Origin of the sequence: Bifidobacterium sp. WK012_4_13, from assembly GCF_041080835.1 — a bacterium.
GTDB classification, from domain to species: domain Bacteria; phylum Actinomycetota; class Actinomycetes; order Actinomycetales; family Bifidobacteriaceae; genus Bombiscardovia; species Bombiscardovia fermentum.
Window position 1 is genome coordinate 288,356 of the sequence record NZ_CP129683.1, and the last position, 461,373, is coordinate 749,728.

At 56.7% G+C, this 461,373-nt stretch carries 354 protein-coding genes, 12 tRNA genes, 1 other RNA gene, 4 pseudogenes and 5 riboswitches (2 of these 376 only partly in view); of the genes and pseudogenes, 126 read left to right on the forward strand and 245 right to left on the reverse strand.

Annotated elements, in window-relative coordinates; genetic code table 11:
• Together QN062_RS01145 and acnA are read left to right on the forward strand one after the other, a co-directional pair.
• A protein-coding gene (locus QN062_RS01145) for an HAD-IC family P-type ATPase (RefSeq protein WP_369341809.1) crosses the window boundary here: on the forward strand, positions 1 to 2,469 show its 3' portion. 45 nt of this gene lie to the left of the window's left edge; 2,469 of the gene's 2,514 nt are visible here — the last part of the coding sequence; its start codon lies beyond the left edge, outside the window; it ends in the stop codon at positions 2,467 to 2,469.
• A gap of 209 nt (positions 2,470 to 2,678) precedes the next feature.
• Positions 2,679 to 5,390, forward strand: a complete 2,712-nt coding sequence (gene acnA / locus QN062_RS01150; protein ID WP_369341810.1) for an aconitate hydratase AcnA — start codon at positions 2,679 to 2,681, stop codon at positions 5,388 to 5,390.
• Positions 5,391 to 5,521: 131 nt separating this feature from the next.
• On the opposite strand, the gene QN062_RS01155 is transcribed toward acnA, so the two are convergent.
• Positions 5,522 to 6,367: a Bax inhibitor-1/YccA family protein gene (locus QN062_RS01155; protein WP_369341811.1), complete on the reverse strand. Its 846-nt coding sequence runs from the start codon at positions 6,365 to 6,367 to the stop codon at positions 5,522 to 5,524.
• Positions 6,368 to 6,603: 236 nt separating this feature from the next.
• On the opposite strand from QN062_RS01155, the gene QN062_RS01160 reads away from it, so the two are divergent.
• A complete protein-coding gene (locus tag QN062_RS01160) occupies positions 6,604 to 7,434 on the forward strand; it encodes an aldo/keto reductase (RefSeq protein ID WP_369342490.1) in 831 nt (276 codons plus the stop codon).
• An 87-nt stretch (positions 7,435 to 7,521) separates the two neighbouring features.
• On the opposite strand, the gene QN062_RS01165 is transcribed toward QN062_RS01160, so the two are convergent.
• Positions 7,522 to 8,238, reverse strand: a complete 717-nt coding sequence (locus tag QN062_RS01165; RefSeq protein WP_369342491.1) for a GTP pyrophosphokinase family protein — start codon at positions 8,236 to 8,238, stop codon at positions 7,522 to 7,524.
• 272 nt (positions 8,239 to 8,510) lie between these two features.
• Between QN062_RS01165 and miaA the strand changes: the two genes are divergently transcribed.
• On the forward strand, positions 8,511 to 9,521 hold the full coding sequence (gene miaA, locus QN062_RS01170) for a tRNA (adenosine(37)-N6)-dimethylallyltransferase MiaA (RefSeq protein ID WP_369341812.1): 1,011 nt from the start codon (positions 8,511 to 8,513) through the stop codon (positions 9,519 to 9,521).
• A 95-nt stretch (positions 9,522 to 9,616) separates the two neighbouring features.
• Here the strand turns inward: miaA and QN062_RS01175 are convergent.
• Positions 9,617 to 10,229, reverse strand: a pseudogene (locus QN062_RS01175) (Fic/DOC family protein).
• 378 nt (positions 10,230 to 10,607) lie between these two features.
• On the opposite strand from QN062_RS01175, the gene QN062_RS01180 reads away from it, so the two are divergent.
• From QN062_RS01180 to QN062_RS01215, 8 genes are all read left to right on the forward strand, one after another.
• Positions 10,608 to 13,502, forward strand: a complete 2,895-nt coding sequence (locus QN062_RS01180; protein ID WP_394854672.1) for a DNA translocase FtsK 4TM domain-containing protein — start codon at positions 10,608 to 10,610, stop codon at positions 13,500 to 13,502.
• A 190-nt stretch (positions 13,503 to 13,692) separates the two neighbouring features.
• A complete protein-coding gene (gene pgsA / locus QN062_RS01185; protein ID WP_369342493.1) occupies positions 13,693 to 14,310 on the forward strand; it encodes a CDP-diacylglycerol--glycerol-3-phosphate 3-phosphatidyltransferase in 618 nt (205 codons plus the stop codon).
• 108 nt (positions 14,311 to 14,418) lie between these two features.
• Positions 14,419 to 15,012: a CinA family protein gene (locus QN062_RS01190; protein ID WP_369342494.1), complete on the forward strand. Its 594-nt coding sequence runs from the start codon at positions 14,419 to 14,421 to the stop codon at positions 15,010 to 15,012.
• Positions 15,013 to 15,205: 193 nt separating this feature from the next.
• Positions 15,206 to 15,742, forward strand: coding sequence for a helix-turn-helix domain-containing protein (locus tag QN062_RS01195; RefSeq protein ID WP_369341813.1), 537 nt, complete (start codon positions 15,206 to 15,208; stop codon positions 15,740 to 15,742).
• A gap of 93 nt (positions 15,743 to 15,835) precedes the next feature.
• A complete protein-coding gene (locus QN062_RS01200) occupies positions 15,836 to 16,069 on the forward strand; it encodes a DUF3046 domain-containing protein (RefSeq protein WP_369341814.1) in 234 nt (77 codons plus the stop codon).
• 227 nt (positions 16,070 to 16,296) lie between these two features.
• Positions 16,297 to 17,490: a recombinase RecA gene (gene recA, locus QN062_RS01205; protein WP_369341815.1), complete on the forward strand. Its 1,194-nt coding sequence runs from the start codon at positions 16,297 to 16,299 to the stop codon at positions 17,488 to 17,490.
• Positions 17,491 to 17,523: 33 nt separating this feature from the next.
• Positions 17,524 to 18,246 (forward strand): regulatory protein RecX, encoded by a 723-nt coding sequence (locus QN062_RS01210; RefSeq protein WP_369341816.1) that lies wholly within the window; start codon positions 17,524 to 17,526, stop codon positions 18,244 to 18,246.
• A 48-nt stretch (positions 18,247 to 18,294) separates the two neighbouring features.
• Positions 18,295 to 18,912, forward strand: a complete 618-nt coding sequence (locus QN062_RS01215) for a MarC family protein (RefSeq protein ID WP_369341817.1) — start codon at positions 18,295 to 18,297, stop codon at positions 18,910 to 18,912.
• Between the two features lie 40 nt (positions 18,913 to 18,952).
• Here QN062_RS01215 and QN062_RS01220 read toward each other — a convergent pair whose 3' ends face one another.
• From QN062_RS01220 to rnpB, 10 genes are all read right to left on the reverse strand, one after another.
• Positions 18,953 to 19,933: a carbohydrate kinase family protein gene (locus QN062_RS01220; protein ID WP_369341818.1), complete on the reverse strand. Its 981-nt coding sequence runs from the start codon at positions 19,931 to 19,933 to the stop codon at positions 18,953 to 18,955.
• 63 nt (positions 19,934 to 19,996) lie between these two features.
• Positions 19,997 to 20,680 (reverse strand): class II aldolase/adducin family protein, encoded by a 684-nt coding sequence (locus tag QN062_RS01225; protein WP_369341819.1) that lies wholly within the window; start codon positions 20,678 to 20,680, stop codon positions 19,997 to 19,999.
• Positions 20,681 to 20,755: 75 nt separating this feature from the next.
• Entirely contained in the window at positions 20,756 to 21,817 is a 1,062-nt protein-coding gene (locus QN062_RS01230) for a zinc-binding dehydrogenase (protein ID WP_369341820.1), read from the reverse strand.
• Between the two features lie 6 nt (positions 21,818 to 21,823).
• On the reverse strand, positions 21,824 to 23,251 hold the full coding sequence (locus QN062_RS01235; protein WP_369341821.1) for an FGGY family carbohydrate kinase: 1,428 nt from the start codon (positions 23,249 to 23,251) through the stop codon (positions 21,824 to 21,826).
• 7 nt (positions 23,252 to 23,258) lie between these two features.
• Positions 23,259 to 24,290 carry an ABC transporter permease gene (locus QN062_RS01240; RefSeq protein ID WP_369341822.1) on the reverse strand — a complete coding sequence of 344 codons (1,032 nt, stop codon included), beginning with the start codon at positions 24,288 to 24,290 and terminating at the stop codon, positions 23,259 to 23,261.
• Entirely contained in the window at positions 24,287 to 25,294 is a 1,008-nt protein-coding gene (locus tag QN062_RS01245; protein WP_369341823.1) for an ABC transporter permease, read from the reverse strand. The genes QN062_RS01240 and QN062_RS01245 overlap by 4 nt, the downstream gene beginning before the upstream one ends.
• Positions 25,291 to 26,820 carry a sugar ABC transporter ATP-binding protein gene (locus QN062_RS01250; protein WP_369341824.1) on the reverse strand — a complete coding sequence of 510 codons (1,530 nt, stop codon included), beginning with the start codon at positions 26,818 to 26,820 and terminating at the stop codon, positions 25,291 to 25,293. Before QN062_RS01250 ends, QN062_RS01245 begins: the two co-directional genes overlap by 4 nt.
• Before the next feature lie 105 nt (positions 26,821 to 26,925).
• A complete protein-coding gene (locus QN062_RS01255; protein ID WP_369341825.1) occupies positions 26,926 to 28,008 on the reverse strand; it encodes a substrate-binding domain-containing protein in 1,083 nt (360 codons plus the stop codon).
• The gene (gene msrB, locus QN062_RS01260) at positions 27,992 to 28,546 is read right to left on the reverse strand and encodes a peptide-methionine (R)-S-oxide reductase MsrB (protein WP_369341826.1); all 555 of its coding nucleotides are present in this window, start codon (positions 28,544 to 28,546) and stop codon (positions 27,992 to 27,994) included. Before msrB ends, QN062_RS01255 begins: the two co-directional genes overlap by 17 nt.
• 467 nt (positions 28,547 to 29,013) lie before the next feature.
• Positions 29,014 to 29,376, reverse strand: an RNA gene (rnpB, locus tag QN062_RS01265) — RNase P RNA component class A.
• 432 nt (positions 29,377 to 29,808) lie between these two features.
• Here rnpB and hpf point away from each other — a divergent pair.
• The 3 genes from hpf (at position 29,809) to trpD (ending at position 34,856) form a co-directional block, all read left to right on the forward strand.
• Positions 29,809 to 30,477 carry a ribosome hibernation-promoting factor, HPF/YfiA family gene (hpf, locus tag QN062_RS01270; protein ID WP_369341827.1) on the forward strand — a complete coding sequence of 223 codons (669 nt, stop codon included), beginning with the start codon at positions 29,809 to 29,811 and terminating at the stop codon, positions 30,475 to 30,477.
• Positions 30,478 to 30,718: 241 nt separating this feature from the next.
• Positions 30,719 to 33,679: a preprotein translocase subunit SecA gene (secA, locus tag QN062_RS01275; protein ID WP_369341828.1), complete on the forward strand. Its 2,961-nt coding sequence runs from the start codon at positions 30,719 to 30,721 to the stop codon at positions 33,677 to 33,679.
• A gap of 127 nt (positions 33,680 to 33,806) precedes the next feature.
• Positions 33,807 to 34,856 carry an anthranilate phosphoribosyltransferase gene (gene trpD, locus QN062_RS01280; RefSeq protein WP_369341829.1) on the forward strand — a complete coding sequence of 350 codons (1,050 nt, stop codon included), beginning with the start codon at positions 33,807 to 33,809 and terminating at the stop codon, positions 34,854 to 34,856.
• 97 nt (positions 34,857 to 34,953) lie between these two features.
• Here trpD and QN062_RS01285 read toward each other — a convergent pair whose 3' ends face one another.
• Entirely contained in the window at positions 34,954 to 35,622 is a 669-nt protein-coding gene (locus QN062_RS01285) for a hypothetical protein (protein ID WP_369341830.1), read from the reverse strand.
• Positions 35,623 to 35,670: 48 nt separating this feature from the next.
• Here QN062_RS01285 and QN062_RS01290 point away from each other — a divergent pair, with 48 nt between their 5' ends.
• Complete coding sequence (locus QN062_RS01290; protein WP_369341831.1) at positions 35,671 to 36,399, forward strand: lysophospholipid acyltransferase family protein; 729 nt, start codon at positions 35,671 to 35,673, stop codon at positions 36,397 to 36,399.
• An 82-nt stretch (positions 36,400 to 36,481) separates the two neighbouring features.
• Here QN062_RS01290 and QN062_RS01295 read toward each other — a convergent pair whose 3' ends face one another.
• Together QN062_RS01295 and QN062_RS01300 are read right to left on the reverse strand one after the other, a co-directional pair.
• Complete coding sequence (locus tag QN062_RS01295; protein ID WP_369341832.1) at positions 36,482 to 38,698, reverse strand: protein kinase domain-containing protein; 2,217 nt, start codon at positions 38,696 to 38,698, stop codon at positions 36,482 to 36,484.
• A 100-nt stretch (positions 38,699 to 38,798) separates the two neighbouring features.
• Positions 38,799 to 39,968 (reverse strand): polyprenyl synthetase family protein, encoded by a 1,170-nt coding sequence (locus tag QN062_RS01300; protein WP_369341833.1) that lies wholly within the window; start codon positions 39,966 to 39,968, stop codon positions 38,799 to 38,801.
• 469 nt (positions 39,969 to 40,437) lie between these two features.
• Here QN062_RS01300 and QN062_RS01305 point away from each other — a divergent pair, with 469 nt between their 5' ends.
• From QN062_RS01305 to QN062_RS01315, 3 genes are all read left to right on the forward strand, one after another.
• Entirely contained in the window at positions 40,438 to 41,010 is a 573-nt protein-coding gene (locus QN062_RS01305; protein WP_369341834.1) for a hypothetical protein, read from the forward strand.
• Positions 41,011 to 41,125: 115 nt separating this feature from the next.
• Positions 41,126 to 42,679, forward strand: coding sequence for an RNA polymerase sigma factor (locus QN062_RS01310; RefSeq protein ID WP_394854673.1), 1,554 nt, complete (start codon positions 41,126 to 41,128; stop codon positions 42,677 to 42,679).
• Positions 42,680 to 42,916: 237 nt separating this feature from the next.
• Positions 42,917 to 45,205 (forward strand): DNA gyrase subunit B, encoded by a 2,289-nt coding sequence (locus QN062_RS01315; RefSeq protein WP_369341835.1) that lies wholly within the window; start codon positions 42,917 to 42,919, stop codon positions 45,203 to 45,205.
• Between the two features lie 413 nt (positions 45,206 to 45,618).
• Here QN062_RS01315 and QN062_RS01320 read toward each other — a convergent pair whose 3' ends face one another.
• On the reverse strand, positions 45,619 to 46,149 hold the full coding sequence (locus QN062_RS01320) for a MarR family winged helix-turn-helix transcriptional regulator (protein WP_369341836.1): 531 nt from the start codon (positions 46,147 to 46,149) through the stop codon (positions 45,619 to 45,621).
• Positions 46,150 to 46,343: 194 nt separating this feature from the next.
• Here QN062_RS01320 and QN062_RS01325 point away from each other — a divergent pair, with 194 nt between their 5' ends.
• A complete protein-coding gene (locus tag QN062_RS01325) occupies positions 46,344 to 47,768 on the forward strand; it encodes an MFS transporter (RefSeq protein ID WP_369341837.1) in 1,425 nt (474 codons plus the stop codon).
• 81 nt (positions 47,769 to 47,849) lie between these two features.
• Here the strand turns inward: QN062_RS01325 and QN062_RS01330 are convergent, their stop codons facing one another.
• Positions 47,850 to 50,486, reverse strand: coding sequence for a DNA topoisomerase (ATP-hydrolyzing) subunit A (locus tag QN062_RS01330; RefSeq protein WP_369341838.1), 2,637 nt, complete (start codon positions 50,484 to 50,486; stop codon positions 47,850 to 47,852).
• Positions 50,487 to 50,721: 235 nt separating this feature from the next.
• Between QN062_RS01330 and QN062_RS01335 the strand changes: the two genes are divergently transcribed.
• On the forward strand, positions 50,722 to 51,960 hold the full coding sequence (locus QN062_RS01335; RefSeq protein ID WP_394854674.1) for an alkaline phosphatase family protein: 1,239 nt from the start codon (positions 50,722 to 50,724) through the stop codon (positions 51,958 to 51,960).
• 37 nt (positions 51,961 to 51,997) lie between these two features.
• Here QN062_RS01335 and sepH read toward each other — a convergent pair whose 3' ends face one another.
• Positions 51,998 to 53,383: a septation protein SepH gene (sepH, locus tag QN062_RS01340; protein ID WP_369341840.1), complete on the reverse strand. Its 1,386-nt coding sequence runs from the start codon at positions 53,381 to 53,383 to the stop codon at positions 51,998 to 52,000.
• A gap of 156 nt (positions 53,384 to 53,539) precedes the next feature.
• Here sepH and QN062_RS01345 point away from each other — a divergent pair, with 156 nt between their 5' ends.
• The 7 genes from QN062_RS01345 to QN062_RS01375 all read left to right on the forward strand — a co-directional run bounded on the left by QN062_RS01345 (position 53,540) and on the right by QN062_RS01375 (position 60,298).
• A complete protein-coding gene (locus QN062_RS01345) occupies positions 53,540 to 53,833 on the forward strand; it encodes a DUF4193 domain-containing protein (RefSeq protein WP_369341841.1) in 294 nt (97 codons plus the stop codon).
• Entirely contained in the window at positions 53,833 to 54,306 is a 474-nt protein-coding gene (gene dut / locus QN062_RS01350; protein WP_369342496.1) for a dUTP diphosphatase, read from the forward strand. The genes QN062_RS01345 and dut overlap by 1 nt, the downstream gene beginning before the upstream one ends.
• Positions 54,307 to 54,552: 246 nt before the next feature.
• A complete protein-coding gene (locus tag QN062_RS01355; protein ID WP_369342497.1) occupies positions 54,553 to 56,901 on the forward strand; it encodes a bifunctional (p)ppGpp synthetase/guanosine-3',5'-bis(diphosphate) 3'-pyrophosphohydrolase in 2,349 nt (782 codons plus the stop codon).
• Between the two features lie 85 nt (positions 56,902 to 56,986).
• Positions 56,987 to 57,862 (forward strand): pyridoxal 5'-phosphate synthase lyase subunit PdxS, encoded by an 876-nt coding sequence (gene pdxS / locus QN062_RS01360; protein ID WP_369341842.1) that lies wholly within the window; start codon positions 56,987 to 56,989, stop codon positions 57,860 to 57,862.
• Positions 57,862 to 58,476, forward strand: coding sequence for a pyridoxal 5'-phosphate synthase glutaminase subunit PdxT (gene pdxT / locus QN062_RS01365; protein WP_369341843.1), 615 nt, complete (start codon positions 57,862 to 57,864; stop codon positions 58,474 to 58,476). Before pdxS ends, pdxT begins: the two co-directional genes overlap by 1 nt.
• A 209-nt stretch (positions 58,477 to 58,685) precedes the next feature.
• Positions 58,686 to 59,159: a glutathione peroxidase gene (locus QN062_RS01370; RefSeq protein ID WP_369341844.1), complete on the forward strand. Its 474-nt coding sequence runs from the start codon at positions 58,686 to 58,688 to the stop codon at positions 59,157 to 59,159.
• 104 nt (positions 59,160 to 59,263) lie between these two features.
• The gene (locus tag QN062_RS01375) at positions 59,264 to 60,298 is read left to right on the forward strand and encodes a bile acid:sodium symporter family protein (RefSeq protein ID WP_369341845.1); all 1,035 of its coding nucleotides are present in this window, start codon (positions 59,264 to 59,266) and stop codon (positions 60,296 to 60,298) included.
• A gap of 95 nt (positions 60,299 to 60,393) precedes the next feature.
• Here QN062_RS01375 and QN062_RS01380 read toward each other — a convergent pair whose 3' ends face one another.
• A complete protein-coding gene (locus tag QN062_RS01380; RefSeq protein WP_369341846.1) occupies positions 60,394 to 61,422 on the reverse strand; it encodes a YdcF family protein in 1,029 nt (342 codons plus the stop codon).
• A gap of 351 nt (positions 61,423 to 61,773) precedes the next feature.
• Here QN062_RS01380 and QN062_RS01385 point away from each other — a divergent pair, with 351 nt between their 5' ends.
• Positions 61,774 to 62,952, forward strand: coding sequence for a glycosyltransferase family 4 protein (locus QN062_RS01385; protein ID WP_369341847.1), 1,179 nt, complete (start codon positions 61,774 to 61,776; stop codon positions 62,950 to 62,952).
• 204 nt (positions 62,953 to 63,156) lie between these two features.
• Here the strand turns inward: QN062_RS01385 and QN062_RS01390 are convergent, their stop codons facing one another.
• Positions 63,157 to 64,473, reverse strand: coding sequence for a glycoside hydrolase family 3 N-terminal domain-containing protein (locus QN062_RS01390; RefSeq protein WP_369341848.1), 1,317 nt, complete (start codon positions 64,471 to 64,473; stop codon positions 63,157 to 63,159).
• Between the two features lie 42 nt (positions 64,474 to 64,515).
• Here QN062_RS01390 and QN062_RS01395 point away from each other — a divergent pair, with 42 nt between their 5' ends.
• From QN062_RS01395 to QN062_RS01445, 11 genes are all read left to right on the forward strand, one after another.
• The gene (locus QN062_RS01395) at positions 64,516 to 67,683 is read left to right on the forward strand and encodes a UPF0182 family protein (protein WP_369341849.1); all 3,168 of its coding nucleotides are present in this window, start codon (positions 64,516 to 64,518) and stop codon (positions 67,681 to 67,683) included.
• A gap of 190 nt (positions 67,684 to 67,873) precedes the next feature.
• Positions 67,874 to 68,473 (forward strand): aminoacyl-tRNA hydrolase, encoded by a 600-nt coding sequence (gene pth, locus QN062_RS01400; protein ID WP_369341850.1) that lies wholly within the window; start codon positions 67,874 to 67,876, stop codon positions 68,471 to 68,473.
• Complete coding sequence (gene mfd / locus QN062_RS01405) at positions 68,463 to 72,062, forward strand: transcription-repair coupling factor (protein ID WP_369341851.1); 3,600 nt, start codon at positions 68,463 to 68,465, stop codon at positions 72,060 to 72,062. Before pth ends, mfd begins: the two co-directional genes overlap by 11 nt.
• Before the next feature lie 204 nt (positions 72,063 to 72,266).
• The gene (gene eno, locus QN062_RS01410; RefSeq protein WP_369341852.1) at positions 72,267 to 73,562 is read left to right on the forward strand and encodes a phosphopyruvate hydratase; all 1,296 of its coding nucleotides are present in this window, start codon (positions 72,267 to 72,269) and stop codon (positions 73,560 to 73,562) included.
• A 187-nt stretch (positions 73,563 to 73,749) separates the two neighbouring features.
• A complete protein-coding gene (locus QN062_RS01415; protein WP_369341853.1) occupies positions 73,750 to 74,466 on the forward strand; it encodes a septum formation initiator family protein in 717 nt (238 codons plus the stop codon).
• 203 nt (positions 74,467 to 74,669) lie between these two features.
• Positions 74,670 to 75,227 carry a DUF501 domain-containing protein gene (locus tag QN062_RS01420; RefSeq protein ID WP_369342498.1) on the forward strand — a complete coding sequence of 186 codons (558 nt, stop codon included), beginning with the start codon at positions 74,670 to 74,672 and terminating at the stop codon, positions 75,225 to 75,227.
• 212 nt (positions 75,228 to 75,439) lie between these two features.
• Complete coding sequence (locus QN062_RS01425) at positions 75,440 to 76,471, forward strand: Ppx/GppA family phosphatase (RefSeq protein ID WP_369341854.1); 1,032 nt, start codon at positions 75,440 to 75,442, stop codon at positions 76,469 to 76,471.
• Between the two features lie 72 nt (positions 76,472 to 76,543).
• A tRNA-Leu gene (locus tag QN062_RS01430) sits at positions 76,544 to 76,624 on the forward strand.
• A 71-nt stretch (positions 76,625 to 76,695) separates the two neighbouring features.
• Positions 76,696 to 77,274, forward strand: a complete 579-nt coding sequence (locus QN062_RS01435) for a hypothetical protein (RefSeq protein ID WP_369341855.1) — start codon at positions 76,696 to 76,698, stop codon at positions 77,272 to 77,274.
• A 122-nt stretch (positions 77,275 to 77,396) separates the two neighbouring features.
• Positions 77,397 to 77,804: an FKBP-type peptidyl-prolyl cis-trans isomerase gene (locus QN062_RS01440; RefSeq protein WP_369341856.1), complete on the forward strand. Its 408-nt coding sequence runs from the start codon at positions 77,397 to 77,399 to the stop codon at positions 77,802 to 77,804.
• Between the two features lie 181 nt (positions 77,805 to 77,985).
• Complete coding sequence (locus tag QN062_RS01445; RefSeq protein ID WP_369341857.1) at positions 77,986 to 78,465, forward strand: GreA/GreB family elongation factor; 480 nt, start codon at positions 77,986 to 77,988, stop codon at positions 78,463 to 78,465.
• Between the two features lie 75 nt (positions 78,466 to 78,540).
• Here QN062_RS01445 and QN062_RS01450 read toward each other — a convergent pair.
• Positions 78,541 to 79,206: pseudogene (locus QN062_RS01450) on the reverse strand (hemolysin III family protein); the annotation flags it as partial.
• A 171-nt stretch (positions 79,207 to 79,377) separates the two neighbouring features.
• Here QN062_RS01450 and QN062_RS01455 point away from each other — a divergent pair.
• Positions 79,378 to 80,883, forward strand: a complete 1,506-nt coding sequence (locus tag QN062_RS01455) for a sensor histidine kinase (RefSeq protein WP_369341858.1) — start codon at positions 79,378 to 79,380, stop codon at positions 80,881 to 80,883.
• Positions 80,884 to 81,148: 265 nt separating this feature from the next.
• Here QN062_RS01455 and QN062_RS01460 read toward each other — a convergent pair whose 3' ends face one another.
• From QN062_RS01460 to QN062_RS01475, 4 genes are all read right to left on the reverse strand, one after another.
• On the reverse strand, positions 81,149 to 81,427 hold the full coding sequence (locus QN062_RS01460) for a WhiB family transcriptional regulator (protein WP_094693199.1): 279 nt from the start codon (positions 81,425 to 81,427) through the stop codon (positions 81,149 to 81,151).
• An 83-nt stretch (positions 81,428 to 81,510) separates the two neighbouring features.
• Complete coding sequence (locus QN062_RS01465) at positions 81,511 to 83,433, reverse strand: FtsK/SpoIIIE domain-containing protein (protein WP_369341859.1); 1,923 nt, start codon at positions 83,431 to 83,433, stop codon at positions 81,511 to 81,513.
• A gap of 147 nt (positions 83,434 to 83,580) precedes the next feature.
• Complete coding sequence (locus QN062_RS01470; RefSeq protein WP_369341860.1) at positions 83,581 to 84,954, reverse strand: LCP family protein; 1,374 nt, start codon at positions 84,952 to 84,954, stop codon at positions 83,581 to 83,583.
• 69 nt (positions 84,955 to 85,023) lie between these two features.
• Complete coding sequence (locus tag QN062_RS01475) at positions 85,024 to 86,394, reverse strand: LCP family protein (RefSeq protein WP_369341861.1); 1,371 nt, start codon at positions 86,392 to 86,394, stop codon at positions 85,024 to 85,026.
• Positions 86,395 to 86,747: 353 nt separating this feature from the next.
• Here QN062_RS01475 and QN062_RS01480 point away from each other — a divergent pair, with 353 nt between their 5' ends.
• The 3 genes from QN062_RS01480 (at position 86,748) to QN062_RS01490 (ending at position 91,901) form a co-directional block, all read left to right on the forward strand.
• On the forward strand, positions 86,748 to 87,044 hold the full coding sequence (locus QN062_RS01480) for a WhiB family transcriptional regulator (protein WP_369341862.1): 297 nt from the start codon (positions 86,748 to 86,750) through the stop codon (positions 87,042 to 87,044).
• A 70-nt stretch (positions 87,045 to 87,114) separates the two neighbouring features.
• The gene (locus QN062_RS01485) at positions 87,115 to 90,267 is read left to right on the forward strand and encodes a glycosyltransferase family 2 protein (RefSeq protein ID WP_369341863.1); all 3,153 of its coding nucleotides are present in this window, start codon (positions 87,115 to 87,117) and stop codon (positions 90,265 to 90,267) included.
• 8 nt (positions 90,268 to 90,275) lie between these two features.
• The gene (locus tag QN062_RS01490) at positions 90,276 to 91,901 is read left to right on the forward strand and encodes a DUF5719 family protein (protein WP_369341864.1); all 1,626 of its coding nucleotides are present in this window, start codon (positions 90,276 to 90,278) and stop codon (positions 91,899 to 91,901) included.
• Between the two features lie 151 nt (positions 91,902 to 92,052).
• Here the strand turns inward: QN062_RS01490 and QN062_RS01495 are convergent, their stop codons facing one another.
• Positions 92,053 to 92,490, reverse strand: a complete 438-nt coding sequence (locus QN062_RS01495) for a metallopeptidase family protein (protein ID WP_369341865.1) — start codon at positions 92,488 to 92,490, stop codon at positions 92,053 to 92,055.
• A 111-nt stretch (positions 92,491 to 92,601) separates the two neighbouring features.
• Between QN062_RS01495 and QN062_RS01500 the strand changes: the two genes are divergently transcribed.
• Both QN062_RS01500 and QN062_RS01505 read left to right on the forward strand, forming a co-directional pair.
• Entirely contained in the window at positions 92,602 to 93,438 is an 837-nt protein-coding gene (locus QN062_RS01500; RefSeq protein ID WP_369341866.1) for an HAD-IIB family hydrolase, read from the forward strand.
• Between the two features lie 143 nt (positions 93,439 to 93,581).
• Entirely contained in the window at positions 93,582 to 94,442 is an 861-nt protein-coding gene (locus QN062_RS01505) for a ComF family protein (RefSeq protein WP_369341867.1), read from the forward strand.
• Between the two features lie 23 nt (positions 94,443 to 94,465).
• On the opposite strand, the gene QN062_RS01510 is transcribed toward QN062_RS01505, so the two are convergent.
• The 5 genes and pseudogenes from QN062_RS01510 to glgB all read right to left on the reverse strand — a co-directional run bounded on the left by QN062_RS01510 (position 94,466) and on the right by glgB (position 100,950).
• A complete protein-coding gene (locus QN062_RS01510; RefSeq protein ID WP_369341868.1) occupies positions 94,466 to 95,791 on the reverse strand; it encodes a DUF4113 domain-containing protein in 1,326 nt (441 codons plus the stop codon).
• A gap of 51 nt (positions 95,792 to 95,842) precedes the next feature.
• On the reverse strand, positions 95,843 to 96,529 hold the full coding sequence (locus QN062_RS01515) for a LexA family protein (RefSeq protein ID WP_369341869.1): 687 nt from the start codon (positions 96,527 to 96,529) through the stop codon (positions 95,843 to 95,845).
• 237 nt (positions 96,530 to 96,766) lie between these two features.
• Positions 96,767 to 97,795 (reverse strand): sensor histidine kinase, encoded by a 1,029-nt coding sequence (locus QN062_RS01520; RefSeq protein ID WP_369342499.1) that lies wholly within the window; start codon positions 97,793 to 97,795, stop codon positions 96,767 to 96,769.
• 116 nt (positions 97,796 to 97,911) lie between these two features.
• Positions 97,912 to 98,643: a response regulator transcription factor gene (locus QN062_RS01525; protein ID WP_369341870.1), complete on the reverse strand. Its 732-nt coding sequence runs from the start codon at positions 98,641 to 98,643 to the stop codon at positions 97,912 to 97,914.
• Positions 98,644 to 98,698: 55 nt separating this feature from the next.
• A pseudogene (gene glgB / locus QN062_RS01530) lies at positions 98,699 to 100,950 on the reverse strand (1,4-alpha-glucan branching protein GlgB).
• Between the two features lie 124 nt (positions 100,951 to 101,074).
• Here glgB and QN062_RS01535 point away from each other — a divergent pair.
• On the forward strand, positions 101,075 to 101,674 hold the full coding sequence (locus QN062_RS01535) for a CarD family transcriptional regulator (protein ID WP_369341871.1): 600 nt from the start codon (positions 101,075 to 101,077) through the stop codon (positions 101,672 to 101,674).
• Positions 101,675 to 101,876: 202 nt separating this feature from the next.
• Here QN062_RS01535 and QN062_RS01540 read toward each other — a convergent pair whose 3' ends face one another.
• Entirely contained in the window at positions 101,877 to 102,932 is a 1,056-nt protein-coding gene (locus QN062_RS01540) for a metal ABC transporter solute-binding protein, Zn/Mn family (RefSeq protein ID WP_369341872.1), read from the reverse strand.
• Between the two features lie 159 nt (positions 102,933 to 103,091).
• On the opposite strand from QN062_RS01540, the gene QN062_RS01545 reads away from it, so the two are divergent.
• From QN062_RS01545 to pyk, 6 genes are all read left to right on the forward strand, one after another.
• Positions 103,092 to 103,976, forward strand: coding sequence for a bifunctional methylenetetrahydrofolate dehydrogenase/methenyltetrahydrofolate cyclohydrolase (locus QN062_RS01545; protein ID WP_369341873.1), 885 nt, complete (start codon positions 103,092 to 103,094; stop codon positions 103,974 to 103,976).
• Between the two features lie 107 nt (positions 103,977 to 104,083).
• Positions 104,084 to 105,571 (forward strand): 30S ribosomal protein S1, encoded by a 1,488-nt coding sequence (rpsA, locus tag QN062_RS01550; protein ID WP_369341874.1) that lies wholly within the window; start codon positions 104,084 to 104,086, stop codon positions 105,569 to 105,571.
• A gap of 162 nt (positions 105,572 to 105,733) precedes the next feature.
• The gene (gene coaE, locus QN062_RS01555; RefSeq protein ID WP_369341875.1) at positions 105,734 to 106,366 is read left to right on the forward strand and encodes a dephospho-CoA kinase; all 633 of its coding nucleotides are present in this window, start codon (positions 105,734 to 105,736) and stop codon (positions 106,364 to 106,366) included.
• 111 nt (positions 106,367 to 106,477) lie between these two features.
• On the forward strand, positions 106,478 to 108,589 hold the full coding sequence (gene uvrB / locus QN062_RS01560) for an excinuclease ABC subunit UvrB (RefSeq protein WP_369341876.1): 2,112 nt from the start codon (positions 106,478 to 106,480) through the stop codon (positions 108,587 to 108,589).
• A 78-nt stretch (positions 108,590 to 108,667) separates the two neighbouring features.
• Positions 108,668 to 109,648, forward strand: coding sequence for a TerC family protein (locus tag QN062_RS01565; protein WP_369341877.1), 981 nt, complete (start codon positions 108,668 to 108,670; stop codon positions 109,646 to 109,648).
• Positions 109,649 to 109,810: 162 nt separating this feature from the next.
• A complete protein-coding gene (gene pyk, locus QN062_RS01570; protein ID WP_369341878.1) occupies positions 109,811 to 111,253 on the forward strand; it encodes a pyruvate kinase in 1,443 nt (480 codons plus the stop codon).
• Between the two features lie 433 nt (positions 111,254 to 111,686).
• Here the strand turns inward: pyk and QN062_RS01575 are convergent, their stop codons facing one another.
• Positions 111,687 to 112,283, reverse strand: coding sequence for an NUDIX domain-containing protein (locus QN062_RS01575; RefSeq protein WP_369341879.1), 597 nt, complete (start codon positions 112,281 to 112,283; stop codon positions 111,687 to 111,689).
• A 120-nt stretch (positions 112,284 to 112,403) separates the two neighbouring features.
• Here QN062_RS01575 and QN062_RS01580 point away from each other — a divergent pair.
• The 13 genes from QN062_RS01580 to QN062_RS01640 all read left to right on the forward strand — a co-directional run bounded on the left by QN062_RS01580 (position 112,404) and on the right by QN062_RS01640 (position 128,903).
• Positions 112,404 to 112,477, forward strand: a tRNA-Leu gene (locus QN062_RS01580).
• 82 nt (positions 112,478 to 112,559) lie between these two features.
• On the forward strand, positions 112,560 to 113,174 hold the full coding sequence (locus tag QN062_RS01585; protein ID WP_369341880.1) for an ANTAR domain-containing response regulator: 615 nt from the start codon (positions 112,560 to 112,562) through the stop codon (positions 113,172 to 113,174).
• Positions 113,175 to 113,193: 19 nt separating this feature from the next.
• Positions 113,194 to 116,088: a DNA polymerase I gene (gene polA / locus QN062_RS01590; protein ID WP_369341881.1), complete on the forward strand. Its 2,895-nt coding sequence runs from the start codon at positions 113,194 to 113,196 to the stop codon at positions 116,086 to 116,088.
• Positions 116,089 to 116,267: 179 nt separating this feature from the next.
• Positions 116,268 to 117,230: a Nif3-like dinuclear metal center hexameric protein gene (locus tag QN062_RS01595; RefSeq protein WP_369341882.1), complete on the forward strand. Its 963-nt coding sequence runs from the start codon at positions 116,268 to 116,270 to the stop codon at positions 117,228 to 117,230.
• 234 nt (positions 117,231 to 117,464) lie between these two features.
• Positions 117,465 to 118,100 (forward strand): NUDIX hydrolase, encoded by a 636-nt coding sequence (locus QN062_RS01600; protein WP_369341883.1) that lies wholly within the window; start codon positions 117,465 to 117,467, stop codon positions 118,098 to 118,100.
• Positions 118,101 to 118,166: 66 nt separating this feature from the next.
• Positions 118,167 to 120,305, forward strand: coding sequence for a glycogen debranching protein GlgX (gene glgX / locus QN062_RS01605; protein WP_369341884.1), 2,139 nt, complete (start codon positions 118,167 to 118,169; stop codon positions 120,303 to 120,305).
• A gap of 120 nt (positions 120,306 to 120,425) precedes the next feature.
• A tRNA-Pro gene (locus tag QN062_RS01610) sits at positions 120,426 to 120,499 on the forward strand.
• 224 nt (positions 120,500 to 120,723) lie between these two features.
• On the forward strand, positions 120,724 to 122,172 hold the full coding sequence (locus QN062_RS01615) for a UTP--glucose-1-phosphate uridylyltransferase (protein WP_394854675.1): 1,449 nt from the start codon (positions 120,724 to 120,726) through the stop codon (positions 122,170 to 122,172).
• A 266-nt stretch (positions 122,173 to 122,438) separates the two neighbouring features.
• Positions 122,439 to 124,367 carry a helix-turn-helix transcriptional regulator gene (locus QN062_RS01620; RefSeq protein ID WP_369341886.1) on the forward strand — a complete coding sequence of 643 codons (1,929 nt, stop codon included), beginning with the start codon at positions 122,439 to 122,441 and terminating at the stop codon, positions 124,365 to 124,367.
• Positions 124,368 to 124,377: 10 nt separating this feature from the next.
• Positions 124,378 to 124,689: a hypothetical protein gene (locus QN062_RS01625; protein ID WP_369341887.1), complete on the forward strand. Its 312-nt coding sequence runs from the start codon at positions 124,378 to 124,380 to the stop codon at positions 124,687 to 124,689.
• 30 nt (positions 124,690 to 124,719) lie between these two features.
• The gene (locus QN062_RS01630) at positions 124,720 to 127,407 is read left to right on the forward strand and encodes a DEAD/DEAH box helicase (RefSeq protein WP_369341888.1); all 2,688 of its coding nucleotides are present in this window, start codon (positions 124,720 to 124,722) and stop codon (positions 127,405 to 127,407) included.
• Between the two features lie 224 nt (positions 127,408 to 127,631).
• The gene (locus QN062_RS01635) at positions 127,632 to 127,979 is read left to right on the forward strand and encodes an RNA polymerase-binding protein RbpA (protein WP_369341889.1); all 348 of its coding nucleotides are present in this window, start codon (positions 127,632 to 127,634) and stop codon (positions 127,977 to 127,979) included.
• 144 nt (positions 127,980 to 128,123) lie between these two features.
• Entirely contained in the window at positions 128,124 to 128,903 is a 780-nt protein-coding gene (locus QN062_RS01640; RefSeq protein ID WP_369341890.1) for an HAD hydrolase-like protein, read from the forward strand.
• Between the two features lie 384 nt (positions 128,904 to 129,287).
• Here the strand turns inward: QN062_RS01640 and QN062_RS01645 are convergent, their stop codons facing one another.
• The 24 genes from QN062_RS01645 to QN062_RS01760 all read right to left on the reverse strand — a co-directional run bounded on the left by QN062_RS01645 (position 129,288) and on the right by QN062_RS01760 (position 151,968).
• Positions 129,288 to 129,926: a MerR family transcriptional regulator gene (locus QN062_RS01645; protein WP_369342500.1), complete on the reverse strand. Its 639-nt coding sequence runs from the start codon at positions 129,924 to 129,926 to the stop codon at positions 129,288 to 129,290.
• 132 nt (positions 129,927 to 130,058) lie between these two features.
• Positions 130,059 to 130,499 carry an FHA domain-containing protein gene (locus QN062_RS01650; RefSeq protein WP_369342501.1) on the reverse strand — a complete coding sequence of 147 codons (441 nt, stop codon included), beginning with the start codon at positions 130,497 to 130,499 and terminating at the stop codon, positions 130,059 to 130,061.
• A gap of 5 nt (positions 130,500 to 130,504) precedes the next feature.
• Positions 130,505 to 131,326, reverse strand: coding sequence for a DUF881 domain-containing protein (locus QN062_RS01655; RefSeq protein ID WP_369341891.1), 822 nt, complete (start codon positions 131,324 to 131,326; stop codon positions 130,505 to 130,507).
• A gap of 2 nt (positions 131,327 to 131,328) precedes the next feature.
• Positions 131,329 to 131,661 carry a small basic family protein gene (locus QN062_RS01660; RefSeq protein ID WP_369341892.1) on the reverse strand — a complete coding sequence of 111 codons (333 nt, stop codon included), beginning with the start codon at positions 131,659 to 131,661 and terminating at the stop codon, positions 131,329 to 131,331.
• A 2-nt stretch (positions 131,662 to 131,663) separates the two neighbouring features.
• The gene (locus tag QN062_RS01665) at positions 131,664 to 132,638 is read right to left on the reverse strand and encodes a DUF881 domain-containing protein (RefSeq protein ID WP_369341893.1); all 975 of its coding nucleotides are present in this window, start codon (positions 132,636 to 132,638) and stop codon (positions 131,664 to 131,666) included.
• Positions 132,625 to 133,239 carry a CDP-alcohol phosphatidyltransferase family protein gene (locus tag QN062_RS01670; RefSeq protein WP_369341894.1) on the reverse strand — a complete coding sequence of 205 codons (615 nt, stop codon included), beginning with the start codon at positions 133,237 to 133,239 and terminating at the stop codon, positions 132,625 to 132,627. The genes QN062_RS01665 and QN062_RS01670 overlap by 14 nt, the downstream gene beginning before the upstream one ends.
• A 2-nt stretch (positions 133,240 to 133,241) precedes the next feature.
• A complete protein-coding gene (gene hisG / locus QN062_RS01675) occupies positions 133,242 to 134,093 on the reverse strand; it encodes an ATP phosphoribosyltransferase (RefSeq protein WP_369341895.1) in 852 nt (283 codons plus the stop codon).
• Between the two features lie 106 nt (positions 134,094 to 134,199).
• Entirely contained in the window at positions 134,200 to 134,463 is a 264-nt protein-coding gene (locus tag QN062_RS01680; RefSeq protein ID WP_369341896.1) for a phosphoribosyl-ATP diphosphatase, read from the reverse strand.
• A gap of 67 nt (positions 134,464 to 134,530) precedes the next feature.
• Complete coding sequence (rpe, locus tag QN062_RS01685; protein ID WP_369341897.1) at positions 134,531 to 135,196, reverse strand: ribulose-phosphate 3-epimerase; 666 nt, start codon at positions 135,194 to 135,196, stop codon at positions 134,531 to 134,533.
• A gap of 42 nt (positions 135,197 to 135,238) precedes the next feature.
• Positions 135,239 to 136,288, reverse strand: a complete 1,050-nt coding sequence (lgt, locus tag QN062_RS01690) for a prolipoprotein diacylglyceryl transferase (RefSeq protein WP_369341898.1) — start codon at positions 136,286 to 136,288, stop codon at positions 135,239 to 135,241.
• A 163-nt stretch (positions 136,289 to 136,451) separates the two neighbouring features.
• On the reverse strand, positions 136,452 to 137,357 hold the full coding sequence (gene trpA, locus QN062_RS01695) for a tryptophan synthase subunit alpha (protein WP_369341899.1): 906 nt from the start codon (positions 137,355 to 137,357) through the stop codon (positions 136,452 to 136,454).
• 8 nt (positions 137,358 to 137,365) lie between these two features.
• Positions 137,366 to 139,486, reverse strand: a complete 2,121-nt coding sequence (gene trpB, locus QN062_RS01700) for a tryptophan synthase subunit beta (protein ID WP_369342502.1) — start codon at positions 139,484 to 139,486, stop codon at positions 137,366 to 137,368.
• A gap of 73 nt (positions 139,487 to 139,559) precedes the next feature.
• Positions 139,560 to 141,122 carry a chorismate-binding protein gene (locus tag QN062_RS01705; RefSeq protein WP_369342503.1) on the reverse strand — a complete coding sequence of 521 codons (1,563 nt, stop codon included), beginning with the start codon at positions 141,120 to 141,122 and terminating at the stop codon, positions 139,560 to 139,562.
• Between the two features lie 32 nt (positions 141,123 to 141,154).
• The gene (gene hisI, locus QN062_RS01710) at positions 141,155 to 141,577 is read right to left on the reverse strand and encodes a phosphoribosyl-AMP cyclohydrolase (RefSeq protein ID WP_369341900.1); all 423 of its coding nucleotides are present in this window, start codon (positions 141,575 to 141,577) and stop codon (positions 141,155 to 141,157) included.
• A gap of 100 nt (positions 141,578 to 141,677) precedes the next feature.
• A complete protein-coding gene (hisF, locus tag QN062_RS01715; RefSeq protein WP_369341901.1) occupies positions 141,678 to 142,448 on the reverse strand; it encodes an imidazole glycerol phosphate synthase subunit HisF in 771 nt (256 codons plus the stop codon).
• A gap of 169 nt (positions 142,449 to 142,617) precedes the next feature.
• A complete protein-coding gene (locus QN062_RS01720; RefSeq protein ID WP_369341902.1) occupies positions 142,618 to 143,586 on the reverse strand; it encodes a phosphatidate cytidylyltransferase in 969 nt (322 codons plus the stop codon).
• 58 nt (positions 143,587 to 143,644) lie between these two features.
• Complete coding sequence (gene frr / locus QN062_RS01725; RefSeq protein WP_369341903.1) at positions 143,645 to 144,199, reverse strand: ribosome recycling factor; 555 nt, start codon at positions 144,197 to 144,199, stop codon at positions 143,645 to 143,647.
• A gap of 20 nt (positions 144,200 to 144,219) precedes the next feature.
• A complete protein-coding gene (gene pyrH / locus QN062_RS01730) occupies positions 144,220 to 144,996 on the reverse strand; it encodes a UMP kinase (protein ID WP_369341904.1) in 777 nt (258 codons plus the stop codon).
• A 564-nt stretch (positions 144,997 to 145,560) separates the two neighbouring features.
• Positions 145,561 to 146,412 (reverse strand): translation elongation factor Ts, encoded by an 852-nt coding sequence (tsf, locus tag QN062_RS01735; RefSeq protein WP_369341905.1) that lies wholly within the window; start codon positions 146,410 to 146,412, stop codon positions 145,561 to 145,563.
• Positions 146,413 to 146,490: 78 nt separating this feature from the next.
• Entirely contained in the window at positions 146,491 to 147,357 is an 867-nt protein-coding gene (gene rpsB, locus QN062_RS01740; protein ID WP_369341906.1) for a 30S ribosomal protein S2, read from the reverse strand.
• A gap of 205 nt (positions 147,358 to 147,562) precedes the next feature.
• Positions 147,563 to 148,048, reverse strand: coding sequence for a peptide deformylase (def, locus tag QN062_RS01745; protein ID WP_369341907.1), 486 nt, complete (start codon positions 148,046 to 148,048; stop codon positions 147,563 to 147,565).
• A gap of 15 nt (positions 148,049 to 148,063) precedes the next feature.
• Entirely contained in the window at positions 148,064 to 150,160 is a 2,097-nt protein-coding gene (locus QN062_RS01750) for a long-chain fatty acid--CoA ligase (protein ID WP_369341908.1), read from the reverse strand.
• A 41-nt stretch (positions 150,161 to 150,201) separates the two neighbouring features.
• Entirely contained in the window at positions 150,202 to 150,684 is a 483-nt protein-coding gene (locus tag QN062_RS01755; protein ID WP_369341909.1) for a hypothetical protein, read from the reverse strand.
• Between the two features lie 159 nt (positions 150,685 to 150,843).
• A complete protein-coding gene (locus tag QN062_RS01760) occupies positions 150,844 to 151,968 on the reverse strand; it encodes a GuaB3 family IMP dehydrogenase-related protein (protein ID WP_369341910.1) in 1,125 nt (374 codons plus the stop codon).
• A 130-nt stretch (positions 151,969 to 152,098) separates the two neighbouring features.
• Here QN062_RS01760 and QN062_RS01765 point away from each other — a divergent pair, with 130 nt between their 5' ends.
• Together QN062_RS01765 and QN062_RS01770 are read left to right on the forward strand one after the other, a co-directional pair.
• A complete protein-coding gene (locus QN062_RS01765) occupies positions 152,099 to 153,331 on the forward strand; it encodes an NADP-dependent isocitrate dehydrogenase (protein WP_369341911.1) in 1,233 nt (410 codons plus the stop codon).
• A 323-nt stretch (positions 153,332 to 153,654) separates the two neighbouring features.
• Positions 153,655 to 155,280 (forward strand): hypothetical protein, encoded by a 1,626-nt coding sequence (locus QN062_RS01770; protein WP_369341912.1) that lies wholly within the window; start codon positions 153,655 to 153,657, stop codon positions 155,278 to 155,280.
• A gap of 33 nt (positions 155,281 to 155,313) precedes the next feature.
• On the opposite strand, the gene QN062_RS01775 is transcribed toward QN062_RS01770, so the two are convergent.
• Together QN062_RS01775 and QN062_RS01780 are read right to left on the reverse strand one after the other, a co-directional pair.
• A complete protein-coding gene (locus QN062_RS01775; RefSeq protein WP_369341913.1) occupies positions 155,314 to 157,146 on the reverse strand; it encodes a long-chain fatty acid--CoA ligase in 1,833 nt (610 codons plus the stop codon).
• 119 nt (positions 157,147 to 157,265) lie between these two features.
• Positions 157,266 to 157,832, reverse strand: a complete 567-nt coding sequence (locus QN062_RS01780) for a M23 family metallopeptidase (RefSeq protein ID WP_369341914.1) — start codon at positions 157,830 to 157,832, stop codon at positions 157,266 to 157,268.
• Positions 157,833 to 158,298: 466 nt separating this feature from the next.
• Here QN062_RS01780 and QN062_RS01785 point away from each other — a divergent pair, with 466 nt between their 5' ends.
• The 5 genes from QN062_RS01785 (at position 158,299) to QN062_RS01805 (ending at position 163,987) form a co-directional block, all read left to right on the forward strand.
• Positions 158,299 to 159,672 carry an ABC transporter permease subunit gene (locus tag QN062_RS01785; protein WP_369342504.1) on the forward strand — a complete coding sequence of 458 codons (1,374 nt, stop codon included), beginning with the start codon at positions 158,299 to 158,301 and terminating at the stop codon, positions 159,670 to 159,672.
• 33 nt (positions 159,673 to 159,705) lie between these two features.
• Entirely contained in the window at positions 159,706 to 160,689 is a 984-nt protein-coding gene (locus QN062_RS01790) for a branched-chain amino acid ABC transporter permease (protein ID WP_369341915.1), read from the forward strand.
• A 112-nt stretch (positions 160,690 to 160,801) separates the two neighbouring features.
• Entirely contained in the window at positions 160,802 to 161,857 is a 1,056-nt protein-coding gene (locus tag QN062_RS01795) for an ABC transporter ATP-binding protein (RefSeq protein ID WP_369342505.1), read from the forward strand.
• On the forward strand, positions 161,854 to 162,660 hold the full coding sequence (locus QN062_RS01800; protein WP_369341916.1) for an ABC transporter ATP-binding protein: 807 nt from the start codon (positions 161,854 to 161,856) through the stop codon (positions 162,658 to 162,660). Before QN062_RS01795 ends, QN062_RS01800 begins: the two co-directional genes overlap by 4 nt.
• A 70-nt stretch (positions 162,661 to 162,730) precedes the next feature.
• Positions 162,731 to 163,987: an ABC transporter substrate-binding protein gene (locus QN062_RS01805; protein ID WP_369341917.1), complete on the forward strand. Its 1,257-nt coding sequence runs from the start codon at positions 162,731 to 162,733 to the stop codon at positions 163,985 to 163,987.
• A 138-nt stretch (positions 163,988 to 164,125) separates the two neighbouring features.
• Here QN062_RS01805 and QN062_RS01810 read toward each other — a convergent pair whose 3' ends face one another.
• Together QN062_RS01810 and QN062_RS01815 are read right to left on the reverse strand one after the other, a co-directional pair.
• Positions 164,126 to 165,952 (reverse strand): flavodoxin domain-containing protein, encoded by a 1,827-nt coding sequence (locus QN062_RS01810; RefSeq protein ID WP_369341918.1) that lies wholly within the window; start codon positions 165,950 to 165,952, stop codon positions 164,126 to 164,128.
• A gap of 91 nt (positions 165,953 to 166,043) precedes the next feature.
• Positions 166,044 to 167,012 carry a TMEM175 family protein gene (locus tag QN062_RS01815; protein ID WP_369341919.1) on the reverse strand — a complete coding sequence of 323 codons (969 nt, stop codon included), beginning with the start codon at positions 167,010 to 167,012 and terminating at the stop codon, positions 166,044 to 166,046.
• Between the two features lie 104 nt (positions 167,013 to 167,116).
• A riboswitch (M-box (ykoK) riboswitch) is annotated at positions 167,117 to 167,274 on the forward strand.
• Positions 167,275 to 167,587: 313 nt separating this feature from the next.
• Here QN062_RS01815 and QN062_RS01820 point away from each other — a divergent pair.
• Positions 167,588 to 169,357 (forward strand): ABC transporter permease, encoded by a 1,770-nt coding sequence (locus QN062_RS01820; RefSeq protein WP_369341920.1) that lies wholly within the window; start codon positions 167,588 to 167,590, stop codon positions 169,355 to 169,357.
• Between the two features lie 102 nt (positions 169,358 to 169,459).
• On the forward strand, positions 169,460 to 170,779 hold the full coding sequence (locus QN062_RS01825) for a nitrate/sulfonate/bicarbonate ABC transporter ATP-binding protein (RefSeq protein ID WP_369341921.1): 1,320 nt from the start codon (positions 169,460 to 169,462) through the stop codon (positions 170,777 to 170,779).
• Positions 170,780 to 170,946: 167 nt separating this feature from the next.
• Here QN062_RS01825 and QN062_RS01830 read toward each other — a convergent pair whose 3' ends face one another.
• The 17 genes from QN062_RS01830 to QN062_RS01910 form a co-directional block, all read right to left on the reverse strand.
• Positions 170,947 to 171,735 carry a metal ABC transporter permease gene (locus QN062_RS01830; protein ID WP_369341922.1) on the reverse strand — a complete coding sequence of 263 codons (789 nt, stop codon included), beginning with the start codon at positions 171,733 to 171,735 and terminating at the stop codon, positions 170,947 to 170,949.
• Complete coding sequence (locus QN062_RS01835; RefSeq protein WP_369341923.1) at positions 171,728 to 172,612, reverse strand: metal ABC transporter permease; 885 nt, start codon at positions 172,610 to 172,612, stop codon at positions 171,728 to 171,730. Before QN062_RS01835 ends, QN062_RS01830 begins: the two co-directional genes overlap by 8 nt.
• Before the next feature lie 95 nt (positions 172,613 to 172,707).
• A complete protein-coding gene (locus tag QN062_RS01840) occupies positions 172,708 to 173,601 on the reverse strand; it encodes a metal ABC transporter ATP-binding protein (RefSeq protein ID WP_369341924.1) in 894 nt (297 codons plus the stop codon).
• Between the two features lie 11 nt (positions 173,602 to 173,612).
• A complete protein-coding gene (locus QN062_RS01845; RefSeq protein WP_369341925.1) occupies positions 173,613 to 174,512 on the reverse strand; it encodes a metal ABC transporter solute-binding protein, Zn/Mn family in 900 nt (299 codons plus the stop codon).
• A gap of 443 nt (positions 174,513 to 174,955) precedes the next feature.
• Complete coding sequence (locus QN062_RS01850) at positions 174,956 to 175,465, reverse strand: GNAT family N-acetyltransferase (protein WP_369341926.1); 510 nt, start codon at positions 175,463 to 175,465, stop codon at positions 174,956 to 174,958.
• A 28-nt stretch (positions 175,466 to 175,493) separates the two neighbouring features.
• Positions 175,494 to 176,927, reverse strand: coding sequence for an ATP-dependent Clp protease ATP-binding subunit ClpX (gene clpX / locus QN062_RS01855; protein ID WP_369341927.1), 1,434 nt, complete (start codon positions 176,925 to 176,927; stop codon positions 175,494 to 175,496).
• 422 nt (positions 176,928 to 177,349) lie between these two features.
• Positions 177,350 to 178,027 carry an ATP-dependent Clp protease proteolytic subunit gene (locus tag QN062_RS01860; protein ID WP_369341928.1) on the reverse strand — a complete coding sequence of 226 codons (678 nt, stop codon included), beginning with the start codon at positions 178,025 to 178,027 and terminating at the stop codon, positions 177,350 to 177,352.
• Between the two features lie 2 nt (positions 178,028 to 178,029).
• Positions 178,030 to 178,647 carry an ATP-dependent Clp protease proteolytic subunit gene (locus tag QN062_RS01865; RefSeq protein WP_369341929.1) on the reverse strand — a complete coding sequence of 206 codons (618 nt, stop codon included), beginning with the start codon at positions 178,645 to 178,647 and terminating at the stop codon, positions 178,030 to 178,032.
• Between the two features lie 337 nt (positions 178,648 to 178,984).
• Complete coding sequence (gene tig / locus QN062_RS01870) at positions 178,985 to 180,397, reverse strand: trigger factor (RefSeq protein ID WP_369341930.1); 1,413 nt, start codon at positions 180,395 to 180,397, stop codon at positions 178,985 to 178,987.
• 46 nt (positions 180,398 to 180,443) lie between these two features.
• Positions 180,444 to 181,721: an HRDC domain-containing protein gene (locus tag QN062_RS01875; protein ID WP_369341931.1), complete on the reverse strand. Its 1,278-nt coding sequence runs from the start codon at positions 181,719 to 181,721 to the stop codon at positions 180,444 to 180,446.
• 279 nt (positions 181,722 to 182,000) lie between these two features.
• On the reverse strand, positions 182,001 to 182,738 hold the full coding sequence (locus QN062_RS01880) for a DUF3000 family protein (protein WP_369341932.1): 738 nt from the start codon (positions 182,736 to 182,738) through the stop codon (positions 182,001 to 182,003).
• Between the two features lie 125 nt (positions 182,739 to 182,863).
• Positions 182,864 to 183,772, reverse strand: a complete 909-nt coding sequence (gene pflA / locus QN062_RS01885) for a pyruvate formate-lyase-activating protein (RefSeq protein ID WP_369342506.1) — start codon at positions 183,770 to 183,772, stop codon at positions 182,864 to 182,866.
• Between the two features lie 154 nt (positions 183,773 to 183,926).
• Entirely contained in the window at positions 183,927 to 186,299 is a 2,373-nt protein-coding gene (locus tag QN062_RS01890; RefSeq protein WP_369341933.1) for a formate acetyltransferase, read from the reverse strand.
• A gap of 285 nt (positions 186,300 to 186,584) precedes the next feature.
• The gene (locus QN062_RS01895; RefSeq protein WP_369341934.1) at positions 186,585 to 186,788 is read right to left on the reverse strand and encodes a hypothetical protein; all 204 of its coding nucleotides are present in this window, start codon (positions 186,786 to 186,788) and stop codon (positions 186,585 to 186,587) included.
• An 80-nt stretch (positions 186,789 to 186,868) separates the two neighbouring features.
• Positions 186,869 to 188,518, reverse strand: coding sequence for an NAD+ synthase (locus QN062_RS01900; protein WP_369341935.1), 1,650 nt, complete (start codon positions 188,516 to 188,518; stop codon positions 186,869 to 186,871).
• Positions 188,519 to 188,675: 157 nt separating this feature from the next.
• The gene (locus QN062_RS01905) at positions 188,676 to 190,373 is read right to left on the reverse strand and encodes an oleate hydratase (protein WP_369341936.1); all 1,698 of its coding nucleotides are present in this window, start codon (positions 190,371 to 190,373) and stop codon (positions 188,676 to 188,678) included.
• A gap of 226 nt (positions 190,374 to 190,599) precedes the next feature.
• Positions 190,600 to 192,222, reverse strand: coding sequence for a phosphatase PAP2 family protein (locus QN062_RS01910; protein ID WP_369341937.1), 1,623 nt, complete (start codon positions 192,220 to 192,222; stop codon positions 190,600 to 190,602).
• A 252-nt stretch (positions 192,223 to 192,474) separates the two neighbouring features.
• Between QN062_RS01910 and QN062_RS01915 the strand changes: the two genes are divergently transcribed.
• Together QN062_RS01915 and QN062_RS01920 are read left to right on the forward strand one after the other, a co-directional pair.
• The gene (locus QN062_RS01915) at positions 192,475 to 193,014 is read left to right on the forward strand and encodes a peptidylprolyl isomerase (RefSeq protein ID WP_369341938.1); all 540 of its coding nucleotides are present in this window, start codon (positions 192,475 to 192,477) and stop codon (positions 193,012 to 193,014) included.
• A gap of 114 nt (positions 193,015 to 193,128) precedes the next feature.
• Positions 193,129 to 194,175 carry a Gfo/Idh/MocA family protein gene (locus tag QN062_RS01920; RefSeq protein ID WP_369341939.1) on the forward strand — a complete coding sequence of 349 codons (1,047 nt, stop codon included), beginning with the start codon at positions 193,129 to 193,131 and terminating at the stop codon, positions 194,173 to 194,175.
• A gap of 54 nt (positions 194,176 to 194,229) precedes the next feature.
• Here QN062_RS01920 and QN062_RS01925 read toward each other — a convergent pair whose 3' ends face one another.
• From QN062_RS01925 to QN062_RS01940, 4 genes are all read right to left on the reverse strand, one after another.
• Positions 194,230 to 194,952: an ECF transporter S component gene (locus tag QN062_RS01925; protein ID WP_369341940.1), complete on the reverse strand. Its 723-nt coding sequence runs from the start codon at positions 194,950 to 194,952 to the stop codon at positions 194,230 to 194,232.
• Between the two features lie 85 nt (positions 194,953 to 195,037).
• A riboswitch (TPP riboswitch) is annotated at positions 195,038 to 195,139 on the reverse strand.
• A 2-nt stretch (positions 195,140 to 195,141) separates the two neighbouring features.
• On the reverse strand, positions 195,142 to 196,536 hold the full coding sequence (locus QN062_RS01930; protein ID WP_369341941.1) for a replication-associated recombination protein A: 1,395 nt from the start codon (positions 196,534 to 196,536) through the stop codon (positions 195,142 to 195,144).
• Between the two features lie 130 nt (positions 196,537 to 196,666).
• Complete coding sequence (locus QN062_RS01935) at positions 196,667 to 199,216, reverse strand: DEAD/DEAH box helicase (protein WP_369342507.1); 2,550 nt, start codon at positions 199,214 to 199,216, stop codon at positions 196,667 to 196,669.
• A gap of 187 nt (positions 199,217 to 199,403) precedes the next feature.
• Positions 199,404 to 200,441: a LacI family DNA-binding transcriptional regulator gene (locus QN062_RS01940; RefSeq protein ID WP_369341942.1), complete on the reverse strand. Its 1,038-nt coding sequence runs from the start codon at positions 200,439 to 200,441 to the stop codon at positions 199,404 to 199,406.
• A gap of 364 nt (positions 200,442 to 200,805) precedes the next feature.
• Here QN062_RS01940 and QN062_RS01945 point away from each other — a divergent pair, with 364 nt between their 5' ends.
• Positions 200,806 to 202,701, forward strand: a complete 1,896-nt coding sequence (locus QN062_RS01945) for a glycoside hydrolase family 13 protein (protein WP_404984808.1) — start codon at positions 200,806 to 200,808, stop codon at positions 202,699 to 202,701.
• Between the two features lie 59 nt (positions 202,702 to 202,760).
• Here QN062_RS01945 and QN062_RS01950 read toward each other — a convergent pair whose 3' ends face one another.
• The 3 genes from QN062_RS01950 to hisS form a co-directional block, all read right to left on the reverse strand.
• Positions 202,761 to 203,738 (reverse strand): PPK2 family polyphosphate kinase, encoded by a 978-nt coding sequence (locus QN062_RS01950; RefSeq protein WP_369341944.1) that lies wholly within the window; start codon positions 203,736 to 203,738, stop codon positions 202,761 to 202,763.
• A gap of 131 nt (positions 203,739 to 203,869) precedes the next feature.
• A complete protein-coding gene (gene aspS, locus QN062_RS01955) occupies positions 203,870 to 205,669 on the reverse strand; it encodes an aspartate--tRNA ligase (RefSeq protein ID WP_369341945.1) in 1,800 nt (599 codons plus the stop codon).
• A 153-nt stretch (positions 205,670 to 205,822) separates the two neighbouring features.
• Complete coding sequence (gene hisS, locus QN062_RS01960; protein WP_369341946.1) at positions 205,823 to 207,214, reverse strand: histidine--tRNA ligase; 1,392 nt, start codon at positions 207,212 to 207,214, stop codon at positions 205,823 to 205,825.
• Positions 207,215 to 207,296: 82 nt separating this feature from the next.
• On the opposite strand from hisS, the gene QN062_RS01965 reads away from it, so the two are divergent.
• The 3 genes from QN062_RS01965 (at position 207,297) to QN062_RS01975 (ending at position 209,803) form a co-directional block, all read left to right on the forward strand.
• Entirely contained in the window at positions 207,297 to 208,769 is a 1,473-nt protein-coding gene (locus QN062_RS01965; protein ID WP_369341947.1) for a DUF349 domain-containing protein, read from the forward strand.
• Between the two features lie 246 nt (positions 208,770 to 209,015).
• Entirely contained in the window at positions 209,016 to 209,228 is a 213-nt protein-coding gene (locus QN062_RS01970) for a hypothetical protein (RefSeq protein ID WP_369341948.1), read from the forward strand.
• A 2-nt stretch (positions 209,229 to 209,230) separates the two neighbouring features.
• A complete protein-coding gene (locus tag QN062_RS01975; protein WP_369341949.1) occupies positions 209,231 to 209,803 on the forward strand; it encodes a hypothetical protein in 573 nt (190 codons plus the stop codon).
• Between the two features lie 411 nt (positions 209,804 to 210,214).
• On the opposite strand, the gene QN062_RS01980 is transcribed toward QN062_RS01975, so the two are convergent.
• The 4 genes from QN062_RS01980 to proC all read right to left on the reverse strand — a co-directional run bounded on the left by QN062_RS01980 (position 210,215) and on the right by proC (position 214,294).
• Entirely contained in the window at positions 210,215 to 211,102 is an 888-nt protein-coding gene (locus QN062_RS01980) for an aldo/keto reductase family oxidoreductase (protein ID WP_369341950.1), read from the reverse strand.
• Between the two features lie 360 nt (positions 211,103 to 211,462).
• Positions 211,463 to 211,900 (reverse strand): GNAT family N-acetyltransferase, encoded by a 438-nt coding sequence (locus tag QN062_RS01985; protein ID WP_369341951.1) that lies wholly within the window; start codon positions 211,898 to 211,900, stop codon positions 211,463 to 211,465.
• A gap of 196 nt (positions 211,901 to 212,096) precedes the next feature.
• Entirely contained in the window at positions 212,097 to 213,182 is a 1,086-nt protein-coding gene (gene ychF, locus QN062_RS01990) for a redox-regulated ATPase YchF (RefSeq protein ID WP_369341952.1), read from the reverse strand.
• A gap of 311 nt (positions 213,183 to 213,493) precedes the next feature.
• Positions 213,494 to 214,294, reverse strand: coding sequence for a pyrroline-5-carboxylate reductase (gene proC, locus QN062_RS01995; protein WP_369341953.1), 801 nt, complete (start codon positions 214,292 to 214,294; stop codon positions 213,494 to 213,496).
• Positions 214,295 to 214,523: 229 nt separating this feature from the next.
• Between proC and QN062_RS02000 the strand changes: the two genes are divergently transcribed.
• The gene (locus QN062_RS02000) at positions 214,524 to 217,289 is read left to right on the forward strand and encodes a histidine kinase (RefSeq protein ID WP_369341954.1); all 2,766 of its coding nucleotides are present in this window, start codon (positions 214,524 to 214,526) and stop codon (positions 217,287 to 217,289) included.
• Positions 217,286 to 218,086: a response regulator gene (locus QN062_RS02005; RefSeq protein ID WP_369341955.1), complete on the forward strand. Its 801-nt coding sequence runs from the start codon at positions 217,286 to 217,288 to the stop codon at positions 218,084 to 218,086. Before QN062_RS02000 ends, QN062_RS02005 begins: the two co-directional genes overlap by 4 nt.
• 55 nt (positions 218,087 to 218,141) lie before the next feature.
• On the opposite strand, the gene QN062_RS02010 is transcribed toward QN062_RS02005, so the two are convergent.
• Positions 218,142 to 220,763 carry an ABC transporter permease gene (locus tag QN062_RS02010; protein WP_369341956.1) on the reverse strand — a complete coding sequence of 874 codons (2,622 nt, stop codon included), beginning with the start codon at positions 220,761 to 220,763 and terminating at the stop codon, positions 218,142 to 218,144.
• Positions 220,764 to 220,884: 121 nt separating this feature from the next.
• Positions 220,885 to 221,718, reverse strand: coding sequence for an ABC transporter ATP-binding protein (locus tag QN062_RS02015; protein ID WP_369341957.1), 834 nt, complete (start codon positions 221,716 to 221,718; stop codon positions 220,885 to 220,887).
• Positions 221,719 to 221,943: 225 nt separating this feature from the next.
• Between QN062_RS02015 and QN062_RS02020 the strand changes: the two genes are divergently transcribed.
• Entirely contained in the window at positions 221,944 to 222,903 is a 960-nt protein-coding gene (locus QN062_RS02020) for an aminodeoxychorismate lyase (protein WP_369341958.1), read from the forward strand.
• 211 nt (positions 222,904 to 223,114) lie between these two features.
• Here QN062_RS02020 and QN062_RS02025 read toward each other — a convergent pair whose 3' ends face one another.
• Entirely contained in the window at positions 223,115 to 224,425 is a 1,311-nt protein-coding gene (locus tag QN062_RS02025) for an O-acetylhomoserine aminocarboxypropyltransferase/cysteine synthase family protein (protein WP_369341959.1), read from the reverse strand.
• A gap of 296 nt (positions 224,426 to 224,721) precedes the next feature.
• On the opposite strand from QN062_RS02025, the gene QN062_RS02030 reads away from it, so the two are divergent.
• From QN062_RS02030 to QN062_RS02045, 4 genes are all read left to right on the forward strand, one after another.
• Positions 224,722 to 225,600, forward strand: coding sequence for a pyridoxamine kinase (locus QN062_RS02030; protein ID WP_369341960.1), 879 nt, complete (start codon positions 224,722 to 224,724; stop codon positions 225,598 to 225,600).
• A 151-nt stretch (positions 225,601 to 225,751) separates the two neighbouring features.
• Entirely contained in the window at positions 225,752 to 226,183 is a 432-nt protein-coding gene (locus QN062_RS02035; protein WP_369341961.1) for a YraN family protein, read from the forward strand.
• Positions 226,183 to 227,775 (forward strand): YifB family Mg chelatase-like AAA ATPase, encoded by a 1,593-nt coding sequence (locus tag QN062_RS02040; protein WP_369341962.1) that lies wholly within the window; start codon positions 226,183 to 226,185, stop codon positions 227,773 to 227,775. The genes QN062_RS02035 and QN062_RS02040 overlap by 1 nt, the downstream gene beginning before the upstream one ends.
• Positions 227,772 to 229,274, forward strand: coding sequence for a DNA-processing protein DprA (locus QN062_RS02045; protein WP_369341963.1), 1,503 nt, complete (start codon positions 227,772 to 227,774; stop codon positions 229,272 to 229,274). Before QN062_RS02040 ends, QN062_RS02045 begins: the two co-directional genes overlap by 4 nt.
• A gap of 16 nt (positions 229,275 to 229,290) precedes the next feature.
• On the opposite strand, the gene QN062_RS02050 is transcribed toward QN062_RS02045, so the two are convergent.
• Positions 229,291 to 229,641 (reverse strand): MGMT family protein, encoded by a 351-nt coding sequence (locus QN062_RS02050; RefSeq protein WP_369341964.1) that lies wholly within the window; start codon positions 229,639 to 229,641, stop codon positions 229,291 to 229,293.
• 158 nt (positions 229,642 to 229,799) lie between these two features.
• Here QN062_RS02050 and QN062_RS02055 point away from each other — a divergent pair, with 158 nt between their 5' ends.
• Entirely contained in the window at positions 229,800 to 230,477 is a 678-nt protein-coding gene (locus QN062_RS02055; protein WP_369342508.1) for an O-methyltransferase, read from the forward strand.
• A gap of 279 nt (positions 230,478 to 230,756) precedes the next feature.
• Here the strand turns inward: QN062_RS02055 and QN062_RS02060 are convergent, their stop codons facing one another.
• The 7 genes from QN062_RS02060 to QN062_RS02090 all read right to left on the reverse strand — a co-directional run bounded on the left by QN062_RS02060 (position 230,757) and on the right by QN062_RS02090 (position 239,617).
• Positions 230,757 to 231,704: a TIGR00730 family Rossman fold protein gene (locus QN062_RS02060; RefSeq protein WP_369341965.1), complete on the reverse strand. Its 948-nt coding sequence runs from the start codon at positions 231,702 to 231,704 to the stop codon at positions 230,757 to 230,759.
• Between the two features lie 164 nt (positions 231,705 to 231,868).
• Entirely contained in the window at positions 231,869 to 233,047 is a 1,179-nt protein-coding gene (locus tag QN062_RS02065; protein WP_369341966.1) for a MalY/PatB family protein, read from the reverse strand.
• A 258-nt stretch (positions 233,048 to 233,305) separates the two neighbouring features.
• Positions 233,306 to 233,379 (reverse strand) — tRNA-Arg (locus QN062_RS02070).
• 293 nt (positions 233,380 to 233,672) lie between these two features.
• Complete coding sequence (locus QN062_RS02075; protein WP_369341967.1) at positions 233,673 to 235,112, reverse strand: glycoside-pentoside-hexuronide (GPH):cation symporter; 1,440 nt, start codon at positions 235,110 to 235,112, stop codon at positions 233,673 to 233,675.
• Between the two features lie 66 nt (positions 235,113 to 235,178).
• A complete protein-coding gene (locus tag QN062_RS02080) occupies positions 235,179 to 237,413 on the reverse strand; it encodes an alpha-galactosidase (RefSeq protein ID WP_369341968.1) in 2,235 nt (744 codons plus the stop codon).
• Between the two features lie 319 nt (positions 237,414 to 237,732).
• On the reverse strand, positions 237,733 to 238,878 hold the full coding sequence (locus QN062_RS02085; RefSeq protein WP_369341969.1) for an ROK family protein: 1,146 nt from the start codon (positions 238,876 to 238,878) through the stop codon (positions 237,733 to 237,735).
• A gap of 160 nt (positions 238,879 to 239,038) precedes the next feature.
• A complete protein-coding gene (locus tag QN062_RS02090) occupies positions 239,039 to 239,617 on the reverse strand; it encodes an NADPH-dependent F420 reductase (protein WP_369341970.1) in 579 nt (192 codons plus the stop codon).
• A 110-nt stretch (positions 239,618 to 239,727) separates the two neighbouring features.
• Between QN062_RS02090 and QN062_RS02095 the strand changes: the two genes are divergently transcribed.
• Complete coding sequence (locus QN062_RS02095) at positions 239,728 to 240,099, forward strand: winged helix-turn-helix transcriptional regulator (protein ID WP_369341971.1); 372 nt, start codon at positions 239,728 to 239,730, stop codon at positions 240,097 to 240,099.
• 6 nt (positions 240,100 to 240,105) lie between these two features.
• Here QN062_RS02095 and QN062_RS02100 read toward each other — a convergent pair whose 3' ends face one another.
• Together QN062_RS02100 and QN062_RS02105 are read right to left on the reverse strand one after the other, a co-directional pair.
• Complete coding sequence (locus QN062_RS02100; RefSeq protein ID WP_369341972.1) at positions 240,106 to 241,113, reverse strand: DNA-3-methyladenine glycosylase I; 1,008 nt, start codon at positions 241,111 to 241,113, stop codon at positions 240,106 to 240,108.
• Positions 241,114 to 241,187: 74 nt separating this feature from the next.
• Positions 241,188 to 242,597 (reverse strand): glycoside-pentoside-hexuronide (GPH):cation symporter, encoded by a 1,410-nt coding sequence (locus tag QN062_RS02105; protein ID WP_369341973.1) that lies wholly within the window; start codon positions 242,595 to 242,597, stop codon positions 241,188 to 241,190.
• A 478-nt stretch (positions 242,598 to 243,075) separates the two neighbouring features.
• On the opposite strand from QN062_RS02105, the gene QN062_RS02110 reads away from it, so the two are divergent.
• Together QN062_RS02110 and QN062_RS02115 are read left to right on the forward strand one after the other, a co-directional pair.
• Positions 243,076 to 243,543: a GNAT family N-acetyltransferase gene (locus tag QN062_RS02110; protein ID WP_369341974.1), complete on the forward strand. Its 468-nt coding sequence runs from the start codon at positions 243,076 to 243,078 to the stop codon at positions 243,541 to 243,543.
• Between the two features lie 1,050 nt (positions 243,544 to 244,593).
• Positions 244,594 to 244,776 (forward strand): hypothetical protein, encoded by a 183-nt coding sequence (locus QN062_RS02115; protein WP_369341975.1) that lies wholly within the window; start codon positions 244,594 to 244,596, stop codon positions 244,774 to 244,776.
• Between the two features lie 409 nt (positions 244,777 to 245,185).
• Here QN062_RS02115 and QN062_RS02120 read toward each other — a convergent pair whose 3' ends face one another.
• Entirely contained in the window at positions 245,186 to 246,559 is a 1,374-nt protein-coding gene (locus QN062_RS02120) for a PolC-type DNA polymerase III (RefSeq protein WP_369341976.1), read from the reverse strand.
• Between the two features lie 308 nt (positions 246,560 to 246,867).
• On the opposite strand from QN062_RS02120, the gene QN062_RS02125 reads away from it, so the two are divergent.
• Positions 246,868 to 247,068, forward strand: coding sequence for a hypothetical protein (locus tag QN062_RS02125; protein ID WP_369341977.1), 201 nt, complete (start codon positions 246,868 to 246,870; stop codon positions 247,066 to 247,068).
• Between the two features lie 178 nt (positions 247,069 to 247,246).
• Here QN062_RS02125 and QN062_RS02130 read toward each other — a convergent pair.
• The 22 genes from QN062_RS02130 to QN062_RS02235 all read right to left on the reverse strand — a co-directional run bounded on the left by QN062_RS02130 (position 247,247) and on the right by QN062_RS02235 (position 275,019).
• Positions 247,247 to 247,322, reverse strand: a tRNA-Asn gene (locus QN062_RS02130).
• Positions 247,323 to 247,545: 223 nt separating this feature from the next.
• Entirely contained in the window at positions 247,546 to 248,637 is a 1,092-nt protein-coding gene (gene tsaD / locus QN062_RS02135) for a tRNA (adenosine(37)-N6)-threonylcarbamoyltransferase complex transferase subunit TsaD (protein ID WP_369341978.1), read from the reverse strand.
• Positions 248,637 to 249,143, reverse strand: coding sequence for a ribosomal protein S18-alanine N-acetyltransferase (rimI, locus tag QN062_RS02140; RefSeq protein ID WP_369341979.1), 507 nt, complete (start codon positions 249,141 to 249,143; stop codon positions 248,637 to 248,639). Before rimI ends, tsaD begins: the two co-directional genes overlap by 1 nt.
• Positions 249,140 to 250,042 (reverse strand): tRNA (adenosine(37)-N6)-threonylcarbamoyltransferase complex dimerization subunit type 1 TsaB, encoded by a 903-nt coding sequence (gene tsaB, locus QN062_RS02145; RefSeq protein WP_369341980.1) that lies wholly within the window; start codon positions 250,040 to 250,042, stop codon positions 249,140 to 249,142. Before tsaB ends, rimI begins: the two co-directional genes overlap by 4 nt.
• Before the next feature lie 14 nt (positions 250,043 to 250,056).
• The gene (gene tsaE / locus QN062_RS02150) at positions 250,057 to 250,680 is read right to left on the reverse strand and encodes a tRNA (adenosine(37)-N6)-threonylcarbamoyltransferase complex ATPase subunit type 1 TsaE (RefSeq protein WP_369342509.1); all 624 of its coding nucleotides are present in this window, start codon (positions 250,678 to 250,680) and stop codon (positions 250,057 to 250,059) included.
• A gap of 116 nt (positions 250,681 to 250,796) precedes the next feature.
• A complete protein-coding gene (gene holA, locus QN062_RS02155; RefSeq protein ID WP_369341981.1) occupies positions 250,797 to 251,816 on the reverse strand; it encodes a DNA polymerase III subunit delta in 1,020 nt (339 codons plus the stop codon).
• Positions 251,817 to 251,831: 15 nt separating this feature from the next.
• Positions 251,832 to 253,679 (reverse strand): ComEC/Rec2 family competence protein, encoded by a 1,848-nt coding sequence (locus tag QN062_RS02160; RefSeq protein ID WP_369341982.1) that lies wholly within the window; start codon positions 253,677 to 253,679, stop codon positions 251,832 to 251,834.
• A 134-nt stretch (positions 253,680 to 253,813) separates the two neighbouring features.
• The gene (locus tag QN062_RS02165) at positions 253,814 to 254,725 is read right to left on the reverse strand and encodes a ComEA family DNA-binding protein (RefSeq protein ID WP_369341983.1); all 912 of its coding nucleotides are present in this window, start codon (positions 254,723 to 254,725) and stop codon (positions 253,814 to 253,816) included.
• 247 nt (positions 254,726 to 254,972) lie between these two features.
• Positions 254,973 to 257,954: a leucine--tRNA ligase gene (gene leuS / locus QN062_RS02170; protein WP_369341984.1), complete on the reverse strand. Its 2,982-nt coding sequence runs from the start codon at positions 257,952 to 257,954 to the stop codon at positions 254,973 to 254,975.
• Positions 257,955 to 258,130: 176 nt separating this feature from the next.
• Positions 258,131 to 259,273 carry an amino acid ABC transporter permease gene (locus tag QN062_RS02175; RefSeq protein WP_369341985.1) on the reverse strand — a complete coding sequence of 381 codons (1,143 nt, stop codon included), beginning with the start codon at positions 259,271 to 259,273 and terminating at the stop codon, positions 258,131 to 258,133.
• Between the two features lie 11 nt (positions 259,274 to 259,284).
• A complete protein-coding gene (locus QN062_RS02180; RefSeq protein WP_369341986.1) occupies positions 259,285 to 259,962 on the reverse strand; it encodes an amino acid ABC transporter permease in 678 nt (225 codons plus the stop codon).
• Between the two features lie 244 nt (positions 259,963 to 260,206).
• Positions 260,207 to 261,058: a glutamate ABC transporter substrate-binding protein gene (locus tag QN062_RS02185; RefSeq protein WP_369341987.1), complete on the reverse strand. Its 852-nt coding sequence runs from the start codon at positions 261,056 to 261,058 to the stop codon at positions 260,207 to 260,209.
• 268 nt (positions 261,059 to 261,326) lie between these two features.
• Entirely contained in the window at positions 261,327 to 262,046 is a 720-nt protein-coding gene (locus QN062_RS02190; protein ID WP_369342510.1) for an amino acid ABC transporter ATP-binding protein, read from the reverse strand.
• Positions 262,047 to 262,251: 205 nt separating this feature from the next.
• Positions 262,252 to 263,202, reverse strand: coding sequence for a magnesium transporter CorA family protein (locus QN062_RS02195; protein WP_369341988.1), 951 nt, complete (start codon positions 263,200 to 263,202; stop codon positions 262,252 to 262,254).
• 397 nt (positions 263,203 to 263,599) lie between these two features.
• Complete coding sequence (locus QN062_RS02200) at positions 263,600 to 264,571, reverse strand: D-2-hydroxyacid dehydrogenase (protein WP_369342511.1); 972 nt, start codon at positions 264,569 to 264,571, stop codon at positions 263,600 to 263,602.
• Positions 264,572 to 264,821: 250 nt separating this feature from the next.
• Positions 264,822 to 265,742, reverse strand: coding sequence for a glycosyltransferase family 2 protein (locus QN062_RS02205; RefSeq protein ID WP_369341989.1), 921 nt, complete (start codon positions 265,740 to 265,742; stop codon positions 264,822 to 264,824).
• A 143-nt stretch (positions 265,743 to 265,885) separates the two neighbouring features.
• Positions 265,886 to 266,152 carry a ribbon-helix-helix protein, CopG family gene (locus QN062_RS02210; protein WP_369341990.1) on the reverse strand — a complete coding sequence of 89 codons (267 nt, stop codon included), beginning with the start codon at positions 266,150 to 266,152 and terminating at the stop codon, positions 265,886 to 265,888.
• Positions 266,149 to 266,430: a hypothetical protein gene (locus QN062_RS02215; RefSeq protein ID WP_369341991.1), complete on the reverse strand. Its 282-nt coding sequence runs from the start codon at positions 266,428 to 266,430 to the stop codon at positions 266,149 to 266,151. Before QN062_RS02215 ends, QN062_RS02210 begins: the two co-directional genes overlap by 4 nt.
• A gap of 322 nt (positions 266,431 to 266,752) precedes the next feature.
• A complete protein-coding gene (locus QN062_RS02220; RefSeq protein WP_369341992.1) occupies positions 266,753 to 268,666 on the reverse strand; it encodes a glycine rich domain-containing protein in 1,914 nt (637 codons plus the stop codon).
• A gap of 317 nt (positions 268,667 to 268,983) precedes the next feature.
• Positions 268,984 to 269,943 carry an InlB B-repeat-containing protein gene (locus QN062_RS02225; protein ID WP_369341993.1) on the reverse strand — a complete coding sequence of 320 codons (960 nt, stop codon included), beginning with the start codon at positions 269,941 to 269,943 and terminating at the stop codon, positions 268,984 to 268,986.
• Positions 269,943 to 271,817, reverse strand: a complete 1,875-nt coding sequence (locus tag QN062_RS02230; RefSeq protein ID WP_369341994.1) for a glycine rich domain-containing protein — start codon at positions 271,815 to 271,817, stop codon at positions 269,943 to 269,945. The genes QN062_RS02225 and QN062_RS02230 overlap by 1 nt, the downstream gene beginning before the upstream one ends.
• Positions 271,807 to 275,019, reverse strand: coding sequence for a YfhO family protein (locus QN062_RS02235; RefSeq protein WP_369341995.1), 3,213 nt, complete (start codon positions 275,017 to 275,019; stop codon positions 271,807 to 271,809). The genes QN062_RS02230 and QN062_RS02235 overlap by 11 nt, the downstream gene beginning before the upstream one ends.
• Before the next feature lie 338 nt (positions 275,020 to 275,357).
• Between QN062_RS02235 and QN062_RS02240 the strand changes: the two genes are divergently transcribed.
• The gene (locus QN062_RS02240) at positions 275,358 to 275,501 is read left to right on the forward strand and encodes a hypothetical protein (RefSeq protein ID WP_369341996.1); all 144 of its coding nucleotides are present in this window, start codon (positions 275,358 to 275,360) and stop codon (positions 275,499 to 275,501) included.
• Between the two features lie 130 nt (positions 275,502 to 275,631).
• Here the strand turns inward: QN062_RS02240 and QN062_RS02245 are convergent, their stop codons facing one another.
• The 12 genes from QN062_RS02245 to QN062_RS02300 form a co-directional block, all read right to left on the reverse strand.
• Positions 275,632 to 276,459 (reverse strand): endonuclease domain-containing protein, encoded by an 828-nt coding sequence (locus QN062_RS02245; protein ID WP_369341997.1) that lies wholly within the window; start codon positions 276,457 to 276,459, stop codon positions 275,632 to 275,634.
• Positions 276,460 to 276,783: 324 nt separating this feature from the next.
• Entirely contained in the window at positions 276,784 to 278,508 is a 1,725-nt protein-coding gene (locus QN062_RS02250) for a hypothetical protein (protein ID WP_369341998.1), read from the reverse strand.
• Positions 278,501 to 279,388: a signal peptidase I gene (locus QN062_RS02255; RefSeq protein ID WP_369341999.1), complete on the reverse strand. Its 888-nt coding sequence runs from the start codon at positions 279,386 to 279,388 to the stop codon at positions 278,501 to 278,503. The genes QN062_RS02250 and QN062_RS02255 overlap by 8 nt, the downstream gene beginning before the upstream one ends.
• A complete protein-coding gene (locus QN062_RS02260) occupies positions 279,381 to 280,310 on the reverse strand; it encodes a hypothetical protein (protein WP_369342000.1) in 930 nt (309 codons plus the stop codon). The genes QN062_RS02255 and QN062_RS02260 overlap by 8 nt, the downstream gene beginning before the upstream one ends.
• Before the next feature lie 67 nt (positions 280,311 to 280,377).
• Positions 280,378 to 281,664 (reverse strand): hypothetical protein, encoded by a 1,287-nt coding sequence (locus tag QN062_RS02265; RefSeq protein WP_369342001.1) that lies wholly within the window; start codon positions 281,662 to 281,664, stop codon positions 280,378 to 280,380.
• A gap of 446 nt (positions 281,665 to 282,110) precedes the next feature.
• Positions 282,111 to 282,665: a hypothetical protein gene (locus QN062_RS02270; RefSeq protein ID WP_369342002.1), complete on the reverse strand. Its 555-nt coding sequence runs from the start codon at positions 282,663 to 282,665 to the stop codon at positions 282,111 to 282,113.
• 617 nt (positions 282,666 to 283,282) lie between these two features.
• Positions 283,283 to 283,355 (reverse strand) — tRNA-Ala (locus tag QN062_RS02275).
• A 257-nt stretch (positions 283,356 to 283,612) separates the two neighbouring features.
• Complete coding sequence (locus QN062_RS02280; protein WP_369342003.1) at positions 283,613 to 284,740, reverse strand: branched-chain amino acid aminotransferase; 1,128 nt, start codon at positions 284,738 to 284,740, stop codon at positions 283,613 to 283,615.
• A 348-nt stretch (positions 284,741 to 285,088) separates the two neighbouring features.
• Positions 285,089 to 285,727, reverse strand: coding sequence for a 50S ribosomal protein L25/general stress protein Ctc (locus tag QN062_RS02285; protein WP_369342004.1), 639 nt, complete (start codon positions 285,725 to 285,727; stop codon positions 285,089 to 285,091).
• A gap of 313 nt (positions 285,728 to 286,040) precedes the next feature.
• On the reverse strand, positions 286,041 to 287,447 hold the full coding sequence (locus QN062_RS02290; protein WP_369342005.1) for an NAD(P)(+) transhydrogenase (Re/Si-specific) subunit beta: 1,407 nt from the start codon (positions 287,445 to 287,447) through the stop codon (positions 286,041 to 286,043).
• The gene (locus tag QN062_RS02295) at positions 287,447 to 287,809 is read right to left on the reverse strand and encodes an NAD(P) transhydrogenase subunit alpha (protein WP_369342006.1); all 363 of its coding nucleotides are present in this window, start codon (positions 287,807 to 287,809) and stop codon (positions 287,447 to 287,449) included. The genes QN062_RS02290 and QN062_RS02295 overlap by 1 nt, the downstream gene beginning before the upstream one ends.
• Entirely contained in the window at positions 287,802 to 288,995 is a 1,194-nt protein-coding gene (locus QN062_RS02300; protein ID WP_369342007.1) for an NAD(P) transhydrogenase subunit alpha, read from the reverse strand. Before QN062_RS02300 ends, QN062_RS02295 begins: the two co-directional genes overlap by 8 nt.
• 149 nt (positions 288,996 to 289,144) lie before the next feature.
• Here QN062_RS02300 and QN062_RS02305 point away from each other — a divergent pair, with 149 nt between their 5' ends.
• The gene (locus tag QN062_RS02305) at positions 289,145 to 291,181 is read left to right on the forward strand and encodes an AMP-dependent synthetase/ligase (RefSeq protein ID WP_394854677.1); all 2,037 of its coding nucleotides are present in this window, start codon (positions 289,145 to 289,147) and stop codon (positions 291,179 to 291,181) included.
• A 362-nt stretch (positions 291,182 to 291,543) separates the two neighbouring features.
• On the opposite strand, the gene era is transcribed toward QN062_RS02305, so the two are convergent.
• From era to QN062_RS02335, 6 genes and pseudogenes are all read right to left on the reverse strand, one after another.
• On the reverse strand, positions 291,544 to 292,557 hold the full coding sequence (gene era, locus QN062_RS02310) for a GTPase Era (protein ID WP_369342008.1): 1,014 nt from the start codon (positions 292,555 to 292,557) through the stop codon (positions 291,544 to 291,546).
• Positions 292,535 to 294,040 carry a hemolysin family protein gene (locus tag QN062_RS02315; RefSeq protein ID WP_369342009.1) on the reverse strand — a complete coding sequence of 502 codons (1,506 nt, stop codon included), beginning with the start codon at positions 294,038 to 294,040 and terminating at the stop codon, positions 292,535 to 292,537. Before QN062_RS02315 ends, era begins: the two co-directional genes overlap by 23 nt.
• A gap of 92 nt (positions 294,041 to 294,132) precedes the next feature.
• A pseudogene (gene ybeY / locus QN062_RS02320) lies at positions 294,133 to 294,612 on the reverse strand (rRNA maturation RNase YbeY); the annotation flags it as partial.
• Positions 294,609 to 295,835 (reverse strand): PhoH family protein, encoded by a 1,227-nt coding sequence (locus tag QN062_RS02325; protein WP_369342010.1) that lies wholly within the window; start codon positions 295,833 to 295,835, stop codon positions 294,609 to 294,611. The pseudogene ybeY and the gene QN062_RS02325, both read right to left, overlap by 4 nt.
• A 37-nt stretch (positions 295,836 to 295,872) precedes the next feature.
• Positions 295,873 to 296,211: a histidine triad nucleotide-binding protein gene (locus QN062_RS02330; RefSeq protein ID WP_369342011.1), complete on the reverse strand. Its 339-nt coding sequence runs from the start codon at positions 296,209 to 296,211 to the stop codon at positions 295,873 to 295,875.
• Positions 296,212 to 296,360: 149 nt separating this feature from the next.
• Complete coding sequence (locus tag QN062_RS02335; protein WP_369342012.1) at positions 296,361 to 297,158, reverse strand: 16S rRNA (uracil(1498)-N(3))-methyltransferase; 798 nt, start codon at positions 297,156 to 297,158, stop codon at positions 296,361 to 296,363.
• Between the two features lie 159 nt (positions 297,159 to 297,317).
• Here QN062_RS02335 and QN062_RS02340 point away from each other — a divergent pair.
• Positions 297,318 to 297,405, forward strand: a tRNA-Leu gene (locus tag QN062_RS02340).
• A 263-nt stretch (positions 297,406 to 297,668) separates the two neighbouring features.
• Positions 297,669 to 298,532 (forward strand): TrmH family RNA methyltransferase, encoded by an 864-nt coding sequence (locus QN062_RS02345; RefSeq protein WP_369342013.1) that lies wholly within the window; start codon positions 297,669 to 297,671, stop codon positions 298,530 to 298,532.
• A 300-nt stretch (positions 298,533 to 298,832) separates the two neighbouring features.
• Here QN062_RS02345 and QN062_RS02350 read toward each other — a convergent pair whose 3' ends face one another.
• Positions 298,833 to 300,107 carry a uracil-xanthine permease family protein gene (locus tag QN062_RS02350; protein ID WP_369342014.1) on the reverse strand — a complete coding sequence of 425 codons (1,275 nt, stop codon included), beginning with the start codon at positions 300,105 to 300,107 and terminating at the stop codon, positions 298,833 to 298,835.
• 288 nt (positions 300,108 to 300,395) lie between these two features.
• Between QN062_RS02350 and glgC the strand changes: the two genes are divergently transcribed.
• Positions 300,396 to 301,640, forward strand: a complete 1,245-nt coding sequence (glgC, locus tag QN062_RS02355) for a glucose-1-phosphate adenylyltransferase (RefSeq protein WP_369342015.1) — start codon at positions 300,396 to 300,398, stop codon at positions 301,638 to 301,640.
• A 260-nt stretch (positions 301,641 to 301,900) separates the two neighbouring features.
• On the opposite strand, the gene QN062_RS02360 is transcribed toward glgC, so the two are convergent.
• The 10 genes from QN062_RS02360 to aroC all read right to left on the reverse strand — a co-directional run bounded on the left by QN062_RS02360 (position 301,901) and on the right by aroC (position 313,927).
• The gene (locus QN062_RS02360; RefSeq protein ID WP_369342016.1) at positions 301,901 to 302,464 is read right to left on the reverse strand and encodes a metal-sulfur cluster assembly factor; all 564 of its coding nucleotides are present in this window, start codon (positions 302,462 to 302,464) and stop codon (positions 301,901 to 301,903) included.
• A gap of 1 nt (position 302,465) precedes the next feature.
• Positions 302,466 to 303,098 carry a Fe-S cluster assembly sulfur transfer protein SufU gene (gene sufU / locus QN062_RS02365; RefSeq protein WP_394854678.1) on the reverse strand — a complete coding sequence of 211 codons (633 nt, stop codon included), beginning with the start codon at positions 303,096 to 303,098 and terminating at the stop codon, positions 302,466 to 302,468.
• A 118-nt stretch (positions 303,099 to 303,216) separates the two neighbouring features.
• Positions 303,217 to 304,491: a SufS family cysteine desulfurase gene (locus QN062_RS02370; protein ID WP_369342017.1), complete on the reverse strand. Its 1,275-nt coding sequence runs from the start codon at positions 304,489 to 304,491 to the stop codon at positions 303,217 to 303,219.
• 153 nt (positions 304,492 to 304,644) lie between these two features.
• Positions 304,645 to 305,424, reverse strand: coding sequence for a Fe-S cluster assembly ATPase SufC (gene sufC / locus QN062_RS02375; RefSeq protein WP_369342018.1), 780 nt, complete (start codon positions 305,422 to 305,424; stop codon positions 304,645 to 304,647).
• A gap of 1 nt (position 305,425) precedes the next feature.
• A complete protein-coding gene (gene sufD, locus QN062_RS02380; RefSeq protein WP_369342019.1) occupies positions 305,426 to 306,697 on the reverse strand; it encodes a Fe-S cluster assembly protein SufD in 1,272 nt (423 codons plus the stop codon).
• Positions 306,697 to 308,151 (reverse strand): Fe-S cluster assembly protein SufB, encoded by a 1,455-nt coding sequence (sufB, locus tag QN062_RS02385; RefSeq protein ID WP_369342514.1) that lies wholly within the window; start codon positions 308,149 to 308,151, stop codon positions 306,697 to 306,699. The genes sufD and sufB overlap by 1 nt, the downstream gene beginning before the upstream one ends.
• 366 nt (positions 308,152 to 308,517) lie before the next feature.
• Positions 308,518 to 310,179, reverse strand: coding sequence for a CTP synthase (locus QN062_RS02390; RefSeq protein ID WP_369342020.1), 1,662 nt, complete (start codon positions 310,177 to 310,179; stop codon positions 308,518 to 308,520).
• 195 nt (positions 310,180 to 310,374) lie between these two features.
• Complete coding sequence (gene aroQ, locus QN062_RS02395; protein WP_369342021.1) at positions 310,375 to 310,824, reverse strand: type II 3-dehydroquinate dehydratase; 450 nt, start codon at positions 310,822 to 310,824, stop codon at positions 310,375 to 310,377.
• A 196-nt stretch (positions 310,825 to 311,020) separates the two neighbouring features.
• Complete coding sequence (locus tag QN062_RS02400) at positions 311,021 to 312,649, reverse strand: bifunctional shikimate kinase/3-dehydroquinate synthase (protein WP_369342515.1); 1,629 nt, start codon at positions 312,647 to 312,649, stop codon at positions 311,021 to 311,023.
• Between the two features lie 87 nt (positions 312,650 to 312,736).
• A complete protein-coding gene (aroC, locus tag QN062_RS02405) occupies positions 312,737 to 313,927 on the reverse strand; it encodes a chorismate synthase (RefSeq protein WP_369342022.1) in 1,191 nt (396 codons plus the stop codon).
• 106 nt (positions 313,928 to 314,033) lie between these two features.
• Between aroC and QN062_RS02410 the strand changes: the two genes are divergently transcribed.
• Positions 314,034 to 314,417, forward strand: coding sequence for a hypothetical protein (locus QN062_RS02410; protein ID WP_369342023.1), 384 nt, complete (start codon positions 314,034 to 314,036; stop codon positions 314,415 to 314,417).
• Between the two features lie 111 nt (positions 314,418 to 314,528).
• Here the strand turns inward: QN062_RS02410 and mltG are convergent, their stop codons facing one another.
• The 6 genes from mltG to QN062_RS02440 form a co-directional block, all read right to left on the reverse strand.
• Positions 314,529 to 315,797 (reverse strand): endolytic transglycosylase MltG, encoded by a 1,269-nt coding sequence (gene mltG, locus QN062_RS02415; protein WP_369342024.1) that lies wholly within the window; start codon positions 315,795 to 315,797, stop codon positions 314,529 to 314,531.
• Complete coding sequence (gene ruvX, locus QN062_RS02420) at positions 315,781 to 316,281, reverse strand: Holliday junction resolvase RuvX (RefSeq protein WP_369342025.1); 501 nt, start codon at positions 316,279 to 316,281, stop codon at positions 315,781 to 315,783. The genes mltG and ruvX overlap by 17 nt, the downstream gene beginning before the upstream one ends.
• Before the next feature lie 3 nt (positions 316,282 to 316,284).
• Positions 316,285 to 318,975: an alanine--tRNA ligase gene (gene alaS / locus QN062_RS02425; RefSeq protein WP_369342026.1), complete on the reverse strand. Its 2,691-nt coding sequence runs from the start codon at positions 318,973 to 318,975 to the stop codon at positions 316,285 to 316,287.
• A gap of 89 nt (positions 318,976 to 319,064) precedes the next feature.
• Positions 319,065 to 319,304 (reverse strand): hypothetical protein, encoded by a 240-nt coding sequence (locus QN062_RS02430; protein ID WP_369342027.1) that lies wholly within the window; start codon positions 319,302 to 319,304, stop codon positions 319,065 to 319,067.
• 3 nt (positions 319,305 to 319,307) lie between these two features.
• Entirely contained in the window at positions 319,308 to 319,757 is a 450-nt protein-coding gene (locus QN062_RS02435; protein ID WP_369342028.1) for a DUF948 domain-containing protein, read from the reverse strand.
• A gap of 170 nt (positions 319,758 to 319,927) precedes the next feature.
• Positions 319,928 to 320,599, reverse strand: coding sequence for a histidine phosphatase family protein (locus QN062_RS02440; RefSeq protein WP_369342029.1), 672 nt, complete (start codon positions 320,597 to 320,599; stop codon positions 319,928 to 319,930).
• A 92-nt stretch (positions 320,600 to 320,691) separates the two neighbouring features.
• Here QN062_RS02440 and QN062_RS02445 point away from each other — a divergent pair, with 92 nt between their 5' ends.
• Positions 320,692 to 321,057, forward strand: coding sequence for a phage holin family protein (locus tag QN062_RS02445; RefSeq protein WP_369342030.1), 366 nt, complete (start codon positions 320,692 to 320,694; stop codon positions 321,055 to 321,057).
• A gap of 212 nt (positions 321,058 to 321,269) precedes the next feature.
• On the opposite strand, the gene rpsD is transcribed toward QN062_RS02445, so the two are convergent.
• The 3 genes from rpsD to guaA form a co-directional block, all read right to left on the reverse strand.
• Positions 321,270 to 321,896, reverse strand: a complete 627-nt coding sequence (gene rpsD, locus QN062_RS02450; RefSeq protein ID WP_369342031.1) for a 30S ribosomal protein S4 — start codon at positions 321,894 to 321,896, stop codon at positions 321,270 to 321,272.
• Positions 321,897 to 322,138: 242 nt separating this feature from the next.
• Positions 322,139 to 324,781 (reverse strand): ATP-dependent helicase, encoded by a 2,643-nt coding sequence (locus tag QN062_RS02455; RefSeq protein ID WP_369342032.1) that lies wholly within the window; start codon positions 324,779 to 324,781, stop codon positions 322,139 to 322,141.
• 281 nt (positions 324,782 to 325,062) lie between these two features.
• A complete protein-coding gene (gene guaA, locus QN062_RS02460; protein ID WP_369342033.1) occupies positions 325,063 to 326,625 on the reverse strand; it encodes a glutamine-hydrolyzing GMP synthase in 1,563 nt (520 codons plus the stop codon).
• Between the two features lie 593 nt (positions 326,626 to 327,218).
• Between guaA and QN062_RS02465 the strand changes: the two genes are divergently transcribed.
• From QN062_RS02465 to QN062_RS02475, 3 genes are all read left to right on the forward strand, one after another.
• Entirely contained in the window at positions 327,219 to 329,696 is a 2,478-nt protein-coding gene (locus QN062_RS02465) for a phosphoketolase (RefSeq protein WP_369342034.1), read from the forward strand.
• 261 nt (positions 329,697 to 329,957) lie between these two features.
• On the forward strand, positions 329,958 to 331,634 hold the full coding sequence (pta, locus tag QN062_RS02470) for a phosphate acetyltransferase (RefSeq protein WP_369342035.1): 1,677 nt from the start codon (positions 329,958 to 329,960) through the stop codon (positions 331,632 to 331,634).
• Positions 331,635 to 331,857: 223 nt separating this feature from the next.
• The gene (locus tag QN062_RS02475) at positions 331,858 to 333,084 is read left to right on the forward strand and encodes an acetate/propionate family kinase (RefSeq protein WP_369342036.1); all 1,227 of its coding nucleotides are present in this window, start codon (positions 331,858 to 331,860) and stop codon (positions 333,082 to 333,084) included.
• 180 nt (positions 333,085 to 333,264) lie between these two features.
• Here the strand turns inward: QN062_RS02475 and QN062_RS02480 are convergent, their stop codons facing one another.
• On the reverse strand, positions 333,265 to 334,329 hold the full coding sequence (locus QN062_RS02480; RefSeq protein ID WP_369342037.1) for a TDT family transporter: 1,065 nt from the start codon (positions 334,327 to 334,329) through the stop codon (positions 333,265 to 333,267).
• Between the two features lie 106 nt (positions 334,330 to 334,435).
• Between QN062_RS02480 and QN062_RS02485 the strand changes: the two genes are divergently transcribed.
• Positions 334,436 to 335,323 carry a LysR substrate-binding domain-containing protein gene (locus QN062_RS02485; RefSeq protein WP_369342038.1) on the forward strand — a complete coding sequence of 296 codons (888 nt, stop codon included), beginning with the start codon at positions 334,436 to 334,438 and terminating at the stop codon, positions 335,321 to 335,323.
• An 18-nt stretch (positions 335,324 to 335,341) separates the two neighbouring features.
• On the opposite strand, the gene hisN is transcribed toward QN062_RS02485, so the two are convergent.
• The 3 genes from hisN to QN062_RS02500 all read right to left on the reverse strand — a co-directional run bounded on the left by hisN (position 335,342) and on the right by QN062_RS02500 (position 339,010).
• Positions 335,342 to 336,214, reverse strand: coding sequence for a histidinol-phosphatase (hisN, locus tag QN062_RS02490; protein ID WP_369342039.1), 873 nt, complete (start codon positions 336,212 to 336,214; stop codon positions 335,342 to 335,344).
• A gap of 72 nt (positions 336,215 to 336,286) precedes the next feature.
• Positions 336,287 to 337,711 carry a 3-phosphoshikimate 1-carboxyvinyltransferase gene (gene aroA, locus QN062_RS02495; RefSeq protein ID WP_369342040.1) on the reverse strand — a complete coding sequence of 475 codons (1,425 nt, stop codon included), beginning with the start codon at positions 337,709 to 337,711 and terminating at the stop codon, positions 336,287 to 336,289.
• 117 nt (positions 337,712 to 337,828) lie between these two features.
• On the reverse strand, positions 337,829 to 339,010 hold the full coding sequence (locus QN062_RS02500; RefSeq protein ID WP_369342041.1) for an ABC transporter permease: 1,182 nt from the start codon (positions 339,008 to 339,010) through the stop codon (positions 337,829 to 337,831).
• Between the two features lie 110 nt (positions 339,011 to 339,120).
• Between QN062_RS02500 and QN062_RS02505 the strand changes: the two genes are divergently transcribed.
• Positions 339,121 to 339,194 (forward strand) — tRNA-Pro (locus QN062_RS02505).
• Between the two features lie 258 nt (positions 339,195 to 339,452).
• On the opposite strand, the gene QN062_RS02510 is transcribed toward QN062_RS02505, so the two are convergent.
• From QN062_RS02510 to QN062_RS02525, 4 genes are all read right to left on the reverse strand, one after another.
• A complete protein-coding gene (locus QN062_RS02510) occupies positions 339,453 to 340,316 on the reverse strand; it encodes a YwiC-like family protein (protein WP_369342042.1) in 864 nt (287 codons plus the stop codon).
• A 41-nt stretch (positions 340,317 to 340,357) separates the two neighbouring features.
• Positions 340,358 to 341,686, reverse strand: a complete 1,329-nt coding sequence (locus tag QN062_RS02515) for an MFS transporter (RefSeq protein ID WP_369342043.1) — start codon at positions 341,684 to 341,686, stop codon at positions 340,358 to 340,360.
• A gap of 243 nt (positions 341,687 to 341,929) precedes the next feature.
• Positions 341,930 to 344,056, reverse strand: a complete 2,127-nt coding sequence (der, locus tag QN062_RS02520; protein ID WP_369342044.1) for a bifunctional cytidylate kinase/GTPase Der — start codon at positions 344,054 to 344,056, stop codon at positions 341,930 to 341,932.
• Entirely contained in the window at positions 344,053 to 344,826 is a 774-nt protein-coding gene (locus tag QN062_RS02525; protein ID WP_369342045.1) for a pseudouridine synthase, read from the reverse strand. Before QN062_RS02525 ends, der begins: the two co-directional genes overlap by 4 nt.
• A 141-nt stretch (positions 344,827 to 344,967) precedes the next feature.
• Between QN062_RS02525 and QN062_RS02530 the strand changes: the two genes are divergently transcribed.
• The gene (locus tag QN062_RS02530) at positions 344,968 to 346,035 is read left to right on the forward strand and encodes an MIP/aquaporin family protein (RefSeq protein ID WP_369342046.1); all 1,068 of its coding nucleotides are present in this window, start codon (positions 344,968 to 344,970) and stop codon (positions 346,033 to 346,035) included.
• Here QN062_RS02530 and QN062_RS02535 read toward each other — a convergent pair.
• From QN062_RS02535 to thrS, 17 genes are all read right to left on the reverse strand, one after another.
• Complete coding sequence (locus QN062_RS02535) at positions 345,952 to 346,236, reverse strand: DUF3017 domain-containing protein (protein ID WP_369342516.1); 285 nt, start codon at positions 346,234 to 346,236, stop codon at positions 345,952 to 345,954. The two genes, QN062_RS02530 and QN062_RS02535, sit on opposite strands and share 84 nt — an antisense overlap.
• A 181-nt stretch (positions 346,237 to 346,417) precedes the next feature.
• Positions 346,418 to 346,591 carry a hypothetical protein gene (locus QN062_RS02540; RefSeq protein ID WP_369342047.1) on the reverse strand — a complete coding sequence of 58 codons (174 nt, stop codon included), beginning with the start codon at positions 346,589 to 346,591 and terminating at the stop codon, positions 346,418 to 346,420.
• A gap of 262 nt (positions 346,592 to 346,853) precedes the next feature.
• On the reverse strand, positions 346,854 to 348,473 hold the full coding sequence (gene purH / locus QN062_RS02545; RefSeq protein WP_369342048.1) for a bifunctional phosphoribosylaminoimidazolecarboxamide formyltransferase/IMP cyclohydrolase: 1,620 nt from the start codon (positions 348,471 to 348,473) through the stop codon (positions 346,854 to 346,856).
• Complete coding sequence (locus QN062_RS02550; protein ID WP_369342049.1) at positions 348,473 to 349,912, reverse strand: DUF6350 family protein; 1,440 nt, start codon at positions 349,910 to 349,912, stop codon at positions 348,473 to 348,475. The genes purH and QN062_RS02550 overlap by 1 nt, the downstream gene beginning before the upstream one ends.
• Positions 349,909 to 350,838 (reverse strand): succinate--CoA ligase subunit alpha, encoded by a 930-nt coding sequence (sucD, locus tag QN062_RS02555; RefSeq protein WP_369342050.1) that lies wholly within the window; start codon positions 350,836 to 350,838, stop codon positions 349,909 to 349,911. The genes QN062_RS02550 and sucD overlap by 4 nt, the downstream gene beginning before the upstream one ends.
• Entirely contained in the window at positions 350,838 to 352,055 is a 1,218-nt protein-coding gene (gene sucC, locus QN062_RS02560; RefSeq protein WP_369342051.1) for an ADP-forming succinate--CoA ligase subunit beta, read from the reverse strand. The genes sucD and sucC overlap by 1 nt, the downstream gene beginning before the upstream one ends.
• Positions 352,056 to 352,073: 18 nt before the next feature.
• Positions 352,074 to 352,655: an adenine phosphoribosyltransferase gene (locus QN062_RS02565; RefSeq protein ID WP_369342052.1), complete on the reverse strand. Its 582-nt coding sequence runs from the start codon at positions 352,653 to 352,655 to the stop codon at positions 352,074 to 352,076.
• Between the two features lie 32 nt (positions 352,656 to 352,687).
• Positions 352,688 to 353,170, reverse strand: a complete 483-nt coding sequence (gene yajC, locus QN062_RS02570; protein WP_369342053.1) for a preprotein translocase subunit YajC — start codon at positions 353,168 to 353,170, stop codon at positions 352,688 to 352,690.
• Between the two features lie 70 nt (positions 353,171 to 353,240).
• A complete protein-coding gene (gene ruvB, locus QN062_RS02575) occupies positions 353,241 to 354,311 on the reverse strand; it encodes a Holliday junction branch migration DNA helicase RuvB (RefSeq protein WP_369342517.1) in 1,071 nt (356 codons plus the stop codon).
• A gap of 88 nt (positions 354,312 to 354,399) precedes the next feature.
• Complete coding sequence (ruvA, locus tag QN062_RS02580) at positions 354,400 to 355,011, reverse strand: Holliday junction branch migration protein RuvA (RefSeq protein WP_369342054.1); 612 nt, start codon at positions 355,009 to 355,011, stop codon at positions 354,400 to 354,402.
• A gap of 148 nt (positions 355,012 to 355,159) precedes the next feature.
• Entirely contained in the window at positions 355,160 to 355,741 is a 582-nt protein-coding gene (gene ruvC, locus QN062_RS02585) for a crossover junction endodeoxyribonuclease RuvC (protein ID WP_369342055.1), read from the reverse strand.
• 6 nt (positions 355,742 to 355,747) lie between these two features.
• Positions 355,748 to 356,503, reverse strand: coding sequence for a YebC/PmpR family DNA-binding transcriptional regulator (locus QN062_RS02590; protein ID WP_369342056.1), 756 nt, complete (start codon positions 356,501 to 356,503; stop codon positions 355,748 to 355,750).
• 95 nt (positions 356,504 to 356,598) lie between these two features.
• The gene (locus QN062_RS02595; RefSeq protein WP_369342057.1) at positions 356,599 to 357,804 is read right to left on the reverse strand and encodes a glycosyltransferase family 4 protein; all 1,206 of its coding nucleotides are present in this window, start codon (positions 357,802 to 357,804) and stop codon (positions 356,599 to 356,601) included.
• A 53-nt stretch (positions 357,805 to 357,857) separates the two neighbouring features.
• Positions 357,858 to 358,853, reverse strand: coding sequence for a phosphatidylinositol mannoside acyltransferase (locus QN062_RS02600; protein WP_369342663.1), 996 nt, complete (start codon positions 358,851 to 358,853; stop codon positions 357,858 to 357,860).
• A 10-nt stretch (positions 358,854 to 358,863) separates the two neighbouring features.
• Positions 358,864 to 359,556: a CDP-alcohol phosphatidyltransferase family protein gene (locus tag QN062_RS02605; RefSeq protein ID WP_369342058.1), complete on the reverse strand. Its 693-nt coding sequence runs from the start codon at positions 359,554 to 359,556 to the stop codon at positions 358,864 to 358,866.
• Between the two features lies 1 nt (position 359,557).
• The gene (locus tag QN062_RS02610) at positions 359,558 to 360,211 is read right to left on the reverse strand and encodes an HIT domain-containing protein (RefSeq protein ID WP_369342059.1); all 654 of its coding nucleotides are present in this window, start codon (positions 360,209 to 360,211) and stop codon (positions 359,558 to 359,560) included.
• An 11-nt stretch (positions 360,212 to 360,222) separates the two neighbouring features.
• Positions 360,223 to 362,307, reverse strand: coding sequence for a threonine--tRNA ligase (thrS, locus tag QN062_RS02615; RefSeq protein ID WP_369342060.1), 2,085 nt, complete (start codon positions 362,305 to 362,307; stop codon positions 360,223 to 360,225).
• A gap of 270 nt (positions 362,308 to 362,577) precedes the next feature.
• On the opposite strand from thrS, the gene QN062_RS02620 reads away from it, so the two are divergent.
• The 3 genes from QN062_RS02620 (at position 362,578) to QN062_RS02630 (ending at position 365,550) form a co-directional block, all read left to right on the forward strand.
• Positions 362,578 to 363,594, forward strand: coding sequence for a zinc-binding dehydrogenase (locus QN062_RS02620; RefSeq protein ID WP_369342061.1), 1,017 nt, complete (start codon positions 362,578 to 362,580; stop codon positions 363,592 to 363,594).
• Between the two features lie 78 nt (positions 363,595 to 363,672).
• Positions 363,673 to 363,765, forward strand: a riboswitch (TPP riboswitch).
• Positions 363,766 to 363,888: 123 nt separating this feature from the next.
• A complete protein-coding gene (locus QN062_RS02625) occupies positions 363,889 to 364,533 on the forward strand; it encodes a TenA family protein (protein WP_369342062.1) in 645 nt (214 codons plus the stop codon).
• 198 nt (positions 364,534 to 364,731) lie between these two features.
• Complete coding sequence (locus QN062_RS02630) at positions 364,732 to 365,550, forward strand: M50 family metallopeptidase (protein WP_369342063.1); 819 nt, start codon at positions 364,732 to 364,734, stop codon at positions 365,548 to 365,550.
• 672 nt (positions 365,551 to 366,222) lie between these two features.
• Here the strand turns inward: QN062_RS02630 and QN062_RS02635 are convergent.
• The 4 genes from QN062_RS02635 to QN062_RS02650 all read right to left on the reverse strand — a co-directional run bounded on the left by QN062_RS02635 (position 366,223) and on the right by QN062_RS02650 (position 366,629).
• Positions 366,223 to 366,295: transfer RNA gene (locus QN062_RS02635), tRNA-Val, on the reverse strand.
• 72 nt (positions 366,296 to 366,367) lie between these two features.
• Positions 366,368 to 366,439, reverse strand: a tRNA-Val gene (locus tag QN062_RS02640).
• A gap of 19 nt (positions 366,440 to 366,458) precedes the next feature.
• A tRNA-Cys gene (locus tag QN062_RS02645) sits at positions 366,459 to 366,529 on the reverse strand.
• A gap of 27 nt (positions 366,530 to 366,556) precedes the next feature.
• Positions 366,557 to 366,629 (reverse strand) — tRNA-Gly (locus tag QN062_RS02650).
• 224 nt (positions 366,630 to 366,853) lie between these two features.
• Here QN062_RS02650 and QN062_RS02655 point away from each other — a divergent pair.
• Complete coding sequence (locus QN062_RS02655) at positions 366,854 to 367,756, forward strand: PAC2 family protein (protein WP_369342064.1); 903 nt, start codon at positions 366,854 to 366,856, stop codon at positions 367,754 to 367,756.
• Between the two features lie 133 nt (positions 367,757 to 367,889).
• On the opposite strand, the gene QN062_RS02660 is transcribed toward QN062_RS02655, so the two are convergent.
• From QN062_RS02660 to QN062_RS02750, 20 genes are all read right to left on the reverse strand, one after another.
• Complete coding sequence (locus QN062_RS02660) at positions 367,890 to 369,830, reverse strand: DNA repair protein RecN (protein ID WP_404984809.1); 1,941 nt, start codon at positions 369,828 to 369,830, stop codon at positions 367,890 to 367,892.
• Complete coding sequence (locus QN062_RS02665; RefSeq protein WP_369342066.1) at positions 369,823 to 370,845, reverse strand: NAD kinase; 1,023 nt, start codon at positions 370,843 to 370,845, stop codon at positions 369,823 to 369,825. The genes QN062_RS02660 and QN062_RS02665 overlap by 8 nt, the downstream gene beginning before the upstream one ends.
• A gap of 157 nt (positions 370,846 to 371,002) precedes the next feature.
• Positions 371,003 to 371,779 (reverse strand): TlyA family RNA methyltransferase, encoded by a 777-nt coding sequence (locus QN062_RS02670; protein ID WP_369342519.1) that lies wholly within the window; start codon positions 371,777 to 371,779, stop codon positions 371,003 to 371,005.
• Complete coding sequence (locus QN062_RS02675) at positions 371,766 to 372,011, reverse strand: hypothetical protein (protein ID WP_369342067.1); 246 nt, start codon at positions 372,009 to 372,011, stop codon at positions 371,766 to 371,768. Before QN062_RS02675 ends, QN062_RS02670 begins: the two co-directional genes overlap by 14 nt.
• Positions 372,004 to 373,089 carry an HAD-IIA family hydrolase gene (locus QN062_RS02680; protein ID WP_369342068.1) on the reverse strand — a complete coding sequence of 362 codons (1,086 nt, stop codon included), beginning with the start codon at positions 373,087 to 373,089 and terminating at the stop codon, positions 372,004 to 372,006. Before QN062_RS02680 ends, QN062_RS02675 begins: the two co-directional genes overlap by 8 nt.
• 43 nt (positions 373,090 to 373,132) lie before the next feature.
• Positions 373,133 to 374,212, reverse strand: coding sequence for a hypothetical protein (locus QN062_RS10070; protein WP_404984659.1), 1,080 nt, complete (start codon positions 374,210 to 374,212; stop codon positions 373,133 to 373,135).
• Positions 374,173 to 375,519, reverse strand: a complete 1,347-nt coding sequence (locus tag QN062_RS10075) for a hypothetical protein (RefSeq protein WP_404984661.1) — start codon at positions 375,517 to 375,519, stop codon at positions 374,173 to 374,175. The genes QN062_RS10070 and QN062_RS10075 overlap by 40 nt, the downstream gene beginning before the upstream one ends.
• 170 nt (positions 375,520 to 375,689) lie before the next feature.
• The gene (gene tyrS / locus QN062_RS02690; RefSeq protein ID WP_369342069.1) at positions 375,690 to 377,018 is read right to left on the reverse strand and encodes a tyrosine--tRNA ligase; all 1,329 of its coding nucleotides are present in this window, start codon (positions 377,016 to 377,018) and stop codon (positions 375,690 to 375,692) included.
• A 234-nt stretch (positions 377,019 to 377,252) separates the two neighbouring features.
• Complete coding sequence (argH, locus tag QN062_RS02695; RefSeq protein WP_369342070.1) at positions 377,253 to 378,692, reverse strand: argininosuccinate lyase; 1,440 nt, start codon at positions 378,690 to 378,692, stop codon at positions 377,253 to 377,255.
• 216 nt (positions 378,693 to 378,908) lie between these two features.
• The gene (locus tag QN062_RS02700; RefSeq protein ID WP_369342071.1) at positions 378,909 to 380,147 is read right to left on the reverse strand and encodes an argininosuccinate synthase; all 1,239 of its coding nucleotides are present in this window, start codon (positions 380,145 to 380,147) and stop codon (positions 378,909 to 378,911) included.
• Between the two features lie 90 nt (positions 380,148 to 380,237).
• Positions 380,238 to 380,831, reverse strand: a complete 594-nt coding sequence (locus QN062_RS02705; protein WP_369342072.1) for an arginine repressor — start codon at positions 380,829 to 380,831, stop codon at positions 380,238 to 380,240.
• A gap of 157 nt (positions 380,832 to 380,988) precedes the next feature.
• Complete coding sequence (argF, locus tag QN062_RS02710; protein WP_369342073.1) at positions 380,989 to 381,954, reverse strand: ornithine carbamoyltransferase; 966 nt, start codon at positions 381,952 to 381,954, stop codon at positions 380,989 to 380,991.
• 101 nt (positions 381,955 to 382,055) lie between these two features.
• The gene (locus QN062_RS02715; protein ID WP_369342074.1) at positions 382,056 to 383,345 is read right to left on the reverse strand and encodes an acetylornithine transaminase; all 1,290 of its coding nucleotides are present in this window, start codon (positions 383,343 to 383,345) and stop codon (positions 382,056 to 382,058) included.
• Positions 383,332 to 384,288 carry an acetylglutamate kinase gene (gene argB / locus QN062_RS02720; RefSeq protein WP_369342075.1) on the reverse strand — a complete coding sequence of 319 codons (957 nt, stop codon included), beginning with the start codon at positions 384,286 to 384,288 and terminating at the stop codon, positions 383,332 to 383,334. Before argB ends, QN062_RS02715 begins: the two co-directional genes overlap by 14 nt.
• 79 nt (positions 384,289 to 384,367) lie before the next feature.
• On the reverse strand, positions 384,368 to 385,537 hold the full coding sequence (gene argJ, locus QN062_RS02725; RefSeq protein ID WP_369342076.1) for a bifunctional glutamate N-acetyltransferase/amino-acid acetyltransferase ArgJ: 1,170 nt from the start codon (positions 385,535 to 385,537) through the stop codon (positions 384,368 to 384,370).
• Positions 385,534 to 386,625 (reverse strand): N-acetyl-gamma-glutamyl-phosphate reductase, encoded by a 1,092-nt coding sequence (argC, locus tag QN062_RS02730; protein ID WP_369342077.1) that lies wholly within the window; start codon positions 386,623 to 386,625, stop codon positions 385,534 to 385,536. The genes argJ and argC overlap by 4 nt, the downstream gene beginning before the upstream one ends.
• Positions 386,626 to 386,707: 82 nt before the next feature.
• Complete coding sequence (locus QN062_RS02735) at positions 386,708 to 387,553, reverse strand: DUF4190 domain-containing protein (protein ID WP_369342078.1); 846 nt, start codon at positions 387,551 to 387,553, stop codon at positions 386,708 to 386,710.
• Positions 387,554 to 387,665: 112 nt separating this feature from the next.
• Complete coding sequence (pheT, locus tag QN062_RS02740; RefSeq protein WP_369342079.1) at positions 387,666 to 390,293, reverse strand: phenylalanine--tRNA ligase subunit beta; 2,628 nt, start codon at positions 390,291 to 390,293, stop codon at positions 387,666 to 387,668.
• Between the two features lie 6 nt (positions 390,294 to 390,299).
• Positions 390,300 to 391,367: a phenylalanine--tRNA ligase subunit alpha gene (pheS, locus tag QN062_RS02745; protein ID WP_369342080.1), complete on the reverse strand. Its 1,068-nt coding sequence runs from the start codon at positions 391,365 to 391,367 to the stop codon at positions 390,300 to 390,302.
• A 107-nt stretch (positions 391,368 to 391,474) separates the two neighbouring features.
• Entirely contained in the window at positions 391,475 to 392,359 is an 885-nt protein-coding gene (locus QN062_RS02750; RefSeq protein WP_369342081.1) for a TrmH family RNA methyltransferase, read from the reverse strand.
• Between the two features lie 323 nt (positions 392,360 to 392,682).
• Here QN062_RS02750 and QN062_RS02755 point away from each other — a divergent pair, with 323 nt between their 5' ends.
• The 3 genes from QN062_RS02755 to QN062_RS02765 all read left to right on the forward strand — a co-directional run bounded on the left by QN062_RS02755 (position 392,683) and on the right by QN062_RS02765 (position 396,126).
• Positions 392,683 to 394,335 (forward strand): FtsX-like permease family protein, encoded by a 1,653-nt coding sequence (locus tag QN062_RS02755; protein WP_369342082.1) that lies wholly within the window; start codon positions 392,683 to 392,685, stop codon positions 394,333 to 394,335.
• Positions 394,336 to 394,469: 134 nt separating this feature from the next.
• Entirely contained in the window at positions 394,470 to 395,312 is an 843-nt protein-coding gene (locus QN062_RS02760) for an ABC transporter ATP-binding protein (protein WP_369342083.1), read from the forward strand.
• Between the two features lie 193 nt (positions 395,313 to 395,505).
• Complete coding sequence (locus tag QN062_RS02765) at positions 395,506 to 396,126, forward strand: superoxide dismutase (protein ID WP_369342084.1); 621 nt, start codon at positions 395,506 to 395,508, stop codon at positions 396,124 to 396,126.
• Positions 396,127 to 396,223: 97 nt separating this feature from the next.
• Here QN062_RS02765 and QN062_RS02770 read toward each other — a convergent pair whose 3' ends face one another.
• The 5 genes from QN062_RS02770 to QN062_RS02790 all read right to left on the reverse strand — a co-directional run bounded on the left by QN062_RS02770 (position 396,224) and on the right by QN062_RS02790 (position 405,080).
• Positions 396,224 to 397,282, reverse strand: coding sequence for an NAD(P)-dependent alcohol dehydrogenase (locus QN062_RS02770; RefSeq protein WP_369342085.1), 1,059 nt, complete (start codon positions 397,280 to 397,282; stop codon positions 396,224 to 396,226).
• Between the two features lie 123 nt (positions 397,283 to 397,405).
• Positions 397,406 to 400,288, reverse strand: a complete 2,883-nt coding sequence (locus tag QN062_RS02775; RefSeq protein WP_369342086.1) for an ATP-binding cassette domain-containing protein — start codon at positions 400,286 to 400,288, stop codon at positions 397,406 to 397,408.
• A gap of 57 nt (positions 400,289 to 400,345) precedes the next feature.
• Positions 400,346 to 400,966: an ECF transporter S component gene (locus QN062_RS02780; protein WP_369342087.1), complete on the reverse strand. Its 621-nt coding sequence runs from the start codon at positions 400,964 to 400,966 to the stop codon at positions 400,346 to 400,348.
• A 53-nt stretch (positions 400,967 to 401,019) separates the two neighbouring features.
• A riboswitch (TPP riboswitch) is annotated at positions 401,020 to 401,133 on the reverse strand.
• Positions 401,134 to 401,542: 409 nt separating this feature from the next.
• Positions 401,543 to 403,273 (reverse strand): glycine rich domain-containing protein, encoded by a 1,731-nt coding sequence (locus QN062_RS02785; protein WP_369342088.1) that lies wholly within the window; start codon positions 403,271 to 403,273, stop codon positions 401,543 to 401,545.
• A gap of 439 nt (positions 403,274 to 403,712) precedes the next feature.
• Positions 403,713 to 405,080 carry a dipeptidase gene (locus QN062_RS02790; protein ID WP_369342089.1) on the reverse strand — a complete coding sequence of 456 codons (1,368 nt, stop codon included), beginning with the start codon at positions 405,078 to 405,080 and terminating at the stop codon, positions 403,713 to 403,715.
• A 75-nt stretch (positions 405,081 to 405,155) separates the two neighbouring features.
• On the opposite strand from QN062_RS02790, the gene QN062_RS02795 reads away from it, so the two are divergent.
• The 5 genes from QN062_RS02795 (at position 405,156) to QN062_RS02815 (ending at position 412,266) form a co-directional block, all read left to right on the forward strand.
• Complete coding sequence (locus tag QN062_RS02795; protein ID WP_369342090.1) at positions 405,156 to 405,767, forward strand: DUF3043 domain-containing protein; 612 nt, start codon at positions 405,156 to 405,158, stop codon at positions 405,765 to 405,767.
• Positions 405,768 to 406,042: 275 nt separating this feature from the next.
• Positions 406,043 to 407,542 (forward strand): dihydrolipoyl dehydrogenase, encoded by a 1,500-nt coding sequence (gene lpdA, locus QN062_RS02800; RefSeq protein WP_369342091.1) that lies wholly within the window; start codon positions 406,043 to 406,045, stop codon positions 407,540 to 407,542.
• 203 nt (positions 407,543 to 407,745) lie between these two features.
• Complete coding sequence (locus QN062_RS02805) at positions 407,746 to 408,486, forward strand: DUF4191 domain-containing protein (protein WP_369342092.1); 741 nt, start codon at positions 407,746 to 407,748, stop codon at positions 408,484 to 408,486.
• A 284-nt stretch (positions 408,487 to 408,770) separates the two neighbouring features.
• On the forward strand, positions 408,771 to 410,207 hold the full coding sequence (glnA, locus tag QN062_RS02810) for a type I glutamate--ammonia ligase (RefSeq protein WP_369342093.1): 1,437 nt from the start codon (positions 408,771 to 408,773) through the stop codon (positions 410,205 to 410,207).
• A 391-nt stretch (positions 410,208 to 410,598) separates the two neighbouring features.
• Positions 410,599 to 412,266, forward strand: coding sequence for an ATP-binding cassette domain-containing protein (locus tag QN062_RS02815; RefSeq protein ID WP_369342094.1), 1,668 nt, complete (start codon positions 410,599 to 410,601; stop codon positions 412,264 to 412,266).
• A 128-nt stretch (positions 412,267 to 412,394) separates the two neighbouring features.
• On the opposite strand, the gene ligA is transcribed toward QN062_RS02815, so the two are convergent.
• The 5 genes from ligA to QN062_RS02840 all read right to left on the reverse strand — a co-directional run bounded on the left by ligA (position 412,395) and on the right by QN062_RS02840 (position 422,290).
• Positions 412,395 to 415,034: an NAD-dependent DNA ligase LigA gene (gene ligA, locus QN062_RS02820; protein ID WP_369342095.1), complete on the reverse strand. Its 2,640-nt coding sequence runs from the start codon at positions 415,032 to 415,034 to the stop codon at positions 412,395 to 412,397.
• A 51-nt stretch (positions 415,035 to 415,085) separates the two neighbouring features.
• Positions 415,086 to 418,424 carry a tetratricopeptide repeat protein gene (locus QN062_RS02825; protein WP_394854733.1) on the reverse strand — a complete coding sequence of 1,113 codons (3,339 nt, stop codon included), beginning with the start codon at positions 418,422 to 418,424 and terminating at the stop codon, positions 415,086 to 415,088.
• A 318-nt stretch (positions 418,425 to 418,742) separates the two neighbouring features.
• Complete coding sequence (locus tag QN062_RS02830; RefSeq protein ID WP_369342097.1) at positions 418,743 to 419,867, reverse strand: exo-alpha-sialidase; 1,125 nt, start codon at positions 419,865 to 419,867, stop codon at positions 418,743 to 418,745.
• Positions 419,868 to 419,880: 13 nt separating this feature from the next.
• Positions 419,881 to 421,335: an MFS transporter gene (locus QN062_RS02835; RefSeq protein WP_369342098.1), complete on the reverse strand. Its 1,455-nt coding sequence runs from the start codon at positions 421,333 to 421,335 to the stop codon at positions 419,881 to 419,883.
• Between the two features lie 91 nt (positions 421,336 to 421,426).
• Positions 421,427 to 422,290, reverse strand: a complete 864-nt coding sequence (locus tag QN062_RS02840; protein ID WP_369342099.1) for a dihydrodipicolinate synthase family protein — start codon at positions 422,288 to 422,290, stop codon at positions 421,427 to 421,429.
• 167 nt (positions 422,291 to 422,457) lie between these two features.
• Between QN062_RS02840 and QN062_RS02845 the strand changes: the two genes are divergently transcribed.
• The gene (locus QN062_RS02845; RefSeq protein WP_369342100.1) at positions 422,458 to 423,525 is read left to right on the forward strand and encodes a DUF4862 family protein; all 1,068 of its coding nucleotides are present in this window, start codon (positions 422,458 to 422,460) and stop codon (positions 423,523 to 423,525) included.
• On the opposite strand, the gene QN062_RS02850 is transcribed toward QN062_RS02845, so the two are convergent.
• Entirely contained in the window at positions 423,522 to 424,181 is a 660-nt protein-coding gene (locus tag QN062_RS02850; protein WP_369342101.1) for a GntR family transcriptional regulator, read from the reverse strand. The genes QN062_RS02845 and QN062_RS02850 overlap by 4 nt on opposite strands.
• A 577-nt stretch (positions 424,182 to 424,758) precedes the next feature.
• Here QN062_RS02850 and QN062_RS02855 point away from each other — a divergent pair.
• Positions 424,759 to 427,098: a hypothetical protein gene (locus tag QN062_RS02855; RefSeq protein WP_369342102.1), complete on the forward strand. Its 2,340-nt coding sequence runs from the start codon at positions 424,759 to 424,761 to the stop codon at positions 427,096 to 427,098.
• A 58-nt stretch (positions 427,099 to 427,156) separates the two neighbouring features.
• On the opposite strand, the gene QN062_RS02860 is transcribed toward QN062_RS02855, so the two are convergent.
• From QN062_RS02860 to QN062_RS02915, 12 genes are all read right to left on the reverse strand, one after another.
• Positions 427,157 to 427,783: a sugar O-acetyltransferase gene (locus QN062_RS02860; RefSeq protein WP_369342103.1), complete on the reverse strand. Its 627-nt coding sequence runs from the start codon at positions 427,781 to 427,783 to the stop codon at positions 427,157 to 427,159.
• A gap of 82 nt (positions 427,784 to 427,865) precedes the next feature.
• On the reverse strand, positions 427,866 to 429,131 hold the full coding sequence (locus QN062_RS02865) for a pyridoxal phosphate-dependent aminotransferase (protein WP_369342104.1): 1,266 nt from the start codon (positions 429,129 to 429,131) through the stop codon (positions 427,866 to 427,868).
• Positions 429,132 to 429,342: 211 nt separating this feature from the next.
• The gene (gene ppgK, locus QN062_RS02870; protein ID WP_369342105.1) at positions 429,343 to 430,104 is read right to left on the reverse strand and encodes a polyphosphate--glucose phosphotransferase; all 762 of its coding nucleotides are present in this window, start codon (positions 430,102 to 430,104) and stop codon (positions 429,343 to 429,345) included.
• Between the two features lie 241 nt (positions 430,105 to 430,345).
• The gene (locus QN062_RS02875) at positions 430,346 to 431,329 is read right to left on the reverse strand and encodes a glycosyltransferase (RefSeq protein WP_369342106.1); all 984 of its coding nucleotides are present in this window, start codon (positions 431,327 to 431,329) and stop codon (positions 430,346 to 430,348) included.
• Positions 431,330 to 431,629: 300 nt separating this feature from the next.
• Entirely contained in the window at positions 431,630 to 432,154 is a 525-nt protein-coding gene (locus QN062_RS02880) for an ATP-binding protein (RefSeq protein ID WP_369342107.1), read from the reverse strand.
• 7 nt (positions 432,155 to 432,161) lie between these two features.
• Positions 432,162 to 432,470, reverse strand: a complete 309-nt coding sequence (locus QN062_RS02885; RefSeq protein WP_369342108.1) for an STAS domain-containing protein — start codon at positions 432,468 to 432,470, stop codon at positions 432,162 to 432,164.
• Positions 432,463 to 434,862: a SpoIIE family protein phosphatase gene (locus tag QN062_RS02890; RefSeq protein ID WP_369342109.1), complete on the reverse strand. Its 2,400-nt coding sequence runs from the start codon at positions 434,860 to 434,862 to the stop codon at positions 432,463 to 432,465. Before QN062_RS02890 ends, QN062_RS02885 begins: the two co-directional genes overlap by 8 nt.
• A 53-nt stretch (positions 434,863 to 434,915) precedes the next feature.
• Entirely contained in the window at positions 434,916 to 436,610 is a 1,695-nt protein-coding gene (locus QN062_RS02895) for a GH3 auxin-responsive promoter family protein (protein ID WP_369342110.1), read from the reverse strand.
• A gap of 44 nt (positions 436,611 to 436,654) precedes the next feature.
• Entirely contained in the window at positions 436,655 to 438,415 is a 1,761-nt protein-coding gene (locus QN062_RS02900) for an ABC transporter ATP-binding protein (protein WP_369342111.1), read from the reverse strand.
• Between the two features lies 1 nt (position 438,416).
• Positions 438,417 to 440,228: an ABC transporter ATP-binding protein gene (locus tag QN062_RS02905; RefSeq protein WP_369342112.1), complete on the reverse strand. Its 1,812-nt coding sequence runs from the start codon at positions 440,226 to 440,228 to the stop codon at positions 438,417 to 438,419.
• Positions 440,221 to 441,180 carry a RimK family alpha-L-glutamate ligase gene (locus tag QN062_RS02910; protein ID WP_369342113.1) on the reverse strand — a complete coding sequence of 320 codons (960 nt, stop codon included), beginning with the start codon at positions 441,178 to 441,180 and terminating at the stop codon, positions 440,221 to 440,223. Before QN062_RS02910 ends, QN062_RS02905 begins: the two co-directional genes overlap by 8 nt.
• Before the next feature lie 3 nt (positions 441,181 to 441,183).
• On the reverse strand, positions 441,184 to 442,521 hold the full coding sequence (locus QN062_RS02915) for an ATP-grasp domain-containing protein (protein ID WP_369342114.1): 1,338 nt from the start codon (positions 442,519 to 442,521) through the stop codon (positions 441,184 to 441,186).
• Between the two features lie 223 nt (positions 442,522 to 442,744).
• A riboswitch (FMN riboswitch) is annotated at positions 442,745 to 442,897 on the forward strand.
• Between the two features lie 11 nt (positions 442,898 to 442,908).
• Here QN062_RS02915 and QN062_RS02920 point away from each other — a divergent pair.
• Positions 442,909 to 443,511: an ECF transporter S component gene (locus tag QN062_RS02920; RefSeq protein ID WP_394854734.1), complete on the forward strand. Its 603-nt coding sequence runs from the start codon at positions 442,909 to 442,911 to the stop codon at positions 443,509 to 443,511.
• Between the two features lie 7 nt (positions 443,512 to 443,518).
• Positions 443,519 to 446,014 carry an energy-coupling factor transporter ATPase gene (locus tag QN062_RS02925; RefSeq protein ID WP_369342116.1) on the forward strand — a complete coding sequence of 832 codons (2,496 nt, stop codon included), beginning with the start codon at positions 443,519 to 443,521 and terminating at the stop codon, positions 446,012 to 446,014.
• A gap of 218 nt (positions 446,015 to 446,232) precedes the next feature.
• On the opposite strand, the gene QN062_RS02930 is transcribed toward QN062_RS02925, so the two are convergent.
• Positions 446,233 to 448,818: an ATP-dependent Clp protease ATP-binding subunit gene (locus tag QN062_RS02930; protein WP_369342117.1), complete on the reverse strand. Its 2,586-nt coding sequence runs from the start codon at positions 448,816 to 448,818 to the stop codon at positions 446,233 to 446,235.
• Positions 448,819 to 448,980: 162 nt separating this feature from the next.
• Here QN062_RS02930 and QN062_RS02935 point away from each other — a divergent pair, with 162 nt between their 5' ends.
• The gene (locus QN062_RS02935; RefSeq protein ID WP_369342118.1) at positions 448,981 to 450,096 is read left to right on the forward strand and encodes a universal stress protein; all 1,116 of its coding nucleotides are present in this window, start codon (positions 448,981 to 448,983) and stop codon (positions 450,094 to 450,096) included.
• Between the two features lie 245 nt (positions 450,097 to 450,341).
• Here QN062_RS02935 and QN062_RS02940 read toward each other — a convergent pair whose 3' ends face one another.
• The 5 genes from QN062_RS02940 to QN062_RS02960 form a co-directional block, all read right to left on the reverse strand.
• Positions 450,342 to 451,412: a DUF3027 domain-containing protein gene (locus QN062_RS02940; protein ID WP_369342119.1), complete on the reverse strand. Its 1,071-nt coding sequence runs from the start codon at positions 451,410 to 451,412 to the stop codon at positions 450,342 to 450,344.
• Between the two features lie 48 nt (positions 451,413 to 451,460).
• Entirely contained in the window at positions 451,461 to 451,850 is a 390-nt protein-coding gene (locus tag QN062_RS02945) for a cold-shock protein (protein WP_369342120.1), read from the reverse strand.
• A gap of 137 nt (positions 451,851 to 451,987) precedes the next feature.
• Positions 451,988 to 453,910 (reverse strand): ATP-binding protein, encoded by a 1,923-nt coding sequence (locus QN062_RS02950; protein ID WP_369342520.1) that lies wholly within the window; start codon positions 453,908 to 453,910, stop codon positions 451,988 to 451,990.
• A 134-nt stretch (positions 453,911 to 454,044) separates the two neighbouring features.
• A complete protein-coding gene (locus tag QN062_RS02955) occupies positions 454,045 to 454,788 on the reverse strand; it encodes a response regulator transcription factor (RefSeq protein WP_369342121.1) in 744 nt (247 codons plus the stop codon).
• Between the two features lie 15 nt (positions 454,789 to 454,803).
• Positions 454,804 to 455,742, reverse strand: coding sequence for a TPM domain-containing protein (locus tag QN062_RS02960; protein ID WP_369342122.1), 939 nt, complete (start codon positions 455,740 to 455,742; stop codon positions 454,804 to 454,806).
• An 80-nt stretch (positions 455,743 to 455,822) separates the two neighbouring features.
• Between QN062_RS02960 and QN062_RS02965 the strand changes: the two genes are divergently transcribed.
• Positions 455,823 to 456,110, forward strand: a complete 288-nt coding sequence (locus QN062_RS02965) for a WXG100 family type VII secretion target (protein ID WP_369342123.1) — start codon at positions 455,823 to 455,825, stop codon at positions 456,108 to 456,110.
• A gap of 343 nt (positions 456,111 to 456,453) precedes the next feature.
• Here QN062_RS02965 and groL read toward each other — a convergent pair whose 3' ends face one another.
• The 3 genes from groL to QN062_RS02980 all read right to left on the reverse strand — a co-directional run bounded on the left by groL (position 456,454) and on the right by QN062_RS02980 (position 459,583).
• Positions 456,454 to 458,073, reverse strand: a complete 1,620-nt coding sequence (gene groL, locus QN062_RS02970) for a chaperonin GroEL (protein WP_369342124.1) — start codon at positions 458,071 to 458,073, stop codon at positions 456,454 to 456,456.
• A 420-nt stretch (positions 458,074 to 458,493) separates the two neighbouring features.
• Positions 458,494 to 458,697 (reverse strand): cold-shock protein, encoded by a 204-nt coding sequence (locus QN062_RS02975; protein WP_277011199.1) that lies wholly within the window; start codon positions 458,695 to 458,697, stop codon positions 458,494 to 458,496.
• Between the two features lie 232 nt (positions 458,698 to 458,929).
• A complete protein-coding gene (locus QN062_RS02980) occupies positions 458,930 to 459,583 on the reverse strand; it encodes a LytR C-terminal domain-containing protein (RefSeq protein ID WP_369342125.1) in 654 nt (217 codons plus the stop codon).
• A 152-nt stretch (positions 459,584 to 459,735) separates the two neighbouring features.
• Between QN062_RS02980 and QN062_RS02985 the strand changes: the two genes are divergently transcribed.
• Positions 459,736 to 460,467: a uracil-DNA glycosylase gene (locus tag QN062_RS02985; protein ID WP_369342126.1), complete on the forward strand. Its 732-nt coding sequence runs from the start codon at positions 459,736 to 459,738 to the stop codon at positions 460,465 to 460,467.
• Between the two features lie 184 nt (positions 460,468 to 460,651).
• Positions 460,652 to 461,373, forward strand: partial view of an AAA family ATPase gene (locus tag QN062_RS02990; protein WP_369342127.1) — the 5' portion only. Its footprint extends 292 nt past the window's final position; only the first 722 of its 1,014 coding nucleotides appear in the window; it begins with the start codon at positions 460,652 to 460,654; its stop codon lies off the right edge, out of view.

Genomic DNA, 461,373 nt, shown 5'->3' on the forward strand with positions numbered 1-461,373 from the left:
CTCCGCTTGCAGACGAAGCAGGTGAACCATACGGATACGCACAGTTCACGATCGTTTCTGCAGATTCTCCGTGAGAATGTCTTTACCTTCTTCAACGCTCTGATTCTTGGGGCCATGGTTCTCGTCCTGGCCACGGGGCAATGGAAGGATTCGATATTCGGACTGATCATCATCATCAACACGGGCATCGGCGTGTTCACTGAACTCAGGGCGAAGGCGACGCTTGACCGGCTGTCCATCCTGGTCGCATCGAACTATGTCGTTCGACGATACGGGGAAAACGTCGAGATTCCAAGCGAGAAGATCGTCAAGGATGACATTCTCTGGATTCGCTCAGGAGAGCAGGTTCCGGCTGACTGCGACATACTGCATTCATATGGGCTTGAGCTCGATGAGTCGATGCTGACTGGCGAGTCCAAGACGGTGCGCAAGCAGGACGGCGACCGTGCATTGTCAGGTACGACTGCAGTCTCCGGCCTCGCCTTGGGAAGGGTCAGTGCCGTGGGAGCGGACAGCTATGCAGCCAAGCTGACTGCGAAGGCAAAGGTCTACAGCAAGACCCGATCCGATCTGAACGAGGGAATCACCAAAATACTCAAGGTGATGACTGTCATAGTCATCCCGCTGTGCATACTGCTGATCTGGACCCAGATGCAGACCTTTGGCGGCTTCGGCCAGGCGATCGCCTCGGGCCAATGGCGGCAGGCAATCGTGTCTGCAGTCGCTGGTGTGGTGGGCATGATTCCCGAGGGCCTTGTGCTGCTCACATCGTTGAATTTCGCGCTTGCCTCCATACGCCTTGCGCATAGCAATACCCTGGTGCAGGAGTTGGAGTCGGTCGAGACCCTTGCCCGCGTCGATTCTCTGAACCTTGACAAGACCGGCACCATAACCGATGGCGGCATTGCCTTCGAAAGCGTCATCCCCATTCCCGCCCAAGTCGAGGGAGGAAACGCCGAAGCCATCAGACATGAACTGGAACAGCACGCCTTCGATGTCAGCAGCGAAGAGAATCCCAACAAGACGGCCGAGGCGATTCTCAGGGGACTTTCCTCATATGCGCCGTCAGAGGAGATTGCCAGGCGCCTGCCATTCTCCTCATCGAGGAAATGGAGTGCGATCCGCTATCGCGATGGATCGACATGGTATCTGGGAGCTCCCGAGATACTCATGTCCGAGCAGCACGATGAGAAGCTTTCCCGCCAGGTAGGGGCGCTGGCATCGAATGGATCGCGCGTGCTGCTCCTCGCCGCCGATGCACGGGCGGTCGAGGCAGGCTCAGACGGCCACGATGACGTCCACGATGACGATTCCGTCCAGAATCATCCATCTGGAATGGAGATATCGGACGAACTTCCCGATCGTCTCGAGGCCCATGCGCTCGTTGCCTGTTCGGAACGCATCCGCTCGGACGCCAAGGCGACGCTGGCATGGTTCAGGCAGCAGGGTGTCCGTTGCCGTGTCATCTCAGGGGACAACCCGGCTACGGTCGGGGCGATCGCCGCAAAGGTCGAGCTCACCGGATCCCGCAGCCCGCGCACCATGGATGCCAGGAATCTTCCCGCCGATGTGGGTGAACTGGCGAAGACGCTCGAGGAAGTGGATGTGCTGGGACGTGTGCTTCCCGAACAGAAGAAGGGCATCGTCGAGGCTTTGCATGCGACAGGGCACGTCGTCGCGATGACCGGCGATGGCGTGAACGATTCCCTCGCCCTGAAAGAGGCCGATCTTGGCATAGCAATGGGCAATGCCGCATCGGCGACGAAGGCGGTAGCCCAAGTCGTGCTGGTCGACTCGAAATTCTCCCACCTGCCAGACGTCGTTGCCCGAGGACGTCAGGTCATGGCGAACATGGAGCGCGTTGCATCGCTTTTCGTGGTCAAGACCGTGTATTCGGCATTGATTTCGCTGGGAGTGGTTCTCACGGCGATACCATTCCCATATCTTCCGCGGCACATCACCTACATCGGTGCCCTCACCATCGGAACCCCTGCATTCCTGCTCGCCTTGGCCCCGAACACGCGAAGGTACAGGCCAGGTTTTCTCAGGAGGGTCGTCGCATTCGCGCTTCCCTGTGGATTTGCAATAGGACTTTCCGTATTGCTCGCCGCATGGGCGATACCGGCATTCATGGGCTGGAATCTCAGCGATGCGAAAACCCTCAATGAATGGAGAATGCTGTGCGCAATCGTTCTGTTCGTGATGGGGATCCTGGTGCTTTGCCGTGTCGCGAGGCCCCTGCGCTCCTGGCGAGGCATCCTCGTAGCCCTGTTTGCGGCAGCAGGCGTCATTGGCGTTGCGCTGCCACCTGTCGCCTCGTTCTTTGACCTTGCCATACCATCAGGAAGCCTTATGGTTGTCTCGATAGTGTCGGTCCTGTGCGCAGCTGCGATCTTCGTGTCGATCACATGGATTGCGGATGCCGTGGACCGACATCGCAAAGCTGAGGGCGAATTATCTCAGTCGTAATACAAACACGCTAGAACTATGCTGAGTCAGGTCGATGTTATGGTTATTGAGCATGCGTGAAGGCGTCGTATCCCAACGCTTTGCAGCGCTCAATGCAGATATCGGCAATATGGCCGGTATTTCGGCGTCGCGGCAATGAACATGCCACGACGTTCAGGTGACGTACTTTCGTGTGTCTCTGCACGCGAATGGATGAATTCGGAGGTAGCATGTCTTTGCATCAGGATCAGCAATCTACTTTGCAGGTTGGCAACGAGGTCTTTGATTACTATTCGATAGCCAATCTCCCTGGCATAGATCATCTCCCGTACTCGCTTAAGGTCCTTGTCGAGAATCTCGTTCGAAACATCGACGGTGCCAACATCACCGACGATCATGTCAGGGCCCTCCTCGACTGGGATCCGAAGGCAGATCCGAGCCACGAGATTCAATTTTCGCCGAGCAGGGTGGTGATGCAGGATTTCACCGGGGTTCCCTGCATCGTAGACCTCGCGACAATGCGTGACGCGGTCAAGGATCTTGGGGGCGATCCCGAGGTCATCAATCCTCAGGTTCCCGCGCAGATGGTCATAGACCACTCCGTGCAGATCGACGTGGCCGGCGTGCCGAACGCCATCGAGCGCAACATGGACATCGAATACAAGCGGAACCGCGAGCGTTACCAGTTCCTGCGCTGGGGTCAGCAGGCATTCGACAACTTCCGTGTCGTGCCTCCGGGGACTGGCATCATTCATCAGGTCAACATCGAATACCTGGCAAAGGTCGTCATGGCTGGAAAGTCTGACCTTCATCCCGGTCGCAGGCTCGCATATCTCGACTCATGCGTAGGCACGGACTCCCATACCACGATGGTGAACGGCCTTGGCGTGCTTGGCTGGGGCGTCGGTGGCATCGAGGCAGAGGCCGCGATGCTGGGTCAGCCGATCTCGATGCTCGTGCCACGGGTCGTCGGGTTCAAGCTCACGGGCAGCATCCCTGAGGGCGTCACCGCCACGGATATGGTCCTTACGATCACCGACATGCTTCGCGAGCATGGTGTGGTCGGCAAATTCGTCGAATTCTATGGCGATGGCGTTGCAAACGTACCGCTTGCGAATCGAGCGACGCTCGGCAACATGAGCCCTGAATTCGGTTCGACCTGCGGCATCTTCCCAATCGACGAGGTGACCCTCGACTATCTGCATCTCACCGGTCGTACGGATGAGCAGATCTCCCTCGTGCAGGAGTATGCGAAGGCGAACAGGCTTTGGCACGACACGTCGGCCCCGGATTATGTCGAACCGGAGTACTCCGAATACATGGAACTCGATCTGAGCACCGTAGTGCCGTCAATCGCCGGACCCAAGCGTCCGCAGGACCGCATCATGCTCAAGGATTCCAAGGATGCCTATGAGAAGACGATTCCTTCCTATATCACCGATGCGACGAATACCGATGCGGTTCCCGTCACCACCGAGGCCCACGGCGACTTTGAGCTGCACAACGGCGCCGTTGCGATAGCGTCCATCACCAGCTGCACCAATACATCGAACCCCTCGGTGATGATCGCTGCGGGATTGCTGGCACGCAACGCACACAGGCTGGGGCTGAAGCCGAAGCCATGGGTGAAGACCTCCCTCGCTCCGGGCTCGCAGGTGGTTACGGACTATCTCGACAAGGCGGGGCTGACGACGGACCTGAACGATCTGGGCTATCAACTGGTCGGGTATGGATGCGCGACGTGCATCGGGAACTCAGGACCACTCGATCCGGCGATCTCACAGGCCATCAACGACAATGACCTTTCGGTCACGGCCGTGCTTTCCGGCAATCGAAACTTCGAAGGCCGCATCAGCCCGGACGTGAAGATGAATTACCTTGCATCGCCGCCTCTGGTCATCGCATACGCTCTCGCAGGAACGATGGATTTCGATTTCGACAATCAATCCCTTGGCAGGAATTCGCGCGGCGAAGATGTCTATCTACGCGATCTGTGGCCTTCAAACGACGATATCAAGGAAGTCGTCGATGAGACCGTAAGCAGGGACATGTTCGTCAAGGATTACGCTTCGGTCTTCGAAGGCGACGAGCGCTGGAAGAGTCTGGAGGTTCCCGAGGGGGAGTCCTTCGCCTGGGACGGTTCCTCGACGTATGTGCGCAAGCAGACCTTCTTCGATGGCATGAGCGCCCATCCTGCGCCTGTGTCTGACGTTCATGGAGCCAGGGTCCTTGCACTTCTTGGCGATTCGGTGACCACCGACCACATTTCCCCAGCGGGTGCGATCAAGGCAAGCAGCCCTGCCGGAGTGTACCTGCAGGAGCATGGGATAGAACCAAGAAACTTCAATTCTTATGGTTCACGACGCGGCAACCACGAAATCATGGTGCGTGGCACCTTCGGCAACATCCGCCTACGCAACCAGCTGCTGGCCTCCGTCGGAGAAGAGGTGACTCCGGGAGGATTCACCTATGACTTCCTTGACAGCAGACCCACGACGATCTTTGAAGCCTCGGAGCATTACCGGGCGAATTCCATTCCTCTGGTCGTTCTGGCTGGGAAGGAATACGGAACTGGTTCGTCCCGTGACTGGGCTGCCAAGGGTACGAGCATGCTCGGGGTCAAGGCCGTCATAGCGGAGAGCTTTGAACGCATCCACCGCAGCAACCTGATCGGCATGGGAGTGCTTCCCTTGCAGTTCCCCGATGGGCAGAGTGCGGAGAGTCTCGGCCTTGATGGCACGGAGCACTACGATATCGAGGGAATCACCGAGTTGAACGCCGGAACCACGCCAGCGACGGTTGCCGTCACTGCGACCCGCGACGATGGAACGCAGACCAGCTTCACCGCGGTCGTCAGAATCGATACGCCTGGTGAGGCGGATTACTTCCGCAATGGCGGAATTCTGCAATTCGTTCTGAGAAACCTCATGCAGAACGCCTGATCGGCACATAGAAAACGGGATTCATGACCGCGGCGCACCACTCATTCCAAGGTGCCCATGGGTCATGAATCTCGTTTTTCGAATCCCGGTTTCTATGCGCGAAGCCGCGCCAGGGGATCTGGTTCAGTGATTCAGTTGTTGCTGAAGCCGACGAGTTGCAGCAGATAGAGGAACATGTTCACGAAGTCAAGGTAAAGATTCAGTGCGCAGAGGATGGAAGCCTTCTTGACCATCTCTGGACCCTGATTGGAAACCTGCTGGAAGATCAGGCGTGTGCGCTGGGCATCGTACATCGTCATGCCTGCGAAGAGGACCAGACCGATTGCCGCGACGATTCTCAGCGTCGTCGCGCTTGGCGCCACGAACATCAGCACGAGCTGCGAGACGATGAGCACGACCAGGCCGACCATCAGGATCGGACCCGCCTTGAGCATGTTAAGCCGTGTCGTCATGCCGATCATGGTGAGCGTGAAGAAGAACGCCGCACACAGACCAAGCGTGATGATGATGGAGCTGACGCTGAATGCCCAGAAAATGGAGCTGAGGGTGAAGCCCATCAAGGCTGCATATGCATAGAACACCAGTCTCGCGGTGCTGGAACGCATCTTCATTATTCTTGCGCCGAGGCTTATCGCAAGGCCGACCTGAATGACCGTCAGTGCGATCCAGCCGATGATGCCAGTCGCGCTCATGTATGCCTCGAGCGCACCCGTGGATTGGGCGATGACGGCGACCACGGCAGTGAGTATCAATCCCAGGGTCATTTCGCCATAGGCCCTGGTGACCGAGGCATGGGTCGCCTTCTCCATTCGTTCGTAGGAGTAGATCGCCTGGCTGTCATAGGTCATCTGGGGCTGTGCCCCATAGGCTGTCCCGTACTGTCCGTACGAGGTCTGGCCGTTCGGCGTGCGTGTGCTGTCATGCATCTGCTGACCCTGCGACTGCTGTTCGTCGCGCGGTTGCATTCCATATGTCATCTGCGTTTCTCCTTTTTTACTCTTTGACCTGATAGTAGGTGAGCGACCTTACGAATACCTTAATTTCGCGTTTTCAGCTCCCAGCGACACGAGAACTGTCATGCTTGCTTGCTTGCGTCGTGCTTGCAGATGGCCATCGAATGCGGTCCAGGCAGGTATTGGTGCGGGGCGTAATCGGCATTCTTGTCACAAGCGCATAGCAGGATAAAGCTACAAGGAGGAATCACATGAATGATATCGATGTCAACAATACAGTCGTACTGAACAATGGTGTTTCGATACCTCAACTGGGACTTGGCGTTTTCCAGACCCCGTCCGGCGAGGAAACGGTGAACGCGGTGAAATGGGCATTGCAGGCCGGTTACAGGCATATCGACACGGCGAGGGTCTATGGCAACGAGGAATCAGTGGGCCAGGGGATTCGAGAATCCGGCGTGAATCGCAGGGATGTCTTCCTCACCACCAAGCTGTGGAATGACGATATCCGGGCGGGCAGGACGCGGGATGCGTATGAGGAAAGCCTTGAACGGCTCGGAACGGATTATGTCGATCTGTATCTGATTCACTGGCCCGCCGATGGCTGGCAGAAAGCATGGAAGGACATGCAGGAGCTCTATGTCGAGCGCCGCGTGCGTGCGATAGGGGTGTGCAATTTCGAACAGCATCATCTGGAGGAGCTGCATGCTCTGAGTTCGGTCAGGCCTGCGGTGAATCAGATTGAGTCGTCGCCTCAATTCACGAACCAGAAGCTCATCGACTTCACCAACGGAGAGCAGCGGATCGATGTCGAGGCGTGGAGTCCGCTTGGTGGCACGGGCGGTACGCTCCTGAAGAACCCTGCACTTCAGGCAATCGCCGACCGCTATGGGAAGTCCCCGGCACAGGTGGTCATCCGCTGGCATCTGCAGCGCGGAGTCATCGTCATTCCGAAGTCAACCCATCAGGAACGCATTCAGCAGAACTTCGATGTCTTTGACTTCAGCCTGAGCGACCACGACATGCAGGCTATTTCCGCATTCGATACCGGAAGACGCAACGGCGGGGACCCGGACAACTTTGATTTCTAACAACTGAGCTGTTTAACAACTGAGCAGTTCCCAGTGGCTGAGACTGCTGTCCTGAGCGTTTGGCGTTTTCGTCTCAGAGCGGCAGCCTCAGGATTGTGCAGCCGCCTGAGGGCTTTCCGTCTCCTGAGGCGATCCGCTGATGTCGCGATGAATGGACTGCATCTGGACCTCGACGTTCTGCAGAGACTTCGCACAGTCAAGCAGCGTCTGTGAATGCTCGGAAAGCCGCTCGTCAGGCAGATTCGACTTGTATCTGAGCTGGTGCTCCAGGCTGGCCCAATAGTCCATCGCAATGGTCCTGAATTGTACCTCGACCGGCGTGAAATGCTGCCCGCTTGTCAGGAACACCGGAACCGCATAGATCACATGAAGGCTGCGATACCCGTTCTGCTTGGGGTTGCGGATGTAGTCCTTGACGCGCAGAACCTGAATGTCGGACTGGTCTGAAAGGTATCGAGAGACGGAATAGACGTCATCGCGGTAGTTGCAGACCACCCGTATCCCAGCCACATCGAAGAGATTGTTCTTCACCGCATCCATCGTCACAGGAAGCTTCTTGCGCTGAAGCTTGCCTATGATCGAGGTCATGCTCTTCAGACGCCGTTCCATGTGATGAATGGGGTTATGGCTGAACCGTACCTGGAATTCATCGTCGAGTATCTCCAACTTGGTGCTGATCTCGTGCATGGCACCTTCATAGACCTGCATGAGATCGAGGAAATCGGCTATGTCTCCCTTGGACAGCGAGCTTCCTGGCATCGTTTCGATGGATTGAAGACTTTGCTCCAACTCTGCCGAGTTCATCACGTTCTTGCGATCTAATATCACGGTGTGCCTTCCATAGGAGACCTTTGCCTCGCTTCGGGTTCAACATTCTACATTGCCCTGGCCTGCCTGACAGGGTCTTCCCAAGGAGTTGCCCACTATGTTCACGCTTCATTGACTATGTTCAGGCTTTATCGACCATGTTCACGCTTTATCATGGTAGAGACATCAAGGCAGGCGAAGACATGGTTCGACGCGCGACGCCTTCGACGCATGGCAGACAGAGACAGCGAGTGGAAAGAATTGCAGCAATGCCACATTTGTTCAATCAGCGCGTGATTTCGATCGTTGGCCCGACGGCGACGGGGAAAACGGATCTGGCCATCGCCATGGTTCGCGTTTTCCGTCGTCATGACCTGGAGGCTGAGATAGTGAACGCCGATGCCTATCAGATGTATGAGGGCATGGACATAGGGACGGCAAAGCCATCGGCTGCCCAGCAGTATGAGGTCCGTCATCATCTGCTTGGAATTTCCGATCCGCATGTGCCCATGACGGTCGCACGCTTCCAGAAACTGTCACGGGCATGCATCGATCAGTTGCAGCGAAGGGGCATTCGTCCGATACTTGTCGGCGGCTCCGGTCTCTATTCCCGTGCCGCCATCGACGACATGAGCTTTCCTGGCACGAATCCAGAAATCCGCGAGCATCTGGAGCACAGGGCGGAGCTCGAGGGACCCACGGTGCTCTTTGCGGAGCTTCAGGGGAGGGATCCGATCGCAGCGGCGCGTATGGATCCGCACAATGTCCGTCGAACCATCAGGGCGTTGGAGGTTATCGAGATCACGGGAAGGGCGTATTCCGCCAATCTTCCTCACTACTGCTACAAGATTCCCACCATTCAGATTGGTCTCGACATTGACCGTGATGAGCTTGACAGGAGAATCGATGTCAGGACTGCGTCAATGATTCGAAATGGCTTGCTTGAGGAGGCAAGGGAGATGCGGCCGAAACTAGGATTTACGGCCGCCAAGGCATTGGGATATCAGGAAATGTTCGACGTGCTTGACGGCAGGCTCACGCTCGGCGAGGCAGAGAAGACGATAGCGCAGAAGACGAAGCGTCTGGCCAGAAAGCAGATGGGCTGGTTTGGAAGGGATCCTAGAATCCATTGGATTCAGGCCCTTGACCCCGATCTGGTCGATAAGGCGCTGAAAGTCGTCGCCAGAGCGGACGATGGCGAGTTCGACGGATTCGACGCGGAAGCCGATACCTATGTCTCGCATCATCTTGGCGACATAGGCCGTCGCTGGCGAAGCTGAACTCCGTCGGACACTGATATTTCGATGGGTTGCATGGATCACATGGGTGAAATGACGGCAGCCTTGTGGACCAGGAGCCGCTGCGTTGCCTTCGATCAGTGCGCAGGCCCCTGTTCCCATCCCGCGATGAGGAAGGTGCGTGAGAGGTTGGCAGGACGAACCAGCATGCGGAACATGCTCTCAAGCCCGGCCGTGCTGCCATCATATGCGCCCTGCTTGGCCGCCTTGTATGTCGCTGCGTCGACCTTGCCCCAGTCGAGGTCCCATCCCGCATCGTGAGAGCCGTGATGCGAACATGCGCAGGGTCATCGCGTTGCCACCGATGAATGGATGGAGATATCCCAATTCGTCATATATGTGAGCGAGCTGGGCTATGAAAACGTCACGGTCGAGACTTCTGAGGTTCTGCTTGTCGCTCAGCTCGGTTGCAATGTTCACGGCACCAGTTTCGATGAGGCTGACCGGGAAGAACGCCTCAGGATTCGCAGCGCGGCCCACCTTGCCTCGGGTGTTGCTGGTCCTGACCGTTCCTGCGTCGTCGAATACCCCATCGAAGACGCGCCGGTGGATGGTCTTGAGCTCGTCAAGGTCGCCGGTGGGATTCCATCCCTGCTCGCCGAGCACGATGGTATTGAGGAAGACGGCGTCTGCGACGCCTGGATGGGGAATCGAGACTGACAGGTCCTGAGCCGAAATCTCACCGTCCATATGTCTGCGGGCCAAGGAAAGCGCCTCGTCACTTGGCGTCATGTTCTCAAGTGCGCAGTTCTGTCTGGCAAATGCGACTGCGCTCGCACGTTCTGCATCGGTCGTCATAGTCACGATGGTAGCCTGTATTGAAAGTTTTTGCCGTCTTTGTCGTGTTTCGCCCTTGTCCTGTATGGTCTTTGTGCGAAATTCAGCGAAATCCGGCGCTGATTCCCGGCATTGGCTATTCTGGATTCGGTCATGGTTGCTGCCTGCATGCCATATGCAGGCAGCAACGTTACGGTGCCGATGTCGCCTTGACGGTATCGGCAATACAATGAGCGTAGGGGAGTCTCGGCATATGATCGTATATGTGAGACACAGCACTGAGAGGTCAATGTGAGGTCAAAGCAGCATCAATCATCTGCACCATCGCGTGGGAGCAATGCCGCAACACATTCCCAGTCACACTCCGACGAGCATGAATCCACTGCGAAGAAGATCGCTCTGGCGATTCCGAGAGGGTTCGCATCCATCATTCGCTCGCTGACGGGTGTCGGCGACTATGACCCTGCCGCGCGCAGGGACGGCACATGCTTCATCCTTCTGATATTCGCGGTCTTCTTCTGCGCCAGCGAATGGTTCAACGTCAGCGGTCTGCTTGGACGGGTCCTTCATGCCGCAGCATCGGGGCTGCTGGGCGTGATGAGCGTCATTCTGCCGGTTCTGCTGAGCTACATAGCGATACGGCTCATTCGCCATGTCGGCGATGACGAGAACAATCCGCGCATCGTCAGCGGGTGGGTGCTGATGCTCTGGTCGATCTGCTCCATTCTCGACATCTCACAGACGGCGAGCTCGAGAACCTTCGATTTCGAAGCCATACAGCAGGCGGGTGGTCTCTTTGGCTTCTTCCTCGGCTCTCCGCTCGCATGGGGACTTTCGAACACCTTTGCGATCATCGTGTTCGTCGTCGTCGCATTCTTCTCGATCCTCATGATCGCCGGACTTCATGTCACCGATCTGCCTGACCTCGCTCGCTCATCGTTCGACAGGATTCGCGGGCGCAGGCACGAGGCTGGTTCGGATGCAGACGGAGCCGATCCTGACGGTTCAGGCTTCGCCGCGGGCATGCCGGCTTCGGACGAGACCATGGTGCTTGCCCCTGGCGTGCCCAAGCATGATGGCACGGATGATTCGGAACCGGACGGTGTGAAGCAGTCGTGGCTTGCGCGCCTGTTTCATTTCAAGCGACGCAATGGCGACGATTCGCGCCTCGAAAGGTACGAGGGTGACGATCCGTTCATCCGTGCAGCAAGTCAGCATGGAGACATCGATGAGACAGCGGTGATCGATGGTTCGACAGGTAACGGGAACGACTCGACGCAACTGCTGAACATGCCTGCCCATCACGATGTCGGCGCTGACCTTGCCGGTCAGGGCGAGGCGACGATCGCCTTGCCGGATGGGGCGGATAGGACGGCCTCCGGTGCACGGGGCGCGATTCATGATCTCGATTCCGGAATGAATCAGGCGGGGAACGCCATGGGTTATGGCATGGGTGATGCCATGAATGCCGCTGCGGGGACCTCAATGCATGCTGGCGGCGAGGCGAGACCGGAGGACTCGGGCGTTGTCGCTGACAATGACGGTGGTGCCGCTGACAATGACAGTGAAGGCACTGATGGCAACGGCATTGGCATGGCCGCTGACGGGGACTCAGGCGCGGACTCTGACTCTGGCGCCGACGCATTGGCCCAATATCATCTGCCAACCATGGACTTGCTCGTCAAGGGGAAGCCACACGCGGCGAGGACCCCCGCGAACGACAACGTGATACGGGCATTGCAGTCCACCTTCCAGCAGTTCGACGTCGATGCCAAGGTCGTGGGCTTTCTCCGAGGTCCATCCGTGACCCAGTACGAGGTCGAGCTGGGACCGGGCGTCAAGGTCGAGAAGGTCACGAACCTTCAGCGAAACATCGCATACGCAGTCGCCAGTTCGGATGTCCGCATCCTTTCGCCGATTCCTGGCAAGTCCGCCATAGGAATTGAAATTCCAAACGTCGATCGTGAAATCGTGCATCTGGGCGACGTTCTGCGCTCTGACAAGGCGCAATCGGATCCCAATCCCATGCTTGCCGGTGTCGGCAAGGACGTCGAAGGGCATTTCATAACCGCTGACCTGACGAAGATGCCCCATTTGCTGGTCGCGGGCGCGACCGGTTCAGGCAAGTCCAGCTTCATCAATTCCATGCTGACCTCGGTCATCATGCGGGCGACGCCTGAACAGGTACGGCTCATCATGGTTGATCCCAAGCGCGTCGAACTCAGTGCGTATGCGGGTATCCCTCACTTGCTCACTCCGATCATCACCGATCCCAAAAAGGCTGCTCAGGCGTTGGAATGGGTGGTGAAGGAGATGGATGCTCGCTACGACGACCTTCAATACTTCGGCTTCAGGCATGTCAAGGACTTCAACGAGGCCGTCCGCGCTGGCAAGGTGCATGCTCCAGCGGGGTCGAACCGCAGGATTGCAGCATATCCGTATCTGCTCGTCGTGGTCGACGAGATGGCCGACCTTATGATGGTCGCCAAGAACGACGTCGAGAGCTCCATCCAAAGAATCACGCAGCTTGCGCGTGCAGCGGGCGTCCACCTGGTGCTTGCGACTCAGCGTCCGTCCGTGGATGTCGTCACCGGCCTGATAAAGGCGAACATCCCGTCTCGTCTGGCCTTCGCGACATCGTCGGCGACTGATTCGAGGGTCATCCTCGACACGACTGGCGCCGAGACGCTCATCGGACAGGGTGATGCCCTGTTCCTCCCCATGGGTTCTGCCAAGCCGCTACGCGTTCAAGGTTCCTGGGTCGGCGAGTCAGAGATCAGACGCGCCGTCGAATATGTCAGAACGCAGCGCAAGCCTCACTATCGCGAAGACATCGAGCAGATGGCACAGCAGGCGGAGAATCGCCCAGAGATCGATGAGGAGATCGGTGACGATCTCGACGTCCTGCTTCAGGCCGCGGAGCTTGTCGTCACCACGCAGTTCGGTTCGACCTCGATGCTGCAGCGCAAGCTGCGCGTCGGATTTGCCAAGGCAGGACGCCTGATGGACTTGCTCGAGTCGCACGGTGTCGTTGGCCCGTCCGAAGGCTCCAAGGCAAGGGAGGTACTCGTGCAGCCGCAGGATCTGCAGGCGGTGCTCTCGTTCCTGAAGGGCGAGACGAAGTCGTTGCAGCAGTCACAGCCGACACTGGCCCAGTCCCACGATGATTCGCAGGCACAGGGCTGAATGGGTCCCATTCCATCGTGCTGACGATGCGGGCAGTCCTTTCTCGGGGTAGCATGGTGTGGGTGTAACAGGAAACAGCCGCGATACATGCGTTTTCTTCTCAGGCAGCGACGCAGGCGGCAATCGAGGAGAGGTCATGCAGGAACACCTTGAAACCAAGTCAGATCCAGATTCGACTGAAGATGCACCGATGGAAGGTGGGTCTCAGCGGCATGGAAGTCTTTTCGATGGTTGGAACAGCCCACCGAACATCGTCACATATGTGAGAATAGTGCTCGTTGTGGCGTTCCTTGCGCTGTACGTCGCGTCGGGACGTTTCGGATCCGAAGACCTGTCGCTCCGATGGGCTGCGACAGTGCTGTTCGTCGTCGCTGCCTCCACCGACAAACTCGACGGCTGGATGGCGCGGAAATACGATCAGGTGACCGAACTTGGCAAGCTCCTCGACCCCATCGCCGATAAGCTTCTGATTCTTGCCGCCCTGATCGTCGCCTCCTGCTTCAACGAAATCGCGTGGTGGGTGACTGCACTCTTCCTGATTCGTGAACTTGGCATAACGCTGATGCGTTTTCTGGTCATCGACTCAGGTGGCAGCGTCATCGCCGCATCGAAGGCCGGTAAGTACAAGACCCTGTTCGAATGCTTTGCCATCGCGCTGCTTCTGGCTCCGATTCCGGCACTCGTCGGCCTGGAAACGGGTCCGGCGCACATCTATAGCCTCTTCACCGCTGCGATCGTCTACATCGCACTGATTCTCTGCCTGTATTCAGGCGGCGAATACCTGTATCACACGCTGCTGAAGCGCTGAGATGCCAGGACGCGCTCGGCAGCTTGTCAGTTTGCAGGGAACTGTCGAATACATAGGCGTCAGATGCCGCATCGACGCGGCCGCATGCTCACGGATGGGAATATCAAGATGATCGATCGAAGGTCCAGCAGCGCTGATTCCGAGTTTTCCACGGCCTCCCACCAACGATGCGATGCACTGGCATCTCGCATCATCGAAGCATGCAGGGACCGCGACCTCTTCGTGGCGGCTGCGGAGTCATTGACCGGAGGTCTGCTTGCCGATGCATTCGTGCGGATTCCCGGGGCTTCAGATGTCTTTCTGGGCTCGGCAGTCACCTATGACATCGCGGCCAAGGCTTCGATTCTGAATGTGGACGAAAGGATACTCGACTCCGCGGGTGCCGTCGATGCAAGGGTGGCGGTTCAGATGGCCGAGTCCACCGCCCGCCTGTTCGGACGTGAGGATATTCGTGACCGAGTGTTCGGTCTTTCCACCACGGGTGTCGCAGGCCCCGGGCCAGATGGCGACAAGCCCGCGGGATTGGTCTATGTCGGTCTGCACTCGCCGATCATGGCTTCGCAGTCTCGGGGCGAGTCCGCACGAACCGTCAGCTATCGTCTGCGTCTTCAGGGGTCGCGCGAAGAAGTGCGCCTGCAGACCGTCGAGCATGTTCTGGGATATCTCGAGAGCGAATTGAGGTCCGCGACGACCTCTGTCTGACCTCAGTCTGGCCTCAGTGCCGATCTGGGGCCTTCCCGAGGCAATGACATTCATGCAGCGCTGAACGAAGGGGTCTCAAGGAATGTGAGGTCGCTCACATTTGGCCTGGAATGGCTTCGCTGATGGAATATTACGCCCTGAGCCTTGTTGTATGGATTGAAAGTACAACGATGGTGGCGAAAGGGGATATGCAATGGTTGCTGAAAACACAGTATTGAATCGCACTGAACTGACTCAAAGCGGCGAGTCCTATGAACTCAAGCCGGTATCACTTCCTCAACGTGGCAACGCTCGGGTGCGCAATCTGACCCCAGCACAGAAAAGGGCGGTCATGTTCGCCCAGCAGCAGGTTCTGAGGGCAAGGGCGGCCAAGAAGGCCAAGGATGACCGCCAGGCGGCTCTCAACCGTATGTGGATGCAGGACGAAGATGCACCCGAGGCAAAGCGTTCGACAAAGATCTCCGCCGATGATTCGCAGGATAATGTTCAGAATGTCTCTTTGCGCGAGGCCATCGGTCATGTCCTGCGTGACTTGAGGACCAAGGATCACAAGACGCTGCGCGAGGTAAGCGAGAATGCGGGCGTTTCATTGGGCTATCTTTCCGAAGTCGAAAGAGGCCAGAAAGAGGCAAGTTCCGAACTGCTCAGCTCGATTGCCGAGGCTCTTGGAGTAAGCGTTCCACAGATGCTTCGCATGGTCGCTGACTATCTGGAATCACTCGAGAACTAGGTGCTGTCCCGTCGCTGGGGCAGCATGGATGCGGTGGATTCGGACTGAAGTGGCTTGGGATTCACGATAATTGGGCGATAGATAAGGTCATGAGTGCGAGAAAGAGAATTCTGGCAGTTGCTCGAAGAGGTTTTCGGACGTGTGTATGGGCGTAGTCTTTCACGAGATCAAAGGTTGGCGGCCCTTGACTCGATGACTGTCGTCGAGGCGCTGGACAGGGGCACCGAGCCGAGGGTCGTATGGAATGTGCTGTGCGACCAGATGGAAATTCCGGATTCGAGACGATGGGGCAAGGATCATAATGCGCCGCCGTTGCCGGCGGCATAGTCTGTGTGCGGGTGTTTTTGGTCAGATGTGGCCAGACACACCCGCTTTTATTTTTTCTCACGACTGGCGTTCGAACAAATGTTCGACTATAGTGGTGATTCGGATTCAGTGCGATTCGTCGGAGGATTCCACATTCGACCACATAGGCCATGGAAGCTGTCGGTCGGTGCAGAAATGTCATACGGTAGCGCTGTTGTTTGTATAGAGATTTATTTTAAGGAGAGCCAATGGCACAACACACAGGCGCCCGCGGATCGCGCAAGAGCCCGGAAGACAACGCCAAGCGCAAGGATCAGGCGCTGAACACGGCGCTGGAACAGGTCGAGAAGAGTTTCGGCAAAGGATCTGCGATGCGCCTTGGCGATCGTCCACCGCAGAATGTCGAGGTCATACCCACCGGTTCCCTGGCTCTGGACATGGCGCTGGGCATTGGGGGACTGCCTCGCGGAAGGATCGTCGAGGTCTATGGACCGGAATCATCGGGAAAGACGACGCTTGCACTGCATGCAGTGGCCAATGCACAGAAAAAGGGCGGGGTGGCTGCCTTCATCGATGCAGAGCATGCCCTGGATCCCGAATATGCCCGCAAGCTTGGAGTCGATACGGATTCTCTGATTGTCTCTCAGCCAGATAACGGCGAGCAGGCCTTGGAAATCGCCGACATGCTCATTCGTTCGGGTGCGCTTGACATCATCGTCGTCGATTCCGTGGCTGCACTGGTTCCAAAGGCGGAAATCGAAGGCGAGATGGGAGACAGCCATGTCGGTCTGCAGGCCCGTCTCATGAGTCAGGCGCTGCGCAAGATGACCGGAGCGCTTGCACAGGCCAACACCACCGCCGTATTCATCAACCAGCTTCGTGAGAAGATTGGCGTCTTCTTCGGTAGCCCAGAGACGACCACGGGTGGAAAGGCTCTGAAGTTCTATGCTTCGGTGCGGCTTGACATTCGCAGGATCCAGACCCTGAAGAACGGCGAAGATGCGGTAGGAAACAGAACCAGGGTCAAGGTCGTGAAGAATAAGATGGCCCCGCCGTTCAAATCGGCCGAATTCGATGTTCTCTATGGCGAAGGCATCTCGAAGGAAGGTTCCGTGCTTGACATGGCGTTGCAGACCAACATCGTCAAGAAGTCAGGTTCATGGTTCACCTATGGCGATGACCAGCTTGGACAGGGTCGCGAGAACGTTCGCCAATATTTGAAGGATAATGCTGAACTGACCGAGGAAATCGAGCATAAGGTCAAAATTGCCTTCGGAATGGTTCCTCCTGACGAAGTTCCGGCAGAGGATGCGCAGCATCAGGACGGAACCGATGCCGAAGGAGGGTCGGAAGGCAATGTCTCTTCGAGTTCATCCGGTCGGGCATCGTCAGATGCGACTGCTGATAAGGAATCTTCGGCGAAGGTTCCGGCTAACGCATGATCGCATCGTGCTGAGTGAGTGGAGTCGTGCATCGTGATAACAGTTGAGGGCTTTCTTGCCGGACATGGCATCGTCATGCCTGAATCGCAGCCAGAGAAGAGTCCTAAAGGAGAGCATGCCGGAAGGCCAGCAAGGAAGCCGTCAGGAAACAGTGCTGGCCGTGCCGGTCGCAGGGGGATAGGTGCTGAAAGAGGCGAAGTCACCGGCATCGATGCCCACGACATCAATGCCCACGATGGCGATGCCGGTGCTTCGGTTGCAGATGATTCGCATGCAGCTGCACCTTGCAGCATCGGCGATGATGATATCGATGCGTGTCGCGAGGCTGCGCTCCGTCTTCTCGACGCCGCTCCGCGGTCTTCGGGTGGCTTGAAGCAACGATTGCTGGATAAGGAATTCGAGGAGCCGGTCATCGATGAAGTGATCGGCCGGTTGACCAAGGTGCTGCTGATCAATGATGAGGCCTACGCCGAATCGGCTGTGAGATACTGCCTTTCCAGGAATATGGGAGCGCGGTTCACTCAGCGTGAGCTCTTGAGAAAGGGTGTGGACAGGGAGCTTGCTCAACGTGTGGTGTCTGCGGCTGAGGAAGAGGGCTGTTTCGTCGATGCTGCTTATGAGCTGGGTAGAACGGTGCTGAGAAAGACCAAGGGCCTTGATCCAATCAGAAGGAAGCGTCGGCTGTGGAGCACTGCTGGACGAAAGGGACATTCTCCAGACACCATCCGACAGGTGGCCAACGAATTATTCGACTAGGGTCTGTCATTGGCGCAATCGCCGTGTGGCAGCAGGTACGATACCAGCATGTCCAGTTATCTGACGGTTTTCACCGCATCGCTGCTAGCCCTGTTCCCAATAGTCAATCCTGTGGGAGCTCTTGCTGCCTTTGCCGGATTGACAGGAGACTATGCACCTTCAGAGCTTCGCAGACAGGGCTTGCATACAGGTCTTGATGTCGGCATCATTCTGACGGCATTTGCGATTCTTGGGTCTCTTATCCTCAATGTTTTTGGACTTAACCTTCAGGCAATCCAGATTGCGGGTGGATTTGTCGTCGCCAATTCCGGTCTTGGCATGCTCAATCCAAAGAGTCAGCTCACACAGGAGGAGCACGATCACGCCAAAAGCAAGAGGGATATCTCCTTCACTCCGATGGCGCTTCCGCTTATCGCCGGACCGGGTGCGATCGGTGAGGTGATAGGCCTGTCTGCGCGCTATCCCAGCATCGAAGGTAGAGTCGGAATCATCGCTGCCGTGATTCTGCTCGCAGCCATCATCGCTGCCTTGCTGATGTGGGCAACGCCGGTCGTCGACAGGCTTGGACCGACCGGAATCGGCGCTCTCGTTCGAGTCATCGGCTTTCTGATTCTGTGCATCGGGGTCGAACTCATGATTCATGGCATAACGACGCTCAGACTGTGACGCTTCGGCGCTTCGACCACGTTCATGAGCCTGGGATCCATCAAGCCCTCAACTCGCCCAGATAAGGGGTGTTGGCCATGAATTCCTCCAGTTCCTTCTCATTCTTCACACCTGCGGAAGAACCCAGCCCTTGCGCCGTCGCCGAACCTGCAGCCGTTCCGATCAGTGCGGCATCGACAGGGCTCTTGCCCCGTATGATTCCTGAGATGAAACCTGCCGAGAATGCATCTCCGCATCCGCTGGTATCCACCACATCAACGGCATATGCCGGCACAACCGCCTCTTCCCTGCCTTGCTCGCTTACCGATGCCCCACGTTCACCCAGCGTGATGACTGTCGATCGTACGCCACGGCCGTGGAACCAGCGGATTGCGTCATGAAGCGAAGAGCTGTGCGAAAGCATCAGCGCGTCCTCCTCGTTGGGGAGAAAGTAGTCAATCCATGGATAGACCTGACCGAGCACTCGTTCGAAGTCTGCGTCAGGAACGCCAATGACATCGACGGACGTGGTGGCTCCATGCTCCTTGGCATATTTCAGAATCCTTGCCGTCGGCGTTCCGTCAAGACGTTCAAGAAGAAAGCTTCCGCCGATATGCACGTGCCGAGCCTTTTTGATGACGTCGAAGTCGATGACATGCTCGTCGAGAAGACGGTTGGCTCCGATGCAATGAAGAGCGGGTCTTGATCCGTCAGGGCGAATGGGCAAGATCGTCGCCGATGTGGGCACTCCTGAAGCTGAGTGCAGCCCATGGACGTCAACCCCCTCTTCCTGAAGACGGTTTCTCAGCCACGATCCAAGGTCGTCATTCCCAATCACGCCAAAGGTGGCAGTGGCGACTCCCAATCGGGCAAGCCCATAGGCGGTCGCTGCTGCGGTTCCTGCAGCGCTCATGGCTATCTCGTCGAGCAGGGTCATTCCCTGCCCGGATGGTATTGCCGAGACCGGCCTGCCAAGGATATCGACGATATGAATGCCAATGGTCGCTGCCTGAACATGCAGGTCAGAGGATTTCTCTCTCATGCGGTTCTCCTTTTCGTACTGATGTCTGTGATCCTTCGGCCATCTGCATGTCGTGCACGGTCGTTACTGCACATTCTGTCCATAGTGCTCTTCGTGCCAGTGCAGCTGTCTCTGTGCCTCCCGCTCATCGATGGAGGTTATCGGACCTGCGATCTGAGCCAGTCTTATCGTCTTCGCGGCCTCTTCGAGGTACAGGGTGTACATCAGTGATTCACTTGCGCTGCGTCCCATTGCAAACACGCCATGCCTTCTTGCGAGCGCGACCCATCCCTGCCTGCCAGTGGCCTCCAGAATTGCGACAGCCGTATCCTCGTCGCCAGGCGTTGCGTATCGGGTGCATGGGACCGGACCTCCGATGAGATGCGTGAGGGGAGTGAGCGCTGCCGGTATCGCTTCGCCGCGCAAGGCGAAGCTTGTGGCATATGGCTGGTGCGTATGCGTTATTCCGAAGACGTCAGGTCTGCGACGGTAGAGGTGCAGATGTATTCCAAGATCCACGGATGGCTTCAGCGTGCCTTCCACGACCGTGCCATCGATATCCGTGACGACGAGTGAATCCTCGGTGAGTTCGTTGAACGGCACCCCGCTTGGCTTGATCACGACGTAGCCGGTCTCTGGGTCCCTTCCAGAGACGTTGCCTCCGCTCCACACGACCAGATTGTTCGAAGGCAGTTCGAGATTTCTTTGAAGCACCTCGTGGCGAAGTTGTTCGAGCATGATGATGTTGACTCCTTGGTTGAAATTCATGGATTTCTTGTTGCATGGCTTCTTGGTTGAAGGGGATCGCTGTCCAGCGATGCGCGCATGTCGGTGAGGCTGACGTCACGCTCCTTCATAGAGGTGGTCGGGCCTGAGCACGATCTTCAGGGATCTGTCGGCCGTGGAGAGAAGCCTGAACGCTTCTGCCAGACGAGACAATGGGAAATGATGCGTGATCGCAGGGTTTGGATTCACCCTGCCTGCCTTCAGCCATCGTAGGTATTGATAGACGTCGGTATGATCCGAAGAGTATCGGGAGGTTATGGTCACCTCGCTGAAATACGTCTCTGCGGCATCCTGCGACCATTGCGTATTGGGATGCCCCGGCGCGGCGAGGTGAATGGTTCCGCCAGGTTCGACCAGCCGTCGAGCCTCGCGGAACACTTCGACATTCGGCACTGCCGCAACGACCACGTCTGCCAGCAGACCTTCGTTGAGGGAACGAAGCTGTTCGGCGGCATCCTCCCGCCGAGGATCGATTACGGCATTGGCTCCGATTTCCAGTGCCTTCTGCCGCCTCCAAGGGTTCAGGTCGCTCACGATAACCCGACCGGCGCCGAACAGCGGTGCGATAGCTGCGAATCCCAATCCCATGAAGCCCGCGCCAATGACGAGAACCGTGTCTCCTGGCTGGATTCCACTCACTTTCAGACCGCTTACGACGCATGACCATGGTTCGATGGTCACCGCTTCGTCGTCGCTGATCGTTTCCGGAATGATGAATGTGTCTCCGTGTATCTGCCTCGGACCGATCACGAAATAATCGGCCATCGCACCGGGATTGAAATGCGTCTCACGGTAGTGGGGATCGATGGTGAAATGACCTCGCAAGGCCTGATGCGAAATCAGACGGGGAACGTGATGGTGGGCGAAGATGCGGTCTCCGACATGAAATTCACTGACATGAGACCCTACCTGGGCGATGGTGCCGATCACTTCATGTCCCAATACCTTGCCATGAGGATCCTTATGGTACCAAGGCATTGCCTCGCCTGCGCACAGCGCCGTCGAACTGGTGGCGACAAGTGCCTCATCCTCGCGTATTCTTGGAATTTCGCGTGCTTCGACCCTGATGTCGTCAGGACCGTAGTACACCCCGACATGGTTGATCTGCGAACTTGACACAGTATGTCACTTCCTTTCCTTCCATAAGGGCAGCGATGCCGATATGGACTCCAAATATCTGTTGAACCGTCGCTGGGCGTCTTCACCATCGCCCTGCGGAGTGAAGGTCGTTCGCTCCACACTGCGATGGCTCAGCGCTTCGAACCCAGGAATGAACGATGCGACCCCAATGGTTCCCAATTGCGCATTGGAATCAACCAGGACTGGGCGAGAGAGCGTGTTCGCAATGAGCTGGCAGAAATGCGGGTCCGACGTTCCGCCACCGGTAAGGACGATGTCCGAGATCTGCCCTGATGACTCAAGGCAATGCCGCATCGAGAAGGCGATTCCGTCGGCCACTGCGGCGGCAAGTCTGGGTCGCGTCGTCCGCGAGCTGATTCCCATGAACGTGCCGGTGGCATCGGGAGCCAGAAACGGGGCTCTTTCGCCGAAGAGGAACGGTAGAAACAATTCGTCATGTTCCTTGGCCTCATCGACGTCCTGCCAGAACTGCAGGTAGCGTTGGGGACCGTGATATCCGAATTCCCTGAGGAACCATTCCAGCACCTGCGCTCCCGACGACGAACCCAGCACTCGCAGAAACAGGCCTGGTTCTGGCCATACGATGGTCGCCCCGACGGGCTTGCCCTCAGGAACCGGCTCATGAACCAAGGAAAAGACTGCGCTCGTCGTGCCAAGTGAAGCAACGGTGTCATGCATCGCGTGCGCGCCCGCGCCTCTTGTGCTCGCAACGCAGTCGAGAGAACCAAGATACACAGGTGTGCCCTGGACTATGCCTGAAAGCGCCGATGCCCTCTTATCGACCCTTCCGATCAATGAGCCCGGGCGGCGAGGTTCAGGAATCGCATCCGTGAAGTCAGCGCATTCAAGCAGGTCAAGAAGGTCATGGTCAAGCTTTCGCGTGTAGGGATTGACGAAAGGAATGCTGGCATCGGTGATGTCGGTGGTAATGACGCCGGTGAGCCTATAGTCGATCCAGTCCTTCGCGGTGAGGATTGCCGCAAGGTCTTCCGGTCGAAGACCATGGGATTCGCGGAGCCAGCGGAGGATGGGCGCAGAGGTGCCCGGCCAGATCACCGTTCCGGTCTGTCGATACAGCTGAGCGACGACACCGGTGCGTTCCCACTCGTCGATGACACCCGATGCGTGCGTGGAATTCCATGTAAGGGAATTCCTGCCGTTCCCATCATTGCCGAGTTCCCAGCATCCATCTCCCTGACCGCTGGCGATTATTGCGTCAGGCACATCATCACATGAATCAAGAGTATCCCGAATCAATCGCGCAGTGTGCGACCACACCTGTTCCGGGTCCACGATTCCAGGCGAGATCGTCGGACTGGGACATGTTTTCAGAGCTCTGATCGAACCGCTGTCGTCGATGAGCGAGGACTTCAGCGTCGATGTTCCAATATCCAAGGCAAGCGCAACGGACATATGACCTTCACCTGCCTCTTCCTACAAGACTCGACTTCGCAAGTCCGGACACTGCGGCAAGTGCGAGCACCAGTATGAGCCCACGAATCGCGACCTTGAGATTGAAGTCCAGCCCCATCAGATCCAATCCGGTTCCTACGGTGCTCAGGAACAGCACGGCGAATACGGTTCCACCGACATTGGGACGTACGCGCTGATGCATCGCCGCACCGATGAACACTGCAGAGATCGCATCCGTCTGATAGTTGTAGCCGGTCAGAGGTGTGAACATCTGAAGCTGCGCCGTCAGCAGCACCCCTCCAAGTGCGCAGATTGCCGAGGAAAGCACATACGCCTCGGTCTTATAGCGAGAAACCGGTATTCCCATGTTGACGGCGCTGCGTTCCTGCATGCCAATTGCTTCTATCCTTCGGCCGAAGACGGTTCTTGACAGTGCGAACCAGACGAGCAGCGCAACCACTGCGGCTATCCAAGCCTTGGTGTTGATGCCCAGGATGTTCCCTGCCCCGATTTCGTGGAAGGCATCCGGCATGTCGAAGAATTCGACATTGCCACCACCATTGGTTCCCACTTTCTGGAAGCTGCGTCCGACGAAATATACGCCCAGCGTCGCAAGGAAGGGAGAGATCCTGAGCCGTGCGATGAGCAGTGCATTGATCAATCCCACCAAGGAGCCAATCGCCATGGCCAGCAGTGCGGCAACGGGCCAGGGCAGACCGGTATTGAGCATGATTACGACGACGAACCATGCACCAAGGTCGAACGAGGTGTCAACAGAAAGATCGATTCCCCCCGTCGAAACGACGACGGTCATTGCGAGGGCCACGAGCATGAGCACCGCTCCGCCTGCGATGACATTCTTCAATGTGCTGGCGGACCAAAAGGTCGGGACTGTGACGATGAAGACCAGCAGAAGAATCAGGAATAGCATCGGGAATGCCAGACGACGCCATGGGATGTTCCCGCGACGAAGTCCACTGTCTTTGGCCATTCCTGCGAATCGTGGTCCCACATTCGCAGACGTCGTGTCGTCACTCATGATGCGCTCCTCTTGCTCAGCGCGGTCGATCCGACCACGACCAGAATCAGCAGGCCCTTCGAGCCGTCGATCAGTGAATTGTCGACCCCGCCGAGCACAAGTGCATTGGACAGTGCGGCTACGAGAATCGCACCGATGCACGCTCCAACGGGCGTATACATCGACCTGCGCGAAAAGATCGGAGCAAGGTATGCTGCGAGCAGCATGTCAAGCAGAAGCTGATCTTCCGATCCTGTCGACCATCCGGAGGCTCGGGAGAGCAATGTCACCGATGACAGTCCTGCGAGCAGTGAGGCTGCCAGCATCGACGCTGCGATGCACAGACCTGGTCGTATGCCCGATTGCAGAGCGAATTCTCGATTGCCACCGACCGCCTGCAGATGAAGCCCGAATCGGGTATGGTTAGTCGCGCAATGCACGACGACCAGAACTGCGGATGTGAGCACGATGATGATTGGCACGCCCACGACGGCATCGTCGCGCAGGGCGAGAACAGCTGCGTCGTGCACCTCTATGCGACGATTCGTCGTTGCCGTTCTGGTGATGCCGTCGATCAGTACGGATGAAGCCAAGGTCGCGAGGATCGGGACCATTCGCAGCCACACCACCAGCAGCGAATTGACGATTCCAAAGACGATGGCAGCAGCCACCCCCACAAGCAATGACAGCCACAGTGGCGCTCCACCTGCAAGGGACAGCGCCACGATTGCTGCGGAGAGCACGGACTGATTCGGCAGTGACAGGTCGATGCCGCCATGGATGACATCGTCCCCGGAAGCGATGATGATGATGGACATTCCAATCGCAAGCAGCGCGCTTGGCACGGCTGCCACGACAATCGCCTCGAGATTGCCGACTGCGATGATGTTGGGATTGTGCATGACCAGCGCCAGGAAGAGTATTGCCACAAGCAGGGCTGGAATGGATTGCACCGCTCTTGTGGCCGGTGCAGGATGATGCGCAGCATGCATCCGTGCGCGCACGGCTAGCGAGGATTGAATCATACCTCGCCTCCCTGTCCGGTCGTTGGACTCTGCGACGATCCGGAAGCCATTGCCAGAAGGCTTTGTTCCGTGATCTGGTCATGAGAAAGCTCGGCTGCAATCGAAGATCTTCTCAGGACGAGAACCCTGTCGCACAGTCCTGCGAGCTCCGCGAAGTCACTGCTCGATATGAGTATGGCCACGCCATTGCGCGCCAACTCGACGATTAGCTTGTAGATATCGGCCTTTGCTCCCACATCGACACCGAATGTAGGATCCTCGAGAACCAGCACGGAGGCTCCTGAACCGATCCAGCGGCCGATGACCGCCTTCTGCTGATTGCCTCCGCTCAGCAGACGCATCGGATGGTCCGGATCGTTGGGGACTATATGAAGCTGCTGAATCACATCCTGGACGAATCGCGAGACGCGGGATTTCCTTACGACATTCCATGTCGAAAGCTGAGCAATCCTGGGAAGCGAAAGATTAAGCTCCAACGAAGCATCCTGGATCAGTCCGGAGCTGCGTCGATCCCGTGGGATGAAGGCAATGCCTGCTGCGATGGCGGCACGGACCGACCCTCTTCTGATTGGATGCCCGTCAACCTCGACTTTTCCGGTGTCTGGGCGTGACAGACCGACGATCAGGTCAATCAGATGTTCCTTGCCGGCTCCTACGATTCCGCTGATTCCAAGAATCTCGCCGCGATGGACGGTAAAGGAAACGTGCTTCGGCTGACGGCGATCGCTCAGATTCTCGACCATGAGACGTGGGCTGGCGGACCGCTGCGTGAAGCTACGATCGGGATACAGCTGGGTAAGCGTGCGTCCGACCATGAGTTCGGCCAATTGGTCGCTTCTCACCTTGGCGGTGTTCTCAAGCGAGCTGACGCAACGGCCATTGCGCAATACGACTATTCTGTCCGAATGGCCCAGAACCTCGTCGAGATAGTGCGAGACATATATGATCGCGGTTCCGCCCTGCTTGAGTGTGTCTATCGCATGGAACAGAAGCCTTGTCTCGTCCGAAGACAGCGGCGCTGTCGGCTCATCGAGTACGAGCACCCTTACCCTGCCGTTGAACAGAGCCTTCGCAATCTGCACAAGCTTGACTTCGGCGGTCGAAAGCTCGCGCAGCAACCGTGATGGTTCGATGCTGACGCCTAATTTCGTGCGAAACTCTTCCCGCACTCGGTCATGAAACGCCCGACCATGCAGCCGCCCATGAAAATTCGATTCACCCACTGCAAGCGTTTCGGCCACGCTTAGATTCGGGGCGACGGAGAGTTCCTGATGTACGACTCGAATTCCCAGATGGGCGGCGTCTTTTGGAGAAAGTGCTCCGAGCGTTCTGCCATCGACCCTGATCTCGCCTCCGTCAGGCGCATAGAGTCCTGACACGATGTTGATGAGAGTGGACTTTCCTGCGCCATTCTGACCGACCAGCGCGCAGGTCTGCCCTTTCTCCAGCGAGAGTGAAACGTCGTCGAGCGCCATATGGCCATGGAAGGCCTTCGAAAGGTGCTCGATCTGAAACACCGCAGTCATACGCTCTCCTTATTCAACCGAGTTCTCCATTCCGTGTCCGATGAGCGGCAGGGGAGGGTCTGGCCGCAATCATGCCGACCAAACCCCTGAGCCGTTTCGTGGATGTCAGTCCGCGGTCTTGTCATACCCAAGCTTCTTGTAGATGGCAGCCGCTTCCTGTGAACCGTCGACCGGGAAGCTTTCCACATAGGTCGTCTTCTCGACCTTTTCGCCCTTGATGTATTTCGCAAGGGCAACCGCGGACTTGTGTCCCTGAAGTCGCGGTTGCTGAGCCACGTTGGCAACGAATGGACTGTTCTTCTCCTGCATGATCTTGAGGGTGTCGGGTCCGGCATCATAGGCCGAGACCTTCACATCGCTTCGTCCTGATTCCTTGATGGCCTGCACCACGCCTATGGCTGGCTGATCCCAGCATGCGACATGAATGTCACTTAAGGTTCCCTTGGCATATTTCTGGAGAAGGTTCAATGTCTGCTGCCGCGCATCGTCGGCTGGACTCGAGAATTTCTCGGCTAGTTCCGGCTCTATGATCTTGATGCCTGGGTATTCCTTCTTGATCTCTTCCTTGAAGCCCTTTGCGCGTGCGCTGCAGTAGCTCAGGCTGCTCTCGAATGCGTTGAACAATGCGATCTGACCTTTGCCGTTCAGATCCTTTCCGACAATCTTGCCCACGTCCTTGCCGCCTTGGTATGCATCGTCCTCGACATCGTTGACCACATATTGGGATGGGTGCTGAACCGAGAAGATCGGGATGCCGGCTGCCTTGATCCTCTTGAGATAGGGGTCGACCGAGCTGTCGCCGAGAATCGTGATCACGGCATCCACCTTCGCCGTGAGGAATTTCTCATGATTCTGAGCGTTTACGGTGTTGTCGCGCCCTCCATCCGTGGTGATGACTTTCCCGCCAAGTTTCTTGACCTCGTCTATTGCGCCGTTGAACGCTTCGCGATCCCAGAAATGCTGTGTGCCGACGGTTGCCACGCCAACGGTCTTTCCGGTGAGCACCTTGTCGAGACCCTTGTCATCGGCGGCATCCGATTTGCTGATCTCCGACTCCTCCTTCGCCGAACTGCTTGAGGATGAGCCGAACGAAGTGCCCTGGCATCCTGACAATATCGACACGATCGATAGCATTGCAATGGCGGAAACTGCGATTTTCCTGGCGTTATCCTTAACTTTGTACTTCATGTCTGCTTCCCTCATCAATCCGATTCTCTTGCTCTCTTGACTGGTCACCGGCATCTGACTGGCTGGCATCGCGCTTCTCTTCGAAAAGATGTCTGTATTCGGCATATCCCTCAGCTTCAAGACGATCAACGGGGATGAATCTCAAGGCTGCGGAATTGATGCAGTATCTCAAGCCTCCCAACTCCTTCGGCCCATCGGTGAAGACATGGCCCAGGTGACTGTCAGCCTGGGCGGATCTGACTTCTATCTTGAAGTGCCTCGGATTCGAGTAATCATCGGACTTTCTGGTGGAATCGCTGCTTATCGGACGGGTGAACGAAGGCCATCCGCAGCCTGCATCGAACTTATCGAATGAAGTGAAGAGCGGTTCTCCGGAAACCACATCGACATACAGGCCATCCTCGAAGAAGTCATCGTACTCACCTGAGAAGGCCTCTTCGGTTCTGCCCTGCTGGGTCACTTCCCGTTGAAGCGACGTAAGGCTCTGTATGCTTGATTCGAGCCCTTCGAGTGATTCCTTTGACTGCTTGCTGACCATATGATGTATGCTCCTTGAATTCTGAAAATGCCAGTTCATCGACGACGGTCAGGTCATCTTAGGCAGCGCTTATGCGTGGAAACGCTTTCCGGCATATAGGCAATGGTTATGGCCGACATTCGAGGGCAGCGAATAGGCCGAAGATCCGCGAAATCGATGCCATAGCGAATTGTTATAGCGAGTTCAAAAGTGCGTATGCCAATCGCCTTCGTCCTCGTTGGCGTCGGCGATGGCTTGCATCCTGCCTGATTGTCTCAGTGACTCCCGCTGTCATCGACCTCGCGAAACGGTGAGGATCCGATCATGGTTCGCCTCATTCAGATGTACGGATCGGGGAGGGAACGCACAGAGGGAGAGAGAGGGACAGCGGGAAAGAGAGTGAAACAAAAGGAAACAGTGAGTGACAGGGAGCGGAGCTGCATGTACTGGCTGATCGGATACGATGAGCACATGCACCGAAGAAGAAGTGAGTGAGACCTCTTATACCCCGGGTTCTGTCGTTCTTGCGAACGTATGGCCATCCATCTCGACCTGACGTTGCCGTCAGGCTCCAGCAGCCTACCCGAAGACATGAGCGAGCAGCTCTTGGCGTCTTCTGCTTGGCCTTGCTCCCGATGAGGCTTGCCTTGCAATCGCTGTCACCAGCGATCCGGTGGTCTCTTGCACCGCCGTTTCACCCTTACCTGCAAACATGCGTCCGCAGGCGGTCTATTCTCTGTTGCGCTATCTCTCAGGTCACCCTGGGCGGACGTTATCCGCCATCGTGCTCTTTGGAGCCCGGAAGTTCCTCAACGCTAAAATATCAGCATCGCGGCCATAAAGAGGTCTCAGTCGACAAGGATACAGCATCGGGGGCATTGGCGAGCCTGACAGACCTCGTTGCCATGAAAGCTGCGGGATGTCGGCGTGGCATCATGAGTCTTGTGATCGATGACTGCTTGCTGAATGCATGGTGACCACAGCGATGATCGCATTGACCACAGCGATACCTGACCACAGTGATACTCATGGCGTTGCCCATGGCGGTATTCATATCGACCGCTATGTTGCCCATATGGACCACTATTCTACCCATATCGCAAACGCCCGAAGTCGCAGAAACCGAAAGTTTCGAAATCCGCTGAATTCTATGCGATTCGAGTGCGAGAACCCTGAGAAACCCCAACAATGCGAAGCTTTCGGCTACAATGTTGACTACCGGAACGGTGATGATGCCGTTCAACACACACGGCGGGTCACACCGCCCGATTAAGGAGGCTCACATGGAAATCGTCGTAACGGGACGCCACACGCAAATCAAGCAGAGGTTCCGTGATGTAGCTGACACAAAGATGAATCGTGTGACCGCCATAGCGCCAGATGCTCAGCGCGTTCAGATTGTTCTCTCCCACGAGGGCAATCCTAAGCAGGCGGATACAGCTAAGCGAGTCGAGATAACGGTTATCGCGGGCAGGACCGTCGTTCGCGCCGAAGCCTCGAGCGCTGACGAATTCAGCGCGCTCGATCTGGCTCTTGACAAGCTCACGCTTCGTCTGCGCCGAGCTCGCGACCGCCGCAAGGATCACCGTCGTGGCTATACGAATCCCGTACCGGTCGACATGGGCGTCGTTGTTCCCGAGACAGCGCCAGAAGCCAAGGAACCCGAGGATTCGGTGCCATCCGACAGTCCTGCCGCCGCTCTGGCAAGCGAGCTGGGGCCAGGTGAATCAGTCGAGGTACAGGTCGGGGACACCCCCATCGTCATCAGGCGGAAGCTGCATCTTGCCGAGCCGATGAGCATCGATGAGGCTCTGTATGAGATGGAGCTCATCGGACACGACTTCTTCCTCTTCGTCAACAAGGAGACCAATAGGCCTTCCGTGGTGTATCACCGTCATGGCTGGAGCTATGGAGTCTTCGAAATCGACACGCCTGAGAACGTGTCGAAGTAGGTTCCTCAATGGTCTGTAGATAGGTCGAATGTGTGGAATGTGGGTCTGCTCGGTGAAAAGCCGAAGCAGACCCACATTCATGCAGGAAACGATGCGGTTGCAGCCTCGGGATGCATGAAACCCTTGTTAGGCAAAATCCGCGCATTCAAGTACTATGGACGAAGTTTGTGCCTGATATTAGTATCGGGTATTTCACCTTGTTGTTTAGTTGTTGCAGATGCAACACATTAGGGAGCTCAACGTGGTAGCAGTCCTGGACAAAGTCCTTCGCATGGGCGAAGGTCACCAGCTTCGTAAACTTCAGAACGTCGCGAAGGCGGTCAATGCGCTTGAAGACGGCATAAAGGCCATGAGCGATGAGGATTTGAAGGCTCAGACCGGAAAATTCAGAGAGCGCATCGACAATGGCGAGTCGCTTGACTCGTTGATGCCTGAGGCATTCGCCACAGTGCGCGAAGTATCACGACGAACCCTGGGGCAGCGTCACTTCGACGTGCAGCTCATGGGAGGCGCTGCCCTGCATTGGGGCAACATCGCAGAGATGAAGACCGGCGAGGGCAAGACGCTGGTGGCGACACTGCCAAGCTATCTGAATGCGCTTTCAGGCAAGGGCGTGCACGTGGTGACCGTCAACGACTATCTCGCCAGCTACCAGTCAGAGCTCATGGGACGCATCTTCCGTTTCCTCGGCATGAACGTCGGCTGCATCATCACCGACCAGAAGCCGCCGGAGCGTCGCAAGCAGTATGAGGCCGATATCACTTACGGCACCAACAATGAGTTCGGCTTTGACTATCTGCGCGACAACATGGCTTGGGAAAAGGCCGATCTTGTTCAGCGAGGCCATAATTTCGCCATCGTCGACGAAGTCGATTCGATTCTCATCGATGAGGCCCGAACCCCACTGATAATCTCTGGCCCGGCCGAGGGCGACGTCACACGCTGGTACCGTCAGTTCGCGCGTCTGGTTCCAAGGCTCACGAGGGACGAGGACTACGAGGTGGACGAGAAGAAGAAGGTCGTCGGCATTCTTGACCCAGGCATTACCAAGGTCGAGGACTATCTGGGCATCGAAAACCTGTATGAGCCAAGCAACACACCTCTTATCGGCTATCTGAACAACGCCATCAAGGCCAAGGAGCTCTTCATCCGTGACCGCGACTATGTCGTCCAGAGTGGCGAGGTGCTGATCGTAGATGAGCATACCGGCCGTATCCTGTCCGGACGACGCTACAACGAGGGTCTTCATCAGGCCATCGAGGCCAAGGAGAACGTCGAGGTCAAGGCTGAGAACCAGACCTTTGCGACCATCACGTTGCAGAACTACTTCCGCATGTATGACAAGCTCGCAGGCATGACGGGCACGGCGGAGACGGAAGCCGCGGAGTTCATGGGAACATACAAGCTTGGAGTCATTCCCATTCCGACGAACCGTCCGATGGTGCGCATGGATCAGGATGATCTGATCTTCCGTACCAAGAAAGAGAAGCTCACCGCCATCGTCAAGGATGTCGCCAAGCGTCATTCGACCGGTCAGCCGGTCTTGCTCGGCACGGCCTCGGTCGAATCCTCCGAAGTCGTCTCTTCGCTTCTCGATGTGGCTGAAATTCCGCATCAGGTGCTTAACGCGAAGCAGCATGCGAAGGAGGCGGCGGTCGTCGCCGTCGCAGGGCGCAAGGATGCCGTGACCGTCGCGACCAACATGGCCGGGCGAGGCACCGACATCATGCTCGGCGGCAATGTGGAGTTCCTTGCCGATCAAAAGCTTCGCGCACAGGGGTATTCCGCAGAGGACACCCCTCAGGAATACGAGAAGCTTTGGCCTGAGACCCTACAGGAAATCAAGGAGCAGGCCAAGGACGAGCACGAGGAAGTCGTCGACCTGGGCGGCCTGTATGTGCTTGGAACCGAGCGTCACGAATCACGCCGCATCGACAATCAGCTTCGTGGCCGTTCCGGTCGTCAGGGTGACCCTGGCGAGTCGCGCTTCTACCTGAGCCTTGAGGACGACCTGATGCGTCTGTTCAACACCCAGCTTGTCGCACGCGTCATGTCCAGGGGCATGCCGGAGGGCGAGCCGATCGAGTCAAAGAGCGTTTCCAAGGGCGTGAGGAATGCACAGAAGGCTGTCGAGTCACGCAACTTCGAAATCCGTAAGAACGTTCTCAAATATGACGATGTGATGAACAAGCAGCGTCAGGTCATCTATGCGGAGCGTCAGTCCGTCTTGAAGGGCGAGGACATCCATGACGACATCGAGCGATTCATCAGTGACACGGTCGCTTCATACATCCGTGGGGCGAACAAGGGATCGGACAAGCCGGGCAACTGGGACATCGACGGACTATGGGAAGCGCTGTCGAGCGTCTATCCGGTGAGCATCGACAAGGACGAGACGACCGAGAAAATCGCCAAGCTTAAGGGCGACAAGGCCGCCGAGGCCTTGCAGGAGGCCATAGTCGATGATGCCCGCGAACAGTATGAGTCGCGTGAGGAGACCATCGGCGAAGTGGGCATGCGTCAGCTCGAACGCAGGGTGGTGCTTGCCGTGCTCGATCGAAAGTGGCGTGAGCACCTTTACGAGATGGACTATCTCAAGGACGGCATAGGACTGCGCGGCATGGGACAGCGCGATCCCTTGGTCGAGTATCAGCGCGAGGGCTATCAGATGTATAACTCCATGATCGAGGCGATCAAGGAGGAGTCCGTGCAGCTGCTCTTCAACGTCGACATCCAGCAGGTTGCCGAAACCGAAGATCCTGACTCCGAACGGGACGAGGATGCCGCTGTGGATTCCGCTCAGGAGCAGCTTGACATTCATTCGACGAAGGACGCGAAGGGCGTTCCCAGCGTCGAGAGTGACGAGTCCGACGCGGTGGCCGATGCCGAAGGTGATCTCGAGGCTGACGGCGGTTCCGAACATGATGCCGTGGTCCTGGACGGTAGCCAGGATACGGCCGATACGGCATCCGAGAAGGAAGTCGGCGAAGATGGATCCGATGGTGAGTCTGTGGGCATCACCGGCCGAGAGCCAATGAGCCATGCCGATGCCAAGGTCAAATCCAAGCGTCCGAAGGACGAGGAGCTTCGCTCCCCATGGGCAGATGGAAAGACCTACCCAGGAACCTCGAAGAACGCGCCATGCCCATGTGGATCGGGCAGAAAGTACAAGATGTGCCATGGTCAGAACGAGAAGCACTAGGAAACTCGCCTGGTCATGAAATAACCCGTTGCCATATTGTGCGCTAATATCGTGCAGTAATGGCAGCGGGTTTTCCATTTTTCATTGAAATTCCCAAACATATCAGCAATCAGCATTCGGAGGAATCATGACTGAACCGTTTACATGGAAGTCCATACTGACCACCTTGGTGGCAGGCAACCATCTTTCAGCGGAACAGTCACAGTGGTATATGGATGAGCTCATGAGTGGCAAGGCGGATCCTGTTCCAGTCGCCGCGGTGCTTGCCGTGCAGTCAACGCTTGGCTTCACCAGCGAAGAGGTCGCCGGTGCGGCGAAAGCGATGGTCTCACATGCCGTGCCGCTGCATGTCTCGGGCGAGACGACCGACATCGTCGGCACCGGGGGAGACGGTGCAGCGACCGTGAACCTGTCCACGATGGGCGCGATCATCGCCTCCGCTGCAGGCGTGAAGGTCGTCAAGCATGGAAACCGCGCTGCGACAAGCAAGTGCGGAGCTGCGGACTGCCTGGAAGCCCTGGGACTGCCACTTGACATTCCGGCTGCCCGGGTGGGCGAGATCGGTGATGAGGTCGGCATCACCTTCGCCTTCGCGAAGACCTTCCATCCTTCGATGCGCTTCGCTGGTCCGGTTAGATCCGCCTTGGGCGTCACCACGATTTTCAATCTTCTTGGACCCCTCACCAATCCTGCAAGTCCCAAGCACGTCGCCATCGGCTGCGCGAAGCGCGAGCTGAGCCCCATGATGGCCGATGTCTATGCAAGACGCGGACAGGAGGGCATGGTCTACACCTCATCCGAGGGCCTTGACGAAATGGCTCCGACAGGACCGGTTTCGGTATGGGAGATACGCAACGGTCAGGTTCATGAGACCCAATTCGATCCCACCGTCGAATTGGGGTTGAAGCCGGTCAAGGTCGCGGATCTGAGAGGTGGGGAGCCAGAGTTCAACGCGCAGGTGGCTCGCAATCTCTTCGCAGGCGAACAGGTACCGTCCCGCAGCACGGCACTGCTGAATGCGGCATCGGCGATCGTCGCCGATCAGCACCTGCTGGACTCGCCTGATGCTTCGCTTACGGACAGATTCAAGCAGGCATATGCATTGGCTGAACATGCCGTCGATTCAGGTGCGGCGCAGGCGCTCCTTGAACGCTGGGTCTCCGTCGCCCAGAAGTGATGCTGAGGCAGACGTCCCGGGTTTAAAATTTTGGCGTTTGAAATCATAACTTTTGAAATCACAATGCTTGAAATATCAGCGTTGTGCGAGCGCCGGACTATACGCGCGACCCATCATCGAATGGGTCGCTTCTTGTCTCCGTGTGCCCTCGATGCTGATAGAACAATCCGGCAGCGCCGAGAATCGTGAGCAATCCGCCGATCGTTCCCAGCACTGATGCGAATTGTGACAGCAGAATGGCGCCGGCCAATGCCAGGACGCCGAGAACGACGAATGCCACATAGATCAGGGTGGTCTTCCGAACCGGTCCAATCGCAGGATTCGGCGGAATGAAGTCATTGCCCTGATCCATCACATCCTCGGTATCCAGCCAGCTGCTGCCAGTGAAATCACGCGGCCCGTGGCCGGCGCCCCGCGCGCCCGCAAAGGAATCCGCCTTGAGATCCCTGACATTGAGCGCCGCCTTTTTCTGTTCACGCTGAACGTGCCTTTCAAACTTCTTCGCGTTGCGGGATTGCTCGATCGAACCCATATCGTCCGCATGCTCGCTCATGAACATCTCCCAATCGTCATCGGGATTCGATGGGCGGGACTTTCTGTCCCCTTCCTTCGGCATGTCGGCTTTGTTCGCTCTGCCATCGTGGCCATGGCCGTTCGCCGCGCTTCCGACTGCGTCATCGCTGCCATCGGAATCGTGTGCGTCGCCGTCGCCGTTCCCTGGATTTGGCTGCTCGTCAAACGGATTGGTATTCTTGTGCTCGGTCATACTCATACTTTAGCCTCAGCGGTTGGCAATCCGCTGGCCAGGAGGAACATGCTGTATTGGTTTTTCGTTAAGCTCATAGGACCTTTTGCCCGTCGCCGTCTGAGCCCGTCGGTTTCCGGACTTGAGAACATTCCTGCACGGGGTGGGGCCATCATCGCTTCCAACCATCTTGCCGTCATCGATGATGGGCTGCTGCCGCTTGTCAGCCCCCGAATGATTCATTTCATGGGCAAATCCGAATACTTCACCGGCAAGGGGTTCAAGGGAGCGTTCAAGAAGTGGTGGTTCACTTCCGTGGGCGTATTCCCGGTAGACCGCTCCGGAGGATCGAAGTCGCTGGGGGCCTTGGAGACCGCCCGGCACATTCTTGAATCCGGGGAGCTGTTCGGCATTCATCCGGAAGGGACGAGAAGCCCTGACGGAAGGCTGTATCGCGGACATACCGGCGTGGCACGTCTGGCATTTGAGACAGGAATGCCGATTGTTCCCGCCGCCCTTGTCGGGACGCGTGAATTGCAGAAGCCTGGAAAGATCCTGCCGTCGAAAGGCAAGACAAAGGTGCGTTTCGGTCAGCCGATAGCAGTGCCGAAGATTCCAGAGGACCAATTGACGCATGAACAGATCCGCTCGCTCACCAACCGCATGATGAAGTCGATCGCCGATCTGAGCGGACAGGAATACGTCGACATCTATGCCCAGATCGCGAAGAAGGATATGGCGGCACGCCAGTCGCAGGGGCAGCAGCAGAGCGAATCCAAGCCGACGCAGGATCGATAGCATCCGTATCTGAAGGGTTTCGAGGCGCTTATTCGCACAAGCTCGCAGCCATTCTCACAAGTTCGCAGATGTGTGCGATAGATCAGACCACAGTCAGGGTCACCACGGTGGGATTCCCGGAAGTGTCCCTGATTCTGATCTGGGCTCCCGGATCGGGGCTCTGCAGGCGAACCGTCTGCGTGATGTCTCCGAGTGGGGCGGAAATCTTTACGTCAAGGCCGAGCGCCTTGAGAATCTTGCTCGCGTCATCCTCATTCTTACCTCGGACGTCTGGAAGGGTCACCATCTGAGGACCCTTGGAAATGACCACTGAAACGGCGTCGCCCCAATGCAGCTGCGCTCCGGCTTCCTTGCTGCTGGAAATCACCTTGCCCGATGCGACCGTATCTGACCAATCTTCGCTAAAGGTGACATTGAGCTTTGCCTCGGCAAGCTGATGACGTGCGGAATCCTTTGTCGCCCCGACGATGTTTGGCATGCTCACCGGTTTTGGACCCTTCGACAGCACTATTTCAATCTCTGCGTTATGGTCCATCGTCGTGCCAGGCTCCGGGTCGATGCTTATGGCGGCGTTCTCCGGGATGTCGACCGAGTATTCGTCCTTCGCCTCGTCATGCATGACCTTGCTGAATCCAGCCGCCTTCAATGCGTCGAGGGGGGCCTTGCCATGCGTCGTCGACGGATCGAGAATATCCGTTGGAATCGTGGCCTGACGCACCCCCTTGGAAATCACGAGACTGACGGCGCCGCCACGTTTGCTGATGTGAGCCCCGACGGTCTCGGGCCTTGCTGAAATGATGGATCCCTTGGGCACGGAATCGCTGAATTCCTCAGATTGGGTGAATGCTATCCCCGACGCTTTCAGAACAGAGCGGTATCTGGACCATGAGGCTCCCGAAACGCTGCACTCCTGGCTGGCCTTGCACGATACATCCGTCGGCGCCGGCAGACTGGAATAGCTTCCAGGGCCGAGGAAGTACCACCATGCGGAACCGCCAGCGATGCCCAGCGCGAAGAGAATTCCGACTATGCACGCGATGAGGCCGAGGCGGCGTCGGGGCCTCAAGGTCTTCGTCTCGCGTGCAGCGTCTTTGGGACCGACATCTTTAGGGTCGACGCCTTTGGTACCGATGCCTTTGGAGTCGGTACCTTTGAGGTTTGCGGCTTCGGAAGGGCCGGCAGCGTCAGAGCCGTCGGGTGGAGTCAGTCGGCGGGTCTCCAGATCCTGCGAGTTTGGCATCATATGAGTTGGCGTCATATGGGTCTGCGTCATATTGGTCTGTGCGATGTTCTCACCATGGTTCGAAGGTGGCTGCCCCTCTGTCTGGGATGACGGAAACGGCGGATGCGTCTCATGGACTGCCTTGGACGTGGGAGCGTCGGTTCGCCTGTGTCCGAGCTGTGCAGGCATTTGGAATTGGCTGGCATCAAGGCTGAGCAGTCCGTTGAGTCCATGCAGTTCGTCCAAGGCCTCCTGAGCATTTCGTGGCCTGTCCTCGACTCGGCGGGAGGTCAGTCGTGCGATGAACGCCGATACGGCGGAGTCGATTCCTGGGCATGTCTCAGACAGCGGTGGGATGTCACTGTGGACATGCTTGAAGATGACGGTCACTGGATTCTCGCCGACAAAGGGAACCGTTCCTGTGAGCATCTCATAGGCGATGATGCCGCATGCATACACGTCGCCCTGCATCGTGGCCTGGTTGAATTCAATCATTTCCGGCGCAAGATACGCCGCGGTGCCCAAAAGCATGCCGGTGGTCGACAGCGTCGCCTGAGAGGCTACCTTCGCCAATCCGAAGTCGGTGAGCTGCACATGGCCACGGCTGTTGATCATGATGTTCTCCGGCTTGACGTCGCGATGCACGACCCCGGCTGCGTGCGCTGATGCCAGACCGTCAAGCGTTTCGGACAGTATCCGCAGGCTTTCATGAACCTTGAAGGTTCCACGCTGATTCATTTCGTGGCGAAGGTTGACTCCATGGACATATTCCATGACGAGAAACCCGACACCTTGATAGGTCCCTGTGTCATAGACCTGAACGATGTGTGGATTGGCTATGGATGCGGAGGAGCGAGCTTCGCGATGGAACCGTTCGATGAACTGCTCCCTGTGATTTCCCTGGATGAGCTGCATATGCATCATCTTCAGCGCCACGTGGCGGGAAAGGCGCTCATCCACCGCCTCGAAGACGCTCGCCATGCCGCCATCGGCAATCTTGCGAACGATGCGATAGCGCCCCTCAATCACCTGCCCCTCGATCGTCGGGCTGTCGGATGCATACGGTTCTTCGCTCATATAGGTATCGTAAGGTCGATGCTCGTCAAATCAATTCATGGCGTTGAGCTTCTTGGCTAAAAATACACGCTCTGACACGTGGAACAGCCCACCGTCGATGCTATCGGAGGGTTTGCGGGATGAAGAGGGAGCAGCAGCGTACCACGGAATCTCGAGAATCGTCAGACATGCGCAGCGCCTGTGCAGTGAGTTCGATGGAGCCGCGAACATCTGACCACAGCTGGGAAATTCTCCGCCTGGATTTGTCGATGGCACCGCTTTCATCAAAGATTCGAGTGATACGCTCCACATCGTTGCCGTCGCGCGTCTCAGCGGCGAAGACTTTCGCCAGATACTCCCTGTCGGTTCTGTCAGCCATGGTCAAGGCGTCTGCAAGCAATACCGTGCGCTTGCCTTCACGGATATCGCCGCCTGTGGGCTTGCCGATGCGTTCAGGTTCTCCGATGACGTCGAGTAGGTCGTCGGCGAGCTGGAATGCCGTTCCCAGACGACTTCCGATGGCTTCGGCCATATCGGTGCCTTCGCCTGCATGCGATGGGGAATCAGAGCCTATGCAAGGCTGAATGCCGGCGGCAAGCATGCCTAATGTCAATGGAGCGACTGTGGTGTAGCTCGCGGTCTTCCAGCGGAAGACCGCCAATGACGCCTCTGCGAGCCTGCCCGGTTCGTCGAGCGGAACACGTTCGACGGCCAGATCGAGTACCTGACCGATCTCAACCTCGCGGTGCATGCGAAGGAAGGCCTGCAATATGCCCTCCGAATGTTCCAGTTTCGAGACGGTCTCGTTCACGATGCCTATGCTCGCGGTCGACAGCAGATCTCCCAGCATTATTCCCAATCCAGCGCCTATATGCGTGATATGGCCGACGGCCGAGGGGAGGGCATCGTCGTCGCTGTGACCGGTCAGCTGGCCGAGGGCGGCTGCGAGCGCGACATGCGCGGATGGTCTTCCCCTGCGCAGGTCGGAGTTGTCGATTATGTCGTCATGGACCAGAGCAGCCGTCTGGAAGACTTCAACCGCACATGCAAGATCCATCACATTGCTGCGGTCGTTCGACCGATCGCCCTGAATCGCATCGTAGATGGTGAGCAGAAGCCGGGCTCGCAGCCGTTTCCCGCCTTCGTTCGAGATGATTCCCTGATCCTGCACGGTTCGATAGATCGGTGAGCACGATTGCGGTATGTGCGTTCCCGCGGGGGCTGCAAGGTGTGTGCCCACCAGGGATTCGATGCGATGGTTTATTGCCGGAATGTCTTCAGGGATCGTCATGTCTATGAGACTAACCGTTTTTTGCGACGTATGCCCTGATCTGGACCCTGAATGTGACGAACGCCGCTATGACGAAGCTTGGATCGGCCCCGGGGCCGGGGGAGGGGGAAACGATCGGATGACGTATCGGTCACTCTACCGATTACTCTACCGATCACTTTACCGATGACTTATCGATCGGTCATCGATCGCCCTACCGATGACTCGACAGTGCGGAACATCTGTGCATGGGGATGTGCACTGTTTGAAAGCAATCCACAGAGTCTCACATTCGACCACATGCCTCTTTTTCGCTTTCCATCAAGCGATGTCGGTGGCAGGTTTGAATGACCGCTTCCCCTTGGCGTCGTCCGCTCCCAACGGGGAGGTGGGCATAATGCAGGCAGAAGTCGCCTTGATGCACCCTTGCGGTATATCAGCTACGCGACATGGCTGCGATCGAGCATCGTACAAGTGAGGAACATACATCATGACAACATCCACCGCTTCAACTCCAACCTTGCACCGTCCTCGGCGACGGAGGAAAGCCTCATGGAATTCCTTGGCCAAGCCACTTGAGGAATGGCTCAGACTGATACAGTCCTCATCCGGCGATCTTGGCGAGGACTCGATCCGGACGATTGACTCAGCCATGAAGAAATCCACAGCGCTTCGTGACTTGCTCATCATCTCGCTTCTGGGAAAGGATGACTGCAGGGAACTCGACAGGATCAGGACCATCTTCGAAAATCCATATGCGCCAAATTCGGTCCGGGTGATCCGTTGCAATCTTGAGGATGCGTTCGCCCACCCACAGGATCCGGAGATAAGGGAACGATGCAATCGTGGACTGGCGATTCTTGAGCGCGCCGTGCGGCATGTCGACAGACAGAAGGGTGCCTCGACGCTGGCTATCATCACCTATATCAGATGGTGGATGGGAGACAAATCCGCATATGCATGGGCTCAGGCGTGTCTTAAGCGTGATTCCAGCTGCACGCTGGCCTCCATCATCCTTTCCGCCTTGGAGCATGGCATGTTTCCATCGGAGAGCAAAGATTGAGGAATTTGGGAATAATCGTCCTAGGAAGATGGTTCACTCTATTAGTTGACAATTTGCCCTTGCCATAATTGGGCCTTAATGCTGATAGGTAGCGGACAAGAACTTCCAGGAGGATATGTTGGCCACAAAGGATACGGCTGAGAAGACGGTACGCACACAGACTTCGAGCACGGCAACCGAGGAGAAAACCAAGAAAACCCGGGCCAAACGAGTCACGAAGCCACGAACCAGGGCGGCGGCGTCTGCAGGGTCGTCTTCCCGTCGCAAGAGCCGGTCGATTCCATCCACATCCGAGCGCTCGGAAAAGTCGACGCTCGCGCATGATGCCGATGTGGCTGACGGGCAGGGCATTGCCAAAGGCTTGGACGAGGACGTAGCCAACGACAATACCGGCACTCCAGAAACTGGTACCGATGAGACCAACGCCGCCGAAGAAGATATCGATCTGGATGACGACACGCTAGACGATGATTCGGATGACGATTCTGATGATGACTCGGATGACGATTCTGATTCGGATGACGACTCAAACGATGATTCTGACGATGATTCCGATGATGATGCTTCGGACGACGATGATTCGAATGATGACGATTCGAATGGCTCGCACGCGTCCGGACATGGACATCGTTCACGTCGTTCCCCCCGCATCCCTGTGATAAAGGCGAAGGGTGCCTTCGTCGTAAGCGATTCTGACGACGATGAGAACATCACGCCATCGGGAAACCCTAAGCGCCGTGTCATAGCGACCGGTGCGACCGCTGATCCCGTGAAGGATTATCTGAAGCAAATCGGCCGCGTGAGCCTGCTCAACGCGGAACAGGAGGTTGACCTTTCCGAACGCATCGAGGCCGGTCTGTATGCGCAGCATCTTCTTGAGAACGATGCCGAGGGAATGGATTTCAAGCGCAAGAGGGAGCTTAAGTGGGCTGCCTCTGACGGAAAGAAGGCCAAGGATCATCTGCTCGAAGCCAACCTTCGACTTGTCGTGTCCCTTGCGAAACGATATACCGGCCGCGGAATGCTCTTCCTTGACTTGATCCAGGAGGGCAATCTTGGTCTTATCCGCGCAGTGGAAAAGTTCGATTGGAAGAAGGGCTTCAAGTTCTCCACGTATGCGACCTGGTGGATTCGTCAGGCAATAACCCGAGCCATGGCGGATCAGGCTCGAACCATCCGCGTGCCTGTCCACATGGTCGAAGTCATCAACAAGCTGTCGCGCGTCCAGCGTCAGATGCTTCAGGACCTGGGCCGTGAGCCGACTCCTGACGAATTGGCCCGTGAACTTGACATGCCGGTCGAAAAGGTTCAGGAAGTTCAGAAATATGGGCGTGAGCCAATCTCTCTCCATACTCCTCTGGGCGAGGACGGCGATTCCGAATTCGGCGACTTGATCGAGGACACGGATGCGATCGCACCTTCTGATGCAGTGGCATTCTCGCTGCTTCAGGAACAGTTCCGGCAGGTGCTCGAGACGCTGAGCCCTCGTGAGGCAGGCGTCATCAAGATGCGCTATGGGCTCGAGGATGGGCAGCCCAAGACCCTTGATGACATCGGCCGCGTATACGGCGTGACACGTGAGCGCATTCGTCAGATCGAATCCAAGACGATGTCGAAGCTGCGTCATCCGTCTCGTTCGCAGACTCTGCGTGACTTCCTCGACCAATGATCCGTATGCGGCTGTTCGTTGGCGTCGGGTCTTGACACAAATTTGTCGGGGCAACGGAGTGATTAGCGCAGGTGCGATCGATCTCGGTGTGATTGACACAGCTGTGATCGATGTCGGTATGGTTGTCGACGCGATGGGCTGACTGCCTTCGGGCTGACCGCTTGCGGCAGTCCATCTGTGTGGCAGAGCACGGGATGAATGCAATGACTGTGAATGAAGGAACAGGGGAGAGGTAGCATGGCGGATTCGTACGGCGCAAGGAGCCTTACGGTTCTCGAAGGTCTCGATGCGGTACGCAAGCGTCCAGGCATGTACATCGGTACGACGGACAGTCAGGGTCTTATGCACTGTCTGTGGGAGATCATCGATAATTCCGTAGATGAGGCTCTGGCAGGCGTATGCACGAAGATCGTCGTGACCCTGCATGCTGACGGTTCGATCAGCGTCGCGGACAATGGACGTGGCATTCCCGTAGACATCGAGCCAAAGACGGGACTGACCGGTGTCGAGGTGGTGCTGACCAAGCTGCATGCCGGAGCGAAGTTCGGCAATGACTCATACAATGCCGTTGGCGGTCTGCATGGTGTCGGGTCATCTGTCGTGAATGCCTTGAGCTCCCGTCTGGATGTCGAGGTCGATCGCAATGGCAAGACATACAGGATGGAGTTTCATCAGGGTCATCCTGGCATATTCCAGGACGTAGAGGCGGATAGTCCTTCTCCTGAATCGCATTTCACAAGAACTCGAAAGAACCGTCCGACAGAGTTGCGCGAAGTTGGCAAGGTCTCGCCGAAGACCACCGGGACTCGCATAAGATATTGGGCGGATCCGGAGATCTTCAATGAAACGGCACGTTTTAGCTACGATCAGCTGATCGACAGGGTGCGTCAGACGAGTTTCCTGGTTCCTGGATTGAAGCTTGTTGTGATTGATGAGAACATTCCTGAGAACATTCACGAAGACGTTCACGAAGACGTTCATGAAGACACTGGCGAGGATGCTGCCGAGAATGGTGTCAGGAACGCTATCGAGGATGTTGATGAGAGCGCTGCTGAAGAAGCTGCTGAGGAAGCTGGAATATCCGCCGTCTCCGAGACCGAGGCCCATCTCAGTGAGAGCATGCCACTGGTTCCATCCCACCATCGAGTCGTGGAGTTCATGCATGAGGGCGGTGTCAAGGATTTCGTTGATTTCCTGACCGTCGGCGAAGCCATCAGCGATGTCTGGCATGTTACCGGCGAGGCAAGCTATGAGGAGGAAACGCAGAAGGTCGAGCCAAACGGCGAACTCAAGGCGGAGAAGGTAAGACGCGTCTGTGGCGTTGATATTGCGATGCGATGGGTCAATGGCTATGAGACGGTCATGAGAAGCTTCGTCAATGTCGTCGAGACGCCTGGCGGCGGCATGCATGTCGATGGCTATCTGAACGCCCTGACCAGACAGGTCCGCAAATGCGTTGAGGCGAATGCCCGCAAGTTCAAGGTCAATCTCAAGGACTCCCACACCAAAATCGAACGTGAGGACATTCTTGCAGGCCTGGTGGTCGTCGTAACCGTGCGCATAGCCGAACCGCAGTTCCAGGGGCAGACGAAGGACGTTCTGGGAACCGCACAGGTCAAGCCAATCGTCACTCGCATGACCGATAAGCAGTTTGGCGAGATAATCAACGGCTCACGACGTGGCTTCAAGGATCAGTCGTTGCGGGTTCTCGACAAGATCGTCGGTGAGATGCACGCCAGAGTTCAGGCCCGCAAGACCAAGGAAGTGACAAGGCGAAAGAATGCGCTGGAATCCGCTTCCATGCCGGCCAAGCTGTCGGATTCCCAGCCAGGAAACGACGACATTGCAGAATTGTTCATCGTTGAGGGTGATTCCGCATTGGGAACGGCAAAGGCAGCACGCAATTCGATGTTCCAGGCGCTTCTGCCAATTCGAGGTAAGATACTGAACGTTCAGAAGGCTTCGCTGAACCAGATGCTTTCGAACAAGGAGTGCGCTGCAATCATCCAGGTCGTCGGTGCCGGCTCTGGGGCGAGCTTTGACATTGAGCAGGCTCGATACAGCAAGATCATCATGATGACGGATGCCGACGTCGATGGAGCCCATATCAGAATACTTCTGCTGACGCTTTTCTATCGCTATATGAGGCCGCTCATCGAGGCAGGACGGGTATATGCAGCCGTGCCACCGTTGCATCGCATCGCATTGGCGGGAAAGCATAAGGGCGAATACATCTATACATACTCCGATGACGAGCTGGCCAAACGGCTTTCCGACCTGAAGCGGCAGCGTATTGACTTCCGCGAGGACGTACAGCGCTACAAGGGCCTTGGCGAGATGGACGCGGACCAGCTGGCGGATACCACGATGGATCCGAGAACCCGCATGCTGCGTCGAATCCGCATGGAGGACGCGGAAAACGCCTCGGACATCTTCTCGTTGCTCATGGGCGATGAAGTCCCACCTCGCAAGCAGTTCATCGTCGAGAATGCCGACGATTTCGATCGTTCGAAGATTGACACCTGATTTACGGGCATCTCTGACGGGTCTGAAAGCCTTGCTTCAAGTTTTTGGCACTTGCACAGGTATGGAAGCGCTGAATCCTTGAAATGGTCACCGCATTATGGCCGAATGGCGTGCCTTATACATGGGCAAGTGCCAAAAACTTGAAATTTCGAACAGAGTATGTCGGATAAGAGCTCTACAGCGGTGATGGAGGTGGCCGGGATATGAGCCGAGTCGGCTTGTATCCCGGATCATGAGGGGATATCCCCGTTCAGGGTCACGTGTCTGTGCCTGTGTCTGTGTGGACGCGCCTTTGCTGGTGGCCTGGTGATCTGGTGGCCTAGTGGCCTTAGTGACATGGTGATTCTAGAGACCCTGTGATCACCGTGGCTGTGGTCGCGGCCATGATCTGGTTCGACACGCCCGCCGTGGCCTCAGATGTCACTCGACTTGTCGTTAAATCTGACCCGTTCTCGGACTGCGTCATTGAAACGTGTGAGTGATTGAGCGAAACTGTCTATTTCCTCACCTGTCCAGTCACTCAGCACGGTTGACAGCGCTCCAAGGTTTCTTCGCCGCTGCTTCTCCAGGCTTCTGGCCCCTCTTTGGGATATCTTGAACTTTCTCGCCATGCCGCCGTCGGGATCGGCGATGCGTTCGATAAGGCCGATTCTGCGCATTGCCGCGGTCTGCCGGTTCAGCGTCGAAGCCTCAAGGCCGGTCACCACGCTCAGCTCGCCAATGCTCTGGGGAGCGTTTTCCAGACTGACCAGCAGAATGTATGCACTTCGATCGAGAATCCCAATCTGGTGGTCTCGGAAACCTGCGACACGCGCAAGCCGCTTGCCGAGCAACAGGGATTCGTACTCGATCGTCACTATGTCTTCAAGCAGCTTGGGATCTTCCGCAGCCGTTTCGTCGCTGAGCTTAGATGCTCCATCATCGCGCTGATGGCTCTGTGTCATAGAAGCTCCTCTACCTTGTATGCCGTTCTCTCCTTTGTATGATACAGCAAACATGCACATTGCATAACTTGTGTATCTTACACAAGTGTGTATTATGCATATTGAATGTATAACACACATTGAAATATCCATGGAGTCTGCGTGCATCTGCACGCGTCAAGACCATCTATCCTCGTATCGAAAGAAATCAGTTCATGAATGAAATAGGAACGCAGCCACAGCATTCAGAGGCCGTTGACCGCAATGAAGGGTCGACGCGACCTTCCCTGATCGTGGCGGTCCTCGCCGCTGCAGGCATCACATCGTCGCTCACGCAGACCCTGGTGATTCCACTGGTGGGCGATTTGCCCAAGCTATTTTCCGCTGATGCGTCAGTCACGGCATGGGCAGTGACGGTCACATTGCTCACAGGAGCAGTCGGAATGCCAATCCTTGGCAAGCTGGCGGATACCTATGGCAAGAGAAGAATGCTGCTGCTTGCACTCATACCGCTTATTGCAGGCTCTCTGATCTGCGCGGCAGCCCCGAGCATCGGTGTGATGATTGTCGGAAGGGCGTTGCAAGGCATCGCGACCGGCATGGTCCCGCTTGGAATCAGTCTGCTTCATGACGTGCTTCCTCCCAAGCGAGTGGGTACGGCAATCGCGCTGATGAGCTCGTCGATGGGAATCGGTGGCGCTCTTGGACTCCCCATTTCTGCAGCGATCATACAATACGTAAGCTGGCGTGGTCTCTTCCTGATAGACTTCGCGATAGCGGCGCTGATCTTTGTCCTGATCTATGCCCTGATTCCAAGGCCGCGGCAGGAACACAACTATGCCCCGTTCGACTTCCTTGGAGCAATCGGGCTCGCGGCCGCACTGCTCTGCCTGCTCCTTGCGATAATCAAGGGAAGCTCCTGGGGATGGACGAGTCCCTCGATCATCGGTCTCCTGATTGGGACGGTTGCCGCCGCACTGCTATGGGGTTGGTGGGAGCTGCGTTTCACCAATCCTCTCGTCGACCTGCGCATAACGAGACGCCACAATGTCCTGGTCACCAACATCGCATCGATCTTTGTGGGATTCGCGATGTATGCGCAATCCCTGATCCTGCCGCAGCTGATGGAACTTCCAAGTTCGACCGGATACGGTCTCGGCCAGACGATGCTGCAGATGGGACTGTGGATGGCACCGAGTGGATTCGCGATGATGGCGGTCTCCTCCCTCGGCGCCAAGCTCACGGCGAGGAATGGAGCCAAGACGACGCTCATATGCGGCTCCTTGGTCATGGCCGGTGGATATGGCTTCGCCGCAGTCGTCCTGCACTCGCTCGTCGGGCTGATGATCGCCTCATGCATAGGAAGCATGGGAACGGGCCTGGCATTCGGTGCCATGCCGACGCTGATCATGAATGGCGTGCCCGCCAGCGAGAAAGCCTCTTCGAACAGCTTCAACACCGTCATGCGTTCCATAGGAACGTCAGTGTCATCGGCCGTCATCGCGGCGATACTTGCCGGAACCAGCATGAACGTTCAGGGCGCAAGCATTCCGAGCCTTTCGGGCTTCAGAATCGGGCTGCTATCGGGATGTGCGGTCGCCATCGTGGCTGGCATCATCGCTGCGTTCAATAGAAAATGAATCCGCAGCGTCGATGCGGGGCACGGCCTGTTGCCATGATGCCACGACGTTGCCATGATGCCGCGGCATCCCAAGGGACCTTCAGGAGACAAAGGCGATCGGTGCGCTCAGATCCTGTCCGGAAGCGTCACGGCGCATGTCTATCTCGGGCAAGTCGACCGGTGTGCCCGATGCCGTCGAGGCACGAAGCGGCCATGTGCCTACGCAAGCCGTGAGCAGGGTGTCCTGTCCCTTGAGGAAGCGCTGCGAACGCACGCCGCGGCTTCCACGACCCTTGGTCGGATACATCTCGAGCGGCGTGATCTTGCCGCTTCCATTCTCCGTGCCAGCAAGGGCATGAGAGTCGCCGGCGATGGTCAGCACGACGGCCCCAGCCTGGGAAGTCATGCCGTTATCGTCATTCTCCGTGTATGTCCATGAGACCTGACCTGCGGCTATGGCGTTGAAGGCGCATACATGCTGGCCCTCACCGAGTCGGATTCCCGCCATGCCTGCGGCATTTCGCCCCTGAGACCTGACTTCTCCCGCATGGAATGCGAGCAGGCTGGAATCGGATGATACGAAGACCAGCAACGAATCGTCGTCTGCAGGCACCGCGAAAACGACTGAGTCATCTTGTTTCAGATCGATGACGCTCCATGAATCCATCGTGCTGGGAGCCTCCGCATTCCAGCGTTTGACGACCCCATTGCGAGTGCCTATGGCAAGTGGAGTGGCATCGCTGGCAGATACCGCGGCAACGACATGCTCATTCTCGGATCGTTCGGTGGACTGTGTCATGCCGAGCAGCTCATCGGCATGGACACCTCCGCTCAGGCTCAGGGCCGCAGTCGCCGGGAGAGAAGGCAGGTCGGAAACGCTGGCAAGCAGGTAGCGGCCTGCGGAAGTCACCAACGCGTAGTTCGATCGCGTGGTCGTGACGAATATCGAGACTATCTGGTCATTTTCTGCACGGCCATCCGACGCGGAGCGACTGTTCCAGACATCGAGGGCGGTGGATGTGCTTCGCGCGACCAATCCCGACGCGCTGAGCATGACGGTGCATGGTTCGTCCTCAATATGCAGCCCGTCGCCATCTTTCAGCGATGATGGTGAGGCAGCACCGTGGGATTTTTGCGAAAGCGTGCTGGCCGAACGTGCAGCCGCAAGAGCCGAGGCTGAATGAGAGGCGGCACCCGATTGATCGGTTATCGCGACGGGCGACAGGGAACCTGACGGATCGGCGTCGAGGAGCACCGTGCGTCGGGGATTTCCCCATGTGTCTGCAGCGCTTGTCATCTCGTCCGTGACGACATGATCCAGCTCCTGCTTCGAGGAAAGAATCCTGTCAAGCTCCTCGATTCGTCTATGCAGTTCGTCCTGCTCGCTTTCCAGCTCGATTCTGCTGATGCGGGTCAGCCTTCGCAGACGCAGATCGAGTATGTATTGAGCCTGCACCTCATCGAGTTCGAACACGGCCATGAGGCGGGTCTTTGCGGCATCGGCATCCTCCGAACTGCGGATGACCTGGATGACCTCGTCGATGTCGATGAGGGCGAGCAGCAGTCCCTCCACCAAGTGCAGCCTTTCGAGCGCCTTGCGCCTTCGATATTCGCTGCGACGCTTGACCACCGAGCGTCGATGATCGATCCAGACGCTGAGCAGCTCCTTCAGCCCCATCGTGCGTGGCCTTCCGTTGACAAGGGCAACGTTGTTGATGGTGAAGGACTCCTGCAGAGGAGTGTGCCTGAAGAGCTGTGCGAGCACGGCGTCGGGGTCGAAGCCTGTTTTGATCTCGATCACCAGCCGTGTTCCGTTGTGTCGGTCGGTGAGATCGATGGCCCCTGATATTCCTTCGAGCTTGCGGTTCTTCACGCATTCCGAGATGCGCTCGAGCACACGCTCGGGACCTACCATGAATGGGAGTTCGGTGACGACTATCGCCTTCTTGCGTGCGGTGACATTCTCGACATGGGTCGCCGAACGCGTTATCACAGCCCCACGGCCATGCTCGTAGGCCTCGCGGATTCCATCTCGACCGACGATGATGCCGCCGGTCGGCCAGTCCGGACCGGGAACGAAGCGCATCAGCTCCTCAAGGCTCGCCTCTGGATTGTCCATAAGACATTTGGCTGCCGCAACGACCTCACCAAGGTTGTGGGTCGCCATGTTGGTTGCCATGCCGACGGCGATGCCGGAGGCGCCATTGACCAGCAGATTGGGGAATGCCGAAGGCAGGACGACCGGTTCCTGCAGCTTGTTGTCGTAGTTGGGAGAAAAGTCGACGGTGTCTTCGTCGATGTTCTCGTTCATGCCCAGCGCCGCCGGTCCCAGACGGGCCTCCGTGTATCTCGATGCGGCAGGTCCGTCATCCAGCGAACCGAAATTCCCATGACCATCGACGAGAGGCAGACGCATTGCAAAGGGCTGTGCCAGACGCACCATGGCCTCATAGATGGCCGAATCGCCATGCGGGTGCAGTTTTCCCATCACCTCACCCACCACTCGGGCGGATTTCATATAGGACTTGTCAGGGGTGAGGTTCATCTGACCCATCTGGTAGACGATCCTGCGCTGCACGGGCTTGAGACCGTCGCGTGCATCAGGCAAGGCTCGCGCGTATATGACCGAGTATGCGTATTCGAGGAAGGACTTGCTCATCTCATCGCCCAAAGGCGTTTCGACGATGTGCTCCTTGACGCTTCTTGGATCGAACGGCGGCTTTCTGCGCGATGCCATGAATGAAACTCCTCGCTCTATGACTTGTACCGGCAACCATTATCCAACACACGCTAGGCCAGTGTGTCTCCCATGATTCCAGCAAACTCGACAATTCTACCGGATGTGCGGAATAGCGTATGTTCCCACGAATGAATTCTCTGCTGAAATCGCTGCAGCGGGCAGGATTCGATCGCTGTGCCTCTGAAGGGTGCGCACATGGGCAATATCGCGCACCAGTAGTTCAATGAAAGGCATGAGCGTCGAAATACCTGAAGAGAAAAGCCTATTGCAACATGTGAGCATCGCCGACTATGGCGATGAAATTCCCGAACCCAGTGCGGACGGGTTCCATAGGGGAGGCGCCTACAGGATCTCCGCGGTGCTGCCTGCGATCAGCAGTGCCATCGGCCATCCCGTCCAGACCGCAATCCACCGAGATCCGAAGGCGCTGCAGGAGACATTGGGATTCCCTGACTGCAGGTCGGCAATCGTGGTATTGGTCGACGGCATGGGCTTTTGGAATGTGGCGACGCGGGTCGGTCACGCGCCGTATCTGCGCAGTCTGCTGCAGGACGATGCCAATGCGCGCCCCATCTCGACGTGCCAGCCAAGCACCACAGTCGTGGCTATGGCGGCATTCGGCACGGGAACGTGCCCAGGCAAAACCGCCATGACCGGCTACACGCAGCTCAACCCCTACAACGATCGCATAAGCCAGATGATTCAGTTCAGGAATGCCGTGCCACCGGAGAAGCTTCAGCGTGAGCCCACGATTTTCGAACGGCTGCATGACCAGGGCGTTCGGGTCACATCGTCAGGGCTGCCGGAGTTCGCGGATTCCGCGCTGACGAAGGCTGCTCTGAGAGTAACGGACTACATCGGGCATGACGATGCCGACGAGAGGATCCTCGAGGCATGCAGGGCCGCTCGCAGGCCTGGACTGACCTACCTATACATCCGTGATGTTGACAAGACCGGGCATGAATACGGTTGGGAATCGCCACAATGGATCGCCCAATTCGAAACCATCGACTCTCAGCTTGCCATGCTGCATCGCAACGCCCCCAAGGGCACGCTGATCGTGATCGTCGCCGATCATGGGATGATTGAGGCCGATCCTGACCAGAGAATCGACATGGCCGCAAATCCAAGGCTGCTTGATGGAGTCAGGTTCTATGGAGGTGAGCCGCGTTTCGTCATGGCCTATGCCGAGGAAGGCGACGATGCCGGAGACATCGCAGGCAGGTGGCAGGAGGAGCTTGGCGAGCTCGCAGAGGTCCACACAAGGCAGGAGGCGATTGCCTCAGGACTGTTCGGTCCGGTCAAGCCGGAGGTGGAGCCCATGCTGGGCGATGTGCTTGCGCTCATGAATGATCATGCGACCCTCGTCGATTCGCATGTCCAAAGGGATGGGGCGACGCGCCTGCCCGGAGTGCATGGTTCACGGTCCATGATGGAAACGGACATTCCATGCCTGATTGACCTGGTGTGATCGAGGTGTGATCGAGGTGTGATCGAAAGGGCTGCGATCAATCTCCGAAAAGAATCTCATCCCAGCTTGGCACTGCGGAACGTCCTGATTTCTTCTTCGACGTCTCCTGACCATGTGCGGTGGAATTCGCTGAGCTGGTTCCGGTGGCGTGAGAGTCCGAACGCTGTGGATTCGAGTTGGACGGTTCCTCAAACGCAGCGCGCCCATCAGTCCCGTCTGCCGGATGGGCGGAGACAGGGACGCTTCCGCTGCCCTTGCCTGACGATCCATGTCGAAGATCACCGGCATCCTTGGTGGACTGCCGACCCGCCTTGTCTTGGGACGATTTATACATCCACGAACTGTACCGGTTTGCACGAGGTTCGCGTCCGCTGGATCTGCGATCCTTGCCTTCGAGGGCTTCATCGGTCGCATCCTTGGGTGAGGCGGCATCCCCTTCGACGTAGGCCATGTGGCTGCTCACGTCAGGAATGTCCGTGTTCTGCGGAGCGAATTGCAGGTCGATGCCTTGGGAATCCACAAGTCCGGAATCCACAAGCCCGGAATCCGCGGAGGATGCGTGATTGTAGTCGGAGCCTCGCAGGTTGTCGCCGTCGGCAGCATTGCCCTTGTCCGAAGGCTTGCGAAGCGCTGACGCTCGCGCGATTCCCTGATGGCTTCCATTCGTGATCTCGGATGCCTGAGGCTGTGCGTCTGTGCCGCTTGCAGTCTCATCCGTGCCGCTTCCAGTCTCATCTTCGGAGATGGCATCCTCATCGTGCTCCATCCATGAGAAGGGGAGAGGACCTCTGCCGTCGAGCGCCTGATCGAGCGAGGATTTCTCGGTGGGCAGGGCCTTGTCCGGCAATCCGATAAGGCGCTTTGCCTGCCTGTTGACGGGGCTGACGGAATTGTCCCTTATGTTCCAATTCCAGTCGGCCGTGATTATCCGACCTGCGGACTGGAATTGTGCACGAATCCTCCACGGTTCATGACCTCGGCGTGTTGCAGACCATGTGATCGAAGCCATCGGTATGCGTGCGTTCCTCAATGTCATCTCAATGAGGTCACCATAGCTCTTCGCCTTGGAATTCGGCGGAACTGCGACAGTCAAAAACTGATCTATGGCATATTTCTTCTCAGTTTCGACGGGCATCGAGAAGCGGCGTACCAGCGCCTGTGCAATGTTGAATTGTCGGGCGACGGCCTCGGGATCGGCACCGGCTCGTATGAACGACTGAATTCTGGAGATAGGCAGCGCAGAGGATGCCTGTGGTGAGGGATATCCCTCTTCCTCGGCGCGAATCTGCTTGGCCTCAAGAATGCCACGCTCGAGCGAGTCATCCACGCGCACAGCGAAATGCCGGTGGTCGAAAACGAAGACAAGGTCTCCACCGTCACTCACATGGTCAAATTGCGCAATTCTTAGGGGTTCTTCGGGCATATCCGCACCTAGCTTCCTTCCAACACGTCCATTCTATTGTGCACTAACTACGGCGTTTTATGGGTATTTATGTCGAAGTTCGTGTGCCTGACTAAAAATCGTGTATCCTATGGCGCAGTGCTTGGCACAGAACCACGTTATGACGAAAGGAAAACAATGGCTCAGGACTATGATTCCCCACGCAACAAGGATGACGATGAGGAGTCCTTGCAGGCGCTTGGGAAAGGGTCGCAAAATTCGTCGAACGACATTGATGACGATGAGAATGCCATTGCCGAAGACTATGAATTGCCCGGAGCTGACTTGAGCAACGAGGATTCATCGGTGACGGTAATTCCCATGCAGGGCGATGAGTTCATCTGCTCTGTCTGCTTCCTGGTGAAGCACCGCAGCCAGCTGGCATATATGGACAAGGATGGTCAGCCGGTATGCAAGGAGTGCGCCGCCTGATGTCGTTCGACGAGCAATATAACGAACCGGAACACACTGAGGTGCTCATCGTCCTGCAGGATGGTGAGCACTCTCGCATTCCTGCCTATGAGCATGCAGGCGATGCCGGCGCAGACTTGCGGACCACCATCGATTTCACCCTCAGACCCTTCGAGCGCAGGCTGGTTCCGACCGGAATCCGCATTGCTCTGCCGGCCGGATATGTGGCACTCGTGCATCCGCGTTCCGGACTGGCGGCCAAGAAGGGTGTCACCGTCCTGAACACGCCGGGAACGATCGATTCAGGGTACCGTGGCGAAATACAGGTGACGCTGATCAACCTTGATCCTCATGAATCCGTTTCCTTCCACCAGGGCGATCGGATTGCACAGATGGTCGTTCAGCGTTACGTCGAGGCACGCTTCGTAAGGGCGCAGACGCTACCCGGATCAGACAGATCGGATCGTGGCTTTGGCTCCACGGGAGTCCGCTGAGGACTGAATTCGGTGTGGACCGACCTTGCCTCGCCATTCGCCGACCGCATTGGCGAATGGCTCCGGGAGAGGAATGCAAGCGAACGACGCGTACACGAGTAGGATGATGAAGTCATACCTGCAGAGGGAGGAATCATGGCAAGCACAGCGGATGAGCATGCGAAGCGATTGAACCGATCTGCAGAGAATCCCGCCGATAGCCCCTTGGAAAGTCTCGACGCCAGACTCAGTGGGCAGGCGGAGCGCATGGGCAGAACGAATGGACGGGACGCGAACGAGCGACTTCAGGACTTCTCGTCGCGTTCGCTTGGATGCGAGATCAGCGACAACCCCCTCGATCCATTGGCGCCCATCGTGAAGGTCTGTCAATACCATCATCCCGATGAAGACATGTCCATGCTGCCCCGTGCGTATCGCCGCGCGGTCGTTCAGCATCGTCTGCAGCGTCGCAAGTCTGGCGAGCCGTACATCATCCATCCGCTTGCCGTCTCACAGATACTTGCGGATCTCGGCATGGGGCCGATCGTGGTATCCGCGGGGCTTCTGCATGACACGGTCGAGGATACCGACTACACCCTCGATCAGTGTCGCGATGAATTCGGAGACACGGTCGCCGGTCTGGTCGACGGAGTCACGAAGCTGACGAAGATGGACTATGGCGATTCGGCGCAGGCCGAGACCATCAGGAAAATGGTCGTCGCGATGAGCCGTGACGTTCGCGTCCTCGTGGTCAAGCTCGCCGATCGAGTGCATAACGCGAGAACCTGGCGGTATGTGAAAAGCTCCAGCGCGCAACGAAAGGCGAGCGAGACGCTCGACGTCTATGCGCCTCTTGCGAACCGTCTGGGAATGAATGCGATCAAGACAGAGCTCGAGGAGCTCAGCTTCAAGGTCCTCTATCCCAAGATATACAACGAGATAGTCGTGCTGGTGGCTCGCAGGGCCGGTCAGAGGGACGTGTATCTGAAGCAGATCCTGCATGAGATCAAGGACGATCTTCACGATCAGGGCATCGATGGCGTGGTCACTGGACGCCCCAAGGACTATTTCAGCATCTATCAGAAGATGATCGTCAGGGGTCATGATTTCGCGAACATCTATGATCTGGTCGGTGTCCGCATTCTCGTCGATTCGATTCAGGACTGCTATGCCGCTCTGGGAGCCGTCCACGCTCGATGGAATCCGGTGCCTGGTCGTTTCAAAGACTACATCGCCATGCCCAAGCTGAACATGTATCAGTCCCTGCACACCACGGTCGTGGGACCTGGCGGCAAGCCAGTCGAGATTCAGATTCGCACCTGGGACATGCATCGCCGGGCCGAGTTCGGCATCGCTGCGCATTGGAAGTACAAGGAGAATGCCACGGCTGGGCGTGTGCTTTCGAAACCCGACAAAAACGATGAGAAACGTCTGACCCAGGAGAGTTCCGAACTGAGCGAAGCCGATAATCTCAAGTGGATTCAGCAGCTTGCGGATTGGACCAGCGAGACGCCCGATTCCGACGAGTTCCTGGGCTCGCTCAAGGAGGACCTGGGATCTGCCGAGGTCTATGTCTTCACGCCGAAGGGCATGATCGTCTCGTTGCCTGCCCACGCGACGCCAGTCGACTTCGCATACGCCGTGCACACCGAGGTCGGACATCGCACGATGGGTGCGCGCGTCAATGGGCGTTTGATTCCTCTCGATACCGAGCTGGAAAATGGCGATACGGTAGAGATTCTCACGAGCAATTCGGAGAATGCCGGACCCTCCAGGGATTGGCTGAGCTTTGTCAAAAGTCCGAAGGCGCGCAACAAGATTCGTCAATGGTTCAGCAAGGAGCGCCGTTCAGAGGCAATAGACGAAGGCAGGGATGACCTGACGCGTGCCCTGCGGAAGCAAAATCTGCCAGTGGCGAGTCTTCTATCGAACGAGGCCTTGATCGGAATCGCCGATGAACTCAACTATCCCAATGCCGAGGCCGTCTATGCAGCCTTGGGCGAAGGACAGATCTCAACCCAGAATGTGATCTCGCGGCTGGTCAAGGATGCCGGACCCTCTGAGGTCGATGACGAGGTTGAGCAGGAAGCGCTCCCTCTCAGCAAGTTCGAAGGGCCGCAGGAGAGTGGTTCGCAGGGCATCTCGGTCAAGGGAGTCGGCGATGTCTGGGTGAAGCTCGCCCGTTGCTGCACGCCGGTTCCCGGAGATGAGATAGAAGGATTCATCACACGAAACCAGGGCGTTTCCGTACACCGCTCGGACTGCCAGAACCTCATCGATCTGAAGAAACGCCAGCCTGAACGCATCGTGCCCGTCTCATGGACAAGCACCAAGGGATCCTTCATGGTCAAGATTCAGGTCGAGGCGCTCGACCGTCAGCATCTTCTCTCCGATGTGACCCGCGTTCTTGCCGATCACGGTGTGAACATCCTGTCAGGAAGCCAGGCGACTGGCCGGGATCGTGTCGCGGTCAGCCAGTTCGTCTTCGAGATGGCCGACCCGCAGCATCTGAACCGTCTGCTGTCCGCAGTTCGCAAGATCGACGGCGTCTTCGATGTATACAGGCTTACCGGCGCCAAGGATTCCGCCGAGTCGCGCATGCGGCACATGCAGTGATGCACAGCGCGTCGCAGCGTTTCGTGGCTGTCCGCATTCGCCGATGTTTCCTGTCTGTAATGCGGATGCGGGTAGTCTTGGTCGCATGACAAACGACAGATATGAATTGAACAAGAATCTTGCACAGATGCTCAAGGGTGGGGTCATCATGGATGTCACCACTCCGGAGCAGGCGGTGATAGCCGAGGACTCCGGAGCTTGCGCCGTCATGGCCCTGGAACGCATTCCAGCGGATATTCGTGCCGCAGGTGGTGTCTCGAGGATGAGCGACCCCAAGATGATTCATGGGATTCAGCAGGCGGTATCGATTCCGGTCATGGCCAAGGTCCGCATCGGGCATTTCGTAGAAGCTCAGATCCTGCAGGCGATCGACATCGATTATATTGACGAGTCCGAGGTCCTGACGCCTGCCGACGACAAATATCACATAGATAAAACAGCTTTCACGGTTCCCTTCGTGTGCGGAGCGAAGAATCTTGGCGAGGCCTTGAGAAGGATCGCCGAAGGCGCTTCGATGATCCGGACCAAGGGCGAGCCGGGAACGGGTGACGTCGTTCAGGCAGTACGGCATATGCGCGAGATGAACAGACAGATTCATGAGGTTGCAGCCCTGCGTGCGGACGAACTGTTCGAAAAGGCGAAGGAGCTTGAGGTTCCTGTCGAGCTGCTGCAGTCAGTTCATGACAACGGTCGGCTGCCTGTGGTGAACTTTGCTGCCGGCGGTGTGGCGACGCCTGCCGACGCCTCTCTGATGATGCAGCTTGGTGCGGAGGGTGTGTTCGTCGGTTCGGGCATCTTCAAGTCGGGAGATCCTGCCCAGCGTGCCTCGGCGATCGTCCAGGCGACGACTAACTATCAGGACTGGGATTTGGTGGCGCGCGTCTCCGAGGGTCTTGGCGAAGCCATGGTTGGCATCAATGAGCATGAGATAGCCGTCTTGATGTCGGAGCGTGGCAAGTGATGGATGCGACGGAAGACTCTGTGCCGGGCGGCGTTTCCGCAGCGGCACCGGTCATTGGCGTTCTTGCCTTGCAGGGTGCCTTCGCAGAGCATGAAAGCATGCTCGCCTCATTGGGTGTCAAGTCAGTCGAAATCCGCCAGCTACGCGACCTCGACCAGAATCTGGACGGTCTCATTCTTCCTGGCGGCGAATCCACCGTGCAGGGCAAGCTTCTTCAAGACCTCCATATGCTGGCTCCGATGCGTCGGCTTATCGAGAATGGATTGCCGACCTTCGGCACATGTGCGGGTCTGCTGCTTCTCGCAAAGCGTGTCGAAGATGGGGACACCCATCTTGGAATCATGGATATCACTGCAAAGCGCAACGCCTATGGTCGTCAGCTTGGCTCCTTCTTCGCTTTGCAATCGCTGTCAGGAGTGGGGGAGATACCGATGACCTTCATCAGGGCCCCATACATCGAAGAAGTCGGCAAGGGCGTGCGTGCGCTTGCCAGGGTCGATGGCCATGTCGTGGCTGCCCAGGAGGGGAACATGCTTGTCACGTCATTTCATCCTGAGCTCAATGATGATCCATCGATGCACAGGTACTTCATCGACATGGTCACCCACGGCTGAGGCCCTGGCCAGCCCTTCGAAGACGCTGCAGGGCGTCGACCGCGAGGAATCCGAGTGTGGGTTTTGCATCGTCAGCTGAAATCCTTGATGCGTCTGACTGATCCGTGAATAATGAACAGAAGGATTGGTCGATGTGCCGGCGGCAGTGAGCTTCGAGAATCAGGAACGCGATCTCGAGACTGTCACCGGAACGATGCTAAGGAGCTGGAATGAGCGTTTACGATTTCACTGTCAAGGATCCTCAGGGCAAGGACGTCAGTCTTGGACGATACAAGGGCAAGGTGCTGCTCATCGTCAATACTGCGACCAAATGTGGCTTCACGCCGCAGTATGAGGGACTTGAGAAGCTGTATCACGAATATGAGTCAAAGGGACTCGAGATTCTCGACTTTCCCTGCAACCAGTTCAACAGTCAGGCTCCCGGAACGGACGAGGAGATAGGTTCCTTCTGCCGGTTGACCTATGGAACGGAGTTTCCTCGCTTTGCGAAGATCGACGTCAACGGCGAACAGGCCGACCCCCTGTATCAGTGGCTGAAGGATCAGAAATCAGGAATTGCTTCGAAGAACATCAAATGGAATTTCACGAAATTCCTCATTGACAGAGAGGGCAACGTAGTGAGTCGCTACGCTCCGACGACCACTCCGGAAAGCATCGAAAAGGACATCGTCGCTCAACTCTGACGGATAATTATTTATTAACTTTGTTCACATAGCGGTCATCGACCTTGCTTTACACTGGAATCGGCGTACCTTTCCGGTCTAACGAAGGGAAGGTGGACGATACAATGGCAAAGGTCCAGAAATTCAGCTCATGGCTTACGAAGTGGTTCACACTTGTTGTGGTGCTTTGGGCGATACTCAACTTCTTCGAACCGCAGACGAGTCTGTGGGCGAAGAGCTACGTCAACTATTTCCTCAGCATCATTCTCTTTGGAATGGGAATGACGCTGAGTCTCGAGGACTTCAAGCGAATTATTCGCATGCCTCTGATGGTGATCGTCGGCACCGTCGCCCACTACCTGATAATGCCACTTCTTGCCGTGCTACTCTGCTGGATCTTCCGCTTGAACGGCATGATTGCCGTCGGCGTGATACTCGTCGGATGCTGCCCTTCAGGGACATCTTCGAACGTGATGTCGTTCCTCTCCAAGGGCGATGTCGCCCTGGACGTATCCATCGGACTGCTTTCGACGCTGTGCGCGCCATTCATGGTGCCGCTGCTGATGAGCGCACTCGCAAGCTCCTATGTTCAGATTCCAGTGGAGAAGCTGTTCCTCACCTCGGTTCAGGTCGTTCTGATACCTGTTGCGCTTGGGGTCATCGTCCACACGATATTCGGCAATAAGGTAGGCAAGGTCACCGTCGCGCTGCCGGCTGTTTCGCAGATAGCCATATTGGTGATAATCGGCGTCGTCGTCGCTGCAAACAACTCGAAGCTCTTCACCGCCCAGACCGCGCTGCTGCTTCCCGTCGTGATGCTCCATAACATCTGTGGCTACACGCTTGGCTATCTGTTCAGCAAGGCGATGTACCGAATCTATCCGAAGGGGTTCCGATATGCCCAGCAGAAGGCAATCACCTTCGAAGTGGGCATGCAGGACTCAGCCTTGGGAGCGACCCTTGCCCTGCAGGCCTTTGCCGCGAATCCGATCGTCGCCATTCCATCGACCTTCTTCAGCGTGTGGCACAACATATCCGGCTCGGTGCTGTCGTCGTGGTGGTTGCGCCACGATGCCAAATATGGCATCAAGGCAGGTTCTGAGAATGGAAAGATTCATCACGAGACCAAGGGCGTCGAGCTCGGCGCAGCCCAGGCGTGACAATCTGACGACCCGCCTTGATTCAACGTGGCTTCCGCGTTGAATCAAGGTTGAATCAAGGCTGAATCAACGCGGAAGCCACGCGGAATTATCGATCAGCGAAACAGGGCGGGCAGTGCCGGTCCGAAATATTGCAGCATTGCGGAAATCAGCCATATGCAGGCGATGATCACATATGGTGAGCGATGGTCAAGGGATATTGCGACGAATTCTCTTATGAATGCTGTCGGCCAGTAATAGCCCTTGGTATGGCTGCCGATGCCGTCTGCCTTGAGATGCAGCCTATGGGCATATTCCGCCGCGCGGAACACATGGTAGTCGCTGGTCACCAACGCGCAGCGGTAGCGGCTCCCTCCAGATCGTTCGTTCATGATCGACTGGGAGTATCGCAGGTTTTCCAAGGTAGTCGTCGAACGATCCTCGAGAATGATGTCGGTTTCGCGAATCTTATATTTGTCCTGCATATATCTACTCATCGCTTCAGCTTCGGATATGGCTTCGTCGGCCCCCTGACCGCCGGACGCGATGAGCTTGCCGAAGCCTTCCTGACGATTCCACAGACGGACCGCCTTGTCGATTCTGCCACGCAGCAGGGGAGTGGGCTGGGTGCCTTGCAATCCTGCCCCATGGATGATGATGTAGTCGTATCGTCTGCGCTTTGGCAGCACGCGATACAGCCATGAATACAGCAGCAGTGCAGTGAAGGTGAAGAAGAACCAGATGCCCTCGAGCACGATGAGACCGGCTATGCCCACCAACCATTGCGGCGCGCGCAACGCTGACAGTATCGGGAATGCCACGAAGAACAGCACGATCGCCAAGGCCAGAAGCCCAGGAAGGATTGTGGTCCTGGACAGTCCCTCATGTCTGGCCACCACGACGGAATTGATGCCAAGAAAGAGAGTCACGACTATCGGGCACATGACGATGACCAGCAGGATCGGCAGCACCATCCACTCCTGTCCGAATCCCATGAGCAGATTCGTTGCGAGACAGAGAATGAACAGGCTGAGATAGATGGAATTTCGGAACTGTCGTGGTTCGCGCCAGAAGGATACGGCGAAGAGGACTCCAAACAGCACCACTGGCACATACAGTATAGCGATGCCAACCGTCGGATTCATGATGTGACCTTCAATCTCTTTTATGTCTCCCGAGCACCATGGCAGATGCTCATGGAAGCCTTCCTGAACGTTCGCAGGGCACTTGTGGGAGCTTTCGCCCGGCGCTCTCTGCCACACCTATGCCTCGCCTGGCAGACGCCCGGACACCTTGGCTGCGGACCGCTTGCTGCGGACACTTGGCTGGGGCGAAAGGTGACCTCCACCTTGCTTCAACCATGCTAGCGAACGATATGGAGACTGAGCTAGGCAAGTCTTGACGCGGGTCATGAAGCGGGCTGGGAGATGTCTGAACAACGGCGTGGTAGGGATGAGAAATGCCCCCCTTCGCATGCCCGTACTACCATCGAACCCATGACCTTGCGAATTGGCTTTGTTTTTGACGACACGCTCGACGTTTTGGACGGAGTCCAGGCACACATACTCACCCTTGGCAAGGAACTCTCGAAACGGGGCAACGAGGTTCACTATCTGGTTGGTCAGACCGAGCAGCGGCCCGTGGAGCACATTCATCCCTTGGCGCGCAATGTGATGGTTGCATTCAACGGCAACCGCATGCGGATCCCCATCCTTTCGAAGGCCGGTGCAATCAATCAGGTCCTGGAGAAGACTCATTTTGACGTGCTCCACGTCCAGGCCCCATACAGTCCACTTTTTGCCGGACGAGTTCTTGCGAGGGCGAATGATGCGACCGCAGTGGTGGCGACGTATCACATTGCCCCTACGGGAATGCTCTCGTATGTCGGGGGCAAGCTGCTGGGCGCGATCAATTCCCACTCGCACAGAAGGGTCGACGAGGTCATATCGGTGTCGAAGGTGGCTGCGGACTACGCACATCTGACCGCACACGTCGACAGCAGCGTCATCCCGAATCCCGTAGATGTATGGGATCTGCTGAGGCGCAGGGAAGAATCCGGGCAGCAGACAATCGACCGGTTCCACGGTGACGGGCCTCATGTCGTGTTCCTTGGCAGGTTCGTCGAGCGCAAGGGAGCGAAGGTCCTGCTTGAGGCATTGCGTTGGGGAGAGCGACGCCATCTGTTCCCGCGGGGCATGCATGTGACCTTCGCGGGGAAGGGACCCCTGCTCGCCGAATCGCAGAGGCGGGCTGACGAGCTCGATACGCAATGCAGCTTCATCGGATTCATCGAGGAAAGCGAGAAGCCTGCGCTGCTGGCAAGCGCCGATGTCGCCGTATTCCCTTCGACGGGTGGCGAGTCCTTTGGGATAGTGCTGCTTGAGGCCATCGCCTCGGGATCGAATGTCGTGCTTGCAGGGGACAACCCGGGCTATCGAAGCACGATGATGAACGACGAAGATGCTCTGTTCACCGTAAACAGCGAAGGAAGGGCGAAGGCGCTGGCAGAGGGAATCGCCCGGGCTCTTGCAGACAGGATCTGGGCCGAGCGTGTCCATGCGCATGAGCAAGGCTTGCTGAAGCTCTATGACGTTTCCACGGTCGCGGATCAGGTTGAAACCGTCTATCGTCAGGCGATTCACGACAGGAGACGTGCCGCAGTCCCGAAATCGTGAACGCGCTGACCCATATTGCAAGTTTTTGGCACTTGCTGAAGTAGCATCGTCCGAATTCGTTGCGGGTCGGTGCGGTGTCATGCCGATTATCGGCCCATCTACTTCAGCAAGTGCCCAAAACTTGCATGTTCACCGTGATTGCACGTTCACTCTGCTTGCATGTTCACCGTAAAACCGACACCGCCAGTAACAATGGAGCGCCGATCATCGGATCAGCTGCCTTTCATACTTCAATGTCAGCACGCGAGTCGCAGAGTCGGCGACCCTCTGTCTGAACGCCGTGTCTGATTGGGCCGTGGCTATGATGCCGTCGAGTATGCGATCGATGTATCCCGGCGCGTCAGCGCATATCAGATCGCCGCCCGCCTGGATGAAGCGCACACCCAGCTCATTCGCAGGAATATCAGCAAGCGCCTGCGCCGAGAGGGAATCGGATACTATGATGCCCTGATAGTTCTTGCCATCGCGCAGATGTCCTTGCATGATGGTTGAAGAAAACGCCGCAGGATTGCCGGGATCGATTTTCGAATACGTCGCCAACGACATCATGACCATCGCAGGATCCGACTTCAGCGCCTCATCGAAGGCGGATATCTCCTCGCCGTCCAGTGTGGTCGTGCCATCGGTGATTCCTGAATTCGTAAGATCGGTGTTCCCGGCAACCGCACCGAGCCCTGGGTAATGCTTGATTGCAGTTGATATTCCTGCCTGGGACATCCCCTCGATGAACGCTCTCGCATGCAAGGCATTGCCTGAGGCGTCCAGACCAAAATCACGATTCAGCGCGCCGATTGCGGCGTTTGCCGAGCGCGGCTGTGTCTGGACGGTATCCACGGATGGTGCAAAATCAACGTTGATTCCTGCGGATCGGAGCTGTGCGCCCCATGTCTTGGCATTGGACTCAAGGCTGTCCGCGCTCATCTGCCCTTGAACCACGGCACTTGGCATGACAGAGAAGCCAGGACCTTTCAAGTGCTGGACAGTGCCGCCTTCCTGATCCGTGGCGAAGAGAAGACCATCGCCGTCATCGACGTATGACTGGATTTCGCTGATTTCCTCATGAACTGCGTCGATGCCCGCTGTGCTATTGCCGAACAGCAGCACCGAACCTATGTGGCGACCCTGAATATCCTGACGTATCGCCGTGGGCGGCGTTCCTGCCTGAAGAGGAACCATCACCAATTGGGCGGCCTGATCCTGAATCGACATATTCGCCGTGCGTGCCCTCGCTCGCTGTGCAGCCTGCTGTCTGCCGCTGAGCTGGGGTTCCGGAGCCGCAGTCCTTGCCATGTCGGACTTCATGGACGATGGAACCGATTCAGAGCCTGATGCCGAGCTTCCTGTGTGAGGGGAACCGATCTGCGTCGCACTGTGCGAGGCGCATGCGCTGAGCGAGAGCAGTGCCAGAACTGCGACAGAGATTCCGAGCAGTCGACCCAGGTGTGCGAACGCACTGAATCCATGTCGGTGTCTATGCAGAATAAGCACAGCATAAGATGGGATATCTTTAAGCTCATTCATAGCTTTCAATGGTATCTTGAGGGGTTCATGTAATCTTGAGGCATGTCTTTTTTTGATGGTTTTTCACATATGTTCGATAACGGTCCCTCAGATGGGCGTCGTTCCCCCCATGACGGTGATGGGCAAGCCCATGCGAACGGTGCCGGCTCGGGTGGCGAGAGCTCCGGCGCTGCAGCCGCGGCCCGGAGAACTCGAGGCAGGTCCTGGATCACTTCACGGCACTCGGGATCATTCCGCAATTCACTGGGATCCAAGGTCCTGATCGGCCTTGTCGCGGTCATCGCACTCATACTGGCCGCCATTGCATTGCTGGCCCATTTCATCACCGACGTCATGTGGTTCACACAGATTGGGTATGCCTCCGTCATATGGATTCAGCTCGCCATCAAGATCGGCCTTTGGCTTGCATATGCCTTGGTCATGGCGTTGATCACCTATTGTTCCGCGACTCTGGCCATTCGCAGGCGCCCTGCTGAGCCTGATGGGTCGACCATTCGTGTCAAGGGCGACGTGATCGAAGTCGGCAAGTCCGTGAGCTCAAAGGTCGCCCGACGCACGGCTGTGGTGATTTCCCTGATCGTCGGCCTCATGTTCGGATCGCGGCTGAACTCGAACTGGTCGCAGATCGTTCTGATGTTCCACGCGCAGCCCTTCGGCACGAAGGATCCTCAATTCGGACTCGATGACGGATTCTTCGTATTCATACTTCCCGGCCTGCAGCTTTGCATGGGAGCCCTCGCGATGCTGCTCCTTGCAGGTCTCGTCTTCTCCGTCATCACTCACTTTCTGATGAGCGGCATCCGTCTGACCATGCCGGTTCATGGGCACAGCATCGTCAGTCTGACCAAGCATGCACGCAGGCAGATAGGCATCTGGGTCATCGTCAACATGGTCGTCTGGTCAGCGCGGATATTGCTCGGCATCTTTGACACCGTGACCGAAGAGAGTGACAGAATCACAGGCGCCGGCTACACCTCCGTGCATGTCACCATTCCTGCGAGCATCGTCATGTCAGTACTTACCCTGCTCCTAGGAATCATCGTGGGAGTGTGGATCATGAACGCCAGGAGTCTGAGCGAGAACGTGAATCGCAGCGCCTCGGTTTCCTCCGTGCTCAAGGAGTGGAGGGTGCCGGCGATAGCGGTTGCCACCGTGGTGGTGGTGAGCATCATGCTCACTGGCGTCGGACCGATGATCATTCAACGCTTCAAGGTGAATCCGAACGAGCAGGAGACGGAATCCCCGTACATCCAGCGCAACATCACGGCGACCACTGCTGCATTCGGGCTGAACAAGCTTACGGTCGAGAACTATCAGGCAACCACCACCGGCAAGTCAGGTGCGCTGACCGAAGACGCCGAGACCACGGCTCAGATTCGTCTGCTCGATCCGCAGGTCGTGTCACCGACCTTCCGTCAGCTGCAGCAATCCAAGCAATATTACAATTTCGAAGACACATTGGCCGTCGATAAATATGATATCGACGGAAAGAGCCAGGACACGGTGATCGGCGCACGCGAATTGAACCTCGCGGGCAATGACAATCGTAACTGGGTCAACGATCACACGGTTTACACACACGGATACGGAGTCGTGGCGGCCTATGGCAACAAGGTCACCGCTGATGGGCAGCCCGAATTCTTCGAATCCGGCATTCCGACGCAGGGAAAGCTGACTGACTCGGAGCATTATGAGCCGAGGATCTATTTCTCTCCGAACGCACCCGAATATTCGATCGTGGGTTCGCCGAAGGGAACGCAGTCCTGGGAGTTCGACTATCCCAAGGGTTCTGAGGGAGCCACCAACACGTTCACCGGTAATGGTGGTCCCAGTGTCGGGAATCTCTTCTCGCGCCTGATGTATGCCATTCGCTTCGGATCGGATCAGATTCTGTTCTCCGACCGCGTCACCTCATCCTCCCAGATTCTCTATGACCGCAATCCCAAGGAACGCGTAGCCAAGGTCGCTCCATATCTCACCCTCGATGGCCGCGTCTATCCGGCAGTCGTCGATGGTCGGGTGAAATGGATAATCGACGGATACACCACCTCTGCAAACTACCCATATTCGCAGACCGTCGATCTTGGCACTGCGACCAAGGATTCCACCACGCAGACGTCGTCAGCGGTAAAGGGGTTGGGATCGCAGAATGCCAACTACATTCGCAATTCCGTCAAGGCAACCGTCGACGCATATGATGGTTCGGTCGATCTGTATGCCTGGGATCCGCAGGATCCAGTGCTCAAGGCGTGGGAAAAGGTCTTTCCTGGCCAATACAAGCCGATTTCCAGCATCTCAGGCGACCTGATGAGTCACCTGCGCTATCCGGAAAGTCTGTTCAAGGTGCAACGTCAGCTACTCGCCAAATACCATGTGGACTCTGCGAACCAGTTCTTCTCGGGAGAGGACTTCTGGCAGACGCCGATCGACCCTGTCGAGTCCAAGCGAAATCAGGCCGAGAACGTGCTTCAGCCTCCGTATTATCTCACGATGAAGACTCCAGGAACCTCGAAGCCCCTGTTCTCGCTGACGTCTACCTACATTCCAGCAGGAAGCTCCACCCGCGAGATTCTGACCGGATTCCTTTCCGTCGATTCCGATGCCGGCAACAAGGCAGGAAAGGTCGGGGCCAACTATGGAACGATTCGTCTACTCGAATTGCCGAAGAATGCAAACGTTCCAGGTCCGGGGCAGGCGCAGAACAACTTCAATGCGAATGCAGACGTTTCCAAGGAACTGAATCTGCTCGAGTCGGGCAGTACCACAGTCAAGCGAGGCAATCTGCTTACCCTGCCGATCGGAGGTGGCCTGGTATATGTCGAGCCGGTCTACGTTCAATCCAGCGGCAACACGAGCTTCCCGCTGTTGAAGAAGGTACTCGTTGCCTTTGGAGATCAGGTGGGCTTTGCCAACACCCTGGACGAGGCGTTGAATCAGGTGTTTGGCGGCAACTCAGGCGCTTCGGCTGGCGATGCCGAGAATGCAACCGGTCAGCAGTCCGATTCGAGTTCGGAGGGAAGCGAAGCTGCCGGTTCAACGAGCGGGGAATCTTCCACGAAGGATAGCACTGCCTTGAAGAAGGCCCTGGACGCAGCCAATCAGGCGATGGAAGATTCTGAGAATGCCTTGAAGAAGGGCGATTTCAGCGCATACGGCCAGGCTCAGAATCAGTTGAAGCAGGCAATAAAGGACGCCGTGAACGCGCAATGATCCGAGATTCCGAGTTTTGCGGCAATTGCTGAGTATCTCATGGCGAAAACGGTGAAAGCTTGTCCCCTTTAAGCCAAAAAACGACTGTGATACTTCGCAATTGCCGCAAAACTCGACTTCTCATGCGCTCTGCGTCATCTCAGTTGGTACAATCTGAGAGGTTTTGTGCAAGAAAGATTGGTTTTGAGGCATGGCGTCTGATTTTTGGTTGATCGCAGGGTTGGGAAATCCTGGTTCGAAGTACGAGGGCACCCGTCACAACATGGGTTTCATGTGTGCGGATGTATTGGCAAATCGTTGGAGCGTTTCGCTTTCCGACCACAAGGGGCTGGCCTTGCTCGGCAAGGGCGTGATGAGGCTTTCCGGGGCACCACGCAAGTTTTTCCTGGCCAAGCCACTGACCTTCATGAACGATTCGGGCAATGCCGTTGCTTCCATTTGCTCGTACTATGACATCGCACCGGAGCACGTCATAGCGATTCATGACGATATGGATCTGGAATTCGGACGCATCAAGGTCAAGGCCGGTGGTTCGGCCGGAGGACATAATGGCATCAAATCCATTGACCGATCGCTCGGAACCAACACATATTCTCGAGTCAGGCTTGGGGTCGGGCATTCAGCCAGACAGGGCGATGCCCATGCAAAAACAGTGAACTGGGTTCTTGGCGGTTTCAATGCCGATCAGAAGTCGCGCCTCGCCGATTTCTTAAGCGATGGGGCAGACGCAGTCGAAACGATTATGAACGAAGGCCTCGGACAGGCTCAGGAGAAATTCAATGGTCGATGAAGTGACATGGCAGGCACTTTCGAATACCACAGCCACCAGCGGCAGGCATGCCATATCTCAAGGCGCTCCGACAGAGGGGTCATTGTCGCATCTGCTTGACAATCTGAGAGATGACCCGATTTTTCATGATGTGGTGATCGGCGACACTGATATTTCGCAATCAAAGACCGATCCGTCAACCACATTGGGCATTCCCGAAGGCTTACGACCGGCGCTCATTGCAGCCACGTCGAAGAGAAAAACCGTGGTGGCAATCACCGCCTCGGGCAGGGATGCCGAAGAGCTGGCAGCCGCGGTACGCTCATGGTATCCAGGCAATCCGCAGGACATCGCACTCTTGGAAGCATGGGAAACGCTGCCACACGAGCGTCTTTCGCCACGCGCCGACACGGTTGCGAGCAGAATGGCCGTGTTCCGCCGTCTGAAGCATCCCGTCGCCAACAGCGACATGTTCGGTCCGATACGCATGCTCGTCATGCCGGTTCGCTCGCTGATTCAGCCCGTCGTCGCCAACCTTGGCGACGTCGAACCGCTGGTGTTCGAAGATGGCAAGGAATTCGCACTCGATGAGGCGTCAAGACTGCTGGTCAGAAATTCCTATACACGAGTCGACCTGGTCATGGATCGAGGGGAATTCGCAGTTCGCGGAGGCATCCTCGATGTGTTCCCGCCGACGGCACCGCATCCGGTACGCATCGAATTCTTTGGTGACGAGGTCGACGGCATCCACGAATTCAATGCTTCGGACCAACGCACCTATGGCGATTCCATTCCTCGCATCTGGGCGACGGCATGCAGGGAACTGCAGCTGACGCCTGAGATACGCGAACGTGCGGCATCGCTTGTCGGCAAGATCGACAATGCGGAGGACATGCTCGAATCCATATCCAAGGCCATACCTGTCGAAGGGATGGAATCGCTGCTTCCGGCATTGGTGGATCATCTCGATCAGGTGCCGAGCTTGCTTCCTGACGATGCCATAGTGATGCTCGACGACCCTGAACGCCTTCGCAGATCCTCAGAAGACCTGGCCAAGACGGCGAACGAATTCCTAGCCGCTAGCTGGCATGTCGCAGCTTCAGGCCATGGGTCCGGTGCCCCCATCAGCTTTGATCAGGCAAGCTTCCTCGACTTCGATGAGACTGTGTCAGCAATGGAATTCGGGCATACCGAGGTAATTCGTCTCACTGGATTTGGCGTTGATGCGAACGTTCAGGGGCATTATCAGCTCGATGCCCAGAACCCCGAGAATTTCAGGGGAGGGGAAGGCAAGGTAAGTTCAGGAATCGAAGGACTCATCGAACAGGGCTTCACCGTCATTCTGACAGCGGCAGCGCAGGGAACGCTTTCGCGTCTCAAGCGCGTCATCAACGAGATCGGCATCACCACATTCACGCCAATCCGATCGCTCGCACCGAATGGCTTCATTGATCGCGGCGCAAGACTTGCGGTCTTGACGGAGCGCGATCTGACAGGAAGAACCAGCGCGACAGGTCAGCTGAAAACGCCAAAGCGAAGGCGCAAGAGCATCGATCTGATGGAACTCAAGCCTGGAGACTTCGTCGTTCATGAACAGCATGGCGTCGGCCGCTTCATTGGCATGAAGCAGCGCACCGTCGGTCAGGGCGCGCAGCGCGCGCAGCGCGAATACCTTGTCATTGAATATGCACCGAGCAAGCGCAATGCGCCATCTGACAAGCTGTATGTGCCAACGGACCAGCTTGATATGATCAGCAAATATATCGGTGCCGAAGCTCCGAAGCTCAACAAGCTCGGTGGCGGTGACTGGGCGGCCACCAAGGCCAAGGCGCGCAAGCATGTGCGTGAGATCGCCGCAGACCTGGTGAAGCTGTATTCGGCCCGTCAGCGCACCAAGGGCTTTGCCTTCAGCCCTGACACGCCTTGGCAGAAAGAGCTCGAAGACGCCTTCCCATTCCAGGAGACACCCGACCAGCTCACCACCATCGACGAGGTCAAGCATGACATGGAGCAGCCCATGCCGATGGATCGCCTGATCTGCGGCGATGTGGGATTCGGCAAGACCGAAATCGCCGTGCGTGCGGCATTCAAGGCCGTCCAGGATGGCAAGCAGGTCGTGGTGCTGGTTCCGACAACCCTGCTGGTGCAGCAGCATCAGGAGACCTTCAATGAGCGGTTCGAAGGTTTTCCCATCAATGTCGCAGCCATGAGCCGCTTCCAGACGCCGAAAGAAATCAAGGCAGCCATGCAGGGGCTTGCCGATGGCACTGTCGATGTGGTGATCGGGACGCATAAGCTCTTGAATCCCAAGATCAAGTTCAAGGACCTGGGACTCGTCATCATCGACGAAGAGCAGCGCTTCGGCGTCGAACACAAGGAGACGCTCAAGGCACTGCGCACGAATGTGGATGTGCTGAGCCTTTCGGCCACACCCATTCCAAGAACCTTGGAAATGGCTGTGACCGGCATTCGGGAGATGTCCACCTTGGACACGCCACCAGAGGATCGTCTTCCGGTGCTCACCTATGTGGGAGCGAGCGAGGATTCGCAGATAACCGCAGCGGTGAAGCGAGAGCTGCTCCGTGGTGGTCAGGTCTTCTACGTCCATAATCGCGTCGAAGACATCGATCGCGTCGCCTCTCACATCGCGCAGCTTGTACCAGAAGCGCACATCGGCATCGCCAACGGCAAGATGGGGGAGCGTCAGCTCGACCATGTCATCCGTGACTTCTGGCACCGCGACATCGATGTGCTGGTATGCACCACGATCATCGAGACCGGCCTTGACATCTCGAACGCGAATACGCTCATCGTCGATCATGCCGACCGCTTTGGTCTCAGTCAGCTGCACCAGCTCAGAGGACGCGTCGGCCGTGGCCGCGAGCGGGCATATGCATACTTCCTCTACGATCCAAGCAAGCCCATGACGCAGACCGCTCACGACAGACTCGCGACGATCGCACAGAACACGGCCCTTGGCTCAGGATACGAAGTCGCGATGAAGGATCTTGAACTTCGCGGAACAGGCAATCTTCTTGGCGATGAGCAGTCAGGCCATATAGAAGGAGTCGGCTTCGACCTTTACGTGCGCATGGTGTCCGAGGCCGTCGAGCATTACAAGGAGCCGGATGCCCAGGAGGAGCAGGCGGTGACGATCGATCTGCCCATCGAGGCTTCGATTCCGGTTGATTACATCGATTCAGACAAACTGCGTCTGGAAGCATATAGAAAGCTCGCCGCCGCAAGGAACGAGGAGGATCTGAACGACTTGCGAGACGAGCTCACCGATCGCTATGGCAGGCCACCACAGGACTTCGACACGCTCTTTGACGTCGCCCGTCTGCGTTTCAAGGCACAGAAGCTCGGCATAACCGAAATCTCAGGTCAGGGAAAGAACGTCCGCATCGCGAAGATCGACCCGCAGGAATCGTTGCTGATGCGCATACAGCGAATCTACAGAGGTTCACAATACCGTCCCGTTACGCATGTTCTGCTGATTCCAGCACCCTTTGCCGGTTCTCTGGGCCAGCCTGCCATGGATTCCGAGCAGATCATGGCTTGGACCGAGCAGCTCATGGAAGACCTGGCATGGCATCCACACCTGCAGTGAGGCCTGCATGCATACCCACGGTTTCGATGGGACTTCGGCATACGGGTGAACGAGTCGTGCATCAACTTTCGTCAGCATGTGCAAGCGTATATGGGTTGAAAGCTGTGAGCGCTAACAATGTTCTCTTCACGACACGCGCTGTTCGTCCAATAAAAGCACTACGCTGGGGAATGTCAGAACAACACAATGTCTTAAGGAGAAGTTGTGGCAGCAATTGAAAGCGTATACGCACGCGAAATCCTTGATTCCCGCGGAAACCCAACAGTAGAGGTAGTTCTTGAGACCGAAGACGGAGCTCAGGGCCTCGGACTGGTTCCTTCCGGCGCATCAACCGGTGAGGCTGAAGCCTGGGAACGTCGCGATGGCGATAAGAACCGCTATCAGGGCAAGGGTGTTCTCGAAGCGGTCAAGGCCGTCAACGACACCATCGCACCAGCTGTGATTGGCATGGATGCAAGCGATCAGCGCGCCATCGACGACACGATGATCGAACTCGACGGCACCGCAAACAAGGGCAAGCTTGGCGCAAACGCCATCCTCGGCGTCTCTCTCGCAGCGATGTACGCGGCTGCAGAGTCGGCTGAACTGCCTCTGTACCGTTACATCGGTGGAACCAACGGACACATCCTTCCGGTGCCGAACATGAACATCATGAACGGTGGAGCGCACGCAGACTCCAACGTCGACATTCAGGAATTCATGGTTTCCCCATATGGATTCGATTCATACAAGGAAGCCCTCCGTGCAGGCGTCGAGGTCTATCACACACTCAAGGGCGTGGTGAAGCAGCGGGGTCTGAGCACCGGTCTCGGTGACGAGGGCGGCTTCGCTCCGAACCTTGATTCCAACGCCGAGGCACTTGACCTCATCGTCGAGTCCATCGAAAAGGCAGGATACAAGCCAGGCGAGCAGATCGGCCTCTCCCTTGACGTCGCTTCCTCCGAGTTCTACGACAAGAAGACCGGCAAGTATCTGTTCGAAGGCGAGCTTCGCGACGATGACTGGCTGCTGGACTACTACAAGGGTCTCGTGAAGAAGTATCCACTGGTCTCCATCGAGGATCCGTTCCAAGAGGAAGACTGGACCGCATGGCAGAAGATCACTGCCGAGATGGGCGACCAGCTTCAGTTCGTCGGCGATGACCTTCTCGTCACCAACCCCGTCCGTCTGCAGAAGGGCATCGATCTCAAGGCCGCCAACTCCCTGCTCGTCAAGCTCAACCAGATTGGTTCAGTCACCGAGACGCTCGACGCTATCGAACTGGCAACGGCCAATGGCTTCACCTCGATGGTTTCCCATCGTTCGGGTGAAACCCCAGACACCACGATCTCCGACCTTGCCGTCGCGAAGAACACCCGTCAGATCAAGACCGGCGCTCCTGCACGTGGCGAGCGCATCGCCAAGTACAACCGTCTTCTCGAAATCGAAGAGGAGCTCGGTTCGACCGCGCAGTATGCAGGCTACAGTGCATTCAAGGCTTGCAAGAAGTATGTCAAGTAAGGCAAGTCGGCAGGTCAGGAATTGTCGCGTAGTGGTATGAGCGCAGACTGACATTGCAATGCCCGTCACATTCCCAGTCGAGTGTGGCGGGTATTTTCGTATGTCAGGCATTGGTGGAGCTTGACCGCAATCCGAACTTGGCATAGATGTGTTGGCATAGATGTGGCGAAAGGGTCTGGGGATGGCAATGAGCAAGGAATCAAGGAACGGAAGGCGTGTGGCTGCTGGCAAGGCCAGTCGAAAGGCGAGCGTCTCTGATTCGCGCGAATCCTCTCGATCCAGGCAGACGCATGTGGATCCTGCCGGGACTTCTGCCTCCGGAAAGTCCACCGCTTCGCGGCAGTCCGGGAAGACGGGCAAGTCCACAACCCGTACAATTGGCAATTCCGGTCCGATTTCCTTCTTCATCGCCATGATCATCATTCTGTTGGGCACCGTGGAAATCGTGTCGACCTTCCATACATATGCCATAAATCTTTCCGAACTCAATGGTCTGCGCAAGCAGGAGGCAAGTCTTGTCGTCCAGAATAGGGATCTGGAAAACCAGATTTCACGGTGGAGCGACAACGCATATGTGACAGCCCAGGCCCGCGAACGCCTAGGCTTCGTTTTTCCTGGCGAGGAGGCTGTCAGAGTGCTTCATCCTGAGGCGGTCACCGGCACCAAATCAAACGGGAGCGAGAAGTCCGACGATAGCTCCACCGATACGACGACGCTGCCTTGGTACAGTGAGTTGGCCTATTCCTTCAACAAGGCCGACAAGCAGGCCGGGGATTCCTCGAAGAGCAAGTCATCCACGTCCGGATCAGACTCCAATCCTTCCAGCACGGCAACGTCGTCATCCTCTTCGAGTGCCAGTTCATCCAAGTCATCCGCGAGCCCATCCGCATCATCCTCGGACTAGAACGCTCACCTTTGCCGCGGGCAGAAGCGTCATTCTGCGAAGGCCTGCATACCCGCGAAACCATCCAAGCTGTACGAGACGAATTGCGTCGTCCCCGATTGCATGAAGGCATATGGAATACGATAATGAATAATCAGGAATGCTCCCAGACTGTCATAGGCAGCCCGTCCGTCGAGCAGACAGGCCCCGCACTCAGCGATGAGATGCGGACACGGGTCAGAGGCCGTCTGCGCGAAGTGCTCGAAGCGCCAGCCACCAAGGACGAGATCGATCTGGTCGAGCGACAGCTGACCCGTTATCCACGAGGCATGATCGCCGTCGGCGCGAGATGCGTCTGCGGACGTCCCTTGGCTGTTGTCACGCGCCCGTTGCTGAATGCGTCGATACCATTTCCGACGACCTTCTATCTCACGAGTCCCGAGGCGGTCAAGGCAGCATCAAGCCTTGAGGCGGATGGCACGATGAAGAGGCTATCCGAGTCACTAGCTCATGACGACGCCATCGCCAGGGCCTATGAACAGGCGCATCTGGCATACCTGGACTTCCGATCTCAGCTTGCCGCCCTGCTGGGCGACGATGACAGCCATATCAGAGGCATCAGCGCAGGCGGCATGCCGACCAGGGTGAAATGCCTGCATGCGGCCCTTGCCCATAGCCTGTGCATGGGCGAGGGAGTCAATCCGATCGGCGACATCGCACTGCGCATGGTCCGCGAGGATAGGCATTTCGACCCCAATGTCTGCCGCTGCAGCATTCTCTGATGTCTGTCGTCCAGAAGCGGCGGTCTGGGCATCTCTGTCTGGGGGCATCTCTGTCTCAGATTCTTTGTCTCTGAGGCACTGTCTCTGAGCCATTGTCTTGCTCGAATGGTCTGGGGAAGCGTCCATCCTGCGGCGATGGCGAGGGATCGATTGGTACTGGGGAATTGTAGAATCGTGATGAAAAAAGAACAGCTGTGTTGGAGGAGAGACTGATGGATTCAGTGACCATAGCCGGAGTTGACTGCGGAACCAATTCGATACGTTTGATGGTGGCTGAGGTCGATGCCAGGGGAATGCATGTGGTCATGCCGAGAATGCTTCGTATCATCAGGCTCGGCCAGGGTGTGGATAGATACCGTCGATTTGCGGAGGATGCCCTGCAGCGTGCATACGCCGCGGTCAGGGAGTTCGCCGACGTTCTCGGTAGGCAGCATGTCGATGGCATTCGCTTCGTAGCGACATCCGCAACGCGCGATGCGTCGAACCGATCTGAGTTCGAGGACGCGGTGGAATCCATTCTTGGTGTCAGACCCGAAGTCATTCCCGGATCCGAGGAGGCTGCGCTAAGCTTTCTCGGCGCGACCGCAACTCTTGGCGAGTCCCAGCTCCCTGGACAGCAATCGGCCACTGGTCAGCAGACAGACCCTGCATATATGGTCGTCGATCTGGGCGGCGGCTCCACGGAAATCGTTGTCGGCGGAGATGGCGTCGACATTCCCGCGCAGACGGTTCGTGCCGGTTTCTCGATGAACATCGGTTCCGTTCGCATGACTGAGCGTCACCTGCTGTCCGATCCTCCCACACAGACGCAGATCGAGCGGGCGACTGCGGACATCGACGCACATATAGACGAGGCCTTCACCCATGTCCCCGCTCAGGATGTGTCCACGATCATCGGGGTGTCGGGAACGGTGACCACGATGAGTGCGATAGCGATGGGCTGCGAGACATACGATCGCAATGCCGTCGATGGCGCGACGATTGGGTTCGACAGCATCTTCGAAGCCGATGGACGGGTGCTGCGCATGAGCCGCGAGGAGAGAGGCGCGCTTGGAGCAATTCATCCAGGACGCATCGACGTCGTCGGAGGGGGAGCGCTGATCTGGACTCGAGTCCTCAAGAGAGTCGCCGCAGCGGCAGCCACTCGCGGAACCCATATCGATTCCTTCCTGTCGAGCGAGCATGGGCTGCTTGACGGAATCGTCCTCGATTACGGCAGAAGGATGCTTGCCGGTCAGATCTGATTTCATGGTATTGTGTCCTATTGTCCGCTGCCGGTTAGATTGCCCATCAGTGCAAGCGGTTCGGACGTCGTTGCCCCAGTGGCGAAACGGTATACGCATCGGACTTAAAATCCGACGTCGCGAGACTTGTGGGTTCGATTCCCACCTGGGGCACGCTTTACCTGCCGGCCTTTCGCCGGTGCTAGGCTACATTGCATACAGCCCAAGTTCGAGATGAGGTTCATATGCCAAACGCACCGGCCCGCAGAAATGCCCGGGAGGTTCCGGAGATACTGACGCAGGTGATATGCGCCGCCGGGGTTCTCTGCATAGGGGAGATCGTCTGTGCGCCATTCATTCTCGCCATGGCCAGCAACGTGGGCCTCGCACTTGTTCCTTGGGCATGCATCGCAAGCATGCTGGCGGTCTTCTTCTGCTATACCGTTGGGTTTGCCCTCTTCTGGGCGATTGACTACGTTTCGGCCCAGATAAGGCAGGGCCTACGTGAGCGCCTGACTCCGATTGTCTTTGGACTTGGCGGGTTCATAGGGTTTGCAGCATGGGGATACTTCGTCATCCCGGCGATCTTCAACTCACTTCTGGCCGGCATCGACGCGGACCCCCTTTCCCTCGGACAGCGCCTTGCTATTGGCTTCAACTGTGCGGTGCTCGGATTCATCGCATGGTTCGTGGCCAAGATGGTCTCCAGACGATTCTCGCATCATCTGGCTTCGGTCGTCTCAGTTGGAATCGTCACCGTCGTGATAGCCGCCTTGGGCGTGTTCTATATGATCATGATGTTCCGATACATCGCACAGTCCTGATTCGCGACATGGCCAGTCGTCGTGTGGCTCGGATAGGATAACAGGCCAACGACGCTGTAACTTGTGGTATTGCTGAAAAGGTTATAGCGTAGAGCTTTGTTATTTTAAGGCAAGGAGAACATATGTCAGACGCGAATATGCCCAAGGTTGCAGAGGACTTTGGTCACAGGCCAACCATCGAATTCGATGGCGAGGCTCCAGACGGGTTGAAATCCGTCGAGCTGGTCGAAGGCACTGGTCCCGTTGTTCGCAAGGGCGATACCGTGACTGTAAACTATCACGGCGTCACCTGGGGCTCTGACAAGCCATTTGATTCGAGTTTCGACCGTCATCAGCCTGCCAGCTTCCCGATCGGCGTCGGCCGCGTCATCAAGGGCTGGGATCAGACCGTTCCTGGGCATAATGTCGGCTCCCGCCTTCTGGTGAGCATTCCACCAGAGTATGGCTATGGAAGTCAGGGCGTGCCACAGGCTGGAATCGGCGGTTCTGACACATTGGTTTTTGTCGTTGACATCATTTCAACGCGCTGAACGCTGGTGGTAAGGACGTCGGCTGCGGTCGGCGTCTTTTGCTATCTCGACGTCATCCGCGCAGGGCGCCTGACCGCAACGCATTCGCGGATTCATGCGGCTTCGACGATCTGTGGTGGACGCCGCAATGCACTTACCGCTCAATCAATAGAGTTCTCAATGAACGACTGAAGGAGGAATCATGGCAGAGGAAAAGACCATCCTGCTCACGCAAGAGGCTTACGACAAGCTCAAGGAAGAGCTTGAGCATCGACAGGGTGAATATCGCGAGGAGATAACCGAGCGTATCGCAACCGCACGCGCAGAGGGAGATCTGAGCGAGAACGGTGGCTATCAGGCCGCTCGCGAGGAGCAGGGAAAGAATGAGGGACGCATCAACGAGCTCATCGTCAAGCTGCGCAACACCAAGATTCTCCAGGCACCAAAGGCTGGCCTGGTTGGCAACGGCTCGATAGTGACGCTTGACCTGGCAGGCAACAAGGTGACCTATGTGCTTGGATCGCGCGACATAGCCGTGGCGACCGACTACGATGTCATCAGTCCTGAATCACCGATCGGCGCTGCCATCATGGACGCGAAGCAGGGCGATGAGGTCACATACAAGGCACCCAACGGACGGGATATCAAGGTGAGCATCCTCGAATCGAAGCCACTGAAATAGCATCCTGATCAGTCATGGCTCATGGGAGCTCCTTGTCAGCCCTTGGAAACGGAGCTCCCACAAGCTGGGAATGCACTACATCAGTCGACAGATGACGAGATAGATGGCCACCATATGGCAGGCATATCCGGCGATGGTGCCGCAATGGAATATCTCGTGGAATCCAAAGACCCGAGGCCATGGGTCCGGCCATCTGAAGGCATATACGATGGCTCCTGCAATGTAGCAGATTCCTCCCGAGACAATGAGCCAGACGACGGATGGACCGGCCACCGCCGACTTCCAGAACAGCCCGAGGAATGCGACGCCAGACACGCCGAAGATGATGTACACGATCGTATATAGCCAGCGCGGCGCATTGATCCATATGACATGTATGAGTATGGCGACTGCAGTGCTGATCCACATCCCAGAAAGAATCAGGTTTCGCCAGAATGGTGCGAGTGCGAACGATGTAGGCGTATATGTACCTGCAATCAGCAGGAATATGTTTACGTGGTCGAATCGTCGCAGCAGCATGGTCAGCTTCGGTGACCAGTTGCCAAGGTGATAGAGCGCCGAGTTCGCGAAGAGGATCAGCGAGCATGTCATGAATATGGCGCAGGCCCATTTCAGGCCAAGAGTTGGGCTGAGACATATGAGCACGATTCCCGCGGCCAGGGCAAGTGGCGTCGCCACTGCGTGAATCCATCCGCGCAGCATCGGCTTTTCCCTGCCGTGAACGTCCAGCCTCGGCTTGCGAGGGTTATGGGTCTGCGTCGGCGAGAGATGGTTATGAGATGACATGCATGAACCTCCAGAACTTACGATACCGTAACCTACGATACCGTAAGTTGTTCAGATTGCGAATTCCCCTAACTCTGCGCGTTTCCCGCACATCGATAGTTCGGCAGTCTCATTATGATGGAGGTCATGGCTGATTTTACCCACATCCTTGCTACCCGTCCTGATTTTGCAGATGACGACAGAGAGTGGCTCCATCATTTGGTGGCTGACTGGCAGGTTATATCCGATCTTACTTTCGCCGATCTTCTGCTGCTGCTGCAGACAGGGGACGGACATTACGTCGTGGCCGAACAGTGCAGACCGTCGACCGTCATGTCGCTTCGTTCGGAGGACGTGGTCGGCGACCAGATTCCAGACAACCTGACCGCCGAGCTCGACTCGGCGATGAAGCTCGACGCGCCGCTTCACTCCAAGCGCGTGAGAACCATCGGCCGCTCTACCGTGTGCGATGTGTACGCTCAGGTAAAGCATAACGGCAAGACCCTGGGAATCGTCGTGAGGGAGACCAACATGGCGACCCGCGAATCCAACGGTCGCTACGAGAATGAGAGCATCGACGCCGGCAAGATGCTCTTTGACATGATTGCACGGGGGGAGTTCCCCTATGTCGATGCAATCATCAACCAACGGCACATAGCACGTGTGGCCGATGGATTCATCATCATCACCGCAGAGGGCATCGTTCGCTATGCCTCGCCGAATGCCACGAGCTGCTTCAGAAGACTGGGCTCCGTGAAGACCATGCAAGGTCGATATCTCAGCGAGATCGGGACTTCCCTGCTTCACAAGAACGATCCGGTCCCCGAAAGCCTTCCTTTGGTCCTGAGCGGGAAGGCCGCCGTGGATTCGGAATTGGCGGCGAATCGATCAGCGGTCTCCATCCGCTCCTTGCCACTTATCGATGAGAACGGACGCTCCGGTGCGGTTATTCTATGCCGTGACGTGACCGAGCTGCGCCGTCGCGAACAGGAGCTGCAGACGAAGGATGCGACGATTTCCGAGATCCATCATAGGGTGAAGAACAATCTTCAGGCCGTTTCCGCACTGCTGCGTCTGCAAGCCCGAAGAACCAAGCTTCCTGAAGTCAAGAAGGAGCTTGAGGAGGCACAGCGCCGCGTGCAGACCATAGCGGTCGTTCACGAAGGCCTGAGCCAGACAGCCGACGAGATCGTGGACTTCGACAAGGTGATTTCCAACCTGCTCAAGCTGAGCGTCGATCTGGCCACGACCGAGGACCAGAGGATCTCGATAACCTTCCTGGGAAAGTTCGGGATGATGCCGGCACAGGATGCGACCCCTCTGTCGCTTGTGCTGACCGAGCTCATCAACAACGCCGTCGAGCACGGCTTTGAAGGGCGCAAGGAGGGACATATAACCATATCCGTGGGCAGAGGCGGCAACACCCTGAGCGTGGTCGTCGAGGACGATGGCAACGGCTACAGAAGCGAATCCAGGGAAGGCATGGCCAAGTCCACGGGATCGGGTCTGGGAACGCAGATAATCAACACCTTCGTCACGAACGACTTCGGCGGTTCCGTGACATGGGGGCCGCGTCGTGACGGTGGCACCAGGGTCTCGCTGTCGATGAAGCTGAGAGCGGCGCAGGAATCCAAGAACGACCAGGAACGATAGGGAACGGTAGGGAACGATCGACCTGCTCAAGGCCTCGGAATCACAGCGGCAATCGCGCAGACAACCACTGCGCTCCGGTGGATGCGGGTATGACCGAAGGCGAAGGCATATGCATGAATCCAGCTAAGCGCCGGGCATGAAGAAAGGGATCCTGTCGGATGATCTACATCCGACAGGATCCCTTGTGCATTTCCAGGACGCTGGTCAACGTCGCAGAGTCATCGCGTGGGGGTCATATGAGTTCCCCATGCATCGCCTGCATCGCTCATGCCTGCATCTGGATTGCCTGAGAACGTCGCGCTCTCATGGCCCTGCGCTTGAGCGCACGGCGCTCGTCCTCGCTCAGACCACCCCAGACGCCATAATCCTGATTGGTGTCCAAGGCGCATCGCAGACATGCGTCGATGACCTTGCACGTTCTGCAGACGCTTTTTGCCTCTTCGATTTGCTGATACGCAGCACCGGTGTTACCGACTGGGAAGAATAGTTCAGGATCCTTGTCTCGGCAAGCGGCTTTGGCTCGCCAGTCGAATGCACTACTCATGGTCGCCTCTTTCAAGTCTGTTGCCCGGTTTATCCGAGCCTTTATCAAGGAAAGCACGATTAGGCCGACTTTTCAAGATTTTTCTAGTATTTATATGCAGTTGAACATTGTATGACGTGTTCAATTCCTGACATCAGCAGCACCGCCCGTCCCACTATGGCAAAGTCTTCGGGGGAGAATCCTCTCAGGGTCTGCGCGGAAATGCCTGACATGATGTCGAGGCTGGTATCGCCTGTGGGAAAGACGATTCGCGTCGGACAGTATTCATGAAGTCGAAAATGATGGGGTGAGTCAAGCGAGAACAGGACGCATGTTCTCGGATCCCGGATCGCATCCATGAATCGTCCATGCAATGGATGCATCGCGGATGGATCGCTCATCGCATCGGCATCGTCGACCAACCAGACTCGAGCATGATCCCGATCGCATGATGGCAGCGACGTGGCGTCTGCGGAAATCATGTCGCAGGCCATGCCGTCGATGCGTGAAAGCACATATCGTATGTTGTGCAGCAGCGTGGTCTTGCCCTTCCCAGGAGGACCCACTATCGCGATGTTGCCATCCACGCTCAGACGGCAGCGGCCATGGCGAACACCATCGTCTTCCAGACCGATGACCACCTGGGGAGCTGTGCCATGTCCATCCATCGTCCGTCTGGCCACGGCAGGGAAGCGCCCATCCTGTGCATCCAGGATGCCGTCGGACGAAGATCCCAGATCGCATGTGATCGGCAACGGTGCGGTGAACAGGGGGGAGGGAGTCGAAGCCTTGCAGAATGCGGCAGCTGCATTCACACTGTCCATCAGCAGCCGTCGATCGTCGACATGCGCGCTGCGAAATGTCGTGACGGAGCCCCCGTCCGCGAAGATGCCGACTCCCGGCGATTTGGGGCTGATATGCGAGGCATCGGGCAGTCCTATCATTTCCAACGATTGGAGGGTGTCCTGAACGCGAAGGCATATGCGGACTGCCATATTGGCCTTGATGTCGCCACTGAGCTGACTCACTGGATTCTGGCTGCAGACGATCAGATTGATCGCAAGCGAACGTCCCAACGATGCCAGACGCGACAACCGGGTCATGGCATCGGGAATCTGCTGACACAACGCATTCGCCTCGTCAATGACGACCACCATGCGTGCCGGGGGATTGGCAAGCTCCATCACATCGGTCAGCCTCCAACGCGCGACCAAGGCCTCACGGCGACGCAGCTCGTCTTCCAGACCCCGCAAGGCGCGCTCGGCATGCCTCAGATGCAGGTCGCTGACGCATCCGACGGTATGAGGCAGCTTCTCGAGCGCATGGAGTCCAGCCCCACCCTTGAAGTCCAGCAGCACGAGATTCAGTCGTTCAGGCGGCATGTGCATCGCCATGGCAAGACACCAGCATTGAAGCATCGCGGATTTGCCTGAACCCGTCGTGCCGGCGATCATCGCGTGAGGGCCCTGAAGGGGCAGACTGACCTTGAACGACTCGCCATCGTCGCGCATGCCGAGAGTAACGCTCTCGTCCGATTCCGGACCAAGCGTGGCCTGTGATTGCAGCCATGAGCGTACGATCGCCTGCCAGAGCCGAGCATGGCTGACATCCTGCCGGGTCACGCCATCGCATGACACGCTTAGGCCCGAAGTTCGTCTGAGAAAGAGCTCTTCAACGACGCTGTCGGCTGGCACGCATGCCTTGGAGGCGTCACGCCCGCCAGCGCTGTCTCCTGCGAAGGCAGGGGCTTGCGCATGGATTCGCGAATTCATGCGCACGTCATTGGTGCGGTAGTCGGTGCCGTCGTCCGTGCTGTCACCTGCGCCGCCACCAGTGCCAAGCCTACTCGGGCCGTCAGGGGAGCGAGATCGGTGAAGCTGGCCCTGTGTCATGCTCATCCACACGTATGAGACGATGCCCATGCAACTGACCGTTGCGGCCATCCATTGGCCTTGGAACAGCATAAGCAGAGCAAGAATCGACTGTGGCATCACGATTGGCAACAGATCCAGAGTCCGCTTCGACACAGAGAAGCCCTGTCGGAGTCTCCGTCGCCTGGACGAGTCCGCGGCGACCGCGTCGGAGTATGAATGCCTTTCCATCGATGCAGTATCTCAGCCATGGATGGCCGATGCCACGTTCGACCATAAGTGTGGTCGAACGTGGTGGCGTGGTCACACCTGTCCGCCGACGGTACCCTTCGCATGCGTGCCGGCTGCGAGGGAGGTGAAGAGCGACTTGTTCTTTGAGGCATCAAGCAGAACCGTCGATCCCACGCTGCTGTTCGGATAGTAGTCGGGGTTCGTCCAATAGACGCTGCCGGTGACTCCATTCGTGCCGGAGGCATCCTTGAATGCGAGAGCCATTTTGAGCAGAGTATAGGGATTCGTCTTGTTATCGACGACAATCGATGCAAGGGAAGCCTTCGCTACCTTCTGCACTGTGGAAGGACTGGTCAGAATCGAGGAACTCGAAGCCTTCTTGACGATCGCCGCTATCACCTGACGCTGCCTCTTGGCCCTGCCAAAGTCACCTGTCGGATCCGAATAGCGCATTCTCGAGAACGCCAAGGCAGTCGCACCGTTCGCGACATGGCATCCGGCAGTCCAGTTCAGTCCGGAGTTGGCATCGTTGACGGTGGTGCTATAGCACAGTTCGACGCCGCCAAGTGCATTCACGACCTTCTCGAGGCCGCCGAACTTGATCATCGCAACATGGTCGATTTTCTGTCCGGTGATGCTTTCGACCTGACCGGTAAGTGCAGAGTAACCGTCGATTTCGGCAACGGCATTGATCTTCATGTATGTGCTGTTGACCTGCACGAGGGAGTCGCGTGGTATCGAAATCAACGAGCTATTCCCACTTTTGGGCTTGGTGAGCACCAGTATGGTATCCGTTCTGAATCCCGGCGCATCCGCCTCGGTTCCGGTTCCTGCGGTTCCGTCACGTTGGTCGGATCCCAGAATCAGCCAAGTCTGCGCTGTCGTGTCGGCGGCGGTGGTCAGCATGCTCTTTTTCGTGAGCTGGCCGTCGACCCAATTCCACAGTCCGATTCCAAAGACCGCAAGAAAGAGAAGGATCAGGATGATGACGACGGCGACGATTCGTTTGACATTGAACCTTATGCGTGTATTCCCGTTTCTCCGGCCTCCTGGACGCATCGCCGACGATTGCCGCTGCGGACGTCGAATGCCTGACGCAGGCGATCCATACTGTCTGCCATCACCAGAAGCGTTGCGCGACACGTCCCGGGACGAATCTCGCCTCTGGCCCCGGGGTTGGGAGGAACCGCTTCTGTAGGCAGCGGAGGCCGCTCTCTGTGGACGGGCGGACCCTGAAGTTCGTGGTGTCGCCCTGGGGAAGTCATGTCGTGGCGCCGATGACTGTGAATTATGGCTTGAGCTTCTTCGTGGGGCGAAGCTGGGCAGGTCATCCTGGTTGCCCGCACTCGCATGCGTCCCTGATTGACTCGGATTCTTTGAATGATGGGTCGGCACAAAGCTGGGCGGAGTGTCGTTGGATGTCACATCATCAGATTCTTGAGCCATGTATCCTCCGAACTTATGTTTCTGGACATAGCTTTAACACAGAAATGCACCTATTGGTGAGCTCCCGCTCTAATCCAGTGCAGTAATCCCACAAACCGTGAAGTTGATGTACTTCGATGCCATGCCTATGTATTGGCCCGTATTGGGGTCGCGGATGGCTCCGCTTTCCGGATCCACGGTTCCACCCGTTTCCGGGTCTATCAGAGTGCCGTCGGATTCGGTGATCAATCCCGTATTGGCGTTCACCGTCGCACTTGCCGTCGATGTGGCGCTCGCGGTGCTGGAAGAGGACCCTGCGCTGCTTGCGCTGCTCGAACTACTGCTTGAAGAACTGCTCGAACTGCTGCCAGAAGAGCTTGAGGTGCTTGCCGTGGACTCCACCAACGGTTGCGCCGCCTTGAACTTAGCCCATACGCTCGAAGCCGAGCTTGCCCACACCACGCGATTCGAATCGGAGGGCGCAGTCGTGACGGGCACCGTCTGAGAATAGATATGCGATGTGGTCAGGTTCTGCAGACTCATGGCCAGACCGACAAGTCCGGTGGTGGTCGCCAGATTTTCGCTGAATTTCAGGGAACTGATCGCCGATTTCGCAAGCTTGTACAGCTGCGACGCATTCGAGAGCAGACTCTTTGACTGCGCGGTCGATACCAGTGCCTTGACCAGATACTGCTGACGTGTGGTTCGCATTATATCCGAGCCGTCGGTTCCGGTCCCATGCCTCATGCGCGCATATTGGGTTGCCTGGGTGCCTGTCAGATGCTGAAGGCCCTTGGAAAGGGTGAGATTCGTGTATGAATCCTTCGTGTCTTCGGGAATGCATACGTTCACGCCTCCGATGGAGTCGATCATGTCCTTCAGACCTGCGAAATCGACGACGATGAACGATGAGATGTCGAGTCCCGTCAGCGCGTTCACGGCAGTCATGGCGCAGTTGGCCGCCGATGCGATGTCACCTCCGTATGAATAGCCATATGCGAAGATCGAGTTGAACATGACGTTGTATCGTGCTGGCACCGTGCCCTTGGTCGTCGTGCAGCTGGGAGCGTCGACAAGGGAGTCACGAGGAATGGAGACAAGGTTGACATAGGAGCGGTCCGCGGAGATCTGCATCACCATCGCCGTATCCGACTGGTGGTCCTCCGCCCCATCGCTGCCACCGATGGCGGCGTTTTCAGAACCGGAGCGGGTATCCTGCCCAAGAATCAGAATGTTCAGGGTCTTTCCGGCATATTCGTCGAGCGTGGTCGCCGAGCTGCTTCCCTTGCTCGGGGAAAGGACGGGAACCGCAGCCGACTTCACGGAATTGTCGATGTCCAAGAAGCTTGCGGCTGCGAAAGTCGCCGAAAAGCCGAAGAACGCAAGCACTACGAGCGATATCACTGTGAGGATATGGTGATGGGTGACGAAGCCGATGCCATGCTTTGGTGCAGTTGCCATGAATCCACCGAGATTGGGAGGATTCGTACCAGTATGTTTCTTCAACGCCACGCTTGAGCCTTCCTGCCAGAACACAAGGTAATATCTTGATTCCCCTCACCACGTTGGTGCCATATTCCCTCATAAACTCTTAAATTGTAATTCATGCAGACCGCCCTTCTCTGAAAGCCGGCTGATAATTGTGAAATATATGTGTTCATCATGTGACACTATGCCTGCAAAACGCTTGAAATGGCGAGTTTATTACTAAATTTCGCGTTTTTAATTGACAAATGCTTGCTGACAAGTGTGTAATTTACTAGCAATGATTACATTCTCTGCCTGTGCGTTTTCATGCACCTAGGAGGTCAGCCATGTGGGATGGCATCGAAGACAACTCTCCGTCAGCATCGGCGAACCAACTTTGGGGACTGTTCGATAGCAGTGAGGATCTTTCCTGGCAGCATAGGGCACTGTGCGCGCAGACCGATCCAGAGGCCTTTTTCCCTGAGAAGGGTGGCTCGACGCGTGAGGCCAAAAGAATCTGCGCTCAATGTGAGGTCCGTGAACTCTGCCTCGAATGGGCGATTGCGCATGACGAGCGTTTCGGAATCTGGGGAGGCATGAGCGAGCGGGAAAGACGGCGCTATCACAAGGAACAGCAGGCCTGAGACTGGCGATTCGTTCGATGCAGGGGCAAGTCGCCTCCTGACTTCTTGCACCTATGCTTACACTGGTGGTATGAATTCAGTTGGTTTCACGACATCGGGCATTCAGCAGATACTTGCGGATGCCATGGCTCGGCATGCACAATCTCTTCGCACCGACGTGGCCGAGGATGTCGCCGCGGTAATCACTGTCGAGGAGGATCTGCGGTTCTTTGCACGAACCTTTGCAAGCGTCCTGAAGCAGAAGGTGCTTCCCAGCTGCATAGTCATCGCCGACTGCAGCGGCGACACGTCCACTCCGCTATATACGTCGTTTGAGGTTCTTGAGCCCAATGCCCGCCTGGGGGAGAGCTTTCCGAAAGTGCATACCGTCCAGGTCCAGCTCGTCCGCGCGAAGGGCGCCGTCTCCTTTTCCCACGCCGTCTCGCAGGCTTTGAGCTATGCCAGGCTTCCAGAGTCCGTTCGTGGGCTATGGCTTCTGCATGATGATTCCCGCCCGGAGAATCCACGATGTCTCGATGCCTTGCGAGAGGCATGGCACAATGCTCCCAAGGCATCGCTTATCGGAGCAAAGCATGTCGGCTGGGACGACCATGACCTTCACAACGTCGGCTACTATGCCGCGAGGCATCGCCTGGCGAGTCTCGCCGTCGACGGTGAACCGGACCAGGAACAGTATGATGCCCGTCAGGATGTATTTGCCGTTTCCCTGGCAGGCTCCCTGATGCCGCTGTCGACGCTGCATCGAACCGGGGGAGTCGATCACTGGTTCGGCACCTTCGGCGAATCGGCGGAGATATCCAGAAGAATCTGCCTGCATTCGGGAAGGGTGATCGTCGTTCCCCAGGCAGTCATCGCGCACCGTCGTGCACGATACGAGGGCATTCGCACCAAGAACGGTCTTCCTGCCGATTCGGACGCCATTCATAATCACTATCTGAGCGTGGCCGATGCTCGTTTGCGATATCGCATGACCGACAGCCGCATGGCACTGTGGCCGATGATCTGGGTATGGCTCGTCTTTCAGGGAGTTGCCGCGTTCGCTCAACGGCTTTTCAGAAAGCAGCCTTACGAGGCGATATGCGATCTTTGCACTCCGTGGAGGCTGTTCCTGTTCCTTCCGGGGGCGGTTGCGGCGCGAAGGCGACTCACAGGCGGTAAGACGGTTGCGCTCTCGTCAGTCGGGATGCTCGTCGCAGGAAGAAGCCAGCTGCGGCAATGGAAGGAAAGAAGCGAAGCCTTTGCCGAGCAGGGCCATGTAACGCTGCTCAGCCCTCTTGCAATAGCCCATCTGCACAGACAGCTGAGGATCAGGATGCTCTGGATCGTCATGCTGCTGGTGATCAGCACTGCGGCAGTCGTGGCATCCGAACACGACCTTGTCATGTCGCTCTTCACGGGAGGCGGAGCGGCATCGAACAGTCTGCTTCCATTCGACGCGAGCTGGACACAGCTATGGAACGCAGCAACGAGCAACTGGTCCTATGGCGCAGGGCTTGGAGTCTATGCATCGCCGACCCCGTTCCTTCTCGTCATTCTCGCATCCGACGTCCTGACCTTCGGACATGCCGGAACCGCTCTGCTGCTGATGATCCTTCTTGCCGCACCGTTAGGGGCAATGTCATTCTGGGCGCTTGCAGGCATCTTCACCCGTTCGAATGTGATCCGATTCGCGACGTCACTTCTCTGGGCAGCATCCACATGGCTTCTCGGCATATATGGCAACGGATCCGTCGCCCTTGCCGTCGCCATGATCTTTCTGCCAGCATCCTTCGCCTTCATTCTCAGAGCCGTTGGCATGTACAGGACCGAAATGCCCGAACGGCCGCATCCTTCCATTCAGTCAGCCGCCCTCGCCTCGCTATGCTTCATTCCCGTCACCCTTTCCGAACCACAGATGGTGCTTCCTCTGATCGCCGTGTTCGCTGGATTCCTGGTCATCGTTCGTTCGCATCGAACCATGCTTCTGCTCATTCCCATCCCATCCGCCCTGGCCCTGTCGCCTGTGCTTGTGAACACGGTTGAATTCCTTCAGGCCGGCGCCTGGCGTCAATTGTTCGGTGACATCCAGATCCCCGTATCCTCCATAGATGCCTCGCCACGTGCGTTGAATGCGTTGCAGATGATCCAGCGTGGATTCGCCATGCAGACGGTGCAGGGCACGCAGCTTGGTCTGCTGCAGGGAAGTGGCTTGACAGTCGCGCTGTGGGCAAGCTTCGCGGTCCTTCTCGTCCTGGGCATCAGCGCCCTTGCCTTGCCCTTCGCACTGCGACTCTCAAGGATGATGTGGATTCTGGCAGTGGCGGGGCTCATCATCTCGCTCGTGTCCGTTCGCATACGAATCGGAACGGATGCGGATGGCAGCGTCGCGGCCTCGCCGCTTCCCGGGCTTTCATTGGTGATTCTTGCCTTGCTCTCCTGCGTGTGCCTCATAGCGGGAACGGCGGTGCATCGATTCATCGAGCTGGCGCAGCGAGCCGACATTCCCGCAATAGGCAAGGGCTCGCAGCGCGGATTCGCTTCGATCGCGAAGGCAGGACGCGTCTCTCTTTCGGTCGTCCTCTTTGCATGCATCATGGTTTGGGGCGCATACGGTGCGCTGCTGGATTCTACGCGGAGTTCGGTGACGGCTTCCGGCTCAGGCCTTCCCATGGTTGCCCGGGACTACCTTGCACAGAAGTCTTCGCATCGCGTGATCGCGCTTTCTGCCGTTTCTGACAGCAGGATCGACTATTCGGTGATGAGGACGGGAAATGGGGACATCATTGACAGTTCTCCGGCAGCCCGCATCACCCAGAGCTTTGGAACGGCGGATTCCACGACCGAAACCATAGGACAGGCAGGGGCGGAATTGCTGTCGAACAGCGCCGACGATGCGATCGCCGAGCTGACGGGCCTGGGCATAGGTGGGATATATGTGCCGTTTACCGCGAATGTGAACAATCTCGGGACCGGGAGTGCGTCGTCGAGCAGCGAGAATGCGACTGATACCCTGATCTCCAACATAACGGCGAGCGCAGGGGTGCAGTCGGTCGTCAGCAACAGCGATGGCACATACTTCCGTCTGACGGGGCTGGATGCCTATCAGGGTGGAATCTCGACGAAGGGCGAACGCAGTGCGCTGCAGAATCCATTCAGGCATATGTGGCTGTGGTGTCTGGCGATTTGCCTGATTGTGTACTTCCTTGTCGCATTGCCACGACGCACGAGAAGCAGCCAGAGGTGAGAAGGATCATGAAGAAAAGCCATACGACCATCTCGTCCCAGCGACCCTCGGATTCACCCGTGACGGGCGCTGCCGCAGCGGTTCGGGAACCGTCTGCGGCCACGCCCCGCAGTAGAAGGATGATGAAGCTCGCTCTCGCCGTGGTCTCGGCCGCCGTCATTCTAGCGATGATGTTCGTGCTTGTCGCCATTGAGCCATCCCAAGGACCTGTCGATACCGGCAATGGTGGGTCGGCGCTGCAGACCCACACGGTGACGCAGCACACGATCACCGGTTATTGCCCTTCGAAGATGAGTCTGGCGGATTCGGGAAACTATGGCGATTCGCAGTTCCAGACCTCATCTGGAAATCTGGCCTCAGGCAGTTCCCATGCCGCCTTTGGCGCAGTGTATGACTCATCGATCACCGCTTTTCCAAACAGCGATGGGACTGCCGTTGCGACGCAGCTCGAAGACAAGGATCCGACCGACGATGCTGCGGTTTCCGTGGCACAGAGCGACGTGGACTCGCACTCGCTGCTGCAGAGCACGCAGCTGCTGGACACGAAGAATGGCGCAGGCGCCGCCTCCTCGGTGGTCTCTCATGCGACCACAGGCGATTTGAAGGGTCTGTCCGCGACATCCTGCGTGAGTCCCACGCTGTCTCAGTCATTTCTCCTGCCGTCTACGGATACCGGGTGGACTCAGCAGCTTGTGATGGCGAATCCGACGGATAAGGCCACCGCAGTCTCGATCAACGTGTGGGGCACGAGTGGCGCAGGCCAGCTCGCCCTGAAGACGGCAAGGACCGTCACCATCAGTGCCGGCAATGAGTCAGTCTACGATCTTGCTGCCGCTGCCCCTGAGCAGGATGGTCTGTTCGTCACCGTTTCCAGCAAGGACACCGCCGTTGCAGCCGTCGTCAAGGTCGTCGGTCTCAGCGGATTGAAGACTCTGGGTTCGGATTACGTGACGGCTGACGGAACAGCCTTGCAGAGCCTTGTTCTCCCCGGCGTAAGCAAGGGGCAGAGCGTCAGGCTGCTCGCATACGCGGGCCAGCGGAGCCGAATGAGTGTTTCCTGGGTGACCAAGGCCGGTCTCAAGGGAGCCAAGACCGTGACGCTTGATGCCCATCGCGTATCGGCGGTTGACCTGGGAGACGTGCCTGATGATGTGTCTGCAGTCTCCGTGACTGCCGACAACAAGATACATGCATCCGCGGTGACCACCGTCAGTGGTAGCGACGGCCAGCAGGATTTCGGCATCATCGCGGCTCAGAGCACTCCCAGATACAGTGCGATCGCCATTCCCAAGGATGTCGGTGGAACTCTGGCGATAGCCAATCAATCCACACAGAAGGCATCCGCCGTAATCGAATCCTATGACGCCGACGGGGCTCGTCTTGCGACGAAGACCGTTACCGTGGGATCCAATGCCGCATCGACGCTTCCACTCGACGATCTCGGGTCTGGTGTCGCTGCGATAACGGTCGAGCAGAAGTCCTCCGTCGATGACGCTCTCTCCTGGGATATCTCATTGACCGACTCGAGCCTGAGCAAGGCGAAGGTCGCCGCTTCCAGCTATCTGCAGCCGGTATCGTTGATGCTGCAGCATGCGAAGATCGCCGTCAACGAGACCGTTGGCGTGCTGCGCTGATCGTTCCCGCGAGCTGTGAGCATCCGTAAACACAGGCATACGTGAACACAAGTATCCATGAACTCAGGCATCCGTAAACGCGAGGGAAAGTGCAGACAGTCGAAAGGTCTGCCTGTGCATGTCCTTGATCCCTATTCACCGCAAGGCGAGGTTATATTCCCCATAATCCCCATTGCGGATCGATTTCTTCGGGCCTTCTTCCATAGAGCTCCGCGAGACGCGACACCATTTCATCTCGAATGAGGAGTTGGAGCTCGGTGTCGTCTTCCACCTGCATCTGCATGGGCATGCGATAGAGCACTATGCGCGCAGGTATGCCATGTCCCGCTGGGAAGGAGTTGGAAAGACTCCTGTAGTCGTCATCCCACGGCACAGGATCCGATGGCGGGACATCCTCGACGGCGAATTGGACGGGAGAGACCAGATTCGGCCACGCTTCGTTGAGACGCTTGATCTGTGAGGCAACGGCACTGTCGAAAATGCCCGACCTCGTTCTATATCGAGGCAGACGCGCCCCAAACATCGGCTTTCGCTGGCCTCGGCCATGTCGATCGCGGAAAACCTCTCGCGTCCAGGGATGCTGATCCATGCCTATCACCATAAGAGGGTGCGCCGACCAGATACGCCGACATGTGCACGCACTCGAAGGGGGAACTATGGTGTAAGCTCTCAGCATTGGATGACCGAAAGGAACGTTGCGATGGGCACAGAGATTGAGACAGCCGTGGAACAGGTTGAAATCGCAAGTTCCTGGAAGCAGCTTGACGTCACCGATATGAGCTCGCATGCGAAGGTCGTCGCCTTTGACTTGGATAACACGCTCGCACGGTCGAAGATGCGCATGACCGACCATATGGCTTCCCTCCTTTCCAGACTTACCAATGAGATCACCGTGGCCATCGTTTCCGGCGGCAGGTTCGAGCAGTTCCGCGATCAGGTGCTGGCGGCATTGGACGATTCGACGGATAAGTCCCATCTTCACCTCATGCCCACGAGCGGTACGCGCTATTATCGCTGGGAAAACGATGCATGGTCCTGCGTCTACGCGCATGATCTGAGCGAGGACGATCGCAGGAACGCCATCGAATCCCTCACGCGGCATGCGCATGAGCTGAATCTGTGGGAAGACAGGACCTGGGGACCGCAGATCGAAGACCGTGGCAGCCAGATCACCTTTTCCGCACTCGGCCAGCTCGCGCCGGTCGATGCAAAGGATGCCTGGGATCCGGACAATTCGCGAAAGAACGCCCTGGCGGCTGCAGTGCGCCTTGACCTGCCTCATCTGCAGGTGCGTTCCGGTGGCTCCACAAGCGTCGACATATCTGCGAAGGGCATCGACAAGGCGTATGCAGTTCGCAAACTCGGCGCCATTCTTGGCGTGGATGTTTCCGAAATGATCTTCGTCGGCGATCGCATGGATCCTCAGGGCAACGATTATCCTGCCGCACAGGCGGGGACCATGCCCGTCCGAGTCTCCAATCCGGATGAGACCGTCGAATTCGTCGATACGCTGCTGAGGACGCTTGACCGTTCCTGAACATCCATCATCTGCAAGCCGGCGCGGTCATCGCCCTGACATGTTCGGCCACATGCGGTCATGTTCGGCCACATGCGGCCACGTTCGACCACATTCACCCTCGATGATTACGATGCCATGCGGGGCTTGCTAGCGTTCAGACCATGACAGACCCAACCCATGCAGAGACCATCGTTGTCCGGCCCGATGCCGACCGACCCAATCCGACCTGGCGACTGGAGCGGAATCTGTCGGCAGCCACAGCCTCGAGGACGGCATCCTCATCGGAACTTCGCAGGTCCTATGCCCATTCGGCTCGATGTCTCTATCGAGAATTGATCGACATACTGGTTCCTCGTGGCTGCGCCGCCTGCGACCTTCCTGACTGCTCCATCTGCGAGACCTGTGCATCGGCATTCGGCAGAGGAGGATTTCGCGAACTTGCAGATGCCCTCATGAAAAGCTCATTCTCCTGCGCTTCCTATCAAGGCTCTGCCAGAGCCGCGATACTTTCATGGAAGAATCATCATGATGAGGAGCTCACGCCGTTTTTCGCCGACCGCATGGCGGAACTGGTCCATAGGTCATCGCTCGTGGAATGGTGCTATGACCACCGAGTGCATTCATTGCGAATCGTTCCGACACCATCATCTCCTTATGCGGCCATGCGGCGCGGACGCATGCATACCCTGAGTCTCGCCTATGCGGTCGCAGGCGAGTTGCAGCGACAGGGCATCGACGCACGGGCGCAATCGGCGTTGAACTTCAGCGCGCGAACGATCAAGGCGGTCCATGCCAGGGGAGCGCGAGGTCGGATGCGACGATTACACGGCAACGTCAGCGTACGCGCTGCGCACGGGCTGCACGGACGGCACATCGTTCTGGTCGACGATATCATGACGACGGGTTCGACCATCCGAGCATGCGCGAAGGCCCTGATAGAGCACGATGCACTCATCGTGACAGCGCTGACTCTGGCATCGACGCCTGTAGCCCATCCAGGTCCCGAGTCCCGGATCGATTGAGAAGCCTCCGATCCACCTGCAGATCATGCATGGGCGATGGGCATCTCATCCCATCTGGTCGTGCCACGAATGGAAAGCATGTTACGTCTCATCGTCCAGCTGGCACCGGTGTCGGCATCGTTGCGCCCCTTGCCTCGAATGCCGCCATAGCCGATGCCCACTCGTCTGGGCCCGAACCGGCGGGCGGCATCTTCAAGGACGGTGCCGATTCCATGCTCGTCACGCTGGGCGTCCATGCCTTCGAAAGTGCTGAAATGCCCGGAGTCGCTAAGATCAAGCAGCATGACCCCTGCACGAATGTAGGGCGCATGCTCGTCGATCCTGTTGCGCAGGGCCTCGCATGCCGCCTTGGCGACCACCATCGGACTGTCGCTCGGATCATCGAGTATGACCGAATTGCCGACGTGAGAATAATCCTTGGAGAATGGACTCGTCGAGCAGAATGCCGCCACGCTGCCGCATAGACTGCCCTGACGGTGCAGACGATGGCACGCCTGCTGTGCATAGACGCTCAAGGCCTGCGACAAGGTTGAGAAGCCCCTTACAGGCGATGAGAACATGCGTGAGCATAGAATCTGGGTGCTTCTGGCACCGTTGCTCGCATCGGATTCATCTTCGATGCATGGCGTGCCCCGCAGCTCCAGAACGGTGCGTTCGAGCAATACGGAAAAACGGTGCCGGATCAGCACAGGATCGGCTCTGCACAGGTCCAAGGCTGTGGTCATGCCCATGCCCATCAATTTCTTGGTAATGCGTCGGCCCACGCCCCAGACCTCGGATATGGGCACGCTACGCAGCACATCATCGCCAAACTCTCGTTCAATCGCAGTCCACAATGTCACGCCATGGGATGAAGGATGCTGCTTAGCCCAATGATTCGCTATCTTTGCCAAGGTTTTCGTCGGAGCGACGCCGATGCTGACGGCGATGCCCACACCACGAAGCACTGTCTCACGCATGCGCCTGCATGTCTCGTATGTCCGTTCGTCGTCCAGCGTGCCATGCAGAAAGCATTCGTCGATGGAATACACCTCTTGGTGCGAAAAGAAGCCTGACATGACATGCATCATTCGGTGCGAAAGACTCGCATAGAGCTCATAGTTGGAGCTTCTTGCAAGAACGCCATCATGCGCCGCCTGCCCGCGAATCTTGAACCACGGCGTTCCGTTGACGATGCCCATCTGCTTGGCTGCCGCACTGCGGGACACCACGCAGCCATCGTTGTTGGACAGGACCACCAGGGGTCGTCCGGCAAGGCTGGGATTGAAAACCGTCTCGCATGACGCGAAGAAGTTATTGGCATCGGCCAGAATGATGGCATTGCGATGCATGGAGGTCTTGTCGGACATGGCATCTGCCCTGGAAGACGGGACGTCGGAAAAATTCACAGTCTCCATGGATCATGCGCCCCAGCCTGATTTCGGATACCTCTGCGGATCTTGACGCAGCTGCCCGTCGAGGCGCGGAATCGAAGCTTGGGGGAGACCATTGCGAGAGCGGTCGTCTCTCGCATCGTTGACACGCTGCGGTGAGGGAATTCCAATGCGCGGGACGTTCCTGGCATTTCGTCGCGATGCAGCGTCGTGCTGGCTGTGGAAGTTGCCCGTGACCACGCCCCAGATGCTGAGGCTTTCATCGTCACTGGGAATGAAGTCAGGATACCGGGAATTCTCAGGATGAAGAATCGGCGTCGTCCCATGCACAAGCAGACGCTTGACGGTGAGCTCGTCATCGAGGATCGCGACGACGATATCGTTGGCGGCAGGGGATATGGACCTATCTACGATCAGAAGGTCGCCATCAAAGATTCCGGCACCTTCCATGGAGTCGCCGGCAACATGAAGTATGAAGGTCGTGTCTGGGTTCGTGATGACATTTTCATCGAAGCTGAAATCGCCGGCGAAATAGTCCTGCGCCACCGAAGGAAATCCCGCACGCACCGCTTCCAATGCCATGGGTACCGGTCTTGGACTTATCGCCGCCTGAAAGACATCGGTGACACGAATATGCGTCTGATCCGCACATTCATCGCATTCATCGCTTATGAGCTCGCCATGCGACGTTTCATGCGACGTCTGTGTATGCATGTCCACGGTTCCTCCAGTTCACAGTGTCTCTAGTTCACAGTGTCTAATCGATGCGACAAGATCTGATCGATTCATACTTCGAACATATGTTCGAATATCATTATGACTGATGAAAGGGACATATGCAACCGCGTGCATCGATTCCGCAAGCATGTCAGGCGGGCACGCCCGACTCCGCCCATTCCCCGGATGTGTCAGCGCAGGCTTGCGGCAAGCTCGAACAGGTGTTCGAATCGACTATGCTTCGGCATCGTGATATTGGGGAAGCACTATCTCGAAATCCGCTCCGCGCGTATCATCGACGACGCTTACCGAACCGCCATGCAGCTTTGCCGCCCAGCGTGCTATGGAAAGTCCAAGGCCCGTGCCTCCAGATTCGGTTCCTGGACCGGCCTTGCCTTTGACGAAGCGTCTGAAGATGTCCGAACGCGCCTCCTGAGGTATCTGGGATCCATAGTTCACGACATTGGTGACCACACTTGCAGGATTGATCTCGACATGTCCCTCTATGAGTACGGTCGTACCATCCGCGGAATGCTTCAGCGCATTCGAGATGATGTTCGTGAACAGCTGGCGAAGCCTGTCCTGATCTCCCTCCATCTGTATGTCATGGGGGACGTCCACCTCGATCTGATGGGCATGTCCGGCATCGGCTATCTCAAGCGGCTCTATCGTTTCGTCAATGAAGTCGGCAAAGTCGAAGGTCGATATTTCAAGGCTTGAGGCACCCGCCTCCATGCGTGACAGATCGAGAAGAAAGGCAATGAGATCCGAAAGGCGATGCGTCTGATTGAGAATGCTCTCAAGATTGGCGGGAGTCGGCTCGACGACATGGTCAGCCAGATTCTCTATCATCGCCTGCAATGCAGAGACCGGAGTCCGCAGCTCGTGGCTGACGTTGGCGACCATGTCGAGCCTCATCTGATCGGCATGCTGCAATTCCGCTGCCATGACGTTGAACGAGCGTGCCAGTTGCCCTATCTCATCATGGCTCAACGTCGCGGATTGCACACGGACGGTGTAGTCGCCGTCAGACATGGCCTCCGCCGCATCGCGCATCTGTCGCAGCGGTGCCGTGAGCCCGCGTGAAAACACATAGGTGATGCCCAGGGCCACGATCAGGGTGAGCGGCATGGCTATCCAACCGTTGAGTCCGACTTTGAGCAGGAACCAGGCCATGACGAATGCAATGGCGGTGGAAATGGTGATAAGAACGCTCAGCTCACCCTTGAGCGAAGACAGAAAGCCGATGGGCCTGTCAGGCATTCGCTGGGTCTTGCCACGCGATTCGCCTCTGTCATGTGAACCTTGCCGATGCTTGCTGCTGTCGATTTTCATAAGTCCTATGCTGCCACGTGCTGATTGTGCGATGAGATGAAGAACTATGCGGCGTGGTGCTCAGGAGGCTCGAATGCATACCCGACACCATGCACGGTACGAATCATGTCCGAGCCAAGCTTATGCCTGAGCGCCTTGACATGGGAATCGACCGTACGCGTTCCGGATGCATCGACCCAATCCCATACATCCTCAAGCAGCTTCTCACGGGTAAGCACGGAACGCGGCTTGCGCGCGAGGGTGGCGAGCAGATCGAATTCGGTCGGAGTCAGGTGAACCTGCTGACCATCAAGCGTGACCAGGCGCTGTGCAGGATCGATGATCAGGGAACCGAAGTCGAGGATCTTCTCGTTCTCCGAATTCTTCGCGATGACCTTGGCCCGTTCAACGCGACGCAGCAACGCCTTGCAGCGTGCGATCAGCTCTCTCATCGAGAAAGGCTTGGTCATGTAGTCATCCGCACCGGCACCAAGGCCAATGACCTTGTCGGCCTCATCGTCGCGAGCCGTCAGGATCAGCACGGGGACGGGCCTTTCGGCAACGATGCGCTTCGTCGCCTCGAGGCCGTCCATGACAGGAAGCATGATGTCCATGATGACGAGGTTGGGCTTGAGCTGCGCCGCGGCCTGCACGGCGCTGGCACCGTCGGAGGCGACGCGAGCCGTCCATCCTTCCGCCGTGAGACGCTGCGCGATTGCAGTTGCCAAAGTCGGTTCGTCCTCCACAACAAGAATCGTGCGATGTGCGTTATCGCGACGAATTGTGGTGTTATTCATGCTCACGTTTTCCTGCCTTCGATATGTGTGTTGGGTATCCCCAAATCTCCCACCATCAGTTTTCCGGTTTCAAGAATACTGCGCCCAACGCAGGTACGGTGAGTCTTGCAGACCAGTCCCTACTATGGAAAGGTACATCACTGGCCTCAAAACTACCATTATGTATGCCAGAACCACCGTATTTCACATCATCCGTCGTCAGCGCCTCTGTCCATGTCCCGCCATGGGGCAGAGGAATCTGATAGTCCTGCCACGCGGTTCCTGCAAAGTTGACGACGACGACCATGCACTCGTCATGCAATCCCATCCTCATGAAGCTCAGCACATCATGGTCGGAATCATCGCTCGTGAGCCATTGGAACCCTGCGGGATCGAAGTCCTGCGACCACATGGCCGGCTCGTCGCGGTACAGCCTGTTCAGATCGGCGACAAGGCTCTGGATTCCGCGATGGTCTGGCCAGCTCATGCAATCCCAGTCAATGCTCTGCTGGTAGTTCCACTCTCCGAACTGTCCCAGTTCGTTCCCCATGAATGTCAGATTCTTCCCAGGATGCGCCCACTGATACGCGAACAGCGCTCGCACCGTCGCAAACCGCTGCCAGTCGTCGCCGGGCATCTTCCCGATCAGCGAACCCTTCCCATGAACGACTTCATCATGTGAGATCGGAAGCACGTAGTGTTCGGAATACGCATATACCATCGAGAAGGTGATCTCGTTGTGATGATATCTGCGATTGATCGGGCTCTCGTGAAGGTATTCAAGGGTGTCGTGCATCCATCCCATATTCCACTTCAGGCCAAAGCCAAGGCCTCCGATGTTCGTGGGCGAAGTCACGCCCTGCCATGCGGTCGATTCCTCCGCTATCATCATGATTCCGGGATTCAGGCGATACGCCGTCGCCGTGACCTCCTGAAGCAGCGAAATCGCCTCGAGGTTCTCGCGGCCTCCATAGATGTTGGGCCTCCACTGCCCGGGTTCGCGGCTGTAGTCGAGATAGAGCATGGAAGACACCGCATCGACGCGCAGGGCGTCTATGTGGAATTGCGACAGCCAATAGAGTGCATCCGCCACAAGGAAGTTGCGCACCTCATGCGTCCGAAGTTGAAGATGTAGGTTCCCCAGTCAGGGTGTTCGCCGCGCAGAGGATCCGGATCCTCATAGAGGGGAGTCCCATCGAATCGGCCAAGCGCGAAGCTGTCCTTGGGGAAGTGCGCGGGAACCCAGTCCATGATCACGCCGATGCCCGCCCTGTGGAACGAATCGATCAGATATTTCAAGTCATCCGAACTGCCCAGACGCGAATCCGGAGCATAATATCCGGTGACCTGATATCCCCAGGAACCAGTGAAGGGATGCTGCGTCAGCGGCATGAACTCGACATGCGTGAATCCAAGCTTGGAGACGTAGGGGACAAGCTCGTCTGCCAGTTCGCGGAAGCCGAGTCCCTCCTTCCAGCTGCCGGCATGGACCTCATAGATGCTGATGGGTCCGTTGTGCGGATCGTTGCGAGCCCTGTGCTGCATCCAGTCGTCGTCTTGCCATTCATGCCGCGAGTCAACGACGACCGATGCGGTGGCCGGAGGTATCTCGTGGCCGCGTTCCATGGGATCGGCCTTCATGACCCATTCATAGTTTGCATTGAGTATCTGGTACTTGTATGTCTCTCCGGCCTGCAGCCCAGGTATGAAGAGCTCCCAGATTCCTGAGGATCCAAGCTCCCTCATGGCATTGCTGCGGCCATCCCAGGAGTTGAAGTCGCCGACGACGCGCACCGCATGGGCATTGGGAGCCCAGACGGCGAAGGATACGCCCAGAACCTGCTGGCCATCGACGCCGCTTGCAGAACCCATGGGGTCGTCATAGGTACGCACATGGGCGCCAAGGATCTCCCATAGACGCTCATGCCTGCCCTCGCCGAAGAGATAGATGTCGATGTCACCGATGGTGGGAAGATAGCGGTAGGGATCATCCTCGACATGGACGCTTCCGTCGGAGTATTGCGTCCTGATTCGGTAGTCGGGGACGGAGTAGCGCATGGAAGTCTGCAGGGCGGGGATGACCACGGTGAATATGCCGTTGAACTCGTGCTGCATCTGGTACTCACCATCCTGGGTGATGATCGCAACGCTTTTCGCCATCGGTCGCAGCACGCGTACCGTGACATCCGGGCTGTCGCTCTCCATATTGATGTGCTCGCCCAGAATGGCGTGGGGATTGTAGTACTGAGCATTGCTCACGGCATCCAAAATCGCGTGATCGACATTGATCGGCATGCTGGCTGAACCATTGTGTGAAGGCATTGTCATAAACAGAGTGTAAACGTTCCTGCAGGACATAGGCAAAAGCCCATGCGATTCTTGGCCAAAGTCCTCACGCCATGACACAATTGGTTGGGTTTTTAGGCCAGTTTGAAGCTACTCTGGAGGATTCATGGGATATAAAGTCGGCGACATGGTTGTCTATCCGCGGCATGGTGCAGCGAAGGTGGATGCCATTACCGAACGGACCGTCAAGGGCGTCACCCGTCAATACCTTCAACTCTCGGTGTTGTCCTCGGACGGCCTGGTCATCAACGTCCCAGTTGAGAATGCCAAGAAGGTCGGTGTCCGTGACATCGTCGGCGCTCGCGAGGTAGCGAAGGTCTTTGAGATCCTGCGCACTCCGATCGTCGAAAAGGAAATGAATTGGTCGCGACGCTACAAGTTGAACGTCGAGAAGATAGCGACGGGCGACGTCAACAACATCGCAGAGGTCGTCCGTGACCTGGCGCAGCGTGACGTCGACGAGCACGGCCTTTCGGCAGGGGAGAAGCGGATGCTGACCAAGGCGCGCAACATCCTGACATCGGAGATAGCTCTTTCCGAGGACCTGGATGACGATGAGGCGCAGCGGCTTCTCGATGTCAATCTCGGATACCAGCCTGCACAGCCCGGCGATGACAGGCATCATACCAAGGCTCCAAAGGAGCCGGTCATGGAAACCCTGGCACGCATGGAGGCGGAAGCCAAGGGCAGCAAGAAGAAGAAATAAGAGGGAAGAGAACAGAGGCTTTCGCGCCCTGCTGTGCGGCAGCGATGCCCAGACGCACGGGCTGAGCGCCTCTTTCCATTGTTCGTCGGCTTGCGCCGCACGCAATGATTTCGTGTCATTTCGCGGTGTTCCAGATCACTCCGCCGCATTCACTTCGCGGTGTTCACTTCGGATGTTCCAAGTCACTCCGCAGTGTTCCAGATCACTTCCCCGTATTCGAAGATGAACTGGACGCATCCGTCGTTGGCTGTGCATCGGAGGAGGACTGAGCGCTCTGGCTGGACTTCGAATCAGCCTTGCCGCCATCGGTGGCGATCTCTGTCTTCAGATCCGTGGCCTTCGCGATGTTCGTCGTGATTGCAGTGATCCACCCATTCAGACTCGTCTCCTGAGAGGGCATCTCTTCCGTGACGTCGGCGACGGGAACGGCATTGCTTCGTGCTGCCTTGAGAAGTCTCTTCTGAATATCTGTGGATGCCTGCGTCGAGTCTTGCAGGAATATCGATGGATGCTTGGACTCACCGAGCAGACTCAGGAATTCGTTGATCTCCGCATTGGTGGGCTCCTCGTTGTTGCTCAGCGTCTGAGCGAACTTCTGCGGAGTGTCGTCGACGAAGCCCAGATCCGCCATCAGATAATATGCAATCGGTCGTTCCTGTGCGTAGCCCATCTTCTTGTCGGCTTGGGAGGAAACGGTTCGTACCAGCGTTTCAAGAGCCGTCTCGGTCTTTTTCCATGCCTTAAGGCGGGCGTCGAAATAGCTCTTCTTGGATGGGAGGGCCTTGGCGAAGGCCTCGGTCATCTCCGCTGCGACGCTGTTGCGAACGTCTTTGGAGAACCACAGATATGGGTTGTCTCCTTCCGATGCTCCAACGGCATCGGAGGCGCTCACCAGCGTTGCATCCTTGGGAACGGACTTCATCGCCCAATCGTCGTATCCCGCACCGTTCACCATCAGTATCCTTGACTTGCCGATAGTCGTGATGTCGGCTGTCTTCGGCTCATATTCCTTGATCGCAAGATTCGGGTCAGAGATGATCGTCGTGACGCTGACCTGGTCGCCACCAAGCTCCGCTGCAAGCGATCCCCACGGACGAATCGTCGCCACGACCGGAATCGGTCCTGCAGACGATGAAGTCTGGGCCGAGGATGTGGCCGATCCCTTCGACGCGAAGGAGCATGCGGATAGTGCGACGACTGTCCCCATGGTGAGGAAAATAGCCAAAAACCTCCGGGCTAAGCCCATATGCTGTCTCATACCTGACCTCTTCATCAAAACCCTCGAGGCTGCGCGCCCATCCTCGTCGACACAACCTGAATCGACCCCAATTAACCTTAGCTTCACATGAAGGCGATAATCCTTAATCCACGATAGCCTATGACTCGGAGCAATTTCGAGAAGAATTGGAGTCTCATCATGGTTTTGTTGCTTGACGGCAATGCTGTTTCACAGACGGTCAAACGGGATCTGAGACAACGTGTCGAACGTTTGCAGCAAAGGGGAATATATCCCGGTCTGGGAACGTTGCTTGTCGGCGACGATCCGGCTTCGGCACGCTATGTCGCAGGCAAGCACCGGGACTGTGCCGAAGTCGGCATAAAATCCATCAGATGCGATTTGCCGGGTGATGCAACGACGGACGATATCATCACGATGGTCGACAGACTGAACTCGGATCGCAGCTGCACTGGCTTCATCGTGCAGCTGCCGCTTCCCAAGGGCACGGACACCCATGCCGTCATCGACAGAATCGACGCATCGAAGGATGCCGATGGCATGCACCCCTACAACCTTGGCCAGCTTGTGCTGCACGTCTCCGGACCGATTTCCACGCCGCTCCCGTGCACACCCCGTGGTGTCCTGGAGCTTCTTGACGCCTATCACATTGATCTGAACGGCAAGAAGATCTGCGTGATCGGGAGGGGAATAACCATCGGCAGGACCATCGGACTGTTGCTGACTCGGAAGGAATGCAACGCGACGGTGACCCTGTGCCACACAGGCACGCAGGACCTTCATGATGAGATGAAGCGGGCCGACATCATCGTCTCCGCCACAGGACGGCCGGGGATCGTGCGGGCGGAGGATGTGCGCGAAGGCGCGATCCTGGTCGATGTCGGCATCTCACGAGTGCAGGATAAGGAGACCGGAAAATGGCGGATTTCCGGAGATATCGACCCATCCGCACGCACGGTTGCAGGGGCTTATACGCCAAATCCGGGCGGCGTCGGCCCCATGACGCGCGCCATGCTGCTGACCAATGTCGTGGAGGCTGCGGAACGCCAGGCTTCCGGGAAGTGACAACACGCGAGTTTTCGCATATACTATGGGCGTATGTGCCCTTTGGGCATGCACCAATAACTTAATATCGATTTTATTCATCCACTACTTACAGAAATACTCAATTAATGGCAGAAAATAATACAGAAGTCCAGAAGGTTGCGATCAACGACATCGGCACCGAGGAGGACTTCATCAAGGCAGTCGATTCAACCATCAAGAACTTCGATGATGGCGACTTGGTCGAGGGTACCGTCGTTCGCGTTGATCACGACGAAGTGTTGCTCGACATCGGCTACAAGACTGAAGGAGTCATTCCTTCACGCGAGCTTTCCATCAAGAAAGACGTCGATCCCGATGAAGTGGTCAAGGTCGGCGATTCGATCGAGGCCCTTGTCGTCACGAAGGAAGACAAGGAAGGCCGTCTTATCCTTTCCAAGAAGCGTGCACAGTATGAACGCGCCTGGGGAGATATCGAGAAGATCAAGGATGCCGATGGCGTTGTTGAGGGAACTGTCATCGAAGCTGTCAAGGGTGGCTTGATCGTCGATATCGGTCTGCGCGGATTCCTGCCTGCATCGCTGGTGGAAATGCGTCGCGTCCGTGATCTGAGCCCATACATCGGGCAGAAGATCAAGGCCAAGATTCTCGAACTTGACAAGAACCGCAACAATGTGGTGCTTTCACGTCGTCAGTACTTGGAAGAGACCCAGTCCGAAGTGCGCGAGACCTTCCTGTCTCAGCTCAAGAAGGGCCAGATTCGTGAAGGCGTCGTCAGCTCCATCGTCAACTTCGGCGCATTCGTCGACCTTGGCGGCGTTGACGGCCTCATCCACGTTTCCGAACTTTCCTGGAAGCACATCGATCACCCGAGCGAAGTGGTCAAGGTCGGCGACAAGGTCACCGTCGAGGTGCTCGATGTCGACATGGACCGCGAGCGCATCTCCCTGAGCCTCAAGGCAACGCAGGAAGATCCATGGCAGCGCTTCGCACGCACCCATGTCCCCGGACAGATCGTCAAGGGCAAGGTCACGAAGATCGTGCAGTTCGGTGTCTTCATTTCCGTCGAGGACGGCATCGAAGGCCTGGTTCATATCTCCGAGCTGGCCAACCGTCACGTCGAGAACCCAGAGACCGTCGTCAAGCCAGGCGAGGAAGTGTTCGTCAAGGTCATCGACGTCGATCTCGATCGTCGTCGTATCTCCCTGTCTCTCAAGCAGGCCAACGATTCGGTCGATCCTTCATCCGAAGACTTCGATCCGGCTCTCTATGGCATGCCCGCGGAGTATGACGAGAACGGCAACTACAAGTACCCAGAAGGCTTCGATCCAGAGACCAACGAATGGATCGCCGGCTACGAGAAGCAGCGCGAAGAGTGGGAAGCACAGTATGCTTCGGCTCACGAGCTGTGGGAAGAGCACAAGGCCTTCGTCGCCAAGGAGCTCGAGAACGCCGCTGCCTCCGCTGCAGAGGATGGTCAGGAATCAGAGCAGAAGGAGAAGAAGGCCGAGGAAGCAACCTCGAACTATTCTTCTGAGGAAAGCACCGAAGGCACACTTGCTGCCGACGATCAGCTTGCTGCTCTGCGCGAACAGCTGCTCAGCGAAAAGAAGTGAAACGCAAACGGAACGTGCACGGCTCTGATCTGATGAGTCTTGCCTGAACCGTTGCAATGAAGCCCACCATAACGGCGGGCTTCATTTGTTTATATGACCGTGTTCCCTATATGACCTTGTTCCCTATATGACATGGTGAACAGCAATCAAGGACGGCACTCCATGAGAATTGCCATCACCGGCGGCATCGCAGCTGGAAAGAGTACGGTTGTCGCGCACCTCAAAGAGCTTGGGGCATGCGTCATCGATTATGACAGGCTTGCGGCCGAGGTTGTCGCCCCAGGCTCGCTCGGATTGGAACGCATCATATCGACCTTCGGGATTGAAGCCGTCGACGATGATGGAAGACTACGAAGAAAGTGGCTCGCTTCAGTGGTGTTCGGCGGCAAGCAGCATCGGCATATGCTGCAGCGCCTGAATGCCATCGTGCATCCGCTGGTATACGAACAGGCGGCAATCCTCGAATCCATGCTTCTTGACAGCGATGTGAACGATGCTGCCGAGACAACTCCCATAATCGTTCATGACATTCCGTTATTGACAGAGGTGAGGGATTCGATCCCCTTCACTTTTCGGCACGTCATTACCGTTGAGGCACCGGTTGGCATGCGTGTTCAACGCATGGTCAGCACTCGTCATATGTCTCCGGAAGAGGCCAATGCGCGCATTCGCAGCCAGTCTTCCGAACAGCAACGCTTGGCCATCGCCGACATCGTCATCGACTCAGCTGTGAGCTTCGAACAGATGTTCGAATGTGTTGATAGGATATATGCTGAGCTGTTGCAGGAGACATGAGCCGTTGCAGGAGATGCAGGCGGTCGCACAGAGAACGCGACTGCATGGGCATGTGATTGAAGGTCAGGGTCAGGACGGAACCCCCGTCGATGACCGCACGAGGAGGAATGCATGGGATTCAATATCGAACGAGCGAACAAGCCTTTCGAAGTGAAGTCTCCATATCATCCATCCGGCGATCAGCCCCAGGCAATCGATGACCTGGTCACACGGATCAACAACGGCGAGAACGATGTGGTGCTCATGGGCGCCACCGGAACAGGCAAGACCGCGACCACCGCATGGATGATCGAGAAGCTTCAGCGCCCGACCTTGATCATCGAGCCGAACAAGACATTGGCCGCCCAGCTGTGCGCAGAGTTCAGGGAGCTCATGCCAGACAACGCAGTCAGCTATTTCGTGTCGTACTATGACTATTACCAGCCTGAGGCATACATTCCTCAGACGGATACCTATATCGAGAAGGATTCGAACATCAACGACGATGTCGAACGGCTGCGCCATGCGGCGACGGCGAATCTGCTCACCCGCCGGGACTGTGTGGTCGTCGCAACCGTATCCTGCATCTATGGCCTGGGAACTCCCGAAGAATATGCAAGCCGGATGCTGTTCCTCAAGCAGGGTCAGCAGCTTAACAGGGACGATCTGCTTCGCACCTTCGTCGGCATGCAATACAAGCGCAACGACATAGCCTTCGTCAGAGGCACGTTCCGCGTTCGCGGCGATACGGTCGAAATCATTCCAGTGTATGAGGAGCTGGCAATCAGGATAGAGTTCTTTGGGGATGAGATCGACAGGATATCCACGCTTCACCCACTTACCGGCGACGAGATAGAGGAGAAGCAGGAGGTGCATATCTTCCCCGCCTCGCATTACGTCGCCGGTCCCGATCGCATGGAGCACGCGCTGAAGACCATCAAGGACGAGCTTGACTCTCGCGTCGCCGAACTGCATAAGCAGGGCAAGGAGCTTGAGGCGCAGCGTCTGAACATGCGCACGACGTACGATCTTGAGATGCTTACCCAGATAGGGGTCTGTTCAGGTGTCGAGAACTACTCCAGACACTTCGACGAACGTGCGCCCGGCACGCCGCCGCATACGCTCATCGACTTCTTCCCTGACGACTTCCTGCTCGTGATCGATGAATCGCATGTGACCATTCCTCAGATCGGAGCCATGTATGAGGGTGATGCAAGCAGAAAGAGAACGCTTGTCGAGCACGGCTTCAGACTTCCGAGCGCGATGGACAACCGGCCGTTGAAATGGCCGGAGTTCCTCGACAGGGTCGGCCAGACGGTGTATCTATCGGCGACGCCGGGCGACTATGAGCTTGGACTTTCCGACGGCGTCGTCGAACAGATCATTCGTCCGACTGGCCTTCTGGACCCGAAGATCGAAGTGCGCCCCGTCAAGGGGCAGGTCGATGACCTGCTCGCAGAGATCAAGGAACGGGTTGCGAGAAACGAACGCGTTCTGGTGACGACGCTCACCAAGAAGATGGCCGAGGACCTGACCGACTATCTGGTGGAGCGCGACATCAAGGTGGAGTATCTTCACTCCGACGTCGACACGCTCAGACGCGTCGAACTGCTGCGTGAACTCAGAACCGGCACCATCGACGTCATAGTCGGCATCAACCTCCTTCGAGAAGGACTCGATCTGCCCGAGGTCTCGCTTGTGGCAATCCTCGATGCCGACAAGGAAGGCTTCCTCAGATCCTATCGTTCCCTGATCCAGACCATAGGGCGCGCTGCCAGAAACGTATCCGGAACCGTACTCATGTATGCGGATGAACGTACCGATTCGATGAACAAGGCAATCTCCGAGACCAACCGTCGCCGTGAACGTCAGATCGAATACAACAGAGAGCATCACATCGATCCCAAGCCACTGATCAAGAAGATCAGCGATGTCAATGACATGATCGCGCATGAGGACGTCGATACGCAATCCCTGCTTGACGGCGGATATCGCAACGCGAACAAGGCAGGCAATTCGCATCTCGGCGTGCCGACCTTCGATGACAAGGAAGCTCAGAAGCGTCATGAGGAGATTCTCAAGGCCGGCCTTCCCGCCCAGGACCTGACCGATCTGATTCGGCAGCTCAGCGAGCAGATGCATACCGCGGCGGAACAGCTGCAATTCGAGCTAGCCGCTCGTCTTCGCGATGAGATACACGATCTGAAGAAGGAATTGCGCGGCATGGTCAACGGCGCGAAATAGCCGTTCCGGCCATGTTGCAGCACGGACTTGCATTCTTGGGAAGGCGCAGGTTCTCGGTGGGTCGTATAGTGGGCAATTATGGCTGAAACCCCCTTACCCTTTATGATCGGCACCTTTGTCGTGCTCGCACTGTTCTTCGTAGTAGATATCTTCTTCATCGGCAGGAAACCACACGTTCCAAGTACCCGCGAATGCGTTACCCATATCGGTTTCTTCGTCGTCGCGGCACTGTTGTTCGGCGGCCTGCTGTGGATGGTGGCCGGTTCGAAGCCGGCAATCGAGTTCTATTCCGGCTGGCTGACGGAATACTCCCTAAGCATCGACAATCTCTTCGTCTTTGTGATCATCATGTCGAATTTCGCAGTTCCGAAGACCCTCCAGAAATACGTGCTGAGCATCGGCATCACGGTCGCCTTGCTGCTCAGAGGAGTCTTCATACTTGCCGGAGCCGCCCTGATAACCCGGTTCACCTGGGTGTTCTTCATCTTTGGCGGATTCCTTCTGGTCACTGCGGTCCGCATGGTATTCGGATCGAACGATGATGAGGAATACAAGGAAAACGGATTGATTCGCATGCTGCGAAGGTTTATGAAGATCTCCGATGACTACGATGGCGAACATCTGCGGACCACGCACGGTGGCCAGAGGTATTTCACCCCGATGCTCGTCGTGTTCCTGGCGATAGGCACGACCGACGTACTCTTCGCATTCGATTCGATTCCGGCGATATTCGGCCTGACCAAGGACCCTTTCATCGTCTTCACTTCGAATGTGTTCGCGCTCCTGGGCCTTCAGCAGCTCTACTTCCTGCTTGGGGCTCTGCTCGACAAGCTCGTGTACCTTCCAGTAGGGCTTGCGGTCGTGCTTGCGTTCATCGGCGTCAAGCTCGTCCTTGAGGCGATTCATGAGAATACGCTGCCATTCATCAATGGCGGTCACGGCATCGAGGCAGTTCCGGAAGTCCCGACATGGCTTTCCCTTGCCGTCATCGTGGTTTCGATTGGAAGCTCGGCAATAGCGAGTCTGATTCACATGAAATCCGTCGAGGCTGAGAAATAGCATGCTCGATGCCAATGATTCCAAGCATTGACAGTATTGTGAGCGCTAACAACACACCTCCGTCATTTCTCGTTTTTGGTCGGTGAAAGATAGTACAGTTGTTTCTGGAAACAATTCGAGGCTGTCAAGCCTCGTTCACCAATTAGAAATAGGCAGGCATTCATGCGCAAAGCCAAAATCGTAGACACTATCGGACCAGCCACAGAATCGTTGGAAAACGTCACCAAGCTCGTCGAGGCCGGTATGGACGTTGCACGTCTGAACCGTTCTCACGGCACTCCTGAGGATCACCTCAAGGTCTACAACAACGTTCGCGAAGCAAGCAAGAGGACAGGACGCAACGTCGCGGCTCTGGTTGACATCCAGGGACCGAAGATCCGCTGCGGTTGGTTCAAGAAGAACGCGGATGGCGAAGACAAGGTCTTCCTCAAGGAGGGCCAGGAGTTCATCATCACGACCGAAGACGTCACCGGTGACGAGCACATCACCTCGACGACCTTCAAGGGTCTTCCAGGAGACTGCCATGCAGGCGATCCCATCCTCATCGACGACGGCAAGGTTCGCCTTGAGGTCACATCGGTCGAGGGCAATGAAGTTCACACCAAGGTCGTCGTCGCGGGTCCGGTTTCGTCCCACAAGGGGATCAACCTCCCAGGCGTTGCAGTCAGCCTTCCTGCGTTGACGGAAAAGGACGAGGCAGATCTTCGCTGGGGCATTCAGACCGGCGCGGACATCATCGCCATGTCATTCGTTCGTTTCGCGACCGACATCGATCGCGCCCATGAGATCATGGACGAAGAAGGCCGCCGCATCCCGATCGTAGCCAAGATCGAGAAGCCACAGGCAGTCGACAACCTCGAAGAGATCGTGCGTGCCTTCGATGGCATCATGGTCGCTCGTGGCGACATGGCCGTCGAGATGCCATTCGAACAGGTTCCTCTGGTCACCAAGCGTTGCATCGAGCTTGCTCGTCAGTATGCAAAGCCTGTCATCGTGGCCACCGAGGTTCTCGGTTCCATGGTTCATTCTCCAATCCCATCACGTGCAGAGGCATCCGATTGCGCCAACGCCATCCTTGATGGCGCAGATGCGACCATGACTTCGAACGAGACCGCAGTTGGAGAATATCCGACTGAGACCGTTCAGACCATGGCACGCATTTCGGGCTATGCGACGGATCACGGCTATGACCGCATTCCCGATTTGAAGAAGCTCGACATGTCCAACTCCGGCGCCGTTTCATCCGCCGCCGTTGACTTGGCCGAGAAACTCAACGCCAAGGCAATCGTTGCCTTCACGCAGACTGGCAACACAGTCCACCGCATCTCGCGCGAGCGTCCTTCGGCTCCCATCTTCGGCATCACCACCAACATGCATACCTATCACTGGCTGGCACTCAGCTGGGGTACCGAAGCATTCCTGCTCGACGACGACTATCACGACCTGACACGCAGGGAACTGATGAAGCTTGCCGACGACACCTTGAAGAAGGCTGGCAAGGTTGCCGATGGCGACAAGATCGTGCTCCTGAGCAGCGCCCAGGGCGAGCACAAGGCCGGAAGCACCGATTCCATCTATGTTCATTCGGTCGGCGCAGCTGACTGATACCAAAGCATAGGAATTCATCGCCCTTCCTATATGAGATGCCCTGGGCCATGCAAACTGCACGGTCCAGGGCATCTTCGTCATTCACCTCCGACTTCCTGGGGACATCCACAGGCATACGACGGGCATGCATGATGTGGCAACGCTGCGACAATGCTGCGACCACGGTTGCTCCTCGCGCCTGATCGCCTCTACGGTCTGACCTGCTTCAAAGCCCGCTCATAAGTGCCCCCGCAGTGATATGTGTGATATCAAACTGTGACATCACACTGTCACATCGCACATATCTCACCACGGACTCTCTGATGAAACTGCAGCTTGTCGCCTCCTGGGGAATGAAAAACCGATATCGCACTGGCAGAAGCCCTTTTCAGGTACCCTTCAGCTTGATATCGGTTTGCTTCGTCGCTTCGGTTTGCTACGGCTCGATGCGCTATCGCTGCTCTTCGCCAAGACCGCACTGAGCGCGAAGAATGGCAATGACCGTCTTGGCGTCTACTATCGTGCCGCTCAGCACCATTTTGTAAGCCTCCTCAGGCGTGTATAGGCGGACGCTCGAACGAGGGGACTCAGGACCGATGATGCCACGGTCAACCGGAGTCAGGCCTGTTGCATAATACATGGACGTGTGCTGGTTCGAAAAGCTCGGCGTATTGATGAAGCGACCGAACTGGGAGAAATCGCTTGCCTCGAAGCCTGCTTCCTCGCGAAGCTTGCGCTTCGCGACATCCAATGATTTCTCGTTTGGCGAATTCGCATGGCCGGCAGGTATCTCGAGCGTCCAACGGTGCGTCGGAATGCGATACTGCTCGATCAGGGGAATCCTGCCGTCGGGTGTCAGCGCAAGTATGGCGACGGTGTCTCCGTTGTTTTCGTGCAGGATGTATCGTTCGAACGATCCGAAGACGTTTGAGTCGAAAGAGACCTGATCAACGTTGAAATAGTGGCTCTGGACTATCTGCGTCCTCGAACCCTCCTTGACGGGGGAGGGGCGCCAGGGGTCAAATGGTCGATATGTCGGATTACTCATGGAATCTCCTTGCTTCGTACAAGTTACGTGCATTGCATGCCTACCGTTATTGTATGCCGCCACGCGCGGCGATGTTGCATGGTCGCGAGAATATGGTAGATTCCCAAAAGGTAACAGCAAGCCCCTGTATCCCAATTGGTAGAGGAAACGGCCTCAAAATCCGTGCAGTGTGAGTTCGAGTCTCACCGGGGGCACGGTTGCAGGAACCTGTCAGCATACGCACCTAGGGGAGCATGGAAGCTACGCTGGGAGGAAAAATACGGAAATGAGGTTGGCATGGTAGCGGAAAAGGATAGCGGCGAAGAGTCTCAGTCACGCAGAACCGTGGTTGTCGCTGAGGATGAATCGCTGATCCGACTCGATATCGTCGAAGCCTTGAGTGATGCCGGATACGATGTCGTCGGTGAGGCTGCAAGTGGCCAGGAGGCTTTGGACTTCACTCGTCAGATGAAGCCCGATGTCGTCGTCATGGATGTGAAGATGCCTGGTATGGATGGCATTGCCGCCGCGAAGGAAATCGGCAAGGACAATCTGGCTCCCGTCGTGATGCTCACCGCCTTCTCACAGCAGAAGCTCGTCGAGAAGGCCGCCGAAGCCGGTGCCATGGCGTATGTGGTCAAGCCATTCGTTCCTGAAAAGCTTCTGCCCGCCCTTGAGGTTGCAATCACGAGATTCGAGCAGATCAACACCCTCCGCGATGAGGTGAGCGATCTTAAGGCCCGATTCGAGGCACGAAAGCGCGTCGACCGCGCCAAGGGACTCCTCATGGAAAACATGGGTCTCACGGAATCCGAGGCATTCCGCTGGATTCAGAAGACTTCCATGGATAGAAGGCTTACCATGCAGGAAGTTGCAGATGCGGTCATCGCTCAGGTAGAGGGTGACGACTGATTCAACGAAAGGCAGGGAGATGGACACGGATTCGCAGCATGGGCAATCGCAGAAAGACACGCTCCTTGTAGTTGACGGTCATTCTCTCGCCTTCAGGGCATATTTTGCCTTGCCTGCAGAGAATTTCACGACGCAAAGCGGTCAGGCGACAAACGCCGTGTGGGGCTTCGCAACGATGCTCGCACAGGTCATCGAAGCGGAAAAGCCGAATCATCTTGCCGTAGCCTTTGATATGTCGGGCGGAACGTTTCGCAACAAGATGCTCAAGCAATACAAGGCCACCCGTGATGCCGCGCCTGAGGATCTGCTCAGTCAGCTGCCCCTCATCCAGAAGCTGCTCACTTCGCTGGGGATCATGTATGTCGAGCGACGCGGTTTCGAGGGCGACGACATCATCGCGACATTGGCGACGATGGGATCCCAGGCCCGATACAGGACTCTGGTTCTCTCTGGCGACCGAGACGCATTCCAACTGATCGACGATTATGTGACCGTGCTCTATCCGGGCCATCACTTCAAGGAATTGAAGCATATGACTGCCGGTTCGATTCAGGAAAAGTATCACGTCTCTCCATCTCAATACCCGGATCTTGCCGCCATGCGTGGGGAAACCGCGGACAACATCCCTGGCGTTCCTGGTGTCGGCGACGGCTATGCGGCAAAATGGATCAACCTGTATGGCGGTCTTCAGGGGATATTCGAACATGCGGACGACATTGGCGGGAAAAAGGGCGAGGCTCTGCGTGAGAACATCGAACAGGTAAAGCTCAACCGCAAGGTGAATGCCCTGGTTCGAGACATGGATCTTGGCGTTGACATATCAGATTTGGAATATGGCGACATACAGTCGGAGGAGCTTTCCAAGCTTTTTGATGAACTGCAGTTCGGTGCGCGTACCAGAAAGCGCATCGTTGCTGCATTCGGATCCGACGCTGGCACGAGGCTCGACCAGGCGCAGCCAGGGATCGAGAACGATGCCGTCGCAGAGACGCCAAAGGAAGAGATATCCACGGTTCTCGATCATGTCTCTGACGCCGATGCCTTTCAAGCCTGGGTTGCAGAGCATGGCGAGGCCGAACTGCCTTCGATCGCACCGGTCACGGATGCCGAAGGCAATCCTGCTCTCAATGAGTCCGCGGCAGTGGGATCCGCTCTCTCGAAGGCCATCACGCTATACGCCGACGGTAGGGACTCGCCAGGGAGAGAACGATTCCATTCGCTGACGATCGTCGCTGCCGACGACCATGCCGTCGTTCTCGACGATTTCAGCAAGGATTCCGAGATGAAGGAATCGCTCCAACGATTTCTCAATGACTTCGGATCATTGATATTGGTGCATGGCTACAAGGAGCAGAGGCATGTCCTCGACGCCTGCGGACTCAGCCTCAATGAACCCATGTTCGACACGAAGTTGGCCGGATACATCGTCGAACCTGACTTCCATGCCGACAGCCTGTCTGCATCCGCCGCTCACTTCCTCGACATTCATGACGAGAGCAATGATGTCACCATCGAGCAGGGAAGCTTTGCATTCGATAAAGACGATTCGGACGATGGCAAGGATTCCGAGGGTTCCGAGGAACGGGACGAACCAGAGTCCCTGAAGCGGGCAATTCTTGTCTCCCGGCTCGGGGTCTATCTGGCACCGATCATTGACGAGCGCAGACAATACAGGCTGCTGCGATCGATTGAGATCCCGGTTTCATCGACGCTGCATTCTATGGAATCGTATGGGGCGTCGGTGAGCACCCGCAGAATGAAGGAATTGCACGATCGCTTCGTGGCCGATGCTTCGCAGGCCCAGGATGTCGCATGGCAGAATGCGGGCTCCCGGATCAATCTGCAGAGTCCCAAGCAACTGCAGAAGGTATTGTTCGAGGATCTGGGACTGAAGCACTCGAGGAAGACCAAGGGCGGCTCTTACACCACCAATGCCGCAGCGCTGCAGAGCATGTACCTGAAGTCGACGGACAACCAGAAGGCGAATGACTTTCTGGGAGCTCTCCTCAGATACAGGGAGACCAACAAGCTCAAGCAGATCATGCAGACGCTCATCGACTCCGTGAATGCAGAAGATGGACGGATCCATACCACCTTTGAACAGACTGTGGCCGCCACAGGACGGTTGAGTTCGGTCGATCCCAATCTGCAGAACATTCCGAACAGGAATGCTCAGGGCCGTGAGATTCGTTCCGCATTCGTGCCTGCACAGGGATACGACTATCTCATGAGTTCCGACTACTCCCAGGTCGAGCTGCGAATAATGGCTGATCTCTCAGGCGATGAGGCGCTTATCGAGGCCTTCAAATCAGGCAGGGACTTTCATAAGTACGTCGCAAGCCTCGTCTATCAGAAATCGGTGGATGACATTACCGGTGATGAGCGATCCCATGTCAAGGCGATGAGCTACGGCCTGGCATATGGTCTGAGCACCTATGGGCTTGCACAGCGGCTTGCCGTCAGTCCAGCCGAGGCGGATATCTTGCGAGAGAAGTATTTCGCAACATTCGGCAAGGTCCACGATTATCTCGAGTCGCTGGTGAGCACGGCAAGGGATAAGGGCTATACGGAAACGATGTTCGGCAGAAGAAGGTATTTCCCTGGGCTGAAGTCCACAAGACGCCAGGTCAGAGATGCAGCCGAACGGGGAGCGTTGAACGCCCCGATCCAGGGCTCGGCTGCGGATATCATGAAGATAGCGATGATTCGTGCAGATGTGGCATTGCGTTCCGCAGGATTGAAAAGTCGGATAATTCTTCAGATACATGACGAACTGGTGCTTGAAGTCGTGGAATCCGAGGTCAGCAAGGTCACATCCCTGGTTTCAGAGGCTATGGAACACGCCGTCGACATCGCCGTGCCACTTGATGTCTCGACAGGTGTGGGTGCGGATTGGCAGCAGGCGGCACACTGAACGTGTCCGATTGGGTCCAGCTGGCCCTGGCTGGACGTGGCTGTCCCTGGCTGGACGTGGCTGGACATGGGGCTGGGACTCCGGATGCCTTCGTTGCCGGAGCTTCATCGTTCTTGCAGCTCTGGCAACGCAACCTGATCACGGCATCTCCGTGACGAGACATATTGGAGGTTTTTGAAATGGACAAAACAGCTTCTGATTCCGCAGATACAGGATCTTCCTCATCTGGCAAGCCTCGCAACGCAGAATCGTCGCAGCCGAATCTCAACCAGGTCGTCAGCATCCTCGAAGATCTCTATCCTCTCCAATATAGCGAGAGCTGGGATGCCCCTGGCCTTATCGTGGGTGACCTTTCCACGGGAATCAACAAGGTCATATTCGCCGTCGACCCGACCATGGACGTCGTGGACGAGGCAATCAGGCAGCATGCCAATCTCTTGATCACGCACCACCCACTCCTCTTCAAGGCGGTTCACCAAGTCAGCGGTCTCGGCTTTCGCGGAGGCATCGTCAACGCCTTGATCCGCAATCACTGTGCGCTCTGGGTGGGCCATACCAATGCAGATGTCTCCTACCGCGGCGTTGCGCAGAGCGCCGCCGACAGATTTGGGCTGCTCGATCAGCATCCGCTTATTCCTGCGGACATCCAGCAGCATGGCCATGATGTGGGCCTCGGGCGCGTGGGGAGACTGCCCAAGCCGCAGACCCTCAGGGAATTTGCCGCTTCCATTGCAAAGGTGCTTCCCAAGACGACGTCCGGCATTCAGGTCTGCGGCGAGCTCGACGGGCTGGTACGCCGGATTGCCGTGCTGCCGGGCTCGGGTGACTCGTGTTTCGATGAAGTCCGTGCCAGCGATGCCGACGTGTACGTGACCAGCGACCTGCGGCATCACCCCGTCACGGATGCATATCAGCAATCACGCTATGAATACATGCTCGCCGCTTCGGGATACGCTGCCGAAAGGGGACAGCATGATGCTCCATATCCAGCCTTCATCAACACGCCCCACTCGGCGATCGAACGCCTCTGGCTGGACTATGCGGCGACCGATCTGAAGGATGCGCTGCGGCGGCGCCAATTGCACGCCGTCGAAACACGCGTATCGACCTTGAACACCGACCCTTGGAATCTGCGGATCTGAAGTCTCGCAGTGGGGTTCGCGGGCCTATTGGCACCCCATTGTCAAGTTTTTGGCACTTGTCAGGATATACACGCCCTGAATCGTTGATATGACGGAGGCAGTCAAGCCGTTTTCGTGCGCGTCTACTCAGCGAAGTGCCAAAAACTCACGATCTGACGGAATCCGTTCAGCGCTGGGTGGTGGTGGAGCGAAGAATGCAGATGATGGAGGGACGATGGAGATTACGGAGGGACGATGGAGATGATGGAAACGACGCAGCAGCAAGACGATGACATAGACATGACCGGCAATCCGCGGATTGCAACGCGAATCACACGGTATTCCGGGGCGATCTTCGATGTCGACGACCTCAGCATCGATCTGCCGATCAAGGGCGGGAACTTCACGAGAATAACCCGTCAGATAGTCCGACATGCACCTTCGGTGGTGATGATCGTGCATGATACGGTCAGGGACTTGTATCTGGCGGAGCGAGAGTACCGAGTTGGCTGCAATGCCTTCGTGCATGGTCTTCCGGCCGGACTCATGGATGATGGCGAATCCGTACAGGACGCCGCGTTGCGCGAGCTGAGGGAGGAGACCGGCATCAGACCGGACGCACACGCATACACGGTGACATGCATCAGTGACGCGTATTCCTCTGTCGGCATGAGCGATGAAATATCACATGTCATGGCAATCGACCTTCACAGATGGAAGCTTGAATCGACGCATTTCGACGCGGACGAGCACGTCCAATCCGCATGGGTCTCCTGGGAACGCCTGTCCTCATTGAAGATCCAGTCCGCTACGTGCGTCATCGCCCTGCAGTTCGAGGCCATGAGAAGGGCAGGGGTCCAGGCGGCTCTCAATGTCAGGGAGACGCGCTGACGATGATGGTCCGCCCTGACGCGCTTGCATCACTCGCTTATCGTTTTGAGGTGTCATACTGTAATTATGCAAATTAGACCAGGTTCGATGTATCCGCTCGGTGCAGGCTATGACGGTGCGGGCGTGAATTTCGCATTATTCTCCCAGCTGGCCGAGAAGATTGAGCTCTGTCTCTTCGATGACGATGACAATGAGACACGGATTGAAATGAGCGAGCAGAACTCATTCGTCTGGCACAACTATGTGCCAGGAATACAGCCAGGCCAACGATATGGGTATCGCGTATACGGTCCCTATGATCCTGAGCACGGTCTGCGGTGCAATCCTCACAAGCTGCTTCTGGACCCATATGCGAAGGCCATCGAAGGCAATTCGGACGGTGACGAAAGCCTCTACTCATTCTGGTTCGACGAAGATGAGCACACGGGCATGAACACGCTGGACTCTGCCCCTCATATGATGAAGTCAGCAGTCGTGAACCCATACTTCGACTGGGGCAACGATCAGCATCCGTTCATTCCATATCACGACTCGGTCATATATGAGGCGCATCTGCGAGGCATGACCAATCTCAATGCCGAGGTTCCTCCCGAGATTCGAGGCACCTACGCAGGGCTTGCATATCCCACTGTCATCGATTATCTGAAGAAACTCGGCGTGACCGCCATCGAGCTGATGCCGGTCCACCAATATGTGAACGATGCATTCCTGCAGGAGAAGGGCCTCTCCAATTATTGGGGATACAACACCATCGGCTTCTTCGCACCGCACAATGAATACTCCAGCTCAGGCCAGCGCGGCGAACAGGTGAACGAGTTCAAATCCATGGTCAAATCCTTCCATAAGGCTGGCATGGAGGTGATTCTCGACGTCGTCTACAACCATACCGCCGAAGGCAATGACAAGGGCCCGACGCTGAGCTTCAAGGGCATTGACAACAAGTCCTACTATCGCCTGGTGGATGGCGACGAGGCGCATTACTTCGATACGACGGGCACCGGCAACTCCTTGCTCATGCGCTCTCCTCACGCCCTGCAGCTGATCACGGATTCGCTGCGGTACTGGGTCACCGAGATGCACGTCGATGGTTTCAGATTCGATCTGGCAGCCACCCTGGCCCGTCAGTTCCAGGAGGTCGACAAGCTGAGCGCCTTCTTTGACATCGTCGAGCAGGATCCGGTGATATCCAGGGTGAAGCTGATCGCAGAGCCATGGGATCTAGGTTCAGGCGGCTATCAGGTCGGTGGCTTCCCCTCGTCCTGGAGCGAATGGAACGGACGCTACAGGGACTGCGTTCGTGACTTCTGGAGGTCTCAGCCCTCGACGCTTCCCGAGTTTGCAAGCCGACTGATGGGCAGCTCCGACCTGTATCAGGATGACGGACGACGGCCCGTGGCATCAGTCAACTTCGTCGCTGCGCATGATGGCTTCACGCTCAGCGACCTGGTGAGCTACAACAACAAGCACAACGAGGCGAATCTCGAGGGCAACCGCGATGGGGAGAACGACAACCGTTCGTGGAACTGCGGAGTCGAAGGACCCACATCCATCGGCGACGTATCCGAGCTCCGCATGAGACAGTGCAGGAATTTCCTGTCCACCTTGCTGATAAGCCAGGGGATACCGATGATCTGCGGCGGTGACGAGGTCGGAAGGACGCAGCAGGGCAACAACAATGCCTATTGCCAGGACAACGACATCTCCTGGACGAATTGGAACCTTGACGACGAGCAGAAGTCGCTTCTGGATTTCACCACGAAGCTGATTCATCTACGCCTTGACCATCCTGTGCTGCACCGTCGACGCTTCTTCACCGGACGAGAGGCCGGTGACAAGTCCGATATCATTCCACAGGTCGAATGGTTCGACCATACCGGTTCGATCATGGACAAGAATGACTGGAACAACACCCACGCATTCTCGGTGATGGTGTTCCTCAATGGCGGTGAGATCCCCGAAAAGGATTGGTTCGGCACGAATCTCATCGACAACGATTTCATATTCATCTTCAATGCCCACTATGAGCCCATCGTCTTCACTCTGCCCGAGGAGAACTATGGCAAGAAATGGCAGCTCATGGTCGACACCTTCAATCCGAACGGCCCTCAGCTTGCGTATGAGGCTGGATTCGCGATCACCGCACAGCCACGAAGCTTCCTGCTGCTGATGAGCTCTGAGCAGCATAACAGGCTGGTGGAGCACTAGGGGAGTCGGGGTGGGTCTGTCGGACATGCACGGATATGGCCATTCAGGCGCGCAACACCCCATGAATGTGATAGATATCGCGATCTTATGCTAGTTTGATTGCTGGTGCTTTTGCACCGTCGGGCCATAGCGCAGCTTGGTAGCGCACTTGACTGGGGGTCAAGGGGTCGCGAGTTCAAATCTCGCTGGCCCGACAATTCTGTTTCACGGCAGCATGCCTGAATGCAAAGTCTCTTGACGGCGGATGCCATGCTGCACATTGATCGAGTAGCTCCACATGAATAGCTCCATATGAATCGTTCCATGCGAATCGGGTCATTGACGACCATCCGCATCCAACGGTTGCGCAGCGCCTTCGACGATTGGCCGTCTGAAATGCGAACGATTGCTTGTGCAAGGGACTAGACTAAATCTGGCCATGACCGAAAGGGAATCGATGACAGAAGAAGCATTTGAACTTTCTGCTGAAAAGATGCGGAAGCATGGCTTGAGCGATGTTTCCATCAAGCAATTCAAACGTCTGTACGACACTTGGCAGAGTGAGCAGTCGCAAACGTTCATCAAGGAAAACGACGTCGAAGCTCTTAAGGAAGTTCCCTATGTCGGTGACATCCATGACAAGATGAACCAGCAGCAGGCTTTGGATGCCTTCTCGAAAACCGCCTTCCTGAAGCTTAACGGTGGACTGGGAACGTCCATGGGTCTGGAAGGTGCGAAATCACTGCTTCCTGTGCGTCGGCACAAGGCCAGGCAGATGCGCTTTCTCGACATCATTCTCGGCCAGGTGCTCACGGCAAGAAAGCGCCTTGGCGTTCCTCTGCCCCTGATTCTGATGAATTCCTTCAGGACTTCGAAGGACAGCCTGAAACTGCTGAAGAAGAACAGGCTTTTCGAGCAGCATGACGTTCCCCTTGAGATCATCCAGCATGTCGAGCCCAAGCTGGTCCTTGAAACCGGTGAGCCTGTCGATTTCGCAGAGGATCCGGAGCTCGAATGGTGCCCGCCGGGACATGGCGACGTCTATTCGACTATCTGGGAATCCGGCCTTCTGGACATCCTGCAGGACAAGGGCATCAAATACCTCTTCATCTCGAATTCCGACAACCTCGGCGCGCGTCCCTCGCGCACCTTGGCATGGCATTTCGCCAAGTCCGGATCACCCTTCATGGTCGAAGTCTCAAGAAGGACCAAGGCCGACCGCAAGGGCGGCCACATCGTCTTCGACAGAAAGTCGGGACATCTGATGCTTCGCGAGATGAGTCAGGTCGCACCAGGCGACGAGAGCGATGCGACGAACATACGCAAGCACCCGTATTTCAACACGAATAGCATCTGGGTCAGGGTCGACGCGTTGAAGGCCAAGCTCGAGGAGTATGACGGAGTCCTGCCACTTCCCGTCATCGTCAACAAGAAGACAGTCGATCCGACTGATTCCGATACGCAGGAAGTGGTGCAACTGGAAACCGCGATGGGTGCGGCGATAGGTCTCTTCGAGGGGGCATCCTGCATCGAAGTCGACCGAATGCGTTTCCTTCCCGTGAAGACAACCGACGATCTGTTCATCATGCGGTCAGATAGATTCCATCTTACGGACTCATACGAGATGGAGGACGGCAACTACATATTCCCCAACGTCCAGCTTGATGAGCGCTATTACAAGAACATCAACGACTTCAACGAACGATTCCCATATTCCATTCCATCGTTGGCTGCAGCCAACTCGGTCACCATCCAGGGGGACTGGACCTTCGGACGCGACGTCACTATGTTCGCCGACGCCGTGCTTTCTGACCAGGGAAGGCCTTCATATGTGCCTAACGGAGAATTCGTCGGACCGCAGGGCGTTGAACCGGACGAGTGGGTCTAATTCGGACGTCGTATGTGAGCGGTCATCGTCATGAGACGATCCTCTTGAACGTCACTGTCCAGAGACCATAAATAGGGTTGCCATGACGACGCTTCAATGACCTTTGAACGCTCTTCTGCGGGCGTGTGAATCCGCTCTTCGCTGAGAATGATATTTGGACATTTTTTGAGTATTGTGCATGATTCAGGCAAAATACATCTAAGATAGATAAAGGTCTGTGCAAACACGCACAGTTACTTAGGTATGCTAACGATACGCGAGGACTAATGACAGAGGGAACGAATGGTAGGCGACGCTTCTCCGATAAATGGGGAAAGCATGAATTGGATGTGCTTGCCGTATTGTCCTCAGCCTTCCCGCAATGGCTGACATCCCGACAAATCGCACAGCGCGTCAAGGCATATGCAGATTCGTACGGTGAGCTTGCCGACCAGGCGGCAAAGGCTGCATTTGCTAAACAATTTCAACGTGACCGTGCCAAGCTCGCGGCGATGGGAATAGCGATTGAATCCCGACAACCGGAGTACTCATCGAAGTCTGAAGGACAGGACTTTGCCTCCTATCGTCTGCAGCTCGGTGACGAGCCGCGCGTCAGGCTCCGCTTCGAGCAGGATGACCTCCCGGTCTTGGCCGCCGCGAACTATCTCGCACGTTCCGTATCGATATCCCAGTCTTCGGAGCATCAGGAACACCATACTTCAAGAACCAGTCCGAGAGTTCCGCAGATGCCGGTTCCAGGGCTTGGTCTCGATTCGATAGCCCCAGGTCTGGGCACGCAACCCATTCCGGATGCTTTGGTCAAGGTGATCGACTCTCGCCGTTTCGCAGCGACCGTCGATGACAACGGCGAGCACATCAATGTCGCCTACACTGATTCCGACGATTTGGCCATGTTCGTGCTCGGTCATCCGGGTTCTTCGATCGTCAGCCCCCAGGAGGCCGCCGATGCCTTCAGCAGAAGGCTCCATGCGGCAACCCGGCTGCAGTCCATAGATGGCGCGGGAGACGAGAAACTCCCAGTACAGCTTTCGGATATCGATTCTGGGAAAGACCCGTGCGAAGTCAATCGCAAGGATGGCAGAAAGTCCTCGGCATCCTTCCAGACGGGGTCCGAAGTCGACCGGCGCCTGCGGCTGATGCTGTTCCTGTCGGCGCATCTGGGCGAGGAGTTCTCCATGAACGAGCTCGCCGAGCGTTTCATTGGCCGCGTTCGCGATGACGATGATCTGAAACGCTTCGTCAATACCATCCATAAAGACATCAATACGCTCACCACCGTGTCTGACGATGGTGAGATGGCCGGAAGCCAGTTCTTCGACATCGACTGGAACCTGCTTGAGACCGAGGGAATCGTCTCAGCGACGAATTCGCTTGGCCTTGAACGCCTTGCAGGTGTGTCTCCCCAATATCTGAGTCTGCTCACCGCATCGGTGAGCTATCTTGCCCATTCGCCTTTGCTTCCCGATTCCTCAAGGCAGCAGGCTCAATCGCTCTATCTGCGGTTGCGGCAGCATGTCGAGCCTGGAGTCACACCCTGGCTGAGCCTGACCGGATATGAGCTTGAACCGATGAGCTTCACCATCGTGAAGCGCGCCATCGACACGCAGTCGATGCTTGACATGGAATACACCGACGGCGCCGGCAGAACGCATCGCAAGATAGTCTCGCCTGCGAAGATATTCGTCGATGAGGGTGTCTATTACGTCGCTGCATGGACCGATCTCTATCACGTCATCGACATGAATGCGATAGCCGATGATCTGAAGGAGATCATAACCAAGCAGTCAGAGCAGCTGACGCATATGAAGGGCGAGCACCGCCAATGGCAGGTGCTGCGTCTCGCGCGCATCGAGCATGCACAGCTCATAGAGATTCCTCAGCCCTTGGAGATACCCGACGTTCCGATCAGCAGGCTGCGTGAATGGAGCTTCGACAATGGAACCGCGGCGGCCATCATCACTGACAGAAAGCATCTTTCCTTCGTGAAATCGCTTCCAGGAGCGACCGTGGAGGATTTCGGTTCCGGCGAGAAAGTCCATCTCACCGTCTCATCCGATTCTTGGTTCGTGGCATTCTGCATATCACATGCCCGCCATATCACTGCTGTCGCACCTGAAACCCTGCGAACGATGATCGTAGCCCGTGCAGAGCGTGAACTAAGCTTGGGAGAGCCTACTAGCGCAAACGGAAAGTGAGGAAGATGCCATGCCAGGATGGATTTGGTTGGTGCTGGTCATTTTCATGATCGCGATGCTCGTCGGCGGTGCCATCTACGTGGTTTTCCGGGCCATGGCTGCCATGCGTTCCGCAGGAAGACTCAGCTCGGCAATCGAGGAGAAGCTGTCGCCTGTTCAGGGAGACGACGAGAACTCGGCGGAGGCTCCACTGTTCACGCGTCCATTGCATGTGGCGGGGGAGCGCTATTCGGTTGCCCATGCGGAGGTTCTACGCAGGCATGACCGCATCCATGAAAGGCATATGCGGACTTGGCAGCAATGGAAGCATTTCAACGACTAGTTCATATTCGAAGGATTAACAGGAATCGTTATGCCAGATAATCCTACTCAGCGCTATGCTGCGTTCAGGAACAGACAGGCCCATGCTCACACCGCTGCCTTTCGCTTTGCCGAGGGGCTTCCGTTCGAGCTCGATCCATTTCAGGAACAGGCGATCGAAGCCCTGGAGGCAGGAGACAACGTTCTTGTCGCAGCGCCGACGGGCTCTGGAAAGACGGTCGTAGCGGACTTTGCGGTGTTCCTCGCTCAGGAGCACAATGTCAAGGCCTTCTATACGACGCCGATCAAGGCGCTGAGCAACCAGAAGTACCATGACCTCGTCGACGTATTCGGCGAGGACCATGTCGGACTGCTCACAGGAGACACATCCATCAACTCCGAGGCCGACATCGTCGTGATGACGACGGAGGTGCTCCGCAACATGCTCTATGAGCATTCCTCGACCTTGCAGGCACTGCGCTATGTCGTGCTCGATGAGGTTCATTATCTCGCGGATCGCTTCCGAGGGCCTGTGTGGGAAGAGGTGATCATACATCTCCCTCCTTCCGTGAAGGTCATCGGATTGTCGGCGACAGTGTCGAATGTCGAGGATTTCTCGGACTGGCTTCAGTCCGTTCGTGGGGACACCAAGCTGGTCATCACGGAGAAACGACCTGTGCCACTTGAGCAGCATGTGGCCGTCCAGGCGGACGATCATACACCGCCCGAACTCATCGACCTCTACCGCGCCGAATCCACTGTGAGTGCAGGCAGGCTGCCCAAGCTCAATCCTCAGCTGATCGAGCGTCTCGATCAGCTCGACAGGATGGCGGCACGTTCGCATGGCTCCGGCGCCGACCGCAAGCGAGACGGACGCGGACGCAACGCACATCGACGCAGTCCCTCCAATCGTTCTGGCAGTGCACGCCACATTCCGCGCAGATGGGCTGTCGTCGACGAACTTGACTATGAGGATTTGCTGCCGGGAATATACTTCATCTTTTCACGAAATGGATGCGATCAGGCAGTCGACCAATGCATGAATGCTGGTCTGGAGCTCACGACCGACGATGAAGCGCGGCGCATTCGCACCATCGTCGATGAGATGGTCGACGGGCAGCTGAGCCATGACGATCTGAAGACCTTGCATTTTTCGTCTTTCAGATTCGCCTTGGAAGAAGGTTTCGCCGCGCATCATGCGGGTATGGTCTCCCTCTTCCGACAGATTGTCGAACGGCTGTTCGAGGCGGGATTGGTGAAGATGGTCTTCGCCACCGAAACGCTCGCATTGGGAATCAACATGCCGGCAAGGTGCGTGGTCGTCGAGAAGCTTGAGAAATTCGATGGCACGGGTCATGTGACGCTTACGCCGGGGGAGTTCACCCAACTGACAGGCAGGGCAGGACGCCGCGGCATCGATCCCATCGGCCATGCCGTCGTCGTCGATCACCGCGACTTCGTTCCCGCAACTGCCGCCGCTCTCGCAAGCAAGCGAGTCTATCCTCTGCACTCGAGCTTCAGACCGACCTTCAACATGGCTGTGAATCTGCTCAATTCAAGCGATTATCGCACCGCACGCATGACCCTCGACCATTCCTTCGCCCAGTGGGAGGCGAACGAATCTGCATGGCAGCTCGAATCACGGATCGATACGCTATCGAAGGCCGTGAAAGGCTACGAGGATGCATTCGTGTGTGAATACGGTGATTTCGCCGAATTCATGAGCATCAGAATGAAGCTGTCAGATGCTCAGAAGCATGAGCGTCAGGAGCTCAGACACAAGCGTTTCCGTTCCGAAAAGTCCAGAAGCCGCGCATTCAGGGAACTTGATGAGCGCATAGCCGAGCTTCGCGATGAGGAGCGTCATCATCCATGCAGGGAATGTCCCGATCTCGCCTCGCATCTCAAGTGGGGTCACCGCTGGGTGCGCGAAAGCAAGGAACTCGAACGGGTTCGAGAACGATATGAGTCGCGAACGGGATCGGTCGCACGCCAGTTTGACCATATATGCGAGATTCTGAACGACCTAGGCTACATTTCACCCGACTACGTCAATGCCGTTCCCACATTGCGCCATGCTCCCTCATGCGATACGCCGGATGCCGCCACCCGGATCCAGGCAGACGATGGACGCGAATCGCTGCATGATGAATCAATGCATGAATCAATGCATGAATCAAAGGACCTCTCAAATGCAGCGGTCAACTATGCTCTGACTCCCATAGGCCAGATGCTGCGAAGAATATACAGCGAACAGGATCTGGTGCTCGCTCAGATGATCATGGATGAGGACCTTCGCGATCTTTCCTCGTCCGAACTGGCCGCGGTCGTGTCGTCCCTGGTCTATGAGTCACGTCGCGGAGAGGGCGGGGGAGATGGCAGTTTCCCAGGCGGCACGGACGGCAGCATCGCAATCTCGCTTCAGGCCTGTCTCGGCAGCAGGGCGCGCATCTCAATGCTCTGCGACGATCATGGTCTGGATACACCGAAGGAACTCGATTTTGGGATGTGCAGGGTGATATATGAATGGGCTAACGGTGAAGATTTGTCGGTCGTTCTGCGAGATTCCGAGATGACAGGAGGCGACTTCGTGCGCAATGCCAAGCGACTTGCCGACCTGCTTAATCAAATAGCCCAGGTCGGCACCTTCTTCAAGGACGCCGAGTCCCTGTCGAAGGTGGCGAAGCAGGCCGCGCGAGACGTCAACCGCGGCATCGTCGCATACTCTGGCGTCGATTGATACGGCTGGTGGCTGCATGCCGCTCACGCTTCGGTGTGAAGATCGCTATGAAGGTCGCTGCAAGGTCAGAGACCATATCGATGGCGGCAACGCATGGATGATGGCTTGGGAGCCGTGTTTCCGTCACGGTTCCTTGAATTTCTTGCGCAGTTGCCGAAAAGTTGGAATAAGCATCAAGTCCCAGCTGTTTTGTAGCTTGGATAGTGAACATACGAGGAGGAAACATGGCTGAACGCAGTTTGCGTGGTATGAGTATCGGGGCGAAGTCACTCGAGTCCGATGACAATGTGGACTTTGCGGCGCGTACGGACGTCGCCTATGTCTGTCCCAAGGGGCATCGCACAATCCTGCCATTCGCGGAAGGTGCAGAGATTCCCGATCAGTGGGAGTGCCGCTGCGGCGAGATAGCCCACCGCGAGGGGGAGCAGGACCAGGAAGCCGATGAGATCACCAAGCCCACCCGCACGCACTGGGACATGCTTCTCGAACGCCGTTCGATGGATGAGCTGAAGACGCTGCTTGACAAGCGTCTGGGAATGCACCATGAGGGTTGGATTCCCGACTACGAGTAGTCGCTTCTCCATTTGCACGAGAAATAGTACTGGGCATTCCAGAGCATTCCTTGGCATCGGCCATCGTGTGTGAGGAATGCAGACATTGATTGAGCACTGATATGCGGGCTGGCCCCAAGGTCCGATGCCCGAAGGAGCAGAATAATGGTTGCACATCCACTGAAAGTCGTTCTCCTGGATCTCGATGGAACGTTGACCGAATCCGCGCCGGGGATTCTCGCGTCAGTCAGGAAAACCTTCGAAGCCATCGAAATGCCAGTTCCAGATGAACACGAGCTTCAGCAGTTCATTGGTCCCGCGATAGTAGACTCGCTGAAGCGCAACCATGTTCCTGAGGATAAGATGCCGCTTGCCGTAGATACCTATCGCAGCTATTACAGCGACAGGCCAGCCTTTGACGATCCAAACGAACCAGGTGCGAAGGTCCCCGGGAAACTGGTGAACGTGATGTATCCCGGCATCATCGATCAGCTGAGAAGGCTTCGCTCATCGGGCTATTATCTTGCAATCGCCACATGCAAGCCCGAATACCAGGCCATTCCAATATGCGAGCACTTTCATCTCAGCGAAGAGGTGGATGGCATATATGGCGCAAGCCGCGACATGACCCGCCTGAACAAGGACCAGGTCATACGATACGCCTTTGAGTCCATTGGATTCGATGAATCGGTCGGCGACGTGGCCATCATGGTCGGCGACCGGTGGACCGACGTCGACGGCGCGAATGCGGTCGGCATCGCTTCCATAGGATGCAATTGGGGCTATGCGAATCCCGGAGAGCTCAAGGAACATGGAGTCACGATGACCATCGATGCCGTCGATGATCTCAGCACGGCGACGGATTCATTGTTCTCGTCTATTTCCAGGAGCGGCAAGGACGACACAAGGAATAAGGCCGACAAGGTCCTGACCGAGCAGGAATGAGGCCAGGTCAGCCTGCGGTTGTGGGTAGACACAACAGGCAGACACTGATATACACGGACAGACATAGTCAGATAAAGATAGACACCGATATTTCAAGGCTTTTTATTTCAAGGCTTTTGTAACTAGCCGATAATGTACGTTATGTCAGATTATAATTTGCTGGAATCCAGATAATACACTGAGACCACGGCATATATCCTTCTACCTGAGTCTCACACGCGAATCATGTGCATGCTTGTCATTAATTGCAGCAGCCTGTGCTTCAATGCACGCTGTTGTATCATCTTGCCGTTATCTCAGTGGAATCACTGTACATCGCACAACACCCGCGAAATCACACCGCGAAATCACATTCCGGTGGAATCACAGCCTGTCGGATCAGCCCTATGCGGCTATCTCACGTTCCTGACGATGCATCTCAAGCTTTCTGCGGACGCGCATCGCAGTGAGTTCATCGATTGGTCTTCCTTGTACGCGTGACTGCCCGGCATGTGTAAGGTCAACATAGTCCTCGGTCTCGAGACTGTCTTGAATCTCATGCCAGACCTTGGCGACGGAAAGACCGAAAACGGCGCTGCCGCGAGAAAGGAATCGTGACATTTCCTCAACGTCATTGCATTCATGCACTGTGTCGCCATCGCACATGACGGTCAGGCTTTCCAGATCCGACACTGAACGCCGAGTGAGAAACTCTATCGCACGGGTGACATTCTGCAGGTTGACGCCAGCATCGAGAAGTCTTTTGGAGATCGCGAGAATGACGACATCCTTGAACGAATACAGCCTTCTGGAGCCAGAACCATGCGAAGGCTTGATCGAAGGTTCGACGATCTGCTTGCGAGCCCAGTAATCAAGCTGCCGATAGGTGATGCCGGCGACCTTCGAGGCCACTGTCCCCCGATATCCGCGAGTCTGGCCCTCTTCATCGTTCGCAGAGAACAGTTCACCCTGTACCGCATCGTCCGCGTGCAAGGAGTTCCTTTCCTCCAGGGGAACATGAAGATGAAGATCAGGCTGCCCTATGCTCGAAGTGTCGCTCATCTCTGCCATCTGCGGTCCCCTCATCCGACGCTCAGCGAATGCACCAAAGTCTGCACCTACGAACGCTTCTTTTCCATCTCTTCATATATGAGTCTAATCGCCTGCGGAAGCGTCTCAGTTCTGCACAACGGCGGATTTTGTGAAGAATACCAATCTGAACTTACCAATTTGGATTTCGTCACCAGCATGAAGCTCTATGTCATCCACGCGCTGGCGATTGACGTACGTGCCGTTGAGACTGCCAGCATCGAGCACGTGGTAATGGTTGCCGACCTTTCTGAAGACCGCGTGAGCCCTTGATACCGTGGAATCGTCGAGGAGGATGTCAGCGTTCTGGTCGCGCCCTACCGTGACCTCGTCTTCATCGAGAAGGTACCGGGAGCCGGAAACCGCCCCTCGAGTCGAGATCAGCAGAGCCGTTCCCTCCGAAAGCTTCGCTATCGTTTCCAGATCTTCCTTGATCAAAGGACGATCGGTCGTCGTTACTACTGGCATATTGAGTGCAGGCAGACCGATGATCGTGGTTTCGCCTGCTGTTGGAATTGGATCAGTCATAGATGTCATTCTACCGTCTTTGCATACTTGTATGTCTGAGAGCGCCGAACCTCGTCGATTTTGACACTTTCCTGTTGCTTCAGCACTACCTTTGCATTGTATTGCACTTTGAGTCTCGAGCCCACTCCCCCGGCGATCTGGATTGCGTTCTGCAGATCTTCCGGATTGCCGATGGCCTTGATCGTGTATGGCGAGCTCGCAGTCCGTCCATCGACGTTCAAGCCGGACTTCGTGTCCTTGATATAAGAGGAAGTGACGATGCGAACCGAGTTGAACGATATGACCTCGGCACCGGCATTGCGCAGCTCCTCGACCAGGGTGAACATCGTGGAAGCATCGACATGAGTCTTCCCCTGGGTGACGGTGATCGTGATTCCCTTGCCCGTCGCAGGCAACCTTCCCGAGAGAATGCCGTTCGTGGTCTGGTTCTGGGCTGCGATTCTTGCAGCTTCCTCCTGCTTGTCGGCCGCAGACTGAATGGACTGCAGCTGAGAGCTCAGTTCCGTCCTTCGCTGCTCGAGCTTGTCGACCTGGGTGCTTGTTTCATCGAGCACACGCACCAATTCGTCTTCCGTAAGAGACTCGTATGATGATTCGGTGTTGCGCATCTGAGCGACATAGCCGAAGCCCAGCAGCGCGCATAGCAGCGCGACGAGCACGCTGCTGACCATGCGGGCACGCCGGGCATTGTTCTTCTGCGCATGCGGCGGCTTTCTGCGGACAATCGGGAACGAGCCCGTATCCGTCGTGTCGTTGAACTTGTCCTTTGAATTCATGCGACGGTAACGGGGAATCGCCGCATGTTGCTCATGTTGTTCCCTTGCCATGATCAACCCTTAAAAATAAATCGACGAATGGCGGAGACGTTGGAGAAAATCCTTATTCCCAACACGACGATGACAGCCGTCGACAGCTGCGAGCCGACGCCGAGCTGATTGCCAAGCAGCACGAGCAGCGTCGCCGTTATCACGTTTGACAGGAAGGAGATCACGAACACCTTGTCGGAGAAGCTTCGCTCGAAGAAGGAACGCGCCGCGCCCAGCAATGCGTCAAGAGCCGCAACGACCATGATCGGAAGATATGGCTGCACGACGATGGGAATGTCAGGCTGCAGGAAGATGCCGAAAACTACACCTGCGATCAAACCTAAAACTGCGGCCATGGTCACTCGCTCCTTTTTGCATATGTCAGATCCGGCGTTCCTACGGTGCTGCTCATTGTAATCATAGTTTCCTTCGAAACCTTGGGATGAATCCCCGCCTTGTCCAAAGTGTCGTAGAAAGAACTCTCCGCAGCGCTGCCCATGGCGTTCTTCAGTGTATCGGCATTCCCTATCGCGGTAATCGTATAGGGACTTTGTATCGAGTTCAGACCGACGAGTATGGTGCTTCCGGCCGTCCTCACCGAGGTCTGCACCCCGACTCGATAGCCGTTGATCGAGATCGCCTCGGCACCCGCTCCCCAGAGCTTGGACACGAACTGCTGCAGATCGATGTCGGTGATGACGCGGATGTCATCGGTATCGCTGTCCGTGGTCCCTGCGGAATCCGTCGCCGCGATGGGGTTGGCGAGACTGATGGATATGCCCTGCCCCTGTACTTTCGTGAAACCATTGAGCAGATTGTCCCTGTCGGCCGTCTGGTTGTCGCTGTCCCCTCCAACCTCGTCCGACAATGAGTCGATCTGACTGAGAAGCTTGCCTATCTGGTCGCTGGTCGTATTGTATGACTTGGTTTCGGATTCGACCTGCGCGATGAGTTTCTCACGTATCTTGCTTCGCGGGTCCGTGTGCAGTTCCCGGACGATCACGGAACCCGCCAGACCCACAGCCAGACAGATGAAGAATACCAGGCACCGTGACAGCCATACCCGCAGCGGACCGCGTTCGTCATGAACCAATGTCGCATCGCTGAACATCGGGTCAAGGGGGCGGTTCGTCAGATCGTCGATGAGGCTCAGGGATTCATCATCGATGCGTCTGCGTCGATTGCGAATGTCGGAGATGGTCTCTGGAAGCCGATACACATGACGTTCGGCAAGTCCTGCGACGCCATCCGAAAAGACCGCCCTGCTGCGAAATGGCATCCGGTCATGACTTACCGGAAAGGATCTGGGCTGACGGATGTCATTCATGGTCATGCTCTTCGCGCATCAAGGAAATCCCTTGGCGAAGGTAGAGCACGCCTGCGTACCAATAGAAGACGACGCCCCACAGCACGACCGCAAGGGAAATGAGATGAAGCACCCGGAACTCCGGACCTGCCCAGGCATCCGCGACGATAAGTGCGGGAATCCCGATCATAAGCAGCGCAGTGCCTGTCTTTCCTGCGAAATGAACAGGCAGCGGACCATAGTCGTATTGCGCAAGCACGACGATGAGTCCACCCATCAGCAGGTCACGAAGACCCACGACGATCAGAAGCCACCAGGGTAGGATATGGGAGACGCCAAGCGCCAGAATGGTAAAGAAGATCAGCATGCGATCCGCTATCGGATCGAGGATCTGACCGGCCTTGCTGACCTGGTTGAATCGTCTGGCAATGTATCCGTCGACTCCATCGGAAAGGGCCGACACGAGTATCAGCAGCAGCGACAGTACGAGATGGCGCTGAGATACCAGCACGGTGATGAACGGGATGCACGCGATTCTCATCAGGCTGATTGCGTTCGGAACCGTCCATATCGTGTCTTTAGCCTCTGGGCTGTATTTGCTTTCCACTGTGAGGTCCTTAAGTGTCATGCTCACATTCTCGATGCCTGCAGTGCAGTCACGATGATGGCACGGGCTCCTACGTCATAGAGTCTGTCCATCAAGGTGTTCACGGTTTCCTTGGGAACCATGACGCGCACCGCAGACCATTGCCTGTCGTGGAGGTGGGAAACTGTTGGAGATTCGAAGCCCGGGGTGATGTCGACCGCCTCCTGGACCTTCTCCGTCGGAATGTCGTAGTCCATCAGAACGTAATGGTGGGCCGTGAGCACACCCTGGAGCCGCCTGCTGAACTTGATCATGCGCTCGTCATCGACTCTGACGCGCGGCGAACGAATCAGAATGCCTTCGGAGTGAAGGATGGGATCCGCAAAGATCCTCAACCCTGCATTGCGCATCGTCGTCCCGGTCGACACCACGTCCGCGATCAGATCCGCGACTCCCAGATGGACGGAAGATTCGACGGCGCCATCCAGATGGATGATCTCCGCTGAGATGCCACGCTCCTTGAGGTAGTCCCCCACGAGCTTGTCATATGAACTTGCGACGCGCTTTGCGTTGATGCCTTCAAGCGTTTTGATGTCTGAGCCCTCAGGCGACGCGAAGCGGAAAGTGGATGCGCCGAAGCCCAGCTTGAGGTGTTCGACCGCGGCAGTTCCCGAATTCAGCAGCAGATCGCGACCGGTGATGCCCACATCGACGGTTCCACGCCCGACATACACTGCTATGTCCAATGGACGCAGATAGAAGAGCTCGATATCGTTATCGTGATCCTCCACGACCAGCTGACGAGGATTCGTCCTCAGCTTGTATCCAGCCTCTGCCAGCATGTTCCATGATGGCTGTGAGAGCATTCCCTTGTTTGGCACCGCTATTCTTAACATCGACCCTCCTACATGCAGGCTTGCATGATAATGTTCGCATACCCATTTGTTTGCGTGTGCTTCCCCGCTTCGAAAGCGCATCCGACGACATTGAATTCTGGATGAATCACAGATATCTGTATACGTCTTCGATGCTGATGCCACGATCGATCATCATGACCTGCATGTGATAGAGGAGCTGGCTCATCTCCTCGGCGGTGCGGTCCGCGCCTTCATATTCGGCTGCGATCCACGTCTCACCAGCCTCCTCGATGATCTTCTTGCCGATGAAGTGAGTGCCCTTCGCAAGCTCTTCGACCGTGAGTGAGCCCTCCTGCCGGCTGGCTGCCTTCTCGGATAGTTCCTTGAACAGCGATTCAAATGTCTTCATGCTAACTGACCGTTCCCTCTGTGACCTATGTCTGAAATCCGTAACTTCACGAGCCCTTGCCTCGAGCCTAGTCGCGATAGGCGGCCTGGGCGAGATTCCTGATATCGTCGATCGCCTGCGCCTGATTCGGCGAGCCATAGACTGCGGAACCTGCGACCAGGACATCCGCGCCTGCCTCGGCGACGACATGTGCGGTCGATGGGCTGACGCCGCCGTCAACCTGGATATGCGTATCAAGTCCGCGACGCTTGATCTCGTCGCGCAGACGGCGGGTCTTGCTCATCTGATTGGCCAGGAATTTCTGTCCGCCGAATCCTGGTTCGACGGTCATGATGAGAATCATGTCAAACTCTTCAAGGATGTCGAAAATTGGCTCTACCGACTCCGCAGGACGCACTGCATAGCATGCCTTGACACCCATTGCGCGCAATTGGCGTGCCAGTCGCACCGGTGCATGGGTGGCGCCCATATGGAACGAAATCGAAGACGCACCCAGCTTGGCGAATTCGGGAGCCCAGCGGTCTGGGTCCTCGATCATGAGATGAACGTCAACCGGGAGATCGGTGACCTCGCAGATTCTCTTGACGATGGGTTCGCCCAAGGTCAGATTCGGAACGAAATGATGGTCCATGACATCGACATGGACAAGATCCGCATTGTCGATTGCGTGAAGGTCACGTTCGAGGTTGGCGAAATCCGCGGAAAGGATGCTTGGTGCAATTTGAATACTCATATTCGCCATTCTAGGCAATACGAAAGACGAAGGAACACCGGGTCATGCCTTCTCACCTCTATGCAAAGATTCCTCGTCGGACGGTCTCTCCTGCTCGCCCGATGCGCTGCCATCATCCTCGCTATCCTCGCCCTGATTCGTGACGGGGTCGGCATCGGCCGCGTCACCGCGAGGCTGTGCCTGTGTTGAAGTCGAGTCAGCCTGCTCACGCGCCTCAAGCTCGCTGATCGCACGAAGCTTTTCCGAAAGCAATGCGGTGGGCTTCCCGTATCTCTGGACCAGGATGAAGGCGAACACGCCCAGGATGAAGACGACCATCGAAACCCAGACATTGATCCTGACACCGAGGAATTCGTGCGCGAAATCGATGCGCAGCATCTCGATCCAGGTGCGCCCGGCCGTGTACCACATCACATAGATTGTGAACAGGGAGCCCGCCTTGAGAACTCGGGCTGTCTTTCTGCCAATCCAGAGAATGAGGGTGGCACCAATCAGGTTCCAGATCATCTCGTACAGGAATGTCGGCTGGAACAGGGTGCCGGTGGGGCATGAGGAGCCATCATAGCAAAGTTCGCCACTGCCGATCGCAGTGCCGGTGACGTTCAATTTCAATCCCCAGGGCAATGTCGTCGGAGCACCGTAAAGCTCCTGATTGAACCAGTTTCCCAGACGCCCGATGGCCTGGGCGACCAGCAGGGCAGGAGCGATGGTGTCGCTCAGCAATGCCATGGGATAATGCCTGTGCCTGCACCACCCCCAGGCAGCGAGCGAACCGAGCAGCACCGCCCCCCAGATGCCGAGACCACCATTCCAGATGCGAAACATGTCGACCCAATCGCCGGTCGGACCGAAGAAACGCTCGGGAGTGGTGATGATGTGATATATTCTCGCACCTATGATGCCTGCGGGAACTGCGCAGATGGCGATGTCAAGGATCTGATCGCCGATCCCTCCGAGCTTCTTCCATCTCACGGTCGCTATCCAGACTGCAACCACGATTGCCAGAAGCATCGTCAGCGCATAGAAGTGTATGGTCAGCGGACCGATGGTGAACTCGGATATCGACGGCGAAGGAATATACGCTAGGTTCATGACTCCCCAATCAGTTGTCTTGTCGCAGCCCGCCGGAACATACAGGCGCATGGGGCAGGCGAAGCAACTCCGCCTGCCGGCATCCTCATGCAACCTCGACGCTTCATAGAGCCATATGCAATACTAGAGCATCCTCGCAGATCGCATGCACATGGCGATGGTTCTAGCCCCGCGCCTGGTGAATGGCATCTGCAAGTTCGCGTGTCGTGCGCGCCAGGTCTTCAAGGCCCTGCCTCTGGTCCTTGACCCTGCTCCCTGATTCATCAAGCAATTGATGGACGAGGGCGGAACCGACAATCACACCGTCAGCGTAACTGCCGACCTTGGCACCCTGTTCCGGCGTCGAGACCCCGATGCCGACGCAGACCTTCTCGGCGCCTGCCTGACGGGTACGCTCGACAAGAAGCTCGGGCGAAGACGATATCGTCGTGCGCTCGCCGGTGACGCCCATGCGCGAAGCCGCATAGACGAAGCCCCGCGCGTTGCGCGCAACGAGGGAAAGCCTTGCTTCGGTCGAGTCGGGAGACACGAGGAAGACTCGATCGAGGCCATAGCGATCCGATGCCTCTATCCATTCCCCGGCCTCGTCGGGAATCAAGTCTGGCGTTATCAGTCCCGCGCCACCGGCATTCGAGAAGTCGCGCGCAAATCGCTCGACACCATAATGGAAGATAAGGTTCCAATAGCTCATGATCAACGGGACACCACCCGCCTTTGCCACGGTCTCGACCGCATCGAAGACTCCGGCAATGCGCTCGCCGTTGTCCAGAGCTATGTGCGATGCCGCCTGAATGACAGGGCCATCCATCACAGGGTCCGAATAGGGCAGGCCGATCTCGACGATGTCGACGCCGTTTCTGACCAGGGTGTCGAATGCCTTCAGCGAGTATTCCCCATCGGGGAATCCATATGGCAGATAGCCGATGAAGGCAGGGGCGTTCCCTTCGGCAAGCCTGTTCAGTGCGGACGCCGTCTTGCTCGACCCCTGCGCGAAGCCCAGTGGCTGCGTCTGCCCTGACTCGTCTGCGATCTCGGACGAGGATCCTGATTCTTTGCTTATGTCGCTCATATCGATCACTATTCTCCGTCTTTCCCATTGCTGGCGGCATCGTCAACGTTATTGCCATGAGCCCCGTTCGCATCCAGGGCGCGGGACTGTTCATCGGTGAGGAATCCGAACCACTTTCCGGCCGTCGCCACATCCTTGTCCCCTCTGCCCGAGATGTTGATGACCAGGACTGGGTTGGTGACGCCCTTGTCCTTGAGGTCCTGGGCAGCCTTGTATGCACCGGCGACGGCATGCGACGATTCGAGCGCGGGTATGATTCCCTCGCTGCGAGACAGATCCAGGAAGGCGCTCATCGCCTCCTCGTCAGTCGCGTAGTCGTAATGGACGCGGCCGATATCCTTGAGCCATGCATGCTCAGGACCCACGGAAGCATAGTCGAGTCCCGCAGAGATGGAGTATGTATCGAGGGTCTGGCCCTCGGCATTCTCGAGCAGGTAGGACTTCGCACCCTGGAAGACGCCAAGCTCACCAGTCCCATCGGTCAGACGGATCGCATGGTCGCCTGATTGCGGCCCGTTGCCACCAGCCTCGTACGCATAGAGGCGTACTCGCTCGTCATCAAGGAAGGCATTCATGATGCCGATGGCGTTCGAGCCGCCTCCGACGCATGCGACCACCGCATCGGGATGTTCGATGCCATAGTCGTTCTGGAGCTGTTCCTTCGCCTCTTCACCGATGATCTTCTGAAAGTCACGGACCATGGTCGGAAATGGATGCGGACCTGCGACGGTGCCGAGAAGATAGTGGGTGTCCTCCACGTTCGTGACCCAGTCGCGCAAGGCCTCGTTGATGGCGTCCTTGAGGATTCTGGTCCCCTGCGTCACCTCGACGACCTCAGCGCCGAGCATGCGCATGCGGGCGACATTGAGCGCCTGCCGACGTGCGTCGATCTGTCCCATGTAGATGCGGCATTTCAAGCCAAGCAATGCACAGACCGTGGCCGTCGCAACGCCATGCTGGCCTGCACCCGTTTCGGCGATCACGCGATGCTTGCCCATGCGCTTGACGAGGAGTCCCTGGCCGAGCGCGTTGTTGATCTTATGGGCGCCAGTATGGTTCAGATCCTCGCGCTTGAGGAAGATGCGAAGCGGAGCCCCGACCTTGTCGCTGACGAGCCTGGCGAATCTCGGCGCCTCCGTAAGCGATGAGGGGCGGCCTACGTACTGCTTGCACAGGCGTGCGAACTCCTTATGGAATTCGGGATCTGCCTGGGCCTCTCCGTACACCTTCTCGAGTTCATCGAGCGCATGTATCAGTGCCTCCGGAACGTATCGTCCGCCATACTGGCCAAAATATGGACCATTATGCGTGCTCAGCGGCCTGCTTTCCGATTCCTTCACGACTTTTCCTCCTTCTACGAGACGTCTGACCGCGAGCTCATGGTCCTTCGCAGTCGCCACGCCTTCGCCCACCAGCACGGCATCCGCACCGGCACGGGCATACATTTCCAATTCCTTCAGGCCGAACACACCGGATTCCGCGACACGGATGACATCCTTCGGAAGATCGCGGGCCAAGGCCTTGTATTTGTTGACGTCGACCGACAGATCCTTGAGATTGCGCGCATTGATGCCGATGATGCTCGCACCGGCGGCCACTGCCCTGTCGATCTCCTCGCTCGTGTGCGTTTCGACAAGCGCGCTGAGCCCGAGCGAGCGGGCAAGCTCAAGCAGTGAGCGGAGTCTCGCATCGTCAAGCGCAGCCACGATAAGCAGCACGATGTCGGCTCCATGGGCGCGAGCCTCCCAGATCTGATATTCGGTCACTATGAAGTCCTTGTTCAGCACAGGAATCTTCACGGCCCGCCTCACGGCGTCAAGATCGGCAAAGCTGCCCAGAAAGCGCCTGCGTTCGGTAAGCACCGATATGGCGCTCGCTCCACCGCGCTGATACTGGCCTGCAAGCAGTGCCGGATCAGGAATGTCGGCGAGATGGCCCTTGGACGGCGAGGCACGTTTTATCTCGGCGATGATGGGAATCGAATCAGGCTGCCTCAGCCATCGAGTGGCATCCAAGGGCGTGTTCGTCATGTTCCTGACCTGCTCCTGAAGCTGGGTCAAGGAAATCCTGGCTTCGCGCTCGCGCTGATCCTGCAGCGCTCCCGCGACCAATTCATCAAGGACTGACATCATTCACCTCGCTGGTTCCACTTGCTCTATATTGCGTGTCTAGCATATGAGACACTTTGTCTCAAATCATTGATCAGATCTGGGTCAGCTGCGCTGCGATCTGAATGGCCTCGACCGAAGCCTCGGCCTTGTTGCGCGTCTCCTGCCACTCGTTCGCGGGCACGGAATCGAGCACGATGCCCGCTCCGGCCTGGACGCTGGCCTGATGATCGCGTATGAAGGCAGTGCGGATGGCGATCGCCATGTCCATGTTGCCCGAAAAATCGAAGTAGCCTGCCGTGCCGCCATAGATGCCACGGTCGATGCCCTCGATGTCGTCGATGATGCCGATGGCACTCGTCTTCGGCGCACCGCTGAGCGTCCCTGCGGGGAACGCCGACGTGAAGACATCGAATGTCGAGGCGCCAGGTGCGAGCCTGCCGGTGACCGTGGATGCGATATGCATGATATGGCTGAAGCGCTTGATGTCCATCAGCGATATGACGCTCACGGTCGAGGGATCGCACACGCGTGACAGGTCGTTGCGTGCCAGATCGACAAGCATGATGTGCTCGCTGCGCTCCTTGGGATCTGCGATGAGCTCCTCGGCAAGGCGCCGATCCTCCTCGGGTGTCGCTCCGCGGGGACGCGATCCTGCGATCGGGAATGTCAGAGCCTGACCGCGGTCGACCTTGATAAGCGTCTCAGGGCTTGAGCCGATGACGTTGAAGTCTTTTCCCTGCGCATCGGTGAGCGCGAAGAAATACATGTACGGGCTGGGATTCAAGGTTCGCAACACCCGATATATGTCGAAGGGCCTTGAAGGCGCCTCCAGATCCAGGCGCTGCGAAATGACGACCTGGAATGCATCGCCGTCGACGATATGGCGCTGAGCCTTCGCCACCATACGCTCATACTCATGCTTTTCCGTGCGGAACCGCAGTTCGGGCCGTGGCCTGCTCTCGTCGATCCTGCCGATGAAGGCAGAGGACCTATCCGGATCCGCAGCATCCGCCTGCATCGTGTTGAGACGGGACACCGCCTCGTCATATGCGGCATCCGAGCGGGTCGGACGGTCATCGATGTTCACTGCATTTGCAATCATCCACACCGAACCGCTGAGATGGTCTACGACGGCTATGTCCGTCGCCAGGGCAAGCACGAGTTCAGGCTGACCGGTCTCATTCACAGCCCCGTGAGGCAGCTTGGACTCCCAATGCCTTATGGCGTCCCAGCCAATCGTTCCTACCAGTCCACTGGTAAGGTTCGGAAGGCCTTCGACCTCGGGAGCCTTGAGAACGCGAAGCGTCTCTCTGGCAACGTCAATGACATCACCGTGCTCAGGCACTCCGACGGGGACCTTTCCCAGCCAGTCTGCCTTGCCATCATGCGAACGCAACTGCGCGATGGAATGCACCCCTATGAAGGAATAGCGGCTCCACGAATCACCGTTCTCCGCAGTCTCGAGTATGAAGCTTCCGCTGCGGCCACGGGCAAGGCGCTCATAGAAGCCGACCGGCGTAAGGCTGTCTCCAAGCAATCGTCTTACGATAGGTATTATTCGGTATCCTGCATCGGCGAGTCTGTGGAATTCCTCGCGATCCGGCCAGGTCGAACCCCATTGCAGATCCTTGACGCTGCACTGCGAATCGTGCATGTCTGCCGCACGAAGCTGTTCGGACTCACTCATCAGACGCTCTTCTCATCTTTGCTACGCTCTCCAACGACTGCTGGAATCGGGCCTCCCGACAGGAAGCATGTGCGTGTTCCCTTGTGACACGCAGCTCCGACCTGGTCGACCTCGACAAGGATCGCATCCCCATCGCAATCGAGATTGAAGGCCTTGACATATTGCACATGGCCGGACGTATCGCCCTTTCGCCAGTACTCCTGCCTTGAACGCGACCAGAAGGTGACCCGACCCGTCGTCAGAGTGCGACGAACTGCCTCATCGTCCATGTATCCCACCATCAGGACCTCCTTGCTGTCATATTGCTGGATGACAGCTGCCACAAGGCCCTTGGAATCGTGCTTGAGACGATGCTGGATTCGCGGATCCAATGATTCGGAATTGTCGTATTGCAATGATGCTGCATCTGTAGAAGCTGACACTTGTGTTGTTTCCTTCAATCTATTCACGGCCTGACCTGCCTGGTTCATCTCAGTCTATTGCCTTGTCCACGCATCCGAGCGAAGCGTCTCACCTGCAGGTCTATCTCACCTGATATCCGGCGCTGCGCAGTGCGGTCTTGACCTCCGCGATGGTGATGATTCCATAATGGAACACGGACGCGGCGAGTACGGCATCGGCCCCGGCGGCGACGGCCGGGGGGAAATCCTCCACCTTTCCCGCACCGCCACTTGCTATGAGAGGAATCCTCACCTCTTTTCGCACCGCGGATATCATTTCAAGGTCGAAGCCGTTCTTGGTGCCATCGGCGTCCATGGAATTCAGAAGAATCTCACCGGCACCAAGCTCCTCGGCCCGTCTGACCCACCAGAGTGCATCTATTCCGGTACGCTTGCGTCCACCCATCGTGGTGACTTCAAAACCTGACTGAGTGTGCCGCTCACCCTGCTCGCGCCTCGCGTCTATCGAGAGAACGATGACCTGGCTCCCAAATCGGCTGGAAATGTCTGAGATGAGCTGTGGATTGTTGATCGCAGCCGTGTTGACGCCTATTTTATCTGCACCGCAGCGAAGGAGGGAATCGACATCCTCGACGCTGCGGACTCCCCCACCGACCGTCAACGGTATGAAAAGCTGCTCCGCGGTGCGGGTCACGACGTCGATCATCGTGTTGCGATGCGAGGACGAGGCTGTCACGTCAAGAAAGGTGAGCTCATCGGCTCCCTGACGATAGTATTCGGCCGCCAGCTCCACTGGATCGCCGGCATCGCGAAGGTTTTCGAAGTGAACGCCCTTGACGACCCTTCCCGCATCGACATCCAGGCAAGGGATGACCCTAATGGCAAGCGACATTTCGTGCTCCTCGTGTGATGGACCGTACCAGGATCGTGGCGCCCGAATGAAGGGCGCGACGGCCAAGCTGCTTTCCCGGCCCGCTTCAATTTTTTCTCAGCCTACTCATAACATACGACGCTTATATAACGTTCTCTGTGAACCGAGGCGTCGCATCGCGGATGCAATCTCATTGCAAGGTAAGAATCAGCACAGTCGCGATGAACGGTGCGCACATGAGAATGGAGTCGACTCGGTCGAGAACCCCGCCGTGCCCCTTGAGAAGGTGTCCCATGTCCTTTATGCCAAGGTCCCTCTTGATCATGGATGCGCACAGATCCCCGAAGGTTCCGACGACGCCCACGAGAATCCCCAGCATGATGGGAACCCACCATCGGGTTCTCCACAGATCCGCATCGAAGGCAATCGAAAATGCGACGAATGCGCCCGCCATCGCGAAGAGCATCGATCCCAGCAGCCCCTCGTATGATTTTTTCGGGGAAATCCTGGGGGAAAGCTTATGCCTGCCGAACATCGCGCCGAAGAACAGACCGCCGATATCGCTCAAGGCGGGAAGGAACACGAGCACACATGCGTTGATGAGGCTGAAGCGTGCATCGTGAAGTGGCAGAATCAGAAAGCATGCAAGCAGGGGGATGTATGCGACGGTGAGCAGCGACACCCCCACGTTCGAGAAGGCGCCCTTCGACGTAATCGCATTGTCATGGTTATATGAGGATTCCAGACGTGCGGAAGACTCCGACCGTGAAAGTTTGGTCGCGACCGCCATCGGCACGCGCGTGCCGATGCTCAGCCTCACCGTGGCCGCGATAAGGACAAGAATCATCGTGAGCATGATGCTCAGCCCCATCGCGATCAAGGGATGAGGCGCATAGAAGGTCGAGAGAATCGATAAGAGCGAGCATGCGGACAGTGTGATGAAGGGAATGTGCAGACCCGCCGTCGCAAAGTCGACGCGCAGCTCCCACAGTCCAAGAATCATGAAGACCGCGATGAGGAACACGAAGACATCGATCCTGATGAACAGGCACGCAAGGATGATGACCACCAGAAGCGCGCCCGTCGCGACTGCCTGGGGCATGTTCCGGCCAGTGCGCTTGTTGATTGCCTTCAAGGCATCTTCAGTTTCGTTCTGCATGGTGTGTCACTTCGAGATGATCGAACAATGGATATTTGCTGTTGCGCGCGTAAGTCCTTCAGACTTCCAGAATTTCCCTTTGCTTGCCTTCTAGCAGCTCATCGATGGAATCCGAAATCTTCTTCGTGACTGCGTCGAGATCCTTCTGCAGACGCTTTCCCTCGTCCTCGCCAAGGTCTCCGGACTTCACGGAAGCTTCGATGCCTTCCTTGGTCTTGCGGCGAATGTTGCGAACTGCGATCTTGCCATCTTCGGCCTTGCTCTTGGCGAGCTTGACATAGTCCTTGCGACGTTCCTCCGTCAATTCCGGAAGCGTCACCCTGATCACGTTGCCGTCACGGTTCGGGTTCACACCAAGATCCGAGTCCCTGATGGCCTTTTCCACGGCTGCCGCCTGGGACGCGTCGAAGGGAGTGACCGCAAGCGTGCGCGGCTCCGGAACTCCTATGGAGGCGAGAGCCTTCAATGGTGTGGGTGAGCCATAATAGTCGACGGTGATGCCATTGAGCAATGCTGGATTTGCACGACCCGTGCGGATACCGACAAAGTTCTCCTTGGTCGATTCGACGGACTTGTCCATCTGAGCCGCTGCCTGATCTACGATATTTGCCATGCGTATTCCTTGTCTAGTGGTTATTCGGTTACTGATTCCTGATCGCATACCATCGTGCCGAGCGATTCACCCTGCAATGCCTTCGTGACATTGTCCGCCTTCTCAAGTCCAAAGACACGAATCTTCATGCTGTTGTCACGAGCCATGGAAAGCGCTGCGGCATCCATCACCGCAAGGTTATCGACAAGCGCTCTCTTATAGCTGAGTTTGGTGAACATCCTGGCCGATGCGTCCTTATGGGGATCGGCTGTGTAGACGCCTTCGACGCCGTTCTTGCCCATCAGCACCTCGGCGCAGTGTATCTCGAGCGCACGTTGAATGGAAACCGTATCGGTCGAGAAATAAGGCATTCCCGCTCCGGCTCCGAAAATCACCACTCTGCCCTTTTCCAAGTGGCGTATCGCCTTCTGCGGAATGTATGGCTCCGCAACCTGCCCCATCGTTATTGCAGTCTGAACCCTCGTGGCCTGACCGGCCTGCTCCAGGAAGTCCTGGAGCGCGAGGCAGTTCATGACGGTGCCCAGCATTCCCATGTAATCTCCGCGTGAGCGTTCGATCCCGGCCTGGCTGAGCTGGGCGCCACGGAAGAAGTTGCCCCCGCCGACGACTATTGCAACCTGAACGCCGGTTTTCACAGCCGCAACTATCTCAGATGCTATGCGGCTCACGACCGCCGTGTCGACGCCAACGGCTCCCCCACCAAACGCCTCTCCGGAAAGCTTGAGAAGCACCCTTCTCGACCTTACCGGTGCATTGCTCTTATCATGATCGTCATCAGACACGTCGTCGTAGGTCATTTGAAGCCTTTCATTGCCTCGCAAGCCGTTTTAACCGTTTAACAGCGTATCTGCGAATACCGACAATCCGGCAGAATCTACCGTTCGGAGAATTCCACGCACGCGCAACGCAGCTGGCTGTCGTGCCGAAGCCGCGGTCGCGCCTTGATTTGATACCTTGACTCAATACATTGACTCGATACCTTGACTCAATGCCTTGGTTCGATACTCGATGCCTTGCAGGGCGAAGCATGAAGGCGCTGAATCCTCGCTGAGATGGAATGATTGGAAGGCTGAAGACGCCTCGAGGCATCTTCAGCGGATACACGAATGCGAAGGTGTGCCGAGCCGCATGTGCGGCGCATTGCACGATCCTTCGCATTCGTCTGGTCATCGATGGCCGATGTGGCGTTCCTGCACACGATTTATGGCAGGAAATGTGATTCTCTCGAACCACGCCGGGCATCGACCTTCATAGCTCTGTACTTTACAGCTATGTACTTCACAGCTCTTGCCCTCACAGCCTCAATCCTCAGGGCCTTGGCCTTGAAGACATCGGCTTGCAGAGCGTCGAGCTCAGGGGAATCACTCCTCTTCGCCCTTGCCCACTTCAAGACGGGCGAAGTCCACGGCCTGCGCACCCGCAGCCTTGAACAGGTCGCCGATTGTCTTGGAAGTGTCCTTGACATATTCCTGCTCCAACAGCACCGTCTCCTTGTAGAAGGAGTTAAGGCGCCCCTCGACGATGCGAGGAATGATCTTCTCGGGCTTGCCCTCAGCCTGAGACTTCTCGGTCGCGACGCGAGTCTCCGCCTCGACGACGTCAGCAGGAACGTCTTCGCGACGCAGCCACTTCGGGCTCATTGCGGAAATCTGCAATGCGACTTCGTGTGCGATCGAAGCGCCCGCCTCATCCGTTGCAATCACGGCAACGATGGAAGGAGGCAGTTCGACTGACTTGTGATGGGCATAGATCTCGACATGAGGTCCGGCAACGCGAGCAAACTGACCAAGCTTGACATGCTCGTGGAACAGGGCGCCAGCCTCTTCGATCGTCTCGCTGACGGTACCCGACTTCGAGGCGGCCTTGAGCACGTCGTCGGCCGATTGCGCGTCTGCCTTGGCAACGTCGGCAACAACCTCGTCACCGAACTCCACGAACTGCGGGGTCTTGGCGACGAAATCGGTCTCTGAATTCAATTCGACGGCATATGCGACCTGACCATCGGCATTGCTTGAGATCGTGGAGGCGATCAGGCCTTCCTGAGCCTTGCGCCCTTCTCGCTTGCCTGCAGCCTGGATGCCCTTGGCGCGAATGATTTCCTTTGCACGTGCAACATCGCCTTCGGCTTCGGTGAGCGCCTTCTTGACGTCCATCATTCCGGCGCCAGTTGCGTCACGCAGTTCCTTGATGAGTGCGGCAGTGATCTTTGCCATATAAACTCTCCTCTGTGTTAACGTGCCGGTCGCGGCACGCATCGCCCCGCGACCGGATCCAAGTTCAGTGACCCTGAATTACTCAGCTTTTGCTTCCGCAGCCGGTGCCTCGGCAGGTGCCGCGTCGGCCTTGTCGGCGTTCTCGGCAGTCTCAGTGCCTTCTTCGTTCTTTTCGGCTTCTGGCTTCTGGAGAAGGTCCTTCTCCCACTCTGCCATTGGTTGTTCGGCTGATTCCTCGGCCTTGGCAGCCTTGCCTGAACGCTCGAGCAGACCCTCGGCGACGGCATCCGCCATCAGGGAGGTGAGCAGCTCGATGCCGCGGATCGCATCGTCGTTTGCAGGAATCGGATAGGTGACGGTCTCAGGATCCGTGTTCGTGTCAACGAGCGCCACGACGGGAATGTGCAGCTTGTGGGCTTCCTGAACGGCAAGCGCTTCCTTGTTGATGTCGATGATGAACAGGGCCGAAGGGGTGCGGTTCATGTTACGGATGCCGCCGAGCTGCTTCTCCAGCTTGTCCTTCTCGCGTTCGAGAAGCAGCAGTTCCTTCTTGGTCAGACCTGACGCGTGGACATCGCTGAAGTCCATCTCCTCGAGTTCCTTGAGACGGGAGACGCGCTTGGTGACGGTTTGGAAGTTGGTGAGCATGCCGCCCAGCCAGCGCTCGGAAACATATGGCATGTTCACGCGGGTCGCCTGGGTCTTGACTGCATCCTGCGCCTGCTTCTTGGTGCCGACGAAGAGGATGGTGCCGTTGTGGGCCACGGTCTGCTTGATGAAGTCGTAGGCCTTGTCGATCATGTCGAGCGACTTGAAAAGATTGATAATATGAATGCCATTGCGTTCAGTAAGGATGTATTGCTTCATCTTCGGATCCCAGCGACGTGTCTGATGTCCGAAGTGGATGCCAGCCTTGAGCATTTCGCTCATGGTTATCTGTGCCATGATAATACCTTTCATTGTCGGTTATTGCCTGGTCATGCGAACCTGAGTGCAGCCCAAAGGGCCGACCGACACAGGTCGTCGCCGACATGACGCGATGTCGTGTGCCATCTCTAGGAAAGTTCGAATCGGAAGAGCCTGCGACTGCCTACCGAATCATCGACACACAGCTGACAAGGATACCATGGATCCTCGTCAGAAGCTGCAATCACCGAGCTGGCGAGCGAAGTTCGCGCAGTGCCTTGCGACGAACATCCTTCTCGAGCCGGTCTATGTACACGTGACCGTCAAGATGGTCGCATTCGTGCTGGAGCATTCGGCCCTTGATCCCGTCACCTTCGACGACGATCTCCCTGCCTGACAGGTCGATGCCGCGCACCCGCGCGTAGTCGGCTCTGCGGGTGTCGTACCACAGTCCAGGAAGGGAGAGGCATCCTTCGGCTCCGAACTGCTCTCCCGTGGTCTCTTCCAGAACTGGGTTGATGACATATCCAAGCTCATCCTCGATGTTGAAGGAAAACACCCTCAGCGGCACACCGATCTGGTTCGCCGATAGACCGGCCCTGCCGGGATCGTTCACCGTCTCGAGCAGATCCTGAACGAGTCGCTCGATCGCCGGAGTTATCGTCTTCACTGGATCGCAGACGGTGCGAAGAATCGGATCGGGAACCACTCGAATGTCACGAATTGCCAAAACCACTCCTGAAACTTAGATGCCCGAGTCTTTCTGGTCTCCATCAGGACGCTCCGCGTCCTCCCCCTCGGAAGATGACGTGGACTCGTCAGGAGAATCCTGCTCGGCCTGCGAACGAATTCTTTCAGAAACGTTAGCAAGGGAATCAGACACGTTGCTTCGTGCCCGGTCGATGCTGTCGAGCATCTCGTTGATGCGTGGCATGGCGTTTTCCTGGGCCTTGCTGACCAGAGGGGTCAATGATTCCGATGCCTTCTCCATAAGCTTCGCGGATGCTGCCTGCGGACGAGGCTGCGAAACCCTTGGCGCATAGAGGACCCTGTCGATCACGCTCTCGTACTGCTTCAGCACCTGGGGACGAATGACCTTCATGCTCGGTGTCAGCGTTCCATCTTCCTGCGTGAAGTCTTCGCTGAGAATCAGGAATTTCCTCACCGACTCCGCTCTGGAGACATTGCTGTTGGCCTGATCCACGAATTGCTGGACGTACGAGCGCACCGCCTCGTTCGTGACTGCCTGTGCGACGGTGAGAGTCGAATCGAGCTTTTGGGATTCGAGCCAGTTCTTCAGCATGTCTGGGTCCAAGGTGACGAGTGCGCCGATGAAGGGCTTGCCGTCACCGACGACCACGGCCTGGGACACGATCGGACATGAGGCTATCGTGTCTTCCATGGGGGCTGGGCTGATGTTCTTCCCACCGGCGGTGATGATGATGTCTTTCTTTCTGCCGGTGATGAAGACGAAGCCCTCATCGTCGAGCCTCGCCAGATCGCCGGTGTGAAGCCAACCGTCAGCGTCGACGGTCTCCTTTGCCAGATCGGGATTGCCGTAGTAGCCGACGAAGACGTTCGGGCCCTTGACGAGAAGCTCATCGTCATCGGCGATGCGAACCGAAATGCCAGGCCCCGGGCGTCCCACGGAACCGACGATGTTGTCATGCTCTCCATTGACGCAGCACGGTGCCGCCGTTTCGGTCATGCCGTATCCCTGGATGAAGGTTATGCCGTCGAAGCCGTTGAAGAAGTTCGCCAGATCGGCGTTCATCGGGGCGCCGCCGCACGCAAGGTATTTCAGATTCGGTCCGAGAGCTGAGCGGATCGAGGATCCGACGGTACGCATGTAGAAGGAGTGATAGATGCCTGCGATGAGACCGTGTCTGCCGGTTTCCTGCTCGTCCTTGGACCACTGTATGAAGTGCTTGAACGCATTGGCGAACAGGCGCCCCTTCAGACCGGCACCGGCCTTCTGGGACGCTGCGTTGTAGACCTTTTCGAAGACGCGCGGCACACCGAGAAGATAGGTTGGCTTGAAGCTGCGAAGGTCTGCCAGCAGATGCTTGGCATTGTGAACATATCCGACGACGCCCTGGGCTCCGATGCATACGTATTGAATGTAGCGTGCGAAGCAGTGGGCCAGCGGCAGGAACAGGAGAAGCCGCGTCGGAGCGGCGAGCATGTCGGGCAGGGCCTCGTAACCGGCATAGACGATATGCGTGAAGTTACGGTTCGAAAGCATGACCCCTTTCGGCGCGCCCGTCGAGCCGGAGGTATACACGATCGTCAGCAGGTCGTCCGCGCGAACATCGGATATTGCCCCGTCCAGGATCTCGTCATCTATGGCCCTGCCAAAGTCGCTGACCGCATTGAGCCCGTCGTTCTCGAAGTTGAATACGAACTTCAGCTTGTTGTCGGCAAGACGAGCCTGTTCCATGATCTGCGTGCGCTCGCTGTCGCCCGCGAAGGCGACGATGGGGTCGACGGCCTGCGTGATGGCGGCGGCCTGCTTGCTCGAATCGGTCTCGTAGATCGGCACGGTGACGGCACCGATTGCGGCGCAGGCAAAGTCGACGATCCCCCAGTCATAGCTGGTCGCCGAATAGATGATGACCTTGCTTCCCTTCGTCACGCCCAAGGCCAGCAGCCCCTTCGAGACCTGCCGCACACGGTCAAGCATCTGCGCAGCCGTGACATCGTGCCATGCCTTCGTGTTCTCATCCTGCCATTGGGCGATCACGTCTTCGGGATCGCGCTTGGTTCGATTGCTCAGCAGTGAATAGACAGTATCGTCGTCCGTCGTTGGCCGGTTGGTTTTAACATTGAATTCTCGCAACATGGATACCACTATAGGACTATGCCGGAATCGCGTCTTCCTCGCTATCCGATGTCAAGAAGCGAACACCTCCATCGCCCCCGCTCGAAATGGAGGACGACATTCGCCCAGTACTTGCTGTCTCCGATGCTGAAGCAGACCGAAACCTCATATATGTCAGGGCCGACGAGTAGGCCGTGTATCTGCTGTGGCACCACGGGAAGCTGCCCCAGCTCGTGCTTCACGAAGCCCTTTCTGGGATCGGACCGATGAAGAAGATATGAGAAGGTGAGCAACCGCTCAATCAGTTCGGGCTTCAGATAGTGGGAAAGAACCCTTGAATCCAGGCGCCGTCGAACGACATCCATGGCGAGGCACGCATTGCGACACGCCAAGACAGCCAGCTGGTGGCATTCCTCATTGCTTATCGTGGATGGAATGCATCGTGCTATTCGTATGGGGATCGGTCGCATGGTCTGCGCCACACGCACCTTGCCCTCATATGGTCCTCTGATGACCGGCGATGATTCTCTGGCGGAAGCTTCCATGTCTAGTCCTCAACGTTATGCCTGCGCTGCGCGCGTTGTTTCGTAGATTGAGCATCCCAAAGTTTTTACAATACGTCAAGATGGTGGCATGCCCACCGCACCCGTGCCGATGACAAGCCACCATGCGCCGCGACGCCGCCATCGCCCGCCGAAAGGAGATCAGATGTGCTCGTATGGCGTGACGACCACCGAGCATCGCTGGAAGTTCTTCACATCCACATATCCCGTCGATGCCATCGCCCTGCGCAATGCGCCAATGTAGTTGGTCGCACCATCTGCCTGATGGCTTGGACCGAACAGAATGCGCTGCATCGGCGCGACGGTGCCGACCTCGACTCGGTTCCCACGCGGAAGCGTTTCGTGATGCGCCTCGGAGCCCCAATGCATGCCCATGCCTGGAGCCTCCGTGGCACGGGCAAGCGGGGCGCCGAGCATCACGGCATCCGCACCCATGGCCAGAGCCTTGACGAAGTTGCCCGAAGTGCCCATTCCGGCATCGGCTATGACCTGCACATAGCGGCCGCCAGACTCGTCGAGATAGTCTCTACGGGCCTCGGCGACGTCCGCTATCGACGTGGCCATGGGAGCGTGGACGCCGATGGTCGTGCGCGTCGGAGATACCGCCCCACCGCCGAATCCGACGAGCACGCCGGCAGCTCCCGTCCTCATCAGATGCAGGGCGGCCTGATACGTCGCCGCACCGCCGACGATCACTGGTACATCGAGCTCATAGATGAATTTCTTAAGGTTCAGAGGCTGATGATTGGTCGAAACGTGTTCGGCGGAAACCGCAGTTCCTCGGATCACGAACAGATCGACACCCGCCTTGATCAAGGTCTCCGTGAATTCCTGCGTATGCTGTGGCGACAGGGCGCCTGCGACGGTCACACCGGCCTTGCGAATTTCCTGAATGCGTTCGGTTATCAGCTCCGCCTTGATAGGCTCGGCATAGATCTCCTGGATTCTTGCCGTCGCCCTTTCTGCGGGCAGTTCGGAAATCTCCTGCAGCAGCGGTCGTGGGTCTTCGTATCGAGTCCACAGACCCTCCATGTCAAGAACGCCGAGGCCGCCAAGCCTGCCAAGCGCGATCGCAGTCTGCGGACTCATGACCGAGTCCATCGGCGCCCCGAGCACCGGAATGTCGAAGCCATAGGCATCAATCTGCCATGACGTCGAAACGTCTTCTGGGTCGCGCGTGCGACGCGAAGGCACAATTGCGACATCATCGAGTGAATATGCAAGACGGGCCTTCTTGCCAAGGCCGATTTCGATTTCCTGAGACATAGTTCATAGGCTAATGCTCATGCCAGACCTAAGACCGAATGCCGTCGGAATTGATGAAATCGGTTAACATGAATGATGTATCAATGGAATTCAAGGTCGTCGCTCAAACAGACGATTTTAGGAGGAATTCATGCCCACAGCCAAAGCTTCCAGAATAAAGGTCGAGGGGACCGTCGTCGAACTCGATGGCGACGAGATGACCCGCGTCATATGGAAGGACATCAAGAATCGTCTGATTCTGCCATATCTCGATCTCGATCTTGACTATTACGACCTTGGAATCGAGAGTCGCGACAGGACGGACGACCAGGTCACCATCGATGCAGCGAAGGCGATCCAGAAAACCCACGTCGGCGTCAAATGCGCGACCATCACCCCGGACGAGGCCCGCGTCAAGGAGTTTGGCCTGAAGAAGATGTGGAAGTCCCCCAACGGAACGATCCGCAACATTCTTGGTGGAACGATCTTCCGCGAGCCGATCGTCATCTCCAACGTTCCGCGCCTCGTTCCAGGTTGGACGAAGCCAATCATCGTGGCCAGACACGCCTTCGGCGATCAATACAAGGCCACTGACTTCACAGTGCCAGGCAAGGGCAAGCTCACCGTCACCTTCACCCCGGCGGATGGGTCTGCGCCGATCGAGCATCTCGTCTATGACTATCCGGGAGCTGGAATCGCCCAGGTGCAATACAATCTCGACGAATCCATCGCTGGATTCGCACGTGCATGCTTTAACTACGGCCTGCTTCGTCACTATCCCGTCTATCTGAGCACGAAGAACACGATCCTCAAGGCATATGACGGCCGTTTCAAGGACATCTTCCAGGAGATCTTCGAAGGCGAATACAAGGACCGCTATGTGGCGGAGGGACTGACGTACGAGCACCGTCTCATCGACGACATGGTTGCGAGCTCATTGAAGTGGAGTGGCGGTTACGTCTGGGCCTGCAAGAACTATGACGGCGATGTCCAGTCAGACACGGTTGCCCAAGGTTTCGGCTCGCTCGGCCTGATGACATCGGTGCTGATGACGCCCGATGGGCAGACCGTCGAGGCAGAGGCCGCACATGGAACCGTGACCAGGCACTATCGTCGCTGGCAGAAGGGCGAGAAGACCTCGACGAATCCGATAGCCTCGATCTATGCCTGGACCGGCGGCCTGAAGCATCGTGCGAAGCTCGACGGCAACCTCGAATTGCAGCATTTTGCCGAGACCCTTGAACAGGTGATCATCGCGACGGTCGAATCAGGCAAGATGACCAAGGATCTGGCGACGCTCATCGGGCCGGATCAGCCATGGCTCGACACTGAGGGATTCATGGATGCCCTCGATGACGCCCTGTCAAGGAAACTCGCGGCCTGAGATACGACATGCCATGAATCTGGGTCTGTGACAGCGCCGTCAGCCCATGATTCAAGGTGTCATGATTCCTGGTGCCACGATTCTCAAGTTCCGCGTGCACGAATGCGAATGGCGGCACATCGCATCCTCATCCCAGTTCAATCATGAGATGGGCCGCCTCATATCCTCGGCGGACAGCGATGCCGGTATGTCTGGAGTCCTACAATGGTGATGACCTGGAATCCTGTGACTCATTGCTCAGGATGATGACATTGCGAAGGGATTGCATGAACTGCTTGAGGAAACGATTGATACATTTCATCGCAATTGGACTGAGTCTGTGCATGATTGTGGCCACAGTGGCATCCACAGTGGCATGCTCGCCCAGCCCCACGCCGCAGAAGACGACTGAGACAAGCGCCTCGAACAAGGGTTCGGTCGCAATCTTCACGCCATCCGATGGCGTGACCTTTTCCGAGCACACGCCATTGAACAAATGGACAAGGCTCACACCTGAAATCCAGAATGCACTCATCAAGACCGAAGGCTTCGACAGCGACTCCGTAGCGACAACGACTTCCGACACGCTTGACACCCAGAGCAGGGCGATTCAGGACTACGTCGTCGGCCATGTCACATCGCAGCGAACGGCTTCTTCGAGCGCGACATCCACGCTGAAGCCGAGCCAGGAGACGATCATCGTCGCACCCGTCGTCGCGAGCGACAATGCCACTCGCCAATATGGCGACCTGGTCGACCAGTCCTTGACGTGGAAGGAGTCAGGCACCTCGTCATCCTCGAGTTCGTCGTCATCGTCATCGTCATCATCGTCATCCAAGTCCACATCGGATAGCGCATCGCCCACACCTACGCAGTCGACTGATGACACTGGGACGACTGACGACACCGAGGAAGATGCGTCGGCAACCGCTCTGGCAACCGCCGCGGAACGTCTTGTGGCGGCGCTGCGTCTGGCCAAGAGCGCAGGAATGCATGTGATCGTGGTTTCGAATTCCATACAGGGATTCACGCCGGATATGTTCGTGAAGATGATCACAGCCCGTGAAATCGGCATTCTTCAGGCCAAGCAGCTGGTCAGTAAACTGGCATTGAACTCGACGAGCTCTGAGAATCCAAAACGGATAGAAGTCATGATTCCCGTATCTCGCGACCCTTCGGACGATTCTGACTCAGATTCGGCTGGCGATGCGTTCGCAAAGGAGGCCTTCGCCGGCATCTGGAGCGTCTTGGGCGAATACTATCGAGACGGCAAGGTCGAAAGCCCTTCGAAGACCCTTACCGCCTCAAGCAGCGACAGCAGCTGGAATAAGGTCATATTCGACGCGAGGAAGGATTCATCCGCCCAGTCGGCCCTTGCACACAGACTCGGCAAGACCAAGGACGGACAGGATGTGCCGGTGACCATCAATGGCATCCTTGCAATGAACGACTTCGTGGCTTCCGGTGTCACGGCCGAACTCGAAAAGCTGGGATACACCGGTTCATCCTCAGACATCAATCCCCAGATCAGCATTTCCGGGATCGTTGGGAACATCACCGGAAAGCACGACATTCAGAGGGACAAGGCGCCAGACCCCAAGCAGGCGCCCACGGAATCGTCAAACGACGATTCCGACAGCACGGGTTCCACGACTGGCAAGGCCTCCAGCGCGTGGCCCATCGTCACCGGCTTTGGCGCATACATCGACAACATACCTTCCATAGTCGATGGGCAGCAGTGGATGACGGCTCTCGAAGACCGCAAGGGCATGGCCACTGATCTGGCACATGCGGTGGCGTTGCTGAATGCGGGTGGGAAGGTCTCCACAAAGGATTCCGTGGCCCAGGACACGATCGACGGCACCAAGGTCCTGACCCTGTCCCATGATGCCCTGGTCGTCTCGGCATCCAACATGAAGTCGGTGCTGCTTGACAATGATTACATCACATCGGCCCAGGCAGGTCTCTAGCTCACCTGTCACCTGCAGCCGATACGGTATGCATCAGCGGCTTCGCTGCGCGCTGGACTGACGAGGGACATATATGACCTTGTCGATGACATCGCTATATCGTTCGATGATAGCCTGTCGCTTCGTCTTCAGACTCGGTGTGATCATGCCGTTTTCCTGAGTGAACTCATCGCTCACAATCTCGAACTTGCGTATGGATTCCGCTCTGGACACAAGGTCGTTTGCGCTATCGACGGCGCGTTCGACCTCCGTCACCACTATCGGATTGTGCTTTGCCTCCTCAAGCGTCGTCACTTCCTCCGCCCCCTGAGCCTTCAGCCATGCATTGGTGTCTGCCAGATCCAAGGCGATGAGAGCGGCGATGAATGGCTTCCGGTCTCCGATGACAAGACACTGGCTCACCACAGGCGATGTCATCACCGAGGCTTCGAGAACGCTTGGCGATACGTTCTTCCCACCTGCGGTGATGATGAGATCCTTCTTTCGCCCGGTGATGGTGACGAAACCCTGCTCGTCGATGTCTCCGAGATCTCCGGTATGAAGCCAGCCGTCCACTATCTGGCTGTGAGTGAGCTCAGGATGATTGTGATAGCCGACGCATACGCTGCCGCCCTTGATGCACAGCTCTCCATCGTCGTCGATGCCCATGCTGATGCCGCCAAGCGGTTTGCCGATGGTCCCTATCTTGTATCCCTCGGTCGGATTGACGCTGGCAGGAGCCGACGTTTCGGTCATGCCATAGCCTTCAAGCAACGGCAGACCGACGCCATTGAAGAAATGGGCGATGGAGACGTCAAGCGGCGCTCCCCCGGAAACCGCGTATTCGACCTTTCCGCCAAACACATCCATGATCGCCGAATAGATGAGCTTGCGATAGAGCGCATATTTGGCGGCGGACGCCAAGGGCAGCTTCTCCCCTCGCTGCTGCGCCTCTGACTTGAGACGCGCAAGCTTCGCGGCGTTGACGAACATGCGTCCGGTGAACCCCGTGCCGGCTCGCTGGGAGGCGGCGTTGTAGATCTTTTCGAAGATGCGGGGAACCGCAAGCACGAAGGTCGGCTTGAAACTGCTGAAATCATTGAGAATGGTCTTCATGTTGCTTGAAAGGCCAAGCGTGACGTTGCCGGCGAACGAGAAGAATTGCATGTACCGGGCGAAAACATGCGCCAGCGGCAGGAAGAGCAGAAGACGTCTATCCGGTTTCAGGCTGATGTCCGGCATGGTGGTGACACCGGAATAGGTGATGAAGACGAAGTTGGCATGCGAGAGCTCAATCCCCTTCGGCGTCCCTGTGGAACCTGAGGTATATACGATGGTCGCCAGATCAGAGCCTTTCACGGCAGACTCGCGTTCGAGGAACTCCTCTTCCCTGACGCCTCGACCATAGGTTTGCAGCGTGTTCACGGCACCGAGGTCGATGACATAGAGATCATTGAGATATGCGCACTGATCCCGGACGGAATCAACCTTGTCGCGCATGTCGTCATTTTCGACGAATGCCATCTTGACCTTGGAGTCGTTGAAAATCGTACGAATCTGAGCTGGAGAGTTGGTCTCATAGACGGGCACGGTCAAGGCACCGATGGACATGATCGCAATGTCGAGTGCAGTCCATTCCCATCGCGTGTGGGAGATGATCGACACTGAATCGCCCGGCATTATTCCCCGTGCGATGAGACCCTTTGCGAGTTCAACGACGATGTTGCGAAATTCCGTTGCGGTGAATGCCTGCCAGGTGCCGTGAGCATCCTTGTATTCAACCAGCCTGTCTTCAGGAGCACGGTCGACTCGTTTCTGAAGTATGGAGAAAATATTGGCATCGCTATCGATGGGTTCGCTCAGCGAACGAGTGTATTCTTTGAACATGCTGCTCCCTGTGTCTTGCTACTCACATGATTCTACCTTGGGTGCACGCCATAAGCGCCGTTTCCCATGCAGTTTTTCAGCGACATAGCTCACAGCGCCGAGACGTGAGCACCATGCGACTATGGTGATTTCAGGACGATTCGGGTACTCACCGTGCGCGTGGCAGGGTCGATGTATTCGTCGCCGCGTCTGATTCCCCAATGGATGCATTGCGATTCGCAATGATCCGACTCCCCGCCAACGCTTGCAAACGCATCGCCGCGAATCACGGCGGCACCGATGGGAAGTGCCGTCGCCGCCGGTTCGAAGGTGAATGTCAGAGAGCCTCTGGCAATGGACACGACGGATTTCAGCGCGACCTTGCCTCTGAAGGACACCACTCCGCTCACAGGTGCGAGGATATCGTCACCAGCCTGCGCGTGCAGGTCGATGCCACGGTGTCCCGCCGACCATTGCGTGGCAGGGGCAACGAATCCCTGCGTGATGACAGGTCTTGACATGGGCCAGACGGCAAGGGCCCTGCAGTCCGCACCTTCGGCGGTCACGGTGCTCTCCACTGCCATTGCAATGGATGGTGACCGTGCATGCACCAAGGCCGTCGCTGATAGCGATGCCAGAGTCAGCAGCGCCGTGGCCAGGCGTCGTCTGCCACGTCGGCTGCGTTCACGCCTGCTTTGAAACAGCATTCTGCGGACTTTTCCATCTGCGTTCCGGTCGGTGTATCGCATCGTCGATGCCTCCCTGTCAGTCAGGACAAATATCCCATCCTCGTGCCGGAGATGCATCATGCAACGGCGAATGTGGTCGAATGTGGTCGGATGTCGATGTGGTCGCGAATGCCAGATGCTGTCGAATGCCAGATGCTGTGGAATGCCAACTGTGCCACGCCAGACCCACAGGCCAATGAAGCGAAGGGTCAGGGACCTCTGTGCCGCGGGATCTGCGACGGGAATCCGACGGTCGGTCAAGGTTTCGGGATGCCATGCCAATTGTTTCGAATGTTAATCGAGGAAATCTTTGCGAAACGTTGACGCAATCCTTTCGAATAGATACGGCTCTTATATTAGAGCTCACCGGGGGGAGGGAAATCTTGTGAATCAATTTGTTTCTATCCAGCGTCATTGGGGAAAAGCTCTGACGATCATCGCCATCATGAGCATGGCCATTCTAGGGCTGTCTTCGACAGTCACCTTGCCAGCCACCGCAGCCCAGGCCGTTCAGGTCTGCAATCCCACAGCTTCCAATGGGTGCGTCAACGGAATCCTTCAGGATGAGTCTCAACGCGCCCTGTCTGGAATAACCGTGACGCTGAGCGGTGCGGAAAGCGCGTCGACGACGACGGATGCCAGTGGGAAATGGGCATTTTCGGTACTCAAGGATGGGTCATACACCGTAAGCATCGATGCATCCGTCGCCGCCTCGCACCAGCTGAAGGCCGACAAGGCCACGGTCGAGATCAAGAAGGGGGACTTCAGCAAGTCACGTCAGGTGGTGCGATTCGATGAGGCCCAGAGCTCCGATCAGTCATCACCGTCCAGTTCGGCCTCAAGTTCGAGCTCAGGCTCGGATTCCGCTTCGGATTCAACGTCTGGAAGCAAGGCATCAAGCTCTGCGAACGCTGATGACGACAGTCCGTGGGCTGATTTCTCGGCACGTGTCTGGGATCAGCTTTTCAGCGGAATCGTGTTCGGTCTGTTGCTGGGTCTGATGTCCATGGGCATGAATCTGGTATATGGCACGACGAAACTCAGCTCGTTCTCTCATGGCGAGCAAGTCACGCTGGGCGGCTTGATGGCCTACGTCGGAACGCAGGTACTTCACTGGCCTTTGATCGTCTCTGCGATATTCGCAGTCGTCATAGGCGGCATCACCGGATGGATTCAGAACGATCTGGTATGGTCCCCGCTTCGCAAGAAGCACGTCGGTGCCATGCAGCAGATGATCGTGACGATAGGGCTGTCCATGACATTGCAATATCTATTCCAGTTCTTCTTCGGAGCGGATGTGAAAGGCATCACCCTCGACGTTCCTCAGGGGTATCAGATTGGTCCGATAACGACGGACACGCCAACCTTGATTTCCGCAGGTGTCGCAATCCTGGTCATCGTCGGCGTGACTCTCTTCCTCTATCGCACACGCCTTGGAAGAGCCACGCGCGCGATATCGGATAACAGTGCACTGGCGGCGGCATCCGGCATCAACGTGGAGGAAGTCGTGCGCGTCGTCTGGATTCTCTCGACCTCCCTTGCAGCACTTTCGGGCGTGCTGATCGGCATCTACTTCAACGGCATCACTTGGAACACCGGCGCGCTGCTCCTGCTGCTGATGTTCTCCGCCGTCACACTCGGTGGGCTGGGAACTCCGAACGGAGCGCTCGTCGGATCGCTTGTCATCGGAATCGTGGCGGACATGAGTTCGCTGTTCATACCAAACGACATGCGCTATGCAAGCGCCCTCGCGATTCTCATCATCGTGCTGCTCATCCGGCCACAGGGCATCTTCGGAAAATTACAAAGGATAGGCTGACATGCTTTTGGACATTAGAGGAAGGAATCTGCTATGGATTTCATGACTTTGCTCACCGACACCACGGCACAGCTCTTTGCGCCGACCACGGCGGCATACGTTCTGGCTGCAATCGGCCTGAACATCCACTTCGGCATGACCGGTCTCATGAACATGGGACAGGCTGGATTCATGCTGCTGGGAGCATACGGCTTCGCGATCACCCAAGGCATGGGCTGGAACCTCTTCGCATCCTTGATCGCCGCATTGGTCCTGGCTGCAATATACGCAATTCTGCTGGGCATCCCGACCTTGAAGCTTGGACCCGACTACCTCTCGATGGTGACGCTGGCCTCTGCGGAAATCATTCGCATCATAGCCCGCTCGACATCGATGACTTCCATAACAGGAGGCTCCGGCGGAATCTCGCCTCAGAACTTCACCAACCAGTTCGAAGGCATCTCCCCGCTTCCTGACGGACGCTCGACCATACTGCTCTGGTCGTATTCCAACAACGTGGCCGATTCCTGGTGGATTCGAATCGTTTCATGGGTTCTGGTCCTCGTTGCGGCCTGGCTCACATGGCGCTGGTTCCATTCTCCGTGGGGCCGGGTCCTCAAGGGAATCCGCGAGGACGAGAACGCAGTTCGCTCCCTCGGCAAGTCCGTCACCCGATTCAAGCTCGAATCATTGTTCCTTGGCGGTTCATTCGGGGCAATAGCAGGCATCATATTCGTGCTCCCCCGTTCGGTCCAGCCTGACTCGCTGGGGCGCCAGGTCACCTTCTACACATGGACCATCCTGCTGCTTGGTGGTGCCGCAACGATCTTCGGTCCCATCCTCGGATCCTGCCTCCTCTGGGTCCTGCTCACCTTCGTCAAGGAGGTAATGCGCAATGTGGTTCCGGATTCCATCATTTCCTCAAGCCAGATCGAGTCACTTGGCTGGGTGATCGTCGGCATCGCATTGATGTGTCTGGTGATATTCAGACCGCAAGGCCTGCTTGGAGACAGAAAGGAGTTGGCGTTCAATGCCTGATACAAGATCGCACGAAGGTGCGGACGATGGTGCGGACGAAGTGCGACGCACCGATGCATCACCCACGGAATCGCAGCGGCATGCCAACGCTGAGAGAACCGCATTCCAGGACATGGCACGATGGCCGTCTACCAAGGATCAGGCCGAGGGACTCATCTCGACCGCCTTCGTCGACCGCGTCACCAAGGATCTGGAATTCGTCGAGCCGACACCAGGGGTGAAGAAGCCGGATCCGATTCTGGTCGCCGACAAGGTAACCCGCCGTTTCGGCGGAATGACGGCCGTGGATGTCGATCACTTCGAGATCGAAAGACATGGCATCACGGCACTCATCGGTCCGAACGGTGCGGGGAAGACGACCTTCTTCAACCTGATGACGGGTTTCGACACTCCGAACACAGGAAGCTGGAATTTCGATGGCGTTGACCTGGCAAGGGTCTCGCCCGAACAGGTCGCCCGCAAGGGCATGGTCAGAACATTCCAGCTCACCAAGGTCATGAACCGTCTGACAGTCATGGACAACATGCTGCTTGGATCGCAGCGTCAGAAGGGCGAAGGCATGCTGCGCTCGCTCGTTCCGGGACTGTGGAAGACCAGGGAGGCGGAGATAGCCGAGCAGGCAAGCGAACTGCTGAAGAGATTCCTGCTCTGGAAGAAGAAGGATGATTACGCCGGTTCGCTCTCAGGTGGGCAGCGCAAGCTTCTCGAGATGGCCCGTGCGCTGATGAGCAACCCGAAGCTGGTCATGCTGGACGAACCCATGGCAGGTGTGAACCCCGCGCTGAAGCAGTCACTGCTCGATCACATTCTTTCACTTCGCGAAGAGGGAACGACGGTGCTCTTCGTCGAGCATGACATGAACATGGTGCGCCATATCGCCGATTGGGTGACGGTGATGGCAGAGGGAAAGATAGTCGCCGAAGGCAAGCCCGCAGAGGTGATGAACGATCAGGCGGTCATCGATGCCTATCTCGGCTCGCATGCGAACATCGACCTTGGCGACATCCCTGACTCGGTCGTCAGCGAGGAAGGCGCTGCCCAGATCACCAATGGAATCGCCAATGGAATCGTTAACGACAGCGTTGATGGCAGCGTCACCGCCGATGACGGAAAAGGACCGGGGGCAGCAGCCACAGCTCCCCCGTCCACCGATGGAAGGGAGCAATGATGACATCGATGCCACAGCATGGTGAGATCAAGGATGCCAGCCCTCATGCAGACAAGCCGCAGGTGCCGGAAAAGGCCAGGATTCTGATGGAGGCGGACAGTCTGGTCGCAGGGTATCTCCCCGGAGTCAACATACTCAACGGCGCTTCCCTGACACTGCATGATGGCGAGATCGTCGGCATCATCGGCCCCAACGGTGCAGGAAAGTCGACACTGCTGAAATCCCTCTTCGGTCTCGTCCACATCAACTCGGGATCGCTGACGCTTGGCGGCGACGACATCACGAACATGCGGGCCGACAAGCTCGTCTCCCGTGGGGTCGGCTTCGTTCCGCAGACCGAGAATGTGTTCCCAAGCCTGACCGTCAGCGAGAACATGCAGATGGGAGCATACCAGCATCCCAAGGTGTTCAAGGAACGCTTCGCGTATGTGTCTTCGATATTCCCTCGTCTCGCCGAACGCAAGGATCAGACCGCAGGTTCGCTCTCGGGAGGCGAGAGACAGATGGTGGCAATGGGGCGGGCGCTGATGATGAAGCCCAAGGTGCTGCTGCTTGACGAGCCCTCAGCCGGACTGAGCCCGATGCTGCAGGATGAGACCTTCATACGCGTGCGTCAGGTCAATGCCGCCGGTGTGAGCGTCATCATCGTCGAGCAGAACGCCCGCCGCTGTCTGCAGATATGTCATCGCGGATACGTCTTGGATCAGGGAAGAAACGCCTACGCCGGCTCCGGCAGGGATCTCCTGTCCGACCCGAAGGTCATCTCGCTGTATCTGGGAAATCTGGAGGAGGAGGATTCATGACGGGGCCTGCCATCTGAGCAGGGAAGTTTTTCACGTTGTACATCACAGAGAAAAGGAAGAGTTGGGAATTATGAACAAGAAAACAACAAGAAAGTATCTCGCAACCGCGCTCGCTGCAAGTGCCGCCGTGGTTCTCGCATTGTCCGGCTGCGGTTCGTCCTCGTCAAGTTCTTCGGGATCTTCCAAGACATTCGTATTGGGAGGACTGTTCCCCGAGACCGGTTCGCTTGCATATCTCGGACCAGCCGAAACGAGCGCCTGGAAGCTTGCCGCGAAGGACATCAACGCCGCAGGCGGCGTGCTGGGGAACAAGATCGAGACGGTCAGCGCAGACATTTCGGATGCCGACCACGCCGATCAGAACACCGCAGGCGCACAGTCGGTCCTGTCCAAGAATCCGTCGGTGATTCTTGGCCCCGCTTCAAGTTCGGTCGTGCTCAACACCTACAAGTCGATCGCAGAGGCCAAGGTTCCGATGATTTCCATGGGCGCGACATCCCCCTCGCTCTCCGGAATAAGCCCCTACTTCTTCAGAACAGTTCCGCCTGACTCGGTTCAGGGCGCCGTCATGGGCAACCTCATTGCGCAGGATGGAGTTCAGAACCTTGCAATCGCAGTCTTCAACGACACCTATGGCACGAATCTGCGCGACGCGGTCGTCAAATCTGCCGAAGCCGCAGGAGTGAAGATCGTCTATGGAGAGAAGGATACCTTCGATCCGTCGGAAACCAACTTCTCATCGTTGGTGACTTCCATCAAGGCGACCAAGCCTGACGCCGTCCTGGTCATAGCCTTTGACCAGACGAAGCAGCTCCTCAAGGAAATGAGCAGTCAAGGGGTCGACACCAAGACCAAGCTTTACATGGTCGATGGCAACACCGCCGACTATTCCAGCGACTTCGAGGCGGGAATGCTGAAAGGCGCTCAAGGCACCATACCCGGTGCCCATCCTTCAGACACATTCCAGAAGCGTCTGAAGACAGTCACGCCCAAGCTGACCGATTTCACATATTCGGCGGAAACCTATGACGGCGTCATCCTTGCCGCACTCGCCGCTCAAAAGGGTGGGGCGACCGACGGCACCACGATCAAGAACAACCTGGCTGCCGTGTCCGGAGCCAAGGGCGGTACCGAATGCAGCAGCTACAAGGCATGCCTTGCACTGTTGAAGGATAAGAAGTCCATTCATTACAAGGGTCAGTCCGGCATCGGCGCGTTCAACTCGAACAATGATCCAAGCTCTGCGAGCATAGGCATCTATCAATTCAACGGCGACAACAAGCCAGTATTCAACCATTCGGAGGAAGGCGAGGTTCCCAAGGCCTGACACTGGGTTCCATGCCCGTCGCTCACGGCGATCGCCTCTACGTATGCCTCTGGCATATGGTCTGGGGCAGAAAAGGCAATGTCCTGTCACGATCTGATCGTGGCAGGACATTGCCTTGCGTGGGGAATGGCTCCGAGCCTATTGCCGAATGTGACTGCTGCGCTGCAGATCGGCTATGTAGGATTCGGCCTCCTCTGATGACATTCGTCCACTGAGCATGACGGCTCTCTTAAGGCTCTGCTCGATGGACTCAATCGCCGCATGGTCATGACCGCAGATATAGAGATAGGCGCCGGAATCCAGCCATTCGAATATCTTTCCTGCCTGATGCAGCACGACGTTCTGAACGTGCTCGCGAACATCTCCGAAACGTGACCATGCGACATCGAGGGAGTCAAGGATGCCCTGCTCCAGATACCGCTCGAGTTCATCCTGATAGAGGTAGTCCTGTTCAGGATTTCGATTGCCCACGATCAGCCAGTTGCGACCGACCGCGTCCGAACGGAGGGCACGCTCCTGCAGAAACGCGCGATATGGCGCTATCGCAGATCCCAGACCGACCATGATGATGTCGGAAGAATCATCTTCGGGAAGCCGGAACCTTGTATTTGCAAGAATGGACGCGGTTATCGGCGTGCCTATCGGTGCGCTCGTCAGATAGTCGGTGCATTCGCCCGCCAGCTGTTCGTCGCGGAAGCCGAACTGCACTTTCGTGACGGTGAGATCCACGTATCCCGAGGATACGGATGCCGCATTCGATATGGAATAGAGTCGCCTGTTCGAAGACGAGAACAGCGCTGGAAGCTCGTCAGGCGCAATCCGCGCTGGGAAGTCCTGGAATAAGGCATACGGCGGATGCGTCTGGGCATAATCCTTAAGCACCTGGTTGTCTGTCTGCAGTCCTGCGAAGGGGCTGTCAGGGGCATAGTGCGTATACCTCTCGATCAGCGCTGGCGTGTTGCGCGTGATGTCCTTCGAGCTTTGCAATATGTCCACTATTCGGGCATCGATTTGAGATGCCTTGTCTCCAAAGGCGTTCTTCAACAGACGTGCGACCGTCCTGTCCGAGTTTGGGTATTGCACTGTCAGCATGTCTCCTGGCATGAACTGCATGTCAGCGGATGGCAGACGCAGCCGAATGCCATAGACCTGCTTCTCCGAGCTTGACGAAGTCAGCAGTCTGCGATCTTCCAGAATCGCCTGGAATTCCTGGAATCCGCCCGATCTCGACCCTTTGTGATGCTTCGCAGAGGCGTCTGAGTCCTGTCCGGAAGCCTTCGAGCCCTCAGAGCCTTGGGATTCCTGCGCCCCAGATGAGTCAGATGAAACAGATGAAACAGACGAAACAGACGAGTTCGAATCTGGCAAGGCCGACCCGATGACCGAGCAGCCATCAGGCGTGCCGACCTCGGTGGCGGCATCCTGGCTGTGCTCATGTGAAGGTGACTGTGCCGATGACTGTGCGGATGACTGAACCGATGACTGTGGAGCCCCCTGGGTCAGGGCAAGTTCCTTCTGCAGCACTGGCATGAGTTCCTGGATCCATTGCGCGGCAGCCAACTCATAGTCGAAGTCGCATTCGCCGTGCTTCATCATTCTGCGCGCACCGAGCTGCTCATAGCGCGCGTCGAACTGGCGGGCCATAAGGTTGTAGCTTTCGCCATACGCGCTGTCTCCCAGACCAAGCACGGCATATGACATGTCACTCAGCTTCGGCGCATCCTTGCCCATGATGAAGTCATACAGATCCTCGGCCTCGAACGGAGGCTCCCCTTCGCCCTGAGTGGACGTGACCATTATCAGAATGTCTTCCCGCGCGAAGTCCTCGAATTCGTAATCTATGGAATCGACAAGGCGCACATTGCTGAAGATCGGCTGCACGGTCGCGAGCAGATCCTCCGCCACTCCCCTTGAGTTACCCGTTTCCGACGCGGAAAGAATCGTAATGTGTCGAGTTTCATGCATGCTTGTATTCCTGCTCTTTTCGTAATATGTGCCCAAATCTGCGATGACAGATTAAATCTATAGTAAGTATCCCCGAAAGGGTCAAGCCTGGCTAGTGTCTTCTTCCGCGTTCCTGACGGTTTCTTCTACCGTGACGAGACTGTTGCGTTCCGGATTGCATGCCGCTCTTGTGATACGGTCGCTGAGACATCGGTTCCTGCGCAGAGTGACCTTCCCGATAGGCTTTATGCTCCAAAGTCGCATCATGGAACCACTGCGACACCTGCTCTTCGTCGATGCCGAACGAACGCTGAACGTCACTGACGAAACGCAGCCATGCAGCGTCCTTGTCATCTCTGCTGAGATCCACGCTGTGCATCTGCCCGATGTATCGGCGAAGAATCATGAGGAATCTACGCTTGTCAGATTGCGAGAGCTTCATGAAGCTTGATACACCCTGACTGTCCAACTGCGAGATATCGTTGAAATTCTGCTGTTTCCCAGCATTCGAGATAAAGGAGCGTATGGGGATGATGATGAACAGAATCAGCCCAAAGTATGGACGGAAATATGCGAGCGCTATGAACACGACCAGCAGCGCACTGTTGGTCAGATAGGCGGAACCGAATATATAGGTATAGACCCGTTTCATCTGTGCCACGTCCTGATATTTTGCAGGCAGCATCGCTCTGGCTATGATCACCTCGAGAATCGTGACGATCAGATATGCCGTGCCGCACAGCATGACGGTCCCCCTGGCGATATCCGAAATCATGAGCTTGGTGAACGCTGGGATCAGGGATACCGCAAGGAGCAGCAGAAAGTCGAGAATGATGATCGTATGCGGTACCTCTTCGACCTCGTTGAACATCAGCGCATGCTTGTACCAGCAGTTGGCGACGAAGCAGAAGCTCACCACATACACGCCGATGTTCTGGGCAAGCTCCATATAATCGAGGTGACCGCTTGCCACCTCGACCGGAACATCCAGAACCATGATGGTAAGGATGATGGCGAAGACAGCATCGCTGAAGACATCGAATCTTTCCTTGAATTTCTTCACGCAAGTAGTATCCCGCATGCTATCTACTCCATGCTTCACTGCGCTGCCAGTGAAACTGAGCAGAATGCGGAGAAAACTCGCGAATTCCATGAATTGACAAACAAAAAGCCGCAGGCCTATTCTTTAGCCGTCGGTAGGCGAGACTACCACGGGGATACGGGTTGCTGCCGCAGCACAGTGGAGACACTGTTCATCGGTCAACAATTTCTGTCGAGTCAAGGCATTGATTAATGTAACATCACTGCCCCGTGAGGTTGAAGCTTGAACGATGACACGTTTGGGGAAGGCAGTGCAAACCCTGTCTGAGTTCATGGCCGGTCGCCGATGATAGTTCGTCGAACTCGAAGGGGGTGAAAGTCATGAACAGTGACAGTGCACATCAATCCGATATTCATTTATGCACCGCGCATACGCTCACTCATCAATCTTCACCTATTCAGGCTTTTCATCGCTCTGGGATGCACATCTGACCCGGACGAGAACTGCATGCCTTACCGCTGTGGGAATCCACCAGACAGCTGCATGAAATCCAGCGATGAGGCAACGCTGAACGGCCAGACCAGGATAGGCAACCATCGAAAAGAGGCTCGCCAATGGCTTCCGTATTCACCATGACCCAGGCAAATGCTCAGTCGACCGGCAATGGCAGCGACAGGGCATCCTTTCGGCAATCACTCATATCCGATGTCATCGTCATCATTGGAATTCTTGCCCTGATAGGAGCCATCGCCGTCATGCTTCCCGACATCGACAAGGCAGTCGGACCGCAAGGCATGCCATCGACGATCTCAACAGATCCGAGGAACCTTCCGTACTACGCGATGCGTTCTGTGTTCCGCATGTTCATCGCACTGCTGTGCTCACTCATCTTTACCATCGTCTACGGCTTGGCTGCCGCAAGAAGCAGGAGGCTCGGCGCGATACTGATACCGCTGCTTGATATCCTCCAGTCCGTGCCGATTCTTGGTTTTCTGTCGGCTACCATCTCGATCTGGCTCGTGCTCTTCCCTGGTTCGATTCTCGGTGTCGAAGCGGCATCCATCTTTGCGATCTTCACCAGCCAGGCATGGAACATGACATTCTCGTTCCATCGTTCGCTGCTCAGCGAACCGACCGAGCTCGATGAGGCTGCAAAGATTCTCAGACTCAGCCATTGGCAGCGTTTCTGGAAGCTCGACATGCCGAATTCCATGATTCCTCTCCTGTGGAACTGCATGATGAGCGTAGGGGGCGGATGGTTCTTCCTGACCGCTTCGGAAATGATCTCGGTGAACAATCGCACCTATGCGCTGCCTGGGATTGGTAGCTATGTGGCCGAAGCCTCGAAGCATCGGCAGCTGGGCAACATCGGGTGGGCGATTGTGACGATGATCATCGTGGTGGTGCTCATTGATTTCTGCCTGTGGAAACCATTGACGGCATGGTCCGAGAAGTTCAGAATCACTTCAAGCAGCTCTGCCTCGCCAAGGCGCAGCATGGTCTTGACCATCATCCGTCAGTCGCACCTGAACGATGTGCTTGCCGCACTCCTGCGTCCATGTGGTGATTTCTTGGATCGGATCACACGTCCGCTTGGGCGGACCGGTTCACGATGGCATCTTGCCTCGACGCGTTCGAGAGTCGGTGACGTGGCTTTTGGCACGGTCATGACACTGATCATTGCGGTGGGTGTCATCGCGTGGATCGATTCGATCAGGAACGGTGCAGGCTTGGCGCAGATCTGGCACGTGCTTGGACTTGGCTTCCTGACCTTCCTGCGCGTCATGTTGCTGACCGTCGTCTGTTCGATCGTCTGGGTGCCTATTGGCGCAGGCATCGGCATGAATCCACGGCTGTCACGAATCTTCCAGCCGGTGATCCAAGTGCTGTCGAGCTTTCCAGCCAACTTCACCTTCCCATTGGTCACACTATGGTTCATTGCGTGGCACATCGACATCAACTGGGGCACCATGCTGCTGATGTCACTCGGAACCCAGTGGTACATACTGTTCAATGTCATCGCCGGAGCGAGTTCGATTCCCGATGATCTGCGGGAGATGAGCCGAAGTTTCGGTCTCACACCTTTGCAGCGTTGGACCAAGCTCATCCTTCCGGCCGTGTTCGGTTCGTGGTGCACGGGTGGAATCACCGCTGCCGGGGGCGCATGGAATGCTTCGATTGTCTCAGAAACGGTTGCCTATGGCCATACCACGCTCACTGCGAGTGGGCTTGGCTCATACATCGCCGCTTCGACCGCCTCGGGGAACATGTCGAAGACGCTGCTGGGAGTGACCGTCATGGCCATGTTCGTGGTGATCGTCAATCGCATATTCTGGCATCCCTTGGAGAACCTTGCCGAACGGCGATTCTCTCTGACATCCTGATCGCGAAACCTGACGGTCGAACACCCCCGTTGAAGAATCACCCCGTTGAAGAATATCGAAGAACAGCACAAGAGCATTTGATGCACACATAAAGGAGCAGCCATGAACATGATTCAAGCCTCTCACGTCAACAAAACCTTCATGAGCGACAAGGGCGAGGAGCTCACGGTCCTGAAAGATATGTCCCTCAGCCTTCATGAGGGTGAAATCGTTGCCATCCTTGGTCGCTCAGGTGCAGGAAAGTCAACCTTCCTGCGCACGCTTGCCGGATTGGTGCCTCCAACGAGTGGAAGCGTCAGCTATCGCGGCAAGGAGCTTCATGGACCGAACCCAGGCGTTGCCATGGTCTTCCAAACTTTTGCATTGATGCCTTGGCTGACTGTCGAATCGAATGTCGAGCTTGGGCTTCAGGCACGCGGTATCAATCGCAAGGATCGCAGAAGCGCTGCATTGCAGGCCATAGATTCCATAGGTCTCGACGGCTTCGAATCCGCATATCCAAAGGAACTGTCCGGAGGCATGAGGCAGCGCGTCGGCATTGCACGCGCATTGGTGCTCGAGCCGGACGCGCTGTTCATGGACGAACCGTTCTCCGCATTGGATGTGCTGACCGCAGAGAACCTTCGTCAGGAAGTGCTGAATCTATGGTCGAATGGTGAGGGCAAGCTACGCTCCATTCTGATCGTGACGCATAACATAGAGGAAGCCGTGCAGATGGCGGATCGTGTGGTGGTGCTTGGCTCACATCCTGGGCATGTCATTGCCAATGTGGACGTCGAACTTCCCCGTCCGAGAGACAAGCATGCACCAGAATTCGAAGACATGGTCGACACCCTCTACGCCATCTTGACCGGCAAAGGCAGCGAGACCGGCGCCAGGACTGCGCACAGCTGGAACCCGATCTCCGGGATAAGGCAGATGACTGCGGAATCCCCGAACAGCCGCATGCTTCCCGATGCGACCCCTGGCGGGCTTGCCGGGCTTCTTGAAATCGTCGATGGCTATCCCGATGGCATTGACCTTGCCGATCTGGCATCGGCGCTCTCATTCGAAGTCGATGATCTCTTCCCGCTTCTGGATGCAGGAACGCTGCTGGGCATGCTTGACGTCAAGGAAGGACATGTCACGGTGACAGAAGTCGGTCATCGTTGGAACGATGCCGACATTCTGAACAGCAAGGTCGTGTTCGCCGACATTGCCATGAGCCATGTGCCACTGGTCCGAGCCATTGACCGCTCTCTTCGTCAGTCGAAGAATGGAAGCCTGCATGGCGACATGATTGTCGATCTGCTACGCAGCAAGGAACCTGAAGATGTGGCGAGAAAGCAGTTTCACATAGCCGTCGAGTGGGGCCGCTATGGCGAATTGTTCGATTATGATGCCGATGACGACATGCTCACCCTCGATGAGGCTGCCTTGTGAATCGAGCTCCAACGGCACAGGATTCATTGATGCACCCTCACCCAGCCTGGGAGGAATCGACGAACAGATGACTCATGATGCTGTCGAAGGCGTGGATGGTCCTATAGCCATGAACCGCGTTTTTCAATTCTGCAGCATATGTCAGTGGCAACATGTCGGTCTGGAATCTAGTGCTTCCAGACGTGCGCAACGAACTTGGCGATTGCATAGATGCAGCCGCTTGATGTGGCAACGAAGAAGCCTATCGGAAGATCGGTAAGCACCGAAAGCGCGACCGAAGCCCACATGCAGCCAAGAGCGAATACGCAGGAGAGAACGATGGCGTGAATCGGATTGCGAGCCAAGGCGCATGCAGCCGCAGGAGGGGCGATGAGCAGACTGAAAAGCAGCATTGCTCCAACGATCGGCACACTCGCAGTGGTGACGCAGGCAATCACGATGGTGAAGAGCAAGGCAACCAGGTTGTTGCGCACGCCCTGCACCCTTGCCTGCTCGGGTATGATGGACGAGGCGAGCAGGGGCCGAATCATGCATAGCACCATAGCCACTGCAATCAGTGCGAGGATAGACATCGTCAGAAGGTCTGCATCGGTCACGGCGAGTACCTGACCGAAAAGAAGAGCATATACCTGATTGCTGTAATCGCCGCTCATGCTGAGCATGAAGGCGCCACCGGCCAGCAAAAAGACCAGCAGCAGGGCGATCACCGCATCTCTCCTCCCCTTCTTTCCCAGAAGATGCATCGCCAGGGCGGAAAGCAATGCCGCGATACCCATGCCGGTGACGGGGCTGAGGCCAATGGTCACGGCAACGGCCGCGCCGGCGAACGAACCATGCGGAATCGCATGTGCCAAAAAGGAGTCGCCTCGCATGATGACGAAAACGCCAATGATTCCGGCGCTCACCGCAACAACCGTGCTCGCATACCAGGTATTCAGCAAATAGGCTTCAAACATGAGCGACACCCGCCTTCCTGCCCGCGGCTGCGTTGACAAGTCCCAGGGAACGCAGCACCCTGCATATCAGATACATCATCAGGATCAACGCGACGATGCAGAAACTCACTGACCATGACTGTCCGCCTGTCCAGTGATAGCTTTCATACGATACGATCACACCGACCCATACGCTGACGACCCCGACACCGGCGGCCGCGACTATCGCGTCGCGCATCCGACGGGCGAGGATCAGACCGCATGATGCCGGACCGATCAGCAGGGCGGTCGAGAGGATCGCTCCGACCGATATGGATCCCAGCGCCACTCCGATTCCGAGGATGCACATGAAGGACGCGTTGATGAATCCATTGCGAACCCCATTGGCATGGGCAAGCTGGGGAGAGACCGTCACGAACAGTGCCGGACGCCAGATCAGGGCCATTGCAACGATGCTGATGAGCGCCAGCACGCATATCAGCGGGACTGTCCGCGGATTGATGGCGAACAATGAACCGAACAGCACGGAGACCGCCGCGCTGCCGCCTGAATTTCCAGTCATCGAAAGCGTGATGAACAGGGATGTGAACCCCATTCCGGTAGCAAGGACGATTCCTGTGGCAACATCTCTGCCACGTATGCGCTCGATGCCTATCGCATGCATGCCAAGCCCAGCAAGAACGCTTGCCGCCAGGAACCCCCAAAGCTGATTCACTCCGAGAAGATATGCCGCCGAACCACCCACCGAAGCAAGGTCCGTAAGCGAATGACCGGCAAAGGACTGGCCTCGCAGCACGGTGAAAACGCCGATGCAGGCGGTTGCAACGGCAACCGTGGATCCGACCACCAGGGCCGTTCTCATCTCCTGAACCTGCCAGAGATCCATCAGGACATTCATGGCTAACCTTATCTCTCTTCGTTCTTTCCCAATCATTGACTCGTAGAAGCAACGGTGAACGCCAAATGACGCTGACCTTCACGGACGGTCTGGAGCTAGTCCTCTGCCTTCGTCTCATCGAATGCATCGACGTCATTCGAGTGGGCATGGCTGGTCTCCCCCGCCATGACCATCACGCGACCGCCTGCGTGCAGCACCTCAATCGGATGCCTATACAGCCTGCTCAGCACATCCGTCGTGATGACCTCGTCGGTCTTGCCAACGACGGCACGCCCACTGGCAAGATATACGACCTTGTCAAGCGCATCGATCAGCGGGTTGATATCGTGCGCCGAAAGTACGATGCTGATCCCCTGCACATTGCGAATCTGATTGAGCAGACTTACGATATCGTCGGCATTCGCAGGGTCAAGGTTGGCGAGGGGCTCATCGAGAAGGATGAGTCTGGGGTTCGCGACGAGTGCCGCCGCGATAAGCACGCGCTGCTGCTGGCCGCCGGAGAGACGCCCCACAGGCCGATCCGCGAATTCCCAGGCGCCAACGCCTTTCATGGCGTGTTCGACCTGATTCCAAAAATGCTGACCGCGTATTCCTATCCCAAAGCGCTGCCCATCGAGGCCAAGCGCAACGAGATCCTTGGCCCGAACTGGCATGTCGGGATCCAACTGAACCTTCTGGGGAACATAGCCGACCATACCGGCCTTCGCACGCTTTCTGCCCATGATGGTGACAGATCCCGTCGAAGGCTCGACATCGCCAAGTATGGTTCTCAGAAGGGTGGTCTTACCGGCGCCGTTGGATCCGATAAGACCCAGAAACTCGCCTGCCTCGACCGTGAGATCGATCCCCTTGAGAATCTCGTTGCCGCCCATCTCCACATGGACGTCACTGACATCCAGCAGAGATCCTCCATTCGAACCCGGCCGCTGGACCGATGAGGATGCCACAGGATCGTCATCGGCCCCTTCGGCCTTGTCCTTCATGAACATAGATTGAGCCATCATAAGCTTTCGGTAGATGTATTCTGCGAAACCGCCTTGTCAAGGGCCGTAACCTCAGCCGTCATCCATTGTACATAGTGATACTTCGCCGGCATCGTTTCATATACGGCAACGATGGGAATGTCATACTTCTTCGCAGCGGCCTTGTACTTTGCAGTCAGGTCAGAGGTGACCTGCTGGTTATATACGAATGCCTGAACCGACTTGTTCGAGAACAGCGCCATCTGTGTGGCCGAATCCTGCGCGGACGGATCCTGGTCGTTCATGATCGCAGCCTGCAAGGTCCAAGGCGTCTTGATGTCAATGCCAGCGGCATCGAGCAGATAGTTGGCAACCGGTTCGGTCGCCGCGACGGCAGCCTTCGGATGCTTGTCCTGGAAGGTTGCAAGCGCGTCGGTATAGGATTTCATCGAAGCGTTGAAGCTCGCAAGATTCTTCTTGTAATCGCCTGCATGGCTTGGGTCGAGGGATTCGAGCTTCGCGGCGATCTTGGCCGCGACTGCCGGCATCGTCTTCGGCTCGTACCAAAGATGCGGATTCTTCGTGTCATCGGCGAGTCCGAGGACTTCCTGTGCATTGATGACGGTGCGATCCGAGCTCGAGTGGGCCTTGAGCATCTTGGTCATCCAGTCATCGTATCCCACACCATTCTGCACGACGATCTTCGCCTCCGAGATGAGCTTCACTTCGGATGGGCTCGCCTCAAAGTCGTGGGGATCCGCATTCGGATTGCTGATGATCGAAGTGACGCTCACGTGTGAGCCTCCGATTGACTTGGCGACATCCCCGTACTCATTCTCCGCGGCGAGGATGTCTATCTTTCCATTCCCGTCCGTCGCCGAGGATGTTCCGCATCCCACCGTCGCAAGTGCCATGATTCCACTAAGAATTGTTGCCATAACGACTCTGCTGGCGTGTCTGAACTGCATGGTTCTCCTATCTTTCCATTCTTCTGTCACTCTCTGCCATTGCATGGCACTGAGACATGACACTGAGGCATGATCTCTTATTGAGAATAATTACTATTGTCACATAGAGTCGAGACTAGGACGCCGTGCGTGTTCAGATGGCGCGCGATCGTCTGCACCGTGAATGGAAACGGTCCGAGCAGGACCGACTTCTCAAAAGCGCCGTCATCGGTCGAATGAATCCCGCGCCCTGGGACGAAGGAGGCCTGACCGTCCGCCGCGGCGCGAAAGATCAGGCCTCCCTCGTCGTGGAGTCGGACGTTCTAGTGTCGGACGTTCTAGAATCGGACGTTCCAGAACCTGGCGATTGAAAGTCCGCATATGTGAAGAAAGCCGATGCACAGTCAGCAGACGTGGAGTAAACAGATGCGAAGTCAGCCGATCACCTTGAGATAGAACCGGTCCATCGTGTCATGGCTTGGCTGGGCGAGAGGCTCGTCAAGAAGCTGGAACCCGCTGCGCTCATATACGTGCATCGCCGCGACGAGAGCATGATGAGTCTCAAGGTAGAGCATGCGATATCCATCTTCCCGAGCTGCCTTCTCGATGGTCTCGATGAGTCGGTAGCTCACCGCGTATCCCTGGCCTTCCGGCGTGACATACAGCTTCTGCAGTTCGGCGATATCAGGGGCGAGACCGCTGAAATGCGCATATCCCGCACCTCCAATCACCCGTTCGTCCTCATCCACGACGACGTAATAGGCACGTCCCAGATCGGCGGAATCCGACTCATAGAAATCATTCAGATCTTCGAGCTGAGGATCGTAATAGGCGGTGCCGGGAATGTCCAAGCCGAAGCGTGCCAGGCCTTCGCGGACTATCGTCTTCACATACCTGTTATCCGAAGCGGAGATACGCCTTATCCGCAGCATTTTCCCGTTCATTGAGACATTCATCCTATGTAAGTGGCCATCAAGCCGTTTTTTGCCGAGATTCCCGGCCTTCCAGGGATCGAAGATATTGAGGCGATGACAGCCCCAAGACGGCATTCGCATCGACGACTACGCCATCGACATCGTCTCTCTCGGGGATTTCGAACATCGTCTGTGCCAAGGTCTTTTCAATGATCGATCGCAGACCGCGGGCGCCCACCCCACGTTCCAAGGCCGTCTGGGCAATCTGAACGACGGCGCCCTTGGTGAATTGCAGATCGACGCCATCGGCAGCGAACAATCGACGATACTGCTTTATCAGGGCATTCGATGGCTGAGTCAGGATGGCCTGCAGATCGTCCTGTGACAGCTCTCGCAGCACGCTGATGACGGGCAGACGGCCAATGAACTCCGGCAGCAGCCCGAATTCGACCAGGTCGTCGGCGCTCACTGCCTCGAGCAATTCCTGCGAGGAAGCCTCGTGAGTGTGCCATGCCGCGCCAAAGCCGCTTTCACGTCCGCCAAGACGCGCGCGGACGACATCGTCGAGGCCAACGAACGCACCCCCGCATATGAACAGGATGCCACGGGTATCGATCTGTTCGACATCCTGGTCCCGATGCTTCCTCGTGCCTTCCAATGGCACGCTGGCGATGGTTCCCTCCAGAATCTTGAGAAGGGCCTGCTGCACTCCCTCGCCGCTGACATCGCGTGTGATCGAGGTATTCTCACCCGATTTTCGTGCTATCTTGTCGATTTCGTCGATATAGATGATGCCATGCTGCGCACGTTCGACATCCCCATCCGCCGCCTGCAGCAGACGCTGCAGCACCGTCTCGACATCGTCTCCGACGTATCCGGCCTCTGTGAGCGTGGTCGCGTCAGTGATGACAAATGGCACGTTCATTGCCTTCGCGAGGGTCTGGGCCAGATATGTTTTGCCGACGCCTGTGGGACCGAGCAGAAGAATGTTTGATTTTGCGACCTCGACATCGGCCAAGGATTCCTCCTCGCCTGCAAGGGAAGACGAATCCATCAAAGCCGCTGCAAGCTCGCCCTTTGCATGCTTGGTTCTTGGACTCGAAGCGTGGTGACGCATGCCCTCAGGCTGACCTTGGATGTCAGAGGAAGCCGCGTCCTCCGACTTATGCCAATGACTGGCCGCAGCCTTCAATTCCATGTTGACGCGCTTGTAATGATTGTAGACGGCCACGGAAAGCGAACGCTTCGCCTCGTCCTGCCCGATGACATATCTATTCAGAAAGGAGAAGATCTTGCTTGGATATGGCAGTTGCAATGCATTTGCCTCGGCGTCACGCTCACGCTCATCGGAAATGATGTCCACGCACAGTCGGATGCATTCATCGCATATGGCCGAATTCGGTCCCGTGACGAGTTTATGGACCTGCCGCTCGGTCTTGCCACAGAATTCGCAGCGTGGAATATCCTCGTTGTAGCTCACGACGCGTCCCATCCATGCCTCCCTTGCAATGGCACCATAACGAGCCTAACTATACCTGCGAAGTCTGGCAGCATAATTGACTGCACGCAGTCTTCACCAATGATGTGCCTTTCCCGATTGCGGCACATGGCTGCATGTTTTTGGCACTCCGCGGTCTGCAGCAGTGTCAAGATGTCGATCGTACCCGCTGAATCAAGCCAAAGCGCAGGCTCGATACTGAGACAAGTGCCAAAAACTTGCAATCTCGACGCATTGATTGAAACGAGCAAGGCGACGTGTCGGAAAACCCAACACGTCGCCTTCGGCTCCATATGGCGTCGCAGAAGCTGAATCACAGGAGGTGAATCACAGCAGCTGCGACACAGCGAGACAGCTGGTCGAACCAGTGAATCGAACCAGCCAGTCTAATTAATCAAGCAAATAAATCAATCGACTCAATCAGCGGAACGGTTTACCAGAACCGAATCAACGATGCCGTAATCCTTCGCCTGCTCGGCAGTCAGAATCGTATCGACCTCGATGTCCTTGCGGATCTTCTCGACATCCTGGCCGGTGTGCTTGGCAAGGGTGTTCTCGAGCCATTCGCGCATGCGAAGCATCTCACGCGCATGGATTTCGATCACGGTGGCCTTGCCGAAGTCCTGCTGCATGGCGGGCTGATGAATCAGCACACGCGCATTGGGCAGGATCAGACGCTTGCCCTTGGCTCCGGCAGCCAGGAGAATCGCCGCTGCCGATGCCGCCTGACCGAGGCATACCGTCTGCACGTCTGGCTTGATGTATTGCATCGTGTCATAGATGGCAGTCATTGCAGTCATCGATCCACCAGGAGAATTGATGTAGATCATGACGTCGCGGTTTGGATCCTGGCTCTCGAGAACCAGGAGCTGTGCCATGATGTCGTCAGCGGATGTGTCGTCGACCTGAACGCCCATGAAGATGATGCGGTCGTCGAACAGTCGGGTGTATGGATCCTGACGCTTGAACCCGTATGGCGTCTTCTCCTCGAACTGCGGCAGGATATAACGATTCTGCGGCATGAAGCCTGCGACACCGCGTGCTCCGGCCAGACGCTCTGCGCGTGCCACGAAACGTGCCTCTTCGGATGCCATCGTCATGCTCCCTTCTGTGCGTTCATCGTGCCAGGCGTGGTCACGATCTTGTCGATGAAGCCGTATTCCAAGGCCTGCTCCGCAGTGAACCAGTGGTCGTATTCATTGTCCTTGTAGATTTCCTCGATGCTGTGGCCAGTCTGCTCGGCGGTCAGCTGTGAGAGCGTCTTCTTCATGTCCATGATCAGTTCGGCGTTGATGCGGACATCCGTCGTCGTTCCACCAATGCCACCTGATGGCTGGTGCATCAGCACACGCGCATGCGATGTGATGAAACGCTTGCCTTTGGTGCCGCTCGAAAGCAGGAACTGTCCCATCGACGCTGCCATGCCGACGGCGACCGTCGCGACATCCGGCTCAATGAGCTGCATCGTGTCATAGATCGCCATGCCTGCCGTGATCGAGCCACCTGGCGAATTGATGTACAGCCAGATGTCCTTCGAAGGATCCTCAGCTGCCAGCATCAGCATCTGGGCGCAGATGACATTCGCGTTGTCGTCCTTGACCTCATCACCAAGCCAGATGATGCGATCCTTCAACAGACGGTTGAAAATTGGATTTGTTGCGGTAGGAACTTCTCCTTCCGCCATAACCGGCGGACTCGCAAGGGTGTTGCTCACCGTATCTCCTTACATTTGATTACGCTTATGAGCCTACAGCCACGAAGGTACGTAGATGTGCGTTTGAGCTATGGGCTATCCCGGTTCCGCTCTCAGACCAACCGGATCGCAGCGCGCCGCAGCGTGCTGCGATGTCTTGCGGCACGCTGCGACGAATCGTGGCCTGTGAAGGCCCTCGAAGTGGATCACAGTCGAAGGAACGCTGCTCGCAGAACTGGGCAGGATGCCAAAAAGGCTGCGAAAAGGCTCCGAAATCAAGCCTTTCCAATGCACGGATTTCGGAGCCTTCAATGCCCGATGTCTCAGTCGTCGAGTCGCCGACCGATGGCTTCAGACGTCACTCTGCGGATTCTTCGCCGTCCGTCTGCGCATCAGCCTTGCTGGAAACCTGATCGGCTACGGCCGCGGCGGCGGAGGCTGCCTCGACGCTTTCGTTCTCTTCCTCCTGGGCTTCGTCACCAAGGAACTTGGTAAGGTCCAGGACCTTGCCGTCGGTATCCTTGAATGTGACCGCACGCATGCCTGCGAGCAGACCCTTGGAACGTCCGACTTCCTGAACGGCCGAGCCAAGCTGGCCATTGTTCACGATGGCGTTGATGAAGTTGTTGGGATCCATGCCATACTGCTGGGCGATCGACGACAGGAAGTTGGTGACATCCGTCTGCGAAACCTTGACGTCGAGCTGCTCGGCAAGCGCATCAAGCACCATCTGGTCGCGCAGTTCCTTCTCTACGGCCTCGTCCGCTTCCTTCTTCTGATCATCCGTGGGTTCGGCATCATTTGCCGCATTGCCCTGCGTCTGAGCGTTCTTCAGACGTTCCTCGATCATGCTGGCCTTCACGCCGGAAGGAACGGGAAGCTCAAGTCCATCCTCAAGCTGTGCGATGAACGCGTCGCGTGCCTCGGTCGCCTGACGGCCCTCGGCATCCGTCTCGCTCTGCTTGCGGACGTCGGCCTTCAGCTCCTCGAGCGTATCGAATTCAGATGCCTCCTGAGCGAAGTCATCATCGATTTCAGGCAGTTCCTCGGCCTTGACCGAGTTGACCTTGACGCTGACCTGAGCCTTCTCGCCCTGATGTTCGCCAGCTTCGAGAGTACCTTCGAAGGTGGTCTCCTCGCCTGCGGAAAGGCCATCCAATGCCTCATCCAAGCCGTCAAGCATCGTGGCGGAACCGAGTTCGTAGCTCACGCCTTCCTGCGAGTCAACGGACTTGCCGTCGATCTTCGCGTCGAGGTCGATGTTGGCATAATCGCCCTTCTTGGCTGGACGATCGACTCCGACAAGAGTGCCGAAACGCTGACGAAGCGCCTCGATGCGCTTGTCGACGTCTTCGTCGCTGACCTCTGGCTTCTGCACCTCGATGGACATGCCCTCGACAGCGGGAAGTTCGAACTTGGGACGAACCTCGACCTCCGCCGTGAACTTAAGCTTCGTGTCGTCGGTGGAAGACTGAGGAACTTCCTTGACATCGAGCTTTGGCTGATCCATCGGATGGATCTTCTTCTCGTTCAATGCCTTTGAATACAGCTCGGGAACGCCATTGTTGACAGCCTCACCTGCAACGGATGCGAACCCGACACGCTGGTCGATGATCTTCCCTGGCACATGTCCCTTGCGGAATCCAGGAATGTTGACCTGCTTGCCGATCTCCTTGCGAGCGGCATCCAGATATGGATCCAGCTCCTCTGCCTCAACGGTGACGGTGAGCCTTACCTTGGTCGGCTCGAGGTTCCTGACACTGATTTTCACGCTGCGCTCCAATTCATACGTACATTATTATGCCCGTAGGCAACCGTTACATGATAGCTCGACTTACGGACTCGTCAACCAATTCGATCTGCCAGCTACGCGCACCCTGCCTTGCGAGGAACTCGGCGACATCACGGCGTTCGGGCTCATCGGTCCAGCATAGATTTCTGAGGTACTGGGGCTTGAGAATCACATCTATCGGAGTCTGCGTATCCTGCGAGATCTGTGCGATCACGGCCTTTGCAGCCATGAGCCTGGAATAGCGCCGCGGATGCTTCTCTCGCCAGAACTTCATCGAGTGCGGTGCATTGTTCTCTTCGGACAACGCCGAAGATACAGGTGGGACCGGAAGATCCGATGGCGGCAGTTCCAGCGTCTTCTGAATGATGTCCTTCCAGTGAGCGGGCTTTATGCTGCGCTGAATCGGAGCATAGCGCTCGAACATCTTGTCCTGCTCGCCGCCCGTATGCATGCGAACGCGCTGGTTAATCGAACGGATTGCCCTAAATTCCTTGGCGTTATGCGGTTTCTGCCTTGCCGCTTCGATGATCGATGCGTCCGACAGCAGCAGCGAGGGTGCGATGTCATAGAGTCTTGCGAGTCTGTCACGTTCGGTCCATAGGGCGCGGACGATTGCAAGCCCCCAACGGTCATTGTGCAGGGAGGTTATGTGAGAGACCCTTCTCCACGGCTGAGGGTGCTGCTGGCGCTGCCTTGAACCCTTGTCAAGCAGATATGCGAATTCCTCCTCTGCCCACTCGCTCTTGCCCTGCCGTTCAAGGTCCTGCCGCATCTCCCGTTCCAGGGGAATGAGCAATTCAACGTCAAGGGCGGCATAGTTGCGCCAATCTCTCGGCAACGGGCGGTAAGACCAATCCGCAGCGGAATGTTCCTTGGCGAGAGTCAGGTCGAGATAGTGCTCGGTGACTGCGGCGAGCCCGAAATGATGCAGACCAAGCATTCTCGCGGCCATTTCCGAATCAAACAGCGCCTTCGGCTCCATGCCAAGTTCAGTGAATCCAGGCAGATCCTGCAGCGAGTCATGGATTATCCATGTCGCATCGCCTATTGCATCGTTGAAATCGGACCAGAAATCATCTTCTCTGGCAAGCGCGATCGGATCGACGAGGGCGATCCCGGATCCCTCGCGCTTGAACTGGACGAGCCAATCCTCATGACCGTAGCGAAAACCCGAAGCGCGCTCGGCATCGGCAGCGAGTGAACCGGTGCCCTGAGCGAAGCGTTCGCACATTCGTTCAAATGCATCGTGTGTGAAGATAACATCCGGTACGCCTGCACGCGGCTCAGACAATAAGCTTGGCATCTGCTCGCTCGACACTTGTATTCCACTCCCGTTCGGTAATCCCTACCATGGTCATATGGTCAGCTCAATACTATCGAAATACTAGCGAATGCACAGAACCAGCGAATCCGCATCACGCAGAGACCGGTTTACTACGATGCCATGAATCCATCTCAAAACGTCAGAAGGCATTGAGCGGACGAAGTCTCCTCGGGGCGTCAGTGAGCCGCAGAGTCCTCATATGTCATTCGACGCACCTGTTCGGTGCAGCTGGATGCCGTCAGTTCCGTTTCGCAAGGCTCACATTCGGAATGCTGCATGGCTGTCGCGCTGATCCATCAGATCGACTCCGAAGTCCAGCATGAGCTGGGACCACAGCTGCACATGATATGCCGCACTGTGATATTCCTGACTGTGAGATTCCTGGCTGTCGGATTCGCCGTTGCGAAATTCAGGGGTCCATGATGCCCGAATCTCATAGCTGTCCTGAATCTTCGATTCGTCCATGCCAAAGCTGTGATTTTCGGTCGATGAGACAGTTCCTGAAATCTGATACGCGTCCGCGTTGTGCAGCCTTTCCTGAACCGTGGTGAGCAGTGCCTGCGTCTCGGCATCGTCAAAGTCGGTCTCAAGCTTGGGCTCGCGCATATATGCGACGCACTGCCATGGCGAGCGGTCCGTCACGTCATCGGAATTAACGAAGAGAATCATGATCCAGCCGTAGAGGCTTGCCTCCGACTGCGTTCTCTTCATGCTCTCCGCCAGAAAGATCGGATATTGAATCTCGACTCCGATGCCGTAGTCCGCTATGGACGATGGGGTCGGCATCTCCGAATACGTCATTCCTGCGATTCTGGGCATCTCTCTTACAGATTCGACAGCCTGCCGTACCGCAGAGGGCACATTCGCGCCCTCGAACCGTTGGAGCATCTCGGATCGCATGCGCCTGTCCTTGCGACCGTCAACCTCCTGCGGACTGAAAGGCTTGGAGTCTGCGAATTCATTGCAGACACCTGGAAATCTGTAAATCTCAGCCATGCCTCTTAGGATAGCCGAATCAATCCGAAAAATGCGAGCATATTTGACATTTTCTTCACGTTACCAAGATTAAAGAAGAGTGAAAGAAAACATTGCAAACCCTTTGCAGCAAGGGAAAAACGTATCTAGTACACAGTAAAACCGTGTGCTTCAAACTGTTTGCGCACGCGCTCTCGCACCTGCCGCGAAGGCCCCTTCGCGTTCTCCAACGGATAGTCGATGCGCAGTTCATGCCACTTCGGACGACCCAGCTGGTGAAATCCAAGCACATCGACATGCTCCACGGCATCGCCGAACTCTTCGCAGATGCGTGCTACTCCCTCGACGTTCTCAACGGAATCCGTCAGATCCGGAACCAGGACGAAACGCACCCAGATCTTGCTTCCCAACCGTGCCAGACGCCTGCCAAAGTCAATCGTCGGCTGAAGGACTCCCCCAGTGACCTTCCTGTATGTCTCCTCGTTCCCCGACTTCACATCCAGAAGGCACAGGTCTATGTCGCGAATCATGTCATCGGTGTAGTTGCGGTTCAGGAATCCGGAGGTATCGAGGCATGTATGGACACCCATCTCCTTTGCGGCACGAAACACGCGCGAGACGAACGCGGGCTGCATCATCGACTCCCCGCCGGAGAAGGTGATGCCGCCACCGGTCGACTGGAACAGGTCCTTGTATCGTTCGACCTTGGCAATCATCGCATCGAGATACACCGGCTGCCCGTCACGCATCTTCCACGTGTCAGGGTTCTGGCAGTACTGGCATCTCAGCGGACACCCACTCATGAAGACGGTCATGCGCGTGCCCGGCCCATCGACGGACGTATTGATGTCCCAGGAATGCACGAATCCGATGTCTCCGGACTTCAAAGCATTCAGCCTGTCACGTCTGTCGAGCCCGATCGGTGATTCGAAGCCTGAAAGCCCCCCCATCAGCGTCTGGCTCTGGTATGTCTTCGACTCCTTGAGCATATGCTGCCGCGTCACATGGAACCCGCCTGGCGTCTTGACTGACGTCTTTGCTGACGTCGGAACCATCGTCGGAACTGTCGCCGGTATGCCTGCGGCCTGTGAATGTGACACGCGAGTCGCCGTTGCCTGAGACATCATTGTCCTCCTTGAATAGCGAAGGGGCGGGACTCATTGCCCCGCCCCCAAGCTATCATCTTGCGAATTATTGCGCCGTGAGCTTTCAGTCGGTTACGGAACCCTGATGGAAGGTTCTGGAAATGACATCAAGCTGCTGTTCCTTGGTGAGCTTGACGAAGTTCACCGCATAGCCTGAGACGCGAACGGTCAGATGAGGATACTTTTCCGGATTCTCGACCGCGTCCTCAAGCTGCTCCTTGCGAAGCACATTGATGTTCGCGTGATAGAGCCCGTGCCCATTGCCTGCGTCGAGGATGCCGACAAGATTGCCGATGCGCTCCTGCTCGTCACGGCCAAGTCCGTCTGGAGTGATCGTGTTCGTCAGAGAGATGCCGTCAAGCGCATCGTCGTAGTTGATCTTGCCGACCGAGAACATCGATGGGAGCATGCCATGGGAATCCATACCGTTCTCTGGGTTTGCACCAGGTGCATACGGATCGCCCTTCCTGTGTCCTGAAGGGAAGGAACCTGTGTTCTTTCCATATTCGACATTCGAGGTGATGGTGAGAATCGACTGGGTCGGAACCGCTCCACGATATACCGGCAGACGCTTGACCTGACCCATGACGGTGGACACGACCCACTTCGCAAGCTCATCCGCACGGTCATCGTCGTTGCCATAGACAGGGAACTGTCCCTCTGTCCTATAGCCGACGATCAGATCGTCCGCGGCGCCGTCGACGTGCTCGTAGCTGTCATCGTCCTTGTTGTAGACGGGATAGACCTTCGCATACTTGATCGCGGCAAGCGAATCCGCGGCGATGGAAAGTCCTGACATGCCGCAGCCGAGGGTGCGATACACTTCCTTGTCGTGCAGGGCCATCTCGATGGACTCGTAGGCGTACTTATCGTGCATGTAATGGATGATGTTCAATGCCTCGACGTAGGTTTCGCTGAGCCATTCGAGAGCCTTCTCATAGTTGGCCTTGACCTGGTCGAAATTAAGCGTTCCATCGGCCTGAGGCTTGATGGGTTCAATCACGCCTTCGTCGATGACCTGCATGCCGGTCATCTCGTCCTTGCCACCGTTGATGGCATAGAGCAGCGCCTTGGCGCTGTTGACGCGGGCTGCGAAGAACTGCATCTGCTTGCCGACGCGCATCGGAGACACACAGCATGCGATCGCCGCATCGTCGCCCCAGTGGGCGCGAATCTCCTTGTCGGACTCGTACTGAATCGCAGAGGTGTCGATGGAGATGCGTGCGCAGAAGCGCTTGTATCCCTCAGGGAGCTTGGGATCCCAGAAGATGGTGATGTTCGGTTCAGGTCCAGGTCCGAGATGCTCGAGCGTCAGCGTGTTGAGCAGACGGAACGAGGTCTTCGTGACCATCGAGCGTCCGTCATCGCCGAAGCCTGCATCCGACCAGGTCGCCCAGTAGGGATCGCCGGAGAAGATGTTGTCGTAGTCCTTGGTGCGGAGGAATCGCACGATGCGCAGCTTCATCACGATGTTGTCGATGATCTCCTGGGCGTCTGTCTCGTCGATAACGCCGTTCTTCAAGTCACGCTCGAAGTAGGTGTCGAAGAATGCGGAAAGGCGACCGATGGACATCGCAGCGCCGTCCTGGCTCTTGATCGACGCAAGGTAGCCCATGTACGTCCACTGGACTGCTTCCTGTGCGGTCTGCGCCGGTCGGCTCAGATCGAGACCATATTCGTTGCCCAGCTTGATGAGCTTCTTCAAGGCCTTGATCTGCTCGTCATGCTCTTCGCGGAAGCGGATCCAATGCTCGATCTCGGGCTCGGTGAAGTCGTTGCGGTATGGCACGGAATCCTTGTCGCGCTTCTTGAAGGCGATCAGCGTGTTCACGCCGTACAAGGCGACACGGCGGTAGTCGCCGATGATGCGGCCACGGCCGTATGCATCTGGCAGACCGGTGAGGATCTTGTTATGGCGGGCGATCTTGATGCGGCGCGTATATACGCCGAAGACGCCGTCGTTGTGGGTCTTGCGATAGCGGGTGAAGATCTTCTTGATTTCGGGATCTGGCGTCTTGCCAGCCTCAAGGATCGCCTGCTCCACCATGCGCCAGCCGCCGTTCGGCATCATGGCGCGCTTGCAGGGCGCATCCGTCTGCAGCCCGACGATAACGTCATCCTGCGTCTCGGCCGCATCCTTGCCGTCGATGTATCCTGCTGCGAAAGCGTCGACGTCTGCTGGGATATGGGTCTCTATGTCATACACGCGCTGCTTGCGCTCCACGGAAAGAATGTTGTCGTCAAGATAGTTCCAGAGGAACTTCGTTTTCTCAGTGGCTGGAGCCAGGAACGACTCGTCGCCATCGTATGGGGTGTAGTTCTTCTGAATGAAATCGCGGACGTCAATGTCCTTCTGCCAGTTTCCTGCTTTGAACGAGTCCCAAGCCTTCGCTTGCAGCTCTTCCTGTGACAAGGCTGTTGATTCAACTGCTGTCATGGTCACTCCTTGGTGATTGGTTCAGCCAACGCATCTTCACGCTGCCGGATGCATTCAATCTTAGTCAGTGCCGCTGAACGACATCTGACGAATTACTGTGATTTGAGTCACATTTCTCTTTACGCCGAGCCGAAACTAACAATTTATGATATGTATCAACAAATCGTTGCATAAAATGTTCATGCTTGATCGTTTATGAAATAAACTGTTAGCTTCGAGCTGCCGTCACCTGCCTCGAGCTGCCGACTCTTGCCTCGGACGGTCTCTCGGACGGCAGCGCTCGATTCAGTGGGAGCCGCCGCCATTCCACTCCCTGTCCTGGTCTTCCCAGCGCTTATTCCTTTGGTTGAAGATGGTCCATGCATTCATCGCATCCTCACGACTCTCGTATGGTCCCATGCGATTGGCCACCGGAGACTGCCGCCCCTGCTCTGCCTGCTTTGTAACCGTGTTGAAGTACCAGAGCTCGTCCTTGTTGCTGTCTGCCATTGCATTCCTTCCCTTGCCGAAACCACTTGCGGGCCTGAGCCCAAAATCTCGCCGGGACATCGCTCCCGAATCCTGACTGCCTATTCCCTGAACGCATTCGTGACAGGAAGGCGACGGTCACGGCCGAATGCCAAGGACGTCACCTTTGGCCCCAACGGATATTGCCGACGCTTCCATTCCGCACGGTCGACCAGTCGCATCACGGTGTCGACGGTCCGTTCGTCGAAGCCGTCGGCGAGCAGATCGGCCCTTCCATGTGCAAGCTCGATATATGCCTCAAGGACCTGATCCAGCAGAGCATATTCCGGCAGGGAATCCGAATCCCTCTGACCCGGGCGCAGTTCCGCGCTGGGAGCCTTCTCAATCGAACTCACCGGAATGGGAACCGGCTCATCGTGCGCCTCCGCATAGCCGTTTCGCCAGCGCGCAAGATCCCACACCTTGGTCTTGAGCAGATCCTTGATGGGAGCGTATCCACCGACGGCGTCCCCATAGATGGTCGAATATCCGCATGCAAGCTCTGACTTGTTCCCGGGGGCCAGGGCGAGCAGACCCTTGCTGTTCGAATACGACATGACGATGACCCCGCGGATGCGTGCCTGAATGTTCTCCTCTGCCACGGACTCAAGATGGAGCTGTTCCTGGAAGGTGTCGAAGACCCTCTCGATCGTCTCGGTTCGATAGTTCGCACCAAGATTGTCGGCCAGCAGTCGGGCATCGTCACGCGAACCCTGCGATGAATATCTGCTCGGCATGGAGATGCCCCACACATGCTCGCCTCCGCACGCGTCGGCGGCCATGGTCGCGACCAGCGCAGAGTCGATGCCTCCCGACAGTCCGACGCACACGCCTTCGAAATGGTTCTTCCTCATATAGTCGCCCAGACCGAGCACGCATGCTCGATACATCTCCTCATCCGTCCCAAGCTCGGGAACGACTGTGGACATGCCTTGGGAATCGGCATCATGCCTCAAGTTCCAGAAGCTCAGATCCTCGACGAACTGTGGCGAACGCTCCAGCATCTTGCCATCCTGACCGATGACGAAGCTTCCGCCGTCGAATACCAGGTCATCCTGGCCTCCGACCTGATTCAGGTAGATCAGCGGGGCATGGAGCTCCGAGGCGCGTCGAGCACCCAGCTCATGACGAACATGCCCCTTGCCCGCCTCATAGGGTGACCCATTGATGGTAAGAAGCACATCTATGTCTTGTCTGCCCAGCTCCGCGACCGGACCGCCATCCTGCCAGATGTCCTCGCAGATGGCGACGCCGATGCGGAACCCATCGATGTCGAGCACCAGCGAGCGTTCCCCTGAGGTGAAGATCCTGAACTCGTCAAAGACGCCATAGTTTGGCAGGAAGTGCTTGTCGTATCCGGCCCAGACGACTCCGTCATGAAGAACGACCATGCGATTCCTGGGGAGCCTGCGCTCATCGTCGGTTCCCACCGTTCCTACGATCACGAAGGCCTGCCCCAGCCCTTCCGCCTTCAAGCGAAGCGCAAGCGAATTCGCCTTGTCCCATGCGGCGTTTCGGAATGTGGCGCGGAAAGCAAGGTCCTCGATCGGATATCCTGTCAGCGTCATCTCCGGAAAGACGATGACCGTCGCATCATCGCTCACCGCGCGACGCGTGAATTCGAGCACCTTCTCACCGTTGCCATCCAAGTCTCCGACGCATGTGTCAATCTGAGCCAGTGCAAAGCGAAGCCCGTCGTTACCATTAGTCATACTCAACATCCTAACGCTATCGCATTGCGCGTTCTCCCGAGTCTCGAAGCGACTCCAGGAACCGTGGACGGCGATCATGCGTTGACTTTGCGCCTGAGCTTTCGCCGCGATCAAGGACGGCGCGCGCATCCGAAAATGGCGTCGCCACGACTCGCGACTATCTGAACATGGTGCGGGCGGCCCTCAGCATCACCCTCGGATCCTTCTCGTAATGATGAAGCGGCGTAAGCCTCGAAGATGGGATCCCGAGGAACCTGTATACGGCGATCTGGGCACAGCGAATCGAATATTGCTCCGTGAACACCATGTCGAAAGGCATCTCTGCAAATTCGCTCACAAAGGCCAGATTGCGCGAATGCCGTGGCACGACCAACGGCCTGTCCCCGACCGAGCGCTGATTGAAGAGCGCGCTGGCATAGGGCATGTGCGCAGGAACCACATTCACGACCGAATCGAGTATCCTGTCGTGATGATCCTTGATGCCTTCCGTTCTCGTATCCGCAGCAGAGAGGAAGCCAAGGCTCTCCTCAAGCATCTCGCGTCCGGTCATCTCGATGAATGGCTTGTGCACATACCTGCCGACTGCCCGTGGATACAGCGCATAGCCCCATAGCACCCCTTCGTTCTCTTTCTGGGAACGGTAATGTGGCTGGTGATGAACGACCAAGGACAGCAATTCGGGACTGTCTACGAAGGCGTTCAGAGCATTGCCTGGGTGCTGCTGGGTGATCTGTGAGATGTCGGATATGAGCAGGTGGGAGTCGGTCGTGACGGTGAAGCTCGTCCATTCGCTTTGGCTCCGATCGCCGAAGAACTTGTCTGGATGCCCAAGATCGTAGAAATGCTCAGCGGCCTGCTTCCATAGGGCTGCGCTTGGAGCATAGTTCATATCCTCAACGATGGGCGTGTCGAGATCGCCGAGCGAAGTGCTGTCGGTTATCGAGCCATTGGTATCGAACACCAGATCTTCCGGCGCGACCTCGATCGTTCCGTGCGAGCCTTCGTCGTCCGCATCCGAACGGCGAGGGCCGACAGTCCGGTATTTCAACGCGGTGACGACGATCTCGTCGCGCAGCTGCGAATCCTTGAACACGAACTCGGTGACCATTCGGTTGCCGACGAAGTGAACCCCATGCCTTTTCAGCCAGGCACGAAGTGGCAGGATCAGACTCTCATACTGGTTGAACGGCGTTCGAGTCACCCCGGCCAGGGTGTTGATGCGGCTGAATTCGAGAATCATGCGGTTCATGTAGCGACGAAGCTCCATGGCGGAGCTGTTGCGCTTGAACGCGAAGGTCGTCTCCCACATGTACCAGAAATTCGTCGTGAAGATATGCGGACTCGAGGCGAACCACTGCTCGATGCTCACATCGTTGAGCGAACGTTCCTGAGATTCAGGCATCATCATCAGCTTGGTCAGCAGCAATCGGTCAAGGGTATTGAACTGCATATGGGAGTAGTCATTGCTGTCTCCCCTGTTACGCACGCCATTCAACGAATCGATGAGCCTGCCGACGTCATGCGTGGGATGGGCATGGTCGAAGTCGAGGATCTCCTCGGTCACCGATTTACCCGGCGAATTCAGGGACTCGATGCCTGCGAACACATCCCAGAGGTTCTCATAAGTCTCCTCGTTGAGCATGCGTCCGCCACGGTTGACGTATCCGTGTGCGTTGTTGATAGAGGATACGACGAATTCGTTCTCAAAATCCTTCACCGTGCTGCCATCATTGGCACCGTGATCCTCCAGACCCATGATCGTGATGTCGCTTCCGTCCCACTTCCCATCGCGAATCAGGTATACGGCTGCCGAAAGATTCCCTATCCCCGCACCGATCATATATGCCTTGGCCATGATGATTCCCTCTTTCTTGCACCGACCGTGATTTCGACCTCTTTGGCTGGTCAGAGTCGTTCGTTCCGACTCTACTCCGGCTTGGAGGAATCCTGCGGAAAGGCGCACCCGGAGGTGGTCATGCCCGTTGCCCCTTGCATGGGATGGGTGCCTCGCGGCCTGCTCTGCCTGCTCGGCAGGCAGACCCTGCGATCACACCGTCAGCGCATGCTCGATTCTCATCGAATCAGTGGCCACGCTTCATTCTCATCACGGTAAGAGACACCGCCGATCCTGCGACGGCAAGCATCGCGGCTATCGAAACGACGAGTCCGACATTGCTGCCGGTCTTGGCTAGGCTGGCGTTCTTCCCACTGGCATCCACAACGCCCTGGCCGCTGACCGAGGCGATCGGCTGTGGCTTCTTGGCGGTCGTGGCGCTCTTCTTCGCATTCGAAGCGGTCTTTGACGACGTGCCGGAAGTCGAATTGGATGTGCCGCCCTTCGCATTCGACGTGCCGGAACCGTCATTCGTGCCGCTGCCTCCCTGGTTGCCGTCGCTGTCGTTCGTCTGCTGCCTTACGACGCTTGCAGCGCTCTGCCCGGCAGCGACGCTCTGCACCGTTCCATCCGCCGAGAGCGTTACCTTGGCGCTGTATGCGGCCGCAAGATTGATCTGGCCCCAGCCCTGCGCCGAGGATTCCAACGGATATACCCGGGTGTTTTCGGTCATGGCGAGAATCTGCTTGAGCTGGGTGTCATTCAAACCCTTGTATGCAGGAACGTTACGGAGCAGATTGATCGCAGCGCTTGGAACCTGAACGCTGGCCTTCTGGGAGGCATCGCTCTGGAATCCGTAGCTCATGCGCGCGGTATAGGCTGCCACGGCAGAGCTTGGGCTGTTGACCGGCGCGCTGACGACGTCATCCGTGAATGAATTGCTGTATTCATTGGTTGACGTCGCACCGGTCTTCCCGATGCATGCGCTCAGCGTGCTGCCGTAATTGTTTGCAGCGCATTCATCGGTGAGATAGTTCACGAGCTCGGTGCGTGCCGCCGCCTGCGAGGCGACGGTCGGATCGCTCAGGGCTGTTGCAACGCCATATTGCCCCGCGATGTGACCGCCCATGATGTCCAACGGATAGTGCACGCCGAGCACAATGCGGTTATTGCCGGCCTCTGACACGCGAGTCATGATCTGTGTGCCGAATTCAGGGAGAATCGTGGCCAATCCCGCACCTTGGGTGAAGGCGAAGGTGGTATGCCCCGAGGGGAACGAGCCTGATGCCGCAAGTCCGACGTATTGGCCTTGGTCCACATATGCCTGCACCTGTTGGATGTTCAGCGTGCTTTTCAGCTCACCCATGTTCAGCGACTCGCCCAGGTAGTTCGGACGGTCGATGTAGGGGCGAGGATATGAATAGTAGTTCTTAGCCGTCCCGGTGCTGGCAGTCGCGTTCATCGCCGAAAGAAAGGCCTTCGTCAGCGGCAGCTTGCCCCCATTGATTCCATTTTCGTAATAGGCGCCCAGGATCGGTCCGAGAGCATCATGCAGCGTCGCCTCCGAACTCATCTGAGCATCCAGCACCGCGCGCGCCTGCTGATCGTTCGTCTTGTCTGCGGTCTCGGTCGCAGCCTTGTTGTTGATTTCCTCGGTCAGCGCATCGTTGTGCTGAAGTACCTTTTCAGCCTCGTCGCTCTGCTGGACACCTTCCCCTGCTTTCCAATAATCGCTGTATTCGGAAAGAAGGTTGGTGATCGCGTCGGTTGTCGGCGCGTCAGTGGTCTGCGCCGCCTTAGCGGCGGTGGCCGGAACCAGGAGCGCAAGGAGCGCGGCAGTCGCAGTCAGATAGGTAAGCACCTTTTTCATAGTTCTCCCATTTCTTGTTTGTAAGTCACTTGCCATACCGGATTTCCCGAATTCAGCACCATCTCGGACAGCGTTCCGTCCAGGCAAGGGCGGTGCCTCCGAAGTGAATCTCGACAAGCAATTCATTTGTATGTCATCAAGAGAGCCACGATCGGCGATTCAATGCAGCGGCCATTGAGAATTCATGCAGACTTCACTCAACGCATATTCCGGCAGGGGCTGCGGTCGTGTTCGCATGGAAGACTATGAGCCATGACAAAACTCATCATGCACACCACTGCCGGTGACATCTCAATCGCACTGTTCGACGACAAGGCCCCTGAAACGGTCAAGAACTTCGTAGACCTCGCGAAGGGCACTCAGACATGGACGGATCCCATCACGGGCGAACCAAGCAACGAGCCTTTCTATGATGGCCTCACCTTCCACCGCATCATCAAGGACTTCATGATTCAGGGTGGCTGCCCACTCGGGAACGGCACGGGGGGTCCGGGATACGCCTTCGATGATGAAATCGATCCAAGCCTGCATTTCGACAAGCCATATCTGCTGGCCATGGCCAATGCCGGCCTGCGACGCGACCCCGCCTCTGGCGAAGTGCATGGAACCAACGGTTCTCAGTTCTTCATCACCACGGTCGCGACGCCATGGCTCGACGGACATCACACGATCTTCGGAGAGGTCGAGGACGATGCCTCCAGAGCCGTCGTGGATGCCCTTGACGGAATTGCGACGGATGCCAATGATGCGCCGCTCGACCCGGTTATGATAGAAGGCATCGAGATCCTCTGATATTGATGTTCCAGAGGCCTGAACGCAAGACGCGCCGAACGACTCGATGAAGGCAACGTCCTGCGATTCAGGCCTGAAGCAATTTCTCAGGTTTCCAACAAAGGGGTAGATTCCATGAGTATCATGAACGGCAACCGCAAGCTCTTCGAAGACGAGGGCAGGCCTGTTTCCATCGCGATTCTCGGTGCCGGCAACATTGCAAATGCCATGGCCCGGACGATTCAGGCCATGGGCACTGACGAACGATACGCAAATCTGGTCTCGCTCCATGCAGTCGCATCGCGAGACAGGAACCGTGCCGCCTCGTTCGCCGAACGATTCCACGTTCCAGTGCATTACGGATCCTATGAAGAGCTCGTCGAGGATGACGAGGTCGATCTGGTGTACATTGCGACACCTCACAACTTTCATGCCGAACAGGCAATCCTATGCATGAAGCACGGCAAGAATGTCCTTGTCGAAAAGTCCTTCACCGCGAACCGCGAGCAGGCCGACGCGGCTCTTGGAGTTTCGGAATCCACAGGCATGCTCTGCACCGAGGCGATATGGACACGATACATGCCTTCGCGCACCATCATCGATGATCTGCTGCTATCCAACGCCATCGGTGACGTGACGGCCGTGACGGCCAATCTGGGCTACCCGTTGACCGGAGTGAAGCGATTGGTGGATCCGGATCTGGCTGGCGGAGCATTGCTTGACGTCGGCATCTACCCACTGAACTTCATCGACATGGTCCTGGGACCGCAGCAGATTTCGTCGCTTGAGAGCAGCGCCTCGTTCTTCGAGACCGGAGTCGATGCGCAGAGCTCGACGACGCTGCATTATGCGAACGGACACATGGGAGTCGCAAGCTGCTCGATGCTTGGCATGAGCGATGCACAGGGCATCATATGGGGCAGCAAGGGATACATGATATGCAGCAACATCAATGACATCGATGGCATTGACATCTATGAGGATGGGCATCGTCATGTACGGCATATCGATATGCCGCGCCAGCTTACCGGCTATGAGTATGAAGTCGCATCGGCTGCGAATGCGATTCTCGACGGAGAGAGCCAGTGCCCTGAAATGACGCATGAGGATACATTGCGCATGGTTTCGTTGGAAGACAGCATCAGGGACATCTGGGGAATGACATACCCATTCGAGGAGTGACGCCTTCCCTTTCCATCCAAGATGCTGTCCGGTGAGTGTCGAGCTTCCTGACGCTCACCTGGTCTCTGAGTCGAATATCATGCGTCCTGAGGCGAAATGCGACAGCGCCCCCGTCTTCGCTATCGCCAGGAAGAGATACCACATCAGGATGCCGGAAATGATGGCTCCCGAGATGCAGTTGGACATGACATTGGTGATCACATAGCCGCCTGTCGGATGTAGGCCTGACTGCAGGACGAACAAGGAATACAACGACCCGCCCAGACCCGTCACCAGACCGCACAATGCCGTCGACCACGCATTCCATATGCGATAGAGCAGGATTGCAAAGACAAGCTCACTGAAGATCCCCTGAACGAGTCCGGCGACAAGCGAGCCTGAGAATCCCCATTGGTTGCCGAATGCGAGTTCAAGCAACCCGCCGATCGTCTCTGCATAGATGGCGGCGCCCGGCTTGCGAACGATGAGCATGGCAAGCGGGCCGGCAATATACCAGAATCCGCTTATTATTCCCGAAAATCCAGGAATCAGACCCTCAAGGAAGGCGGCTGGCGCGGTTACCACCAGGTCGAACATCCAGAAGACGAGACCTGATGCGACGGCAATGACCGATGCGACGGTGATGTCGATGGGACGCCATCGGGTATGCAGGATGCGCCTGGCATTTCCATGCCGATTCAGGTCTGGTGTCACGGACGCTCGTGGAACAGCCGCGTCTTCGACCGATGTCACGGTCGAGATGGAACTGTCGGTTTTCTGTTGCGTTGATGCAGACATGCACTCCTCCGATAATCTCGTCCGAACGGGCATGGTTCCTTGCGAAGCGCAGCGGGTTCAGACATAGGTATCACGAGAAGGATTACCAAGATAGGAATTGACTTCGTTCGACGGTATTAGCCGCTTCACGTTCAACGGTCGGAGACTATGTCTCCCTCTCAGCTTTCCAGCTCCCGTGTCTTGCAGCAATCACGATAGGTTCCGGTCTGGACCAGTGGGATCGTCGCCGTGCAGAATCTCACGGATGCGCTTGAGTCTTGGCCCGATCTCATGTTCGTAGCCACGATCGTTGGGATGATAGTATTCACGGCCTTCGAGCTCCTTGGGCATATATTCCTGCGCCGCGACCGCGCCAGGAGCATCGTGGGCATATTGGTAGCCCTTATGGTTGCCCCATGCCTTCATCAACTTTGTCGGAGCGTTTCGCAGGTGCAGCGGCACCTCGCCAATGCGGCCTGCATCCACATCTGCAAGTGCGTCATCCATGGCCTTGTAGCTTGCGTTTGACTTTGGTGCCGTCGCAACCGCCACCACAGCCTCGGCGAGAATGATGCGGGCCTCTGGCATGCCAATCATCGCGACCGCCTGAGCCGCGGCAACGGTTGTCTGCAGAATCTGCGGAGCTGCCATGCCGACTTCCTCCGCCGAGGCAATCATGATGCGTCTTGCGATGAAGCGCGGGTCCTCCCCTGCTCGAATCATTCTCGCAAGATAGTGCAGCGCGGCGTCGACGTCCGAACCGCGCATCGACTTGATGAACGCGCTGATGACATCATAGTGGTCATCGCCCTGCCTGTCATAGCGGACGGTCGCCACGTCCATGACGGACGAGACGACATCAGGCTTGATGATCGGCTTTCTGGAACCCTTCTTGCGCTTCCTGTCGCCTGTCAGCGCACCCGCCGCAGCTTCCAGAATCGTAAGGGCCTTGCGCGCGTCCCCTCCTGACAGCCGCACTATCTGATCTACCGATTCCTCCTCGATCCTGACCTGGTCGTTCAGTCCCCGACTGTCTTTCACAGCCCTATGGACCAGGGATGAGAGATCCTCATCGTCCAAGGCATCGAGCTTGACGACGACCGAACGTGACAGCAGCGGCGAGATGACGGAGAAACTGGGATTCTCCGTGGTTGCGGCGATGAAGGTGACATCCCGGTTTTCGACGCTGGGCAGCAATGCGTCCTGCTGGGATTTGGAGAAACGATGCACCTCGTCGATGAAGAGGACCGTTTCCCTCCCCTCGGTGACCAGTCGCTCACGCGCCCGCGCAAGCACCTCGCGCACGTCCTTCACTCCCGAGGTGACCGCGGAGAGCTCTTCGAATTCACGTTCGGACTGATGGGCGACGATGTAGGCAAGCGTCGTCTTCCCAACCCCTGGAGGACCGAACAATATTACCGAGCTGGGCGAAGTCACCGAGCCCTGCGACGCTGGCATTGCCAGACGCTGCAATGGTGAACCGGCCTTCAGTGCCGCGGATTGGCCAAGCACCTCGGTCAGTGAGGTCGGTCTCATTCTCACGGCAAGTGGGCGGGTCATCGCATCATCGGGAATGTCGGCGGCGCTGAACAGATCTTGACTCATGCCACCCACTCTAATCCGTGGGGCTATCAACCCGCAGGACATTAATCCCAAGGCAGTCATTCACGTCATGATTGGCAGGCTGCACAGTTCAGCGTCTGCCAAAGCCGAATGCCCCTTGGCTGCAAGGCTTTCACATTTCATCTGCCTGTTCGCCCAGGGTTTCGATGGGCCCGACCCTGTAGTCCTCGAAAACCGCCTCGCCGCGGTCCTGGGTCTCCTTCAAGTCAACGTTCGCAGCGATGCCCCAATCGTGGTCGCCATCGGAGTCGGCGAATATCTGCCTGACGAACCAGCGATGCTCGGAACGTTCCATCCGCTCGTCCATCGTTATGAACTGAGCGGAACGCGCCTGTGCATCCACTCCGATCGATTCGTGTGCGTCATAGAGATCGTCAAGCGCATCCTCCCAGCGATGCACGCCATAACCCCAATCCGAATCCAAGGCACCCAGCTTCTCGGCCTCTTCGAAGGCGGCCAGCTGCACGCGGGTGAACATCGCATTGCGAACCAGCACCTGCAAGCCTGACCGGTCGGCGACTATCTGCTCCTCGAAGGTCGGTGGAGCCGCAGAAAGGCCTGCGCCTGCATCTGCGTCCTCTCCTGCGGATTCCCATTCATCCACCAGGGATGAATCCACCGAACGGACGACCACCCTGAGCCACGAGATGATGTCTTCCAGCCGTTCATCGCATTTTTCGATGGGAACGGTGCGGCTCAAGGCTCGATACGCATCGCTCAGGTAACGCAGCAGAGTCCCCTCTGACCGGGATATCGCATATCTGGAAATGTACCCCTTGAAATCGGACGCCGTCTCGACCATGTCGCGTATTACGGATTTTGGGCTCAGCTCATAGTCGTTCGCCCATGGAACGTCCTTGCAATACTGCTGAAAAGCGGATTCAAGAAGCTCCTCAAGCGGTTTCGGGTAGGTGATCTCGGCAAGCTTGTCCATCCGCTCATCGTATTCGATGCCATCTGCCTTCATGTCCGCCATCGCAGCATCCTTGGCCTGCCGTTCCTGTGCACGCAGCACCTGTCGCGGATCCTCCAAGGTGGCTTCGACCATCGATATCACATCAAGGGCATACGTATCTGACTCACGGTCGAGCAGCTCGAGCGATGCCAGCAGGAACGGCGAGAGCGGCTGATCGAGTGCGAAATCCTCGGGAACATCGACGGTCGTGAAGTAGTCATCGCCGCCGTCGTCATTCTGCTCGATTTCGATCACATTCGAATCGATCAGGGTCTGGAATATCTCCTCCGCACGCTCATGCAGGCGTTCCTTCTGCTGTTCGGTCTGCAATGAGTCATCGATGAGCCTGTCCACGCGATCCCTTGCATCCCCACCCTGCTCGACCTCGTTCAGCACGAAGGAATGGGTGATGTCGAGATGCGGGGTCAGCTTCTCTGGCTGAGCCTCGATGAGTCTGTCGAAGGTGCTTTCGTTCCAGCTTACGAAGCCCTCCGGCGGCTTCTTGCGCTTGACGCGCTTGAGCTTCTTCGGATCGTTGCCAGCCTTGGCCATCGCACGGGCATTCTCGATCTCGTATTCCGGAGCCTCGGCGACCACAAGTCCCTCTGAATCGAAGCCCATGCGTCCCGCGCGGCCCGCGATCTGATGGAATTCGCGCGATCGCAGACGCCGCTGACGACGGCCGTCATACTTTGTCAGGGCGGTCAGCACCACGGTGTGAATCGGCACATTGATGCCCACTCCAAGCGTATCGGTGCCACATATGACCGGCAGCAGGCCCTGCTGTGCGAGCTGTTCGACAAGCCTTCGATATCGCGGCAGCATCCCTGCATGGTGAACTCCCACGCCAGTCCTCAGCAGGCGTTGAAGAATCTGGCCGAAGGCGGTGGTGAACCGTGTGCCCTTGATGGCTTCCTTGATCCTGTCGCGCTGCTGTCTGTCGGATATGCCGGTGCTTGACAGTGCCTGAGCAGTCTCCAGCGCGGCATCCTGTGAGAAATGAACGATATATACGGGCGTGTCGCCCTTCCCTATCAATTCCTCGAGCGTCGCAGGCAGCTGCGTATCGACGTATGCGTAGCTCAGCGGCACAGGCCGTGGTGCGTCGTCGATGACATCGACATCCGTGTCGGTCGAGTCCTCAAGCGATTTCGCGAGCTCGCTGACGTCGCCCAGAGTGGCCGACATCAGCAGAAACTGCGTGTCGGGCAGCGTGAGCAGCGGAACCTGCCATGCCCAGCCACGCTCGTAATCGCCGTAATAGTGGAACTCATCCATCGCGACGCAGCCGACATCTGCATGGATGCCTTCCCGCAAGGCTTGATTGGCAAGGATCTCGGCCGTGCAGCATATCACCGGCGCCTCGGTGTTGATGTGCGTGTCACCGGTTATCATGCCGACATTGTCGCGTCCAAGCAGACGCACCAGCTCAAAGAACTTCTCGCTCACGAGAGCCTTTATGGGAGCCGTGTAATATGACCTTCTGCCGGTGCAGAGGGCGGCGAAATGCATGCCAAGCGCAACCAGGGATTTACCTGAACCGGTTGGAGTGCTCAGGATCACGTGGTTTCCCGACAGCAGGCTGAGCACCGCATCCTCCTGATGCGGCCATGGCGTGATGCCACGTCCCTGCACCCAGTCAAAGAAGCGATCGTATATCTCGTCGGCGCCAAGATTCCTCGAATCCTCGCCAAGGCTTGGAATCAAGGGTTCAAGAGTCGCCGGACTGCCCTCACCTGACGAATCGGGCTTCGATGCGGACGATGCATGCTGCGAAGATGTCTCTTCCAATGACGATCCTTCCAAGGATTCCTGACCTGCCGATCCCAATGACCTGCCCCACTTTCAATGTCACCGCGAAGGTGACCTCACCTCCCAGACTAACCGCCACCGACTATCTTCGATGATACGGGGCGGTGGTATCCCTCAGCACCAGTGAAGCCCGCATCCTGACATGCGCCTGAGGCAATGGTTCGCCCTTCATCAATCCCAAGGTCAGCCTGCCGGCCATGCGACTCATCTCCACAGGGTTCTGATGCAGTGTCGTAAGTCCTGCCAAGGGTGCGTAAGCGTAGTCGTCAAAGCCTATCACCGAGATATCCTGTGGCACACGGATGCCGAACCTTCTGAGGCTATAGATCAGAGCCACGGCGAAGTCGTCGGTCTCGACGCAGATCGCACTTGGGTGAACCGGACTGGAAAGAATGCTCGCGACGACCGATGACGCCGCATCGTCCAGGGTGCGGAAGTCGTCACGCGTTCCAGGATTGAAATGGGCGATGTGTTCGTCCGCGTACCCCAGGTCATGGGCGACCTTGACGAATGCGACGCCACGCAGCTGCGAGCTGAAAAGCAGCTTGGGAACGTTCGGCATCGACACGAAGCCGAGTCTGCGGTGGCCGAGTGACTGCAGCAGGGTCAGAGCCTTGGTCATCGCATCGTCTTCATCGATTCTCACCGTGGCATCGAATCCTTCGGTCCCCCGCGAATCGAATCCGATGACAGGCATCGTCGTCAATCCGAGAATCTCCCGCTGACGTTCGTTCAGGCTCAGCGAGACGACGATGATCGCATCGCTGTTTCTGTTTCCCAGCAGGGCATCGAGATACGCATCCAACGATGCCGCGCTTGGAGCGATATGGGGCACCAGATCGTAGCCCTGTGTGGATAGAACCTCATATGCGCCTTGCATCGACGATGAGTTGAACCATGTGTTCAGCTGATCCGTGAACAGAATCGTGACCCTCATCGTCTTGCCTGAAGCCAGCGATGACGCGTTCTTCGAAAGGACGAAATGCTGTCGCCTTGCGATTTCCTCGATCTTGATCCGTGTCTTTGGATTGACCTTGTCAAGTCCACGCAGCGCCCTGGATACGGTGGAATCAGAAACGCCTGCCGCCAGGGCTACATCGTGGAGAGTGATTCTACTCATGGTTCCTCCGACACTTTCATCGCGCTCAGCGATCCGACATTTCCTTTCAGTAGTCTAAGGCATCGCAGAGGAATCATGACATGACGAGGCCTCTTCCCACGCCTTCGCATCGGCAACCGGGCGAGGAACGCGGAGCACATGGAAACGATGGACGGCGCACACAGCACTGTGCTGAAACACAGGGTGCTGAAACAGAGAGTGCCGAAACACACGGTGCCGAAACAGAGAGTGCCGAAACAGGCAGCGCACAATATATGCAAGCGCTGTAATTATTGAGGGAATAATTATAGGGAAATGAGTTGCAGCCAACAATGACTGAGAAAACTCTCAATGAGGAGAACAATAAATGTGCTCTAATCAAGACATGCAATCAGAAGAATACAATGCAAGCGCTTCGACTGATTCATTGAAAAGGACACTTTCACATCACATCCCATGCTCGGATCCTGACTGGTGGAAGCAAGCGGTCGTCTATCAGATATATCCGCGCTCATTCAAGGATTCCACCGGCTCAGGGCTGGGAGACATTGCAGGCATCACCAGCAGGATCGACTATCTGAAGCGACTTGGCATCGACTGCATCTGGCTGTCGCCCTTCTACCCCTCGACCCTGGCCGATGGTGGATACGATGTGGCCGACTATCGCGACGTCGACCCCAGGCTTGGCACGATGGAGGACTTTGACACGCTGTGCGCCGCGGCGCACAAGAGAGGTCTGAAGGTCGTCGTCGACATCGTGCCGAACCATTCTTCGAACCTTCATCCCTGGTTCCAGGAGGCGCTGCTGAGCGAATCCGGTTCCGTTGAGCGCGAGCGTTACATCTTCCGGGATGGACGGGGAGCGAATGGCGAGATCCCACCGACGGATTGGATTTCCAACTTTGGCGGGTCGGCGTGGACGCGCGTTGCCGACGGCCAATGGTACCTTCATCTCTTCGCCAAGGAGCAGCCGGATTTCAACTGGGACAACGAAGACGTCAGGCAGGATTTTCTCACGACCCTGCGCTTCTGGAGCGACCACGGCGCAGACGGATTCCGAGTGGATGTCGCACACGGCCTTGCCAAGGATCTGAACCGCTCCGACCTTGATGACTGGAGTGCGCTCGCCACGCTGCCGCTGCCCACCGATGGCAGCCATCCACTGTATGACCGCGACGAGGTCCACGACATCTTCAGACAGTGGCACACCGTCTTCGACGAATATGACCCGCCTCGCTTCGCCGTGGCCGAAGCATGGGTGAATCCAGCTCGTCAACACCTCTATTCCAGTCCCAAGGAACTGGGGCAAGTCTTCAACTTCGAATTCGCCAAAAAGAATTGGGTTCGCGACGAACTGCATGAGGCCATTGCAGAAGGCATCGAGCAGGCGACCCGATCGGGATCGACATCGACATGGGTGATGAGCAATCATGATGTGATTCGTCATGCCACCAGATATGCACTCCCCCAAGTCCCCACGAAAAATGGGCTCTATCACACGCAGGCCAGGGATTGGGTGTTGCGCGACGGCAGCTCGTTCATCGAGAATCGGGAGGTGGGCACCCGCCGGGCCAGAGCCGCCATCATGCTCGAACTGGCGTTGCCAGGATCGACATATGTATATCAGGGCGAGGAGCTCGGTCTTTTTGAAGTGCCTGACATCCCGTGGAGTCGCCTGCAGGACCCCGAAAGCTTTGGGTCGACGGGCGCGTCGGCCAGCAAGGGAAGGGACGGCTGCCGTGTTCCGCTGCCGTGGGTCGGTTCGGATGCCCCTGTTCTGGATGATGCGAATGCGCGGGATTTCTCCGTGACCACGAATGTGATATCGCGTTTCGGCCATATCAATGCCAGCGACGGAAGCGGCAGCTTCGGATTCTCCCCTCGCGAGAGAACGGATGGTTCAGGCGACATCCCGGCACAGACGCATCTTCCACAACCTGACTGGTATGCGCACTTTGCCGTCGATGTCGAAGAGCTCGATCCGAGATCGATGCTGCATCTGTATCGCAGGGCTCTTGAGCTGCGTCACGAGATGCACACCTCGGACACTTCGCTGACATGGCTGAAGGGATACGACGCACCGTCGACCGTTCACGATGGCGCAGACGGGCAGCTCGGAGGGGTGATCGCCTACAGGCGAGCGAATGGCTGGGCAAACATCACCAACTTCGGCTCGCAGACCATAGCTCTTCCGAAAGGCTCCGTCAGACTTGCATCATCCGAACTCACGCCAGACGGCAAGCTTGCGCAGGACGCATCCGTGTGGATGATGCTGCAATGATTGCCGTCGCAAGGGTCGACCTCGCCCCACGCACCCCGTCTGTCGGGCGAGAGTCTGCCTCACATGACCTTGAGATGCTGTCTGACCAGGTCGACGTTGAAATCGGCAGGCGGCCACGAGAGGTTCATGTCCTGCAGCCTGGCACGCAATATCTGTGACAGCACAGCCCTGGAATACCAACGATGATTGGCGGGGATGACATGCCAGGGTGCGTAATCGGTCGACGTACGCTCCATGACCTCCTGCCACGCATCCATATAATCGTCCCAATGTTCGCGTGCCTTCACGTCGCTGGGATCGAACTTCCAATACTTGCGCGGATCGTCAAGACGCCTCAGGAAGCGCTTCTTTTGGAAGTCCTTGGAAATGCAGAGGAATATCTTGATGATGACGCAGCCGTCCTGGGTGAGGCGATGCTCGAAGTCGTTGATCTCGTCATATCTCGCCTCCCATATCTGGCGAGGGTAGGTTCCAAATATGCGAGGCATGACAATGTCTTCATAGTGCGAGCGGTCGAAGATGGAGATCCAGCCGTACTTTGGCAGCTCGCGACGAATGCGCCACAGATAGTCGTGATTGAGTTCCTTCTGTGTCGGCGCACCGAATCCATGATAATGAATGCCCATGGGATTGGTCTGGCTGAAGACGTGCTCCACCATGCTTCCCTTGCCTGATGTATCCATGCCTTGCAGCACGATCAGAATTCTCCGACGAGAGCCCTTGACGCCATTCGCATAGAGCAGGCTCTGGTAGTTGCCGATTTCGTCCGAGCTCAGACTGACGAATTCCTTGGCATCGCTCTTTCTGCTCTCGAATCCGGGAGTCGATTCGCAGTCCACGTCGCCGAGGACGACGCCACTGTGAAATCTCAACGCCGAATCTGGATCGACATCCCAGATGGCGCTCAGCTCCGAGGATTCCTTTCTGACGATCTGCAGCCTGTCATGGATATGGCGCTTGGTCTGCTTGCGCAGCTCCTGTGCCTGAACGGTCCGCAGCTCCTTGATGGTCAGCTGCCTCTCATGCTTGTTGCCCATACGAAAGCCCTCGATTCACTGATAAACAGAAACACACGGGAATGGTGGAATTCCACTATAGCCGGTTCTCACCGTGAATCGAGGGCTTGGCGCGTTCCGAGAAGCGCCATCGATCAAAGGGAGGCTTGGATTCAGTCCTCTTCCTCGTCAGGATCGTAGTCGACGCCGGTTTCGGCTCGCTGAGCGTCCGTGATCGGTGCCGGTGCTCCGGTCAGGGCATCCTGGCCGCTGCCGAGCTTCGGGAATGCGATGACGTCACGAATCGAGCCGACGCCTGCCAACAACTGGGCCGTGCGGTCCCAGCCCAAGGCAATGCCCGCGTGAGGTGGCGCGCCGAACTTGAAGGCGTCGAGCAGGAATCCGAACTTTTCCTGGGCTTCATCCGGCGAGATGCCCAGAACCTTCAGGACTCGGTTCTGAATGTCGTCACGATGGATACGAACCGAACCTCCGCCGATCTCCTCGCCGTTGCAGACGATGTCGTAGCTGTCGCTCATCGCATGCTCGGGATCCTGATCGAACTTGTCAATCCAATCGGCACTTGGCATCGTGAATGGATGATGCATGGACGTCCACTTGGAGTGACCGACGGCCACATCGTCATCGTCGGGGTCGTCAGCCTGCTTGAAGAGCGGGAAGTCGACGACCCATGTCAGTGCGAACTCGTCAGGCTTCAAGAGTCCCTGACGGCGCGCAATCTCGACGCGGACGGCGCCAAGCAGCAGCTGCGATGCCTCGCGGCGACCTGCAGCGAAGAACACCGCGTCGCCGTTCTCGGCATGGACTGCCTTCTGAAGGCCATTGCGCTCCTCCTCGGAGAGGTTCTTCGCAACCGGACCCTTGAGGTTGCCGTCATCCTCGAACTGGACGTATGCGAGACCCTTGGCACCGCGCTGCTTGGCCCATTCCTGCCACGCATCGAACTGTCGGCGTGGAAGAGATGCGCCACCCTTGTATACGACTGCGCCCACATAGGGGTTCTGGAAGACGCGGAACGGCGTGTCCTTGAAGTAGTCGGTGAGCTCGACGATCTGGTTGCCGAAGCGTAGGTCAGGCTTGTCGGAGCCATACTTGTTCATCGCATCGGTCCATGTGATGCGTGAAATCGGAAGCTTCACCTCGAATCCTGCACTCTTCCAGACGTTGGCGATGACCTTCTCGGCCATGGCCATCACGTCCTCCTGATCGACGAAGCTCATCTCGATGTCGAGCTGGGTGAATTCAGGCTGACGATCGGCGCGGAAGTCCTCGTCACGGTAGCAGCGAGCAAGCTGATAGTACTTCTCGAAGCCGCTGACCATGAGCAGCTGCTTGAGCAGCTGTGGGGACTGTGGCAATGCGTACCACGATCCTGGAATCAGACGTGCAGGAACAAGGAAGTCTCGTGCACCTTCTGGCGTGGACTTAATGAGCGTCGGAGTCTCGATCTCGCAGAAATCCATGTCGTCGAGCGCCTCGCGGGCAGCCTTGCTCATCTTCGCGCGCAGGCGAATGGTGCGCTGCATCGCTGGGCGGCGTAGATCAAGATAACGATATTTCAGACGCGTGTCCTCGCCAGGCAGCTTGTTCTCGGACTCGTTCTCAAGAGCGGTTGAAACCTGGAACGGCAGTGCATCGGACTTTGCGAGAATCTTGACGTCCTTGGCCACGATTTCAATCTTGCCCGTGGCAAGATGTGTGTTCTCGTTGCCGTCTGGACGGGCACGGACCTCACCCTCGATCTCCACGACGAACTCGCTGCGAAGCGGGCGAGCGACTTCCTCGTCATAGATGACGATCTGCACCAAGCCGGTCTGGTCGCGCAGATCGATGAAGGCCACGCCGCCATGATCCCTTCTACGATCGACCCAACCCGAAACGGTTACGTTCTTACCGATCTCCGCCTCGGTCACCTCGGTGGCATAATGCGTTCTGTAAGCCGACTGGCCCATAACTCCTCTATTCCTTTTCGACACGACATTCACGGTCAACGACGATTGGTCACATCTCGGCCACAAGCTGTCCGAAAGAGACGAGCAATTGGAAAACGAGCAGGAATGCACGCAGCCAAAACGACTCTCGCAGGCCAGTCCCGGGGCTCCGATTCAGTGATTATCGCCGCCGCACTGCACGGTTTGCTGGGCATACACACTATCTGGACTCCACGACACGGTACGTGCAGGAAGCTGTTCTCCCGTAACGATGTTCTTCACCGATTCCTCGGCATCTGCAGTGGCTGGGAACCAGACGTATGGGATGCCAAGATGATCCGCGTAACGAATCTGCTTGCCAAGTTTCACCGCCTTGGGCGAGACATCCGTCGAGATGCCCCTGGCGCGGAGCTCTCGCGCGATGCGATTGCTGTCGCCACGATCCTCCTCGTTCCACACAGCGATCAGTACGCTCGCCGGCGATATGCGGGAAGCCTGCGCGTGCGCGCCATGCAGCATGTATGAGACCAGACGTGACAGCCCGATGGAAAGTCCGACTCCCGGATACTTGCGGCTGCCCTGCGACGCAAGGTTGTCGTATCGCCCCCCGGAGCATATGGAACCAAGCGATTCCGCGCCATCAAGGAAGGTCTCATATACCGAACCCGTGTAGTAATCAAGACCGCGGGCGATCTTGAGGTCGGCGATGACCGAGCCGGGACGAATCTTCGCGGATTCATCGACGATCATGGCCAAGGTCGACAATCCCTCGTGCGCCAGGCGGTATGCGTCGGAATTCGCGTCGACCGAGCATTCGTTGCAGAGATCATCGAACCGGTGGGTGAGCTCCTCGCCCGTGAAGGCGGAAAGCTCGGCAAGACGCAGGCATGCATTGGCCTGCTCGGCACTCGCGCCGCAGGTCTCGACCAGCAGTCTGCCCACCTCACCGGCACCGATCTTGTCGAGCTTGTCTATCTCACGCAGCACTCCCTCGATGTCGGTCAGACCGATTCCACGATAGAAGCCCTCCGAAAGCTTGCGATTATTGGCATGCACCGTCGCCTTCGGCAGTCCGAATGCCCGTAGGCTCTCCATCGCATTGACCATGACCAGCGGCAGTTCCACCTCGTAATGCTCCGGCAGATCGCCATTGCCGACGACGTCGATGTCCGCCTGGATGAACTCCCTGAAGCGTCCCTCCTGCGGGCGTTCGCCGCGCCAGACCTTCTGGATCTGCCAACGCTTGAAGGGGAATGTCAGCGCGCCTGAATTCTCGACCACATAGCGACTCAGCGGTACTGTCAGGTCGAAATGCAGACCAAGACGATCCTCGACAGGCGTGTCGTTCTCCTGACCCACCTCCTGAAGTCGGCTCAGCAGATAGATCTCCTTGCTGGTCTCCCCTTTTTTCAGCAGGCTTGAGCCCTGTTCGACCGCCCTGGTTTCGATTCCAAGAAAGCCGTTCAGCTCAAAAATCCTGCGTAACGTATCGATTGCTTGCTGTTCGACAACCCGTTCTTCGGGAAGCCACTCCGGAAATCCGGATAATGATGCACCTTTTGCCACGATTCCATATAATAGGTGAGGTTGCGGAAAAGATGACACTCTCTTTCACAATCCCTCTATCCCACAAGCTAAGGAGCTGGCCATGGCCGATGAAGCAGCCACCACACCCGTAAACACTCAGACACCCCAGGAAAACGATAACAACACCGCATCGCAGGGGTCCTCGCTGAAGCCAGCTGCGTCCAATGCCGAAGCCACGAAGCAGCCGGCAAACACCAACGTTCCCAAGCCTCACGCACCATCGCCAGCTGCATTGGCAAAGAAGCAGCCAGCCGGCAAGCCCACTGCCCCGCTCGCGGCGGTGAGCTATTCGAACGCGGCTGTCGAGAAGGCGCAATCCTTCGGCCACGTTGACGACAAGGGAGACGTGTACGTATCGGAGAACGGAACGGACCGCAAGGTCGGGGAATTCCCCGATGCGAAGCCCCAGGAGGCGCTGACCCTCTATGCGACACGCTATCTCGAGCTCAAGGCGAAACTCGACCTGTTCGAGGCAAGGCTGCAGACGGCGACGGTGAAGCCTCATGAAATCGATGAGTCGCTGAAGACTCTCGAGACCGAGACCACCGAACCTCAGGTCGTCGGGGATCTGGCCGCACTCCACCAGCAGTTCGAAGCTTTGAAGACAGCAGCTTCGGCAAAGAAGCAAGAGCTGGCAGAGGAGCGCAGAAAGGCTCAGGACGAGGCCAAGAAGGAGCGAACCGCAATCGTCGAGAAAGCCGAGAAATTGGCGGCATCACTCGGAGACAACACCAATTGGCGCTCGACAGCGGATAAGTTCCGAGCGCTCTTCGATGAATGGCAGAATCATCAGCGCACCAGCATACGTATCGAAAAGCCTGATGCGGACGCGTTATGGAAGCGTTTCTCGTCCGCGCGCACGACCTTCAACCAGGGCCGACGCAAGTGGGCTCAGCAGCGTGATGCCGAACACTCCAAGGCAAAGGAAGCCAAGGAAGCGATTATCGCAGAGGCCGAATCGATGAAGAATTCCACCGATTGGGGCGAGACCTCACGCAGCTTCAATGCTCTGATGGATCGCTGGAAGCAGGCGGGTCGCGCCGGACGTCATGAGGATGACGACCTGTGGGCGAAGTTCCGCGCAGCCGCCGACACCTTCTTCGATGCACGCCAGAGCGACCGAGATCAGACCTCAAGCGATGAGAAGGAGAATCTCGTCAAGAAGGAGGCTCTTGTGGTCAAGGCCGAGGCCCTGCTCCCTGTTAAGGACGAGAACGCCGCGAAGAAGGCACGCCAGCAGCTTGCAACGATTCAGGAGGAGTGGGATCAGATCGGGTATGTTCCTCGCGAAGATGTCCATCGCATCGAAAGCCGCCTGGATGCCGTCGACAAACAGATCAAGTCCGTCGAGGATGCCGTGTGGAAGCAATCCGATCCGGAGGCCGACGCCAGAAAGTCAAGCTTCGAGGATCAGCTGAATTCGCAGCTCAAGGAACTCGACGACCAGATTGCCGCGTCAAGCGATCCTCAGCAGATCAAGAAGCTTCAGGCTGAGAAGGCGACCAAGGAACAGTGGCTGAACGCGATTCGCTGATGATGTAAAAGCATGATGTGAACTGGTGACGTGAACGTCGAAGGTCGCCGGACTGCATCGTCCCATGGGTCCTTGGCTCTGCAATCGAAATGCAGAGCCAAGGACCCTATGCATTGATGATGTGCCTCGTCCGTCGGAGCAGAGGATGCGGACGACAATTCCAAGCTGCACGGCTATCCTGAGACCATGCATAGTCTCATCCGCATCGATGACTGGTCCGCGGCGGACATTCACGAAGTATTCGGCATGGCCGATGCCTACCAATCCAGGCGTGGGCCGCGCTTCGAAGGCTCGATCGTGACGTTCTTCCCTTCCACGAGCTTGCGCACTCGCGTGGCCTTTGAAAGAGGCCTGGCGATGATGGGCTTGCAACCATCCTGTTTCCGCCGGAGACACTCGACAGGCCCGAGGATCCCGCAGATGTCGTCGGCTTTCTTCAACCGTGGGTGCGCGCTCTGATAGTGCGCCATCCCGATATGAAGAAGATCGAACAGCTGGCAGCGGCATCGGAAGTCCCGGTCATAAACGCGATGACCGACATCAATCATCCATGTGAGATCCTGAGTGACCTTTACTCCCTGCAACGTGACTACGATATCGAACGATTGCGCTTCGTCTACGTCGGCGCGCGCAGCAACACCCTGCATTCGTGGCAGGAGGCCTCTCGCGCGCTTGGTCTTGACCTCACCCAGTGCTGCCCCAGCGGCCTTGAAGTTCCGGGAATTCAATGGAAGGAAGACATTCACGAAGCCGTGCGAGACGCCGATGTGATCATGACGGACAGGAGCGAATCCCAGGACCCGCGACTTGCGCGCTATCAGATCACCGAACAGCTCTTGGATGAGGCGCCAGCGGGAGCGTTGTTCGACCCATGTCCACCCTTCACCCGTGGAGCGGAGATCAGCGCAGGCTCACTCGATCACTCTGCATTCGTCGGCCACCGCTTCAAGTCCGCCCTGCTGCCCGTTCAACAGGCGATCACTGCCTTCTGTCTCGGCGCAGACCGGCAGGACCGCATCGAGAACTTGACATGAAGCACGACACGAAGCACGACACGGATCCGAGGCACGTTCTATGCGCATTCGGTATGCACTCGACGCAAGCCAGCATGCGCCGCATTCCTTGCCTCCGAATCCAGGACAGATAACGCTATCCATGACAGAAAACGCTGCGACACTGACGAATTCAGATGTCGCAGCTGAACCCATAGAACAGCATTCCCCAGAACGATGTTCTTTATCGCGAAACTCAGAAGAAGAGGACGATCCTCTGAGATGCATACGGACTTCCATGATATGTGCAATAGGTGCGCGAAGCATGGGATTTACGGCAGAATGTGCGGCACTTCAGGGATGTAGACCACGCCCAGCCTTTCATTCAAGACAGCGTAATTCTATGACGTCACTGGATATCCTGGCTGGGGATCAGGCAGCACGCTCTTATGTTCAGGGAACCCGATGGCCTGCCGCCTTGTAGAGATCCCACCAGTCCTGCCGATCAAGTTCGATGTCGTCGCCATCAAGCATTTGCGAGAGCCGTTCAGGATTCATTGAGCCGAGAATGACCTGTATCTGCGCAGGGTGATGCAGTATCCAGGCCGTTGCTATCGCATTCCGAGTAGTGGCGTGTTTCCGGGCCTGTCTATCGAGCTCTCGATTAAGTTCCGGGAAATGTGCATTGCCGACGAAGGGACCATATGGTGTCCCCGATTGAAAGGGACTCCAGGCCTGAACCGTGATTTTCCTTAATTGGGTGTAAGGCAGGATGCCTCCTTCGCGATTAATCGCATCGTCATCTGACATATTGATGTGGATTCCAGCATCGATGATTGGAGTATGCATCAGACCGAACTGCAATTGATCGACTTGAATATGCGTTGCAAGAAAGGATTGCAGATACTCAATCTGCCAAGGACCCATATTGCTCACACCGACCTCATGAACTTTGCCAGAACTCATGAGATCTTGAACCATACCTGCGAATTCGTTCACATCCATCAGAGGATCCGGGCGGTGCAATATCACGCTGTCAACGTAGTCCGTTCCCAGCGCCTCGAGTTCCTTGTCAAAGGACTCGACGAGATTCCTGTATGACGAATCATAGCGAGTCGCTCCATTATGGGAATAACCGCTCACAACACCAAACTTCGTCTGAATAAAGATGTCAGAACGCTTCGCTCCAACATCTTTGATTGACGTTCCCAGCTTTTCCGAGCTTGCGTGAGCCCGGCCTGCATTCGGCCCATAGATGTCAGCCGTGTCGAAAAAGTTCACACCACGGTCCAGCACGGAACCGAGCACTGTGGCAGCGGCAGTTCTGTCCAACGCATCCATGTGCAGGACGCCTAACGCAATGCGCGATACATGCATTTCGGACGTGCCAATACAGATATGTCTCATCATGTTCCCTATCCATTGGTAGCGTTTGCATCTATGCTCCTCCACGTCCCCTGCCCATCACATGCATGATTCGCATTTCAGCAATTGAACAATATGCTCGATGATGTGGAATACCGCAAGCATCTTTCACCGATGACATGCAGCTGGAAGAAAATCAACAATCCGGAATTCACAGCACGTGATCAATTGCGCTGACGCGAGTTATCAAGACGGGCTGCTCTGTGCTGATAAAACTCGGTGTCGTCACAGCCGTGACAATCAAATCAACAGCGAGAAATTGTCCAAGCAGAAACGCTAAATCGTTAATTCCATTTGCACATGAGGGATGCCATCTTCCATGAATTCATCGGAGCATACTGCAAACCCTTGTCGTTGATAAAATCCAGTGGCATATGATTGGGCCTCGATATATAGTCTTCCTGCATTCAGTTTCTCGGCAGCCTTCTTGATTCCTTCTTTAAGGATCATTCCACCCAGCCCATGTCCATGCTGCACAGTCAGGACTCGTCCAAGTTGGATCGTCTTGGAATCTTCATCTTTGATGAACGCACGCAGATAGGCAGTGACCTTACCCCCTGCCGTATAAAAGATATGGAGGCTTCTATAGTCGACATCATCTAAGTCCTGATAGACGCAATGTTGTTCTACAACGAATATTTCGGATCTGGCCTTGAGAATCTCATATAATTCTGTTGTGCTGAGTTCACCAAAGAATTTTGAAGATAACTCCATGTGCATGCCCCCAATGAATGATTCAGAAAATGCAAAAAACGATGCTGCCCTGACGCTAGAACGGCTCGGGTTACAAGTATATGAGAAGCGGCTCGCTGTCCAATTCAAAAACTGATGCAGATTCGACGCAAACCAGGCTGTGACACACTGGGATGCGTCAAATCTGTATTTCTAAAACATTGGTATGTCAACGGACTCACACGTTGAACTTGAATTCCACGATGTCTCCTGGCTGCATGACATAGTCCTTGCCTTCAAGCCGCATCTTGCCTTCGTCCTTGACCTTGGCGTACGAGCCCGAGGCGATGAGATCATCGTATGAGACGATCTCAGCCTTGATGAAGCCCTTCTCGAAATCGCTGTGAATCACACCGGCAGCCTGAGGCGCGGTCCAACCCTTGTGAATCTGCCAAGCACGCACCTCCTTGACACCGGCGGTGAGATAGGTCTGCAGGCCCAGAATGTCGAATCCGACGCGAGCCAACTGATCAAGACCGGACTCTTCCAGCCCCGCGTCATGGAGCATCTCCTCAGCGTCAGCCTCGTCGAGTTCGGTCAGATCGGACTCGAACTGGGCGTTCAGGAAGATGGAAGGCGCCGGGGATACGGATGCCGCCAGCTTCTTCTTCAGTTCGTTATTCTGCAATTCGTCGTCATCGACGTTGAACACATATATGAATGGCTTCGCAGTCATCAGATGCAGTTCGGCGATTTCTGACTTGTCTATTCTCCCGGCATTTGCGGCATGGTCTATGGTTTCGCCGTTCGCAAGTATTTCCTTCGCCTTCAGCACGGCATCCATCGTCGACTTGTCGATCTTGCTGCCGCGAAGGTCCTTCTCCATCTTTGGCAGGGCGTTCTCAATGGTCTGCAGGTCCGCCAGAATCAGCTCGGTATTGATCGTATCGACGTCATCGGCAGGGTCTATCTTGCCATTGACGTGCACGATGTCATCGTCCTCGAAGGCTCGCACGACCTCGCAGATGGCATCCGCCTCGCGTATGTTGGCTAGGAACTGGTTGCCCAGGCCTTCGCCCTGCGACGCACCCTTGACGATGCCAGCGATATCAACGAAGGTGACCGTTGCAGGGATGATTTTCTCAGTGCCGACCAACTTCGCCAAAATCGGGAGCCTTTTGTCAGGCAAAGGCACGATGCCCGTATTCGGTTCGATCGTTGCAAATGGATAGTTCTCTGCCAGCACGTTATTCCTGGTCAGAGCATTGAACAGTGTGGACTTGCCTACATTCGGGAGCCCGACGATTCCTATGGTTAGTGACATGGCTTCTAGTCTAAGGCGATGACGGACGAAGCGATGACGGGGAAGGTCACGATTCGGCCACACACTCCTGCATCGATCGCATTTTCACACTGATGTCAATGCCGTCCATTCGGTTTTCGAGCGTCTACGCTGCTCTTCGTCGGTCAGAGACCGAGTTTCTTCGTACAAAGCTCGACTTTTGCGCCCTGATTGCAAGTTTTTGGCACTTGTCGAAGTAGAAAGGCGTGAAAACGGCATGGTGTCGGCCACCATTACAACGATTTCGGGGTCTTCTACTTCGACAAGTGCCAAAAACTTGTCATCTGAGGCTCCTATTCGCCTACGACGGCATCGACGGCCGAGAATATCGACCCCCGGAAGCCATGCTGCTCAAGCGCAGCGACACCCTTGATGGTCGTTCCGCCTGGAGAGCAGACGGCATCCTTGATGGCCGCAGGGATCAGTCCGGTCGCAACCTGAAGGGCACCTGTCCCCTGCACCATCTTTGCGGCCAGACGATACGACGACTGGCGCGTCAGACCATATTTCACTCCGGCATCCGCCAGGGCCTCTATGAACATTGCAGCGTAAGCTGGACCACAGCCTGCCACAACGCTCGCCACAGACATCTGAGCAGTCTCGACGCGCTCGAGCAGAGCCACAGGAGTGATCAAGTTTTCAAAGACCCGTCTCTGTCCATCGCTGAGTGAATCCTTCGATTCAGCGATGACTACGCCCTGTCCGACGGCAACCGGCGTGTTCGGAATGGTGCAGACCACATGCGTCTCCGGGAGCAACAATGACTGATATCGTTCCAAGTTCCAGCCAGAGGCAATGGAAACGACGAACTTGTCATCGTGCGCAAGCTCCGTCTTGATGCCCTTCAGGATAGATTCGACCAAGTATGGCTTGACGGCGATGATGACGACGTCCGCTGCCACCGCAACCTCCGTCGCCGAATGCAGGGGCTTCGCGCCTATCTTCGCAGTCGTCTTGCTCAGCTTGTCGAAATGCCCGGCGCAGGCCACGATCTGGCCGCCCTTCACCACGCCCTGATCGACGAAGCCCTCCGCCATGGCCTGAGCCATGTTGCCATATCCGATGAATCCAATGGTGAGTGAAGCCAAATCCATAATCGATGCCTTTCCTGATGTTCCCGATTCAATGATTCTTGCAGATGCTGCCTCGTGACTCAACGATAATCAGTGTGACAGACCAAGCATGGTCGTCAGGATCAGACAATCCATGCTCAAATCCTGAAACCATCCGCAGGATCGATGCCCCACATTCGCACGCAACACTAAGCTCTATCATGTGCATTCATTCATTCGGCGCTTCCGCTCTGCAATAGGCAGTCAAACGGTGCAGGACATCATCTCCGGCACCGTGGTCACCGTGCTGTTCGCGCTTGTGTTCTCGGACGACGGCTACGCCGACGGATTGCTGTTCAGATATTCTGGATGGAACATCGTTCCTTGGACGGTCATGCTGGGCATCCCCCTGACGTTCCGACGAAAGTTTCCCCAGAGCGCCGCCCTGTCCTTTGTGGCAATCTCATTCCTACAGCTGATTCTGGGCCCGAGTGCGGTGCCCTCCGACATGGCAGCCCTGATACTGCTCTATACCGTGATCGTCTATGGGGATCCGAAGAACACTCATGTCTTCCTCTGGATCGCTGGCTTCATGGGATTGCTCACCGTCGTCGAGGGAGCGGTCTCCGGCTCATTCAAGCCTTTGCTGATGCGGCAATCGACGACCGAGAGCTTCGCCTGCGATGCGACGCCTCGAGCCTTCCTGAATTCCGGATGCCTGGATTCGATGAAAGAGACATCGATCGTTCTGGGGATCGCCGTTGCGATAACCCTGCTCAGCGTGGTGGTGATGGCATATTGGCAACGGGCCCGAAAGCATGCCATCACGCTGCTCAAGGAACGCAATCAGGCTCTGATCTCACGCCAGGACGAGGAACGCCAGATCGCCGCATTGGCCGAAAGGGCAAGGATTGCAAGGGACATGCATGACGTGGTGGCACACACTCTGTCATCCATCATCGTGCAGTCAGACGCTGGCCGCTATGCGGGAAGGCATGACCTGCATGTGGCGGAAACGACCATGCGCAACATCGAGACGGAGGGACGCACCGCGCTCGCGGGAATGCAGTCGCTGCTCGGTGTGATCGATGCCCAGCATGGCAATGAAGGCTTTCAATCCTCTGCCCAGCGAACCGAGGCGGCCGATTCGGCAGCCGCGACTCACTTTTCGCATACCGAAAGTCTCTCGCATACCGATGGCTCCACGCTTATCAAAGACCCCACTCTTATTAAAGACTCCGCACAGACTTCCGGCATGGCTGCGGACGCAGTCCCGGGAAGGCACGCGGACTCGGCCTCGGACACGGCGAATGACGCAGTCTCTTCCCCGAACTCTTCCATGCTTGCATCAATCGATTCGCACGCCTCTTCGACCTTGGGCCTTTCCATGCCGTCGAACGCATCTGCGACATATAGCCAGATTCCATTGCTCATATCCCACGCCAATGCGATGAGTCCGCAATCGCATGTCGTCAGAAGGGTGAATGGCACGTCTCGACCGGAATCACTGAGCATGGCATGTCAGGAGACCATGTTCCGTGCCGTGGAGGAGTCTCTCAGCAACGTGAGAAAGCATGCCGGCCCGGTCGTCCATGTCCTGATCCAGGAAACATGGTCAGACACTGGCATCAGCCTGACCATTCGAGACGATGGCAGAGGCAAAGGTGCGAGCGCCGATGGACACAGACCAGGATTTGGCCTGCGAGGCATGGCGGAGCGCGTCGAGGCATGCAACGGTTCGCTTGAATCCGGTCCGCTCCCCTTGGGCGGATTCCAGATAGCCGTCACTCTTCCGATTTCGGATGGTGGCGAAGTCACCGAGTCAGGGACTCGGGGCATATTGCGAAGATTGCGGGCAACCTTCGATCTGCTGCGCTCCCAGCCCCTGAACATTCGTGAGACATACGGCTCGACAAGACCGAATGCGATCGAGCGCTTCTCGCAATGGGCACAGCGACATTATGTCTTGGTCGATACCATAGGCGCCCTGGTCGCATGGGTGTGCTTTCTGGCGATCGGAATGGGCAATCACGCATATCTGTTCTATTCGCAGCACACTGCCCAGATTCCCGTCGGCATCACGATTGCGGTCACAAGCTTCATGACCTTGCCGCTGTGCGCGCGCAGGCGCTTTCCGTTCGCGAGCGCCATGTTCGTCGCATCGTGCTGCACCTTGCAATTGATAGTCGTCCCAGGCGTCTTGCCTGTGAACATTCTTGCAGGCTCGTTTCTCTCATCGGCGCTGATGTATGGCAAGAGCACCCATACGGCCAAGCTGATGGCGCTTGCAGTCGTGGATTCGATGCTGTTCGGGCTGCAGACGTATTTTGCGACTGCGGACATTGGCAGAAGCCTGCTTGACGCGATGCGGGATCCGAATCTTGTTATGACGCTTGATTCCAGCCTTCGCTCCGTTCGCGCTGGTCTGATCTCCGCCATTGCCTTGACGATCTTCTGTGGAGGGGTGGCTGCATCGGGTCTGTGGGCGCGTTCGCGGGGCAATAACATACTCGTGCTTCAGGAGCGTGAGGAGGCGATTCTTCTTGAGCAGGAACGCCAGATGGTTCTGAGCGCCGACAATGAGCGCAATCGCATCGCCTCTGCTATTCAGAAGGAAGTCACCGATACGCTTATGTCAGTCGTTTCGCAGGCTGAACGTGGCTTGCTGACGATCGAATCGTTGAGACGGGCGAGTGTCGAGAACATGGCCGAAGAGACGGCTGACGGAGGTCTTGATGACCCGAGTGGCTATGGTCAGACCGCCACGCCGACAAGTGAAAGCAGCTTCGATGAGGCATTCGGTGCCATTGGCCGACAAGGACGCACCGCGCTGGCGCATATGAGAACATTGTTAGGGGTACTTCGCACCACCGGATTCAGCGACAGGAGTCCTGACGCACATGGGGCTTCCTCCGGGCAGTTGCCGATTTCTGCCCTGAAACCGGCCGATTCCCTGGACGATCAGCTTCGTGATGCACAGGCAAGAGACGATGGAGAGACGGATATGCCGGGAAACGCAGGGAGCAGGCAATCATGAATAATGGCGATGGGTTAATTTCGGTAGGCATTGCCGACGATCAGGACCTGGTTCGTGCTGGTTTTGCGATGGTCATCAATTCACAGCCAGACATGCGCGTCGTCTGCCAGGCAAGCGACGGCGAGGAAATCGTATCGCAGTGCAGGCGATTCCACCCTGATGTGGTGCTGATGGACGTTCGCATGCCTGGCCTTGATGGCATCGGCGCAACCACGCAGATCACGGCGTCCGACGAGCACGCCAGCACGCATGTCATCATTCTCACGACCTTTGATCTGGACGAGTATGTGATGTCGGCCATAAACGCCGGAGCTTCTGGATTCCTTCTGAAGGACACCGAGCCGGAGACCCTGCTGTCATCGATACGGACCGTGTACCAAGGCAACGCGATCATCGCTCCGACCGCCACGAAGCGGTTGGTCGAACATATGATGGAAACGGGGTTCGCTGAGGATTCCTGGGATAATTCCCAATCCCCTTCCTCGGCACCGCAGCCTTCGATGGTTCAGTCCGGTGCATCGACCTTCCAGGGCATGGACAGGGCCGATGCACCCGCCGCTTCCTCAGCCTCGAAGTCTCGCATGCCATATCAGGATCGAGAGCTCGACGAGCTGACCGAACGGGAACGCGAGGTGCTTATCGAAATATCCCATGGTCTGAGCAACCAGGAAATAGCCGAGAAGCTGTTCATCAGTCTGCCGACCGTCAAGACTCATGTCGCGCACATTCTGCAGAAGATTCACGCCCGGGATCGCGTTCAGGCGGTCGTGTTCGCCTATGAGAACCATCTGGTCTGAATCTTCTTGACGGCAGGCAAGACGGTTGTCTGCCGTGAGACGTTCGAATCCTGGGCTACGCTTCGGCCAGTGCTGCCACCGGAGAGACCTTGATTGCCCTTCTGGCGGGGATGATGCTGGAGAGCAAGGCTGCGATCAGAGCGACGAGGATAATCATGCAGGCCATCTTCCAATCGAATGGCAGCGAGACCGTGCCGAAGGCTGAGAACACCACATACGATCCAAGCCATCCGAATGCAGTTCCCGCAACGATGCCACTGATGCCGCTGCTGAGCGATATCAGAATCGCCTCGATGGCTAGGGAGCGTCGCAACTGTGACTTGGTCATCCCTATGGCGCGCAGGGTGGCGGATTCCCTCTGCCGCTCTATCACCGACAGACTCAGGGTGTTCGTGACGCCGATCAGAGCGATGATGACCGCCACCGCCAGCAGGGCGACCAGAATCATCAGCGTCGCGTTCACCATCTTCTCCCACGTGGCACGCTCTGCAATCGATCCGACGACGTTCACGCTTGCATACGAACCAAGGGCGGCACTGACATTGCTCACCAGATCGGCAGTGCTGGCCGAACCGTCGCTTTTCAGCCAGATCTGATCGCTTGTCCCGCTGAGCTTCAAGGAATCGAAGGTCGTCTTGGAGACGATGCCATAGAGAGCATGCGTGCTGTCCAGTCCGCGGTATGCTCCTGCTGTGACAGGCAGTGACGTCACATTCGACTCTGCACCCGCGATTTCGATCTTGCCTTCCTTCTCAAGTCCACTGTCCTCGCTTGACGAAGATTGTGACAGGACCAGCCTGCCACCCTCGAGATCCTGCGGATCGACAGTGCCGTGCATGACCTTTGCAACCGTATGAGCATCGACTCCATAGATGTCAATCGAGTCACCCCTATACTTTCCACTGGCGATCGTAGCCGTCGCGCTTTGCACCATTTCCGCCTGTCCGACCCCCTGGACCTTTTCGACCTTGCGAAGGGCCGATGAGTCGAGAGACTGACCCACCGCCTGAATATCGACGCTGTAATGCGAATCAAGGACCGTGGCCATCGTCTGCTTGGCGCTTGCCGCGCCAATGCCGAGGCAGGAGACAAGCGTGACCCCGATGAGCAGAGCCGAGCCGGTCGCAGCGACGCGACGGCGGTTCTTCTGAATGTTCGCGCTTGCCAGGGTCGAGGAAGCTCCGATATGCGATATGACAGCCCCTACCGCCTTCAGCATCGCCGGAATCCATAGGCGCGAAGTCATGAGCATGCTGATGAAGCACAGAATCGCACCCATGATGGCGACAAGGACGTAGCCTTCCTGACTGATGTCATGCGAATCCGTCGTATGGGTCTGCACATAGGTTCCACGGATCGAAAGCACACAGAGGGCGATTCCGGCAAGAAGCATCAATGAAGCGAAGATGACCCTCAGCTTGCCGGAACGCTTGGTCTCCACGTTTTCCATGGGTTGCAACGCTTCAAGCGGCGTCACCTTGGTCGCCATCCGGGCGGAGCTCAGCGAAGCCACGATCGTTGCCAGCAGGGCGAACACGACAGGAATGACGAATACCTGCCAGCTTGGTATCAGAGCGAACGAAAGACCGCCAAGGGTCGTTCCGGCGACACCGAGAACTGCCATCAGCGCCAACGCGCAGGCAACGCCAAGAACCGAGCCGACGGTTCCCAGAACGATGGCCTCGAGAATCACGGAGCGGTAGAGCTGACCTTTCCTCGCGCCGATGGTGCGAAGCAATGCCAAGGTCCTTCGACGTTGCGCGACCATGACCTGGAATGTGTTGCCAATCACCAGTCCGGCGACGAACATGGCGAGGATGCCAAAGACGAGCACGAATGTCGTGATGATGTTGAACTGGCCTCCGCCCATCTGCTTGATCTGCTGGTCCTCGAGCCGCTGCCTGGACTGCATGGTGAACCCCTGGGGCAGCATATCCTTCACACTGGCGATGGTCTGCGCCTCGCTTGCGGATGCGACAGGAGCGATCTTGAGAAACAGTTCGGACGCATACAGGCCGTCGAAGCCTGAACCGACGCCCTGGACCTTTGCGATGTCCGCCTCGCTCATCACGCACGCTCCCCGATAATAGGTGAACGCGCCTGCATCGTCATTCGTGATTCCCACGACCTTCATATCTGATATCGAGCCGCTCGTTCCATACCAGCTGTTCTGTGCGGAGGTGCTTGCATTGACCGTCGATCCCACTGAAAGCTTGAGCTGCTTGGCGACGCTGTCTGCGATGGCTATCTGTCCCGAAGCCTTGGGCCAAGTGCCGGAAGACAGCTTCAGCGGCATGATGGATGTCGGACGGGCTGCGGCGATGGCTATCGAGGACGAGTGATCGGAGCCGCTGTCCCCTGCATTCGCGCTGATTTCCAAGCGTGTCGAAACGTCCGTCCTCGCTCCTTCCACTCCTGCCATCTTTCTGATCCAGTCGAGGTGGTAGTCGGCGAAGGTCGTCATGTCGGATGAGCTGTCGTCGGAGGAATCGGTCTGGGTGACGCCATAGTTCGCATCACCGAAGTTCGCTGAAACCTGCTTGCGCAGGGAATAGTCGAGCGTGTTGCTGAACAGGAAGGTGCATGAGACGAACATGGAACCGACCAGAATCGCGATGGCCGCCGGTATCAGCATTGTCAGATTGCGTTTCATCAATTGTATGGTTACTGACCACATGGGTATGTCCTTATAGTCGTGAAGTACTTGATCTTGCTAACTCCCGTGAACGATACGGTTCACGGGCTGCGGCCATCGGCCGCTTACTGGATTTGCAACGCAGGCGCGATGGCCACCGTCGTCAGTTCAGGCATGCGGCGTTGAGCTGTGCCTTGTCGGCGGGCTGTGTCGTGGAACGTCGACGCTCCTGCATGAGCAGTTCATTCATCCTGTCGGGATTCGGGTTCGCTTCGTCAGCGACGATGCTGCCATCGGCAAACACGATTGCACGGTCGGCATATGATGCCGCTATCGCATCATGGGTGACCATGATGATGGTCTGGCCGAAATCGCTCACCGACTTCTTCAGGAATCCAAGCACTTCGGCGCTCGAGACCGAGTCGAGATTTCCAGTGGGCTCATCGGCAAAAACCACGTCGGGCTTGGTAATCAAGGCTCTTGCGATGGCCACGCGCTGCTGCTGTCCGCCGGATAACTCATTCGGACGGTGGTTGAGACGATCCTTCAGACCGAGAGTTTCGCTGAGCATGTCGAACCATTGCCTGTCGACCTTCCCACCGGAAAGCGTCAGGGGCATGAGAATGTTCTGCCTGGCGGTAAACATGGGAAGCAGGTTGAAGCTTTGGAAGATGAACCCGATTCTATGTCTGCGCAGCATCGTCAGATCGGTGTCGTTCATCGAGGTGATGTCGAATCCCGAAAAGACGATCTTGCCGTGAGAGGCAGAATCCAGACCCGCAAGCGTATGCATCAGCGTTGATTTTCCGGATCCGGAAGGGCCCATGATCGCAGTGAACTTGCCACGTTCGAACGCCACGTTCACACCGCGAAGCGCGTGGACGGCATTCTCGCCTGTGCCATAATCCTTCACCAGATCAATCGCCTCGATCGCAGTGTCACGATGCAGGCCGGTCTTGGGCAAGCCAGCGGTATTCAAGGAATTCACAGTACTCATCTTTCATTCTCCTCCATAGTCGATTGCGCCTTCTCATGCGCTTGCAAGGCAACACTATGGGCTATCGACGGTGATTGATATCGTGCGAAAGACTGATATTGCGCGCCTCGACGCAGCGGCATCATCCTTAAGTATGAGAATTCGCTGGGAATCATATGACTGACAGGGAAATGTGTCGCGTGTAGCATGAGCCTTCGTATCAACGTTTATGAATGTGAGGTTCGTATGACAGGCATCGTTCTTGGAATCGCCGATTCAGCAAGACTGTTCGGCACTGACATGGATACAACGGACATGGACGCATCGGACATGTCATTGGTGACCATCGTCGCTCCACAGGAACATGTCGTAAGCCCCTTTGACTATGCGGTGACCCGAGGCGACGGAATATTCGAAGCCACGACGGTGTGGCACGGCAAGCCGGTTTCTCTGGAAGCCCACCTACGCCGACTTGCCCATTCCGCAAGCCTGATGGATCTGCCAAGGCCCAATCTGACATTGTTCTCGCAGGCGGTCGAGGAGATCATAGCGCAGTATGACGATCCTGAACCCGGTCCTATTCTGCGAATTCTGGTCTCTCGCGGCTTGGATGCGGATACTGGCATTGGCAGGACCGGCAGCGGGTTGCCTCACGTCTGGATGTTCCTTGACGCTCATGGAGCGCTGCATCAGACTCGCGCGATCAGCCTGGCGTCGCTGACACGAGGATATTCCGCAGACATAACCCAGCGTGCACCGTGGCTCCTGCTCGGCGCAAAGACCCTGAGCTACGCGGTCAACATGGCGATGCACAGGGAATGCGACCGCCGTCATGTCGATGATGCCGTCACCGTCACCGAAGACGGCTTCGTGCTGGAATGCCCCAACTCATCCATCGTCGCACAATACGGAAACCATCTGGTCACCCCGAATCCCGACATCGGAATCCTTCACGGAACGAGCCAGCGTGAACTCTTCTCATTCATGGCACAGGAGGGCGGCTCCTGGGAATACAGGAAGCTTCCCCTGCCTCAGCTGCAGGAGGCAGACCGTCTATACATGACGCACGGCGGATGGGTCATCCCCGTGTCCAGCCTCGACGACAGGAGATATCAGGTGGACGAAAGCTTCGTCGAGCAGGCGAACACGGCCATCCACTCTGGAAGGACCGAGAAGGACGCCCTGCTCGTTCGACCGCGTGACTGATGCATGCCAGGCTTCGTTCGAACAGGCCATGTGATCGATCGACTCCGAGTCGCCAGGCATGAGAGCCGTCGGCCGCGAAGCTGCTGATATGGCGTGACGAAGCATAAGGCTGGGGTCTGTCCGATTGTCATCGGACAGGCCCCAGCCTTATATGTGAACCCTAGTATTATGTCAGCCCTAGTATTACGAGAAAACTAGTATTATGTCAGCCCTATTCGGCGAGACCGGATTCCTTCAATGCAGCGAAGCCGCCCCTCAGGTCATCGAGAATGTCGTCGATGTTCTCCGTACCGATGGAAAGACGGATGGTGCCTGGATGGATGCCCTGATCCTCAAGTTCCTCCGTCGTCTCCTGGGAATGCGTCGTCGAAGCCGGGTGAATGACCAATGACTTCACGTCCGCCACGTTTGCCAGCAGGGAGAACAGGTGAAGATTGTCGATGAACACCCGCGCCGCATCCTTGCCGCCCTTGACGTCGAAGGTGAAGATCGAACCTGCGCCATTCGGGAAGTATCGCTGATACAGCTCATGATCGCGACGACCAGGAATCGATGGGTGACGGACTGCCTCGACCTCAGGAACCGTCTGCAGGTATTCGACGACCTTCAGCGCATTTTCCACATGGCGCTCAACACGCAGTGAAAGCGTCTCGGTTCCTTGCAGCAGCAGGAATGCTGCAAACGGCGAAAGGGTCGCACCCGTATCGCGAAGAAGAATCGCACGAATGCGGGTAACGAATGCCGCAGGACCAAGAGCCTCGAAGAAGTTCAGCCCATGATAGCTGGGGTCTGCCTCGGTAAGCGTCGGGAATTTTCCTGGCACCTCGTTCCAGTCGAACTTCCCGCCCTCCACGACGACGCCGCCAAGCGTGGTTCCGTGTCCGCCGATGAACTTGGTGGCCGATTCGACCACGACGTCTGCGCCGTGCTCGAGCGGCCGGAACAGATATGGCGTCGCGAAGGTGTTGTCCACGATCACGGGCAGGTGGTGCCTATGTGCGATTGCGCTGATCGCCTCGAAATCGGGAAGGTCGGCGTTCGGGTTGCCGAAGGTCTCGAAATAGACGAGCTTCGTGTTTTCCTGAATGGCATCCTCGAAGTTCTTGGCATCCTCCGGATCGACGAAGGTCGTCGAAATGCCGTCGCGAATCAACGTGTGCTTGAAGAGGTTGTAGGTCCCGCCATAGATGTTCTTGCTCGACACGATGTGGTCGCCGGACTGGGTGATGTTCCTGACTGCATATTCGACTGCGGCTGCACCGGATGCAACTGCAAGACCCGCAGTTCCACCTTCCAGCGCTGCGATGCGGTCTTCGAACACGCCTTGCGTGGAATTGGTCAGGCGGCCATAGATGTTGCCGGGATCCTGAAGTCCGAACCGCGCCTCCGCGTGATCGAAGTTATGGAACACATAGCTTGTGGTCGCATAGATGGGCACAGCGCGGGAGTCAGTGGCTGGATCCGACTCCTCCTGTCCGACGTGCAGTTGTAAAGTTTCGAAACGGTACTTCTTATCTGCCATTGCTGCTCCTTGCATGGTCACAATACGTATACAGGTATTCATACCGACAACCATCGCTGGCAGTCGTCTCAAGAGCGAGATTATGTGGTCGCAGGGTCAAGCGCAAGCCGGAAACGCTCATCAGTTATCGCAATTGCTTATAGCGTCTGAAAGTTTAGCCCGGGACAAGGGTTCCATCATTTGCAGACCGTTAACACAGGAATGCATGCGCGCTCGCAAACTGCGCTATGGTTGGGCGTTGAAGGCGGATATCCGAACGGATCCCAGACAAGAGAAGCTAAGGACAGAAGATAGCGATGACCAACGATGTGACTCTTTACGATCGTGACCCTCAATACATTCCACGCGTTGCCGCCGTGCATGACATGTGCGGCTATGGAAAGTGCTCGCTTACAGCGGCCATCCCGATTCTTTCGGCCGCAGGCTGCGATGTATGCCCCGTTCCGACGGCGCTGTTCAGCGCACATACGATGTACAGGGACTTCACCTTCCACGATACGACCGACATGCTTCCCGGCTATCTTGATGCGTGGAAGAAGGAAAATGTGGAACTCGATGCCGTATACAGTGGTTTTCTCGGCAGCGCTGACCAGGTGAGCATCATTCAACGTCTCTATGACGAATATCCGACTTCATTGCGACTGGTCGACCCGGTCATGGGCGATGGCGGAAAGATGTATCCCACCTATACGAAGGAACTGTGCGAAGCCATGGGACGGCTGGCAGATGGCGCTGACATCCTGATGCCGAACCTCACTGAGGCGAGCATCCTCACAGGCCGAGAGTATCCGGGCCAGAATATCGACGACGAGCAGGCGGAGTCCTGGATTCAGGCACTTCTCGATCTGGGCGCAAAGAACGTCGTGCTGAAGGGCATCGACCGCGAAGATGGCTCGATCCGCAACTACGTGGCATCTGCCAGACTCGGCGGCGCCGGCAGCAAGGTCGAGCTGGTTCACGAGAAGCTTCCGTTCATGATCCACGGCACGGGCGATGCATTTGCGTCCTCGCTGTGTGGCGCGGTCATGGCAGGAAAGAACCTGGCCGACAGCGCCCGCATAGCTGGCGAATTCGTGCGCTCTGCGATGATCAGCACACGCAATCAGCCACGATACAAGGAGCGTGGCGTAAGCTTCGAACTCAACCTTTCAGAGCTGACCTCATTGGTGGGATGAAGTTCCTGCATCTGCATGCAGGAACCAGGTCGTGTGGATGGCCTTGTGGATTCGTGAATTGTTTTCCACCGCAGCGTTGACGAATTCCACATTCGACCACATCTGTCGTTCCCGGTTTCGATGAGCCCGGATCCATGGTCAACTTGGATCCATGAACACACAACTTGCAGCACGCACCAAGAACGCTTCCAATCCACTGCCAGACGAGCTTCTGGAACCAGGGCTCAGTCCCAGATCGTTGGGAATACTCGGTGAGAGCTATGCGGAGCAATGGCTGACATGCCGCGGCTGGACGATCCTCGACCGAAATTGGCACACGCGGTACGGCGAGCTCGACATCATCGCCACCGACACCGAAGGCGTCATCGTATTCGTCGAGGTGAAGACGCGAAGAAACCACCGCTTTGGGCACCCCCACGAAGCCGTTGATTTCAGAAAGCGGAGAAATCTACGCAGGGCCGGCTCGCAGTGGCTTTTCGACAGAACCCATTGCGTGACGCATAATGGCGTTCGTTTCGACGTCATCGGCATATCGGTGCTGGGAAAAACCGTATATGTCAATCATGTGCGGAGCGCGTTCTGATGAGAATCGGAACATCGCTGTCCATCGGGCTGGTGGGATTGAAGGCCTGTCCCATCGCGATTCAATCGTTCATCTCTCCTGGACTGCCGTATTTCTCGATTATCGGCCTGCCGGACACATCCGTGTCAGAAGCGCGGGAACGCGTGAAATCAGCCTGCACCTCAGTGGGATTTTCTTGGCCCGAAACGCGGATCACGGTCAATCTTTCACCCGCGTCCCTCCCGAAGAAAGGGTCTTCATACGACCTGGCCATCGCTCTGAGCATTCTTTCCGCAGGATCCTTTATTCCGCAGGATGCGGTCGAGGACGAACTGGCGATAGGAGAGCTGAATCTCGACGGCAGCGTGCTCCAGGTGAATGGGGTGCTGCCGATGATTCTTCAGGCAAAGGCACGAGGAATCAGAAAGGTGTTCGTTCCTAGGCCGAACTCCGAGGAAGCGTCCATCGTTCCAGACATTGAGGTCACGGGCATCGAACACCTCGGCGAGCTGGTCGATCTGCGGGGTGGAAAAGCCGTGTATAGAATCCAGAACCATCCCAAGGTGATTCCGTTCGGGTCTCAAGCTGCGATTGAAGGCGAAGGGCGACATGCGGACATTGCCACGGCAACGAATGTCATGGCGGAGAATCGTTCGCTCGAATACACGAAGCTTGACATGAGTCAGGTGATCGGGCAGGAGCAGGCAAAATGGGCTCTCACTGTCGCTGCGGCAGGCGGCCACCATATGATAATGACGGGACCTCCCGGCTCCGGTAAGAGCATGCTCGCTTCGAGACTGCCGACGATCCTGCCTCCATTGAGCGAGGACGAACAGCTCGAGGACGCTTCGATCCGTTCGCTCTGCGGAACTCTGCATCGACACGGCATCTCTGACATTCCGCCATTCGTCGCCCCACACCATACTGCTTCGACCGCTTCCCTGGTGGGTGGTGGAACGGGCGTCGCCATGCCCGGTTCGATCACCAGGGCGCACCGGGGCGTGCTGTTCATGGATGAGGCGCCCGAATTCTCTCCCCGAACGCTGCAGACCTTGCGCGAGCCTTTGGAATCCGGATACATTGCGCTTTCGCGTGCACGGGGCACGGCCTATTTCCCTGCGAGATTTCAATTGATCATGGCGGCGAACCCATGCCCCTGTGGATTCGATTTCGGCACTGGCGAGCGCTGCACGTGTTCTGCGAAGGAGAGGGTTCGGTATTGGAACCGTCTGTCCGGGCCAATCATGGATCGCATCGACATCCAATCGCAGATTCGCGAGGTCTGCGAGATGATAGAGCTTCCATCCTCGACGGTTTCGTCGAGCGAGAGGATACGCAAGGTCGTTTCGAAGGAAAGGGATTGCGCAAGGGAGCGTTTCCGCGCGTATGGCTGGCGGTGCAATGCGCAGGCAAGCGGAGAATGGCTTCGCGCAAACACTTCCAAGCAGGTGCTCGCTGTCGTGAACACCGTGCTTGGAAGCGGTGGCCTGAGCATGCGCGGCGCAGACAGATCGATTCGTCTGTGCTGGACGCTGGCAGACATGAACGGACACTCGAGTCCGACGATGTCTGATATCGAGTCAAGCATTCAGCTGCGAACGAGGCTGTCATGACTGCCAATCCCTCCAACGATCTGGAACTTCAGCCAGGATCGGTCCAGGAAGGCACGATGGCCCGGGCCTTGCTTTCACATTGCTGCGATGGGCCAGATCCAGTGATGCACACGCTGCTGACCGGTGGAATGGATGTGGTCATGCTTTGGAGGCTGTTCGCGGATTGCGACGGGCTCCCGACCGAGGATTCCGGACAGGGGCGAGCTGTGCCAGAAGAGTTGCGCGCCGCATTCATCCGAGGGATTGAGATGGGGCATCGCGGCGTCACGGAGCAATCGCTGAAACGTCTCCCTGCTGCACTGGCTCGATGGAGCATCAGGAGGAGGCTTCTGGGATTCGATTCCACGACGGATCTGCGATCGGACAAGGCCCAGGATTGGGCGACCGCACAGCACTCGATGTGGGTGATCTCCCCTGAAAGCCGGTTCTGGCCCCGGCGGCTCCATGATTTGCCTCATACCGTAGGCTGGTCATCGCCGCTCTGTCTGTGGGGCCAGGGTTCGGTGTCGGCGATGACTCGCTGCGATTGCCCGGTCGCCGTGGTCGGTTCTCGTCAGAGCAATGATTATGGTCGTCACCTGGCGACTCAGGCGGGGCGGACCCTCGCCGCCCTAGGGCATACTGTCATTTCTGGCGGTGCATTGGGAGCAGATGCCTGCGCTCACTGGGGCGTCATTGACAACTCGCAGACACCACGGCTGCCGGACGACATGTCTGGATCTGCAATCGCTGTATTCGCAGGTGGCTTGAGGCGTATCGGCCCTTCATCGAACATGCGCCTGTTTGAGCGGATAATGCAGTGTCGAGGTGCGCTGGTGAGCGAACTGAGCCCCGATTCAATCCCGGAAGCTCGCAGGTTTCTATTGAGAAACAGGATAATCGCCGCCATGTCTTCCAGAATAATAGTTACTCAGGCAAGGCTCCGTTCGGGTGCGATCAACACCGCGACCTGGGGAGCGAATCTGCTCCGCGAGGTATATGCGATACCAGGTGACATCGATCATTCGGACAGCGCAGGCTGCAACGCCTTGATTCGCGATGCGAAGGCAAGCATCCTTACATCGTTCGAAGATTTGGCAGACGTCTGTTCACCGGGACATCATCCACCGCAGGAAGTCTCGGAAACTGACGTCCGCCGCCCTGACGTCACTGGCATTTCAGACAGCACTGCCATCCCAAACGATGCTGCCACCCCAGACAGCAGCCCAGAAATCCAAGCTCATGAGGCTCGAACGCCGTCTGAACCAGTCGGTGGCGATGCAAGCGTGAATCGGCTCGTGCGGCTCAATGCCAAGCAGAAAAGGGCTATGGAATTCATACGTGAATGCCATGCGACTTCGAAGGCCGCGACTGCGGACGCTCTTTTGCAGCGATTCAATGCGGATGGTCTGACAAGGACGGTTCCGTCGGAGGAAATCTCAAGAATCCTGGGATCTCTGGAGATACTTGGCCTGATCCATCAAGACGTCTCAGGAAATCTGATGACGAAGAACCCCTGACAGTGACGTCATTCGATCATGCTGTCCATTGGCAGCGGTCCAGATCGACAAGCCAGCCTTCGGCTCCTGCGGACTTGGCCTGACCAGCCTTCGGAGGTATGAACGTCACACCCTCGTCTTCCAGCAGCTCACGCTGTCTCTCCGGCCCGCCGAAGGCAAAGCCGGGAGCCAGCGAGCCGTCGCGGAAAACCACGCGATGGCACGGGATGATGCCCGGTCTGGGATTGCCGTGGAGCGCATAGCCCACGACTCTCGCATTGCGGGGATTGCCGGCAAGAGCGGCGATCTGACCGTAGGTCGCGACAGAGCCGCGGGGTATTCTGCAGACCTGCTCATAGACCCGTTCTGAAAAAGTCGACTGTGCCATGCAATCATTGTGATGCCAGTAATCGACAACACGCGGATGGCGAACATGCGTGCCTGCGATGTGGGGCTTTCCGGAATCGTCGCATTGATTCCTGGAATTGGCATGCCGTTGAACTGCAAACGATTGAAATTCCGCCATTGAGGCTACAGTAGATGCTTATGAATAAGACATCGTACACGAATCTTGCCAAAGCCTGGGAATTTGCCGAAGATGTGGCATTCTCACAACAGGATCCTCTGGTGCTTGAGGCTCGCAGGGATGCAGAACAGGCTGGCTTTCCACAGGGTTCGGCCACTCAGGCCCGTTTTCTAAAGCTGCTTGTGCAGCTTACCGACAGTTCGTCGATAATCGTTGCTGGAACGGCCGCAGTGGTCGAGAGCTGTGAACTCGTAGCGGGGTTGAACGACTCCGGCCTGCTCACCGAAGTCGACTCATCACTGCAGGGTGGCAAACTCATAAAAAGCGTCTTCGCAAAGCTCGATGAGCTTACGAACACCACATTGCGTGCAGTGAACGCACCCGCCGAAGTCTTCCTTCCGCGGCTCAACGCAGAAGACTACGACCTGATAGTGGCGAATGGAGACATCGGCAACTACGAGGCAAGCCTGAAGGAGGCACCGAGGCTGCTGAAGCCACGCGGAATGCTGGTTTTCACCGACATGCTTGGCTTTGCCGCAGACAACTCGAACGGAGGCATGCTCAACCCCGTTGACAGATCAGAGCGCACAGTTCGTCTGCGCCAGCTCCTCGATGCAGTCAGCCAGGATGAATCCCTCAGTCAGACTCTGCTCCCCATTGGAACGGGTCTGCTCCTCGTAACACGCAACACTCGGTGACACGCAATTCAGTGACACGCAACACTCGGTGACACCCAGCGTTCTCCTGACGCGCAACCCCGGAAGCATATGACCCCGATAACATGCAACCCCGAGGAAGGGCCATGCATGTGCGCCCAGCCTGCTGCCGGAACCGTCAACGAGGCTCCCCTCTCAGGGTTCGCCAGTCCAGTCTCACTGGACAGCACTGAACACTCGGAGTGGGGAGCCATGAAGTCCATGCGCACACACCGCCTTGTGATGTGAAAAGGCGACGTGGAAAGCGCGCGCTTCCCTTACCTATCGCTTTGCGACGGCGCTGGAAGCGACCCTCACCGCCTCATCCGGATCGTCGGTCATGACGACCAGATCGGGATCGAGTTCCGAAATCATTCCTCGATCCTTGAGGGTCGTGGTGATCCATTCGAACAGTCCCTTCCAATACCCCGTATCGAACAGAACGACAGGGATCGTGGTCACCTTGTGCGTCTGCACCAGGGTGAGCAGCTCGAACATTTCATCGAGAGTCCCGAATCCACCTGGACAGATGATGACACCAGAGGAATACTTCACAAACATGGTCTTGCGAACGAAGAAGTACCGAAAGCTCATTCCAAGATTGATCCATTCGTTCAGACCCTGCTCATGAGGCAGTTCGATGCCCAGCCCGATCGAAGTGCCTCCAGCCATGGAAGCTCCCTTGTTCGCCGCTTCCATGACGCCAGGGCCGCCTCCTGTGATCACGGCAAGCCCCTGCCGGGCGACCTTCTCACCCATGACCTGTGCGGCCTGATAGGCAGGATCCGTCTTGGGAGTACGGGCGGATCCGAAGATGGACACCGCCGGACCTATCTCGGCCAACGCGCCGAAGCCGTCTACGAACTCCGCCTGGATCCTGAGAACCCTCCACGGGTCCATGTGGAGCCAGTCCGTCGAAAATCCAGGAGCGAGAAGGTTGCCGGTGGTATTGTCCTTGGGAATCATGGGTCCGCGCATCATGACGGGGCCCCGATAATAGGTGTCCCCAAGCACGGAATGGTTCAGCTCCCCCTCGATGTCATTGAATTGGGATTGGGCGGGCTGTGATGGACCAGCCTGGCCTTGGGCATGCTTCGGTCTCGATGCCTTGCCTGAGGGAGAGGATGCCGCCGCCATGTCGGTGAGGGCATCGGCGCTCCTGCTCATATGTTTCTTAGCTTTGTTCTCTGATTTACCTGTTGTACCTTTTTTAGCGACTTTCTTTGCCATATCAGACCCTTCAAAACTGTGGAAACGAGTCTTTCCAAGGCAATCCTATCGTCAGGCCTTTAGATTTAGCTGAGAAGCAATCGTGTCCACTGATTTTGCGCATGGCATGTGTCCGGGCGTGCACCTTCCCCCACCCGGACTCGGCCTTCGTGACCTTGCTGAAATCAACGCCTCGCTATCGCTGCCGCAATCCGATCCATCGCTTCGGTCAGGAACGATGCAGGGCAGGCCATGTTCACGCGCTCAAAGCCGCTCCCCGACTGGCCGAACAGGATGCCCTCATCCAGGAAGACGCGGGCACTCCCCCTCATGAAATCTCTCAAATCATCGCTGCCCATGCCCAGGCCGTTGCAGTCAAGCCAGGCGAGATACGTTCCCTCGGGCTCGATCAGGGAAACGCCTTTCTGGGACTGCGCGAATCGTCGAACGATGCCGAGATTGCCTGCAAGATATTCCTGCAGCTGTCTGAGCCATTCGCCACCATGCTCATACGCAGCCTGACATGCGACATATCCGAAGTGGTTGACCGTGAGACCACCGACGTTTTCAACGGCGATGTCGAAGTCGCGCTTCAGGGAAGGATTGCTGACAATGACATTCGCGCAGGCCAATCCAGCCAGATTAAAGGTTTTCGATGGTGCCGTGAATTCAATGCAATGCCGTGCGACATCATCTCCAAGACGCGACAGCATGGTCACCTCATAGCCTTCGTACGTGAAATCAGCATGAATCTCATCGGCAAGGATGGTGACGCCGTTGCGCAGACAGATTTCGGCGAGTCTCGACAGTTCGGCCTCCGTCCAGACCCTGCCTACTGGATTATGGGGATTGCATAGGAGCAATGCCTTGCATCGAGGGTCGGCAGCCTTGCGTTCGAGATCTTCAAAGTCCATCGAATAATGTCCGTTCGCATCCAGAACGAGCTCATTGTCCAGAATGGTCAGACCGGTGCGCTCCGCAGCATGGGTGAATGGATAGTACACAGGGCGCTGAATGATGACCTTGTCTCCCGGACGCGTGGTCGCGCGCAGCGCCGCAAGCACGGCAGGCATGACCGCAGCCGTCGCCGTGACGTATTCAGGTCTCACCTCAAGGCCATGATGCTCGCTCATCCATGAGCCGAGCGCGTCGTAATACTGACTCGGTATGTGATCGTATCCGAGAATATCGTGTCTCGCAGCATCGCTGATTGCCTCCGCGATCGCCGGGCACGTTGGAAACTCCATGTCTGCAATCGACAAGGCAAGAACGTCATCGCTGCCATCGCCCATCTCATCCTTGATGACCTGCCATTTTTCAGATGTGTCCTTGCGTCGGCTCACCAATGTGTCAAAATCAATCATGGCACCTCCCTCATGCTCCCTATCGGACCCAATTACAGAACATGGTCTAGCATACGGTTCCAACTTCGACGAATTCCATGCCGGATTGACTATTCATCCCCCGCGCATGGCTGGGTCATCGTAGCTCACATCGGTTCCTTGCCTTCACGACGTCGGAAAGGCCATGCCATAAACGAAAAGACGGAATCCAATGGTCAGAACCATTGAATTCCGTCATCCCTGTATGTCACATATAATCTGTGCAACACATAGGATCTGTGCGCCAGACAGGATTCGAACCTGCAACCTGCTGATCCGTAGTCAGCTGCTCTAATCCATTGGGCTACTGGCGCATGTCACTCAAACCAATTGATTTAGGCAACTCAAATAGGATAACCCCGACTTATGATTTATGCAAACCACCACGTTCTTGGCATGTCGCGTTGTTGATATGTCGCGTTCCTGTCATGTCGTGTTCTTGGCATGTCGCATTGTTCATAAGTCGCGCCCCTCCCCTTGACGCCCCGAGCCCGTCGCATCAGGCCATATTGTCCATATTGGCCAAGGCTCACACGGCGCGATGCTTCCATCGATTGCCAAAGGCCGAGAAAGCATCGCACCGTGCAGTGACGACTCATGAGGTCCGTTATCTGTCAGCGTTCTCGACTGCTGCGTCCGAATCGAATTCCTCTTCCAGCTTGCGCACGATCTCATCGTGCTTCTTCTCGGTCAACGTGATCTTGAGTGCGAATATTATCGCTGACACGATCACCAGGACCATGGGGATGTACAGCATGAACATCTTGAAATGCATGACTCCCGATGCCGTTATGTCCGCTGCAGTCGCAGCGCCCGTCATGCCTGCACCGACTGCGGCAACGCCGACGATGCCGTTGGAGAACGCTCCTCCGAGCTTGTCGAGGAGCGGACGGACCGTGAGGGTGACCGATTCGTTTCGAGTCCCATTGCGAAGCTGCCCATATTCGACGCAGTCAGAGATGGTCATCAACGTCGCCAGGAAGACGAGTGGCTGAGCAACGTAGAACAAGCCGGTCGAGACAAGCGACATGACCGCGCTGTCGCCCGAGAAATTGTACAGGATATAACCCACCACCATCACGCAGATGGAGCTCACATACACCCATTTTCTGGTGATCAGCCTCTGCAGGCTCGGGAATGAGACGACGGCGATGACGCCGAGAATCGCCTCGACGATCCCCACCATCGAGTATTCCTCCGGATGCCCCAGCACATAATGGAAGTAATAGACGACCATCGAATTGGTTATCGCGAAGCCAAGGGCGAACAGGAAATACGCACCGGCAAGCCACATGAGCTGATCGTTTCGTCCGAGAATGCCGAAGATGTCCTTGAAGGAGGTCTTCTTGACGTTCTTTCTCACGGGACTCTTGCCTTCCTCGGTTCCCCAGCACGTCAGCAGTGCACCGATGAGCGACAGGGCCGCGATGATGATGGCGAAGCCAAGCCATCCAGCCCTGGTTTCCGTGTCACCCGTCGTGCCCATGAGCCATTGCGAGACCCATACGTTGATCGGAACCAGAACGATGGCGACGCTGGTATGCCCCAGGGTGGAACCGAAGCGGGCGACCGTTCCGATGCTGGTTCGATCGGAGGATTTCAGGCTCAGGGATGGCAGAAGTCCCCAGAACGCCACGTCAAGAGCCGAATAGGAGAAGTCCGCGATGATGAAGACGATGGCGAACACGAACAGATACAGGTTGGGATGGCTTACGGTCAATCCAAAGAAGTTGGAGAATATGGCAACGAGCGCAAGGGAGCTGACTATCGCGCCTCCCATGATCCAAGGCTTGAATTTCCCCCATCGGGTCTGCGTATTGTCGATCAATGCTCCGATGAATGGGTCGAAGGCGATTTCGACGATGCGAATCACGACCACCATCGTGGTGATCGCGCCGATCAGCCAGGCATTGACCTGCTTGCCGTCTGAACCCTCAAACAGCTGACTGGTCACGAATGCTATGAAATAGGTCGTCAATGCCGCATAGAACGCGTCATGGCCGAACGCTCCGAGTGCATATGTTACCGATTGCCGAACTTTATGCATATGTTGCTCCTTTGCTTAGTTAATGCTGTTCGTAGATTGAAAGATTGCGGAAGACATCCGCCGGTCTCAACTCTCGTCCACTCTCGTCAGAACGAAGAGCTCAGAGGAGAAGTCACCTTTCCCCCTGTGAGATATGGGGTCGAAGGCCTGAGGGATGAACAGGCCGATATTCATCAGCTCGTCACCGAAGAAGCGCTGATCGCGCCCTTCCAAGCGATATGTCCCCGAGGGCGCCAGACCGGTCAGTCTGATTCTCTTCAATGCCGAATTCGGTTCATTCAATATTCGGAAATACCCCACGATGACGGTCTTCCCATCGTCTGAGACGACTTCGCAGGCCATGGCGTTGCGGGATTCATACGGTGACTGAATTCGATGGAAGCTTCCCTGCTGGAACACCTCACGATAACGTTTATAGAGGGAGATCTGTCGCCTCATCTCCTGAAGGTCCTCCTGCGATTCCTGAGAGATGTCAAGCTCGTATCCCAGGTCGCCGAAGAAGGCGACGTTGCCCCGTGTCGCAAGTGGCGTGACCCTTCCCGTCTCATGGTTCGGAACGGCCGAGACATGCGACCCCATGCATGACTGCGGATAGCCGAAACTCGCACCATATTGGGTGAAGAGACGCTCGACGGCGTCCGTGTCATCGCTCACCCATGCCTGCGGCGCGTAGTACATCATCCCAAGGTCGAACCGTCCCCCACCGGAGGCGCAGGATTCGAACAAGACGTCTGGATACTCCGAGGTCAGTCTGGCATAGAGATCGTACACGCCGAGCATGTAGCGATGCGGAAGCTCGCTTTGCCTGTCCGGTTCCAGCGTCGAACCGTAGGCTTCGGTAATGTTGCGGTTCATATCCCATTTGACGTAGTCCAGATGCGTGGATGCGATGATCGACGAGATCGCGTCATGCAGATAGTCGACGACTTCCCGACGGGACATGTCGAGCACGAATTGATTTCGCTGCGACGTCATGCCTCTGTTCGGAGTGGCGATCAGCCAATCCGGATGGCTGCGATACAGCTCACTGTCCAGTGATATCATCTCGGGTTCGAACCACAATCCGAATTGCATGCCGATGTCGTGCACGGCCTGGCTCAGCGCGGCGATGCCATCCGGAAGCTTGTGCGGGTCCGTCTTCCAATCCCCCAGCGATGTCGTCGCATCGTTCCTGTGCCCGAACCAGCCGTCATCGAGAACGAACAGCTCGATGCCAAGGTCGCGGGCCTGCTCGGCTATCCTCATCAGTTTCGAGTGGTCGAAGTCGAAGTATGTGGCCTCCCAGTTGTTGATCAGTATGGGTCGCGGCATGTGGGAGAAATGCTGATTGACAACATGCTCGCTCACGAATCGGGACATGCGCGCGCTGAGGCAGTCGAAGCCGGAGTCGCTGAGGCACATGATCGCCTCTGGCGTCTGGAAGGATTGCTCCGGATCGAGCTTCCAGCTGAACTGGGAAGGGTTGAGGCCAATCGAGATTCTGGTCGAGCCGTAATGGTCCAATTCGATCGAGTTGGCGTAGTCGCCGGAATAGAGAAGGTTGAATCCGATGACCTGACCGGAATGTTCGGTGGCGTGCGGCTCGGCGACCATGAAGAATGGATTGTGCTGATGGCTGGATGCGCCCCTTGTACTCGATATCTCCTGGATTCCCTGATGCACCGGATTGCTCTGCATCCGCATTTCCCTTGCCCAGGCGCCGGCGAACTGCGTGACGGTCCAATCATCGCCAGCGGGGATGTCAAGTGAGAGACTCTTCGCGGAATCAATGACGATGGGCTCGCTGCCTTCGTTAGAGAAGACCGAAGACCTTGCCATCACGTCCTGATGGGGAAACACCGTATATTTCAAGTCAAGATGGCAATCGATGACACTGTCAAGGAGATGGATCGTCAATGTCTGTGCATCATCGTCCGTCTCGTCGAAGCTCGACGGCATCGATGTGAGGCGATCCTTGCCTTCGCTGATGTCATAGCCCTGATATTCGAAGTGAGATATGTTGCTTCCATTGGTCTGGCTGACGATGCATGCCGGAACGCGGTAATCGCCATGGCCATATTCGGGGTATTCAAAGCCGAGGAGCTGGGGCTGCATTATCTCGCCATCCACTTCCCAGGACGGCGTCACCTTGCGTTCCTCATGGGCGAAGGCGCTCAGCGAAACGCCTTCATGCTCAAGCCTCCCGCCATAGTAGAGATGTTCCACGTCGCCACTCTTCAGCGCCCTGAAGATATAGCTGAAATGATCGCCTTGAATATGGAATAGCCGCTGCTTCTCGATTACGTGCACAAAGAGTGACATACATGACTCCTGTCCCAATCTGGCCGGCACAGCATCGTGCCGTCACATGCGTTCGCCCCATGGCGTCCGCCCCACTTCCGACCCAATGGGAAGAAGGCTTCTGCCGTGCGATGCGAACTGGATTCGCTTTCACACACCATTTAGATATTTTCACCATGAAAATTACTAAATATGATTTGAAACAATATCACGAAACCTTCAAACATGGAATTCACATCGCGAAAAAGGGCTGCCCACCCTCCGCCTCAGTCATAGGAAGGCCTGCCTGCGCTTACTCTTGCGCTGAATGGCTGAGGACCTGCATGCCAGGCGAAGCAGTTCAGCCTGCGGCATAAGTCACGTTCTTCCCATCGATCTTGGACTGCGTCCACCGCTCCATGCTCGCCGCGGCAGCGCCCTCTGCCCAGAAAGTGAACTGCATCTCCTGGAGCTTCACCTCGACTGGAGCGCCGTTCCAATGGCGGTATGCCTTCACCTGTCCGCGGAATTCGTCTTCGAACACCTCAAGCAGGCGCACGCCGTCCCCAGAAACGACTATTGCATCGGGATCGATGAATGCGATCGCCGCAGAGACAAGATGGGCCACGGCATCGACGGCGCTGTCGGCGATGCCACTTTCTGGTTCCAGTCCACGCTTCGCCCTGTCGATGAAATCATCGTATCCTTCGTCGATGCCATATCGCTCGCGCAGATTTCGCAATATGCAGGTGCTCGAGGCATATGCTCGAGCGCAGCCGACATGACCGCTTTCACAGATTGGGCCATCCTTGGTGATCGGCAGATGGCCGATCATGCCCGCCGACCCATGCTCGCCAGGCATGACCGAACCGCCCTGAACGATGCATGCGCCGATGCCGCTTCCGATGCTGATGAGGACGAAGCTGTCCGCACCCCTGCCGGCGCCCCACCACGCGGCAGCCTGGGCGAATGCATTCACATCGTTGCTCACGGTAACCGGAACGTCGAGGGCCTCCTGCAGCCTTCCGCCGAGATCGACGGCATTCCACCGTAGAATTCCAGAGGCCACGACATGCCCGTCCATGACCTTGCCTCCCACGCCGATTCCCACCCCCGCAATGGCGCATTGCATGGAGACGTCTCGTATCTGTCTGGCAAGAATGTCGATGACGACATCTTCGGCATCGTTGGGAAGCCTGACCTGGCTTTTGCGCAGTATCGTTCCATTCAGATCGACGAGGACTGCGAAGGCCGCATCGTCGGTGACCTTGACGCCGACGAAGGCCGTGAAGCTGGAAACGATGGCAAGGCTATACGCCGGCTTGCCGATCGTGTAGTCCTCGTTGAACCCTTCGAGGATCTGCACGACGCCAAGGCGGATCAAAGGAGTCAGCAAACGCGTGATGGTTGCCGAACTCATTCCCAGCTCCGTTCCAAGCTGGCCTCGGGTCGCTGGCCCCATGGCTATGAGGCGATGCAGGATTCTTGACGTCTTACTAGTTGACACAGCATATTATTGTAGCGAACCCAACATGCAGGACCACACCCAGTCATAACAATGACGGTCTGTGATGCATCGGTGCCACCTCTCCAAACGCAACGGCGATCTCGATCCGGAAGCAAGCGCCGTACGCCGCGGCGAGCTCGCCGCGGCGGGTGAAGCGCAACTACCTGAGCACGGCGAACCCGCCATTGAACGAGATCTTCTCCGAAACCGCCAACGAAAGCTGCAGGAATCCGAAGGATTCAAGTTCGCGCGCACGCTTGAGAGAACCCGCATCGATAGCCTCGAGTCCAGCCTTCTCGACTATCCCCGCAAGCGTCGTCTTTGAATCCTCGTCGTCGCCCGCAATCAGGACCGTCGTCGGGTTCTCACCGACATGCTTCGATGCCAGGGAACCGGCAAAATTGGTGTTGAAGGCCTTCAGGACCTTTGACTCCGGAAGCTTGGCGGCCAGTTCAGCGGCAGATGATCCGTCTGCCGCGGGAAGCAGTGAATCAAAGGTCGAGAAGTCGACGGGATTGGTAATGTCAACGACGGTCCGCCCTTTCAGCTGGTCGCCGAATTTTTCTGCGATGCCATCGAGCGCCGAATACGGCACCGCCAGGACGACAATCTCTCCCGTGATCTTCTCATCTGCGGAAGTTGCGCTATCCAGCACCTGCACTGGACTCTGCGCCGATTCGAACAGCCCTGCCAGTGCAGAGCCCATGTTCCCTTTTCCAAAGACTGTCACATTCACCATGATATTTTCTCCTTGAATAATAGTCGTGATTCCCAACGAAGCATTGAGATAACATTATGTTAGTACTAACATAGTGTTACCAGATAATTTATTTCGGATAGAGTAAGATCATGGAAAAACAGCATGCACAGTCAGGCAATGGGTATAATGTCTTCGCGTCGAAATGCCCTTCGCGCAAGCTCCTCAACGATGTGACCACCAGATGGGGAATCCTCGTTCTGACGACCCTGCTCAATGGGTCGGCAAGATATTCGCAGATACGCGATCGCATCGATGGCATCAGCGACAGGATGCTCTCACTGACACTCAGCACTCTCATGCAGGACAGGCTCGTGACCAAGGCACTGACGACGGAAGCGGGTGCCTATGAGCTCACCGAGGCGGGCAGCACCATCGCGAGGCAGGGCCTGGAGTTCTTCGACTCGCTTTACCGCTGTCTGGACCAGCTCGAAGCGGACGGAGACAATCCGTCGCCACGGTGACGACCCTCATTGCGGATCGTCGCCTTCCGCCAGCGCTGCGATCTGCGCATGCCTGAAGCAGCCGATCTCATGATCGTTCACCATTCCCGATGCCTCCATGAAGGAATGCGCCACGACCTGGCCGACGAAGTTGAATCCGTCGCGCTTCATCTGTCTGCTCATATGTTCCGAAAGCGCCGTGCTTGAAGGCGCTGAGCCATGATCGACCTGGCGATTGACAACCGGAACTCCTCCAACGAAGCTCCACACATAGTCGGCGAAATCGATTCCCTCCGATGCAAGTCTTACGATCGTCTTCGCATTGTTGACGATCGCCCGTATCTTCAGCCGGTTTCTGACTATTCCCTCATTGTGAAGCAGCTCGTCGGTCTCAGCACCCATGGCTGCGACACGTTCGATGTCAAAGCCATGGAATGCCTCATCCATGGCCTCTCTCTTATGCAGGATGGTTCTCCAGCTCAATCCGGATTGCATCAGTTCCAGCGACAGCAGTTCGAACAGTGCCCGACGATCGTGATTGGGAGTGCCCCACTCGCGATCATGATATCTGACCATCAGCTCATCGTCGACACGAGCCCATGAGCAGCGCAAGGCTGAGTCCGACGTCTCTGCCGGATGCGCGTAGACTTCCATCGCTTCCGCTTTCCCGACGCCATGCCGCTGCAACCAGTCGAGAAGGACCCTCGCATGATTGAACCGTTCGTCCCTTGCTGCATACAGGAGCGCGATGTCACGCTCTCGAAGTGTCTCAGAGCATGTCTGGGCAAATTCTTCCGCATATCCGCTGGCATCAAGCTGTGAAACATATCGATTCCGAAACTCCTGGAATCTTTCAGGACGGTGTGCGAACCATTGCCGCAGTTGCGTCGAAGGAGCGATCTCCTTCGCCCACAGGTCCAGTCTCAGACTTCTTCTGCTGATTCCACGAGGCCAGAGACGATCGACCAGCACACGATAGTGGCCGGCATCGGGCTGCCGTGAATACACGCGTTCAACGATGATGGAATGACCCATACCCTCACACTTTCATGCCTGCATGATGCTCGACCCTTACGGCCAGACATCATTCTAGTGCTGTGCGCTGGCGATCAATCGAACTTCGCTGCAAGCTCCTTCACTATTTCCGCGTGCCTGCGCTCGGTCAGCGTGATCTTCACCGCGAAGAGGACGGCGGCCACGATCACGAACACCATGGGGATATACAGCATGAATACCTTGAAATGGAGCACGCCGGTCGCGGTTATGTCCGCCGCGGTCGCGGAGCCGGTCATTCCAGCACCGATTGCGGCGATGCCCACGATGCCGTTCGAGAAGGCTCCGCCAAGCTTGTCAAGCAATGGACGAACGGTGAGCGTGACGGATTCATTCCGGGCACCACTGCGCAGCTGCCCGTATTCGACGCAGTCGGAGATGGTCATCAATGTGGCAAGGAACACCAGGGGCTGGGCGACATACAGCAGCGCAGTGGATACCAGGGCCATGGGAACGCTGTCGCCCGAGAAATTGTAGAGAACGTATCCGATGACCATGACGCCTATCGAGCTTACATACACCCACTTGCGCGTGATCAGCCTCTGCAAGGTCGGGAACATCAGCACCGCGATGATTCCAAGAATCGCCTCCACGACGCCAACCATCGAATACTCGCCAGGCTTGCCCAGCACGTAGCGGAAGTAATAGACGATCATGGAGTTGGTGACCGCGAATCCAAGCGCGAAGAGGAAATACGATGCCGCCAGCCACATCAGCTGATCGTTACGTCCGAGTATGCGGAATATGTCCTTGAACGAGGTCTTCCTGACGTTCTTGCGAATCGGGCTCTTGCCCTCCTGAGTTCCCCAGCATGTGAGCAACGCACCGATCAGAGATAGGGCGGAGATGAAGATTGCGAATCCCAACCACCCTGCACGCGTCTGTGTATTGTCCGTGCTGCCGGTCAGCCAGCGGGAAACCCATACGTTGATTGGAACAAGCACGATTGCGGTTCCCGTCGATCCCAGGGTCGAGCCAAAGCGAGCGATGGTGCCGATGTGGGTCCTGTCGGACGACTTAAGGCTCAAGGATGGAAGCAGTCCCCAGAATGCGACGTCAAGGGCCGAATACGAGAAATCCGCGATGATGAACACGACGGCGAAGAGAATCAGGTACAGGTCGGGATTCGATTCGGTCAATCCGAAGAAATTCGAGAAAATCATGATCAAGGTGATGGAACTGATGATGGCGCCACCCATGATCCAGGGCTTGAACTTGCCCCACCTGGTCTGCGTGTTGTCGATAAGGGCACCTATGAGCGGGTCAAAGAAGATTTCGACGATTCGAATGACCACGATCATCGTCGTGATGAAGCCGATCATCCAGCCATTGATCTGCTTGCCGTCAGAATCCTCAAACAACTGACTCGTTATGAATGTGATGAAATACGTCGTCAGTGCAGCATAGAACGCATCGTGTCCGAATGCGCCGAACGCATATGTTACTGATTGCTTAACCTTATTCATGCCTACCCCTTGGAACACGTCGAAGCCATTGAGACACGCAGCGATGCGTCATCCCATGACATCAACATGATTAGCTCCTGTTCACAGCTCTGACGGCACAACCTCATGCCGCCGTTCATTTACACCCTTGTAGATATGAAGAAACCGCTGCGATACGAATCACATCGGCGTGCCACATATCGACCCGAGTATTTTTCATGGTGGAAAATACTAAGTCAGTTCCGAAGTGTATCACTCCTTGCTCAAGGCGATTCCTGCAGCCACTCGACCACTTAAGCCACTCGACGGATACGTTCCACATCGCGATGGAGCGTTTCATGGCAGACAAAGGCGAAGGCAAAGAGGCTCCGAGGCCCACGTGATGCCATGGGTCGAATCCTCGGAGCCCCGTGGACGGATTCGGTGCTAATGTCAGTCGAATTGGTGTCTGGATTCAACTGGAGAATTCATCAGGGAAACTTATCAAGGAAGAAACATCATGGGCGATATCATGTCTGGTTCGACATCGTTGATCGTTCGCACCGTCACGCTCGAGGATGCCGCGGCAATTCACAGCCTTAATTCGCAAGCATTGAAATACGACTATCCGCTCGCCGACACACGACGCCGTATCGAATCAATCGCATCCAGACCGAGCTCCGCCATTCTCGTGGCATGCCGTGGCGGACAGGTGGTCGGATACGTGCAAGGCGACATTCTGGAGGCCACCTATACCGCTCCAATGGTCAAGATAGAGGCTCTGGCGGTGAATGCCGATCAGCGTTATCTCGGCGTCGGCAGGGCTCTGATGCACAGCATCGAACAGTGGGCAGGGCATCATGGGGTCGATGACATCCTGCTCAACTCGGGAGAGGAACGAACCGGAGCCCATGATTTCTATGCCGCAATAGGCTATGAGCGGGGAAAGAAGGAAGTCCATTTCACCAGACATCTTCGAACCGAATAACACTGTGGCACATTCGGCTGCCCAAGGCATCACGCTATCGCCAGACCCGCAGCACGGAGTCGACGCATCTTCGGCCGTATAAGATGAATCCCGTCCTGAGTCCTATACGACATAAAGTATGTCTGCTTCGGCTTGCACGCGTTGTGGCGACACGCTGAGGTGTGTGTCTGATATGGGCTCATAGTCTTTGCAGGAGTAGCACTGGGATATATTCGTGTTTGTTGATTTCATGGGGCGATGACCAGACACTCGTGTTCTTCCTCCAACCGTCCGATTAAGCGCAATGGCTCCACGAGTGCAGACAGGGATCGACGGCCGTGTCCTAGCCTGAGTGCGTTGCGTCCAGAACTCTCAGGCATCCGCGTGACAGTGCGGAGCTCACCATGTTCTTCGACTGGCTGCTTCTCGAAGCAGACGCAGGGCGAGATGGAGTCGCACCCCCGTTCGTTTCAGCATAGAACGCATCGATTGTCGGATCCTTGGCCGCCGGTGCCACTGCACGACGAGCCCATCATAAGATACATATCGACATGATTTATCTGCATCGTGATGCAATGATAGTGATCACCGTTGCAGAGGGACATGTGATAGCTGGCATATGGATAGACCGGAGACCTCGGCCAGGTGGATGAGCCTCATTGCGCGCATGAAACCACCCGTCGCGATGTCATGCGGCAGCGCTGGCGGACTCTCTTCAAAGCACTGGAAACCGTGTGACCCGATGCGCACGAGCTGCACACTGTCTGTTTCATATCTGCATGAATGTCACAGAACTGAGCTGACCTGAGGCCATACCTTCAGCCCATCAGGCAGCTGAGGAATCCCAGCGTCAGGTTCGGCCGTGTGAGGACACAGGAGGACGCCGCCGCAAGACCGCTCGGCGGCAAAGGGTGAGAGAAGGAATTTCCAGGACTTCCTCAACGTACGGAGCCATTACGCGGACGAGGCCGTCGAAGGCACACCCAGCAGCTCGTGAAGGCCAGGCGCATAATCCGCAAACGATTCAGGGAAGGTCACATGCTAGCGTTCCTTGACAGCGAGCGCTCACTGATGATCAAGGCATCTTTAGCCATCGAAAGCGAGAAGACCAAAATCAACATATCATCGCTCTCCGAAGATGATAAAGTCGCACTCGCCATGCAGGATCTTGGGCAGTCTGGCTTTGGTGTTGCTGTCTCACGCGACGGCAACAAGAGGAAGGAGTCCGAACACTTTGCAGACGAAGGTGCCTGAACTGGCAATCACACCTCATACGTCATACGGGCAGTTGAGACGCTATGCAGACTCAATTGGTGTTGCGGCGTACAGCAGGAATCTGCCCGTCGACTTCGAGGGCTTCTATCATGCCAGTACGGGATTAATCGTCATTGATTGCAGTATGACGTATACGATGAAGCCTTGCACCCTCACCCACGAGCTGGTGCACTAGTCACACGCTGACGACTGCTGCAATGGCGTCATTGGAGCGCCCTTCGAGCATAGGACTCGGCTTGTGACCGCAGCGCTGCGCATATCCCCAATCGAATATGCAACCCTAAAGAGGGTTTATGAGGGAGAGGCATACTCAGTTGCTGTTGAGCTTGACGTTACTATACAGGTGTTAGTAGATTTTCAGAATCTTACATTGCCTACTCTAATTGATCTATAATGCACACGACTTCCAGTTTGGCATTTCTACTCGAATTTCTAGATGCTTCTTGCCTTCTTTGATATGTGCCTTGCACACCGCTTCTGTTCCTTTGACGAAAGGCAAATGGCGCGATCCTTGAAGCGCGGTCATATACCCAATAGTCTCTCCATCAAGAATTGCCCATAGTGTTGGGACGCCCTGGTTCTTACCTTTCGGGACAATACCCTTTTTCAATACCACCCAAATCCAAGCACCAGCGCCATATTTCTGGAGTGCTTTTGCGTGCTCTTCTACTCCGCTGACACCTATTCCTCCATCAGCCTTGAGCACTACACCCTCCGGCTGTGAATTTTGCATTTCTGTATCAATATTATTTAAATAGTTCAATCTAAAAAAGGAACTCGTTCTATCGGATTTCACTATCTCTGAACGATGAATTTCAGTTTCTCCAAGTTCGATAGGTTGCTTCATGTTTTTCATCTGTTCATAAGCAAGATATGTATTCCTTGCATCAGAGCAAGCCCTATGATCTTCCTTGTTGGAAATGCCAAGATGAATCAATAATGCTTCCAAAGTGTGAGATGGCGCGTTGGTAAAAATCTTACTGCTTATTTCAAGGGTATCAATCATCTGATTTCTGGGAGAAGCTAAACCAAAATGTACCGCTTCTCGTGATAGAAACCCCATGTCAAATGCAATATTATGGCCTAAAATTGTCTTACCTTGTATTAGCCGCAAGAAAACGGGGAGTACAACGTCGATTGTCGGCTGGCCATCTAAGGCTGAATCTGTTATTCCTGTTAACTGGGTAATAAACGCTGTCAAAGGTAAGCAAGGGTTAACTAGCTGATCGAATTCACCTATGACCTTACCTTTGAATACAAATACAGCACCAATTTCTATGATGCGATCGGAATTGTGTAGCCCAGTTGTCTCTAAATCGAGTGAAATGTAGTCCGCCTTGAACGCGATTGTCTGAAAATGGAGGTATGTCTCTTGAAAATAATCAGAATAGTCTCTTTCTCTTTTGCTTTGACTATCAATCTGAAAAGCACTGCTCGCGTAAGGAAAAATCGCATCATTACCCATATTGGGTTGAAGAACTTTATGCGATTTAATTCGCGGCGATCCGGAAGCTGGAGATTGATCAACAGCTTTCACGTTTGACGATATTGAAATTTGACTATTTCTGTTCTTAATATTTCGCGAAACTTTTGCTCGTCTATTTAGATTATTTGCAATGCTATGGCAACCAAGTGCCAAACCTAATATGACCGCAATGATAATGACAGAAGTCGCCCCATTAAACGTCGCAAAAAATGGAATCAGGCACATGAACCAGAAGAATTCCAGAATTCGGAAAACCATAGAGAAGAATTTGCTCATATTACCGTGATATTACAGCAATTACTAAGATATTCGTAAACTACCAGGAAAGTATTTAAGCTAATTGAATCTCTTAGCCTCGCCCCGGCATGGCTTTCCCATGGATTTGGATCATTTCCCTCATGCTCGTGTCCTAGCTTTTGAATGGGCCGGAATCTGACGCTTCATATGAGCTCCAGCCTGCCTATCCCTCACTCTGCGGACCGGAGATTTCTTTCCTCACAGTCTTCTGGAGTAATGTGTGCATTCCAACAGCATAATGAGTTCTTCCACGTCGACGTGGAGGATTTTCAATCAAGGAGACAATCATGGCATGGAACGTGTACTACAACGGAGATGTGTTCGGACCGATAACCGAGGCGAAGTACAAGACTTTGCGAAAGGAGATGAGCCAGGCCGTTCGCGACGTCGCCTGCGTGGAGTTCGGCTCGACCAATGGGGACATCGTCAAGACGGCGATATGGACCATCGGAGCGCCGATCAGCTTCGAACACATCAGCAACGAATAGGCCCGCCACTGCACTCAATCATAAATACCAAGGCCCAGGCATTTGATTGTTTTTTCTTGGCCTCGCTCCGGCGGGTCTTTCCGTACCTATGTCAGTTTGTTGCACAATAAACGAAAAAGACCCCGAAGCTCGATTGCTTCGGAGTCTTATTCTCCTTACTGCCGTAAGGCCTTTCATATGGCTCCTGCGACTGGGCTTGAACCAGTGACCGTCCGATTAACAGTCGGATGCTCTGCCAACTGAGCTACGCAGGAATGTCGTGTGTGGCATCCGCCGCACACAAGAAATAGATGTTACATTCTTCTTTTTTGAAATGCAAATCAGCGAGTCTTCGGCATTCCATCGCGCATCCGAACATATGCTGGAATGCACGTTTCGGCGGACACGCCGATCGCAAATGCATGAGTCGCATGCGAGCCGCTTCAGATGGGCGAGCCGCTTCACAGACTACCCGCGATCCCACTTCGGAACAGGCTCTCACATCACGATTCTGTCCATCGGCATCGCCGAATCAATGCCGAAATCGGGTGCTGAGGGACAAATGCCAGCATCGACGAGATTCACGCCCAGCATGGCGACCATCGCCCCGTTATCGGTGCACAGCGCAATGCGTGGAATGCGAATGGAGATCCCGTTCCTCTCCCCTTCCTCCACGAGGCGAGAACGCAGCTGGGAATTCGCGGAGAATCCACCACCGACGATAAGCGTGTCAGAGCCATATTGCCTGCACCCGGCAATCGCCTTCCTTGCGAGAACGGAAGCAACCGAGTCAGCCAGCGAAGCGCAGACATCATCGATGGGAATTTCCCTGCCAAGCCCCTGCTGCTCCTCGACCCAGCGTGCCACGGCAGTCTTCACACCGGAGAAGCTAAAATCATAAGGATGCTTTGCGGCAGACTTGCCCTGAGTGAGTCCTTGGGGCACATGAATCGCGTGAGAGTCGCCGTGCTGGGCATGGCGATCGATGTGGGGACCTCCTGGATATGGGAATCCAAGCAATCTGGCGATCTTGTCAAAGCACTCGCCCGCTGCATCGTCAAGCGTCGTTCCCACGACATCGACATGTCTTGCGACGTCCTGTACGTGGAGCAGCGACGTATGCCCGCCAGAGACGATCAGAGCCAGGACATCGTCCGGGAAATCCCCGAACTGCAGCTGGGTCACAGCGATATGGCCGATGACATGGTTGATGCCATACAGCGGCTTTCCGCTGGCGGCTGCCAGGGCCTTTGCCCCTGAAACCCCGACAGCAAGGCATCCTGCCAATCCCGGCCCTGCGGAAACCGCGATGGCATCGATGTCGTCAAGCGTCATATCGGCATCCTCGAGGGCCTTCGAGACAACGGGAACGAACGCCTCCGCATGGGCACGCGAAGCGATCTCTGGAATGACCCCGCCATACCGGGCATGCTGTTCCATCGAGGATGCCACGACGTTCGACACCAGGGTCCTGCCACGGACTATCGCAGCCGCGGTTTCATCACACGTCGATTCTATTCCCAGCACCGTCGTTCCACGGGAACGCCCTGCCGTATGTTCTGCAGCGTCCAACGCCGTTCGTTCTGACATCACTCATCACCCTTCGATTCACCGGATCCGCGAGACTGCCCTATGTCCACAGCCATCGTATATGCGTCCACACCTTCCGGCTGATAGTAGCGTCTGCGCAGGCCGATGCGCGCAAAGCCGAATGCCTCGTACATCGAAATCGCCGCATCATTATCGACGCGCACCTCAAGCAGCATTCTTCGGGCTCCCTGAGTGGCGGCCTGCGTCAGCAAGGCTTCGAGGATCGCGCTTCCGATCCCCTGACGCTGGTATGGGGCATCGACGCCTATGGTCATGAGTTCGGCATCGTCACCGTCATACCAGAAACCTCCATATCCTCGGATTCGCCGTTCCTCGCCGTCTGGAAGGTCTGCGGCCAGCGAATCGGCGACATCCACGAGATAGGTGCGCGCCGGTGCGTTGAGTTCCTGACGAACCATCGCATAGGTCCATGCACCTTTGCCGAACAGCCGCGCCTCAATCGACACGATCTGCCGAATGTCAGACTCCTGAACGGCGCGAATCATGATGGATTCACCACTCTCTTCAAGGGATTGGGCATCTGCACATCGGGTCTTCTGACATACATCGGATTGGCCGTGGTGTCGTCGCCATCGCGATGATGCGCCATGGCGAGCGCGGCGAAGGCCTCGATGCCTTCCGTTCCGGATTCCAAGACTGACCCTTCGTGCATCCTTTGCAGGCATTCGATGCCGTTCAGGATTTCGGCATATCGCTCGATCCCATGTCCCATGACGTCAACCCTGATGTTCGCCGAGCGCTGTGACAGGTCTTCGAGATAGGTGTTGACCCGCGACACGATGTTGTCGGGGTAGTCGATGTCAATCGGCATGACCGCATCGACCGGCACGACCGGTGGCAGTGAACCCGATGCGCAGTCCGCGGATTCGTCCTTGCCCTCCGAACGAGGATTCACCAGGTACAGCCCAAAATAGAGTTGCTTGCGACGGGCATCGTTCACTGCCAGTACCAGATGGCTGGCGTCCTGTGAGCGTCCGCTTCCCGTGACATCGGCCAGCCCCTGGGATTCGTCTTCGCCACACGGCGCATCCGTTTCGTCGCAGCGCGAATGAGTTCCCATCCATGCGGCCTCGGGCTCCAATACGTTCTGGCCTATCAGGGTCGCACCCGTGGCGAAGGCGAGGGCCTTTGCGGTGACGATGCCTGCACGCAGACCTGTGAAGGGTGCAGGGCCGACACCGACGACGATCGTGGCGATGTCGCCCAAGGAAAGTCCAGCCTCTGTCACGGCGCGGTCTATGTTGGGCTGCAGATTCTCGACATGCGACCTCGAATCGCTCTGTGAGATCGGCCTTTGTCCGACGATGCCAACGGTCGAGCCAAAGGACGTGTCGATCACGAGTATGGGACCCTCTGCCTGGGTTCCGCCCTTCCGTTCGCGCACTGGTGCATCCATGATCACAAAGCCTCCCGAAGTTCCTGCATTCTATGAGCCCAAGCAGAGCCTACTCCCCTCAGGCAAACCTCGCGTGTCCCATTGCTGGTGAGCTCTTCGTCTCTCTGAGATGCCTCAGCTGCGCCAGGTCCATAGGCGCCCTTGTCGTAGGTCCCCTTGTCGACGGACGATCCTGCGCTCGCATTGCCCGCTGCGTTGGAAGGCTCGGTTCCCGATGGACGCTCTATATGTATTTCCAAACGTTCTGGAGCGAGTTCCTGGGCCATGCGCTCACCCCATTCCATCAGCACCACACTCGATTCGCCCGGGCTTTCCAGCTCCTCATCGAGTCCGAGCGATTCGAGCTCATCGAGCAGACGGTTCCTGATGCCGTCCCCTGGCTCGAACCCCTCGCTTCCCAGACGATATGCATCGACATGAATCAGGTGTGCGTCCCTGCCATCTGCGAATTTTCCATTCAGTTCCCTTGCAATGGTGAACGTTGGCGAAACTATGGGCTTCTCAATGCCGAGTCCACGTCCAAAACCTTGAGCGAGCGTGGTTTTTCCCGCGCCCAGAGGGCCTGAGAGCACGATCACGTCACCGCCCTGAACGAGTCCGGCGAGCCGTGAACCCAATGATCTCATATCCGTGTCGCTGGGAACTTCGATGCGCAGCGGCCTCGCTGCCTCTGCAGTTCCATACTCTGCCGTTCCAGACCCTGCAGTTCCAGACCCTGCCATTCCAGATTGCTCAACCATGTTCAGTATCGTCCTTGATTTCTAGACATCATGCCATTGCCATTCGAGTTTGCGCCCTTTGCCGCAATTGCGCCGACCGCTCGCTCAAGGGCATATAGCGGATCGCCGCCGTTGCTCTTGCACTGCTCGTCCGCCAAGGCGAGGCTCTGAATGCACCGTCCCAACCCCTCTGACGACCAACCGGAAAGCTCACGGGCGGCCGCGCGCAGCTGCCATGGGCTAGCCTTGGCCTCTGCCTGCGATATCGCTCCATGCCTTATTGCGGATGCCTTTGCCAGAGTCCGAAGCTTCAATGCGAGCGCGCCGATCAGCGCCAAGGGTGCGATCCCCTGCTCTATCGCCGCACGCAGCCCAATGATGGCCCCTGTCACATCGCCTGCGACAGCCTTGTCGGCAACCGCGAATCCCGTAACCTGCGGGTCTGAGATCAAATATCCGTCGGCAGTCGCCTGCGATATCGGATCCTCGTCGAAGTCGAAGCAAAGCTGAGCACACATGGCTGCAAGCTCGCCAGTGCGGTCTCCAAGAACATTCACCAGCTGCTGGGCCGCCAAGGGCTCAATGCGTCTTTTCCGCTGCTCGAACAGCGAATAGACGAAGTTGATCTTCGCGTCGAACTTCTTCAGGTCGGGAACCATCTTCAGGTCGGCACCCTTGCCCTTCAGCGAGTTGAGCAGCCGCTTGCCCTTGTTCCCGCCTTCATGCTGGCAGATCACGACGCTGGAATCGCCTGGATTTCCGCTCGCATCCGTGCAGAAGCGTTCAAGCGCGCTGCCGAGGCCTTCACTCGCCTGCTGCAGGTTGCGCAGAACGACGATTGAGACATCGCTGAGCAAGGTGGGGCTCACTGCCTCGTCGAAGCCGTAGGAGTCGCAATCGGATGCATCCAGTTCGATGACCTCAGCATCCGGCCGTTCGGCGCAGGCAGCGCGTTCGGCATCATGCACGTTGAGCTGATTGAGGTAGTCGTCTCCCCCGACAATCACTGTCATAGCCGCATGCCGACTCCGCCTATTTGCCATGCCTCCAATGTCCCGTCATCGCTGGACATCATGCTTGGCGCGGAAGGTGTTGACTCCGCGTGACCGGCTCAGGCCTGGCGAGCCATGCAGGTCGATCAGAGACATCGTCGAAGCCCACCAGAGTCGCATGCTGTCAAGCCTCGAGGCTTCATGGTGAACTCCGTGAAGCTCGCCGAACTCCCATTCGACTGGATTGCGCGTCCTGCGGAAGGCAACGATGAATCGTCGCACTCCCACGAAGCAGGCCACGAAGATCACTTCGGCGAAAAGCACGAACGCAGCACCTGGAATTCCACGCGCCCATGGCAGCGTTGACCATTCGATCTCTGCGAACATCGCAGCACACCGATCGATGATGGCTGTCGCGCAACTCGCCATCCAGACCAGCGGCCAGCCAAGCTGTGGTGCGCACCAGGAGACGAGGAGTGCCAGCAAGCCGCATATTGTCGCCACCGCCGTGAAGGGTGCGACGACTAGATTCGCCGGAATCGATAGCACGGTAATCTCTGGCTGCAGCAGAACCTGAATGGGAAGCGTGAGCGCCTGGGCTGAAACCGTCACCGCGATTGCCTCGGCCATGCCCAGCGGCATCACCGAGCGCAGCCACGCCGTCAATCGCCCTGACCACAGACCGATGCCCAGCACTGCGGCGCATGAGAGCGCAAAGCCGTAGCTTCGTGCAAGTGGAGGATGCACGATCAGTGCGAATGCAATCACCACACGCAGCTGGTGCACGCTCTGTCCTCTTCTGCCAACGAGCATCGTCAACGAACCGATTCCGGCAGTCGTTGATGCGGCACGCAAAACCGAGTCGGAGGGAAAGACCATCCCGCTCAGCGCGATGGCGAAGCATCCGTGCACCAGAGCGATCACGGACCTGGGCAGTCTGAAGATTGCTCTCACCCAACGGCAGATCATGGGAATGAGCATGAAATGGCTTCCAGACACCGCCATAAGGTGAATGATTCCAGCGGCTTTGAACTGATCCTTACTTCGCTGGACATAGTTCTCGTCGATCGGTGGAATGTCATCGTCCTCACTGATGCCGAGCTGCATCTCCGTATCGGTTCCCAAGGTCAGGCCCGTCACCAGAAGTCGCCCTTGATCGCTCAATCCGCCTACCACTCTGGCAAAACTCCGATGCATCGCGTCCACTGCACGCCAGTGCAGGGGCGGAGACCTTACGGCAATCGGTCCCTCCGAGATTGCAGACGTGTCAGTGCCGTGAGTGTCATCATGACCAGCGGCCTTGTCCATCGATGACGCGTCATCCACCTGTCCTGATTCGATTGTCGCGCTTATCCATGGTTCGTCATCGTTCCAGCCGGATCGTTCGAGCATTCCCGACATCGCATAGCTCCCGCCACGCTCGAGATTCGAGACATCGCCCTGCACGAATAGTCTGACTGCAAGCTGTGCGAATGCCTCGACACCGTTGTGCCTGACGGACACGAGAGTGCACCGGGCCATGAAGTCATATCCCATTCGCGCAGAGCGCTGCCAAGGCTGATCGATGACGATGATCGAATCCACGCTCACTCTGGATAAATGGGAATATGCCGCATTCGTCAAGGGATTGCCCGCCTGCGCTCCCATGATCGAAACGAAGCATGCAATGATCGTGATGACGCTTCCCGCAACGACGGCCATCACCGAAGGCAGCAATCGAAGCACCCAATTGCAGATATGCCGTTTCCAGTCGTTCAAAAGTGGCAGACTCGCAATGATTCCAATGGCGATAACAGTCACCGCCACAGCCAAGACAGGCATTGCCCGGCGTATCGTCTCCACTGCCATTCCAGCAGCAAGCGGACCGTGAGGGAACGCCTTGGACATCAGCAGGGCCGTCACCCACACCGACACCGCGACAGGCACCATTCGCAGATCAGCGTTGCCGTTGAGTCTCGATGACCGCCCACAAAACGGCTCACCGCTGCATCGAGTCCTATGATCAGAAACACACGCTGCCGTGAATGTGCCAGAACGAGATTCGAGCCTCATTGGACTCTCACCTGAGATCTGAGTTTCTCCAAGGTTTTCGCGCCTATCCCACTCACTTCAAGCAATTCATCCACACTGACGAATTTCCCCGCGCGCTTGCGATACTCCAATATCTTCTCTGCCGTCACCGGTCCTACGCCATTGAGGGTCATCAGTTCATTGGCATCCGCGGTGTTGATATTTATCCGACTGTCGGATTCGGCAGTCTGCGTCGGTTGCTGAGAAGACAAGGCCCCCTGTTCATCATCAGTCGCATCCACGGAATTCCCCGTGTCCGTTTCCATGGACTGCTGGGCCGCAGACTCCGAGGAGGCATCCGCTCCAGTGCCGCTCTGGGCATTCTCATCAGCGTCATCTCCGGCGTCATTTCCAGCATCCTCAGCCGCGTTCCCGTTCGATTCAGTGCTTCTGCTCAAGGCGAGAGCCGCCAGATCCTGGCTGTTCCCATAATGGATTCGCTGCCGTATCAACAAGGTCATGCTTGCCGCCAGAGCGCAGACAAGAATGAGTATCACGACGATGGCCTGCGCCTGCGTGAAGACGAGTCTTGGCTGCGTCCGCGCGTGAATCCCCGAGAAAGACTCGGAATGCGCTCCCAGTGATGGCTTCATTCCCGAGAGTTTCAGCCTTTCGATTGGCATATCCGTTTCGTGCTCCATATCGAACGGCGCATCCTTGGAAAGCGACGGGACCGGAATCGCTGCTGATTTCATCGAAGTCAGCTCCGTCAGCAGATCCTGGCCTGATCCATTCAGACCTTGCCTGGCATCCAGACGTTTCTCAACATCCAGACCCTGCCTGATATTCAGACCGCCCTGGGCATCCAGACTGTCCTCGGCATTCGCCGAATCCTTGTCATGTTCCCGAGATCCTGCGATTCGTCTGAGACGAGTAGTGTGCGCATCCATCCCTCAATCGTGAACGCGGCTGACGGCACGCACAATCTCCCACACCATTGTGGTCGAATGTGACATTTCTAGACTGAAAATCTCATAGAATCAAGGCAAATCGAACGAGATCTTGAGTTTTGCGGCAATTGCGAAGTATCAAGCCCAGATTTGGCCTGATTCCAATGGCCGCATCAACGTTTTTCACAACATGTACTTCATAATTGCCGCAAAACTCAAGATCTCGTTCGATTATTCGCTGTTCACATCAGGGTTGAGGGACCACAGAGACAATTTTCGGCGCCTTGACGATGATTTTGCGCGGTGGCTTGCCACCAAGATGCTCCTGAACCGTCGGAAGCGCCAAAGCCAAAGCTTGCAGCTCGTCTGCCGAAATGTCGGGCGAAACCTCAAGCTTTCCACGAATCTTGCCCTTCACCTGCACCACCGCGGTGACATTGTCCTTGCCAAGATAGCGTTCCTCTTCGACCGGCCATGCCGCTGCGGAAAGCGAATCCTCATGGCCGAGCCTCTCCCACAGCTCCTCGCAGATATGCGGTGCGACAGGAGCCAGCATCACGATCAAGGGCTCGACGGCCGAACGCGGCACCGCCTGCAATGACGTCAGATGATTGTTGAGCACAATCAGGCGAGAAATGGCGGTATTCGGACGCATCGCCTCCATCTCCTCCGTCACGTCATGAATCGTATTGTGCAGGAGCTTCAAGGTCTTCAAGTCGGGCTGATCGTCGACGACCTTGACATCGCCGGTACTCTCGTCGAGCACGTTGCGCCACAGACGCTGCAGGAATCTCATGCCGCCGACCACATTGCGCGTGTTCCACGGGCGCGACTCCGAAAGAGGTCCCATGCTCATCTCATACAGGCGGAAGGTATCCGCGCCATAGGTGGCGTACATGTCATCCGGCGTGATGATGTTCTTCAGGCTCTTGCCCATCTTGCCGAATTCCTGGAAAGCTGGCTCGCCATTCCATATGTAGGTGGTCTCGGAACCTTCCTGATGTTCCTCGACCTCGGCGGCAGGCACGTATTGTCCGCGGCTGTCGGTGTATGCATACGCCTGAATCATGCCCTGGTTGAAGAGCTTGTGGAATGGTTCCATCGAATCGACGAAGCCAAGATCGTAGAGCACCTTGTGCCAGAAACGCGAATAGAGAAGGTGCAGCACCGCATGCTCCACCCCGCCGACATAGAGGTCGACTCCACCCGACTCGCCCGCGGTCGAATTATGGTTTGGTCCAAGCCAATACTCGCATTCGGCGGGATCGACCATGTGCTGCGCGTCGTCCGGATCGAGGTAGCGCAGATAGTACCAGCACGAACCCGCCCAGTTCGGCATCGTGTTGGTGTCGCGATGATACCGCTTCGGCCCGTCGCCAAGATCGAGGGTGACATGCACCCAGTCGTCGTTGCGGCTCAACGGTGCCTCGGGATTGGTGTCGGCATCTTCGGGATCATATGTCTTCGGCGTGTAGTCAGGCACCTCCGGCAGATTCACCGGCAGCATGCTGTCTGGCAGCGTGTGAGGCACGTTGTCGTCATCATACACGATTGGGAACGGTTCGCCCCAATACCGCTGACGCGAGAACAGCCAGTCGCGCAGACGGTACGAAACCGTACCCTCGCCAACCTTCGCCTTCTGCAGCCACGCGGTCACTCGAGCGATGGCATCATCGACGCGAAGCCCATCAAGCGACAGCGCGTCGCCCAGCTTTTCGGTCTTTTCAGTCGAAGAATTGATCACGATGCCATCATGAGATACGAACGCAGCCTTGCCCTCATAGTTGCTCAGGTCATCGCCAGAATCAGGCAAAGGCTTGACGGTATAGACCACGGGAAGCCCGAACTTCGTCGCGAAATCATAGTCGCGGTCATCGCCGCCAGGAACGGCCATGATCGCACCCGTGCCATAGTCCATAAGCACATAGTCGGCGGTGAAGATCGGAAGCTTCGCACCGGTTATCGGATTCGTCGCATAGAGTCCGGTGAACAGGCCGGTCTTTTCGTTCTGCTCGTCGACGCGATCCTTCGATGTCTTCTTCTCCGCTTCGAGACGGTATGCGTGGACCGCCTCGGCAGGCGTTGCATAGCCCCCAGTCCAGAGCTCAGCCATATCGGATGGAATGTCGGCAGGCCAGGCGGCTGGAACGCTGTCAAGCAAGGCATGCTCGGGAGATACTACCGCGAAGGTGGTGCCGAACAGCGTGTCAGGACGAGTCGTATAGACCTTCATGTCCTTGACGCCAGAAGGCGTTTCAACCGAGAAATGGACCGAAGCGCCATGCGATTCGCCAATCCAGTTGCGCTGCATGAGCTTGACCTTCTCCGGCCAGTCGAGCGTGTCCAGATCTGCTATCAGACGGTGGCCATACGCGGTGATGCGCATCGACCACTGGCGAAGCTCACGCTGGAACACGGGGAAGTTTCCACGCTCCGAACGGCCCTCGGAGGTGACTTCCTCGTTCGCCAGAACCGTGCCCAAGCCGGGGCACCAGTTCACCGGAGACTTTGAGATGTAAGCCAGACGGAAGTCGTTGAGCACATCGCTCTGCTCCTGCTCGCTCAGCGCATCCCATGACTCGGACTCGTGGCCAGGAATCGTGTGCCTGCCACTCTTGAAGGCCTCGACAAGCTCCTCGATCGGACGCGCCGAACCCTTGCCGCCATCCTTGCGTACGAACTCAGGGTCATACCAGGAGTTGTAGATCTTCGTGAAGATCCACTGCGTCCAGCGCATGTATCCTGGATCGATCGTGGCGAATGAACGGCGGTCGTCAAAGCTCAGACCCAGGCGGTGGAGCTGACGGCGCATATTGGCAATGTTCTGTTCGGTGGTGACTCGGGGGTGCTGACCGGTCTGCACGGCATACTGCTCGGCAGGAAGTCCGAAGGCATCATAGCCCATGGCATGAAGCACGTTCTCGCCCTTCATGCGGTGGTATCTGCTCACCACATCGGTGGCGATGTATCCAAGAGGATGACCGACATGCAAGCCCTTGCCTGAAGGATAGGGGAACATGTCCATGACGAAATACGGCGTGCGGCCATCGGCATGATTGCCATCGCCATCGGTGAGCTCACCATCAAGATTCGCAGCCCAGAAGCTGCCCTGCCGCTGCCAGCGATCCTGCCACTTGCCTTCGATGTGCTGAGCGAGTTCTGCATTGTATCGATATTCAGGTTCGGCTGGAACGTCAGCCTGCCCATTGTTATCCTGTTCAAAAGCCATAAGTCGCATTATCTCCATGTATATGGACACTGTGTGGACGTTGTCCGCCACGACAGCCATCGCCTTGTGACGATGCCCGTCGTTTCGTCAACTCAAATCTTCCCAACATACAAATCTTCCCAACATAAAAGGCGCCCACGCGATGTGGGCGCCTCCGTTGGTCATGAATATGGACTCTACTCCTGTGAATCGGACTGACGCGGTTCGTGTCCATGTTCCTGATGGCTGGTTCTCCAATGACCTGAAACCGCGTTCGAACCGTGGTAATGGTCATGGAACTCAGGCTCGGTGCCGCTCAATGGCAGTTCGCGTTCCTCTGCGCGCTCGATCATCGTCACGTTCGAAGGATCAAGGATCGCTATCGGAGCCTGAACCGGTTCTGCAGCGAAGCCAGCGGTTCTCTTCTGCATCCTGCTGGGCAGCCCTTCCGCAACTCGGGAAAGTAGATAGCTGAGAATGAAGTATATGACTGCGGCGACAACCAGTGCCTGCAGCATGTTGAAGTATGACGATCCGAGACGGCGGGATTCCTGAAGCAGTTCGGTGTAGGTGATGATCGACCCCAGGGCGGTGTCCTTGAGAACCACGACAAGCTGGGTTATCAGTGCCGGAAGCATGGCGATCAGGGCCTGCGGCACCTCGACGGACATCAGCGAACGGACGGGACTCATGCCAAGAGCCAGCGCAGCCTCCCGCTGACCATGGGGAAGATTGCCGACGCCGGAACGAACCAGCTCTGCGACGACCGATCCGTTGTAGAGTATCAGGCCCCAGGTGACCGCGAGGAATGCCGAATTGTCAGAAAAGCCAAGGGCTGCGAAAGCCTGCCACAGGAAGATCATGAACAGCAGCACCGGAACGGCGCGGCAGAACTCGACGATGATCGATGAAAGCCAACGAATCGGCGCGAAGTCAAGCAGTCGTCCGATGCCGAAGATGATGCCGAATACGACCGATCCGATGACCGCAAGAATCGAAGCCTTGACGGTGCTCAGCAGTCCCGGGCGGTAGAAGTCCCTCCACGCATCCCAGTTGAGCGCAGGATCCCAGAGCGACCAGCTCAACTGGTTCTGGCCTTGCGGCGGATTCGCCAGCCTACGCAGCACAAGGACTATCAGAACGATGAAGATGATGGCGGCTATGGTGTTTGCGACGGCTATCTTGCGCCGTGCCTTCGGTCCTGGCTCGTCAAAAAGCACGGAACGCTTGTCATCGGGAGCACGACGCTTCAATTTCGGCCTGTCCTGCACAGGACTCGTTGGCGTTGGCGAGGCCGATGACGGTGATGTGGATGATGACATCGATGTTGTTGCGCTCATGTTCGCTCCTCCTATCTTCTCACCGCGAGTTTGTTCGACAGCCACGTCGTGAGCAGCCCGATGGGAATGATCATGATGACGTAGCCAATGGCGAAGATGAGGAATATGTAGATGATCATCGAGCCATTGTTCTCAATCATCGAGCTCATCAGACTTGACGTTTCCGTGCCCACCGATGCCGCGGCAGCGACCGTCGAGTTCTTCAGCAGTGCGATGAGCGTATTGCCCAGAGGTGCGACCGAACCCCTGACGGCCTGAGGCAGGATGACAATGCTCGCGGACTGCATGAATCCCAAGCCAAGAGACCTTGCCGCCTCGGCCTGACCGATCGGAACGGTGTTGATGCCGGAACGCAGCGATTCGCACACGAATGCCGCCGTATACAGCGACAGGCCACTGACCGCGAGCCAGAAGAAGTTCGTGTCGAAGTTGCTCGAGAATTGGAACTTGAGCTGTCCAAAGGCGCCGAGGACCATGAACACCATGATTATGGTGAGCGGCATGTTCTTGAACAATTCGACGTATCCTGTAGCGAATCCTCGAAGGCTGGCCACTGGGCTGATGCGCATCATGACCAGCACGAGTCCGATGACCACTGAGAACAGCGCGCTCCACACCGTGAGCTCGACATTGACCTTGAATGCGCCCAGCACATCATATGAGGTCAAAAGCGTTACGAAATCCGACATACTTCATCACTTTCCACAAGTCGTCTCTACATGGATTGCACTGGCTGCCACGAACACAGGCTGTCACGAACACTGACAGTCATGAACACTGGCTGCCACGAAAAGGGCACGCAGCTCGGATGGTGGTCATCCTGCACGCATTCATCGTCTGTGCATGCCCGATGACGGTCAGGGCTCGCAACCGTCTGTGTCGCAGACATCTCAGACATCCCAGACGTCCTAGACATGTGCGAGCCCTTGGAGGTCAGAAGTCAGTGGTGCTCGACTTGGCATCAAAGACTGTAGGAGGATTGTACTTCGCGTTTGGCGTGTAGCCTGTGCCCTTGGTCGCGGAATCGATGTATTTCTTCCATGAACCATCGCTCACCATGTCCTTGAGCGCCGCATTGATCTTCTTGACCAGAGTGGTGTCGCCCTTCTTCACGCCGATGCCATAGCGTTCCTCGGTGAATGGCTTGCCGACGACCTTGAGTTGGCCGTCGCCCTTGGCTGCGGCGAGTCCTGCAAGAATGATGTCATCGGTGGTGACGGCATCGACGGTGCCCGAGATCAGAGCGGTCACGCATTCCGCGTATCCGGTCTGTTCCATGAGCTGCACCTTGTTCGCGAATTCCTTCTGGATCGTCTGGGCCGATGTCGAACCGGTCACGGAGCACAGCTTCTTGCCATTCAAGGACTTTGGACCGGTGATTGACTTGTCATTGGCACGCACCAGAAGGTCCTGCCCTGCGACGAAGTATGGTCCGGCGAAGTCGACGACCTTCTTGCGGTCATCGGAGATGGAGTACGTCGCAACGACCATGTCGACGTCACCGTTCTGGATCATGGTTTCACGCTGCTTCGAAGGAGCTTCCTTCCAGACGATCTGATTGGCGGAATAGCCAAGCTTCTTGGCGACATACTTGGCCACGTCCACATCAAAGCCTGTATAGGTGCTGCCCTGCTTGAATCCGAGCCCTGGCTGGTCGAACTTGATGCCGATCTTGAGCTGAGGACCGCTGGAAGAACTGCTTGAGGAACTGCCACAGGCTGCAAGCGAACCAAGCGCCGCAACGGACACGGCCGCTGCAAGTATCTTTCGCATAACTCTTTTCATCTGATTATTCCTTCTCTTAGGTTTCCCCAGAACTCTCCCCGGAGTTACTTTCGTTCAAGGGAAATGCGTTTCAAACTACAAGTGAATTGTTTCAATATCCGAAACTTGTTTCACATCATGAGACAGATGACGATGTCAGAATCGTCCAGGCATTCGAAGCAAATCGTTGAGTGCTGCCGCGCGTTGCCGCCTTTGCACCGAATGTCGTATGACTGCAAGGCGGTCCGGTCCAATCGATGAATGGATCCGAACCACCGCTCGAATCGAATCAGTGATCAAGGATCTTGCTCAGGAAATCCTTGGCTCGATCGGTCTTGGTATGGGTGAAGAACTCTTCTGGAGTGCCATCCTCTAGGATCTCGCCATCGGCCATGAACACGACGCGGTTGGCGGCCTGACGGGCAAAGCCCATCTCATGGGTGACGACGATCATGGTCATGCCCTGTTTTGCAAGGTCGACCATCACATCGAGCACTTCGTTGATCATTTCAGGATCGAGGGCACTGGTCGGTTCGTCGAAAAGCATGACCTTGGGGTGCATCGCAAGCGAACGAGCGATCGCGACACGCTGCTGCTGACCACCGGAAAGCTGCGCTGGAAGCTTCTGCGCCTGGGAATCGACACCCACTCTGGCGAGCAGCTCCATCGCTTCCTTTTCGGCATCCGCCTTGCTCAGGCCACGAACCTTGCGGGGGGCAAGCGTGACGTTATCGAGAATGGTCTTGTGCGAGAACAGGTTGAAGGACTGGAACACCATGCCGACCTCGGCACGAAGCTTGGTCAGCTGCCTGCCCTCCTCGGGAAGGGGCACACCATCGATGGTGATCGTTCCCGAATCGATGGTCTCCAGTCTGTTGATGGTGCGGCAAAGCGTTGACTTTCCTGATCCGGAAGGTCCGATGATGACAAGAACCTCGCCCTTGGTGACCTTCAGATTGATGTCCTTGAGAACATGAAGATCACCGAAGTATTTCTCCACATGGCTCATTTCCAACAATGGTTTGTCTTCGTCCGCCACTGAGCTAACCTTCGTGTCCAGACTTGCAGGCGCAGTACTTGTTGTCATATCGGAGCGATCCTTTCTATGTGGTCATGCGACCCTCAGGGTTCATTGGCGGATTAAGCCACAAACTCCCCTGATTATGGTCGCAAACTTAGCACAGCATTGTAACGGCGGGATTCCGAGGTCCAATTTATTTGAACAGTTTCGAACGAGTGAGGAACCACGTCACAACGACTGAAAGTACCATGGAGACTATCACAATTACTCCGAATCCCCAAGGCTTGTCGGTGAACGGCATGCCCAGCATGCCCTGCTGGAAGTTCATGCCATACATGGAAAATATGAGTGTCGGAATAGACAGGGTTATCGAAATGATGGTGAATATGCGCATGACGTTGCTCACGTTGTTCGACACGATCGAGGCGAACGCGTCGGTCATTCCCGAAAGAACTCCCGAATAGATGTTGGCCATCTCGATGGCCTGCTTGTTCTCCGTGATGACGTCGCCGAGCAGGTCCTCATCGTCAGGATACTGTCGAATGCGCTCAAGGCTGGTGAGCTTTTCGAGCACGATCTCGTTCGACTTCAAGCTGGTCGCGAAGTAGACCAAGGTCTTGCTCAGTTCGAGCAGCATGATGATCTCGCGGTTCTGCATCGAATGACGCAGCTTCAATTCCAACTTGTCCGATTCCTTGTCGATGAATCGCAGATATCGCAGATACGTTGTGGCGTTGCGATACAGCACCTGAAGGATGAAGCGTGACTTCATATAGGTGTTGAATCCACGAATCGAGCCCTCCATGAATGGGTGCAGCAGATTCGTGTCCTGGATGCATACGGTGATGATCAGATTCTCGGTGACGATGATCGACAGAGGGATTGTCTCATACCAATCTCGGCCTCCACGCTCCTCGACCGTTGGAATGTCAACGATGATCATCGTGTAATCGTCTTCGACGTCGACGCGGGAACGTTCCTCGTCATCAAGAGGTGCGCGCAGGTCTGCGAGGTCGATTCCGGACGACTGCGAGACATTGGCAAGTTCGACATCCGAAGGATTGCTCAGGCATAACCATGATCCGGGTTCTGGTTTATCTATTTGTTCGATTTGTCCGCTGACGGTGCTGAATACCCTCATCATCGTTATCACCTGCCTCTCATGCATAACGTCCGATATCAAACGCTGCTGTTCGGTTCGGTTACTTATATCGCGGCTTCCAGTCGCGCAACCTCAATAAGGATAGTCGAGGCAATGACAAAATGCGACTGCCGTGGCTCGCTGAATCCTTTCTCTTCGAAATGCGTCAAATACCAATCCGAAAAGGTCTCAGAACTTCATTTTGCCCAAACCAGGCAAAAACAATGGACTTTCACACGAATCCGAAGCACTTCTCACCGAGATTGTGAGTTTTGCGGCAATTCCGAAGTATAGCCAGTGTTTTTTGGCTTAGTGCCGGACGATAATTCAACGGTTTTGGCCTCGTGTACTCCACAATTGCCGCAAAACTCAGAATGTCGAGCGAAACATGTCCAATCTGTTATTTGCTTTCGTTGAGCAGTGGCTTCCCGGCAGCATAACGCCTTATATTTTCTAGAACGATGCTGAGAACCTCGCGGCTTGTCGCTTCAAGATGGTTCCCACCTGCGATATGTGGAGTGATAAGGCAATTGGGCTCATTCCACAGCGGATGATCTTCGGGCAGGGGCTCGGGCTCCGTAACATCGATGCCGGCGGCCTGGATCGTCCTGTCGTGCAATGCCGCTCCCAAGGCATCAGAATCTATGGCATCTCCCCTACCAACGTTGAGCACTATGGCATTGGGCTTCATCAGGCTCAGCGTATGCCGATTGATCAGATGCCTGGTATCTGGCGTGGAGGGAAGACTCATGGCAATCACGTCAGACTGTGGGAGCAGGTCTTCCAACTCTTCAAAACCATGCATGTCATCAATGCCTGGTGCGCAATGTGAGGCATTTCTGCGAACACCAGCAGTGTGGCAACCGACTGCCTTGGATAAGACAGCAAAATGCGAACCAATGTCTCCCGTTCCCAGCACAAGGACCTTCAACTCTTCCGGTGTGGAGACGGGACCTTCATCCTGCCATAGACCTTTGCGTTGATTGTCGCGATAAAGCGGAAGCTTTTTCAACAGTGCCCACATCAATGCGAACATGTGTTCGCCGACGGCCTGCCCGTAGGCACCCGACGCCCCGGAAAGCAGCACTCCCTTGGGAAGGATTCCCTCACCGGTATACGAATTCACGCCCGCGCTGTATGTCTGGAGCCATCTGAGATTCTTGCATTCCCTGACTTCATCGACCGGAGCGTTGCCGATGATGGCGGTCGCTTTCTCGCGTAGCTCCTGTGGCACATGGCATGGCCAGACCATGTCGGATCGGTGTCGTGGATCGCCAACGAACTCCTGACGTATCTCAGGTGAGGCTTCTTGAAATGTCTTTCGCTCCTCTTCGGTGAGTGGCAAACAGTTAACAATGAGTTCTTCCACCATATGATCTCCCCCAAACTCGATTATCGCTTCGTCACAGTTCCATCCCGAGCCGAACTGCTGAGCAGCTCTGCCAGATAGTCCTGCCGGATAGTCCTTCAAACTGACCTCACCCATGTTCGCGCACAATCGCGACGATTGTCGACATTCACTCTCAGTGAATCATTCATAATGAACCACTCACAGTAAACGACTCACACTCAGCCGCTCACTATAAAGAAGCAAATTCTCCTGTTCCGATGCCATGCGACCACTATTCGGCCTTGCGCACGATGAAGTGCGGGCGTTTCTTGCATTCGAGATAGATGCGTCCGATATATTGACCGAGGATTCCAAGCCCATAGAGCTGCAACCCGCCGATGAGCAGCATAATGCTCACCAGGCTTGGCCACCCGGCGACAGGATCGCCAAACACGATGGTGCGATAGAGCACGATTCCGATGCCGATGATCGAGAGGAAACTGAGAAGGAATCCAAGATATGATGCCAATTGCAAAGGGACGTTGGAAAAGTTCATGATCCCGTCAACGGAGTATTTTGCAAGACCACCAAAGCTCCATGAGCTGCGTCCGCCGATGCGCTTACGGTTCTCAAACTCAAGATATTTCACGCGGTAGCCCACCCAACTGAACAGGCCTTTCGAGAATCGATTGTATTCGCGCAGTTCAAGAACCGATTCCACCACAGGACGCGACATGAGTCTGAAATCGCGGACTCCATCAATCATCTGCGTGCGCGAGATCCGTCGGATCAGCCAGTAGAAGGCCTTCGCGCAGAACGAACGAAGCCAGCTTTCACCGGTCCGCGAGATCCGGCGCGAACCGACCATATCGTATGCTCCGGAAGCTACCAACGTATGCATTTCGAGCAGCAGCTCGGGAGGATCCTGCAGGTCTGCATCCATCACCGCGACGAATTCCCCCGTAGATCGTTCCAGACCTGCCAGGATTGCCGCCTCCTTGCCGAAGTTTCGCGAGAAATCGACATAATGAACGCACGGGTGAGCTTCGTGCATGCGTTCGAGAATGTGCAGCGATCCATCGGTGGACCCATCATTCACGAATATGAACTCCATATCGGCATCAAGCTTGCCGGCAATCTCTTGCAATACAGTAAAAAATGGTTGCAGGTTATCCTGCTCGTTCAGCACAGGAACAACGATCGAGACGGTCACATCCCCTCCTTGGCAAACGCCCTTCGCCAAACGCAGGCAGCATGAATAGAAAACATGTATTGAATACACTATGTATGTAATGATACACATTGAATCGTTTATGCTTCTGCTTTCAGCTCACCTCGAGGCGTAGTCAACCATTGTCAGGCCGGCAAGGCTTGGTCGATGGTGCGGCGCAGGAACTGGGATCGTGACTCGCCATGCTCCTTGGCGCTCCTGTCGATCTCTCGCACGCGCGACTTGGGGATGCGGAACGATATGGTCTCCAGCTCCTCCTCGAACATCCTGGGTCGTCCCGGCCTGATAGTGCCGACATGGCCTTTCCATGTGCCGTTCTCGTACTCTTCGGCCATGGTGTCGAGCTGACGGTCGGTCACGCCGAACAGCTTGTTGATTTCGTCACGGTTCATGATTTCCTTCCTGCATGTTTCAGTTCGTTCATTGTCTTCATTGAAGGCGGCGTCATCGCATGGTAAATCAGCCAGCGCCCCCCGCGGCCGCGGACGGAAACCATTTCGATGAGCCTAACCCTTCCATCCACGCCCACCGTGATCCACGAGCCCGTCCCATCCATCCTTGGAGCTGAGAGCAGCGCCGACCTCCAGGCGGCCAGCACATCCCCATCCTCGATCTCGGAATGCAGTTCATGGATCCTCGGGTGGACTATCGGATTGTTCTCCTCCTGCATGGCATCCTCTCACACCTAATATTGTAATACATATGTATAATACATAATTATGCCTTCGGCGATGCACCTCACAAGCCACCGGCAACAAATACTACGTTGAGAACCTTGGTAGAGTGCCGAGTATTCTGTTTTCCTCGCCATCTTCTTTCTGTCATCCCGAGCGAAGCGCAGCGTAGTCGAGGGATCTTGTTTGTTGGCAGCCAATGCATGAGATCTCTCGACTACGGCTACGCCTCCGCTCGAGATGACAGAAAAGAGGGCCGCTCGGGATGACAGAAAAAAGGGACGCCCGTCATGTCAAGAAGACGCGGGCTTGAACAATCTAGAGCAGGGTGATTCGGGCGTGGCCGTCGCCCGCATTGCCGGTCATCAGGGAGCCGTCACTCTTGCCCCAGTCGGGCATGGACTCGTCGCCGGCCGCCATCGCATAGCCGGTGAACCGGTATTCCCGTCCATCGATGACCTGCGTGGCACGGTCGACGGGAGAATCGGTCGAAGGGCGATGCGTCCTGGGATTGCCGGCGTTCGCCGCCGAAGTGTCGGACAACGCGACCGCCCCTGGATAGCCCGAGATGAACGAGGAACCACCGGCACCAGAGCCCATGCCGTAGTTAAGATCGCCGCCTGCCCCGCCGCCATACCAACCCCCACCTCCAGAACCACCAGTGAAGTCAGAATTAAATCCGGACCCTCCAGCACCGAAGACACCGGAATAACCCCTATCAGCGGTTCCGTTTTGCTTCGAAGGCACACCACCTGCCACCTGGCTTCCTCCGCGAGCCGGTGTGCTGTACCGCGCTTGCCCTTGGGTCTGGGAATAGGTGAACGCACCGTCCACTCCGGCTACCCTGCCGCCAGGCCCTCCATCCGGACTGCCTGATCTGGCGTCATCACCAGACCCTCCGCCACCCCCGGCGGCTGCCAGTATTCTAGAATTCAGACCTTGTACGTCGTCCCATGACCCGCTGACAAGACGGAAATCGGTGGAACCACCTCCAGAACCTCCATTGAGGTACGTCCCTCCAATTCCCGTGGCACCTCCACCATTGAAGGTGCCAGGATGGTTACCGCTTCCCTTCCTCGCCCCCTCTCCATGCTGCCCCACATAGACGTATATGCTCTGGCCCCTCTTCAAGTAGAGGTTCCCTCTCGCATATGCTCCGGCACCGCCCAAACCATTCGCACCATGGCCAGTAACCGTTCCGCCCTTCGCTCCCCATGCTTCGAGTTGGTAGACGCCGTCGACGGGCGCGGTGAACGTCTGCGCGCTGCCGGTCATGGCGTAGTCCCATCGCAGGACGCTGTCATCGTAGTCATCGTGATATGGCTCGATGGCAGTCCCGTCCCAGTCGGGAGAGTCGACGTTGCGGTACTGGATCGCCTGGGCCGCATAGTCGAACCCATAGCGGGCGCCCTGCCACTCGTTGTCATCGAACGCCACCCCGTTCACGTCCACCACGTCGGGGTTGAAGTACACGCCATAGCGCACCCGCGCCTGCGACGGACAGTCAGCCACCCCGCACGCCTCGACCTCCGCATCCTGCGCCGTCGGATCGGCCGACAGCACCCCGTCCAGACTCGACGCGCGCAGCTGCACCGTCAAGGGATCGCCATCATTGGCCGCGTCGCCCTCGGACACCACCTCGAAGCCGACGCGACTCATGCCCGGCACGTCACCCTTGCATGACACGTCCGCATCCGACACCATCGCCGTCTCCTGCGTGAACTTGGCAGGACCGCCGTCCGCCTGCTCGTCCAGCTGCCACACGCACAGCTTCGGCGAATAGAACCCCACCACATCCGCAGGCACGGCAGACGCCATCCGCACCGTCACCGTCAGCAGCGTGCGATACCAAACCGACTTCGCACCCGCATTGTCCACATCGAACGACAATTCCAACGAATCGCCAGGATTGAAATCCTCCAACACACCATCAGCATCGATGCTGCCAGAATCCACCAGCACGTTCGCCGCACGATCCTCACGAAACACCACATCACCAACCAGATCACCTTCCGAATAGTGCGTCAGCGAGAACTCACCCTCACGAAGCTCCGTCACCCCTATTGCCGATGCCTGTTCCCCGCCCAGCCAGTCGGAGAAGAACGACGACACAAACCCCAGAAGGGCAAGCAGTAGAATCGTCACAGCGGCGCAGATAGACCACAGAATCAATCGTCTTCGAGAATGGTCATCATGTGCGAAGTCTGGCATCTGCGCGGCTCTGAATTTCATCTTCGCTCCGTTTCACTGCTGGAAAGCAAGAATACATACGATATATAAACTTATACTTCATAAATCTTAATATACAGTCAGTCTAATATATGCACTGGAAGGCCCATTGCTCAGAGCAAACACGCTCGGCCAAAAGCCCGTGCTCCATGATTGCAAGTATGGGCTTTCAAGTTTTTGGCACTTCGCCAAGTAGAAACGCCGATTTGCGGCTTGAACCCGTCGCCGATTCAAGGCTTCCGAGCCCTTGATACTTCAGCAAGTGCCAAAAACTCGCAAACCGGCGTCGAAACGACTCATTCGCCACCTCAAACGTCACTTCACCCACCGAGCGAAATCCACATGGCAGGCCGGACCAGAAGCTTCTCGTTGCTCCCGTCAACGTGGTAGAAGTTCTGGAATGCGTTCTGCCAATTCAGTTCCGCCTGACGTGCAGCAGCGCCGGGACTCCTGAGCCAGTACGCGCCGGCAGGTGCTGTATTCGAAAAACGCATGCCCTCGAAGGTGGTCGATGAGCCTCCGATGATGTATCGGATGTCTCCCAAGCCAGGAGCAAAAGCCTGAGGTGTACCACTCGCATCAACCGAGGCGGCGAACCGAGGGTCGCGCGCATAGGTGGGGCCATCGGCCCACGACCAATTCGCGTACGTCAAGCTTCCGTCATTCGGTTTCAGCTGTGAAGCGACCCCTGAATACGTGGGAGCGAAGTAATCCGCCAAGGTCGGGGAATTCAACTCCACGGGCAGAACACGGAGTGCATCAACCGGATAGCTGCCTGACGCAACCTCGAAATACGTATCGATCGCATCCTTGATGCCACAGCCGTCGCACCCGCTATCCTCATAGCCGTTACTGCCATCGCTATCGAAATAGTAGTAGCTTCTCAAGCCCGAACCATCCTCACGATTGCCAGCGGCGGCAGTCAGGAACGCAATCTGCAACTGGGTGCCCGCCGTGCCCAGACCCATCTCGACATCGGTCAAAGGCGTGGTCCTCACCACCAAAGCCTGATTCGAATTCTTGATGCCAAGAATCCTCCACTTCCTATCGAAGAGCGTGACCTCGTTGCCCGAGCCGAAACCTGTGCTGTTCCCCGTCTGCACCAGAACAGGCAGCACCCACTTCGCACAGAGCGTGACATCCGCATCGATCGGCGTATCAAAGTCGAAGGCGTTGGTGAATGTACTCTCGGTGTACCAGCCTGCGAATTCATAGTTGGCTTTCGTCGGATCGGACGGCTTAGTAGCTGTCTCCCAAGGCTTCAACTTCTGCGATTGCACTACCCCCCCCCGTTAGTTTCGAATTTCATAGTCACGCTGCGCTCCATGCTGAGCGCAGTGATTCGCGCATGTCCCGCACCTGGGTTGCCCACAGACTTCTCACCATCGCGACCATTCTGCCAGCGCGGCGAGGCGACATTGCCAGCAATCATTTCAGCGTCCGTGAACACATAGGACACGCCATCAATAACCTGCGTGGCCTTGTCAACGGAATCGATATCAGTGCGATGCGTCCGGGGATTGCCCGCGTTCAACGCATCAGTGCCATCCAAGGCCACACTGCCCGGATAACCCGAGATGAACGACGAACCACCAGCAGCGGAACCCCACGCGCGTTTCCCGCCATACCAGCCTCCACCGCCACCGGCGGCCGGGAAATCACCACGGACACCATCCTGTCCCCATCCAAAAGCATAACCATCGGTCTGAGATGTCTCTTGACCCGTTCCCGGCAACGAAACCAATGCACCGCCAGGTACCCCGGCAACATTGCCCGAAGACCAGTCACGTTGCCCACCGGCGCCCGCAGCGACCAAAATCCGGCTGTTGAGACTTTCCACACCACTCCATCTGTCTGCTGCAACGCTTTTCACCAGCCGGAAATCCGTCGCTCCACCCCCACCGCCCCCACTTGCAGAGCCACCATCCTTGCCCGCATCTCCGCCGCCATTGAAACTGGTTGCCTTCGGACTCAAAGCGTTGGTCCCTATGCCGCCAGCGTATACGAAAATCTCGTCACCAGCCTTCATTTCCAGCGTACCCGCGGCATAGGCGCCGTTACTGCACAAGCCTGAGTTGCTCCTGTAACCGAGTCCACTACGAGCACCCCACGCCTCGAAGCGATAAAGGCCGTCCTCCGGGGCAATGAACAATTGTGCGACGCCGGTATAGCCGTAGTCCCATGTCGCCATGCCATGGTTGGGGTTGTTGCGATACTGCACCCCATAGCTTTCCACGGAAAGCTTCAAGGACTTGTCTAGAACGAGTTTCGCGAGCGCACCATTGGGATGGTAATGGAGCGAATAGGTCAGTGTGCCCTGATTTCCATGCGCACCATCGGCAAGGAAATCAATCTTCTTGCCAGCCATCGCACCACCCGCGGCAAAGACGCTAGATTCGTCCTCACTCGCAGTTGAAGACGAATCCGCGTTGATCACACGATTCTTGGCCTCCTCCGACCAGAAAATGCTGTATGCACCCCCCTGTTGCAACGGACCTCGCCACCTCGTCTGACCGGTTAGCTTGCTGTCGCCGTCAGCCATTTCCGCAGCGTAGAGATCCTCGACTTCGTTCATATCTCCAGTCGGATAAATGGAGAAATACTGCTGAATGTCGGCAGAGGTCGCAGCGCCCCCGTTCGCAATCACATCGATTGCTTCGCCCTGCAATCCGATATCCACTGCGAGCCATGCTGACTTGTTCTGCTCATTGGTGACCGTGACATCAAACTGCACGACATCACCCGAATACAGCTCCGCGAGCTCAAAGCCAGAGCCACTCCCCGAATCGTCCACAGGCAAAGCAACGTCGTTGAGCTTGCCGCTCACGGCAGTGTCCAGCTCGACCTGGCCAAACGTGTCCGTGGATTCGACTATCGGCGCATATGCGCTGAAATACGCGAAAATCGAAGCCGCAAGCAGACTGAGCGTCACCAGCAACGATGCGGCAATCACCATATGTTTGAAGGAGCGAGGATCGAGAGACCCTCTCTTCTTGACCACCGTCATTTGCGGGTCAAAGTCAGAGTCAGAACCAGCGCCAGGGCGAATGCCATGGTCAGTGCCATGATCTGAACCTGGGTCAGTGCCAGACGATTGAAGCATCTGCGAACGAGGGCCGGACAGTCGCGGCTGTGAAACATGGTCACGCAACATTGGTATTCCTTCTTTCTCCGATTGCTCCAAATGATTCGTCAAGAGAACGCTTTCGGGTGAGCAGCATGAATCCCGCACAGGACATCACGAGCGCTGTGAATCCGACATCGAAGCCACGCGCTTCGAAGCTGAGTTCGACGCTGTGCCTGCCCTTGGGCACGTCAAAGGCGAGCAGGCCATCATCGAAGGATTCGACCGGCGAACTCTTGCCGTCAATCTTCAGCTGCCAGCCTTTGTCATAGGGAATGCTCGTCCAGACCATCTGGTTTTCGTCGGCGACAAGTTCCGCGCTGGCACGGTTGCCATCAACCATGAAATCGACGCCGTTATCCTGAATGCTCTGCGTGTCGGCGAGCACTGCGTCCGTGTCGAGGAACACCACCTTGGGCGTGTTCACCAGAAGATTGTCGGCATTCGAGAATGCGAAACTGAAGTCTATGGTCGTTTCCTTCTCATAGAAGCCCAGATCGTGATAGAAGCCGGACAGCGAGAGCTGGGTGGTGGAGACCGCCTTGCCATCAATGGAGATGGTCTTGTATATCTGACCGTTCAGACGGTTCGAGCCGACGGTCTGAAGGTATAAATATGCCTGTCTGCCCGCAGGAACCTTGACCTGATAGTTCACCGAACTCTTGTCGAGATCATGACGCGCTTCGAGGTCGAACACGAATTGGAAGAGCTGTCTGCCCTTGGACTGATTCCTTACCTCAAGGTTTGGCGATGGCAGAAGCTTCGGCTCGACCTGCGAGAAATATCTGTCGGACGCATCGTCGGCACTCGAAATGGAACCATTTGCGAGCGCCGACATGAGCTTTGTCTGGTTATCGAGTATGTCACTGCTCAGCTTCATGTCTGCGAGCTTCCTTGGCGCGAGCACGCCCAATGGCGCGACGTTTTCGTTGCGGTTGAGCACGTAGCTTCTCGGGGTCTGAGCGGTCGTGGTCTGCGAAGTGTCCGCGTTGTTCGATGAATCGCCCGAGGAATCGTCTGTGGAACTGTTTGTGGCATCGCTCTTAGAGCTACCTGTCGAACTGCCCGCCGAGGCACCGACCTTGCCCTTTCCAGAGGATGACGATGATGTTGACGACGATATATCCACGCTTTGCGGCAGGTCATCGGACGAAACCATGTTGTTCGAAGCAGCATTGCCTGACGCGCCATCGCTTACCGTGGTCACCTGCTCATATCCGAAGCGTTGAGGGGCATTCTCCCCTGATATGAGGTATTTGATGCCGAAGAGGGCATCGCCAAGCATCGTGTTGTCGTCATATCGAACGTTCAGGTTCGTGCCTTCCGAACGGAAGCCGAGCCTGTCCAGGGTCTTCGACGAGTCCTGGTTGCGAATGGAAGAGAAGAGCGACACCCCGTTGTAGCCGAAGTTCATCGACTCGTTCACCGACATCGCTGACTTGTTCTCCATGCGGAAGAAGGCTTCGTCCTTTTCCAGAGCGTTCGCGACGCCGACCAGCTTCTCGATCGGCCTGTAGGGCTGGGCATAGATGCTCCTGGGAGGGAAGCTCCAATCCGACGCCACCTGCTGAATGGTTTCGCGGGTGTTGTATCCGAGTTCTCCAACGACCAGAATGCAGAGCAGAAAGGCGAGCAGCTTCGGATGATTGCCGAACAGGTAGAAGCCCATGGCGATGACCATGATCGCCGCGACGAAGAAGCATGAGAGATACACCGACTGGTTCGTCAGATAGTTGTATATGCCCATGATGTCCACGGCGACGAATTTTCGGATATATGCGAACACTACGATGAGCGCGACGCCGATGCAGAGAAGCCGCCACAGATCCTTGTGGCTGTAGAACTGCCAGCCGTATCCGGCGAGCATGATCACCATGAACACGAAGAGGAATGCATAGCGGAACAGGAACATGTATGGCGTCTTGAACCCTTGCCAGAACAGGTTCAGCGGTTCGATGTAGAAGCTGGCAATGAGTATCGCCAATATCAGCGCGAATCCAACTCGCTCTCTCCACGAGCCGCTCACGCGATTGTCGGCATCCGCCCTCATGCGTTCGATGGAAACGCCTGCCGAACGTGTGATGCGAAGCCGAAGCTTGGATGCGCGAACGATGCGAAGTCCTCCGAAGCCGCGCGACACGAAGAAATACATGCAGAAGATCAGGGGAAGGAATCCAGCGTAGATGAACGGGGTCGAACCGTATTTGGTGGTATCGAACACGCCGATCATCGACTTCACCGCAAGGTCCCAGATGTTCGTCGCTGCAGTCTGCTTCCACGCAATCTGGGTCATCGTCTCACCATGCTCGCGGATGTCAAGTATCGTCGGCAGCACGATGACCAGCGAAGCGCCGATGGCGCACACGCTGGCGCGAAGGTATCGATATATCGTGAACGCGGATCTCTTCGGATGCGCCAGCAGACGCACCAGGTAATACAGTGCGGAGAAGATGCCGATCATGTATCCCATATAGAAGTTCGAGATGAACAGGACCATGTATGCGAAGAACAGCAGCTTGCCCTGCCTGGCGCGGAAGAGTCTGTCGATGCCGAGTATGACAAGCGGCAGAAAGATGTATGCGTCGAAATACATGATCAGCTCGGACTGGGCAAGCGCAAAGCCATTCAGCGCGTAGCATGACGACAGCACGAGCCACATGTATGGCTGAATCCTGAAGGTGCGGCGGGCATAGACGAAGAATGCGAGACCGCACGTTCCGAACTTGAGCAAGGTCAGGACGTAGAGTGCATCCGGCATGAGCGAGTTGTCGAAGAATATGACCAGCGGCGTGAACAGGCCGCCAAGATAGTATGAGACCAGCGGAATATAGCTCAGTCCCGGGCCTGCGCCCCACGAGAACATGTCGCTCTGCCTGCCAAGCAGCATGTTGCGATAGCTGGCATAGAAGTTCGTGAACTGCGAGAAAGCATCGCTCGCGAGCAGAGTTCGAGGCGAACCGAGCCACACGCCCATGTATGCGTATACGCAGATCATGGTGATCGTTGGAACCAGAAATGCTGCAATCCCCAACCAGACATTCGTCGGAAGCATGCCCGCGATTGACTTGAACGGCCTTGCAAGCGGTGCAAGCTTGCGACTCACGATGCGAGATGTCGATGTGAAAGCTCGCGCCACCTGTGAGAAAGCTCGCGTCACCGGCCTGAAGGCCTGCCAAGGGTCAGGCACGCCTTTCGGTGGAGATACCTTCGGCTTTCCCGTACTGGCTGTCATGCATGCTCGTTTCGTGTATGGCATTGTCTTTGGTTCCAGGCGCGAGGCGCAGAACCTTATCCCGTTCGAATGCAATATGACTCATTGCATATAACTTTATACCTACTGTTTATACTATACACAGTATCCACCGGGTCGCTCTTAGCTGCCAGACAAATCTCCTCCGCTGCGCTCCGCTCGAGATGACAAGAGGGAGATGGATGGAACCACAGAAAGACATTGATTCGTAGAGGACCATATGGTCGAAATAACAAGAATGCCGACCATTGAGGTCGGCATTCCGAAAAAAGAAGATGGGACTCACCCCACCCAAGCAATATTATTGTAACAAGATCCCTATGGCATTGATCAAAAACCCGCTGCTGCTTCAAGTACGATTGGGATATGCCGAGCTTGCTCTCAAAAATTCCATTGATCTCCAGTTGCAGATGCTCTCCTTGGTGGAAAAGGAGTTTCAACACCCAATTCTGCTGAACTTCTGACCAAATGAGCGCGAGCTTGCAAGTTTTTGGCACTTGCTGAAGTATAAAGCTCGAAAAATGGCGTCGTGGTGGTCGGATCTAAGCCAGTTTCGAGCGTTTATACTTCAGCAAGTGCCAAAAACTTGATAGTTCAATTCGTTTTCGAGGAAATCACCGCCCGGAGGGTATCCACGAAGCGATCCCAGTGCTCTTGGATGAACACATCGTCGCTCGTTACGGGGATGACGCTCCAGCCAAGACCTTGGAGAGCAGAAATTTTTCTGCTGTCCTTGCACAGACTCTCCTTGGACGTGTGAAATTCTGCTCCTTGATATTCGATGGCAATCTTTAGCTGCGGATACGCCAAGTCAACAAGCCAATTTTCCCGTGTATGAGGATGATGAACTTTGAAGTTCACGACAGGTTGAGGGAAACGGCTTTTCAAAAGCTTTATTCGCAATCGGCTTTCCATAGGAGAATCGGTTCCTTCTTCGCAGCGACGGATAGCCCACTTCCCCAAGGTCTTCCCTTTGAAACGCACATTTCCATATATTGTCTTCTCAAGCTCCTCATAGAGCACTTGACGATGACTCGAGTTTCGACTCATTAAAGCATCGAACATGACGACAGCTTCAATATGGTCTAAAGATCGCAACGCCTGCAATGCTGCAGAGATCGGGTCGACTATGCACACCATTCGGTCGTCAACCTCAACACTTGAAACCTGATACGGTACAGGCCAATTAATGAACTGCACCCCACGCATCGTTGAGCGATTCGCACTGCCCGCAATGCAGACCTGAACCGGGTACCGTGCTTCATGACAATGCTTCAACTCTGGAAAGCCCATCAATCGCAATGCTGAAAGGCCTGCGAAAGAAAGTATTACCCTCGATCGTCGTACGGCATCAAGATAAGCATTCGCCTCAGTTGGAGACATTGATTCGTAGAGAGATGCATTCGAGATGATTTCATTCATGAAGCGAGAGTACAGCCGCGCTCACCATAAGTCGCGTCTCACTGCCACATGTGAATAACTGTGGCAAACATACGATTGCCCTTCAATTCCTTCGAACATAGCAGTCGGAGATCAAGTGTGCACACCTGAAATCTCACCATATCCATACGAAGGGTCTTCTATGGTGGGCGAGTTATCAAGTTTTTGGCACTTGCTGAAGTATAAACCTATAAAAACGGCGTCGCAGCGGTCGGATTTATGCCGCTTTCGAGCGTTGATACTTCAGCAAGTGCCAAAAACTTGCGAACTGGGGGCGAAATGGATGATTTCTGTGTGTGCGTGGGGTTACGGCGTTTCAATCCAGAGGGCTGGGCGCGCCAGCCAGGCGGGGTCGCCGGCGGACGCATAGGCCGCTAGCGAATTACTCCAATACAGGGCGGCGCCTTGGTTCGACAATGGGTAATGCCTCGGCGAGCGTATAAAATAGTCGTTGGTAGTAATCCCATAGCTCCACGGCGATGGCAGGGTCACGGAAACAGGGGTGAAGCCGCCTAATAGCGGAGAATGACTTTGACTAACTGGCACGCCCATCGTGGTTCGGATATCTCCGTGGCTGAGAGCGAATGCCTGCTCGATTCCCACAGAATGCTTCGTCTCAAAGCGAGTGTCGTTGTAATACCCGTTGTCGGTATACGTGCTGAAATTAGCATTGTTCGACCACTCATTGAATGTGGGGAGTTGCAGATCTACCGGCAGCACGTATTGCCTCGCCTTCGTTCTGGCGACGAAATTCCGATAGTAGTTGTCAATGGATTCCTTAAGCTGCGAGCGGCCATATCCATCATCGGTCTCATTCAGGAAATAAGGGGTCGACTGATCCTTATGGAAATAGATTGCCTGACCTGCCGCAGCGCTTCCAGTCTGGCCATCCGTCGACATTTCCTTCTCGCTGAGCGGCAAGTCCTTGATGATGAGCTTCTTCGTCGGATCGAGAGGATCGACCGCCAGCACGCGCCACTTTCCTAGATCCTCAGCCAGAGGGAAGGTAAAGGTGTCGCCCGCATTGCCTGCCTCGTATCCAGGATCACCCGATGAATCGATGTATCCAGTGATAACCGACTCGGTGAATGCTATGGGCTTCACCGCGGTGTTCACCGAATCCCAGCTGGGAACGCCCGGATTGTTGTGATTATTGCGATATTGCAGTCCTTCGGCTGAAATCTGCAAGTCAATGGTGGTCCCCTGCCACAGGTTCGATCCGTCGTCTGGATCGTTCTGCTCAATCCATGTCATATCCTCAGGAATGATGTACACGCCGAAATGAACGAAAATCTCCGAGACAGTCCCGTCGTCTTCGTAGTCGCCGTCACCATGATAGACACCCGACGAATCGGCGACATTGTTCTCGCCCTTCACACCAGAGCAGAGGACCGTGAAGTCGTCGCCCAGGCCGGCATAAACGAAGCGGTCGGAATACGCCGGGGTTCCGGTGGTGTCAGCGGGATAGTTATCCGAGACAACTCCCAAAATCGGGTCACCCTCGGTACCGCTGCCATGAACATTGGTAGGCAGCGAACCCTCGTCCGTTGCGGCGACAGCGTCCTTGGCCACTGCCTGGTCAAAATCGATGGGTGAGCTTTCCGCGTCGTCAAGCCAATAGACGGCAACCTTATCCCTCAGCGCTGCCAACTGCGATGTTTGAAACGCCATCGCAAGCACTCCACGAACATACGCCGAGTTGCCGCCGACACAGCTGACGGTCGCCCGTATGTCGATGGCATCACCAGGATTAAGATTGGCGATGTTGGCGCTGGTGCTCACGGAATCCTCAAGCACCCTGTCAACGATGCCTTCGCCGTTGTCTGCATAGCGAGTCACATTCACATTGTCAACCGCAAGCTCGGTGTTACCGCTGTATACGTCGATATTGCCAGAGAACATGTCGGTGAAGAAGGCGAAAATCGAGCACGACATTATCAGCAATGCGCATATGAATGCGATCACTGTGATGATGTTCTTTCGGGTTCTTCGCGCCGATGGGAGCCCGCTGCAATGTCTGGCTCTAATCATGGGCAGGCTCTTGCTCGGGTCGCGGTTCGTCGGGCGGATGACCTATGGAATGGTTAGTGGGGTCAGCGGGGTTAGCGAGATCAGCGTTGTTAACGAGGTTGGCGTGGTCAGCGAAGTTAGCCGACTCTCTCTGACTGTTGTGAGCATCATGGTCACTGCCGAGCGCCTGTTGCCCCCCTGGATTATCTTGACCATCAAGCTCACCGTGCACACCAAGGCCACCAAGCACACCCTGCCCATTGAGACCTTCCTGCGCGATTCGGCTGAGATAGGCCAGCCGAGCATCTTCAAGCTCCTGAGCATTGCTCTGTTCAACCTGCCGAATGCGCATCATGCGCAGCTGATGCAGGAAGATAACCAGCACGATCAGGAACAGCACAGGCAGAACCACCACGAAGAAAATCCCCTGTGGCGTCGAAAGCATGGGTATGAGATACCGCAGAATCGTGATCTTGAACACCTCGCGCCCCAGAAGATTCTGCGTCGTGACTAGGTCCCTGTCAACATTGGTGTTTGCGTCGCCCTTGGTGGTGATTCCGGCCTCCGCGATTGAAACGACACGGTGGAATGCGGGTTCGTTGTCAATTGGCTTGGCGCGGAAGGCGATGACCTCCCCTTTGCGAATCTGGTCGTATCCGCCGCTTTTGATGATGACCACGTCATATCGCAGATACTCTGGTGCCATGGATTCGCTGGAAATCACATATGGCTTGTAACCGAAGAATGTCAGGTCTTTGCTGGCGAGGAACACGGTGAAGAATGCTGTGCATGCGAGCAGTGCGAGAGAGGCTATCAGCACGAGGTTGGTAAGTACCGTCGCGATCCTCGATCTCGTCTTGTGTCCCTTGTTCTCTTCAACATGCTGAGCCGTTCTAGCCATGTTGTCCCCCTTTCGGTTCTTTGCTCGTTGCCTTGTACTCTGCCTTGTACTCTTCTTCCCCTGAAGAGAGTGCCTGTTGCAGCTCGTCTATGAAATGCTGATCTTGCTGTTCCGTGATGTCGTGATCTGCACCTGCTGTGTCAACATCTGCATCAGATTTCGTGCCCTCTTCAGTTCCCGTGTCCGATTCGGCGCTCTGAGACTCTTCTTGCTGATCCTGCTCGTCACTGTTCTTTCGGGAGTGATCGCGCATGTCAGAGATCACGCGCTTGATCAGCAGCGCAAATGGAATGCTCACCACAACAATCGCGAGCAGCGCCATGCGCCTCCATCTTCTCGAATCGATGATGTGCCTGTCATTCGGCTGCAAATCTTTGAATTCGAAGGTGAAATACATGGAAAAGCTCGTGTGCTGATACTTGTTGTCCAAATCGGCCGGAACCAATACCTTGAAGTAGAGCTCATGCCAGCTCTTCCCCGATTCAATCGGGAATGTGAGCGACGGCATCTCCAGCAGCTTGCCGAAGTTGCTTCGGCCAACGCTGAATTCCTCACCGTTGACTTCCAGACTGAATGTCGAAGCATCCACAAGAATGCTGTCGGTCACCAGCCCGACCCGAGTCAGCCTGATCTGATAGCGATGATCGCTTTGATTGTCGATATCAAATCTGCTGAGAATATGGGTCTGCTCTGATTTATGGAATTCCGCGACAATCTTCCGCTCACCCTTCTTCCCAGCGTTCTCACCGATTCTCAGGTAATGAGTCTGGGCTTCTTCGCTTTGAACGGGAGCTGAAGGGATTGAGTCGCCAAGTCGCGGAACCTGGGTTGATAGGATGAGCCAAATCGCCAAAGCCAGAAGACACAGGAGTGTGAATAACAGTGCAAGAAATATCGTTCTGATTTTGTACTTGTCTGTCATGGTTTCCTCTGGCTTCGGCAACTTGGTTCAACTCAGGTGGCGTGTCTACGATTCGAGAATCAGACGATCACTCGTTCTCGAGACGAACCACGTCACGCCAACCGTCGACTGAATTCCAGACGGTGTTGGTCGTGCTGGCAGCCGCTGTGTCAGTGCCGCTCTTAATGCGGATATCGGTTGGACCAGTGCCGTTGTTGCGATACTGAACCGCCTCAAGGAGGTAGCCGACCGAAAGGTTGGTGCCCTGCATTTCGTTCAACGCCGTTGGCTTGAAGTAGATGGTGTAGGTGTATTCGATGGTGTGCGTGCCCATGAATATGTTGTTTCCGCTCGAGAGCACTACGTCCGTCGAAGCAGTCGCATGTGAGGTTCCGGCTGTTCCTTCATACTCGTTATCCTGAGCGTTACCCGTCGACCTCGTGTCGTTACCCGAATCCGTACCGTAGTAGCTGGTTGAATCGGCAGGATTTGACAACGCTCCCGCCTTGGCATTCTGCCCGTCAAGAATGAACAGACGGTTGGAGGTATATCGAAGCGCATTCCAGACAGTCGCAGCGGTCTGCGGCGCAGCAGCCGGATCATAAGGGTTGTTGCTATTCTCCGAATAAGGTGTGAACCCCGTACCAGCAGGAGAGGCGACACCCGCAACACCGGTGAGCGCACGGCCGGCATTCGAACTGGCCGCAGCAGCCAGTGTACCTTCTGCGCTGAGGCTGCTGGCGCCTGAATAACCATTGCCCGAAATATTCCAGACATCGGGCTTGCTGAGAATACCAGTTGCAGTCTGCGCTTCGCCATAGTTCAAGCGCGACACCTGCTCATAGATGACGAAATTGTCGTTGTATTCCTCGTAATCTGTCGCACCAGTTTCATCGTGGGTGCCATCGTGATCAGGATCGATGGCCGCACCGGTCAGACGTAGCGACGGACGAAGCCAGAGCGACTTCGTTCCATAGTTCTGAACTTTGACCTTGAGTGTTACTGTATCTCCCGGGTTGAAGTTCTCGATGATGCCATCGGCGTCGCCATCGTCTGGCGAGACTGACTTATCGGTCAGATCTCCTGCAGATATGGTTCCATCCACATACGGATCGCTGCTGGTATCCGCACCACCACCGTTGGAATCCAAAGGATCGTTTTTGGCAATATTCTTGCCGACGAGCACATCGTTGTGATACAAGGCGAAACTTTGCTTGATATCGAGCGAACCGGCGGTTACCGTGTGATAGCCGGTGTTGAAATCCGTGAAGAAGGCCCAGAGCGCGGCAATCATCAGCAGAATCGTGCCTAAGAAGGCAAGGAGTATTATCTTTCTTTTCTTCCGATTAGACTCGGAGCTTTCTAAGTGAATCACAAGTCTCTCCCAGTGATGTAGATACCACCGTCCCTAATAGGCTCAAATCGAAAGGAGGGCGAGGAAACTGCCCCCCCCCCCCGTGATTCTTCAAAGGCAACACCGTACCGTTTCCAAGGAAGCGACACCGCGACAATATTAAAGACTAGGTATGTTTTTTTATACTTACAATGCTTTATTGTACACATAGTATTGATTATGTGAAATCGTCACGCTATGTTCTCGCTGAGAGAAGCTGGATTCGTCACTTCATGCGCATGGTTGCAGGGCCGCATGGCGCCGGCGCAAAGAGATGCACGAGGATTGATTGCCCACAATCCTGCGCTGGTAGTTTCGTTATGCTGCTTGTCGAGATTGGTGTTTGAACTTGTCATCTATGACAGTCAACCGAGTCTGTCACCTGAATCTGTGACAGAACGAGCTTGTGCATTCCCTTCCAGGGGACGCTAGAACATCTTGCCTTGGATGAAAAGAAGCAGCTGACGATACCATGGCAAGGTTCGGTAATATGCAAGTACCTGCTGATGCTCCTTTTCTCGGGAGACCTCCCTCAGCTTCCTCTGTCGAAGCTCCTCGTCTGATACTCTCATCCCATATAACGATGTGTTTGTCCTGATATCTTCGTGTATCAGGTCAATGTCGGCCTGTGGCAGATCCTCCAAGGGATATTCCAGAAGGAGCTCATTGACCCTCTTGCAGAGCTTATCGATGTAATCATCGAAGAAACTGTATTCATCGAAGATCTCACCGCCGTCGGTGAAGATTATAGAATCCTGATGCTTGATGGAAACAGTGAAGTACGTGTCATCGATGATCAGGATGACTGTAAGGAGCTTGTCCGGGTCGCGGTGATTCTTCTGATAGATGTCGTAGGAACGATCATAGTCATCAGACGCGAAGGTTTTGAGGCAAAAGACACCGTCTAGATTGATATCCTTCCAGAGCGTTCGTTCCATCATTTCAAGGTACATGGCTGCACGTTCGCTGGTTATATGTGTCATCGTTTCACTCTTCCGTTGGTGCCGCTGGCGCCCCTGATACTGCTGATGCCGCTAATGCCGATGGTGCGGGAGCGCGGCTTGGCGCCCCACAAACGGCAATGTCCCAACATCTCCATGGATAAGCTATCGGAAGGTGAATACAAGCGGTGGCGCGGGGTGCAACTGTGGCAGCATTTGCTAGGTTAGATTCTGGGCTAGGTGCGTCACGTTAGGTGCCTGGCTAGGTGTCCGCGCAGGTGTCCGATCCGGTGCCCACTCAGCGAAAATAGCGGTTTTATCAGAGACAGAGCTTGAAGCGAGGCTTTTCCAGTGCGTCGGAGAAGCATTCAAGATCAGTTTTCAAGTTTTTGGCACTTGCCGAAGTATAAACGCCTGGAAACGTTGAAACTGGATACGGTCTGGTGCCAATTCTTGGGGGTTATACTTCGGCAAGTGCCAAAAACTTGAAAACTCGGCACAAAGATGGCTCTTCAGCGTTGATGTCAGCCGAATTTGTGCAGAAACATCGGAAATCTCAAGATGATAATTGGGCGCTGGCCAGACTCGGAAAATCAATCACGACCGGTAAAGCAAAAACGCTGAATCATTGGAAATCCAACGATTCAGAGTTTTATCCGTGGAGCTAAGGGGATTCGAACCCCTGACCCTCTCCATGCCATGGAGATGCGCTACCAGCTGCGCCATAGCCCCAAAAAACGAACCTTTGATAGGTTACACCATGCGAAAGATACATGCAAACTGTGTGTTGAGCTTACGAACATCATGGAACACATATGGAGCCAAGCTGCCAGGTCGCCAAGTTCATCTGTGCCCGTGTTCTCATGCTTCTCATGCTTCCAAGTCGCCATGCAAAGCATAATCGGACCATGCTGGCCTTGCCTGTGAAGATCACAGGCCAGGCCAGCGATCAGAAGTGAAACCGACGACGATATCAGCCCTATGCAGATTTAGAGAACGCGCCACATCCAGTTATGCTTATCCTCTACCTCACCAAGCTGGATGCCAAGGAGCTCGTTGCGAAGGTCCAGGGTCGTCTTGCCCGTTCCACCCTCACCGACGGTCACGTCGAACTTCTCGGACTTGAAGCGGCCGATTGGCGTGATGATTGCAGCGGTGCCGCAGGCAAAGACCTCGGTCACTTCGCCGGACTTGATGTCTTCGAGCAGGTCATCGAGCTTGATCATGGTTTCGACGACGTCCTGACCATGATCCTGTGCGAGCTGGATGATGGACTTGCGTGTGATGCCCGGAAGGATGCTGCCCGTCAGGCTTGGGGTCTCCATGTGGCCATCCTTGTGGACAGCGAACATGTTCATGCCACCGAGTTCCTCAAGGTATGTCTTGGTGGCTGCATCGACGAAGCAGACCTGCTCGCAACCGTTTTCGAGGCCGCGATATTCACCAAGCAGCGAAGCTGCGTAGTTGCCGCCACACTTTGCGAAGCCCGTGCCGCCAGGGCCGGTGCGGAACCACTTGTCTTCGACCCAGATGCTCACTGGCTTGACGCCGCCAGGGAAGTATGGGCCGGATGGCGAGGCGATCACGCAGTAATCGACTTCCTCCGGTGCGCGTACGCCGAGGAACGCCTCGGAAGCGAACATGAACGGGCGCATATACAGGGTGTATTCGCGACGGGTCGGAACCCACTGGTAATCCTTCTTCACCAGCGCTGCGACGGAACCCAGGAAGTCATCCTTGGAAAGCTCCGGCAGATACAGACGCTTTGCTGAGTTCTGGAAGCGCTCGGCGTTTGCGTCCGGGCGGAACAGCCAGACAGAATCATCGTCATGATGATATGCCTTGAGGCCTTCGAAAACCTCCTGGGCATAATGCAGAACGGAAGCGCCTGGCTCCATCTTCAGGGGCGCATAGGCCTCGATGCGACGATCAGACCAGCCCTCCCCCTTGGTCCAGCTCATGTGAGTCATATTGTCAGAGAAAACCTGACCGAAAGCAGGCTTGTCAATCAATTCCTGACGCTTGGCATCTGTTGCAGGATTTGAATTCTGCAAAACAGTGAATGGCTCGGTGAGTTTATTCAACGCTTGCCGATCATGATGTGATTGCTGTGTCATACTGTATGCTTCTTCTTAATTTATGCTGCAGACGCATTTCTGCAGCAACTCCTTTATCCGAGAACAAGAAACCTTGGGCCTCTCGCCTTACAGAGCACTATGTCACAGTGCTGCGACCGCTGTGTGTTCCATATCACATTATGAAAAATGCGGTTTCACATATTACCTGAATATGTGAAACCGCATGTTCATTGATTTCAAACAAGTCGAATCGTTGATTCGAACGCCTCTGCATCAAAGAGCCGCATCGCGGAAACGCGTGCATCACCGACGTGACAGCGCCGTGACAGTGTAACGACAAGCGACAGCGAAGCTACAAGCGACGATGAGGCGATGCAGCCCTAGAAGCTACTCAGCGGAAGCAGCAGCCGCATCATCGGCGGGAGCGGCATCGGCAGTGGCGTCGGCAGGAGCGGTCGTATCAAGCTGAGGCTCAAGCGACTCTTCCTTAGGAATCTCGACCGTCACGACTGAATCCTCAGGATCGTCGATGACGAGCTCAGAGCCTTCTGGCAGCTCGACATCCTTGGCAGCGACCTTGTCGCCATCGCCAAGACCCTCGACACTGATGACGATTCGCTCGGGAAGGTTGGTGACATCCGCGCGAACCTCAAGGTTCTGCATGTCGACGAATGCAACCGCAGCACCCTTGGTCACGCCTTCGACGAAGACTGGAACCTCGACGACGACCTTCTCGCCTGCACGGACCTCGAAGAAGTCGATATGCTCGACGCGGCGCTTCACGGGATTGCGCTGAATGTCCTTGACGACGGCCATCTTCTTGCCTTCGCCATAGCCAATCTCAAACAGCGCGTTGGTGCGGCGAAGAGCGTTCGTGGTTTCCTTCAACGGGAGCTTGATGAAGGTCGGTTCAGCTCCACCTGCATAGATCGTTGCAGGAATCTGATTTGCGACGCGCATACGACGGGCAGCGCCCTTGCCGAACTGGTCACGAACCGTGCCTTCGAGCTTAACTGTGTTTGCCATGTGTTTCTCCTCTGTTATGTCATTCGTTCGGCGCATCGACACACCGCATGACAAGCCAAGAAACAGGCTATCAGACGCCGAGTCGATCACGGATGTGCAGTTTTGCATATCCCTCGCCAAAGCAACGGGTGCAACTTTAGCACACTTTCGGCAATCTTTTGCATGACCGTCACCCTTGATGCAAGTTTTTGGCACTTCGCGAAGTATCGTGGCAAGAATGCGTCGAGATTCCGAACGACAGCAAGCCAAAAAACAGTCCTGATACTTCGGGAAGTGCCAAAAACTTGAATTCCCGGATATGGTGAATCGTTTATTACTGGATCAGCTCCTTCACGGAGGCGATAATCGCCTGCAATTCCTTCTTTGCATCGCCGAAGAGCATCTGGGTGTTGTCGTTGAAATACAGCTCGTTCTCAATGCCGGCGTAGCCTTTGCCTCGACCGCGCTTGATGACGACGACGTGCTCGGATTTGTCGACGTCCAGAATCGGCATTCCTGAAACCGGAGTGCCCGGTCTGCGGGCTGCGGGGTTGGTGACATCGTTCGCACCGACGACCAGGGAGATAGAGGCTGCAGGGAACTGTGGATTGATGTCATCGAGGTCTACCAGCTCCTCATAGGGAACGTTCGCCTCCGCGAGCAAAACGTTCATATGGCCAGGCATGCGCCCTGCAACTGGATGAATCGCATAGCTCACATCGATGCCACGGTTCTTCAGCAAATCGCCGAGATCGGCGAGCTCACGCTGCGCCTGCGCCTGTGCCAGACCGAATCCTGGCACGAAGATGACCTTCTGGGCATAGACCAGCTGCACTGCGACATCGTCAGCAGTGGTTTCCTTCATCGAACCTTCTGGTCCGTCCCCGACCGCAGCGACATCGGAACCTCCGAAACCACCGACCAGGACGCTTGTCAAAGGACGGTTCATGGCCTGCGCCATCAAGACCGAAAGGGTCACGCCTGCCGCGCCGACAAGTGCGCCTGCAACGATGAGCGCCACGTTATCAATGGCAAGGCCGCTCATGGCGACTGCCGTGCCTGTGCAGGCATTCAAGACCGAGATCACCACGGGCATGTCCGCGCCGCCGATGGGAAGCACGAACAAAAGACCGTACAGCAAGGCGGACAGTGTGGTGAGCAGACTCCACAGCATCCGGTGAGGCTCGTCAGCGACAAGCAGCACGAACGATGCGATGGTCAGGAGTATCGAAAGCACCATCCACACATCCTTCATCGGCAAGGATATGGGCTTGCCGGGAAGTATGCCTTGAAGCTTGCCCGCTGCGACCAGCGAACCGGTGAAGGTGATGGAACCGATGACGATGCCCAGACCGGCAGTGATCAATACGACCAGTGTAGGAAGCTTTTCGGAGGTCAGAATGTCGTTCAAGGCGACAAGGGCCGCCGCGCCGCCGCCGACCGTATTGAACACCGAGACCAGCTGGGGCATGTCGGTCATCTTGACTTTCTTCGCCGAATACAATCCTGCGATGGCTCCGACCACGATGCCTGCAATCAGAACGATGAGCGCAGCGCTGGAAAGGAAGCCGGTGACGAAGAAACGAACGAAGGCCATGACCACCGCGATCACCATGCCGACGGCGGAAATCTGATTACCCCTTCTCGCCGTCTTGGGCGAGTTCATGAAGTGCAATCCAACGACGAAAAGCACTGCAGACAATAGATACACGTATGAAGCAACAACATCAATCGTGCTCATCACTTTGCCCCCTGGTCGGTCTTGCCCGTTTGAGCGGCATCAGCCGCCGTCTCGGCCTTTTCTGACTTCGACTTCCTTGAAGTCTTCGCTGACTTGAACATCTCGAGCATGCGGTCGGTCACGACATAGCCACCGACGACGTTCATCGTTCCCAAGACAGCTGCCAGGAATATGAAGACATAGGCAAGGGGCGTATGCGCCTGCGAGGCGACGATGATGACGCCCACGATTACGATGCCATGGATGGAATTCGCACCGCTCATCAGCGGGGTGTGCAGGGTCGCCGGAACCTTGCCGATGACCTCGACCCCTATGAGCAATGCAAGAACGAACAGCGTGATTGGTGTAACAAGCTCACTCATTGCCACCATCTCCTTCCTTGTGATCTGAAGCATCTGGGTCTGACACGTTCTGACCTGACGATGGGACGTTGCGACCTGCGACGACCAGGGCATCGTCAAGCTCCTGGGAGAGATCGAAGCTCAGACCTTCCGGAGTCACGAAGTGCGAGACCACGTCCGCCAGATTCCTTGCCGCAAGATTCGATGCGGTGGTCGCGACGCCACTGGCAAGATCGGGAACTCCGAAAATCGTGACGCCATTGTCGGTCACCGTTCTGCCGGGCTTCGAGCCCTCAACGTTGCCACCGAGATCGCTGGCTGCGCAATCGACGATGACCGCGCCGCGATGAAGTCCCAGCACACCATTCTTGGTCAGCAGGACTGGAGGGCGTCGGCCTGGAACCTTCGCCGTCGTGATGACGACATCGAATCCGGCAGCCTTCGCATCGACGGCGGCCTGCTGCTGAGACTGCTCCTCCTTGGAGAGCTGGCGCGCATAGCCACCCTCCCCCTGGCCCTGTGAGAAGTCCAGGCCGAGATCGAGGAACTTTGCTCCCAACGATTCGACTTCCTGGCGCGAAGCCGGGCGCACATCATAGCCCGTGACGATGGCACCGAGTCGCTTTGCCGTGCCGATGGCCTGCAAACCAGCGATTCCAGCACCGAGTATGAGCACCTTCGCAGGTCGGATCGTTCCTGCGGCGGTTGTCATCATGGGGAAGAAAGAGCCATAGCTATCGGCAGCAAGCAGAGCCGCCTTGTATCCCATCACGGAATTCTGCGAGGTCATCTCATCCATCGACTGAGCGGAACTCAGCTGACGTGGCAACTTTTCCATCGCAAGAGCCGTAAGGCCCGCCTGATCCAGTCTGCTGACGTATTCCTGATTGGTGAACGAGCCGAGCATGCCAACTATCCATGCATGGCTGGGCAATGCTGCCAGATCTTCGTCCGTGGGGCGATTTATGAAACCGAAGACATCCGCCTGGTGAAAGACGTCTGCTCGACTCACGACAGACGCACCAGCCCTGTCATATTGATCGTCCGAGAACTGCGAAGCCTCACCCGCACCTTGTTCGATAACGCATGAGATATTCGACTTCTTCAGTCTGGAAACGATTTCAGGGGTCAGCGCGACTCTTGATTCCTGCTGATTTGATTCCTTGATGACCCCATACGTAACAGGGCCATGCTCTTGCTGAACCATTTGCATCCCTTCTCACTACTTTGTTGAGAATCCGACACCTTCGAATCTAGATAGAGTGTATAAGCTGCGGGAGACACAGGCTCACCCTCAGCCAATTGCATTCTCCCCTCCACAGGATAGTCTTTATTGGTACGAATTAAAGGAGAAAAATGGGATTGTTCAATTCAGCCAAGTCGTATCTGATCTCAACAGCGAAACGTGCAGCAACCCTAGGCCGCTATCACGATGACGACATCGACGAAGAAGTCATGCCATCCGATGCAAGCGGCGACTCCGAACCATCCACGCAGGATGACGGACACGCCCGTCAGCTCCCGAGCGTCCACGAGTGGTCCAATGGATATCCCACCACCACGTTCATGGATGAACGTTCAGGACTGCTCACAACATCCACCGCAGATGCCGGCAAGATTCCCGAAAGCATGACTCTGTATGACATTTACAGAGACAGGGCGGAGCGCATGGGAGACGAACCCATGTATCATTTCAAATCCAACGGCGAATGGGTGACACGCACCGCGAATGACATGCTTGAGGACATTCGTTCCGCGGCAAAGGGACTTCTCCACTCCGGTCTGAAGAAGGGCGATGCGATCGCCTTCATGTGCCACACCAGCTATCAGTGGAATGTCGTCGACGCGGCAGTGGTTTCGATCGGTGGCGTCATCGCAACCGTATATGACACCGACTCGGCCGAGCAGATACGCTATATCGTCAACAATTCCGATGCGACGAGCCTGATTGTGGAGACCCGGGACATGCGCGAGAAGGCGGACGGCGCCATCGATGACTGCCCATCGCTGAAGCGCATCGCTTGTCTCGAGAACGGCGCCCTCGAAGAGATGCAGGCATATGGCAAGGTCGTCAGCGACGCCGAGCTCGATGAGCGCATAGCTTCCATATCGACGAAGGACCTCTGCTCGGTGGTCTATACGTCAGGATCGACCGCAGCTCCCAAAGGCGTGGAAATGACGCACGAGCACTATTGCACGCTTGCGCACAACCTACGCGAATACATTCCCGACCTGTTGCAGGATCCCAAGGGGTCGGTCCTGCTCTTCCTGCCTCAGGCACATTCGTTCGCACGAGCCATCAACTACGCATGCGCCTACAGCTCAATCCAGATCTACATAGCAGAAGGAATCAAGAGTCTCATCGCCGATCTGCAAGTAGCCAGGCCGACGGTGATGATCGGCGTTCCCCGAGTCTTCGAGAAGGTCTACAACGCCGCCTCCCAAAAGGCCGGACATGGTGTGAAGGGCATGGTCTTTGCATCGGCCGTCGTGGCAGCTCAGGATTACATGTCTGAGGTATCCGAAAAGGGCAAGGCAGGTCCTATCGTCACCAGCAAGCGCCAGGCCTTTGACCCTCTTGTATACAGCTCGCTTCGTCAGGCTTTGGGAGGACGCGCGCGCTGGATCGTGTCGGGAGGGGCCCCCTTGGACCCGTCCCTGCTCAGTTTCTTCAGAGGCGCGAAGGTTCCCGTCTATGAAGGATACGGTCTCACGGAAACAACCGCCCCTTGCGCCTTCAGCCCTCTCGGAACTCCATTCCATGAAGGTTCGGTCGGCATTGCATTCCCAGGATTCTCGATTCGAATTTCCGAAAGTGGTGAGATCCAAATTGCAGGAACCAGCGTTTTCGACCGATACCACAAGAATGGTGAGACGACGGCGGAATCGTTCACCGAGGATGGATGGTATGCCACTGGCGATCTGGGCAGGCTTTCGGATGACGGCTTCCTTTTCATCACCGGACGAAAGAAGGACCTGATCATCACTGCGGGTGGCAAGAATGTTTCTCCCGGACCTATCGAAGAGGTCATCCAGCGATCCGAAATCGTCGAGAACGCCCTCGTCTTGGGAGACAAGCGCCCATTCATCTCGGCTTTGATCACACTCGACGGCGAAACCTTGGGACCTTGGCTCGAAGCCAGGGGCCTCAAGCCAATGACTCCGCACGAAGCGGCGAACAACGCAGTCGTACGCGCAGAGATTCAGCAGTACGTCGACGAGGCGAACGAAGGTGTTTCCAGAGCGGAATCCGTGAGAAAATTCATCATTCTCCCCGAGGCGTTCACGCAGGAGAATGGATTGCTGACAGCCTCGATGAAGGTCATTCGTCCCAAGGTCATCACCCGCTATGCGAATCTGCTGAATACGCAGATGTATGTGCCCCGCCGATAGTGGATTCGGGGTCATCCGACCCTGAATCGCCGCGAGCATGCAAGTTTTTGGCACTTGCCTGGATATAATCGCCCCAGATTGGCGAATTCGCGTACGGTGTAGAACCAAAAAACGGCTTCTCTACTCAGACAAGTGCCAAAAACTTGAATTCTCGGTCGTTATAAGAGCCCAGTCGTCATAAGAGCCCAGTCGTCATATACGTCCGATCGTCATAGGCACTCGGGCGTCATAGGCGCTCGGTCATATAAGCGAGAGACTCGGCTATGGTTGCGTGAAAACGGGCGCGTGCCCAGGCATTGATTGCATGGGCACGCGCTCCTTCAGTCATATGCGCCGAGACCAGCCGATGACGTCTCAGTCCCTCAGAATCCCAAGCGCTGCAACTGCTTGGGATTGGATTGCCAATCCTTGGCGACCTTGACATGCAGGTCCAACTGCGACTTTGCACCGATGATACGGTTCACAGGGGTTCTCAGACGTTTCTTGACATGCACCAGATGCTCTGCATGATGCCCGATGATGATCGGCTTCTGCGAATTGCGCTCGACGAACAGCGAGACATGAACCGTTACCTTGCCCTGTGCTAGCTGGGAGCCATCGATCTCAAGACTGAATTCCTCATCGGGATAGACGATCGAATCGACGGTTACCGCAAGGGAATGTGGAAGCTCATCGTTCAATTCCTCGAGGAACGCCCCACGCACCAGCTCCGCAATCGTGTCCTCGGGCGATTCCTCGCTTATCTGATCGGCAGGGTACATCTGAGGCCCAACCGGCGTGGCATCGACCAGCACATCGCGAAGTTCGTCCACATTGTCGCCATCCTTGGCACTGATCGGAACGAGCTCGGCAAAGTTCGCGAACTGCTGGATCTCTATCATCTTCGCGACAAGCTGCTCCTTGTCAAGCATGTCGATTTTCGTGACCACGGCAATGACGGGAATCTTCCATTCGATGTCTGCGCTGTCGCCATGCGAACCCCGGGCATACTGTTCTTGAAGCTTTTGCAGAATACGCCTGTCCCCTGGTCCTATCTCTTGGTCTGCTGGCAGAACGAAGGCTGCGACGTCGACATCGCTCAGCGATTCATCGACCACGTCATTCAGCCGCTGGCCAAGAAGCGTACGGGGCTTATGGATGCCAGGCGTATCAACTAGGACGAGCTGGGCGTGTGGCAGTGTCAGAATGCCACGAATCGCCTTTCGAGTGGTCTCTGGCCTTGAGGACGCGATCGCTATCTGCTTGCCGATCAATGCGTTGATAAGCGTTGACTTGCCAACGTTGGGCCTTCCGACGACGGCGACGAATCCCGAACGATACGCTTGGGATTCCTTCTCTTCCAAGGCTGTGCCCTCATTCGTCTGCTGCTCCGTCATCGGATCTCCTTGCGTGATTCTGCTCTTCGTCATGGCTGTCGTCCGTTGGACTGATTGCTTGCCGAGTCTGCGACGATGCGTCTGCACCGTCGGCACTGTCTGCACCATCGGCATCGTCGGAACCGTCGGCATTCGCCCGGTCCGCGTGACTTGGTTCGGTTGCGGGTTCGACCAGTATCGTCGACACCTTCTTGCGTCGTCCCGCGGAGTCGACAGCAGTCAGACGCAATCCCATGGTGACCGCAGTCGCACCGACAATCGGGACTCTTCCGAGGATCTTCGTCAGCAGACCATAGACCGTGTCAACGTCGTCCTCGTCAATGTCTATCTCAAACAACTCTTCCAAATCGGCGATAGGAGTTCTGGCAGGGAGCTTCCACGCATGTTCGTCAATCTGCTCCGGCTGCGAGTGCTGCGTCCGATCGTGTTCGTCCTCGAGTTCGCCGACAATCTGTTCGATTGCATCCTCGATGGTCACCAAACCTGCGATTCCGCCATATTCGTCGATCACGACGGCAATGTGCTGGCGTGTCTGCTGCATGTGATGGAAGAGGTCGTCGACCGCCTTGGATTCAGGGACAAGCATCGGGGTACGGCATATCGAAGCTATGTCGCGCGATTCGGCGGCGGGATTAAAGGCGACTGCCCTGACGACGTCCTTCAGATATGCCATGCCGACCAGGTCGTCGACATCCTCGCCGATGACGGGTATCCGTGAGAATCCCGAGCGGGAGAAGAGCTTCATGGCCATGCCCAAGGTCGCATCCTGCTCGATGCAGATCATGTCGGTGCGCGGAACCATGATCTCGCGGGTAAGCGTATCGGAGAGCATCAGCACGTTTCTCAGCATTTCCGATACCTCAGGGTCGAAATCGTTTGCCTCGACCATGCGGTCGATCATTGCACGTCCCTGTTCAAGCTGGATCTTGTCGAGTTCCTCCTCGTCCGAAAGCGTCAGGTCACGATTGCGCCGCTTGCCCTGAGCGAAGCCGTTGGCGTGTGAGAAGGGCGTCACCAGAGAGGCGATGGTGGTTATCGTCGCATGCTTGAGCATGATGTCAAGTGGCTTTTTCGCCCCGGCGACCCTTGGCCTCAGAAGCACGGAGAGGGTTGCGATGATCAGCGCCGCAACGACTCCCGAAACGAGCTGCGACCAGAGCGGGGCATCGAGAACGCGCATTATCACGGCGATGAGAAGGCCGTCGAGAACATTGCACATGACTCTGAAGAATGCGCAGGCACCGGCGGTCGCGAATCTGTCGGATAAAAGCCTCTGGACTCGCTGCACGCGGTCTATCCTCTTCATCCTAGAGAACTGCCCAAGCTCCGAATCAGTCTGAATCTCGAGCATCAGATTGTTCAGACTCGCGCGCGTAACTCTCGACATTGCGCCCTCAGTGGCCGCCATGACCAATGAGACCCATATGAAGACCACGGCGACGGCTGCCATGAGGACTATCACAACAATCGAATCAACGTTCATCGTCAACGCTCCACGCTCCCGGATCCTCCGGATTTCTCCCGACTGGGAGCATTCACTTCGTAATGCCGATCGACAGAGACAGCCATGCGATCGGAAGGGGCGACCGCAGGTGGCTCGATGCCCTGTCGCTGGGCGAGGAAGGTGAGCAGCAGCTGACGCTGAAGCCCGAACATCTCGTGCTCCTGCTCCTTTCCGACATGATCGTATCCCAACAGATGCAGCATGCCATGAATGGCGAGGAGCATCATTTCCTGCATCGTGGAATGGCCCGCGGCCGAAGCCTGCTGCGCGGCCACATCCGGACAGATGACGATGTCTCCAAGAATCCCGTCCGCAGCCGCCTTGCCATCCCCTGGGCGCAGCTCGTCCATCGGGAAGCTCATCACATCCGTAGGACCCTTCAGGTCCATCCAACGCTCATGCAGGTCAGATATGGCGTCCGGTTCGCAAAACAGAACGGCAACATCGCAATCCACACTCACACGCATCTGACTCAGAACCCATATTCCCAAGTCGGAGAAAACCTTGGGCTCGATGCCCCAGGAGGTCTCATTCGTCACCTCAACGCTCATGAGTCATCCCCCGCTCGCTTCCCTGCCGACCGTCGGTCTGAGGCTCCGGAATTTCTCGCGTCCGAATTCGCGCCCGCATACGATGCCTTTGTGCCGTCATGTCTGGAGATTGCCTTGCCGGATGCCTGTTCGTAGGCCTGGACGATCTTCGCCACAAGCCGGTGACGAACCACGTCGGTGGCATCCAGATGGATGAATGCGATGTCTTGAATGCCAGTGAGGATTCGTTCGATTCCAGCCAGGCCAGAATTGGGAACCGTCAGATCCACCTGCGTGATGTCACCGGTTATCACCATCGTGGTGTTGAAACCCAGCCTGGTGAGGAACATCTTCATCTGCTGGGCGGTCGTATTCTGAGCCTCGTCAAGAATCACGAAGGCATCGTTCAATGTGCGGCCACGCATATATGCCAAGGGCGCGACCTCGATGGTTCCATCGTCCATGTAATGCTTCATCTGATCAGCGCCGAGCATGTCGGAAAGCGCGTCATAGAGAGGTCGAAGATATGGATCGACCTTCTCGTTCAGGGTGCCCGGCAGAAAGCCGAGATTCTCGCCTGCCTCGACAGCCGGCCTGGTGAGGATGATCTTGCGGATCTCCTTGTTCTGGAAGGCCCGCACCGCCTTTGCGACGGCGAGATAGGTCTTGCCAGTGCCAGCGGGGCCAATGGCAAAGGTGATGGTATGCGTGTTCATCGCATTCACGTAGTCTATCTGGCCCGCGGTCTTGGCACGAACCGGAACTCCCAGGGCGAAGGTTATCACGCCGGGAAGGTCACCCTTATGGCCTTCGCGCTCCTGCAGCGAAGCCGACCTCATGGCAGCGTTCGAAGCAATCGACGATCCGCCGAATGATGCGGAATTGCCCTTCTGCAATGACTTCTGCATCGACTTCTGCATGCCTCTCTGCGATCCCCTCTCGCCAAGATTCAGCGTTCCCTGCCTTCGCAGGCCGTTCCTTTCGAGCATTCTGCGCACCGTGTCGGCATCCATGGGAGCCGTATACGCGGCCCTGACGATCGTCTCGATGACATCCTGGGCCTTCTGCGCATCTCGTTCAGTGCCCTTGGTCGTGGACATGATCGCTATGCGATTGCCACGAACGATGATGGTCAGATCGGGGAAGGCACGCTCCACCTCTCTGATAACCTCATCGACCGGTCCCAGAACATTCACCGGATTCAATTCGGTGGGAATGGTGATGGTACGAGTAGTGGTAGCCACAGAACCCTTTCTCTTCAAAAACACGCTTACGAAGATTCTACTCCGCAAGAACCTCTCCGGTAAGCACGTGGGCATGGACATGAAAGACGCTCTGACCTGCATCCTCGCCCGTGTTGAAAACAAGGCGATATGCGCCATGGAACGCGTCATCGGCTATCGACTTCGCGACGCCGACGATGTGCGAGAGCTCCGCAGGATCGTTCTGTGCGAGTTCGGCAACTGTCGCATAATGTCGTTTCGGGACTATGAGCACGTGCACCTTCGCCTTGGGCTGTATATCGGCGAAGGCGTATGTGGAGTCATCCTCATATACCTTCTTGCTCGGAATCTCACCGGCAATGATCTTGCAAAACAGGCAGTCACCTACGTCGCTCATCTGATCTCCTCCGAAGCTTGAACTATCGCAACCGTTGACGTATCCCATCGTATTGCCTTATTCGGATAAATTGCCGTGCGAGAAGAAAAGACGCGACAAGCACCGTCAGGCATGCAATGGCTCCTGGAGCAGGCATTCCTGATGCCTCATCAGGCAAACCGGCCAAGCATCTCGCTCAGCAATGCAATCGATGCCGGGCCTGCCAGGGACGCACGCAGTATGTTGCTTCCGAGAATGCACGAGTATGCACCCGATGCGCCGAAGGAGCGCACTTCCCCATCGCTGATGCCTCCCTCGGGCCCGACGATGACATAGACCGTACGCGTCCGTCCATCCTGAAGACTCGCATCGGCGAGTGCGGCAATGGATTCCCGCACATGCGACCATGCCGTGGTCGCATCCTGATGAAGCACTATGACGATATCCCCATGAACGCAGGCACGCTTGCATATGGCTGCCACATCGTCGTCGTCAGCTGGGTCGGCGAGCTCTGGAAGCCATGATCTGCGCGACTGCTCGGTTGCCCCGACGAGCACGTTATGCCATTTACGCTCCGTTCTTCCCTGCTTCCACTTGGCGATTGAGCGCTGAGCCTTCCAAGGGATCACCACGTCGACGCCGAGCTGCGTTGCCATGTCGATCGCCTGCTCATCGTGTCCTGTTTTCGCAAGCGCCTGGATAAGACCTATGCGGGTTATCGGCCGTGGCTCTTTTCCAACGGAAAGGATCTCCACCAACCCGGCATTCGCATCGTCTATCGCCGCATGAATCCGCAGGCCATGGCCATCCGAAAGTTGCAGGGTGTCCCCGGCATTCAGACGCATGGATTGGAGCGCATGACGCCGAACGCCTTGTGGCAGAGTCAATTTCCAACCTGCATGCGCCTCGTCGCAGTTCAGGGGTACGTCGTCGCTGTTCGGATCGAAAAGAAAGAGTGGGTCGGTCATGCGGACAAGAGTAGCGCGAGGTGTGCGACACACCATTCACCGTGATGGACATAAGCGATATTTCCTTGGAATAAGGCCATTTCTGAGGCAAACGCGAATGATTGATACGGAAATCCAAGAATGGTGTTATAGTTTTATCCGTTGTCTTTTTGCAACCTTGTCCGGGTGGCGGAATGGTAGACGCGCTAGCTTGAGGTGCTAGTGCCTATTTTAAACGGGCGTGCGGGTTCAAGTCCCGCTCCGGACACGATCAGGGAGTCGTACCCATACTGCTGTGTGGGGCACGTTCTCCCTTTTATTTTTGGCGATGGCCCGTTGCGGACACATCGAAGGCGCCGAATCGGTGAGATTGCTGAATCGGCTGCAAGGAGCTGGCCTTCATATGTGGGCTGTGCCTGTTGGATGGAACATCGGTCAGAGGACGCTGACCATGGATTCACTTCCCTGTCGCAACCCGCCTGGGGACGAATGGTTGTTGTGGTCAAAGGGCATGTCGGGAGGGCGATTCGATTGCAGTTCATCACACTTATGGACCTTGACGACGACCGCGTCACCGCATACACGCATCTTACCGAATTGCAGCTAAGGAATCGCTTGGAGCCGTCCAAGGGTCTGTTCATCGCAGAATCCGAAAAGGTCATCGTGCGTGCGCTTGCAGCGGGTGTCAGACCACTGTCCTTCCTTGTCGAGGAGCCTTGGATAGAGGGCATGGCAGACACCTTTGCCGAAGTGGACGCTCGATGGGGCAAAGACATTCCCGTGTTCGTGGCCAAGCCTGAGCTGCTGAAGAGAATAACCGGATATCGGCTGCACCGCGGTGCGTTGAGCGCCATGCATCGATGGACGCTGCCGACAGTCGAGGATATCTGCGCCGATGCCTCGCGCATAGCCATCTTGGAAAACATAGTCGATCACACCAATGTGGGTGCTCTGATGCGTTCCGCGGCTGCACTGAACGTGGATGCCGTCCTGGTCACTCCCTCGTGCGGGGATCCGCTCTATCGCAGGGCAGCGCGTGTATCCATGGGCACTGTCTTTCAAGTTCCATGGACTCGGATCTGCGATAGAGAAGGCGAACGCTGGCCTGGCGATGGCATGGCGGAATTGCGAAAGCTGGGCTTCACGACGGCTTCCATGGCTCTGTCAGATGATTCGATCTCTCTGGATGAACTTGTGGGACGACTGTCGTCACCATCCGATTCGCCTCGTCACATTGCGCGGCTCGCATTGATATTCGGCACCGAAGGCGACGGGCTATCCCATCGCACGATTGCCGAAAGCGACATGACCGTGAAGATTCCGATGAGCGGGGGCGTGGACAGCCTCAATGTCGCGGCCTCGAGCGCGGTCGCCTTCTGGGCGACGCGGAAATAGCTGCCCGCGTTCGTTTCCGTGAGTGAGATACCGAGTTTTGCGGCAATTCCCAAGTATCAAAGGCCATTTTCGTTGATATTGACACCCCAGTTTCGCCATTCTTCGACGTTGATACTTGGGAATTGCCGCAAAACTCGGTATCTCGTCCTTTTCACGCCTATTCGGACCGCTCAATCAGAAAAATAGGAAAGGGCCCGCTCCCCAGCATGACAGCAAAGCCATGAATCAGCCGAGGAGCAAGCCCTGTCTGTCACGGGAACGCGATGAACGCCTACGAAACCGCGCCGCGTCACCTAATCCTTACTTGTCATAGGTGGTGCCGGTCGCCTTCCCTATCGCAGTGAGACCGTGGTACAGAACAAGCACGGCGATGGAACCTATTGCGATGCCGTTGAAGCTGATGCCCGAGAAGGTGAAGGAGAAGTTCGCTATGCCAATGATCATGGTTATCGCAGCGACCATGACATTGATCGGCTTGCTGAACTCCACCTTGTTCTCAACCCAGATCCGAACGCCGAGCATGCCGATCATGCCATAGAGCAGGGTCGTTACACCGCCGAGGACCCCTGTTGGAATGGAATTGATGACCGCCCCGAACTTTGGGCACAGCGAGAGAACGAACGCGAAAATCGCCGCGCACCAGTACGCTGCCGTCGAATAGACCTTGGTCGCTGCCATGACACCGATGTTCTCAGCGTATGTGGTCGTTCCAGAGCCGCCGCCCAATCCGGCAAGAATCGTGCCGATGCCATCGGAGAAGAGTGCAGAGCCGATCTGGCCGTCATAGTTTCTGCCAGTCATCAGTGCGACTGACTTCACATGGCCGATGTTCTCGGCGATGAGAATCAATACAACGGGAATGAACATGACCACGATGCTCATATCTGGTTTCGGAGTATGGAATTGTGGAAGTCCGAACCACGCCGCATCCCTGATGCTATCCCATTTGATCTGATGCTGGGACGCTGCGAACGCGTATCCGACGATGACGCCGAGCAAGATGTTCAGCCTTCCTATCATTCCCTTGAACAGGACCGCGATCAGAACCACTGCGAGCAGGGTCACGCACGCCGTGACCGGGAATGTCTTGAAGTTCGCCCAGGCCGATGGCGCGAGGTTGAAGCCAATGATGGCGACCACCGCACCATTGACGACGGGAGGCATCAGCGCATCGATCCACTTGGCTCCTGCAAAGTGAACGATGACACCGACCAAGGCCAGCAGAATTCCGGTTATGAGAATGCCGAAGCTCGCGACTGCCAGGCCCTTGTGGGCCGAAGTCACCGCAGCTATAGGGGCTATGAAACCAAAAGAGCTGCCAAGATAGCTTGGCAGCCGATTTTGATTGATGAGCAGGAACAATGCCGTGGCGATTGCAGTGAAGAACAGCGTCGTCGAAGGATCGAATCCTGTGAGGATCGGAACGAGGAAGGTGGCTCCGAACATTGCAATGACGTGCTGAGCCCCGATGCCTGCGGTTCTGCTCCAGGTCAGTCGTTCGTCGGGTTCGACGACCTCGCCCGGTGCAAGGGTCTTGCCATCCCCATGTAGCTTCCAATTGACCAACAATGCCATTGTCTTCTCTTTCTCCCGTGCATGTGCCAATCACAATGCGCTTAGCATAGGGTAGCCCTAGAATGTGACGCGCGATGTGACGAACTCAGGCAATGAGACGTAGGACACAGAAATCCGCGAGATAAACGGCAGCTAAACACTTGAACAAATTATGACTCGCCGGAAAAAATATTCACCTAAAAGCTGGAGTCTATGCAATGATGGTGATGTGACTTGAGCGTGATGGTGCGCTATATGCAACGCGGCGGAAGTCCGCCATACGTTACAGCCGAGGAAAGGATGGCAGACATGTCCAAGAATCCTAAGATACTGTCCATAGTTTTGGCAGGCGGCGAAGGAACCCGCCTGATGCCGCTTACCAGAGACCGTGCTAAACCAGCAGTTCCCTTCGGCGGCGTTTTTCGACTTATCGACTTTCCTCTGAGCAATCTCGTCAATTCCGATTACCGTCAGATCGTGGTGCTCACCCAGTACAAGTCGCATTCGCTCGATAGACATATCTCGAGGATGTGGCGGTTCTCCCCCTTGCTCGGAAGCTACGTCTCCCCTGTTCCAGCCCAGCAGAGACTTGGCAAGCATTGGTATCTAGGCTCTGCGGATGCAATCTATCAGACCATCAACATCATCGAGGATGTCAAGCCTGACATCGTGGTCATCGTTGGTGCCGACCACGTGTATCGCATGGACTTCGAACAGATGGTACGCCAGCACATCGAATCCGGTGCCGAATTCACCGTCGCGGGAATACGTCAGCCGGCGGCGTCATCCAACCAATTCGGCGTCATACAGGTGGATCCGCATCATCACAACATGATTCAGAATTTCCAGGAGAAGCCTGATCACACCGATGGCTTGCCCAACGATCCAAACACGATACTCGCCTCGATGGGAAACTACGTCGCCAACACCGATGCCCTCTTCGACGCCCTCGCCATCGACGAGAAGATGGAAGACACCAAGCATGACATGGGCGGTGACATCGCGCCATTCTTCGCGGCCAAGAGCCAGGCTGGGGTCTATGATTTCAACGAGAACGAGGTTCCCGGCGCGACCAAGCAGGATCATGCGTATTGGAGAGACGTCGGAACGATCAAGCAGTTCTATGACGCACACATGGATCTCATCGCCTACGTTCCGGACTTCAACCTATATAACACCGATTGGCCGATCTATACGGATTCGGGATCGCTGCCCCCAGCCAAGTTCGTGCATTCCGGCCAAGACAGACTCGGTCATGCGACCGATTCCATAGTCTCTCCGGGAGTCATCGTTTCTGGAGGCGAGGTCCATCATTCCGTCATCTCACCAAACGTCCGCATTCATTCATGGGCACAGGTCATCGACTCGATCCTGTTCGACAGCGTCACGATCAACCGTCGCGCGCGCGTCTACAAGGCGATTCTCGACAAGAACGTCGTACTGAAGGAAAATGCAACGGTAGGAATCGATACCCAGCACGATCTGGAGCGCGGCTTCACCGTATCGCCAGAAGGCATCACCGTCGTTCCGAAGGGCACGATCGTAGAGGACTGAGACGCCTGGCTTAGACACCGTGCGAACTGCAGCATCTGGGCAGAGGTGATTCGATGCAGGGAGGTAACGATCCCGCGGTTTCATTCCGGATCGTTACCTCCCTGCCGCGTTTCTGCCAGTCACAAGAACTCATGCAGGTCGATTGGACAAGTTTTTGGCACTTGCCGAAGCATCGTGGCACTTTTTGGGTTTGCATGCGAGCAGATTCCAACAAAAAATGGCATGGCTACTTCGGCAAGTGCCAAAAACTTGATAACTCGTCAGGCGTAGGGCATCGGCCCATTGAAATTGAAGCCGATCGCCGCCAATTGATCGCGTCCGTCGGGCGTGATCATCTCCATGGTCCAACGGGGCGTCCAGGTCCAGTCGATTCGAAACTCCTCGACAAGTCCCGCCAGCATGCTGGCACATTCGTCTTCGAGCACATCGGTCAGTGGACACGCGGGCGTGGTCAGCGTCATTGTTATGATTGCACGCTGCTGTTCGTCGATCTCGATCCTGTATACCAATCCAAGGTCGATGACATCGATTCCAAGCTCGGGGTCGATGACCTGGTGCAACGCCTCCTGGACGTCCTTCGCAGTCGCAAGACCAATGTCGTTCGCCGCGACAAGGGGAATCTCATGGCTATCCTCCCCCGTGTCACCCGAGCCCGACATCGGTGAGGCATCGCCTTCGGAAGCATCCATGTCAGCTCGATTCAAGAGGGCCGCACGCTCTGGATGCGCAAGCACCTGCTGCGCCGTCTCCTTGCTGCCGACGGCCTCCTCCACGGCATCGAAGATCGAGTCTGCCGGTGGCACCAGATTGGATTCGTCTGACATATCACTCCCTCGCATCCGAAATAGCGGGCCCCTGCCCTACCAGGGCCGTATCTCCACTCATCTTCTCAGATTCATTCAGATTCGCCAAGGCCTGTGCAATCGCAGCCTTCAATCCGGCCCATCCAAGCAACGCACACTTAATACGCATTGGATATCGCGAGACACCTTGGAACACGACGGCATCCCCCAGATCTTCCTCAACCGATTCGTCATGCAGACCTGCACCGCGAGATTGCATCAATCTATGGAATTCATCGCTCAGCTTCATCGCCCTTTCCACGCTCTGATGCTCGACCAGATCGACCATGACCGACAGGCTTGCCTGTGAGATGGAACAGCCCTGACCATCCCAAACCACACGCTCAAGCGTGTAAGGCACCTGCTCGGATACCTCCACGTGAACGGTGACCTCGTCTCCGCACGTTGGATTGAACTGATGAGACTGAGCTGCCAGGCACGCTTCGTGCTCGGCGAGAACCTCTGCGTCTCCCGAGGCCTGATGCGAATCCTGTCCTTCACCCGCATGTGTCTGCGCATCAGGCGCGGACTCAAGAAAGCGCTCCCTGCCATGCGGCGCCCTTGCAGCATCAAGAATGACCTCCTGATACATCTGTTCAAGATCGTCGTCACTCATATCCATTGCCATGTCACCAGCCTGCCTATCAACCTATCGACCCATCCGCCGTTGAATTCCCGTTATCAAGATTATCCCGCCATCGACAGTGCATCAAGGGAATCGATGACGAGCGAAGCTATCGCACCTCAAAAAATGGGCGAACCCTCTTTACCGCCTCGACCAACTGTCTGGCCTCGTCCACGGTGTTGTACACCCCGGTCGATGCCCTGTTCGATGCAAAGAGTCCGAAGTGTCTGTGAACCGGCTGCGCGCAGTGATGACCAACTCGGATCGCGATGCCCTGAGCATCGATGAACTGTCCGACATCATGGGGATGAACCCCCTGCACATCGAACGCAACCGTGCCAATCCGGTCATTGCCATTGGCAGGACCAAGAATCCTGACCCCATCGATGTCACCGATCTTCAACAGCTCACGCGTGATGGCATCCTCGTGGGCGGCGACGTTTTCCATGCCTATGCGGCTGAGCCAGTCAGCAGCGACCCCAGCAGCCACGACCTGCGCGACTGGCTGTGTCCCAGCCTCGAAACGCGCTGGAGGCATGCTGTATTCTGCAGGCTTGTCAAGATATGCAAGATCGACCATTGAACCGCCAAAGCTCGCAGGGGGCAGGGCTTCGAGCAGATCTCGCTTGCCATAGAGGAATCCGACACCAGTCGGGCCATACATCTTATGCGCGCTCCATGCCGCGAAGTCGACGTCAAGGGCATGAAAATCGACTGGAATATGAGGCACGGATTGGCAAGCGTCAAGAATCATGAGAGCGCCGACCTCGTGCGCACGCCTGACGATCGGCGCGATGTCCGTGATCGCGCCCGTGACATTCGCGATATGGGCCACCGCAACCACCTTCGTGCGTTCGGTTATCACATCGTCTGCGGTCTGCGACAGGACCCTGCCTTCAGGATCAAGGTCGAACCAGCGCAACGTGGCTCCCGTCCGGTACGCAAGTTCCTGGAATGGAAGCAGCACCGAATGGTGGTCGGCCTTGCTCACCACGATCTCGTCTCCCGGCTTGAGTGCGAAACGGCGCGCGGCTTCCCCGCCCCTTCCGAGTGAAGCATTGGAGAAAGCCGTCGCAAGGAGGTTCAATGCGGCCGTCGCTCCGGCCGTAACGACGACTTCCTCCTGCCCTTCCTCACTGTTCGCACCGACAAGCGATGCGACCTTGCTCCGGGCATCCTCGAAGGCAACGGTGCTGCGGGCTGCAAGCTCATGCGCACCACGATGAACGCCGGCATTGATGGTGCGATAGAAATCAGCTTCGGCATCAATGACTGATTCAGGTTTCTGAGCGGTCGCGGCCGAATCGAGATACACCAGCGGATGCCCATGTATCTGCTGGTCCAATATTGGAAATTCACCACGAATCTGAGCGAAATCAACCATTGTCCGTACACCAGTCCTTTGCACTGTCCGCATTTCATAACTGCCCGTCAGCCTGTTCCCTCAGTTTCGGGGAACTCCAGCATCTGCAGGCTCCTAGACTCCTAGAGTCCTAGACTTCCAGACTTCAAGCTTGCAAGCCTCTAGAAGCATTCCCTATGCCAACGCCGATTCCGAGTCGGCACCCTGAGGGAGATAGCGGTCGTAACCGGTCTCTTCGAGTTCATCCGCCAGCTCCGGTCCGCCAGTCTTCACAAAGTGACCGTCGGAGAAGACATGAACGATGTCTGGCTTGATGTAACGCAGGATTCGCGTGTAGTGCGTAACCATGAGAATGCCCAGATCGGTGTTCTCCTTGGCACGATTCACCCCTTCGGACACAATGCGCAATGCATCGACGTCAAGGCCCGAATCGGTTTCGTCCATGATCGCGAACTTCGGCTTCAGAAGCTCGAGCTGCAGAACCTCCGCACGCTTCTTCTCGCCGCCGGAGAAGCCCTCGTTGACTGAACGCTGGGCAAACTTCGAATCCATGCGCAGACGCTTCATCGATGCGCTCAGATCCTTCGTCCATTGGCGTATGGCAGGTGCCTTGCCATCGATCTCGGTCTTGGCGGTTCGCAGAAAGTTCGTCATCGACACGCCAGGAACCTCGACAGGATACTGCATCGCAAGGAACAGTCCCGCCTTCGCTCGCTCGTCCGGTGTCATCTTGAGGATATCCTGGCCGTCAAGAAGTGCCTGGCCTGAATCGACCTCGTACTTCGGATGCCCGGCCAAGGTATAGGCCAAGGTTGACTTCCCCGAACCGTTGGGGCCCATGATCGCATGGGTCTCACCGGAATGAACCGTGAGATTCACTCCCTTCAGAATCTGCTTCTTGCCTTCCTTCGTCTCGACGGAAGCATACAGATCTTTGATTTCCAGGGTTGCCATGTCAGTTCTCCTCCAAAACACGTCTCATTTGTTCGTCTTCCCCACGGGAGAGACGCCTGTCAATAACATTCATCAGATGATCGCGAATCGCCGTGATCCCAATCTCCTCTACGAGCTCTCCGAAGAAGCCACGGACAACGAGCTTGCGAGCCTCGCGCTCGGAAACTCCTCGGGATTCCAGATAGAACAGTTCCTCGTCATCGAAGCGCCCGACGGAGCTCGCATGGCCGGCACCGATGATGTTGCCATTCTCAATCTCAAGATTCGGTTCGGAATCTGCGATCGCTCCCGGGGTAAGCACCAGGTTTCGATTGAGCTCGTATGAATCGGTGACTGGTGCGGAAGGCAGGATAAGCGCATTCCCAACCCAGGTGGAGTGCGCCCCCTTGCCGTCGAGAGCGCCCTTGTAAACCACTCGTGACTTGCATTCGGGATAGTTATGGACGACCATCGTACGATGCTCGACATGCTCGCCAGGATCCACGAAGTAGATGCCGAGCATGTTCAGATCGCCCTTGTTTCCGCCAAATTCCTGATCCATGCGAATGCGCACACAGCTGCCGCCAAGTGTCACCATGGAATGCCGCAGACTTGCACCCTCGCCCACATGGATGCGCTGATTGCCAACATGCTTCGAATCCGCCGTCCATTCCTGGACGAACGTAGTGCTGATATGCGAATCCTTGCCCGTGCTTATCTCAACGCCCTCGGCGATGCGAGCCTGGCCTTCGTGCTCCACAACGATGTCTGCATGCGTGCGATCATCGGCGACGATGACCAGATGCAGGGCATCAAGATCCAATCCACCGCCGACGACCTTCACCAGAACAGGAGTTGGAACCTCTCCCTTCACATGCACCAGATGAGCGGTTGTCTCACTGGCCCACTCCACCGCGGAAACACGGTCGTTGGGCTTGAGAACGGTCCCGCTCGGCGCCTGGGTCTTTGCTATTTCGTCGACTTCGACCAAGGCCGGATCGATTTCGGAGCCATCGATGCCGCTCACCGTGATCCTTGTCTTTCCACTGGGCTCAAATACCTGGAAGAATTCGCTGATTCTATCGACCGGTGTGAATCTCCAGTCATCCTGCACCTTCGTGGGAATGCTGTATGCGTCGGGCGAGAACGAACGAACTGCCTTGTCGGCGCTCGAAGGCATCAGAGCCGGGAACGCATAGGGATTGTTGGGATCACGATGCGGCATGCTCACTTCTTTTTCCTGAACCGGCGTCTTCGAAGCCACTTCAGTGCTTTCAATGTCATCTTGCGTCATCAGCCAACCGAACCTTCCATCTGAAGCTCAACGAGTCTGTTCAGCTCCAACGCATATTCCATCGGGAGCTGACGGGAAATCGGCTCGACAAAGCCGCGGACGATCATGCCCATCGCTTCCTTCTCCTCCAAGCCTCTGCTCATCAGATAGAACAGCTGGTCTTCGGAGACCTTGGAGACCGTCGCCTCATGGGCCATGGAGACGTCGTCTTCACGAACATCGACGTGCGGATAGGTGTCGGAGCGTGAGTAGTCGTCCACCAGCAGGGCGTCGCACACCACGGAGGAGCTCGATCCCTCCGCACCCTTGAGAATCTTGACAAGTCCGCGATATGCGGAACGGCCCCCGGAACGCGAAATCGACTTGGCGACTATGGTCGAACTCGTGTGAGGCGCAAGATGGATCATCTTCGCACCCGTGTCCTGATACTGTCCCTTCCCCGCAAATCCGAGCGACAGCGTCTCACCCTTGGCGTAAGGCTCCGCAAGGATGCAGGCTGGATACTTCATCGTGGCCTTCGAACCGATGTTGCCATCGACCCATTCCATCGTGCCGCCCTCACGAACGTAGGCACGCTGGGTGACGAGATTGTAGACGTTGTTCGACCAGTTCTGGACCGTGGTGTATCGCACGCGGGCATGCGGCTCGACGATGATCTCGACGATTGCGGCATGCAGCGAATCGGTGGAATAGATCGGCGCCGTGCAACCTTCGACGTAATGGACGTATGAGCCTTCGTCAGCGATGATGAGCGTTCTTTCGAACTGACCCATGTTTGGAGTGTTGATTCGGAAATATGCCTGCAACGGTATGTCGACATGAACGCCCTTGGGCACATACACGAAGGATCCGCCTGACCAGGCGGCCGTGTTCAGGGCTCCGAACTTGTTGTCTTCGGGAGGAATGACCGTGCCGAAATACTTCTTGACGAGATCGGGATAATCGCGCACCGCAGTGTCGGTGTCCACGAAGATGACGCCCTGCTCCTTGAGATCGTCGCGAATCGAATTGTAGATGACTTCGGATTCGTATTGCGCAGCGACGCCTGATACCAGGCGCTTCTTTTCAGCCTCGGGAATGCCCAGACGGTCATAGGTGTTGCGGATGCTGTCTGGCAGGTCCTCCCAACGCTTCGCCTGCTCCTTCAACGGCTTCACATAGTACTTGAAGTCCTGGGCCTTGAATCCGCTCAGGTCGACGCCCCAATTGGGCATCGGCTTCTCGAGGAACGCCTTGTATCCTCGAAGTCTGTATTCCAACATCCAGTCAGGCTCGTGCTTGTCCGCTGAAATGTCTCGGACGACCTGCTCGTCTATGCCCTTCTTTGCCGTTTCCCCGAAGGAATCCTTGTCGTGCCAACCATATTCGTAGTCACCGAACTGGGAGATGATGTCGTCATCCTTCTTGATCTTCTCCTCGTTGACCCGTTCACGGTCGGCCACATACTGACTCATCTCAACGTCCTGAGATGACTGCGCGGCATTCACAGATGTCTCCGGTGCGGAATCATTCGCAACGGTTCCATCCGCAGCGGCATTCTGTGTCGCAGTTTCATCGGCCATTCGTGACCCTCCTCTCAATGCTCGCGATAATCCTATACAAAGCCTGACAGTAATCAAGCGTGCCACGAAGCGCCAGACAAGTCTGCATGCTTCTTAAAGAGCGAAAAGGGAATGGGCTGTTTCGTGATGTTGCTCACGAAACATTCACCCTTTCACGCGAGCATGCCTGCACGAGGGAAGGAGCAGGCGATTTCTATCGTCGGGCCCCGAACTGACCTCTGATCGCCGACACGCCTTCGCCTCGACGCATGCTGATGCTCATCCCTCGGCTGCGCGATGTTCGATCGCAGCCTTGACCAGACCTGCGAACAATGGATGGGGCTTGGTCGGACGCGACTTGAACTCCGGATGCGCCTGAGTGCCGACATAGAACGGATGCACGGACTGCGGCAGCTCGACGAACTCGGTGAGCTCGCCATTCGGACTCGTTCCTGAAATATGCAGACCAGCCTCGTTGAGACGATCCTTGTAGGAGATGTTGACCTCGTAGCGATGACGGTGACGCTCGGTCACGTCGGTCGTGCCGTAGAGCTGCGCGACCAGCGACTTCGGGTCGAGCACGGCCGGGTACGAGCCGAGCCGCATCGTATGGCCCATGTCGCCGTTGCCCGCGACGATTGACTTCTGCTCTTCCATCGTGGCGATGACTGGGTTCTCGCAATCCGGCTCGAACTCGGATGAATTCGCATCCTCGAGGCCCAGCACGTGACGCGAGTATTCGATGACCATCGACTGAAGACCAAGGCACAGACCAAGCGCAGGAATCTTGTTCTCCCGAGCCCAGCGCAGGGCTCCGATCTTGCCTTCGATGCCACGGATGCCGAACCCACCGGGAATCACGATGCCATCCATCTGACCGAGAGCAGCCTGGGCACCCTCGTTGGTGGCGCACACGTCGGCAGTCACCCACTTGACGTTGACCTTCGACCAATTCGCAAACCCTCCCGCCTTAATTGCCTCGGTGACGGAGAGATAGGCATCAGGCAAGTCGATGTATTTGCCGACGATGGCAATGTTGACCTCGCTGCGAGGATGGTGGACGCGCTCGAGCAGATCCTCCCACTCATTCCAGTCGACATCGTGGAATGGCAGGCCGAGTTCACGGACCACATAGGCATCAAGTCCCTCGGCGAACAGGATCTTCGGAACGTCATAGATACTCGGAGCATCCACGCAGTTGACGACGCCCTCTTCATCGACGTCGCACATCAGGGAGATCTTGTCCTTGATGCTCTGGTTAAGAGGACGATCTGAACGGAGCACCAGTGCGTCCGGGGTGATGCCAAGTTGACGAAGCATCATGACGGAATGCTGCGTTGGCTTGGTCTTCAGCTCATGCGCGGCCGCAATGTAGGGAACCAGCGAGACGTGAACGAATATGCAGTTTTCCGGTCCAATGTCACGACGGACCTCTCTCGCAGCCTCAAGGAAGGGCTGGGACTCGATGTCGCCCACGGTTCCGCCGATCTCGGTGATGATCACGTCGACGTCGTCGGATGCCTGCGCACGCATTCTGCTCTTGATCTCGTTGGTGATATGGGGAATCACCTGGACGCACTGACCGAGATATTCTCCCGCGCGTTCCTTGCGCAGCACGCTCTGATATATCTGGCCGGTGGTGACGTTGGCCTTCTGCGAAAGGAAGACGTCGAGAAAACGCTCGTAATGGCCTATGTCCAGATCCGTTTCAGCGCCATCTTCCGTGACGTAGACCTCTCCATGCTGGAATGGGTTCATCGTTCCAGGATCGACGTTGATGTATGGGTCAAGCTTTTGCTGAAGCACGCGGATTCCGCGGCTGCGAAGCAGTCTGCCCAGTGAGGATGCGGTAAGTCCCTTGCCTAAAGAAGACACAACACCGCCAGTGACGAAAATGTGTTTTGTGATGTGTTCCTGTGATGTTCCATGTTGTCTAACCATGGAACTTCAGCCTATCATCAACGGGTGACGCATACTATTACGAGATTCACCCTCAGAACGGGCAAATTTCATCGAGAATCCGAGTTTTGCGGCAATTCACAAGTATAACGTGCTCAAATCGTTGATATTTCGACCGAGAATGTTGGGAAAACAGACGGTTATACTTCGCAATTGCCGCAAAACTCGGATTCTCGATTATTTTTGGAGTGCGCCGATGGCTTCAAGCGCAAGTTTGTACCCTAAAAAGCCCAGACCTGTGATGGTAGAAGTGGCTACCGGCGAAATGACGGAGTGCCTTCGGAAGGCTTCGCGCGAAGCGGGGTTGGAGATATGCACTTCAATGAGCGGGAGATCCGCAGCGTGAAGCTGGGCCGCCGCATCGGCCAGACCATAGCTGTAGTGGGTGAATGCAGCGGGATTGAGCACCACGGGATTGTGGTTGTCAACAGCTTCGTGAATCCAATGGATCATCTCGGCCTCGTCATCGCTCTGACGCACTTCAACCTCGAAACCAAGTTCGCTCGCCCATCGACTGCATTGCTCCGTAAGCTGATGAAGATTCTGATGTCCATATACGTCAGGTTCACGAACACCCAGGCGTCCAAGATTCGGCCCGTTCAAAACAAGAACTTTCATTGCTGCCATGTCATTCCAATCATTTCAATTGCCCGAAGCCGATCGGGATGCAACGAAAGCCCATGCCACTCCAATCGCATCGTTACTCCCAGCAGATCATCACTCCCAGCACATCACCAAACTGAACAATCATTTCAAGACCGAACAATCACTTCGAAACTGAACAATCACTTCGAAACTGAACAATCACTTCGAAACGTTTCCGTCAATTATTGCGAATTCTATCAAATGCCTCGCGTACCGCCGATTCAGGCGGATTGTCCAGATGAATCGGGTGACCAATCCTATCCAGAACGATAAACCGCAGAGTATTGCCACGGGCCTTCTTGTCCTTATGCATGAGAGCCAGCACCGAAGCGAAGTCTCCCCCGTTCCAACTGGTCTTAAGCCCCACGGAAGAAAGGATGGAGCGGTGGAATTCAACGGTTTCATCGTCAATGTATCCAAGAATGTTCGCAAGCTCTGCCGCAAAGACCATGCCAACGGCGACCGCCTGACCATGACGCCAACGGAAATGCTCGATCTGTTCGATCGCATGACCCAGCGTATGCCCATAGTTGAGGAATTCGCGCATGCCCGATTCCTTCAAATCGGCGGATACATGCTTTGATTTCACACTCACCGTACGCTCGATGAGCTCGGCGATGACATCGTGCATTTCAGGAGAGATATGGGCACAGTCGATATCATGCAGCGCCTGAGAATTCTCCTGAACGATGTCAAGAATGCGGGTATCCATGATGAATCCAGATTTGACGACCTCGCCCAGGCCTTCGATGAAGATATCGTTGGGAAGCGTGGAAAGAAAGCGTGTATCAGCCAGGACTCCCTGTGGAGTGTAGAAGCTCCCTACAAGATTCTTCCCTTCGGGAATGTTGACTCCGGTCTTGCCACCAGTCGAGGCATCCACCATGGCAAGCAGCGACGTCGGACAATTCACATAGGCAATGCCACGCATCCAAGTCGCAGCGATGAAGCCCGCCACATCCGTGGCCGCTCCGCCTCCAAGACCGACTACAGCGTCCGAACGGGTAAATCCTTCGTCTGCAAGACGCTTCCAAATGCCACTGGCAACCTGAACCGTCTTGCCTGCCTCTGCATCGGGAATGCTGATGTCAAGGACCTCGTATCCCCATGACCTCAATTGTGCGCGTGCGGCATCACTGTGACGCTGGACCGGCATGGTATGGATAAGCGCAACCCGAACCGGGCTGCTGCCGAGCAGCTGACGCAAATGCTCGAACACGCCGTCTCCGATGCGTACATCATAGGGATCGGCTCCAGAAACATGCACGATCCGTTCTTTCATGGCATTGATCAATTTATGTGCTCCCACTGATGGCGCGGCTCTGTGCGTACTGATCACAATGTTCGCCAACTGCTCGAAAACGGGTCTGCGCTCATCATAGAGACGCAGCCACTTGCTGCGGGCGTCTCCCTCCAGAAGCGGGCGATTCCTCGAACGAAACGCCCGTTCGATCATCTCTTCCGGATCTGCATCGAGATAGGCGATGAGCCCTCCGTTGTCTCGATATCGTTCCAGTGCCTTTCGCGTTCGCCGAAAGATCGGGGCGCCACCACCGAGCGAAAGAACCCCGTCATGGTCATGCAAGGCTTGGATGACCACGTCGCTTTCGATGTCCCTGAACGCATCCTCTCCCAGATCCTGGAAGATCGAAGGTATACTGGCACCTTCCTGACGTTCGATGGCGACGTCCGAATCGATGAAGGAGAGCTTGAGCATCGACGAAATCTCCTTGCCAATGCGAGTTTTTCCAGCTCCAGGCATACCGATGATGACGACCCTCGGTCCGTCGCCATGCCTTCTCTCCATGAGCGATTCGCTTGAATTCCTGCCGCTCTCATTGTTCATCTGTCACGCTCTCCTCCACGCATCGGCATCACCCTTGCACACTGACGATCATCGCAAGTGCTCTGGCCAGGAATCGAGATAGTTCCGGGCATTTCTCTTCGTCTCCTCAATGGAATCCCCGCCGAACTTCTCAATCACGAATCGGGCGAGAGTAAGCTTCATCATTGCCTCCGCCACGACAGCGGCCGCAGGAACAGCCGTCGTATCCGAGCGTTGATGGATTGCCGTCGCCTCTTCGCCCGTCGCCACGTCAACCGTGCGCAGAGCGCGGGGCAGCGATGAAATCGGCTTCATTGCAGCACGGACCCGGATGGGCTCGCCATTCGACATGCTTCCCTCCAGACCACCGGCGCGATTCGAAAGCCTGCTGATGTGACCTTCACGCTCGACGATCTCGTCATGCGCCTGAGAGCCGAAGCGCATGGCTTCCTGGAATCCATCGCCTATCTCGACGCCCTTGATGGCCTGGATGCTCATGAATGCGCCCGCGAGCGCAGCGTCAAGCCTTCTATCCGACTCGACATAGGTGCCAAGGCCGGCTGGCACGTTGTATGCCACCACCTCAATCACCCCACCGAGCGTGTCTCCCTGTCGATGCGCCTCGTCGATTCGCTGGACCATGCGTTCCTCTGCCTGCTTGTCGAGAGTGCGGACAGGCGATTCATCGATGCGCCCGAGATCTTCCGGCCGTGGCAGAGGAGCATGCTCGTCCACACCGACGCCGCCCATCATCACGACCTGTGACACGACTTCGATGCCGAGTGCCTGCTTCAGAAAATTACCGGCGACCGCCCCCAATGCGACGCGGGATGCCGTCTCCCTGGCGCTGGAGCGTTCGAGCACCTGCCGTGCATCGGTGAAACCGTATTTTCTCATGCCAGTAAGGTCGGCATGACCCGGCCGTGGTCTGCTCAACGGCGCATTCCGACTGGAATTTCGTATCGTCGTGCCCTCTGGCAATGGGTCTGCACTCATCACCTCGACCCATTTCGGCCATTCCGTGTTGGCTATCTCGATGGAGATCGGCGAACCCAGCGTGCTGCCATGGCGAACGCCGGTAAGCATGCGGACCTTGTCGCGTTCGAACTTCATGCGCGCACCTCGTCCGTATCCCAGACGACGACGTGCAAGCGCATCGGATATCTGCTCCGACGTGATCTGAATTCCGGCCGGAAGCCCCTCGATCATCGCGACCAATGCCTCTCCGTGGGACTCCCCTGCCGTTTGCCAACGCAACATGCCTGCTCCTTTGATGTTCTTGAAGTTCTCCGGTATATCTTACGGAATGCCCTACCTTGTGCTGCTTCCCAGTCTCATAGTAGGCCTTGCGCTGAGCGTTCACGACATGAGATCGCGCGTGGTACCGAGGTCCTGGGTCGTGTCGGGCTACGTCATCCAGCTGATGACATTGATGGCCCGTGCCTGTTTCGATGGATCATGGGGCATCGTCGTCCAGGCAGTCCTGATCTCGGTCATCTGCGCGGCCATGCAGACTCTCATGGCCTGCATACGACCCGAAGCGCTTGGATTCGGAGATGTCACCACGACCTTTCTGACAGGTCTGGCCGTCGGCACGAGAGAATTGTTTGCCACGGCTCTCTGGTGGCTGCTTATGGGAGCGCTGGGCTGTGCGTGTCTGTTGGTCGCGCATCTCAGAGGACATCGCTCGATTGCCTTTGCTCCGGTCATCTTCGCATCAGGTCTGACCGCCGTCATGTGTTCGGCATAGGGCGCGGCATCCGTTCCTCTGAGACGTATCATCCAGAAGTCCCTCTCTGAAGTCCCTCGCAACCGCATCTCGCAGGAGTTCCTCTCAGAGAGTCTCTCGCAAGCGTTCCTCTCAGCCGTTCTTCGCTTCCCAGGCCTTGTATTCCTTCACATATTCCTGGAATTGGTCAGCATCGTTGGTGAACTTGGTCTCGCCCGTGTCGAGGTTGACCGTCACGAAGTAAATCCAATTGCCTGCGTCTGGGCTCAGTGCCGCCTTGATGGCACTGTCCCCGGGGATGGAGATCGGTGTTGGTGGAAGCCCCTTGTGGATTCGGGAATTATACGCATTGGACGAGTCCTCGAGCATCTTGGTGGTCAGCTCCGATGCGGATACACCCTCGCCGTATGCAATCGTCGAATCCATGCCAAGTGGCGTGCCCTGCGCCAACCTGTTGTCGATGACTCTTGCGACCTTGCCGTAATACTGTTCCTGATTGACCTCTGCCTCGGCAATGGAGGCTATCTTCAGGATGTCCTCGCGCTTGCTGCCGGTGGGAACGCCGAGCTCATCGAGATGCTCGATGCGCTTCTGAACCAGGTTGGTGACGATTTCCTTGGCAGACCCGGCATTCTTGACATTGTAGCTGCCAGGCTGAAGCCAGCCTTCAAAGCTGCCGTCCGCCTCCGCTGGAAGAATTCCCGCACCCTTGTCCGTGATCAGAGCGGTGAAGTTCTTCAAGGAAAGACCTGACATGTTGGCGGCCTTCTTGAATATGTCGGAAGCCTTGTCTCCTGCCTTGACCTCAAGGAACCCGCCAGCCTTCGACTGATCGGTAAGGATGGTGACGACGTCGGATGCCTTCATGCGGAGCTTGAGCGTGAATGTTCCGGGATATATGGCGCTTTGCTCTCCCGTCGCGGAAATCGCCTGCGTGAAGGCGGCCTTTGACTTGATGATTCCGGCCTTCACCAACCCAGCGGCAACGCTATCGGCACTTTCGCCCTCGTCCACGGTGAAATCGACGACGACTCTGCCAGGTCCTGGATAGTCCGCCGCATATTCACGGGAGTTCTCGATCTGCGGGGCAAGGCTCCTGACCTTGATCGTCACGAATATCGCCGCCGCAGCGATGATGATCACTATCGAGATTGCAAGAATCACCGAGATGAGCCTGCGCTGCTTGACGCGACTGCGCTTGCGGCGCATGTCCTTGCGAGACTTCGGAGGTCTCGGCGGCTCGGCGATGAAGAGTGAGTTCTCAAAGGCATCGCTCTCATCGACGTGTTCGTCATTCTGGGCATTCATGGTGCCTTCGGAGCTGTCGTCACCATGCTTCGGAGTCGAGTCCCTGTCAGGGTCATCGCCATCTGAGAAGAAATCCTCAAGTCTGTGATTCACAGGTCACTCCTTGTTGATGGAGGGCAGTTTCGGCATCGATTGCAGACTGCAGTATGATCGCAGCGGACTGCTGATCAACTCTCGGCCGATGGGCGCGGCTGCTCACATTCGCTTCCAGAAGCATCGCATGCGCGGTAACCGTGGTCAGTCTTTCGTCTGCAAGGACGATCACAGGTGCCTGCGGCACGGCAAAGTCATCGTCATCAATCAATGTCTCTATTCTTGCACGGATTGCCTTGACCCATCGAGCCGCCTTGCGTGCGCTCTTCCCTGCCGTGCCGTCAAGCAACAGCGGGTATCCGACTATCACACGCACGACGTCGTTGTCCTCGATGACCTGAATGATCTGCTCAATAGCTTCAAAACTGTCATGCTGAACCTCGACATTACCTGCCGGATGCGCAAGGGTGAGCTCCGGATCGGATAATGCAAGGCCAACGCGGGCATTGCCCAGATCGACGCCTAACCAAACGGTGTTCGTCATGAATCAGGCCTTCATCGCCTCGTGTTTCAATTGCTGGAGGGCCTCGTCGATCGCGGAGACATCCTGTCCGCCACCCTGGGCGAAGTCCGGCTTGCCGCCACCGCCGCCGCCGAGCACCTTCGAGGCGCCCCGAACCAGGTCGCCCGCCTTGATGCCCAGCTCACGTGCAGCCGAGTTGGTCGCAACCACGATTATCGGACGATTGGCATCGCTCTGACCCGCAAGGGCGACCACGGTGGGTCTGTCCTCGCCAAGTCTTGCTCGAATGTCGGTAGCCGCCTTGCGCAGCGTCTCGACGGTCCCGTAATGGCCGACATTCCTGACCGCAAGCTGTACCTTCGAGTCGGACTGCTGTGCAGCGGCCACCAGCTCGGGAACTGATTCGGCGAGCTGAGCCTCGTACATCGCAGATAGCCTGCGATCGGATTCCTTCAACTTTGCAAGCAGTGCTCCAATACGATCCTGAAGCTCATCGGGGCGTGCGTTCAACCTGTCCGAAAGCTGCGAGACAAGGGCATGCTCGCGGGCATTGTATTGGTATGCCCCCTGGGCAACCAGCGCATCGACGCGTCGAACGCCGGTGCCGACCGAGGCCTCTGAGATTATCGAGACGGAGCCGATCTTGCCGACATGATCGACGTGCGTTCCACCGCAGAGTTCACGGCTCCAGCCATCCTGCCCGATGGAAACGACTCGAACGACGTCACCGTATTTCTCTCCGAAGAGATGCATCGCCCCAAGTGCTATGGCATCGTCGTACTTCATCTCGGTCGTGGTGACTGCAAGGTTGTCGCGAACGCGGTCATTGACGCGAGCCTCAACCTCTTCCATCGCATTCCGGCTCGGTGCGCTCGACCACTGGAAGTCGAATCTGAGGCGATTAGGAGCATCCTCCGAACCGCGTTGCGTCGCGCGAGGTCCAAGTTCCTCCTGCAAGGCCTTGTGAACCATATGCGTGGCGGTGTGGGAACGGGCGATGGCTCCACGCCGATCGACGTCGATGGTCGCGGTCACATCTGCCCCGATGCTCAGCGTCCCTTCCGTCAGACGGCACTGGTGGACCGTCAGGCCCTTCACAGGATGCTGGACATCGTCGACCTCGAGTACCGCACCATCGTCCGAGAGGATCTCTCCCTGATCGGCAAGCTGACCGCCGGCCTCGGCATAGAAAGGCGTGCGGTCCAGAATCACCTCCACGCTCGCAGGAGCCTTCACGGCAGGCACGCCGCCCTTGCCTTCCTCGATAAGACCGATCACTCTCGAACGGCTCGAGAAATCGGTGTATCCAAGGAACGAAATCGGTTGCGCAAGCGTCTTCTTGAAATCGTCGTATACGCTCAGGTCAACGTTATGACGCTTCTTGAGGGCATCTTCACGGGCGCGGGACTTCTGCTCGGCCATGAGCTCGCGGAACTTCGGCTCATCGACCTTGACACCCTGCTCCTCGGCCATCTCCAAGGTGAGCTCGATCGGGAATCCGTACGTATCATGGAGGGTAAACGCATCCTGACCGCTTACGATGCCACCATCGGGAGCACCTTCCGATTGTCTTGCCTTCTTCACGGCAACATCGAGGATGGAAGTCCCGTTGTCCAAGGTACGGCGGAACGCATCCTCCTCGCCGTAGGCGACTTCGGAAATCTCCTTGAAGCGCTCATTCAGCTCTGGATAGCTTGGAGCCATCGCATCCTTCGATACGGGAAGCAAGTCAGGCAGTACCTCATCCCGCACGCCCAAGGTCCGCATCGATCGGACGGAACGACGCAGCAGCCTGCGAAGCACGTACCCGCGGCCTTCGTTACTGGGGCGCACGCCATCGCTCATGATCATGAGGGCACTGCGAACATGATCCGCGACGACACGGAACCGCACATCGTCGTCTTCGCTGTCGCCATAGGTACGGCCTGAAACACGCTCTGCCGCCTCGATGACCGGATATACCTCGTCGGTCTCATAGATGTTGTTCTTGCCCTGCATCAGATAGGCAAGCCGCTCGAGGCCCGCACCGGTGTCTATGTTCTTGTGCTGAAGCTCGCCGACTATGTGCAGGTCGGTCTTGGACTTCACATTGTCGACCTCATAGTTCTCGAACACGAGGTCCCAGATTTCTATGTATCGGCTTTCATCGGCTGCAGGACCGCCTTCGATGCCGTATTCGGGTCCGCGGTCGACATATATCTCGGAGCATGGTCCGCCGGGGCCAGGGCCGCCAGTCGTCCAGAAGTTGTCTTCCATGCCCATGATCTGCATATGGGCCGGATCCATGCCCTCGTTGCGCCACAGCGAACGGGCTTCCTCATCGTCGGTATAGGTGGTCACCCACAGCGTCTCGGGGTCGAATCCGTATCCGCCCTTGTCTTGCTGCGTGGTGAGCAGCTCCCAAGCGTAATGTATCGCCTCGGCCTTGAAGTAGTCGCCAAAGGAGAAGTTTCCCAGCATCTGGAAGAAGGTGCCATGCCGTGTCGTCTTGCCGACCTCATCGATGTCAAGCGTCCGGACGCACTTCTGGTTGCTGGCCATCCGGTGGCTTGGAGGAGTCTGCTCACCCAGCAGATAGGGAATGAACGGAACCATTCCGGCTATCGTGAAGAGTGTTGTCGGGTTTGGCGATATCAGCGATGCGGAGGGCACCACCATATGACCGTGATTGGCGAAATAATCCAAATAGCGCTTCGCTATGACTGAAGTGCGCATTCTGCTGTTGACTCCTTATAGATACATGGTTAAAGCCGCCTGTGATGAGGCGGCTTTGCACTCATGAGTGTCCGCTGTCTCGCTCCTTGCTAAGCGCGGAAACGCTCTGCATACCTCGCATTCAATTCGCTCTCGCGTTGAATGCGTGCCTGCTGAAACTCTTGGAACAATCCGTTGAGAGTCCGGGCCGCGACGTTGGTTTGATCGGGCCCAAGAATGAACTCCCTGGCAGTCTTGGGTGTGTTCGCCTTGACATACGACTGCGCCTTGCTCACGGCGACGACGCCGACTGCGATACCGACGCCAATCCAGAATAATCGTTTTACCATGTCTTACTCCTCGGTGACGTGGGTTGCAGCGGCGGGTGCATCGGCATCGGCGGATGCAGTCGAGAATGTCGGCTGCTTTGCGGCTGACGAAGCGTGTCCCTTGCGAGACATGAATGATGTCGCCGTCGTCCTGATCGCATAAAAGGCCGATGCGAGCTTGATGATCGGCTTGCCGAGCATGGAAGCATACAGGTCCGTCAATGCTCCGACATTGTTGGCTGTCGTCGATGCGGCGGAGGAAATCCTGTTCACATCGGCCAAGGTGCCATTGACCTGTTTCACCGTTGTCGCCGTTTCATCGATGGTCGGCATGACATGGTCACCCGTCTGCTTCACGGTGTCAGATATCTGATCGAGCAGTCTGCCCAGCCGGATGAGCGGATATATCAAAAAACCTGCCAGAACCGCAAAAGCGATGGCAGCAATAAGACCGGCGATTTCACCAACACCCATACCCCTACCTCTTTCTCAGCTAAATCTCGTACTCGCACAAGGCTACCACCACGAATCGAAGAGCTGCCCTCGACCACTGAAATTCATGTCTGAGCAAGATGTCTGCAGCGGCGATGGTTTTCACTTGGACATCTGCCCTCCGATTCGACGCGACGTGTGCCCAAGGCCTCTCATTGATTGTATGAAACGATCGAAACAGCATCGTCGATGTCCTGCGACGTGTCAAAGTCGAGTTGCGTGACACTGCCATTCAACGGACGCTCACTCAAGTCGTATCCGTCCGGAGCGAACCGATGCATGATGCTGAGCAGGGTGTTGCCGTGTGATATCACCAGGACATGAGCATCTTCGTGCAATTGCGGATGATTCGCAATTATCGAGAATCCCTTCTCAATGCGATCCCAGTATTCCTCGTCGGATTCCGCATCATGGAACGGATCTGCCTCCTTGAGAAAGTCCTTGGTCGCCGCGAGTCCAAACCGTTCAACGATTGCGTTGTATGAGCCCGCGCCGTGAGGAGCTCCGGCCGCCCACCACGCAGCTGCCATGTCCTGCCCTTCGAAATAGCCATAGAACTGCTCACGAAAATGCATGTCCCGCACCAGTCGGGGCTGTTCCTTCTGCGCTGTGTTCTCTTCAAGAATCGTATGCGCTGTTATCTCGGCGCGAGTAGTGTCAGAGCAGAAGGCAGCTGCAAAGGCAACGTCCTTCAATGTTCGCCCCGCCTTGTGGGCATCCTCGTATCCTGACTGGGTAAGTGGCGAATTGGACCACCCCTGCAGTCGGTTATATCTGTTGAAATATGTTTGACCATGCCGCACTAGATGTAAATGAAGAATCATACGACCATTATCGCACCGCACTAACTGTTTGTTTGGTGAAGTGATGACGAACAGGCTGTTGTCACGCGGCTTCATCGTGCACAATAACAGGTATGGGACATTTCATAGGACGTTGGTTCACTCTTACCATTGCCGCTGGAGCTATGGTATGGCTTCTGCCTGGAACCGTCATCATTGGGTCGAGCAATGTGCTCGCATTACTGAGCTTCGCCTTGTTCATGGCGCTGATTAACGCCTCGATCAAGCCCATCGTGCATATTCTTGCGCTTCCACTCACGATTCTGACCCTAGGTCTTGCGGCATTGGTGATCAATGTCATCTTCATGGAGCTTGCATCGTGGCTTTCACTGTCGATCTTCCACACTGGCGTCTATATCGAAGGCTTCTGGTGGGCAGTCATCGGAGGCTTCATCATGATGGTCGTGAACGGCATCGTCAGCGCAATCATCGGTGATTGAGCATGCTCAGACGGTGCTGTCAGGACGAGATCTTGAGTTTTGCGGCATTTCTTGAGAAACAAGGCTCAAAAACGTTGATATGACGAACGGATAAAGCCAAAAATTGGCATCGATACATTCAAATTGCCGCAAAACTCGCAATCTCGAATGCAAAATGGCGTTGGCGTGGGAAGATTTCCCACGCCAACGCCATTTTTGACGGTAAACAGCAATCAGCGAGCGTAGTACTCGACGACGTACTGGATGTTGACCTGAACCGGAATCTCCTCTGGCTCTGGCTGGCGGGTCAAGGTCGCCTTGAGCGAGGCAAGATCCACATCAAGATATGGAGGAACAGCAGGAAGCACGTCGCGGTGGACGCCTTCGGCTGCAATCTGGAACGGGACCGTGGTCTGGCTCTTGGGCTTGACCTGGATGGTCTGGCCAGGACGAACGTGATAGCTGGGGCGGTCGACGATGTTGCCATCGACGAGGATGTGGCGATGAACGACATACTGACGTGCCTGAGCGGTGGTGCGGGCGATGCCTGCACGCAAGACGAGGGCATCGAGACGGCATTCGAGATCGCGCATCATGGCGTTGCCGGTCTGGCCTGCCTCATGCGTTCCCTTTTCATAGACTGCACGAAGCTGCTTCTCTGACACGCCATACTGCGCGCGCAGACGCTGCTTCTCGCGCAGACGAACCGCATAGTCCGATTCGGTGCGACGACGCGTGCGGCCGTGCTCGCCTGGAGCATACGGACGCTTTTCAAAGATGCGCTGAGCCTTTGGGGTCAGTGCGATGCCCAATGCGCGCGACAGGCGAACCTGACGGCGTGAGCGCTGTACCTTAGTCATGTTATTCCTTATTACTTCTGTCGTTATCTGAACGAAAGGAGGATTGCTCCCCCGAGTCGGCCTCTCCAATGCTTCACCGTGACATGCACGAACGGCGTTCGACGCCGCCGACCCATTGATGGGCTATGACTCCAGATAAGTCTTCGCTGATGCGAACACCGAAAGAACAGCATACACGAAAGCATGTATAACTCGCCTGCGCACCCAGCAATTCTGACAACGCCCGCATGCATTTCGGTTTCTCAGAGCTTTTCTATCGGAGCCATCCTCAGTAGCAGCCGCTTGACCCCATCGCTGCCAAAGTCGACGGTGATGATGGATTTCGGTCCCTTGTCGTGAATCTCCGTGACGGTGCCCAAGCCATATTTGTCATGCGCGATCCGATCTCCCACGGAGAAGTCAGCCACGCTCAATCCTGACTTGTTCGCCATGTCCGGAGTGGAAGCGCCGGAATGGGCTCCCATCGCCTTCGAACCGGAGGAAGCCGAAGAGGAACGTCGACGTGTGGTCACCGCCGACGAACGGCTGCCGGACCTCATTGAACTTCCCGCATGCCCATAGGCGCCATAGGAGTTGGATCCCGAGCCATACGAGGAGCCGGAGCCCGAACCGGCACTGCGGGAGGAACCTCCCCGCGAACCGTATGAGCCGTATGAGCCATACGACCCGTATGAACGGTGCGAAGAACCTGAAGCACCGGAAGCGCCGGAAGAACGTGTGGAACCGAATGCAGGAGAAAAGTCTTCGTCCTCGAAACCTCCGAACTCGTCATCGCCGCTGCCCCACGAGCCCTGCATTCTCTCCATGCTCGACTCACGGCGCTTCCAATCGATCAGCCCTTCGGGGATCTCGTCGAGAAACTGGCTCGGCAGCATGTCATTCGACTGACCCCACTGAGAACGCACCGATGCTCGGGTAAGATACAGCCTTCTTCTTGCTCGTGTTATGCCCACATATGCCAGTCGTCTCTCCTCGGCGAGCTCCGACGAATCTTCGAGACTTCGCGAGTGAGGGAAGGTTCCCTGCTCCATGCCGGTCAGGAACACGACCGGATATTCCAATCCCTTGGCGGTATGCAATGTCATCAGCGTAACCTTGCCGGAATCCTCGGATTCGGAAGGAAGCTGGTCCGAATCCGCGACCAGCGCTGTCGTTTCCAGGAACGATTGGAGCGTCGCATCAGGGGTGTTCTGCTCAAACTCGGCAGCGACGGACTGAAGCTGAGACAGATTTTCGACACGCGAGGCATCCTGTGGATCCTCCGACTGCTTCAGGGAGCTCAGCAGCCCGGACTTGTCAAGCATTTCACCGACTACCTCAGAAGGTCGGCGAGACGTTTGCGCCATCGCGCGAAGATCGGACATCAGATCGCGAAACTCCATCAGCTTCGTGTTCGTCCGCTTCGGGACGTCGGGGATTTCATCGATATGCGATATGCCTGACCAGAAGCTCGTGCCATGCTCGCCTGCGTACTCGGTTATGATGCCTTCGGCGCGCGGCCCCAGGCCTCGCTTGGGAACGTTCAGTATGCGTCGCATGTTCACATCGTCGTCCGGGTTCTCGATCGCCTGAAGGTATGCGAGCGCATCCTTGATCTCACGACGCTCATAGAATCGAGTGCCGCCCACCAGCTGATAAGGTATTCCAGCGTTGATCAGCGCCTCTTCCAAGGAACGGGACTGGGCGTTCGCCCGGTACATGATGGCGACGTCCGAGTATGAGATTCCCTCTTCTCCGGCGAGTCTGGCAATTTCGGTAGAAATCCAGGCTGCTTCCTGCTGGGCGTTGTCGGCGGCGTATCCAACGATGCTGTCGCCCTTGCCGAGAGCCGTCCAGAGTTTCTTCGGCTTGCGATCCTCATTCTTGCTGATCACAGCGTTGGCGGCATCGAGAATCGTCTGCGTGGAACGGTAGTTCTGTTCGAGCATGATGGTCTTAGCCCGTGGAAAATCCTTCTCGAAGTCACGAATGTTGCTGATGTCAGCTCCACGGAAGGCATAGATCGACTGGTCGGAGTCACCGACGACGGTCACCCATGCCGGTCCTGTCTTTCCAGCACCGATTGCGGTCGAAGCGGTTGTCTCATCGCCATCGATTCCAGCGAGCTCACGGATCAGCACATATTGTGCGTGGTTGGTGTCCTGGTACTCGTCGACGAGAATATAGCGGAATTTATGACGGTAGTAATCGGCCACCATCGGATCGTTGCGCAGAAGCTCCACGGTGCGGACGATCAAGTCGTCGAAGTCCACTGCATTCGCCATCGCCAGGCGATGCTCATACTCGGCATAGAGAACCGAGTACAGTTCCTCGACGTTGCCGAAGCGCCCTATGGAATGCGCCCGTTCGCCAGGGTGGAAGTCCGGGGCGTATTCCTTCAGCTGCGTCTGCCACCCCTGCAGGTTGTTCTTGTAGTCCGATATCCTGCTGAGCACGGCACGTGGCGTATAGCGCTTCACATCGATGTTGAACTCGGTTTCGATCATCTTCACGAGACGTTCCGAGTCTGCCGAATCATAGATGGAGAAACCCGATTTCAGGCCGATGGACTTCCCATCCCGTCTTAGAATCCTCACACAGGCGGAGTGAAATGTGGAAACCCACATGCGCTGTGCGACGGGGCCGATCAGACGCTGCAGACGTTCTCTCATCTCGGCCGCTGCCTTGTTGGTGAATGTGATGGCAAGAATCTGGCTTGGCCACGCGCCTACCTGGCTGAGTATCCACGCGATCCTGCGCGTAAGCACGCGAGTCTTTCCAGACCCCGCACCCGCTCCGATAAGCAGCGCCCCACCGGAGTACTGCACAGCCTGGGCCTGCTGAGGATTGAGATCGCCTATCAGCTCCTCTGCACGGCGTTGTATCACATCTGGGTCAGAAAACACTGCATTTCCCTTCCTGCCAAACTTTCAGCAAATCTTGTGTCTGGGCGTCGAACGTGCACGCTCGACGCCATCCGATCCGGTCTCCAACCGAGCCTCGAAAAACCAAGTTTCGAAAAACCGAGCTTCGAAGCACCAAGTTTCGAAGCGAGACCCGTCGCCTTGGACACGCCTGTGAACATGTTCGCGGCGCAACCTTCACATGGCTGCCCCAATCATGCCCCAATAATGCCCCAACCATGCGGCTGCGGCCGAGTCAAGCTCTTCACCCCAAGGAATCCGGGCTATTCCCACTCGATGGTTGCCGGGGGCTTCGATGTGACGTCAAGCGCAACGCGGTTTATCCCTCTGCACTCGTTGGTGATGCGATTGGATATCTGTCCAAGCACCTCATACGGCACATGCGACCAATCCGCGGTCATTGCGTCCTCGGAGCTCACCGGACGCAGCACTATCGGCGAGCCGTAGGTGCGTTCGTCTCCCTGAACACCAACGGAATGAACATTCGCAAGCAATACGACCGGGCATTGCCAGATCTGCCTGTCAAGTCCTGCCTTGCTCAGCTCCTCCCGAGCGATGGCATCCGCCTCGCGCAGGGTTTCGAGCCTTTCCCTCGTGATGTCGCCGATGATGCGAATGCCGAGACCGGGACCCGGGAAGGGCTGCCGCCAGACGATCTCGTCGGGCAATCCCAATTCGGTTCCTATGGCACGCACCTCATCCTTGAACAGTGTCCGCAATGGCTCGATAAGCTTGAAGTCCAGATCCTTGGGCAATCCTCCGACATTGTGGTGGGACTTGATATTCGCCGCGCCGTCGCCTCCGCCCGACTCGACGACATCCGGATACAGGGTTCCCTGAACGAGGAACTTGACCTTCTCGCCCTTTTCTCCTGCCTTGGCGACGATATCGCGCGCCGCCCTCTCGAATGTGCGAATGAAGCGCTCCCCTATTATCTTGCGTTTGCGCTCCGGTTCGCTCACACCCTTCAGCGCGGAGAGGAAATCCTCCGAAGCATCGACTGCCATCAGCCTGATGCCGGTGGCTTCGACGAAGTCATGCCTGACCTGCTCGACCTCGCCCTTGCGCAGCAGGCCGTGATCCACGAAGACACATGTCAGCTGATCGCCTATGGCACGGTGCACCAATGCCGCTGCGACGGCGGAATCCACACCGCCCGAAAGACCGCATATGACCTGATGCCGCCCGACCTCGGCCTTGATCCTCGCAATCTGCTCGTCGATGATGTTGGATGCGTTCCAATCCGCAGGCAGGTTCGCACAGTCATGAAGGAAGGAATCGATCAGTTCCTGGCCATGTTCGGTATGTCTGACCTCTGGATGCCACTGCACGCCATAGAGCTTTCTCGAAGCGTCTTCCATGGCGGCGACCGGGGCGGATGCCGTGCTCGCAAGCACCTCGAAACCTTCCGGAGCCTTCTCGACCGCGACGCCGTGGCTCATCCATGTCGTCTGCGTCTCTGGAGAATCGTGCAGCAGCCCCTTCGCATGGCTGACCCTGGCCTCCGTCTTACCGTATTCACCCGTCGCAGCGCGATCGACAACGCCACCAAGCTCATGCGCCATGACCTGAAATCCATAGCAGATGCCCAGAACGGGAACGCCCGCGTCGAATATGGAGGGATCGATGCCTGGCGCTCCAGGCTCATACACCGAAGCAGGCCCGCCGGAAAGAATGATCGCCTGGGGATCCTTCGCCAGCATGTCGGTCACCGCCATCGAATGGGGCACCAACTCGGAATACACATGCGCCTCCCGCACCCTGCGTGCAATGAGTTGAGCGTATTGCGCACCGAAATCCACAACCAGAACTGGGCCCTTAGCCATAAACACTCCAAATCGTTAACCGTCATATATATAGGTGTCTTGTGCACAGCCGTACACGACCATATGGTCGCACACAACCTTAGTTGAAAACATGGCCTCGCCAAAAATCAGCGAGCCCCATCCAAGAATGTGATCGACCCGAAAGCCTGCGCCTGCGTGCATGATTGCCTGTGTCCGTCAATTGCCTGCGTCCATTAATTATGGTGACGGATTGCGACATACGAAGGCTTTGTTCGTCAATCGCAACAATTTTGTTCGAAAGTGTTCACTCTGAAGATAATGCAGGTCAACACGCCGTCATGAAAGGTAAAGAACCATTGGCGCATCGGGTCTCACGCATGAATGAAGTGGCACTGGAATCAGCATAAATTGTTCATTTTCCGCCCTTATCGGAGCCTCGTGAATCTAACAGAAATTAGCGCATTACGAACAACATCTAACATTCGCGATAAAAAACGTCCAAAAGTCGTCTCTACCTCGTAGCATGAGGGGCATTGGGAATGAGAACATCCTCGCTTCCCAGCGGGATGGCAATCAATGCCCACAGTTAAATAATCAATCGCACAACACAGTGCAGGAGTACAGGAGTACATATGACGAATCCTGTTATTGGCACCCCTTGGAAGAAGCTGGAAACCCCAGTGTCCGAGGAGACTTTGGAAGCCGTCGATAGGTATTGGCGCGCAGCTAACTACCTCTCAATCGGTCAGATTTACCTTCGCAGCAATCCGCTGATGAAGGAGCCTTTCACTAGGGACGACGTGAAGTACCGTCTCGTCGGGCACTGGGGCACGACTCCAGGCCTGAACTTCCTTATCGGGCATATCAACAGACTTATCGCAGAGCACCAGCAGAACACCGTGATCATCATGGGACCTGGCCACGGCGGCCCTGCAGGCACCGCTCAGTCCTACCTCGACGGAACATACACCGAGTATTATCCGAAGATCACGAACGATGAGTCCGGCATGCAGAAGTTCTTCCGTCAGTTCTCCTATCCTGGCGGCATTCCTTCCCACTTTGCACCTGAGACCCCAGGCTCCATCCACGAAGGTGGCGAGCTCGGCTACGCCCTCTCGCACGCCTACGGCGCCGTGATGAACAATCCAAGCCTCTTTGTCCCAGCAATCGTCGGCGACGGCGAAGCCGAGACTGGCCCTCTGGCTACAGGCTGGCAGTCCAACAAGCTTGTGAACCCACGCACCGACGGCATCGTTCTGCCAATCCTGCACCTCAACGGCTACAAGATTGCAAACCCGACGATTCTTTCCCGCATCTCCGACGAAGAGCTGCATGACTTCTTCCATGGCATGGGTTATGAACCATACGAGTTCGTCGCAGGATTCGACGATGAGGATCATCTCTCGATCCATCGCCGCTTCGCCGATCTCTTCGAAAGCGTCTTCGACGAAATCTGCGAGATCAAGGCCACTGCGCAGACAGACGACATGACCCGTCCGTTCTACCCAATGATCATCTTCCGCACGCCAAAGGGCTGGACCTGCCCGAAGTTCATCGACGGCAAGAAGACCGAGGGTTCATGGCGCGCACACCAGGTTCCTCTGGTCTCCGCCCGCGACACCGAGGCTCACTTCGAGATCCTCAAGAACTGGCTCGAAAGCTACAAGCCTGCCGAACTCTTTGACGAGAACGGTTCGGTTCGCGCCGACGTCACCAGCTTCATGCCTGAGGGCGAGCTGCGCATCGGCCAGAACCCGAATGCCAATGGTGGACGCATCCGCGAGGATCTGAAGCTTCCAAACCTTGACGACTACGCAGTCCGTGAGGTCGAGAAGTATGGTCACGGCTGGGGACAGCTCGAGGCGACTCGTCGTCTTGGTGTCTACACCCGCGACATCCTCAAGCTGAACCCGGATTCATTCCGCATCTTCGGACCTGATGAAACCGCTTCCAACCGTTTGTCCGCAGCCTATGAGGTTACCGACAAGCAGTGGGATGCCGGTTACCTGTCAAAGCAGGTCGACGAGCATATGGCCGTCAGTGGCCAGGTCACCGAGCAGCTTTCCGAGCACCAGATGGAAGGCTTCCTCGAAGGTTACCTGCTCACCGGTCGTCATGGCATCTGGAGCTCCTATGAGTCCTTCGTCCACGTGATCGATTCCATGTTGAACCAGCATGCAAAGTGGCTCGAAGCAACCGTTCGTGAAATTCCTTGGCGCAAGCCGATCGCCTCCATGAACCTGCTCGTAAGCTCCCATGTATGGCGTCAGGATCACAATGGCTTCAGCCATCAGGATCCAGGCGTGGTTGACATCCTGCTCAACAAGAACTTCAACAACGACCATGTCGTCGAGATCTACTTCCCAGCAGATTCCAACCTCCTGCTCGCCGTTGCAGAGCGCGCCTACAAGTCGACGAACAAGATCAATGCGATCATCGCCGGCAAGCAGCCAGCTGCCACATGGGTCTCCCTCGACGAGGCTCGTGCAGAGCTCGAGAAGGGTGCCGCTGAGTGGAAGTGGGCTTCCAACGTCGACAGCAACGAAGACGTGGATGTCGTGCTCGGTTGCGCAGGCGACGTTCCTACCCAGGAAATCCTCGCCGCTGCAGACAGGCTCAACAAGCTTGGCGTCAAGTTCAAGGTCGTCAACGTCGTGGATCTGCTGAAGATCCAGAACGCCTCCGAGAACGACGAAGCGCTGTCCGACGCTGAGTTCACCGATCTGTTCACCGCAGACAAGCCTGTCCTCTTCGCATATCACGCATATGCCCGCGAGATTCGCAGCCTTATCTGGGATCGTCCAAACCACGACAACTTCAACGTCCATGGCTACGAGGAGCAAGGTTCGACCACCACTCCTTACGACATGGTTCGCGTCAACAACATCGATCGCTACGAGCTCACCGCCGAGGCACTGCGTGCAGTCGACGCCGACAAGTTCGCCGATGAAATCGACAAGCTGGAGCAATTCCGCAAGGATGCCTTCCAGTTCGCCGTTGACAAGGGCTACGATCATCCTGACTACACCGACTGGGTGTGGCCAGATGTCAAGACCGACGTTCCAGGAGCCGTCACCGCGACTGCTGCAACTGCCGGAGACAACGAGTAGAAGACAACGAGTAATCGCTGCCGATTTTCCGAAGGCCCCGAATCGAGAGATTCGGGGCCTTCCCGTTTTTTTGGATAGGCATATCCAGGCAGTGCATGCACATTCTGCAGCCGGATATCCCCGGGTGTTAACGCGCAAAGATTAAACTAGGCTCAAACACAGCACATGAAACACGCCAATTGAGATTAGTCGATTACAATTTGCCATGGAACCACGCACATTGTAGTCATGGTTTAACTACATCTCGAAGAGGAGAGACCATTGAGTCTTACAACCAGCTTCACCATACTGAGTCCCGAATCTGCAAACGGTCGCAATGTCGTTGCCTATGGCCTGGTCAGCCTGCTGTCAAGGCAGAGGAAGACCGCAGTGTTCCGACCGGTCGCATGCAGGCATGAACTGTTCACCAACGATCTGATTGCTGCTTCCGGAATGAACATGTCGCCAGACATCGTGCGTGCCACCTGCCCGAAAGAGGCACGAGACGACACCGACAGGGCGCGGACTGCGATCGTCTCGGCATATTACCGTCTGCAAAGCACCTATACGCCAGAGATCACGGTTATCGTCGGGACTGACAAATCCAGGATCGCGGATCCCTCGATGTTCGGATTCAATGCGGAGATCGCCGCTGACCTCAAGTCTCCCGTGGTGCTCGCAGTGTGTTCGATCGATCGAACGGCCAATCAGCTTCTCGAAACAGTCAAGGCCCACATCAAGGCAGTGAACGATGCTGGAAGCTCGGTCGTGGCGCTGTTCATCACCGGCTGCACGGAGGAGAATCTCGATGAGATGAAAGAGGCGGTGCTCCCCCTTGGATTGCCTGCATGGTCGCTTCCTGCCGTATCGATCGAGGCTGGAAACGGCGAGGATCTCGCCAGGGCGCTTCATGCATTCGAAGACAATGTCGATGCTTCTGCGGTGCTTTCGGCGCTGGCCTGCCCGGCGGCACTTTCCGAAACCCCCTGCTCCTTCCAGTTCGGTCTGCTGACCAAGGCCCAGGAGGCACACAAAACGATCGTCCTGCCTGAGGGTGAGGATGACCGAATCATCAAGTCCGCGAACTTCTTGCTTTCCCGCTCCATCGTCGATCTGATAATCGTCGGCGAACGCGATGGTATCCTCACGCGCGCAAAGAAGCTCGGTCTGTTGAATCTCGACCACGCCAAGTTCCAGTCGATGCATGATGAAGCCATGCTTGAACGTATGGCCGCCAAGCTCTGCGAGCTGAGGGCCAGCAAGGGCATGACCGAGGAGAAGGCACGCATCGCGCTCAGGGATCCTTCCTATTTCGGCACGATGCTCGTGGTTCTGGGACTTGCCGACGGACTCGTCTCTGGAGCGATCAATTCGACCGCGAACACGGTCAGACCCGCATTGCAGCTTATCAAGACCAAGCCAGGCGTCTCGATAGTGTCGGGTGCCTTCCTGATGTGCTTCAAGGATCACGTGGCCGTCTTCTCGGATTGCGCCATCAATCTCAACCCCAATCCCCAGCAATTGGCCGACATAGCGGCACAGTCAGCGCAGACGGCCCGCTCCTTTGGCATCGACCCGAAGGTTGGCATGCTTTCCTATTCGACCCTTGGATCGGGAAAGGGGCCCGATGTCGATCTGGTCGAGGAGGCGACGGCGATCCTTCAGGAGAAGGAGCCCGATCTTCCGGTCGTCGGTCCGATTCAGTTCGATGCGGCATGGTCAGAGGAAGTCGCCGCGACGAAGGCCAAGGGCAATCCCGTCGCAGGTCATGTCAATGTCTTTATCTTCCCCAATCTCAGTGCCGGAAACATCGCGTACAAGGCGGTGCAGCGCTCTTCCGGAGCGGTCGCGGTGGGTCCGATACTTCAGGGTCTTAACAAGCCCGTGAACGATCTTTCGCGCGGAGCGCTTGTCGAAGACATCATCAACACCGTCGCGCTCACCGCCATTTCAGCGTGAAAGACGCCTGTGCGGACGGTCGCCTGCGTCATGGCCTTATGCCTCCGTTCAAGCCGGAGCAGGCCTCGACGCAGGCTTCTTTGGCAAGTCCGGACCATCGGTGGGCAAGCCCCGCGAGACACTGTGAACTTTGGTCATGGCGACTCGACTTGTTACCCCCAACGAGTAGTCTGAAACAGCAGGGAGCAGTAGCTCCACATCATCACATCAGGAGGATGCCACAATGGCAAAAACCGTCCTTGTTATCAATTCAGGTTCAAGCTCCATCAAATATCAGCTCGTGGACCTTGAAAACGGAGAGGGACTTGCCTCTGGCCTCGTCGAGAAAATCGGCGAGCCGTCAGATGGTCATTACAAGCATGAGTTCAACGGAGAAAAGCATGAGCTCGAAGAGCCGATTCCGGACCATGAGGTCGGCCTGAAGCGTGTTCTCGGATTCTTCGAGGAGTATGGCCCAAGCTTGAAGGATGCCGGCATCGTCGCCGTCGGCCACCGCGTCGTTCAGGGTGGGTCAGTCTTCCCCAAGCCAGCCTTGGTCACCGATAAGACCATCGCACAGGTCAAGAATCTCGCAGTGCTCGCTCCCCTTCACAATGGACCTGAGGCAACGGGCGCTGAAGTCATGCGTTCGCTTCTTCCCGATACGCCGCAGGTGTTCGTGTTCGACAGCTCATTCTTCTTCCAACTGCCAAAGTCGGCCAGCACCTATGCGCTCAACAAGGAAATTGCCGATCAGTACCATATTCGCCGCTACGGCGCTCACGGTACCAGCCACGAATATGTCGGATCCCAGGTTCCAGACCTTATCGGCAAGCCAGCCGAAGGCCTCAGGCAGATCGTGCTTCATATCGGAAACGGTGCATCCGCTTCCGCACAGATTTCCGGCAAGCCTGTGGAGACATCCATGGGTCTGACACCACTCGAAGGCCTGGTCATGGGTGGACGCACCGGTGACATCGACCCAGCCGTCGTATTCCACCTGATTCGCAATGCGCACATGAACGTCGATGAACTCGATACCCTGTTCAACAAGCACTCAGGCCTGATGGGCATGACCGGACACGGCGACATGCGAGAGATACACAAGATGATCGCCGATGGCAACGAGGACGCCAAGCTCGCTCTCGAGGTATACGTGCATCGCATCGTCAGCTACATCGGCAACTACACCGCCCAGATGGGTGGCGTCGATGTCATCACCTTCACCGCTGGCGTCGGCGAGAATGATGAGATCGTCCGCCGCATGGTGGCGCATAAGCTCGAACCATTCGGCGTGAAGCTCGATGAGAAGAAGAATGACACCCGTTCCAAGGAACCGCGAATCATCTCTGAACCTGACAGCAGTGTCACACTGTGCATCATTCCGACGAACGAGGAGCTGTCCATAGCCCGTCAGTCCGCAACGATCGCCGAGCAGGGCGATTCCTATGGCAACACCTTCACCAAGTAGCATCAGCCTCAACTGTGCCTGATATATGACACGTTTGACAGCCAGAACAGCGATGCCCGCCTTGACGAAACGATTGAGAAATCGCAGTCAAGGCGGGCATCGCTGATTTCAGGCAACTGTCTGCATCGTTCGCCTCGCAAGTTTCTTCACCGGACCGTCACCGATCTTGCTCATGCGCCATCACTCGTGCAGGGCAGGCGCAGTCCTGCGCCATTGCGCCAATTCGAATGTGATGAACAGATAGAACACATAGAACACGACAATGGCGGCAAGCGCGGTCTCTGCCTTCTGCACGACGAAGAGCCACGCGGGCACAGACCAGCCGATTCCCCGGAAGAGCGTGAGCGCCTTGAGCATCGCAGTCGCGGTGATGACGAAGGGGAATGTCATCGCGGCGTAGGACGGCGCGAGTGGGAGTCGCAGAAGCGCAGGCATCTGAATGAGCACGAATGCGAACAGCAATTGGGCGCATATCAGCATGACCAGAACCAGGGTCACATTCGGGTGAGGCTCCGCAGTCGTATATCCAGCAATTGAAAGGCTCATTGGGGCTGCATAGATCGCCACGGTCGGCCGTGCAGCCTGAGGCAATGAGATCTTGAACATGCGGATGGTCACAGCCACAAAGCTAAGGGCATAGAGAACGAATCCGCACCAGAAGATCAGGAGGCCGAAGGGCTGCTGTCCGACAGGTGCCGAGGTCGCCGAGGCCACCACGATGCCGACGAATCCGACGAACCATGTCGGGAAGACATTGGCGAGATCGAAATGCTTCACGACGAAGCGACTGGCGACATGGACCATGAGCACGAGGTTGCAGCTCACCGCGAAATACCAGAGGGCAACGGCAAGTATGCCCCAGATGCCGCCAATCGGAGCGATATATGAGGCGTATTGCATGAGGGACATCAGAATCGTGGCCGAAACGGGCGCGACGACCGGATTGGACATGTCCTCGCTCAGGACGACGCCTGGATGCATGAGGAACTTGACGATGATGGTCGCGAACAGTGGCAGCGGCAGCAGACCGAAGACGATGTGGATGGGGACGGATTGGGCGGAGAACATGCCTCCCAGCAGATTTCCGAGCGCAAGAACCGCCAGTGTCAGGCCACCCTTGGGAAGCGGAACGCTCCTATGAAATGCTGCGATTCTGGATTCCTTGCGAATCCTCTCTGGAAGTGTCTCGAGTCTGTGCTGTGTGGGTGCCTCCGGCGCTTCGCCGATGCTTTTTGAAATGGACATAATGACACTGTGCATCATATATTGATATTCCACAAATTACTTAAAACGATATATGATATTCGATATTAGAATATGAATGACCAGCCATCCGGAGGATTCCGCGACGATGAAGACGAATGAAGTGAACTTTGCAGCATTGCAGACGCTTATAGCCGTCTTCGAGACCAGGGAATTCACGGCGGCAGCCGATGAGTTGAAAGTCTCGCAGTCCACCGTTTCCAAGAGGATCGCATCCTTGGAGAGCCTCTTCGGCAAGCCTCTCTTCATCCGGCACGCCAAAAGGGAGCTTCGACCCACACAGGCAGGGCGAGCCCTGTATGCAGAGGCGACGCAGATCGTGCACATGTGGTCAGGATCGGTGTATCGCATGACAAGCAGCAACTTCCAGAAAACGCCGTTCACGCTTCTGCTTTCCCACACCGCCTCAAGCACTCTTCTGCCGCATGTCATGCAGGGTCTGGAATCAAGTCTGGCAACGATGAGTCTGTCAGTCCATACCATGAATTCCGAGCACATCATCGATTCCATCCTTGGGAAACGGGCGCAGATGGGAATAATCGAGAAGCCCGTGACCACCGATCTGGTCGACCTTAAGGTTCTTCGCCAGGATCAGCTCGTTCTCGCAGGCCAGACCCATGGCACGCAGACGGGCATGAGGCGCAGCGACGATCCTGACGGCGATGCGGATCGGAATGAGGTATGGCTGCTTCGCGAAGCGGGATCGGGAGTCAGATATTTCACCGATCTGTATTTCCAGTCGACAGGCATCTCGCCTAGGAATGTGATCGAGCTCGATAGCAACGAAAAAATACGCGCGGTTCTGTCGACTGGCATAGGCTGCACGCTCATGTCGAAGGACTCGGTTCCGGCAGGCGTGCCGATTCGAAGGCTGGGACCTCCCTTCATACGCAACTTCTATGCAGTTACGCCAAAGAGTGGTCTGAATCCGGCACAGTCGAAGCTTGCCAATATGATTGCCTCCCTTGCCCAGTAGGCATGCAGGCGCATCAGATCAGAGCCGTAGATAATCAAGGACCTGCTCATGCAAGGGTCCGTTCGTCGCCACGCCGCATCCGCCCCAAGGCCCGGGATTGCCCTGCAGATCGGTGAAGCTGCCACCTGCCTCGGTAACGATGGGAACCAGGGCCGCCATGTCGTAGAGATCGAGCTCAGGTTCTGCGGCAATGTCAATGGCTCCCTGGGCGACCAGCATGTATTGCCAGAAATCACCGAAGCCGCGCAATCTCCACAGTCTGTCGGTCAGCTCGATGAGCCTGTTCCTGTCGCCGCGCTCCTTCCAACCGGAAAGCGATGACAGCGACATCGAGGCATGCTCCAGTCGACTTACCTTGGATACATGAATCCGGGAGGCATGGTCGACGTCCATGCCCATGAACGCGCCGCCACCCTGTGCCGCAAACCACCGATTATGGAGGAATGGCGAGGAAACGACTCCAACGACCAGCTCATGGTTGACTTCGAGACCTATCAGCGTGGCCCAAACGGGAACGCCTCTCACGAAGTTCTTGGTTCCATCGATCGGATCGAGAATCCAGCGCCGGCCTGTCGATTCGGCCTTGCCCAGCTCTTCTCCATAGACGCTGTCCCCGGGACGATTGCGTTCGATGATGCCGCGAAGCGTCGCCTCTGTCTCCCGGTCGGCGTCGGTGACCGGCGTATGGTCCGGCTTGTCCTCGATATGCAGATCGAGAGCGCCGAATCGAGCGGACGTTACCTTGTCCGCCTCGTCCGCCATGTGCAGTGCAAGGAGCAGGTCTTCGCGATACGGGTTCGCAGCAAGCTCCTTCTCGAACGATTCCTGACGATAATGTGGCCTGTCATATTCGTCATCGACGGATGAACTGTTTGGTGAGGTCTGTGACATGTTCGCTGTCATCTCCATACTTGCTGACGAGGGTATCGTTGCTGTGTGCATTCCACAGTAACGATAGTGCACTTATTCGCTCTTCGTGTTCTCGTGGCCATAAGAGAGCATATTCCGCCACATTGCGACGAAGTCAGGCAGTGTCTTGCCCGTTGTCTCGATGTTCTCGACTTGGATGCCACCTATGCGCAGACCGAGCATCGCGCCAAAGGTCGCCATGCGATGATCGTGATAGCTCCTGATCGTCTCGCCATGCAGGCGAGACGCCTCGACGGGCCGAATGACCACGCCATCCTCGGTTTCGACGGCTCTGCCACCGACTCGTCGAATCTCGCGGACCATCGCCGCAAGCCTGTTGGTCTCATGACCGCGCAGATGAGCGATTCCCATCATTGCAGTTTCCGAATCGGCGAATGTGAGCAATGCTGCGATCGAAGGCGCCAACTCGCCAGCCGCTTCCAGGTCGAAATCTCCAAGCCCGTGAATCGTGCCATCCGATCTGACCCTGCAAAAGCGGACGCCTCCCTCTTCGGGGAAATCGACGCTTCCTCCGATGCGCTCCAGGATGGATGGAAGCAGTCCCCCAGGCTGGGTCGTGGCCTTCGGCCAGAAAGGAATGCGGACCGAGCCCTGTGCAAGCAGCGCCGCGCCAAGGAAGGGAGCGGCGTTCGACAGATCGGGTTCGACAGTGACGGATCGAGGAAGCTGCAGCGCGTGATGCTCGACCTTCCAGACATGCGCGGATTCGTCCACGGCAACATGGCCACCCGCCTTAGCGATGTCTGCAACGGTCATATTGATATGCGGCAAGCTTGGGAGAGCAGAGGCCGTGTGATGCAGCCGCAGGCCTCGGGGCAACGACGACGCTGCCAGCAACAGCCCCGATATGAACTGCGAGGAAGCCGATGAATCAATGCTGACCTCATCATGGGCTATGACCTCCGGTGGCGTGACCGAGAATGGCAGGAATCCAGTCCTGCCATGGTATTGGACCGTCGCACCGAGCTGTTCCAAGCCGTCAAGTATCGGCTTCATCGGCCTTTCATATGCTTGAGGATCGCCATCGAAGCGAACGGTGCCATCGGCAAAGAGCGCAAGCGCGGGAAGGAATCTCATGACCGTTCCGGCCAAGCCGCAGAAAATGGTGACATTGCCTCGAAAACGAGGCGCGCCTTCGACTCTCCGAGTCTCTCTTGGGGGTGTTATCCGCACGGTCGTCGATGATGATGACTCCCCCTCGATGTCCACTCCTAGCTGTTCGAGCGCCTGAATCATCAGGCTGGTGTCTCGCGAGCGCAGCAGGCCGCGTATCGTCACGGTCTGCGAGCTCAATGCCGCAAGGATCAGATATCTGTTCGACAGAGATTTGCTTCCGGGTACGGTGACGGTTGCATCCAAAGGTCTCAACGGAGTCGGTGCGGCCCAAGAAACGTCACCTCCGGCTTCCTCTGCGAGCGTGGTGTGCGATGCCTGTGGTTGTGGATGCTGCTCGGTCATGGCTCTTATCGTAACTTGGAATGGAGATTTTCGAGGCATATGGCATGTGTTCGTGACCGGCATGGTGGCTCTTCCTCGATCATGTGCCAGGAACTTAGGAGTCCAGGCCGAATTCCGCTACTTGTCGGAGGACAGGCGCGATTCAGGAGCACCTGCCACCTTTGCCACCGACGTGTCGATGGATTGTAGATACACCAGCTGCGCCTGCGCCCTGTCGGCCTCTATCGCGGCGATGTGGCGGGAAAAGACGATGAACCATCCGAGGAAGATGAGGCCGGCGAGGGCTTCGACGTTCGTCAGCGTATTGTCGCCCTCAAGCCAGAATCCGCCGGCGACAGCACAGATGATGATGCTCAGGTCCGAAACCACATATATCGCCTTGGAGAGTTGCGGGGCGATCCACGGCAGGCCGATCAGCAGCATGCACATGATGCCGGGCATACCGCGTGCGAAAACGTTGTGCAATATGGGATGAGGCGAATATCTGAAAGTGCCTATCCCAATGAATGCGATGCCAAGAAGCGACAGCAGCGACCACAGGATCGAGACACGCAGCCTGAAATGCCGGATGCTTTCGGGATGACTGTGCGAATCACCGCCGACCTGAGGCGTCGGAAGATGCGCACGACTCCAATCCTCACGCATGCGATGCGTCGTGAGCAGCTCCGAGATTGCAAAGTAGCTGATGATGATGATGCATATTCCCGCAAGTATCAGCGTCGAATTGAACATCCTTGCGGCGAAGGTCGTTCTGTCACCGAGTTGGGAGAAGTTATTATGCCACCAGTTCGGGTCGTCGGTGGTCAGTCCCGCGGTCGTGACGCCGGAGACGACGAAGAGTGGCAGCAGCGATGCGATGGTCTTTGCATCCATCAGGTCTGCCTGGACGAAGGTTATGTATCCCACCACCCCGGCGAAGACTGCGCTTACCCACGGCAGGTATCCGATGAAGATGCGGATGCCCATCATGTCGGTGATGATGCCGAAGATCGCGAAGACGGAGAGGAATATCGTCGAAGCGTATACGACGGAAAGCGCGACGATCTCGATGCTGCGTCTAACCGGCACCCACCATCCACGCTGAAGATTCAACGAATTCGAGTTTCGGGCATATCCGACGATGAATGACGACACGCCGCAGAAGGTGACGAACCCTGATGAGACCATAAACATTCTTCGGGTGACCTGCCAGATCGGCGGTGCCATCTCAACATAGATCTTGACCATAATAGCTGCTGCAATGGCGCAGATTAGAAAGGAAATGAGCCCGGAAGTCTCAGCACGCTGATGCCGGCCCATAAGCCCCTCCTTCATCCAGTAAACCATCCTCGCCGATTCTATCCAAGGGACGCTACTATGCATTATGTCGAAGTATGGGTTATACTGGTATATTGTGCTCACATGAGCATCGGGCCGTAGCGCAGCTTGGTAGCGCGCCTGCTTTGGGAGCAGGATGTCGCAGGTTCAAATCCTGTCGGCCCGACAAGTACTTCACTTATTGGCCATCATTCGTGGCATTTTTCTTCAACGGTCATACTTCCTTGGCAGCTCGTTGCCAGGCTTTCTGTAGGCACACTTTCTGTAGGCAGGCTTTATGCAGGCAGATTTTCTGTGGGCAAGGCGTTTCACTGCGGAACATTGCATCTTCACCTGCTGGGAAAACACAGGGTATGCCCAATCGAGTCTCGCAGATCTGAGCGAAAGAATTCAACCATCCACTCAAAGACATACGACACGCATCTCATCTGAAAGTCAGAACGAGGCTCACGCATGTGAGAAGCGTGCATGCCATCTCTATCATGCCGACCGTCTTCACTCTGAGCCTGACCGGGACGTTGGGCATGACCGCAGCCCGTGCAAGGAGCAGCATCGCGGTGAATTCCAGAAGTGCATAGCGCAGTGAGAGCAGCACCATAAGCACATGCCAGATCAACGAGACACGTTTCATCACGGTGCGCCGTCTGCGGCGCAGCATCGTGCGCACATGCAGTATCGCTCCAAGCTCCTGCAGCAGCCATGCCATGCCGAACACCAAGACAGACGGAGACGTCGGCAACGCAAGGGAGTCCAGGGAGGCACTGACATCGCTCGCACCCGGGACGGCCTGCATCGGGGGATTCGAAATGGTGGCGATGAGCACAGCCATCGAAGATGCGGCGATGACGGCTACGACCTCCGCCCCGAAGGACATGGTCTGGCGTCTCCACGCGCATCCGGCGTAGACGAGCATCAGAACGGCGAACGCAGGCGTCCAAAGCAGCACTCCTGGCGCTGCAATGACCAGCATGGCTCCAAGAATCGCTGTAAGCGCGCCCCAGAAGCAGCTCGCTGGCAGGAACTGCCTGCGAAAATGTCGTGAAAGCCACTGAGCTCCTGCGAAGATGAAGCTGTACCCACTCGCCCAGGTAACGCATGCCAGCAGTCGAAGCGGGGTGAAGCCGAATATCACAAGCGCGCTCAGTGGCGGAGCCAGTGCGAGCGACCATGCACCGGGCTGATTGGAAAGCCAAGCATCAGCGAACACGCGTCTGCGCAAGGGACGTGCTCTGAGCCTTGTTTCCCGCGAAGCGTTCGATGCTTCGTAATGCGTTCTTTCGATTGGCATGTGTGAATCCTAACGTATTCACAGAAGCTTACTCCCGCCGTTCACCCTGCGACAGATACCGTTCGTCGCGCCTCGCCATGCCTGATAAAGGGCATACAGCTCAATGCCATCATGAAGAACACTGCGGCATAAAGGAATATCCAGCGGTATTCCCCCGTCCATTCCTCGATTGCGCCGAAGAGCACCGGGCTTATCACAGCGCCTGCCGAGGTGGCGAGATAGTAGTATGCGGTCATGGTTCCGGTATGTTCCGCCCCTCCGAGCTCGGCGATCCATGGCAGCGCATTCACGAAGACCAAGGTCAGCACGATCCCGAAAAGCAGGGCGGCAGGAATTATCAATTCGCGGCTGCCGATCCATGGCATCGGCAGAAACGCGATGACCGCGATTCCCAGGCCGACGCTCATCGTCGCCTTACGGCCGATATGCATCGCGATGATGCCGGCAAACACGGCGAATACTATCGAGCCGGCGGCATAGAACGCGAGCGCGCTCGTTGCCGAAGACGCTCGAATATGCAAGTCATGGGTCGCATACAGTGTGAAGTACGTTTCCAAGGAGTTGATGCCTATGGTATAGAGGAAGATCACCAGCATGATCAGTACGAAGCTTCGTCTCTCGTCTGACTTGAGATGCAGCCGGGGAACGATCGCTTCCTTGAACCGCTTCCAGGGCCGGACTCTCGGCACATCCTGGCAGCTTCCACGACGGAACTCCGCAGGCTCCTTCACCATCGTGACCAATGCGACGATCGCGATGGCTATGATGACCGCACCCGCTGCGAATGCAGCTGCCATGCCACATCGCTTGAGCAGCAGGCTTGCGCCCACAAGAGCCGTCACCGCACCGATCGAGCCCATCAGATTGATGATGCCATTCGCCTTGCTGCGCTGTGCGGACGGTGTCACATCCGGCATGAGTGCAACGACAGGGGCCCTCCACATGGCCATCAGCACCGCATATACGACGACTGAAAGCACCGTTATCGCAACGCCTTGCGAGATCCCCACGACGAACAGAGCGACCGCGCATATCGGTGCTATGAACATCGCGAATGGCAGCCTTCTCCCCCATCGTGTGCGAACGGAATCGGAGAGAATGCCGAACAGGGGCTGGATGGTAAGCGCACAGACGTTATCGATGCCCATGATCAGCCCAACGACCATGGTCGGCAGGGCAAGGTCCTTGAGCTTCAGAGGAACGTATGCGTTGTATATCGCCCAAGCCGCTGAAATGGCGAACATGCCGAATCCAATGGCAAAGACTCTGCCGAAGTCAAGACCTCGAACGGATTGTCTGCCCGATGGCAGCGCAGAGGTGCCTGATCTTTCCCCAAGAGTTCCAGCGAGCACCGAATTCTCTGCAGTCATGCCTCAATGGTGCTTCGGTCACGAAGACAAGGCGCATATTTGCCGCGACGTGAGCGTGAATTCCAGATGAATTCCAGGAATTTCGGACAATGAAGAACCTGCATGCAAGTTTTTGGCACTTGTCGAAGTATGCATCGGGTTTTTTGGCGTTCCTGCAACGCAGAAAGGCCCCAAATCGACTGTATATACTTCGGCAAGTGCCAAAAACTCATGAACTCGTCAGAGGAAGGCCATGATTCGATCCTATTTTCGATGCTTTTCACGAATGTTGACGGAAATCTGCATCGGCGAACCTTCGAAGCCGAACTCCTCCCGCAGACAGCGCTCGATATAGCGACGGTAGCCATGCTCGAGGAACCCTGTCGCGAATATCACGAATCGCGGAGGCCTCGTCGATGCCTGTGTCGCGAAAAGCACTCTTGGCTGCTTGCCGCCACGCAGAGGGTGTGGGTGGGCTGCCTGAATCTTGCCGAGGAATGCATTCAGCTTGCCTGTTGGGATGCGCTTGTCCCATGATTCCAAGGCTGTGTTCATAGCAGAGGTCAGGCGATTGGTGTGCCATCCGGTCAACGCGGAAAGATTCACTCTCTGAGCCCATGTGACGCGTTCGAATTCCGTCTCCCACAATCGTTCAAGACGCTTGCGTCCGAATTCATCAAGCAGGTCCCACTTGTTGAATACCAGGACGATTGCCCGTCCAGCATCGACCGCCTGGCTCATTATCTTCAAGTCCTGGTCTGAAATCGGCTGGGAAACATCGAAGAGCACAAGAGCCAGTTCGCTTCGTTCGAGCGCAGCCTGCGTGCGAAGGCTCGAATAGTAGTCCGCTCCGGAGACCCTGTGCATGCGACGCTTGATACCCGCTGTATCGATGAAAAGCCAGTCTTCGTCGTTGATGTTGACGACCTCGTCGATTGGATCGCGCGTGGTGCCTGCCAGGTCATTCACCACCGCCCGCTCTTCCTGAGCCAGCTGGTTCAGAAGCGAGGACTTCCCGACGTTAGGACGTCCGACCAGTGCAATCCGTCGCAGGTGGGTTGGTGTGAGCAGACCCGAAGTATGCTTCGTCTTCGCGAGGGTATCCATGGCGATGTCAAGAAGCTCACCTATGCCACGGCCATGCATCGCGGAGATCGGGTATGGCTCCCCCATGCCCAGTTTCCAGAACTCCGCAGCCATATATTCGGCGTCAGCGCCATCAACCTTGTTCACCGCGAGCACGATGGGCTTTCCCGATGCACGAAGCATGGCGACCATGCGTTCATCGCTCGCTGTCATGCCCACCTGGCCGTCAACTACCAGAACGACTGCGTCCGAAAGTCCGACAGCGATCTCCGCCTGAGAGGCGACCGCTGAATCGATGCCTTCGACACCAGCCTCCCAGCCACCGGTATCCACTATCTTGAAGTTGGTTCCGGCCCATTCGGCATCGTAGCTCACCCGGTCGCGCGTGACCCCCGGGGTGTCTTCGACGACGGCGACTCGACGACCAAGGATGCGATTCACCAAGGTGGATTTGCCGACGTTGGGCCGACCCACGATCGCGAGGACGCCGACCTGCTGCCTGGGCCGATCCTCCACATCCTGCGCGGGACCTGACGATGCGATAAGGTCGCGATCCTGGTCCTCTAGGTCATATCCCTCAAGGTTCGCGGCATAGTCCTCGTAGGAGCGAAGCTCTTCGGCATCCTCTACCAGCCCGATCAGGACATCGAGAGTCTGCTTGAAGTCCATATCGGAGTTGTCTACCGTAGTGACGCCGTCGGATGCCTTCAGGAAGCTCGTCACCTTCGAATCCGCCCTGTCGCGAGCGGCGACGTCATCCGTGCCGATGCCCTGGACCGACTGACCGAGTCTGCGCGCCTCACGCACTTCCTCACGAGCCGTCAGCAGCACACGAACCTCTGCATCAGGGGCGACCACTGTGGTGATGTCGCGGCCTTCGGCGACGATTCCTGCTCCGTGCGAATATGAGCTCTCGTCGTTCTCTGCGGCGATGTATGCCTTCTGAGCTGCTATCAGGACATGCCGAACCGGAATGATGCTCGACACCGTCGAGACATGAGACGACACCTCAGAGGAACGGATGTCCTCGGAAATATCCTGCCCATCGACCGTGATTCCGGCTCTATCCGGATCCAGGTCAATGTCGATATGTCCCTGAGCGAACAGATCGGCGACCGTCTCGGTAATCTGACGCTCATCGGCTTCGGAGCCATCCAGATCCAATCCCTGCTTCATGCACCACCACGCGCTGGCACGATACATCGCACCCGTATCGAGATACGCGAAACCGAAATGCCTGGCCAGCGCCTTCGACGTGGATGACTTGCCAACCCCCGCGGGTCCATCGATTGCAACGCGAATCATAGCTCAACCGCCTTTTCGAGTGATTTCAGCTCGACCTGTGACATGATGCGGAATGAGCCAGGCTTGACATCGCCAAGCTTGATGGGTCCAATCTGCACGCGGACGAGACGCCTGACAGGGAATCCTATGGCTCCGAAGGCCCTTCTGACTATACGGTTCCTACCGGAGTGCAGAATGACCTTGACGATCGTATGCTCACGATTCTGGTCGATTATCGCGCAATGGTCGAAGGAAATGACGCCATCCTTGAGACGAACGCCCTGGGTGACGAGACGGCGGCAGACGTTTCCTCCGATCTTTCCTTCGATCGTGGCGATATATGTCTTCTTGACCTGATACTTGGGATGCATCACGTGCTGCGCAAGCTCGCCGTCATCGGTCATCAGAATCAGGCCCTCTGAATCGTAGTCAAGCCTTCCCATGTGGAATACGCGCTCATATTTGTCGCCGATGATGTCCCGCAGGGTGAAGCGCCCCTTGGGATCGTCCATCGTCGACAGCACCTTCTTCGGCTTGTTCAGAATCAGGGTGATATGTCTATCGTTCACATGGATTCTCGAACCATCGACGCGAATCTGCTGATGTTTCGGATCCACACGTGAACCAAGCTCAGTAACCAGTTCCCCATCGACTTCGACCCGGCCCTCGGTTATGATCTGTTCACATTTCCGTCGTGAACCAAATCCTGCTTGGGCCAGAATCTTCTGCAGACGAATTCCATCTTCGTTTTGATCGTTTGCCTTGTAGGCATGTTCATAAGAGTGAGGCATCGTTCTCCCAACGTGGCCGCTCGGTGATGCTCGACGAGCATCCGTTGACTTATCCACAATACCGATAGAGCGGTACAAGCAGATACTGCTATCATGACAAGCGTCCCTTTCTATGATTTCATAATGATTTAAGGAAATGTAATGTCAGAAAACCTCGATCAGGTTTATTCCACAAGCACTCCTTCGCAAAAGCCCCATATCGGCGTTCGAGTCGGTGCCGAACTCGTTGGCACGTATTTCGTATGCGTCATGCTCTTTGTCGTCGGAACGCTCGGTCAAGTGCTGTATGGTGCGAACACGCTGCTCATCGCCGTTTCCACCGCTGCCTCATATGGCATCGTGAGCGCAATACTAGGCAAGCTGTCAGGAGCTCATTACAACCCTGCGGTAACCGTCGCGGCACTTTTCACGGCGAAGATCTCTTGGCTGGACGCACTGCTTTACATCGTCGCTCAGGTCGTTGGTGCAATCGCTGCCGCAGCTACGGTCGTGGGCATACTGCCTTCGTCAAGCTCGATTCCCGACAAGACCTGGCTCACCTATGTAGTGAACGGATTCGACAAGGGCTCGACGTCCAACAGCATCCTTGCCCAGACTGAAATCACCTTCAACATCACGATGGCGATCGTCGTCGAACTGATTGCCAGCATCGTCGTCATCGCTGCCGCCGTGAAGACACTTCGCTCCGACGGTGAAGCGGAGAAAAACCACTCGCTGATCATGGCAGTCGCGTACGGCATCGGCGCTGCAGTGACATTCCCCATCACAGGTGCAAGCATGAATCCTGCACGCTCGACAGGCATCGCGCTCATCGCACAGAACAAGGGTCTGGATCAATACCCGCTTCAGCAGCTTTGGATCTTCTGGGTATGCCCTCTTCTCGCTGCGGCCATCGTGTCCCTTGTCATCATCTTGCTCAACATGCTGAAGGCTGCACAGACAAGCAAGGCACTAGCTGACGAGATCGCGGCCGATGAACAGGCCGGATTCGAGGATTCCGAAGGCGTGGACCCCTCTGCCGAAGACTTCCAGCAAGATGGTCAGGTCGAGGATGCCACGTATCAGGGCTCCGACGACGCAGACGGCGACAATGCCGATGCGGCCGAGGAGGACGGTTCCTTCGGTTCAGAGAAGGAGCCAGACGCTGAAGAAGGTGGAGAGAAGCCCGATTCCCCAGCAGATACTGATGAAGGCGTCAAATCCAACTGAACGTACCTTCCAAGGGCTTCGCTGACGTAGGATGATACGCAGCAGGCCAAGGACGATGGCCGCAACCGATATTATTATCGTTGCGGCCATTTGATGCCTCAGCACCGCAAGCAGCGTGCAGCATGCGACTACGCCAAGCACGATCCATTCGAAGGCAGGCGAACCTTCATGGCTTTCGGAGACGAAGGGGTGCCTGCGCATTTGGATTTTTCCGCTTTCCTCTAGGGGCTCGGTGCGGTGGGTCTCGGTATGACTGTGTGGTTCATAAGCACTCATTACATCTCATTTCGTTCATCTTTTTCGTTCATCATTTTCATTCACATTTGCTGCAATGCAGCAGCCTGCGACGACCTGCAACGGCACCGCAGTGCATTGCGGCGGCTTATGCCTCTGCCTCGGTCTCCACAATCGTCTCCACAATCGTCTCCTTAACCATCTCCGCCACCATCTCCACGATCATCTCCACCATGGCCACTACCATGCCCTCTACCTTGAAGCTTACCTGCACGCTTGCATTCGCTCCAGCTGACGAGCTTGCAAGTTTTTGGCACTTCATCAAGTATCGAGAGCCTTTTCCCTTGAATTCCCCACCATGGAAAAGCCAAAAATCAGAGTTTGTACTTGAGGAAGTGCCAAAAACTTGCAAGCTCGTCCGAAAACTGCAATATGAATGGCGCGAAACGGCCCGAAATGCCCTGCTTTGTGCGAATATGAGCGAAAGCGTTCACCAATGCACGCAGATATGCAATCGACCCGATTCTCCCAGTCTGAGAATCGGGTCGAAGCGGTTGAAGGAAGCTATCCGGAGTGTGTCGACTTCAGTGGAAGAAATGACGGGTTCCGGTCACATACATCGTGACGCCCGCCTTGTGCGCCGCCTCGAAGACAGCCTCATCTCGAATCGAGCCACCCGGCTGGACCACGGCCTTCACGCCTGCATTCGCAAGAATCTCAAAGCCATCCGGGAACGGGAAGAATGCGTCTGAGGCCGCTACCGCTCCCATGGTGCGATTGGCACCATCCGCCAAGGTGTTCGCCCTGGTGACTGCCAGCTGACTTGAGTCCACTCGATTGACCTGCCCCATGCCGATGCCGACCGTCGCCTGATCTCGAGCGATGAGAATCGCATTCGACTTCACCGAACGGATCGCCCTCCATGCAAACTTCAGATCGCGCATCGTCGTCTCATCAGCCTGGCTTCCTGCCACGAGCTTCCATGACTGCGCACCGTCGCCAGGAGCGTCGATCAGGTCCTTGCCCTGCACGAGCATGCCACCGTCTATCTGACGGAGCTGATGCTGGTCCCTCGGCGGATTGGCGACCTTGAGAATGCGAAGGTTCTTTTTGGTCTGCAACAATGCCAATGCATCATCGTCATAGTCCGGAGCTACGATCACCTCCGTGAAGATGGGCTTGATCTGTTGAGCCATCTCAAGCGAAACCGTCGTATTGGCCGCGATGACGCCACCATACGCGCTCATCGGATCGCATGCATGGGCCTTGCGATGAGCCTCTGCCACGGTTTTTCCGATGGCCAGACCGCATGGATTTGAATGCTTGTCAACGGCGACGGCGATGCTGGGCACGAAATCCCAGACACTGCGCCATGCGGAGTCAGCATCCACATAGTTGTTGTAGCTCATTGGCTTTCCGCCAAGCTGCTCGGCATGCGCGAAGCCGGTCTGATTCAGTGGATCCACATAGAGGGCCGCCTGCTGGTGTGGATTCTCGCCATATCTGAGCGTATGGGCAAGATCCCATGTCCTCGAAAGCGTTGTGGAGAACGCGGGCGACGCGGTATCTGCGCCTGATTCCTTCTGACTCACCGTCTCAGGCTCCGACCAGCGCGAAGAGGTCCATTCGGCAATGGTCGCATCGTATGCGGAGGTCTGAGCGAATGCCTTCGCTGCCAGCCATCGGCGTTCCTCAAGGCTGAAGCCCTTGCCGTTGAGCACTCGATCAGCGGCCAGCGCGTAGTCGGCAGGATCGGTGATCACTGCCACAGAGGCATGGTTCTTTGCGGCGCCGCGAATCATGGACGGTCCGCCGATATCGATCTTCTCGATTACCTGTGCGTCGTCCGCGCCGGAACGCACGGTATCGGCAAAGGGATACAGATTGACGACGACAAGGTCGAAGGGCTTGATTCCAAGCTCCGACAGCTGACTGCGATGTTCCGGATTCGTCATGTCGGCCAGGATGCCTGAATGGATATGAGGATCCAAGGTCTTCACCCGCCCATCGAGGCTCTCGGGGAATCCCGTCACCTGTTCGACCGGAATGACATCGACACCGAGCTCCTCGAGCCTCTTCGCCGTCGAACCGGTGGAGACGACCTCGGTTCCTGCATCCTTGAAGGACCGGGCAAGCACCTCGATGCCTTCCTTATGAAAGATTGAGACCAAAGCTCGGTGAATCGGACGATAACTATCTGGCATTATGAATCCTCCTTGGCATTGGCATCAGCCTTCGAATCGCTGCTACCCAAATTTTCTGCGTGTACAAGAACCGTCGTGGATGTCTCCGTGCTGCCAAAGTCCTTGCTACTGATGACTCTGGAACTCTCCCCGGCCGATCCGGAGACAGTATCAGTCTCATGCAGACTTTCGACATCGCCATCCTTCGCTTCCTCAGCCCGGCGATGTATGTTCGCCACCACGACATGCAATCCCACCTTGAACGCGATGATGACGGCCACCAGCACCCAGGCGAGGGTGAATCCCAGGAATGTGGGCTGAGCGACGCTGCGAATCGCCTCCTGAGTGCTCACTCCGACATGCGCCAGACGACTCTTGCCGAGCGGACCATTGCTGACGCCGTATAGGCAAAGGAAGCTCACGACGAGGAGGCTCGCGGTGATGCACAGGGCGCCTATGGGATAGGCCAGTCTGATGATCGTCTGCTTGTTGCTGATTTCATCGGCCTTGCATGTGATGATCTTCCAGGCATCGCAGCTTCGTGGATGCACTATCACCAGCAGCGCTGCGATGAAGCCGACGACCAGTGGAATCGTCAGCACAATCGTGCGTATGACGTCATTGCTGACCTGATCCGGCAGCAGACCGAACACGGGAATGGGGGGCAGATCCGTCGACTTGCCCAGCCACATGCTGAAGTAGCCGGCATCACCGATCTGGAAATTGGAACCGGTAAGCCAGGCCAAGGCCCACATGAGTAGATTGGGCAGCCACATGAGGCAGGCGATGGTCGTCAGGATGCGTGAGCCCATGCCCATGTTGAGAAGCGTGAACAGACGCGCCATTCCTTGGTGATTGACCACTGCCCAATACACGCATGTGCAGAGCGAGATGACAAGAAAGACCGCACTTATCAGAAGCCAGGTGATCATTCCCATGCGAACGATCAGGCGTATCTGACTGGATACGCGGCTCTGATAGAGCGACTTGAGCGCCTTGATTTCCCTCCAATCCGCGATTCCGGAAAGAAGGTATCCCAGAGAGAAGACCAGCGAGGAACGGACGAGATGAGAAGCCAGCGACCCGCTCAGGTTCACGGAAGCGTTCTGTATGAACAGCAGATTCAGAATCATCCATGTGACGAGTCCCGCGACATAGCCCAGCAACGAAGTGCCCAGACGCTGGGCAAGCTGTCGGATCAAGGCGATCAGCAGCCCCGTCAGCAGCAGTGGCGTGATGCCCAGCGTGAAGCTTCCCGAACTGAATCCGATGCCCTGGGAGAGCAGGACCACGGCCCCGGTGAGGGAAACGGTGCTGTCGGAAAGGTTGGCTCCCCCCTCCTCCATCGAGATGACGAGGAGGGTCAGAGAGATGAAAGACACAATGGCAACGGCGTATATGGCCATTGCTGCCAAGGCAATGCCCGCTCCCCGCGACCACATGTGAATCTGTCTGGTCATATGAGCTTCTGTGTCTTCAGAACCCCGCGCATGATATTCGCCGTTTCACCAGGAGTGCGGCCAACCTGAATGCCCACGCCTTCCAATGTCTCCTTCTTCGCCTGCGCTGTGCCCTTGTGCCCAGACACGATCGCACCCGCATGGCCCATCTGTCTGCCTTCCGGCGCGGTGAATCCTGCGACATAGGCGACGATGGGCTTGCTCATATGCTCATGAGCCCAGAGGGCGGCCTGCTGTTCAGCGTCTCCGCCTATTTCACCGATGAGCACGCAGGCCTTGGTGCGTGAATCGTCGTTGAAGGCCTGCAAAGCCTCAAGCAGTGTGGTGCCTACGATGGGGTCTCCACCGATGCCGATGCAGGCGGTGAAGCCGATGTCCGAGAGCTCTCCCATAAGCTGATAGGTCAGCGTGCCCGACTTCGAAATCAGGCCCAGGGGGCCTGAGCCCACGATGCCGTCCGGAATTATTCCAAGATTGGTGCCCTTCGCATCCGAATCATCCGGATCTGGCAGGGTCATCAGTCCAGGACAATTCGGTCCGATGATGCGAGCACCGCGCTCTGCAGCCTTTGCAACGCAATAGGCGGTATCGAACACCGGAATGCCCTCGGTGATCACCACGATAAGCTCGATGCCGGCATCGATTGCCTCGAGCATGGCATTTTTCGCAAATCTCGGGGGGACGAAGATGACGCTGACCGAAGCGCCGGTCGCCGCTCTCGCCGCTGCGCAGTCAGCGAAGACAGGAATGTCGGTGGCTGAACCGTTGCCATCGTCGAAGCTAACCGAGCTTCCGGCCTTGCGTGGATTCACGCCGGCGACGATACGCGTACCCGCCCTGAGCATTCTCTCGGTATGGGTCATGCCCTGATGCCCTGTCATGCCTTGGACCATGACGGAAGCCCCATTTTCAACGAAGAGTGACATCACAGACCTTCCCTTCCCGCGATGGGAACCTTGGTGGTTTGCTGAGCAGCGAGGCTTGCGGCCACATGAGCCGCCTCTTCCATGGTCTTCGCCACATGAACCCTGGGATTGCCGGAATTCTCGAGTATCCTCAGACCTTCTGCAGCCTGGTTGCCATCGAAGCGAACGACGACCGGCTTGGGAGAGACGATCTCATCCAAGGCCAGGATGATTCCCTGCGCGACCTGCTCGCAGGAGGTGATGCCTCCATACACATTCACGAGGACCGAAACGACCTGCGGATCGGAGAGCACGATCGACAGGCTCTTGTTCATCACCTCCGCAGACGCACCACCACCGATATCAAGGAAGTTCGCGGGCTTGACACCCGATTTCTGCTCCTCGCCAGCTCCTGAGACCGCATCGAGCGAACTCATTACCAGACCTGCGCCGTTGCCGATGACGCCTACCTCGCCGTGCAGGTGGACATAGTGCAATCCATGTTCCCGCGCCTGCTGTTCGAAGGGATCCACCCTGATCGGATCGCTGAACCGCTTCCATCCATCGTGTCGGAACGCGGCGTTGTCGTCCAGGGATATCTTCGCATCCAAGGCGCTCAACGACTTTGAGGACTCGTCCTCGGGATCGCCGATCTTCGCCAAGGGGTTGATTTCCACAAGTGTGGCATCGTTCTTGGTGAATACGCGCCACATCTTCAGCAGAATTTCGGCAGCCTGGTCGACATCGGCGTGATAGAAGCCAATGGCCTTGGCCATGTCGGTGGCCGCTTCGATGTCAAAGTCCTCAAGCGGACTGATATGCAGACGCTTGACTGCCTCTGGATGGCTCTTTGCGATTTCCTCGACCTCGGTGCCGCCATGGGCAGTGGCCAACACATCGAAGTCGCGAGAGTCCCTGTCGAGTGAAATGGAGACGTAGTATTCATGAATGATGTTCTTGGCCTCTGCGACAAGAACGCCGCTACACTTATGCCCATGAATGCTCATCGGCAGGATCTGCTCGGAAGTAAGAATCGCACTGTCCAGGTCCTTGGCCATTCTGATGCCGCCGGCCTGACCACGATGGCCGATCTTTACCTGGCCCTTGACCATGCAAGGGTAGCCGATCGTCTGAGCTGCCTGGGCAACCTCATGAGAGTTCTGAGCGAATATGGCCTTTGGAAGCGCAATCCCCTCTTCTTGCAGCAGCTCTCGTGCCTGATATTCGTATAAATCCATGAAAATCCTCCGGTGAAGTTATGCAGGCATCATCATCAAGGAGCTGACAGCATCCAAACCAAGTGCCTCACGGCCATGAAGGCCATCCAGCTCCATAACAAAACTACACCCAACCACTATTCCTCCGGCCTGTTCGATCAGACGGCGGGCAGCGAGGGCGGAACCGCCAGTCGCAATCAGATCGTCGACAAGAAGTATGCGCTCACCCGGATGAATCGCATTGCGCTCGATTTCAATGCTTGCCGAACCATATTCCAGGGAATAATCCTCTGCATAGGTGTCAGGAGGCAGCTTGCCTGCCTTTCGCACCGCCACGAAGCCTTTCCCGGTGAGCTCCGCCATCGGAGGACCGATGAGGAATCCCCTCGCCTCCAATCCTGCAATGGTATCGAACTCGTCCAGATTCACTGGGATTGCCTTGACGAGCGCCTCATTGAGCAGATGGTTGGCCTTCGAATCCGAGAGCACCGGCATGAAATCTCGGAATAGAATGCCCTGCTTGGGGAAATCGGGAATGGACCGAATGAGCGAAACGACATATTGCGCGTTTGCCTCACCCACCGTATTGAGCTTTGCGATGGTGATGTCTGAGTTAGACATAGACTGCTTCCTCGCGGTTACACGCGTATGTTTCAGTTATTGCTTGACGTTGATTCGGTGGATTGGTCATAGCCGGCGGTCGTGGTAGGTGCTGTAGGCACGCTGTCAGCGGCATCGCCGTCGATCGGAACCTGGGTGTCATCTACGACCGTGGTGTCGATCGAAGCCTGGGACGCCTCCGTGTCTGCAGATGTCGCCTCGACTGCAGGCAGAGGATTGCCATTGTCATCGACTTCATCGTCATGGACATATGCGGGAACCACGGGAGGCTCGGTGATGGCCTGAAGCCTCCACTTCGAAAGTGTTCCTTCGGAATCGATCACGGCCTGTTCCTTTTCAAGATCGACCGAAACGATCGTGCCAAGAAGACCGGAATATGTGGCAACTTCCTTGCCTGGCTGCAGTGAGTCGCGGAAATCCTTCACCTTGCTCTGCTGCTGCTTGGCCTTACGCGACTGCCACCACATCATTCCTCCCATGAGGACGACGAGGATAATGAGGAAAGAATACTGCATTGTGCCACTCCTTAAGTGTTTGTGTGTGAGCTTGGAGGTCAGCGCATCCAATACATCCAAATCAATGATATTAGAACAACTCTCTGACATTCTTGGTGGGTTCGAGACCGAGATGACGCCATGCCTTATCCGTTGCGACTCGGCCTTTTGGAGTCCTCATCATGAAACCCTCCCTGACCAGATACGGTTCGCAGACGGTCTCAACGGTCTCAGACTCCTCCCCAACCATAGCAGCAAGATTATTCAAGCCGACTGGCCCACCATTGAAGCTGGTGACAATGGCCTTCAGCACGGCGATGTCCAGTCTGTCCAAACCCTCGGAATCGATTTGGTACAGAGCAAGAGCGGCCTTCACATCCTTGGCGTTCGCCTGACCGAGATCATGCACGATTGCCCAGTCCCTCACCCGCCGAAGCAGCCTGTTCGCAATTCGTGGCGTTCCTCGAGAACGGAGAGAGAGTTCCTTCGCGGCCCCTTCGCCCAGAGCCAGTCCAAGCACGCCGGCCGAGCGTCGAACGAGTTTCTCAAGCTCGTCGTGAGGATAGAAATCAAGGTGCGCGGTAAATCCGAACCGTGCCCGAAGCGGCGAAGGAAGCATCCCCTCACGGGTCGTCGCTCCGATCACCGTGAAACGTGGGAGAGTCAATGGAATCGACGATGCTCCAGGACCCTTCCCGACCATCACATCGACTCGGAAATCCTCCATGGCGATGTATAGCAATTCCTCGGCAGCACGGGGCATGCGATGTATCTCGTCAATGAAGAGCACCTCCCCGGCCTCAAGCGAGCTCAATATCGAGGCCAGATCCCCGGCATGCTGTATGGCAGGACCGGAAGTGATGCGAATCGGCACATCAAGCTCCTTCGCGACTATCATCGCCAAGGTCGTCTTCCCCAGTCCCGGAGGGCCTGCCAACAGAATATGGTCAGGGGCGACATCGCGTTTCCTTGCGGCATTCAGGAAGAGTGCAAGCTGGGCCTTGAGCCTTGGCTGACCGATGAATCCCTCCAGTGTGGATGGACGTAATTCCTCATCGCTGAGGTTCTCATCGTCGATTGGAGTCGCCGAGACCACTTTGAGAGAGTCTTCGCTCGCGCCGGTGTTCGGATGAGCATCATCGGAAGGCGAATCCACCTGCATGACGCTGAAGTCCGTGTCTGCATCGGACTCAGCCCGCGCATCCTCTGGCGTTTGGGATGGTGATTTCCTTGGTGTCTTCTTCGTCATATCAGCGTCCTTTATCAAGGGATGTCAATGCCATTCTCAAGATATTGGGTATGTCATGCTCGGCAATCGGTTCGCTTATGTGCTGGCGCTCATAGACATCGCGAACTGCCTGGCGGGCTTCCTTCTCTTGCCAGCCCAGGGATATGAGCCCTTGAATGACCTGTCCGGTGCCCTCGTCATCGTCCCTTGCGGATTCCGATGATTCGTCGCTGGCGAGATCGACCTTTCCGGAAAGCTCGAGAATGACCTTCTGTGCGCCCTTTTTTCCTAGCCCGGGTGCGCGTGACAGCGCAGCAGCATCGCCATCTGCAATCGCCTTGACGAGCTGCTTGGGATTGAGAGTCGACAATATCGAAAGGGCGACTCTCGGACCTATGCCGCTCGCCTTCTGCAGCTGCAGGAACAGTTCCTTGGAACCAGACGCCAGGAAACCAAACAACGTGATGGCATCCTGGCTGACGTTCATCACGGTGTGGACGCTGCACGGCTGGTTCGCACGCAGAGTGGCAAGGTCGGACTTGGGCATCCGAAGTTCAAAGCCGACACCGTTGACGTCCAGCAGCATGGAATCCATCTCAACTGCCAATACATTGCCCCGTAACATGCCAATCATGAGGTCGGCTCCTTTCCACGACGAGGGATGTCCAGGATGCAGGCCGCACAGCTCCGTTTGGCATCTGGTCGGCTCTTCCGCACCGCAACCGGATCCTCTGATTGAATACGATCCGCAGCATAGAAAAATCGAACATCTGTTCGAAAGGTTACATGCCGCTGCGGACTCCCCTATGCTTTGCCGCCTTTTGCGTCGCTATCGCCCATTGCCGCTGGGCGGTCGTCAGATGCTGCTCACGCTCGCCACCCTGCAATGCGCCCTGGGGACGCAAGGCGTGGCATATGGCAATGGACAGGGCATCGGCTGCGTCGGCAGGGGTCGGCAAGGCATTCAGTCCCAACACGGCAGCCACCATTCGTTCGACCTGAGGCTTGTCGGCCTTCCCGTTGCCTGAGATGGCCAGCTTCGCCTCAGTGGGCGTATGCAGGGCGACAGGCACTCCTCGCTGGGCAGCAGCCAGCATGGCCAGCCCCGCGGCCTGCGCCGTGCCGAGCACCGTACTCCTATTCGACTGCGCGAATACACGTTCAATCGAAACGGCATCCGGCGTGAATCGATCCATCTTCTCCGTCAGACCGTTGAAAATGGACAACAGACGCAAATCCTGAGAGACATGGGGATCCGAGCGAATCACATCGACGTGAACGAAGGAAAGCCGGCGACCGATGCCGGCTTCGATGACGCCGACCCCGCACCGCGTCAGCCCGGGATCAACGCCGAAGATGATCACTGCTGACTACTCCTCGTCCAATGCCGCGAGAACCTCATCCGATGCGGTCCAGTTGCTATACACATTCTGGACATCGTCGAGGTCGTCCAAGGCATCGATCATTCGGAGGGCCTTGCGCGCGCCGTCCTCGTCAAGATCAATCTCGGTCTTGGGGTTCAGCACGAGATCCGCGGAATCGTAATCGATGTTCGCAGCCTGCAAGGCCTTGCGGACTGTGACCATGTCGCTTGGTTCGGTGATGACGGTGAAGCTGTCGCCATTGTCCGAGACGTCCTCGGCACCTGCATCCGCAGCGGTCTCGAACACGGTGTCGTAGGAAGTTCCCTCCCCGGAAACCTCGATCTGGCCCTTGCGCTCGAAGTTGAAGCTGACGGAACCGTTCTGGGCCAGCGACCCACCATTCTTGGTAAGGGTCGAGCGAACCTCGGCAGCGGCGCGATTCCTGTTATCCGTCAGACATTCGATGATGATGCCCACTCCCCCAGGAGCGTAGCCCTCATACACGATGTCCTCGTAGTTTGCGGCACCGGCCTCTTCACCCGATCCTCGCTTGACGGCTCTGGTGATGTTGTCCGCGGGAACTGACGACTTCTTTGCCTTGACGATTGCATCGTACAAAGTTGGATTGCCGTCAGGATCACCGCCACCTGTGCGTGCCGCTATTTCAATGTTCTTGATGAGCTTGGCGAAGAGCTTGCCTCTTTTGGCGTCGATGGCAGCCTTTTTGTGCTTCGTGGTCGCCCACTTGGAATGCCCTGACATATCGCTCCTGACGATTCGATGGTATAAACGTAACGATTCTAGACATTCTCAGCGACATTCAGCAAATGCCGAGAACCCCACAGCATCGGCCAGGGCTACTGTCCCGACAATGCTCCCGCATACACCTTCAGCACCTGATCGGCGACACTGGACCAATCGTAGTCGAACGCCGTGCATATCCCTTCGGTCGACAGCTCATGGGCTCGTTGGGAATCATCAAGGACACCGCGTATCGCATCGGCGCAATCCATATGGTCCCCCGTATGGAACAGCGATGCGGATCTTCCTTCCTTGGAAATGTCGACGAAGGCCTTCAGATCAGAGGCCACGACTGGACAGCCAGCGGCCATCGCCTCTGCGAGAACGATTCCGAAACTCTCCCCACCGATCTGAGGAGCGACATAGACACTCAGGCTTCTATAGAACCGGGACTTGTCATCATCGGATATCCTGCCAAGGAATTCGACGCGATCCCTCATTCCCGGCTCAATCGTCTCGATGATTTTCCGCCCCTCGGCCTCGCCATCGCCGGCGCAGAGGAAACGCGCGTTCGGATATTGCCTGGCAATGATGCTGCAGGCCTGGATGAAGACGCGGAAGCCCTTGCGCTCCTCTCCCATCCTTCCGAGGAATCCAATCGTGGGACTGTCCTTGTATCCAAGCCAGTCCGGATTGATCGATGCCGACGCGAAGTGGCTGACGTTGATTCCATTGGGAATCACGCTCATCGGTGTCGACGGTCGAAGATAGCGCCTCGCGGTTTCCAGAGCGGAGTCGCTCACGCAGATCGCCGCACGTACGTTCGCCAGGTATGAACGCAGATAGGACTGGCATATTCTCAATGCAAGCGGATACGTGTCGAATGCGGCATGGAAAGTCGCCACATAGGGACAGGGTTCGAAGCCCATCACCAATGGTTTATGGCTCAGACTTGGAACCTCGGGCTCGTGCAGATGCACGATGTCGAAGTGCCCCTGCCTCACCCACTTCCGGGTCAGCACGCCAGCCACGCCGAAATAGCTCAGATGCGCGATGGAGCCGTTATATGGGATGGAGAAGGAGCTGCCGGTCGTGTGAACCCATAGGGGCATGTCGGTGGTTCTCCTGCCAGGGGCAAGCACCTCGACTTCATGCCCTCGCGATATCAGCTCCTTCGCAAAGTCGCGTATGTGGAATTGGACTCCGCCCGGAGTCTCAAATGAATATGGTGAGATGATGCCGATGCGAAGCTTGCGCCCCTGCAACGGATCATTGTCGGCATCCTTGCCCAATGCGTCATTCCCAGTCTTCTCGCCGTGCATTCATTCCCCCTTCCGTGGCTTTCCCCGTATCACACGCCTATTCGATTGCAACGCTAACCGTGCATCTTATCCGAGTCGGTGACCAATGCGCGAATGTCCTGAGGAACGTCATGCAGCCGTGACATATCCAAGTCCTCAATAAAGATGGGCTGCATCATATGCCAATCCTCAGGATGTTCGGCAACTCCCTGGGCCCATAGGTCGACCCATCGCTGCGAGAGGGCATTGACGGCCTGATCGCGCGGCATCTGCAAGAACGGATCGATCTCGATTGGCCCACGTATCTGGCAGACATAGCCGTAGCGCACGCCAGCGGCCTTTCTGCGGGCACCGCTGAGCAATTCACGGTGCATGTTGACCACATACAGCGGCAGGCTCCGCTCCAAGGCGATGCGCGCCGGACCCGGTGCGACGCGTATGACCGAACCGAACGCATGGACGAATTCCCCACGCCGACCGAGGTCACGATCCGCAAGAAGCGGAACGATGCGATGAGACTGCCGAAGCACGGCGACCAATCTTTCCGTCAGATTCTTCTCGCCGGTGAGCAATATGGACATGCCCAAGGATTCGCGTATGTCTATGAATGCCTGCAGCAACTTCTCGTCAGACAGCCGTTCAGCCACGGTTGTGACCGGTGCGATGGCATCATGTGCCCAAAAGCCGGCATAGTCCCAGTTCCCCTGATGGCCCATCGCGAGTGGAGCGGATCCATGGGCGCACAGTCTGCGGATCGAATCGAAGCCATCTCCCGTGCCTCGGATTCGTGCGTGAAGCTGCTCGCCGCTGCGAGCGCCGACGGTCATCGTTTCGGCAAAGTAGGCGAAATACGAGCGCATGGCAAGCAGCGAAAGACGGCGGAGCTGCAATCGCGTGGCCTTGCCGTCTCTCGAGATGAGCACCCTTCTGAGGTTCTTCTCGAGTTGGCAGACCCCGCCTGCATGGAAGAACCATGCCACGGCAGCAACGGCTTGGAATATGGCACGCAGCATCGCCTCAGGCATGTGAGACGCGTACCGGAATGTGAGATTCAGAGCCTTATCGAGCACGATGCATCACTCACCTATGGGCGGGATTCATCGGTCGTGGCTTGCGGCTCATGCTCCGGGACACGACCAGAATGCGCTGGCAGACGGTCACTATACCCAGCACGGCAAGCAGAAGAAGGAAGCATGACATCACCGCGACCGGCAGCCCAGCACCCGTGAGCGCCATGCCGACCAGAATGATCACCAGCCTATCGGATCGAGTGGCAATGCCGTTCTTCGCCTCGAAGCCCTCTGCCTCGGCTCGGGCGCGCGCATATGAGGTGACGAAGGACGTCATGATCGAGAACAATGCCGCGCTCAGGCCAATCATGGTCCAGAACTGGTGAGACCACAGCGATGTCATGGTGGTGGAGAACAAGGTGTTGCTGCCATCCAGGAGTATGCGGAAGTAATAGATGATGAGACCCGTCAGCACAGCCCAATCTGCGATGCGGTCAAGCGTCGAGTCCAGGAACGCTCCGAACTGGGTGCCGCCGCCCGTGAGCGAAGCCACGGACCCATCCAATGAATCGAAGGCCACGAGGATCGCCATCACGATCGCTCCGGCGAGAAGCCATCCCGTGATGCCCGTGACGATGGCCACCAGAACCGTCCCCACGGCTCCTATGACGGTGACCGCATTCGCGGAGACTCCTGCATTGACCAAGGCCTGGGCAATGGGAGCGATGATCCGCTTCCATGGGCGTCGCAAATGTTCGAACATCCTAATCCTCCACGAAGCTTGTTGGAGAGTCGCCCGCAGCAGGCGCAGCCGTCAGGCCTTCTCGCTTGGCAAGCGAGGCGAACACCGGCGCATAGGCGTCTCTCTGATTTGAAAGCAGAATCGGCATCGTGCGCGTCTGGGCGACGATGGGCATGAAGTTCGCGTCGCCGTTCCATCGAGGAACGATGTGCTGGTGCAGGTGCGATGCTATTCCCGCACCTGCGACATCGCCCTGATTGATGCCGAGATTCCATCCATCCGGCTTCGAAACCACGCTCATCACCTTCATTGCAACGGTGCTTGCCTTCTCGAATTCGAACAGCTCGTCATCGCTCAGATCTGTCAGAAGGCTGATATGACGGTATGGGCACACCATGACGTGGCCGGCGTTGTACGGGTAGAGATTCATGATGACGAACACATGAGTGCCACGCCAGACGATCAATCCATCCTGGTCGCTTTTAGTCGGTGCAATGCAGAATGGGCATTCGTCGCTTTTCGGAGGCGTCTGCTTGTCGTTCGACAGCACGTATGACATGCGTTGCGGAGTCCACAGACGTTGAAATCCGTCCTCCTGAGGTGGAAAATCACGCGGATCGTCCACCTCAGTCTCAGGATTCGGCCGAGACTGCCTGCCATCGACCTGCTCAGCCATGCCGCCCTCGCTCACTGCTCTGCCGTCACGGCGGCAGAGCCATTGGAATTCACGTCATCCTCTGCCTTCGCGATGCTTCGTGTGAAATCATCCGCCGAATTTACCTGGGAGCGAGACTTGATGATGCTCTCGATGTCGGCAATCGCATCGTCAACCGGAATGCCATTGAGCTGACTTCCGTCCCGGAATCTGAAGCTCACCGCATTGTTGGCAGCATCTTCCCCACCGGCGATGAGGATGAAGGGGACCTTGGACTTGGAAGCGTTACGAATCTTCTTGCCGAATCGGTCGTCGGAACGATCCACCTCGCAACGCACAAGCCTGTCGCTGAGTCGATCGACGATCTTCTGCAGGTATCCGTCGAACTCCTCGGCGACTGGAATGGCCTCGACCTGGACGGGAGCGAGCCATGCCGGGAATGCACCCGCATAGTGCTCAAGCAGAATGGCGAAGAAGCGCTCGATGGAGCCGAAGAGTGCACGGTGAATCATCACTGGACGCTGATGCGTGCCGTCGGCGGCGACATATTCGAGCTTGAAGCGCTCGGGAAGGTTGAAGTCAAGCTGAATCGTCGAAACCTGCCAGGTTCTGCCGATCGCATCGCGTGCCTGGACCGAGATCTTCGGTCCATAGAATGCTGCGCCACCTGGATCGTCGACGAGTTCGAGGCCCGAATCCTTCGCCACGTCGGCAAGGGTCGCGGTCGCCTCTTCCCAGACCTCGTCCGAACCGACGAACTTGTGGGGATCCTTGGTGGAAAGCTCCAGATAGAAGTCGTTGAGACCGAAGTCCTTGAGCAAGCCCAGAACGAAGTTCAGGAGGCTCTTCAGCTCATCCTTCATCTGCTCGCGGGTGCAATAGATATGAGAATCGTCCTGAGTAAGCCCACGAACGCGGGTCAGGCCATGGACGACGCCGGACTTCTCGTAGCGATACACCGTGCCGAATTCAAACAGACGCAGCGGCAGTTCACGGTAGGAGCGCTGACGGGACTTGAAGATCAGGTTGTGCATGGGGCAGTTCATGGGCTTGAGATAGTAGTCGAAGCCCTGCTTGGTGACGTTGCCGTCAGCATCCTTTTCCTCATCGAGGTGCATGGGCGGATACATGCCGTCCTTGTACCACTGCAGATGGCCGGAAATCTCGTACAGATGCCCCTTGGTGATGTGCGGTGTCTGCACGAAGGAATAGTGATGCTTGCGATGCTGCTCGCGCGAATAGTCTTCCATCGCATTGATGACCGCTGCACCCTTGGGATGGAACACCGGCAGCCCTGGTCCGATTTCGTCCGGGAAGGAGAACAGGTCCATCTCTGCACCGAGCTTGCGGTGATCGCGCTTGGCAGCCTCTTCCATGCGGTTCATATAGGCCTTGAGCTCGTCCTTGTTTGGCCATGCCGTGCCATAGATGCGCTGCAGCATCGGATTCTTCTCGTCGCCGCGCCAATATGCCGCTGCGGTGCGGAGAAGCTTGAAGGACTTGATGAAGCGCGTGTTTGGCAGGTGTGGGCCCTTGCACAGGTCTTTCCATACGACCTTGCCGTCACGGTCAATGTTGTCGTACATGCTCAGTTCGCCGGTCGACACCTCGGTTTGAGCGTCGCTGTCGATTTCAGCTTCCTTGACGCCAATCAATTCCAGCTTGTATGGCTGGTCCTTCTCTTCCTCACGAGCTTCGTCCTCGGTGACGACGCGACGCTCAAAGCGCTGCGAGGACTTGATGATGCGGTGCATTTCCTTGTCGATGGCCTTCAGGTCTTCCGGTGTGAAGGGCTTTTCGACGTCGAAGTCGTAATAGAATCCGTCATCTATGACCGGTCCGATGCCAAGCTTGGCATCTGGACGGATGATCTGAACTGCCTGAGCCATGACATGGGTGCATGAGTGACGCATGATGGCAATGCCGTCCACGCTGTCGAGCGCAATGGGTTCAACTGTGTCGCCATCGTGCAGGGACGCATACAGGTCCTTGGGAGTGCCATTGATCTTCACGGCAATGATGTTCTTGTCATCTGCAAAGAGATCCACGCCAGTCTGAGTGCTTTCCACCTCCTTCGCTTCGCCGTCGAGTGAAATGGAGATGGTCGACTGTGCCATGATGCCGTCCTTGCTATCAGGGGCCCGCGTTACAAGGTGCAGGCCTGGACTGTGTGTGCGCACCCGGGTTTCGAATGCGCGATATTTGACAAGCGCCACCATATGTTGTGACGGCGACAAGGTACAGACCGCCGCTGGGCATCGAACAGGTTCATCTTTCCATCTGTATCGCAAAGCCAGTCCATGCTAGAATTGCGGGGATCGAAGACGCCAATCAGCTGGCATCTTCAGGGTGTCATCGACGACACGGCAGTATTTGAGGAGGGCTCCATGAAATCCGTTTATGTTACTGGTCCAGACATCAACTCCTGGAAGGAAATTCCACAACCATCCCCTTCGAGGCATGAGGTTCTTCTGAAGATGAAGGCGTGCGGGATATGCGGTTCGGATGCATTTTATACGCATATCGGAGGCATACCTCCACGTCAGGGCGCCACTCCCCTTGGCCATGAACCGGCAGCGGAGGTCGCTGAAATTGGCTCAGGCGTGAAGGGCATCGAGGTGGGAGACCATGTCGTCATAGACACGATGGCCTTCACCGATGGGCTCCTCGGCTCCGGCGGCGCCCAAGGTGCCTTGAGCGAATACGTGCTAGTGAAGGACTTCGAACCTGGAAAGCAGCTGCGTGTCATCGACAGAGCCGTTCCCTGGAAGGTCGCGGCTCTGAACGAGCCGATGGCAGTGGCGCTGCATGCGGTGAATCGCACGCATCCCAAGCCAGGCAACAAGGTGGTGATATTCGGTGCCGGGCCCATCGGCCTGGGTGCCTTGATGGGATATCGCCGCGAGGGAGCGTCCCACATCGTCGTCGTGGACGTGCAGCGGAATCGCCTGGACAAGGCTCTTGCCATGGGCGCCGATGCGGTCGTCAACTCGATGGAGGAAGATCTCGCAGAGCGTCTGGTTGAGCTTCAAGGTGACGGCTCGACCGCGCATGTGCGTGGCGTTCACCCTGGAACCGACATCTATCTTGATGCAGCAGGGGTTCCTTCCGTGCCCCAGTCCGTGGTGAAGCTGGCAAAGCATGGATCGACCTTCGGCATCGTCGCGGTTCACAAAAAGCCTGTCGAACTCGACTTCAGCACCGTGCTCGCCTCTGAGCTCACGATTGCCTGGTCCATGGGATACCCGAACGAAATCTTTGAAGTGACCGACGACATCATCGACAACTGGGATCAATACGCCAAGATCATCAGCCATACCTTCCCCTTCGAGAAGGCCTTGGATGCCCTTGAGACCGCGAAGACGCCCGGTACCGCCGAGAAGGTCGTCGTCACCTTCGACTGACGCTGCATGCTGCCATCGCCAGCTCGCCACCCCGCCCTGTCACGGCAGACGGAAGGTTGTGAGCTGGTGATATTTTTATGCCCTGACACGGGGTGCCGGATGTCCGGCTGAGAAAGACCCGTTGAACCTGATGCAGATAATGCTGACGAAGGGATGTCTTCATGCATATGGCCGTTCGTGCCGCACGCCATCGGATTGCCCTTCCTCAACCCGGCAATGCCGCTCAGGCCGAAACCATTGAAATCAGCCATGTTGTCAGTCATGCCTGGCTGATCCGAGGAAGGAACAGGGAATATGACGACTGCTTACGAGACATGCAAGTCAGCATGCAGCGAGGAATGGGATGCTGCGGTGAATCATCGATTCAACCGTGAGCTTGTCTCAGACACGCTCGACGACAAGGTTCTGAGGAAGTATCTGATTCAGGACTGGCAGTATACCGACGGATTCTATTCGCTGCTTGGGCAGGCGGTCGCATCGGCCGACCGGCTTGAATCGAAGATACGTCTGGGCAGGCAGCTTGGATTCATCGCCAATGATGAGGACAGTTATTTTCGCGACCGCTTCCGTCAGTTCAAGGTGACCCCAGCCGAGCTTGACAGGCCCACGCTCACGCCATCATCGGTGGGAATGGCCCGACTCTACGCCGACACTGTGGATACCCGAAGGTATGCGAACATACTTGCGGTGCTCTGCGTCGCAGAATCGCTGTATCTCGAATGGGCGCAGCGTTTGACGGACCAGGGCAGGGTTCTGCCACGCAAGGAGCAGAACCTCGGTTGGGTCAGGGTCCATCGGGAGGCTGGGTTCATCGAATGGGTTGACTTCCTGATCGATGAGCTGAACCGCGTCGGCGACCCGGACGACCACGCGCTGTCTGCCCGCTTCGCGAAGGCCACCCACTGGGAACTGGAATTTCTCAACGACGCGTACCGCTGATCGAAGGCAATCGCGCGGCTCAGAGGGTGAGCATCAATGTTTTTGGCACTTCCTCAGGTATCCAGGACGAAACGCGACGGGATTCCATGGTGAATACGCCACTTTTTGGTGTTCTGCCAAGCCAGATCGAGGACTCATATCTTCAACAGTGCCAAAAACTTAGCTGCATCGCAGAATTGGGCGCTATCATCTCGAAGCATGGTTCATGAATTCGCCTCAGGCACCGACATCAGTTCGATCGCCGATGCTGTCCGACAGATATTCCACACGATCTGGACTGCATCGCTTACCCCAGTACCCGCGCCGGACCAGCGTCTGTTCACGCTGCTGCTGCTCTTCTCGATTCTGGCTATCGTCATCTCTCCGGTGTGGAGCATCACCCGCAACGCGATAACCATCGCGCACGAAGGCGGCCATGCCGTCGCCGCGCTCATCTCGGGAAGGAGACTGAACTACATTCAGCTGCATTCCGACACTTCCGGCGTTACGGTCAGTTCGGGAAAGTCCTCGGGATTCGGGTACGCGCTCACCTGCTTCGCAGGATATGCGTCCCCCTCTCTGATCGGCATCCTCTGCGCCTGGCTCACCACCGCTGGGTATGTGACCGGAGCACTATGGATTCTGGTGCTGCTTCTGCTGCTGATGCTCACCCGCATCCGAAATGGATACGGGATTGTGGCGGTCGTGGCATCGATTGCCATCGTCGCCGGAATCTCCTGGGGAGCGGAAGCCGAGATCCGCTCAAGCGCCGCATACCTTCTCTCATGGTTCATGCTGCTAGGCGGCATCCGCCCTCTGATCGAACTGCAATCCATGCGTTTCAGAGGTCAGGGGCAGGGATCCGATGCCGACCAGATATCACGCACGACGGGCATTCCCGGACTTCTGTGGATCATTGTCTGGGCACTGTGGAATCTGCTGTTCCTCTGGATCGGCGCAACGTGGATGACGCAATCCTTCGGCGGCATCCACGCCGTCTGGGCCTCGCTGCTCAGCCTGATTACTGGCCTTCGCTAGCGGTGCGCACTATGAAGCATCGGCGGAGCTGACGGCGATGCACCGGTAACGGGGCACCGGTCATGGGCACTCGGTTTGGGCATCGGTCATGGGGCACTTGGTTTGTGCACTGATTGTTTGGCACAGAGTCTTCGTCACACCTGTGGATGGCCTGCATATCAGGCATTGAGCATCGTCATGCATTGGTGCGCAGTGGCAGCAGACCCCTGTCACTTGACGCTCGACGCTCGACGCTCGATTCTCGACGCGATGAGTGTCGCATCGGACACCCGGATTGCACGCGCACATTTGCATCTGGACACCGCAGACGCCGGAAATCGGCGTGTTCAGTCGGCTAATTTCAAGTTTTGGGGACTTGCCGAAGTATAAAGCCCCGAGAATGGCGTGATGCCAACCGCAGTTGCAACGATTTGACCATGTTCTACTTCGGCAAGTCCCCAAAACTTGAAAACCGGCCCAGATGAGGGACACGAGAACGCGCAAGATGACACGACGGCCATATGACAGTACGACACAGCCCTCATAGCCGCGAGGGCCTCACAGGACAAAGAAAAAAGGCATATTGATTCATGACGTGAATCCGATGAATCGGCAATCGATCAAGGATGGAAACAGGAATGAAACGACTGCGAAGCAAGATTGAAACAGTGATGATGCAGCGAGTGAATCGGGTGGGCGATGCAGGAATCGAACCTGCGACCCCTTCGGTGTGAACGAAGTGCGCTAGCCGCTGCGCCAATCGCCCGAACTCTAGAAAGACTTTCCGATGAAAGCCTGCACAACAGCAGCGAGGTTCACGAGCAGTGAACCTCAACCGTGGGCGATACTGGGATCGAACCAGTGACCCCTTCCGTGTCAGGGAAGTGCGCTACCTCTGCGCCAACCGCCCAATCATTCTCTCGAATGCGAGGTGGGTACGAGAGTCGAACTCGTCTAAACGGCTTTGCAGGCCGCTGCCTAACCGCTTGGCTAACCCACCGTGACAGGTCTAACTGCTCGGACCTCGAGCGGGCAACGGGACTCGAACCCGCGCTCTCGACCTTGGCAAGGTCGCGCTTTACCAACTAAGCTATGCCCGCATACTTAGGAAACCGTTGATTGGAACAGCTCCAAGCACGATTGACTACTATATCTAACTATTCGGCTTTGCGCAAATTGCGTGTCGTGCATGCCTCGAAAACCAGCATTCGCAGCATAAATCGGCGGTGCTTGGAGTGTTGCGCCGCATGCTTTCGACGCCCTACCGATATCTTGCTTTCGGCAAAAATCCAAGCTGACCCCGATTCACGTTACTGTAGGTCATGTGAGTGAAGAAACATTCCAAACCAGACGCGTCCTCGTATCGGCATTCGAGGGGTGGAACGATGCCTGTCAGGCTGCTTCGAACGTGGTCCGCCACCTTATCGACACCTATGACTCGAACGAGGTTGCCCGCATCAGCTGTGACGGCTTCTATGACTACCAGACCACTCGTCCGATGATGTGCTTCGTTCAGGGCAACGGTCGAATCGTGTGGCCGGAAACCACCTTCTATGAAATCCACATCGACGATGCCCACACGATTCTGGCCGAAATGGGCCCAGAACCGAATTACCGCTGGATGGAATACTGCCATCAGAATCTTCATATCGCCGAGGAATACGACGTCGACCATGTCATAACGCTTGGGTCCATGTTCGCGGACTGTCCGCATACACGTGCTCTGCCCATTGATGTCTACTCCGGAGACTGCAACTGTGGCGGGGTCGACGACCACTGCGGTCCGGTCGGCATCACCACCGTGCTTGATTCCATCGCGAAGGATCACGGCTTCGAAACCGATTCCGTATGGGTTTCGGTGCCTCAGTACCTTGGCAGCGATGAATGCGCACAGGGAACCCTGCAGCTCCTGCACAAGCTCTCTCAGCTCCTCGGCGTCAAGCTCAGCGAAGGGGATCTGCCTACGAAAGGCAAGCAATGGAAAGCACAGGCCTCCATGCTCCTCAGCTGCAACGACGACCTGGCAGACTATGTGAAGCGTCTCGAACGGCAGGTCGACACCAAGACCCTTGCGGCAGAGAGCGATGAGATGACCAGCGATGAGGCGAAGGAGCTCATTGCCGAGGCAGAGGCGTTCCTGCAGCGCGAGCAGGGGCGCAATCCGCGCAACGGCAAGAATGGCCACGACCATCCTGATTCAGAGGCTGGCAACGCGCTTCCAGAATAATTCGGCAGTGCAATCCTTGCGCTAACAGGTCCGAGCGGGTTCGTGCGCGGTGGTTTTGCACATACTGCCTCGAATGCAGTGCTGAACTTCCACGACGAAGTGCGAAGCGACCACAGCCCGCTCGCAGCCTTCGCTATATCGTGCTCGATTCGAGCAACTCCCGGGCATGGCGCAGCGAAGTGGTGGATTCGCTTCCAGCGAGCATCCGAGCGATCTCATGCTCTCGTGACTCGCCTTCGACCTTGTTGACGATTGTCTCGATGCGAGCGCCGCCTTCGACGGCTGAATCGGCAACGGAACTTTTGCTGACGGTGTATTGGGTCTGCGCCCATGATGCGACCTGGGCAAGATGCGTCACCACAATCACCTGAGCCCTGCGCGACAGCGTCGCAAGACGCTTCCCAAGTTCGACGGCCGCCTTGCCGCCAACGCCGGCATCGACCTCGTCAAAGATGAAGACCATTCCATCGGGCTGAGATGTCTCAGAAGACGACGTCAGGGATTCAGTATGCTCCGATTTAGCATGCCCAGGTTCAGCATGGTCCGATTCAGCATGCCCAGATTCAGCATGCTCTCCCAGGTTCTCAGAAGCCTTGGGATCCCCGGAATCTCTGGATTCAGGCGATCCGGAAGGAGCCCTTCCGACCATAGACAGCTCCAATGCCAGCATGAGTCGGCTCAATTCACCGCCCGAGGCGCTTTTTCCCATGGGCAGTCCGGGCGATCCGGGAAAAGGCGTGAACACGAATTCGATGTCGTCGCAACCGTGAGAGTCCAGACCAGCTTCGAGGGTTTCCGAGGACACATGCGTGGAAGCATCCTTCGGCTTGTGATCCGGAGCATCACTGCGAGGCTGCAGTCGAGACGTGACCTTGATCTCAAGGCGGGACCCCTGCATTGCCAATGATGCAAGCTCGGCACTCACATGCGCTCCGAGCTTCACGGCGGCATGCGTGCGCGATTGCGACAGCCGCGCAGCTGCGGCGGCAAGCTGGTTCAACACTTCGATTCGTCTTTCCTTGAGCTCGGCGACATGCTCAGGCGAGGCTTCCAGGTCTTCCAGCTCAAGCTGCGCCCTGTCCCGCCATCGCATCACTTCCCCGATGTCGGTGCCCCAATGCTGCACCAGGTCGTTCAGCGTGTGGATGCGTGAGTTGATGGCATCCAGGTCGCCATCCTCGTCGTCCCCATCGAGCTGCCCTGCCAGGCTGAACACGATGTCGGAAAGTTCCTCATCCACCGATTGCAGCCGCTTCACGATCTCGTCGAAGGCAGCGGGAACGCCGATATCCTCCAAGGCTCGTATCGCTGCATGGATTTTCACGATGGCGTCGGGCTGGTCCTCGTCCACGCCAATCTGCGAAGCGTCGAGCGAAGACAGCGCATCGTTCACCCCCTGGATGATGGTCGCAGCATTCTCTATGCGTTCGCGCCGTGACCTGAGCTCCTCGAGCTCACCAGACTTCGGAGAGGCAGCATCGATCTTGGCGATGGATTCACGCAGATAGTCAGCGCGATCGTTCGCCGATTCCTGTTGCCGTGTCAAGGCGCTCAAGCGCCCGTCCAAGTCTTGCAATGAGCCCCAGAGTGCGCTGTAGCGATCTTTCAATTCCTCGTTCTGGGCATAGCGGTCAAGCATTTCCCGTTGCCGTGCCGTGGATGCGAGTCTCATCTGATCCGACTGTCCATGAATGGTGACCAGTTCCATGCCCACGTCATGAAGCAGCGACCGTGGCACCGTATGACCATTGAGAATCGCACGTGAACGTCTCTGCGCGGGCAACGAGCGAGTCAGGAAAAGCTCCCCATCCTCAGCCTCCACCCCCGCGCTCAGCGCGATGGAGGACGCCTCGGACCCCTCGGCAACATGAAAGATGCCCTGTGCCCATACATCCCGATCCGACGAATCGGTGCGCCCCGTCTGGGCACTTGCCCCGGATATCAGACGTATGGCATCCAGAAGCATGGATTTTCCGGCACCGGTCTCGCCAGTGATCGCAGTCATTCCAGCGCCAAAGCCGAGATTCGCGTGACGTATCGGACCAAGATTGCGGATTTCCAGCTCCTCAAGCATTGGCGTCCCCATCCGTGGCATCCTGCACTGGACGATCATAAGATGCCTTGGCACTTGAATCGACTGAGCCGAGAATCGTCTCGGCGCCCTCTGGTCTGCGGGACTGTTCATAGCTCATGTTCCCGAACTGCCCTTCATAATGGCGGCTTTCGCGCCACCCTATCACGGGCAGGCTGAATTTGGTCACAAGTCGCTTGGTGAACGACGTGCCCGAGAGACGTGCCAGCCGCAGCCTGTCTCGCGACTCGCGGACCAGGACGCGAGAACCCTTGGGAACCCAGCGCTGCCGACGTCCGTCACAGCAGATCCAACCGTCTGAGGTCGATTCGTCAAGGACGTCAAAGGTAAAGGTCGAACTTGAACCGATGATCAATGGTCTTGCAAACAGCGCGTGCGCGGCCAGAGGCACCATCTGCAGTGCCTGGACGTCAGGCCATACGATGGGACCGCCGGCAGAGAAGGCGTAGGCCGTCGATCCCGTCGGCGTCGCGACTATCACCCCGTCGCATCCGAATGAACTCATCTCGACGTCATTGACCCGGATGCTGAGCTCAACCATCTTGCCTCGATCGGAACGCTCGAGTGTCATGTCGTTCAGTGCCCAGTCGGTGATCGGCTGCTTGGATTCGGGCAGCCACACATCCACGTGAGCCACCATCCTCGCGTCGATCGAATAGTCGCGATCGGCGATCTTGCCAATCGCCTCGCTCATCTGGAAGCTCTCGAATTCCGCCAGGAACCCGACATGCCCAAGGTTGATGCCGACTATAGGCACGTTCGTGCATTTCACCAACTCAGCAGCGCCGAGCATCGTACCATCGCCACCGAGAACCACGACTATCTCGGTATCGTCGTCGACGACTCGAGGTTGCGCCCCATAGGCGGGAGCCTCCAGATTATCGATGACCTTGACCGTGAAACCGGATTCCTGGAGATGCTCCACCGCCTCGCTGACGACATTGCCGCTCGAACGAATGCGCCGATGGGTGACGACCACAGCCTTGCGTCGAATCATAGATCCATGTTCCTTCCCCAAGCAGATGGCGCCGCTTCCGGCAATCTTCCTGTTCTGCAAGCAATCCTAATCTCACCCGCAGAAAGTTGGGGCCGTTGGCTAAAAATCAACGATCGCATTGACATCGAAGGTCATGCTGCACGAGGGGACGTCAGACTCAGGCGACTCGAAATTCCAGCCAGAGCAGGTATTCCCTGTTGCCATGCGTGCCCTCTATCGGCGACGGGGCAGAGCCGCGCACCGAGAAGCCGTTGCCGCGCGCGCAGTCGACAACGCTGCGCAATGCCTCTTCTCGGAGTGCCTCACTCTCGACTATGCCGTGATGTCCCAGACGTTTCCGTCCGACCTCGAACTGCGGCTTGACGAGGAATATGCAAGTGGCATCTCGTCGCAGGAACGATGCTATTGCCGGAATGACGTAGGTAAGCGAGATGAACGAAACATCCGAGACGATGTATCCGGGATCGAAGGGCAGATCCTTGGCACAGACGTCTCGAATGTTGAGACCATCCATCTCAAGGACGCGGGAATCGGATGCTATGCGCTCGTCCAGCTGACCATGTCCGACGTCCAGCGCCATGACCCGCCTGGCACCACGCCGCAAGAGGAAATCCGTGAATCCACCCGTGGATGCGCCGATGTCCAGGCAATCCATATCCCTTGCGTCGGGAAGACCCAGCGGGGTGAACGCCTCGAAGGCACCGGCCAGCTTCAACGCGCCGCGGGAGACATAATTCTCACCAAGATCGACCGAAATCCTGTCCTCGACGCTCACAGGAAGGGAGCTCTTGGTGACGATGCGCGAATTCACCTGGACCTTCCCGGTGGCTATGGCCTGCTGCGCCTTGGTTCGTGACCGTATGAGACCTCGTATGACAAGCTCTTGGTCCAGCCGCGTCACCGACTGAGCTTGCGTGCCATCAGTGTGACGCATCATCCAGCTCTTGCTGCAGCTTCTTCAGCACGGAGGTGAAGGTCTGCACCTGATCGCCCAGCTCCGCCCCCTCGATGTTCGAAAGCTCGGGAAAGCGCCGCTCGATATCATTGCCGGGCGTGTCATTAGTCTTCGCGGATGACCTCGCATCCATGGCTTGCGCGGATGATCCCGCGTCCATGCCCGCCTGTCCCAGAGCATCGCCGTATGTCGAATCCACGAACTCACTCACCCCGCGAGCCTGCATCGATTGCCTGTTCGATGGATGTGACATCGATCAGATTCGCATCCATGCCACCATCCATGGCTTCCCAGACGGCGCAACTTGCCGCACGCAGGGCATCCAAGCCATCATAGGAACCCATTGCCTCGTCGGAGGCATCAAGTTCGAACAGGGTGCCGGTGCGGCGAACCACACAACCGCGGCAGCGCCACTCCCCTTCGCCCAGTCGTGTCGCTGCGGGGTGAGCCATGTCGAGCCCAAGCAGGTCGCGAGCGATGAACGTGGGCCTCTGCATGGATGAGGCAGTCATGATCATCCTTGGCGTGGCAACACCGGTAAGGACCACCAATGAATCGTAGTCACCGCGGTTCGCTGCCTCGATGTCGGTATCGAGACGATCGCCGACGGGGAGGCACGCGTCGCCTGGAATGGGCTGATCCGTATGGGAGAAGAGCGTTCTCGCCTCGTCATACATCGCAGATTCGGGCTTGCCTGCCGAATCGAGCGGATGCTTGCCCGTCGTTTCGATTATCGGCAGCTGCATTGCACCGTTTCCGGGAGCGATGCCCTGTTCACGAGGAATCGTCATGTCACGGTTGGTGACGTAATATTCGGCTCCCTGCTCGATCGCATAGGCTGCCTGTGCCAGCTCGTCAAAGCTCAGATCCTTGTGCCATGACTGCAGGACGGCATCCGGGTGGGCACGGGCATCGTCAACCACCTCGAAGCCCGACTTGCGCACCTCGTCACGAAGATGCTCGGCGCCGACAATGAGCACCTTCGCGCCGGTCGCAAGATGGTGGGTCAGCATTCTTGCCGCGACGATCGCGGAAGTTATGATGTCGGAACCGTCGGCATCCACGCCGAGACCACGCAGCTGTTCGGCCACGGTGTCGGGGAATCGCGAAGGATTGTTGGTCGTGTATGACGGTCTCATGCCCTCCGACTGAGCCTTGGCAATGCCTTCGGAGGCATGGACCACCGGATCGTCGCCTCGATACACCACCCCGTCGAGATCCAGGAGAGCGAGGGCATAGCGCCGTGCCAGAGGCTGTTCGCTTGCTTTGAGACACCTTGTGTGATTCATCGTCATCAACCTTAGTCGTTGTCAGCGTTAGTCGTTCTCAGCATCAGTCGTTGTCAGCGTCAGCACTTTCGGAAGGCTTCTCGGCGGCCTGAGAAACAGCCGCTTCACTCTGCGATGCCGCGTCTTCCTGGGATTCGGTTCCTTCAGTGCTGGCTCCGGTCCGATGATCGGAAGGCTCTGCGGTCTTTTCGGTGAGTTCGGCGTCCGATGGCTCAGCCTCAGAAGACACATCTTCAGAAAACACTGGCTGGGAATCATTGGACGTTGCAGAGTTTCCGGAAGCTACAGCACTCTCAGATACTCCAGCGCTCTCAGGAGATTCAGCGCTCTCAGAAACCCCGGCATCCGCCGCTGATTCTCCGTCGGCATGACGGGCATCATATGAACGTTCACGAGGCGAATCGTAGCCGCCACGACGGTTCGAACGGCGATCATCCTCTGCTTCGATGCCAAGCGATTCCAGATCGCTGTCCGAAATCTCCTCCAGATCGTGATCCACCACGATATCGTCGGCGGATTCGTCATCGTCGGCATCGGCATACTTCGCTTCGAGCGCGTCAAGAAGATCATCGAGTCCTGCAGCCTCGTCAGCCTTGCCCGCCTGCTCAAGGAAGTTCTGCTGCGCCTGGACGGCGCGCATGCGATATTCCCCCGAGAGCCCCTTGGCCTTGGCCAGGGTGGCCACCGTCTCTACCGCCTTGTCCATCAGACCAAGGTCCGCCAACGCGCCCGCATAGACGAGGAACATCTCTGCCTTTGCCTCGCCGCGAAGCTGCTTGCCCTCGTCGGAGGAAGCGACATCCAATGCCTTCCTCGGATTGCCCAGGCCGCGTTCGCAGTCGGCGATGAATGGAAGATAGTCCAAATATCCGTTCATGCGGAAAGCCGTTCTGAACTCGCGCATGGCCAGCTTGTATTCACCCTGACGATACGCGATGAAGGCGAGCGTCTCACGTGCGATGTCGACTCGGGAAGCCTGCCGGGCAACCCACTTCGCGTGGTCGAGCGCAGCCTTGGGATTATCCTCCTCAAGAGCATAGGCGGCCAGCATGTGCAGGCCGGTATTCTCCGCGTGCTCCTTGCTCAGACCTCGCAGATGCTCCTTCTCGTCCTTGGAAAGCATCGACCATTCCATGCCGCGCGGCATGCGTGGCTCGTCCGGACGACGATCCGTATACGGGTTCTGCGATGGGAAGCTGATCGTGCCATCGGAATTGCGACGTGGCAGGTCATGGCCATGCTCGTCGCGACGATAGGCATTATCGGAGCCTCGGCGGTCGAAACGCCTTCCATCACCGTGCTCGCGGCTGCCCCCGGCTCTTCTGTCAGAATCACGATGTTCGAAATGGCGGCCATTATGGTCATTGCGATCAAAGCGGTCATTGCCTCGACGGTCATTACGATCGTAGCGATCATTGCGGTCGTAGTGGTCATTACGATCATTGCCTCGACGGTCATCACGGCGATCGCCATGGCTGTTGGAACGGTCGAAATGGCGGTCATTACGATCATTACGGTCATTACGGTCGAAGCGACGATTGCCGTAGCTGCGGCCGCCGTCACGATTGTCACCACGCCTATCGAAGCCGCGGTGTTCAGAATTACGATGCTCGGAATTACGGTTGCCGTAGCTGCGACGCTCACCGCCACGATTCTCGCTGCGATTGCCGCGGCGGTCATCATTGCCATAGTTCTTGCGGAAGCTGCGACGCTCGCCACCCTCACGGCTCTCGCCGGGAGATTGACGTCTGTTAGAGAAACGACGGTCGGCGTTGCCGCCGCGACGGTCTGCGTTGCCGCGACTGTCGTTTCCTCGGTTGCGGCTATCGAATCGACGGTCTCCCGAATGGCGTTCGCCTGAATTGCCACGCCCCTCGAAGCCACGACGATCGCCATCACCGCGCTGATCATTGCCGCGTCGGTCATTGCTGAAGCGGCGCTCACCGTAATCGCTGCGGCGTTCACCTGATTTTCCATGCCCACCGAAGCCACGACGATCGCCATCGTTGCGTCTGTCCCCATCACGCCGGTCGTTGCCAAAGCGGCGGCCACCTGCATTTCGGCGGTCCCCGCCGAAACGACGACCACCATTGCCACCCTCGCCACGCGAACGGCCATGTTCGAATTGACGTGAGTCACCGAAATGACGTTCGTGACTGTCATGGCTCCTATGCTCACCCGATGCATCAGGGTTCTCGGAGTTGAAGCTCCGGCCTTCCTGCCTGCGGCGATCGCCTGACGGTCCACGCGAACCGTAGCCGCCACGCGATGATGAGTCTCCATGGGAATGCGAGTTCCTGCGCGGGCCGAAACCCGAACGGGAAGATGAATGATTGCTGTCCGAACGACCCCTATAGGATCCTCTTGACTGATTCCCGCCAGCTCTGCCGCGTCCTCTGTCTTTTCCCGACTGCCCTGAATTGCCTTCACGCTCTGCCATATTCAATCCTTATTCCATACCTTGTCCGGCATCCCAATGATGCCAACGCGCCTGTCGTCCATGCTGAGACGTCACCGCACACAATCACTCACTATTTTCTTGTTGCCGCTGCATGATCCTTGGATCTCGACTCATCGAGGTCGCAAGACATCGAACGGCACTAGCCCTGCAGGCGAACGGCTCCTATTGTTTTCTTTCCCCTGCGAATCACTGCGAATCCACCTTGCAGAAAGTCTTTGACACCAAGTTCGGCGTCGGTGTCTTCGACACGGGCGTTGTTGACATACATGCCACCCGATGTGATGATTTTACGCGCTTGCGAGACGGAAGCAAACAGGCCTGCGCTCACAGCGGCCTCCACGATGCGTTCACCGGTCGCGGCTTTGGCGAAGTCCGGCTCGCTTCCATCGGTGGACGGCACCCTTACGCCTTCCAACGAGGCCTCCAAGGTATCCGCATCGATCTCACGCAGGTCCGCTCCACGCCCGAACAGCGCCGAGGCGGCATCGATCGCCTGCTGGGTCGCATGCTCACCATGGACGAAGCTCGTCACCTCCCATGCAAGCGTCCTCTGCGCATGCCGCGCACCAGGATCCTCGCTCACCTCTGCCTCAAGCTGCTCGATCTCGCTCTTGGGAAGGAAGGTGAAGTACTTCAGCAGTCTGATGACCTGATCGTCAGGCTGGTTGAACCAGAACTGATAGAAGCGATATGGACTGAGCATCGTCGCATCAAGCCAGATTGCGCCACCCTCTGACTTGCCGAACTTCTTGCCCTGGGCGTCGGTGATGATCGGAGACGTCATCACGCTCACGTTCTCGCCACGCACCTTGTGAATCAGGTCAAGGCCACTGACAAGATTGCCCCACTGGTCATTGCCCCCCAGCTCAAGCACACAGCCGTGACTGTCGAAAAGATGCAGGAAATCATTGCCCTGCAAGACCTGATAGCTGAATTCCGTGAATGAGATCCCTTCGTCTGAATTGAGACGACGAGCCACGATATCCTTGTTCAGCATGGTTCCGAGTCGGAAGTTCTTGCCGACGTCACGCAGAAAGTCGATGACCGACATCTTGCCAGTCCAGTCAAGGTTGTTGACGTACTGCACCGCATTGTCGCCATCCGAAGAGAGGAAACGGCCTATCTGGTCACGAAGGCGCTCGACCCAACGTTCGACGGTCTCAGCCGGGTTGAGCGTTCGCTCACCCGATTCGCGGGGATCGCCGATCAGTCCCGTCGCTCCCCCGACAAGCGCATATGGGCGATGCCCTGCGGCCTGAAGATGGCGCATGTTGATGAGCTGGACGAGATTGCCGATATGGAGCGAGGGAGCTGTGGGATCGAAGCCTGCATAGAAGCTGATCGGCTTGCCATTGAGCGTCTCATAAAGACGTGTTTCATCAGTGTGTTGAGCTATGAGACCGCGCCATTGCAATTCGTCAGACAACGAGTCGAAGCCTGCCTGCCTGTAGTCCGTAACCTGCACCATGTTCTGTGCCACTCCCCTTGTCGTGAGAAAACCGCGAATAATCGCCACGCCAGTATGTCAGAGAGCAGCGACACGCGGAAGGCATGCGCTGGGCGGCATCCGAAGCGGCCGGGAATGGATTGCTGCGGTCGCTTTCAGGGGTGCCTGCCCGGAGATGCCTGCTTGAAACGTCATTGCAGCCATTGCTTCAGCAATTGTTCCAGCTGATTCTCGCAAGAGGCCACCATCATCCGTCTACTGCACGGAAACCCACTGTGAAAGCGTTTTCATCTGTGCCTCAGCGTCCTCGATCTGCTCGGCGACGCGTTCGGGAGCGGTTCCGCCCTTGCCATTGCGTGCCTTTACAGACCCTTGGGTCGTCAGAACCTCGCGAACCTTCGGTGCAAGTCCGGCATCGACGAATCCATCGAAGATCTCGACGAACTCGTCATCCGTCAGATCCCAGAGTTCCTCTCCCTGGCCTTCCGCCCTCTTGACGCAGGCACCGGAAAGCTCATGTGCATGGCGGAAGGGAACGCCGTTCTTCACCAGCCACTCCGCGATGTCGGTCGCGAGCGCAAATCCGGTCGGGGCTTCCTCTTCGAGACGCTTGCCGTCGAATCGCAGCGTAGCGACCATGCCAGAGAAGGCAGGCAGCACGACTTCAAGAGTGTCCACCTGATCGAACACCGCTTCCTTGTCTTCCTGGAGGTCACGGGCATAGGCAGTCGGCAATGCCTTCAGCGTCGTCATCAATCCGGTGAGGTCACCGATCAGTCGGCCGGCCTTTCCACGAGCGAGTTCGGCGATGTCAGGATTCTTCTTCTGTGGCATGATCGACGAACCAGTCGAATAGGCATCGTCAAGACGGACGAAGGCGAATTCCTGGGTGTTCCAGATAATGATCTCTTCGCTCAATCGGGACAGGTCGATGCCGATCATCGCAGCGATGAATGCGAATTCAGCGACCACATCGCGAGAGGCCGTTCCATCTATAGAGTTATCGGTCACACGGGAGAAGCCGAGATCATGCGCGACCGCCTGCGGGTCAAGGCCAAGCGTGTTCCCTGCCAGAGCACCAGAACCGTATGGGCTCGCATCCGCACGCGCATCCCAGTCGATCAGCCGTTCGACGTCACGGAGCAAGGGCCACGCGTGGGCCATGAGCTGATGCGCGAGCAGAACGGGCTGCGCGTGCTGCATATGCGTTCGCCCGGGCATGACGGTCGTCCCTGCTGTCCGTGACTGCGCGATGATCGATTCCACAAGCGTCAGCACATCCCTTGCCACGGACCGGGCATGACGACGCAGCCACATGCGGATAAGGGCCGCGATCTGATCGTTGCGCGAACGCCCTGCACGCAGCTTGCCACCCAGCTCGTCACCTGCGATTTCAAGAAGGCCACGCTCAAGGGCCGTGGCCTCATCCTCATCGGATTCCTGAGGAACGAAAGCGCCGGTGTCGACCCTGCACTGCAGCTCATCGAGAGAGGATTCCATCCGGTCGAGCTCATCCTCGGTCAGCAGTCCGGCTCGCGCCAGGGCTCGGGCATGCGCCCTCGAACCGGTGATGTCGTCATCCGCGAGACGCCAGTCGAACTGCGTGGACTTGCTCAGTCTAGAAAGCTCAGGAGAAGGGCCCGAACTGAATCGGCCTCCCCATAACGCAATTGATTCATGACCTTGCTGAGCCATATCTACGCACCTATCCTTAAAGCTTGTTGCTGCCGTTGCACTGCACATCATCGCATGGCCGCTGCGACCTTCGCCACAGCACTGCACATCCTGCACTCGATGCTAGCGCAGCCCCGATTCTGGGGCTGCGCCACACATCCTCATCCCGCCACAGGTTCGGCGTGATTCATCGATGGCCTCACGCCTGCAGCATGGCGGCGTGAGGTCTGACATCGATTACTTGACGTCGCCCTGCGGCACTTCGACGGCGTTGCCGAACTTGACGTCGCGGGCTGCGGCGACCTTGCTCGGAAGGCCATAGATCTCGATGAAGCCGTTCGAAGCCTTCTGATCGAAGGAGTCGCCGGTCTCATAGGTTGCAAGCGAATAGTCATAGAGAGAGCTGTCGGAACGACGTCCGGTGACGACGGCACGCCCGCCATGCAGACTCATGCGAATCTGACCGGAAACGTATTCCTGCGTGTCCTTGATGAACGCGGTCAGCGACTTCACGGCAGGTGAATACCACTGTGCATCGTAGACCAGCTCGCCCCAGCGCTTGTCGATATCGCGCTTGATGCGGTGCTGTTCACGTTCGAGGCAGCAGTTCTCAAGCTCCTCATGGGCTGTGATCAGGGCAATCGCACCTGGTGCCTCATAGAGCTCACGCGACTTGATGCCGACAAGACGATCCTCGATCAGATCGATGCGACCGATGCCCTGCGCGCCTGCGCGGCGATTCATCTCTTCGATCGCCTGCAGCGGCGTTACATCCCTGCCATCGATCTGAACGGGAATGCCCTTCTTGAAAGTGATCGTCACTTCATCCTCGACCGGGGGGAATGCCGGATCGTCGGTGTACGAATAGACGTCCTTGGTCGGCGCGTTCCACGGGTCCTCGAGATATCCGGTCTCGATTGCACGACCCCAGACATTCTGATCGATGGAATAAGGGCTCTTCTCGGTCTGCTCGATCGGAAGCTTGTGCTCCTTGGCATAGGCGATCTCGACGTCACGCATCAGCCCAAGGTCACGAATCGGGCTGATGGCCTTCAACGTCGGATCGATGGACATGATCGAGACCTCGAAGCGAACCTGGTCGTTGCCCTTGCCCGTGCAGCCGTGCGCAATGGTGTCGGCACCGAACTGATGCGCAGCATGGACCAGATGCTTGGTGATCAATGGCCTTGAGATTGCAGACACGAGAGGATACACGCCCTCATACATCGCATTGGCCTGAAGCGCCATCATGCAGTATTCGTCCGCGAATTCATCACGTGCGTCGACGACATACGACTCGACCGCACCACATGCCAAGGCTCGCTGCTTTATGGTCTCCAGGCGCTCGCCACCCTGACCGACGTCCAATGACACAGCGACGACGTCCTTGCCGGTTCTGTCCTTCAAGTACGGAATGGCGACGGAGGTGTCGAGACCTCCCGAATATGCCAATACGATTCTGTTCCTGTCACTCATAGCAACCCTTCCGATCTGTGTTTCACATTTATTATTCATGTACAGCATGTCATTTGCGTAAGCGCATGGCGGCTACGCAAGAGGATATGATTACGGCCTTGCCTTGGCTCCGGCGTGCCCTGACTCACCTCCGGAGGCAAGAAGCAAGAACCACTCGGCCCTGGTCTTTGCGGTCTGTGCATCCGCAGCAATTGCCATGACCGTGTCATCACCCGCAATGGTGCCGACGATGCCCTGGATTGACTGGCGGTCAAGGACGCTTGCCACATATTGCGCGGCGCCCGAAGGGGTGTGGATGACCACGAGATTCTGCGCTGTCGCCACGGATGTCACCAGACCCGTCAAGGTTCTTGAAAGCTGTTGCTCATAACGGTTCAAGACGTTGCTCTCTGTGTCGGACTGCTCATCGATGGCAGCCCTGACAGTCGGGAATTCTCCAGACAGCGCCGATTCAGGAACAACATATGCGAAGGATCCGTCTGCCATGCGCTGCTTGCTCGCATGCATCTCATCAAGGTCTCTGCTTAGTGTCGCCTGAGTCACCTCAATGCCCTGAGTAGCAAGAACCTCGGCCAATTGCTGCTGGGAGGTGATGGCAGAGCTTGAAAGCGCCTGCTGAATCGCACTGTGCCGTGCGGTGCGCGTCGGCGGTCTGCGAAGCCCCGAGTATTCCTCGTCACTCATTCGTCACCTCCTGTCTGTCGCATGTGCATTGCGACGATCGTCGTTCCCAAGTGTTCCTGCCTGTGCCTTGCCGTCGGATTCCTTCTTCACATCGATTCGAAACCCATCGATTCATAACCCATCGATTCGAAACCCCTCGATTCGGCATGCAGAAGCCTCAGCCAAGCAGGCTTTCATCTCCACGCTGCTTGCCAATCAGCCAGGTCATCAGCGCCTTCTGCGCGTGCAGGCGGTTCTCGGCCTCGTCCCACACGACGGATTGTGGGCCGTCTATGACCGATGCGGTGACCTCCTTGCCCCGGTATGCCGGCAGACAGTGCTGGAAGAGTGCATTCGGGGCAGCGCGGCTCATAAGCTCATCGTTGACCTGATAGTTCCAGAATGGCTTTGAGCGGGTCGCGTATTCACTTTCCTCACCCATCGAGACCCATGTGTCGGTGAAGATGCAGTCGGCATCCCTTGCCGCCTCGTTCGGATCCGTGGTCACCAGAATGGAACCGTGGTTCCTTTCTGCGATCGCCTTGGCCTCCTCGACGATCCCAGGGTCTGGCAGATAGCCATAGGGACCGGCGACGGCGACATGCATTCCTGCGGTCGCGCCGGCAAGCAGATACGAATTCGCCATGTTGTTCCCCGCGTCGCCAAGATAGGCGATGCGCTTGCCTGCCAGCGCATCGACGCCTCCGCGATGCTGGGCGATCGTGAGAAAGTCGGCGAGGACCTGGCATGGATGGAATTCATCGGTCAGCGCGTTCACGACGGGAACGGTGGCGTATCTGGCCATTTCCTCGACTCGGTCCTGACCGAAGGTCCTCCACACGATGGTTGAGGTCATGCGAGTGAGCACGCGTGCGGTATCGGCAACCGGCTCTCCCCTGCCCAGTTGGGATCCTCCCTTATCGATCACCAGCGGATATCCTCCAAGTTCGGCGACGCCCACGGAGAAGCTCGAACGAGTTCTGGTGCTTGGCTTGTCGAAGAGAATCGCGACAGCCTGCGGACCCTCGAAAGGTCGCGCGTGGAAACGATTCTTCCTGAACTTCATGCCCAGTCTCAGAATCTGCAGCTGCTCGTCATGCGAAACGTCGTCATCGCGCAGCATATGCCGTAGAGGTGCTGTCATCTCCATCTCTTCCTTTCATTTCCCTTCGGCATGCATTCCCCTGCCCACATGCCTTCAATGCACTTACCGCGGCTGATGTGGCAGTCATCAGCCATCGAGCGTCAGTCGTCTGCCAGATCCGAAGGAACCCTGGCAAGCGTCTCGACGCAAGAGTCGACGTCATCGCCGCTGACCACCAATGATGGTGCCAGACGCAATGCATTCGGAGCTACCGCATTGACGATCAGACCATGCTCCAATGCCCAGTCCACCACCGCGTGCGCGCAAGGATGCGCAAGCAGAACGGCATTGAGCAGACCACGGCCCCTGGTCGCCACGAACAGCGGATTGTCGCAAGCATCCAAGGCATTCCTAAGCTGGATGCCACGCTCCTCGGCATTGGCGACCAATCCATCCTCCTCGATGATGTGCAGAGTCGCCAAGGCGGCTGCAGCGCCGAGAGGGTTGCCGCCGAAGGTCGAACCATGCAATCCTGCCGAATACATGCGCGAAAGCTTCTCACCAAAGGCGATCATGCCTCCCATGGGGAATCCTCCTGCAACGCCCTTGGCGAAGGTGACCATATCGGGCTGGATGCCTCCGCCCAGGTCCTCTCTCTGGAAGGCGAACCACGAACCGGTGCGTCCGATGCCGGTCTGCACCTCATCCACGATCAGGAGCGCGTCATTGCTGTCGCACAATGCCCTCACACCTTGGACATACGACGGGTCGAGCGGCAGCACCCCAGCCTCTCCCTGAATCATTTCGATGATGACAGCCGCAACGGGTCCCTCTGCATACTTTCCAGCGCCCGTGCGTGCGAAGGCATCGTGCATGGCATCGATATCGTTCGCATCTACGAATTCGACGTCTGGAACCAATGGTTCAAAGGGTGTGCGGATGGCGGGCTTCCATGTCGCGCTGAGCGAACCCATCGTGCGACCGTGGAATCCATGCTTCAGCGCGATGATCCGAGGACTTTTGCCACCCATGACCGTGTGCGCGTTCGGCAGTGTCCGACCATAGAGCTTCGCAAGCTTCAGGGCCGCTTCGTTGCCTTCAGTTCCGGAATTGCCGAAATACACATGTGAGCCCTTGGGCGCGCCGGCAAGCTCTATCAGCTTCTCGGCCAGCCTGATCTGAGGCTCGGTCGCGAAGTAGTTGCTCACATGCGCCGCCTTCTCGGCCTGCGCCGTCAGCGCGGCGATCCAGCGTGGATCCGCGTAGCCAACCGAATTGACGGCGATGCCCCCGAGGAAGTCGAGATATTCGTTTCCGTCCACATCCCAGACGTGCGTCCCCTTGCCATGATCGAGCACGCGCAAGGGCTTGCCGAAGACGTGCATGTGCACATCCTGATATTCGTCGAGCAATTGCTCGTCAAGCTTGCCGACCTTTTCAACTGCGGACATATGAACTCCTCATCTCTATGCCATCCTGCGGCACGACCATCGTTCCGATTCCCGCTGAGGTGAATATCTCATTGAGCAGCGAGTGGGGCTTGCGGCCGTCGATGATGTGTGCCTGGACGACTCCTCCGTCCAAGGCACGCACGCACGCCTCCATCTTGGGTTTCATGCCAGTCTCCAGATCGGGGAGCATGTCCCTCAGGTTCTCGACACCGATCCGACCAATCAAAGAATTCTCATCCGGCCAATCGGCATAGAGACCGTCGATGTCCGTCAGAATCAGAAACTTGGATGCGCCGACCGCCGCAGCAAGGGCCGCCGCCGCAGAATCAGCATTCACATTCAGCACCTGCATGGGATTCGTCTCATCCGGAGCGACCGACGACACCACAGGAATCCTGCCTGCGCTTATCAGATCCTCCACCGCCGAGGCATCGACGCTCACCACATCACCAACGAGTCCAATGTCCGTAGGAACACCGTCGATCATAGGCTTTCGCTGCATCGCCGAGAACAGTCCCCCATCCTCGCCGGAAAGGCCCACTGCGTATGGGCCATGGGCGTTGATCATGCCGACCAACTCGCGGGACACCTTGCCGGTCAGCACCATACGCACGACGTCCATGGCCTCGGGCGTCGTGACGCGCAGTCCGCCCTTGAACTCGGATTTGATTCCCAGCGCCTTCAGCATTCTGGAAATCTGCGGACCGCCGCCATGCACGACTATCGGGTGCAGGCCCACCTGGCGCAGAAACACCATGTCTTCCGCGAAGCACCGCTTGAGATGCTGATCGACCATCGCATTGCCGCCGTACTTGATGACGATGCGCTTGCCAGAGAATTCCTCAAGCCACGGCAGTGCCTCGATAAGCACCTCTGCCTTCTGGTCGGCTCTCAGATCAGTATGCACGTCGAAATGAAAGCCCGGACCCTTGATCTCGCTCATATCGTCGGCCTCGTCACATTCTGTGGATTCATTCGTCTTCGTTTCGTAATCGATGTCGATCCCCTGTTTCCTCGATGCTTCATGATTCGTAGTCTGAGTTGATTCGTACATATTCATGAGTCAAGTCGTCAGTCCATATCGTTCCCTGAGATTCACCTGCATGCAGATTGATAACGATGTCGACGTGTCGTGGAGTCATGTCGACGAGTGAACGGTCCTGGCCCGGCTTGCCGCCGTCGCAGACCCTGACTCCGTTGATGTCGACCGTCACCTGGTTCGGGTCATATGGTGCGATGGATTCGGGGACGGTGCCGACGGAAGATACGACCCTTCCCCAGTTGGGGTCGTTGCCTGCGATCGCGCACTTCATGAGATTCGATGACGCGACGGCGCGGGCGCAGGCCAGGGCGGCCTGCTCGTCACTGGCACCGATGACGGTCATGTCGACGTCGTGCGAGGAACCCTCACCGTCGCCGACGATCTGATGGGCCAGGGATGCACATGCCTGGGCGACGGAATCCTTGAATTCCTCGATGTCCGGAGTCACCCCGCTGGCACCTGAAGCCATCAGGATAACCGTATCGTTGGTGGACATGCAGCCATCGACGTCAATGCGGTTGAAAGAGGTCTGCGTGCCCCGGCACACGGCGTCATGGGCCTGTTTTGGCGTCACCACGGCATCCGTCGTAAGAATGCATATCATCGTGGCAAGCTGCGGGGCTATCATGCCCGAGCCCTTGACCATGCCCCCGACACGATATCCGGATCCCTGAATCTCGACCGTCTTGGGCTTGGTGTCGGTCGTCATGATGGCATGTGCGGCATTGTCTCCTGCCTCAGCGTCTTCTTCCATGGCCTCGTAGGCGTCATGAACGCCGTGCAGCACATGGTCGAGAGGCAGCAGTTCGCCTATCAGACCAGTCGAGGCGACGGCTATGTCCGTATCCTCGCAATGTGCCATGCGCGCGAGTTCGTGTGCGGTCTGCGAGCTCTGCTCATATCCCGCCTGACCGGTGCAGGCATTCGCACCGCCGGAATTCACCACAATGCCCTTGAGATGTCCGTCCTGAATCGCGATTCTTGACCACTGAACGGGTGCCGCGCAGAAACGGTTGGGAGTGAACACCCCTGCAGCGGCGTCGAGAGGGCCTTCGTTGACGACGATTGCCAGATCGCGCTTACCTTCGTGCGTCGATATTCCTGCAACGACTCCAGCCGCCTTGAAACCCTGTGCAAATGTGACGCTCATGGAGCTACTCCTATCGTTGTCAAACCAGTGATCTCGTTAAGATTCAGGGCGATGTTCAGCGACTGGATCGCCTGCCCGGCTGTGCCTCGATTGAGGTTGTCGATCGCGCAGAAGGCATAGAGTCGCCCGGAGGTCCTGTCCACCGCCACCTGAACATGCGCGCAATTGGAACCCAGGACGTTCTGCGTTGCAGGCATCGCTCCCTGCGGCAGCAGCCTCACGAAGGTCTCGTCGGCATAGAGATCCTGCCAATATGATCTGATCGCCTCATCGCTCAAGTCCCAGGCCTTCTCGCTGAGACGGGCGGAGACCGTGGCAAGGATTCCACGGCTCATCGGAACCAGCATCGGAGTGAAGCCAAGCGAGATATCCTGCCAGCGTGCACCTTCGCGTCCGGCAGCGTGCGTGAGATTCTGCAGCATCTCGGGAATATGCCTATGCGTGCCGCCGACGGAATATGGCGTCGCGGAATTGAGGGCCTCTGCAGCGAGCAGATTGCTCCGCTTCAGGTTTTTCCCAGCACCGGAATAGGCGACGGCCAGATCCGCGACTATGTCCTTCTCATCAATGAGCCCATATGCGAGGGCTGGCTGAAAGGCGAGGGTAACGGCAGTGACGTTGCAGCCGGGTCCGGCGATCCGTCGTGCACCGCGCAACAGGTTCCTCTGCTTCGACGGCGATCCGTGAACGTTGCCGGAAATCATCTCGGGCATGCCATATATCCACGAGTCGTAATACGGTCCGCCATAATAGCGGTCCCACATGTCCCGTTCCTCGAGTCTGTGGTCAGCGCCGAGGTCGACGACCACGGACGCATCGTCCAGTTTCTCCGCCAACGCGCCCGAAGCGCCGTGCGGCAGTGCCAGAATGATGATGTCGTGCCCATTGAGCACTTCCGGAGTCGTGTCCTGGACTTCCAGATCGGCGAGGCATGGGATGTGAGGAAGATATTCGCCAAGCCTATGCCCTATCGAGGAGTGCCCCGTGACGCAGGTGACCTCCATGTCTGGGTGCGAAGCCAGAATGCGGAGAGCCTCTCCGCCCGCATAGCCTGTGGCCCCCGCCACGGCAACTGAATAATGTGCCATGCATAACTCCAAAGCTGTTCAGGTGACATGTCTTGTCAACCAACTGGCAATAGTATATACATGTATGCACGACAATGCATAATTATGCAGAAACGGAACTTCCGGACGTTCCGGTCGTGCTCCCGATCCAGCTATAGATGTCCTGGTACAGCTGGCTTGCGTCGATGTGATTGATCCACATCCATATCACCAATGCCGAATACGCCAGGTTGATCACAATCGCCGCAATCGCCAGCCCTTTGCCCCTCATATGGAAGAAACGCGTTCTGTAGACCGATATCGCGCCCATGATCGCAGGCATGAACGGGAATGGGAAGAACAGCGCAAGAATGAAGGAAAGGATCGCGTATGGATCCCAGCGGCCATAGAGAGGGTTCTGGTTGGGATCGTTCGGATCGATGGTCGGATACATGCCGCGTCTGTTGAGATTGCGGTCATTGCCGAACTGAGTTGACTGAGGATTCGGAGCCCCACCTTGGCGAGGATCTCCATTCATGCCGTTCCCGCCTTGGTTTGCGTTGTTCGGAGCGCCATTGCCAGGCGCACCGTTGCTCCCACCATTGCCTGGTCGAAGATAGGGATTGCCTGCCCACAGACCCTGGTTCTGACGGCTTTGCGCAGGCGCCGGCTTGGCCTCGGCCTTCTGCTCGGGTTCGGGAGCGCCAAAGACATATGGATTCCAGCCCGGATATTGGCTTGCCATCGCACCATATTCCGGCTTCGGACTGCTCTGCGGCTTCCTCAGCACATTCTGATTCTGCACGTTCTGGTCCTGCGAATTCTGGTCCTGCACGTTCTGTTTCTGCGGATTTTCGATCGGCCGATTGCCGCCATTGTCCGGTTGCTGCTGCATTGGAGCATTCGGTTGCGGAACACCATAATTCCCAGACGGCCCTACCTGACCTGGGTTACGTTCACTCGAGCTCATTGATACCGTCCCCTTGTCGTCGTACCAAGTATAAGCCATATATAACAAATATCCGGCGATATAGGTAGATACTATGTCGCCGGATAGATAAGAGGAAACCGCAGTTCCTTCCTCACGCTCTCAGCACAGCGCCCAGATCCTTTGCAGAATCGACAATATTCTTGCGTATGCGCTCGCTGTCCTGCGAAGTCAGGGTCTTCTCTGCAGACCTGAAGGTGACTGAGAAAGCCAGGGACTTCTCGTCATCGCCCACCTGATCGCCCGTGTAGACGTCGAAGAGCTCTATGGATTCAAGGTCGTCGCCTGCGGACTGTCGTATGCAATTCGTCAGTTGCTCGGCGGTGACGGTCTTCGCAACCGTAAAGGCCAGATCCTGACGGACTGGCGGGAACGTCGAAATCGGACGTGCCTGCACCGGCCTGTCATCGACGGCTTTGAGCAGTTCCGTCACGTTCAGCTCAAAGGCGGCCGAATGCTCGGGGAAGTCCAGCGCCTCGTTGACGTGGGGATGAAGCTCACCGACCATGCCGATGATGGAACCATCTGGCAGAACCACATGCGCGGCACGACCTGGATGCCAGGACGGCTCCACGTTCTCGGGCTGCGGCTGCACCAGAGACAGGTGGGCGCCGATGCGGTCCGATATGCGACGGACGATCTCGACTGCATCGGTCCAATCCACCGGACGGTTCTCTCCCAGCCAGCCGTCATGCTCAGCCTGACCGGTAAGAATGCCAGAGACGTGCAGCGGCTGCTGAGGAAGACCTGCGTCCAGCGCACGCAGATGATCGTCATCCGGCCTGACTCCCCCAGGCAATGCTGGGATTGCGGGAGCCTTCGGATCCCAAAGGAATACCGAGCCAAGCTCATATACACCCACATTGTGCAATCCACGGCGTATGTTGCGTTGGGCGGTCAAAGCGAGGGTCATGAGCAATTCACGGCGAAGATATGGTCTGTCACCTGCCAAGGGATTCTGAATCTCAACGCTTACCGGTTCGATCTGATCGGGATCGACGCAGAACGCCTTGAAGTCCTCATCGCCCACGAACGGGTAGCTCAGCGTCTCGACGAGACCGTACTCAGCCAGGGTGTCTGCAATCCAGCGTCGTCGCAGCTGCTGCGAAGTCAGACCGCTCCTGCCAAGCACAGGTGCGGAAGGGACCTTGACGGGAATCTGGTCATATCCGACGAGTCGGGCGATCTCCTCGACCAGGTCGCACGCCTCGGTCAGGTCGGGTCGCCAGGTAGGTGGCGCGACCAGGAATTCCCCATTGCCACCGCCACCGAGACGGCAGCCGATGTCCTGAAGAATCGATGAAATCCTGTTCAGGTCTATGCTGAGGCCGGAAAGCCGGGCGACCTCCCTGGCCTTGAAGTGAATCGGCTTGGGAGCCTTGGCATTGTTCACATCGGTGACGCTTGAAGAGGATTCTCCCTGCCCATAGTGAACGAGCATGTCCACGGCGAGCTGTGCCGCAGCGGGCTGAAGCATCGTGTCGACTCCGCGCTCGAAGCGTCGTGACGCCTCTGAAGGCAGCTTGTGCCGGCGCGCCGAACGAGCGACGGTGATCGGATCGAAGTGTGCTGATTCGATCAGGATGTTCTTGGTTTCCTCGGTGACTTCGCCATATTGGCCACCCATGACCCCTGCAAGTCCGAGAACGCGTGAAGCCCTGTTTCCATCAGGCGAATCGGTTATCAGCAGATCCTCCGAATTCAGCTTGCGTTCCTTGCCGTCAAGCGTCACCAGGGTTTCGCCTTCGGCGGCCCTGCGGACCACTATTGGCATGGAAATCTTGTCAAGGTCGTATGCGTGAAGAGGCTGACCAAGATCCATCATCACATAGTTGGTCACGTCGACGGGCAACGACAGGCTTCTCATTCCTGCACGTACAAGACGTCGGCGGATTTCATGGGGCGTATGCGACTGAGATGCATCGTATCCATGGATGGTTCTGGCGTAATAGCGATCGCAGCCGACCACATCATGTATGGGATTGTCATCGTCGATTTCGACGGAAACCTCCGGATGGCCTTCCTGAGCATCCTCGGACATGGTCCTGGGCTGCTTGGGCAGCTCCCTGTTCAATGCGAGCACAGGATCGGTGAACTCGGCACCGGTGGAGTTATGGTACTCACGCGAGACTCCACGGTAAGAGAATGCATATCCACGGTCCGGAGTGATGTTGATCTCCAGGATCGGATTGTCGAGATGAAGCAGATGCATGACGTCATCGCCAGGCTTCAACGCGTCATACTGCTCCTTGCTGAAACCGTATTCGCGGAGCAGCAGAATGCCGTTGTGCTCCTCACTCAGGCCCAATTCACGTTCGGACGCGCACATGCCGTCAGACACATGGCCATAGGTCTTGCGTGGCTCGATCTTGAAGTCTCCCGGAAGCACCGCACCGGGAAGTGTGACGACGACCTTCTCGCCTGCCGCCATGTTCGGCGCTCCGCAGACGATGCCACGTGGCTGAGGATTGCCGTCATCGTCCCTGTCGTTGTATTCGTCACCGACATCGACCTTGCACCAGTTGATGGTCTTGCCATTCTTCTGCTCCTCCGGCTCGGCGGAGACCACATATCCGACGACGATCGGTCCGAGGATCGTGGAGCGATGGATCATCTCCTCCTCGAGCCCGACACGAACGAGATCCTTGGCAAGCTGTTCATATGTAAGATCGGCAGGAAGCTTCACATGCTCCGTGAGCCAATCAATGTCAACCATTGGCATGACTGATCACTCTCCCATAACGAATTGACGGCTGAAACGCACATCGCCCTCGACGAGGTCGTGCATGTCATTGATGTCATGACGCAGCAGCAGCGTGCGTTCCATGCCAATGCCGAAGGCGAAGCCCGCATAGACATCAGGGTCGATGCCGGCCGATTTCAACACATTGGGGTTGACCATGCCACATCCGCCCCATTCAATCCAGCCTGGGCCACCTTTCTTGTCGGGGAACCACAGATCCATTTCGGCACTCGGCTCAGTGAATGGGAAGTATGACGGACGCAGACGCGTGCGCGCGTCCTTGCCGAACATCGCGATGGCAAGCTTATCGAGAACGCCCTTCAGGTCTGCCATCGTGAGATCCTTGTCGACTGCGATGGCCTCGCACTGATGGAACACTGGCGTGTGCGTGGCGTCAAGCTCGTCGGTCCTGAATACGCGGCCGGGGCATGCCACATACAGCGGAACTCCCCTGCTGAGCAGCGAACGAGCCTGCACGGGCGAGGTATGGGTGCGCATGACCATGTTCGAACCGACGAAGCCGGCGGCATCCTTGGCCTGATTCCCCTTGACATAGAAGGTATCCTGCATCTGCCGCGCAGGGTGGTCCGGCCCGAAGTTCAGAGCATCGAAGTCATACCACTCAGCCTCAACCTCGGGCCCCTGGGCTATCTGCCAGCCCATGGAGACGAAGAAGTCCTCAACGTCTTCGAGCAGCTTCGCCAATGGATGCCGCGCACCGATGGGATTGCGGCGAACCGGCAGCGTCATGTCGACGGCCTCGCGGGCCAGCTCATCGCTCTCCTCCTTCGCCGCAACCGACTCCATACGACTGGAAAAGGCTCGGCCGAAGTCTGCCCTCAGCTTCCCCATCAGCTTTCCGGCATCCTTGCGTTCCTCTGCCGGAAGGGACTTTATCGACCTGCTCCCCAACGTCATCGCAGAATCCGCGCCGGCGTATTGCGTTCTGAGCCCATTGAGCTCTTTCGTACTTGAGGCTTCCTGAATTTTGCTGATTCCCTCGGCAACCTGTGCCTTGATCGCGTCAGCGTCGAACGTTGCAACGTCTGCCAACTTCGGACCTTTCCTCAATTTACGGTTCTCGCGTCCGCAGCGTCTTCCTAGGCGCGCGAACAGATGGTCTCAGCAATCCCGATGGATTCCAGCGACCCTGACAGAATTCATATTCTTTCAACATGACTCGACATAGCAAGGGTGTGCAGCATGATTGCGGCGCTCGTTGCAAGATTCAATGATTCCGCCTTGCCATACATGGGAATGAAGACGATCCTTTGACTCTGAAGCAGCATCGATTCTGGCAGACCGCGGGCTTCGTTGCCAAAGAGAATCACCCTGGATTCCTTCTTATCTGTTGAGCCTGCAATGAGCGTGGGCAACGACTCGGACTCCCTGCCTTCCACTCCATGCACATCCGCAGCCACCACAGCGATGTCCGCATCATGCATAGACTGCAGGAAGCCCTCGGCGCTCATGGCGATGATGGGAATATGGAATATCGATCCGGCGGTCGAACGTATCACTTTCGGATTCAACGCATCCACACAGTCATCGACGAAGATGACGGCAGCGCATCCTGCTGCATCCGCAGCGCGAATGACGGTTCCAGCGTTCCCAGGATCGCGGATCTGCCAGAACGCCGCGAGCGTCAGCGGTGCATCACGATGATCGGACTCCAACACGTCATGGAGCTGCGATTGCATCGTCTCGCCTTCGGCGACTGCGACGATTCCCTGGGAATCGTCGCTTATCTGGCTCATCACTGCGTCGCTTACATAGTGAACATATATCTGCGGGATGTTCGGATGCCGAAGAATGCGTGCAATGACCTCCGTCACAGCTCGCCTATGGTCTGTATCGCCCTGTTGCGACTGAACATAGAGATCCTTGACGATCTTCGGTCGGCATGCCACAAGCTCTCTCACTGACTGGGGACCTTCCACAAGAAACAGCCCGGAACGCTGTCTCGCCCTGGATTGCGAAAGCCGTGCGATCCGTCTGACGCGATCGGCATGCGGATTATCCATGTATTCAGTCGAGAAAGGCATGGCTCTCAGTCTAAGCTCCCCCAACAACACAATGATCTACACTGCGGAACGACCTCATGATTTTGCATGCCTTCCGAGGCCGAGTGGCAGGAATACGGTACGGTTCGGCAATCTTAGGGGAAATTTCCGATGATCCCTTCACCGCAGCAGAGACAGATGCATTCCCTGGAAATTATCGAACTCAGGAAACCTTAAGAATTCTTTGGGATTCATTTAAGCAACGCCACAGAACTCATACAACATGGCCGTGTTGTATGAGAATCACGGGACGAATCGGTACTCGTGATATCGGCCCAACCACTTCATTAACGGTAAGGAATCCAATGTTCGTGTTCAAAAACGCATGGAAAAGCGTTGTGCGGAACAAAGGCCGCAACATTCTCATAGCGATCATCGTCGCGATCATCGCGGCAGCCGCGACAATAGGACTGTCCATTCGTCAGGCTGCCGACTCCGCAAGGGCGACCGGCTTGGAAGACACCTCCGTCACCGCTCAGATCAGCGTCAACCGGGAAAAACTGATATCCAGCGCCCAGTCAAGCAGCTCAAGCAGTTCAAGCAGCAGCAAGCCCGATTTCTCTGCAGCACGCAGCGCGCTGGCTAGCAAGACGCTGTCTCTGGCCTCCTACGAGAAATATGCCAAGGCGTCGACGGTAAAGACCGGAACCTATTACACCGAGACCTCCTCAGTGTCCAAGACCGATTCCTTCCAACCCGTCTCGACGACAAGCACCAGCAGCTCCAGCAGCTCCTCGTCGTCAGGTCAAGCTGCCGGCCAGGGCGCCGGTGGCGGCATGGGTGGCGGCATGGGCGCCGAAGAGACCCAAAGCGGCGATTTCAGCCTCGTCGGATTCTCCTCTGACACGGCGGTAAAGAACGCCACCAATGGAACCTTCACCATGACGTCAGGCAAGGTCTTCGGCTACACAAGCTCGTCGAACAGCGATGTCATCATCAGCAAGTCCTTGGCAGACTTCAACAAGGTCTCGGTGGGCGACACCATATCCGTCACCAACCCATATGACACCAGCAAGACGATCAAGCTCAAGGTCGTCGGCATCTATAAGAACACGACCGACACGAGCTCCTCGAACAATGGCCCCTCGCAGTCCACCTCATCGGATCCCTCGAACGCCATCTACACTTCCATCTCCACGCTGAAGGCTCTCGGATTGGATGCTTCAAGCACGGTGACCACGACCGATTCGTCGGGAACCTCGACGAAGACGGCAGCGGCACAGCTGAGCTATACATACGTGCTTGGCAGCAAGAGCGCATACACCACATTCACCAAGGATGTGAAGAAGGCCGGGCTTTCCTCCGACTACACGGTGTCATCCGCAGACGTCGAGGAATATGAATCGAGTCTGCTGCCCTTGAACAATCTCGCCAAGTTCGCGCTCACCCTGCTTCTTGTCGTCCTGGCCGTCGGAGGCGTCGTGCTGATAGTGCTGAGCCTGTTCAATGTCCGCGAGCGCAAATACGAGGTTGGCGTACTGACCGCAATGGGCGTGAAGAAGGCGAAGGTCGCGACTCAATTCGCCATCGAGCTTCTCATCGTCACCATGATCGGACTCGGCGTCGGAGCCGTCGCAGGAGCTGCGACATCGGTGCCCGTCTCCAATCAGCTGCTTGCAAGCCAGGTTTCGCAGCAGGAATCGCAGGCATCGACCCAGGAGGCGCAGTTCGGTCGCGGAGCCAACGTCGGCGGTTCAGGCACCTCGACGAGTGGAACGTCCGGTTCATCCTCTGGCACGACCACAGGCAAGACGGCCGCCGCGCCGACGCAGGGAACGGGCAATCCGTTCAGCACCAAGGCAGTGAGCTACGTGTCATCCATCAACACATCGGTCAGCCTGTCGATGGTCGGGCAGCTTCTGCTGATCGGATTGGGTCTGACACTCATATCCGCCTTGGTCGGGGTCATATTCGTCATGAGATATGAACCTCTCCAGATTCTTGCAGACCGATCGTGACACTTCGGGTGCCTCGGCACCCACCGGCAACATTCCCAATGAGAAGTGCATCTCACCACAGGGCTGGCAATGCCAGACGGTGCATTTCAATGCGCACATGCAATTCGCGCATCTCGATTGTGTAAGGAAATACAATGAACGATACAAAACAGATCGATGGGCAAACCCAATCATCGCCCAGCAATTCCGCCGCTGACGCAAAGGATGCCTCGCCACAGGACGACATCAACAGCGAGGTCGCCTCAAGAAGCGCCGACGATGGGTCAGCCAAGGTACCGGCGATCCTTGAATTGTCCGATGTCTCATACGCCTACAAGCGGGGTGGAAAGAAAGTGCTGCACAATCTTTCCCACGCATTCAGGCCCGGCGTGGTGTATGCGATCACCGGACCCTCCGGTGCGGGAAAGACGACGCTTCTGTCGCTGATCTCGGGGCTCACCTCCCCTTCGGAGGGAAAGGTCATCTATCAGGGAAAGGACCTCGCCAAGCAGGATCGCTATGACTTCAGAAGCCACGACATCGGAGTGATCTTCCAGAGCTTCAATCTCCTCCCCGCACTCACGGTCACCGAGAACATAGTGCTCTCGATGGATGCATCGGGCAAGAAGTTCGATAGGCCAAAGAAGGATATAGCCCTGGAACTGCTGGAGGAGGTGCATCTGCCCGATGAATACGCGAATGAGCGCATCCTCCATCTCTCTGGCGGCGAGCAGCAGCGAGTCGCAATCGCCCGAGCGCTGAGCTACGATCCGAAGATCATCGTCGCCGACGAACCAACCGGCAATCTGGATCTGGGCACCCAGCGAGACATCATGGACATCTTCGCCAAGCTGGCCCACGATCATAGCAAATGTGTGATTATCGTCACGCACAGTCCGGAAGTCGCCCAGGAGTCGGATGAGGTCTTCCAGCTCGCTCCGCTGCGCCGACGGAGGCCCACGAAGACCGTTCAACCGGTCGCCGCTCGCCGTCGCTGAACGGTTTCGGATGCATGCAGGACTGGTGGAATTATCACTCAGCGCGAACACCGACAATTGGGAAAGCGCTGATTTTCCACTAGTCTTGGGTGCTAAGACCGGGGCTATGGTCTGGAGCAACACGAAACGAATAAATCACATCACGTGGTTTCTGGGGAAGTGTTCCCGAAACCCAGTCAAAGAGGAGGGCTTTATGCCAATCTATACTTTGCCGGATTTACCTTACGACTATTCGGCACTGGAGCCGTACATATCCGGAAAGATCATGGAACTTCATCATGACAAGCATCACAAGGCCTACGTCGACGGCGCCAACACCGCCTTGGAGAAGATTCACGACGCTGCCGATTCCGGAGACGTGGCAACCTCGAACCTTCTTGAGAAGAACCTCGCATTCAACCTTGCAGGCCATAAGAATCACACCATCTTCTGGAAGAACATGGCTCCATCGGACGGTCAGGAGCCACAGGGTGAACTCAAGGCCGCCATCGAAGATCAGTTTGGATCCTTCGAGGGTTTCAAGACCTATTTCACCTCGATGACTGCCGGCATCCAGGGTTCGGGCTGGGCCGTGCTCGCATGGGACACTCTCGGCGAACGACTGATAACGCTGCAACTCTTCGATCACCAGGGCAACCTTCCTGTGACCGTGTTCCCACTGCTGCTTCTCGATCTGTGGGAGCATGCGTATTACCTTGACTATCTCAATGTCCGTGCCGACTACGTCAAGGCCTGGTGGAACATCATCAACTGGGAAGACGCCACCAAGAGGTTCGACGAAGTGCGCAACATCAACACGACGCTTGCAAAGTAGCATCTGCCTGGATGGGCTGCCAGCATGACGGCCAATCCCAGCTTTCGAAGCAATTCGCCTCGGTCCGAGAAATCTTGGACCGAGGCGAATTGCCTGTCTAACCGATGAATACGACGGGCTTTATCAGATCCTGCGGCTTATCCTTCATCAGTCTGACGGCTTCCTCGACATGATCGAATCCTTCGAAACGATGCGTGATCATCAGGGACGGGTCGACTCTCCCATGAACGATGAGGCTTGCCAGACGCTCCATCCGCAATCTGCCCCCTGGCATCAGCCCGCCATGAATCGTCTTGTGCCCCATGCCGACGCCCCATTCCAGACGCGGTATCCTCACGCTGTCACCACTGCCAAGATAGTTGACATTCCCGATGGCTCCGCCAGGCTTGAGCATCCGTATCGCCTCGGCGAAGGTGTCCACGTCACCTCCCGCGATCAGCACGCGGTCGACTCCATCGCCGTCAGTCATGTCGAGCACCTGCTCGGCTATGGGCCCATCCTTGTAGCTGACGATGTCGGTCGCCCCATATTCCCTGGCCACTTCGACGCAGATCGGTCGAGAGCCGACGCCAATCACGCGCGACGCTCCGCGAAGCACGGCGCCACGAACGCACATCAGGCCAACGGGACCGATGCCAATGACGCACACTGATTCGCCGAATGTGACCTTCGCCATCTCAGAGGCATGGAATCCGGTCGGCATCATGTCAGAGAGCATGCAGCCGGTCTCTGGGCTGATTTCCTGGGGAAGCAGTGCGAGATTCGCATCAGCATCGTTGATGTGGATCTTCTCGGCGAACACGCCATCCTTGCTGTTCGAGAATTTCCATCCGCCCAGCATGCCACCGGAATGGACGGGATATCCGCGCTGAGCTTCCCTAGACCCCCAATCCGGGGTGATCGCAGGCATTATCACGACATCTCCCGGCACGAAGTCCTCTACCAGATCTCCGACTTCTATTACCTCTCCGACGCCTTCATGACCCAGGACGAGGTCATGCCGCTCACCCAGGGCGCCTTCCCACACCGTATGCACATCAGAAGTGCACGGAGCAAGCGCCACCGGTCTGCATAGGGCATCAAGCGGGCCGCAGACCGGGTCCTGCTTCTCGACCCATCCCGTCTCGTTCAGACCGAGCATTGCATAAGCTTTCATGAGGATTCCTTTCAAACGATGGTCGTCATTGACCTGGTTCCGCCAGAAAAGGCGGCAAGGACACCCTCAATCGTAACAAATGTACGGATGGACCATTGTTATACGGCATGAATTCTTTTCAACTCAGTTACCACCTAGGAAGACGTAGCTTCCCGCAAGAGCCGCCAAGGTCAGGGCCAGCGCCGGAATCGCGACGCACATGGCAATGAACAGCGCATCTCTCGACCTCAATCTGGAAACCCTGGCGTGGCTTCTGGGAAGCGTGCTTCCGAACCCCCTGGTCTCCATTGCGGTTGCGAGCATCGTCGATCTGCGAATCGACAGGACGAGCAGCGCAAATGCCTGTGGGAAGAATGCGGCAACGGCATTCTCGTCGCCCAGACCTCGTGAGCGCCGCGAGGACGTCAATGCGGCCCAATCGTCCTGCAGCACACTGAACAGACGGATGCCGGCAAGCCCGCCATACACGAATCTGTCAGGCAGATGCAGGATCTGGGTGAATGCATCCGCCAAGTCCGTGGCATCAATGCCGAACACCATGATTATCGCTGGAATTCCAATCGCAAGTATGCGTATGGCCGTCGCCACGGCAAGCGTTGCCGAGCGGTCGGTAATGTGGATCAGCCCCCATTGCCACCAACTATCCCCACCCACCTTGCCATAGAGCAGCACGGCAAGCGCAGCTCCCGGAGCGCCGAGGAATATCGGCCATGAATATTTCAGTATGCGCCAAGGCGACAGACCTGCGGCGAGGAAAAACACCAGCTCAAGCCCCAGTGCCGAGCTCGCCGACACCCAGTCAAGGCTCAGCAGCAGCGGAATCGTGAGAACCATCGCACCGATCAGACGTATGGCAGGATTCAAGGATGCGATGAAACGCGAATGGCTCGACTGCCGTGGAGCTTCCCTGCGGTCCTGCGCGTCGCTTACGGGAATCACATCATCCAGAGACTGCCGGGCCTTTGACCGGTGCGCCCGCCGCTCCCCTGCCACTTGCCCGCCTTGCCGAGGGTCCTGTTCCGCTTGCGTTCCCCGTTCATTCTTCTCTTCCGGCACGGGCAACGCACCGTGCATCTGGCGCTGTGCCTGCCATATCTTTTCGGCGTGCGATGAGGCGGGTATCAGCTCGACCACCCGAGCGCCCAAGGCCGTCACCATATCCCGGTCATGTGTCACGACGATCACGCAGACACCATCGGATCGCAATGCGTCGATGTAGCGGACGATCTGCATCCAGGTGCGTCTGTCCTGTCCGAATGTAGGCTCGTCGAGCAGCAGGACCCTTGGCGCGGCCGCCAGGGCTGATGCGACCGTCAGTCTGCGTTTCTCGCCACCGGAAAGCGTGTATGGATTCGCCTTGGCATATTGCAGAAGAGCGAACCTTGCCAGCAGTCTGCGTCCGATCTCCTCGGCCTTCGCCGGTTCATAGCCGATCTTCAACGGTGCAAGCATGACTTCATCGAGGACGGTCCCCTTGGCGAACTGGTGCTCGGGATTCTGGAACACATAGGATATCCGGGATGCAAGGTCGGTCGACTTCCATGCAAAGGGATCATCGCTCTTCAGTCCGCCGACAAGCTCGGGCGTGGCCTTCACCGCCCCGTCGACGGGCTTGAGAAGACCTGCAAGAGTCATGGACAGCGTGGACTTCCCCACGCCGTTCGCTCCAACGAGCGCGGTTATCTGACCTTTCGCAAATGCAAGGTCGATATGGCTGGCGATCGCCTGCCCATTCCTGCCTACCGATAGGTCCTCGGTCGAAAGAATGGTCGTCCCGGTGCCGATGCGAGCGGATTCATCGGACTCGCCTTGCGTGTGCATCCGATGAATCTCGTCTGACGCCTTCCGAAATCGCTTCGGCATCCATATGCCCAGCTCCTCGAAGTCCAGCGTCTCATCGCCGAACACTTCCTCGGGAGTGCCGTCAGCGACGACGACCGTGCGGCGAAAGCCCTTTCTCGAAATCTCATCGCCCTGAGAATCATGCTCCAAAGAATCATCATGCTCAGAACCCTCTCGTTCCAATCCCAGCACGATGACTCTGTCGATCATGTCTATCCAAGGTTCGGCACGATGCTCGACAAGCACCATCGTCGAATGCTGCGCATGGACGACCTTGCGAACCGCGGCGACTATCTGCTCGACCCCGTCAGGGTCGAGATTCGCAGTCGGCTCGTCGAGCAGCAGAACCTCCGGCCGCATCGCGATCGCACCGGCCAAGGCAAGTCGCTGCATCTGCCCGCCGCTCAGATGCATCGTCGAGCGGTGCAGCTGCACGTCATCGAGGCCGACTTCATGGAGGCACTGCCTGACGCGCTGCCATATCTGCGCCCTGGGAACGTTCATGTTCTCTGGACCGAACGCAACATTGTCACCGAGTCTCTGGAATATCGCCTGAGCATCAGGGTCCTGCAGCACAAGCCCCACCCGGCCCAGTGCATCCGAGACTGGCTGACCTCCGACAAGGATCGCCCCTTCGGTCGTGCCCCCGTCACTGTCGACGAGCTGAGTCGCGTCCTGTCCGGCCTGCCGGTGCCCGGCCTGCCCCTTGAGCCTGCTGCTGCCTTGGCGCAGCTCTGTCGCACGATCGCCTGACTCAGACATGGGTGCCGCAGAGTCACGAACGGCATCCCCTTCCGAATTCGAATCGACATCCGAATTCATGGGCTTCACCGGAGAGGTCTCGACGGCATCGACCCCGAGGAGTCCCGCAGCGCCTTCGAGAATCGTTGACTTACCAATTCCAGAAGCACCCAGCAGCAGCACACGTTCCCCTGCGTGAATCTCAAGGTTCAAGTTGCGCACGGAAAAGTTCCTGCGCGAGGCATGACGATATCCCCAGTTGCGAAAGCTCAGAGGGGCTGCGACTCCTGCCCGGACATCGCCTGCCGCGGCATACGAGTGCCCGCTGGCTGGCTGTCCCGCGTCGGAACGCGGTGAAGCGGCGCGGTCTGCCGTCTGATTCCGGTCAGTGCCGCCGTCCGTTTGATGAGACCTTGCTTGCATGTGAATCGCCACTGCTTCTCTCGTCGTGAATGTTATGGAATGTGTCGGTGCAGCCGTTCAGGCAGTCATGCCACGAACGTCACGGCCCGATGCAAAGCGGTCCAGCGCACCGGTCCGTGCGATGGCGATGTAGAGATTCCACATCAGAACTCCTGCTACGACGACCCCTGAGATGATGGTGGTGAGCAGGTTGATGAAGCCGTAGGATCCACCCCAGTCGATGGCCTGGAGATTCGTGAAGAAGGTGTATCCCCAGCATCCGATGCCTGCAAGAAGCCCAGACAGTGCGCTCACTGCGAGGTTCCAACTGCGATACATGAAGATGAGGAATGCGATTTCAGCCATGGCACCCTGCACCAGACCGATGTAGAGGGTCGATATGCCCCAAGCGTTGCCGAGGATCGCCTCGAGGACGGCGGCGACCACTTCGGCATAGACCGCGGCGCCAGGCTTGCGAACGATGATTGCGGCCAAAGGACCTGCAAAGAGCCACAGACCATTCAGAAGACCTGAAAGCCCTGGGATGACGCTCTCCATTGGTGTGCCAATGACGTTCCACAGCAGTGCAGCAGCCCAGAAAATCAGTGAACTGACCACGCCGATGACGGATGCGACCGCTATGTCAACCACGCGCCAGCGCAGGGATGGGTGTGAGGTCTTCTGTATTGCCGATGTCATGATATGTGCCTTAATCTCTCTCGTATGCATCTCTGATGTGCATATCCCGAAAGGCACGGGAAAGATGGACTTCCGTGCGCCGGCATTACCCGGTATACGTTCGTTCGGTCGAGGCTTCGCCTCATCTCAGCCATCCACTGTTCTGGACAGCCCCCGTGTCTGAAAACGATAATAACCTATCCCCTGACCAAGCTCGTATCCCTTCATGGCCGCAAGGCTGAACGGCCGAAAGGCCACATGAACTCATGAATGCATGAGCGCATGTCTGGACGGTAGCGCGGCAGTGCGGCTGCATGGATGCATAACCCATTATCATCTCAATGACCGATTACCATCTCATCATTTCTCAGCACATGACCAGTTGTGGGCACATGCCGTCCCTTCGCAGTCGGGTTTGCGAGTTTTTGGCACTTGCCGAAGTATCAAAGCCCCAGAAGCCGCATACCTGCGACCGGATCAGGCCGAAAATCGGGGTTTGTACTTTGGCAAGTGCCAAAAACTTGCAAGCGCCGCGTGAGAACTCGTCCAGAGCGGTCTGGAGCAGACTTGAAACGGTTTAGAGCGGTCTGGAACGGTCTAGAGCAGGGTGATTCGGGCGTGGCCGTCGCCCGCGTTGCCGGTCATCTGGGAGCCGTCGCTCTTGCTCCAGTCGGGCATGGACTCGTTTCCGGCCTTCATCGCATAGCTGGTGAACCGGTATTCCCGTCCATCGATGACCTGCGTGGCACGGTCGGCGGGAGAGTCGGTCGCAGGGCGGTGCGTCCTGGGATTGCCGGCGTTCGCGGCCGAAGTGTCCGACAGCGCGACCGCACCCGGATAGCCCGAGATGAACGAGGAACCACCGGCACCCCCCACAAGACGTGAATCACCTACCTGTCCACCGCAGCCACCTCCGTACCATCCTGCACCGCCACCATAATATCCGCCCGTCCCGCCGACACCAAAACCCCCAGTCCATGCGACTGTGGCATTTGATCCCACCCCGCCCGATGTCTGGCTTCCACCCTGGCTTCGATTCGCAGCAGAGATGTTCTGCTGGCTCGGTATGTTGGTGGTCGTCGATCCCATCAAGCCAGTGAGTCCACCGCCATCGCCAGCATTGATGTGAGAACTCCCGTATGTCGAAATGCCACCGCCACTCCCAGCAACCATGATTCTCGAATTCAATCCCAAAGCATCGTCCCAGTTGCCTCCTAGCATTCTGAAATCCGTGGCACCGCCACCACCACTGTTGCCTCCATTGAACCCATTAGCAGGGCCGCCGACGTATACGAAAACTTCCATGCCCTTGCGAAGGAACACGTTCCCAACCGTGTAGGCACCGACGGAAATTCTTGCTCCGCTGGAATATCCCTTCGCTCCCCATGCTTCGAGTTGGTAGACGCCGTCGACGGGCGCGGTGAACGCCTGCACGCTGCCGGTCATGGCGTAGTCCCATCGCAGGACGCTGTCATCGTAGCCATCGTGATACGGTTCGATGTCGATCGCACTCCAATCCGGTGCGGCGACGTTGCGGTACTGGACCGCCTCGGCCGCATAGGCGAACCCATAGCGCGCACCCTGCCACTCATTGTCATCGAACACCACCCCGTCCACGCTCACCAACCCGGGGTTGAAGTAGACGCCATAGCGCACCCGCGCCTGCGAGGGACAGTCAGCCCCGCCGCACGCCTCGACCTCCGCGTCCTGCGCCGTCGGATCGGCCGACAGCACCCCATCCAGACTCGACGCGCGCAGCTGCACCGTGGACGGATCCCCATCATTGGCCGCATCGCCCTCAGGCACCACCTCGAAGCCGACGCGACTCATGCCCGGCACGTCACCCTTGCATGACACGTCCGCATCCGACACCATCGCCGTGGCCTGCGTGAACTTGGCAGGACCGCCGTCCGACTCCTCGTCCAGCTGCCACACGCACAGCTTCGGCGAATAGAACCCCACCACATCCGCAGGCACGGCAGACGCCATCCGCACCGTCACCGTCAGCAGCGTGCGATACCACACCGACTTCGCGCCAGCGTTGCCCACATCGAACGACACCTCCAGCGAATCCCCCGGATTGAAGTCCTCCAGCACGCCATCGGCGTCGATGCTGCCATCGTGCTTCACATAATTCGTCGTCTTGTTTTCAGCGAAGATCAGCCTGCCATCCGGGTCACCTTCCGAATAGTGCGTCAGCGAGAACCCATCCTCCTTCAACTCCGTCACCCCGGCCGTCGACGACTGGCCACCACCCAGCCAGTCAGAGAAAAACGACGACACAAACCCCATCAGCAGCAACAGCAGCAGCACACCCAACGCCACCACCAGCCAAGAGAAGCCCCCCCCCCCGCTCTGTTCTACGCGACAATCTACGAACCATCTGCTCCACCTCGCCCACCTCGTCCATGCCAGCCATGCCGTCCATGCCAGTCAGAAATCATGATCGATGGCAATATCACGACCTACGCATCTATTCATACAATGAGTACAACATAATACACAATGTCTCATTGTACAGGAGTGCCCGAGCTATCAAGTTTTTGGCACTTGACTGAGTAGAAACGCAGATTTGGGGCTTGATTCCGTCGCCGTTTCATGGCTTTTGAGGGTTTGATACTTTGGCAAGTGCCAAAAACTTACAAACCGACATTAGATATCCGCCATTGGCGTGGCGTTGATGCCTGTCACAGGCAGACGCCCGCCAAAGACACAATTGCAATATTGAGGCATGGCGATGGTCTGGCCATGCATCGCAGATATGACGCTATCTCGCCAAGGCGTTCATGAGCAGTGCCTCTGCGACGACATTCCTGCGAAGTCCATATAGTGAAATCGATTCATTCGGACTATGGGCATTGGACTGCGGATCCTCGGGTCCGGTAACCAGGACCTGGGCTTGCGGGAACAGCTTCTGCAGTTCGGGTATGAACGGAATCGAACCGCCCTCGCCCTTGTTTATGGGTTCGACTCCGAAGGCTTCCTGCATCGCCTTCTGCGCATCCTGAACGGCTTCGCTGTCAGGATCCATCGCCCACCCCATGCCATTTTCCAAAGGCTTGACCTCGACGACTGCGCCGAAGGGGGCGCTTTTCTTCAGAAATGCCGCCAAAGCCTGCTGCGCCTCTTCAGGGCGCTGCGAAGGTGCGGTACGCAGGGAAAGACGGAAGGTGGCCGAGTCGGCGAGTACGTTGAACGAACCCTCTACCGGATGCGCGTCGAATCCAATGACCGAGACGCTTGGCTTGGTCCACAGCCTCGAAGCCAGGGAATCCGAGCCGGTCAACCTCCATGAAGGCAGGATCGCCGCGTCGCGGCGCAAGGTCTCCTCGTCTATGTCGCGCTGAAGCCCTCCTACCGGCTCCTGGCTTTTCAGACCGGGAACCTTCAACGAGCCATCATCGTCATACATGCTCGAGATCAGCATCGCAGCAACCGTATTCGCATCCAGAACCGGCCCGCCGAACTGTCCCGAATGCACAGGATGCCCAAGCACTCGCACAGTCACATCGACGGTGGTATTGCCTCGCAACGAGGTGGTCAGGCTGGGAATCCTATCAGACCAATTGCCCGAATCGGCAACGATTATCACATCCGATTCGAAGGCTTCCCGATGTGCGGTAATGAAGGGTATGAAGCTCGGCGAGCCCATCTCCTCCTCACCCTCGAAGAAGACCTTGACATTCACTCCCAAATCCTCGCCCAGGGCAAGCAGGCTGCCCGCGTGAATGGCAATTCCGCCGCCATCATCAGCCGCTCCTCGACCATAGAGGCGGTCTGCCTCGACGGTCGCCGTGAATGGTTCGGTCTTCCAGACCGAGGCATCAGGCACAGGCTGCACGTCATGATGGGCATATAGCAGGATGGTGGGAGCATTCTCGTCGACGATCCTTGAACCGACCACCTCATATGCTCCGGGCGTTCCGTCAGGATTGGTCGACTGAACGACCTTCGTGTCCACTCCAAGTCCGCGCAGCTCTTCTGCAACGAATTCAGCGGACTTGCGCATGTGGTCACCGGTGATTCCCTTGGCGGAAACCGCAGCCAAAGCGACCTTTCGCGAAAGCAGCTCCACTATCGCATCCCAATGCCGATCGACGCGAGACTTGATTTCATCCACTGTGATATCGGTCATGACTCATTTCCCCCACTCGCACAATCGGCCATATGCAACGCCTCACGCGTCTATACGTCACCGTAACCTGTTCGCATGACATGGAACCCATTCAAGCGTAAGAATGACGCGGATAACACGACACAGGTGAGCATTGATTCCGACATCGAGGCAGAGGGCAAAGGCCGCCCGACACCCAAGCGAAAGCAGGCAGAGGCTCAGAATCTACACCCGATAGTCCCCAAGGACAGGAAGGCAAGCAGGAAGGTGGAGCGCGAAAAGCTCCGGGTTCGTCAAGACGCGGAATATGACGCGATGCGCAATGGAGACATCAACCACATGCCTAAGGCAGAACGGCTGGCATCCCGCGTGTATGTGCGCGATTATGTCGACGCCCGTTGGAATGTCGCCGAATTCTTCGTTCCAGTCGCATTCGTGATTCTTATCGTTTCCTTCCTCATCTCCTCGCTGTACCCCGCACTTTCAGTGCCGCTCCTGATCATGATGTATGTCTACCTGATCGCCTCGATCATCGACATAGCGATCATGTGGCGCGGTCTCAAGCGCAAGCTCGTCGCAAAATTCGGCGAGCAGGCAGTCGGTCGCGGATCGCGCACCGCGACCTACGCATGGTCACGATGCCTGCAGATGCGGCGTTGGCGCATGCCCCGTCCACGTGCGAAGAAGCGCGGCGACTGGCCAAAATAAGGTCGGTCGAAGCAAGTGCATGAATCAGGGAGCCGATGCATGGCATGGCTCATTGGTTCCAACGCCCACCGCGAAGCGAAGATACCAGACATATGAGGCTTCCTTCATTCACGGTGGGCGTATTCTTTCGATTTCGAGTATGAACGTATCTATACGCACCGTGACCACGCAAGGTACATGACCCACGCTCTGGCACGGAGCCACCGTCCGCAGCGTTGCACCATCGCACCGTAGCACGGCAGCACCGCTATCCATCTACCTGGAGGTTGTAAGAGATGACTGATTCTCAGCACACGCAAGATTCGAGGAACTCGTTTGACCTTGTCGTCATAGGGTCTGGGCCAGGAGGCTACACCGCTGCCCTTCGCGCTGCCGAACTGGACAGAAGCGTGGCCATCGTGGAGAAGGACGATGTCGTCGGCGGAGTCTGCCTCAACCGAGGATGCATTCCGACCAAGGCGTTGATAACGGCAGTTCACGACATCGAAACCGCCGAGCATGCCCAGTCGGTCGGGGTCAACCTGGAATTCCATGGCATAGACTACGGCGCGCTGATGAAGCATAAGCGCCATATGGTCCACACGATGACGGAAGGTCTTTCCGCCCTTCTCTCGCATCGCAAGGTGAGCGTGATACATGGCGTGGCAAGCATAGCGAAGGACCATAGCGTCAAGGTCGACGATGGGGATTCAGAGCGCACCCTGACCGCGCACGACATAGTCATAGCCACGGGTTCCATGCCCCGCGGCTTCGCAGACGAGCCGTTCTCGCACTCCGTGATCGACTCCGACAGGGCGCTTGCCCTGGATACCTTCCCTACCAGCGCGGTCATCATCGGCTCCGGTGCAGTCGCCTTGGAATTCGCAAGTCTTTGGAACACGGCAGGCACGAAGGTCACCCTGCTTGCCCGTCACGACCGCGTCCTGTCGCATTGGAGCCGCAGGGCGGGAGTGACGCTGACCAGGGAGCTCAAGCGCAGTGGCATCAATGTGATCACCCATGCCAACACGACTGCCATTGACAGTGGCGAGAATCTAGGCGTGACCGTTCACTATGACCAGGTCGACCACAACGCCCAGGATAGCGACGGCGGCAATAACGGCAATGGCGAGAAGGCCTCCTCCCAGCATCAGGTCAGCGCCGATGTGGCGCTTGTCGCCATCGGCCGAACCCCATCGACCGGCGCGCAATGGTTCAAGGACGCAGGAATCGACCTTGACGAGCATGGTCTCGTCGCAACCGACGAATTGGGCAGGACGAGCGCCGATCACATCTGGGCGGTCGGTGACATCACCGCAGGGCATCAGATGGCGCACCGCGCATTCGAACAGGGCATGACCGTCGCAGAGGCCATTGCCGGTCTCAAGCCCGAGCCAGTGGACAACGACACCATCCCCTCGGTCGTCTTCAGCTCCCCCGAAGCCGCCAGCGTAGGTCTGACACTTGAGCAGGCCGAATCACGCGAGGAACTCAACGACGTGAAGGAGACCGCATTCCCACTGCTCTCGAACGCACGAGTGCAGATGACCGGGCAGAACGGCTCGCTGTCAGTCGTCACAGGCTGCGACAGTGCCAATGCTGACACGCCCATAGTTCTGGGAGTCCATATGGTAGGCCCCTGCGCGACGGAACTGATTGCACAGGCGGAGCAGATGGTCGGCAACAGGACACCGCTGAGCAAGGCCGCACGCCTGATTCATCCACATCCGACCATAAGCGAGACCATCGGAGAAGCCTTGCTCAAGGCAGATGGAAGACCCCTGAATTCCCGGTGAGACGAGAGGCGACGGTATGTGCGACGCACCCTCTGCCATGAATTGGGCATGACAGGAGCGGGATGCATGCGTGATCCGAATCTGTCAGGAACCGCTAGTCAGGTTTCTTGATAGACTGTCTTGGCAGAGATTCACATGCGGGGTTCGCGTGCCAGAACGCGCATCACCCGTGAATGAGGGGCCAAATCGAACGAGGGATGGTTATGGCAGACAAGACTGAGAAGACGAGCGCGAAGAAGTCCGGAAAGAAGAAGGACAGCACGATCTCCCAGATCATACAGATCTATAGGTTCACAGCCAAGGACGACCGTGCGCTCCCCTGGTTCCTGGCCGGGGCGCTGATAGCTCCGATCGCGCTGGCCGTCATCATCGTGCTCATTTTCCATATGGGCATCATCTCGGCCATCATGACGGTCGTCACCGGCATCATGCTGGGAATCCTGCTGGCAACCATCACGCTGACCCGTCGCTCGGACAAGGTCGGCTACAAGCGGATGGAGTCTCGAACCGGGGCCACAGGTGCGGTGCTGAACCGCATCACCAGAGGCGGATTCAACTTCCCTCAGGATCCTGTCTGGATAGACATGAAGACCAAGGATGCTGTCTGGCGCGGCTCTGGCAGAACAGGCGTATATCTGGTCGGCGAGGGCGACTACGGGCATGTCATGAGGGCGCTCGACCGCGAAGAGTCCAAGATCAAGAGAATCACGCGCGGGTCGGACATTCCGATATACAAGATAAGCGTCGGCCATGGAGAGAAGCAGGTCCCACTCAAGCAGCTGCAGCGCACGGTGATGCGCAAGAAGGTCAAGCTGACCAAGCTGGAGCTAGGCGTGCTCAACGAGCGGCTCACCACCTTGCAGCAGAAGTCATCGCTTGGCGTTCCCAAGGGAATAGACCCGACGAAGGTGAGAGTCAACCGTCGTGCGATGCGCGGCCGGTGAGGATCGTTCAGCATATCCATTTCTGAACGTCCATCTCTGCAGGTCCATTACTGCAGGTCCATCGGAATTCATACCTCAGCATTGAGATGACAGCGCACGCAGGCGTGGCAACATGTGAATCACAGAGGCGGTTTCGGCAAGTCCTATCTTGTCGAAGCCGCTTTTCTCAAGCTATTGCACCCTGAAACACCCATACGAAACATCCTCGTAACGTAGGGGTCACGTTTGGGAAACCCTTGCTTCTAGACTTGAGTACTGTACGTTCTCATGAAAGGAGCAGTTCATTGAGTGAACTGAAGACAAAGGCCGATTGCGAGGCTCTGATTAACAAAGAGGGTGTTGAGTACGTTTCCGTGCGCTTCACCGATCTGATCGGCATCCAGCAGCATTTCACTGTGCCGGCACAGGACTTCCTGAACGATGCGTTCACCGATGGAATGCCATTCGATGGTTCCTCGGTGCAAGGCTTCCAGGCCATCAATGAATCGGACATGAAGCTCGTTCCAGATCCAACGACGGCTTTCATCGATCCATTCCGCAAGCACAAGACTCTCGACGTGGCCTTCTCCATCGTCGACCCGGTCACCGATGAGCCATATTCTCGCGATCCGCGTCAGGTTGCCGCCAAGGCTGAGGCATTCCTCAAGTCAACCGGCATCGCAGACACGGCATCATTCGCTCCTGAGGCAGAATTCTTCATCTTCGACAAGGTCCGCTTCGAGAACAGCATGAACCGCTCATTCTACGAGGTGGATTCCATCGAAGCTCCTTGGAACTCCGGAACCGACATCGAAGATGACGGCACCCCGAACATCGGATTCAAGAACCGCGTGAAGCGCGGCTACTTCCCTGTTCCTCCAACGGATCACAACCAGGATCTTCGCGATGACATGGTTGCCAACCTGCAGAAGGTCGGTCTGATTCTCGAGCGCTCCCATCATGAGGTCGCCGGTGCAGGTCAGCAGGAGATCAACTATCGCTTCAACACCCTCCAGCACGCTGGCGATGACTTGATGAAATACAAGTATGTCGTTCATGAAACCGCCGCCCTTGCAGGTAAGGCAGCGACCTTCATGCCGAAGCCCATGGCAGGAGACAACGGAACCGGCATGCACTGCCACCAGTCCCTGTGGAAAGACGGCAAGCCGCTCTTCTACGATGAGCTTGGCTACGGCGGTCTCTCCGACATCGCCCGTTGGTATGTCGGCGGTCTGATCAAGCACGCCGCGACGGTGCTCGCCTTCACGAATCCTTCGATGAATTCCTATCACCGCTTGGTTCCCGGCTACGAAGCCCCAGTCAACTTGGTCTATTCGGCCCGTAACCGTTCCGCCGCGATTCGTATTCCTCTCGCAGGAACCTCACCGGCTGCAAAGCGCATCGAGTTCCGCGCACCAGATCCAAGCTCGAACCCGTTCCTCGCCTTCTCCGCACAGCTGATGGCAGGACTCGACGGCATTCTCAACCACATCGAGCCACCGGATCCTGTCGACAAGGATCTCTATGAGCTTCCTCCCGAAGAGCATGCCAAGATCGCTCAGGTTCCAGGATCGCTCGAAGAGGCATTGCACGCTTTGGAAGAGGATCATGACTTCCTGCAGGCCGGCGACGTCTTCACCGACGATCTGATCCAGACCTGGCTCGACATGAAGAAGGGCGAACTTGACTTGGCTCGCCTTGCTCCGACGCCACTCGAGTACGAGCTCTACTTCCAGATCTGAGCCCTATGTAGCTGATTGCTTCCGTTACAGAAGAGTCGCCTCACCACTGCGGTGGTGGGGCGATTTTTTTGGTTTTGTGGGCACTTTTGCGTCAATGCTTATCATCAGCATTATGACGTGTGATATTCGGCATACATGTCGCCACAAATGGTTCCATGTTGATGCCATCTTTTCAGAATGCTCCAAGCTGTCGGAATTACCGACACGTTCACATTGAAGGTAGGAGCAGATCAACCTCGCCGTGTGCTCGTCTCAAATGTTCTGATACCATAGGGTTTGACAGTTCTGGACTCCCGACATGCCAAGGAATCCATATCGAAAGGGATAATTCATTGCTTTCTCGTTGACTTCAATTACACAGCATTATTTTTCTATGCAACTTGGAGCAACCATGAAACAATTATCCGTACTTTCCTTGAACCATATTTCCTTCGCCTATCCTGACTCCCCCGAAGCCGTGTTTTCGGATGTTTCCGTGACCTTTCCACTCGGCTGGACGGCGGTCGTCGGCGACAATGGCATCGGGAAAACGACGCTTATGCGCATCGCAATCGGTCAGACGACGGCAAGCGAGGGCACAGTGGTGCCCGACCCGAAGCGAGCGATATGCGGCTATTGCCCGCAGAGAAGCGATAGCGCACCAGCGAACCTCGATGACTTCGCCAACGATTGGTCAGCCGAGACGATGGGAATTCGGCGCGCACTCAACATCGAAGACGACTGGCCCTGGCGTTTCGACACCCTTTCCGGTGGCGAACGGAAACGTTTGCAGCTTGCGTGCGCACTTGCCATACGCCCCGACATACTGATTTTCGACGAACCCAGCAACCATGTGGATTCACGGACTCGTACCGCCATCGCCGCGGCCATGCGTGCCTTCGGTGGCATCGGCATCCTTGTCTCGCATGACGTCGACCTGATCGATGCGACCGTCTCGCAGTGCGTGTTCCTGCAACGGCAGCATGTCGGGGGCGTCAATCGCACGATTGCCGTCACACGCAATGGCAATTACACCCAGGCCCAGCGTCAGCTCTCGAGTGAATCGATGCGATCGCAGCAGGATCTCACGCAGGCTCGTGGTGAGATTCAGCGGCTCAAGCGTGAACAGACCCAAAGGAATCAGCATCTTCAACATATCGAGAAGATGAAAGATGGCCGTCACATCGATCGAAAGGATCATGATGCCCTCAATGCCCACAAGTTTGCGAAAAGCAGCGGCATGGATCTCAAGGCCTCTCGACTGACAGTGAACATGGCCAGCAGGGTCAAGCAGGCCGAACTCGCGGCATCGGCCATCGTCACCGCAAGCAAGCGCTATGACGGTGACATATGGTTCGACAGCGAACCAAGTCACCGCCGAGAGCTCGTGCGCGTCGAGGCAGGTTTGATTCCCTTTGACCCGACGGTCGACAGACACGTTGATGGAGACTGCGACAGTCAGATTCTTGAGAGTCCTGTTGCTGGCGTGATCGTTCCGACCTTGAGCATCGGGCCACTGGATCATATCGGGATCAGCGGTGACAATGGAACTGGCAAGACGAGCTTGTTCCGACATATCGAATCATTGCTCGATTCTTCGATAGACGCCGACACCGGTCTGCTCGCTCCTCAGACGCAAGCTCATGAGCAGGGGCGATCTCAGGAGAGGAAACTGCGCGTGCTGGTTATCGAACAGGAAGTGCGTAAATCTCAGATCGCTGCGACCTTTGATACAGTCGATGAACTGGGAAAGGAAGAATATTCGCAACTGTTCAGCTCGTTGGCGCAGCTTAACGCCGACCCCGAGCGTATTCTCGGCGAACGCTCCCCCTCCGCGGGCGAAGCGCGAAAATTGCAACTCTGCCTCGGTGCGCTGCGTCATCCGCACCTCATCATGATGGATGAGCCAACCAACCACTTGGATCTGCATTCGACTGAATCGCTCGCTCGTGTGCTCAAGGCATTTGTGGGTGCAGTCGTCGTCATCTCGCACAATGAGCATTTGCTGAGACAGATTACCGGCATTCGATGGCAGACCGAGCGAAAATCCCCGATTCACACCACGCTCACCATCGAATAACCGAGTTTTGCGGCAATTCCAGTGTATACAAGCCCAAAATTGGCTTTACTGCGTAGCAATGAAGCGGCAAACAGGGCATCTATACTCTGGAATTGCCGCAAAACTCGGAATCTCGTCGCCAAACCGGTCTATTCGGGTTTTCCAGTGTCGAGAAGACGATGGAACGCCGCCTCATCGAGGACCGGCACGCCGAGCTGCTCGGCCTTGTCTGCCTTTGACCCAGGATTCTCGCCGACGACGACATATGTGGTTTTTTTGCTCACGGAACCGGACGCCTTGCCACCATGTTCGATGATGGCTTCCTTGGCGGAATCTCGCGAAAAATCGTCAAGTCCACCCGTCACCACGACGGTCATGCCGTCCAAGGTCTGTGGACGATGAACATCTGCGACTCCTTCGCCAACGCCGTTGCGCTTCCAGCTTTCGAGAATCTTGCCACGCCAATCACCAGGTTCGTGCGCCTGGGCGAACCATTCGACTATGGATTGGGCGATTTCCTCTCCGACTCCGTCGAGTTCGGCAAGTTCATCGACGCTTGCCTCCTCGACCTTTGTCAGCGAACCAAAGCGAGATGCGATGCCACGAGCTGATGTCGGTCCCAGATGGCGAATCGACAGTGCCACCAGAACTCGCCACAGGTCAGCCTTCCGTGCCTGATCGATCTCTGCGATCATGTCCTGCGTCGTTCGTGAAGGTGCAGCCTTGCGTATCGACCTGTCCTCATCCTCCGAAGCGTTCAACGCCTGCGGCTGAGCCGTCGGTTCCTTGGTCTTCCCTGCGCTCTTGGGCTGATTGTAGAAGGCATATATCTGATGCCACAGACCGCTGCCGCCGACCCTATGCCTTTGCCTGCGACGCTTCCCATCCTTCTCGCTCTCGCGAATCTCGATGATGGGAGCCTCGCGCCACACTCTCACATCGGCGAGGTCGCTGGCCTCGATGTCAAAGAGACCTGCCTCGCTCGAGAGCACGGGACGCTGAACCGGGGGCAGCGCAAGCCCCTTCATCGGCTCATACGGTTCGGGCTCCTCACCTGCCTTGACGAGAACCTCTGAAACATTGGGCGCAAACACTTCAGCGGATTCAGGCCGATTGTCCTCTGGATTGGTCAGGGCAATGGCGCTCTGCTCCCCCAGATGCTCGATGTCGAAGGCCTTGCGTGAAGCCATATGAATCACGCGCTCGGTCAGCTGGGCCGGGCATGATTCGACATTGGGACAGCGGATGTCAACGTCACCCTCCTTGGCGGGAGCCAGTCTGGCGCCACAGCTCGGGCATCGCTCCGGCATCACGAATCTGCGCAACTGTGATTCGCGACCCTTGCGGCGTTCCAGCACCGGACCGACCAGCTCAGGAATCACGTCGCCCGCCTTGCGAACCACGACGGTATCTCCGATTTCAACGCCCTTGCGCTCCACTTCGGAGGCATTGTGCAAGGTCGTTCTGGAAACCGTCGAACCGGCCACATACACCGGTTTAAGAATCGCCACGGGTGTCACACGGCCTGTTCTACCCACCTGCACAGTAATGTTCAACAGCTCGGTATTGACCTCTTCTGGAGGGTATTTGTACGCAATCGCCCATCGCGGAGCACGCGACGTGGCACCCAGGCGCCTTTGCAGCCCAAGGTCATCGATCTTGACGACGATGCCGTCCAAGGCATGTTCGATATCGTTGCGATGCTCGCCGTAATAGTCAATCATGTCAGTGATCTGATCGAAAGACGTGATTTCTCGATTATGTGGAGACACCGGAATGCCCCAGGTCTTGTAGAGTTCGTATGCCTCTGACTGATCATCGACCTGGTCGTGCCCTGCACGCGACGCCTTGGCGCCCCAACGCAGCGTTCCGATGCCGTGGGCATAGAAGCTGAGTCTTCTGGACGCGGTGATGCGTGGATCCTTCTGACGCAGCGAGCCGGCCGCGGCATTGCGCGGGTTGGCGAATGGCGCCTTGCCGAGACGCGCATTGTCATCATTGAGCGCCTTGAAATCGTCGAAGCGCATGAATACCTCGCCACGTATCTCGACCATCTCGGGAATGTCCTTCGCAGGTCCAGCCAGCCTGTCGGGAATGGTGCCGATCGTATGGACGTTCAGCGTGATGTCTTCGCCGGTGACGCCATCGCCTCGTGTCAGTCCCTGCTTCAGCACACCGTTCTCATATATCAGGTTGAGCGCGAGCCCGTCGATCTTGACCTCGCAGGTCATCGGAAGCTTTCTGGACTCGGGCTCATCCAGATCCTTGTATGCGCCATCGAACCATTGCCGCAGTTCCTCGATGCTGAACACGTCGTCCAGGCTCAGCATCCTTGAGGGATGCCTCACGGATGCAAAATCGTTTGAGAAGGTTCCGCCAACCCTGTGCGTCGGCGATTCAGGGGTGTCGAGCGTCGGGAACTGTCGCTCCAACTCCTGCATGCAGCGCATCCGTTCGTCATAGGCCGCGTCGGAAGAGACCGGAGCATCCTTGATATAGTATGCGATCTGATCGGACTCTACCCATGCCGAAAGCTTCGTCCACAGCCTTGTCGCCTGCTCGGTCGTCAGCTGCGTCACTTGAAGGTCGGCAAGCCTCATCGCATCGGCATCGGCATCCTGCAGGTTCGCGATCCAGGCATCGCTGCCTGACACCATGCCAACGGTGGAGTCCGCGATGGAATCCAGATCGAACGAATTCTGCCCCGACTGTTCGACCGTCTGCGAATTCTGCGAATTCCTGACCTTTTCCGCACGAATGCCGTTCAAGGCTACCCCTTTCATCACCATCGAGTTTCTATGCTGCGCTGACGTCTCGAATCGCAGCCCACACGGTTCATATCACGCATTCAGCGAGCGCAGGAACTGAACCTGCACCACATCGACGCCATCGTTGTCATCATCGTTCATTCTGGCAGCCGCCACGGAGAGCGTGCGAGCCGGAACGAACATGCCTTCGTCGACGCAGACGCGCGCGGCCTTGCGAACGATTGACGATATGTCGGTGTGAGGCCAGATCGGCAGATCATGTGCTGCAAGCAGCTGCTGCGCCTCGTCTATGCTCTGGGGAACCGGAATGCACTGCGACTGCGCACGGGCAAGCAGCTCTTCGAGCTCACCCTGCAGGGTCGCTATCTTGCCTGGGCTTATATGGTCGCTCATCATGTAGGCGGCAGCTGCCACGTCGAATTCGTCACGCATCCATTCCGCGTAGGCGAACCGGTAGTATGCGAAGGCGGCATCGTCTCTGTCCAGCGCGACCCGCAAGGCGTTCAGGGTCGCTGCCCGGGCAGAATCCCAATCCTCGTTTCTCGCCAGCTGCACGGCTAGCTTGAGATGGGACAGCGGATATGCCGGAGCATACGCGACCATCGCGTTGAGATGCGGTAGCGCGGCCGTCGCTCCCTTGACCTGTGCCAGAATGTCTGCCAGTTCCATATGCGCGTAGAAGAGATTGTCGGGAATGAGCACCGTCGATTCGTTCGGAAGCGCAAAGAGACGGTTGTATACGACACGCTCCGCATAGGAGTTGAAATACCGCGGAATGCCGTCGTTATCAGCGAATTGTGCATCCAGCTTGGCAACCGCGCTCTCGACCAGTTCGATTGCCTTGTCGACCTGCCCGGAGAAGAGCATGTCCCGCCCCTTCAGACGCTGTGCATCGAGCTCATGTGCAAGGGCAAAGGCGAAGTCCGGCGTATCGACGGAGTCGATCAGGGCCTTGGTCGCCTGCGGAGCAAGCTGCGTAAGCTCTGGATCGTTGATCTGGTTGACGAGACGCATGGCCTGGCGTGCCTTGTCCACCGTTGGAATCGTCGTGTCGCCCGATATGCGATGGAACTCGTTCACGGCATTCTGCAGCAGATCCTCACGCTGGATGGACAAACCGGAGGCGTGTTGCGCTCCAAGAATTCGTGCGACCGAGGGCGAAAGCTTGGTATCGGCGAATTCCGGCTCTTCCTGTGCCCCGCGTGGGGAGAAGCGATCGTCGCGCAGATCGAAGTCCGCGTTGACTGGATTGAGTCCGCCGGCGCCATCGACATCCATGACCGCACCGAACTCCTTATAGAACGCCTTCGGCTTCGACAAGCCGTCGCGTCGCAGACGCGTGATGAAGGCATCACGATCGAATGTGACCGTCACCATGTTGCGCACCGTTGGATTCTTGCGCAGAATGTTCAACGGGTCGGACGCATCTCCATCCTGCCCTGCCGCACCGTGCGATTGGTCCTCCTGTAACGAGTCCTCCTGCAACGAGTCCTCGCTGATCGATTCGCCATCTGAGGAAGCATGCGGCGCTTCGTGCGAGCCATCGTCTGAATCCTCGTCCACTCCATTCCCGACTCCATCATTGGCATGATCTGCGGATTGCTGCTCGTCATCGCCTGCATCGCTCTCCTGACCGCCCTGGTTGTCTGCGAAGCGAGGGTTGGAGAAGCTCATTTCGTCGAAGTCGACATCCTGCATCATGCTTTGAAAAGTCTGGTTGATGGATTCGTCGGATTCGGGATTGTCGTTGATGCCACGGCGAGGGCTGCCCTGCGTCGGGTCACCATGAATGTCACCATCCTTGGGATCGGCCTTCGAACCGGAGGACTGCACCGAGCCATTCCTCATGCTTTCAAAGGCCGTCAGGGCCTGGTTCATCAGTTCCGCTATCGCAGAGTCCTGCTCTGCAACGGCTTCCTCCAACCCTATGGAATCGATGTGAAGCGAAACCCGCCGAACATGGCTATCCGCTCCGAACGCTATGGCCGCCATCATGATCCCGACTCGCATGTTATAGTCGGCACTCATCGAGGATCTTTCGGAATCGCCGATTTCGACCCAGCCCTGCTGTGTCTCGTCGAACCGACTCGAAGGCATCATCGCCTGCCCTGCGGTGGTGAATCCCAGCGCGACATCGCCACCCTTGAGATTGGATCTGAGCTCAACGTCGAAGCGATACGGAAGATGGAGCTCTCTGAGCATCGTGGACACAGCCTGTCGATAGACCCACTCCGAACCATGGGCATCCTCTGTGTTCAGCACATCACGCTGGCTGCGAGCGCGAGCTGCGGGATCGGGATATGCATCCCAGATGCGGGTGGCCACGCCTCGAGACACTTGCTCGATATGCGAGGCTGCGCCCATTGCATCGTCATGGACCGGGTCGAATCCTGCCGGAGGATAATCGTTCATCTGCAGAGCCGACAGAGCGGGATTGAGCAGAAGGGCATAATCGATCTGGGCGGCCTGGGCTCTTGTCACCGTATCTTCCGTAGGCAGGACACCCATACGCGCATTTCTTTCCAGCCATGCACTCACTGAGGAGAATCTGTTCAGATTGCCCTCTATCTTCAGCGACCGCAAGGCGGGTCCGAACGCCAGACCAGAATCCCAGGAGAAGAAATAGCACCCCGAATATGAGGAGGTGAACAGATGCAGAGGTTCGGCGCCATGAACCGCCTCAAGGCCCCCGACCGGATCGAGAGCCCCTGCCTCTCTCATGATGTCGGCAAAGTGATCTTCGAGTCCTGAAGCCCTCAGTCCCTTGGCGCGGGCCTCGATGGTATCCCTTACGGCTCGTCGTATTGCGCCTATCGGCGCCTCGCGATTGAGCCTTCTGAAGATGTTTCCCGATCCGAAGCCGATCAGGAATCCATCGAGCTGTGGGAGCATGTATGTGGTGAAGAATCCGATGGCAAGCGCATCCCGATATTCAAGGTCGAAACGCATGTCATGCGGCAGATGGGGCCGCAATTGCTCCAGCGTGTATCGGTTGCCGCTTTTCAGCCACGATGCGAGCCAGGTCATTCGGCCTGTCTGATCGCGTCCCACCATGCCTCCCTGCACTGCATGCACCGGACTTGGCTCCGCGCCCTCGGGCTCTCCGAAACGGGGGCCAAGCGGCAGAGTGACGTCACCCTCCTTGCTGAACATGAAGCTTGCATCAAGGCCGTGCGTGTCCATGTCGATGTCCGAGCCGAGGAACACGCGACCCTTGTCGTCCGCAAGGGCCACCTGGGCGAAGTGGCTGTCGTCCGGGAAGACTCCGAGCGAAAAGGCCTTTCCCCTCATGGATGGAAACTGCACCCATCCAATCGAGAGCCCACCCGGTATACCGCCCATCGCAGGCAGAATTCGCCGTTTGACCCAGGGATCGATAAGCTGCGAGCTCTTGAGCAATTCCGCCATCATGCGATTCTGCTCCGGATCGTCGCGCTGCCGTCCGTCATCGGCCTCATTGGCGCCTTCGCCATTGCGCCCGGCAACGAAATCTCCTATGCGGGCCTGCAACCGTGCGACGCCTTCCGGAATGGACAGACCATGCAACGATGTGCGCAATTCCTGCTGCATCAATCGCATGCTGCGCCGGTACTGAGCAAAGTCAAAGAAATGATTGATGTTAAAGGGCATGCTGACCATTCTTTCAATCCAACGCGACATGAAGCCCGTAGAAAAAGATGGTTCATCGCATATCCGCATGCCCCCGCCATCAGCACCATGCTCAGATTCTCATAGCCATGACTCTGTCGTCCCCTTTGATATCCTTGCCAACACAATGCCTCTTCTGTGCCATGTATAGCTGAGCAGCAGTTCTCCCGCCGCCGAAAGCACCATGGTCGGATATGAGAATTCACGCAATCCGTTCGTCACGATGCCCCGGTCGCTGGCTTGCAGCATCGAGCTTGGGCGTTGGCCCGTCTCAATCCCTACCTTTGGGACGCGTGATCCTGCAGGCATGGCGGGAATGTCTTCTCCATCCTCGACGACCTCTCGCTGATCCCAGGAAACGCCGCCGTCAGAGGATACGGAGATGACCAGTGGACATCGCGAACCCCATGATTGGCTTCCAGGATTATGGGCGATCGCGACTTTCGATCCCCACTCATCCAAGGAGACAGCGCAGAAACCGGAATTATTCTGTGGCAGCCCCACGGGCTGCGCCTCGCACCAGTTCAAGCCGCCATCCTTCGATACGGTCCTGTAGGCGCAGCCCTCAGTGCTCCTGCACAGTGCCACGAGCTCTTCAGCCGTGCCCGGGCCATTGCGCGACGACCACAGGGTGGGCTGAATTATTCCGCTTCCACGAAGCGATTCGTGATTGATCGGAACAGTGGTCAAACTCCATGTTCGCCCTCTGTCTGCGCTGATATCGAATCTGCAGTCCCAGACCGGCTCGTCATCTTCCGACTCGATCGAGTTCGGTGCCACCCACAAGCCATCTCCTGTCAGCAGAGGCGGATTCTTGACCGGCCCCCTTCCTCCGCCATCATCGCCGGGAACCAGCTCGCGTTCAGCACTCCATGTCATTCCATCATCGTCGCTGGTGATGTACCAGGTCTTCCAGTGAGAAATTCGGGGTCCGTTTTTTGCAAACAGCCATAATCTGCCATCAGGCCCATAGGAGAGCACGGGATTCCACCATGCCCCTGCATGCCCATGCAGCAGCCTCCGCGGGGTTTGCCAGTCCCCCGCAAGATGCCCGCGGGTGAACCAGATGGCATTGTCATCCGAGCCTTCGCGAGTGCCGGCAAACCAGGCAACCGATATCGCACCGCTTGCACTGGCCTGTGCAAGCGTAGATCCGTGGCACTGCTTCCATTGCTCGCCATTGCCTGAGATAATCCAGCGCTCCATGGTCCCTGGCCCGTCAGTCGTGCGTCTTTGCCGCTGAAAGGTCATTGTGGTACGTCTCCGGAGTGAGCCATAGCGAAACCGCTGTGAATACTGCGCCGAGCATCACATAGATGGCGACATAATACCAGTGCGAACCATCGGAACCTGCGAGCGCCGTGGCTATGAACGGTGTCAGGCCACCGGAAAGGATCGACGCGACTTCACGACCCGTCGCGGCTCCCGAATACCGCCTGTCAACCGGGAACAGCTCGGCGAAGAACGAGGGCTGAACCGCGTTGATGGCATTGTGTCCCAGATTCAGCACCACCACATATGCGATGACGATCAATATGAACGACTTGCTCTGCAGCGCGATGAAGAATGGGAACGCAGTGAGGAAGACGATGATCGTTCCAATCAGATACACCGGGCGTCTGCCGATGCGGTCCGACAAAGCCGCATAGAGCCCGTGGGCAGGAAATGCCAGCACTGACATAATGAGAATGGCCCAATTCAGCTCCTCCTTCGCAATCCCAAGATGCTGCGGACCATATGACAGTGCGAAGGTGCACAGCAGGAAGTAAGGGAGCGATTCGGCGAATCTCAGACCCACTATGCGAATCAGGTCTCTCCAATCCTCGACAAAGACCCTGTAGAGGGGTCCGTGGGTCTTCTCAGCGACTTTGGCCGCAGGTCGGACATCGCCCTCCACTGCCTGCGATTCTAGTGCCTGCGTGGATTCCTCGAAATTCTCGACTGTGAGCGAACGATTTCGTCCAGTTCGTTCAGTCGCCGCCTTCGCATGGGTGAATACCGGACTTTCCTCCAGCGAGCGACGCATCCACAGCCCGAGGAGCATGACGATCGCGGAGAGCCAGAACGGCACGCGCCATCCCCAGCTCAGCATCTGATCCTTCGGCAGCGTATAGACCCAGGCAAACAGGATGGTGATGATGATCTGCGATGAGAATCCCCCGGTATTTGGCCAAGCCGCCCAGAATCCTCGATGCTTCGACGGAGCGGATTCGAGAACGATGATCATCGAGCCTCCCCATTCGCCTCCAACCGCAAAACCCTGCACAAGCCGCAGTACGATCAGAAGCAATGGAGCGAACAGCCCGATGGATTCGACGGATGGGATGCATCCGACGGCGAAGGTTGCGATCCCCATGATCATCAGCGTCATGATAAGCGTCGATTTCCGACCTGCCTTGTCTCCCCTGTGCCCGAAGAACATTCCCCCAAGAGGCCGTGCGAAGAAGCCAACGGCAAATGTCGCGAACGCCGACAGTGTGGCCACGAAGGTGCTGTCATGCGCGAAAAAGACTGTCGGGAATGCGATTGCAGAAGCAGTCCCATACACAAGATAGTCGTAATACTCGAGGGTGTTGCCGATGAAGCTCGAAATCACGACTTTCGATAGATATTTTCTTCTTTGACCGCTCAGCTTCTGACTTGAACCGCTGGCGTCGATTGTTCCCTGGCTCATAGATCCTCCTTGACCTGTGGCACAACGAATTGACTTTACCAATAATGGATGCAATGAATCCCGCGACGGGGAAGAAATGCGATGACGAATCTCATTCGGAAATATGGGCGGATGCGAGAAGCTCCCTGATCTTCGCCTGCATCTGCGAATCAGGCTCGTCGATCGGCATGCGACAATTGCCGACGTTCACTCCAAGAACGGCAAGCGCATATTTGAGACGGCTGATGCTCGGTCCCAAGACGGAGACAAGCTCCTCGATCTGTCCCTGAGATTGAGCGATTCTGCTGTCATCGTCACTCTCATACGCCTTTCGCAGCTCAGCCCACGACATGGGAGCCACTCCAGAGACGCCAGAGACCGTTCCCAATCCACCGACCGCGAGGATGTGGGGAACGTCGGCATCGTTGCCGGACCACAGCTTCAGTTGCGGCGCAGCTTGACGATACTCCTCAAGTCGCGTCGACGCCGCACCGGAGAGCTTCACGCCATCGAGGCCTAATTCCTGCAATTGCGCGAGTGTCTCAGCCGCCACGTCCGTGCATGCCACATCCGGGAAGACATAGGCATAGAGCTCTCCCTCGATGCAATCGCGAAGGGCCTGATAGTAACCGACGACACCGTGCTGAGAGGCGGTGAGATAGTAAGGCGTTATTGCGGCGAAGCGTCTCGCTCCAAGATCCATCGCAGCCTGTGCGTATGCCTTGGACTGCATCACGGACGGCGCTCCAACGTGGGCGATGGTCCGGTCTGGGCCAAATACTTCCAGCGCAATCCGTATGAGCGTCCTTCGCTCCTCGAAGCTCAGCGAAGGAAATTCCGCAGTGGTGCCGACGGCAAGAACGCCATCCGAATATGGCTCTACCCTTTCAAGGAAGGCTCGGTTCATTCCTTCGTCGAGTTGTCCATCGGGCCCGAATGCAGCTATCGCCGCAGTGATGATCTCTGGCTTTCGCATGAGTTCCACTCCTTTGTGTGAATTGCGAAACAGTATTTTAGTTAACCATTGACTGTCAACTGTTAACAGTTGATAATATAATCAATTATCCAGCAGTTATCAAGTTGGATCGCCATCGCTTTCAGCAACGCATGGCAAAGATACAAGCTTCAAGGAAGAATCTGTATATGAATATTAATGCCGCCGACTTTGAGCAACCACAAGGAAATCACGAAGATGACCAGCCGATGCCAAGAATCATAGGTGCCTACGCCTTGGAAAGCGGGGATGCGGCACAGAGAAGGCGCCTCATCACGTCCATTCTCGACCACGGCCTCGGCACAGGATTCGAAGTTCCGATACTGTCGCATGACTTCGCGCAGGAGCAGGAATGGTTCTGGAATCTCATGCCGACAGCTTCGTCCCATGTGCTGACGATGGTGACCCGCACGATGGAAGAGCTGTCGAATGATCCCCGATACGGATTGGCTTCGGAGGACCCTCGGGGAAGGAATCGAGCGATTTCGGAGCTTGAGAAGGTCCAAGGGCTGGTGCAAGACATGAATGCCGGTGGCGGCCCGCATGTCGGCGCGATTGAGATACAAAGCGCTCCTCAGGCGAGTGATCCCGCAACGGCCTGCGCGCACTTCTTGCAGTCGCTCAAGGAACTTGCATCCTGGGACTGGCACGGCGCCTCTCTCTGCGTGGAGCATTGCGATGCGCTGGTCCCATGGCACGCTCCGGCAAAGGGATTCCTGTCATTGCACGACGAAATCGACATCGTGCGGAAAATCCGGTCGATGCATGTGTCCACCCGCGTCGGCATCACCCTCAACTGGGGTCGAAGCGCCATCGAATTGCGAGATGCAGACGCAGTGCAACAGCATATCCGGCAATGCCTATCCACCGACACGCTCCTGGGACTCATGTATTCAGGAACGAGCCCCGTCGCCTCTGAATTCGGACCGGCGTGGTCCGATGCGCATTGTCCGATGAGATGCCCACCGCACGACCCAGATGGGGAGTCCACTTCCCTGCTGAGCGATGAGGCAATCCATGCTTCAAGGATCCTGGCAGGTCGGGCGCCTGCGTACGAGGGAATCAAGGTATCGATGCGTCCCCTTGAATCCTCGGTCTCGTCCAAGATCGCCACAATCCAACGGTGTGCATCCGCACTCGACCTTGCCTGGGAAGACCTCCGCGACGCCAGGAACCAGAGACGCGAACTAGAGGCGCAAACCAGCGGCTCGAACTAGCGGCTCGAACTTTGCAACGCACGAATCATCCTGTTCAGCGAACCCTCGAGATGGCGATTGATCAAGGACTTCACATCGACGTTCTCGCCGGACTTCAGTGACTCAAGAATCGCGACATGGTCGTCGAACGATGGTGTCAGATCGGAGTCCTGCGCATTGGTGACCTGAAGCATGACTGAGAATATCGGCATGATCGTCGACCAGAACCCGATGATGCGAGCATTGTGGGAGCATAGAATAAGGGCGTCGTGAAAATTAAGATCCTCCAACGCATATTGGTTGAGATCACCGGATTCCAAGGCCTTGTGCATGCCCTCTATCGACTGCTCCATCCCAGTCCAGTCCGTGGTATCGAGATGAGAGATCACGTGGCTGACGGCCGACTCCTCGAAGAGCACACGCACCTCATAGATGTCCCAGACATCTTTTTCCGAGACGCCGCGAACCACGCACCCCTGACGCTTCTTTTCCAGAAGGCCTTCGCTCAGGAGACGCGCGAACGCGTCTCTGACGGGACCACGGCTGACATCGTAGCGCTCTGCGATCTCACCTTCGACGATTCTTGACCCCTGAGGAATTTCGCCATGAATGATCTGATTCCTAAGCAAGGTGACGATCTGATCGCCCAGTAGCTGCGTTCGTACAGGCCTTCCCATAAGTTCCCTCATCCCTTTCAGTCCGCAAATGCCGTCTTCCGCCAGAAACCTACCATCTCATGGAAATGCCCGGCGAATGCCCAATGACATGCCGAATGACATATTCAGCGACAAGCTCTCCCATCCAGCTTCATTCAATGAAACCATACATCCATTACCACCGCCCGCATCCGCTCCATGGCGTGGACTTGCACCGGGTCCCATTCCAGGGGATTGCGTCATCCGTACGCCATCCATGCGCCATCCATTGTGACATCCCTTGTGATATCCATGCGCCATCATGGACAGGTGAATGCCACATCGATGCCAGGCATGCATCGGGTATGCATCGGGTATGCAACCCCTGTGCATGTTCACATTGATTCACATTAGAATCGATTCTGGATATGTTTCGACACGCAAGCCGTCTCATCAAGACATCGCATAGCGAACATGGCATCCATACGTCCTGGATCATGCCATCTCATCGAGGCGGATGCCCAGAGCCGGCTGTCAGACGGCGGACGCCATGCCGATGGTTCGATTCGTCTCTGCCAGGGCATGAACCACACAAAGGTAAGGGTGGAACAATATAGTTATGGGGATGGCACCAATACCGAATTCTGGGACGAAGCGCGTTCAATGGCATCGGTTCGCGCTGCGTGCCGGCGCAATCGTGGTGGCATTGGCGGCGCTGGTGGCGCTTATCGAACTTTTCGCCTTCAACATGGGGTTCTGGCAGACGCTTTCGAACAAACCAGAGACGGTCTCACTGGGGCAGACCTCCCAGGCGGATTCCACCGGCGACGAGTCCAGCGACGCGGCTCAATCCGCACCCCATGCTGTCTCTGATCGGACAGCCCTCGCTCTGGGATCGGGACTTCGATATTCCACGGCGGACGGCACCATTCACGTCACCGATGCAACACGCTCATATATCGACATAACGCTCGACAGCGTCAATGTCTCGTATGTGAAGCTGAACTTGACCGCCCAGCAGAGCGAATCAGCAAATTCCAGCAACTTCACCGTGAGGGTCGATTCCCTATCTTCGAAGGCCGCCACATCGGCCAAGAGCACCGAAGGATGGAAGGTTTCCGGGACACACACCTTGAACGCGTCTGTTCCAAGGAGCCTGATCATGCGCGTGCCAGCCACTGCCACGCACACGGACGCTCTCAGGATATGGATTCAGGAACCCACCGGGACAAGCATCCATATCGGCTCCGTCACGATCAATCCACGAATAGGACTGTCCATCAACCCAATTCGTGTCATGCTCATGCTTGCCATCTGCGCTGCGACGATTGCACTGCTCCCCCGCTCACGACTATGGTCCGTGCCGCTCGACACCACGCGCAACGCGCAACGCTGGGCAATCCGAATAGCCATTGCGGCGATTGCGATAGTAGGCGCCTGCTCGACCATCTCCTCCATCGCGACCTATCAGTTCGAACAATTCCATAATCCGGGCGGATACACCTATGACTACAACCAATACGCCCATCTTGCCGACGCGCTCCTTCATGGTCGACCGTGGCTTGACCTCGAGGTTCCCAAGGCATTCGCACATGCTGCGAACCCATACGATGTCGCGGTCCGAGAGCAGCTGCTGAATCATGGCGTGACCCCGATATATTGGGACTATGCTTTCTATGACGGCCATTGGTACTCATACTTTGGCGTAATCCCAGCCGTTCTTCTATACATGCCCTATCAGGCGGCAACGTCGCTGTGGACGACGGGGGGGCTCATGCTTCCGACGCCTGCGGCCATGAGCATCCTCACCGCGCTCGCCATGATTTTTGCCATGCTTCTGGTGATACGAATATTGAAGCGCTACTTTTCCGGAATCTCGGTCGGGGCAACGCTCATCTGCATCATCGTGATGCTGTGTGCAAGCAACATGCCGTATCTTTCCAGCTCGGGAATGTTCTACACCATACCCTTCGCATCCTCGCTGGTCTTCACGTTCATGGGACTTTGGCTATGGCTCGGAAGTCGAAAGTCAGGCAACGAGCGGCACACCGCGGACCCAGCCGTGGATGCATCCGCCTTGGCATCGACCGATCCATCAGCCACATCGCTTCAGAATCGGCTTTCCTATCCACATATCATCGCCGGGTCGTTCTGCATGGCGGCGAATCTGGGATGCCGGCCGACTTTCATCCTCGCGGCACTGCTTGCCGTCCCGATCTTCGGAGGAGACGCGATGCGTTTCCTGCGAGCACGCCGCAGACGGCTCCTGGCCAAGACGATCGCCGCTGGAACCGTGCCCGCAGCCATCGTGTTCATTCCATTGCTTGCCTACAATTACTGGCGTTTCGGCAGCCTCACCGATTTTGGCAACGACTATCAGATCACCGTCACCAATATGACGCAATACAAGGCGCCGCTTTCAACAATATTGCCGATAATCGGCTATTTCTTCGGACTGCCACCCAACTTCACCAATCACTTCCCATGGGTTGACTACGCGGCAGTGCCTCTCGATTCATGGCAATATGCAGAACCTGCGCTGTCAGGTCTTTTCTTCATCGCACCGGTGCTGCTTCTTATGCTTGCGCTTCCATTCCTGTCCAGACGTCTGCATTCTCGAAGGCTTCTGTGGCTGGCCGTCTGCATGTTCGGGCTGGGAATCGCGCTGCTGCTCTTCGATGCATACAAGGCGGGATTCGCGTGGCGATACATGCTCGACTTCTCTTGGCTGTTCTCCCTGGTGACGATCATATGCACCGCAGAGATGCTTGCACCTTCATCGCCATTGGTCGAGTCACGGCAGCTCTCGCACCGATCCATTCGTTTCAGACTCGTTCAGCATGCCGTGATCGTTCTCACAGCGCTGACCATAGTCATGAATGTGCTCGGCATCCTGCTGCTTTGGGAACGCAACGACCCTGCTCTGTCGCTGTCCATCGCCCAGTGGTTCATCCTCTAGGTCGCTGCCACTCAGCTTTTGGGCACTGCCGTCAGTGTCTCAGGTGTGACGGGAAATCCTAGCGCTCACGAACTCGCTTCGGCATCTGCATCGCATCGCTGTCATCTATGCCTCGAATCACCTTGCACGGGACTCCCGCGGCGAAGCTGTTGGCTGGAATGTCATGCGTGACGACAGAGCCCGCACCGATGACGCTTCCCTCGCCGATGGTGACGCCTCCGGTGACCGTCACGTTCGTTGCAAGCCAGCAATTGTCCTCGATGGTGATGGGAGCTCCATATTCATAGTCGAATTCATCTCCATCCGCGCTCTCTCGTATGTTGCGGTCCTGCCATCGCAGGGGATGAACCGGGGTCACCACCGAAACGTGCGGGCCGAACATCACGTTGTCGCCGATGTGCACCGGGCAGACATCAAGGATCGTGAGATCGAAGTTGGCATAGAATCGTTTGCCGATCGTGATGAAATCACCGTAGTCGACATAGATCGGACCGGCAACATAGCCTGAACCGGCCATATGCGGCAGCAACTCTGCGATGAGGTCGGCCCGCTCCTTCGTATCGGACTCGGGAGTCCTGCTGTATCGTTCGCACAGCGCATGCGCTCGATCCCGCATCTGTGACAGATGCGGGTCTGCGGCATTGTAGAGTTCCCCGGCAATCATGAATTCAAGCTCAGTGGTCATATCGTTTTCCCTTTCCTAAGTGCCATTCGATGGATGGCGGCGGTTCGATGGTGAGGTCGTGTCCGACCGTGTCTGCCGGAGCCTATGCGTCCAGCAGCTCGTCAATCTGTGACAGCACTGCCCTTACCTGCCGCTCAAAGACAGATGGCTGCGGCAGCAGGGAGATGGCCAGCACTCCGTTGAAGGGCATGTCGAAGTAGTATCCAGGCTGGGCGCTCAGACAGTGCTCATGCAGGAGAGAGAGCACCAGCAGATCCTCATCGATGACCGATGGCAATCTCAGCAGCACATTCCAGCCAGCCTGCGCTGGAAGGACATCCGCGACTCCGCTTGGATTCTCGGCGACGATTTCCAGCAGCCGAGCGTAGTTGTCTCTCGTCCGCTCCCTGACCTTGTCCAACTGCGTATCGGCCTGCTTCATGAGCTGTGGGATCTCACGCGCGATGATATCGCTCATCGGCAGATAGTCGTCGGCTATGGTGTCAAGTCGGGCACATGCCTCATTCGTCTCGCTCTGCGGTCCTGAGACGCGGATCCAGCCGACCTTGGCGTGAGACGCCGCCAGCAGCTTCGAAAAACCGTCCAGCGCGAAGGTCAGAACCCGCGATTCTCCTGCGAAGCGTCGTCCCGTCTGACTTGCCTGACCTTGCTGACCTTGCTGATCTGGCTGATCTGAATGGCCTGGATAGCCATGGCTCCGGGCATCATCGGCATCGTCCTGCTGCAAGGAATATTCGAAGAAGACCTCATCTGCGATGATTGCCAGATCATATGCCTCGCATATGCCGACAAGCCGTTCCCTCTCCCAACCCTGAACGTATGAAGCTGTCGGATTGTTTGGGTTGATGACGACTATCGCGCGAATGCGCCGCGAAACATCCTGCTTCAGCATCTCCTCGATCGCCGCGATGTCGATCGTCCATGAACCATCGAAACGCAGCGGGTAGCTTATGGACTGCACGCATTCGAGCCGTGCGATCGAATCGACCAGCGGATACCCCGGCTTTGGCACCAGAATCGCCTCGTTCGCGTCGCAGAGCAGTTTCATGAGCCATGAATATGCCTGAGATGTGGAACTGAGCACATAGAGCCCATCCAAGCAGCTGCCTGAGGAGCCGTCGCCCGTGCCCTCATGACGTGAGATGAAGGAGGCTATGGCCTCCCGAGCCTCAAGCGGACCTCGCGGATCGGCATGGTAGGGTCCCGGCAGGATTTCCGGCGCGAGACCATGAATCGTCGGATTCGCATCGTTGAGCTTCGAGAAGCGCTTTCCCTTACCGCGCTCCTCCTGCTCCTCACGGGCGATCGGATTCAACGAACCATATTCCACACGAGAAGAGAAATGCATGCTTGCGACTATCCCCCAAATGCTCGACACTCACATATTCCGCATTGCAGTCTCACAGAACGGCGCATGCGGTGCAAACCCGAGAACGACATCCTTGCAGGCCCCTTCGCCGATAACCAGGACAGATAACCCGCACAGACAGCCTGCACCAACAGTAAGGCGTGTGCCCATGCCAAAACCGTCAACATGAACACACGCCCGAAGGCCGCAATCAGTCCTGATGGATCAGTGCGTGATAGGCGGCACCGACGATGCCCGCCTGATTGCGCAGCGTGGCTGGAACGATTGGCGTCTCAATCTCGATCAGAGGGATGAAGCGGTCGCTCATGCGGCTCACGCCACCGCCGACGACGAAGAGATCGGGATTGAAATAGGTTTCCAGCATGTGATAATACTTCGTCAGACGCTTTGCCCACTTCTTGTAGCCAAGGTTCTGGTTTTCACGAACTGATGCGGCGGCATAATGCTCGGCATCGTCGCCCTTGAGCGTCAGATGCCCGAGCTCGCTGTTCGGTATCAGCACCCCGTCATAGATCATCGCCGATCCGATTCCGGTGCCGAGGGTGGTTGCAATGACGAATCCCTTCTCACCCTTCGCCGCACCGAACTGGACTTCCGCAAGGCCTGCGGCATCGGCGTCGTTGACGACATCGACGTTTCGCCCGACCGACTCGCTGAATGCCTGCTGCACGTCGACGCCAAGCCAGGACTTGTCGAGGTTTGCCATGAAGTTAAGCGCCTTGCCGGGGCGAATCGGCGCTGGGAACGCGATGCCGACAGGCATGCTGTCTGGGACTTCGAAGCGGTCGAGCATTTCCTTGACGACCTTGCCCACCGCATCGGGAGTCGAGACTTCTGGAGTCAGAATCTTTTGACGTGGCTCGGCGATATCTCCGAGCTTCATGTCGACAGGGGCTCCCTTGATCCCAGATCCGCCAATATCTATGCCAAAGGCCTGCGCCGTCTCAATCATCTTCGATCTCCTTGTATCAAACGTGCCCTCAGCGCAACCGCCATCACTGCAATTCGCGCTGCCTGCTGTTCCATTAAGCATTCAAGCTATGCAAACGATAGCATTCATCAATCGTTCCAATCACCTGATGGCCATAACTGTAACGAGCCGTAAAGACAGGCAGGACGTGCCACTCGCAGCGACACGTCAAGATCGGAACTGAAGGAAAGCAAACGTTTTCATATCAATCCAATGCAACTGCCTATTTCAACGGAGGCATCGGCTTCCACGATGGATCATGAAGCAAGGCTCGCGATTCCCACCAGCCGCCGACAAGCGCACGGATGCCTGTCATGAGATGGCTGCGATCGACCGCTATCAGCCTTATCATTTCCTTTGCAAACGTCGCCAGCGTCCCCAAGGAGAACATCAGTGGACGATAGTCGCCATGCTGCATGAAATAGCGAGCCATGAAAGCCCTGTTCCGCATGATGTAGTGACGGTTCATGTCCGACGTCGAATTGAGCTGACGCACGCCCGCGATGTCCCAGTTGGAAATTTCACGGGTACGCCTCATCACCATGTCAGGAATGACTATCGGCGTGGTGACCTTGCTTGCCAGATATCCATACAGGGTATCGTCCCAATAGATGAAGAATCGCGGATCGGGAAAACCGATTTTCTCGACGACGCCTCGAGATATCAATCCCCCCTCGAAGCACATCGTGTTCATGACCTTGTAGCCGGCGTATCCGAATCCAGCAGGGGCGATCGGATCGGGAATTCCCAGAGACACGAGGAAATGATACTGCCAATAGAATGGACCCCCATCGTAGTCGAGACGGGAACCCTGAATCACCTCGTGAGAGCCAGACCATCGTTCAAGACGGTCAAGCCCTTCGGGCAGCACCGCAACGTCGTCATCCATCACCCAGAACCACTGTGCTCCAAGCTCATATGCCTTGCGAACGCCCGCCGAGAAACCACCGGAACCACCAGCATTGTGATCCATCGGCACATATGCCACGCGGGAGTCATTGCCGCTGGCATCTGGAATCGTCTTTCCCCACTGACGCGTCACATCCTCACTGAACTGCTCGACCATGCGTGCGGTCTCGGGAGAGTGCTCATTATCGACGACGACGATGCGCCAGGGTGCCTGCGTCAGACCTTTGATGGACTCGAACAGCACCCCCAAAAGTTGTTGACGCTTGAACGTGACTACAACCATTGCAACTTTTTCCATGGTTTCTATTCTTGCACTAGCGACGCGACAACTCAAAGAAGGGCATCAAAATGGCGCTGCGAAGAGCTTTCGCCTTCGCAGCGCCAACCATATTCGTCTTGCTCACTTCACACATTCCCGATTCAAAGGAAATGACGACCTGAAATCATCATTGCCACATCGTGGAGTGGTTCACAGCGGCAACCTCGGAATCGGAGGAATGCCAGTGACTGCGTGAGAAGCATGGACGTCAATTCTCAGTGCCATGATGTCTCCTTTCATATTTTCATCAACATGGAAGTTGATGACACCACACAGACATTATACACTATGTATGCATTGCAATCGCCTGCCGGAACTCTTTTCGACATAGACGACGTTGCCGCTCCCGACCCGCTCATAGATCATCACATCCATCATCCGCTGAATCAGGAATATTCCCAGCCCTCCGACTGGGCGATCCTCCGGTTTGGCATTGATATCGACCGGTCTGCGCGACGTCGGGTCGAACGCTTTGCCATGGTCATGGAACCACAGTGCATAACGTAGCCCATGTTCAAGTTCCGCGCATTGTATCGTGACCGTGCAATCATGATCGCCACCCTCGTCGTTTGCACCCTGCGCATATGTGCAGTCAGGACGCCGCGAATCGGCACCACGATAGGCGTAGAGCGCAATGTTGACGAAGATCTCCTCGACGCAGAGCAGCAGCGATGCGGCGACTTCCTGCGGACAGCCGACATCGTCAAGAAACTCCCTCACGAACATCGTCGCGTCGGACAGTCGGGCATGGTCCGCAGGGAATATGCGCTCAGAACCCATGGGAAAGTCTTCGAAGACTGGCATGTCCGTCTCATTCGATGCTGAGAAAATCAGAGAACCCGACCATCTCGATGATGTTGAGCACATCGGCGTTGAGATTGCGTAACGACAGGCTGGCATCCAGACCCTTCGTCTTCTTGTAGGCCAGCAGCAGGACTCGCAATCCTGCACTGCTGATGTATTCCAGATTCGTGCAGTCAAACACCATGTCCCTGCCCTCTTGGAATTCGGACTGCATGCTTTCCTCGAAGGCGGGGCTCGTATTGGTGTCCAATCTACCATTGAGGTTTACGACAAGCCTTCGCCCCTCGGCGATATGGGTTGAGTTGAAGTCATTCATGCATTTCTCCTTGGTTTGTGTGTGTACTGATTCGTCTTGCCTGTCTCATTGAGTTCAGATCGCCGTCGCTTTCCCCATGCACGGGCGGAGTCGTGCTGGAAGTCATGCTCGAAGTCATGACCGAAGGAATGACCGAAGTCATGTCGGTCTGCTTGCGTTCACCCAATCTGCGCGCGTCCTCCGCACAGGAGGCATCGCATGCCACGAACTGAAGTGCCAGGACTGTCAGGTCATCGGTCTGCTCTGCCGAACCGGCGAACGCAAAGACCTGGCTCTTCAACTCAGGCAGCAGCCTCTCGAACTGCGACTGGGGCACGTTTGAAACCGCGTGAATCAGCCGCTCCTCCCCGAACAGCTCATGCCTCTCATTGGCCATCTCCGTCACGCCATCGGTATACAGCAAGATCTCATCGCCACGGCTGAGCGATGTCACCAGCTCCCTGTATCTGATTCCCTCCAATCCAGCCAGAACCATGCCCGGAAGCATCGGAAGCAGTTCGAATCCTGCATCCGATCGGCGAATCAGAGGAGGGGTGTGTCCTGCGTTGGCGTATCGGAAGCGCCCAGTCGAGATGGTGAGATATCCGATGAAGACCGTGACGAACATTGAGGCGGAATTGCTTTCGCACAGCAGCTTATTCGCAGAGCTCAGCGCCTCCCCCGGACCCATGCCGCCCATGGCATTATGCTTGATCACCGTCTTCGATATGGCCATGAACAGGGCCGCAGGCACGCCTTTCCCAGAGACATCGGCCATGATCACCACAAGCGTGTCATCATCGATCAGAAAGAAGTCATAGAAATCGCCGCCCACTTCCTTCGCAGCCTGCATTGACGCAACGAGTCGGAATTCGTGCCGCTCCGGGAACGGAGACGACGCCTGAGGCAGCATGGCGTTCTGGATGCGCGTCGCAATCGAGAGCTCCGCACCTATCCGTTCACGCTCAGCCGTGACTTTGTTCAGATTCCGAATATGCTCCTTCAGCTCACGTGACATGGAGCTGACCGAGGCGCCCAGATCCTCGATCTCGTCGCTGGTGTCGATCGCAATGACCGTATCGAGATTCCCAGATGCAATCTCACTGACTCTTTGCCGCAGGAGCGTGATCGGAGCGGTCAGTGCGTGTGCGAATCGTCTGGAGAGCAGAGCGACAAGAACGATGATCGTGAATGCGGCCACGACAAGGGCAGCCACCATGACACTGATGGCTTGGGTTATCGCATGGTGGGCCTGCGTCTGCATGGCCTCGATGGAGCGTTCACCCAAGCGAATGGGCTCCATGACTTTCTCGACAGATTGCACGACAGCCAAGTTCCAATCGAGGTTCTCGAGCGGAGCGAATGCGACGTATACGTCCTCCCCATCGAGCGCGACCTGTCTGACTCCTTGCTTGTCATCCATCATGGCCTCTGCAAGCTCCCTCAGCTTCGAATCAGAGGATTCAGCCAGATTTCCAGGCTTCTCAGCATTCCCGGCTTCGCCGTCCAACGGCGTATCGGATGAGCCGACCTCGGAGTCCTCGTCGATCAGCGCGCCTTGGGAATTGAGCAGGAAGATAGACGTGTTCTCCGTCAACTCGGCGATGCCTGAGATATCACTGAAACGGGAGAGCTTCAGATCAATGGCACCGACGCCATCCAGACTTCCATCCTTCGCATAGAAGGGAACCGAGCATGTTATGACGAAGCCCCTGCCAGCCGTGTCCTCGTATATCTCGCTCCATGCCAAGTCTTCTGCCTCGACGGCGGCCCTGTACCATGGTCGCTGCTTCGCATTCAGACTACCGCTGGCATGCAGGCCGGAATCCGAATCGGCAATGATCGTGGAACCTGACTCAAGGGAAACGTACGCAGACAGTACGTCCGGGCCGTTCTGTGCGATTGCGAGCATGATCGAGCCAAGGTTGCCGAAACGTGCCGAATCCCTCCGAGCTTCTTCGATGCTTGTTCGATCATCATGCAGCAGCTGCATCACCAGTCTCCCATCATTGCTCGATTCGGGCGGCTCGACGGGAAACTGTGGATAGACTTCTGGATATCGCAGAATCCTTTCAGATTCGTCGACCAGCATGTACGCGAAGTAATCGATGAGATAGATGTGCTCGTCGAGCAGCGATGCCTTTGCACGGGCTTCCTGGCTCAATTCGTCGAGCGCCTGTTTTTCAAGGGATTTCCTGCTTCCCTCGGACATCTGGCCTGTCAGATTGGTGCTGATCCTGGACATGGAGGCGCGCAGAAGAAACAGCCCCGAAACCGAGATGATCGCTGTGGCCAGAACCGCTATCAGCGTTATCCGTAGCGCAAGCCGAAACACCTTCGCTTCGATGCCACGCCGGAGTCGAACAGCGTAGGCAGCGAGGCTGAAGCGCTTCCTGATGTCTCTCCCCGTCATGTTTCACGTCACCTCGGCAATCGTCGTCGCGCGAGCAATCATTTCGAAGATGGTCATTCAGCATCGACAAGAGCGAAGAAGAATCGCTCCTTGCCCGGAGTGTCAATGACCCGAACAGGCTTGAGCTGGTTCTCCGATGTGCCACGCAGCACCATCAGATCGCGATACAGATAGTAGGTCTCCTGCTGCACGAAGCGTATGTCCATCGCACCGAGCACGCCATCCCTGACCTTGCTGCCGAAGGATGGGTTCGCCACCGACAGCTTGCCTTCGATCAGACTGCGATACTCTGCGTGCCTTTCAATATCCACATGCCTGTCGGCTTCCATGAACAGCACGTACCGCCCAGGCGTCGCATCGATGTCGGCGTAGATGCTGTAGTCGGCGATGGCATGCCCGCTCGCCTTCTCGAACTCGCCCACCGTCCATGCGATGCTTGCCTCATTGGTCTTCTCTCCCGCGATGCTCACCATCTGCTTCTTCCTATAGACGAAGCAGACCTTGGGCGTCTGACCGGCATATCCCGTCACCCGCAGCACGTCACCGATTCGATAGCGATAGAAACCGGATAGGTTGGTAAGAACGATCTCATAGTCCCTGCCCACCTCCAGCTCGTCCAGATTCAACGTTTCCGTAGGACTGTCTTCGTCGGCAGGAATGAATTCATAGAATCCGCTCTCGGGCAGCAGCATATATTCCGCACGCTCCATCTCAGTGGCGACGGCCATCAACGATTCCGAAGCGGCATAGGTGCCAAGGTAGAAGGGAATTGAGCCCGTGTACCTTCGCATCTTCTCGGTGTAGGCCTGGAATCCGCCACCCCCGATTGCGCCCACATATTCGAGATGTGGCCATATGCGAGGAACGATCGCTTCGTCAAAGCCACGCTCGAATTCACGCCGCAGCGATTCCGCCCTCGCCGGATCGGGTTCCAGACTTGTCTGCAATTCCTTGCGCAATGCATCAGGCATGCTTATCGAAGGATTGACCACGCCAGCCGCAATGTCTCTGACCAGCATCTCCCAGTTGACTTCGAGATAGTGCATCAGATCGACCAACGCGGTCATGAAGGGCGCGTTCATGGCGGCAAGCCCCTCCTCCTTGAGACCGAAGAACAGCCGCAGGTATTTCATGTTGATGTTGCCCGGAGGCGGGAAGAACACCGAGGAAGGGACCACACTTATGTAGTCGAGCAGCGGCTTGAGCTTGCCATAGACTGCGGACGACACCGCACCGCGGCTTGTGCCGTCTTCGACCGTGTCATCATGCGCCACCGCTGCGATCAGTATTCTGCCGCCATGAACAGGCCGTTGCTGGGTCTGCGTCACATGGTTGAAGGGGACGGTCGAGGACACATGACCTGCAAAGCGTTCATATATTCCCATCGTCTCCTCTGACACGGGTATGTTCTTGGGATTGTCGACGCTTCCGGAAGTCACGGCATAGCGAACGATCGGATAGCTGGTTATCAGGTTCCTTTCACCCTTGACCATCCGTTCGATATAGGGCGCATAATCGTCATATGTGGACAGCGGAACCTTCGATTTGAACTCCTCGACCGAATGAATGTCGCCGAAGCCAAGGCTCTTGCCATATTCCGTGTCTGCATTGTCGCGGATCACGCGCATCAGCAACGCTTCGCTCACCGACTTGGCCTGTTCTGAGCGTTCGGAGAGCTCCTTCAATGCGGCGTTGCCGCTGCTGAGAATGTTCTGGTTCACTTCCTGCAGGATTTGTGCGATGTCCATATGAGTTCCCTTTCCTTGAGGCCGTCTTGCGGGCCGGACCTGTTTCATTGGTCTGCGTGATCGAATTGCGAGGCATACAGGGCTGCATAGGTGCCATTCCTGGCAAGAAGTTCTTCATGGCTGCCCTGCTCGACAATGTGCCCACGCTCCATGACCAGGATGATGTCAGCTCCCCGGATGGTGGAGAGCCTGTGTGCGATGACGAAGCTGGTTCTGCCTTCTCTCAGGGAATCGATGGCACTCTGTATGAGCGCCTCCGTGCGAGTGTCGACGGAACTTGTGGCCTCGTCCAGAATCAGGATGTTCGATTGAGGCAGGAAGGCCCTGGCAATGGTCAGCAGCTGCTTCTCCCCTGCCGAGACCACGGTGCCTTCGTTGGTTATCTCCGTGCCGAAGCCCAGGGGAAGCGTGTCCACAAAGTCATCGACGAATGCCGCCTTGCAGGCTCTCACGAAGCGCACATGCGAGACATCGGCGATCTGCGGCGCCCCATAGCTGATGTTGTCTCGAATCGTCCCCTGACGCAGCCAAGTGTCTTGCAGCACCATCGAGATGTTGCGACGCAGCGCGTGCCTGGTCAGATCGTGAATCTCGATTGCATCGTCGAACACGATCTCCCCTGAATTCACCTCATAGAACCGTTCGATAAGGTTCACCAGCGTCGTTTTTCCGGCGCCCGTGCTCCCAACGATCGCAACTGTCTGGCCCGCCTCGACCTTGAGATTGAGATGTTCTATCAACGGCTTGTCAGGCACGTAGCTGAAGGAGACGTCCCTGAATTCGACGCTGCCGGAAAGACTGCGCTCACGCATGGCATGGGTCGAGTCCGGATGTTCCTCCTCGGCATCGAGCAGTTCGAACACACGCCTGAGCGATGCGTTCCCCGATTGGATGGCGCTCGTCATCTGGGCGAGCGAGGTGAAGGGCTGACTGAACTGCCGCGCATACTGGATAAAGGCCTGGACATCGCCGATGCTCATGGTTCCGCTGACGACGCGCATGGCTCCTACCAGCGCGACGATAACATAGTTCAGGTTCGTCAGGAATCTCGAGCAAGGCTGAATCAGATTGGAAAAGCCCAGCGCCTTGAACGATGCCCTGTAGAGATCGGCATTGTGTTCCTCGAAACGCTCCTCGAAACGAGATTCCAGGCCAAAGCTCTTGATGACCGTCTGCCCGTTGAAGCTCTCTTCGACAAGTGAGTTCACGATTCCTGTCACGTCCCACTGCCGGCGGAACTGAGGAGCGGAAATCGAGGTGATGCAGTGAACCAGGAATGCGGACAGAGGGATCAGCACCACAGTGACCAGGGCGAGATGCCACGAAAGGGTGACCATCATCGCCAGTATGCCGACCAGCATCAGAAGATAGTAGAGAAGGTCCCCACCTGTCTGGTTCAGCATCAGCACGACGTTGTTGATGTCATTCGTCGTGCGGCTCAAGATGTCGCCCAGACTCTTCGAATCGTAGTAGTTCAATGGCAGTTTCCAGATCTTGGTTTCGATCCTGTTGCGAAGCTCATAGGCGATGTCGCTCACCATCCTTGTCGAAAGCCATCCCGCGATCCATTTCGAAAGGAACTGAACGCCATAGATGCCAAGGGCGAAGACAAGCCACAGCATGAACGGGGACCATTGGATGCCATCGCGGCGCAGACCGTCGACCAGAACATCCGTGGCCCGGCTCAGCACGATCGGGCCGAACGCGACTCCAAGTCCCGATACGATCAGGCAGACCACCATAAGCATGCTTCGCGTTCTGTCGGCAAAGAACATGCGAATCAGACGAGACATCGATGCTGGCAATCTAGGCTCCTTGCTTCGCTAAGGGAATGGACGAAGACGATGGAGACGCACGATGCCGAAACTCTTCTCGGGGCTGCGACGCGACGATCTGCTGATAGACGTCGCAGTGCTTCAGCAGTTGCTCGTGAGTTCCCATATCCGCGACTTCACCGTTGTCCATGACGATGATCTGGTCGGCATGCATGATGGAGGCGACCCGCTGGGCGACGATGATCACTGCGGCCTCGTCGGCGACCTCGCTCAGACCTTCACGAACCCTCCGGTCGGTCGCATAGTCCAAGGCTGAAAACGAATCGTCAAAGACATATATCGCTGGGTCATGGACGATGGCTCGCGCTATCGCCAGCCGCTGTCTCTGGCCGCCAGAGAAGTTCGACCCACCCTGGGCGACCCTGATGTCCAATCCCGCCTTGTCCTCGGCGATGAAGCGTTCGGCATCCGCAATCCTCAATGCCTTCCACATGTCTTGCTCGCTTGCCATGGGATTGGCATAGAGAAGATTGCTCCTCAGGGATCCAGAGAACAGGAACGCCTTCTGAGGGACGAAACCGCATGCCCGGTGAATGTCAGCGGCATCGAGTTCCTTGATGTCGTGCCCACCCAGCCGTATGGTTCCGGTGGTGGGATCGGTCAGCCTTGGAATGAGGCTGACCAAGGTGCTCTTGCCACATCCGGTCGAACCAATGATGGCGGTCGTGCTTCCTGGCCGCACGGTGAAGCTTATGTCCTTCAGCACCGGTGCGACGGAAGGGTCATCAGGCGCATATGAGAAGGAGACATGGTCAAACTCGACCATCCCCATCCCTTGTCCCGATGCCAGATGCACGGGCTTTCGGGGCTGCCTGACGTGGCTTTCTACCCGCATCACCTCGGCGAATCGTTCGGCCGACACATCTGCCTGAGGAAGCATGATGAAGACCAGGGACGCGAGCAGCACAGCGGTCAGAATGAATGACATATAGGTGATGAAGGCGATGATTTTGCCGATCGGAAGTCCGTGGGTCTCGGCCAGGAAGCCACCGAACCATAGAATCGCAACGGTCGTCGCATTGACGATGAACATGAACAATGGAGCCAGCAACGTGGTCAGTCTGCCGATGTGGACGCTCAGATCCAACAGTCTTTGGTTGATTCCCGAGAATTGCCGCTGCTCATGGCCTTCCTTGACGAAAGCCTTCACGACGCGGACGCCGCTGATCTGATCGCGCAACGCACCGTTGACGTCGTCGGCGCCCTTCTGCTGCTCGCGGTAGAGGGGAACGAGCCTTGCGATGAAGATGACGGAGATGCCGATGAGCATCGGCAGCACGGCGAGGATGACGAAGGAGAGCCGAATATCCTGCAGGCAGGCCATCAGCACGCCGCCGACGAACATGATCGGAGCGTTGATGATGACGGTAAAGAGGAAGGTGAGGAATTCCACAATCTGCTGAACGTCACCTGTTGATCTGGAAATCAGTGTAGGAGCACCGAAGACAGTCATCTCTCGGTGGGAGAAGCTCATGATGTGCGCAAAGACGCGGCCGCGCAGCTCTCTCCCCACTGACAGCGCCACCTTCGTGCCAAGTATGCTTGCTGCGACCAAGCTTACGAACTGCAGGACGCTCAGCACGATCATGATTTCGAATCGCTGATAGATGTAGCCTGTGTCCGCATTCAAGACCCCGACATCGATGATCGAGGCATTGATCGTCGGCAGATAGAGGGAGAGCAATGCCTGGGCTATCTGAAGAGCAAGAATGCAGACCGTCTCCTTCGCATGGGAGCGAAGGAGAGATTTGAGCAGAACGAGCATGGGCGCCTTGTCAGTCAAGTTGATGGCTGTCATTCTCGAAGAAATCAGAATCAAGTGCAGACATGTCTGTCAAGGAGCTCTGCAGATCATCGTAAATGCCAGGCGATCGTGATGCCTCGAAACCTTCGATGGCTGCATTCAGCGCCTGAAGCATGTATGCAGGATACATGCCCGGGAATGCGTTGACCTCCGCAAGAACGAACCCTTCGGTCCCGAACATCAGGTCCAGCCCTATAAGAGGAAGGTCAAAGAGTGAGGCGACCCGTGCACACAGCGCCTGCGTCTCCTGATCGATCGGATATTTCAGCAATTCGCCTCCGACGTGCACATTGGAGCGGAACTCCTGTGGGTCACTCGCCTTTCTCATCGTCGAATAGAGGTATTCGCCATTGAGCAGCACGACCCGCACATCCCTACCGCGCGACGTCGCGATGTATTCCTGCGCGATGTAGGTCTGGCCATATGCAGCCTGAGCGATGAAGGCATCGAATTCTTCCTCCGACTTGATGAGGGTCACGCCCTCTCCTCCGAAGCCATAGTTGGGCTTCACGACGAAGGGATATCCGAAATGCTGTTCAATCGCGGACTTATCGGGTTTGTCAAAGAACACGAATGAGTCCGGCACGGGTATTCCATTCGCCTTCAGCAGCTGATAGGTGTCGACCTTGCTTCTCGCGACCTCGACCTCACGCATGTTCACGATGCTCGGAATTCCAGCGCGAACGAGCAGCTTCTCAAGGGAGGCTGTCTCCGTGTTGCTGATCATCGGCCAGAAGACATCGGGACGTTCGATGGGCTTGCCCTGATAGAACAATTGAATGTTCTTTCCGTCACCGATGCCGACCGTAACCTGCTCTGGATAGATAGTCGTCGCCTTGTCGCGCAACTCCTGAGGAAACATATCCTGATATGTCGTGAACACGTCGTCGAATCCAGAAATCAGGGCCCAGACCTTCAAGTTCTCGGACATGGCTCAGCCCTCGGCAAGGATTCGGGCGTCATGGACGATTTTTTCAGTGAAGACCTCTGGATATCGCTCGCGAAGCCCAGTCAACTCCTTGAGAAGCTCCGCGGTCGACGCGAATCCTCCCAGAACGAATCCACTGTTCTCGAATACGATATTTGCCACTGTGGATTTGACATTCGATATCTCGATGACATGGTCGAGGTCATTGAGTTCACGCAACACGTCGTCGCTTGGTGTGGGAACTCTGAAGGTCAGCGTATAGCGAAGATTCTCAGGCTCCGAATAGTCGACGGGGCTGCCCAGAGCGGATTCCATGTAGACATCAAGCGGGGTTCGTTCCTCTGCTGCGGCGGCAGTGCTCGTAAGTCCGGACATCCTCGGATTGATCTCGATGACATACCACTTGCCGTCCCTGAATGCCAGGTCAATTTCTGCAGATCCTCCGAATTCCAAGGTTTCAGCCAATCTGCGCAACGATTCCTGAAGCTGCCTGACATTATATTGCTCCGCGAGAACCGGACCGAACTTCATGCCGACCACCGGATCCACGATGCCTTCGTCATTCAGAGCCAGCCTGAATGGTGGCAGCACATGGTAGCTTCCCTTCACCCCATGAATCTCGGTTCCAAACTGCTCGCCTTTGATGAGTTCCTCGACAAGGACATCACTGCCTCGATTGCTTGCGCTGAGCAGATCCCATGCTTCCTCCGGCGTTTCCACAATCTGGATGCCTATCGAAGCCACTCCCACAGTGTCCTTGACGATGACTGGATAGTGCAGATTCTCAACACGATATTGGATATAGTGCTTGTACACGTTGCTTTCTATCCCCGGCACCCTGGTCTCGGCCCAGAACAGATCGTTGTGGATGTACACAGCCTTGGCAACGCCGAATCCCAATTCCCTAAGCACGAGATGTGTACGCCACTTGTCAAACGTCGCGATGGAAGTGAAGATGTTATGCGCAACGGTCTTGATTCCATGCTCCTGCAATATCTCCGCAATGATCGCATCCTCGAGCGAATTCCAATCAAGAGGTATCTCCGGGCTGGAAACCGCAACGGCTACGGCGGGTGCCAGATCGACTATGACCTGCGCGAAATCGGCGGGAACGAGCGCCTCATCAATGAGCACACATTGGATTCCTGACGGTTCGATGACTGTGCCATCCGTGTCCTTTTCAAGGAGCATGTATCCAGACGACCTCGTCACGAAGACAATCTCATGCTGAGGATATTGCTCAGCCAGTGCCTTCCACATGTCACTCTTGGACGGATAGTAGGTCTGCACTATCTCCCTGTCATCGTAGATGCCCGAATACGTCTGATACATAACTATTCTCATGTGGAATCCTTGCTGTTTCGTGGTCGTTCATGCCAGGGGATCGATTGCAGGCAGAGCGCCTCGCATGTCCTCGACGCACATGCGAGAGCCTTTCAAAGCATGCCTTCCTATCGCTCACGTTGAAATAAGACCTTAGCATATCATTTACGACAATGCGTATGCATTTCATTCTCAGTTAACCTCGCTTTGTACTCACTGAGAATGACTGTGGTACATTAGGTCTCGTCAGTTTCAGGGTTTGGTGAAATTCCTTACTGGCGGTAACGACAGCGTCGATGTCATAACGACGTGCATGCGAAGCCCGCGACCCGCGCAAGCGGCTGATTCGGTGAGAATCCGAGGCCAACGGTTACAGTCCGGATGGAAGAAACGAGGCTCTATATGAGCATGCCTACGCGCGGTACCGATTCACAGCACAGTACCAATTCACCGCACAGCGTGGATCCACATTCGACCAAGGGCGACGGCGAAGGCCGTTGGTCGACCCGACGCATAGCGATATATGCGTTGTTCGTCGCGCTTGCAATCGTCGCAAGCTTCATAGAATTCCCCATATTCCCAGCCGCACCCTATCTCAAATATGATCCGTCTGGCATAGTTTCCTTGATAGCAGGCTTCGCCTTCGGTCCCATGGCGGCCGTTCTGGTAAGCATTCTCTCGTGGATTCCCCATATGTTCGCAGATCCCTTGGGCAGCATCATGGCCATCGCCGTTGCCTTGGGTTTGAGCGTTCCTGCCTCCCTGCTCTATCGGCGATTCCACTCCCGCATCGGTGCGCTGTACGGTATTCTGCTTGGATCCGTGTGCGCGCTGGCAATAGCCCTTCTTGGCAACCTCGTGATCACCCCACTGTATGCGAACATCTCGGTGAGTCAGGTAGTTGCGATGATTCTGCCAATCCTTCTGCCGTTCAACCTTCTCAAGCTCGTCATCCATGGAACTGTGACCTTCATCATCTACAAGCCGGTTTCCATGCTCGTGAAACGGTGAGTCTCGCATGAACCATACAGGCATCCACACAATCTCAGCCGACACTGCGGCCTCTGAACCAGACTCTGGCCCAGCGACCGAGCATGGTCATGGCTGGGATTCGACCGGCAACGCCCCATCCGCCCGCAGAGCTTCGAACGTTCATCTCGACGACGTGAGATTCAGCTATGACCGCGGCAGATCATGGGCCTTGGATGGAGTGACCCTAGACATCCATTCCGGTGAATATATATGCATACTCGGTGCGAATGGCTCGGGAAAGAGCACACTTGGTCGAATCATCGCTGGATTCGTGAGCCCGGATTCGGGCGAGGTCAGCCTTATGGGCGAAAGCGTCTTCACCGAAGGCCATGCCAGGGAACGGGAGTATCGGCAGGCCCGCCACAGTATCGGCATGGTGTTTCAGAATCCCGAGGACCAGATCGTCACCACGGTCGTTCAGGATGATGTGGCATTCGGTGCCGAAAATCTCGGCATTCCTCATGAAGAGATCGTCTCCCGCGTCCATTGGGCTCTTGAGCAGGTCGACATGCTCGACTATGCCCTCGCCGACCCCTCACGGCTTTCCGGCGGCCAGCAGCAGCGTGTTGCGATAGCCGGAGCCTTGGCCATGCACCCCGGCATGCTTGTGCTGGACGAACCGGTCGCCATGCTCGATGACGCTGGGCGTCGGGAGGTATCAGGGATCATCGACCGACTTCGTAACGAGAGGACAACCGTCATCAACATCACGCATATGTTTGACGAGGCTCGCAGTGCGGACCGTCTGATCGTGCTCGACCATGGCACCGTTGCATATGATGGCAAGCCGTCGAGATTCCTCAATGATGCGAATCTCCTGAAGGCCCATGGCCTCGAGGACGCCGACGTCACCGATGTGACGATGAATGAGCTGAACTTCCAACACAGCGTTCGCGACGATGTTGACTCGGACGTGCAGACCCTTGCGGTCAGGCATGTGACGTTCACCTTCAGCGATGCCCATAGGGAAGCGTTGAAGGATGTCAGTTTCAGCGCCAGGCAGGGCGAAATAGTAGCGATAGTGGGAAGAAACGGCTCTGGAAAATCGACTCTGGCACGCCTTGTATGCGCTCTTGCCAAGCCCCAGCATGGTTCGATAGAGGTCAATGGCATCGACGCGCTTGGCGCAAAGGGGAAGCGTGGCAAGGCTCTGCGCAAGGAGTTCAGGGCCAAGGTCGGCTATGTCATGCAGCATCCCGAACGCCAGCTTTTCGCAGATACCGTCGCTGCCGATGTCTCATACGGCCCGCGCAATCTGGGATGCTCCCCTGAGCAGACGCTGGATCGAGTCAATGAGACCTTGGAATTCCTGGGCATATCGGATTGCTCGGAACGCTCGCCTTTCGCACTTTCCGGCGGGCAGCAACGGCTGGCTGCGATCGCCGGTGTGATTGCTTCGAAGCCGAGCGTATTGGTCCTGGACGAACCGACGGCAGGACTGGATGCTCGCGCCCGCTCACGCATGTATACGCTGATCGCCCAGCTCAAGGCGCAGGGCACGACCATCGTCATGACGACGCATTCGCATGATGAGGCAGCCTTGCTCTCCGACAAGGTGGCTTTGCTGCATCATGGCAGGCTTATGGCTTTCGGAAGACCCGAAGAGACGCTCGCCATGTACGACGAAATAACCGACAGGGCCTTGAGCAAGCATGGGCATCATGCGAATGCCGACGTGCGATTCGACCCGTCCGAACGCTCCCCTATTGCCCGCAAGTCCTCATTCATGCATCAGCTGGATCCACGCGTCAAGATGGTTTCCGCCTTGGTGATGATGTTCACCGCCTTCGCCATTCATAGCGCAACGCAGCTCGCCTTGGCAGCCGCGGTCGTCTTTGGGATTGTGGGGCTCTCAAGGCTCGGCATTCGCCATGTGCTGCACACCGTGCGATTGCTGCTCGCCATGCTGACGGTCATGGGCATTCTGAATCTTCTGGTTACCCGAAGTGGCACCGTGCTGCTGCATTGGGGCGTTCTGATGATCACCGATGCCGGCATAGTGTCCGCGATTCTATACACATGCCGCTTTGCCCTGGTCATCATGCTCGGCGCTGTGGTCATGCAGACGACGACGCCGACCGAAATGACCGATTCCATGGAATCGCTGCTGTCTCCCTTGAAGCGCTGGGGATTCCATGTGCAGGAGCTCGCCCTGGTCATGTCGCTTGCGCTAAGGTTCATACCGACCCTGACGCGCGAAGCTCGGCAGATCGTGGATGCTCAGGCGGCGCGCGGCGGCAGCGTCGAAACAGGTGGTCCCATCCAGCGAGTGAAGGCGCTGGCTGCCATCGTTGTGCCTGTATTCGCAGGAGCCTTGCGTCACGCGGACAATGTGAGTCTTGCCCTTGATGCTCGTTGCTATGAGGGCGGATCGGGACGCACTCACTTCCGTATGCTCACGACCCGCAGGAAAGACTACTGCTTCCTCGCCGGATCGGTGTTCTATATTGCACTGCTCCTGGCATTTCCGACGATTTTCTGACCGACCGTTTCAACAATTATCGCGAGATTCGGAGTTTTGCGGCAATTGCGAAGTATAAAGGCAGAAAATCGTTGAAATTGCGACGGCAGAAAGCCAAAAATTGAGTCTTATACTCCACAATTGCCGCAAAACTCGGAATCTCGCTAGTCCATAACAAAATTGTCCGCTCACTTTGAAAAGTGAGCGGACAATTCAGCGTCTGAGAAGAATTTCAGACCTTAATCATTCGAGTTTTCCACATCGGATGACGAAGCATCTGCATCTGATCCACTATCCGTTGGTGACGCACTCGCACCGACTAGCTCTGGCTTGCTGTCATCCCCGTCGGGAGTGAACGGCTCTCCCTTGAATGTGAACTCACCGAGAATGCCCTCGCCAGAAGCATCGACATGGACGTTCTCATTGTCCCCGAGCTGGCCCATGAGAATCTTCTCGGATATGGCATCCTCGATGTCGCGCTGAATCACCCTGCGCAGCGGACGAGCTCCGAGCAGTGGGTCGAAGCCCTTCTGCGCGAGCAGATCCTTTGCCGCATCGGTAAGTTCAAGCGACATATGACGTTCGAAAAGACGATCGTTGAGCTGATGGATATCGAGGTCGACGATCTCGCGCACCTGCTGCTCGTTAAGCTGGCGGAACACGATGATGTCGTCGAGACGGTTCAGGAACTCAGGACGGAACTGCTGCTTGAGTTCGCCGGAGACCTGATCCTTCATGCGCTGATAGGTCGTATCGGAACCGCCACCGAGATTGAATCCGGTGTTGGCCGCCTTGGCGATGTCGCGAGTTCCCAGGTTGGTAGTCAGAATGATGATCGTATTCTTGAAATCGACCTTGCGACCCTGACCATCGGTCAGATGACCGTCGTCAAGCACCTGAAGAAGCGTGTTGAAGATGTCGGGGTGAGCCTTTTCGATCTCGTCGAAGAGCACGACCGAGAATGGCTTGCGACGCACCTTTTCGGTGAGTTCGCCACCCTCCTCATAACCGACATACCCCGGAGGAGCACCGAAGAGACGCGAAGCCGCATACTTCTCGGAGAACTCCGACATATCGACGCGAATCAGGGCGTCCTCGTCATCAAAGAGGAACTGCGCCAGTGTCTTGGCGAGCTCTGTCTTTCCAACGCCGGTCGGGCCGGCAAAGATGAACGATCCCGCAGGACGGCGCGGATCCTTCAGACCAACACGCGTGCGTCGAATCGAGCGGGACAATGCCGAGACGGCCTCGTCCTGACCGATGATGCGCTTATGCAGCTCCTTCTCCATGTTGAGCAGCTTCTTGGATTCCGCCTGCGTGAGCTTGAAGACAGGAATGCCAGTGCTCGACGAGATGACCTCGGCGATGACATCCTCGTCGACGACCATGCGGACATCGGATTCGCCTTCGCGCCAGGCCTGTTCCTTCTCCTTGCGCTCGGCCTCGACCTTCTCCTGCTTGTCGCGCAGGTCGGCCGCCTTCTCGAAGTCCTGGTCTTTGATGGCCTGGTCCTTCTCCTGATTGAGCTTGGCGACCTTCTCGTCAAGCTGACGAAGCTCAGGCGGCGCGGTCAGGCGCTTGATGCGCAGACGCGCCCCGGCCTCGTCGATCAGGTCGATGGCCTTGTCAGGAAGATTGCGATCCTGAATGTATCTCGAGGAAAGTTCGGCGGCAGACTGCAGGGCACCATCCGTAATCGTGACATGGTGATGGTTCTCGTAGCGGTCACGAAGTCCCTTCAATATTTCGATGGTCTCCGCGATTGTCGGTTCCGGAACCTGAATCGGCTGGAAACGACGCTCAAGAGCGGCATCCTTCTCGATGTATTTGCGGTATTCGTCGGTTGTGGTGGCACCGATGGTCTGCAGCTCGCCACGTGCCAGCAACGGCTTCAGCATGTCGGAGGCGCCCAAGGCACCATCCGCGGAACCTGCTCCGACGATGGTGTGAATCTCGTCGATGAAGAGCACGATGTCGCCGCGCGTCTTGATTTCCTTCAAGACCTTCTTCAAGCGTTCCTCAAAATCGCCACGATAGCGAGATCCCGCAACCATCGAACCAAGGTCCAGTGAATAGATCTGCTTGTCCTTCAGCGTCTCAGGAACGTCTCCGTCCTTGATTTTCTGAGCCAGACCTTCGACCACAGCCGTCTTGCCGACACCAGGTTCGCCGATCAGCACTGGATTGTTCTTGGTGCGCCGCGAAAGCACGACCATGACGCGCTCGATCTCCTTGCTGCGTCCGATAACCGGATCAAGCTTGCCATCGACAGCCTCCTGTGTGAGGTTTCTGCCGAATTGATCGAGTATGGCAGAACCGGTCTGACCCTGCTTGCCCTGGACGCCACCGGCATTGGCCAGATCGCCCTTGGGTGTTTCCTTGGAGTCGTGGCTGCCACGAATCATATCGATGGTGCTTGTACGAAGATCCCCGAGGTCAACGCCCATCTTGATCAGCACCTGTGTGCCCACTCCTTCGCCCTCATGAATGAGGCCAAGGAGAATGTGCTCCGTGCCGATATAGCTGTGCCCGAGCTGCAGAGCTTCTCGCAGACTCATCTCCAAGACCTGCCGTGCGTGAGGGGTGAAGGGAATGTGGCCATTTGGCGCGGCATTCCCCTTGCCGATCATCTCTTCGACTTGCTTGCGGGTAGCTTCAAGTTCGACACCCTTCGCTGCGAGCGCCTTGGCCGCAACCCCTTCACCTTCACGAATCAACCCAAGCAATAGGTGTTCCGTACCGATGTAATTGTGTTGAAGGGCTCGAGCCTCTTCCTGCGCCAGCACTATAACGCGCCGCGCACGGTCGGTAAACCGTTCGAACATGCTTGTCCTTCCCTTGATGACTGTATGTAACTCTACAGATTTGCGCTGACGTTTATTTCCAGGCACTTATTGATTGCGCTATCAACGCAAATCGAGGATATGCTTGGAGAGAATGCAACGCATGGAACGAAGATCTCAGAACACAATCGTTGGGAGGAACTCATGGCTCAGGAACAGGTATCGGACCAAGATTCTTTTGCATCAGACCAGGCGGGAGACATCGTTGTCGGACTCGATGGATCCCATGAATCTTTTGTGGCACTGCGGTGGGCATTGGCCGAGGCGAGTGCCTCAGGTCAGAACGTCAACGCCGTATTTGGATGGACCCCATCGTGGAATGCCGGTGCGGAGCCAAAGACCGACGAGCAATGGGACAGACTCCGTCAGACGCTAACCGACACCCTGAACGACTGGGTCGATGACGCCATACCGGATTTCAACATGAATCCCGAAAGACTGACGCTCACATCAGTGCAGGCGTCCGGTCCGGCCGCGCTGCTTGAAATAGGCGTGAATGCGCAGCAGATCGTCATAGGAAGGCGCAACATAGGTCCCTTGACGCGATGGTTCCTGGGTTCGACATCCGCTCCATTGATCGAAGATGCAAAGGTGCCGGTGACACTGGTCCACATTCCACCGCATGACTCGGCTTCGGTGAGTGCAAGCATCGCAGATGCCTTGAGCGACGCACGCGAAGATCCGCGTAAGTCCGCATCATCCAAGCCTGGACGCCTTCTCGATAACCGTGACGGCGCTCGACCCGATGGCCACTTCGATGACGGTGCGATGAAGGAGAACGATGCCAGCGCTGACCGCGATGGGACAGCAACGGTGGAGGAGGAAGACGAGATACAGAACAGGGCTCCACTTGTCGTAGGCGTGGATGGTTCTGAAAACTCTCTGAAGGCCTTGAAGTTTGCCGTGCATGAAGCCGACGTGCATGGCCTTGACCTTCATGTGGTGATGTGCTGGCAGATCAAGGATCTCGGAACGATCGAAGGATACGAGAATGCCGTCGCGCCGATAGGCGTCGGTCAGCGAAGGGCGGAGGACATGTTGCGTGCGATCCTCTCAAAGGTCGATGTTCCCGATGGCGTGACCGTGCGCACGCACGCTTTCCATACCACGGCAGTCAAGGGCATGAGCGATGCTGCGAAATACGCTGGCTGGATGGTCGTCGGATCGCGAGGGTTGACGGGGATGAACGCACGCTTCCTAGGCTCGGTGAGCAGGCAGCTTCTCAATCTTTCGGAATGCACCGTAACCATAGTCCATTGAAGCCTGCACGCGACGCATGCTGGGCGGCGTCAGGGAATTCAGGGAATGAAGATGGCCCAATCTCCCAGTGCTGAGCCGCCGGTGATTGCATGGCATGCAAGCCACCCCGCATGCCTTGCAATCACCGCACAAATCGCGTTATGACACAGAATTCATATGCCAGACATCACGCAAACATCAAGAGTGCGCCCAGCCCCTTGGTGCGCGTTTGCTTTTGATGCGTGCTGCCTTTTGGTGCGCGTTCTTTATTCCTCAGATTCGTCCTGATCTGAGCCATGCTGATCTGAACCGTCCTCCGACTGCAGCCTTTCGATCATTTCGATCTCCGGTCGTTCATCCCTTGGTCCCTGCTTCACGATGTCAATGTGCAGATCGTCGAAGGCAGGCTCTGACTGGACCCACAGACGGTTCATCTCCGGTGGGGTTATGTCGGAATGCTCTCCACAGCCATGGTCAAGCGACACGACACGACCATCGTCGGGACTCCAACGATTCGCGCAAACGCCAAACATGGTTCCCAGTTCACCGCTCAGTGGGATGTAGAAGCCGCATTCATCACAAGTGTGCCCTTCAGCGGTCTTCGTCGACAGTGATTTCGGACCGCCCTGGCCCGCATACCAGCGTTTCGCAGCCTCAGAGCGCCCCAGAGGACTGAGCACTGTACGACGTGCAAGATGAAGCTCTTCGACGGCATCGCGAAGATCTTCCTCCGAATCCGCCTGCTGTGTCACCCCACTCGGCGAATCATCTCGAGTGGAACCCTCGGTTACTGGCTGTTCTTCCTCGTTCTCGGCATGCTCGGCATCCGCCTCGGCTGGAGTGGGCCTCTCACCGCCGCCCGCTTCGCTCTGAGCATCGGTCTTCTCATGCTGTTCACCGGCACCATCCTCATCTGGGACATGCTTGGAATCGGCATGCTCGGAATCAAGATGCTCGACTCTCCGGAAACCATCCTCGAGCCGTGAGTCGCCATCCTCCGTTCCCATGACGTCAGTCACGGAAAGATCCTCCGGAAGAAGCCTCTCCTTCCATGGGACCCATTTCGGTGGCAGCAACGCTCCCTCGGCAGGAATCAGCGACGACTCGTCAACGGTCCAGCGATGCGCCTCGACATCGTGATACAGCGTGACCGACCACTGCCAGCTCTCATAGCCGGGTATGTTGGCCTTGAAACGATAGTCGGTCACGCCATCGCCGGCATCCCTCGAGGTGACGAACTCTCCGACCTCGCCCTCTTGCGATGCCTCCTGAAGTGCGGTGTTGCGCGCCAACTCTTCGGGATCAATCTCCGAAAACTTCTCTCGATCCTCAGTCATGCGATGCCATATCCTCGTATCTCTACATACGGAAGCGCATTCGCGCCTCTAGTCTTGAACGTCAAAATTATCAGCCACTGCACGAAGCAGCGTCGCGAGTTTCTTGGACTCCGCAGACGAGGGGTAATGATGTCTGCGCAAGCCATTCCCTGCAGAATCAAGCAACTTGATGAGGTCCTCGACTATTGCCGCCATATCGTCTGCCTTTGGCCTGGTCGCCTTGACGACCGATGGTGCGGGACCAACCAAGCTGACATCCAACGCCTGAGGTCCCTTTCTACCTTCCGCAACGGAAAACTCGACCTTTGCGCCCTTCCGAAGGGTTTTCACGCCCGCGGGCAGCGCGAGTGCAGGCAGGAACACATCCTTGCCTTCATCGCTTGTGATGAAACCAAAGCCTCTGGTCGCATCGAACCACCGCACTCTTCCGCTGGGCATAATCCACCTCTTCGAATCCAGGAACACAGCAATGTGTGTTTTGTCACATCGAACACCCAGTCTACCGCAAAGATGGCTCAGCCCTGTCGAGTTCAGACTCTGAGCTTGATTTGCAGCAGATTCCAATCCTCCACCACCTAGCTTCGCGATGGCACCCGCGTGTTGCTGCCGGTGGACGTGCCAGCCTCGTCAGATGCCTGGGATTGATCTGGCTGCAGCGGCTGCGGCGTCCCGCCAGGCTGCGGAGAGGCGGCATGCAATGCGTCATGCATGCTCGTGGCCTCGCTGCTGCCCTTCTTCTCTGACCTCTTCCCCTTATTCCCTGTGTTCTCTGACTTCTTCTGATAGCTTGCGATTTCCGCAACCGGGAGAACGATGGTGAATGTCAGCCCTCCGCCATCGCTTTCCGTCGCACAGATCAGCCCCTTGTGAGCCTTGACGATGGACTGTGCGATCGCCAAGCCCAGGCCCGTCCCACCCTTCTCTCTCGCTCGAGAGGGATCGGCGGTATAGAATCTCTCGAACAGCTGCTGACGTGACTCAGGAGGGACTCCTGGACCATGGTCGATGAACTGCATGACAGCATAGTAATTGCCGATATGAGTGGTCTCTCCAACCTCGACCGCCTCTATGAACTTGGTGAACGAGGCGTTGTTCGAGGGCAATGATGAGAGCTCGCTCGGGTTGATGGATGCCGGAAGCACGTTCATCGCTATCTGCACGGCCGAATCGCCAGGTGTGTATCGATGTATGTTTCCCACGATGTTGGTAACAACCTGGCGGATTCTCGAAGGATCCCCCTTCAGATGGACCTGAGGAATCCCGGCTTCCCTGAATTGGAAGCCCAAGGTCTGAAGCGGATTCAGCATGGGGGCCACGAAGCTGGCCTTTCTCGACTTTGAGGCCTTCTTGGATGGCTCGTCGGCCTGAATCGATTGCGCGGCCGGCGGCGCAGCAATCGCCGATTTGCGCAGATCTATGATGCCACGTTGAATCCTGCGCCCCGGATCGAGCGCATGCAGGTCCTCCGATGCGTCGTTGACCAGGGTCGTCAGGTCGATCTCATGGTTCATCTCGATGCCGCGCCCCTCGTCGAGACGCGCCAGAGACAGCAGATCCTCAACCAGAACCGCCATTCGCGTGCTCGACGACTCAATATGCTCTATTGACTTGTCGGCCCTTTCCAACGCACCAGGATAGTCACGCTGCATCTTATAGAGTTCCGCATACCCATGAATCGCCGCCAATGGCGTTCGCAACTCATGGCTTGCATCCGAGACGAAACGTTTCATCTTATCGGTCGTCTCGGTCTGTTCGTGGAAGCTCTGCTCTATTCGCGCAAGCATCGAATTCAGCGATGCGGAAAGCGAGCCGACTTCGGTCGTTTCAGGAACCGGCGGAATTCGTTGGGACAAATCCCCCTGCGCTATCTTCGCCGCCGTCTTTTCAATCCGCTTCAAGGGTGTGAGGGTCGAATTCACTATGAACAGTGCAAGGGCAGCACCCATCAGTACCATTGATGATCCGAAAATTATGCAGTACCTCGTCAGAGTCTGCATGGTGTCGATCTGATCGCTGAGCGAGAGCCCAATGAACAGGACTCCACTCGTGTCGGCCTGTCCCTGCGCGCCCTGCACCTCCCATTTCAGCGCAAGGACTCGCCAGGGAGCCTTGGCTATGTTGGTCGCCGACGCATCGATATCCCCTGTGACGCTCGAATAGCTCACATTGGCAGTCGTTGTGAATGGCACCGAGATCTGAACGTTGCCCATCGTCCCGGAGGCAGGAAGATTGGGGGTCGAAACCACGCCGGATGGCAGGCTAGGAGTCAGCGGGGTGGTCATGATGTTGCTTTTGGCATCACGAATCTGCAGAAAATAGTCCGTCGGCCCAAGGGCTGACTTGGCTCCGTCATCCTGACTGAGCTGACGAATGTTGTTGAACACCAGTGAAGCCTGACGGTTCAGCTGGGTGTCCGTCTTCTTCAGCAAATAACCGCCAACCATCTGGCGAATCGCCACCGTGATGCCAAAAGTCCCGATTATCAGCACCACTATCATGCTCGCGACGAGCTTCGTGCTCAACGGTATCGAATCGACGCTGTGCACGAATGAATGCGAAAACCTTGAAAAGGCATTCCTGACCCGCGAGCGCAACGATCGCTTCGGAACTTTCTCCCCAACGCGCTTGTTCATTATGATTCCGAGTTGCTCTTTGGTTCGCGAATCATGTATCCGATTCCACGCTTGGTCTGAATCAGCGCATCTACCTTATGGGTTTCGCCGTTGTCGTCCACCAGCTCGATGCCGTCTACCTTCTTTCGGAGATAGGAGATGTAGGATTCGACGATCGCCGCATCGCCACCCCAGTCATATTGCCAAACATGATCGAGAATCTGAGCCTTGCTCAGCACGCGCCCCTCGTTATCCATGAGATATCGCAGCAGCTTGTATTCGGTGGGGCTGAGGTCTATCGCCTGCCCGGCACGCGACACGTCATGGGAGTCTTCGTTGATTTCGAGGTCGCCGACCTTGATGATCGGATCGTCCTCGACCTGTTCGCGCGTTCTGCGCAGGATCGCCCGGATGCGCGCGACCACCTCTTCGAGACTGAATGGCTTGGTGACATAGTCGTCACCTCCCACGGTAAGGCCCATCACCTTGTCCTGAGTATCGTCACGTGCGGTGAGGAAGAGCACAGGCGCCTCTATGCCCTCCTGACGGATGCGTCGCGTAACGGTAAAACCGTCTATGTCAGGCAGCATCACATCAAGCACGATCAGGTCAGGCTGGGTCTTTTCGATGACCTCGATGGCTTCAGAGCCCGAAGCCGCAGTCTCGACCTCAAATCCGGCAAAGTGGAGGGACGCTACGAGAAGATCCCTGATGGAAGGTTCATCATCAACAACCACGATTGTGGCTTCTATTGGCTTGCTCATGGTTATAGCCTGACTCTAAAGGCTGGAGGTTGGCTGAGAACTTTCTGTATTATTCGTGCCATCGTGCCCACTCTCGCTTTCAGCGGAATTTCCACCATGCCGCGCATGACGGCTCTTCGACGATCGTCGGAAGGACATTCCGGCATTCTTGCGCTCTCCCCGGTGAGTGTGCCTATGGGAGTTCGAACCCTTACCTGCGGCTCTTCTGCGGACGACTGTCACGACGATCGCAAGAATCGCAAGAATCGCCAGGACCGCAGCGAAAATACCGACACCTATCCATACCGTGGATGTGTTGGTGGATGTTTTCTTCTCCTGCACAATCGCATTCATCATGTCTTTGGCTGACGCCCCCCAGTCGGGGGTGCTTTTTGAAACGATTGGATTGAGGGCAGCCTTGGAAAGGTCATCGACGGTGGACTGCTTTCTGAGCCATTCATCGGAATTCGAGGACACCGCGACAACCAGGTTGCCATCCTGCGATGCCACGGCGAGCATCACCGTATTTGGCTCCGGATCCAATGATTCCAACAGTTCACTGGTCCATTTGTTGGGATTCTTGCTGTCATCGAAGTTTGCCAGATACAGGAGTCTCACCGACACGCCCGTCTCTTTCTTCGTCTGCGCGATCGCATCGCTTACCGACGAGAGATCCCCCCCGAGAAGGTTCTGGGTGTCGGTTATCGAATCGCTGACCGTCGCCTCCGAGGAAGAGCTCGACGCAGTGGAGCCCGATGTAGTGGAGCCCGATGAACTTGGAGAGGCGCTCGTGGTGGCAGCCTGCGCCATTCCATTGCCAAGTGCGGCGCCATAGATGAGGTAGGCGGCGCAGAGAACGATCGTGACCACTGCTGCGAGAATGACTTCAAGCGTCCTGCTCTGCGCATCCTTCGGACCGTGTCGTCGGCTGCCACATTCGACCACATTGCTGGCATCGCTTACGGTTGCTTTCATGATCCCCATATCCTCCACCATAGCGGCTGGAATATTTTTCCCCGTGCATTTATCCATTACCCTATGCGAAAGGAATTCCGATGCCAAATTATCAGGTCGACTCGGAGCGAATTCGTTCCTCCAGTGCCGCGGTCTCTTCTTCAATAGCAACGATTCGCGATGCGGTTTCAGGCATGTATGCCAACATCAGCAACCTTCAGGGGGTCTGGACCGGGAGCGCAGCATCTCAGTTCAATGCCGTCGCAGACCAGTGGAGAAGTACTCAGCAGCAGGTCGAGGTATCTCTGGAGGCTATCCAAAACGCACTTGCCAGGGCTTCGACGCTATATGAGGATGCGGAGGTGCAGGCTTCACGGCTGTTCATGTGATCTTCTGGGTGTTCTGCGTGCGCGTCAAGCCGCTGGATTGCCATGCGTCCTCGAAGCTTGCAGGAGTCTGTGGGAACCGCTCCGTTCCCATGGTCAGGCTCTTGCCTTACGTGCGAACGCATCGGTCCAAGACCACGGCCTGACAGTCGCCTTCGCTGCATCTTTTCAAGTCGATGTGACAGCCAATATTCACATGAATCTGCATTCGGATGAAAGAGATAGAGAAAGGGCGGAGAGTCTCAAACTCTCCGCCCTTTTTCATGAACCTTGTTTCATGAACGCTGTTTTATGAACGATTCATGTCATGAATGTTCACGCCATGTGGCCTGAACCGATAATCGGCTCAGTAGCCCATGTCAGGAGCGCCGCCCTGTGCCTGCGGTGCCGGTGGTTCCGGCTTGGTTGCGACGACCGCTTCAGTCGTCAGGAACAGGCCTGCGATTGAAGCCGCATTCTGCAGTGCAGAGCGGGTCACCTTCACAGGATCGGCGACACCTGCTGCAAGCAGGTCTTCGTAATCGTTCGTGGATGCATTGAATCCTTCACCATCAGGCAGCGAACGAACCTTGTCGATCACCACAGCGCCTGACAGACCGGAATTCTCTGCAATCTGCTTGATTGGAGCCTCGATTGCCCGGAAGACAATCGCTGCACCCGTGGCCTCGTCGCCCTCGAGCTTCACATCCTGCTCGGCCTTGGCAGCTGCCTGAATGAGTGCAACGCCACCGCCAGGAAGCAACCCTTCCTCGATGGCTGCCTTTGCATTGCGCACAGCATCCTCGATGCGGTGCTTGCGTTCCTTGGCCTCGACCTCAGTTGCCGCACCGACCTTGATGACTGCAACGCCACCTGCGAGCTTTGCAAGACGCTCCTGCAGCTTCTCACGGTCATAGTCGGAATCCGTGTTGTCGATCTCGCTGCGAATCTGCGAGACGCGGGCAGCAACCTCATCCTTTGAGCCGCCGCCGGAAACGATGGTGGTCTCATCCTTGGAGACGATGACCTTCTTGGCCGTTCCCAGAACGCTCATATCGATGGAATCGAGCTTCAGACCCAACTCGTCGGACACGACCTGCGCGCCCGTGAGAATGGCCATGTCCTGCAGCATCGCCTTGCGACGGTCGCCAAAGCCAGGAGCCTTGACTGCGCAGGAGTTGAACGTTCCACGGATCTTGTTGAGAATCAACGTTGGCAGAGCCTCTCCGTCAACATCCTCGGCGATGATCAGCAATGGCTTGCCGGACTTCATCACGAGCTCTGCGATGTGCACGACATCCTGCTGGCTCGAAAGCTTTCCGGAAGTGAGCAGAATGTATGGGTCTTCGAGCACTGCGGTCTGCTCGTCAGCATTGGTGACGAAGTATGGCGCAATATATCCCTTGTCGAAGCGCATGCCCTCGGTGAAATCAAGATCGAGACCGAAGCGGTTGTTGTCCTCGACGGTGACGACGCCGTCCATGCCAACCTTGTCCAAGGCCTCGGCGATCTTCTCGCCAACCTCTGGATCTGCAGCGGAAATCGTTGCGGTGGCCGCGATCTGATCCTTGGTCTCGACATCCTTGGCAGCCTTGACAAGCTCCTTGACGATTGCGTCAGACGTCTTCTCGATGCCACGGCGCAATGCGATTGGGTTGGAGCCTGCAACGACGTTCTTCAGTCCTTCGTGAACGAGGGACTGTGCGAGAACCGTGGCTGTTGTGGTGCCGTCGCCTGCGACGTCATCGGTCTTCTTGGCGACTTCCTTGACCAATTCGGCGCCGATGCGCTCATATGGGTCTTCGAGGTCGATTTCCTTCGCGATTGAAACACCATCGTTGGTGATGGTCGGTGCGCCATAGGTCTTGTCAAGAACGACATTGCGTCCCTTCGGACCAAGCGTAACCTTTACTGTGTCTGCAAGCTTGTCCAAGCCCGCAAGCATTCCCTGACGAGCTTCCTCGTCATAAGCAATGATCTTTGCCATTGTTCCTCCATAAACGGCTTGAGGTGTTAAGTATCCACTCCCGTACGAGACTGCACGATAACCAAACCGTCAGCTGTCTGATTATCACTCTCGTATCCCGAGTGCCAACTGCGAGATTAGCACTCTCAACCCGAGAGTGCCAACTACGCGTGCTGCGAACAGCAACAACCATCACCTCAGACCGTGCCGCGAAGCCATATCCAGCCGCTTTCACGCATTTTCAGCGCGAGATTCCGAGTTTTGCGGCAATTGCCAAGTATCAACGCTGATTTTTGGCTTTATTCGAACGTGATATCAAGGATTTCGAGGTCCGATACTTGGCAATTGCCGCAAAACTCGGAATCTCGTCGGAATCACGTCGAAAATAATACAAAAAAGGCTCCGGGCGACCGGAGCCTAGGCTAAAAAGTCTTGATTGAATCAGATCTTGGTGACCTTCGTCGCCTGGAGACCCTTAGGTCCCTGCTCTACCTCGTACTCGACCTTGTCGCCCTCATCGAGGGACTTGAATCCATCGGACTCGATAGCTGAATAGTGAACGAAAACATCTTCTCCACCATCGCTAGGGTTGATGAATCCGTAACCCTTGCCAGCGCTGAAGAATTTCACAGTGCCCTGTGCCATAACAAACTTCCTTAGAAAAGTGCCGCGTCACGGCAGAAGCGAAACTCACCGCTACTATCCGGTCGGCATATACATTCTAGACACGAATGTGAGCAAAACGCCGAATATTACAAATATTTCTCAGCATTTTTGAAGATTTTTCTGATAAATCATGAAAAAATGCTCAAAAAAACGAAGCACGCACGCATTCGACGTGATTCCCCTATTACTCCAGACAATCCACTCCAGCAGATCACTCCAGAAGGACGGCTACGATCGGCGCTGAAATCGAGGTCATCTGAGAAACCGTCGATATTCCAAGAGAGCTCGCCACAGCCTCGGCCGTGGACTTGTCAGTCTCGTTCTGATACCAGACCACGCTGGACGATGGCACGCTGCCCGTCGGATTCGCAGCCACCACGTTCGTGTATCCGGCATTGTTCAGCACGGTCTTCTGCTTTGCGGCGTAGCCGCTGACCGAGGTGCCATTGATGACGCGGATGCTCGTGGCCTTATTGACGGCCTCGGAGGACGTCGAGGAACTTGAGGTGGAAGTGCTCGGACTGGTGGACGCCGATGAGGAAGCCGAACCCGTCGATGTTGCAGAGGACGATGATGAGCTGGTGTCAGACGCCGAGCTTGACTCGGACTTGGAGGTCGTCGAGGATGCTGCGGTGCTGGAACTCGAGGCCCATGGCAGACGAATGCTGGAAGCCGCGCCGGAAAGCAGCGCCCATGCCAGGAACCCCAGCAAGACTGCAACGAGCAGAACTACGAAATATGGCATGGTCCTTGCCGCCAGGGAACGGGTGCCACGATGAACTCCCATCGGACCGGCAGGAGGATTATCGAACTCATCTCGTGTGTACGAATCATAACCAGCACGTTCATTACGCTTGCGTCCCATATAAAAGCTCCTCATCCGACTACATACAGAGTGTAATATCCTCACCGCCCAATAGGACAATTCCCTCAATATCTTATACGATAGGACCTCGAACCGTGTCCCGGCCAAGAGTCCTGGCCCATACTAGTGTGTTCCATATGGAACAATCCCATATGGAACAATCCTCATCGCGACCACACGTCAAACCGCTGGACCAGCTCATCGAAGCGGGCTGGGCGAAGGCTCTCGAACCCGTCGAGCCAAACATTCACCGGATGGGAGACTTCCTTCGAAACGAACTGAGGGAAGGCAGACCATACCTGCCTGCGAGCGCTGACATCCTCAGAGCGTTCACCATTCCCTTCGAGTCGATACGCGTGCTCATCGTCGGCCAGGATCCCTATCCGACACCAGGGCATCCCGTCGGCCTGAGCTTCTGCGTCGACCCCAGGGTCAGCCCTCTTCCAGGAAGTCTTCGCAACATCTACACTGAGCTGGTATCGGACGTTCATGTCGCACAGCCTCTGAACGGCGATCTGACCCCCTGGACCAGACGTGGCGTGATGTTGCTCAACAGATGCCTGACGGTGGGCGTCGGCAAGCCTGCCAGCCACCGCAACAAGGGCTGGGAGCAGATAACCGAAGCCGCGATAACAGCATTGAATGGGCGGAAGGACAAGGATGGCCGACCACTCCCGCTGGTCGCGATACTGTGGGGGCGGCAGGCTCAGAGTCTTGAACCCTTGCTTGGCAATGCCTTCATCATCAAGTCCGCCCATCCCAGTCCACTTTCGGTCCGCTATGGGTTCTTCGGGTCCAAGCCATTTTCCAAGGCAAATGCGGCATTGGTCTCCATGGGAGCTGACCCAATAGACTGGAGCCTTCCCAGCGAGGCACACCGATAAGGCTTGGGGCGATTCTAGGAGACGGTCAGAAACTGCGGTTACAGTGGTGTCCATGGCACTATTTCCTCCGCAACCACAAGATGGCGTAAATGACAACACTTCTGAGGGTGAGCCGCATCCCACGACCGGGGTTCGAGCCGATGTTGGCGGGAACTCAGACTTTCCTTTGAAACCGGAGAATCACATGCGCACCATAGATGCAGAGCCCCTCACCCATGAGGATGAGGAGAGGGCGAGTCAATTCGCGAACACCATTCGATCGCGATTCGCACAGACCTTGATCGGTCAGGACAATCTTCGCGAATCATTGATCGTGACGATGGTCGCTGGTGGACACATTCTTATAGAATCCGTCCCCGGCCTTGCAAAGACCACGGCCGCGCAGACCCTGGCAACCTCTGTCTCAGGAAGCTTCAAACGCGTTCAGTGCACGCCGGATCTGATGCCCTCGGACCTGGTCGGCACTCAGGTGTTCGATTTCTCGACGCAGCATTTCACCACCATGATTGGCCCGATCCACGCAAATTTCGTGCTGCTCGATGAAATCAACCGTTCGAATGCGAAAACTCAGTCAGCTATGCTTGAGGCAATGGCGGAAGGCACGACCACCATAGGTGGCGAACCAATCGCCTTGCCGAAGCCATTCATGGTCATCGCAACGCAGAATCCAATCGAGGAGGAAGGCACATACAACCTTCCAGAGGCGCAGATGGATCGTTTCATGATGAAGGCGGTGATGACGTATCCAAATGCCGACGACGAGCAGAAGATGCTTCAGCTGCTCACCAGACGAGGCACGGATACGGTCAACACCGAGACTCTCGGATCTGACATCATTTCCATCGATGACGTCAAGTTCCTTCGATCCTCGGCGCGCAAGGTCCACGTTTCTGACGCGATAATGAA

What these genes read in the sequence shown, in the direction of transcription:
- acnA (WP_369341810.1), top strand. Translation starts at nt 2,679, where the DNA reads ATGTCTTTGCATCAGGATCAGCAATCTACTTTGCAGGTTGGCAACGAG.
- QN062_RS01155 (WP_369341811.1), bottom strand. Translation starts at nt 6,367, where the DNA reads ATGACATATGGAATGCAACCGCGCGACGAACAGCAGTCGCAGGGTCAG.
- QN062_RS01165 (WP_369342491.1), bottom strand. Translation starts at nt 8,238, where the DNA reads ATGAACTCGGCAGAGTTGGAGCAAAGTCTTCAATCCATCGAAACGATG.
- miaA (WP_369341812.1), top strand. Translation starts at nt 8,511, where the DNA reads ATGCCACATTTGTTCAATCAGCGCGTGATTTCGATCGTTGGCCCGACG.
- pgsA (WP_369342493.1), top strand. Translation starts at nt 13,693, where the DNA reads ATGGAAGGTGGGTCTCAGCGGCATGGAAGTCTTTTCGATGGTTGGAAC.
- QN062_RS01190 (WP_369342494.1), top strand. Translation starts at nt 14,419, where the DNA reads ATGATCGATCGAAGGTCCAGCAGCGCTGATTCCGAGTTTTCCACGGCC.
- QN062_RS01195 (WP_369341813.1), top strand. Translation starts at nt 15,206, where the DNA reads ATGGTTGCTGAAAACACAGTATTGAATCGCACTGAACTGACTCAAAGC.
- recA (WP_369341815.1), top strand. Translation starts at nt 16,297, where the DNA reads ATGGCACAACACACAGGCGCCCGCGGATCGCGCAAGAGCCCGGAAGAC.
- QN062_RS01215 (WP_369341817.1), top strand. Translation starts at nt 18,295, where the DNA reads ATGTCCAGTTATCTGACGGTTTTCACCGCATCGCTGCTAGCCCTGTTC.
- QN062_RS01220 (WP_369341818.1), bottom strand. Translation starts at nt 19,933, where the DNA reads ATGAGAGAGAAATCCTCTGACCTGCATGTTCAGGCAGCGACCATTGGC.
- QN062_RS01225 (WP_369341819.1), bottom strand. Translation starts at nt 20,680, where the DNA reads ATGAATTTCAACCAAGGAGTCAACATCATCATGCTCGAACAACTTCGC.
- QN062_RS01235 (WP_369341821.1), bottom strand. Translation starts at nt 23,251, where the DNA reads ATGTCCGTTGCGCTTGCCTTGGATATTGGAACATCGACGCTGAAGTCC.
- QN062_RS01240 (WP_369341822.1), bottom strand. Translation starts at nt 24,290, where the DNA reads ATGAGTGACGACACGACGTCTGCGAATGTGGGACCACGATTCGCAGGA.
- QN062_RS01245 (WP_369341823.1), bottom strand. Translation starts at nt 25,294, where the DNA reads ATGATTCAATCCTCGCTAGCCGTGCGCGCACGGATGCATGCTGCGCAT.
- QN062_RS01250 (WP_369341824.1), bottom strand. Translation starts at nt 26,820, where the DNA reads ATGACTGCGGTGTTTCAGATCGAGCACCTTTCGAAGGCCTTCCATGGC.
- QN062_RS01255 (WP_369341825.1), bottom strand. Translation starts at nt 28,008, where the DNA reads ATGAAGTACAAAGTTAAGGATAACGCCAGGAAAATCGCAGTTTCCGCC.
- msrB (WP_369341826.1), bottom strand. Translation starts at nt 28,546, where the DNA reads ATGGTCAGCAAGCAGTCAAAGGAATCACTCGAAGGGCTCGAATCAAGC.
- hpf (WP_369341827.1), top strand. Translation starts at nt 29,809, where the DNA reads ATGGAAATCGTCGTAACGGGACGCCACACGCAAATCAAGCAGAGGTTC.
- trpD (WP_369341829.1), top strand. Translation starts at nt 33,807, where the DNA reads ATGACTGAACCGTTTACATGGAAGTCCATACTGACCACCTTGGTGGCA.
- QN062_RS01285 (WP_369341830.1), bottom strand. Translation starts at nt 35,622, where the DNA reads ATGACCGAGCACAAGAATACCAATCCGTTTGACGAGCAGCCAAATCCA.
- QN062_RS01290 (WP_369341831.1), top strand. Translation starts at nt 35,671, where the DNA reads ATGCTGTATTGGTTTTTCGTTAAGCTCATAGGACCTTTTGCCCGTCGC.
- QN062_RS01295 (WP_369341832.1), bottom strand. Translation starts at nt 38,698, where the DNA reads ATGAGCGAAGAACCGTATGCATCCGACAGCCCGACGATCGAGGGGCAG.
- QN062_RS01300 (WP_369341833.1), bottom strand. Translation starts at nt 39,968, where the DNA reads ATGACGATCCCTGAAGACATTCCGGCAATAAACCATCGCATCGAATCC.
- QN062_RS01305 (WP_369341834.1), top strand. Translation starts at nt 40,438, where the DNA reads ATGACAACATCCACCGCTTCAACTCCAACCTTGCACCGTCCTCGGCGA.
- QN062_RS01310 (WP_394854673.1), top strand. Translation starts at nt 41,126, where the DNA reads ATGTTGGCCACAAAGGATACGGCTGAGAAGACGGTACGCACACAGACT.
- QN062_RS01315 (WP_369341835.1), top strand. Translation starts at nt 42,917, where the DNA reads ATGGCGGATTCGTACGGCGCAAGGAGCCTTACGGTTCTCGAAGGTCTC.
- QN062_RS01320 (WP_369341836.1), bottom strand. Translation starts at nt 46,149, where the DNA reads ATGACACAGAGCCATCAGCGCGATGATGGAGCATCTAAGCTCAGCGAC.
- QN062_RS01325 (WP_369341837.1), top strand. Translation starts at nt 46,344, where the DNA reads ATGAATGAAATAGGAACGCAGCCACAGCATTCAGAGGCCGTTGACCGC.
- QN062_RS01330 (WP_369341838.1), bottom strand. Translation starts at nt 50,486, where the DNA reads ATGGCATCGCGCAGAAAGCCGCCGTTCGATCCAAGAAGCGTCAAGGAG.
- QN062_RS01335 (WP_394854674.1), top strand. Translation starts at nt 50,722, where the DNA reads ATGAGCGTCGAAATACCTGAAGAGAAAAGCCTATTGCAACATGTGAGC.
- sepH (WP_369341840.1), bottom strand. Translation starts at nt 53,383, where the DNA reads ATGCCCGAAGAACCCCTAAGAATTGCGCAATTTGACCATGTGAGTGAC.
- QN062_RS01345 (WP_369341841.1), top strand. Translation starts at nt 53,540, where the DNA reads ATGGCTCAGGACTATGATTCCCCACGCAACAAGGATGACGATGAGGAG.
- dut (WP_369342496.1), top strand. Translation starts at nt 53,833, where the DNA reads ATGTCGTTCGACGAGCAATATAACGAACCGGAACACACTGAGGTGCTC.
- QN062_RS01355 (WP_369342497.1), top strand. Translation starts at nt 54,553, where the DNA reads ATGGGCAGAACGAATGGACGGGACGCGAACGAGCGACTTCAGGACTTC.
- pdxS (WP_369341842.1), top strand. Translation starts at nt 56,987, where the DNA reads ATGACAAACGACAGATATGAATTGAACAAGAATCTTGCACAGATGCTC.
- pdxT (WP_369341843.1), top strand. Translation starts at nt 57,862, where the DNA reads ATGGATGCGACGGAAGACTCTGTGCCGGGCGGCGTTTCCGCAGCGGCA.
- QN062_RS01370 (WP_369341844.1), top strand. Translation starts at nt 58,686, where the DNA reads ATGAGCGTTTACGATTTCACTGTCAAGGATCCTCAGGGCAAGGACGTC.
- QN062_RS01375 (WP_369341845.1), top strand. Translation starts at nt 59,264, where the DNA reads ATGGCAAAGGTCCAGAAATTCAGCTCATGGCTTACGAAGTGGTTCACA.
- QN062_RS01380 (WP_369341846.1), bottom strand. Translation starts at nt 61,422, where the DNA reads ATGAATCCGACGGTTGGCATCGCTATACTGTATGTGCCAGTGGTGCTG.
- QN062_RS01385 (WP_369341847.1), top strand. Translation starts at nt 61,774, where the DNA reads ATGACCTTGCGAATTGGCTTTGTTTTTGACGACACGCTCGACGTTTTG.
- QN062_RS01390 (WP_369341848.1), bottom strand. Translation starts at nt 64,473, where the DNA reads ATGAATGAGCTTAAAGATATCCCATCTTATGCTGTGCTTATTCTGCAT.
- QN062_RS01395 (WP_369341849.1), top strand. Translation starts at nt 64,516, where the DNA reads ATGTCTTTTTTTGATGGTTTTTCACATATGTTCGATAACGGTCCCTCA.
- pth (WP_369341850.1), top strand. Translation starts at nt 67,874, where the DNA reads ATGGCGTCTGATTTTTGGTTGATCGCAGGGTTGGGAAATCCTGGTTCG.
- mfd (WP_369341851.1), top strand. Translation starts at nt 68,463, where the DNA reads ATGGTCGATGAAGTGACATGGCAGGCACTTTCGAATACCACAGCCACC.
- QN062_RS01415 (WP_369341853.1), top strand. Translation starts at nt 73,750, where the DNA reads ATGAGCAAGGAATCAAGGAACGGAAGGCGTGTGGCTGCTGGCAAGGCC.
- QN062_RS01420 (WP_369342498.1), top strand. Translation starts at nt 74,670, where the DNA reads ATGCGGACACGGGTCAGAGGCCGTCTGCGCGAAGTGCTCGAAGCGCCA.
- QN062_RS01425 (WP_369341854.1), top strand. Translation starts at nt 75,440, where the DNA reads ATGGATTCAGTGACCATAGCCGGAGTTGACTGCGGAACCAATTCGATA.
- QN062_RS01435 (WP_369341855.1), top strand. Translation starts at nt 76,696, where the DNA reads ATGCCAAACGCACCGGCCCGCAGAAATGCCCGGGAGGTTCCGGAGATA.
- QN062_RS01440 (WP_369341856.1), top strand. Translation starts at nt 77,397, where the DNA reads ATGTCAGACGCGAATATGCCCAAGGTTGCAGAGGACTTTGGTCACAGG.
- QN062_RS01445 (WP_369341857.1), top strand. Translation starts at nt 77,986, where the DNA reads ATGGCAGAGGAAAAGACCATCCTGCTCACGCAAGAGGCTTACGACAAG.
- QN062_RS01455 (WP_369341858.1), top strand. Translation starts at nt 79,378, where the DNA reads ATGGCTGATTTTACCCACATCCTTGCTACCCGTCCTGATTTTGCAGAT.
- QN062_RS01460 (WP_094693199.1), bottom strand. Translation starts at nt 81,427, where the DNA reads ATGAGTAGTGCATTCGACTGGCGAGCCAAAGCCGCTTGCCGAGACAAG.
- QN062_RS01470 (WP_369341860.1), bottom strand. Translation starts at nt 84,954, where the DNA reads ATGGCTCAAGAATCTGATGATGTGACATCCAACGACACTCCGCCCAGC.
- QN062_RS01475 (WP_369341861.1), bottom strand. Translation starts at nt 86,394, where the DNA reads ATGGCAACTGCACCAAAGCATGGCATCGGCTTCGTCACCCATCACCAT.
- QN062_RS01480 (WP_369341862.1), top strand. Translation starts at nt 86,748, where the DNA reads ATGTGGGATGGCATCGAAGACAACTCTCCGTCAGCATCGGCGAACCAA.
- QN062_RS01485 (WP_369341863.1), top strand. Translation starts at nt 87,115, where the DNA reads ATGAATTCAGTTGGTTTCACGACATCGGGCATTCAGCAGATACTTGCG.
- QN062_RS01490 (WP_369341864.1), top strand. Translation starts at nt 90,276, where the DNA reads ATGAAGAAAAGCCATACGACCATCTCGTCCCAGCGACCCTCGGATTCA.
- QN062_RS01495 (WP_369341865.1), bottom strand. Translation starts at nt 92,490, where the DNA reads ATGGATCAGCATCCCTGGACGCGAGAGGTTTTCCGCGATCGACATGGC.
- QN062_RS01500 (WP_369341866.1), top strand. Translation starts at nt 92,602, where the DNA reads ATGGGCACAGAGATTGAGACAGCCGTGGAACAGGTTGAAATCGCAAGT.
- QN062_RS01505 (WP_369341867.1), top strand. Translation starts at nt 93,582, where the DNA reads ATGACAGACCCAACCCATGCAGAGACCATCGTTGTCCGGCCCGATGCC.
- QN062_RS01510 (WP_369341868.1), bottom strand. Translation starts at nt 95,791, where the DNA reads ATGTCCGACAAGACCTCCATGCATCGCAATGCCATCATTCTGGCCGAT.
- QN062_RS01515 (WP_369341869.1), bottom strand. Translation starts at nt 96,529, where the DNA reads ATGCATACACAGACGTCGCATGAAACGTCGCATGGCGAGCTCATAAGC.
- QN062_RS01520 (WP_369342499.1), bottom strand. Translation starts at nt 97,795, where the DNA reads ATGCCTGACAGGCCCATCGGCTTTCTGTCTTCGCTCAAGGGTGAGCTG.
- QN062_RS01525 (WP_369341870.1), bottom strand. Translation starts at nt 98,643, where the DNA reads ATGAATAACACCACAATTCGTCGCGATAACGCACATCGCACGATTCTT.
- QN062_RS01535 (WP_369341871.1), top strand. Translation starts at nt 101,075, where the DNA reads ATGGGATATAAAGTCGGCGACATGGTTGTCTATCCGCGGCATGGTGCA.
- QN062_RS01540 (WP_369341872.1), bottom strand. Translation starts at nt 102,932, where the DNA reads ATGAGACAGCATATGGGCTTAGCCCGGAGGTTTTTGGCTATTTTCCTC.
- QN062_RS01545 (WP_369341873.1), top strand. Translation starts at nt 103,092, where the DNA reads ATGGTTTTGTTGCTTGACGGCAATGCTGTTTCACAGACGGTCAAACGG.
- rpsA (WP_369341874.1), top strand. Translation starts at nt 104,084, where the DNA reads ATGGCAGAAAATAATACAGAAGTCCAGAAGGTTGCGATCAACGACATC.
- coaE (WP_369341875.1), top strand. Translation starts at nt 105,734, where the DNA reads ATGAGAATTGCCATCACCGGCGGCATCGCAGCTGGAAAGAGTACGGTT.
- uvrB (WP_369341876.1), top strand. Translation starts at nt 106,478, where the DNA reads ATGGGATTCAATATCGAACGAGCGAACAAGCCTTTCGAAGTGAAGTCT.
- QN062_RS01565 (WP_369341877.1), top strand. Translation starts at nt 108,668, where the DNA reads ATGGCTGAAACCCCCTTACCCTTTATGATCGGCACCTTTGTCGTGCTC.
- pyk (WP_369341878.1), top strand. Translation starts at nt 109,811, where the DNA reads ATGCGCAAAGCCAAAATCGTAGACACTATCGGACCAGCCACAGAATCG.
- QN062_RS01575 (WP_369341879.1), bottom strand. Translation starts at nt 112,283, where the DNA reads ATGAGTAATCCGACATATCGACCATTTGACCCCTGGCGCCCCTCCCCC.
- QN062_RS01585 (WP_369341880.1), top strand. Translation starts at nt 112,560, where the DNA reads ATGGTAGCGGAAAAGGATAGCGGCGAAGAGTCTCAGTCACGCAGAACC.
- polA (WP_369341881.1), top strand. Translation starts at nt 113,194, where the DNA reads ATGGACACGGATTCGCAGCATGGGCAATCGCAGAAAGACACGCTCCTT.
- QN062_RS01595 (WP_369341882.1), top strand. Translation starts at nt 116,268, where the DNA reads ATGGACAAAACAGCTTCTGATTCCGCAGATACAGGATCTTCCTCATCT.
- QN062_RS01600 (WP_369341883.1), top strand. Translation starts at nt 117,465, where the DNA reads ATGGAGATGATGGAAACGACGCAGCAGCAAGACGATGACATAGACATG.
- glgX (WP_369341884.1), top strand. Translation starts at nt 118,167, where the DNA reads ATGCAAATTAGACCAGGTTCGATGTATCCGCTCGGTGCAGGCTATGAC.
- QN062_RS01615 (WP_394854675.1), top strand. Translation starts at nt 120,724, where the DNA reads ATGACCGAAAGGGAATCGATGACAGAAGAAGCATTTGAACTTTCTGCT.
- QN062_RS01620 (WP_369341886.1), top strand. Translation starts at nt 122,439, where the DNA reads ATGACAGAGGGAACGAATGGTAGGCGACGCTTCTCCGATAAATGGGGA.
- QN062_RS01625 (WP_369341887.1), top strand. Translation starts at nt 124,378, where the DNA reads ATGCCAGGATGGATTTGGTTGGTGCTGGTCATTTTCATGATCGCGATG.
- QN062_RS01630 (WP_369341888.1), top strand. Translation starts at nt 124,720, where the DNA reads ATGCCAGATAATCCTACTCAGCGCTATGCTGCGTTCAGGAACAGACAG.
- QN062_RS01635 (WP_369341889.1), top strand. Translation starts at nt 127,632, where the DNA reads ATGGCTGAACGCAGTTTGCGTGGTATGAGTATCGGGGCGAAGTCACTC.
- QN062_RS01640 (WP_369341890.1), top strand. Translation starts at nt 128,124, where the DNA reads ATGGTTGCACATCCACTGAAAGTCGTTCTCCTGGATCTCGATGGAACG.
- QN062_RS01650 (WP_369342501.1), bottom strand. Translation starts at nt 130,499, where the DNA reads ATGACTGATCCAATTCCAACAGCAGGCGAAACCACGATCATCGGTCTG.
- QN062_RS01655 (WP_369341891.1), bottom strand. Translation starts at nt 131,326, where the DNA reads ATGGCAAGGGAACAACATGAGCAACATGCGGCGATTCCCCGTTACCGT.
- QN062_RS01660 (WP_369341892.1), bottom strand. Translation starts at nt 131,661, where the DNA reads ATGGCCGCAGTTTTAGGTTTGATCGCAGGTGTAGTTTTCGGCATCTTC.
- QN062_RS01665 (WP_369341893.1), bottom strand. Translation starts at nt 132,638, where the DNA reads ATGACCATGAATGACATCCGTCAGCCCAGATCCTTTCCGGTAAGTCAT.
- QN062_RS01670 (WP_369341894.1), bottom strand. Translation starts at nt 133,239, where the DNA reads ATGACACTTAAGGACCTCACAGTGGAAAGCAAATACAGCCCAGAGGCT.
- hisG (WP_369341895.1), bottom strand. Translation starts at nt 134,093, where the DNA reads ATGTTAAGAATAGCGGTGCCAAACAAGGGAATGCTCTCACAGCCATCA.
- QN062_RS01680 (WP_369341896.1), bottom strand. Translation starts at nt 134,463, where the DNA reads ATGAAGACATTTGAATCGCTGTTCAAGGAACTATCCGAGAAGGCAGCC.
- rpe (WP_369341897.1), bottom strand. Translation starts at nt 135,196, where the DNA reads ATGAGTATTCAAATTGCACCAAGCATCCTTTCCGCGGATTTCGCCAAC.
- lgt (WP_369341898.1), bottom strand. Translation starts at nt 136,288, where the DNA reads ATGAACCTAGCGTATATTCCTTCGCCGTCGATATCCGAGTTCACCATC.
- trpA (WP_369341899.1), bottom strand. Translation starts at nt 137,357, where the DNA reads ATGAGCGACATAAGCAAAGAATCAGGATCCTCGTCCGAGATCGCAGAC.
- trpB (WP_369342502.1), bottom strand. Translation starts at nt 139,486, where the DNA reads ATGTCAGTCCTTGATGAATTGGTCGCGGGAGCGCTGCAGGATCAGCGC.
- QN062_RS01705 (WP_369342503.1), bottom strand. Translation starts at nt 141,122, where the DNA reads ATGCACGATTCGCAGTGCAGCGTCAAGGATCTGCAATGGGGTTCGACC.
- hisF (WP_369341901.1), bottom strand. Translation starts at nt 142,448, where the DNA reads ATGTCGCTTGCCATTAGGGTCATCCCTTGCCTGGATGTCGATGCGGGA.
- QN062_RS01720 (WP_369341902.1), bottom strand. Translation starts at nt 143,586, where the DNA reads ATGCAGAACGAAACTGAAGATGCCTTGAAGGCAATCAACAAGCGCACT.
- frr (WP_369341903.1), bottom strand. Translation starts at nt 144,199, where the DNA reads ATGGCAAATATCGTAGATCAGGCAGCGGCTCAGATGGACAAGTCCGTC.
- pyrH (WP_369341904.1), bottom strand. Translation starts at nt 144,996, where the DNA reads ATGACCTACGACGACGTGTCTGATGACGATCATGATAAGAGCAATGCA.
- tsf (WP_369341905.1), bottom strand. Translation starts at nt 146,412, where the DNA reads ATGGCAAAGATCACTGCCGCACTCATCAAGGAACTGCGTGACGCAACT.
- rpsB (WP_369341906.1), bottom strand. Translation starts at nt 147,357, where the DNA reads ATGGCACAGATAACCATGAGCGAAATGCTCAAGGCTGGCATCCACTTC.
- QN062_RS01750 (WP_369341908.1), bottom strand. Translation starts at nt 150,160, where the DNA reads ATGTTGCGAGAATTCAATGTTAAAACCAACCGGCCAACGACGGACGAC.
- QN062_RS01755 (WP_369341909.1), bottom strand. Translation starts at nt 150,684, where the DNA reads ATGGAAGCTTCCGCCAGAGAATCATCGCCGGTCATCAGAGGACCATAT.
- QN062_RS01760 (WP_369341910.1), bottom strand. Translation starts at nt 151,968, where the DNA reads ATGTCTCAGGAAATCGAAATCGGCCTTGGCAAGAAGGCCCGTCTTGCA.
- QN062_RS01765 (WP_369341911.1), top strand. Translation starts at nt 152,099, where the DNA reads ATGCCCACAGCCAAAGCTTCCAGAATAAAGGTCGAGGGGACCGTCGTC.
- QN062_RS01770 (WP_369341912.1), top strand. Translation starts at nt 153,655, where the DNA reads ATGATTGTGGCCACAGTGGCATCCACAGTGGCATGCTCGCCCAGCCCC.
- QN062_RS01775 (WP_369341913.1), bottom strand. Translation starts at nt 157,146, where the DNA reads ATGTTCAAAGAATACACTCGTTCGCTGAGCGAACCCATCGATAGCGAT.
- QN062_RS01780 (WP_369341914.1), bottom strand. Translation starts at nt 157,832, where the DNA reads ATGCTGTTTCAAAGCAGGCGTGAACGCAGCCGACGTGGCAGACGACGC.
- QN062_RS01785 (WP_369342504.1), top strand. Translation starts at nt 158,299, where the DNA reads ATGAGCATGGCCATTCTAGGGCTGTCTTCGACAGTCACCTTGCCAGCC.
- QN062_RS01790 (WP_369341915.1), top strand. Translation starts at nt 159,706, where the DNA reads ATGGATTTCATGACTTTGCTCACCGACACCACGGCACAGCTCTTTGCG.
- QN062_RS01795 (WP_369342505.1), top strand. Translation starts at nt 160,802, where the DNA reads ATGGCACGATGGCCGTCTACCAAGGATCAGGCCGAGGGACTCATCTCG.
- QN062_RS01800 (WP_369341916.1), top strand. Translation starts at nt 161,854, where the DNA reads ATGATGACATCGATGCCACAGCATGGTGAGATCAAGGATGCCAGCCCT.
- QN062_RS01805 (WP_369341917.1), top strand. Translation starts at nt 162,731, where the DNA reads ATGAACAAGAAAACAACAAGAAAGTATCTCGCAACCGCGCTCGCTGCA.
- QN062_RS01810 (WP_369341918.1), bottom strand. Translation starts at nt 165,952, where the DNA reads ATGCATGAAACTCGACACATTACGATTCTTTCCGCGTCGGAAACGGGT.
- QN062_RS01815 (WP_369341919.1), bottom strand. Translation starts at nt 167,012, where the DNA reads ATGCGGGATACTACTTGCGTGAAGAAATTCAAGGAAAGATTCGATGTC.
- QN062_RS01820 (WP_369341920.1), top strand. Translation starts at nt 167,588, where the DNA reads ATGGCTTCCGTATTCACCATGACCCAGGCAAATGCTCAGTCGACCGGC.
- QN062_RS01825 (WP_369341921.1), top strand. Translation starts at nt 169,460, where the DNA reads ATGAACATGATTCAAGCCTCTCACGTCAACAAAACCTTCATGAGCGAC.
- QN062_RS01830 (WP_369341922.1), bottom strand. Translation starts at nt 171,735, where the DNA reads ATGTTTGAAGCCTATTTGCTGAATACCTGGTATGCGAGCACGGTTGTT.
- QN062_RS01835 (WP_369341923.1), bottom strand. Translation starts at nt 172,612, where the DNA reads ATGAATGTCCTGATGGATCTCTGGCAGGTTCAGGAGATGAGAACGGCC.
- QN062_RS01840 (WP_369341924.1), bottom strand. Translation starts at nt 173,601, where the DNA reads ATGTTCATGAAGGACAAGGCCGAAGGGGCCGATGACGATCCTGTGGCA.
- QN062_RS01845 (WP_369341925.1), bottom strand. Translation starts at nt 174,512, where the DNA reads ATGGCAACAATTCTTAGTGGAATCATGGCACTTGCGACGGTGGGATGC.
- QN062_RS01850 (WP_369341926.1), bottom strand. Translation starts at nt 175,465, where the DNA reads ATGAACGGGAAAATGCTGCGGATAAGGCGTATCTCCGCTTCGGATAAC.
- clpX (WP_369341927.1), bottom strand. Translation starts at nt 176,927, where the DNA reads ATGGGACGCGTCGTGAGCTACAACGAGGATATTCCACGCTGCGAATTC.
- QN062_RS01860 (WP_369341928.1), bottom strand. Translation starts at nt 178,027, where the DNA reads ATGGCATCCGAAGAGGCACGTTTCGTGGCACGCGCAGAGCGTCTGGCC.
- QN062_RS01875 (WP_369341931.1), bottom strand. Translation starts at nt 181,721, where the DNA reads ATGCCAAGCTTATTGTCTGAGCCGCGTGCAGGCGTACCGGATGTTATC.
- QN062_RS01880 (WP_369341932.1), bottom strand. Translation starts at nt 182,738, where the DNA reads ATGGCTGAGATTTACAGATTTCCAGGTGTCTGCAATGAATTCGCAGAC.
- pflA (WP_369342506.1), bottom strand. Translation starts at nt 183,772, where the DNA reads ATGGTTCCGACGTCAGCAAAGACGTCAGTCAAGACGCCAGGCGGGTTC.
- QN062_RS01890 (WP_369341933.1), bottom strand. Translation starts at nt 186,299, where the DNA reads ATGACAGCAGTTGAATCAACAGCCTTGTCACAGGAAGAGCTGCAAGCG.
- QN062_RS01895 (WP_369341934.1), bottom strand. Translation starts at nt 186,788, where the DNA reads ATGGCAGACAGCAACAAGGACGAGCTCTGGTACTTCAACACGGTTACA.
- QN062_RS01900 (WP_369341935.1), bottom strand. Translation starts at nt 188,518, where the DNA reads ATGACTAATGGTAACGACGGGCTTCGCTTTGCACTGGCTCAGATTGAC.
- QN062_RS01905 (WP_369341936.1), bottom strand. Translation starts at nt 190,373, where the DNA reads ATGGCCAAGGCATATATGATCGGTGCGGGGATAGGGAATCTTTCGGCA.
- QN062_RS01910 (WP_369341937.1), bottom strand. Translation starts at nt 192,222, where the DNA reads ATGAAAAAGGTGCTTACCTATCTGACTGCGACTGCCGCGCTCCTTGCG.
- QN062_RS01915 (WP_369341938.1), top strand. Translation starts at nt 192,475, where the DNA reads ATGACAAAACTCATCATGCACACCACTGCCGGTGACATCTCAATCGCA.
- QN062_RS01920 (WP_369341939.1), top strand. Translation starts at nt 193,129, where the DNA reads ATGAGTATCATGAACGGCAACCGCAAGCTCTTCGAAGACGAGGGCAGG.
- QN062_RS01925 (WP_369341940.1), bottom strand. Translation starts at nt 194,952, where the DNA reads ATGTCTGCATCAACGCAACAGAAAACCGACAGTTCCATCTCGACCGTG.
- QN062_RS01930 (WP_369341941.1), bottom strand. Translation starts at nt 196,536, where the DNA reads ATGAGTCAAGATCTGTTCAGCGCCGCCGACATTCCCGATGATGCGATG.
- QN062_RS01940 (WP_369341942.1), bottom strand. Translation starts at nt 200,441, where the DNA reads ATGAGTAGAATCACTCTCCACGATGTAGCCCTGGCGGCAGGCGTTTCT.
- QN062_RS01945 (WP_404984808.1), top strand. Translation starts at nt 200,806, where the DNA reads ATGCAATCAGAAGAATACAATGCAAGCGCTTCGACTGATTCATTGAAA.
- QN062_RS01950 (WP_369341944.1), bottom strand. Translation starts at nt 203,738, where the DNA reads ATGGGCAACAAGCATGAGAGGCAGCTGACCATCAAGGAGCTGCGGACC.
- aspS (WP_369341945.1), bottom strand. Translation starts at nt 205,669, where the DNA reads ATGGGCCAGTCGGCTTACAGAACGCATTATGCCACCGAGGTGACCGAG.
- QN062_RS01965 (WP_369341947.1), top strand. Translation starts at nt 207,297, where the DNA reads ATGGCCGATGAAGCAGCCACCACACCCGTAAACACTCAGACACCCCAG.
- QN062_RS01970 (WP_369341948.1), top strand. Translation starts at nt 209,016, where the DNA reads ATGGCCGATGCCTACCAATCCAGGCGTGGGCCGCGCTTCGAAGGCTCG.
- QN062_RS01980 (WP_369341950.1), bottom strand. Translation starts at nt 211,102, where the DNA reads ATGGATGCGTTGGACAGAACTGCCGCTGCCACAGTGCTCGGTTCCGTG.
- QN062_RS01985 (WP_369341951.1), bottom strand. Translation starts at nt 211,900, where the DNA reads ATGGAGTTATCTTCAAAATTCTTTGGTGAACTCAGCACAACAGAATTA.
- ychF (WP_369341952.1), bottom strand. Translation starts at nt 213,182, where the DNA reads ATGTCACTAACCATAGGAATCGTCGGGCTCCCGAATGTAGGCAAGTCC.
- proC (WP_369341953.1), bottom strand. Translation starts at nt 214,294, where the DNA reads ATGGATTTGGCTTCACTCACCATTGGATTCATCGGATATGGCAACATG.
- QN062_RS02005 (WP_369341955.1), top strand. Translation starts at nt 217,286, where the DNA reads ATGAATAATGGCGATGGGTTAATTTCGGTAGGCATTGCCGACGATCAG.
- QN062_RS02010 (WP_369341956.1), bottom strand. Translation starts at nt 220,763, where the DNA reads ATGTGGTCAGTAACCATACAATTGATGAAACGCAATCTGACAATGCTG.
- QN062_RS02015 (WP_369341957.1), bottom strand. Translation starts at nt 221,718, where the DNA reads ATGAGTACTGTGAATTCCTTGAATACCGCTGGCTTGCCCAAGACCGGC.
- QN062_RS02020 (WP_369341958.1), top strand. Translation starts at nt 221,944, where the DNA reads ATGACAGGCATCGTTCTTGGAATCGCCGATTCAGCAAGACTGTTCGGC.
- QN062_RS02025 (WP_369341959.1), bottom strand. Translation starts at nt 224,425, where the DNA reads ATGGCAGATAAGAAGTACCGTTTCGAAACTTTACAACTGCACGTCGGA.
- QN062_RS02030 (WP_369341960.1), top strand. Translation starts at nt 224,722, where the DNA reads ATGACCAACGATGTGACTCTTTACGATCGTGACCCTCAATACATTCCA.
- QN062_RS02035 (WP_369341961.1), top strand. Translation starts at nt 225,752, where the DNA reads ATGAACACACAACTTGCAGCACGCACCAAGAACGCTTCCAATCCACTG.
- QN062_RS02040 (WP_369341962.1), top strand. Translation starts at nt 226,183, where the DNA reads ATGAGAATCGGAACATCGCTGTCCATCGGGCTGGTGGGATTGAAGGCC.
- QN062_RS02045 (WP_369341963.1), top strand. Translation starts at nt 227,772, where the DNA reads ATGACTGCCAATCCCTCCAACGATCTGGAACTTCAGCCAGGATCGGTC.
- QN062_RS02050 (WP_369341964.1), bottom strand. Translation starts at nt 229,641, where the DNA reads ATGGCACAGTCGACTTTTTCAGAACGGGTCTATGAGCAGGTCTGCAGA.
- QN062_RS02055 (WP_369342508.1), top strand. Translation starts at nt 229,800, where the DNA reads ATGAATAAGACATCGTACACGAATCTTGCCAAAGCCTGGGAATTTGCC.
- QN062_RS02060 (WP_369341965.1), bottom strand. Translation starts at nt 231,704, where the DNA reads ATGGCAAAGAAAGTCGCTAAAAAAGGTACAACAGGTAAATCAGAGAAC.
- QN062_RS02065 (WP_369341966.1), bottom strand. Translation starts at nt 233,047, where the DNA reads ATGATTGATTTTGACACATTGGTGAGCCGACGCAAGGACACATCTGAA.
- QN062_RS02075 (WP_369341967.1), bottom strand. Translation starts at nt 235,112, where the DNA reads ATGCATAAAGTTCGGCAATCGGTAACATATGCACTCGGAGCGTTCGGC.
- QN062_RS02080 (WP_369341968.1), bottom strand. Translation starts at nt 237,413, where the DNA reads ATGTCACTCTTTGTGCACGTAATCGAGAAGCAGCGGCTATTCCATATT.
- QN062_RS02090 (WP_369341970.1), bottom strand. Translation starts at nt 239,617, where the DNA reads ATGGTGAATGTGACAGTCTTTGGAAAAGGGAACATGGGCTCTGCACTG.
- QN062_RS02095 (WP_369341971.1), top strand. Translation starts at nt 239,728, where the DNA reads ATGGAAAAACAGCATGCACAGTCAGGCAATGGGTATAATGTCTTCGCG.
- QN062_RS02100 (WP_369341972.1), bottom strand. Translation starts at nt 241,113, where the DNA reads ATGGGTCATTCCATCATCGTTGAACGCGTGTATTCACGGCAGCCCGAT.
- QN062_RS02105 (WP_369341973.1), bottom strand. Translation starts at nt 242,597, where the DNA reads ATGAATAAGGTTAAGCAATCAGTAACATATGCGTTCGGCGCATTCGGA.
- QN062_RS02110 (WP_369341974.1), top strand. Translation starts at nt 243,076, where the DNA reads ATGGGCGATATCATGTCTGGTTCGACATCGTTGATCGTTCGCACCGTC.
- QN062_RS02115 (WP_369341975.1), top strand. Translation starts at nt 244,594, where the DNA reads ATGATCAAGGCATCTTTAGCCATCGAAAGCGAGAAGACCAAAATCAAC.
- QN062_RS02120 (WP_369341976.1), bottom strand. Translation starts at nt 246,559, where the DNA reads ATGAGCAAATTCTTCTCTATGGTTTTCCGAATTCTGGAATTCTTCTGG.
- QN062_RS02125 (WP_369341977.1), top strand. Translation starts at nt 246,868, where the DNA reads ATGGCATGGAACGTGTACTACAACGGAGATGTGTTCGGACCGATAACC.
- tsaD (WP_369341978.1), bottom strand. Translation starts at nt 248,637, where the DNA reads ATGTCAGAACGAACGGCGTTGGACGCTGCAGAACATACGGCAGGGCGT.
- rimI (WP_369341979.1), bottom strand. Translation starts at nt 249,143, where the DNA reads ATGATTCGCGCCGTTCAGGAGTCTGACATTCGGCAGATCGTGTCGATT.
- tsaE (WP_369342509.1), bottom strand. Translation starts at nt 250,680, where the DNA reads ATGAGATCATTGGGTTCACGGCTCGCCGGACTCGTTCAGGGCGGTGAC.
- holA (WP_369341981.1), bottom strand. Translation starts at nt 251,816, where the DNA reads ATGGCAAATAGGCGGAGTCGGCATGCGGCTATGACAGTGATTGTCGGG.
- QN062_RS02165 (WP_369341983.1), bottom strand. Translation starts at nt 254,725, where the DNA reads ATGGATGCGCACACTACTCGTCTCAGACGAATCGCAGGATCTCGGGAA.
- leuS (WP_369341984.1), bottom strand. Translation starts at nt 257,954, where the DNA reads ATGGCTTTTGAACAGGATAACAATGGGCAGGCTGACGTTCCAGCCGAA.
- QN062_RS02175 (WP_369341985.1), bottom strand. Translation starts at nt 259,273, where the DNA reads ATGAGCGCAACAACATCGATGTCATCATCCACATCACCGTCATCGGCC.
- QN062_RS02180 (WP_369341986.1), bottom strand. Translation starts at nt 259,962, where the DNA reads ATGTCGGATTTCGTAACGCTTTTGACCTCATATGATGTGCTGGGCGCA.
- QN062_RS02185 (WP_369341987.1), bottom strand. Translation starts at nt 261,058, where the DNA reads ATGAAAAGAGTTATGCGAAAGATACTTGCAGCGGCCGTGTCCGTTGCG.
- QN062_RS02190 (WP_369342510.1), bottom strand. Translation starts at nt 262,046, where the DNA reads ATGAGCCATGTGGAGAAATACTTCGGTGATCTTCATGTTCTCAAGGAC.
- QN062_RS02195 (WP_369341988.1), bottom strand. Translation starts at nt 263,202, where the DNA reads ATGATGAGGGTATTCAGCACCGTCAGCGGACAAATCGAACAAATAGAT.
- QN062_RS02200 (WP_369342511.1), bottom strand. Translation starts at nt 264,571, where the DNA reads ATGGTGGAAGAACTCATTGTTAACTGTTTGCCACTCACCGAAGAGGAG.
- QN062_RS02210 (WP_369341990.1), bottom strand. Translation starts at nt 266,152, where the DNA reads ATGAACCGTGACGAAATCAACAAGCTGTTCGGCGTGACCGACCGTCAG.
- QN062_RS02215 (WP_369341991.1), bottom strand. Translation starts at nt 266,430, where the DNA reads ATGCAGGAGGAGAACAATCCGATAGTCCACCCGAGGATCCATGAACTG.
- QN062_RS02220 (WP_369341992.1), bottom strand. Translation starts at nt 268,666, where the DNA reads ATGAAATTCAGAGCCGCGCAGATGCCAGACTTCGCACATGATGACCAT.
- QN062_RS02230 (WP_369341994.1), bottom strand. Translation starts at nt 271,817, where the DNA reads ATGTTGCGTGACCATGTTTCACAGCCGCGACTGTCCGGCCCTCGTTCG.
- QN062_RS02235 (WP_369341995.1), bottom strand. Translation starts at nt 275,019, where the DNA reads ATGACAGCCAGTACGGGAAAGCCGAAGGTATCTCCACCGAAAGGCGTG.
- QN062_RS02240 (WP_369341996.1), top strand. Translation starts at nt 275,358, where the DNA reads ATGGCATTGATCAAAAACCCGCTGCTGCTTCAAGTACGATTGGGATAT.
- QN062_RS02245 (WP_369341997.1), bottom strand. Translation starts at nt 276,459, where the DNA reads ATGAATGAAATCATCTCGAATGCATCTCTCTACGAATCAATGTCTCCA.
- QN062_RS02250 (WP_369341998.1), bottom strand. Translation starts at nt 278,508, where the DNA reads ATGATTAGAGCCAGACATTGCAGCGGGCTCCCATCGGCGCGAAGAACC.
- QN062_RS02255 (WP_369341999.1), bottom strand. Translation starts at nt 279,388, where the DNA reads ATGGCTAGAACGGCTCAGCATGTTGAAGAGAACAAGGGACACAAGACG.
- QN062_RS02260 (WP_369342000.1), bottom strand. Translation starts at nt 280,310, where the DNA reads ATGACAGACAAGTACAAAATCAGAACGATATTTCTTGCACTGTTATTC.
- QN062_RS02270 (WP_369342002.1), bottom strand. Translation starts at nt 282,665, where the DNA reads ATGACACATATAACCAGCGAACGTGCAGCCATGTACCTTGAAATGATG.
- QN062_RS02280 (WP_369342003.1), bottom strand. Translation starts at nt 284,740, where the DNA reads ATGACACAGCAATCACATCATGATCGGCAAGCGTTGAATAAACTCACC.
- QN062_RS02285 (WP_369342004.1), bottom strand. Translation starts at nt 285,727, where the DNA reads ATGGCAAACACAGTTAAGCTCGAAGGCACGGTTCGTGACCAGTTCGGC.
- QN062_RS02290 (WP_369342005.1), bottom strand. Translation starts at nt 287,447, where the DNA reads ATGAGCACGATTGATGTTGTTGCTTCATACGTGTATCTATTGTCTGCA.
- QN062_RS02295 (WP_369342006.1), bottom strand. Translation starts at nt 287,809, where the DNA reads ATGAGTGAGCTTGTTACACCAATCACGCTGTTCGTTCTTGCATTGCTC.
- QN062_RS02300 (WP_369342007.1), bottom strand. Translation starts at nt 288,995, where the DNA reads ATGGTTCAGCAAGAGCATGGCCCTGTTACGTATGGGGTCATCAAGGAA.
- QN062_RS02305 (WP_394854677.1), top strand. Translation starts at nt 289,145, where the DNA reads ATGGGATTGTTCAATTCAGCCAAGTCGTATCTGATCTCAACAGCGAAA.
- era (WP_369342008.1), bottom strand. Translation starts at nt 292,557, where the DNA reads ATGACGGAGCAGCAGACGAATGAGGGCACAGCCTTGGAAGAGAAGGAA.
- QN062_RS02315 (WP_369342009.1), bottom strand. Translation starts at nt 294,040, where the DNA reads ATGAACGTTGATTCGATTGTTGTGATAGTCCTCATGGCAGCCGTCGCC.
- QN062_RS02330 (WP_369342011.1), bottom strand. Translation starts at nt 296,211, where the DNA reads ATGAGCGACGTAGGTGACTGCCTGTTTTGCAAGATCATTGCCGGTGAG.
- QN062_RS02335 (WP_369342012.1), bottom strand. Translation starts at nt 297,158, where the DNA reads ATGACCGACCCACTCTTTCTTTTCGATCCGAACAGCGACGACGTACCC.
- QN062_RS02350 (WP_369342014.1), bottom strand. Translation starts at nt 300,107, where the DNA reads ATGGCATTGTTGGTCAATTGGAAGCTACATGGGGATGGCAAGACCCTT.
- glgC (WP_369342015.1), top strand. Translation starts at nt 300,396, where the DNA reads ATGTCCAAGAATCCTAAGATACTGTCCATAGTTTTGGCAGGCGGCGAA.
- QN062_RS02360 (WP_369342016.1), bottom strand. Translation starts at nt 302,464, where the DNA reads ATGTCAGACGAATCCAATCTGGTGCCACCGGCAGACTCGATCTTCGAT.
- sufU (WP_394854678.1), bottom strand. Translation starts at nt 303,098, where the DNA reads ATGAGTGACGACGATCTTGAACAGATGTATCAGGAGGTCATTCTTGAT.
- QN062_RS02370 (WP_369342017.1), bottom strand. Translation starts at nt 304,491, where the DNA reads ATGGTTGATTTCGCTCAGATTCGTGGTGAATTTCCAATATTGGACCAG.
- sufC (WP_369342018.1), bottom strand. Translation starts at nt 305,424, where the DNA reads ATGGCAACCCTGGAAATCAAAGATCTGTATGCTTCCGTCGAGACGAAG.
- sufD (WP_369342019.1), bottom strand. Translation starts at nt 306,697, where the DNA reads ATGACGCAAGATGACATTGAAAGCACTGAAGTGGCTTCGAAGACGCCG.
- sufB (WP_369342514.1), bottom strand. Translation starts at nt 308,151, where the DNA reads ATGAGTCAGTATGTGGCCGACCGTGAACGGGTCAACGAGGAGAAGATC.
- QN062_RS02390 (WP_369342020.1), bottom strand. Translation starts at nt 310,179, where the DNA reads ATGGTTAGACAACATGGAACATCACAGGAACACATCACAAAACACATT.
- aroQ (WP_369342021.1), bottom strand. Translation starts at nt 310,824, where the DNA reads ATGGCAGCAATGAAAGTTCTTGTTTTGAACGGGCCGAATCTTGGACGC.
- QN062_RS02400 (WP_369342515.1), bottom strand. Translation starts at nt 312,649, where the DNA reads ATGGAGAGAAGGCATGGCGACGGACCGAGGGTCGTCATCATCGGTATG.
- aroC (WP_369342022.1), bottom strand. Translation starts at nt 313,927, where the DNA reads ATGTTGCGTTGGCAAACGGCAGGGGAGTCCCACGGAGAGGCATTGGTC.
- QN062_RS02410 (WP_369342023.1), top strand. Translation starts at nt 314,034, where the DNA reads ATGAGATCGCGCGTGGTACCGAGGTCCTGGGTCGTGTCGGGCTACGTC.
- ruvX (WP_369342025.1), bottom strand. Translation starts at nt 316,281, where the DNA reads ATGACGAACACCGTTTGGTTAGGCGTCGATCTGGGCAATGCCCGCGTT.
- alaS (WP_369342026.1), bottom strand. Translation starts at nt 318,975, where the DNA reads ATGCGCACTTCAGTCATAGCGAAGCGCTATTTGGATTATTTCGCCAAT.
- QN062_RS02430 (WP_369342027.1), bottom strand. Translation starts at nt 319,304, where the DNA reads ATGGTAAAACGATTATTCTGGATTGGCGTCGGTATCGCAGTCGGCGTC.
- QN062_RS02435 (WP_369342028.1), bottom strand. Translation starts at nt 319,757, where the DNA reads ATGGGTGTTGGTGAAATCGCCGGTCTTATTGCTGCCATCGCTTTTGCG.
- QN062_RS02440 (WP_369342029.1), bottom strand. Translation starts at nt 320,599, where the DNA reads ATGATTCTTCATTTACATCTAGTGCGGCATGGTCAAACATATTTCAAC.
- QN062_RS02445 (WP_369342030.1), top strand. Translation starts at nt 320,692, where the DNA reads ATGGGACATTTCATAGGACGTTGGTTCACTCTTACCATTGCCGCTGGA.
- rpsD (WP_369342031.1), bottom strand. Translation starts at nt 321,896, where the DNA reads ATGACTAAGGTACAGCGCTCACGCCGTCAGGTTCGCCTGTCGCGCGCA.
- guaA (WP_369342033.1), bottom strand. Translation starts at nt 326,625, where the DNA reads ATGGCTAAGGGCCCAGTTCTGGTTGTGGATTTCGGTGCGCAATACGCT.
- QN062_RS02465 (WP_369342034.1), top strand. Translation starts at nt 327,219, where the DNA reads ATGACGAATCCTGTTATTGGCACCCCTTGGAAGAAGCTGGAAACCCCA.
- QN062_RS02475 (WP_369342036.1), top strand. Translation starts at nt 331,858, where the DNA reads ATGGCAAAAACCGTCCTTGTTATCAATTCAGGTTCAAGCTCCATCAAA.
- QN062_RS02480 (WP_369342037.1), bottom strand. Translation starts at nt 334,329, where the DNA reads ATGTCCATTTCAAAAAGCATCGGCGAAGCGCCGGAGGCACCCACACAG.
- QN062_RS02485 (WP_369342038.1), top strand. Translation starts at nt 334,436, where the DNA reads ATGAAGACGAATGAAGTGAACTTTGCAGCATTGCAGACGCTTATAGCC.
- hisN (WP_369342039.1), bottom strand. Translation starts at nt 336,214, where the DNA reads ATGTCACAGACCTCACCAAACAGTTCATCCGTCGATGACGAATATGAC.
- aroA (WP_369342040.1), bottom strand. Translation starts at nt 337,711, where the DNA reads ATGACCGAGCAGCATCCACAACCACAGGCATCGCACACCACGCTCGCA.
- QN062_RS02500 (WP_369342041.1), bottom strand. Translation starts at nt 339,010, where the DNA reads ATGGGCCGGCATCAGCGTGCTGAGACTTCCGGGCTCATTTCCTTTCTA.
- QN062_RS02510 (WP_369342042.1), bottom strand. Translation starts at nt 340,316, where the DNA reads ATGCCAATCGAAAGAACGCATTACGAAGCATCGAACGCTTCGCGGGAA.
- QN062_RS02515 (WP_369342043.1), bottom strand. Translation starts at nt 341,686, where the DNA reads ATGACTGCAGAGAATTCGGTGCTCGCTGGAACTCTTGGGGAAAGATCA.
- der (WP_369342044.1), bottom strand. Translation starts at nt 344,056, where the DNA reads ATGATTCGCGTTGCAATCGATGGACCCGCGGGGGTTGGCAAGTCATCC.
- QN062_RS02525 (WP_369342045.1), bottom strand. Translation starts at nt 344,826, where the DNA reads ATGCCTCACTCTTATGAACATGCCTACAAGGCAAACGATCAAAACGAA.
- QN062_RS02530 (WP_369342046.1), top strand. Translation starts at nt 344,968, where the DNA reads ATGTCAGAAAACCTCGATCAGGTTTATTCCACAAGCACTCCTTCGCAA.
- QN062_RS02535 (WP_369342516.1), bottom strand. Translation starts at nt 346,236, where the DNA reads ATGCGCAGGCACCCCTTCGTCTCCGAAAGCCATGAAGGTTCGCCTGCC.
- QN062_RS02540 (WP_369342047.1), bottom strand. Translation starts at nt 346,591, where the DNA reads ATGAAGTGCCAAAAACTTGCAAGCTCGTCAGCTGGAGCGAATGCAAGC.
- purH (WP_369342048.1), bottom strand. Translation starts at nt 348,473, where the DNA reads ATGCCAGATAGTTATCGTCCGATTCACCGAGCTTTGGTCTCAATCTTT.
- QN062_RS02550 (WP_369342049.1), bottom strand. Translation starts at nt 349,912, where the DNA reads ATGACCAGACAGATTCACATGTGGTCGCGGGGAGCGGGCATTGCCTTG.
- sucD (WP_369342050.1), bottom strand. Translation starts at nt 350,838, where the DNA reads ATGTCACTCTTCGTTGAAAATGGGGCTTCCGTCATGGTCCAAGGCATG.
- sucC (WP_369342051.1), bottom strand. Translation starts at nt 352,055, where the DNA reads ATGGATTTATACGAATATCAGGCACGAGAGCTGCTGCAAGAAGAGGGG.
- QN062_RS02565 (WP_369342052.1), bottom strand. Translation starts at nt 352,655, where the DNA reads ATGTCTAACTCAGACATCACCATCGCAAAGCTCAATACGGTGGGTGAG.
- yajC (WP_369342053.1), bottom strand. Translation starts at nt 353,170, where the DNA reads ATGCAGTATTCTTTCCTCATTATCCTCGTCGTCCTCATGGGAGGAATG.
- ruvB (WP_369342517.1), bottom strand. Translation starts at nt 354,311, where the DNA reads ATGCAGGTGGATTCGCCTTCCGATGATGCTCATCCGAACACCGGCGCG.
- ruvA (WP_369342054.1), bottom strand. Translation starts at nt 355,011, where the DNA reads ATGATTGGCATGTTACGGGGCAATGTATTGGCAGTTGAGATGGATTCC.
- QN062_RS02590 (WP_369342056.1), bottom strand. Translation starts at nt 356,503, where the DNA reads ATGTCAGGGCATTCCAAGTGGGCGACCACGAAGCACAAAAAGGCTGCC.
- QN062_RS02595 (WP_369342057.1), bottom strand. Translation starts at nt 357,804, where the DNA reads ATGCACGGCGAGAAGACTGGGAATGACGCATTGGGCAAGGATGCCGAC.
- QN062_RS02605 (WP_369342058.1), bottom strand. Translation starts at nt 359,556, where the DNA reads ATGTTCGAACATTTGCGACGCCCATGGAAGCGGATCATCGCTCCCATT.
- QN062_RS02610 (WP_369342059.1), bottom strand. Translation starts at nt 360,211, where the DNA reads ATGGCTGAGCAGGTCGATGGCAGGCAGTCTCGGCCGAATCCTGAGACT.
- thrS (WP_369342060.1), bottom strand. Translation starts at nt 362,307, where the DNA reads ATGGCACAGTCGACCATCTCCATTTCACTCGACGGCGAAGCGAAGGAG.
- QN062_RS02620 (WP_369342061.1), top strand. Translation starts at nt 362,578, where the DNA reads ATGAAATCCGTTTATGTTACTGGTCCAGACATCAACTCCTGGAAGGAA.
- QN062_RS02625 (WP_369342062.1), top strand. Translation starts at nt 363,889, where the DNA reads ATGACGACTGCTTACGAGACATGCAAGTCAGCATGCAGCGAGGAATGG.
- QN062_RS02630 (WP_369342063.1), top strand. Translation starts at nt 364,732, where the DNA reads ATGGTTCATGAATTCGCCTCAGGCACCGACATCAGTTCGATCGCCGAT.
- QN062_RS02660 (WP_404984809.1), bottom strand. Translation starts at nt 369,830, where the DNA reads ATGCTTGAGGAGCTGGAAATCCGCAATCTTGGTCCGATACGTCACGCG.
- QN062_RS02665 (WP_369342066.1), bottom strand. Translation starts at nt 370,845, where the DNA reads ATGATTCGACGCAAGGCTGTGGTCGTCACCCATCGGCGCATTCGTTCG.
- QN062_RS02670 (WP_369342519.1), bottom strand. Translation starts at nt 371,779, where the DNA reads ATGCGTCACACTGATGGCACGCAAGCTCAGTCGGTGACGCGGCTGGAC.
- QN062_RS02680 (WP_369342068.1), bottom strand. Translation starts at nt 373,089, where the DNA reads ATGAATCACACAAGGTGTCTCAAAGCAAGCGAACAGCCTCTGGCACGG.
- QN062_RS10070 (WP_404984659.1), bottom strand. Translation starts at nt 374,212, where the DNA reads ATGCTTTCCAAGGACGAGAAGGAGCATCTGCGAGGTCTGAGCAAGGAG.
- tyrS (WP_369342069.1), bottom strand. Translation starts at nt 377,018, where the DNA reads ATGGTGCAGGTTACGGACTACAGGCAGGCAGGCTTCGACTCGTTGTCT.
- argH (WP_369342070.1), bottom strand. Translation starts at nt 378,692, where the DNA reads ATGGCTCAGCAAGGTCATGAATCAATTGCGTTATGGGGAGGCCGATTC.
- QN062_RS02700 (WP_369342071.1), bottom strand. Translation starts at nt 380,147, where the DNA reads ATGAGTGACAGGAACAGAATCGTATTGGCATATTCGGGAGGTCTCGAC.
- QN062_RS02705 (WP_369342072.1), bottom strand. Translation starts at nt 380,831, where the DNA reads ATGAGTGACGAGGAATACTCGGGGCTTCGCAGACCGCCGACGCGCACC.
- argF (WP_369342073.1), bottom strand. Translation starts at nt 381,954, where the DNA reads ATGACAGCACCTCTACGGCATATGCTGCGCGATGACGACGTTTCGCAT.
- QN062_RS02715 (WP_369342074.1), bottom strand. Translation starts at nt 383,345, where the DNA reads ATGTCCGCAGTTGAAAAGGTCGGCAAGCTTGACGAGCAATTGCTCGAC.
- argB (WP_369342075.1), bottom strand. Translation starts at nt 384,288, where the DNA reads ATGAGCGAGATCAAGGGTCCGGGCTTTCATTTCGACGTGCATACTGAT.
- argJ (WP_369342076.1), bottom strand. Translation starts at nt 385,537, where the DNA reads ATGAGCGTCACATTTGCACAGGGTTTCAAGGCGGCTGGAGTCGTTGCA.
- argC (WP_369342077.1), bottom strand. Translation starts at nt 386,625, where the DNA reads ATGGCACATTATTCAGTTGCCGTGGCGGGGGCCACAGGCTATGCGGGC.
- QN062_RS02735 (WP_369342078.1), bottom strand. Translation starts at nt 387,553, where the DNA reads ATGAGCTCGAGTGAACGTAACCCAGGTCAGGTAGGGCCGTCTGGGAAT.
- pheT (WP_369342079.1), bottom strand. Translation starts at nt 390,293, where the DNA reads ATGCCAATGGTTGACATTGATTGGCTCACGGAGCATGTGAAGCTTCCT.
- QN062_RS02750 (WP_369342081.1), bottom strand. Translation starts at nt 392,359, where the DNA reads ATGCCTTTCTCGACTGAATACATGGATAATCCGCATGCCGATCGCGTC.
- QN062_RS02755 (WP_369342082.1), top strand. Translation starts at nt 392,683, where the DNA reads ATGTTCGTGTTCAAAAACGCATGGAAAAGCGTTGTGCGGAACAAAGGC.
- QN062_RS02760 (WP_369342083.1), top strand. Translation starts at nt 394,470, where the DNA reads ATGAACGATACAAAACAGATCGATGGGCAAACCCAATCATCGCCCAGC.
- QN062_RS02765 (WP_369342084.1), top strand. Translation starts at nt 395,506, where the DNA reads ATGCCAATCTATACTTTGCCGGATTTACCTTACGACTATTCGGCACTG.
- QN062_RS02770 (WP_369342085.1), bottom strand. Translation starts at nt 397,282, where the DNA reads ATGAAAGCTTATGCAATGCTCGGTCTGAACGAGACGGGATGGGTCGAG.
- QN062_RS02775 (WP_369342086.1), bottom strand. Translation starts at nt 400,288, where the DNA reads ATGCAAGCAAGGTCTCATCAAACGGACGGCGGCACTGACCGGAATCAG.
- QN062_RS02780 (WP_369342087.1), bottom strand. Translation starts at nt 400,966, where the DNA reads ATGACATCGGCAATACAGAAGACCTCACACCCATCCCTGCGCTGGCGC.
- QN062_RS02790 (WP_369342089.1), bottom strand. Translation starts at nt 405,080, where the DNA reads ATGACCGATATCACAGTGGATGAAATCAAGTCTCGCGTCGATCGGCAT.
- QN062_RS02795 (WP_369342090.1), top strand. Translation starts at nt 405,156, where the DNA reads ATGACATGGAACCCATTCAAGCGTAAGAATGACGCGGATAACACGACA.
- lpdA (WP_369342091.1), top strand. Translation starts at nt 406,043, where the DNA reads ATGACTGATTCTCAGCACACGCAAGATTCGAGGAACTCGTTTGACCTT.
- QN062_RS02805 (WP_369342092.1), top strand. Translation starts at nt 407,746, where the DNA reads ATGGCAGACAAGACTGAGAAGACGAGCGCGAAGAAGTCCGGAAAGAAG.
- QN062_RS02815 (WP_369342094.1), top strand. Translation starts at nt 410,599, where the DNA reads ATGAAACAATTATCCGTACTTTCCTTGAACCATATTTCCTTCGCCTAT.
- ligA (WP_369342095.1), bottom strand. Translation starts at nt 415,034, where the DNA reads ATGGTGATGAAAGGGGTAGCCTTGAACGGCATTCGTGCGGAAAAGGTC.
- QN062_RS02825 (WP_394854733.1), bottom strand. Translation starts at nt 418,424, where the DNA reads ATGATGGCGGAATTGCTCAAGAGCTCGCAGCTTATCGATCCCTGGGTC.
- QN062_RS02830 (WP_369342097.1), bottom strand. Translation starts at nt 419,867, where the DNA reads ATGGAGCGCTGGATTATCTCAGGCAATGGCGAGCAATGGAAGCAGTGC.
- QN062_RS02835 (WP_369342098.1), bottom strand. Translation starts at nt 421,335, where the DNA reads ATGAGCCAGGGAACAATCGACGCCAGCGGTTCAAGTCAGAAGCTGAGC.
- QN062_RS02840 (WP_369342099.1), bottom strand. Translation starts at nt 422,290, where the DNA reads ATGCGAAAGCCAGAGATCATCACTGCGGCGATAGCTGCATTCGGGCCC.
- QN062_RS02845 (WP_369342100.1), top strand. Translation starts at nt 422,458, where the DNA reads ATGAATATTAATGCCGCCGACTTTGAGCAACCACAAGGAAATCACGAA.
- QN062_RS02850 (WP_369342101.1), bottom strand. Translation starts at nt 424,181, where the DNA reads ATGGGAAGGCCTGTACGAACGCAGCTACTGGGCGATCAGATCGTCACC.
- QN062_RS02855 (WP_369342102.1), top strand. Translation starts at nt 424,759, where the DNA reads ATGGGGATGGCACCAATACCGAATTCTGGGACGAAGCGCGTTCAATGG.
- QN062_RS02860 (WP_369342103.1), bottom strand. Translation starts at nt 427,783, where the DNA reads ATGACCACTGAGCTTGAATTCATGATTGCCGGGGAACTCTACAATGCC.
- QN062_RS02865 (WP_369342104.1), bottom strand. Translation starts at nt 429,131, where the DNA reads ATGCATTTCTCTTCTCGTGTGGAATATGGTTCGTTGAATCCGATCGCC.
- ppgK (WP_369342105.1), bottom strand. Translation starts at nt 430,104, where the DNA reads ATGATTGAGACGGCGCAGGCCTTTGGCATAGATATTGGCGGATCTGGG.
- QN062_RS02875 (WP_369342106.1), bottom strand. Translation starts at nt 431,329, where the DNA reads ATGGAAAAAGTTGCAATGGTTGTAGTCACGTTCAAGCGTCAACAACTT.
- QN062_RS02880 (WP_369342107.1), bottom strand. Translation starts at nt 432,154, where the DNA reads ATGCCAGTCTTCGAAGACTTTCCCATGGGTTCTGAGCGCATATTCCCT.
- QN062_RS02885 (WP_369342108.1), bottom strand. Translation starts at nt 432,470, where the DNA reads ATGAATGACTTCAACTCAACCCATATCGCCGAGGGGCGAAGGCTTGTC.
- QN062_RS02890 (WP_369342109.1), bottom strand. Translation starts at nt 434,862, where the DNA reads ATGACGGGGAGAGACATCAGGAAGCGCTTCAGCCTCGCTGCCTACGCT.
- QN062_RS02895 (WP_369342110.1), bottom strand. Translation starts at nt 436,610, where the DNA reads ATGGACATCGCACAAATCCTGCAGGAAGTGAACCAGAACATTCTCAGC.
- QN062_RS02910 (WP_369342113.1), bottom strand. Translation starts at nt 441,180, where the DNA reads ATGTCCGAGAACTTGAAGGTCTGGGCCCTGATTTCTGGATTCGACGAC.
- QN062_RS02915 (WP_369342114.1), bottom strand. Translation starts at nt 442,521, where the DNA reads ATGAGAATAGTTATGTATCAGACGTATTCGGGCATCTACGATGACAGG.
- QN062_RS02920 (WP_394854734.1), top strand. Translation starts at nt 442,909, where the DNA reads ATGCCTACGCGCGGTACCGATTCACAGCACAGTACCAATTCACCGCAC.
- QN062_RS02925 (WP_369342116.1), top strand. Translation starts at nt 443,519, where the DNA reads ATGAACCATACAGGCATCCACACAATCTCAGCCGACACTGCGGCCTCT.
- QN062_RS02930 (WP_369342117.1), bottom strand. Translation starts at nt 448,818, where the DNA reads ATGTTCGAACGGTTTACCGACCGTGCGCGGCGCGTTATAGTGCTGGCG.
- QN062_RS02935 (WP_369342118.1), top strand. Translation starts at nt 448,981, where the DNA reads ATGGCTCAGGAACAGGTATCGGACCAAGATTCTTTTGCATCAGACCAG.
- QN062_RS02940 (WP_369342119.1), bottom strand. Translation starts at nt 451,412, where the DNA reads ATGACTGAGGATCGAGAGAAGTTTTCGGAGATTGATCCCGAAGAGTTG.
- QN062_RS02945 (WP_369342120.1), bottom strand. Translation starts at nt 451,850, where the DNA reads ATGCCCAGCGGAAGAGTGCGGTGGTTCGATGCGACCAGAGGCTTTGGT.
- QN062_RS02950 (WP_369342520.1), bottom strand. Translation starts at nt 453,910, where the DNA reads ATGATAGTGGTGCTGATAATCGGGACTTTTGGCATCACGGTGGCGATT.
- QN062_RS02955 (WP_369342121.1), bottom strand. Translation starts at nt 454,788, where the DNA reads ATGAGCAAGCCAATAGAAGCCACAATCGTGGTTGTTGATGATGAACCT.
- QN062_RS02960 (WP_369342122.1), bottom strand. Translation starts at nt 455,742, where the DNA reads ATGAAAGCAACCGTAAGCGATGCCAGCAATGTGGTCGAATGTGGCAGC.
- QN062_RS02965 (WP_369342123.1), top strand. Translation starts at nt 455,823, where the DNA reads ATGCCAAATTATCAGGTCGACTCGGAGCGAATTCGTTCCTCCAGTGCC.
- groL (WP_369342124.1), bottom strand. Translation starts at nt 458,073, where the DNA reads ATGGCAAAGATCATTGCTTATGACGAGGAAGCTCGTCAGGGAATGCTT.
- QN062_RS02975 (WP_277011199.1), bottom strand. Translation starts at nt 458,697, where the DNA reads ATGGCACAGGGCACTGTGAAATTCTTCAGCGCTGGCAAGGGTTACGGA.
- QN062_RS02980 (WP_369342125.1), bottom strand. Translation starts at nt 459,583, where the DNA reads ATGGGACGCAAGCGTAATGAACGTGCTGGTTATGATTCGTACACACGA.
- QN062_RS02985 (WP_369342126.1), top strand. Translation starts at nt 459,736, where the DNA reads ATGGAACAATCCTCATCGCGACCACACGTCAAACCGCTGGACCAGCTC.